The 461,373-nt window shown below is 39.5% G+C and carries 468 protein-coding genes, 1 tRNA gene, 1 other RNA gene, 4 pseudogenes, 1 riboswitch and 2 other annotated features (2 of these 477 running past the window's edge); of the genes and pseudogenes, 87 read left to right on the forward strand and 387 right to left on the reverse strand.

Annotated features, from left to right (window positions below; translation table 11 throughout):
* The 4 genes from FZC76_RS00270 to FZC76_RS00285 all read left to right on the forward strand — a co-directional run.
* Positions 1-295, forward strand: the final stretch of a protein-coding gene (locus tag FZC76_RS00270; protein WP_148986284.1) for an RDD family protein. 509 nt of this gene lie to the left of the window's left edge; the window shows 295 of its 804 coding nt (coding positions 510-804); its start codon lies beyond the left edge, outside the window; the stop codon is at positions 293-295.
* Positions 296-583: 288 nt separating this feature from the next.
* Positions 584-1,471, forward strand: coding sequence for a nuclease-related domain-containing protein (locus tag FZC76_RS00275; protein ID WP_148986285.1), 888 nt, complete (start codon positions 584-586; stop codon positions 1,469-1,471).
* Positions 1,472-1,576: 105 nt separating this feature from the next.
* Positions 1,577-2,554 (forward strand): ring-cleaving dioxygenase, encoded by a 978-nt coding sequence (locus FZC76_RS00280; protein WP_148986955.1) that lies wholly within the window; start codon positions 1,577-1,579, stop codon positions 2,552-2,554.
* Positions 2,555-2,687: 133 nt separating this feature from the next.
* Positions 2,688-3,239 (forward strand): cupin domain-containing protein, encoded by a 552-nt coding sequence (locus FZC76_RS00285; RefSeq protein WP_148986286.1) that lies wholly within the window; start codon positions 2,688-2,690, stop codon positions 3,237-3,239.
* Between the two features lie 90 nt (positions 3,240-3,329).
* Here the strand turns inward: FZC76_RS00285 and FZC76_RS22835 are convergent, their stop codons facing one another.
* The 3 genes from FZC76_RS22835 to FZC76_RS00295 form a co-directional block, all read right to left on the reverse strand.
* Positions 3,330-3,476: a hypothetical protein gene (locus tag FZC76_RS22835; protein WP_187441909.1), complete on the reverse strand. Its 147-nt coding sequence runs from the start codon at positions 3,474-3,476 to the stop codon at positions 3,330-3,332.
* Positions 3,477-3,584: 108 nt separating this feature from the next.
* On the reverse strand, positions 3,585-4,457 hold the full coding sequence (locus FZC76_RS00290) for a DUF3307 domain-containing protein (protein ID WP_148986287.1): 873 nt from the start codon (positions 4,455-4,457) through the stop codon (positions 3,585-3,587).
* 25 nt (positions 4,458-4,482) lie between these two features.
* Positions 4,483-5,229: a helix-turn-helix domain-containing protein gene (locus FZC76_RS00295; RefSeq protein ID WP_148986288.1), complete on the reverse strand. Its 747-nt coding sequence runs from the start codon at positions 5,227-5,229 to the stop codon at positions 4,483-4,485.
* Between the two features lie 222 nt (positions 5,230-5,451).
* Here FZC76_RS00295 and FZC76_RS23370 point away from each other — a divergent pair.
* From FZC76_RS23370 to FZC76_RS00330, 7 genes and pseudogenes are all read left to right on the forward strand, one after another.
* Positions 5,452-5,577 (forward strand): annotated as a pseudogene (locus FZC76_RS23370) (YeeE/YedE family protein); the annotation flags it as partial.
* 256 nt (positions 5,578-5,833) lie between these two features.
* Positions 5,834-7,453: an ATP-binding protein gene (locus tag FZC76_RS00305; protein WP_148986289.1), complete on the forward strand. Its 1,620-nt coding sequence runs from the start codon at positions 5,834-5,836 to the stop codon at positions 7,451-7,453.
* Positions 7,446-8,135, forward strand: a complete 690-nt coding sequence (locus FZC76_RS00310; RefSeq protein ID WP_148986290.1) for a response regulator — start codon at positions 7,446-7,448, stop codon at positions 8,133-8,135. Before FZC76_RS00305 ends, FZC76_RS00310 begins: the two co-directional genes overlap by 8 nt.
* 4 nt (positions 8,136-8,139) lie before the next feature.
* Positions 8,140-8,757, forward strand: a complete 618-nt coding sequence (locus tag FZC76_RS00315) for an NUDIX hydrolase (RefSeq protein ID WP_148986291.1) — start codon at positions 8,140-8,142, stop codon at positions 8,755-8,757.
* A 201-nt stretch (positions 8,758-8,958) separates the two neighbouring features.
* Positions 8,959-9,972: a tripartite tricarboxylate transporter substrate binding protein gene (locus FZC76_RS00320; RefSeq protein WP_148986292.1), complete on the forward strand. Its 1,014-nt coding sequence runs from the start codon at positions 8,959-8,961 to the stop codon at positions 9,970-9,972.
* Between the two features lie 65 nt (positions 9,973-10,037).
* Positions 10,038-10,499, forward strand: a complete 462-nt coding sequence (locus FZC76_RS00325; protein WP_148986293.1) for a tripartite tricarboxylate transporter TctB family protein — start codon at positions 10,038-10,040, stop codon at positions 10,497-10,499.
* Positions 10,500-10,511: 12 nt separating this feature from the next.
* Positions 10,512-12,020, forward strand: a complete 1,509-nt coding sequence (locus tag FZC76_RS00330; RefSeq protein ID WP_148986294.1) for a tripartite tricarboxylate transporter permease — start codon at positions 10,512-10,514, stop codon at positions 12,018-12,020.
* Between the two features lie 69 nt (positions 12,021-12,089).
* Here FZC76_RS00330 and cydS read toward each other — a convergent pair whose 3' ends face one another.
* Genes cydS through FZC76_RS00340 form a run of 3 tightly spaced genes read right to left on the reverse strand, consistent with a single transcriptional unit; the run spans position 12,090 to position 14,562 of the window.
* Positions 12,090-12,191: a cytochrome bd oxidase small subunit CydS gene (cydS, locus tag FZC76_RS23660; protein WP_392396795.1), complete on the reverse strand. Its 102-nt coding sequence runs from the start codon at positions 12,189-12,191 to the stop codon at positions 12,090-12,092.
* 13 nt (positions 12,192-12,204) lie between these two features.
* Entirely contained in the window at positions 12,205-13,218 is a 1,014-nt protein-coding gene (locus FZC76_RS00335; protein ID WP_148986295.1) for a cytochrome d ubiquinol oxidase subunit II, read from the reverse strand.
* 12 nt (positions 13,219-13,230) lie between these two features.
* The gene (locus FZC76_RS00340; RefSeq protein WP_148986956.1) at positions 13,231-14,562 is read right to left on the reverse strand and encodes a cytochrome ubiquinol oxidase subunit I; all 1,332 of its coding nucleotides are present in this window, start codon (positions 14,560-14,562) and stop codon (positions 13,231-13,233) included.
* Positions 14,563-14,942: 380 nt separating this feature from the next.
* Between FZC76_RS00340 and FZC76_RS00345 the strand changes: the two genes are divergently transcribed.
* The 10 genes from FZC76_RS00345 to FZC76_RS00390 all read left to right on the forward strand — a co-directional run bounded on the left by FZC76_RS00345 (position 14,943) and on the right by FZC76_RS00390 (position 23,963).
* Complete coding sequence (locus FZC76_RS00345) at positions 14,943-16,163, forward strand: tetratricopeptide repeat protein (protein WP_148986296.1); 1,221 nt, start codon at positions 14,943-14,945, stop codon at positions 16,161-16,163.
* A gap of 160 nt (positions 16,164-16,323) precedes the next feature.
* Complete coding sequence (locus FZC76_RS23375; protein WP_148986297.1) at positions 16,324-16,809, forward strand: site-2 protease family protein; 486 nt, start codon at positions 16,324-16,326, stop codon at positions 16,807-16,809.
* 170 nt (positions 16,810-16,979) lie between these two features.
* On the forward strand, positions 16,980-18,116 hold the full coding sequence (locus tag FZC76_RS00355) for a sensor histidine kinase (protein WP_148986298.1): 1,137 nt from the start codon (positions 16,980-16,982) through the stop codon (positions 18,114-18,116).
* Entirely contained in the window at positions 18,113-18,712 is a 600-nt protein-coding gene (locus tag FZC76_RS00360; protein ID WP_148986299.1) for a response regulator transcription factor, read from the forward strand. The genes FZC76_RS00355 and FZC76_RS00360 overlap by 4 nt, the downstream gene beginning before the upstream one ends.
* 125 nt (positions 18,713-18,837) lie before the next feature.
* Entirely contained in the window at positions 18,838-20,064 is a 1,227-nt protein-coding gene (locus FZC76_RS00365; RefSeq protein WP_148986300.1) for a DEAD/DEAH box helicase, read from the forward strand.
* Between the two features lie 16 nt (positions 20,065-20,080).
* Positions 20,081-20,371 (forward strand): DUF6509 family protein, encoded by a 291-nt coding sequence (locus FZC76_RS00370; protein ID WP_148986301.1) that lies wholly within the window; start codon positions 20,081-20,083, stop codon positions 20,369-20,371.
* 44 nt (positions 20,372-20,415) lie between these two features.
* A non-coding RNA gene (ssrS, locus tag FZC76_RS00375) (6S RNA) lies at positions 20,416-20,604 on the forward strand.
* Positions 20,605-20,785: 181 nt separating this feature from the next.
* On the forward strand, positions 20,786-21,055 hold the full coding sequence (locus tag FZC76_RS00380; protein WP_148986302.1) for a DUF1292 domain-containing protein: 270 nt from the start codon (positions 20,786-20,788) through the stop codon (positions 21,053-21,055).
* A 191-nt stretch (positions 21,056-21,246) separates the two neighbouring features.
* Positions 21,247-22,641, forward strand: coding sequence for an L-cystine transporter (locus FZC76_RS00385; protein ID WP_148986303.1), 1,395 nt, complete (start codon positions 21,247-21,249; stop codon positions 22,639-22,641).
* A gap of 275 nt (positions 22,642-22,916) precedes the next feature.
* The gene (locus tag FZC76_RS00390; RefSeq protein ID WP_148986304.1) at positions 22,917-23,963 is read left to right on the forward strand and encodes an ATP synthase beta subunit C-terminal domain-containing protein; all 1,047 of its coding nucleotides are present in this window, start codon (positions 22,917-22,919) and stop codon (positions 23,961-23,963) included.
* A 47-nt stretch (positions 23,964-24,010) separates the two neighbouring features.
* On the opposite strand, the gene FZC76_RS00395 is transcribed toward FZC76_RS00390, so the two are convergent.
* On the reverse strand, positions 24,011-25,366 hold the full coding sequence (locus FZC76_RS00395; RefSeq protein ID WP_148986305.1) for a glucoamylase family protein: 1,356 nt from the start codon (positions 25,364-25,366) through the stop codon (positions 24,011-24,013).
* Between the two features lie 276 nt (positions 25,367-25,642).
* Here FZC76_RS00395 and trhO point away from each other — a divergent pair, with 276 nt between their 5' ends.
* Complete coding sequence (gene trhO, locus FZC76_RS00400; RefSeq protein ID WP_262372330.1) at positions 25,643-26,602, forward strand: oxygen-dependent tRNA uridine(34) hydroxylase TrhO; 960 nt, start codon at positions 25,643-25,645, stop codon at positions 26,600-26,602.
* Between the two features lie 141 nt (positions 26,603-26,743).
* Complete coding sequence (gene fumC / locus FZC76_RS00405; protein WP_148986306.1) at positions 26,744-28,129, forward strand: class II fumarate hydratase; 1,386 nt, start codon at positions 26,744-26,746, stop codon at positions 28,127-28,129.
* Positions 28,130-28,181: 52 nt separating this feature from the next.
* Here the strand turns inward: fumC and FZC76_RS00410 are convergent, their stop codons facing one another.
* Positions 28,182-28,505 (reverse strand): hypothetical protein, encoded by a 324-nt coding sequence (locus tag FZC76_RS00410; protein ID WP_010193599.1) that lies wholly within the window; start codon positions 28,503-28,505, stop codon positions 28,182-28,184.
* Positions 28,506-28,704: 199 nt separating this feature from the next.
* On the opposite strand from FZC76_RS00410, the gene FZC76_RS00415 reads away from it, so the two are divergent.
* Together FZC76_RS00415 and clpP are read left to right on the forward strand one after the other, a co-directional pair.
* The gene (locus tag FZC76_RS00415) at positions 28,705-29,385 is read left to right on the forward strand and encodes a sigma-70 family RNA polymerase sigma factor (RefSeq protein ID WP_148986307.1); all 681 of its coding nucleotides are present in this window, start codon (positions 28,705-28,707) and stop codon (positions 29,383-29,385) included.
* 11 nt (positions 29,386-29,396) lie between these two features.
* Positions 29,397-29,984, forward strand: a complete 588-nt coding sequence (gene clpP / locus FZC76_RS00420; protein ID WP_262372331.1) for an ATP-dependent Clp endopeptidase proteolytic subunit ClpP — start codon at positions 29,397-29,399, stop codon at positions 29,982-29,984.
* A gap of 36 nt (positions 29,985-30,020) precedes the next feature.
* Here clpP and FZC76_RS00425 read toward each other — a convergent pair whose 3' ends face one another.
* Positions 30,021-30,605 carry a TetR/AcrR family transcriptional regulator gene (locus FZC76_RS00425; RefSeq protein WP_187441947.1) on the reverse strand — a complete coding sequence of 195 codons (585 nt, stop codon included), beginning with the start codon at positions 30,603-30,605 and terminating at the stop codon, positions 30,021-30,023.
* A gap of 172 nt (positions 30,606-30,777) precedes the next feature.
* Between FZC76_RS00425 and FZC76_RS00430 the strand changes: the two genes are divergently transcribed.
* The 4 genes from FZC76_RS00430 to FZC76_RS00445 all read left to right on the forward strand — a co-directional run bounded on the left by FZC76_RS00430 (position 30,778) and on the right by FZC76_RS00445 (position 34,451).
* On the forward strand, positions 30,778-31,692 hold the full coding sequence (locus FZC76_RS00430; protein ID WP_148986310.1) for an ABC transporter ATP-binding protein: 915 nt from the start codon (positions 30,778-30,780) through the stop codon (positions 31,690-31,692).
* Positions 31,692-33,296, forward strand: a complete 1,605-nt coding sequence (locus FZC76_RS00435) for an ABC transporter permease (RefSeq protein WP_148986311.1) — start codon at positions 31,692-31,694, stop codon at positions 33,294-33,296. Before FZC76_RS00430 ends, FZC76_RS00435 begins: the two co-directional genes overlap by 1 nt.
* Positions 33,297-33,390: 94 nt before the next feature.
* Positions 33,391-33,840 carry a DUF2512 family protein gene (locus FZC76_RS00440; protein ID WP_148986312.1) on the forward strand — a complete coding sequence of 150 codons (450 nt, stop codon included), beginning with the start codon at positions 33,391-33,393 and terminating at the stop codon, positions 33,838-33,840.
* 86 nt (positions 33,841-33,926) lie between these two features.
* Positions 33,927-34,451, forward strand: a complete 525-nt coding sequence (locus FZC76_RS00445) for a cupin domain-containing protein (RefSeq protein ID WP_148986313.1) — start codon at positions 33,927-33,929, stop codon at positions 34,449-34,451.
* A 35-nt stretch (positions 34,452-34,486) separates the two neighbouring features.
* Here the strand turns inward: FZC76_RS00445 and FZC76_RS00450 are convergent, their stop codons facing one another.
* Positions 34,487-34,840 carry a winged helix-turn-helix transcriptional regulator gene (locus FZC76_RS00450; RefSeq protein ID WP_148986314.1) on the reverse strand — a complete coding sequence of 118 codons (354 nt, stop codon included), beginning with the start codon at positions 34,838-34,840 and terminating at the stop codon, positions 34,487-34,489.
* Between the two features lie 199 nt (positions 34,841-35,039).
* Here FZC76_RS00450 and FZC76_RS00455 point away from each other — a divergent pair, with 199 nt between their 5' ends.
* The 3 genes from FZC76_RS00455 to FZC76_RS00465 all read left to right on the forward strand — a co-directional run bounded on the left by FZC76_RS00455 (position 35,040) and on the right by FZC76_RS00465 (position 38,312).
* Positions 35,040-36,254: an MFS transporter gene (locus FZC76_RS00455; RefSeq protein ID WP_148986315.1), complete on the forward strand. Its 1,215-nt coding sequence runs from the start codon at positions 35,040-35,042 to the stop codon at positions 36,252-36,254.
* A 119-nt stretch (positions 36,255-36,373) separates the two neighbouring features.
* Positions 36,374-37,348, forward strand: a complete 975-nt coding sequence (locus tag FZC76_RS00460) for an LAGLIDADG family homing endonuclease (RefSeq protein ID WP_187441911.1) — start codon at positions 36,374-36,376, stop codon at positions 37,346-37,348.
* Positions 37,349-37,847: 499 nt separating this feature from the next.
* Positions 37,848-38,312, forward strand: a complete 465-nt coding sequence (locus FZC76_RS00465; RefSeq protein ID WP_148986959.1) for a nucleoside deaminase — start codon at positions 37,848-37,850, stop codon at positions 38,310-38,312.
* A 37-nt stretch (positions 38,313-38,349) separates the two neighbouring features.
* Here the strand turns inward: FZC76_RS00465 and FZC76_RS00470 are convergent, their stop codons facing one another.
* From FZC76_RS00470 to FZC76_RS00485, 4 genes are all read right to left on the reverse strand, one after another.
* Complete coding sequence (locus FZC76_RS00470; RefSeq protein ID WP_148986316.1) at positions 38,350-38,916, reverse strand: cysteine hydrolase family protein; 567 nt, start codon at positions 38,914-38,916, stop codon at positions 38,350-38,352.
* A 457-nt stretch (positions 38,917-39,373) separates the two neighbouring features.
* Positions 39,374-41,818, reverse strand: coding sequence for a DNA topoisomerase IV subunit A (parC, locus tag FZC76_RS00475; RefSeq protein ID WP_148986317.1), 2,445 nt, complete (start codon positions 41,816-41,818; stop codon positions 39,374-39,376).
* A gap of 3 nt (positions 41,819-41,821) precedes the next feature.
* Entirely contained in the window at positions 41,822-43,789 is a 1,968-nt protein-coding gene (parE, locus tag FZC76_RS00480) for a DNA topoisomerase IV subunit B (RefSeq protein ID WP_148986318.1), read from the reverse strand.
* Positions 43,790-44,031: 242 nt separating this feature from the next.
* Positions 44,032-44,439 carry a CoA-binding protein gene (locus FZC76_RS00485; RefSeq protein WP_148986319.1) on the reverse strand — a complete coding sequence of 136 codons (408 nt, stop codon included), beginning with the start codon at positions 44,437-44,439 and terminating at the stop codon, positions 44,032-44,034.
* 196 nt (positions 44,440-44,635) lie between these two features.
* Between FZC76_RS00485 and plsY the strand changes: the two genes are divergently transcribed.
* Positions 44,636-45,241: a glycerol-3-phosphate 1-O-acyltransferase PlsY gene (gene plsY / locus FZC76_RS00490; protein ID WP_148986320.1), complete on the forward strand. Its 606-nt coding sequence runs from the start codon at positions 44,636-44,638 to the stop codon at positions 45,239-45,241.
* Between the two features lie 37 nt (positions 45,242-45,278).
* Here the strand turns inward: plsY and FZC76_RS00495 are convergent, their stop codons facing one another.
* The 7 genes from FZC76_RS00495 to FZC76_RS00520 form a co-directional block, all read right to left on the reverse strand.
* Positions 45,279-45,746, reverse strand: a complete 468-nt coding sequence (locus FZC76_RS00495; RefSeq protein WP_148986321.1) for an NUDIX domain-containing protein — start codon at positions 45,744-45,746, stop codon at positions 45,279-45,281.
* Between the two features lies 1 nt (position 45,747).
* Positions 45,748-45,879, reverse strand: coding sequence for a hypothetical protein (locus FZC76_RS23380; RefSeq protein ID WP_262372332.1), 132 nt, complete (start codon positions 45,877-45,879; stop codon positions 45,748-45,750).
* Positions 45,880-45,902: 23 nt separating this feature from the next.
* Positions 45,903-46,301, reverse strand: a complete 399-nt coding sequence (locus FZC76_RS00500; RefSeq protein WP_148986322.1) for a VOC family protein — start codon at positions 46,299-46,301, stop codon at positions 45,903-45,905.
* Entirely contained in the window at positions 46,298-46,828 is a 531-nt protein-coding gene (locus tag FZC76_RS00505; RefSeq protein ID WP_148986960.1) for a nucleotidyltransferase family protein, read from the reverse strand. The genes FZC76_RS00500 and FZC76_RS00505 overlap by 4 nt, the downstream gene beginning before the upstream one ends.
* Positions 46,829-46,942: 114 nt before the next feature.
* Entirely contained in the window at positions 46,943-47,557 is a 615-nt protein-coding gene (locus FZC76_RS00510; RefSeq protein ID WP_148986323.1) for a zinc dependent phospholipase C family protein, read from the reverse strand.
* Positions 47,558-47,560: 3 nt separating this feature from the next.
* Entirely contained in the window at positions 47,561-48,142 is a 582-nt protein-coding gene (locus FZC76_RS00515) for a histidine phosphatase family protein (RefSeq protein ID WP_148986324.1), read from the reverse strand.
* 123 nt (positions 48,143-48,265) lie between these two features.
* Positions 48,266-49,036 (reverse strand): sporulation protein, encoded by a 771-nt coding sequence (locus FZC76_RS00520; RefSeq protein WP_148986325.1) that lies wholly within the window; start codon positions 49,034-49,036, stop codon positions 48,266-48,268.
* Positions 49,037-49,204: 168 nt separating this feature from the next.
* Between FZC76_RS00520 and FZC76_RS00525 the strand changes: the two genes are divergently transcribed.
* On the forward strand, positions 49,205-49,462 hold the full coding sequence (locus FZC76_RS00525; RefSeq protein WP_148986326.1) for a hypothetical protein: 258 nt from the start codon (positions 49,205-49,207) through the stop codon (positions 49,460-49,462).
* Between the two features lie 30 nt (positions 49,463-49,492).
* Here the strand turns inward: FZC76_RS00525 and FZC76_RS00530 are convergent, their stop codons facing one another.
* From FZC76_RS00530 to FZC76_RS00545, 4 genes are read right to left on the reverse strand one after another with little or no spacing between them, the layout of a single operon-like run.
* Positions 49,493-50,029 (reverse strand): GNAT family N-acetyltransferase, encoded by a 537-nt coding sequence (locus FZC76_RS00530; protein ID WP_148986327.1) that lies wholly within the window; start codon positions 50,027-50,029, stop codon positions 49,493-49,495.
* 8 nt (positions 50,030-50,037) lie between these two features.
* The gene (locus FZC76_RS00535) at positions 50,038-50,889 is read right to left on the reverse strand and encodes a DUF2785 domain-containing protein (protein ID WP_187441913.1); all 852 of its coding nucleotides are present in this window, start codon (positions 50,887-50,889) and stop codon (positions 50,038-50,040) included.
* A complete protein-coding gene (locus tag FZC76_RS00540) occupies positions 50,879-51,568 on the reverse strand; it encodes an HAD family hydrolase (RefSeq protein ID WP_148986329.1) in 690 nt (229 codons plus the stop codon). Before FZC76_RS00540 ends, FZC76_RS00535 begins: the two co-directional genes overlap by 11 nt.
* Positions 51,561-52,148 (reverse strand): GDSL-type esterase/lipase family protein, encoded by a 588-nt coding sequence (locus FZC76_RS00545; RefSeq protein WP_148986330.1) that lies wholly within the window; start codon positions 52,146-52,148, stop codon positions 51,561-51,563. Before FZC76_RS00545 ends, FZC76_RS00540 begins: the two co-directional genes overlap by 8 nt.
* Before the next feature lie 85 nt (positions 52,149-52,233).
* Between FZC76_RS00545 and FZC76_RS00550 the strand changes: the two genes are divergently transcribed.
* Positions 52,234-52,590 (forward strand): hypothetical protein, encoded by a 357-nt coding sequence (locus FZC76_RS00550; RefSeq protein WP_148986331.1) that lies wholly within the window; start codon positions 52,234-52,236, stop codon positions 52,588-52,590.
* Between the two features lie 64 nt (positions 52,591-52,654).
* Here the strand turns inward: FZC76_RS00550 and FZC76_RS00555 are convergent, their stop codons facing one another.
* Both FZC76_RS00555 and FZC76_RS00560 read right to left on the reverse strand, forming a co-directional pair.
* Positions 52,655-55,708, reverse strand: a complete 3,054-nt coding sequence (locus tag FZC76_RS00555; protein WP_148986332.1) for an efflux RND transporter permease subunit — start codon at positions 55,706-55,708, stop codon at positions 52,655-52,657.
* Between the two features lie 201 nt (positions 55,709-55,909).
* Positions 55,910-57,688 carry a S9 family peptidase gene (locus FZC76_RS00560; protein WP_148986333.1) on the reverse strand — a complete coding sequence of 593 codons (1,779 nt, stop codon included), beginning with the start codon at positions 57,686-57,688 and terminating at the stop codon, positions 55,910-55,912.
* A 152-nt stretch (positions 57,689-57,840) separates the two neighbouring features.
* Here FZC76_RS00560 and FZC76_RS00565 point away from each other — a divergent pair, with 152 nt between their 5' ends.
* Together FZC76_RS00565 and FZC76_RS00570 are read left to right on the forward strand one after the other, a co-directional pair.
* The gene (locus tag FZC76_RS00565) at positions 57,841-59,031 is read left to right on the forward strand and encodes a CapA family protein (protein WP_148986334.1); all 1,191 of its coding nucleotides are present in this window, start codon (positions 57,841-57,843) and stop codon (positions 59,029-59,031) included.
* Positions 59,032-59,222: 191 nt separating this feature from the next.
* On the forward strand, positions 59,223-59,510 hold the full coding sequence (locus FZC76_RS00570) for a HesB/YadR/YfhF family protein (protein ID WP_148986335.1): 288 nt from the start codon (positions 59,223-59,225) through the stop codon (positions 59,508-59,510).
* Positions 59,511-59,547: 37 nt separating this feature from the next.
* Here the strand turns inward: FZC76_RS00570 and FZC76_RS00575 are convergent, their stop codons facing one another.
* From FZC76_RS00575 to FZC76_RS00595, 5 genes are all read right to left on the reverse strand, one after another.
* Complete coding sequence (locus tag FZC76_RS00575) at positions 59,548-59,853, reverse strand: hypothetical protein (RefSeq protein ID WP_148986336.1); 306 nt, start codon at positions 59,851-59,853, stop codon at positions 59,548-59,550.
* Positions 59,854-59,856: 3 nt separating this feature from the next.
* On the reverse strand, positions 59,857-60,282 hold the full coding sequence (locus FZC76_RS00580; protein ID WP_148986337.1) for an acyl-CoA thioesterase: 426 nt from the start codon (positions 60,280-60,282) through the stop codon (positions 59,857-59,859).
* A 113-nt stretch (positions 60,283-60,395) separates the two neighbouring features.
* Entirely contained in the window at positions 60,396-60,638 is a 243-nt protein-coding gene (gene tlp / locus FZC76_RS00585) for a small acid-soluble spore protein Tlp (RefSeq protein WP_060663629.1), read from the reverse strand.
* 91 nt (positions 60,639-60,729) lie between these two features.
* Positions 60,730-60,873 carry an acid-soluble spore protein N gene (locus FZC76_RS00590; RefSeq protein ID WP_010193544.1) on the reverse strand — a complete coding sequence of 48 codons (144 nt, stop codon included), beginning with the start codon at positions 60,871-60,873 and terminating at the stop codon, positions 60,730-60,732.
* A gap of 67 nt (positions 60,874-60,940) precedes the next feature.
* On the reverse strand, positions 60,941-61,075 hold the full coding sequence (locus FZC76_RS00595) for an FbpB family small basic protein (RefSeq protein ID WP_082153446.1): 135 nt from the start codon (positions 61,073-61,075) through the stop codon (positions 60,941-60,943).
* A 275-nt stretch (positions 61,076-61,350) separates the two neighbouring features.
* Between FZC76_RS00595 and FZC76_RS00600 the strand changes: the two genes are divergently transcribed.
* Both FZC76_RS00600 and FZC76_RS00605 read left to right on the forward strand, forming a co-directional pair.
* Positions 61,351-61,809, forward strand: coding sequence for a DinB family protein (locus FZC76_RS00600; RefSeq protein WP_148986338.1), 459 nt, complete (start codon positions 61,351-61,353; stop codon positions 61,807-61,809).
* A 13-nt stretch (positions 61,810-61,822) separates the two neighbouring features.
* Positions 61,823-62,518 (forward strand): DUF1287 domain-containing protein, encoded by a 696-nt coding sequence (locus FZC76_RS00605; protein WP_148986339.1) that lies wholly within the window; start codon positions 61,823-61,825, stop codon positions 62,516-62,518.
* 39 nt (positions 62,519-62,557) lie between these two features.
* On the opposite strand, the gene FZC76_RS00610 is transcribed toward FZC76_RS00605, so the two are convergent.
* Positions 62,558-63,067, reverse strand: a complete 510-nt coding sequence (locus FZC76_RS00610; protein WP_148986340.1) for a TlpA family protein disulfide reductase — start codon at positions 63,065-63,067, stop codon at positions 62,558-62,560.
* Positions 63,068-63,624: 557 nt separating this feature from the next.
* The gene (gene acnA / locus FZC76_RS00615) at positions 63,625-66,330 is read right to left on the reverse strand and encodes an aconitate hydratase AcnA (RefSeq protein WP_148986341.1); all 2,706 of its coding nucleotides are present in this window, start codon (positions 66,328-66,330) and stop codon (positions 63,625-63,627) included.
* A gap of 296 nt (positions 66,331-66,626) precedes the next feature.
* Here acnA and sspO point away from each other — a divergent pair, with 296 nt between their 5' ends.
* The gene (gene sspO / locus FZC76_RS00620) at positions 66,627-66,776 is read left to right on the forward strand and encodes a small acid-soluble spore protein O (protein ID WP_010193533.1); all 150 of its coding nucleotides are present in this window, start codon (positions 66,627-66,629) and stop codon (positions 66,774-66,776) included.
* A gap of 508 nt (positions 66,777-67,284) precedes the next feature.
* Here the strand turns inward: sspO and FZC76_RS00625 are convergent.
* Positions 67,285-67,551 (reverse strand): hypothetical protein, encoded by a 267-nt coding sequence (locus FZC76_RS00625; RefSeq protein ID WP_063561001.1) that lies wholly within the window; start codon positions 67,549-67,551, stop codon positions 67,285-67,287.
* Positions 67,552-67,686: 135 nt separating this feature from the next.
* Here FZC76_RS00625 and FZC76_RS00630 point away from each other — a divergent pair, with 135 nt between their 5' ends.
* The gene (locus FZC76_RS00630) at positions 67,687-67,830 is read left to right on the forward strand and encodes a small acid-soluble spore protein P (RefSeq protein ID WP_010193529.1); all 144 of its coding nucleotides are present in this window, start codon (positions 67,687-67,689) and stop codon (positions 67,828-67,830) included.
* Here the strand turns inward: FZC76_RS00630 and selA are convergent.
* Complete coding sequence (selA, locus tag FZC76_RS00635) at positions 67,814-69,211, reverse strand: L-seryl-tRNA(Sec) selenium transferase (protein WP_148986342.1); 1,398 nt, start codon at positions 69,209-69,211, stop codon at positions 67,814-67,816. The two genes, FZC76_RS00630 and selA, sit on opposite strands and share 17 nt — an antisense overlap.
* A gap of 79 nt (positions 69,212-69,290) precedes the next feature.
* Positions 69,291-69,476: pseudogene (locus tag FZC76_RS00640) on the reverse strand (Rdx family protein); the annotation flags it as partial.
* Positions 69,477-69,696: 220 nt separating this feature from the next.
* On the opposite strand from FZC76_RS00640, the gene selD reads away from it, so the two are divergent.
* The gene (gene selD, locus FZC76_RS00645) at positions 69,697-70,761 is read left to right on the forward strand and encodes a selenide, water dikinase SelD (RefSeq protein ID WP_148986343.1); all 1,065 of its coding nucleotides are present in this window, start codon (positions 69,697-69,699) and stop codon (positions 70,759-70,761) included.
* Between the two features lie 22 nt (positions 70,762-70,783).
* Here selD and selB read toward each other — a convergent pair whose 3' ends face one another.
* The 4 genes from selB to FZC76_RS22840 form a co-directional block, all read right to left on the reverse strand.
* Positions 70,784-72,673 (reverse strand): selenocysteine-specific translation elongation factor, encoded by a 1,890-nt coding sequence (selB, locus tag FZC76_RS00650; RefSeq protein ID WP_392396796.1) that lies wholly within the window; start codon positions 72,671-72,673, stop codon positions 70,784-70,786.
* A complete protein-coding gene (locus FZC76_RS00655) occupies positions 72,657-72,884 on the reverse strand; it encodes a spore germination protein (RefSeq protein WP_148986345.1) in 228 nt (75 codons plus the stop codon). Before FZC76_RS00655 ends, selB begins: the two co-directional genes overlap by 17 nt.
* A gap of 60 nt (positions 72,885-72,944) precedes the next feature.
* Positions 72,945-73,184 carry a hypothetical protein gene (locus FZC76_RS00660; RefSeq protein ID WP_148986346.1) on the reverse strand — a complete coding sequence of 80 codons (240 nt, stop codon included), beginning with the start codon at positions 73,182-73,184 and terminating at the stop codon, positions 72,945-72,947.
* Positions 73,185-73,599: 415 nt separating this feature from the next.
* Positions 73,600-73,749: a hypothetical protein gene (locus tag FZC76_RS22840; RefSeq protein WP_187441914.1), complete on the reverse strand. Its 150-nt coding sequence runs from the start codon at positions 73,747-73,749 to the stop codon at positions 73,600-73,602.
* 525 nt (positions 73,750-74,274) lie between these two features.
* On the opposite strand from FZC76_RS22840, the gene FZC76_RS22845 reads away from it, so the two are divergent.
* On the forward strand, positions 74,275-74,445 hold the full coding sequence (locus tag FZC76_RS22845; protein ID WP_187441915.1) for a hypothetical protein: 171 nt from the start codon (positions 74,275-74,277) through the stop codon (positions 74,443-74,445).
* Positions 74,446-74,489: 44 nt separating this feature from the next.
* Here the strand turns inward: FZC76_RS22845 and FZC76_RS00670 are convergent, their stop codons facing one another.
* The 8 genes from FZC76_RS00670 to FZC76_RS00705 form a co-directional block, all read right to left on the reverse strand.
* Positions 74,490-75,194: a hypothetical protein gene (locus FZC76_RS00670; RefSeq protein ID WP_148986348.1), complete on the reverse strand. Its 705-nt coding sequence runs from the start codon at positions 75,192-75,194 to the stop codon at positions 74,490-74,492.
* Positions 75,191-75,946 carry a hypothetical protein gene (locus tag FZC76_RS00675; protein ID WP_148986349.1) on the reverse strand — a complete coding sequence of 252 codons (756 nt, stop codon included), beginning with the start codon at positions 75,944-75,946 and terminating at the stop codon, positions 75,191-75,193. Before FZC76_RS00675 ends, FZC76_RS00670 begins: the two co-directional genes overlap by 4 nt.
* Positions 75,930-76,826: an ATP-binding cassette domain-containing protein gene (locus FZC76_RS00680; RefSeq protein WP_148986350.1), complete on the reverse strand. Its 897-nt coding sequence runs from the start codon at positions 76,824-76,826 to the stop codon at positions 75,930-75,932. Before FZC76_RS00680 ends, FZC76_RS00675 begins: the two co-directional genes overlap by 17 nt.
* A 3-nt stretch (positions 76,827-76,829) precedes the next feature.
* Entirely contained in the window at positions 76,830-77,210 is a 381-nt protein-coding gene (locus tag FZC76_RS00685) for a GntR family transcriptional regulator (protein ID WP_148986351.1), read from the reverse strand.
* Between the two features lie 133 nt (positions 77,211-77,343).
* Positions 77,344-77,835, reverse strand: coding sequence for a GyrI-like domain-containing protein (locus tag FZC76_RS00690; RefSeq protein ID WP_148986352.1), 492 nt, complete (start codon positions 77,833-77,835; stop codon positions 77,344-77,346).
* Between the two features lie 17 nt (positions 77,836-77,852).
* Positions 77,853-78,329, reverse strand: a complete 477-nt coding sequence (locus FZC76_RS00695; protein ID WP_148986353.1) for a GyrI-like domain-containing protein — start codon at positions 78,327-78,329, stop codon at positions 77,853-77,855.
* 82 nt (positions 78,330-78,411) lie between these two features.
* Complete coding sequence (locus tag FZC76_RS00700; protein WP_148986354.1) at positions 78,412-79,071, reverse strand: DUF429 domain-containing protein; 660 nt, start codon at positions 79,069-79,071, stop codon at positions 78,412-78,414.
* A gap of 21 nt (positions 79,072-79,092) precedes the next feature.
* Positions 79,093-79,854: an AAA family ATPase gene (locus tag FZC76_RS00705; protein WP_148986355.1), complete on the reverse strand. Its 762-nt coding sequence runs from the start codon at positions 79,852-79,854 to the stop codon at positions 79,093-79,095.
* A gap of 139 nt (positions 79,855-79,993) precedes the next feature.
* On the opposite strand from FZC76_RS00705, the gene FZC76_RS00710 reads away from it, so the two are divergent.
* Positions 79,994-80,090 (forward strand) — tRNA-Sec (locus tag FZC76_RS00710).
* An 80-nt stretch (positions 80,091-80,170) separates the two neighbouring features.
* Here FZC76_RS00710 and FZC76_RS00715 read toward each other — a convergent pair.
* The 9 genes from FZC76_RS00715 to FZC76_RS00755 all read right to left on the reverse strand — a co-directional run bounded on the left by FZC76_RS00715 (position 80,171) and on the right by FZC76_RS00755 (position 89,752).
* Positions 80,171-80,527, reverse strand: a complete 357-nt coding sequence (locus FZC76_RS00715) for a hypothetical protein (RefSeq protein ID WP_148986356.1) — start codon at positions 80,525-80,527, stop codon at positions 80,171-80,173.
* A 156-nt stretch (positions 80,528-80,683) separates the two neighbouring features.
* Entirely contained in the window at positions 80,684-81,172 is a 489-nt protein-coding gene (locus FZC76_RS00720; RefSeq protein ID WP_148986357.1) for a hypothetical protein, read from the reverse strand.
* A gap of 124 nt (positions 81,173-81,296) precedes the next feature.
* Positions 81,297-82,556, reverse strand: coding sequence for a glutamate-5-semialdehyde dehydrogenase (locus FZC76_RS00725; protein ID WP_148986358.1), 1,260 nt, complete (start codon positions 82,554-82,556; stop codon positions 81,297-81,299).
* Between the two features lie 58 nt (positions 82,557-82,614).
* Complete coding sequence (gene proB, locus FZC76_RS00730; protein ID WP_148986359.1) at positions 82,615-83,733, reverse strand: glutamate 5-kinase; 1,119 nt, start codon at positions 83,731-83,733, stop codon at positions 82,615-82,617.
* Positions 83,734-83,766: 33 nt separating this feature from the next.
* Positions 83,767-84,609 carry a pyrroline-5-carboxylate reductase gene (gene proC / locus FZC76_RS00735; protein ID WP_148986360.1) on the reverse strand — a complete coding sequence of 281 codons (843 nt, stop codon included), beginning with the start codon at positions 84,607-84,609 and terminating at the stop codon, positions 83,767-83,769.
* 889 nt (positions 84,610-85,498) lie between these two features.
* Complete coding sequence (locus FZC76_RS00740) at positions 85,499-86,707, reverse strand: hypothetical protein (protein ID WP_148986361.1); 1,209 nt, start codon at positions 86,705-86,707, stop codon at positions 85,499-85,501.
* Positions 86,700-87,872: a DUF58 domain-containing protein gene (locus tag FZC76_RS00745; RefSeq protein ID WP_148986362.1), complete on the reverse strand. Its 1,173-nt coding sequence runs from the start codon at positions 87,870-87,872 to the stop codon at positions 86,700-86,702. The genes FZC76_RS00740 and FZC76_RS00745 overlap by 8 nt, the downstream gene beginning before the upstream one ends.
* A gap of 2 nt (positions 87,873-87,874) precedes the next feature.
* Positions 87,875-88,813, reverse strand: coding sequence for an AAA family ATPase (locus tag FZC76_RS00750; RefSeq protein WP_148986363.1), 939 nt, complete (start codon positions 88,811-88,813; stop codon positions 87,875-87,877).
* Positions 88,814-88,960: 147 nt separating this feature from the next.
* Positions 88,961-89,752: an ATP-binding protein gene (locus FZC76_RS00755; RefSeq protein WP_148986364.1), complete on the reverse strand. Its 792-nt coding sequence runs from the start codon at positions 89,750-89,752 to the stop codon at positions 88,961-88,963.
* A 132-nt stretch (positions 89,753-89,884) separates the two neighbouring features.
* Here FZC76_RS00755 and FZC76_RS00760 point away from each other — a divergent pair, with 132 nt between their 5' ends.
* Positions 89,885-90,310 (forward strand): DUF2621 domain-containing protein, encoded by a 426-nt coding sequence (locus FZC76_RS00760; protein ID WP_148986365.1) that lies wholly within the window; start codon positions 89,885-89,887, stop codon positions 90,308-90,310.
* Positions 90,311-90,327: 17 nt separating this feature from the next.
* On the opposite strand, the gene FZC76_RS00765 is transcribed toward FZC76_RS00760, so the two are convergent.
* From FZC76_RS00765 to FZC76_RS00780, 4 genes are all read right to left on the reverse strand, one after another.
* Positions 90,328-90,822 carry a CcdC family protein gene (locus FZC76_RS00765; protein WP_148986366.1) on the reverse strand — a complete coding sequence of 165 codons (495 nt, stop codon included), beginning with the start codon at positions 90,820-90,822 and terminating at the stop codon, positions 90,328-90,330.
* A gap of 66 nt (positions 90,823-90,888) precedes the next feature.
* Complete coding sequence (locus tag FZC76_RS00770) at positions 90,889-91,170, reverse strand: hypothetical protein (protein ID WP_148986367.1); 282 nt, start codon at positions 91,168-91,170, stop codon at positions 90,889-90,891.
* A gap of 175 nt (positions 91,171-91,345) precedes the next feature.
* Positions 91,346-91,705 (reverse strand): response regulator, encoded by a 360-nt coding sequence (locus FZC76_RS00775; protein WP_148986368.1) that lies wholly within the window; start codon positions 91,703-91,705, stop codon positions 91,346-91,348.
* A 105-nt stretch (positions 91,706-91,810) separates the two neighbouring features.
* Positions 91,811-92,521 (reverse strand): cytochrome c biogenesis protein CcdA, encoded by a 711-nt coding sequence (locus FZC76_RS00780; RefSeq protein ID WP_148986369.1) that lies wholly within the window; start codon positions 92,519-92,521, stop codon positions 91,811-91,813.
* Between the two features lie 227 nt (positions 92,522-92,748).
* On the opposite strand from FZC76_RS00780, the gene FZC76_RS00785 reads away from it, so the two are divergent.
* The gene (locus FZC76_RS00785; protein WP_277350526.1) at positions 92,749-92,910 is read left to right on the forward strand and encodes an aspartyl-phosphate phosphatase Spo0E family protein; all 162 of its coding nucleotides are present in this window, start codon (positions 92,749-92,751) and stop codon (positions 92,908-92,910) included.
* A gap of 125 nt (positions 92,911-93,035) precedes the next feature.
* Here the strand turns inward: FZC76_RS00785 and FZC76_RS00790 are convergent, their stop codons facing one another.
* The 15 genes from FZC76_RS00790 to FZC76_RS00860 form a co-directional block, all read right to left on the reverse strand.
* Positions 93,036-93,467, reverse strand: a complete 432-nt coding sequence (locus FZC76_RS00790) for a bifunctional adenosylcobinamide kinase/adenosylcobinamide-phosphate guanylyltransferase (RefSeq protein WP_148986370.1) — start codon at positions 93,465-93,467, stop codon at positions 93,036-93,038.
* The gene (locus FZC76_RS00795) at positions 93,422-94,054 is read right to left on the reverse strand and encodes a histidine phosphatase family protein (protein ID WP_148986371.1); all 633 of its coding nucleotides are present in this window, start codon (positions 94,052-94,054) and stop codon (positions 93,422-93,424) included. Before FZC76_RS00795 ends, FZC76_RS00790 begins: the two co-directional genes overlap by 46 nt.
* Positions 94,006-94,767: an adenosylcobinamide-GDP ribazoletransferase gene (gene cobS / locus FZC76_RS00800; protein ID WP_148986372.1), complete on the reverse strand. Its 762-nt coding sequence runs from the start codon at positions 94,765-94,767 to the stop codon at positions 94,006-94,008. Before cobS ends, FZC76_RS00795 begins: the two co-directional genes overlap by 49 nt.
* Positions 94,764-95,312 carry a bifunctional adenosylcobinamide kinase/adenosylcobinamide-phosphate guanylyltransferase gene (locus FZC76_RS00805; protein WP_187441916.1) on the reverse strand — a complete coding sequence of 183 codons (549 nt, stop codon included), beginning with the start codon at positions 95,310-95,312 and terminating at the stop codon, positions 94,764-94,766. Before FZC76_RS00805 ends, cobS begins: the two co-directional genes overlap by 4 nt.
* Positions 95,309-96,385 (reverse strand): threonine-phosphate decarboxylase CobD, encoded by a 1,077-nt coding sequence (gene cobD, locus FZC76_RS00810; RefSeq protein WP_148986374.1) that lies wholly within the window; start codon positions 96,383-96,385, stop codon positions 95,309-95,311. The genes FZC76_RS00805 and cobD overlap by 4 nt, the downstream gene beginning before the upstream one ends.
* 9 nt (positions 96,386-96,394) lie before the next feature.
* Positions 96,395-97,363 (reverse strand): adenosylcobinamide-phosphate synthase CbiB, encoded by a 969-nt coding sequence (gene cbiB, locus FZC76_RS00815; protein WP_148986375.1) that lies wholly within the window; start codon positions 97,361-97,363, stop codon positions 96,395-96,397.
* Positions 97,357-98,838 carry an adenosylcobinamide amidohydrolase gene (locus FZC76_RS00820; protein WP_148986376.1) on the reverse strand — a complete coding sequence of 494 codons (1,482 nt, stop codon included), beginning with the start codon at positions 98,836-98,838 and terminating at the stop codon, positions 97,357-97,359. Before FZC76_RS00820 ends, cbiB begins: the two co-directional genes overlap by 7 nt.
* On the reverse strand, positions 98,831-99,904 hold the full coding sequence (locus FZC76_RS00825) for a FecCD family ABC transporter permease (protein ID WP_148986377.1): 1,074 nt from the start codon (positions 99,902-99,904) through the stop codon (positions 98,831-98,833). Before FZC76_RS00825 ends, FZC76_RS00820 begins: the two co-directional genes overlap by 8 nt.
* A complete protein-coding gene (locus FZC76_RS00830; RefSeq protein ID WP_148986378.1) occupies positions 99,870-100,868 on the reverse strand; it encodes an ABC transporter substrate-binding protein in 999 nt (332 codons plus the stop codon). Before FZC76_RS00830 ends, FZC76_RS00825 begins: the two co-directional genes overlap by 35 nt.
* 22 nt (positions 100,869-100,890) lie before the next feature.
* On the reverse strand, positions 100,891-101,931 hold the full coding sequence (gene cobT / locus FZC76_RS00835) for a nicotinate-nucleotide--dimethylbenzimidazole phosphoribosyltransferase (RefSeq protein WP_148986379.1): 1,041 nt from the start codon (positions 101,929-101,931) through the stop codon (positions 100,891-100,893).
* Positions 101,915-103,456 (reverse strand): cobyric acid synthase, encoded by a 1,542-nt coding sequence (locus FZC76_RS00840; protein WP_148986380.1) that lies wholly within the window; start codon positions 103,454-103,456, stop codon positions 101,915-101,917. Before FZC76_RS00840 ends, cobT begins: the two co-directional genes overlap by 17 nt.
* Positions 103,449-104,831, reverse strand: coding sequence for a cobyrinate a,c-diamide synthase (locus FZC76_RS00845; protein WP_148986381.1), 1,383 nt, complete (start codon positions 104,829-104,831; stop codon positions 103,449-103,451). The genes FZC76_RS00840 and FZC76_RS00845 overlap by 8 nt, the downstream gene beginning before the upstream one ends.
* A 19-nt stretch (positions 104,832-104,850) precedes the next feature.
* Positions 104,851-105,399 (reverse strand): cob(I)yrinic acid a,c-diamide adenosyltransferase, encoded by a 549-nt coding sequence (locus FZC76_RS00850; protein WP_148986382.1) that lies wholly within the window; start codon positions 105,397-105,399, stop codon positions 104,851-104,853.
* Positions 105,400-105,579: 180 nt separating this feature from the next.
* Positions 105,580-105,767, reverse strand: a riboswitch (cobalamin riboswitch).
* Between the two features lie 204 nt (positions 105,768-105,971).
* On the reverse strand, positions 105,972-106,394 hold the full coding sequence (fosM, locus tag FZC76_RS00855; protein ID WP_148986383.1) for a FosM family fosfomycin resistance protein: 423 nt from the start codon (positions 106,392-106,394) through the stop codon (positions 105,972-105,974).
* A gap of 9 nt (positions 106,395-106,403) precedes the next feature.
* Positions 106,404-106,703, reverse strand: coding sequence for an RNA polymerase alpha subunit C-terminal domain-containing protein (locus FZC76_RS00860; protein ID WP_148986384.1), 300 nt, complete (start codon positions 106,701-106,703; stop codon positions 106,404-106,406).
* Between the two features lie 170 nt (positions 106,704-106,873).
* Between FZC76_RS00860 and FZC76_RS00865 the strand changes: the two genes are divergently transcribed.
* A complete protein-coding gene (locus tag FZC76_RS00865) occupies positions 106,874-107,155 on the forward strand; it encodes a hypothetical protein (RefSeq protein ID WP_148986385.1) in 282 nt (93 codons plus the stop codon).
* 149 nt (positions 107,156-107,304) lie between these two features.
* Here the strand turns inward: FZC76_RS00865 and FZC76_RS00870 are convergent, their stop codons facing one another.
* From FZC76_RS00870 to FZC76_RS00925, 12 genes and pseudogenes are all read right to left on the reverse strand, one after another.
* Positions 107,305-107,862, reverse strand: a complete 558-nt coding sequence (locus tag FZC76_RS00870; RefSeq protein ID WP_148986386.1) for an isochorismatase family protein — start codon at positions 107,860-107,862, stop codon at positions 107,305-107,307.
* Positions 107,863-108,128: 266 nt separating this feature from the next.
* A pseudogene (locus tag FZC76_RS00875) lies at positions 108,129-108,206 on the reverse strand (VOC family protein); the annotation flags it as partial.
* Between the two features lie 34 nt (positions 108,207-108,240).
* On the reverse strand, positions 108,241-108,678 hold the full coding sequence (locus tag FZC76_RS00880; protein ID WP_148986387.1) for an NUDIX hydrolase: 438 nt from the start codon (positions 108,676-108,678) through the stop codon (positions 108,241-108,243).
* A gap of 90 nt (positions 108,679-108,768) precedes the next feature.
* Complete coding sequence (locus FZC76_RS00885; RefSeq protein ID WP_187441917.1) at positions 108,769-110,565, reverse strand: M3 family oligoendopeptidase; 1,797 nt, start codon at positions 110,563-110,565, stop codon at positions 108,769-108,771.
* A 266-nt stretch (positions 110,566-110,831) separates the two neighbouring features.
* Positions 110,832-111,620 (reverse strand): class I SAM-dependent methyltransferase, encoded by a 789-nt coding sequence (locus tag FZC76_RS00890; protein WP_148986389.1) that lies wholly within the window; start codon positions 111,618-111,620, stop codon positions 110,832-110,834.
* Between the two features lie 212 nt (positions 111,621-111,832).
* Complete coding sequence (locus FZC76_RS00895; RefSeq protein WP_148986390.1) at positions 111,833-112,303, reverse strand: NUDIX hydrolase; 471 nt, start codon at positions 112,301-112,303, stop codon at positions 111,833-111,835.
* A gap of 148 nt (positions 112,304-112,451) precedes the next feature.
* Positions 112,452-112,934: an NUDIX hydrolase gene (locus tag FZC76_RS00900; RefSeq protein ID WP_262372334.1), complete on the reverse strand. Its 483-nt coding sequence runs from the start codon at positions 112,932-112,934 to the stop codon at positions 112,452-112,454.
* A gap of 353 nt (positions 112,935-113,287) precedes the next feature.
* Positions 113,288-113,827: a 2'-5' RNA ligase family protein gene (locus FZC76_RS00905; RefSeq protein ID WP_148986391.1), complete on the reverse strand. Its 540-nt coding sequence runs from the start codon at positions 113,825-113,827 to the stop codon at positions 113,288-113,290.
* Positions 113,828-114,064: 237 nt separating this feature from the next.
* Complete coding sequence (ileS, locus tag FZC76_RS00910; RefSeq protein WP_148986392.1) at positions 114,065-117,151, reverse strand: isoleucine--tRNA ligase; 3,087 nt, start codon at positions 117,149-117,151, stop codon at positions 114,065-114,067.
* A gap of 61 nt (positions 117,152-117,212) precedes the next feature.
* Positions 117,213-117,438: a binding site (T-box leader), on the reverse strand.
* A gap of 113 nt (positions 117,439-117,551) precedes the next feature.
* Entirely contained in the window at positions 117,552-118,139 is a 588-nt protein-coding gene (locus FZC76_RS00915; protein ID WP_148986393.1) for a kinase, read from the reverse strand.
* A 91-nt stretch (positions 118,140-118,230) separates the two neighbouring features.
* Complete coding sequence (locus tag FZC76_RS00920) at positions 118,231-118,647, reverse strand: GNAT family N-acetyltransferase (protein WP_148986394.1); 417 nt, start codon at positions 118,645-118,647, stop codon at positions 118,231-118,233.
* A 15-nt stretch (positions 118,648-118,662) separates the two neighbouring features.
* Positions 118,663-119,244 carry a GNAT family N-acetyltransferase gene (locus FZC76_RS00925; protein WP_148986395.1) on the reverse strand — a complete coding sequence of 194 codons (582 nt, stop codon included), beginning with the start codon at positions 119,242-119,244 and terminating at the stop codon, positions 118,663-118,665.
* Positions 119,245-119,336: 92 nt separating this feature from the next.
* Between FZC76_RS00925 and pdxR the strand changes: the two genes are divergently transcribed.
* Positions 119,337-120,707 carry a MocR-like pyridoxine biosynthesis transcription factor PdxR gene (pdxR, locus tag FZC76_RS00930; protein WP_148986396.1) on the forward strand — a complete coding sequence of 457 codons (1,371 nt, stop codon included), beginning with the start codon at positions 119,337-119,339 and terminating at the stop codon, positions 120,705-120,707.
* 80 nt (positions 120,708-120,787) lie between these two features.
* A complete protein-coding gene (locus FZC76_RS00935; protein ID WP_148986397.1) occupies positions 120,788-121,138 on the forward strand; it encodes a hypothetical protein in 351 nt (116 codons plus the stop codon).
* 539 nt (positions 121,139-121,677) lie between these two features.
* On the opposite strand, the gene FZC76_RS00940 is transcribed toward FZC76_RS00935, so the two are convergent.
* The 18 genes and pseudogenes from FZC76_RS00940 to FZC76_RS01025 all read right to left on the reverse strand — a co-directional run bounded on the left by FZC76_RS00940 (position 121,678) and on the right by FZC76_RS01025 (position 137,110).
* Positions 121,678-122,709 (reverse strand): cyanophycinase, encoded by a 1,032-nt coding sequence (locus FZC76_RS00940; RefSeq protein ID WP_148986398.1) that lies wholly within the window; start codon positions 122,707-122,709, stop codon positions 121,678-121,680.
* A gap of 218 nt (positions 122,710-122,927) precedes the next feature.
* Complete coding sequence (locus FZC76_RS00945) at positions 122,928-123,338, reverse strand: hypothetical protein (RefSeq protein ID WP_148986399.1); 411 nt, start codon at positions 123,336-123,338, stop codon at positions 122,928-122,930.
* A 202-nt stretch (positions 123,339-123,540) separates the two neighbouring features.
* Positions 123,541-124,044: a GNAT family N-acetyltransferase gene (locus FZC76_RS00950; protein WP_148986400.1), complete on the reverse strand. Its 504-nt coding sequence runs from the start codon at positions 124,042-124,044 to the stop codon at positions 123,541-123,543.
* Between the two features lie 117 nt (positions 124,045-124,161).
* A complete protein-coding gene (locus FZC76_RS00955; protein WP_148986963.1) occupies positions 124,162-124,641 on the reverse strand; it encodes an SRPBCC family protein in 480 nt (159 codons plus the stop codon).
* A gap of 280 nt (positions 124,642-124,921) precedes the next feature.
* A pseudogene (locus FZC76_RS00960) lies at positions 124,922-125,152 on the reverse strand (aminoglycoside phosphotransferase); the annotation flags it as partial.
* A gap of 26 nt (positions 125,153-125,178) precedes the next feature.
* A complete protein-coding gene (locus tag FZC76_RS00965; RefSeq protein ID WP_148986401.1) occupies positions 125,179-125,625 on the reverse strand; it encodes an OsmC family protein in 447 nt (148 codons plus the stop codon).
* A gap of 138 nt (positions 125,626-125,763) precedes the next feature.
* Positions 125,764-126,180, reverse strand: a complete 417-nt coding sequence (locus FZC76_RS00970) for a bis(5'-nucleosyl)-tetraphosphatase (protein ID WP_148986402.1) — start codon at positions 126,178-126,180, stop codon at positions 125,764-125,766.
* Between the two features lie 233 nt (positions 126,181-126,413).
* Positions 126,414-127,094: a YdcF family protein gene (locus FZC76_RS00975; RefSeq protein ID WP_148986403.1), complete on the reverse strand. Its 681-nt coding sequence runs from the start codon at positions 127,092-127,094 to the stop codon at positions 126,414-126,416.
* Positions 127,095-127,239: 145 nt separating this feature from the next.
* The gene (locus FZC76_RS00980; RefSeq protein WP_392396797.1) at positions 127,240-127,761 is read right to left on the reverse strand and encodes an AAA family ATPase; all 522 of its coding nucleotides are present in this window, start codon (positions 127,759-127,761) and stop codon (positions 127,240-127,242) included.
* Positions 127,762-127,961: 200 nt separating this feature from the next.
* Positions 127,962-128,192 carry a hypothetical protein gene (locus FZC76_RS00985; RefSeq protein WP_148986404.1) on the reverse strand — a complete coding sequence of 77 codons (231 nt, stop codon included), beginning with the start codon at positions 128,190-128,192 and terminating at the stop codon, positions 127,962-127,964.
* A 363-nt stretch (positions 128,193-128,555) separates the two neighbouring features.
* Complete coding sequence (locus FZC76_RS00990) at positions 128,556-129,191, reverse strand: CPBP family intramembrane glutamic endopeptidase (protein ID WP_148986405.1); 636 nt, start codon at positions 129,189-129,191, stop codon at positions 128,556-128,558.
* 283 nt (positions 129,192-129,474) lie between these two features.
* On the reverse strand, positions 129,475-131,274 hold the full coding sequence (locus FZC76_RS00995; RefSeq protein ID WP_148986406.1) for an ABC transporter ATP-binding protein: 1,800 nt from the start codon (positions 131,272-131,274) through the stop codon (positions 129,475-129,477).
* Positions 131,275-131,277: 3 nt separating this feature from the next.
* Positions 131,278-133,026: an ABC transporter transmembrane domain-containing protein gene (locus FZC76_RS01000; RefSeq protein WP_148986407.1), complete on the reverse strand. Its 1,749-nt coding sequence runs from the start codon at positions 133,024-133,026 to the stop codon at positions 131,278-131,280.
* A gap of 129 nt (positions 133,027-133,155) precedes the next feature.
* Entirely contained in the window at positions 133,156-133,374 is a 219-nt protein-coding gene (locus FZC76_RS01005) for a YneF family protein (protein ID WP_060666506.1), read from the reverse strand.
* Positions 133,375-133,465: 91 nt separating this feature from the next.
* On the reverse strand, positions 133,466-133,897 hold the full coding sequence (gene sirA / locus FZC76_RS01010) for a sporulation inhibitor of replication protein SirA (RefSeq protein ID WP_148986408.1): 432 nt from the start codon (positions 133,895-133,897) through the stop codon (positions 133,466-133,468).
* A 165-nt stretch (positions 133,898-134,062) separates the two neighbouring features.
* Positions 134,063-136,069, reverse strand: a complete 2,007-nt coding sequence (tkt, locus tag FZC76_RS01015; protein ID WP_148986409.1) for a transketolase — start codon at positions 136,067-136,069, stop codon at positions 134,063-134,065.
* Between the two features lie 90 nt (positions 136,070-136,159).
* Positions 136,160-136,390, reverse strand: a complete 231-nt coding sequence (locus tag FZC76_RS01020) for a DUF896 domain-containing protein (RefSeq protein ID WP_148986410.1) — start codon at positions 136,388-136,390, stop codon at positions 136,160-136,162.
* A gap of 45 nt (positions 136,391-136,435) precedes the next feature.
* Positions 136,436-137,110, reverse strand: a complete 675-nt coding sequence (locus FZC76_RS01025) for a YneB family resolvase-like protein (protein ID WP_148986411.1) — start codon at positions 137,108-137,110, stop codon at positions 136,436-136,438.
* Between the two features lie 138 nt (positions 137,111-137,248).
* Here FZC76_RS01025 and lexA point away from each other — a divergent pair, with 138 nt between their 5' ends.
* Positions 137,249-137,860, forward strand: coding sequence for a transcriptional repressor LexA (gene lexA, locus FZC76_RS01030; protein ID WP_060666501.1), 612 nt, complete (start codon positions 137,249-137,251; stop codon positions 137,858-137,860).
* 32 nt (positions 137,861-137,892) lie between these two features.
* On the opposite strand, the gene FZC76_RS01035 is transcribed toward lexA, so the two are convergent.
* The 8 genes from FZC76_RS01035 to hflX all read right to left on the reverse strand — a co-directional run bounded on the left by FZC76_RS01035 (position 137,893) and on the right by hflX (position 145,545).
* A complete protein-coding gene (locus FZC76_RS01035; RefSeq protein WP_148986412.1) occupies positions 137,893-138,516 on the reverse strand; it encodes a DUF421 domain-containing protein in 624 nt (207 codons plus the stop codon).
* 86 nt (positions 138,517-138,602) lie between these two features.
* Positions 138,603-139,547, reverse strand: a complete 945-nt coding sequence (locus tag FZC76_RS01040; protein WP_148986413.1) for a nucleoside hydrolase — start codon at positions 139,545-139,547, stop codon at positions 138,603-138,605.
* Between the two features lie 69 nt (positions 139,548-139,616).
* Positions 139,617-139,850 (reverse strand): phage holin, encoded by a 234-nt coding sequence (locus FZC76_RS01045; RefSeq protein ID WP_148986414.1) that lies wholly within the window; start codon positions 139,848-139,850, stop codon positions 139,617-139,619.
* Between the two features lie 19 nt (positions 139,851-139,869).
* The gene (locus tag FZC76_RS01050) at positions 139,870-140,271 is read right to left on the reverse strand and encodes a hypothetical protein (protein WP_148986415.1); all 402 of its coding nucleotides are present in this window, start codon (positions 140,269-140,271) and stop codon (positions 139,870-139,872) included.
* 122 nt (positions 140,272-140,393) lie between these two features.
* The gene (glnA, locus tag FZC76_RS01055; protein ID WP_148986416.1) at positions 140,394-141,728 is read right to left on the reverse strand and encodes a type I glutamate--ammonia ligase; all 1,335 of its coding nucleotides are present in this window, start codon (positions 141,726-141,728) and stop codon (positions 140,394-140,396) included.
* Positions 141,729-141,797: 69 nt separating this feature from the next.
* Positions 141,798-142,202, reverse strand: a complete 405-nt coding sequence (locus tag FZC76_RS01060) for a MerR family transcriptional regulator (RefSeq protein ID WP_187441918.1) — start codon at positions 142,200-142,202, stop codon at positions 141,798-141,800.
* A gap of 796 nt (positions 142,203-142,998) precedes the next feature.
* Positions 142,999-144,264 (reverse strand): methionine gamma-lyase family protein, encoded by a 1,266-nt coding sequence (locus FZC76_RS01065; RefSeq protein ID WP_148986417.1) that lies wholly within the window; start codon positions 144,262-144,264, stop codon positions 142,999-143,001.
* Positions 144,265-144,276: 12 nt separating this feature from the next.
* Complete coding sequence (hflX, locus tag FZC76_RS01070) at positions 144,277-145,545, reverse strand: GTPase HflX (RefSeq protein ID WP_148986418.1); 1,269 nt, start codon at positions 145,543-145,545, stop codon at positions 144,277-144,279.
* Positions 145,546-145,720: 175 nt separating this feature from the next.
* Here hflX and FZC76_RS01075 point away from each other — a divergent pair, with 175 nt between their 5' ends.
* Complete coding sequence (locus FZC76_RS01075; protein WP_148986419.1) at positions 145,721-146,329, forward strand: trimeric intracellular cation channel family protein; 609 nt, start codon at positions 145,721-145,723, stop codon at positions 146,327-146,329.
* Between the two features lie 50 nt (positions 146,330-146,379).
* Here the strand turns inward: FZC76_RS01075 and FZC76_RS01080 are convergent, their stop codons facing one another.
* Complete coding sequence (locus FZC76_RS01080) at positions 146,380-147,453, reverse strand: glycosyltransferase (RefSeq protein ID WP_187441919.1); 1,074 nt, start codon at positions 147,451-147,453, stop codon at positions 146,380-146,382.
* A gap of 140 nt (positions 147,454-147,593) precedes the next feature.
* Here FZC76_RS01080 and FZC76_RS01085 point away from each other — a divergent pair, with 140 nt between their 5' ends.
* Positions 147,594-149,099: a phytoene desaturase family protein gene (locus FZC76_RS01085; RefSeq protein ID WP_148986421.1), complete on the forward strand. Its 1,506-nt coding sequence runs from the start codon at positions 147,594-147,596 to the stop codon at positions 149,097-149,099.
* 36 nt (positions 149,100-149,135) lie between these two features.
* On the opposite strand, the gene spoVK is transcribed toward FZC76_RS01085, so the two are convergent.
* The 17 genes from spoVK to recA form a co-directional block, all read right to left on the reverse strand.
* Positions 149,136-150,068 (reverse strand): stage V sporulation protein K, encoded by a 933-nt coding sequence (gene spoVK, locus FZC76_RS01090; protein WP_148986422.1) that lies wholly within the window; start codon positions 150,066-150,068, stop codon positions 149,136-149,138.
* A 307-nt stretch (positions 150,069-150,375) separates the two neighbouring features.
* Entirely contained in the window at positions 150,376-150,603 is a 228-nt protein-coding gene (hfq, locus tag FZC76_RS01095; RefSeq protein WP_010193436.1) for an RNA chaperone Hfq, read from the reverse strand.
* A 30-nt stretch (positions 150,604-150,633) separates the two neighbouring features.
* The gene (miaA, locus tag FZC76_RS01100; RefSeq protein WP_148986423.1) at positions 150,634-151,584 is read right to left on the reverse strand and encodes a tRNA (adenosine(37)-N6)-dimethylallyltransferase MiaA; all 951 of its coding nucleotides are present in this window, start codon (positions 151,582-151,584) and stop codon (positions 150,634-150,636) included.
* Positions 151,585-151,678: 94 nt separating this feature from the next.
* Complete coding sequence (mutL, locus tag FZC76_RS01105) at positions 151,679-153,565, reverse strand: DNA mismatch repair endonuclease MutL (protein WP_148986424.1); 1,887 nt, start codon at positions 153,563-153,565, stop codon at positions 151,679-151,681.
* A gap of 18 nt (positions 153,566-153,583) precedes the next feature.
* Positions 153,584-156,196: a DNA mismatch repair protein MutS gene (gene mutS / locus FZC76_RS01110; RefSeq protein ID WP_148986425.1), complete on the reverse strand. Its 2,613-nt coding sequence runs from the start codon at positions 156,194-156,196 to the stop codon at positions 153,584-153,586.
* 534 nt (positions 156,197-156,730) lie between these two features.
* A complete protein-coding gene (locus tag FZC76_RS01120; RefSeq protein ID WP_148986427.1) occupies positions 156,731-157,270 on the reverse strand; it encodes an outer spore coat protein CotE in 540 nt (179 codons plus the stop codon).
* A 590-nt stretch (positions 157,271-157,860) separates the two neighbouring features.
* Positions 157,861-158,295, reverse strand: a complete 435-nt coding sequence (locus tag FZC76_RS01125) for a RicAFT regulatory complex protein RicA family protein (RefSeq protein ID WP_148986428.1) — start codon at positions 158,293-158,295, stop codon at positions 157,861-157,863.
* A 3-nt stretch (positions 158,296-158,298) separates the two neighbouring features.
* On the reverse strand, positions 158,299-159,843 hold the full coding sequence (gene miaB, locus FZC76_RS01130) for a tRNA (N6-isopentenyl adenosine(37)-C2)-methylthiotransferase MiaB (RefSeq protein ID WP_148986429.1): 1,545 nt from the start codon (positions 159,841-159,843) through the stop codon (positions 158,299-158,301).
* Between the two features lie 190 nt (positions 159,844-160,033).
* Positions 160,034-161,212 carry a glycine C-acetyltransferase gene (locus FZC76_RS01135; RefSeq protein ID WP_148986430.1) on the reverse strand — a complete coding sequence of 393 codons (1,179 nt, stop codon included), beginning with the start codon at positions 161,210-161,212 and terminating at the stop codon, positions 160,034-160,036.
* A 21-nt stretch (positions 161,213-161,233) separates the two neighbouring features.
* Positions 161,234-162,274: an L-threonine 3-dehydrogenase gene (gene tdh, locus FZC76_RS01140; protein WP_187441920.1), complete on the reverse strand. Its 1,041-nt coding sequence runs from the start codon at positions 162,272-162,274 to the stop codon at positions 161,234-161,236.
* 213 nt (positions 162,275-162,487) lie between these two features.
* On the reverse strand, positions 162,488-163,354 hold the full coding sequence (locus tag FZC76_RS01145) for a 2-oxoacid:ferredoxin oxidoreductase subunit beta (protein ID WP_148986431.1): 867 nt from the start codon (positions 163,352-163,354) through the stop codon (positions 162,488-162,490).
* Complete coding sequence (locus tag FZC76_RS01150) at positions 163,355-165,091, reverse strand: 2-oxoacid:acceptor oxidoreductase subunit alpha (protein WP_148986432.1); 1,737 nt, start codon at positions 165,089-165,091, stop codon at positions 163,355-163,357.
* 252 nt (positions 165,092-165,343) lie between these two features.
* Complete coding sequence (locus tag FZC76_RS01155; protein WP_148986433.1) at positions 165,344-166,282, reverse strand: dipeptidase; 939 nt, start codon at positions 166,280-166,282, stop codon at positions 165,344-165,346.
* A gap of 93 nt (positions 166,283-166,375) precedes the next feature.
* On the reverse strand, positions 166,376-166,636 hold the full coding sequence (spoVS, locus tag FZC76_RS01160) for a stage V sporulation protein SpoVS (RefSeq protein WP_010193268.1): 261 nt from the start codon (positions 166,634-166,636) through the stop codon (positions 166,376-166,378).
* A 147-nt stretch (positions 166,637-166,783) separates the two neighbouring features.
* A complete protein-coding gene (locus tag FZC76_RS01165; RefSeq protein ID WP_148986967.1) occupies positions 166,784-167,578 on the reverse strand; it encodes a TIGR00282 family metallophosphoesterase in 795 nt (264 codons plus the stop codon).
* A 102-nt stretch (positions 167,579-167,680) separates the two neighbouring features.
* Positions 167,681-169,243, reverse strand: a complete 1,563-nt coding sequence (gene rny, locus FZC76_RS01170; RefSeq protein ID WP_088018145.1) for a ribonuclease Y — start codon at positions 169,241-169,243, stop codon at positions 167,681-167,683.
* A 366-nt stretch (positions 169,244-169,609) separates the two neighbouring features.
* Positions 169,610-170,650, reverse strand: coding sequence for a recombinase RecA (recA, locus tag FZC76_RS01175; protein ID WP_148986434.1), 1,041 nt, complete (start codon positions 170,648-170,650; stop codon positions 169,610-169,612).
* A gap of 272 nt (positions 170,651-170,922) precedes the next feature.
* On the opposite strand from recA, the gene FZC76_RS22850 reads away from it, so the two are divergent.
* Positions 170,923-171,069, forward strand: a complete 147-nt coding sequence (locus tag FZC76_RS22850) for a hypothetical protein (RefSeq protein ID WP_187441922.1) — start codon at positions 170,923-170,925, stop codon at positions 171,067-171,069.
* 216 nt (positions 171,070-171,285) lie between these two features.
* Here FZC76_RS22850 and FZC76_RS01185 read toward each other — a convergent pair whose 3' ends face one another.
* The 108 genes from FZC76_RS01185 to FZC76_RS01720 form a co-directional block, all read right to left on the reverse strand.
* On the reverse strand, positions 171,286-172,530 hold the full coding sequence (locus FZC76_RS01185) for a competence/damage-inducible protein A (protein ID WP_262372339.1): 1,245 nt from the start codon (positions 172,528-172,530) through the stop codon (positions 171,286-171,288).
* A 207-nt stretch (positions 172,531-172,737) separates the two neighbouring features.
* Positions 172,738-173,316 (reverse strand): CDP-diacylglycerol--glycerol-3-phosphate 3-phosphatidyltransferase, encoded by a 579-nt coding sequence (pgsA, locus tag FZC76_RS01190; protein ID WP_316246589.1) that lies wholly within the window; start codon positions 173,314-173,316, stop codon positions 172,738-172,740.
* Positions 173,317-173,469: 153 nt separating this feature from the next.
* Complete coding sequence (locus tag FZC76_RS01195) at positions 173,470-174,369, reverse strand: helix-turn-helix domain-containing protein (protein ID WP_187441923.1); 900 nt, start codon at positions 174,367-174,369, stop codon at positions 173,470-173,472.
* A gap of 21 nt (positions 174,370-174,390) precedes the next feature.
* Positions 174,391-175,182, reverse strand: coding sequence for a DUF3388 domain-containing protein (locus FZC76_RS01200; protein WP_010193276.1), 792 nt, complete (start codon positions 175,180-175,182; stop codon positions 174,391-174,393).
* 128 nt (positions 175,183-175,310) lie between these two features.
* A complete protein-coding gene (locus tag FZC76_RS01205) occupies positions 175,311-175,568 on the reverse strand; it encodes a DUF3243 domain-containing protein (RefSeq protein WP_148986438.1) in 258 nt (85 codons plus the stop codon).
* A 70-nt stretch (positions 175,569-175,638) separates the two neighbouring features.
* On the reverse strand, positions 175,639-176,355 hold the full coding sequence (gene ymfI / locus FZC76_RS01210; RefSeq protein ID WP_148986439.1) for an elongation factor P 5-aminopentanone reductase: 717 nt from the start codon (positions 176,353-176,355) through the stop codon (positions 175,639-175,641).
* Positions 176,356-176,418: 63 nt separating this feature from the next.
* Positions 176,419-177,702 carry an EF-P 5-aminopentanol modification-associated protein YfmH gene (gene yfmH / locus FZC76_RS01215; protein ID WP_148986440.1) on the reverse strand — a complete coding sequence of 428 codons (1,284 nt, stop codon included), beginning with the start codon at positions 177,700-177,702 and terminating at the stop codon, positions 176,419-176,421.
* Between the two features lie 3 nt (positions 177,703-177,705).
* Positions 177,706-178,986 (reverse strand): EF-P 5-aminopentanol modification-associated protein YfmF, encoded by a 1,281-nt coding sequence (yfmF, locus tag FZC76_RS01220; RefSeq protein WP_148986441.1) that lies wholly within the window; start codon positions 178,984-178,986, stop codon positions 177,706-177,708.
* Positions 178,987-179,194: 208 nt separating this feature from the next.
* Positions 179,195-179,920, reverse strand: coding sequence for a GntR family transcriptional regulator (locus FZC76_RS01225; protein WP_148986442.1), 726 nt, complete (start codon positions 179,918-179,920; stop codon positions 179,195-179,197).
* Between the two features lie 190 nt (positions 179,921-180,110).
* The gene (locus FZC76_RS01230) at positions 180,111-182,462 is read right to left on the reverse strand and encodes a DNA translocase FtsK (protein ID WP_148986443.1); all 2,352 of its coding nucleotides are present in this window, start codon (positions 182,460-182,462) and stop codon (positions 180,111-180,113) included.
* 110 nt (positions 182,463-182,572) lie between these two features.
* Positions 182,573-182,785, reverse strand: coding sequence for a YlzJ-like family protein (locus tag FZC76_RS01235; protein WP_148986444.1), 213 nt, complete (start codon positions 182,783-182,785; stop codon positions 182,573-182,575).
* On the reverse strand, positions 182,782-183,540 hold the full coding sequence (locus FZC76_RS01240) for a ClpP family protease (RefSeq protein WP_148986445.1): 759 nt from the start codon (positions 183,538-183,540) through the stop codon (positions 182,782-182,784). The genes FZC76_RS01235 and FZC76_RS01240 overlap by 4 nt, the downstream gene beginning before the upstream one ends.
* 140 nt (positions 183,541-183,680) lie before the next feature.
* The gene (locus tag FZC76_RS01245) at positions 183,681-185,345 is read right to left on the reverse strand and encodes a ribonuclease J (protein WP_148986446.1); all 1,665 of its coding nucleotides are present in this window, start codon (positions 185,343-185,345) and stop codon (positions 183,681-183,683) included.
* Between the two features lie 648 nt (positions 185,346-185,993).
* Positions 185,994-186,866, reverse strand: a complete 873-nt coding sequence (dapA, locus tag FZC76_RS01250; RefSeq protein ID WP_148986447.1) for a 4-hydroxy-tetrahydrodipicolinate synthase — start codon at positions 186,864-186,866, stop codon at positions 185,994-185,996.
* The gene (gene dapG, locus FZC76_RS01255; RefSeq protein WP_148986448.1) at positions 186,859-188,130 is read right to left on the reverse strand and encodes an aspartate kinase; all 1,272 of its coding nucleotides are present in this window, start codon (positions 188,128-188,130) and stop codon (positions 186,859-186,861) included. Before dapG ends, dapA begins: the two co-directional genes overlap by 8 nt.
* A 165-nt stretch (positions 188,131-188,295) precedes the next feature.
* Positions 188,296-189,339, reverse strand: coding sequence for an aspartate-semialdehyde dehydrogenase (gene asd, locus FZC76_RS01260; RefSeq protein WP_148986450.1), 1,044 nt, complete (start codon positions 189,337-189,339; stop codon positions 188,296-188,298).
* A 152-nt stretch (positions 189,340-189,491) separates the two neighbouring features.
* Positions 189,492-190,091 (reverse strand): dipicolinate synthase subunit B, encoded by a 600-nt coding sequence (locus tag FZC76_RS01265; RefSeq protein ID WP_148986451.1) that lies wholly within the window; start codon positions 190,089-190,091, stop codon positions 189,492-189,494.
* Positions 190,092-190,093: 2 nt separating this feature from the next.
* A complete protein-coding gene (gene dpaA / locus FZC76_RS01270; protein WP_148986452.1) occupies positions 190,094-190,990 on the reverse strand; it encodes a dipicolinic acid synthetase subunit A in 897 nt (298 codons plus the stop codon).
* A 929-nt stretch (positions 190,991-191,919) separates the two neighbouring features.
* Positions 191,920-192,165: a YlmC/YmxH family sporulation protein gene (locus tag FZC76_RS01275; RefSeq protein WP_010193298.1), complete on the reverse strand. Its 246-nt coding sequence runs from the start codon at positions 192,163-192,165 to the stop codon at positions 191,920-191,922.
* Between the two features lie 79 nt (positions 192,166-192,244).
* Positions 192,245-193,489, reverse strand: coding sequence for a M16 family metallopeptidase (locus tag FZC76_RS01280; protein ID WP_148986454.1), 1,245 nt, complete (start codon positions 193,487-193,489; stop codon positions 192,245-192,247).
* Positions 193,490-193,519: 30 nt separating this feature from the next.
* Entirely contained in the window at positions 193,520-194,485 is a 966-nt protein-coding gene (locus FZC76_RS01285; protein ID WP_148986455.1) for a polysaccharide deacetylase family protein, read from the reverse strand.
* A gap of 144 nt (positions 194,486-194,629) precedes the next feature.
* The gene (gene pnp / locus FZC76_RS01290; RefSeq protein WP_148986969.1) at positions 194,630-196,747 is read right to left on the reverse strand and encodes a polyribonucleotide nucleotidyltransferase; all 2,118 of its coding nucleotides are present in this window, start codon (positions 196,745-196,747) and stop codon (positions 194,630-194,632) included.
* 271 nt (positions 196,748-197,018) lie between these two features.
* A complete protein-coding gene (gene rpsO / locus FZC76_RS01295; RefSeq protein WP_010193305.1) occupies positions 197,019-197,288 on the reverse strand; it encodes a 30S ribosomal protein S15 in 270 nt (89 codons plus the stop codon).
* Positions 197,289-197,390: 102 nt separating this feature from the next.
* A complete protein-coding gene (ribF, locus tag FZC76_RS01300; RefSeq protein WP_148986456.1) occupies positions 197,391-198,362 on the reverse strand; it encodes a bifunctional riboflavin kinase/FAD synthetase in 972 nt (323 codons plus the stop codon).
* A gap of 49 nt (positions 198,363-198,411) precedes the next feature.
* Positions 198,412-199,323 carry a tRNA pseudouridine(55) synthase TruB gene (gene truB, locus FZC76_RS01305; RefSeq protein WP_148986458.1) on the reverse strand — a complete coding sequence of 304 codons (912 nt, stop codon included), beginning with the start codon at positions 199,321-199,323 and terminating at the stop codon, positions 198,412-198,414.
* Between the two features lie 326 nt (positions 199,324-199,649).
* A complete protein-coding gene (rbfA, locus tag FZC76_RS01310) occupies positions 199,650-200,015 on the reverse strand; it encodes a 30S ribosome-binding factor RbfA (protein WP_060665936.1) in 366 nt (121 codons plus the stop codon).
* A 13-nt stretch (positions 200,016-200,028) separates the two neighbouring features.
* Positions 200,029-200,307: a DUF503 domain-containing protein gene (locus FZC76_RS01315; RefSeq protein ID WP_148986460.1), complete on the reverse strand. Its 279-nt coding sequence runs from the start codon at positions 200,305-200,307 to the stop codon at positions 200,029-200,031.
* On the reverse strand, positions 200,304-202,460 hold the full coding sequence (gene infB / locus FZC76_RS01320; RefSeq protein WP_148986461.1) for a translation initiation factor IF-2: 2,157 nt from the start codon (positions 202,458-202,460) through the stop codon (positions 200,304-200,306). The genes FZC76_RS01315 and infB overlap by 4 nt, the downstream gene beginning before the upstream one ends.
* Positions 202,461-202,477: 17 nt before the next feature.
* On the reverse strand, positions 202,478-202,777 hold the full coding sequence (locus FZC76_RS01325; RefSeq protein WP_060665933.1) for a YlxQ family RNA-binding protein: 300 nt from the start codon (positions 202,775-202,777) through the stop codon (positions 202,478-202,480).
* Positions 202,770-203,057 carry an RNase P modulator RnpM gene (gene rnpM / locus FZC76_RS01330; RefSeq protein ID WP_148986464.1) on the reverse strand — a complete coding sequence of 96 codons (288 nt, stop codon included), beginning with the start codon at positions 203,055-203,057 and terminating at the stop codon, positions 202,770-202,772. The genes FZC76_RS01325 and rnpM overlap by 8 nt, the downstream gene beginning before the upstream one ends.
* A gap of 22 nt (positions 203,058-203,079) precedes the next feature.
* On the reverse strand, positions 203,080-204,204 hold the full coding sequence (nusA, locus tag FZC76_RS01335) for a transcription termination factor NusA (protein ID WP_148986466.1): 1,125 nt from the start codon (positions 204,202-204,204) through the stop codon (positions 203,080-203,082).
* Positions 204,205-204,293: 89 nt separating this feature from the next.
* Positions 204,294-204,764: a ribosome maturation factor RimP gene (gene rimP, locus FZC76_RS01340; RefSeq protein ID WP_148986970.1), complete on the reverse strand. Its 471-nt coding sequence runs from the start codon at positions 204,762-204,764 to the stop codon at positions 204,294-204,296.
* An 819-nt stretch (positions 204,765-205,583) separates the two neighbouring features.
* Entirely contained in the window at positions 205,584-209,885 is a 4,302-nt protein-coding gene (locus FZC76_RS01345; RefSeq protein WP_148986971.1) for a PolC-type DNA polymerase III, read from the reverse strand.
* Positions 209,886-210,017: 132 nt separating this feature from the next.
* Entirely contained in the window at positions 210,018-211,703 is a 1,686-nt protein-coding gene (locus FZC76_RS01350) for a proline--tRNA ligase (protein WP_148986467.1), read from the reverse strand.
* 267 nt (positions 211,704-211,970) lie between these two features.
* Positions 211,971-213,230 (reverse strand): RIP metalloprotease RseP, encoded by a 1,260-nt coding sequence (gene rseP / locus FZC76_RS01355; RefSeq protein WP_148986468.1) that lies wholly within the window; start codon positions 213,228-213,230, stop codon positions 211,971-211,973.
* A gap of 13 nt (positions 213,231-213,243) precedes the next feature.
* Entirely contained in the window at positions 213,244-214,395 is a 1,152-nt protein-coding gene (gene dxr / locus FZC76_RS01360) for a 1-deoxy-D-xylulose-5-phosphate reductoisomerase (protein ID WP_148986469.1), read from the reverse strand.
* A gap of 38 nt (positions 214,396-214,433) precedes the next feature.
* Positions 214,434-215,225: a phosphatidate cytidylyltransferase gene (locus tag FZC76_RS01365; RefSeq protein ID WP_148986470.1), complete on the reverse strand. Its 792-nt coding sequence runs from the start codon at positions 215,223-215,225 to the stop codon at positions 214,434-214,436.
* An 18-nt stretch (positions 215,226-215,243) separates the two neighbouring features.
* On the reverse strand, positions 215,244-216,017 hold the full coding sequence (locus FZC76_RS01370; protein ID WP_148986472.1) for an isoprenyl transferase: 774 nt from the start codon (positions 216,015-216,017) through the stop codon (positions 215,244-215,246).
* A 129-nt stretch (positions 216,018-216,146) separates the two neighbouring features.
* Complete coding sequence (frr, locus tag FZC76_RS01375) at positions 216,147-216,704, reverse strand: ribosome recycling factor (RefSeq protein ID WP_060665925.1); 558 nt, start codon at positions 216,702-216,704, stop codon at positions 216,147-216,149.
* Positions 216,705-216,706: 2 nt separating this feature from the next.
* Entirely contained in the window at positions 216,707-217,429 is a 723-nt protein-coding gene (gene pyrH / locus FZC76_RS01380) for a UMP kinase (RefSeq protein WP_148986473.1), read from the reverse strand.
* Positions 217,430-217,680: 251 nt separating this feature from the next.
* Complete coding sequence (tsf, locus tag FZC76_RS01385) at positions 217,681-218,562, reverse strand: translation elongation factor Ts (RefSeq protein ID WP_148986475.1); 882 nt, start codon at positions 218,560-218,562, stop codon at positions 217,681-217,683.
* Between the two features lie 109 nt (positions 218,563-218,671).
* The gene (gene rpsB / locus FZC76_RS01390; protein ID WP_060665922.1) at positions 218,672-219,379 is read right to left on the reverse strand and encodes a 30S ribosomal protein S2; all 708 of its coding nucleotides are present in this window, start codon (positions 219,377-219,379) and stop codon (positions 218,672-218,674) included.
* Positions 219,380-219,537: 158 nt separating this feature from the next.
* Positions 219,538-220,014: a hypothetical protein gene (locus FZC76_RS01395; protein WP_148986476.1), complete on the reverse strand. Its 477-nt coding sequence runs from the start codon at positions 220,012-220,014 to the stop codon at positions 219,538-219,540.
* A 61-nt stretch (positions 220,015-220,075) separates the two neighbouring features.
* A complete protein-coding gene (locus tag FZC76_RS01400) occupies positions 220,076-220,840 on the reverse strand; it encodes a FliA/WhiG family RNA polymerase sigma factor (RefSeq protein ID WP_148986478.1) in 765 nt (254 codons plus the stop codon).
* A gap of 37 nt (positions 220,841-220,877) precedes the next feature.
* Positions 220,878-221,378, reverse strand: coding sequence for a chemotaxis protein CheD (locus tag FZC76_RS01405; protein WP_148986480.1), 501 nt, complete (start codon positions 221,376-221,378; stop codon positions 220,878-220,880).
* Positions 221,378-221,995, reverse strand: coding sequence for a chemotaxis protein CheC (locus tag FZC76_RS01410; protein WP_148986481.1), 618 nt, complete (start codon positions 221,993-221,995; stop codon positions 221,378-221,380). The genes FZC76_RS01405 and FZC76_RS01410 overlap by 1 nt, the downstream gene beginning before the upstream one ends.
* 10 nt (positions 221,996-222,005) lie before the next feature.
* Positions 222,006-222,455: a chemotaxis protein CheW gene (locus tag FZC76_RS01415; RefSeq protein WP_148986483.1), complete on the reverse strand. Its 450-nt coding sequence runs from the start codon at positions 222,453-222,455 to the stop codon at positions 222,006-222,008.
* A 247-nt stretch (positions 222,456-222,702) separates the two neighbouring features.
* A complete protein-coding gene (locus FZC76_RS01420) occupies positions 222,703-224,736 on the reverse strand; it encodes a chemotaxis protein CheA (protein ID WP_148986485.1) in 2,034 nt (677 codons plus the stop codon).
* An 11-nt stretch (positions 224,737-224,747) separates the two neighbouring features.
* Entirely contained in the window at positions 224,748-225,830 is a 1,083-nt protein-coding gene (locus FZC76_RS01425; protein WP_148986486.1) for a protein-glutamate methylesterase/protein-glutamine glutaminase, read from the reverse strand.
* A gap of 26 nt (positions 225,831-225,856) precedes the next feature.
* Complete coding sequence (locus FZC76_RS01430; RefSeq protein ID WP_148986488.1) at positions 225,857-226,738, reverse strand: MinD/ParA family protein; 882 nt, start codon at positions 226,736-226,738, stop codon at positions 225,857-225,859.
* Positions 226,735-227,880 carry a flagellar biosynthesis protein FlhF gene (flhF, locus tag FZC76_RS01435; RefSeq protein WP_148986489.1) on the reverse strand — a complete coding sequence of 382 codons (1,146 nt, stop codon included), beginning with the start codon at positions 227,878-227,880 and terminating at the stop codon, positions 226,735-226,737. The genes FZC76_RS01430 and flhF overlap by 4 nt, the downstream gene beginning before the upstream one ends.
* Positions 227,877-229,916: a flagellar biosynthesis protein FlhA gene (flhA, locus tag FZC76_RS01440; RefSeq protein ID WP_148986491.1), complete on the reverse strand. Its 2,040-nt coding sequence runs from the start codon at positions 229,914-229,916 to the stop codon at positions 227,877-227,879. Before flhA ends, flhF begins: the two co-directional genes overlap by 4 nt.
* Before the next feature lie 30 nt (positions 229,917-229,946).
* A complete protein-coding gene (gene flhB, locus FZC76_RS01445; RefSeq protein WP_148986492.1) occupies positions 229,947-231,035 on the reverse strand; it encodes a flagellar biosynthesis protein FlhB in 1,089 nt (362 codons plus the stop codon).
* Positions 231,036-231,812, reverse strand: a complete 777-nt coding sequence (gene fliR / locus FZC76_RS01450) for a flagellar biosynthetic protein FliR (protein ID WP_148986493.1) — start codon at positions 231,810-231,812, stop codon at positions 231,036-231,038.
* A 4-nt stretch (positions 231,813-231,816) separates the two neighbouring features.
* Positions 231,817-232,086 carry a flagellar biosynthesis protein FliQ gene (fliQ, locus tag FZC76_RS01455; RefSeq protein WP_010193366.1) on the reverse strand — a complete coding sequence of 90 codons (270 nt, stop codon included), beginning with the start codon at positions 232,084-232,086 and terminating at the stop codon, positions 231,817-231,819.
* Positions 232,087-232,099: 13 nt separating this feature from the next.
* Positions 232,100-232,765 carry a flagellar type III secretion system pore protein FliP gene (gene fliP, locus FZC76_RS01460; RefSeq protein ID WP_148986495.1) on the reverse strand — a complete coding sequence of 222 codons (666 nt, stop codon included), beginning with the start codon at positions 232,763-232,765 and terminating at the stop codon, positions 232,100-232,102.
* Positions 232,762-233,418, reverse strand: a complete 657-nt coding sequence (locus tag FZC76_RS01465; RefSeq protein WP_148986496.1) for a flagellar biosynthetic protein FliO — start codon at positions 233,416-233,418, stop codon at positions 232,762-232,764. The genes fliP and FZC76_RS01465 overlap by 4 nt, the downstream gene beginning before the upstream one ends.
* Before the next feature lie 11 nt (positions 233,419-233,429).
* The gene (locus tag FZC76_RS01470; RefSeq protein WP_010193369.1) at positions 233,430-233,792 is read right to left on the reverse strand and encodes a response regulator; all 363 of its coding nucleotides are present in this window, start codon (positions 233,790-233,792) and stop codon (positions 233,430-233,432) included.
* A gap of 18 nt (positions 233,793-233,810) precedes the next feature.
* On the reverse strand, positions 233,811-235,043 hold the full coding sequence (gene fliY / locus FZC76_RS01475; RefSeq protein WP_148986498.1) for a flagellar motor switch phosphatase FliY: 1,233 nt from the start codon (positions 235,041-235,043) through the stop codon (positions 233,811-233,813).
* Entirely contained in the window at positions 235,033-236,031 is a 999-nt protein-coding gene (gene fliM / locus FZC76_RS01480; protein WP_148986500.1) for a flagellar motor switch protein FliM, read from the reverse strand. Before fliM ends, fliY begins: the two co-directional genes overlap by 11 nt.
* A gap of 36 nt (positions 236,032-236,067) precedes the next feature.
* Positions 236,068-236,499, reverse strand: a complete 432-nt coding sequence (fliL, locus tag FZC76_RS01485; protein WP_148986501.1) for a flagellar basal body-associated protein FliL — start codon at positions 236,497-236,499, stop codon at positions 236,068-236,070.
* Positions 236,486-236,704: a flagellar FlbD family protein gene (locus tag FZC76_RS01490; RefSeq protein WP_148986503.1), complete on the reverse strand. Its 219-nt coding sequence runs from the start codon at positions 236,702-236,704 to the stop codon at positions 236,486-236,488. Before FZC76_RS01490 ends, fliL begins: the two co-directional genes overlap by 14 nt.
* A 40-nt stretch (positions 236,705-236,744) precedes the next feature.
* Positions 236,745-238,226, reverse strand: a complete 1,482-nt coding sequence (locus tag FZC76_RS01495; protein ID WP_148986505.1) for a flagellar hook-basal body complex protein — start codon at positions 238,224-238,226, stop codon at positions 236,745-236,747.
* 41 nt (positions 238,227-238,267) lie between these two features.
* A complete protein-coding gene (gene flgD, locus FZC76_RS01500) occupies positions 238,268-238,921 on the reverse strand; it encodes a flagellar hook assembly protein FlgD (protein WP_148986507.1) in 654 nt (217 codons plus the stop codon).
* The gene (locus tag FZC76_RS01505) at positions 238,918-240,114 is read right to left on the reverse strand and encodes a flagellar hook-length control protein FliK (protein WP_187441925.1); all 1,197 of its coding nucleotides are present in this window, start codon (positions 240,112-240,114) and stop codon (positions 238,918-238,920) included. Before FZC76_RS01505 ends, flgD begins: the two co-directional genes overlap by 4 nt.
* A gap of 23 nt (positions 240,115-240,137) precedes the next feature.
* Complete coding sequence (locus tag FZC76_RS01510; RefSeq protein ID WP_148986511.1) at positions 240,138-240,713, reverse strand: MotE family protein; 576 nt, start codon at positions 240,711-240,713, stop codon at positions 240,138-240,140.
* A gap of 6 nt (positions 240,714-240,719) precedes the next feature.
* Positions 240,720-241,169, reverse strand: coding sequence for a flagellar export protein FliJ (gene fliJ, locus FZC76_RS01515; protein ID WP_148986512.1), 450 nt, complete (start codon positions 241,167-241,169; stop codon positions 240,720-240,722).
* A gap of 9 nt (positions 241,170-241,178) precedes the next feature.
* Entirely contained in the window at positions 241,179-242,492 is a 1,314-nt protein-coding gene (gene fliI / locus FZC76_RS01520; protein ID WP_392396798.1) for a flagellar protein export ATPase FliI, read from the reverse strand.
* Positions 242,493-242,494: 2 nt separating this feature from the next.
* Positions 242,495-243,265: a flagellar assembly protein FliH gene (fliH, locus tag FZC76_RS01525; protein WP_187441926.1), complete on the reverse strand. Its 771-nt coding sequence runs from the start codon at positions 243,263-243,265 to the stop codon at positions 242,495-242,497.
* Positions 243,258-244,277, reverse strand: coding sequence for a flagellar motor switch protein FliG (fliG, locus tag FZC76_RS01530; protein WP_148986514.1), 1,020 nt, complete (start codon positions 244,275-244,277; stop codon positions 243,258-243,260). Before fliG ends, fliH begins: the two co-directional genes overlap by 8 nt.
* 18 nt (positions 244,278-244,295) lie before the next feature.
* Positions 244,296-245,885, reverse strand: a complete 1,590-nt coding sequence (gene fliF / locus FZC76_RS01535) for a flagellar basal-body MS-ring/collar protein FliF (protein ID WP_148986515.1) — start codon at positions 245,883-245,885, stop codon at positions 244,296-244,298.
* A gap of 140 nt (positions 245,886-246,025) precedes the next feature.
* Positions 246,026-246,292 carry a flagellar hook-basal body complex protein FliE gene (gene fliE / locus FZC76_RS01540; RefSeq protein WP_392396809.1) on the reverse strand — a complete coding sequence of 89 codons (267 nt, stop codon included), beginning with the start codon at positions 246,290-246,292 and terminating at the stop codon, positions 246,026-246,028.
* A gap of 45 nt (positions 246,293-246,337) precedes the next feature.
* Complete coding sequence (flgC, locus tag FZC76_RS01545; protein ID WP_148986517.1) at positions 246,338-246,790, reverse strand: flagellar basal body rod protein FlgC; 453 nt, start codon at positions 246,788-246,790, stop codon at positions 246,338-246,340.
* Positions 246,790-247,179, reverse strand: a complete 390-nt coding sequence (flgB, locus tag FZC76_RS01550) for a flagellar basal body rod protein FlgB (RefSeq protein ID WP_148986518.1) — start codon at positions 247,177-247,179, stop codon at positions 246,790-246,792. The genes flgC and flgB overlap by 1 nt, the downstream gene beginning before the upstream one ends.
* 629 nt (positions 247,180-247,808) lie before the next feature.
* Positions 247,809-248,588 (reverse strand): GTP-sensing pleiotropic transcriptional regulator CodY, encoded by a 780-nt coding sequence (codY, locus tag FZC76_RS01555; protein WP_148986519.1) that lies wholly within the window; start codon positions 248,586-248,588, stop codon positions 247,809-247,811.
* 25 nt (positions 248,589-248,613) lie between these two features.
* Positions 248,614-250,014 (reverse strand): HslU--HslV peptidase ATPase subunit, encoded by a 1,401-nt coding sequence (hslU, locus tag FZC76_RS01560; RefSeq protein WP_148986520.1) that lies wholly within the window; start codon positions 250,012-250,014, stop codon positions 248,614-248,616.
* Between the two features lie 17 nt (positions 250,015-250,031).
* On the reverse strand, positions 250,032-250,574 hold the full coding sequence (gene hslV / locus FZC76_RS01565) for an ATP-dependent protease subunit HslV (protein ID WP_148986521.1): 543 nt from the start codon (positions 250,572-250,574) through the stop codon (positions 250,032-250,034).
* Between the two features lie 22 nt (positions 250,575-250,596).
* Positions 250,597-251,505: a tyrosine recombinase XerC gene (gene xerC, locus FZC76_RS01570; RefSeq protein ID WP_148986522.1), complete on the reverse strand. Its 909-nt coding sequence runs from the start codon at positions 251,503-251,505 to the stop codon at positions 250,597-250,599.
* 64 nt (positions 251,506-251,569) lie between these two features.
* A complete protein-coding gene (gene trmFO / locus FZC76_RS01575) occupies positions 251,570-252,874 on the reverse strand; it encodes an FADH(2)-oxidizing methylenetetrahydrofolate--tRNA-(uracil(54)-C(5))-methyltransferase TrmFO (RefSeq protein WP_148986523.1) in 1,305 nt (434 codons plus the stop codon).
* A gap of 106 nt (positions 252,875-252,980) precedes the next feature.
* Complete coding sequence (gene topA / locus FZC76_RS01580) at positions 252,981-255,059, reverse strand: type I DNA topoisomerase (protein ID WP_148986524.1); 2,079 nt, start codon at positions 255,057-255,059, stop codon at positions 252,981-252,983.
* Between the two features lie 432 nt (positions 255,060-255,491).
* Positions 255,492-256,379: a DNA-processing protein DprA gene (gene dprA / locus FZC76_RS01585; protein WP_148986525.1), complete on the reverse strand. Its 888-nt coding sequence runs from the start codon at positions 256,377-256,379 to the stop codon at positions 255,492-255,494.
* A 75-nt stretch (positions 256,380-256,454) separates the two neighbouring features.
* Positions 256,455-257,357 carry a succinate--CoA ligase subunit alpha gene (gene sucD, locus FZC76_RS01590; protein ID WP_148986526.1) on the reverse strand — a complete coding sequence of 301 codons (903 nt, stop codon included), beginning with the start codon at positions 257,355-257,357 and terminating at the stop codon, positions 256,455-256,457.
* Positions 257,358-257,375: 18 nt separating this feature from the next.
* Entirely contained in the window at positions 257,376-258,536 is a 1,161-nt protein-coding gene (sucC, locus tag FZC76_RS01595; protein ID WP_060665881.1) for an ADP-forming succinate--CoA ligase subunit beta, read from the reverse strand.
* A gap of 226 nt (positions 258,537-258,762) precedes the next feature.
* The gene (locus FZC76_RS01600) at positions 258,763-259,059 is read right to left on the reverse strand and encodes an EscU/YscU/HrcU family type III secretion system export apparatus switch protein (protein WP_148986527.1); all 297 of its coding nucleotides are present in this window, start codon (positions 259,057-259,059) and stop codon (positions 258,763-258,765) included.
* Positions 259,056-260,393: a hypothetical protein gene (locus tag FZC76_RS01605; RefSeq protein WP_148986528.1), complete on the reverse strand. Its 1,338-nt coding sequence runs from the start codon at positions 260,391-260,393 to the stop codon at positions 259,056-259,058. Before FZC76_RS01605 ends, FZC76_RS01600 begins: the two co-directional genes overlap by 4 nt.
* Positions 260,394-260,407: 14 nt before the next feature.
* Positions 260,408-261,178: a ribonuclease HII gene (locus tag FZC76_RS01610; RefSeq protein WP_148986529.1), complete on the reverse strand. Its 771-nt coding sequence runs from the start codon at positions 261,176-261,178 to the stop codon at positions 260,408-260,410.
* Positions 261,179-261,233: 55 nt separating this feature from the next.
* Positions 261,234-262,091, reverse strand: coding sequence for a ribosome biogenesis GTPase YlqF (gene ylqF, locus FZC76_RS01615; protein WP_148986530.1), 858 nt, complete (start codon positions 262,089-262,091; stop codon positions 261,234-261,236).
* A 192-nt stretch (positions 262,092-262,283) separates the two neighbouring features.
* Positions 262,284-262,835 (reverse strand): signal peptidase I, encoded by a 552-nt coding sequence (lepB, locus tag FZC76_RS01620; protein ID WP_148986531.1) that lies wholly within the window; start codon positions 262,833-262,835, stop codon positions 262,284-262,286.
* Positions 262,836-262,998: 163 nt separating this feature from the next.
* Positions 262,999-263,343 carry a 50S ribosomal protein L19 gene (gene rplS, locus FZC76_RS01625; RefSeq protein ID WP_010193413.1) on the reverse strand — a complete coding sequence of 115 codons (345 nt, stop codon included), beginning with the start codon at positions 263,341-263,343 and terminating at the stop codon, positions 262,999-263,001.
* 121 nt (positions 263,344-263,464) lie between these two features.
* Positions 263,465-264,214 (reverse strand): tRNA (guanosine(37)-N1)-methyltransferase TrmD, encoded by a 750-nt coding sequence (trmD, locus tag FZC76_RS01630; RefSeq protein ID WP_148986532.1) that lies wholly within the window; start codon positions 264,212-264,214, stop codon positions 263,465-263,467.
* A 1-nt stretch (position 264,215) separates the two neighbouring features.
* Entirely contained in the window at positions 264,216-264,734 is a 519-nt protein-coding gene (rimM, locus tag FZC76_RS01635) for a ribosome maturation factor RimM (RefSeq protein ID WP_148986533.1), read from the reverse strand.
* Positions 264,735-264,844: 110 nt separating this feature from the next.
* Positions 264,845-265,075, reverse strand: a complete 231-nt coding sequence (locus FZC76_RS01640) for a KH domain-containing protein (RefSeq protein WP_060665873.1) — start codon at positions 265,073-265,075, stop codon at positions 264,845-264,847.
* An 8-nt stretch (positions 265,076-265,083) separates the two neighbouring features.
* A complete protein-coding gene (gene rpsP, locus FZC76_RS01645) occupies positions 265,084-265,356 on the reverse strand; it encodes a 30S ribosomal protein S16 (protein WP_148986534.1) in 273 nt (90 codons plus the stop codon).
* Between the two features lie 118 nt (positions 265,357-265,474).
* The gene (gene ffh / locus FZC76_RS01650; protein WP_148986535.1) at positions 265,475-266,821 is read right to left on the reverse strand and encodes a signal recognition particle protein; all 1,347 of its coding nucleotides are present in this window, start codon (positions 266,819-266,821) and stop codon (positions 265,475-265,477) included.
* A 12-nt stretch (positions 266,822-266,833) separates the two neighbouring features.
* Complete coding sequence (locus FZC76_RS01655) at positions 266,834-267,172, reverse strand: putative DNA-binding protein (protein ID WP_148986536.1); 339 nt, start codon at positions 267,170-267,172, stop codon at positions 266,834-266,836.
* Positions 267,173-267,764: 592 nt separating this feature from the next.
* The gene (gene ftsY, locus FZC76_RS01660) at positions 267,765-268,763 is read right to left on the reverse strand and encodes a signal recognition particle-docking protein FtsY (RefSeq protein WP_148986537.1); all 999 of its coding nucleotides are present in this window, start codon (positions 268,761-268,763) and stop codon (positions 267,765-267,767) included.
* A gap of 19 nt (positions 268,764-268,782) precedes the next feature.
* On the reverse strand, positions 268,783-272,349 hold the full coding sequence (smc, locus tag FZC76_RS01665) for a chromosome segregation protein SMC (RefSeq protein WP_148986538.1): 3,567 nt from the start codon (positions 272,347-272,349) through the stop codon (positions 268,783-268,785).
* 245 nt (positions 272,350-272,594) lie between these two features.
* On the reverse strand, positions 272,595-273,338 hold the full coding sequence (gene rnc / locus FZC76_RS01670) for a ribonuclease III (protein WP_392396799.1): 744 nt from the start codon (positions 273,336-273,338) through the stop codon (positions 272,595-272,597).
* 231 nt (positions 273,339-273,569) lie between these two features.
* Complete coding sequence (gene acpP, locus FZC76_RS01675) at positions 273,570-273,803, reverse strand: acyl carrier protein (RefSeq protein WP_010193151.1); 234 nt, start codon at positions 273,801-273,803, stop codon at positions 273,570-273,572.
* Positions 273,804-274,059: 256 nt separating this feature from the next.
* Positions 274,060-274,800, reverse strand: coding sequence for a 3-oxoacyl-[acyl-carrier-protein] reductase (gene fabG, locus FZC76_RS01680; protein ID WP_148986539.1), 741 nt, complete (start codon positions 274,798-274,800; stop codon positions 274,060-274,062).
* Positions 274,793-275,749, reverse strand: coding sequence for an ACP S-malonyltransferase (fabD, locus tag FZC76_RS01685; RefSeq protein ID WP_148986540.1), 957 nt, complete (start codon positions 275,747-275,749; stop codon positions 274,793-274,795). Before fabD ends, fabG begins: the two co-directional genes overlap by 8 nt.
* On the reverse strand, positions 275,749-276,768 hold the full coding sequence (plsX, locus tag FZC76_RS01690; RefSeq protein ID WP_148986541.1) for a phosphate acyltransferase PlsX: 1,020 nt from the start codon (positions 276,766-276,768) through the stop codon (positions 275,749-275,751). Before plsX ends, fabD begins: the two co-directional genes overlap by 1 nt.
* Positions 276,769-276,787: 19 nt before the next feature.
* Positions 276,788-277,354, reverse strand: coding sequence for a transcription factor FapR (gene fapR / locus FZC76_RS01695; RefSeq protein WP_148986542.1), 567 nt, complete (start codon positions 277,352-277,354; stop codon positions 276,788-276,790).
* A 150-nt stretch (positions 277,355-277,504) separates the two neighbouring features.
* Positions 277,505-279,553: an ATP-dependent DNA helicase RecG gene (gene recG / locus FZC76_RS01700; protein WP_148986543.1), complete on the reverse strand. Its 2,049-nt coding sequence runs from the start codon at positions 279,551-279,553 to the stop codon at positions 277,505-277,507.
* Positions 279,546-280,433: an L-serine ammonia-lyase, iron-sulfur-dependent, subunit alpha gene (gene sdaAA, locus FZC76_RS01705; protein ID WP_148986544.1), complete on the reverse strand. Its 888-nt coding sequence runs from the start codon at positions 280,431-280,433 to the stop codon at positions 279,546-279,548. The genes recG and sdaAA overlap by 8 nt, the downstream gene beginning before the upstream one ends.
* Positions 280,434-280,493: 60 nt before the next feature.
* Complete coding sequence (sdaAB, locus tag FZC76_RS01710) at positions 280,494-281,156, reverse strand: L-serine ammonia-lyase, iron-sulfur-dependent subunit beta (protein ID WP_148986545.1); 663 nt, start codon at positions 281,154-281,156, stop codon at positions 280,494-280,496.
* Positions 281,157-281,271: 115 nt separating this feature from the next.
* Positions 281,272-282,948 (reverse strand): DAK2 domain-containing protein, encoded by a 1,677-nt coding sequence (locus tag FZC76_RS01715; protein WP_148986546.1) that lies wholly within the window; start codon positions 282,946-282,948, stop codon positions 281,272-281,274.
* A gap of 16 nt (positions 282,949-282,964) precedes the next feature.
* The gene (locus FZC76_RS01720; RefSeq protein WP_010193134.1) at positions 282,965-283,327 is read right to left on the reverse strand and encodes an Asp23/Gls24 family envelope stress response protein; all 363 of its coding nucleotides are present in this window, start codon (positions 283,325-283,327) and stop codon (positions 282,965-282,967) included.
* Between the two features lie 364 nt (positions 283,328-283,691).
* Between FZC76_RS01720 and rpmB the strand changes: the two genes are divergently transcribed.
* Positions 283,692-283,880 carry a 50S ribosomal protein L28 gene (gene rpmB / locus FZC76_RS01725; RefSeq protein WP_010193132.1) on the forward strand — a complete coding sequence of 63 codons (189 nt, stop codon included), beginning with the start codon at positions 283,692-283,694 and terminating at the stop codon, positions 283,878-283,880.
* 495 nt (positions 283,881-284,375) lie between these two features.
* Here rpmB and spoVM read toward each other — a convergent pair whose 3' ends face one another.
* The 19 genes from spoVM to FZC76_RS01820 form a co-directional block, all read right to left on the reverse strand.
* On the reverse strand, positions 284,376-284,456 hold the full coding sequence (gene spoVM, locus FZC76_RS01730) for a stage V sporulation protein SpoVM (RefSeq protein ID WP_060665857.1): 81 nt from the start codon (positions 284,454-284,456) through the stop codon (positions 284,376-284,378).
* Between the two features lie 71 nt (positions 284,457-284,527).
* Positions 284,528-285,184, reverse strand: a complete 657-nt coding sequence (locus tag FZC76_RS01735) for a thiamine diphosphokinase (protein ID WP_148986547.1) — start codon at positions 285,182-285,184, stop codon at positions 284,528-284,530.
* A gap of 57 nt (positions 285,185-285,241) precedes the next feature.
* On the reverse strand, positions 285,242-285,427 hold the full coding sequence (locus tag FZC76_RS01740) for a hypothetical protein (RefSeq protein WP_148986548.1): 186 nt from the start codon (positions 285,425-285,427) through the stop codon (positions 285,242-285,244).
* A gap of 53 nt (positions 285,428-285,480) precedes the next feature.
* The gene (gene rpe / locus FZC76_RS01745; protein ID WP_148986549.1) at positions 285,481-286,134 is read right to left on the reverse strand and encodes a ribulose-phosphate 3-epimerase; all 654 of its coding nucleotides are present in this window, start codon (positions 286,132-286,134) and stop codon (positions 285,481-285,483) included.
* 3 nt (positions 286,135-286,137) lie between these two features.
* A complete protein-coding gene (rsgA, locus tag FZC76_RS01750; RefSeq protein WP_148986550.1) occupies positions 286,138-287,016 on the reverse strand; it encodes a ribosome small subunit-dependent GTPase A in 879 nt (292 codons plus the stop codon).
* An 18-nt stretch (positions 287,017-287,034) separates the two neighbouring features.
* Positions 287,035-289,008, reverse strand: coding sequence for a Stk1 family PASTA domain-containing Ser/Thr kinase (gene pknB / locus FZC76_RS01755; protein WP_148986551.1), 1,974 nt, complete (start codon positions 289,006-289,008; stop codon positions 287,035-287,037).
* A gap of 5 nt (positions 289,009-289,013) precedes the next feature.
* Positions 289,014-289,763 (reverse strand): Stp1/IreP family PP2C-type Ser/Thr phosphatase, encoded by a 750-nt coding sequence (locus FZC76_RS01760; RefSeq protein WP_148986552.1) that lies wholly within the window; start codon positions 289,761-289,763, stop codon positions 289,014-289,016.
* Positions 289,764-289,772: 9 nt separating this feature from the next.
* Positions 289,773-290,864: a 23S rRNA (adenine(2503)-C(2))-methyltransferase RlmN gene (gene rlmN, locus FZC76_RS01765; RefSeq protein WP_148986553.1), complete on the reverse strand. Its 1,092-nt coding sequence runs from the start codon at positions 290,862-290,864 to the stop codon at positions 289,773-289,775.
* Between the two features lie 3 nt (positions 290,865-290,867).
* Positions 290,868-292,205, reverse strand: coding sequence for a 16S rRNA (cytosine(967)-C(5))-methyltransferase RsmB (gene rsmB / locus FZC76_RS01770; protein ID WP_148986554.1), 1,338 nt, complete (start codon positions 292,203-292,205; stop codon positions 290,868-290,870).
* A gap of 1 nt (position 292,206) precedes the next feature.
* A complete protein-coding gene (gene fmt / locus FZC76_RS01775) occupies positions 292,207-293,154 on the reverse strand; it encodes a methionyl-tRNA formyltransferase (RefSeq protein ID WP_148986555.1) in 948 nt (315 codons plus the stop codon).
* 5 nt (positions 293,155-293,159) lie between these two features.
* On the reverse strand, positions 293,160-293,639 hold the full coding sequence (gene def / locus FZC76_RS01780; RefSeq protein ID WP_148986556.1) for a peptide deformylase: 480 nt from the start codon (positions 293,637-293,639) through the stop codon (positions 293,160-293,162).
* An 18-nt stretch (positions 293,640-293,657) separates the two neighbouring features.
* Positions 293,658-296,069 carry a primosomal protein N' gene (gene priA, locus FZC76_RS01785; protein ID WP_148986557.1) on the reverse strand — a complete coding sequence of 804 codons (2,412 nt, stop codon included), beginning with the start codon at positions 296,067-296,069 and terminating at the stop codon, positions 293,658-293,660.
* A complete protein-coding gene (gene coaBC, locus FZC76_RS01790) occupies positions 296,066-297,271 on the reverse strand; it encodes a bifunctional phosphopantothenoylcysteine decarboxylase/phosphopantothenate--cysteine ligase CoaBC (protein WP_148986558.1) in 1,206 nt (401 codons plus the stop codon). The genes priA and coaBC overlap by 4 nt, the downstream gene beginning before the upstream one ends.
* Positions 297,272-297,386: 115 nt before the next feature.
* Positions 297,387-297,695 carry a hypothetical protein gene (locus FZC76_RS01795; RefSeq protein ID WP_148986559.1) on the reverse strand — a complete coding sequence of 103 codons (309 nt, stop codon included), beginning with the start codon at positions 297,693-297,695 and terminating at the stop codon, positions 297,387-297,389.
* Between the two features lie 60 nt (positions 297,696-297,755).
* Positions 297,756-297,989, reverse strand: coding sequence for a DNA-directed RNA polymerase subunit omega (gene rpoZ / locus FZC76_RS01800; protein WP_060665844.1), 234 nt, complete (start codon positions 297,987-297,989; stop codon positions 297,756-297,758).
* A gap of 1 nt (position 297,990) precedes the next feature.
* Positions 297,991-298,605 (reverse strand): guanylate kinase, encoded by a 615-nt coding sequence (gmk, locus tag FZC76_RS01805; protein WP_060665843.1) that lies wholly within the window; start codon positions 298,603-298,605, stop codon positions 297,991-297,993.
* A 15-nt stretch (positions 298,606-298,620) separates the two neighbouring features.
* Positions 298,621-298,884 (reverse strand): extracellular matrix/biofilm regulator RemA, encoded by a 264-nt coding sequence (gene remA, locus FZC76_RS01810; RefSeq protein ID WP_010193107.1) that lies wholly within the window; start codon positions 298,882-298,884, stop codon positions 298,621-298,623.
* 60 nt (positions 298,885-298,944) lie between these two features.
* Entirely contained in the window at positions 298,945-299,820 is an 876-nt protein-coding gene (locus FZC76_RS01815; protein WP_148986560.1) for a YicC/YloC family endoribonuclease, read from the reverse strand.
* A 193-nt stretch (positions 299,821-300,013) separates the two neighbouring features.
* Positions 300,014-302,701 (reverse strand): calcium-translocating P-type ATPase, SERCA-type, encoded by a 2,688-nt coding sequence (locus FZC76_RS01820; RefSeq protein ID WP_148986561.1) that lies wholly within the window; start codon positions 302,699-302,701, stop codon positions 300,014-300,016.
* A gap of 159 nt (positions 302,702-302,860) precedes the next feature.
* On the opposite strand from FZC76_RS01820, the gene FZC76_RS01825 reads away from it, so the two are divergent.
* Both FZC76_RS01825 and FZC76_RS01835 read left to right on the forward strand, forming a co-directional pair.
* Positions 302,861-304,564 (forward strand): Rqc2 family fibronectin-binding protein, encoded by a 1,704-nt coding sequence (locus tag FZC76_RS01825; RefSeq protein ID WP_148986562.1) that lies wholly within the window; start codon positions 302,861-302,863, stop codon positions 304,562-304,564.
* A 396-nt stretch (positions 304,565-304,960) separates the two neighbouring features.
* Complete coding sequence (locus FZC76_RS01835; protein ID WP_187441927.1) at positions 304,961-305,719, forward strand: SurA N-terminal domain-containing protein; 759 nt, start codon at positions 304,961-304,963, stop codon at positions 305,717-305,719.
* On the opposite strand, the gene FZC76_RS01840 is transcribed toward FZC76_RS01835, so the two are convergent.
* The 46 genes from FZC76_RS01840 to FZC76_RS02065 all read right to left on the reverse strand — a co-directional run bounded on the left by FZC76_RS01840 (position 305,711) and on the right by FZC76_RS02065 (position 357,970).
* A complete protein-coding gene (locus FZC76_RS01840) occupies positions 305,711-306,748 on the reverse strand; it encodes a nuclease-related domain-containing protein (protein WP_148986565.1) in 1,038 nt (345 codons plus the stop codon). The two genes, FZC76_RS01835 and FZC76_RS01840, sit on opposite strands and share 9 nt — an antisense overlap.
* Positions 306,749-307,422: 674 nt before the next feature.
* Complete coding sequence (gene pyrE / locus FZC76_RS01845) at positions 307,423-308,055, reverse strand: orotate phosphoribosyltransferase (RefSeq protein ID WP_148986974.1); 633 nt, start codon at positions 308,053-308,055, stop codon at positions 307,423-307,425.
* A gap of 8 nt (positions 308,056-308,063) precedes the next feature.
* The gene (gene pyrF / locus FZC76_RS01850) at positions 308,064-308,777 is read right to left on the reverse strand and encodes an orotidine-5'-phosphate decarboxylase (RefSeq protein ID WP_148986566.1); all 714 of its coding nucleotides are present in this window, start codon (positions 308,775-308,777) and stop codon (positions 308,064-308,066) included.
* Positions 308,749-309,690, reverse strand: coding sequence for a dihydroorotate dehydrogenase (locus FZC76_RS01855; protein WP_148986567.1), 942 nt, complete (start codon positions 309,688-309,690; stop codon positions 308,749-308,751). The genes pyrF and FZC76_RS01855 overlap by 29 nt, the downstream gene beginning before the upstream one ends.
* Entirely contained in the window at positions 309,687-310,463 is a 777-nt protein-coding gene (locus FZC76_RS01860; protein ID WP_148986568.1) for a dihydroorotate dehydrogenase electron transfer subunit, read from the reverse strand. Before FZC76_RS01860 ends, FZC76_RS01855 begins: the two co-directional genes overlap by 4 nt.
* Positions 310,463-313,678: a carbamoyl-phosphate synthase large subunit gene (carB, locus tag FZC76_RS01865; RefSeq protein ID WP_148986569.1), complete on the reverse strand. Its 3,216-nt coding sequence runs from the start codon at positions 313,676-313,678 to the stop codon at positions 310,463-310,465. The genes FZC76_RS01860 and carB overlap by 1 nt, the downstream gene beginning before the upstream one ends.
* Positions 313,663-314,760 carry a carbamoyl phosphate synthase small subunit gene (locus tag FZC76_RS01870; RefSeq protein ID WP_148986570.1) on the reverse strand — a complete coding sequence of 366 codons (1,098 nt, stop codon included), beginning with the start codon at positions 314,758-314,760 and terminating at the stop codon, positions 313,663-313,665. The genes carB and FZC76_RS01870 overlap by 16 nt, the downstream gene beginning before the upstream one ends.
* Complete coding sequence (locus FZC76_RS01875; protein WP_148986571.1) at positions 314,757-316,046, reverse strand: dihydroorotase; 1,290 nt, start codon at positions 316,044-316,046, stop codon at positions 314,757-314,759. Before FZC76_RS01875 ends, FZC76_RS01870 begins: the two co-directional genes overlap by 4 nt.
* Entirely contained in the window at positions 316,012-316,938 is a 927-nt protein-coding gene (locus FZC76_RS01880; protein ID WP_148986572.1) for an aspartate carbamoyltransferase catalytic subunit, read from the reverse strand. The genes FZC76_RS01875 and FZC76_RS01880 overlap by 35 nt, the downstream gene beginning before the upstream one ends.
* Positions 316,939-317,099: 161 nt before the next feature.
* Positions 317,100-318,419, reverse strand: a complete 1,320-nt coding sequence (locus FZC76_RS01885; RefSeq protein ID WP_148986573.1) for a solute carrier family 23 protein — start codon at positions 318,417-318,419, stop codon at positions 317,100-317,102.
* A gap of 155 nt (positions 318,420-318,574) precedes the next feature.
* A complete protein-coding gene (pyrR, locus tag FZC76_RS01890) occupies positions 318,575-319,117 on the reverse strand; it encodes a bifunctional pyr operon transcriptional regulator/uracil phosphoribosyltransferase PyrR (protein WP_060665830.1) in 543 nt (180 codons plus the stop codon).
* A gap of 206 nt (positions 319,118-319,323) precedes the next feature.
* A complete protein-coding gene (locus FZC76_RS01895; RefSeq protein ID WP_148986574.1) occupies positions 319,324-320,238 on the reverse strand; it encodes an RluA family pseudouridine synthase in 915 nt (304 codons plus the stop codon).
* Entirely contained in the window at positions 320,235-320,702 is a 468-nt protein-coding gene (gene lspA / locus FZC76_RS01900; RefSeq protein WP_060665828.1) for a signal peptidase II, read from the reverse strand. The genes FZC76_RS01895 and lspA overlap by 4 nt, the downstream gene beginning before the upstream one ends.
* A 543-nt stretch (positions 320,703-321,245) precedes the next feature.
* A complete protein-coding gene (gene ileS, locus FZC76_RS01905) occupies positions 321,246-324,014 on the reverse strand; it encodes an isoleucine--tRNA ligase (RefSeq protein WP_148986575.1) in 2,769 nt (922 codons plus the stop codon).
* Between the two features lie 69 nt (positions 324,015-324,083).
* Positions 324,084-324,320: a binding site (T-box leader), on the reverse strand.
* A 91-nt stretch (positions 324,321-324,411) separates the two neighbouring features.
* Positions 324,412-324,912 (reverse strand): DivIVA domain-containing protein, encoded by a 501-nt coding sequence (locus FZC76_RS01910; protein ID WP_060665826.1) that lies wholly within the window; start codon positions 324,910-324,912, stop codon positions 324,412-324,414.
* Between the two features lie 79 nt (positions 324,913-324,991).
* Positions 324,992-325,765 (reverse strand): YlmH family RNA-binding protein, encoded by a 774-nt coding sequence (locus FZC76_RS01915; RefSeq protein ID WP_148986576.1) that lies wholly within the window; start codon positions 325,763-325,765, stop codon positions 324,992-324,994.
* 74 nt (positions 325,766-325,839) lie between these two features.
* Positions 325,840-326,109: a YggT family protein gene (locus FZC76_RS01920; RefSeq protein ID WP_148986577.1), complete on the reverse strand. Its 270-nt coding sequence runs from the start codon at positions 326,107-326,109 to the stop codon at positions 325,840-325,842.
* Positions 326,110-326,115: 6 nt separating this feature from the next.
* Positions 326,116-326,580 carry a cell division protein SepF gene (locus FZC76_RS01925; protein ID WP_148986578.1) on the reverse strand — a complete coding sequence of 155 codons (465 nt, stop codon included), beginning with the start codon at positions 326,578-326,580 and terminating at the stop codon, positions 326,116-326,118.
* Between the two features lie 16 nt (positions 326,581-326,596).
* Positions 326,597-327,283, reverse strand: coding sequence for a YggS family pyridoxal phosphate-dependent enzyme (locus tag FZC76_RS01930; RefSeq protein WP_148986579.1), 687 nt, complete (start codon positions 327,281-327,283; stop codon positions 326,597-326,599).
* Positions 327,280-328,113, reverse strand: coding sequence for a peptidoglycan editing factor PgeF (pgeF, locus tag FZC76_RS01935; RefSeq protein ID WP_148986580.1), 834 nt, complete (start codon positions 328,111-328,113; stop codon positions 327,280-327,282). The genes FZC76_RS01930 and pgeF overlap by 4 nt, the downstream gene beginning before the upstream one ends.
* 103 nt (positions 328,114-328,216) lie before the next feature.
* Positions 328,217-328,477: a YlmC/YmxH family sporulation protein gene (locus FZC76_RS01940; RefSeq protein ID WP_148986581.1), complete on the reverse strand. Its 261-nt coding sequence runs from the start codon at positions 328,475-328,477 to the stop codon at positions 328,217-328,219.
* Positions 328,478-328,647: 170 nt separating this feature from the next.
* Complete coding sequence (gene sigG, locus FZC76_RS01945) at positions 328,648-329,427, reverse strand: RNA polymerase sporulation sigma factor SigG (RefSeq protein ID WP_060665819.1); 780 nt, start codon at positions 329,425-329,427, stop codon at positions 328,648-328,650.
* A 141-nt stretch (positions 329,428-329,568) separates the two neighbouring features.
* Positions 329,569-330,288 carry an RNA polymerase sporulation sigma factor SigE gene (gene sigE / locus FZC76_RS01950; protein ID WP_063561195.1) on the reverse strand — a complete coding sequence of 240 codons (720 nt, stop codon included), beginning with the start codon at positions 330,286-330,288 and terminating at the stop codon, positions 329,569-329,571.
* Positions 330,289-330,337: 49 nt separating this feature from the next.
* Positions 330,338-331,267, reverse strand: a complete 930-nt coding sequence (gene spoIIGA / locus FZC76_RS01955) for a sigma-E processing peptidase SpoIIGA (RefSeq protein WP_148986582.1) — start codon at positions 331,265-331,267, stop codon at positions 330,338-330,340.
* Between the two features lie 1,012 nt (positions 331,268-332,279).
* Positions 332,280-333,449, reverse strand: coding sequence for a cell division protein FtsZ (ftsZ, locus tag FZC76_RS01960; protein ID WP_060665815.1), 1,170 nt, complete (start codon positions 333,447-333,449; stop codon positions 332,280-332,282).
* Positions 333,450-333,648: 199 nt separating this feature from the next.
* The gene (ftsA, locus tag FZC76_RS01965) at positions 333,649-334,941 is read right to left on the reverse strand and encodes a cell division protein FtsA (protein WP_060665814.1); all 1,293 of its coding nucleotides are present in this window, start codon (positions 334,939-334,941) and stop codon (positions 333,649-333,651) included.
* Between the two features lie 111 nt (positions 334,942-335,052).
* A complete protein-coding gene (locus FZC76_RS01970) occupies positions 335,053-335,415 on the reverse strand; it encodes a small basic family protein (protein ID WP_060665813.1) in 363 nt (120 codons plus the stop codon).
* Between the two features lie 2 nt (positions 335,416-335,417).
* A complete protein-coding gene (locus FZC76_RS01975) occupies positions 335,418-336,134 on the reverse strand; it encodes a DUF881 domain-containing protein (protein WP_148986584.1) in 717 nt (238 codons plus the stop codon).
* 39 nt (positions 336,135-336,173) lie between these two features.
* Positions 336,174-336,860, reverse strand: coding sequence for a DUF881 domain-containing protein (locus FZC76_RS01980; RefSeq protein ID WP_148986585.1), 687 nt, complete (start codon positions 336,858-336,860; stop codon positions 336,174-336,176).
* Positions 336,844-337,635, reverse strand: coding sequence for a cell division protein FtsQ/DivIB (locus FZC76_RS01985; protein WP_148986586.1), 792 nt, complete (start codon positions 337,633-337,635; stop codon positions 336,844-336,846). The genes FZC76_RS01980 and FZC76_RS01985 overlap by 17 nt, the downstream gene beginning before the upstream one ends.
* 108 nt (positions 337,636-337,743) lie before the next feature.
* Entirely contained in the window at positions 337,744-338,652 is a 909-nt protein-coding gene (murB, locus tag FZC76_RS01990) for a UDP-N-acetylmuramate dehydrogenase (RefSeq protein ID WP_148986588.1), read from the reverse strand.
* 464 nt (positions 338,653-339,116) lie between these two features.
* Positions 339,117-340,217, reverse strand: a complete 1,101-nt coding sequence (spoVE, locus tag FZC76_RS01995) for a stage V sporulation protein E (protein WP_148986589.1) — start codon at positions 340,215-340,217, stop codon at positions 339,117-339,119.
* 157 nt (positions 340,218-340,374) lie between these two features.
* A complete protein-coding gene (gene murD, locus FZC76_RS02000) occupies positions 340,375-341,724 on the reverse strand; it encodes a UDP-N-acetylmuramoyl-L-alanine--D-glutamate ligase (protein ID WP_148986590.1) in 1,350 nt (449 codons plus the stop codon).
* A 1-nt stretch (position 341,725) separates the two neighbouring features.
* Positions 341,726-342,700, reverse strand: a complete 975-nt coding sequence (gene mraY, locus FZC76_RS02005) for a phospho-N-acetylmuramoyl-pentapeptide-transferase (RefSeq protein ID WP_148986592.1) — start codon at positions 342,698-342,700, stop codon at positions 341,726-341,728.
* Between the two features lie 431 nt (positions 342,701-343,131).
* The gene (locus FZC76_RS02010) at positions 343,132-344,601 is read right to left on the reverse strand and encodes a UDP-N-acetylmuramoyl-L-alanyl-D-glutamate--2,6-diaminopimelate ligase (RefSeq protein WP_148986593.1); all 1,470 of its coding nucleotides are present in this window, start codon (positions 344,599-344,601) and stop codon (positions 343,132-343,134) included.
* Between the two features lie 148 nt (positions 344,602-344,749).
* Entirely contained in the window at positions 344,750-346,687 is a 1,938-nt protein-coding gene (locus FZC76_RS02015; protein WP_148986594.1) for a stage V sporulation protein D, read from the reverse strand.
* Positions 346,688-347,134: 447 nt separating this feature from the next.
* Positions 347,135-349,381, reverse strand: coding sequence for a penicillin-binding protein (locus FZC76_RS02020; RefSeq protein WP_148986596.1), 2,247 nt, complete (start codon positions 349,379-349,381; stop codon positions 347,135-347,137).
* Entirely contained in the window at positions 349,382-349,741 is a 360-nt protein-coding gene (ftsL, locus tag FZC76_RS02025; RefSeq protein WP_148986601.1) for a cell division protein FtsL, read from the reverse strand.
* A 33-nt stretch (positions 349,742-349,774) separates the two neighbouring features.
* Positions 349,775-350,713, reverse strand: coding sequence for a 16S rRNA (cytosine(1402)-N(4))-methyltransferase RsmH (gene rsmH, locus FZC76_RS02030; RefSeq protein ID WP_148986603.1), 939 nt, complete (start codon positions 350,711-350,713; stop codon positions 349,775-349,777).
* 131 nt (positions 350,714-350,844) lie between these two features.
* Positions 350,845-351,276, reverse strand: coding sequence for a division/cell wall cluster transcriptional repressor MraZ (mraZ, locus tag FZC76_RS02035; RefSeq protein WP_148986605.1), 432 nt, complete (start codon positions 351,274-351,276; stop codon positions 350,845-350,847).
* Between the two features lie 299 nt (positions 351,277-351,575).
* On the reverse strand, positions 351,576-353,231 hold the full coding sequence (gene bshC / locus FZC76_RS02040; RefSeq protein WP_187441928.1) for a bacillithiol biosynthesis cysteine-adding enzyme BshC: 1,656 nt from the start codon (positions 353,229-353,231) through the stop codon (positions 351,576-351,578).
* A 57-nt stretch (positions 353,232-353,288) separates the two neighbouring features.
* Positions 353,289-353,678: a DUF3397 domain-containing protein gene (locus FZC76_RS02045; protein WP_148986607.1), complete on the reverse strand. Its 390-nt coding sequence runs from the start codon at positions 353,676-353,678 to the stop codon at positions 353,289-353,291.
* A gap of 73 nt (positions 353,679-353,751) precedes the next feature.
* Positions 353,752-354,672, reverse strand: a complete 921-nt coding sequence (locus FZC76_RS02050) for a 2-dehydropantoate 2-reductase (RefSeq protein ID WP_187441929.1) — start codon at positions 354,670-354,672, stop codon at positions 353,752-353,754.
* 126 nt (positions 354,673-354,798) lie between these two features.
* Complete coding sequence (locus FZC76_RS02055; RefSeq protein WP_148986611.1) at positions 354,799-356,343, reverse strand: acyl-CoA carboxylase subunit beta; 1,545 nt, start codon at positions 356,341-356,343, stop codon at positions 354,799-354,801.
* A 36-nt stretch (positions 356,344-356,379) separates the two neighbouring features.
* Positions 356,380-356,592 (reverse strand): acetyl-CoA carboxylase biotin carboxyl carrier protein subunit, encoded by a 213-nt coding sequence (locus FZC76_RS02060; protein WP_148986613.1) that lies wholly within the window; start codon positions 356,590-356,592, stop codon positions 356,380-356,382.
* Positions 356,593-356,626: 34 nt separating this feature from the next.
* On the reverse strand, positions 356,627-357,970 hold the full coding sequence (locus tag FZC76_RS02065) for an acetyl-CoA carboxylase biotin carboxylase subunit (protein ID WP_148986615.1): 1,344 nt from the start codon (positions 357,968-357,970) through the stop codon (positions 356,627-356,629).
* A gap of 212 nt (positions 357,971-358,182) precedes the next feature.
* Here FZC76_RS02065 and FZC76_RS02070 point away from each other — a divergent pair, with 212 nt between their 5' ends.
* On the forward strand, positions 358,183-358,683 hold the full coding sequence (locus FZC76_RS02070) for an N-acetyltransferase (RefSeq protein WP_148986617.1): 501 nt from the start codon (positions 358,183-358,185) through the stop codon (positions 358,681-358,683).
* Between the two features lie 45 nt (positions 358,684-358,728).
* Here FZC76_RS02070 and FZC76_RS02075 read toward each other — a convergent pair whose 3' ends face one another.
* The 6 genes from FZC76_RS02075 to FZC76_RS02100 form a co-directional block, all read right to left on the reverse strand.
* Positions 358,729-359,358, reverse strand: coding sequence for a methanogen output domain 1-containing protein (locus FZC76_RS02075; RefSeq protein ID WP_148986618.1), 630 nt, complete (start codon positions 359,356-359,358; stop codon positions 358,729-358,731).
* A 15-nt stretch (positions 359,359-359,373) separates the two neighbouring features.
* Positions 359,374-359,817, reverse strand: coding sequence for a thiol-disulfide oxidoreductase DCC family protein (locus tag FZC76_RS02080; protein ID WP_148986619.1), 444 nt, complete (start codon positions 359,815-359,817; stop codon positions 359,374-359,376).
* A gap of 514 nt (positions 359,818-360,331) precedes the next feature.
* A complete protein-coding gene (locus tag FZC76_RS02085; RefSeq protein ID WP_060665790.1) occupies positions 360,332-360,949 on the reverse strand; it encodes an RsfA family transcriptional regulator in 618 nt (205 codons plus the stop codon).
* An 89-nt stretch (positions 360,950-361,038) separates the two neighbouring features.
* Positions 361,039-361,800: an enoyl-CoA hydratase/isomerase family protein gene (locus FZC76_RS02090; protein WP_148986621.1), complete on the reverse strand. Its 762-nt coding sequence runs from the start codon at positions 361,798-361,800 to the stop codon at positions 361,039-361,041.
* Between the two features lie 258 nt (positions 361,801-362,058).
* Entirely contained in the window at positions 362,059-362,232 is a 174-nt protein-coding gene (rpmF, locus tag FZC76_RS02095; RefSeq protein ID WP_010193033.1) for a 50S ribosomal protein L32, read from the reverse strand.
* Between the two features lie 47 nt (positions 362,233-362,279).
* Entirely contained in the window at positions 362,280-362,795 is a 516-nt protein-coding gene (locus FZC76_RS02100) for a YceD family protein (protein WP_060666832.1), read from the reverse strand.
* 159 nt (positions 362,796-362,954) lie between these two features.
* On the opposite strand from FZC76_RS02100, the gene FZC76_RS02105 reads away from it, so the two are divergent.
* Positions 362,955-364,199, forward strand: a complete 1,245-nt coding sequence (locus tag FZC76_RS02105) for a nucleotidyltransferase (protein ID WP_148986622.1) — start codon at positions 362,955-362,957, stop codon at positions 364,197-364,199.
* 197 nt (positions 364,200-364,396) lie between these two features.
* Here FZC76_RS02105 and FZC76_RS02110 read toward each other — a convergent pair whose 3' ends face one another.
* Entirely contained in the window at positions 364,397-365,422 is a 1,026-nt protein-coding gene (locus FZC76_RS02110; protein ID WP_148986624.1) for a SepM family pheromone-processing serine protease, read from the reverse strand.
* The gene (locus tag FZC76_RS02115; protein ID WP_148986626.1) at positions 365,412-366,209 is read right to left on the reverse strand and encodes a patatin-like phospholipase family protein; all 798 of its coding nucleotides are present in this window, start codon (positions 366,207-366,209) and stop codon (positions 365,412-365,414) included. Before FZC76_RS02115 ends, FZC76_RS02110 begins: the two co-directional genes overlap by 11 nt.
* A 327-nt stretch (positions 366,210-366,536) precedes the next feature.
* On the opposite strand from FZC76_RS02115, the gene ylbJ reads away from it, so the two are divergent.
* Complete coding sequence (gene ylbJ / locus FZC76_RS02120) at positions 366,537-367,796, forward strand: sporulation integral membrane protein YlbJ (protein WP_392396802.1); 1,260 nt, start codon at positions 366,537-366,539, stop codon at positions 367,794-367,796.
* Between the two features lie 53 nt (positions 367,797-367,849).
* On the opposite strand, the gene coaD is transcribed toward ylbJ, so the two are convergent.
* The 3 genes from coaD to FZC76_RS02135 form a co-directional block, all read right to left on the reverse strand.
* Positions 367,850-368,338: a pantetheine-phosphate adenylyltransferase gene (gene coaD, locus FZC76_RS02125; RefSeq protein WP_148986628.1), complete on the reverse strand. Its 489-nt coding sequence runs from the start codon at positions 368,336-368,338 to the stop codon at positions 367,850-367,852.
* Position 368,339: 1 nt separating this feature from the next.
* Positions 368,340-368,912 carry a 16S rRNA (guanine(966)-N(2))-methyltransferase RsmD gene (gene rsmD / locus FZC76_RS02130; RefSeq protein WP_148986975.1) on the reverse strand — a complete coding sequence of 191 codons (573 nt, stop codon included), beginning with the start codon at positions 368,910-368,912 and terminating at the stop codon, positions 368,340-368,342.
* A 310-nt stretch (positions 368,913-369,222) separates the two neighbouring features.
* The gene (locus FZC76_RS02135; protein WP_148986629.1) at positions 369,223-369,540 is read right to left on the reverse strand and encodes a hypothetical protein; all 318 of its coding nucleotides are present in this window, start codon (positions 369,538-369,540) and stop codon (positions 369,223-369,225) included.
* A gap of 94 nt (positions 369,541-369,634) precedes the next feature.
* Here FZC76_RS02135 and FZC76_RS02140 point away from each other — a divergent pair, with 94 nt between their 5' ends.
* Positions 369,635-370,024 carry a DUF7147 family protein gene (locus tag FZC76_RS02140; RefSeq protein ID WP_148986630.1) on the forward strand — a complete coding sequence of 130 codons (390 nt, stop codon included), beginning with the start codon at positions 369,635-369,637 and terminating at the stop codon, positions 370,022-370,024.
* A gap of 84 nt (positions 370,025-370,108) precedes the next feature.
* On the opposite strand, the gene FZC76_RS02145 is transcribed toward FZC76_RS02140, so the two are convergent.
* Positions 370,109-370,384, reverse strand: coding sequence for a YlbG family protein (locus FZC76_RS02145; protein ID WP_060666840.1), 276 nt, complete (start codon positions 370,382-370,384; stop codon positions 370,109-370,111).
* Between the two features lie 130 nt (positions 370,385-370,514).
* Here FZC76_RS02145 and FZC76_RS02150 point away from each other — a divergent pair, with 130 nt between their 5' ends.
* Positions 370,515-370,847: a hypothetical protein gene (locus tag FZC76_RS02150; protein ID WP_148986631.1), complete on the forward strand. Its 333-nt coding sequence runs from the start codon at positions 370,515-370,517 to the stop codon at positions 370,845-370,847.
* Between the two features lie 413 nt (positions 370,848-371,260).
* On the opposite strand, the gene FZC76_RS02160 is transcribed toward FZC76_RS02150, so the two are convergent.
* From FZC76_RS02160 to FZC76_RS02175, 4 genes are all read right to left on the reverse strand, one after another.
* Complete coding sequence (locus tag FZC76_RS02160; RefSeq protein ID WP_148986976.1) at positions 371,261-371,710, reverse strand: YlbF family regulator; 450 nt, start codon at positions 371,708-371,710, stop codon at positions 371,261-371,263.
* A 67-nt stretch (positions 371,711-371,777) separates the two neighbouring features.
* Complete coding sequence (locus tag FZC76_RS02165) at positions 371,778-372,203, reverse strand: hypothetical protein (protein ID WP_148986633.1); 426 nt, start codon at positions 372,201-372,203, stop codon at positions 371,778-371,780.
* 111 nt (positions 372,204-372,314) lie between these two features.
* On the reverse strand, positions 372,315-372,554 hold the full coding sequence (locus tag FZC76_RS02170) for a YlbE-like family protein (protein ID WP_088018023.1): 240 nt from the start codon (positions 372,552-372,554) through the stop codon (positions 372,315-372,317).
* 15 nt (positions 372,555-372,569) lie between these two features.
* Positions 372,570-372,962 carry a YlbD family protein gene (locus FZC76_RS02175; protein WP_148986634.1) on the reverse strand — a complete coding sequence of 131 codons (393 nt, stop codon included), beginning with the start codon at positions 372,960-372,962 and terminating at the stop codon, positions 372,570-372,572.
* A 138-nt stretch (positions 372,963-373,100) separates the two neighbouring features.
* Here FZC76_RS02175 and FZC76_RS02180 point away from each other — a divergent pair, with 138 nt between their 5' ends.
* Complete coding sequence (locus FZC76_RS02180) at positions 373,101-373,586, forward strand: PaaI family thioesterase (RefSeq protein ID WP_148986635.1); 486 nt, start codon at positions 373,101-373,103, stop codon at positions 373,584-373,586.
* Between the two features lie 14 nt (positions 373,587-373,600).
* Complete coding sequence (locus FZC76_RS02185) at positions 373,601-373,972, forward strand: hypothetical protein (protein ID WP_148986636.1); 372 nt, start codon at positions 373,601-373,603, stop codon at positions 373,970-373,972.
* Between the two features lie 20 nt (positions 373,973-373,992).
* On the opposite strand, the gene FZC76_RS02190 is transcribed toward FZC76_RS02185, so the two are convergent.
* Both FZC76_RS02190 and FZC76_RS02195 read right to left on the reverse strand, forming a co-directional pair.
* Positions 373,993-375,054 carry a CAP domain-containing protein gene (locus FZC76_RS02190; RefSeq protein ID WP_148986637.1) on the reverse strand — a complete coding sequence of 354 codons (1,062 nt, stop codon included), beginning with the start codon at positions 375,052-375,054 and terminating at the stop codon, positions 373,993-373,995.
* A 550-nt stretch (positions 375,055-375,604) separates the two neighbouring features.
* On the reverse strand, positions 375,605-376,018 hold the full coding sequence (locus FZC76_RS02195) for a CBS domain-containing protein (RefSeq protein ID WP_148986638.1): 414 nt from the start codon (positions 376,016-376,018) through the stop codon (positions 375,605-375,607).
* 242 nt (positions 376,019-376,260) lie between these two features.
* Between FZC76_RS02195 and FZC76_RS02200 the strand changes: the two genes are divergently transcribed.
* Positions 376,261-376,617 (forward strand): YugN family protein, encoded by a 357-nt coding sequence (locus tag FZC76_RS02200; RefSeq protein WP_148986639.1) that lies wholly within the window; start codon positions 376,261-376,263, stop codon positions 376,615-376,617.
* 29 nt (positions 376,618-376,646) lie between these two features.
* Here the strand turns inward: FZC76_RS02200 and FZC76_RS02205 are convergent, their stop codons facing one another.
* Positions 376,647-377,027 carry an Asp23/Gls24 family envelope stress response protein gene (locus tag FZC76_RS02205; protein ID WP_148986640.1) on the reverse strand — a complete coding sequence of 127 codons (381 nt, stop codon included), beginning with the start codon at positions 377,025-377,027 and terminating at the stop codon, positions 376,647-376,649.
* 211 nt (positions 377,028-377,238) lie between these two features.
* On the opposite strand from FZC76_RS02205, the gene ytvI reads away from it, so the two are divergent.
* Positions 377,239-378,297, forward strand: coding sequence for a sporulation integral membrane protein YtvI (gene ytvI, locus FZC76_RS02210; RefSeq protein ID WP_148986641.1), 1,059 nt, complete (start codon positions 377,239-377,241; stop codon positions 378,295-378,297).
* A gap of 49 nt (positions 378,298-378,346) precedes the next feature.
* On the opposite strand, the gene FZC76_RS02215 is transcribed toward ytvI, so the two are convergent.
* The 7 genes from FZC76_RS02215 to cyoE all read right to left on the reverse strand — a co-directional run bounded on the left by FZC76_RS02215 (position 378,347) and on the right by cyoE (position 385,759).
* Entirely contained in the window at positions 378,347-378,814 is a 468-nt protein-coding gene (locus FZC76_RS02215) for a DUF420 domain-containing protein (protein ID WP_148986642.1), read from the reverse strand.
* Positions 378,815-379,119: 305 nt separating this feature from the next.
* A complete protein-coding gene (gene ctaG / locus FZC76_RS02220) occupies positions 379,120-380,028 on the reverse strand; it encodes a cytochrome c oxidase assembly factor CtaG (protein ID WP_148986643.1) in 909 nt (302 codons plus the stop codon).
* Between the two features lie 590 nt (positions 380,029-380,618).
* Positions 380,619-380,951, reverse strand: a complete 333-nt coding sequence (gene ctaF, locus FZC76_RS02225; RefSeq protein WP_060666854.1) for a cytochrome c oxidase subunit IVB — start codon at positions 380,949-380,951, stop codon at positions 380,619-380,621.
* Between the two features lie 6 nt (positions 380,952-380,957).
* Positions 380,958-381,581, reverse strand: a complete 624-nt coding sequence (locus tag FZC76_RS02230; protein WP_010193000.1) for a cytochrome (ubi)quinol oxidase subunit III — start codon at positions 381,579-381,581, stop codon at positions 380,958-380,960.
* Positions 381,581-383,452, reverse strand: a complete 1,872-nt coding sequence (ctaD, locus tag FZC76_RS02235; RefSeq protein ID WP_148986644.1) for a cytochrome c oxidase subunit I — start codon at positions 383,450-383,452, stop codon at positions 381,581-381,583. Before ctaD ends, FZC76_RS02230 begins: the two co-directional genes overlap by 1 nt.
* Positions 383,453-383,477: 25 nt before the next feature.
* Positions 383,478-384,539 (reverse strand): cytochrome c oxidase subunit II, encoded by a 1,062-nt coding sequence (gene coxB / locus FZC76_RS02240; protein WP_148986645.1) that lies wholly within the window; start codon positions 384,537-384,539, stop codon positions 383,478-383,480.
* A gap of 278 nt (positions 384,540-384,817) precedes the next feature.
* On the reverse strand, positions 384,818-385,759 hold the full coding sequence (gene cyoE, locus FZC76_RS02245) for a heme o synthase (protein WP_392396803.1): 942 nt from the start codon (positions 385,757-385,759) through the stop codon (positions 384,818-384,820).
* Positions 385,760-386,257: 498 nt separating this feature from the next.
* Between cyoE and FZC76_RS02250 the strand changes: the two genes are divergently transcribed.
* On the forward strand, positions 386,258-387,196 hold the full coding sequence (locus FZC76_RS02250) for a COX15/CtaA family protein (protein ID WP_148986646.1): 939 nt from the start codon (positions 386,258-386,260) through the stop codon (positions 387,194-387,196).
* A 44-nt stretch (positions 387,197-387,240) separates the two neighbouring features.
* Here FZC76_RS02250 and FZC76_RS02255 read toward each other — a convergent pair whose 3' ends face one another.
* The 4 genes from FZC76_RS02255 to glsA all read right to left on the reverse strand — a co-directional run bounded on the left by FZC76_RS02255 (position 387,241) and on the right by glsA (position 394,176).
* The gene (locus FZC76_RS02255) at positions 387,241-388,665 is read right to left on the reverse strand and encodes a cryptochrome/photolyase family protein (RefSeq protein ID WP_148986647.1); all 1,425 of its coding nucleotides are present in this window, start codon (positions 388,663-388,665) and stop codon (positions 387,241-387,243) included.
* 526 nt (positions 388,666-389,191) lie between these two features.
* On the reverse strand, positions 389,192-392,635 hold the full coding sequence (gene pyc / locus FZC76_RS02260) for a pyruvate carboxylase (protein ID WP_148986648.1): 3,444 nt from the start codon (positions 392,633-392,635) through the stop codon (positions 389,192-389,194).
* Between the two features lie 225 nt (positions 392,636-392,860).
* Positions 392,861-393,142: a YlaN family protein gene (locus FZC76_RS02265; RefSeq protein ID WP_010192813.1), complete on the reverse strand. Its 282-nt coding sequence runs from the start codon at positions 393,140-393,142 to the stop codon at positions 392,861-392,863.
* A gap of 104 nt (positions 393,143-393,246) precedes the next feature.
* Positions 393,247-394,176: a glutaminase A gene (glsA, locus tag FZC76_RS02270; RefSeq protein ID WP_148986649.1), complete on the reverse strand. Its 930-nt coding sequence runs from the start codon at positions 394,174-394,176 to the stop codon at positions 393,247-393,249.
* Positions 394,177-394,292: 116 nt separating this feature from the next.
* Between glsA and FZC76_RS02275 the strand changes: the two genes are divergently transcribed.
* Positions 394,293-394,793 (forward strand): peptidyl-prolyl cis-trans isomerase, encoded by a 501-nt coding sequence (locus tag FZC76_RS02275; protein WP_148986650.1) that lies wholly within the window; start codon positions 394,293-394,295, stop codon positions 394,791-394,793.
* A 240-nt stretch (positions 394,794-395,033) separates the two neighbouring features.
* On the opposite strand, the gene FZC76_RS02280 is transcribed toward FZC76_RS02275, so the two are convergent.
* Positions 395,034-396,362 (reverse strand): PhoH family protein, encoded by a 1,329-nt coding sequence (locus tag FZC76_RS02280; protein WP_148986651.1) that lies wholly within the window; start codon positions 396,360-396,362, stop codon positions 395,034-395,036.
* 227 nt (positions 396,363-396,589) lie between these two features.
* Between FZC76_RS02280 and FZC76_RS02285 the strand changes: the two genes are divergently transcribed.
* Positions 396,590-397,219 carry a YhcN/YlaJ family sporulation lipoprotein gene (locus FZC76_RS02285; protein ID WP_148986652.1) on the forward strand — a complete coding sequence of 210 codons (630 nt, stop codon included), beginning with the start codon at positions 396,590-396,592 and terminating at the stop codon, positions 397,217-397,219.
* Between the two features lie 310 nt (positions 397,220-397,529).
* Here FZC76_RS02285 and FZC76_RS02290 read toward each other — a convergent pair whose 3' ends face one another.
* A complete protein-coding gene (locus FZC76_RS02290; protein WP_148986653.1) occupies positions 397,530-397,988 on the reverse strand; it encodes a pyridoxamine 5'-phosphate oxidase family protein in 459 nt (152 codons plus the stop codon).
* A 165-nt stretch (positions 397,989-398,153) separates the two neighbouring features.
* Between FZC76_RS02290 and FZC76_RS02295 the strand changes: the two genes are divergently transcribed.
* Positions 398,154-398,354, forward strand: coding sequence for a YlaI family protein (locus FZC76_RS02295; protein WP_064101248.1), 201 nt, complete (start codon positions 398,154-398,156; stop codon positions 398,352-398,354).
* A 3-nt stretch (positions 398,355-398,357) separates the two neighbouring features.
* A complete protein-coding gene (locus FZC76_RS02300; RefSeq protein ID WP_148986654.1) occupies positions 398,358-398,792 on the forward strand; it encodes a hypothetical protein in 435 nt (144 codons plus the stop codon).
* A 43-nt stretch (positions 398,793-398,835) separates the two neighbouring features.
* Here FZC76_RS02300 and FZC76_RS02305 read toward each other — a convergent pair whose 3' ends face one another.
* From FZC76_RS02305 to typA, 3 genes are all read right to left on the reverse strand, one after another.
* Positions 398,836-399,120, reverse strand: a complete 285-nt coding sequence (locus FZC76_RS02305; RefSeq protein ID WP_148986655.1) for a hypothetical protein — start codon at positions 399,118-399,120, stop codon at positions 398,836-398,838.
* A 12-nt stretch (positions 399,121-399,132) separates the two neighbouring features.
* Positions 399,133-399,447 (reverse strand): YlaH-like family protein, encoded by a 315-nt coding sequence (locus tag FZC76_RS02310; protein ID WP_148986656.1) that lies wholly within the window; start codon positions 399,445-399,447, stop codon positions 399,133-399,135.
* Between the two features lie 99 nt (positions 399,448-399,546).
* Positions 399,547-401,382, reverse strand: coding sequence for a translational GTPase TypA (gene typA / locus FZC76_RS02315; protein ID WP_148986657.1), 1,836 nt, complete (start codon positions 401,380-401,382; stop codon positions 399,547-399,549).
* Between the two features lie 128 nt (positions 401,383-401,510).
* Here typA and FZC76_RS02320 point away from each other — a divergent pair, with 128 nt between their 5' ends.
* Positions 401,511-401,696, forward strand: coding sequence for a YlaF family protein (locus FZC76_RS02320; RefSeq protein WP_010192789.1), 186 nt, complete (start codon positions 401,511-401,513; stop codon positions 401,694-401,696).
* A 76-nt stretch (positions 401,697-401,772) separates the two neighbouring features.
* On the opposite strand, the gene FZC76_RS02325 is transcribed toward FZC76_RS02320, so the two are convergent.
* Complete coding sequence (locus FZC76_RS02325; RefSeq protein ID WP_148986658.1) at positions 401,773-402,570, reverse strand: inositol monophosphatase family protein; 798 nt, start codon at positions 402,568-402,570, stop codon at positions 401,773-401,775.
* A gap of 160 nt (positions 402,571-402,730) precedes the next feature.
* A complete protein-coding gene (locus FZC76_RS02330) occupies positions 402,731-402,919 on the reverse strand; it encodes a hypothetical protein (protein WP_010192786.1) in 189 nt (62 codons plus the stop codon).
* Positions 402,920-403,133: 214 nt separating this feature from the next.
* Here FZC76_RS02330 and FZC76_RS02335 point away from each other — a divergent pair, with 214 nt between their 5' ends.
* The gene (locus tag FZC76_RS02335) at positions 403,134-403,781 is read left to right on the forward strand and encodes a YktB family protein (protein ID WP_148986659.1); all 648 of its coding nucleotides are present in this window, start codon (positions 403,134-403,136) and stop codon (positions 403,779-403,781) included.
* Positions 403,782-403,838: 57 nt separating this feature from the next.
* On the opposite strand, the gene FZC76_RS02340 is transcribed toward FZC76_RS02335, so the two are convergent.
* On the reverse strand, positions 403,839-404,114 hold the full coding sequence (locus FZC76_RS02340) for a UPF0223 family protein (protein WP_148986660.1): 276 nt from the start codon (positions 404,112-404,114) through the stop codon (positions 403,839-403,841).
* A 54-nt stretch (positions 404,115-404,168) separates the two neighbouring features.
* On the reverse strand, positions 404,169-405,128 hold the full coding sequence (locus FZC76_RS02345) for an NAD(P)H-dependent flavin oxidoreductase (RefSeq protein WP_148986661.1): 960 nt from the start codon (positions 405,126-405,128) through the stop codon (positions 404,169-404,171).
* A gap of 186 nt (positions 405,129-405,314) precedes the next feature.
* On the opposite strand from FZC76_RS02345, the gene FZC76_RS02350 reads away from it, so the two are divergent.
* On the forward strand, positions 405,315-406,796 hold the full coding sequence (locus FZC76_RS02350; RefSeq protein WP_148986662.1) for an aminotransferase class I/II-fold pyridoxal phosphate-dependent enzyme: 1,482 nt from the start codon (positions 405,315-405,317) through the stop codon (positions 406,794-406,796).
* Positions 406,797-406,858: 62 nt separating this feature from the next.
* Here FZC76_RS02350 and FZC76_RS02355 read toward each other — a convergent pair whose 3' ends face one another.
* The gene (locus tag FZC76_RS02355) at positions 406,859-406,984 is read right to left on the reverse strand and encodes a GapA-binding peptide SR1P (RefSeq protein ID WP_148986663.1); all 126 of its coding nucleotides are present in this window, start codon (positions 406,982-406,984) and stop codon (positions 406,859-406,861) included.
* A gap of 790 nt (positions 406,985-407,774) precedes the next feature.
* Positions 407,775-408,074: a DUF3055 domain-containing protein gene (locus FZC76_RS02360; RefSeq protein ID WP_148986664.1), complete on the reverse strand. Its 300-nt coding sequence runs from the start codon at positions 408,072-408,074 to the stop codon at positions 407,775-407,777.
* Between the two features lie 152 nt (positions 408,075-408,226).
* Here FZC76_RS02360 and FZC76_RS02365 point away from each other — a divergent pair, with 152 nt between their 5' ends.
* Positions 408,227-408,652, forward strand: a complete 426-nt coding sequence (locus FZC76_RS02365; RefSeq protein WP_148986665.1) for a DUF1885 family protein — start codon at positions 408,227-408,229, stop codon at positions 408,650-408,652.
* Between the two features lie 39 nt (positions 408,653-408,691).
* Here the strand turns inward: FZC76_RS02365 and FZC76_RS02370 are convergent, their stop codons facing one another.
* Positions 408,692-409,615, reverse strand: a complete 924-nt coding sequence (locus FZC76_RS02370; protein ID WP_148986666.1) for a polysaccharide deacetylase family protein — start codon at positions 409,613-409,615, stop codon at positions 408,692-408,694.
* 566 nt (positions 409,616-410,181) lie between these two features.
* Here FZC76_RS02370 and FZC76_RS02375 point away from each other — a divergent pair.
* The gene (locus FZC76_RS02375; RefSeq protein WP_148986667.1) at positions 410,182-410,574 is read left to right on the forward strand and encodes a hypothetical protein; all 393 of its coding nucleotides are present in this window, start codon (positions 410,182-410,184) and stop codon (positions 410,572-410,574) included.
* Positions 410,575-410,646: 72 nt separating this feature from the next.
* Here the strand turns inward: FZC76_RS02375 and lpdA are convergent, their stop codons facing one another.
* The 5 genes from lpdA to FZC76_RS02400 form a co-directional block, all read right to left on the reverse strand.
* Positions 410,647-412,059 (reverse strand): dihydrolipoyl dehydrogenase, encoded by a 1,413-nt coding sequence (gene lpdA, locus FZC76_RS02380; RefSeq protein ID WP_148986668.1) that lies wholly within the window; start codon positions 412,057-412,059, stop codon positions 410,647-410,649.
* Positions 412,060-412,062: 3 nt separating this feature from the next.
* Complete coding sequence (locus FZC76_RS02385; RefSeq protein ID WP_148986669.1) at positions 412,063-413,424, reverse strand: dihydrolipoamide acetyltransferase family protein; 1,362 nt, start codon at positions 413,422-413,424, stop codon at positions 412,063-412,065.
* Between the two features lie 296 nt (positions 413,425-413,720).
* Complete coding sequence (locus tag FZC76_RS02390) at positions 413,721-414,698, reverse strand: alpha-ketoacid dehydrogenase subunit beta (protein WP_148986670.1); 978 nt, start codon at positions 414,696-414,698, stop codon at positions 413,721-413,723.
* A gap of 3 nt (positions 414,699-414,701) precedes the next feature.
* Complete coding sequence (pdhA, locus tag FZC76_RS02395) at positions 414,702-415,817, reverse strand: pyruvate dehydrogenase (acetyl-transferring) E1 component subunit alpha (protein ID WP_148986671.1); 1,116 nt, start codon at positions 415,815-415,817, stop codon at positions 414,702-414,704.
* A gap of 523 nt (positions 415,818-416,340) precedes the next feature.
* A complete protein-coding gene (locus FZC76_RS02400; protein ID WP_148986672.1) occupies positions 416,341-417,006 on the reverse strand; it encodes a YkyA family protein in 666 nt (221 codons plus the stop codon).
* A gap of 214 nt (positions 417,007-417,220) precedes the next feature.
* Here FZC76_RS02400 and def (FZC76_RS02405) point away from each other — a divergent pair, with 214 nt between their 5' ends.
* Positions 417,221-417,775: a peptide deformylase gene (def, locus tag FZC76_RS02405; RefSeq protein ID WP_148986673.1), complete on the forward strand. Its 555-nt coding sequence runs from the start codon at positions 417,221-417,223 to the stop codon at positions 417,773-417,775.
* Between the two features lie 485 nt (positions 417,776-418,260).
* Here def (FZC76_RS02405) and FZC76_RS02410 read toward each other — a convergent pair whose 3' ends face one another.
* Together FZC76_RS02410 and FZC76_RS02415 are read right to left on the reverse strand one after the other, a co-directional pair.
* Positions 418,261-419,049: a Cof-type HAD-IIB family hydrolase gene (locus FZC76_RS02410; protein WP_148986674.1), complete on the reverse strand. Its 789-nt coding sequence runs from the start codon at positions 419,047-419,049 to the stop codon at positions 418,261-418,263.
* 18 nt (positions 419,050-419,067) lie between these two features.
* Positions 419,068-419,973 (reverse strand): DMT family transporter, encoded by a 906-nt coding sequence (locus FZC76_RS02415; protein WP_148986675.1) that lies wholly within the window; start codon positions 419,971-419,973, stop codon positions 419,068-419,070.
* A 793-nt stretch (positions 419,974-420,766) separates the two neighbouring features.
* Here FZC76_RS02415 and FZC76_RS02420 point away from each other — a divergent pair.
* Together FZC76_RS02420 and rnjA are read left to right on the forward strand one after the other, a co-directional pair.
* Positions 420,767-420,976: a DNA-dependent RNA polymerase subunit epsilon gene (locus tag FZC76_RS02420; RefSeq protein WP_148986676.1), complete on the forward strand. Its 210-nt coding sequence runs from the start codon at positions 420,767-420,769 to the stop codon at positions 420,974-420,976.
* A 6-nt stretch (positions 420,977-420,982) separates the two neighbouring features.
* Positions 420,983-422,650 carry a ribonuclease J1 gene (gene rnjA / locus FZC76_RS02425; protein ID WP_010192757.1) on the forward strand — a complete coding sequence of 556 codons (1,668 nt, stop codon included), beginning with the start codon at positions 420,983-420,985 and terminating at the stop codon, positions 422,648-422,650.
* A 323-nt stretch (positions 422,651-422,973) separates the two neighbouring features.
* Here the strand turns inward: rnjA and FZC76_RS02430 are convergent, their stop codons facing one another.
* Positions 422,974-423,639: a potassium channel family protein gene (locus FZC76_RS02430; protein ID WP_277351312.1), complete on the reverse strand. Its 666-nt coding sequence runs from the start codon at positions 423,637-423,639 to the stop codon at positions 422,974-422,976.
* Positions 423,640-423,815: 176 nt separating this feature from the next.
* On the opposite strand from FZC76_RS02430, the gene FZC76_RS02435 reads away from it, so the two are divergent.
* Positions 423,816-424,280, forward strand: coding sequence for a helix-turn-helix transcriptional regulator (locus FZC76_RS02435; protein WP_148986978.1), 465 nt, complete (start codon positions 423,816-423,818; stop codon positions 424,278-424,280).
* A 385-nt stretch (positions 424,281-424,665) separates the two neighbouring features.
* Here FZC76_RS02435 and FZC76_RS02440 read toward each other — a convergent pair whose 3' ends face one another.
* The 4 genes from FZC76_RS02440 to FZC76_RS02455 form a co-directional block, all read right to left on the reverse strand.
* Positions 424,666-426,513, reverse strand: a complete 1,848-nt coding sequence (locus FZC76_RS02440) for an ABC transporter ATP-binding protein (protein WP_148986678.1) — start codon at positions 426,511-426,513, stop codon at positions 424,666-424,668.
* Between the two features lie 16 nt (positions 426,514-426,529).
* Positions 426,530-428,284 (reverse strand): ABC transporter ATP-binding protein, encoded by a 1,755-nt coding sequence (locus tag FZC76_RS02445; protein ID WP_148986679.1) that lies wholly within the window; start codon positions 428,282-428,284, stop codon positions 426,530-426,532.
* 292 nt (positions 428,285-428,576) lie between these two features.
* Positions 428,577-429,026, reverse strand: coding sequence for a redoxin domain-containing protein (locus FZC76_RS02450; RefSeq protein WP_148986680.1), 450 nt, complete (start codon positions 429,024-429,026; stop codon positions 428,577-428,579).
* An 85-nt stretch (positions 429,027-429,111) separates the two neighbouring features.
* Positions 429,112-429,654: a peroxiredoxin gene (locus FZC76_RS02455; protein WP_010192747.1), complete on the reverse strand. Its 543-nt coding sequence runs from the start codon at positions 429,652-429,654 to the stop codon at positions 429,112-429,114.
* Between the two features lie 369 nt (positions 429,655-430,023).
* Here FZC76_RS02455 and FZC76_RS02460 point away from each other — a divergent pair, with 369 nt between their 5' ends.
* Positions 430,024-430,863, forward strand: a complete 840-nt coding sequence (locus tag FZC76_RS02460) for a mechanosensitive ion channel family protein (RefSeq protein ID WP_148986681.1) — start codon at positions 430,024-430,026, stop codon at positions 430,861-430,863.
* A 458-nt stretch (positions 430,864-431,321) separates the two neighbouring features.
* Here the strand turns inward: FZC76_RS02460 and FZC76_RS02465 are convergent, their stop codons facing one another.
* The 5 genes from FZC76_RS02465 to FZC76_RS02490 form a co-directional block, all read right to left on the reverse strand.
* The gene (locus FZC76_RS02465; RefSeq protein ID WP_148986682.1) at positions 431,322-431,567 is read right to left on the reverse strand and encodes a YkuS family protein; all 246 of its coding nucleotides are present in this window, start codon (positions 431,565-431,567) and stop codon (positions 431,322-431,324) included.
* Positions 431,568-431,637: 70 nt separating this feature from the next.
* Positions 431,638-432,768 (reverse strand): N-acetyldiaminopimelate deacetylase, encoded by a 1,131-nt coding sequence (locus FZC76_RS02470; RefSeq protein WP_262372353.1) that lies wholly within the window; start codon positions 432,766-432,768, stop codon positions 431,638-431,640.
* Positions 432,769-432,836: 68 nt separating this feature from the next.
* The gene (gene dapD / locus FZC76_RS02475) at positions 432,837-433,547 is read right to left on the reverse strand and encodes a 2,3,4,5-tetrahydropyridine-2,6-dicarboxylate N-acetyltransferase (RefSeq protein WP_148986684.1); all 711 of its coding nucleotides are present in this window, start codon (positions 433,545-433,547) and stop codon (positions 432,837-432,839) included.
* 601 nt (positions 433,548-434,148) lie between these two features.
* Complete coding sequence (locus FZC76_RS02485) at positions 434,149-434,985, reverse strand: DUF368 domain-containing protein (RefSeq protein WP_148986686.1); 837 nt, start codon at positions 434,983-434,985, stop codon at positions 434,149-434,151.
* 93 nt (positions 434,986-435,078) lie between these two features.
* Positions 435,079-435,957, reverse strand: a complete 879-nt coding sequence (locus FZC76_RS02490) for a LysR family transcriptional regulator (RefSeq protein ID WP_148986687.1) — start codon at positions 435,955-435,957, stop codon at positions 435,079-435,081.
* A 121-nt stretch (positions 435,958-436,078) separates the two neighbouring features.
* On the opposite strand from FZC76_RS02490, the gene FZC76_RS02495 reads away from it, so the two are divergent.
* Positions 436,079-436,816, forward strand: a complete 738-nt coding sequence (locus tag FZC76_RS02495; RefSeq protein ID WP_148986688.1) for a sulfite exporter TauE/SafE family protein — start codon at positions 436,079-436,081, stop codon at positions 436,814-436,816.
* Between the two features lie 53 nt (positions 436,817-436,869).
* Here the strand turns inward: FZC76_RS02495 and FZC76_RS02500 are convergent, their stop codons facing one another.
* The 7 genes from FZC76_RS02500 to FZC76_RS02525 form a co-directional block, all read right to left on the reverse strand.
* Entirely contained in the window at positions 436,870-438,378 is a 1,509-nt protein-coding gene (locus FZC76_RS02500; protein ID WP_148986689.1) for an MDR family MFS transporter, read from the reverse strand.
* Between the two features lie 130 nt (positions 438,379-438,508).
* Positions 438,509-438,970 (reverse strand): cyclic-di-AMP-binding protein CbpB, encoded by a 462-nt coding sequence (gene cbpB, locus FZC76_RS02505; protein WP_148986690.1) that lies wholly within the window; start codon positions 438,968-438,970, stop codon positions 438,509-438,511.
* Between the two features lie 659 nt (positions 438,971-439,629).
* Positions 439,630-439,800: an antirepressor AbbA gene (gene abbA, locus FZC76_RS02510; protein WP_148986691.1), complete on the reverse strand. Its 171-nt coding sequence runs from the start codon at positions 439,798-439,800 to the stop codon at positions 439,630-439,632.
* A gap of 32 nt (positions 439,801-439,832) precedes the next feature.
* Complete coding sequence (locus tag FZC76_RS02515; protein WP_148986692.1) at positions 439,833-440,351, reverse strand: ribonuclease H-like YkuK family protein; 519 nt, start codon at positions 440,349-440,351, stop codon at positions 439,833-439,835.
* Between the two features lie 210 nt (positions 440,352-440,561).
* Positions 440,562-440,705, reverse strand: a complete 144-nt coding sequence (locus FZC76_RS22855; RefSeq protein WP_168864073.1) for a hypothetical protein — start codon at positions 440,703-440,705, stop codon at positions 440,562-440,564.
* A 14-nt stretch (positions 440,706-440,719) separates the two neighbouring features.
* Positions 440,720-441,106: a YueI family protein gene (locus FZC76_RS02520; protein WP_148986693.1), complete on the reverse strand. Its 387-nt coding sequence runs from the start codon at positions 441,104-441,106 to the stop codon at positions 440,720-440,722.
* Between the two features lie 42 nt (positions 441,107-441,148).
* The gene (locus FZC76_RS02525) at positions 441,149-441,388 is read right to left on the reverse strand and encodes a YkuJ family protein (RefSeq protein WP_010192712.1); all 240 of its coding nucleotides are present in this window, start codon (positions 441,386-441,388) and stop codon (positions 441,149-441,151) included.
* Positions 441,389-441,602: 214 nt separating this feature from the next.
* On the opposite strand from FZC76_RS02525, the gene FZC76_RS02530 reads away from it, so the two are divergent.
* Entirely contained in the window at positions 441,603-441,839 is a 237-nt protein-coding gene (locus FZC76_RS02530) for a glutaredoxin domain-containing protein (RefSeq protein ID WP_148986694.1), read from the forward strand.
* Between the two features lie 118 nt (positions 441,840-441,957).
* Here the strand turns inward: FZC76_RS02530 and FZC76_RS02535 are convergent, their stop codons facing one another.
* The 5 genes from FZC76_RS02535 to fadH form a co-directional block, all read right to left on the reverse strand.
* Positions 441,958-442,638, reverse strand: coding sequence for a DUF3993 domain-containing protein (locus FZC76_RS02535; protein ID WP_148986695.1), 681 nt, complete (start codon positions 442,636-442,638; stop codon positions 441,958-441,960).
* 177 nt (positions 442,639-442,815) lie between these two features.
* A complete protein-coding gene (locus FZC76_RS02540) occupies positions 442,816-443,076 on the reverse strand; it encodes a hypothetical protein (protein WP_148986696.1) in 261 nt (86 codons plus the stop codon).
* A gap of 44 nt (positions 443,077-443,120) precedes the next feature.
* Positions 443,121-444,338, reverse strand: coding sequence for an EAL domain-containing protein (locus tag FZC76_RS02545; RefSeq protein ID WP_148986697.1), 1,218 nt, complete (start codon positions 444,336-444,338; stop codon positions 443,121-443,123).
* An 87-nt stretch (positions 444,339-444,425) separates the two neighbouring features.
* Entirely contained in the window at positions 444,426-444,998 is a 573-nt protein-coding gene (locus tag FZC76_RS02550; protein ID WP_148986698.1) for a LysM peptidoglycan-binding domain-containing protein, read from the reverse strand.
* A gap of 267 nt (positions 444,999-445,265) precedes the next feature.
* Positions 445,266-446,033: a 2,4-dienoyl-CoA reductase gene (fadH, locus tag FZC76_RS02555; protein ID WP_148986699.1), complete on the reverse strand. Its 768-nt coding sequence runs from the start codon at positions 446,031-446,033 to the stop codon at positions 445,266-445,268.
* A gap of 177 nt (positions 446,034-446,210) precedes the next feature.
* Here fadH and FZC76_RS02560 point away from each other — a divergent pair, with 177 nt between their 5' ends.
* From FZC76_RS02560 to FZC76_RS02580, 5 genes are all read left to right on the forward strand, one after another.
* A complete protein-coding gene (locus tag FZC76_RS02560; RefSeq protein WP_148986700.1) occupies positions 446,211-447,071 on the forward strand; it encodes a metallophosphoesterase in 861 nt (286 codons plus the stop codon).
* Positions 447,072-447,148: 77 nt separating this feature from the next.
* Positions 447,149-447,352, forward strand: a complete 204-nt coding sequence (locus FZC76_RS02565) for a hypothetical protein (RefSeq protein WP_148986701.1) — start codon at positions 447,149-447,151, stop codon at positions 447,350-447,352.
* Between the two features lie 78 nt (positions 447,353-447,430).
* Positions 447,431-447,934, forward strand: a complete 504-nt coding sequence (locus tag FZC76_RS02570; RefSeq protein WP_392396804.1) for a L,D-transpeptidase family protein — start codon at positions 447,431-447,433, stop codon at positions 447,932-447,934.
* A gap of 95 nt (positions 447,935-448,029) precedes the next feature.
* A complete protein-coding gene (locus FZC76_RS02575; protein ID WP_148986702.1) occupies positions 448,030-449,538 on the forward strand; it encodes an HD domain-containing phosphohydrolase in 1,509 nt (502 codons plus the stop codon).
* A 76-nt stretch (positions 449,539-449,614) separates the two neighbouring features.
* Positions 449,615-450,097, forward strand: a complete 483-nt coding sequence (locus FZC76_RS02580) for a YkyB family protein (protein WP_148986703.1) — start codon at positions 449,615-449,617, stop codon at positions 450,095-450,097.
* Between the two features lie 57 nt (positions 450,098-450,154).
* Here the strand turns inward: FZC76_RS02580 and FZC76_RS02585 are convergent, their stop codons facing one another.
* From FZC76_RS02585 to FZC76_RS02630, 10 genes are all read right to left on the reverse strand, one after another.
* Positions 450,155-451,057, reverse strand: coding sequence for a chemotaxis protein (locus FZC76_RS02585; protein ID WP_148986704.1), 903 nt, complete (start codon positions 451,055-451,057; stop codon positions 450,155-450,157).
* 137 nt (positions 451,058-451,194) lie between these two features.
* A complete protein-coding gene (gene pepF, locus FZC76_RS02590; RefSeq protein ID WP_148986705.1) occupies positions 451,195-453,006 on the reverse strand; it encodes an oligoendopeptidase F in 1,812 nt (603 codons plus the stop codon).
* Positions 453,007-453,518: 512 nt separating this feature from the next.
* On the reverse strand, positions 453,519-454,226 hold the full coding sequence (gene treR / locus FZC76_RS02595) for a trehalose operon repressor (RefSeq protein ID WP_148986706.1): 708 nt from the start codon (positions 454,224-454,226) through the stop codon (positions 453,519-453,521).
* Between the two features lie 27 nt (positions 454,227-454,253).
* Entirely contained in the window at positions 454,254-455,954 is a 1,701-nt protein-coding gene (gene treC / locus FZC76_RS02600) for an alpha,alpha-phosphotrehalase (RefSeq protein WP_148986707.1), read from the reverse strand.
* A 39-nt stretch (positions 455,955-455,993) separates the two neighbouring features.
* A complete protein-coding gene (locus FZC76_RS02605; RefSeq protein ID WP_148986708.1) occupies positions 455,994-457,673 on the reverse strand; it encodes a glycoside hydrolase family 13 protein in 1,680 nt (559 codons plus the stop codon).
* A gap of 65 nt (positions 457,674-457,738) precedes the next feature.
* Entirely contained in the window at positions 457,739-459,154 is a 1,416-nt protein-coding gene (gene treP / locus FZC76_RS02610) for a PTS system trehalose-specific EIIBC component (protein WP_148986709.1), read from the reverse strand.
* A 51-nt stretch (positions 459,155-459,205) separates the two neighbouring features.
* The gene (locus tag FZC76_RS02615) at positions 459,206-459,715 is read right to left on the reverse strand and encodes a PTS sugar transporter subunit IIA (protein ID WP_148986710.1); all 510 of its coding nucleotides are present in this window, start codon (positions 459,713-459,715) and stop codon (positions 459,206-459,208) included.
* A gap of 134 nt (positions 459,716-459,849) precedes the next feature.
* Positions 459,850-460,365 (reverse strand): CBO0543 family protein, encoded by a 516-nt coding sequence (locus FZC76_RS02620; protein ID WP_148986711.1) that lies wholly within the window; start codon positions 460,363-460,365, stop codon positions 459,850-459,852.
* 121 nt (positions 460,366-460,486) lie between these two features.
* Entirely contained in the window at positions 460,487-460,981 is a 495-nt protein-coding gene (locus FZC76_RS02625) for a hypothetical protein (protein ID WP_148986712.1), read from the reverse strand.
* A gap of 78 nt (positions 460,982-461,059) precedes the next feature.
* Positions 461,060-461,373: the 3' portion of an MBL fold metallo-hydrolase gene (locus FZC76_RS02630; RefSeq protein WP_262372381.1), read on the reverse strand. The gene runs 949 nt beyond the window's last position; the window shows 314 of its 1,263 coding nt (coding positions 950-1,263); its start codon lies beyond the right edge, outside the window; its stop codon occupies positions 461,060-461,062.

Here is a 461,373-nt window from a genome sequence, read left to right on the forward strand (position 1 = left end):
AGTTTCTAAGCTGGACAAATTTATTGCTGAAAAGGGTCTAAGTTCAGAAGGAGGACTGGTAGAAGAATGGGCGTTGAAGTCCCTTGGAGCTAAAGAATGGAAGCTTTTGAAGACATACGCAGAGCGTTTGGATACTTTAAATGCCGATGACCGCATCGTTCTAACTCGAAAATTGGCTGATATCTTGTTTCCGAAAATAGAGCTAGACCCCTCTAGTAAGCATTACGATGAGTTAGAGGATATGTTGCTTGTGCTGTATTTGCAGATGAAGGAAGAGTGGGAGTATGAGTTGTAGGGTTTTTACTTTAGGAGTGGCGATTGCGCTGGGGATGGAGAATTCGCGGTTTGACGGGGGAAAGTTCCTCTTGGACTGGCGGTATGATGGTTTGCGGCTTTGACTTTGGGGCGAGGATTAGCAGGAGATGGGCGGAATTTACCTATTATTGGGATTCGCCCGATTACTTGCTATTTTCGCCCGTAAAATTGAAATATCGCCCGATTTCAAAAAATCGTTCAATTACAAAGGGACATTTCACTGTATAAATGGTATAATTTACAAATAAATTAGCGTCGGAGGTTAAAAATGATAGTAAAAGAGAGAGATTTCCCTGTTAACATACTATTTTTGCAAGCCATAGAGAGACGCCTTAAAGAAGACCACCCGTCGATGCCGCGAGTAAAAGAATTGATAGCCAAGCTAATAAAAGGCTATAAAGGTGAAAGTGCTATTGACTACCCCTTAAGCCAATTTCAGAATCAAAACTTTCATATAGATACGTTACTCCTGTCGGCTAACTTTATATCCCTATTAGAAGTGAAAAATATGGGTGGGACCATTTATTTTGACAGGAAATTCAATCAGCTGACTCAGACGTATATGGGCAATGTGAAATATTATCAGTGTCCAATCATACAGGTCAGTAATCAAGAAAGGCTTCTGAAGCAATGGATTGAACAGTTTGATATTCCATCACTACCACTTACCTCATTCGTAGTCATCTCGAATCCTTCTTGCATGATTCAAGCCGATCCCGGAGATAAATCAACAAACCAAAAGGTCATTCACGGTCATTTTCTCCCCACAAAAATCGAACAACAACAAACAATCTCCAATAAACAGATTCTTTCCAATGAAGTAATTCATAACCTTGCGAGCACCATTATGAAGCACCATAAAGTTAAACCAACCCTCACTTTAAGACAGTTGAATATTACCCCTAGTGAACTTTTATCAGGTGTTCAATGTTCAAGCTGCATGTTTATCCCTATGCAGAGGACCCATTCTTTTTGGTATTGTCCCAAGTGCAACTACAAATCAAAACGTGCACATATCCAGGCGTTAAGAGACTATTGTTTATTATTCAACGAGACTATTTCCAATAAAGAGGCTAGAGAGTTCCTACTTGTATCCTCTACTAATGTGATCAAAAGAATTCTATCCTCCATAGGACTTCAAACTGTGGATCTATAAAATACATCCTGTATCCTCTCATCAATTTGACAACTTCCTCCAACCACGATATAATTATCTCGAATTCAAGATAAATTACATCAAAATAAAGGGGAGATCCTTGTGATAAACGGCTTAAAAGGTATTCATCACGTAACAGCGATTACCAGCAGCGCTGAAAAGAATTATGAATTTTTCACATATGTACTAGGGATGAGGCTAGTTAAGAAAACAGTCAATCAGGACGATATCCAAACGTATCACCTGTTTTTTGCAGATGATACAGGAAGTCCGGGAACAGATATGACATTCTTTGATTTTCCAGGCATTCCAAAAGGTAGCCACGGTACAAATGAAATTTTCAGGACAGGTTTCAGAGTACCATCTGACAAAGCATTAACATATTGGGTAGATCGTTTTGACCGCCTAAATGTAAAGCATGAAGGCATCAAAGATCAGTTCGGAACAAAGACCCTGTCATTTGTGGATTTTGATGACCAACAGTATCAGCTAGTTTCTGATGAAAATAACAAAGGGGTGGAGCCGGGCACGCCATGGCAGAAGGGGCCGATTCCTTTAGAATATGCAATAACTGGATTAGGACCTCTGCACATTCGTGTAGCAAATTTTGACTTTTTAAAGGAAGTATTAGAGAAAGTCTTACTCTTCAAAGAAATTGATCATAATGGAGATACGCATTTGTTTGAAGTAGGAGAAGGTGGAAACGGGGCTCGACTGGTTGTAGAGCATAATGATACACTTCCTCAAGCGCAGCAAGGATTCGGCACCGTTCATCATGCCGCATTCCGAGTAGACAATCGAGCTGTCATTGATGAGTGGGATGCAAGATTGAAAGGGTTTGGCTTTAACACATCAGGATATGTGGATCGTTATTTCTTTGAATCCTTGTATGCACGGGTTGCTCCGCAGATTCTGTTTGAGTTCGCAACGGACGGACCGGGATTCATGGGGGATGAACCATATGAAACGTTAGGAGAGAAACTATCGTTACCTCCTTTCCTTGAACCAAAGCGTGAACAAATTGAAAAGCTTGTCAGACCAATCGATACTGTAAGAAGTACAAAAGAATTTACAAAAGAATAGTTGATATGGAAGCCTATTTCTTTTATTAAGAAATAGGTTATTTTATTATAAAAATTAAACCAACCCAAACAACCTACGTTTCTGGAAAAAATGAATAAGATACTTTAATGAAATTTTTAAAGGAGATGAAGGAATGTATTATCCAACAAACAGTTATCCATATCCTTATGCTGCAAATCCATATGTATACAACTATATGAGAAACAGTTACTGGCCTTATTCCAACATGTATAATACTTATTATCCGCAAATCAATTTCAGGGCAATCGAATTAAAGGATTATGGTCCAAATCCATTTGCAGAAGATATAAACGAAGCGACATTACAAAATGATACCTTTCGAACCGCATTATGGACGGGATCACAATTTCAGATTACCTTAATGAGTATAAATCCGGGAGAAGACATTGGATTGGAAATGCACCCAGATGTTGATCAATTCCTCCGTTTAGAACAAGGGCAAGGTATCGTTCAAATGGGTAAAAATAAAAATGAATTTACGTTTGAGAAAATGGTTGCAGACGATTATGCGATAGTAATCCCAGCCGGCACTTGGCATAACCTGACCAATACGGGTAATACTCCTTTGAAGCTTTATTCGATTTATGCTCCTCCCAATCACCCGTTTGGTACGGTTCATCCTACAAAAGCGGATGCAGAGGCTGCTGAAGGATACGGTTCTTAAAGTAAGGTATGTAGTGGAAAACAGCACTACCGTACTAATAGTGCTGTTTTTCATGCAAAAATCTGACAAACAATGACTAAACACTTTTAATCAATCACTGTCAATCAGATCATCCAAGCGGCGGGCTACTTTTTTGAATATTTTCTTGGCCATTTTTGTTCGTCTTTCCAAGTAATCTTCGCCCTCTTCCAATAGGTTTTCGCCTAATTTTGTGACATAACGGTAATAACGTAACATGTTGTCACCCCATTTAATTCTATCATATGAGAGATGATAGAATCGGACAGGGTATATACCTTTTTTTCTATGATTTTTTTCAAATCTATTAATATGAAAAATGATTTGCTAGTAAGAACCGAAGAATACTATCTTCAACAACACCCCGTAAATGATTGCAAAAAGGAAGGAAGTAAGGGTCCCCAGCAAAAAATACTCCGCCCAATCGCGGTCATCCATCTGTTTGAAACGAGTAAGTGATTTGGCTGCAACAATGAATCCAACCGCAGAAAAAGAACCCATTAATATTAATGCCACTACTAACAGCCTTTCGAGATACCCAATTACTTTTCCCCGCGATAGGTCCTGATGTTTCATCACTATATATGTATATTCCTCTGACATATTTTTTTCACTGTTTGGACTGATGGCAAGATCTTTTAATGTGTATTTGCCTTCAAAAAGGGAGATATGTTTAGTAAGGGAACCAAGCATAATCCTTATGAGATGGCCAGTCACAGTTGTACATAGTACTAACATAACTAGTAAAAACAAGAGCCCTTCAAGTATTCCAATCTCTGGTCGTAAGCCTTCTTTTAAGTTGATTAGCAATAAAATAGTATGGAATGTATTCTTTAAATCTACTTGTAATGTAAAATAACAAACTGCCAAAATAGTAATGACATGCAATAGTTGATCTACGATAAATAGTCCGAGATTCCAGGCATTCTTATGTACTAAATTATCTGTTTTTTCCTGAAAGATAATCTTTAAGTAATCTATGCCCCCGTGAATTCCCACTAAAAGGATGGTTGGCATCAAGACCTCTACAAGAAAGTCATTCCCTTGATAAAAATATATGGAGAGTAGAAAAATAAACTTTATTGCAGCATGGTGAAATAAATGGAGCTTTAAGAACTTTCGTTTTTCCTTCACCATGTGCTCTGTTTGAAAATAAAAATCGGCTATTAAATGGGCTAAGATAAGGGTAAGGATTATCATTACAAACGCTCCTTGCTATATATAATCATATAGAAATGATCGCATTGATATTTTTATGAAGCTCATTTTTAATGGTTTGGGTCAACTCTTTCGTAATATGATGTGGTGTGTTCCCTAAATGGTTTGCTTCTAACTTGTCCAATGTTTCTTGGAGTGTGTATAAGGTATTCAATATTATCTCACAATTCCCTTTCTTATAGTGGCTGGAGATTGTAGAAGGCGACTTATTTACTAGCCTTGCTATGGCTTTTTGCTCATCAAGGATGGCGTAAAGCGTTGATATTAATTGTTGCAGGGAGGTTTGGTCACTCATGAATTTATGTTGATAGGATAAAAGCAAATTAGCCATCTCTAATGACGTGTTTTCCATGGATGACTCATCCGGGAGCAGCAACATGGACGAACGCTGAGAGGAGTGTTTTATTTTTTCATTAGCTAACCTTGCCTGGCGCATCAATGGATGATTCCATTTATCTAAATCAATCTGCTGTAAGCTTGTATCAACCGTTCCAAATGTGATTCCGAAGTAGGGAGGCTGTTCTTTGTATTTCCAAATTTGGCTAATATAAAATGCAACCGTGTATGCGGTCGAGTAATGATCAAAAAGTCCGACAATTTCGTCTCCAAGTCGGTGTTTAACCTGTGCGTGGGGCAAACCTCTCGTCCATCTTGTCACTAACCCTTCCACTTCTCCTAAATAGGACGTTATTTCATCCCAATTCTTTGATGAGTTTGTCACATCCATCATAAAAATGGATATTGGGTGTTTCATCTTTCCTCACTCCTTCCAAAAAGAATTCCCCATTAGTTTAATCCAATTCGACTAAATAATCAACTTACATAGATTTCGATAGATTAATCGAATTATAGATAAGTAGATGAAAAACTCAAACTTTTAAAGATATATAGAATACAAGCAGAAATGATTACAAGTAGTTGGAAAGAAGTTGGAAAGAAGTTACCAGTGAAGAATAACTAATTCCGTTAAAACAATATAGCATCCTTCAGTTTGCACGGTTGGGTATGGATGGTCATGGCTATGTTTGGGATATTACTGGCCTTGTTTATTAGACCATTATTTGGCTTAAAGAACCCTAAGCCAACAGACTCAATGTGTTAACTGTTAAAAGCGACTCGATAATAGGGGTCGCTTTTTTTTGAGAGAAAAAAGGCGTGGGAAATAATTTTAAAAAAGTTTTCTTAAAACGAAAGCGTTATTATGTCAAAAAAATAACTAAAATAAATTAGGTGAATCTGTTATTATCTCACTAAAACTTCAGAGTTCCTATCAATAAATTATTTCCCATTCACTAAATATATTCATAGAATAATAAATCCAATTATTATAAAATAATAGGAACTCGGGGGTGATCTGAATGAGACTTAACAAAAAGCCCATACGGCTCCAAACAAAGCTAATCATCCTCATTGTAACGTTACTTATCGGCATTATTGTTTTAATATGCGGAGTGTTTTTTTATTTAGAAATGAAAGAGCTTAAAACGAATACCGGTAAGCGAGCTCTCCAAATAGCTAAGACGATTTCCTACATGCCAGAGGTACAAGAAGCAATGGAATTGGACAATCCAAGTGAACCGCTCCAGCCGTTGACATTAAAAATTCAGCAGGAGATAGACGCTCAATTTGTGGTGATCGGGAATTCTCAAGGACTTCGTTATACCCATCCTGATTTCGATAAAATCGGAAAACAGATGGTGGGGGGAGATAATATAAGGGCTTTGGAAGAAGGAAAAGCATATATTTCCGAAGCGACAGGTTCATTAGGTTTATCCATCAGAGGGAAAGCTCCTATTATTTCGGATGATGGAGTGGTCGTCGGGGTTGTATCGGTAGGTTTTCTCATGGAAAATTTAAAAAGCCGGATGAAAGAAAAATTTGCGGAAATATCGTTGATTGCTCTATTGGCAATAAATATCGGAGTGGTTGGGGGATATTTGCTAGCCAGAAACATTCGAAAAGATTTATTGGATTTAGAACCCCATGAAATAGCTTCCTTGTACAGAGAAAGAAATGCCATCCTGGAATCCGTCAAGGAAGGGATCATTGCCGTTGACTCGAATGGATTCATTACCATGGTTAATCCTTCAGCTCTTGATATTTTAGAATTACGGGAAGAAGAACTGATACATAAACAAATAACAGATATCGTACCTGATACCGATATGATGGATGTTGCCCGAACAGGGCATGCACAAGAAAACAAAGAAATCTACTTATTTGATAAAAACGTAATCGTTAACAGGATTCCAATTAAAGAAAAAGAAGCCGTTGTAGGCGTAGTATCCAGCTTTCGTGATAAAACAGATATGAAAAAATTGCTTCACACTCTGGCAGAAGTAAAGAAATATTCAGAGGAGTTGCGAGCTCAGACCCATGAATATACAAATAAGCTATACGTTATATCAGGGATGTTAGAGTTAGGGAAATTTCAAGAAGCCCTAGACTGGATCCAGAAAGAGTATAGGATTAATCAGGCACAAAATGATGTTCTATTTGACAGAATAAAGGATGAAAAACTTCAGGCCATTCTGATTGGGAAGCTTGCTGTCGCATCAGAAAGAAAGAAACTTCTTCAACTTGATGGGGAAAGTTCAGTCCAAGTATTACCCTCTAATATAGAGTTTTCTAGTTTAGTGGCCATTATTGGTAATTTGCTGGATAATGCGTTGGATGCAGTGGAGGAAAAAGAAGATGGAATGGTATCTTTTTCCGCTATTGACTATGGAAATGATTTAATTTTGGAGATAAGTGATAATGGACCAGGTTTTCCAGAAGGATCAATAGAGTTGATTTTCGGGAAGGGGTATAGTACCAAAAAAGCTGATCAGCCAAGGGGATTCGGCCTTGCTAATGTGAAGAAGGAGGTAGAAAAGCTGGGAGGAATGGTAGAAGCTCAAAGAACCCCGGACAATACAACGGTGTTCACCGTATACCTTCCGAAAAACACTACCTATGGGGGTGAAAGAAATGATTAACGTCGCAATAGCAGAAGATGATTTTCGGATTGCGAGCATTCATGAACAATTTTTAGAAAAAGTCGAGGGAGTAAGGGTGGTTAATAAAGCGCTAAATGCTTCGCAAATGATTGATCAACTTGCAAAGGGGGAAACCGATCTTATCTTATTGGATAATTTCATGCCGGATGAATGTGGAGCTTCTCTGCTACCGCTCATCCGCGAGCGGTTTCCCGAGGTGGACATCATCATGATAACTGCAGCAACAGAAAAAGAGGTGGTGGAAGTGGCGCTGAAGTATGGAGTGGTCGATTACTTGATCAAACCGGTAACGTTCGAAAGATTTCAACATGCCATAAAAACATATCTTAACAGAAAAGCTTTTATACAAGATAATGATTCTTATAATCAAGCAGTTATAGATCAGTTTTTTCATAGAAAAGGATGGAAGGAAAAAGAAATACAGAAGGATTCTCACCCTAAAGGCATTGACCAATTAACATTGGAAAAAGTGGAAGGCCTCCTAGATAATGATTACCAAGATGGATGGACAGCCGAGCAAATGGGAGAACAGATGGGGGCATCTCGGACAACAGCTAGGCGGTATCTTGAGTATATGATTTCTTTGGAAAAAGTAAAAGCTGAGTTAGAGTATGGCATGGTAGGAAGACCAGAAAGAAAATATTATCGGATAGGAAACTGAGACAATGGAGCAATTAAAGATCTTCAACAAGGATAGAAAATACTTGGGAATCGCTTCAAGAGAGGAAGTACATCTTAAGGGACTTTGGCACGAGACTTTTCACTGCTGGATAAAGGCTCTGATAGACGGGAAAGAATACCTTTATTTTCAATTGAGAAGCAAGGATAAAAAGGATTATCCGGGCTTATTGGATATCACTGCGGCCGGACATCTGTTATCACACGAAAACGTGGATGATGGGATCCGGGAGGTAGAAGAGGAAATAGGGATCAAAGTTAGCATGGATGAACTGTCTTACCTAGGTGTCATCCCATATGAAAAAGAATTGGAAGGTTTTATCGATAGAGAGCATGCCCATGTTTATCTGTTAAATGGCTACATACCATTAGAGTCTTTTTCTCTGCAAGCAGAAGAGGTTAGTGGCATTTTTATGGTTCCTTTAGAGGATTTTTACCAACTATGGTTTGGGAATAAAAAGGAAGTATCAATGGAAGGGATAAAGGAAAATTCTTACGGCGAAAGAAGTAAGTTTTCTATGAGAGTGGATAAAAAAATGTTTGTGCCACACAGCGATTCTTTTTACAAGGAAACATTAGAGGCATTAAGGTCTAATAGGGGATAAAAGATGCAAAATAAAGAGGTTGTCCTAAAAGGAAATTCCTTAGGACAATCTCTTTTTTATGGACATTTATCAAACCATCTCGTGAACAAAATGAACAAAATACCCAAAAAATCTTTTATATTGCTTATTTTGTAAACGGTTACATTTATAAGAATATTCTTTACAATCACATACAAGACACTTGTAAAGGGGAGTTTGTAAATGAAAATGAAATGGAAAAATAAAGCAGGTGCAGTGGGATTAACATTGTTATTATCCGTTACAGCAGCTTGCTCCAGCTCAACAGGGGGAACTAGTGCGGATGGTACCTGGTCTCCTCAGAAACCAATAGAAATGGTAGCACCAGCCGGCGCCGGAGGAGGTTGGGATACAACTGCTCGGATGGTGGCTCAGACATTTGAGCAGGAGGAATTAATTGATAAGAGAATGCCAGTTGTCAATAAGCCTGGGGGCGGGGGTGCTGTTGCGTGGTCTTACATCGCAAAGAAAGAGTCAGATCCACACCATCTGTTCGTGTCTTCTCCACCATTATTATTAGTCCCTCTAAATGGACAATCCGAGAATACGTATGAAGATTTCACTCCACTTGCCAATGTGATCGCGGATTACGGTGCTTTTGCCGTACGGGCTGATGCGAAGTGGAACAATTTGAATGATTTATTTGAAGATATGAAAAAAGATCCAGCAAGCATCACTGTTATCGGTGTGTCTTCTCCTGGAAGCATGGATCATATACAATTTGTCAAAATAGCTAAAGCAGCTGGCGTGGATATAACGAAGGTCAAGTATGTATCTGAACAAGAGGGTGGAACATTGACTGCATTGCTTAATGGAAGTGTGGATGTCTATTCGGCGGGCACTGCAGAAACGGTGGAGCAAGTGAAAGCAGGGAAAATCAAGGTATTAGGCATAACAGCAGAAGATCGTCTAGAGGGGGAGGTGCTTTCTGATTTTCCAACTGCGAAGGAGCAGGGAATAGATGAAACCTTTGTAAACTGGAGAGGGTTCTTCGGCCCAGCCAACATGGACGATGCAGCAGTTGCCTATTATGTAGATAAGTTCTCAAAATTAAACGAATCACCTGCCTGGGATGAAATCAGAAAGAAATACGGCTGGAATGAGCTTTTCATGACAGGAGAGGAATATCAGGAATTTCTAAAAAAAGAGAATGAAGAAATGCAAGCATTATTAGAAGAATTGGGACTTGGAAATTAAAGAATAATAGGGAACCGCTACCCTCCTTAAAGAGGGAGCGGCCCCTATGGATTGGGGGGAGTTATATGATACTAAGACCAATAAATCGTAAACTAGGATTGGCACTAGCCGTCTTGGCAGGAGTATATCTGTTTTTAAGCTACCAGATTCCAAGTTACCCATATGCGTTAGTTGATGCGGATGTGGTACCAAAGGGATTAGGTTTCTTACTATTGTTATTGTCCATTTTACTTTTCGTCCAGAAAAAAGAAGAAACCGAACAAGAAAAACAAAAAAGAACGATACCTAAGAAGGAACTTTACGTTCTGCTCGGGGTCGCCGGATTTATTTTAATCTATATATTCTTACTTGAAATAATAGGCTTTGTTATTATGACAACAATGTTTGTTTTTACGTGTTCTTCGTTTCTTGGATATAAAAAATATAAAGTGAGTGCCCTGGTGGCTATCATTTTTTCGTTGCTATTGTATTTTCTGTTCAATTACTTGCTCCTTATTCATTTACCACCAGGAGTATTACCATTTTAGGAGGTGTAAGAAATGGGTTCTATGGAAGGTCTCTTTTCCGGATTTCAGGTTGCATTTAGTATTGAAGGTATTTTATTTGTATTTTTAGGGGTCTTTATAGGGACCTTTATTGGGATGATGCCGGGTCTTGGACCAATCAGTGCGATTGCCATCATGATTCCCGTCACCTATAGTATGGACCCCGCTTTGGCATTGGTTATGATGGCTGGGGTCTATTACGGGGCAGTATTTGGAGGTTCGTCATCTTCCATTTTATTAAATGCACCCGGAATATCAGGAACAGTTGCAACCGCGTTTGATGGATACCCCATGGCGCAGCAGGGAAAGGCAGGAAAAGCTTTGGCCATTGCTGCCATCGCTTCCTTTACAGGAGGTACCATCAGTGTTATTTTGTTGATGCTCTTTACTCCATTATTAGCTTCAGTCGCTGTCGTTTTCGGTCCTGTAGAATATTTTGCTCTAATGCTGATGGGACTGACTGCCATTTCAAGTTTGTCTGATGGATCCACAATAAAAGCAATGATTTCCGCCGTGTTAGGCTTCATGGCCGTAACGATCGGTATAGATGCTCAAACAGGAACACAGCGCTTTACTTTCGGGAACATCAATCTGCTTGAAGGAATTGACTTTCTTGTGATTGCTCTTGGACTATTTGCACTCGCAGAAGTGTGTATATTGATTTTCAATCGTAAGGACAGCTCAGGGGGAATGAGTGGAAATATTGGCAGTCTAAAGCTATCCAGAGAAGATGTTAATGAAATGAAGGGACCTGTTACTAGACAATCTTTTCTAGGATTTTTGTTGGGTGTTTTACCTGGAGCAGGGGCGACCATCGCATCTTTTATTGCGTATGTAACAGAAAAGCGAATTGCCAAAAAGCCTGAAGAGTTTGGGAAAGGTTCGATAAAAGGTCTTGCTGCACCTGAAGCTGCAAACAATGCTGCGACAGGCGGGGCCTTTGTTCCCCTCCTTAGTTTAGGTATTCCTGGATCGGGTACAACAGCGGTCCTTCTTGGTGCCTTCCTTGTTCTAGGTGTTCAGCCAGGTCCACTACTGGTGCAGGATAATCCTGAAGTGTTCTGGGGGATTATTGCAAGTATGTATATAGGAAATGTGTTTTTATTGGTATTGAATCTCCCGCTTATCCCATATATAGCCAAAGTTCTTAAGGTTCCAAGACCATTGCTAATCTCTTTGGTCATCATGTTCAGTCTTATCGGGGTGTATGCGATAAGCTTCAATACTTTTGATTTATATATATTACTATTATTTGGAATAGCAGGTTTTTTGATGAGAATCTTTTCCTTTCCTGCAGCACCGTTTATTCTCGCATTCATTCTTGGCGGCATGATGGAGCAGGCGATGCGTCAATCCCTTACCATCTCAAATGGGGATTGGTTGGTTTTTGTAAAAAGTCCTATATCCGCTACCTTAATAGGTGTAGCTTTGTTGTCTCTAATCATTCCGTTGCTTAAAAGGAAACCGGCAGGGGTTAGGGACCAAAAGAATTTAGATATATAAAAGTAGCTCCTTTTCCATTTTATTTTGCAAAAACAGCCCCGCCATATAACCGGCAGGGCTGTTTTGACTTTATTTATATTTTTCTTTCCCCTTGGCTCCCCAAAGGAAAAGAACGAAGATACCAGCAGCCACTATCAATGGTGAAGCATACATAATCAAGAAGTTTTCCATGAAATGAACCTCCTTATTTTTTTCCTTGCACGTACTTGTTGTCAAATAAGAACAAGCGCATCAATAGGTATAATGAAGGAATTAGTAAACAAAGGCCGGCAATGAATGCTGTAATTAACGCTACAGCCATTGACTCATTTGTAAATCCATCATAGATCGTCAAATATGGATACAAAAGGTAAGGCATATGAGATGCCCCGTACCCAAAGAATGCCGTTGCAAACTGAAGCATCACCAAGATAAAAGCTACACCAAGGTGTTTCTTTTTCCACATCAGATAAACTGCTCCAAGGAAAAAGAGGAACGAGAGACTGAACATCCAGGAAAGTTCCAACATTTTATCGAAGTGTTCTGGGTTATGATCGCTTAAAGCGAAGAAGACGAGAACACTGGCAAGGATGGTTGGAAGACTCCAGTTTAATGCATATTTTCTTAATACTTCAAATGCATTTTCGTCACGCGCTGCTTTAGCATAAAACGCTAAGAAATAAGCAGAGATGTAAAGTACACTTACTAACGCCAAGATAACCACTGCCCAAGAATAGAAACTAGTGAACAGTGCTCCGTAATCAAGCCATACGGAGTCTTCATACTTATAAATGAAGCCACCCTCTGAAATGGTGAGCACAACAGATAGGGAAGCAGGAATTAAAAGTCCTGTGGCACCATATAAAGCTTGATAAAAATTGTTTCCTTTTTCACCATAGTGATGAAAAGCGTAATATGATCCGCGAATGGCCAATAACACGATGGCGATGCTTCCCGGAACTAACAATGTTGTTCCATAATAATAGGCAGTAGAAGGGAAGAATCCTACTATTCCTATAAAGAAGAAGACAAGGAACACATTCGTTACCTCCCAAACAGGGGAGAGGTAACGGACGATCACTTTGTTGATCAGGTGGTTTTTCTTTGTAATGGTGGAATAATAACTAAAGAAACCAGCGCCAAAATCAATCGATGCTACAATTAGATACCCGTACAAAAACGTCCACAGGACAGAAATACCAATTACTTCATAACTCATTTGTCATCCCCCTCACTCCATGCCCCTATCGTGAAGCTCTTTCTCCACCGGGTTATTTTTAAACATTTTCCTTAGTACAGTCGCACAAGTTGTCAGAAGAACGATGTAGAGTAGAACAAATAGAACAATCATTAAGTCAACATGTTCCGAGGTCGTTGCTCCTTGTTCGACGGTCATATAGCCTACAAGCAACCACGGCTGCCTTCCAAGCTCCGCAAAGAACCAACCCATCTCAATTGCCAGTAGGGACAACGGTCCACCCGCAACTATTGCCCATAACAAAGGTTTGTTCCATTCGTTCCATTTCCGTACTTTTGCAATCAAGACGTACAATATTGATATAAATGCCAGGAACATACCGATTCCGACCATCAGATCAAAGAAGTAATGGACGATTAATGGAGGTAGCTCCTCTTCAGGGAATTCTTCTAAGCCAATTACTTCGGCATCAGGGTTACCGTGAGCCAAAATACTTAAGGCATATGGAATTTCCAGTGCGTATTTTACTTCATTATTATCTTGGAGTACACCTCCCAATATTAACGGTGCTTCTGATGAAGTCTCAAAGTGCCATTCTGCTGCTGCAAGTTTTTCAGGTTGATATTTTGCCAGATACTTACCTGAAAAATCACCGATGATGGCAGTGGATATCGCAAAGATTGCAGCAGCTGTCATAGTAAGATGAAGCGCCTTTTTATGATAAACATGGTTTTTGCCTCTAAGTATCGCAAATGCTGCTATAGCAGCTAAAACAAATGCGGTTGTTAAATATGCCGAAGATAGCACGTGTGCAACCTTTGTAGGGGTTGCTGGATTGAACATCGCCTCTAATGGACGGATGTTGGTCAACACGCCATTTTCAAGGTCAAATCCTCTTGGTGCATTCATAAAACCATTAACTGTTGTGATAAAGAAGCCTGAAGCCATTGCGCCTAGTGCTACAGGAATTAAAATGAAAAAGTGATAGATCTTCTTTTTAAATCGGTCCCAAGTATATAAATAGATGCCGAGAAAAATAGCTTCAAAGAAGAACGCAAAGGTTTCCATGAATAATGGAAGACTAATCACATGGCCAGCCATCTGCATAAAGTTAGGCCAAAGCAAACTTAACTGTAATCCAATGGCGGTACCGGTCACTACCCCGATTGCAACGGTAATGACAAAACCCCGTGCCCATCTTCTTGCAAGCAGGCGGTAATGCTCATCATTCCTTTTAATCCCCATCCACTCTGCCAAAGCAATCATTAGGGGAACTCCCACGCCGACAGTGGCGAAAATCACGTGTACAGCCAACGTAATACCTGTTAGAATTCGGCTTAATAAAACCGGATCGTATTCAAACATCCCAAACATCCAAATTCCACTCCTTCTCTAACACAAAATTTCTGTCTTCAAGATTCACTTTTATTATACATTAGATTGCTCAATATTTCACAATATAAACATCAAGCAAACTCTCTTTCTAGTATATTCCCTTTAAACAAGAAGCAAAACAGGGGGAAAGCGCTTGAATATGACATCTTTATGGCAAAGATTCGGCTAATTTGTGACAACCAACGTAGTTAATCCAATCCAAGATAACAAATGAAAAAGCTCTAGCTAGAACGTAAAAAAGGTGCAGATGGAGAATTTACAGAAAAAAAGTAAAAACAGATGGAATGTTGTATAAATATGTAGAAGAAGGTGGTAAAATATTCTTATAATTCACACAAAGGGTGTATTCAATGAGCAATTTAAAAAATCATATTAATAGGCTTTCTAGAGACACATTCTCGCTAAACTATAATCTGGATCAAGGAATCTTTGGCACCTTCGATTTATCAGAAGGACACAAAGATAGTGTGAAAGTTCATGAGAATCTAAAATTTAATACACCAGTGGAAGAACTACTATACACAATCTATGATTTTACAGTGCTCCAAAATAAGAAAGCTGCAAAGGAAAAGTTCCAATACTTAAATGATGAGTTTAATACGGATAATTTATTATCAGACCCCAGCTTAAACTTACTTTATCTGGTGGTGAAACTTAAATACTTTATCTTAAATAATGATAGAAAGTTATATAAGCCAATTTATAATCAAATTAGAAATTTACCTACTAGCATAAATCCCTCGGTTGAATATATACACCATAAAACATTAGGTATCTATTATTATCGAACTAATAACTTTTTACAATCCACTTTAGCGCTTGATAATGCCCTATCCTTAGCGGAAAAATTACCTTATTTATCTGAAAATGATAAAGCAGAACTGTATTATCAAGTCGCATTAACAAAATTAAAAACTTGTGATACGTACGAATCCATCTTTTTTGCAGAAAAGGCCCTTACTCTCTATCAAAGTCTTTATAACAATAAACGTTCAGCTGAGTGTCATATTATTCTAGGCATCAACTTTAATCATTCCAAACGACAAGATTTTGCAGAAAAACATTATCTGTCTGCAAAAAATATAGGGGAAACCATAGAAGATGCATATCTGGAATCGATGGCACTACATAATCTCGGTTGCATCAAGTCCTATCAGAAACAGTCAGAGGAAGCGATTTGTTATTATCTAGAATCGTTAAAAAGAAAAAGGGAAGAGGAGAGAAGTGTATATTCCATACTAGGCCTAGTTGAAGAATATTACTTTTTGGGTCAAACAGAGTTTTCAAAAGAATGGGCAGAACAAGGATTAGGATTAGCTGTTAGAACGGATTTAAAAGAATATATTCTTCACTTCACTGCACATATCTACTTATTGGATAAAGATCCAGAGTTAGAGCTATACATCCAACAAGAAGTGATTCCTTATTTTAAGAATGCCGGAAATGAACGTTACACGATTAAGTATACGGAAATGTTAGCGAAATACTATTATCAAAACCAGCAATTCAAGTTAGCAAGTGAGTTTTTCAATAGTTGTTTACAAAATATTAAATCAAAAACCTCTTACTAAGAGATATTTCAGAATCCCACACTAAGAATGTGTGGGATTTTTCAATAAAAAAGGGTAATTTGAATTAGTTTTATTTTCTTTCTTAAATGTAAGTTTGATTAACGAATATAGGGTATGTAAGCATTATTTAATCTTTTTTATAAGAAAGGTAGTGTTTACATTGTTCGGAATAAATGATTTGTGGAAATTTTTTCTTTCTTTTTTTCTTGTGCTACCTATCGTGACAATCATTCATGAAATGGGGCATTATTTCTTTGCTAAGCTTTTTGGTGGTAAGGTGATTGTGCATATAGGAACAGGAAATATCCTATTCAAGTTTGGATCTATTCGAATAAGGAAGTTATATTTTTATGATGGTTGGTGTGAGTACATTTCGTTAAGCAAAAAATCGTCTAAACTTGATAAAGTTTTAGTTTATTTAGGGGGATCCCTTTTCAATATCTTGTCTATTTTCATCTTGAACTCATTAATAGTAAATGACTTTTTAGAACCAAGCATTTTCTTTTATCAGTTTACCTATTTCTCATTTTACTTTTTATTCTTTTCATTATTTCCAATTAATCACCTAAATGGCTGCCCAAGCGATGGAATGGCGGTTTTAAATTTACTAACGAATAAAAAGTTCAGTAAGAATCCATCTAATTAATGAAATATATGACATTTGTCATAATCTTCTCATGACACGTATGACTATGCCAAGTCTCATTAAAATAGTAAAATGAGCATAAACGATGAAGAACATTTTACAAAACTTTCCTGAAAATATTTGTTATAATAACGATACTAGACTTGTAAAAGGTAAATGAGGTTTCAACTATGAAAAAGAGATACTTAATGTTTCAAAAGGGTTCTGGAATATCCCCATACATCTGGAGCGTATTCAGCATCCTGCCGTTTTATTTTATTTTTCAATCATCATCCACACCTGAAATAATAGTGGGTATTTTCTTAACGATTCTATTTTTTATTGCTTATAGATTTGCGTTTATCTCTAATAAGTGGCCGGTTTATCTCTGGACTTGCTTACTGATTGGGATTTCCATCACGATGACTATATTGTTTCATTTCATCTATTTTGCTTTCTATATTGCATTTTACAATGGGAAAATAAAAAATAAAATTGCCTTTATTGTGCTATATATCATTCACCTAATTGCAACTACTGTAGCAATTAACATAAATGTTGTCATGAGAGACGAGTTATTCCTAAAGCAAATCCCTTTTGTAGTGATCATTTGGATTGCCGTGATCTTATTGCCGTTTAATCTTTACAATAAACGTAAACAGGATCAGTTAGAAGAACAGTTGGATGTAGCCAATAAAAGAATTTCTGAGCTTATCATCCAAGAAGAAAGGCAACGAATTGCAAGAGACTTGCATGATACACTTGGACAAAAACTCTCGTTGATCGGCTTAAAGAGTGATCTTGCAAGGAAGGTAATGAATAAAAACCCTGATCAGGCTAAATCGGAGCTAAAGGATGTCCAACAAACCGCGAGGACCGCGTTGAATGAAGTGAGACAAATGGTGTCCCAAATGAGGGGAATTCGTTTAAAAGAGGAGTTTGTAAGGATAAAACAAATACTTGACGCTGCAGAGATAGAACTAAAATTGGAACACGATTTACCTTTAAAGGACAATTCATTATTTTTAGAGAACATATTGAGTATGTGTTTGAAAGAAGCGGTTACCAATGTAGTTAAACATAGTAAAGCAACCAAATGTATCGTCCGTATGGAACAATTAGGTGACGAAATCAGGCTGACCATTCAAGACAACGGGGTTGGTATGACAGAGCAAGATGACATAGGAAAAGGCAGCGGTCTGCTCGGTATTAAGGAACGGTTAGAATTTGTAAATGGCCTGATGGAGATAAGCGGTGAAAAGGGAACAACAATCCGAATAAAGGTACCAAAAATGGTCAATCAGAGGGAACAGGGGGAGAAAGCATGATACGGATAGTAATAGCAGAGGACCAACGCATGATGTTAGGCGCCTTAGGTTCATTACTAGATCTGGAAGAGGATATGGAAGTGGTCGGCATGGCAGGAAATGGGGAAGAGGCAGTCGCTCTATTTCATAAATATAAGCCTGACGTATGTATTATGGATATCGAAATGCCTGAAAAAACAGGCTTAGAAGCAGCGGAAGAGTTAAAAGGCTTAGGCTGCAAAGTCATCATCTTGACCACATTTGCCAGAACCGGGTATTTTCAACGAGCCTTAAAAGCGGGAGTTACCGGCTACTTATTGAAAGACAGCCCGAGTGAAGACTTGGCCAATTCCATACGTAGCATTATGTCAGGGAGACGTGTTTATGCCCCTGAATTGATGGATGATTTCTACGGAGAGGAAAACCCTCTCACAGAAAGGGAAAAAGCGGTTCTGGAACTGGTGGCAGACGGGAAAAATACGCAGGAAATTGCAGATGAATTAAGCATCAAGTCAGGTACCGTTAGAAACTACATTTCTACCATATTAGATAAGCTCGAAGTAAAGAATCGAATTGAAGCTATTACCCAATCCAAGGAAAAAGGTTGGTTTAAATAAAATTGGATAGAATGTTTAAAAGCCGATCTAAAGTAAGATCGGTTTTTGTTTATGCACTACTTTAATATGTGATATAGTTATGAAAGCTATTTCAAGGCTATATATAGAAAAGAGACGTGATAAGAGTGACTGATTTTTTAAAGCTAGGGATACGTAAGGGAGTAAATCACTCCTTAAAATCCATGGGAATAACTTCCCCAACCCCCATACAGGAACAAACCATTCCTACTGTTCTAGAGGGACATGATGTAATTGCACAGGGGCAGACCGGAACGGGAAAAACATTGGCTTTTATTCTTCCTATTCTAGAAAAAGTCGATGTTAATAACCCTGATACGCAAGCCCTGATATTGACCCCAACAAGGGAGCTTGCCCATCAAATTACAAAAGAGATTAAAAAACTAAAAGAAAATATAGATGATTTACACGTACTTGCCATTTACGGAGGGCAGGATGTCCAAGCTCAGCTCAAAAAACTAAAAGGGGCACAGCATATTATTGTGGCAACACCTGGACGATTGCTAGATCATGTAAGAAGAGGGACGATTGATCTTTCGACGATCTCCATGCTTGTCATTGATGAAGCGGATCAGATGCTATTAATGGGTTTTTTGCCGGATATAGATACCATCACGGCAGAAACATTCTCTTCTCGTCAGACGATGCTCTTTTCTGCAACTATACCAAATGAGATCCATTCCTTAGCACAAAAGTATATGAAGCAGCCTAAACACATTCAAATTGTGGAAAAGCAAGTGACTGTAGAGACGATCAACCATTATGCCGTAGAAACAACGGACCGCCGTAAAGAAGGTACTATGCTTCATCTTATAAAAGAACATAATCCATATTTGGCCATTATCTTCTGCCGTACAAAGGCGAGGGTACAAAAACTGACTGAAGTTCTAAAACACGAGGGAATAGAATGTGAAGCATTACACGGAGATATCCCGCAATCCAAACGTAACAGAGCCATGAAATGGTTCCGGGAAGCTAAACTTCAATATCTGGTTGCAACAGATGTAGCTGCTCGCGGGCTTGATGTAGAAGGCGTGACACATGTGTATAATTATGACATTCCACAAGACTTAGAGACATACATCCATCGTACCGGCCGCACAGGACGAGCAAGTGGAACAGGAGAAGCATACACGCTTTACGCTCCTAGGGATGTGGATTTTCTACAAATGATTGAAAAGGGAATAGATATGCCTCTTGAGAAGCTCGTTTTTAAAGGAATTAGTATACCTGACCGTGACGATTACGAGGAAGAACGAAATATAAATATCGCAAAAGCGAGAAAAGAAAAAGCAAAGAAGAAAGATTTTACTAACAGGAATCTTAAGAGATAGAAAGGAAGATTTAGCAATGAATATTAAAGGTCATGAAGCGGAAAAACTCAAAGATCCAACAGGAATCATCGACGGAGATAGGTATGAATTTTTTCTAGATCTGGAAATTGATGAAGAAGATGAATTGTATTCCGATCAAGGTGTATATATAAAGTTGATCCTTGCCGTAGATGGTAATGGACATAGGATTGCTCAATATCAATTCTACGAAGAAAATACCAACAAGGCGTTAGATTTTGAAATGGAAGAAGATGAGGAGAAGGCTGTGCTTTCATATTGCGGGGAACATTTCAAGAAAGTGCTATAATTAAAACCATTTGCATTTTTTCTCGTTCTCCTGTACTATAGGGAAACAAGCTACGATGTACGTAACCATAACAAAGTTTTAACCTTTATACTTAGCTAGGGAGTTTTATATAAAAGCAGGAATGTCATGCCTCCATGGATAGAGGACGACAGGAATGTTTTTGCGAACACCCACTTTCAGGAGTGGTGGTTTAAAACTTTCTTATACTAAGTTACGGCAGTTGTGGCTTGTTCCTTTAAAAACACACTAAAAAACGAGCTTCCATCTTTGAGGTGGAGGCTCGTTTTTATTTGATGCCTACACCAATTGAGTAACACAGTGTGTTAAGATAAGTAAGTTCTATATCGTGTATAGAATGAGGAGTACAAGGAAAATACTTACAAGAGCACTAAGTAACTGAAGGGAGATAGAAAAATGGATAAGATAGAAGTAGGAGATATTTTTATTGTGACCGATGAGAACGATCAGGAACAAGAGCTTGAGGTTCTTGGAACAATGGAAGTGGAAGCTTCTGTATACGTAGCAGTCGGTTTTGTAGAAGAGATTGCAAAAGACACGACTGGCGATGTCGATATTTTCTTCTTGAAAGTGGAAGAAGACGGAGAATTATCCGAAATTGAAACGGACGAAGAGTTTAATAAAGTTTCCACAGCATTTGAAACAATGATAGACAAAGAACAATAATACTATGGAGGTTGTCCTGTAAAAAAGGACAGCCTCTTTTTTTGTTTGATGGGCATGTATGAGAATAAGCTCAATACACTATAACAAAGAATAATTTTCCCATGGAAAGTTATTCTTCCAAATCCAATTCCTCTTAGCAGAGTTGTATTGGCGGATTAAAGTATTTGAGTAAGAAAGAAGGGGGAGAAAGTATGGAAACTTTGTTTATTGTACTTAATATTATTTTATTACTTTTACTTTGCTTTGGGCTCTATACGATGCAAAAGAGAGGCGTTTCTTTTTCTAAGCGTGTTTTCTCTGCATTGGGGATAGGGATTCTTTTCGGTCTTGGACTACAGTTTGTTTATGGATCAGGTTCAGAAGTTTTGACAGGTTCTATAGACTGGTTCAATATTGTTGGTTCTGGTTATGTAAAATTTCTGCAGATGATTGTTATGCCATTAGTGTTCATCAGTATCATCGCAGCATTCACCAGACTTACTTTAAAGAGTAACATTGGAAAGATTAGCGGGTTAATCATTGGAATCTTAATCGGTACAACAGCTGTGGCAGCAGCCGTTGGGATCGGTACCACACTTGTCTTCGATTTAGAAGCAATACAAATTGAGCAAGGAGAAGCGGAAACAGCTAGAGGAGAGCAGATGGAACAGCGAGCAGGAGACCTTGCATCCAAAACATTCCCTCAACAGATGTTGGATTTTATTCCATCCAATGTGTTCCTGGATTTCACTGGTGCACGATCCACTTCTACGATTGCTGTAGTTATTTTTGCAGCATTTATTGGGATTGCTTATTTAGGGGTTAGACGGAAAAACCCCGAACAGGCAGAGTCCTTTGCAAAAATAGTGGATACCTTTTATACCATCATTATGAGAGTTGTGACATTAATTCTTCGTTTAACTCCATATGGGGTTTTAGCGTTGATGACCAAAGTTACCGCAACTAGTGATTATGGAGCCATTGCGAAGCTTGGACAGTTTGTAGCAGCATCCTATGTGGCACTGGCGATTGTGTTCGGTATCCATTTAGTTCTTTTAGCGATGGCCGGCTTAAATCCATTAACATATGTTCGTAAGGCGATTCCAGTTCTTTCGTTTGCCTTTACTTCGCGTACCAGTGCTGGAGCTTTACCATTAAATATCAAGACCCAGACGAAAGAATTTGGTGTGTCAGATGGAATTGCAAATTTCGCGGGTTCTTTTGGATTATCTATTGGTCAAAACGGTTGTGCAGGTGTCTATCCAGCTATGCTGGCAGTGATGATTGCACCGACTGTGGGAATAAATCCGTTAGATCCTTCATTCCTATTCATGTTGATAGTCATCGTAGCAATTAGTTCGTTCGGGGTAGCGGGAGTAGGAGGCGGTGCAACTTTTGCAGCCATTCTAGTGCTATCTGCAATGGACTTACCAATTGCGCTTGCAGGTTTGTTGATTTCTGTAGAACCACTTATTGATATGGGACGTACGGCAGTGAATGTTAGTGGTAGTATGACCGCAGGCGTATTGACGAGTAAGGTGACAAATGACCTTGATACTTCTGTATATAACAGTTCAGCATCGACGGATATGGAGTTGGATGTTTAATAGAGTTTGTTCGAGGGGAGAGAGCAGCTTCGATGCTGCTCTTTTTTTTGTTGTTATTTATTACGAAATTCGAAATGTCACAATAACCGTTATAAAAGTCACAATAACCTTCTTGAAAGTTACAATAACTAAAGAAATAGTTACAATCAGCCTCCGAAAAGTTACAATCCAAACCACAATGTAAGAAAAGTAAAAATAATTACTTTAAAACGTAAATTTATGTTGCTTTTGAGTATAGCATCAATTACTCTATAAAGTAATAGGAGGTGAAAATAATGGAAAATGTAAGATTGAATGTTGCTTTATTACGTAGAAAGGTACCAAACCTGACGAGTGCTGCTAAATCTGTGGGCTTAAGACCCGCCACCGTTTCAAATCTGTGCACAGGCAAAATCCCTGTAAGTAGAGCAGAGGTACGCACCATTATCGCACTAGCTGATTTAGCAGAGTGTAGCTTGGATGAGTTAATATTGAGAGGGGAGAAAATTGATATGATTGAAACAAAAATTAAAGCAATCGATTTATTTGCTCCATTGACTAAAGGAGGAACTAACGGTCTTGTAGCAAGGCCAGGCATGGGGCAACTTGTGATTCTAGCAGAGTTGTATTACCGTCTTAAACGAGAAGGGTACATTTCCATTATGCTATCACCTAAGGTGGAACATCCCGAAGTTGCGGACATTCTTGATCATGTCGATTTCACTGTAAACACAATAGAAGAAGCCTACCAAAAGATCATGGAACTTGGTCAGAATAAGGATATAATTTTCACTGCTGACAGAGGACATGTAGCGAACGGCAACATTCAAGACCTTCACAATAAGCTAGAAAAGGTCGGAATGAATACTGTTACAACATTTCTTCTTGATTTAAGTGGGGAGGTAGTGGATGAAGACCTTCCTTATGGACCTTTAGAAACGGTATGGCAATTTGATGCAGACCTTGCAGCAAGACACAAATATCCAGCTATTAATCCTTTACAATCCACCTCATCTGTTTTAGAAGGTGCTCACCTAGATCAACACCACTTATCCATACAACAACGCTCACAAAAACTTCTTAGACGATACCGTGAGTTACGCTCGCTTGTTCAAGTCAGAGGAATAGATCAACTCCCTGTATCAGAAATTCAAACATATAAGAGAGGGGAAAGATTAGAAGCATACCTAACCCAACCTTTCTATGTTGCTGAACCCTTTTCTGGAAGACAAGGAGAAGATGTAGACCTCCCGACGATGCTTGAAGATATTAGAAAATTACTAGACGGTTCCTATGATTCTGCAGAAGTGAATTCTTTATCATATATTGGTTCAATAAAATAACTTCTTTTTAGCATAATAAAAAGAGCCGCCAAGGGCTCTTTTTATGTTTAATCTCTGATACCAAAATCCTCCACTTCCAAAAGATGTTCCGGCTTTTTCCCAATTGGATCTTGATGAAAATAATCCCTGATGACACCTTTCTTTAAATAATTGGTGATCGAGGCTAAAATCATTCCCTGGTCCAAAGAAAGATAAGCATGGGCAACTTCACCTGATTTAAGATTGACTGTATCATAATAGCCATAATCTTCTCCATAAACACCCATGTCTTGCAGCTTTTTAAGATTGTTATAGACTTCTTCAGGAGCATGCTCTAGAGCAAGGAAGCTGGCATGAGGTGTTACAGTAGCTTTATCCTCATATCCTTCTGCTCCTAATACAGGTGCTCCAAACTCTCCATAATTATTTCGAATTGCTGCAGGCGAAAAGCCCCAAGCATCTAACTTATTAACCTCCGCATAGTGAATTTGACCTTTTACATGCTGCAGATTATTTAAGCCTAAAGCTTCCACACCGAGTTCGTTTTCCTTCAAGACAAGGCTTGGCATCAATGCTTCAAACATACTGCCTCCCCAGCTCGGTACATATTTGATTCCCTCATATTCGTATACGCCTTGAAACAAACTTACACCGTTATAATCTTTCATCACACCCGAAGGAGTTTGAGATTGCCAATCAAATTCAGGCGGAAAAGTTCGGTACAACTTCCACCAATGTTCCTCAGGTACATCTCCTTTACCAATTGCGAGGTAACTTGCCACTCGCGGTTCCGTATATAACATCCCGTAATGGTGAGGAGTGAGACTTTCTTGTTCCTTATCATATCCTCCATGTAGATGACCAACGGAAGGGTCATAAAGGGTGGAATAATCCATTTGCTCCACGAGAGGATCTGTTAAATCTTTCAGATCTTCAAAATACTGCCCGGTAACGATTAACCCTGCAGTCAACCAACCATTATCAACACTAGAGATAAACTGTCCCCAATCTGTTTTTGGTGTGCCATCCTTCGTGAAGTACCAATTGTAATAAAGTCCGTTCCAAGTGTTCATCTCAAGCAATGAATTCAATGTTTTTTCAAGCTCTTGTTCGGCATCTTTTTTAGAAATAAATCCAAGTTCCACACCAGAAACCATGCCGAGCATATACATGGCAATATTAGTCGGGGATGTATGTTCCGCTTTTGTTTCCTCCTGCTCGAAGTCAACGCGATCCATAGTAAGACCTGTTTCAGAATCTGTATATTTTTCGAAAAATCGAAACGTTTTTTCAGCAGTTTCCAATAGTTCTTTTTCCATATCATTTTTCGGATGAATAGCTGTTTTTACTGGAGTGCTTATAAAATAGAAAATTGCACCAACACCCACCATGGTTATGAAAAATAACCCAAGCAACTTTTTCAAATTGTAACAACCCCTTTAAATCAATTTAGTGAAACGTTTCGAATAAATAACTGAAAACGCCTACAATTGAATAAAATATACCCTTTAATATAACGTTAATCAATACATTTTCAGTAAAAATAGAGAAATGGCACACACTTCTTTACGTTATCGTAATAAAAGCTTGTCACAATCCCATCATTTTTGATATAGTAATATGTTGTAACTTCCTATATAAAGAAACAATTATGTCAACTATGTAAATAGATAAATTTAATAAAGGTAATGGTGATTATATTGAGTCAAGACTATAGAGTATTATTGTATTATAAATATGTAGATATTGAGAATCCTGAAGAGGTCACTCAAGAACATCTGGAATTCTGTAAAGAGTTAGGGTTGAAAGGTCGTGTACTAATTGCAAAAGAAGGGATTAACGGAACTGTTTCAGGTACAATCGAGCAAACGGATGCATATATCGAGCATATGAACGCACATCCATTTTTCTCAGATATCATCTATAAAGTTGATGAAGTATCTGAACATGCATTTCCTAAAATGAAGGTCCGTTATCGTCCAGAGTTGGTAACATTACGCCTGGAAAATGATATCGATCCCCGCAAAACAACAGGGAAGCATTTAAAACCAAAAGAATGGTTGGAAGCATTGCAAAGTGAAGATACAGTGGTAATTGATGCTCGTAATGATTATGAGTACGACCTCGGACATTTCCGTGGTGCAGTGAAACCGGACATCAATACTTTTAAAGAACTTCCTCAATGGATCAAAGAAAACAAGAAGAATTTTGAAGGCAAAAAGATTTTAACGTATTGTACTGGCGGAGTACGTTGTGAAAAGTTTTCCGGATGGTTACTTGAAGAAGGTTTTGAGGATGTTTCCCAGCTGGATGGAGGTATTGTCACTTACGGGAAGGACCCTGAAGTACAAGGAGAACTATGGGATGGACAATGCTATGTGTTTGATGAACGCATAAGTGTACCAATTAATCAAAAAGAACATGTAGTAGTCGGGAAAGATCATTTTTCCGGTGAGCCTTGTGAGCGCTATGTGAACTGTGCTAACCCTGAGTGTAACAAGAAAATCTTGAGCTCTGAGGAAAACGAACACAAGTACCTGCGCAGCTGCTCCCATGAATGCCGTATAGATCCAAGAAACCGCTATATCATCGAGCACGGATTAACAGAAGAAGAAGTAAGCAAAAGAATGGATGCAATTAAAGAAGAAGTTACAAACTAAAAGAAAATCAGTTAACCTGTTTCTCAAACGAGGAGCAGGTTATTTTTATGGACAAAAAGAAATACTTATCTGAAAAGACTACGTTTTTCTTTTAACAATAGAGGTAAATAGTAAGTAATGAATAGAAAGGAGATTACATACATGGAATACCGGATTGAAAAAGATACAATGGGAGAAATAAAAGTTCCAAAGAATAAGCTATGGGGAGCACAAACGCAAAGAAGCATCGAAAATTTTGCTATTGGTGTGGAGAAGATGCCAATTGAGATCATACACGCTTTTGCACTGTTAAAAAAAGCAGCGGCAAAAAGTAATCATAAACTGAGCAAACTTTCTACCGAAAAAGCAGAGGCAATTTCAACCGCTGCTGAGGAGATAATAACGGGAAAATGGGATGAGCATTTTCCGCTTGTTGTATGGCAAACAGGTAGCGGGACACAATCCAATATGAATGTAAACGAAGTGATTGCCAATCGGGCAAATCAACTTTTATCTGAGAGCGGAGGAGAGGACCGAATACATCCAAATGATGATGTGAACATGTCCCAAAGCTCCAATGACACGTTTCCGACTGCCTTACACATTGCTGGGGTGTTAGCAGTGGAGGAAAGACTTCTTCCGGCATTAACGAGACTAAAAGAGACCTTACTACAAAAGTCGGACAAATTTGAGGGTGTCATTAAAATCGGAAGAACACACTTACAAGATGCTACTCCACTTACACTAGGCCAAGAAATCAGTGGTTGGCATCATATGCTGGAAAAAGGGGAGAAAATGATTATAGAAAGCCTACCCTATATGAAAGAACTGGCTATAGGGGGAACGGCAGTAGGTACAGGGATAAATGCACATCCTGAGTTTGGGAAGATGGTAGCGGAAGAAATCACCCAGCTGACCGGAAAAAACTTCACTTCTGCTGCCAACAAATTTCATGCATTAACCAGTCATGATCAGGTTGTGTTTGTACATGGAGCAATAAAAGCACTTGCTGCAGATTTAATGAAAATTGCCAATGACGTAAGATGGCTCGCCAGTGGTCCAAGAAGTGGGATAGGTGAAATAACTATACCGGAAAATGAACCGGGAAGTTCTATTATGCCTGGCAAAGTCAACCCCACCCAAAGTGAGGCACTGACGATGGTAGCCACGCAAGTTATGGGCAATGATGTAACCATTGGTATTGCTGCGAGTCAAGGTAACTTTGAACTTAATGTGTTCAAACCCGTCATTATCTATAATTTCCTACAATCCGTTACACTTTTGACAGAAAGCATGAACAGCTTCAACGACAAATGTGTAAGCGGGATGGAACCTAACCTTGAAAAAATAGCCTTAAACCTTCAAAACTCTTTGATGTTAGTAACATCCCTAAATCCTCACATAGGTTATGAAAAAGCGGCCTCCATTGCTAAGCTTGCACATAAAGAAGGGAGCACATTAAAAGCAGCCGCATTAAAATTGGAATTGCTAACCGAAGAAGAATTTGATGCCTTTGTTGATCCGAGTAAAATGGTAAATCCACATTAAACAAGATGGCCAGGTGGGAATTCTACTTAATTTCCAACCTGGCCATATTATTCTATTTCTCCATCATCTCTGTTTCGCTGACTTTATCTATTTTGTCCACAAACATTTGAAACACTTTTCTTTTTTCATCTAGCTCTTTTATGTATTGCTTAAGTTCATTGAATTTCTCTTCATATGGTTTGTGATATGATTCTTTGATGTTGTCGATAATTTCATCATTTATCGTGGATTGAATCACTTGTTTCGTAATACTGAACTTAATGGAATATAACTGAAGATCAGACTTCACTTTTTCATATTCATCATCAATCTCTTTTTTCTGTTTTAACATTTCTTCTTTCCATTCTAGTAAAGAATCCTTTACATATGTCTGCATAGTTACCTCCTTTGAACATACTGATACTAAGGTTATGTATTGTATATATAATATTAAAGAAAATGTTCAGATTTGTGGGGGTATTTTTCTTTACAGTCTGTTTACATATTACATACTTCCAAAAATTTTAAAGTCCCCCGTATCTTCAGGGGCTAATAAATCGTTTAGTTAATAGAGTGGAGTAAAGGAGTGTTGCTCAGTGACAAATGCAAATAAAAAATTGGTAGGGCAAAACGCCTTGTCCCAGGAAGAGTGCCTACAGGACCATTATCGTCTATTACTCCGATATTGCCTGTTTCTTACGAAAAACGAATGGGATGGCTGTGACCTTGCACAAGAAACCATGGCAAAGACTATTAAGCATTACGCTCATGGTTCTGTTATTAGCCAAAGTCTTCTTAAGAAAATTGCTTACAACAAGTGGATTGATGTTGTTCGGAGTCGACAAAAAGAAATAGTGCAGGATGTTCTTAATGAAGAGGTGCATCATCATGATTTGGAGAAAGCCCTCATTATCACAGATACATTACTTACACATACTACACCCAAACAGGCAGTGATATTCTTTCTTACAGAAGCATTTAATTATCAATCTGCTGAAATTGCCGACATGCTTGGCACAACAGAAGGAGCGGTAAAAGCAGCTTTGCACCGCTCAAGAAAAAGATTGAACAAAAAAGAGGCACCTAATATTGAGCTCATGGACAGTTTTTGGAGCGAGGAGGAAAAGCAACTATTGCCACCGTTATTCCTAGAAAGCCTTCAGGAAGAAGATCCAGGAGTTCTCATTGATGCCCTGCCGACTATTTTCCAGCTTAACGTCACGACGTACGCACTTCCTACTCACACTCCTAACAATGCATTTAAGTGCGCTGCATAAAGAAGGAGGAAATGAACATGAATACCATACCTTATGTCATTGAACAATCCAGCAGAGGAGAACGCTCTTACGATATATATTCTCGCTTGCTGAAAGACCGTATTATCATGATTGGGGATGAAATAAATGATCAGATCGCAAATAGTGTCGTTGCCCAATTACTTTTTCTAGCCGCCGATGACCCAGAAAAGGACATTTCCATCTATATCAACAGTCCAGGCGGCTCTACTACTGCTGGATTTGCCATTCTTGATACCATGCACTATATCAAACCAGATGTTCGAACAATCTGTATTGGGATGGCCGCATCTTTTGGCGCAATGCTGTTGATGGCAGGAACAAAGGGGAAGAGGCTTGCGTTGCCAAACAGTGAAATTATGATTCATCAGCCACTCGGTGGTGTTAGAGGTCAGGCGACGGAAATTGAAATATCAGCTCGTAGAATCCTGAAATTAAAAGATGACCTTCATAAAATGATTGCTGATTATACTGGACAGCCAATTGAAAAAATAGAGCTTGATACCGACAGAGATCATTTTATGACTGCAAGTGAAGCAAAGGTATACGGAATTATCGATGAGGTAATTAATAAGGGATAATAAAAAAGCAGGCACCTCACAAGAGGAAGCCTGTTTTTATTCCTTTTTACCGATAATACCGTAAAAAAAGATATTGGTAATGTCTTCTGTTAACGGAAGCACTTTTTGATAGACTTCTTCTCGTTGCATATAATCCTTAAGCATCTGCACATAGAAAAGAATGGCTTCTTGGGAAAGATTTGGATCAACATAACCTTGTTCCTTTCCTTCCTCAAACAATTTCGCAAAATAAGGAAGTGCTTTTTCCACATAGATTTTCTCGATGATATTACCTTCTGTTGCATATTCTTTCATCATATAGTGATAGAATTCTTCGTGTATTTGTTTTGAAATTTCTTTTTTATTGAAAATAATTTGTTTGATTTTCTCTGGGAACGGGATATCACTGTGAATGAGCTTTTCAAAATCGTCAGAAGTTTTATTTATGTAATAACCAAACACATCACTTGTTAATTTATGTTTGCTTTCAAAGTAATTATAGATAGTTACTTGCGAAACATTGGCCTTTTGGGCTATTTCAGAAATAGATACTTTCTGGACTCCATATTCCATAAAAAGAGTCAAAGCAGCTTCTAAAATATCTTGTTTCTTTTGTTCTCTCCGTCGTTGAAAACCGTCCATCATTTTTCACCTCTTTTATATTTTAATCAAAATTATGTAATAAAACAAATAAAATAGTTCATAAACTCTTGTCAAAGGACTATTTTATATATATTATGAACTATGTAAGTAAAAATATTTCATATTTTTCTTTTCTGTATGATCTATCATGTAGATTGAGGGAGGGTCTTTCATGACCATTTTAGAGACAAAAAATTTATGTAAAACATTCGGTAAATTCACTGCGTTGGACGGGGTAAATCTAAATGTAAACAGTGGAGAGGTCTACGGATTCATCGGACCAAACGGAGCGGGGAAATCCACCACTATACGTATATTATTGGGCATTCTAAAAGCTTCACAAGGCGAGGCAAAGATATTTGGCTTAGATGCCTGGAAGGATGCTGTAGAGATTCATAAACGCATTGCCTATGTACCTGGTGATGTGACATTATGGCCAAATCTAACTGGTGGAGAAGTCATTGATCTATTCATGAAACTTCGTGGAGGAAGCAACACTGGAAAGAGAGAAGAGTTGATTGAAAGATTTAAACTGGATCCTTCAAAAAAATGCAGAACTTATTCTAAAGGAAATCGGCAAAAAGTAGCATTAGTTGCGGCATTTGCTTCAAATGCAGATTTATATATACTAGATGAACCTACTTCAGGACTTGATCCATTAATGGAGATGATTTTCCAGGAATGCGTATTGGAGGCTAAACTTGCCGGAAAGAGTGTGCTTCTTTCAAGCCATATTCTCTCTGAGGTTGAAAAGCTCTGTGATCGTGTAGGGATCATTCGACAAGGAAAAATAATAGAAACAGGCACGTTACATGAGTTAAGACATTTAACCAGAACAAATCTCCTTATTGAAACAAAAGAGCAGGTATTGGATATTCGTTCATTGAAAGGTATACATGAAGTAGAACAACAAGACTCTGCATTATCATTTCAAGTTGACGCAGAGGAACTTGCTAACGTCATGAAGCATGTGAGCGGGTTCGGTCTTGTAAAGTTAGAGAGTTCTCCTCCTACTTTAGAGGATTTATTTATGCGACATTATGATAGTGGCAATACTTCCAATACAGGAGCGGGAGGAGAATCCTAATGTGGAAGCAACGTTTTAGTAATACAGGAAACCTTATTTTCTTCATTTTGAAACGTGATAAAATTCGTATTCCAATTTGGCTTATATCCATTACACTAATGACTTTATTAACTGCCACTTCTTTTTCTGGTTTGTATGCCAATGACCAGGAAAGGCAAGCAATCGCTGAAACGATGAAGAATCCTGCCATGACCGCAATGGTCGGTAAGGGCTATGGACTGGAAAACTATACAGAAGGCCCAATGATGGCGCATCAAATGCTTCTTTTTACAGCCATAGTGGTAGCAATCATGAGTATCCTACTCGTTACTCGTCATACAAGAAATGATGAGGAAGAGGGACGCGTGGAGTTAATACGTTCCTTGCCTGTAGGTCGTTTAGCTAATGTTACTGCAACTCTACTTGTAATGACAGCAACCAATGTGTTATTGGCTTTCTTAATTGCTTTTAGCTTATTCTTTCTGGGAATTGAAAGCATTGATTTGAACGGTTCTATTTTATATGGTGCAGCATTAGGTGCTACAGGGTTATTTTTCACGGGAATTACGCTTCTTTTTGCACAGTTATCCTCCAATCCGCGGGGGACAATTGGATTATCATTTACTGTACTTACTTTATCGTACTTAATTCGTGCGGTAGGAGATGTAAGTAATGAAACCTTGTCATGGGTTTCCCCACTGGGATGGATATTGGGGACAGAAGTTTATGTGAACAACTATTGGTGGCCGGTTTTTCTTACAATAGGGACCTCAATAATTATTGCCATAACTGCGCTCTATTTACATGCGTTGCGTGATCTGGGCTCCGGCTTCATCCCAACAAAGCCGGGTAAAAGAAATGCTTCACGTTTCTTAAATAGTCCTTTCGGATTGGCGTTCAGGCTCCAACGTACTGCAATCATCGCTTGGGCGATAGGAATGTTCATCTTAGGTGTATCGTATGGGTCCGTGCTAGGGGACCTGGAAACATTCATTTCTAGTAATGAAATGATGGCAGAAATGTTACCTCCTGTGGAAGGATACACGTTAACTGAACAGTTTATGACCATGCTTATGGCTATTATTTCGATGCTTTGTACAATTCCTCCTATCATGTTTTTGTTAAAGCTAAAAGGGGAGGAGAAGAGGGGGCACCTGGAGCCAATTCTTTCTAAAAGCGTGTCAAGATCAAAGCTCCTCGGGAGTTACATGTTGTTGTCTCTCATCTTTGGCTTTATTATGCTAACCTTGGCTATAGTAGGATTGTGGGTGGCAGCAGATTCAGTCATGGACGATCCCATTTCGTTGCAGTCATTTTTAAAAGCTGGGTTAGTCTATTTACCTGCATTGTGGATCGTGACGGGAATAGGGGTAGCTACAATTGGATTAAAGCCTAAATTGACAGGTCTCACATGGCTTGTACTGGGCTATTCGTTTTTTGTTGTTTATCTTGGAGGCATGCTCAAGTTGCCTGAATGGATGGCAACTTTATCGCCATACGGACATATTCCACAAATCCCAGTCGAAGAGGTCAGCTATCTAACCCTTGCCATTCTTATTTTTATTGCAATTTTATTAACATTGGTAGGCTTTATAGGATATCGTAATCGCGATATTACTGAATAATTTAGTTGTGCCCCCTTGTTTTAATAACGAGGGGGTTTACTTGTATAAAACACCTTTTCATCGAGCAATCTACAAGGGAAAAGGAGTGAAAAAAATGAAGCATGTTATGCCGTTATTAATAAAATTCATCGCCAGCTTTTTAATCCTATCCTTTTTCTTGAATCAGTTTGCTGAGATCTCTTTCCTAGATATCCTTTTGACAACCGTTCTTCTTGTTACTTTTTCGTACTTTGTAGTGGATGATATGGTCTTGCCACGAACAAATTACACATTCGCTGCAGTTTTTGACTTTGTATTTAATTTTGCCGTTATTGCTTTTATGGTATATATTCTGACCAATCTAAGTGGAGGATTCTTGTTACCATCCGCTATAGCAGCTTTAACGATCACTGTATTTGAAGTGTTCTTTCATCTATACCTTGTCAAAAGTGTTTTCCCGGATCACCCTAGGAAGCAATCGAAGAGGGACGCTAAACCGATGGAACTACAAACAGAGTTCTCAGAAGAGCTAAGTGTACATGAAAAGAAGAAGAGAGAAAACTAAACCCAATAATTTTGTTGGGTTTTTGTTTTTGTTTGCTATACTTTTATATATTCAGATTTAATTGGGGAAGGAGTCAATGAGTAATTATGAGTCTTGATAAAGTGAAAGATTGGGTAGAGGCATTAGGGCTTGAAGCACATCCAGAAGGTGGCTTTTACAAACAAACATACGTATCAGGGGAAAACATCACTGATAATGAACTATCTGTTTCTTTTGATGGTAAACGAAAGCTCTATTCAAGCATCTATTTTTTACTTACCGATGAAAACATTTCACACTTTCATCGGTTAAAATCAGATGAATTATGGTATTTTCATGGGGGCAGTTCATTAACCGTCCACGTCATTACAGAAGCAGGGAAGTATGAGCAACACAAGTTAGGTTTGAATTTAGAGGAAGGGGAAAGACCGCAAGTATTAGTTCCGAAAAATTCTATTTTCGGTTCAAGTGTCGACACTCCAGATAGTTATGCATTAGTTGGTTGCATGGTGTCACCTGGCTTTGAATTCAAGGATTTTGAGATGTTTTCACAAGCAGAATTAATGAAAAAGTATCCGGAACACGAGAAAATTATTCGGAAGATGGCTTATGAAGTGTTGCCAGATGAATGAAGTAACCCCCTTTCAAAGTAGAGGAAGGGGGTTACTTATTTTTCATTTGTATCTATTAAAACTAACTCTTTATCTGGGCAAGTTTTCTCAATATGGTGTTCCCCCCATGCACAAAGCATGTCCAAAGCAGGCTTCAGGGACCAGCCGTAATCGGTTAATTCATACTCCACTTTAGGAGGGACTTGATTATAAATAATGCGATTCACAACACCATCAGACTCTAGTTCTCTTAATTGTTGTGTGAGCATCTTTTGCGTAATAGTAGGCATTAACCTTTTGAGTTCACTTGTTCGTCTTTTACTTTTTATAAGGTGACAAAGGATGACTACTTTCCATTTACCACCGATAACTTCCAACGCAGCTTCCACTGGAATGTTGTATTTCTTCATAAAGTATCCCTTCTTTATAAGGTATTTATTTCACACATTATACCACCATGGTCTTAAAGGTAAATAGGGTACTTCCAGGTGCCTACCTCACTTTAAAGTGCGTACTTACATTTAATAAATACTGCCTTCATAATAAGGACTCGTAAGGCTACCATATGGCGCCCAAGGTAGTCCGCATATTATGAAGGAGGAATTTATTATGAGTTCACAAGCAGTTCCTATAAATCATTCTAATACAAAAAGAAAAAATAGTACGTTAGCATTGTTAGCTTTAGCAATTAGTGCGTTTGGAATTGGTACTACTGAATTTGTACCAGTAGGCTTATTATCAACGATATCAAATGATTTGAACATCTCGATTACAATGGCAGGATTGTTAATCTCGGGCTATGCGATGGGTGTTGCCATTGGTGCACCAGTTTTAACCGCACTTACAAATAAGATGAATCGAAAGACGTTACTTATCTCTCTAATGATTGTATTTATTATTGGTAATTCAGTAGCAGCTTTATCCAGCAATTATGAATTACTATTGGTAGCAAGGTTTATCACCGCTTTTTCACACGGAATCTTCTTTTCAATAGGGGCAACAATTGCTGCAGATCTTGTTCCTGCCGACAAAAGAGCAAGCGCCATTGCATTGATGTTTACAGGATTAACTGTAGCGACAGTAACAGGTGTACCACTAGGAACCTTTATTGGGCAAATGTTTGGCTGGAGAGCAACGTTTTGGGGTGTTGCTTTATTGGGAGTGATTGGAGCAGCAGCAAGTTGGTTTCTCATCCCACGAGATTTAAAAGAAGCACCACCATCAACGTTACGTGAGCAACTTGATGTGTTGAAAAACAGTAAACTTCTGATCGCTTTTGCGATAACCGCCTTAGGGTATGGAGGGACTTTTGTTACCTTTACTTACTTGACACCACTGTTGGTAGATGTCACAGGATTCAGTGCAAATTGGGTTAGTGGTATCTTACTTGTTTATGGAATTGCTGTTGCAGTTGGAAATGTAATTGGTGGTAAGGCTTCCGATAAAAATCCTTTGAAGGCACTTATGTGGATGTTTATGATGCAAGCTGTTATTTTAATTGTTTTGACATTTGCAGCGCCATTTAAAGTTGTAGGGTTGATTGTAATCTTTTTAATGGGGATGTTTGCTTTTATGAATGTACCCGGACTCCAAGTGTTGGTTGTGAATCTGGCGGAAAAATATGTACCTTCTGCAGTGAACGTCGCTTCTGCGCTCAATATCGCAGCATTTAACGTAGGGATAGCGATTGGATCGTTGTTCGGCGGGATTATTGTGGATTCCATAGGTCTGATCCATACTCCATGGATTGGGGGAGTCATGGTGATGGGGGCTGTTGGGTTGACGGTTAAGTTGATGAAAATGGAAGGGAAAACTGCTCAGTGATGGGCGGTTTTTTCTTTTTTATACGGGTGAAGTGCTATTATTTGCACACAAGAACATATGTTCGTATAATAGAAATATAGGCAATTAGATCTATATCTAGAGGAGAGGAAGGCGAAAATATGAAGCAGATGCCAAATAGAAAAATCACCTTAGACCTCCGAGAAATTATTAAAATGTATGAAGATGGCATGAGTACCACTGAGATTGCAATCGAAGGGAATGTAACTAGCCGAAGAATTACACAAATTCTTAAGAAGAATAATGTGGAACTGCGGCCAAGGGGACATTGGAAGAGGAAGTATCATATAAATGAGGATTATTTTAAGCACTGGTCACCAAACATGGCGTATATATTAGGGTTTTTCTTGGCGGATGGAACTATTACTGATATAACACAAACTCTAAGTATTTCACAAAAAGAAATCGGGATTCTTGAACAAATACGGGATGAAATGAAGTCTAATCATCCAATAGGTAAAAATAAATATGGGGTATACTTCCTTAACATAAACAGCAAAATCATTAAAGATGACTTGATGAATATTCACGGCTTAACACCAAACAAGTCTAAAACTGTTGAGTTTCCTTATGTACCAGAAGAATATATACATCATTTTGTAAGAGGTTATTTTGATGGAGATGGAAGTATTAATTACGAAAAATACGTTGTAACATTTGTTGGCGGATCCAAACTATTTTTTAGTGAATTAATAAAGGTGTTTGAAAAACAACATTTAACGCCATCTTTGAAGGACAGAAAATCACATTATCATCTATTCATTTCAGGAAGGAAATCAATTCAGACTTTCGCTAACTGGATTTACAAGGACAAAACTTTGTATCTACAAAGGAAGTTTAATGAATTCAATAAAGAAAAATTGTCCTACAATCAGCTGAAAGATAGAGCTATAAAAGTTACTAAAGAAGCTGTGTTAGAACGCAGAAGGATTTTTTTAAACATATTAAAAGTAAATGGTTGTGTAAAGCTCACTAGTGAAAAAATTGGAATTAGTCCGTATACCTACAAAACCTGGCTGAAAAAAGATAGGATATTTGAACAGGAGTTTTATAATATACTTAATGAAAGAGAGTGAATGTGCTCTCTTTTTAAATTAAATTTAGAGTTTACATAACACTTATTATGGGAAGTAATTAAAAAATCGGTATTTTGTATCAAAAACAAAGTAAACTTATGATAGTGAGACGAATTCGGTTAAAATCATTAAATGCCGCAGTTTACCTATTATTTAATTTAACTTGCAGTTTTTCAATAAATATTTTTTTATAATGTTAAATCAAGAATCTCATATCAAAATAAGTGGGTCTGGCTAATTAAGATTTAAATATTTTATTTTTGAACCATTTCCTCTATGTAATAATATTAATCTTCAGCGAAGTCATCTCTTTTATTATATAAGTTTACATAATATTATTACCGCAATCATTCTTATGAATTTGTCCCTCCATTTATCTATCCTATTTAGTTAATAGTTTAGATTTATAAGTATTTACTTTCGAAACGTATTAACTTAAAAATAATGCAATAAGATGTTAGGAACCCCTTATTTTGGAGGTGTTTCTTTGGAAAAGCATATGCACGAATTCTTTCTTCACCGTGCCATTGATTTGGCTCTTCAAAATGTTAATGAAAATGGCGGTCCATTTGGTGCTGTAATTACAAGAAACAATCAAATTATTGCCGAAGGTGTCAACAGAGTGACCAGTAATCACGATCCAACAGCACATGCTGAAGTTATGGCTATACGCAAGGCTTGTCATAGTTTACAAACCTTTGAGCTTAGAGATTGTATACTTTATAGCAGCTGTGAGCCTTGTCCGATGTGTCTTGGTGCTATCTATTGGTCTCGTATTCCAACCGTATATTTTGCTGCAGATCGAAAAGATGCTGCCTCCATTCATTTTGATGACGAGTTTATTTATCGTGAAGTTCAACTTGACCCTGCAAAGCGAACCCTCCCCTTTATTCATCTACCATTAGTCAACTCTTTGCAACCTTTCATGAACTGGAGTAAAAAAGTTGATCGAACTCATTATTAAAAAACAACGCCACATCTCTATGGCGTTGTTTTCTTTATTAATTCTTAATTGTTTGCTGTTGTAATAATTTTATGACTTCCTTAGTTGTAGTAACTTCTGCAAATTCTTGGTGTAATGCCGATAAAGCGTGACGATGAACTTCTTCTGCTGATAGCTTCAAACCGTCATAGGAAACAGTCTCATATGCTGCAGTTGCGTCACTACAAACATATGTTCTATACCCGAGATTACCAGCCATTCTTACTGTAGTAGATACACAATGATTGGAAGTCAAACCAATTACTATCATTGTTTGATAGCCATTTTTCTTTAGATAGCTGTCTAATTGTGTTCCGATAAAACAACTGTTTACATTTTTACGGATAAAATATTCGTCTTCCAGCGGTTCGAATCCCGATTTCAAAGCAAACCCAGGGTTGCTGGGATGAAGTTTAGAATTCGGGTCTTGAGATACGTGTTGAACGTGAATGATAGGAAACTCTTTTTGTCTCCAAGCTTTCATAAGTTCTAGCATTCTATCTTCAGCATCTGGATTATTGCGCTGACCCCATGCTGGATCGTCAAACCCTTTTTGAACATCTACAACTAGTAATACTGGCTTCATAATGCATCCCCTTTCTTTCCCCATTATTCTATTAGCTGTTTGTAATTGATATGCTTGGAGATATGTATTGAGTATTGTTTCTTCAAGCATTGTTTTACCTTATTATATCAAATATTGCCTATCTTCTGTTTCATAAACAATATTTAACTGGAGAGGTTGGACATATCAAAACTGGTTCTACCATTTATTCGTGACCTTCTACGATAAAACTGACACCTTCTACATTTCCCGGATTTACTTCGACATTTCCCACTCAACCTTCTACCTCTAAGTAAAGATGTTCTACAATTTCACTATTTTTTCACACTTTAAGTTTACATAACATAAATCTAGTAAACCGAAATCAATAAAGTTCTTCCCACCCAACAGTTCACCAATATATAACCAAACAAACACAAAAAAACCGCCCCTCCTCGCTAAAATCCAGCGAAAAAAAGCGGTCCGAAAAAATTTATGACTATTTTTCCTTACCTTCAACTTCTTCTTCCGTCTCTACCCACATCTCCACTACATCTCCTGCTTCCTGTTGATCCAGGACGAATGATCCGTTTGAATAGCGGTCATTGTTACGGTACGAGGCGGCAGCTAGTTTTTCCACAACGCCTTTTTCCGTTTGTACATAAATGAAACTTGAAGGTTCCACAAGATCAACTGCTGCTATCTGATGTGGATTATTTTTTACTTCACGAAGCATAACTAGTCCTCGTTTAGCACGTGTCGCTTTATCAAACTCGGTAATTTTTAACTTCTTCACCGCACCGCGATGGGTGGCGATAAATAACATGGCCTTGGATTCTTTCTCGAATACTAAGCCGCTCACAACATAATCATTATCTTTCAAGTTTATGCCTTTCACACCCGCTGCACGGGCGCCGACGACATTAATTTCCTCTTCGGTAAACCAAAGGCCATATCCGCTTCTTGTCGCCAAGAAGATATCTTTAGCGCCATCTGTGAGATGTACATCGATTACCACGTCATCACCTTTAAGGTTTACAGCCATAAGTGGCTTAGAGTAGCGTTGTGCTTTATAGGAGATCAATTCTGTTTTCTTGACCATTCCGTTACGTGTTACGAACAACAAGAATTGAGGATCCTCGAAATTGCTCACAGGTATTGCTTTTATGATGGACTCATCTCGGTCTATTGGAACAATGTTTGCTACATGTTGGCCCATGTCTTTCCAGCGAATGTCAGGCAGTTCATGGACTGGCAAGAACAAATAATTACCTTTGTTAGTGAACAATAGCAACGTTTGGGTTGTATTAATGTCCAACCTAGAGATTATTCTGTCCGTTTCTTTCATGCCGAAATCTTGTCCATTGGATGCGGAGAAAGAACGTAAGCTTGTACGCTTTACGTATCCGTCCTTTGTAACAGTAACAATGACGTCTTCTGAAGGAATCATTACTTCCAGGTTGATCTTAATCTCTTCGATTTGATCCTGGATTTTAGAACGGCGCTCATTTGTATAGAGTTTTTTCACGCGTTTTAAATCTGATTTAATAACAGAAAGTAACTTTTTCTCGCTTGCTAGAATAGCTTCTAACTCTGCAACCTTTTTAGCAAGTTCATCTGCTTCGGCTTGCAAAGCGGTAATATCAGTGTTTGTCAGACGGTATAACTGCAAGGAAACAATGGCTTCCGCTTGTGGCTCTGTAAAAGTGAACTTGGCAATCAAATTATCTTTTGCATCGCGTTTGTCTTTGGAAGCACGGATTGTAGCAATTACTTCGTCTAAAATAGAGAGTGCTTTCATCAAGCCTTCTACTACATGCTGGCGTTCTTTTGCTCTGTTCAACTCAAAACGTGAACGATTAGAAATAACTTCTTTCTGGTGATCTATGTACGCATCTAAAAAGTGAGGTAATCCCATTAATGTTGGACGCTTTTTATAGATGGCAACCATGTTGAAGTTGAAAGTGATTTGCAGGTCGGTATTTTTATAAAGGTAATTTAAAATCCCGTTTGCATCTGCTTCTTTTTTCAGCTCAATGACAACACGTAGGCCTGTACGGTCGGTTTCATCACGCACCTCTGAGATCCCGTCTACTTTTTTGTCATAGCGTAGTTCATCTATCTTTTTTACGAGATTTGCTTTGTTCACTTCATATGGAACCTCTGTGATAACAATCTGCTGCTTTCCACCTCGGATATCTTCCACTTCAGCCAATCCACGAACGATGATTTTGCCTTTTCCAGTTTCGTAGGCTTTCTTGATGCCTTCTACTCCTTGAATGATCCCTCCAGTAGGGAAATCTGGTCCTTTGATCACTGTCATAAGTTCATCCACTGTCACAGAAGGGTTATCGATGCGCATTATAGTTGCATCAATGACTTCTCCAAGGTGATGTGGAGGAATGTCCGTTGCATATCCGGCAGATATTCCTGTAGAACCATTTACTAAAAGGTTTGGATACATGGCTGGAAGAACAACCGGTTCCTGCGATGTATCATCAAAGTTAGGAATAAATTCTACCGTTTTTTTATCAAGATCGCGTAAAAGCTCAGAAGCGATTGGTGATAATCTTGCTTCCGTGTAACGCATTGCAGCTGGTGGGTCACCATCAATGCTACCGTTGTTACCATGCATCTCAATAAGCATATTACGTACTTTCCAGTCCTGACTCATACGGACCATTGCATCATACACAGAGGAATCTCCATGTGGATGATAGTTACCAATTACATTACCAACTGTTTTCGCAGACTTACGGAATGGTTTATCATGCACATTTCCTTCTGCATACATAGCATATAAAATTCGTCGTTGCACGGGTTTAAGTCCATCACGTGCATCTGGTAATGCACGCTCCTGGATAATGTATTTACTATAACGTCCAAATCGGTCGCCTAAAACTTCCTCTAGGGGTAAGTCGTGAAATTTCTCTATCTGTGTCATCTGTTATACCTCCTCTGCTGCGACCAACAAGTTATCATTTTCAAGTATATTAGGGTCCTCTTCCAATCCAAAGGCAACATGGCTTTCAATCCACTTACGTCTTGGTTCCACTTTGTCCCCCATTAGTGTAGTAACACGGCGTTCTGCACGGGCTGCATCGTCAATTCGTACTCGAATTAAGGTACGAGTATCCGGGTTCATGGTCGTTTCCCACAATTGATCTGCGTTCATTTCCCCAAGACCCTTATAACGTTGGATGGTATAGCCTCGACCAATCTTTTGGATAGCTCCTTTCAACTCTTCATCAGACCAGGCGTATTCCAAAACTTCTTTCTTCCCGGTCCCTTTGCTTACTTTATAAAGAGGTGGAAGTGCGATAAACACTTTTCCAGCCTCGATAAGCGGCTTCATGTAGCGATAGAAGAAGGTCAACAGCAACACTTGAATATGCGCACCATCTGTATCGGCATCGGTCATGATCACCACTTTGTCGTAGTTGATGTCTTCTACTGAAAAGTCTGGTCCAACGCCACCACCTATTGCATGGATAATGGTATTAATCTCTTCGTTTTTAAAAATGTCTGCAAGCTTGGCTTTTTCGGTATTGATAACTTTCCCTCGAAGTGGCAAGACTGCTTGGAAACGGCGATCACGGCCCTGTTTAGCTGAACCTCCTGCAGAGTCACCCTCTACCAGGTAGATTTCATTTTTCTGCGGATTGCGTGATTGGGCTGGAGTTAATTTTCCACTAAGCATCGCATCAGATCGTTTTCTCTTTTTCCCGCTCCGGGCATCTTCTCTGGCTTTTCTAGCCGCTTCTCTGGCTTGGAAAGCTTTAATGGATTTTTTCACAAGCATCGAACTTGTTTCTGGATTTTCCTCCAGGAAGTAGGCAAGATGTTCTGAAACTACACTATCTACCGCAGAACGTGCCTCACTTGTGCCAAGTTTCCCTTTTGTTTGCCCTTCAAACTGCAAGAGTTCCTCAGGGATGCGAACGGAAATAATGGCAGAAAGTCCTTCTCTTATATCTGACCCATCTAAATTTTTGTCTTTTTCTTTTAGAAGATTCACTTTTCTGGCGTATTCGTTAAAAATACGGGTCATTGCTGTTTTAGCGCCAGCTTCATGTGTCCCGCCATCTTTCGTTCTCACGTTATTAACAAAAGACAAGATGGTTTCTGAATATCCATCATTAAATTGAAAAGCGAAATCTATCTCAATCCCGTTTTGGGCACCTTCGAAGGAAACGACATTGTGAAGCGAATCCTTTTCCTCATTAAGGTAAGTGACGAATGCTTCAATCCCGCTTTCATAATGAAAAACCTCTTTGACAGAATTTCTATCATCATTCAGCTCTATTTTTAATCCTTTTAACAAAAAGGCAGATTCTCGTAGACGCTCACATAATGTCTCAAAGTTATAAGTGGTGGTGCTAAAGATGGTTGTATCCGGCTTGAAATGGATCGTCGTACCTGTTTGATTGGTTGTCCCAATCTTTTCAAGTGTTGTAACTGGCTTACCTCCATTTTCAAAGCGTTGCTCGTATACAATACCATCCCGCTTAATCGTTACGGTCAACCATTCGGATAAAGCATTCACGACTGATGCACCTACACCATGTAGTCCGCCACTCGTTTTGTATCCGCCTTGACCAAACTTTCCACCTGCATGTAATACCGTTAAAATTACTTCGGGGGTAGGTTTTCCCATTTTATGCATTCCGGTAGGCATTCCACGGCCCTTATCCTTCACGCTTATGCTGTTATCTTTATGTATCGTCACAATGATATGATCCCCGTATCCACCCAACGCTTCGTCGACGGAATTATCAAGGATTTCGTATACAAGGTGATGAAGACCTCTGCTGTCCGTGCTTCCAATGTACATACCAGGACGTTTACGTACAGCTTCAAGACCTTCCAATACCTGTATCGCATCATCGTTATATTCAATCGTATTTTTTGCCACCAAAAACATACCCCTTTCACTACTACTACCAATAAATCACGTTATGTATGAATTCCTTTTATCTATACGGATTTGTCGTTTGTTCACAACAAATATTCGTTTATATATTATCATACATTTGAAACTTGTCTATGTTCTATTGTATAGGGTTCTTAGACTTTAGCCAATATCATCTGGCGTAAATTGTCATAATATGAATAAAAATCCTTGTTTTTTCTAAAAAAAACAAGGACGGATTTGACCTATTTGGTTAAAGCGTGTTCCACTTTAATGCAACGATCCATAATGACAGTATAGCCCTTTTCTTTCAATAGTTCATAGGTTTTTTCATCAGAAAGCCCGAGTTGTGCCCAATAAACGTCTGCATCTACTTGTAAGAACTCCTCAGCAACTCCATATAAATGCTCAGAACGACGGAAAACATTGACAATATCAATATGCCCTTCAACTTCTTTTAAAGTAGAAACAGCCTTCACCCCAAGCACTTCGTCTACAGTAGGATTAACAGGAATAATCTCATATCCTGCGTCTTGCATCGCTTTAGAAACCATATAGGATGTACGCGCAGGATTATCAGACAATCCAACTACAGCAATGCGTTTACTATTTTTTAATATCTTTCCAATCTCTTCTCTGCTAGGTATATTCATATTTTTGTCCCCTTTACTAATTTTTAAAGTTAATTCTTACTGTTATACCCGTTTAATCTAGTTTTAACAACTTCTAACAACCTGATATTAGTACTTACTCATAAAAAATTCGAGATAACTTGCAATAAACCCTTTGCTTCCTGTTAAATTTAACATATATTAAAGGTAGGAATTATTACATAAAGGGGTTTAATGAATGACTGAACTACTAATTATTATACTTGCATACCTTATCGGTTCCATACCTTTCGCACTTGTTGTGGGAAAAGTAGGCTATGGAATTGACATCCGAGAACACGGAAGCGGGAACTTAGGCGGTACCAATACGTTTCGTACATTGGGTGTAAAGGCAGGAATGATTGTAACGATATGCGACATTTTAAAAGGGACACTCGCTGCCTCGTTACCTATCTTACTTGGAGCTGACATTCATCCACTTCTTGCTGGTGCCTGTGCAGTTGTAGGACATGTTTATCCGATTTTTGCAAAATTCAAAGGTGGTAAAGCAGTAGCAACTTCCGGTGGGGTTCTATTATTCGCCAGTCCCCTTCTGTTCGGCTTAATGTTATTCTGCTTCTTTCTTTTCTTGTTTTTGACCAAATATGTATCTCTATCTTCTATGCTTACTGGAGTAGTAACCACCATTTATAGTATTGCATTTGGAGATCTTCCGCTTATTATTGCGGTGTCACTTCTTACGGTATTTGTGATTTTTAAACATCGGGCAAATATCGGCCGAATCATCCAAAAAACGGAGCCAAAGATCACTTGGTTAAGTTTAAAAAAGAAGAAGGTTTCGTAGAGCATTCGAGTTTTCTCGGATGCTTTTTTATATTTCATCAATGCTTTGTTACCACTTCTTTTACAGCTTTTTTGGCCTCATCATCCCATACTATATGTTTCTCAAACGTTCCCTCTTCAAAAAATAGCGGAAACCTTTTCTTAAACCAGTCTTGCATAGGGAGATTTAAGGCCTCCGATATTGCTACCCATTTTAATTCCCCTTCTGGTGGAGATGGTAAAAGTTGTCCACGGAATGTATATGTCACATAGTTAAACACCATATATCTCTCATTTTCCATCTCATTTACATATTCATCTAAACCTTTATAAATTAAGTTACTAACTTCCAATCCGGTTTCTTCACAAACTTCTCGAATTACACCTTCTGTTAGGCTTTCAGGAAAATCCACTTTTCCGCCTGGTCCTATAAATCCTGGAAACCCTTTGTGAGCAGGTCTATTAATTAAGAGAACTTTATCTCCGTCCACTACAAGGCACATCGTGTATATACTGATCTTAGTCATTTTATTTTTCACCACTATCTCTAGTTTCCAATAGTTCTATAATTCTTTTATTTTGCTTTACTATTTGTCCAAGGTAAGAAATGATCGTTCCTACCCCGATAGCAATACCTATTAGTAATAATGTATTAAACATTTATTTTCCTCCTTTGAAATCCATTATTCAAAAGGAGCCACAAACTCTACTTTAATCCGGTCAGGGTCTTCAAAAAATACCGCATAGTAGTTTTCCCCACCAGCATACGGATGTTTGTCCGTATATAACATATTTACTCCTCGAGTTTTCAGTTTTTCTGTTAAGTCATCAACATGTTTCCGTGACGATGCATGAAAAGCAAGGTGATTTAGGCCTACTCTACATCGATGGTAAGGAACATCTAAAAATCTTTCTTCCGTTTGAACAAATACTATATATGTATTTTCTATTTTCCAACTTTGGCCACTTTTCCACTCTTGATAGGGCTTATATCCCAGTTCTTTGAGAAGCCAGCCCCAGAATTCTTTGGTTTTCTTCAAGTCTGACACGTACAATTCTATATGATGAAGCATTCCTGTCATGAACTAACACCTTCCACATGTAAAATAGTGATATTTGGCCATAATGCCTGCCAATTCTTCTGCTCTATGCGGTTTTCATAAATGGTGACATGCTCTATAGTTTCTTTAAAGAGAGCAGTGGGCTTTACCTTCAAATTTAACAGATCTTGAATACCGCAAGGAGCAGCTAATTGCAGCTTATTCTCTTGATTTATTTTTACGCCTATTGCCGTGGCCGTTTCAGTAAATTTAGACATTGCTTCCGTTGAATTAGCATATGGAGGCAAATTATTAATGACATGCATTCTTGCTTGGTTTTTCACCGACCAGGGCGCACCTGGGTAGAGTCTTAACAATCTTTTTTCAAGATATTTTTCCTTCCCCTCCGATATATCATTATTATCAAAATAGATAACATCAATATCAGGCAAAGGAGTTCTACTTTTAAATCCGTGTAATGCGTCCCAGACTTTTGTTCTGACAAATCCAGCACAAATCCACCAGTCAGGTAGGTTAAGGGATTTTGCCGCTCTCAAAATATCTATCATCCATTCGTCTGATTCAATCAGATTCAGTACATCTTTTTCATTGTATAACAAGAAAAATGCCTCCTTTTACGGTATGCGAACATATATTCTTATTATACAAAAGAAAGCACTATTTTAGCAAGACTTTCCAATCAGATGCTTACTTATATACTGAACACCCATGTCAATCGAAGTCTCGATATAGCCAATAATCATTTCCATCGTGAAAACTTCTAATGGCTCGTCACTTTTTGGGAGCATCATATCCTGTTCAACATAAGGAATAAAAGATGAAACTTGAGTAAGGGACACTTCCTCTATCTCAATTGGTTCCGCTGCACCTAGAATGTCCTTTAATAAATCAGGCTCCGTTTGATAATGAAACATCAATTTAGAATTTAGACGCTTAAAGTCATGATGATATCTTTCTAATATCGTAGAATCATTTTCCAGCCTGTTTTTTAACCATGGTAAATAGAATCCTTTAAGCCAGATATCATCTGCTATAAGATGTGTATAATAGCCAAGAATATAAGGATGATCCTTGTAATTACTGTATTTATGTAAAAATGCTTTATAATCAATGGACCTAGTGTAGTCGTTTGGATCCCCTTTATAGAAATGAGAAAGATCTTTAGGAGCAACAGCATCTGGTGCAACGCCTCCTAATATAAATGAAGAGGTATCCGCTACGTTAACTCGGGAAGCAATTTCATGAGCAATAATGGTATGCATTAATCGAGAACCCATTATTTACTTCCCTCCAAGATGCTTCGTACAATTATATAATTCGCATTCCCAAAGTCCTTCTCGAACTTTAACAGTGGAAACAGAAGTATTCTCAAGATGATTATCCATCTTAAGGTCTTTCACCAATTCTCTTAGAATATGTCTAATATAGGAACCGTGACTGACCACTAGTACATTCTGATCTTTATGTTTGTTTGTTACCTCTTCAACAAACGAAAGGGCACGTTTAATTACCATTTCCCTCGGTTCTATTCCCAAGTCAAGTGCTCGCCAATTTTCTCCCCATTTTTCTATTCGTTCTGGTTCTGTCGTGCCTTCAATTTGACCACCGTTCACTTCTTGGAGTCTAGAGTCCAAAAATACCTCGTCAACATTCAAGTTCCTTGCCACAATTTCAGCAGTTTGCATGGCTCTTAATAAATCACTAGAGTAAATAACATCCCACTCTTCATTTTTTATTCTTTCTGCTAAACTTTCCGCATCTCTAATTCCATCTTGATCAAGTGGAATATTAGCACTCCCTTGCGCTCTTCGTTCCTTATTCCAGGCAGTACTTCCGTGACGGATAAATCCCAGTTTTGTCATGACAACGCTCTCCTCTAAAATTAATAGAATGAATTTTTAGTTTAATTTAAATTATCCGAAATAACAACTTTTTTCCATAAAAAAGAACACCTTAATAATAGGCGTCCTCGGGAAAACATAATATTAGCAATAACGGCGAATGGTACTTTCTAATTGCTCTTTAAAGCCAGGAAGGTCCTGGGTTGTTACACGCATTTTTACAAATGTCTCATCCATATCCAGTGCTTCCGATAGAAAACTGCCTAGACCTCTAACTTTACGATCTACTTGCAGCACCAGTTCCACTGAATTTCCAGTATTATTTGAAAAGATCATTTCAATTTCATCCAGTTTCCCTCTGAATGGACCGGACGTTGGAACAAATTCGAACTCTTGAATAAACGGATAATGAGTGTTCCATCTATAAGGAGCAGCTTCACATTCTACTTTTCTTAAACGAAAACCTAATTGCTCAGCGGCACTCATGATTGTTGAGACTAGTGGAGATGGTTGAACATGAACCACATCTTTATCGGAGGGATCTACTGCATTTTTTATATCCAACCCTGTTTGTAACCACACTTTTGTGTTGCCCATACTTACAGGTGTTTCATATGGCAATGTCAATGTAAAAGGAATTTCTTTCTTTTCATTAACACCAATTACAAACGAATCCACAATTTTCTTTTTTTCTAAAACTGCTTGTTTATGAACCTTCGTATCATTCGATTCTTTTATATAATTTGTTAATAAAGTTAAGTAGATTTCATCGATCTTCTGCTCAATAGAACCACCAGTGATTTCCACAATGCCCTTTATTTCTTCACCACATACAAAACTTGATTCAGCGAGTTTTGTATCTACCTTTGCAGCACCAATTCCAACACTCGCCAATGCCTTGTTAAAAAAAGACATCCAAACTCCTCCATTCAACATGAAAAATTTATTAGACATTATTAATACGAATGAAATAAGGATAAGGTTTCAAAATAAGAGATTATTTAATTTTCAGAATAAAAGATGTGCATCTCCTGCCTTCTTCGTGTAAAATTACACTAACTTGTATAAAAGGAGGCCTCTTATTTGAAAAGGTTTATATTATTAGCTTGGAATGTAGTAACTGGTTTATTTGTTTTATTACTTACCTTATGGTTGGCAGGTCCAGGTATCTCAGAAACAGAAAACTCACAATACAATTTCTGGTATGTAATTATCCTTGGCATTTGGCTCATCGGATTAAGATTACAATTTAATAATAGGTTCAAGACAATGGGTATTATCGTATCTCTATTTCCCTTGATGTTTTATCTAGTAATTACCTGTAGAGCTATTGCTTACTAGGATTGAACATTAATTTAAGAAAAATATTAATTAGTCAGTAAGCTCCATCAACCAACAATCTCTGTATTCTCCTTCATGTAAAATATGCTCACGTAATACTCTTTTTTTTATAAAGCCACATTTTTCATAGCATTTTATCGCTCTTCCATTGGATATTATTGGGTCCATCACTATCCGGTTGGCCCCTTTTTTAATTAATAAGAAATTAACCATGGATGTAATGAGCAGGGTTCCTATTCCTTTGTTCCAATAGTCGGAATCCCCTATAAACTGATCTAAGCCATAAACCCTTTCCATCTCAAAGTATTCTGCTAGTGTGCTAGTGGCCTTATTTATAGGGTAGTATTGAATATAACCTATGTTTTTTCCTTGATAGACGACCATACACCTAGATACTTCATCGTCTCTATTGAAGAATTTTCTTAGGATATCTTCCGTGTTGAATATAACATCTCGCCCCTCATAGAACTCCAACACTTTGGGATCAGACAACCATATTAGTAAATATTCTTCGTCCTTGCCATGTTGTAGCTCCCTTATAAGTAATTCTTCATTATGATAGTTCATAATAGCACCTACCCTTGACCATAGGATTCTTTGAACCAGTAATGAATTTCATGCTCTATGCATTCTAGTAGTTCCTTATCAGGATTCATAAGCTTCAATCTAAAGTAAAGGGATTTCAAAAAATTAGTCACGTTCATTTTACTGTGGTAAAAAGACATTGTTTGCCCATGCTTTATGTATTCTTTATTCAAATTAGAGGAGAGGTCTTTTATCCAGCTTATAAACATCTGTGTCTCCATCCCTTTTTCTAACAAGGCTTCTACAGCAAAAATAAGCCGCTCTTCTTCCTCATCTTGGTACACTACTTCCTTTAAAAGGCATGTTTCAATTGCTTTTAGCACATCAGAAAGTTGATTGATATGAAAATGAGCGTGACATACCAGGGCAGTCAACATATCTGCTCCATGAGCGATACTGTGCGCCCACCCCTTGTTCTTAACGAATCCGCGAGTATCCTTTTCTTTATCTAGATATTCTAAGATTGCTGTCTTTATTTCTAGCAATCTCATAGCATCAATAAATGTACCATCGTCGTTCGTTAAAATTAATGCAACAACCAAAGAAGAGAAGGATCTAGTGAAAACAGAGTCCGTCCTTTCTTCTCCAATTTTATAAAACAGGTGCCTCTCATCCAAACATATCTCTAACATATTATAAGCCTTACTCTGTGGGATGGCTCCACTGTTAATAAATTTCGAGAAATTAGAATAGATCAGATTATCACGAAGAATGGGGTCTGTTGAACCGATATGCTTCATCATGGAATCTATCAGGGTATAGAGAAAAGTTTCGTCATCTAATATCTTTTTTTCTTCGATTGTTAAAAGCTTTTGTTTTAGGGTTTCTTCTTCAAAAATCATATTTTTTGCCTTCTTTCTCATTAATGGATTTGACAATAGCAGGCAAACAACCGAGATCCTCAATAATATAGTCTGCATCCACTTCATTCCAATATGAGTCCCTCTTCCAAACTGTCGTCATGCCAACAGCTTTAGCAGCGGTCACATCATTCTTGGGATGATCCCCAACAAATAGACATTGGTCTATAGATACTTGTAGAGATTCTGCTGATCTGTGGAAAATTTCCGGATTAGGTTTCTTTATTCCTTCCCGCTCCGAAACAAGTATGGATTGGAAAAAAGGGTCGATACCCAGTGAGATAAGATTGTTCATTTGAAAAACTTCAAAACCGTTGGTTATCATTCCTAATGAAAGATTGTCTTCAGAAAGTCGCTTAAGTGTGTTTTCTACATTATCAAAAGGGGTACAGTGAAATGGAAACTGATGGATATAATCATCCAAAAGCTCCTTCCAAGTCAGCCTGTCAATTAGAAATTCAGCAACAAGCTGCTGATAAACTCTATCTTTCCAAACATACCCGCGTGCATCCAACTCGAGAAATCTTTCAATATAGGTATTTTTGTGAATATGCCTGAAAGCTTGCTTACATCTTTCATACTGATCATCAACAAACTTTTTTAAAGAAACATCTCTATTCAAAAGTGTGCCATCAAGATCAAAAATAACTGCCCTAATCAAATTTTTGCTCTTCAATCGGTTTTATTTCAGCTATCTTTTTAGTGATAAGGCTTGCCAATATGTCATAGCCTGCATCACCAAAATGCAACCCATCATTTAAGACGCCGACTAAGAGCTCCTTATAATGGGGTCTAGAGTACAATTCTGTGTAGAAGTCAATTAGATAACTGTCGGTTTCCTTCGATACACGTTTAACTGCATCAGCATATTTAGCCAGTTCGCTATTTTGCCTGTTAGGTTGTAATGTTTCATCCACTGGAGGCGGAGTGATGAGTATTGTTTTATCCGGTCCAATTAGTCGGGTGATCTTTAACAAGTTCGCTTCATAAGTGCTAAGAGCAACCTTTTTATGTACTGCTGCATCATTCGAGCCGAATAATACAGTTACTAGATCAGGGTTATGAGTTAATACATCCTTTTCGATTCTTTTTAATGCGTCCTTCGTAGTATTAGCAGATACCCCTGCGTTAAAAACTATGAATGTAGGGAGTTGAAAAGCAAGTTTTTCAGTAAGTTGAGGCTTGTCTTTTCCTTCATGCCTTGCAGTTAAACTATCACCAAAACAGACGAGTGTTTTCATAAATTTAAATACCACCTTTAGAAAATAAATTAATAGTTTATATGTTACCATATAATAGAAAAAACTAAAGCGAAGGGGTTCTATAATGGAGAATGAAATAATTACTAATCTATCAATGCAAAGCCTGATGATCAATGTAGTTATTGGTATTGTGGTTGGATTATTCGTGAGTTTTATTTTAAAGAGGGCTTATAGAAATAAGAAAAAAATCGATAAAGGATTTGCGCTAATTTATTACAAGCTCAGTTATCGACGTAAACTGATTCGAAACCTATGGCAACTCCCGCTGTCCTTCATAGCATTGATTGCTATCATTATTATTTTTGATATCCACACCACTGCTTCTGTTTTTTTATTGTCTTTATTTATTTTATCTGGCCTTACTCACTGCCTTCTTCTATATAGAAAGTGGAAACAAGAAGAAAGGAACACTGAAATGTAGTGATTGAACATAAAAGAAGAAACAAGCACCCCTTATCACGGAGACAATGGATGCTTGCTTTTCATTAACCTGCTTTTTTAGCTGGAGTGACTTCTTTGTTTTTATTTTTGTTTCGATTGAAAATTTTACGGATACCCATCCCAAGATCATGGAAAAGCATGTAGACAGAAGGAATCAGTACCAATGTTATTAAAGTTGAAAACAATAGACCGGCTATGACTACTGTGGCTAAAGGTGCCTGATAGTTGCTTGCTGCTCCTGTTGAAATGGCAAGCGGCAACATTCCGCCAACTGTCGTCAACGTTGTCATGAAGATTGGGCGTATTCTGTTCATACCTGCTTCTACCATCGCTTCCCCAACATCATAGTTCTCTGCTCTTAGTTGTTTGGCTCTGTCAATCAATAGGATAGCATTATTTAATACAATCCCAATTAACATTATGACACCCATCCCTGACATAATGCTCAATTCACGCTGCGTTAACAAAAGTCCTAGAATAACACCTGTAAAAGTCATTGGAATAATCGTCATGACAATGATTGGTTGAAACAAATGGTTGAATTGGACAGCCATCACAACATATACCAAGAAGATGGAAATAGCTAAGATAACTAACATATCCTGTATCGCTTCCTGTTGTTGCTCTAAACTTCCTCCAACAGAAATGTTATACCCATCTGGTGTATTAAATTCCTCGACCATTTTTTGAACATCTCTGTTTACTGACCCTAAATCACGATTCTCGATATTCGCAAGAACCTTGACAACCCGCTCACCGTCTTTATGATCAATTTGCCCTGGTGCTTTCACTTGCTCAAAAGAAACATAATTAGAAAGGTTTTTAGGACCGTCCTGTGTATTCACCTCAAGGTCTAATAACTGCTTTTTGCTTGTGATTACTTCATCTGGTGCAATTAAGATAGGTGTTCCGTCTACATCTTGCAATGCACCTATTGGAACAGAAGAAGATATACTATTTAATTGTCCTAAGATTTGTAAAGGAGTAATGCCGTCCTTTGTCAGCTCTTCTTCATTCAGAACAATTAGTTCTTCATCCAATAGTGTTCCTAGTGACGTAGTGGTTCCAATGATTCCATCTATCCCATTTAATTCTTTTACAAAATCAGAGGAAAGTGACGTCAGTTCATCAAGATCCTCTCCACTTAACTCAATTTGAACTGGATAACTTGCTCCAGCGCTCATGACAGAAGTAACATCCACAACAGGATACTCTTCTTTTAAATCAAGCAATCCCGAGAGAATTTGCTCGTTAACTTCTTTTTGCTCTAAGGTAGCTTCTTCTTCTGGGGTCATATTAATCAGAACAAACATAAATTCTATCTGATCCAGTACAAAACCTTCCTTAACATCCGGAATATCAACAAGCTTGGAATGTATAGCTTCTGCTATATCATTTTTTTGGTCTGGAGTGACTCCTTTATCTAAGGTAACCATTATTTCCGAATAGCGGTTATACATGTCAGGCATGATCGTCATCGGCACTTTTGTAACTAAAGCTAAAGAACCGATAAACATGAGGACAAACAGGAAGATGACACCGTATCGTCTGCGCTTTTTACCTGTCAGCCAACTGATGAACCTACCATAGGACAAGATAACCTTACTCTCTTTTTTATTCTGTTGCCTTTTCGTCAATTTCAAGAAATTTTCAGATAGGGCTGGGATAAGTGTAAAAGAAACCACTACTGAACTAACGAGTGTTACAATGACCACAACAGATAATATGATCATGAACTTCCCTGCTTCTCCACCTAACAAACCGATTGGTAAGAAAACAACAATGGTGGTTAGCATCGAGGCAAATACCGCAGAGGCAACTTCCTTAACACCAATTAAGACAGCATCCCGGTTCTTTAAACCTTGTTCTTTTTTACGATAAATGGATTCTAAAATAACAATGGAAGCGTCCACCATCATTCCAATTCCCAAGCCTAACGCTATTAAACTCAGCATATTAATGCTGTATCCTAATAACCACATACTTGCAAAAGTGAGTAGGATAGATAATGGAATCGAGATACCAATGATCATGGTTGCTCTTACATTTCGAAGGAACAGAAATAGCACGACGATGGCCAGTAATCCCCCGATTAAAATGTTGCTTGATACTCCATCTACTGCTTCGCTAACATAATCAGCTTGAGCTACTACTTCTTCAAATTCAAATCCTGAAACAAGTCCTTCCTGCCTTATTTTCTCTACTTCCGCACGGACCGCTTCTGCCATCTCGATTTGTGTCACTTCAGAACCACGCCCGATTTGTACCATTACCACATCCTGACTACCGTCCTTCCAAACTCCTGAAGAAGTTTCGCGAACCTGCAGGTCAATATCTGCAAGTTCACTAAGTTCTTTCACACCAGACATTGTCGGAATGAGAATACCTTTAATATCTTCCACATTTGTCAATGAGGTATTCCATCTAACTGTCGGCTCGTTTGCTTCCTCCGTTAGTTCACCGAATGACGTTATTAGATTAGACTGTTGGATCGTTTGAATGATTTGCTGCGAGTCCACACCAGCTTCTTTTAGTTGATCATTCTTTAATTCAATGATTACTTCATTCTCTTCTAATCCATCAAACTTAACATCTCTTACTTCCGGCAATGCTTCTAGTCTAGGCTCTACTACATTTTTCGCGAAAGTCGAAATGTCTTCCATGTTACCATTAAAAATATCCATATAAAACTCATATTCCTGACTGGTAGTCATTTGAAAACTATTAATATACTGAACACCTGGGATTTGCGTGGACAGAGGGGCAACTGCGGCCTCAATATTTTTATGTACTTCATCCCCTCTTCCCTCTTCTATCATGACAGTGATAGAAGACTTTCCTACATATGTTGCGGAAGTATGAGATTCCACACCATCCAATCCACTTAGAATTTGTTCAATCGGTTTCGTTACTTTATCTTCTACATCCAATACCGGCATTTGTCCTGCGTCTACCTGGACAATTGTCATGTCAAAGGAAATAGGTGGCATCAATTCCTGATCTAGTTTGTTCAGCGAATAGAAGCCAATCATAAATACGAACACAACTAAAAGTCCTACAGCAATTTTCCTTTTTAAAATAAATTCCATCATCGACATCCTTCAAATCTCCTCCCCATAAAGAAAAATAAGAATAAATTTCCAACACCCAAAATTGATTATATGCTCTAGGAAATCAAATAAAAAGCGTTTTTTGGAAAATACTTCTTGAGGCGTAGAAGAGGCTACGACTAGAGCTCCATTCTTTGTCAATAAAAAAAGAACCCGGAAAAAACCGAGTTCTACATAATCTGCAAATAATTATTTATGTTTTTCTAAAAAGTTCAAGATCGCCCTGAATACCTTAATTTCATTTTCCTTTTTTGAAAAACCATGTCCTTCATCTTCCAGTACAAGGTACTCTACATCGCGGCCCTTTTCTTTTAACGCATCGACTATTTGATCGGACTCTTTTTTGACCACTCGGGGGTCGTTAGCACCTTGAATAATCAGCATTGGCTTTGTCATAGTATCAAGGTAGGTAATAGGGGAATCAATTGTCAGGCGGTCTTTATCCTCTACTGGGTCGCCCACCCATTGTTTCATGATCGGTTTCCAGTGTTCTGGCACGGAATCAATGAAGGAAAACAGATTGCTAACACCAAAAATATCAATAACTGCCTTAAAATACTCTGGATGACGACCATGTAGCAGTAGTGCCATGTATCCACCGTAGCTGCCGCCCATCAAGATTATCTTATCTCTGTCTGCAAACCCTTTTTCAATAATCCATTCCAACCCATGTATATTGTCAAGACGAGGTCCATGTCCCCAGTCTCCCTCTACCATTTTCATATAGGCTAACCCGTAGTTGGAAGATCCACGGAAATTTGGAGCAAAAATACTATATCCTCGATTAACAAGGAATTGGAAATAGGAGCGGAAAAATTTTCTTTCAGAAGACTGCGGACCACCGTGCGGCCAAAGGATCACATGACCATTTGAAACCTCTTCTTTTGCCTTAAAGAATAAAGCTTCAATCTCGAGTCCATCAAAGGATGGATACGAAAGTATTTCAGGTTCACATAGATCTTCATCCGACACTGCAGGGACACGGTTATTTGTTAAAGGAACCCAACCTTCATCTTCTTTTTTAAATATATTTGCTGGTTTTGATGCATTTTTTCCTAGTAAATAGACCGATCCACTTTTACCGATTACCACTTTTTCGATAATGGACACTGGTATATTTACTTCATCCATTACTTTGTTCTCCAAACAATAGGTATAGAGCTTATCCTCCACGCCTTTGGCTGAAACTAGATATAACTTATTTCCTGTCTTGTCTAAGTACATATTATTGAAATGCATATCACTTTCCGATACTCTTGTAAAACTCTTCTTTTCCAGATCAAAATGTGCGAGGTAACCATTATCATCCTCATAGTCAGTAACAAGATAAATAGAGTTTGTACCAGTAAATACTGCACTGTCAACGGTGTGCTGACTCTCTGTTTCTGGAGTAAGTTTAGTTGATGTTCCTCCTTGATGTAAAAACGCTTGTGTGTACGTATTTGCATAATGTCTTAAAGTTATGAAGCTTTCTTCATCATCTGAGACAGCTATTAAGTAGGTAGACGCATCCGTCCCTTCTACCAATAACTCCTCTTTTTCAGTATTTAAGTCGTAACAATAACAGTTTAAGTATGTTTCGTTTCCTTTGGTGCTTGTATAATAGATGCGGTTCCCGTCTTTAGAAAAACTTGGAGACATGTGACGGTGCTCTAGTTCCACTCTCACATCCTGCAATTCACCGCCGCTGCTTGGTAGAGCATAAAGTTGCGTAAGTTCATTCCCATCCTGGTCGAAGCTTGCTAATATGTATTTTCCATTTGGATCGTACTTTAAGCCATGACAGCTTTGATTATTAAATGTGAGCGGGTAAGGATACTGATTCGGCAAATCCATTGCCCAGACATTATAGTGACCGGTGAGATTTGTACTATACACTAACTGTTTTTCATCAGGACTCAATGTAAAATCTTCAATATTAAATACTTTAAAGAACTGTTCCACTTCAGGTTTTTTAAATTTTAGCAATTGACTTCCCCCTTTTACAATTATCCTTATACTATTTCGAGATACAAAACAAAAACCCTTTAATTTTTTGAAATTTCGACATATTATGGCGAATCTCACAAAAACTATGTTATATTGTGGAGTAAAGAAATAGATATAAGGGGTCATAATCAATGAATACAAAAGTAAAATATTTTCTCCCAATTCTTATCATATTGCTATTGGGGACCATTTTTTCTGTTTTGTCTATTAAACATTTTGACAGTTTTTTGGGGAGCGATAATCAAGAAGAGCTCGTTGTACAACCGGTAAAATTACATCATTCAACGAATTTATTAAAAGAAGAAAAGGGTTTTCGCACCGAAGCAACCATTTCCGCTGTTGGAGACTTACTTATCCATAGCACGGTCTATAATGCTGCAAAAACAGGGGAAAACAGCTATGATTTCAATCCGATGCTAGACAAGGTAAAATCCTACCTACTTGAAACAGATATATCCATTGCAAATCAAGAGACGATCATAGGGGGAACTGAAATAGGATTATCCAACTATCCTAGCTTTAACAGTCCATTTGAAGTTGCTGATGCTCTTCAAGAAGCTGGGGTTGATATCGTCAGCATCGCCAACAACCACACATTGGACCGCGGGGAAAAAGCTATCATGAATGCCATTAACCATTATGAAACAATCGGGATGGAATATGTCGGTGGCTATAAGAGCAATGAAGATAAAGCACGATTACGGACCATATCTAAAAATGGCATTAAATTCTCATTCCTGTCTTATACATACGGAACAAACGGTATTCCCGTTCCGGAAGGAAAAGAGTTCTTTGTAAACCTGATTGATCGTGAGGCGATAAAAAAAGACGTGGAAGAAGCCAAACAAAATTCAGATGTCGTCGTAGTTGCCATGCACTGGGGAGTAGAATACATCCTTTTTCCAAACTCCGAACAAGAAGAACTTGCAGACTTTCTGGCTGAAATTGGAGTCGACATTGTAATTGGCCATCACCCTCATGTACTGCAGCCCATGAAATTCATGGAAAGACCGGATGGCGGAAAGATGTTTGTCGTCTATTCATTAGGCAATTTCCTTTCTGGTCAAAAAGATGACTATAAAGATATCGGTGGGATCCTTCAACTTTATGTGGAAAAGACGGTAGATGGTCAGGAAAGCAAGATCGATATTAAAGTGGATAATTTCATCCCTACGTATGTTTCACAGATCAATCCTACTAAATACCATGTTGTTCCGTTAATGGACGCAGCTTCATTCGGGTTTCCGCAGGCAGAGGCCAAGAACGAGGAAATGATGAAGCATATGTATCAATGGTTAAATGAAGAAGAATTCACAAACTAAATCGTCAAGCATCGATTCAACCAACTTAGATTGGATCGGTGCTTTTTATTTTCGGAAAGTTGTTTCATTTGGTTGCATATGTGGAATTCAGGTATAATAAGGATGTATATACATATTGCGTTTATGCGAAAGCATCTTTCCTTTTTTCAAGGCAACGTAATACAATCAATGAGACAAAAGGAGTTGCTGTTATGAATATTCACATGTCTGATCAAGCATTAGAATGGTATAAAAAAGAGCTTCATCTTGATAAAGGAGACCATATTAAATTCCAAGTACGTTATGGAGGATGCAGTACGGTCCAGAAGGGATTTTCTTTAGGAATTGTAAAAGAAGAGCCAGATCAGGCTGTTGCTACCACTGAAAAGGACGGCATTACTTTCTTTGTGGAAGAAAAAGATGCTTGGTACTTTGATGGTCATGATCTTCATATAAAGTTCGATGAAGAATTGAATGAACCTAAATTTGACTATGAGTGAACAGAAAAAAGAATTAGGGCTATTTAGTCCTAATTCTTTATTTATGCTCAAAAAAGCGATTAATCTGGTTCCATTGACCTTCTTTTTTCAAAATCTCTAGTTGAGTATCTCCGATAAGATCAAAATGTGGATATTTGTCCCTTTTATGTATCCACTCTTCCTTCAATCCATATTGATGGCCCCACTTGATGAGCTTATGTAGATCACAGCAACCGGCTTTTGTGACAGTTGTAATGCCATTAAAACGTGGGTGAATCCAAAAGTGTGTTAGGAAGGCAATCTCCCCACTTTTTACTTTCTCTTTCCATTCTTGAAGTTCCCCTCGTTTGATTCCGAAAGCCATTATTTACTCTCCCTGCTTTTTAGCGTTTTCATAGGCAGCGTGCCACTCGGGGTATTTTTTACGAATTATTATTGGCTTAAAACTATCCTTTTTGACACAAACATGGGAAGAGCTTCCCAATAAAGCTATTTCCTCTTTTGGAGTAAGTATTTTATAACCATAAACCACTCTGAATCCATCATAGGTTTCAATCCAGGTATGAATAGTCGCTACTTCTCCATAGCGAAGCGGTTTCTTATAGGTAACATTTATATCGATTACAGGAGAAATAACTCCGTCCTGCTCCATTTGTGCATAGGAAAAGCCTAAATTTTTAATAAGTTGTGTTCTTCCGAGTTCCATCCAAACCAGGTAATTGGCATGATACACAACCCCCATTTGATCTGTCTCTGCATAACGTACTTCAATCTCTTTTTTAGAAATCAGCATCTCTACTCCCCCATTTACTTCGCTGTATTTGATAATGATAACATAAAAGAATATTTTTCCACATTAAAAGAGTCTAAAAAAGACGGGCATTAACGCTGCCCGTCTTCACCTTATTACTTAAATCCGTTTTCGCGAGCACTCGCTTCGTCTTTAATCTCAGATCTAAAAGCTGCAATGCTTTCTTCGCGACGGTGGTTTTTTGCTTCAATGCGAGCTCTTTCCTCTTCATTGGCAAATTGCATGGAGTCATGTGCTTCCTCAATATTCTCTATTGTGTTTTGCACCATGCTTTGTAGTTTTTCTACATTATCACTGCGATCATCCGGGTTTGCACGATGTTGTTTGTTTTGGTCCATAACAAAACGCCTCCCTTTATCGAATGAATGGTACTACAAGCTATATTCTTTACTTTGAAAGCTAAAAAAACACTTGAAATAGTTGGATGAATTATTCACCTTTTGTTTGAATTACTTGAGCGTGTTTACCAGATGTATCTTGCATCTGTTTGCCTTTATTCCCGCCAGCCTCTTGTGGTTGAGTGCCGATGTGGTTTGGCATAAAATGTTTTCTGCTTCCTTTTGGATTACTCATAAAAACATCCCTCCTACCTTTACTATCTCATGGTAGAGGGATATTCATAACAAGAAATATTTGAAAGTTATTCTGCCGCTTTATTTAACATTTTTTCTTCTAAGCGGTCTTCAATTTTGCGCAATGCCTCTTCGTCTTTTAATAACAGTTGTTTGTTTTCTAAAACAAGTTCTTCAAATGAACGTTTACGAATTCTTCTCATCGTCTCACCTACTTAATTATTATTGTAATAGTATTAATGTCCAAAATACTCTAAAATTATGATAACTTTCTGCGAAATTAATTAGAATTTCATGAAAATTAGAAGATGTCAGTGAAATGGAGATCTTTTAAGAAGATTAGCTATTATCTATATAACCGTTTTCAGAAAATTAAAAACTGGTATAAAAAACCACTAAAACGAATATACGTTCTTGTTTTCCTTTCTTAGTTCCTGTACAATTAAAAGTAAGAATATTAAAAAAGTGGGGATTTTTAATGAATTTGACCATTTCATCTTATCAAGCTTATCTAAACAATATGGAATTCTTTTATTCATTTACAAACAAGGAAGAAAGCGAACTTAACCAACCAATAAATTATGGCAAATGGTCCATCAAGGAAACCATTGGTCATATTTACTACTGGGATTTATTTTTATTAAAAAAAATGATACCTGTAATGAAAGACAACGGAGTTCTACCAGAGTTCCCAGACCATGATGAATACAATAATAAAGCCATGAACGCAATAAAGTCTTTCTCAAGTACTAATGATTTATTAGAGGAATTTGTTATTACTAGAAAGAAGTTAATTAGTAATATGGAGAGATTGAATCAAGAAGTAAGGTTCACCATTGGAAACAATAAACGCAATTATACTCCTCAATCGTTCCTGCACATGTTTGTGGAACATGATGTACATCATATGGAACAAATTAGACACTTTACCGATTGAATAGAGGTGAGACATGAAAAAGAAAGTTTGGGTTATTACCGCATGTATCCTAACCTTCCTTTTAAGCTTTACCTTTCTATTTAAGGAAGGCATCATTTTCGACTATCTAGGAATTAACGTGTCTCTGCCTTTTACGAAAACGATGGATATCCCTACACCTTTATCTGATACTGATCAAAATAATAATGGAATACCTGATCAATTAGACATCGTTTACACTGCAAGAAAAGAGGTAGAACAGCGTACACCTTATAAAAGTGTGTATTATGACGGTGGTTATCCTCCAGATACAGAAGGTGTTTGTACGGACGTGGTCTGGCGTGGTCTATTAGGAGCAGGAATAAACTTAAAGGATCTTATGGATAAAGACATTGCTGAAAATACAGAATTGTATCCAAGAGTCGGCGGTTCACCTGACCCTAACATTGATTTTAGGCGTGTCCCAAACCAATCTGTCTTTTTAGAAAGGTATGCAGAATCATTGACCACTGTAGTTACAAAAGGGGATATAAAAAATTTAGAGCAATGGCAACCTGGTGACATCGTCGTGTTTCTTGGTGGAGATTTTGATCATGTTGGTATTGTTTCTGATAAACGTACAAAAGATGGCATTCCATACATTATTCATAATACTTACCCCTTTGCATCTGAAATTAAGTTAACAGCTTTTCAATCGCCCATAACCGGTCATTTTCGCTGGAAATTTTAAAAGAGGTTGCACAGAATTTGCTCTGTACAACCTCCCTTATTAATTCATTTTCGCAACTTGTTCTTCCATTAACTCATATGTCATGGGACCTAAATGCATATAGGAAATGACACCCTCTGAATCAATAAAGAAAGTTGAAGGCATAGTCAAGACTTGATAGTGCCTAAAGATATCTTCCTCGTCAAGTAGAATTGGAAAAGTATATCCACCCTCATCTACATATTTCTTAACTGAATCTATACTCGGCTCGCTAGTAGTCAAGTTTACAGCAAGCATCACGACATCCTCATTCTCTGTGTGAAACTTTTGCATTTCTGGCATTTCAGCTCGGCACGGTCCACACCACGTAGCCCAGAAGTTCACAATGACTTTTTTTCCTTCATAATCTGAAAGTTGAGCTGTTTTTCCATCAAGTGTACTAAGTTCAAAATCCATTGCTTTGTCCCCTGGTTGTGTCCCGGTAGCCGGGTCTTTTTCTCCAAAAACCTGAAAGATAGCATAGCCACTTAATGCAAGAAGAAAGACAATTGCTATTATTTTTTTTACCATCTACATTCCCACCTTTATAAAATTGCCATTATAACGTAATAGCTAGAGATGATGATAATTATACTTGGAATCAAAATAATTGTTGAAGTTCTAATATGTATGTTGGATTGATGAAGTTTCCAAAATAAGAACGCAGTTGTAATAAATGTTGCTAGATATAAACCCCTTGTCCCCCCTGTGAAAAATAGCAGTCCAAAAGGATTTGTCCAAATAATGGACGGCCTGAATATGATAGTACTGAATTTAAAAATAAGAATCCATATCAGTAAACCAGTTATTAAATGATTCTCTACTGTTTTTACCATTTCCGGTTTCTCTCTAAGATATATAGCAATATAAAGATATGCTAATAGACACGAAAAAAGAAGAACCAGATAAGACTTCTTTATTAGCAGCGGACCTAGTTGAATAGCATCCATACCGTTCTCCTTTACGATGTATTACTATCATTTAACCATACATATGAGTGTGCAGTAGTTTAACCTATGTCAATTTTATAACATTTGTATCAAAAGAAAAAGCTGGCCTCGGGTTAAGAGACCAGCTTATAAATTGAATTATGCTTTTAGCTTGTCGCGCAATACCATACGCAGAATACCACCGTGACGGTAGTAGTCGATTTCTACTTCGCTATCAAAACGAACAAGTGCTTCAAATTCTTTCTTGTTGCCTTCTTCGTCTGTAGCAGTAACTCTTACAAAGTCACGTGGTTTAACTGTTTCGTCAACAGCCACTTCAAACGTTTCTTTACCATTCAAGCCAAGTACTTCTGCACTCTCGCCATCTTTAAACTGTAAAGGTAGTACTCCCATTAGAACCAAGTTACTGCGGTGAATTCTTTCGAAGCTCTCCGCGATAACTGTTTTAATTCCAAGTAGGTTTGTTCCTTTAGCAGCCCAGTCACGTGAGCTTCCCATACCATAGTCTTTTCCAGCGATGACCATAAGTCCAGTGCCTTCTTCTTTGTACTTCATGCAAGCATCATAAATGCTCATTACATCACCAGTTGGCCAGTATGTCGTCCAGCCGCCTTCTGTACCTGGAGCGATTTGGTTACGGATACGAATGTTTGCAAAAGTACCACGCATCATGACTTCGTGGTTACCACGACGAGAACCATAAGAGTTAAACTCGCGAGGCGTTACACCGTTTGCTTGTAAGTATTTACCTGCAGGCGTATCTTTTCCGATGGAACCAGCTGGAGAGATGTGGTCAGTTGTTACAGAATCTGCAAACTTACCAACTACACGTAGACCAGTAAGTGGTTCTACTGTGCCCGCTTCAGCAGTCAATCCTTCAAAGAACGGCGGGTTTTGAATGTAAGTGGAATCATTATCCCATGAGTACAACGCCTCATCAGAAGTCTGGATTTCATTCCAGCGCTTGTTGTCATCAAATACATGCTCATATTCTCTACGGAATAGCTCAGGAGTTACCGTTGATTTAACAACTTCTTTTACTTCTGTCATAGAAGGCCAGATATCCTTGAAGAATACATCGTTTCCATCTTTGTCTTTTCCGATTACATCATTTTGAAGGTCAACGTCTACATTACCAGCAAGCGCATAAGCCACAACTAGTGGTGGGGATGCAAGGTAGTTACCCTTTACAAGCGGATGGATACGTCCTTCAAAGTTACGGTTACCTGAAAGTACAGAAGTAACAAGCAAATCATTTTCTGCCACTGCTTCTTCAATTTCGTCCGCCAATGGACCGGAGTTACCGATACATGTCGCACAGCCGTAACCTACGATATTGAAACCTAATTGATCTAGGTAAGGTTGAAGACCGGAATCGTGAAGGTAACCTGTAACAACCTTGGAACCAGGTGCTAAGGATGTTTTCACGAAACTTGGTACTTCCAATCCTAATTCCACCGCTTTTTTCGCAACTAAACCAGCAGCGATCAAAACGTATGGGTTGGATGTATTTGTACAGGAAGTAATAGATGCAATCGCAATAGATCCTGTTTTCATTGTCGTTTTCTCACCGGAAGCTAATGTTACTTCTACTTCTTTAGCAATGTCAGTAGGAGTTAGACCATAGCCTTGATTACCTTGTGGAGCAACTAACGCATTGCGGAAAGTTTCCTTCATCATGGATAGTGGCACAAGGTCTTGTGGACGTTTAGGTCCGGAAAGGTTTGGTTCGATTTCCCCAAGGTCGATATCTACTACATCTGTGTAGATAGGATCAGCGTCAGGGCTGAAGAATAATCCGTTTGCTTTAGAGTACTCTTCTACTAATTTGATTTGCTCTTCGCTGCGTCCAGTCAGGCGCATGTAATCAAGAGACTCTTCATCAACTGGGAAGAATCCACAAGTTGCACCGTACTCAGGTGCCATGTTAGCAATTGTTGCACGGTCAGCTAATGGAAGCTCAGATACTCCAGGTCCGAAGAACTCAACGAACTTACCTACCACACCATGTTTACGCAATACTTGTGTAACTTTTAATGCTAAGTCAGTTGCAGTTGTTCCGTTTGGTAAAGCGCCAGTCAATTTAACACCAACAACCTCAGGAACCGGGAAGTATGAAGGTTGGCCAAGCATTCCTGCTTCCGCTTCAATACCACCTACACCCCAACCAAGAACACCGATACCGTTAATCATTGTTGTATGGGAGTCTGTTCCGACAAGCGTGTCAGGAAAAGCTACGTACTCGCCATTTTCTTCCACAGCGTGAACAACGTTAGCCAAGTACTCTAAGTTAACTTGGTGAACGATACCAGTTGCTGGTGGAACTGCACGGTAGTTGTCAAAAGATTTCTTCGCCCAGCTAAGGAACTTGTAACGCTCTGCATTACGTTCGAACTCAAGCTTCATGTTGAAGTCTAAAGAATCAGCCGTACCAGCTTTATCAACTTGTACAGAGTGGTCAATGACAAGATCAACCGGGATTTCAGGGTTGATTTTCTGCGGATCTCCACCTACGTCAGCCATTGCTTTACGTAAAGATGCAAGGTCAACTACTGCCGGAACTCCTGTGAAATCTTGAAGGATAACACGGGAAGGCTTGAATGGTACATCCACGTCCTTCTGCTCGTCTGTTCCCCATTTTGCTAAGTTTTCAACGTGCTCTTTAGTGATAACACGGCCGTCTACTTGGCGTAGAACGGATTCTAATAATACTTTAATGGAATATGGTAAGCGTGACACGTTACCAATGTTTGCTTTTTCAAGCGCTTGCAAAGAATAGTAATGATACGTTTTGCCATTCACATCAAAAGACGTGCGGGCATTAAAAACATCTTGCTTCGTCATATGTATTACCCCCTGCTACTCATAGTTTAATAGGACCTCGCTATGAACAATTAATAGGCATTGAAAAACAAGCTTTCTTTGATGCGGAAAGCGTTTGCGAATGTTTTTCTTTGAGACAATTTTCGAGTTGTTTCTCCCACCGAATAGTCCTTACAATATTATCTTAATACAACATTTCTCATAAGTAAATATCAATAAAGTTATCAAATCACATAAGTTACGCTTATCTTTCATAATATTCCACAAATACATGACGTTCAAACCTCAGGAGAAACTATAAATGGAGGTGAAGTAAAGTGGCAAAAAGAAAATCGAACCATGTCATCGAAGGTATGAACAGTGCCAGCGGACAAGGAAAAGGTGCCGGTTACAACGAGGAACTTTCCAATGAGCCTTTGACAGAAGCACAGAAGCAGAATAATAAAAAACGTAAGAAGAATCAGTAATAGTACTTATTGCTATGAAATCAACTCCAATATGGTGGGGTTGATTTTTTTGTATTTGTTCCTTGCTGATCTCTCTCCGTCAATATGGAGTTAAAGAGTAGTTGCAAAATTCAAATGTCTGAAGTTTTACGATATTTGACCGAAGTTTTCGTAAAAGTGACCGAAGATTCTGCAAAGTTGGCCGAAGTTTTGCCAAAAGTGACCGAACCGAAATTTTAAATGGCCGAACACCAAGTTAAAGTTGTCCTAACTATCTCTCTAAATTGTCCGAACATGTCTATATTTCGTCGTTTTTTGACCGAAGATAGAACAAAAGTGACCGAACCATTTTCAACACTAAAAAATGAGGTGTTTTTTCGCCAAAAACCAGCATTTTATCCTCGATTCCTACCAAAAGACCATCAAAGTCTTATCTGTATTAACAAACACTTCAAACCAAAAAACCAACCTAAAACCCAAACTACCGGTTCCAGGTTGGCCTAAACATAGCCTCAGAAAATACAGCCTTCTACTCCAACGTATTCCCTTCCCCTTGCTGCATCAGACGTTGCAAATCCGCCTGAAATTGCATGAGTTGCGGGCGTTGTGTTTCAGATGCCACTTCTAGGGCATTGTTGATTTGTTCCATTGCTTCGTTCACTTCATTCTCTAATCGCTTGAAATCGTGCCCGTAATTTGGATCATTTCTGACAATTGCTTCGTATACATCTCTTGCTTGTTCTGTTCCTTGTTGCGCTGCTTGAAAAGCTTGCTGTTTATCTTTATGATATGGCATATCTTTTCGCTCCTTTAGGTCAAAGTAAATAATAGCTCTACCTATACTGCCCGAACAAATGAAAAATATACCTCAGGCAGTGGAGCATAAACCTGTCCATTTTTCAAAAACTATAAGCAAAGGAGGAGATAAACAATGAACAAAAACAGTCATAAAGATATGGTAAGAAACCAGCCTAAAGATAATCAATCAGGCCAACCTGCACCTTTAAGCGGTTCTCATAAAGTGAAAAACCGTCAGCATACCCGCCAAAAGCATAATTCTAGCCACGATATGTAAGCTCTATTTCACGAAAAGCTTTCGCAAGCTTAGGTATTTCCCCTTGTGTGATAGTTCGGAAATCCAGAATTACCTGTTGATCTTGGACACGAACAACTACACTTGGGGACCCTTTTCGTAATTCGTCTGCTAGAGCCTGCGCAGAAAGGGCCGCAGCGTTTACCTTAACCGCAATGGATGGCAGTGTCACATCAGGCATGGTTCCCCCGCCTACCATTGACACGACATTATAAATATCCCACTTAAATAAATCCAACTCCCTCACGGTATCCAAGAAAATCATGGCTTTTTCGTGAACCTCTTCTGGCGTGAGAAGCATATCTCTCACAGTAGGTATACTTTCCGCTTTGTTATTAGCGTATGCCTGCATCGTCGCTTCTAAAGCAGCAAAGCTCATTTTATCCACCCTAAGCACCCGTGCTAATTGATGTCTTTTGAGTTGATCAATCAGTTCTTTCTTGCCAGCAATAATTCCTACTTGAGGGCCGCCTAAAAGCTTATCTCCACTAAAGGATACAAGATCGACTCCGGTTTGCACTACCTTTTTCACGACAGGCTCTTCTCCGATTCCCTTAGCCGAAAAATCAAAAAGTACACCGCTTCCTAAGTCTTCATAGACAATTAAGTCTGCTTGGCTTTGTTTTAAACCGACAAGATCCTCCGTTGAAACAGATTGAGTAAAACCAATTATCTTAAAATTGCTTGTATGTACTTTTAATACCATCGCAGTCTCGTCACTCAATGCTTGTTCATAGTCTTTTAAATGGGTTTTATTTGTAGTACCTACCTCTATAAGTTTGGCGCCACTCTCTTCCATAATGGAACTAATTCGAAAAGACCCTCCTATTTCCACTAGTTGGCCTCTTGAAACAATCACTTCTTTTCCTTTACCAAAAGCATTCAGAATTAGAAATACAGCCGCTGCGTTATTGTTCACCACGATCGCCGCTTCTGCACCTGTTACTTCTTTTATTAACTCCTCCACGAGATCGTGCCTAGAGCCGCGCTTACCAGAATCTATATCATACTCAAGATTGGAATAGTTCTCTGCAACTTCTACCACCCGGTTTATTGCCTCTCTACTTAACCGAGCACGTCCTAAATTGGTGTGTAGGATGGTACCTGTCGCATTGATAACAGAATGAAGGCTTGGTTTACTCTTTGTTTTCAATATCTCTTCTATTTCATCCCAAATGACACGAGTGAGATCTTTATCTATGTGCAGACCATTTTTCACTTTATTTCTTACCAACTCTAATGCCTGTCTGATTACGGAAGTAAGTACGGTTTCATCTAGATTGTACTTTTTGCCAAGAAGCACAAATGTATGTTGGTTTTTTAATTCATGAACTGGGGGAATATTACGTAAAATGTCTTTCATATTCTTCACCTTTTCCGTTGGATCATTTTACTATTATACCGTAAGGAAAACATAAAAGAGAAGGGTCGCCCCTTCCCTCTTACTTGTTTTCCAATTGTGCAATAATGTCTTCCGCTTTCGGGAACACACCTGTTTCTTTTTTTGAATAAATGTTTTCTCCATTTACCGATACTTCAAATTTTCCACCAGAGCTAGGAATTAGTTCCATGGACGAGATGTCAGTTCGGAAATGAGTGAATAGTGATTCCGCGAAACTCGCGGCTTTTGGCGCGTAGTTTCACTGCATGCAAAATTCGATTGATACCTTGAAATTGCTCATGATTATTCCTCCTATGCAAGTTTTCACTACGATGACCAAGATATTCCTTCTCAGTCACTAGTACTATCATAGTACAACTACTATCTTTTCGCAAAATTCAAATCTTTATCACTGGATAAGTGTTAAAAGTAAGAATATACTTTAATATAGACAGGAGGTGGGTTTTATGACTGAACACGAAAAAGTCCGTTTAACATCACTATCGACTAAAGCTGGCTGAGGATGCAAACTTGGTCCTAGTGACCTCGCGCAAGTTTTGCGTGACTTACCTGCAAATAACCACGATCCTAATTTATTGGTAGGCTATAACACTTCTGATGATGCCGGCGTTTATAAAATTACCGACGATATAGCCATGATACAAACGCTCGATTATTTCACACCGGTTGTGGATGACCCTTACATGTTTGGACAAATTGCTGCTGCCAACGCATTGAGTGATGTTTATGCGATGGGAGGTACTCCAAAAACAGCTCTAAATATTGTCGGATATCCCATTAAGAAATTGGGTCCAGATATTCTACACGCCATCCTTTCAGGTGCATTGGACAAAGTGAAGGAAGCTGGTGCAGTCATTGTTGGCGGTCATTCCATTGACGATCAGGAACCAAAATTCGGCTTATCCGTTACAGGTTTTGCCCATCCAGAACAGATATGGAAAAATACCGGTGCCCGTCCAGGAGATGCACTAGTATTGACAAAGCCAATCGGAGTAGGCATTCTTACTACCGCTATCAAAAGGGAAAAAGCAACTGATGCACAAATTAGACTTGTGACAGAAACAATGGCGTCCCTAAACAAACATGCTGCTGAAACTTTGAAAGAATTCAGCCCGAATGCTGTGACAGATGTAACAGGCTTCGGCCTTCTAGGTCATGCGAGTGAAATTGCTCGTGGAAGCGGCGTAAGCTTACATATCGACCTGAAAAAGGTGCCTGTGTTGACTGGGACATATGAGTTGGCGGAAGACGGTGTCATTCCAGGAGGTTCTAAATCCAATCATCAATGGCTAAATAGCGATGTCCACTACCATAATTCCGTCACTCTACATGAGCAACTTGTATTGTGTGACGCCATAACATCAGGAGGCTTACTTGTAAGCATGCCGGTATCTGAAGCGCATCAATATGTTAATATGCTGAAGGAGAAGAATGTGTTTGCTTCAATTATCGGATCTGTTTCAGAAAAATGTGAAAAATGTATGTATGTAAACAAAAACGGAGCTAACTGAACTCTTCAGTAGCTCCGTTTTATTATATCCAATACCGAACAGAGTCCTCTCTTTTCGTGATCTGTAACGTATCTAATAACTCCATAAAAGGTATTAAGTATTTGCGCGACAACCCGAGTCTCTCTTTTACACCGCTCAGCTCTAATTTTTCAGGATATATCTTCTTTAATTCTCTTATGGAATTGTCTACATGTTTCACACTAACTAAATACTTGTCATCCAACGCATACATTCTCTTCTGCTTGATTAAATAGTGTTGGAGTTCACGTAGTTCTTTTTCAGGAAGCCCAGCATCTCGTCCATATTCCGAATATGGCTGAGGACTAAGGCCGCCTTCTTCCAAACGCGACACAACCTGTTCCATCCTTTTCTTCCAAGAAGGCGGAAAGTGAGGATTAAAGTCCGCATCAAACAACAAACTTTCGTGTCGCATAATCTTTCCTTCATCTTGAAGCGATTTAAGAGCAAATTCTACTAGATTTCTGGGTATAGAATTTGAAAAGTGGGAAAGTATTTCCGCTTTTGCCACACCTGCTTTTAAAGGATTGTGTTTATGAAAATCATGAATATAGTTTAATACTTGTTGTAAAGTGGCTTTTACATCTTCTAGACCTGAAAAGAAATGATCTGTGATTTGGATCAGTTTTCCAGCTTCTAATAACGAGTCTAACTCCTTTTGGCTTAAGCCGGTTTCTTTTTGTAGTTCATTCATTTCTAACAGCTTCCTATTAATTAGGACTTGGTAAACTCTTTCTTCTGGGCTTCCTTCTTTCACTTTTTGAAGTGTTTGTATCGTGTTTTGGCCAAATTTATATTTAGAGCCTTTTGCTTGAATAACCCAACCACCGCCGACTGTTTCAACTGGAGTCGGTCTTCTTATAATTAACTTGTCTCCTCTTTTTGCCGTTATTTTTTCATCTAATCGCAACTGACACAATACTTCTTCACCTGAGTCATTAATCTCATTGCGATCAAAAAATATGATTTTCCCCATTACTTCGGCAGTTCCAATATGTACTTTCACAATACTTCTTTGCTTGATTGGGTATTGAAGCTTTTTGATGAATTTCAAACTAACATCGATGACATCTGTTGGTTCATATGTTTGAGAATGGACAAGCACATCTCCGCGATTAATATCTTCAGCACTTATATTAGGAAGGTTCACTGCAACTCGCTGACCCGCCATTGCTTTTTCCACCATTTTACTGTGCACTTGCAACTGCCTTGCTTTTACAGGTACTCCTGAAGGAAGAATTTGAAGCTCGTCATCTGTGCGTATCAACCCTTCCATAATCGTTCCCCGGACAACCGTCCCTTGTCCTTTAATGGAAAATACCTGATCGATTGGCAAGCGGAACTCTCCACTTTCCTGCTTGACTGTTATGTTGTTTACTTGATCTAATATTGTTGCCTTCAACTCATCAATACCTATATTTTTAGTACTATCTATAAAGACAACTGGCGCATGTTGAAAGACGGAACCTTCTAACTCATCCATTATTTCTTCTTTAACAAGCTCCAGAAATTCTTCTTCCACTTTATCTTTTTTGGTAATAGCTATAATTCCTTTCTGAATTTGCAGGAATTTAACAATTTCCAGATGTTCTCTTGTTTGTGGCATAACTCCTTCGTCTGCAGCAACAACCAATATGACCAGGTCAATTCCAGAAACCCCTGCAATCATCTGGCGGATGAATCGTTCATGCCCTGGTACATCAATAATAGATAAAAGGGAGCCATCAGCCATCTTTAGAGGCGCATACCCGAGCTCAATGGATATCTGCCTCTCCTTCTCTTCTTTGAGTCTATCAGTATCCACTCCAGTCAGAGCTTTCGTCAGCGTAGTCTTGCCGTGATCAATATGCCCTGCCATCCCAATTGTATAGTGCTTATCAGTCAAACCCCTCACCTATTTCATCATTTATTTCTACGTTTTTCTTTCCACACACATTAACAACACTTATCTTAGTAAAAGTTTTGATGCATTGTCCAAGATTTCCTGATCCCGATCCTGTCACACCGGTTTCCTCCGCTATTGGACAAGCTTTAAAGATATTGCCAAAGTTTACAACTCCACCGTTTACATTCTTTATCACTACTTTATTAATAAAACAACCCATCTACGCCACCCCTTTTTGATAGCGTATGACAGCATGTTTATGCTTGTATAGGTGGACGTCCTATTTTTTATAGTGTTGTTTCAAGTATTGTTGCCACTCTTCTTCCGTCCAGGATGTATGCTTTTTTTCTTGTAAAAAGCCTTTTTTCCATTGTCTTTTGATGTTTGCTACCTCATTCGCCTGGATGCTGCTTTGATTGAGCGCTTTCGCACGGATATCGTCCCAGTCAGGTTTTCGATCTTCCGGTGGACGTGAAAGAAACGGATCAAAGATAAGCTTCATGGCCAAAAGTAATAACATGAGACAAAGGATTATCTTTACAAAAGTATGTATTGGGATAAATAGGACTATTAGAGCGCACAAAACAAAAATCATCCAGATCTTCCGGCTCAAATTCTTCATTATCTTCCTATTCACTTGATTCCTGTTCTGCACTTGAGTATCGTATTTATTTTCTATTTCACAATCCACACAATACACTTCAATTTCTTGAGAGGCCCTATGATAACGTTCAACTAGAGCCTTTTTATGCTTTGTACAATATAAGTCCAAATTGTTCCTCCATTAAAACCGTCTTTAATTTTAATTATACCAATCAATTTTGAAAACTTGAAATGAAACTGGGCTAAATCGCAAAAGAAGCGTCCCAATAGTAGGTACGCTTCTCCCTTCTTGCTTTTCCATTATGTAGGATTGCAAGATACTTATTTCGATGTTAGAAATTTAGTTTTACTGGATTTACTAAAGCAGGCAAAGTTTCTGTCGAATCAGAAACATTCACTTCAATCACTTTGAAATCTGTAGAATAAGTCTCTACTTTGTAGTCTGTAAATACCATTTGATCTTTTAAAATTAATTCCTTCATTTGTCATTCTTCCTTTCAAAATTTTTATCACACAATGGAAAGTATATGCGCCTTGTAAAAAAATGTGACAGGGAAGTGTGAAAATAGGTTTGGGCGGGTTTAAAGTCGAGGATACCGAAGAAAGGGGTTGGCTCCAAATGGTATGAAAATGGACCAAAAAAGGGCTTTTTTAATGCAAATATCCCTGTTTTCTGTTGTGAATTTTTGGTTCGGTCACTTTTTTCATTAGTTCGGTCAATTTTGGTACCTTAGAGTGGTTGGTTCGGACAAATCCATGCCCTTGTTCGGTCAGAAAATCGTCGCCTTCGGTCATTTGAAAATTTCGTTCGGTCAAATTCATGAAATCTCCGGTCAATTTCTAAAAAACTTCGGTCAACTTTCCAAAAACTTCGGTCAAAATTGTAAAATCTTCGGACATTTGCATATCTCATCCCCCAAAATAGTAAAGTCATTTTTTATAGGGTTGTTTCATTGACAATAGAGCATAAGTTAAATATTAAACAAATGTATCTAAGGGGGAGTTCATTGGAGACTTTCGGGCGAGGTTGTTTATATATCATCATTGGAATCGGAGTATTACTGCTTTTAGCTATTGTGACACAGAGTCACATCAATATTCCTTTCATTATCGCAATCCCTCTGGTTATACTGGCTTTTTATATCGCAAAAAAGAGAACAGACGAGAAAAACAGATAACCAAGCATGATACACTATACATGCTTGGTTTTTTCTGCATTAAGCTATTTAACTTCCGGTATGATCATGAATTCCTCATTCCATGTAACTTCTATGTCTTCTGGAACTCTGACATAAATGATCGCATTACTAGAAGAATGCCCGTATCCCTGCATGGTCGAACGTTGCCCGCTGAATTGTGAGAATGGAAACTCCGGTGCTGTATAGGCCATACTCTTTTCAAAATATGCTGGATGTTCAACCTCTAATATGCCATTAGAATACTTTATAGATGGAAGCGGAAGCTCCTCTGAAAGGTCAAATTGTTCAACAGTTAGAATGCCCTTGTATAGTTTTACTTCGATTTCACCTTCTAAATCTGGTGTTTTTTCATACATGATCATATATTCTTGAAAATAATTATCTTGACTTCTAATTTCGAGTAATTTTTCGGAGAGGTCATATGTTTCTTTACTAAATAAATAACTTTCTTCGATTTCTTCTTTATTCATTAGTCTTTCATAGAGGAGAAAGCCATTTTCATCTTCAGCTTTTCCTTTCCATTCTAAATATTCAGCTTCAGGCATCAAGAAATATATCACCATAGAAAAAAGTAAAATAATTATATATCCACCTAAAATCCAACTATTGTTCTTAACGGAGGAAGTAATGCCAACTCTTTTGATCCCTTTCGAAAATAGGAACAAGACAGAGAAGATAATCCCAATAAAGATTACGAGATTGATAATGATTATTGTCATAGGGCTCATTGTCTGACCTCCATTCTATTGAATATCGCTACGGAACTTGCGAATAAAACGAGCACCGTTATGAGTACTTTCAAAACGAATACAATGAAAGATGATTCCAAATAGAAGAACTCCACAATGTTAGCAAGGCCGCTTACCTGGCTGATGAAACCTCCAAAAAATAAATACCCTACAAAAAGGACCGGGACAAGGATCTTAAATAAACTAGAAACCCTAACCAAAGTCCCCACGAAGTATCCTGCAGCACCACATAACAAAACATATAGAAATGCTGTCAAGATTCCAATAACAAGGAAGCTGCCAATGTTCATGGAAACTGGTGAATGATACAAAGAGTCGAATTTCGGTAGTAATAGTACGATTACTTGTAGCAGGTACTTCGACATAAGTGCTGTTATGGTTCCAATGGTGCTAACCAATACCACAAAGCAAACATTGGACAGATCACTGCTCAATCTATTTGTTACAAAGGAAAAATCATCATTCCTATATGCTTTTGATGTGATGATGATGGATACAATAAAAACCCATAACATCGTAAAAACGAAAATTAGATTCGCAGAATAATAATGAATGTTCAACCTGACCAGTTCCGAACCTCCACTTGAATTACCTACTCCATTCAAAGAAAATAGGACCGCGATCACTTGTAAGATGATCAATGAAATAAAAACCCCAGAATAGGCACTTAGTTTATATAAAAATTGTTTCTTCACGACTTGATCAAACGATACCTTACTCAAAGACTTCATCAATTCCACCTCTTTCTTTACTAGTTAAGTAGATGCATATGTCGTTGGATGAGACGGAGGAAAGCTCAAATTCTAACTTTCTAGCATCTTGCTTTATTTTCTCCGTATAGTTGTTTTCAATAACCGCATAAGATAGCTCTGAACTAATTGTTTTTCTGTAGAGTACCCTTTTATCCTCTAACCAATCATTAAGAACACTCGTCTTCCCTTGCACCGCAATCGCGTATTCCTTAACTTCAGATATGGGAATGTGCAACAGTTTCTCACCGTTCTTTAACAGAAGAATATCCTCCAAAAGGTCTTCTATTTCTTCCAGATGATGACTCGATATTATTATGGTTCTCGGGTTGGTAATATAATCTTTAAGAAGAGCACGGTAGAAATCCTTACGTACGGAAGCGTCCATTCCAGTTGTAGGCTCATCAAACATAGTCAGAGAACAACGGGATGCCAACCCAACAATTATGTTAAAGGTACTTTTCATCCCTTTGGATAATTCACTATGCCGGTAATCTAGTCGAAAGGAAAAATATTCAAATAGTTTACTTGCGAGCTCTGCATCCCATTTTGGATAAAATGATGCAGCTGCATTCAACACCTCACCCAAATTTAACGCAATTGGAAACGACATTTGATCATCTACAAGAATGCTGTTGGCTGAGGCAAACAAGCTATTATATGGTTGTTCATTAAACACTCTGACCTCTCCTGAAGTCTGCTTCTGAAAACCAGCCATTATGTTTAGTAGAGTCGTTTTTCCCGCACCGTTTCTCCCAATCAACCCTGTAATTTTATTTTCACTAATATGGAAACTCAAGTCATTAAGAGCTCTTGAGCGACCATAATCCTTGACCAAACCCTCACATTCCACTACTTTCATCTATTATTCCCCCTTGCTTTGTTTACTTTCTTTTCTCACCATCTCAAGCAGTTCATCCATACCTACATTTAGTTGTTCAGCTTCTGATACCAATTCAATAACCAGTCTTTTTAACGTATGTTCTCGCCTCTTTGTCAGGATGATAGCTTGTGCTGCTTCTGTCACAAACATGCCGAGCCCCCTTTTTTTGTATAAGACTTCTTCTTCCACTAATAATGTAAGACCCTTTGCTGCAGTTGCAGGATTTATATTAAAGATTTCAGCTAATTGATATTGCGAATACACTTTTTGATCCTTACGGAAATTTCCATTAAGGATTTCCGTCTCAAGCCATTCGGCTATTTGCACATATATCGGTTTTGTACCATCCGTGTTCAAAATCAATGTTCCACCTCCATTCAACCATAGTGCATTAGTGTTGTAATGTAGTATATGATATTTACCAAAATAATGCAACGATTTTACAGGAATTTTTTTACACAAAAAAACGACACCAGCTAGTGGCATCGTTTTATATTCATGATTTTAATTCAATTGGAATAAGAATCTCAAAGTGTGGATCTTCTAGATCTCTATCGACAGGATATTTCTCATGCTTTATTGGAAGATCATCGTAATAGTCTATACCTTTTTCCTTAAACGGTTGATAGTCACACTCTTTAAACCATTGATAAATTTCCGTATAGGTGACACCGATATCTTTTCCTTTAGGATGCTCAACCTTTAAATAGGTCATCTCTGGAACAATAATTTCAACCATTCCAAGTAATAACTCCTGTTTTTTATCCACTTCAAAAACAGAATAATGAATAAATCCATCAGATCTTAGGTGATAGGATAACCCTAATTGCGTTTCAGGATTTTTCACATAACTTAGTTCGCTAACTCTGTTACTCATCTTTATTATTAGTTCTTTTAATTTTGGAACTTCCGCATAAGAACCTTCCCATTTTAGCCCCATCGCACGATAAGAAGCAATGGTTACTATTTCACCAACTAGTGTTTTCATTAAAGCATCCCCCTCTATTAATGAATAACAGGAATATATAATTCTACCATTTCTTCTTCTGCATCATCTTCAAAATAAAAAACTTCAATTGGAAGAGCTTTCTCAAGACTTTCTTGACGATACCCATTATCCTTCATCCAGGAAAAGACTCTCTCATAGCTTTTGTCTACCGTTTTGTTTGAGCAGGTTATCTTTGCGTACGTTGTGATAGGTATATTTATGGCCATCATCCCACTCGGAATTGTAGCAAATTCATTCACTTCCACACAGGCAAAATATGTTGCAACCAGACTGTTTGCAAGGTACGGGCAATAAATTACATTACGATCCACCACATGACTCACTTCGTCTCTTCTATTCTCGAAGTCTTGTTGTACATTCATCGCAACTTCAGGAAAGGACTGTGGAAAATTACCTGTCGCACATTGACCAACTAACTGAAGTTTTTTTTGAACCACTTCACATTTAAAAGTTGCAATGGAATTCTGAATCATACAAACACCCGCTCCTTTTTGGATAAATTCACCATTATTAGAATTCGATGTGAATAAGAAAAATCCTTTTCAAACTTTGCATTTAACAACAATAATCAAAAGGATGTAGGGGAGGTTGCGCAAAAAATATCCAATGTGGTTTTAATGAGTGGTCCGCCCAGTGCCACGCTGCTAATGCTGCTGCACAAGCATCGATGGAGTGGCTCTCCTTTTCTACACCATTGGGTAACCCAATAACGTTTTGTTGAGCAAACCAGTTCTTAAGATATTTTCGTGATGAAAAATTTTGCTTGTAAGTAAGAACGTATTCTAATTCTTTTTCCGTTACTCTCGCCCCAATTGCCGCTCCAGGATGTACTTCAACTATAGAAACAGGAAAAGTCGTATGGATTTTTTCTATCTCTCTCGTGAGTTTTATTCCTCTTAATGTTAGATATACCATTCTAGTGTAAGTCGGCGGCATAATGGAACCTGGCTTCATCCCAAAGGAAACAATAAATTTTCGTAACTGTTTATCACTTTCCCTATCTCCACCACCATCCTGATAAGATAATGGAGCATCTATTCCAATGACGATCTCATCTAATCTACTTAAGTCTATAATTTCGTTTAGTATTTCTTCGTCGCTGATGTTTGAGATCATTTTTTTGAAGGTTAAATGATTTTCACTCTGTTTAAAGACGGTAAGCACGGTATCCTTATGATTACTTGGACCAGCCAAGTCCAGTCCGATTAAGATCATTTGACTACCTCCATTTATACCTCATTCATGCTGAAACAAGTGATGCAACATCCTATCCCGATCATCAAAGAACTGCTTTACGATTGTATAGTGTGGAGTCTCTTCTAAAGAGGTTTCACACATTCCTTCTTGAGTCAGTTCCAAAATTTTCGCATCAGGGTAAGCCATGACGATTGGAGAGTGAGTAGAGATGATGAATTGTGACCCATCTTGCACCAGCTCGTTAATTCTGGCGAGCATCGACATCTGCTTGAGCGGAGATAAGGCTGCTTCCGGCTCATCTAGGATATATAAACCCTTTCCTTGGAAACGGTCCACGAATGCAGCAAAAAAAGATTCCCCATGCGATTGCTGATGTAGTGATTTTCCTCCAAAAGAATCAATAATCCTTCTTCCGCCACCAGGTTCTCGGTCCATTTCCTCAATATTAGTTGCGACATTATAGAAAGTCTCCGCTCTAAAGAAAAAGCTATCCGAGGGCCTTTCTGCACCCTTTATAACACGGAAATAGTTGTCTAATTCCGAATGGGAGTCATAGCTTGTAAAGTTAAAATTCAACGTTCCACCCTCAGGATTAAAGCCCAAAGCAATAGCAATTCCTTCAAGCAATGTGGATTTACCCATTCCATTTTCTCCGATGATGTAGGTGACATTAGGATGAAGATGAAGTGTGTTCAAGTCTTTTATTACTGGCAGGTTGAAAGGAAAGCGATCGAATGTGGGAATGGATTCTCTTTTCAATGTGATGCCTCTTATGTATTGCGTATCTTTCTCTAATTTCAACTTTTTTCTCCCTCCTTTTTAGAAATTAGATCTCTTGCTAAATAATGTACCACAACCGAACAAATGTTTCCACTATTATGAGGAACATTCCTATTGCATTCTTCCATAGCAAAAAGTAAAATAGTACTATCCAAAGTATGGGGCTGATTGCAATGCTGGTGCTTGTCTCGGTCTTCAAAACCGCTTGTGAGGCGCGTGCCGTCTCAGGTGGGTTCGATTCCCACGCAGTCCCGCCATACATATTCTTCACAAAATCCTCCAATACAAAATGTTTTCCTCACATAAAAAAATGACAGGAACAAGTCCTGCCATTTTTTTAAGGGGTAATGTTACTTTGCATAGCCATTTCAGGATTTCTCCCAAACATTACATAGTCCGTGGAGATTGGTAAAATGTCGATAATGCTATTAAAGTTCAATAGATTATCAAATTGAGTTCCTCTTACTGTAACGATTTGAGTTTTACTGTAAATATCTCCATTGAAATTAGTCGACATCACAATACCATTCAAGAACGGATTTTCTTCACTTCCGTAGAAAATGGTTCTTGTTTGCCCTGGAGGCAGTGTAAATACTACTTCCCCGGCAAAATTAGCTGGGTTGCTTCCTTGACGGACTAGGAGGAATATTTGCAAGCTAGCTGCACTACGGTTGTTAAATGTTTTTTCTGCCATTCATTCACCCCCTTTTCTTTGAGATTACTATATATTATTCTAGTAATGTCAAATTGCTAGGGTAAGTATAATAGTCAAATCTATTAAATTTCAGAAAAAATAAAAGAACACCCTCGCATTCTAAATTAAGAATACAAAGGTGTGTCTTATCTTAATTTAATCTTGATTATACTGTTCAAACCAACCTACCAAATCTTCTGGCCACTTTTCCTCATCTATAATCTTTGGTGTAAAGCTGCCCATTTCAATCAGAATATACCTTGCAGAAGTCTTTATGATAAAGAAATCTTCCTTTGGAGTCGGAATAATCTTTTCTATGTCAACATTATGTTTTTGGAGAAATTCCTTGATATCATCCTCTTCCTTCGTGCTCATTGACTGGGGAGATACATCAAAAAGTATATCGTTTGAACTTCGCACCATTTTTCTACGTCTTTTTGGTATGTTCTCGTTAATCACTTCTAAGATTCGAATGATTTCTGACATCCCTATTAAAGCCATTCCTGTAACAAGTGAACCAAGAAAAGTAGTAACAAAAAATAAAAAACTGTTTGCTTGTGATCCACCAATAATCCCTAACAATAATCCTAGTGCTATTACTATACTACCTACTACTTTAAGTACTGCGCCTATTTGATTTTGCAATATTATCTCCCCTTTTCTCTCTCTACAATATGTATTCCACTTTCGACAAAAAAATCCTCTTTTTACTAATTATGTTTATAAAAAAGAGCCTTGCCATATAGGCAAGACTCGTATCAAAACATTATTATCTAATTTGACCGTCACCAGTCATTTGGAATTTAACCGTTGTTAATGCAGGTAATCCCATTGGACCACGAGCATGAAGTTTTTGAGTAGAAATACCGATCTCAGCACCGAACCCTAAAGCTCCACCGTCTGTGAAACGTGTAGAAGCGTTATGATAAACTGCTGCTGCATCGACAAGCTTCATGAACTTGTTGGCAGTTACTTTGTTTTCTGTGATGATAGCTTCGGAATGCTTCGTACCATACTTATCGATATGCTCGATTGCCTCGTCTATATCAGTAACCACTTTCACTGCAATATCCAAGCTTAAATACTCGTTTGTCCAATCTTCTTCTCCAGCCTTAACAGCTCCAGGTATCGTTTCAACAACGGTGTCGTCTCCATGAACTGTAATGCCGTTTTCTTTAAACATATTGATTAGTGCATCTTTGTTCGCGTGGAACCAAGCTTCATGGACAATTAATGTCTCTGCTGCGTTACAAACCGCCGGACGGTCCGTTTTGGCATTAACCACGATAGATAATGCTTTCTCCAAATCCGCATCCTTGTCAATATAAAGATGGCAATTTCCTACCCCTGTCTCTAGAACAGGCACTGTAGCATTTTCTACGACTGCATTAATCAGAGATGCTCCACCACGTGGAATCAAGACATCGATATGCTCTTTCATCGTGAATAGCTCTTGCGTTGCTTTGCGGTCCGTACTTGCAATAAATTGCACCGCTTGTGCTGGGATAGAAGTGGTTTTTAACGCTTTGTGAATGACATCTACAATAGCCTGGTTGGAGTTGATCGCAGATGATCCACCTTTCAAAACAATCGCATTACCGGATTTCAAAGCAAGTCCAGTTGCATCAACTGTCACGTTTGGACGTGCTTCATAGATCATGCCGATAACACCAAGTGGAACGCGGACTTTTTCTACTTGTAAGCCATTCTCCAATGTCCAGTCTGAAAGGATGTCCCCAACAGGGTCATCTAACTCAGCAACTTCTCTTAGACCATTTGCAAAATCTGCAATTCGCTCTTCAGATAGAGCCAATCGGTCCATATAAGCTTCTGTATAGCCTTTTTCGCGTCCTTTGTCCAAGTCCTTGTTATTGGCTTCTAGGATATGAGACACATTGCTTTCAAGGGTGTTGGCGATATGCTTAAGAATTTCGTTTTTTTCTTCTGTAGTCAGTAAGCTTATGACTTTTGCTGCTTTCTTCGCTTCTTTTGCTTTAGTTTCTACATTTGTCTCTACTAATAAAGACATCAAATTCCTCCTAATTTTTATTTAAGAATTGTTATTTATTTGCTCATATTTGTGATCATTAAATACCGACGGGAATAGATGCTTCCAAATGACATACTAAATCATCATTTTTTACGACTTCTTCTGCGTATTTATCTTGGGTTTGATCATACTCTCTTAACTGTTCCGAGGAGTAGTTGACCACTCCAAGTCCGATTCGGTTTCCTTCAAAATCCAGAATTCTTACAACAGATCCTTCCTGGAAATACCCTTTCACTTTACTGATACTAGAAGGTAACAATCTCTTCTTCCCTAACATGGAAACGTCTGCACCTTCTGCTAGCACTACTTCTCCCTCAGGACCTGAGTTAAACGCAATCCATTGTTTTTTGTGATTCAAGTTCACTGAAGAATCCTTCGATTCAAAATACGTTCCTGTTGCTTCTTTTTCCACTGCTTGAAGTAAAATGTTTGGTACTCCTGCTTTTCCTAAGAAGGCAGGGATTCCAGATGCCATGGCAATCTTCACGGCATCAATTTTTGACTTCATTCCGCCAGTACCGACAGAGCTTCCAGGATCTCCTGCTGCCGCTTCGATTTCAGGGGTGATTTCTTCCACCTTGCGTAAAAGAGTGGCATCCGGATTTTTGCGCGGATCTGCATCATACAAACCGTCGATGTCAGATAAAATTAACAACATATCTGCATCGACAAGTCCAGCCACTTTAGCAGAAAGTGTATCATTATCCCCGAATTTTAGACGGTTTACCGTGACGGTGTCATTTTCATTGACGATCGGTACAATACCACGCTCTAAAAGAACATTCGCGGTGTTGCGCGCGTTATTGTAGCGATTTTCATCCGAAAAATCTTCTCTTGTAATAAGGATTTGAGAGGCAACGTACCCGTTAGATAAAAACAGTTCGCTATACGCCTCCATCAACAAGCCTTGCCCAATGGACGCTGCCGCTTGTTTTTCCGGTAAACTTGTTGGTCGATCCAGGCAGCCTAGTTTTCTATATCCGGCTGCTACTGCACCTGAAGAAACTAATAAGACTTCATAGCCTTGATCCTTCAGTTGAGCAACTTCATCAACAAGCCTTTCTAGTTTTCTTCTGCTAATTTCGCCATGTGAACTTGTCAATGAGCTGCTTCCAATTTTTATTACTACCCGTTTTGTCTTATTATCGGGGGTCATTCAATCACTCCTGTTATAACATAGTTGTAAAACTTACTGTAGAACCAATTCTTTTTCTTTTTCTGCACTTATTTCTTTTGAACGTTCTGCTGCACCTTTAATGGCTGCTGAGATAGCTTTACCGCCACCATTTTCACTTAAAGCATCTAATCCTGCTGCCGTGGTACCATTTGGAGAAGTCACTTTCTTACGTAGCGAAGAAGGCTCTTCGTTATTTGTTTGCATCATTTTAGCTGCTCCGAGAATTGTCTGTGCAACTACATCACGTGTTACTTCTTCATCAAGTCCTGCAGCCTTCGCTGTTTTTTCCATGTGCTCCATTAAATAGTAAAAATAAGCTGGACCACTTCCGGCTACTCCTGTAAAAACGTCCATTTGTTCTTCTTCAATGGTGTACACTTTGCCGATTGTTTCAAGGATGACTTTCGTGTCTACCATATGATCCATCCCAACATGCTTTCCTGCTGAAATCGCTGTTGCCGATTCACCAATCATGCTTGACGTGTTAGGCATTACGCGAATAACAGGCTGCCCTGGGTTCAACCCTTCTTCCATATAACTAGTGGATACACCTGCTAATACGGAAAGCAGTAATTGTGAAGAGTTAAGTTGATCTTTTAATGAAGCTAAGGCAATTTCTATATCTTTCGGTTTCATGGCCAATACAATAATGTCTAGTTCACTCATATTCAAATCCTGCTTCATCACGCCACGAACACCGTATTTATTTTCAAGTTCTATTAATCTGTCGATGTTTGATCTATTGCTTACTACAACGTTAGTTGCAGGGATAATTTCACTTGCAACAATCCCTGAAATCATTGCCTCTGCCATTGATCCTGCTCCAATAAATCCTATCACTTTTTCTTTCAGCATCTAATCGCTCCCGTCTGTCCGTTCGTTTTTAACAACGTTTATAATCGTAACATGTAGAGGATGTATATCAAGGGTGTTTGGGCAATTAGTTCGCATGAAAGCCAGATAGTGAGTGTAAACGCTACCAATAATATCGACCTGCGTGTAATTCCAGTAGAAGCGTAAAAATCGCTGATTATGGGCAAATACGGCGAAATTTGATGGAGGATAATTATGGGAATGCAGTACAAACCCTTTTATGCATTGAGTTTGGAGGGTTTTACAGGGATGAGGACTTTTCTTTTCCTAATTCCAACTCACTGCGGTCTTTGTAGCGCTGATGAAGACTTCTCTCTACTTAATCTCCCGCCTCTCAGGTCTTCATGGCGTTGATGAAGACTTCTCCCTTCCGAATTTCCCGCCAATCAGGACTTCATTACCTCGATGAAGACTTCTCCCTACCGAATTTCCACCAACTCAGGTCTTCATTACTCCGATGAAGACTTCTCTCTTCCGAATTTCCCGCCATTCAGGTCTTCATTACACCGATGAAGACTTCTCTCTTCCGAATTTCCAGCCAATCAGGTCGTCATTACATCGATGAAGACTTCTCCCTACCAAATTTCCACCTACTCAGGTCTTCATTACACCGATGAAGACTTCTCTCTACCGAATTTCCCGCCATTCAGGTCTTCATTACACCGATGAAGACTTCTACCTACCGAATTTCCAGCCAATCAGGTCTTCATTACACCAATGAAGACTTCTACCTACCGAATTTCCAGCCAATCAGGTCTTCATTACACCGATGAAGACTTCTCTCTTCCGAATTTCCCGCCAATCAGGTCTTCATTGCTCCCACCCATAAAAAAACAGTGTACCCAGAAAGGATACACTGCAAAAACTATTACTAACTCGCTTTTTTCCACTGCTTCATCACTTTTCGAATTTCCTCTGCCATCGTCCTGCATGCTTCTACTTCCGAAGGGGAGAGTTTCATTTCCCCATATCGGACTTTTGCATACAACTTCATAAAACTTTCATTAAAAGAGGTTTCCCGTTTTAACCATTCATCCAAAGTTTCATTTGGAAGGCGGCCACGGTTCTTTTTCAATGCTAACTGCTCTAAATCAAACATAAGCTTCCTTACTTCATTTTCCGGTGGCTTTTGCTTTCTTCTACCTCCGAAGAATCCACCACCACTCTTTTTAGTCATAGTAGAAGTAAATTGCTGTTCAGGCTCTAACTCTCTTTTTTGGTTGTTTACTTTTTTCTTATTTAATGAGAGGTAAAGGACAGATAAGAAAACAAGGACACCAACTGCTATTACTACAGGGCTATCAAATAAGCTTTCTGTTGGTAAGAGCTCAGCGGTTTCCGCTTCCTCCTCCTCCCCCATCTCAATGCCTCCCTCATCCTGAGGCCCACCACTTTTGGGTGTCCAATCAAGCATTCCAAATAAAGCAAACACAGGCCTTGCCAAAATATCAAAAATAAAGCTGACACCTAGGCCAAATACCGAAAGCCCTGCTGTTATCAGATATTTACCTATTGTTGCAAAGACTGCAGAAACAGCGACGATGCCTATAAAAACTGCCGCTGTGGCACCAACCACCCTTTTTTGCATATAATGGTTGCCGTTTAATTGAATCACAGCATTTCCACTATATAATAAGATAACAAGAGCGAGCTGCGCACCAAATAGTATCATTAACGTAAGGCCATGAGGATAGTCCACCAACGTTCCTGCGCCATATACAAAAGGCATCCAAATGAAGGACATGACCAATAGCGCAAAGGTGGAAATGAACCTTTCCTCTACAAAATACATAAATGCCCTGAAACTAATGATAGACCCGATAACAAGAGAAAGCCCGATGCTATAGGAAGAAAGGTAAGCAAAAATAGCTAATATAGGTGCCACAAGCATGATGGCAACATAGCTAGTTGGAAGTTTGTTGTTTAAAAAGCCAAAAATCGCAATCGCAAAACCATATGGCAACAAGATTCCTGCAAAAGAAGGGAGATTTCCGGAATCTAAGTACAAGAGCAAGATGAAAAAATAGAGTATATTGAGCTCGAGCAATAAGTGTATGCTGTTTCTCCAAAGATTACCCATTTACAGCCTCCCTCCTTGCTTCTGACCGCCATGGTATAAGTGTACAATTATCATCTTTTACATCCAGGAGGTTTACATTAGTCCCAGTAGGCATCCTCCACCCTCTCATACGCTCTTCCTCCCCACAAAGAATGACATAAGGGGCATAAGCAGCATGTTGATAGGTTATTCTCTCAAAGGTTGTCATACTAATGGACACACTGTTTCCTTGCAACCTCGCCAACATAGTTAGCGCAGTTTGGAGATGGCGCTTCCCTTCCCCATAAGGTAGTTCCAGGTAACTTGGAGTCCCCACCCTCTTGATGTTAACAAGTAATGAATATGGGATATTTAATTTTGTCGCATGATGTAACAAATGGGTAATCCCCTTAATTCTCTCTTCTAAATGGCCTGATCTAATATCAAACACAATTAACCAAGAAAATTGAGAAGTCTTTTCATACATTTTCGTTTGAAGGCTAGTAACCTTAGCAGAAGCTTTCCAATGAATTCTATTAAAGGAATCCCCTGCTGCATAATCACGGGTTCCAATAATAGTGCTAACATCTTCAAAAAGGGACGACCTAGTTGGATACGAACCTTGGTTCTTTGGCATAATTCTTTCAAGGCCGGCAACGGGTAATTGCTCAGAGTATACCAGTGCTTCAAATTTCGTCAGGTCGTTTTTTTGCAAATAAACCTTACCAAAATCAATAAAATGAGAGATTTGCAGCTCAATATGATGTAATTTAGCTACTCCCCTTTCTATTGCAGTAAAAGGAATTTCAATGACTAGTTCACTTTTACCCATTAAGGAAAACGGCAGACTGATTTGGCTGATCCGCGTTCTTCTGTCTCCGTTTTGAAACTCTATGTTATTGTCTGCAACAAGTTGGATTCGTCCAGAAAAGATTGGTAACCAGGACGGTTGTTCGACCTTTAATTTGATGATCCCTGTTTCACCGGGGAAAACCTTCACTTGTCCGTCAACAATTGTAAGCTTCAGTTTTTTCCCTACATTGGCTAAATAATAGTAGGAGACAATGAAGTACAAAAAATACAAGCAACCCATAAAAAATAAAATGGGATGTCCTGTAAAGAATCCTATTGCAATAATGGCAAATGCGCAGGCACGGAAATAAATATGGTGAGTCAGGTTATCTACTTGTTGATTCCACCTAGTCATTCCTATATTGTCGCCTCCACAGGCACTACAACTCTTGCCAACACTTCTGTCACAACTTGTTTATTGGTCTTTTTCAATGACCCTTCCATTGTAAGAACTAATCGGTGACTTAATACATATGGAGCCATTTTCTTTACATCCTCAGGAGTAACGTATTCGCGACCATTCACAAATGCTGCCCCTTGAGCCGCTCGCATTAATGCCAAGGTTCCACGAGGGCTTATTCCAAGCTCAATTTCTTCGTGATTTCTGGTCATTTGAACTATTTCAAGTATGTAATCCTCTACTACTGAAGATACTTTCACCTGTTTGACCTGTTCCTGCAATTCCATGACTTCTTCTTTACTAAAGAAAGCAGTCAATTGTTTAATCGGCTCGTCCAATCGGTATTTATTCATCATTTCCTTTTCTTCTTCCAGTGTCGGGTAGCCTAGGTCGATTTGAATAAAGAATCGATCCATTTGCGCTTCTGGCAAAGGAAATGTCCCTTGCTGAGATTCAATTGGATTTTGTGTAGCAAGCACCATAAACGGACCTGGGATAGATAATGTTTCTCCGTCAATGGTTACTTGTCGCTCTTCCATTACCTCAAGTAAACTTGATTGCGTTCTTGGAGTGGCACGGTTAATCTCATCCGCCAAGAGTATATTTGTCATGATTGGTCCAGGTCTTAATTCAAAATTTTGTTCCTTTGGATTAAAAAACTGAATCCCTGTGACATCACTCGGCAACACATCAGGAGTAAACTGAATTCGTTTAAAGCTCGCATCCATTGTCTTGGCAAAACTCTTTGCCAACATCGTTTTACCTGTACCTGGAACACTCTCTAACAACACATGACCTTTATTAAGAAGTGATACAAATAATAGCTCTACAACCTCGTCTTTTCCAATAATCACTTTAGACAACTCTTTTTTCAATTGATCAACTTGTTTCAATATCAGGCACCCCTTTTTTATTTTCTTTCTATTTAGAATTATTTTACCATTATTCTACTTCAAAAAATAGACAAATTTTAGCATTTATTTTGCGGTTAGAAAAAACCCATAGCAATACTTTGCTATGGGCAATGAAAAAAAATAAATATATTAATCTTTGTACATCGTTAAATCTTTGGTCCTATAGCTCTCCGGTGTCACAATGGAAATTAATTGATTTTGACTCATTTTATTTTTAATCCTGTCTGCAATCCGTTCACCATATCGTTTCGTCAAATCGCCTGGGTGTATATTCGATGTAAACACGATACTTTTTCCTTGTCTTTGGTTCAGAATAGAATAGATGGTTTGATCCACCCACTCACTTACCCTCTCTACACCCAGATCATCAAGAATAAGTACATCCACTTCTGCAATGGCCTTCATAAATTTACTTTCAGAATATCCCGAATCATTATCCCAGGAAGCAACAATGGTATCCATCAATTTCGGTACATCAAAAAACATCGCAGTAATATTATTATCCTTAAAATATTTATACAAGCCTACTGCTAAATGCGTTTTACCCCTACCAGTTCGACCAAAGTAATATAAGTTTTCCCTACCTGTAAATTGATCAAAAAAGTCTATCGTGCTTGCCAAAGCCTCACCCTGACTGGAATAGTCCACTTTAAAGTTCTCAAGAGTAGCATCCTCAAGCTCTCTTGGAATAATGCAAAACTGTTCAAAGTACTTATGTTTTCTACGCTTTTCCGCTTGCATCGTTTCAGCAGCCAATCGACAATCACATTCATTTTCATACTCTTGCCATTGTCCTTTATTTTCCCCACCAATAATTTGCATGCGAACGCGCTTTACTTCTCTATTACATTTTGGGCAGACTCTTTGGGAAAGTATCTCGGTTTTCCCCATGCTGCCAATTACGGCACCAATCTTTTTCATCGTCGCCACCTCCGTCAAAACTTTGTCATTTTTTCTATATCAATTAGGTTGGATTTTTCATTTACTAGTGCAATTATAATAGTTTCGGTTATAATAATACAAGAATGTTAACGAGTTCGGAGGGAAAAGAACATGTTAACCGGATGGTTTTTATGGTTAATTTTATTTTGGGTCGTCACAATGGTGGGATTATTGGCCATTGGAGGATTCTTTATGTTTCGTAAATTTCTTAAAAGGATGCCAAAAGAAGACGGCAGATCGGAATTGGATTGGCAGGATTTCTACTTAGAAAAAACCCGTCATCTTTGGCCAGATGATTTGAAACAGCTACTAGAAGAGCTTGTTTCTCCTGTACCGGAACTTTTCCGAGATATTGCAAGGCAAAAGATAGCCGGGAAAATCGGCGAAATAGCCTATAAGGAAAATGCAAAAGAAATCACAAGAGAACATGTCATTCGTGGCTATATTCTCGCAACACCTAAACGGGATCATAAGTTCCTGATAAAGAAATTGGAACACCTTAAGATTGATCATACCCCGTATCAACACCTTTTTTAAAGGAAAAACCTCGGTTTTTAGACCGAGGTTTTTATCGTTGGTGGAATGGAACCACTCTCTATCTTCTTATATTTAACATACATCGCTATTCTCCATGGTACAATCATGCCAAAAGCAAGCAGCCAAAACATTCCGGTTAGTTCTCCAATATCAATCTGTGTACTTAGAACAAGTTTCATGACAACCCTTACGGCCAATAACCCAAGCAAAATAAAGACAAACGCCTTTGATCTCTTTAAATATATATCATTATCTTTCATCTCAAACTTAGAAGTTTTAATCAAGAAAATAGAAAATATCGCACCAACAGTCAGAGCTTCTAATATTTGCAAAGAGGAAACGCGAAATTCAGGAAATAGGAACATTAATGCCCCAGTACTCATGAAGATGGGAGGTAAAACAATTTTTTTCACTGATGAAGGTTTTTTCGCAGCTTTCATTCTGATAAATAATACCAGAAGTGCCATACATACTGCGAAAATCGTAGATAGTACTGTATACAAATTAATCATCCTCTGTATTCACAACTTTTAACCTCTTACTATTATACCGAAAAAGAGAAATATTAAAAGCGATATCTAAGGTTTTTGTAAAGCTCGATATTTCTGAATGGAAACCACCAATAAAAATGTGACAAGTGTTAAATAAAGAGTATCTAAGATCCACCAATTATTTGGAAAATCAGATGCGTCAACAATTAGGTTACCTACTATAAATAACACCGCGATTGAAAAACTAATTATGTATAGAAATAACATCCCTTTTTTATAGACCGTTAACTCTTTACCACCTCTTACAAAAAAGAAGAGGAAAACAGTTCCAATAATAAAAAACTGAACGGTACTCCAGGTTTGGTCCACTATAATGTCCTTCTGTTCATCAACCAAAACTAAATTTACATAGCTTTCCATCTGCAAAACAAAATTTACAATTAGAAAGTAAATCAGAACGAAGCCTTCTGCAATTCTAGCAAAAACAAAAATAATTCTCCCCCCTAACGAAAAAAACTATCGCATAAGACGATAGTTTTTACATTTATCCTAACACTCTTTTAACAGCTTCCAAAACCCTGCTTTCATCAAAAGGCTTTACTATGAAGTCTTTCGCACCTGCTTCAATTGCTTCTACAATCAGGCGCTGCTGTCCCATGGCTGAGCACATAATAATTTTGGCCTTCGGGAAGTCTTTTACTATTTCACGAACAGCTTCAATACCGTTCATTTCAGGCATCGTAATATCCATTGTTACGAGATCAGGCTGGTGATCTCGATAGAGTGAAACCGCATCTTTTCCATTCTCTGCTTCACCAATAACAGTGTGGTTAGATTTAGTTAAAATGTTCCCAATTGTTAGTCTCATAAACTTTGCATCATCCACTACTAAAACGTTAGCCACCGCAGAGTCCTCCTTATGTCCTATAAAAAAGTTGTAATTTTCCTTTATTCCCAATTTTAACTTTACTCTTTTCGGACAGAAGAATCAACTAAAATATCACACAATTTAAAATCCTTTAAACCCTCCGGTAATGGCAGTCAACCAAACAATTATTTTTGTTAACCAATCAAAGAAAAGGAGAATCCCCATAAAGATCATAATATATCCTCCAACCTTCATGATGGGCACATGGTTGCGTCTGATCCATGATAATTTTCCAATGAAGAAAGAAAGGACAAAAAATGGTATGGCGAAACCAAGTACATAAGCAGTCATGTACAAGACTCCAGAACCTGGATTTGCTGCAGCCAATGCCATAACAGATACGAGGATCGGGCCAGTACAAGGTGTCCAACCAGCGGCAAAAGCCATCCCAATTAATAAAGTTCCTATATACCCCGTAGGCCTATTTTTAAAGGTCATTTTTTTATCGGTCATTAAGAATTTCGGTTGGAACACTCCAAGAATAACAAGTCCAAAGAAAATGATCAATATGGCACCAACCTGGCGAATTAAATCATTATATTGTACAAAAATCTGACCAAGAAACGAAGCGCTAAAGCCCAACCAAATAAAAATAATAGAAAATCCTAGTAAGAAAAATACTGTATGTAAAATACTTCTACTACGAAACATCCCTTTATCATCTTTCAATTCCCCTACCGATACACCGGTTATATAGGAAAGAAATGCAGGATAAATTGGGAGCGTACAAGGGGAGATGAACGATAAAAACCCCGCTCCAAACGCTAAGAACAGCGTAACATCTGCAGACATAATATCACTACTCCTATTCAATTATAGTTAATATAGTAACAGAAAAAACATAGAAACATACACCCGCTTTTTAATAATCTATGTCGAAACCGTGACAGTATTCCTTAGTTATTTTTCACTAGTTTAACAATTATTAAAGTACCATTAACTTGCAATTTTTCTTTGTATTGCCTCCTAAATTCTAGTATAATGATGTTACGAATTGGAAGAAGGAAGGGTACTCAACATTGGCTACTAAACACGAATTGATGGAACTTATTGAAAAAAAGCGATCCGAACTGATTGATATTGTCGCAAAGTACGGAATGTCCTCTTCTAAAACATTAAAGCTCAGTCAGGAACTAGATACTTTACTAAACAAGTATAACCATATCATCGTCCCCAAATAATACATAGATTCTATATGAGCTTTTAACATTGATGAACCCCCTCCTCATAATTGAGGAGGGGTTCCGTTTTGGAATGCCAGAATAGCGCCCAATATTCTGTAATTCTTAGACTTCTAACAAGTCCATTACTTCACTTGTTCCCTCATTCCATGCCAAACATAGTATACCTCATCTGCAAGCTTTGCGGCATCTTGCGAGATCCATCCAGCAATGTCACGGAGTCTTCTTTCCTGTTCATTCAGTGGGACAATTCCCCTGCCCATTTCCAGCATGATTAGAACTATTTCTTTCCCTTTCTCTCGTTCTTCCTCTTTCAACTCCAAAAGAAATGAATAAAAAAATTGTCGAATGGAGTCATCATTTTGTTCTAGTTGTAGAGCATCCATTATCCATTTTTCCCAGCCTTCTAAAACAATAGCGGTATCATGCTGCCGATATGATTTCCAGTCGGTAAAATTAACATTATAATAGGAAGATACCCAGCATAGTTCACCAGAATGAATAGTTTTCACTATCTTTCTTTTTCCGCAATAGGCACCACCGATAAAGAGCTGCACACCCAGTCCCCCTCCCTGTCTTCTAATTTCACTAATAATCCCTTCCCGTTCGGTACAGCAGGTGATTCCCAAAAAGAATTGGTAGCTTTGAACTGACTAAGCATGTACCGAATCACTCCTCCGTGGCTCATTATCAAAATATTAGATTCTTCCCGTGAGAGACTGACTCTATCCAACATATCCGAAACAAACGCATCCACCCTTCGTTGGAACATTTGCCCGCTCTCACCAGAGGGGGGACTATGCAATTCCCAATTATCAAGCCATCTCTGGTAACAAGGTTCTCCTTTCAACTCTTCGTATTTCTTCCCTTCCCAATCACCAAAATTCATTTCTCTTAATCTAGGATCAAGAATTGGTGAACGACACAGGCTCAAGTACTTTAATGTGTTTTGACATCTTAGTAGATCACTTGAATAGATACTATCAAAAGAAAGATTTTCAAACTCTGTCTTTAATAAATCTAACTCATCAAGCCTATCCATCAAGATATTTTGATCCGTATGTCCAAGATAACGTTTGTCCCTGTTCCAATCGGTTATCCAATGACGAATGAGATATAGGTCCACATAACGATTAACCCGCAAAGCTCTCCTCCTTCTATGGCAGTCCCCATCAGATCACCATTACTTCCTTTAAATTGTTTCATCATCCATTTGCCATACAACCATGTAAACAAGGCATACGCAGGAAATAGTACAAGGTACTGAGGAAGAAATAAAAACAATACAGCAATAGGTATTATTGCGAGAACAAGATCCCACCCAGTCAGGTTCTTTTTCCATTCAAACGCCAGTCCCTGCTGTTGAGCAGTTGGAAAAAGATACATCAGATAGACCGCAATGCCTCTTGAGCAGGCAAGGATGACCAAGAAACACATGGTAGATTGATAGGATTCGTTCAATAGTAAATAGATGAAAACGGCTTTCCATACTAGCAGGAATAATAAACTTAAGATTCCAAAACTTCCAACGCGGGGATCTTTCATAATCTCCCATTTTTTCTCAAGTGTTGTATTGGAACCAACCGCATCCGCCACGTCCATCCAGCCATCCAAATGCAGCCCTCCAGTAAGCCAAATCCAAATGGTCAATATAAGAAGTGCCAACATCCAAGTTGGCAGGACACCATGTAAAAATGAGACAATAATGACTAGGATCCCTCCCAACACCATGCCTGTTAGCGGATAACACCTTAACGCCCACTTACTAGTCTCCTTGTTCCAAGGGCACTGCACAGGCAGTGGTATCCTTGTTAAAAATTGAAAAGATAAGGCTAATCCATAGAAGCTATTTTTCATACTAACGCTCCTCTCCCTTTCCAATATTTCGGAATACCAACCCTGACCTGTACCGCCACATCAGCTTGTTTAACAATATGTTGATGAAGTAATTCCAACATATATATATAGGAAGTGACCGTTTTATAAGAGGAAGGAGGTTCTTCGTTCAGGTCATTTGAAACGATTAACAAACTCAACCCCTTCTCTCTTGCAAGAGTCAACCACTTATCAACTTCTGCAATCATCTCTTCTTCTTTCCTTACAATTCCATGAAATAGCATGTTACTAAGCCAAATGGTCAGGCAATCCAGCAGGACCACATCGCCATCACTTGCTCGCTTGATACTTTTTCCAATCTCAACAGGTTCCTCGTCCACCTTCCACTCCTTACCACGCTGTGCCTTGTGCATCGCTATTCGCCACTCCATTTCTTTATCGCTCTTTTGGGAAGTAGCTATATAAATGAGATGATTAGTGGGGGCTTTTTTATAAAGTGATAGAGCCAATTTTTCTGCAAATTGACTCTTTCCTGATCGAGCACCTCCGGAGATAAAAATGATCACACTTTCTCCCTCCATTTTTTAAGAATGGTTAACAATTTAGCATTCTCTTCCTCGGATCTTATAGCAAGCCGTAAATGACTGCCTTCCAACCCTTTGAAATTATATGTATGTCTTGCTAAAATACCGTGTTGGAACAAGAAAGTGAAAAGTGCCTCCGTTCTTTCTCGTTGTCTATTATCCTGAAGAAGATAGAAATTCACCGAGGTGTTAGATAGATAAAAGTCATTATTTTGTGCAAAGGTTTGCAATTTCTTTGTCTGTTCTTCAAGCCAACACACAGTATGGGCCGAATAGCTTTTATCCCTTAATAAAAGCGGAGCAACAGCACTTGCCAAAGCATTCACACTCCAAGGTACCTGAAAGTTTTTCATTTCATTTATGACAGCTTCTCTGGCCATCATATAACCTAACCGGAGACCAGGAATCGTGTACATTTTAGTCAGTGACCGTAGTAGAATTAGGTTAGGATATTCTTGTAGCAACGGTGTCAGCGACTCGGATGGAACAAAATCCACGAACGCTTCATCTATAACCAGAAAAGTTTGTTGATGAAGCCCCTGTTCCAGTAACATTTTTATTTCCCCTTTCGGAATGACCACCCCTGCCGGATTGTTGGGACGACAAAGGAAGAGGACATCCAAATTCGGCAGTGATTCAAGTAGTTGATTCATCGGCAGTCGAAAATCTTCCTCAGGCGATGTTAGTATATCTGTCACCTTTAGATGATAATGCCTGCAAGCCCTTTCATATTCCGAAAAAGCAGGATGCACGATTCCGGCTCTTTTCCCTTCAAAATATTTAGCTGCAAGAAAAATAGCTTCTGCTCCCCCATTGGTAAGTAGGATTTCCTCATCCCGGATCTTTTCCATCCTTGCCAATGCACTATTGCTAATAGAATAATTCGGGTCTGGATAACTCAATAGATTCTTCCACTGTGCCTCCAATTCACCCTGCAACCATTCAGGTGGACCTAAAGGGTTAAGATTCGCACTAAAGTCTAAGACTTCCAACTCTTCTGCATGCAATAGTTTCTTCATTAAATCTGGCTGACCACCATGTTCTGGCCAATTCATCCTCCACCCTCATTTCTGTCCTAGTAAAAATAGTAATAGAATTTCTAATCCTAAAAACACACCCCAACCACCATGCATATATTTTATGGATCTTGGGATATCCAAAGCCTCTAGTTTTCTATGAAAATCCCCCATCGTTTTTCTGTTAGATTCAACGCCTTTATAATAATTTACCCCACCTAACTGGATTCCCATCAAGCCTGCTGTCATCGCTTCTGGCCAACCGCTATTGGGGCTGGGATGCTTTTTCGCATCCCGTATGGTAATAGACCATCCCGCTTTTCTATTAGAGCCTTTGATAAAAACAGAAGATAACCATATGGATAGAGCTGTCAGCCTTGCTGGAATAAAGTTAGCGGCATCATCCAGCCTGGCCGAGGCCCAGCCGAAATCCAGAAACCTTTCATTCTTATACCCTACCATGGAATCCAATGTATTGATGGCTCGGTATGCCATGGCAAGAGGAGCTCCACCTATCATTGCCCAGAATAATGGGGCGGTAATGCCGTCTACTGTATTCTCCGCGATGGTTTCTACAGTCCCTCTGACCACTTCACTCTCTGACAAGCTCTCTGTGTCTCTCCCTACAATCATGCTAAGGGACCCCCTAGCTTCTTCTAGGTTTCCGTTTAGAAGCGGGATCAAGACACTTTTCCCTGCATCCGCTAATCCCTTGATGGCGATAGTTGTCCATATAAAGTAAATCTCCAACAATACACCTACATAAAAATGAATTTTATAGGACAGCGTTATGATAAGAAATACACTTCCATAAACAAAGAGGACCACGATAAATGCCAATAGACTACCCTTCCAACTCCGCTTCTGACCGTTGTTCAAAGACCTCTCCAAAAAAGAAATGAGTTTCCCCATTTGTACCACCGGATGTGGCAGCCATCGCGGATCCCCCAAGATTAGTTCCAACACAACCACTGCCCCCAAAATAAACATACTTAAATAAAACACATTATCTAACATACATGCTGACCTATTCGCTTTCGGTATTTTTGAATGGCTTTTGTTACCCCTTCATACACAAGATGACCAATTCCTTTTCCTATAAGGGTTCCAGATCCAGCATAAGGAGTTTTTTCCCCTTGTTGAGTGACGGCGAGAACCATGGCATCTGTGGAAGTTCCTGTTGCAATGGTGCCGGTTATAGGATCTTGCACCTTCATATCATAGAGGGCCTTCACCTTTGCCTCGGTCGCTGACATCAATCCATTTACAAGTCCACCATCCGTTAAATGTGCATCAATAAAAAGCATGATGTTAATGGTGCCAATGGTCACCGGTGTCTGACACATTTCCGTGTTTGTGATATCAACAGCATTCCCAACCCCGGCTGTAACCACTGCCATGAACTCTATTCCATTGATTTCCTTCTTGTATATCACAACATCCGAAAGCTCTACAGCCGTCATCATCCCGACTGACTGCTCCCTCGGAATTCCTTTTTGATGAAGCCACTCCCCGATATCTTTTACAGGATTGTCACAGTTATAATCCTTCTCCACATGAAAGTTACAGAAATGTTTATGCCACTGGATCCCCTCGCCTATTACACCATTGGAGATGGTTCTTAACGGCTTGAAGGATTGCACATGAACACAATGATCATCCATGTTAAAGGAGAAATTATCACCAAAACCATAAATTTCTTTTTTATCCTCCAACTTTGGTGTCATCAAAAGCTGTGGCTTAGGGACAACTGGATGGGGTCCTGCTTTAATAAGCACATCATATACTCTTTCAAGCTGGTCCTCTTTTCGAAGTGTGTCAGAATCCCCCACCTCCAGGAAATTTCCATTATGTAAAAGCGCCAAACGATCTGTGTACAAAGATGCCACATTCAAGTCATGAAGGATGGCAAAGACGGTCAGCCCTTTCGTATGCTGCCACTCCTTGATAAGATCCAACATACGAAAGGTATGCTTTATATCAAGATGATTGGTCGGCTCATCCAACAGAAGGATCTCCGGTTCCTGCGCAAGGGACTTTGCAAGTAGGACCCGCTGCTTCTCTCCGCCGCTCAATTTACGGAACTGCTTATTCTTGTGCACGTTCACTCCGGTAATATCCATCACCTGTTGCATTATTTCCTTGTCTTTTTTGCTAAGGCTCTTGAGAAGACCTTTTTGATGCGGGTATCGTCCCAGGCTGATAATTTCTTCGACAGTATAATCGAAGGTAACCTGTAATTCCTGTGTAAGCACCGCAATTTTTTTAGCTTTTTCCAACTTTGTAAAAGAAGAGAGTGGCCTGCCTGAAAGCAACAGTTCTCCCTCTGCCACAGGAAGCTGACCGGTCACAAGTTTGAAGAGGGTTGTCTTTCCACTCCCGTTTGGTCCGAGTAATGCGAAAAACTCCCCTTTTCTTATAACCAGGTCCACCCCGTTTATTATGGGTTTTTCAGGCTGGTAACCACCGACAAGCTGCTTTAATTCAATCATTTCTCTTCCCCTTCCCTATCCTTTCTCTGATAAGCAGACCAGCAAAGACTGGCGCACCAATCAGCGCGGTTAACACACCAATCGGCAGTTCCTTCGGTGCTATGATGGTTCTTGCCAATAAGTCCGCCAATACCAGAAATCCCCCGCCGATCAGCATAGATAAGGGAAGTACGTGTCGGTGATTTGGCCCAATTAATAGCCTGACCAAATGAGGAATCACAAGTCCCACAAAACCAATGGATCCAGACACCGCAACTGCGGAACCTGTCAGAAGCGAAGCTCCAAACAAGATGAGTATCTTTCCTCTTTTCACATTTACTCCAATATGATCTGCAGCCTCTTCTCCAAGCGCCATTGCATTCAATTCACGATAATGCAGGAATAATAGGATGGATCCGGCCATCATGAACGGAAAGATAAGTTGCACATGACTCCAACTCCTCATCCCCACGCTGCCGTATAGCCAATAAATGATTTGAGTCATGGACTCTTTATCACCAAGGGCAATGATCAATGAAATAATGGAGCTGATAAACGCGCTGATGATGATTCCTGCTAGGATAATGGTTTCGATCGCTAGACCCCTATTACTCAATCTGACTAGTCCAAATACCAAGAGCAAACACAACAATCCGCTGAAAATGGCCACAACAGGAAGAGTGAAGCTTCCGAGGCCAATAATGGAGATGTTGAAGAAAAGTACAACTACCGCCCCCAATGCAGCTCCGGAGGAAACCCCAATGGTGTAGGGATCAGCAAGAGGGTTCCTTAACAATCCCTGAAAAGACGCTCCAGCAAGCGCAAGCGATGCCCCCACAAACATGGCGAGCAGCACACGCGGAAAACGGATGTGCCAAATGATCATTTCTTCGTTCTTTGGAATGTCGGGCAGCCAGCCCTTCCCAAGTGTATTTTCAGATAGGATATGCATGATGGTTGGTATCGGAATAGAGACACTGCTGTTTAATAAACCAAGGAGGGCTGCAACAAGTACAAACCCTCCGCTACCAAAATATATCCAAAACTGCCTATTATTCAAAGATCTCCGGATAGATAAGTTTCGCAAGGTGCTCCACCCCTTCAATCAACCTAGGTCCAGGCCTAGTTACCGTATCACTGTCCACATCATGGACATTTCCTTCTTTAATGGCAGGAACCTCCTCCCAGCCAGAGCGAGCCATGACCCCCTCTTTTGGGTTGTCCACATAATAGCCATAGGTAGTGATGATCACATCTGGATTTAACTGAACGATTTCCTCTTCCGTCAGCTTTACCCAACCCTCCTGATTGCCAGCAGCATTTTCCGCTTGGATAGACTCCAGCATTTCATGCATAAAAGTCCCTTGACCTGTCGTGAAAATATCCGGCGCAGGAGAAACCTCTACCCAAACTTTTTTCTTTTCAGTCACTTGCTTTGCTTTTTCTTCCACTGCGAGTAGACGTTCTTTCATATCGGTAACCAACTTCTCCGCTTCTTCCGATGTACCAGTTGTTTTTCCAATCAATTCGATCGTTTCATATACATCCGCAAACGAGGATTCACTTCCAATGACAATGACACTTATTCCGGCTTCCTCATACTGTTGGAGGATGGCCTCATGGTTCTGATGATGATAATCCGTCACAAAAATTACATCAGGCATCAACGTCAGGATCATTTCCGCATTCATATCCTGAGCCCCCACCTTTTCCACATCGGCGGTTTCCGCTGGATAATTACAATAATCGGACACTCCGATCATTTTATCTCCAAGACCAAGAGCATAAACGATCTCCGTATTACTTGGTTGCATGGATACGATGCTTTCAGGTTCTTTTTCAATGGTGATTTCCTTACCTGAATCGTCCGTTATGGTAATAGGAAAGGCTGCATTCTGAGATTGCTCCTCACCGCTTGTATTTCCACCGGTTGCTGAATCATTTACTTTACCGTTTGTTTGCTCTGAGGGTGACCCACATCCTGTTAATATTCCAATGAATAAAATGAAAACAAGGCCTATAATTCCCCATTTTTGTTTGATATGCTCCATCTCTTTTTCTCCTCTACTTTTTCTAAATTTTTTCTGCAATTCCTGCTGTTTCAAATGTCGCCATCTCTTTTACAATGTTTGTTGCTGCTATTAGGATTGGAAAGGCGAGAGCTGCTCCTGTCCCTTCCCCAAGGCGGAGACCCAGATTTAGGATTGGCGTTTTTTCTAGCATTTTGATCGCATGCTGATGGCCAGCCTCCATGGATCGATGACCGATGAGAAGGTATCCCCTGACTTCAGGGTATAGCCTCTGGGCAACTAGGGATGCCACGGTGCTGATGAACCCATCCACAAGTAACGGGATTTTCAGCTCCGCTGCTTTCAATATGGCACCAACCATTCCGGCAATCTCAAGGCCACCGACCTTCATTAGTACATCGATAGGATCATTCTGGTCAGGGTTTCGTTCCTGAAGGGACTGACGGATAACTTGCTGTTTCCATTTCAATTGGTCAGGATTTATCCCCGTTCCAGTCCCAATGACATTTTTTACATCCAACCCACTTAAGGCCGACAGGATAGCACTGCTGCTCGTCGTATTGCCAATTCCCATTTCCCCAATGATCAGACATTTCGCTCCTTTCTCAATGACACTTGCTGCCATGTCACTTCCCACTTCAATCGCCTGCCATGCCTCCTCTCTGCTCATGGCGTTCTCCTTCAGGAAGTTAGCTGTTCCATGACGGATTTTCTTCATATGAAGTCCTATCCGCTCCACATCTGCAGCCACCCCTATGTCGACAATTTCAACTTTTGCACCGATCTGCTTTCCCAATACATTTATGGCCGCTCCCCCATCAAGGAAATTGTGAACCATCTGTACAGTCACTTCCTGAGGATATGCAGACACTCCCTCGCACGCTACTCCATGATCAGCAGCAAAAACAATAATTCCTGGTGGGGTTACCTCAGGAAAATCCTCCCCTGTAATCTGCGCAAGCTGTATCGCGATTTCCTCCACACCCCCTAAACTACCTTGGGGTTTAGTTAAAGAGTTTAAATGCTCCTCCATCTTTTCACCTTGTATCGAGTTAATAGGCGTTATGTTATACTTTTTCTCCATGTGCTTCCCCTACCTCCTTATTGTTTAACCTTTGAAATTCAACCATCTTCTCCTTAATCCTATCCATAGAAAGATGACTGCTCACAACATCTGCCAATCTATCAAACGACTCTTCTCTTTTTCTATCAAAAGAGGACCTGTTTATTATGGGAGAGAGGCCTTTCTTAAGTCTTAACGTGTTTACAAGTTCCTCTCTAAAACTGTCATTATGGAAGATTCCGTGAAAGTATGTACCAATGATATTTCCAATTTGCACTCCATCTGTTCGATCTCGTAACACGACAAACGGCATGACATCTTTTCGATCAGAAACGGTGGTTACTCCCATATGAATTTCATAACCTTTCATCAAAAATTGTTTGCCGTTAAACGCAAGCATTCCCTCTGAAAGAACTGTCTTCTTCTCCTTTGCCATATGCGTTTTCATAGGGATGAGATCAAGGCCGGGCCCCACCTTTAAGGAAGATTCCACCTCATATTCATCCACGACTACCTCACCGAGCATTTGATATCCACCACAAATCCCAATCAAATTTGTTCCTAGTTCTACCAAAGTCTGTATCCTGTTCGCAAGTCCACTTTCATGCAAAAATCGCAAATCACTTAACGTATTTTTGCTGCCAGGGAGGATGACCAAGTCCGGTTTTCCGAGTTCTTCCGCCTTCTGCACATATCTCACATGACAATCCTCCTCGGAAAAGAGTGGATCCATATCAGTGAAGTTCGAGATATAAGGGAAGCGGATTACTGCAATATCCAATTCTTTCGTACCGTCTTTTTCTTTGGAATAGCTATCAAGGACGACAGAGTCCTCCGCTTCAATATGTAAGCCAGAAACATAAGGAATCACACCTAATACCGGTAGCCCGGTATATGCTTCAAACCATTTCAGCCCAGGCTCAAGCAGGGAAACATCTCCCCTGAATTTATTAATGACAACACCAATGACTCTTTTGCGGTCCTCCTCTTCTAAGAGCTGCAAGGTTCCGACAAGGCTTGCAAATACGCCGCCCTTCTCTATATCTCCCACAAGAATGACAGGTGCATTGGTCAACCTGGCAATCCGCATGTTCACAAGCTCACGATCATTGAGGTTCACCTCGGCAGGACTTCCTGCCCCTTCTATCACGATGCATTCAAATTCCTTTTTAAGGCGACGATAGCTCTCTGTTATTATCTGTAGACCTAACTCGTAGAAATCTTGACGGTAAACACCAGCTTTCATATTGCGATAAGGACTTCCATGAACGACGATTTGCGAGTGATCGTCTCCGGTAGGCTTAATCAAGATGGGATTCATGTCGGTCGTCGCTACCACACCCGCTGCTTCCGCCTGAACGCCTTGAGCCCTGCCAATTTCCTTGCCATCCCTGGTAATATAGGAATTTAGCGCCATGTTTTGCGATTTAAACGGTGCAGTTTTATACCCCTCTCTTGCAAATATCCTGCACAATGCTGTTACCACAGCGCTTTTTCCTGCATCAGAATGCGTACCTTGGATCATCAGTGGCGTCCCATTAAACATGCAGTTTTACCTCCAGACAATGTTGGATCCAGTTTTCCACAACCATAGGGTTGGAGCCAAAATGAATATGTGTGTAACCAGCAACAAGATTCTTGGAGATATACCCGTCTGTCCCATTTCCTCTCATTCCTTTTGTTTCAAAGGCGGCCGGCAGCTCTGTTTGGTGATGAAAGGTGGAATAGTGGAACTCATGGCCTCTTGCCACCTCTCCCTCTTTCAAAAGAAAATTCCCGTTTATCCCTTTGACCTCCCTGTATCCAAGGGCCGCGAGCCTGGTTTGCATGCGCACATTACCAGGAATGACCCCAACCATGGGATAAGCGTCTCCACCTGTGGTCACAAGTTCCTTGCATAAATACATATAGCCTCCACATTCTGCGAAGGTAGGGATTCCCCTTTTCACTACTGCCTGATAGACGCTATCCATGCTTTTTGTATTGGAAGAGAGTTTTGGTGCAAATTCCTCGGGGAAGCCTCCACCAAGATACAACCCGTCCACATCATAAGGGATCTCCTCATTTTCCAAGGGAGAGAAAAAGATTAATTCCGCCCCACTGTTCTGCAGAAGTTCCAAATTCTCTTCATAATAAAAATGGAAAGCAGAATCATAGGCGACGGCTATACGAACCTTTTTATTGGGGTATGTGGTAAAAATGGAAGACATACTCTCGGTTGGAAGCTCGGAAGCTTCATCCGCCAGCTCATATAAACGATCAACATCCACCGTTTTTTCAACACGCTCACCCAATGCATGAAAAAAGCCTGCTAGCTCCCCTCGTTCAATGGATGGAACAAGTCCTAAATGTCGCTCTGGCATCTCGAATTCGGACTCCCTTGTCAGATAGCCAATAACTGGAATCTTACATTCCATTTCAACCGCTGCTTTAATTAAATGAAAATGTCCTTCGCTTCCCACTTTATTCGCAATCACACCTACTATATTTACTTGTCCTGATAGTGACTGATACCCCTTGACCATTGCAGCCGCACTTCTAGCCACACCGGAGCAATCCACCACCAGTACAACAGGACTGCCGGTGAGCATGCTTATTTGTGCACTGCTTCCCTCATCGGAGAGCGGATCTTTGCCATCATAGAATCCCATCACCCCTTCTATGATGGAAATATCTGCCCCCTCACTTCCCCGGACCAACACTTCTCTCACAAAATCAGGTGAAAGCATCCAGCTATCCAGATTCCGCGATTTCCTACCCGTTACGGCCGTATGGTATGAGGTGTCGATGTAATCCGGACCACACTTGAATCCTTGAACACTTAAACCCTTATTCCTCAACGCCGCCATTAAACCGATGGTGATGGTTGTTTTCCCTATCCCACTGCTTGTACCTGCTATCAGAATTCTTCTTTTCCCCATTTTTCTGATTACCTCCTTCTTAAAATTCCACCCCTTTGACTGCAGGAATTCCCTTGTCGTAATAATGCTTCTCCGCATGGACGACTGAGACAAGATCGGCAGCCTCCTGTACTTCTTCTGGTGCATCTCTACCTGTTATGACTAGATGAACGTGCTCAGGCTTGTTCATAATAAGTTCCAGAACTTCTTTTAATGGCAGAACATCATCTACCGGAAACCCTTGAATGCTCAGAGCATTATTTAACTCGTCCAAAACAACTATGTCATAATCACCACTCATGACGGCATTCTTTGCTTTAGGCCAACCTTTACGAAGTGCTTCTCGATGCTCTTCAGGTGTCTTTGTCCAAGTGAAACCAATTCCGAGCTGCTCCATCTCCACCCCTAGTTTACTCAGAGAAATCTGTTCACCATATGTGCGCTCAGGTGATTTGATGAACTGATAGACCTTCACCTTCATCCCCCTGCCTACCGCACGTACCGCCAAACCAATTGCCGAAGTCGTTTTGCCTTTTCCATCTCCGGTGTATACCAGTGTCAAGCCTTTTTGTTTCGTTTTCCCACTCATACAACATGCCTCCCTGTTTTTTTCCATGAAAAAAACGCCTTTCTGCTATTTGCAAAAAGACGTTTAAAGGTCCACCCAAACCAGATGATTTTTAAAACTCTTCCACAAAAGAATAGCTTTAAAACCTTAAAATCCGGAAAAAATAAATGAATGTCACTTTAAGCATTCTTTCCTCGCAGAATCCTTAAAAACAAATAGGCAGGTCTCCTGACTTGCGTTTCAAGCACATCACCGACCCTTCCCATGCTATTGCACAGTGGATAATCTCGGTAATATTCAACGCTTACAGTGGCGGGGTCCGTGCTGGATTTTCACCAGCTTCCCTTTTAACCTTTCTTCACAAAGGCACCTAAATGTTGGTATGTATCAAATAATTATGCAATTTTTAAATTGTTTTTAAAATAAACTAAATTAAGCATATAGTAATAACGACTTTTATTGTAGCCTATTTTCTTTAGAATGTCTTTAGTGAATATTGCTGATTTTGAAAAAATTTAATCAACCTTAACCATAATTAGTATTTAACGCTGAGGTAAACCTAGTAAAACCCTTAGCTGTACAAGAAAAGACAACTAATTGTAAAACTGCATATAACTTTTATTTTGTCTATAAAAATCCAATCTATCTTGCAATGTCCCTGTATGAAATTCAAACTTATGACCATCTGGATCTCTGAAGTAAATAGATTTTTTATCTTTTTCGTTTCTAGGACGCCCCGGAAGAATGTTTACATTTAAAACCCTTAGCTTCTCATACATTTTATTAAAATCTTGTTCATTTATTGAAAAAGCTATATGCGTATACGAATGGAATATTTCATTTCGAGGAATATCTTTTTCTTCGTTAAGGGCAAGCCACATACCATTTAATTCAAAATAAGCAGTACTTTGCCCTTTGACTAGTAGCTTGGCATTAAAAACATCTTGATAAAACTCAATTGAATTTTCTAAATTAGATACGGAAAATAGGAAATGATTTAATCCTTCAATGTCCACTACTTCACCTCATTCCTGGCAGTTTCTAAATGAAAAGCCCTCTTCCTTTAATGCAGCCCTTAATTTAGGTATAGAAGCTGGTCCCATTCCGTGTAATTGCAAAATCTCTTTCTCCGTATATTTAGATAGTTGCTCTAAAGATAAAATGTCATTGTTTTCTAAAGCCCGTCTTGCTGGTGCTCCAAGTAGTGAAAGAAAGCCACTATCTGTTTTACGTCGTTTTTCACAAATCGGACAGATTGGACAATCACTACTTTTATAATATTGGTGCCCTTTTTCGCAAGTTCGCAAAGATTTTGAAGATGTCATTAGTGCACGGCTCCTTATCTCAGGAATAATTATTACAATCCATATTTTATCAAATGTGTGAATTACACTCCTTAGGGAGCAAGGAGATTTTTTCCAAAGAGAGTAAAAATTCTTGGATAGCAAATATTAATATTGATTTCACTTTCAAACAACAAGGAGGTTTCATAAAAATGAAGAAATCAATGCTTTTACTTGCGTCTGTTCTTTTCTCATTAAGTGTACTTACTGCATGTAATATGGGGAACAACGAGCCTGATAATGGACCTGAGGATGTAAACTACCGCCCTGTCCGCTATGACCGTGATCTTGATCGTGACATGAACAGGGGTCTTGATATCGACACAGACCCTAGAGATGTGAGAGAACCTGGTGAGCGTGATACTCCGTTTAACATGGATGAAGAAGAGCCAGATTTGGACGAAGAGCCGTCCGAAGAGCGACGCGGAAGATAATTTCATAAAAAGCCCCACCAAAAGGGGCTTTTACAAGCAAACCTCCCCATTGAAAATAACCACTATTTTTGCATATTGAGAAATGAAAATTGAGCGCTAATTTTTGTTCCATGATTGGGCACGTTAACGGAAGAGCCAATTGATAATTCTTATCTGTAATCATTATGCCTAGGTTGAAATAATTCTTCTTGTGCACTTATAACATCAGAAAAATGGTCGACATTATAATGGCCATCAAGGATTTGGTTATGATGCATGATAATTTGTTCGGCATTTAAAATTGAGGAATCATTGGTTGAATGACCGTCCTGAACTAAAGTAACATCAAAATTATTGACTGTAGCAGCTCTTACAGCTGTGTCTATACAATGTTCTGTTTTACACCCCATAATAACTAGATGTTTGACCTTATTTTCTTTTAAATAATTTAGTAATGGAGTTCCATAAAACGAATTGGTTGCTTTTTTATCAAATATTTTTGACTCCGTAGGTACTTTAATATCTTGATGTATGTGGAATCCTTTACCTTCTCCTCCTGCTACATCTTTATCTCTCATAAAAACCACTAAAGAATTGGATTCTATCGCCTTTTTTATAACCAAATTAATATTTTGTACTAGCTTTTCCTTTTCGAAGAGACTTTTTTCATTGTCATTACCATCAATTAATTCTTGTTGGGCATCTATAACTAACAAAGCTTGTTTCAAATTTATACCTCCTTACGTCTATTATTTAATTCATCTTTCCTATTTGTGAATAATATGAAACTCTTTCCTCTAACCTTATTTCGTTAAATAACATATATACTCCTTTTTTTACATTACTAAATTCCTTTCCAATATTAATGAAGAATTTGGCCTTAAAAATGAGAATGAGCGCTGATCCTTGTTTGGATTGCGCTCTATTATTGTATATCATTTTTTAGCCGTAAATATAGCACCGTTTAGACTAATAGTCAATGAATTACAATTAGTTATTTCTCCCTAAGTTCGACCAGTCGACCTTCAGGATCTTCAATCCAAATGAATTTTCCAAATTCACTAATCTCTTTTATCATTCCATGGCACAAACGCACAATAAAAATATTAAGACTTTTGAACAATTGACTTTCTAAGTAAGTATGGTACTGAAGCTTTACTTTTTATTAATCCCTTTATATCGGTTATATGTATGTAATCTTCTGCTTTCTCCGGATCCATCCAAGTAATTTCTTCAATTTCTTCTGGCAATGATATATTAATTTCTCCACCAGTGATTTTCCCTCTAAAAGTAAAGAAAATAGCATGATGTCCCCTTTCTTCAAAGAATGCTTCACTTACAGAGAATACACCGTATATCTCTACATCTAAACCCGTTTCTTCTTTGACTTCACGGATTGCAGCTTCTTCAAGTGTTTCTCCTGGCTCAACTGCCCCTCCAGGAAGTGTATAATAAGAAGAGTTTTCCCCTTTATTTTTTACCATTAATACATTCTCGCCCTGCTCATCAAAGAGAAGTACGTATGTTACATCTACCCGTTTCATAAATTAATTTCCCCCTTTAAGAATAGACTTTTTAATACTCAACACAACTGGCGCAGGATTACTGAAGATTATTCAATAAATCCCGTTAACTTATGAGGAAGTTAAGGTAATAAATTCTTCGACATCTTTAACACATAATTCAATACCTTTTTCCCAGAATGTTTCAGATGTAATATCTTCCCCTAAATGTTTCATTGCTAAATCCTCTGGGGACATTCTTCCGGAATCTTGAAGCAAATCTATATAATATTTTTCAAAAGCTTTACCCTTGTCCTTTGCCTTTGCATAAATACATAGAGAAAATATGTATCCAAAAGTATAAGGGTAATTGTAAAATGGAGATTTGGTAATATAATAGTGTGGTGTCCAAACCCACGAACGGATAGATGCATTATCAAAAGAACCATCATATCCTTCATCAATTGCTTCTTGCATTAGTTCATTTAAACGTGATGATGAAACAATTCCCGATTTACGTTCCTCATAAAATCTCTTTTCAAATAGGAACCTAGAATGAATATTCATGAAATTCATGACACTACGCTTTAATTTTTCATCTAGTAGAAACAACTTTTCTTCGGTGGATTCTGCTTTTGCCAATGCAGCATCTAAGATGATCATTTCAGCAAATGTTGAAGCAGTTTCAGCAATACACATCGGATATTGTCTATTTATACCTTCAATTGGTTTCATTGCATGGTTATGAAAAGCGTGACCTAGTTCATGTGCCAAGGTTAAAACATTGGTAATTCTATTACCATAGGTCATAAAAACTCTCGATTCTCCTGACATCGGGAAACTTGCACAAAACGCAGCAACGGACTTATTTGGTCGGTTTTCTGCCTCTATCCATCCTTTATTGAATGCCTGTCGAGAGAAACTTTCTAATTCAGTTCCAAACTGGCTAAATTGTTCTAGAATAAAATGCACGGCATCTTCATAATTGATTTTTGAGTTACTCTTTCTTAGAGGAGCCCAAAAATTATATGATTTCATTTTTGTATCGCCATTCATTTTTGCTTTTTGATACAAGTATTTAGTAAAAGGTTGTTTGTTTTTACTCACTGCCGTCCACATTGCATTCAGTGTTCCCTCTTGTAACCGGTTTACCATCAAAGGCTCTTCTAGGATATTTTCCAATCTTCGTTTTTGGTACAACTGTAATCGAAATCCCGCAATATGGTTTAGCATTTTGGCAAATTGTTCTTCATTGTCTTTCCAAATCTTTTCTAAAGCATAATGAGATTCTTTACGAACCGCTTCATCTGGATGTGAACGTAAATTTATAGCTTGACCAACAGATAATTCTTTTCTTTCTCCGTCCATTTGAACACTTACTTTTAGACTACCAATTACTGAATGATAGAATTGACCCCATGCATGATAACCATCAACCATAAGATCTGATATTAAACTTTCTTCATCATCTGTTAGATGCAATGCAGCTTTTTTACGCCATTCGGTAAGTATAAACTTATAGCTACTTAAGACCTTAGTATCTAGCATATCCTCCCACAGTGGATGTTCAGTTTTAACTAGTATTTTTTGTAATTTTTTCAAAGCGGCCTCAAAACGAGCGTTTATAGAAGTGGTTTTTCCTCGTAGCATTGGGGCATTTTGATCCTTTGTATTTTGAGCAAGAAGACAGGTAATATAGGAGTTTGATTGTGACAGATTAGTTCTTATTTCTCCTATGGAATCAATTAGTTCCGCAACCTTAAATGATTCATTAACTTCTTTAGGAGTATTTAAATGACTCAATTTATTTTCCAAATCGTAAACCTTGGTTTCTATGTAATTTATATATTCATCAAACTGAAATGAAGTCCTTTTATCTGAAAAAAGATTATCTAAATTCCATACTTGGCTATACTCAGTTACTCTCACTTGATCACCCCCTAAGTGATTCAAAACGAATCGAACGTACATTCCCGTTTTATTATATCGTGGAAAAATATATATTACTACTTGAATCTTAATCTGAAACTAGAATGTAAATAAGCGCTATTCCTTTGTTCTAGGATAGCGCCGTTAACTGAATTTCCAACCTTTATTTAAGATAGATAAGTCATTTATAAAACAACCTAGTACCGAAATCAAAAAAAACACAAACGAAAACATTCAAGAAAAGTCTCTTATTACAAAAGACTTTCTTATTTCGATTCAAACAATCCGGTTGATTTCGTGATTCTTATTGCTCCATTATTTGCTTCTTTTACTGAGTTTAAATATCGAAGAAATTCGGTTAATTCCTCGTCTTGGAGAATGTTATTTAATTCGGCATTGGTTGAAACTAAATAATTTGCTATAGCATTTACATCTGTTATTTCGAGATCTCCAAGAAAATTTTTGTAGGATACAGTATTAAAATACGGGCTTAGTTGTTCTTCTCCATTTTCAATACCGAATTCACCAGCATGGTCTTCAGCCAATGAATAGTGGATTGTTGAATCAAATGTATTTAGAAGCTGCCCAAATTCTCTCATGTGGTTCTGCCCTATGGTAGAACAATAAAAAACTCCATCTTTTTTCAACACCCTGCGAACTTCTTTTAAAGCATTCTTTCTATTTTGGACATGATATAACATATGGTTAGCAATGACAACGTCAAAATGATTATTCTCAAATGGAATCTCTTCTATATTTAATTGAAGATATGTAATGTTTGGAATGTCTCTTAGCTTATTTTTAGCCGATTCAATCATCCCCAAAGAGAAATCAGATAGAGTTATGTTCCAACCGCGAGGGATCCTGTCGCTATTCTTATACCAGAAGGTTCCGTCTCCGCAACCAATTTCAAGTATATTACTGTTTGGAGAAATATCATACTGATCAAACAGCCAGATATACCAATCCTCTTTATTTGTACTGTATAAATGGTGTATGTCAATTCGAGTATTTAGATTTGATGAATTTTTATATTGTTCTTCTATATTTTTCATTTTTCTTTCCGCCTTCTCTATATATTAATAGATTTTTCTAAAAAGTATTCTAGTCGATACTCAATCTTAGTAACTCTATTTTGCCTTAAGGTACATTTCTTCACAATCTCAAAAAATATTTGAAGGAATTTATTCCATCTTATTTGAAGAATTGATTCAAATCAATTTAATAGGAATGCATCCGTTAGTTGAATTAAAAAGTATATTTAATTTTATCTAAAGACTCCTTTTCTTTTGGATAACCAATCCTCCAAGGCATCTTCATGCGACTTGGTGAATAATGGTGGTATTTGATTCAAAGGGAAGAACTTTAAATCTAAAGTTTCATTCCCATCTGATGTGAGTTCCCCGCTAATTGGTTTGCACTGAAAACTATAAACGATAGATTGAGCTTTATTCCCGTTTGGATACTCGCCTAAGTATTTTGAGTAGACACCAATAAGATGTTCGACCTCAACCGTTAGTCCCGTTTCCTCAAAAATTTCTCTTTTCGCTGTTTCTTCTATAGATTCTCCAAGTTCCATCGCACCGCCAGGGAAACCCCACTCATTTCTATCTCCTCGTTTTTGTAAAAGAATTTCATTTCTTTCGTTGTAAACAATACCTCCAGCAAAATTAAGAAATATTAAATCATGTCCAACTTTTTCACGAATATAGCTTATGTAGTCTTTTTTTGTACCCATTTTATTTCTCCTTTAAATAGTTAGAAGTTTTTTACGAATATTAACACCGATCTTATTAACAGGAATGCTGCCCTTTAACGGAGCAAAACCATTTACGGAGATTAACCGGTAATTCTTAGCCATTGCCCCATTAATTAAAAACTCAAAATCAAAAGATAGAGTGAGATATAGTCTTCTTTAAGTCATTTAAGATTGCTTGATTATTAGGTGTCATTTTCGGTAAAGAATTCAGTTCAAAAAACTGCAATCTCTTAGTTTCTTTTTGATCTGCTATAGGTGTACCTTCAAATTTTTCACATATGTAAATAATGTTTACAAAATAGACTTCATCACCATTAGGATAAATATAATGTTGTGATTCTCCAGAATAAATATTAAAAAATTCTAGCTTCTTTACTCGTAAACCTGTCTCTTCAAATACTTCTCTTTTTACAGCATCCTCTACAGATTCTCCTATTTCTACTGCTCCTCCTGGATGAGACCAACTATGGTTGTCCGTTCTATGCTGCAATAGAACACGGTTCTGTCCATCTAAGATTAGACAGCCTGCCACGGTTACAACGAGGGGCATAGTTCCAACTTTTTCACGTACTTTCATAATATAGTCAAGCATTTTCTTACTCCTATTCATGTAGTCTCCTGTTCAACAAAAGCTTCCAGTAAGTTGAAGAAGCAATCTAAATTTCCTCTTTCAATAATTCTGTTAACCCATTTGGGTAAAGCACCTTTCCTCCAGAAAAAATTTCTTCTTTCGGAATCCATTTTGCACGAGTAATTTTATTCCCTTCAGATACTGTAAAATATTCTTGCTGATATTAATTGGTATCTTTCAAATCCACTAAGTATATCTGTGTTATTTCTTGTCCAATAATTGAAATTATCGTTGGCTTAACACTCATTCATTTAAGCTCCTTATATATCACTTTTTTTGTAAAGAGAGAAACAATTCTCGTTTTCTACTTGCCCTCATTTTATGAGGAAGTTCTATTTATCTTCATTCAATGGAATGTCTAAATATTTTATGTACCTATTTGGTGCACTTTCTTGATAGATTCGTACGGAAGTTACTTCAAACGTAGGGAATGGTGCGAGTTCTATTTCAGCTAGATTCGCCATGTTTATTAGTTCTTGTTTTGTTAATCCGTATGCTGTTTTTCCTATAGTTAGGTGAGGTACATAATTATCAAGTTCAAAATATTTCTCAATTAAATCACTTGGAGGAGCAACTTTCCTAAGGATTCTTTCGTGAAGTGTGTACAATTCTTTTGAAGTAGTACTCAAATAAAGAATTTCTTCACCAAAAAACATTGGTTTGGCTAAAGTTATTTGAAATGGACTAGTTTTGTAACAAATTTCTTTAACTATACTTATCCATTTTTCATCTTGGGTTAACCCACCTTGAGCTTTCAGTGTAATATGCGGTTCGACGATATCACTTATGGAATTGTTTTTCCATTTATCACGAAACTCCGTAATTCTCGTTTTGTATTCTTCTCTAGGTACAATACCAATAAAATATTTCAAAAAATCAACTCCTGCCTAACGCCTCTTGTACTACAATCCAGCCAGGTTACTGAATACCAATTATTTCATAATCTAAAAATTCCCACAATAAGTTTTTCTCTATTTAGACCAAAATAAAATGAGCGCCAATCCTTGTTACAGGAAGGCGCCCGTTTGCTGGTTACCCTAGATATGAGTAAGTCCTTAAAAAACGAAAGAATCCTGGAATTACCAACAGGACTCTTTCGTACTTTTTTATTAACTTATTGCAACCTTGACTTGATAATTTCCAAGTGAAACTTCTTTCATATTTTTGGTATCTCCTATATTCAGGTTATTTACAAGGACATTCTTACGGATCATTTTTTCATTTTGTTTTATTGCGTTTACCACTTCATTATCGCCATTTAGATGTAAGTCAACACGAAGGTCAATTGGCAAATCGAGTTTTTTTCGTTCATCTTGGATTGCACGGATGACTTCCCTTGCAAGCCCTTCTAAACGAAGTTCTTCAGTAATGGTAGTATCCAATACTACTTTAAAATATTGACTTGCTCCCATCGCTAAACCTGATTCGGCTACTCTTTCCACAACGAGAAGGTCTAAAGGCACCTCTATTACTCCTGCACCAGTTGGAACCATCACTTTTTGAGCTTGAACGACTTTTGCAGCTTCTTCTTCAGATAATTTCTCTAAATATCCTTTAACCATACCAATCTCTTTTCCTAGAACAGGTCCAGCCACTCGGAAATTCAGCTTTATATCATAGCGAACGAGGTCATCAGATGTTTGTTTAACTAACACTTTTTTCACATTGATTTCGTCTCTAATGATCTCGCTATACCTACCCAGAGCTTTCCCCATCTCGGGGTCAACCGGAATTACGACTAATTCCGAAAGTGGTTGCTTCGTTTTAATTGCTTCGGCATTACGTACACCTCGTGCCAGTTCTACCACTTGTAAAACCGCATCCATTTCCTTTTCTAACTTTAGATCTACTTCCTTTGCAATTACTTTAGGAAAGTTAGTAAGGTGGACACTTTCTCCTGTCAGATTAAGATGGATATCTTCCGCTAGGAACGGAATATATGGAGCGAGGAGTTGACTTGTACGTACCAGCACTTGATGAAGTGTATGGTATGCTGCTTTTTTGTTTTCCGTCATTCCCTCTTTCCAAAAGCGATCACGCGATCGTCGGATATACCAGTTACTGATTTCATCCACATATGTTTCAAGTGCTTTTGCTGCCTTAGTAAAATCATATTCTTCCAACGATTCCGTAACAATTGCTGTTACACTATTTAAACGAGCTAAAACCCACCTGTCTAATAATGTTTTCTCACCAGTTTCTTTTTCATTGAAATGATAGCCATCTATGTTTGCGTATAAGGTATAGAAGCTGTGCATATTGACAAGCGTGTCAATTACTTTTGACTTCGCTTCTATCACCACACGTTCTGAGAATCGCTTATTGTTCCAAGGAGCACTATCAGCAAGAAGTGCCCATCGGAACGCATCTGCACCGAATTTTTCCACCAAATCCATCGGGTTTAATGCATTCCCTTTGCTTTTTGACATTTTCCGTCCCTCTTCATCCAGGATATGGCCTGTTGACAATACACGTTTGTAAGGTGCTTTTCCTGTAAACAAGGTTGATACAGCAAGCAGGCTATAGAACCATCCACGAGTCTGGTCTATCCCTTCACAAATGACATCTGCCGGAAACTGCTGTTCGAATTTTTCTTTGTTTTCAAATGGGTAATGATGTTGAGCGAAAGGCATGGAGCCACTATCGAACCAAACATCAATTACTTCTGAGACACGTGACATGGAACCTTTACATTTTTCGCACTCCAAATGAATCCGATCTACATAAGGTTTATGAAGCTCAATTTCTTTGATATCACCTATTGCCCTTGCTTTAAGGTCCGCCTCACTATTCGGAGCATATTGATGTTCACAAGAATCACAAATCCATACCGGAAGCGGAGTACCCCAATAGCGATTTCGTCCTATGTTCCAATCGACCATATTCTCCAAGAAGTTTCCAAAACGCCCATCCTTAATATGAGACGGATACCATTCCACTTTCTGGTTATTTTGCAAAAATTGATCCCTCAGTTCCGTTGTCTTGATGAACCAACTTTCGATAGCATAATATAGAAGTGGAGAATCACAACGCCAGCAGTGAGGATAACTATGTTCATACTTTTCTTTATGAAATAGAAGCCCTTCACTCGCTAAGTACTTTACAATATCTACATCACAATCTTTTACGAAACGACCTGCAAAAGGAGGAACATCTCCTGTATAACACCCTTTTCCATCTACAACATTAAAAAAGGAAAGATCATGCTGCTTGACTAAGGTATAGTCATCTTCCCCGTATGCTGGTGCGATGTGGACAATCCCCGTTCCACTGTCAGCATTCACAAAGTCACCCTCCACAACAAAATGGCCATGTTCTGGTTTCATGTAAGGGAATGGAGCAAGGTAGGCAACATCCTTAAATTCGCTGCCTTTATGAGAAGAAATCACTTCAAAATCTTCTCCTAGATTCTTGCTAGCTAAATCTTCTGCAACGATGAAAATTTCTTCCCCCCTTTTAGCTTTAATATAAGTAAGTTGAGGGTTCACAGCGAGTGCGACATTGGCAGGGAGGGTCCATGGAGTAGTAGTCCAACCTAAGAAGTATTCATTTTCTTTATCTACTAGTTTAAATTTAGCTGTTGCTGAAAGGTCCTTCACATCCTTGTATCCTTGTGCGACTTCATGAGAGCTCAATGTTGTTTGGCAGCTTGGGCAATAAGGAGTAACACGATGACCTTTATACAATAATTCCCGACGATGAAGATCACTTAAAATATACCAAACGCTTTCAATATATTTATTTTGCAAAGTAACATATGGATCTTCCATATCAAGCCAATATCCTATGGATTCTGTAAAGTCCCTCCACTGTTTTTCATAATTAAATACACTGTTTTTACATTCCTCAATAAACTTTTCCACACCATATGCCTCGATCTCTTGTTTCCCTGAAATCCCTAGTTGTTTTTCTACCTCGAGTTCAACGGGTAATCCATGTGTATCCCAGCCCCCCTTACGAAAGACTTGATATCCAGTCATTGTCTTATACCTAGCCACAAAATCTTTAATGACTCTTCCAAGTACATGCCCTGCGTGCGGGAGGCCATTCGCTGTTGGAGGACCTTCATAAAACACAAAGGTTTCAGCTCCATCCCGATTTTCAATAGAACGATTAAATACACTTTCTTCTTTCCAGAAATTCTTGACTCTGTTTTCACGTAACAATGCTGCCTCTTTTGTATTGACATTACGCAATTAAATCACCTCATTAACCTTTTTATATAAAACAAAAAATCCGCCCCTGTATATAAAGCTAAACAGGGACGGATTGAATCCGCGGTACCACCCATATTCCGTGATTTTCCTCACGGCACTTGGTAAACAAAACGGATAACGGTCGTTTACCGGTTCACCTTACAAATATAATTTCAGGCAAACTTCTCGGAGATGATTTTCAACTTAAATATGTCATCGCATTTCCAGCTAACAGCGACTCTCTTTAGACAGGGATTATAGCCTACTCTTCTCGTCATCAAATAAAATAAATAATTTTCCAATATAATACAACGAAAGAGTTACTTTTGTCAAAGAAAATTCTGTAAATTCTCCTAGCTTGCGGAAGATTCATTCAGTTTCTTCATACATAAGTAATAATTTACGTCCCAATTATAGTGTCGGCAGAATTTAATGGGTGATAGGTATTAATATAATATTCTTCTGCCTTCCAATATCTCTTTTCAAACTTTTCGTGATTAATCTTTGTTTTTTCTGACTCACGAGCAAATCTTTCTTGTCGTGAACAATCCAAAAATAATACCTTGTCATAGAAGTCTTTCCACTCCTTGCGTTGTAGAAAGACCCCTTCTATTATGATTAGTCCTCTTTGGGGTAACTTAATTTTTCTAGTATGATGCTCATCATTACAATTATCATAAAACTGTAATTCAACGTAGTCGAATTCTTTAAGTTTTTCAAATAAGTTCTTTCTTAACTTTTTCACGTCCCACTGCAGATAAAAATATTCATACCACTCTTCAAATCCAGTATCATAACGTTGACTTCGTTTAACAATGTGATCATCCATATGAAAGATAGTGAAATTTATATTTTCTTTTTTCAAGTAATCACTTATTTGTCCTGCAAAAGTTGTTTTTCCAGAACGGCTTAATCCATCTATGGCAAGTATGTATCTCTGACTAGATTTAACTGATGAAATTAAATTAGAAATATCATAATTATTCATCACTTGCTTCCCTTTCCCGCTTTGACGCTTACCTAACTTGAACATTTTTCCCAGACAGAGTGGTTTTAAGAAAATAAAGCTGGCAAATTATTTATAGAGACACCTGAAAATGATGACAGGAGATGTCTAGTCCGCCTTTTAGGTAAAACCTATGTGCATCATGTCTGTTAACGCCAGAATCTAAATGAAATTGTGCACAACCTTCTAATTTTGCTTGAGTTATCAAGTAATCCCATAAAATAGAGGCATATCCTTTACCTCGACTTGTTTCATCTGTAATAAGATCCTCCACATAAAAGTACTTGCCCCATGCCAGGGACTCCGTAATTCTATAACCTGCAGCTGATTTAATTTTGTCACCAACCACTACTGCTACTAAATGGAATCCATTATTTTTCTTAAGTCTAAGAAAATCCTCTTCGTTTAAATGTGGACGTAATTGTTTAAAAATACTAAATGTAGACATTATTTCTGCTTCAGATCTCATCATTTTAACGGTTGACTGCATTACTTCCAACTCCTTTTATGTATTCGACTGAAGCAATTTATCTTCAAAATTCTTTTTCACGACTACCCAATCTTCTTTAATAATACTATATAGGACGGTATGTCGGATGGCCCCTTCTTTTCGGATCATATGGTTGCGAAGTACCCCCTCTTTTACTGCCCCAATCCTCTCTATCGCTTGTTGTGAACGGAAATTTTCATGGCCGGTTTTGATTTGGACTCGATTTAATCTTAAAACTTCAAAGCAATAGTTTAGTAACAGATATTTACAATTTGTATTGATGTTTGACCGCCAATAAACCGGGTGAATCCAGGTTGATCCGATCTCTAATCGTTTGTGATCCTCCGAGATATCAAGAAACCAAGTAGCACCGATGATTTTTCCTGTTTGCTTATCGATTATTACAAATGCGTTATCAGTGTTGTTCTTTCGCTTTTGCACGGCATCATTTACATAATTAATCACATGATGTTTTTCAGTTAAATTGACGGTCATATGTTCCCATATTTGGTTATCTTGAGCAGCTTCAAAAATTCCCTCAACATGTTCCAACTGCATAGGTTTTAAATGGACCACACTGTTTTCTAATTTTTCCATTTTTTTCACTCCTTTTCATCCATTAAACCTTTTTTCTGGTATCATAAAAATAACCAATAACATTATTTTTTATATAACCAAGGAATGATGAAATGGAAATACAAATTTTGTTAAATAATGATAAAACAAAGTATAGTCAAATTTATGAACAACTAAAGCAAGCCATTTTGGAAAGAAAACTTGCATCTCATACTAAGCTCCCCTCAAAGCGACGATTGGCTGAAATGTTAAACATAAGTGTGATAACCGTCCAAATTGCTTATGAGCAACTTCAGAGTGAAGGGTATTGTTACACGATTCAACGTCAGGGATATTATGTATCTGAAATTGAAGAAGAGTGGAATTATAAAAGAAAAGAGGATATTATTGCGAGGAAGGACACCAGTAAACCTGAGCAAATTATCAACTTTAAAAATGGTCAGGTGGATGCAGCTGTCTTCCCTTACAAACTATGGAACCGTTTATATCGAAGAGAGCTTATTGAAAAGAATGTAAACAGTGCAACGTGGCAAGGAGAGTATTTGTTACGCGAGCAGCTTTCTGGCTATTTGCAACAAGCTAGAGGGTTATCTTGCGACCCAGATCAAGTGTATATCTATAGTGGATTTCAACAGCAGTTAATGAATGTTTGCCTGTTTTTCAAACGGGGCACTGTCGGAATGGAGGAACCCGGATTCATTCGAGCCCGATCTGTTTTTGAACAGTTACACATTCCCTATCATGCCGTTCCTTTGGATGAGGAAGGCTGCTGTGTGCCAAATATCCAAATCAAGTTACTCTATACGACACCTGCCCACCAATATCCAACCGGAACCATAATGTCCGTTACAAGAAGAATTGAATTAATACAATGGGCTCGGAAGCAAGATGCTTATATTATTGAAGATGACTATGATTCTGAGTTTCGCTATAAGGGGGCGCCAATTGCTACATTGTCCCATCTAGATTCATCAGACAGGATCATTTATTTTGGTACATTATCCAAAACCTTGTTACCTTCACTTAGGATGAGCTATATTGTTATCCCAAAATCCCTTCAATTAGATTTTGAAAGATTTAACACCTTTCAAAAGTCAACAGTTTCAAAGATTGACCAGTTAGTAGTGGCAAAATTCTTCCAAGAAGGGCATTATAGTTCACACATAGCAAAAATGAGGACACTCTACCGCAACAAAAGAAGCTGTCTAATAGAAAACATAAACAAATGCTTAGGAGCGGAATATAAGGTGATAGGAGATGCTGCAGGCTTACATGTCATCCTTCAATTACCTCAGAGATTAAACGAATCTATTGCCATAAAACTAGCAAAATCAATAGGAGTAGAAATTGATGCCATTTCACCTATGTATCAACATCAAAAGCCAAGTAACCAAGTAATAATAGGATATGGTGAACCTAGTATGGAAAAAATTCAGAGGGGCATAAACTTATTAGCTTCTGTATGGAACAAAGTTAAAGTATAAAGATAAGGGATCATAATTTTACTTTAAAAATTATCTATATTTCATACATCGCTTTAAAATTTCAAAACTAAGGTGACAAAATGACTATTCAAAAATTAGTAGAGTCTATACATTATTGGGACTCTAAGGTCTTAGCATTTGACGTTAAGTATTTTGCTGATGAAGTATTTTTAATATGTGAACCAGGGATTTATATTTTTAAGGGATGTTATAATTTAGAAATTAAACATACTCCTAAATTTGAAAAAGGTATCCCTCCTGAAAAATGGACATTTGCTCAATTACCCTATACCATTCATGACATATCAGTTATTGAAAATAATCTAGATACAACCAATAAATATAAAGTTAATATTGCTATGCCTCCTATGTTTTGTGAACTTAGTTGTAATGAGATTACAGTAAACCCCACTTCCAAATTCAGTAATTAAGGGGAGTGCTATTCAACTAACTCGAATAGCACTTCCTTTTTTTCTAATCGCACCGTTTAGACACGTCCTGATAGCTCATTAAGGTAATTCTCCAATTCACTCTTATTATTTATAACTAATATTTTATTACTTTGTGCACCAAACTTATTATTGAAATTTGGTTTCCCTACTTGTTCAAAATGTCTATTCCACTTATACATTTTTAAAAAAATATTAAATGTTGGTTTGTAGTGGGATTTTTCTAATCCAAATATTTGTAAGAAGAACCTCTTTACAATTCTATATGTTCTCACTGAATAATCTATATCTAAAAAGATAATTAATTCAGCATTCTGGATGCTATTAGACACCCACTCTTCATTATGAACCCCTTCGATTATCCAGTTTTTGTTATTTATAATCGTATTATTTAAGTTAAAATATTTGACTACGAAGGTACAAAATACCGTATAACAAAGCCCCACCAAATAGAATTAACGAGTATTACAACAATTATTAAAATCCATACACAAACAACACACAAACAACACTTCTATCAATTAATTTCCGTAAATATTTCCTGTTGATGAAGACAATACACCATTCTGGGCATTTAATTGATAGTGAAGGCCGTTACTGCTTGTCCAAGTTGGAAAAGAAAATGTATCACCTGTTTCTAACTTAAACATTTCGATGTTTTTCATTGTTAATGGTGAGCGGGATCCGCTTGTTGGTGCACTGGTAGAGCGACCAATGTATACAGCAGAATCTGTACTTCCCGGTTGAGATACTACCCTTGCAGAACCGTCAGCTTCAACTAATAATGCCGTCTGTTCGTTAACAGCAATTCCTTTTGCTTGTGATGTCCAACCATCCATAATGTTACGAGCCATAAAGCCAACAAATCGGCCCATACGATCACGTTGTTCAAAATGCGTGTCTGTGATGGTGCTTGTTAAATAAGGGTTCTCTAAAAAACCCCTTGTAAACGTCATATAGCGATTTTTTGGGTTGCTTAGGGCTTCGTCCGAATATACCGAACCATTCTTCGCATCATACACAAATTGCCCTAGTATCGCAAGGCCTGCACTCGTTCCACCCATTGGAACATTGTAGATTGAAATTAAATCATTTAATGTATCTTCTAATGGTGTATCTATTATATAGTCCACATATAATGACTGATCACCTCCCGCAAAGAAAACAGCCTCAGCTTTAAATACTTTATCGAGTACAAACGAATCATACGCAGCATTGCGATTCTTTAATACGATGGTTTCTACCGAATCTAAAGGAACACCGTTGCTTGCAGCTAAGTCATATACATATTGATTGTAGCCGTCACTTCCAGATGCTCGAAGTACGACAAAGTCCCCACCGTTTGCTTTTTCCGCCATCCATAGCATCGCTTCATCGACATCTGTTGATCCCCCCATTAAGTTAAGCCCATAAGTGGTAGATCGGGTAATGTTTGTCGTGTCTCCATAGCCGTAATACGTATAATCTTTACTTGCTGCTTTAGCGGGCTCCTGAGCAGCCAATAATACTAATGACAATCCAATCGATGCAACCATTTTCAAATATTTCTTCATGTTTCTGACACTCCCCACATTTCATTATTTTTAGTGACGGCTTTAATAGTCCCTACAAATAATATACATGCAAGATTTATGCCAATAAAATAATTTTATAATATTCTGTTATTAACAGCGTTTATCTTTCTCTTAAAGTTTTTATGGTTAAATTAAAATTAACCAATTAAACCTAAAAGCCGTTTTGTAACAATAGCTCCTATATTTTAAAAGATCTCTTATTTCTCTTCTCCGAGCAAAGAATACACGTTACCATTTTTGACAGAAAATGCTCCTATAACCTCTTCATCGTTCATCATAACGGTAATTAATATACGACCTATTTTTACATCACTTAAGGGATGAGTGCTTACATAGAAAAACTCATGGTGAAGTTCCTTATCCATAAAGAACTCTTGATCATGCTGTTGTACAGACAAATAATTATTATATGGTTTCTCATTAACATTCTTCGTTGTTGTATATGGTCCAAAATCACCTTCATGGTACAAAACAAATAAACCTTTATCCTGTAAATAGCTTAAAGCGGTAGTACTAGACTCAGATAAATTGGATAAGTGAATCCACCTTATTCCTAACACTAATACAACTAAACTAAAAAAAAGGAGCAAACATACTTTTGTCTTCATACAACACCGCCATTTTTAATTGAACACTCTAACCAACTTGCTTGCAAGGATGTAAGATATCTAATTCGTATTGAGTGCTAATTTTACTAATTCATTCAACGGTTTCTTCAATATGTAGATTATGGATCTCAATTGAAGTTATCGCACCAATTGACAGATAGAAATCAAATCTTTTTTGATCGCGCCCTTTAGCTAAACAACTTTAATTGATTCCAACTTTGGTACTTCTTTTTTCTAGCAAAATAACGTCACGCCATACCCCATGCATTTTACCAATACGCTCTCGCCGTCCGACTTCACGAAACCCATATTTATTATGTAGTTTAAGACTTGAAGTGTTTTCAGGGAAGATTCCAGCTTGTAATGTCCAAATACCGTTCTGTTCACTTGTCTCAATTAATGATTTTAGAAGTAAGCTACCAATTCCCTTTCCTTTCTTACTTGAACTAACATAAATGCTTACTTCTGCAACACCAGCATAAACACATCGACTTGAGATGGCACTTAAAGCAGCCCACCCTAAAACTTTACCTTCTGAACGAGCAACAATTCGACACTCTAATATATGGCCATTATCCCATTCTTCCCAGGAAGGAGCATTCTTTTGAAAGGTTGCATTTCCAGTAATAATCCCTTCAAGATAGATTTCTCGTACTTGTTCCCAGTCTTTTGAGCACATTTTATCAATATGTATTGTTTCGTCCATTTAAGCACCAGCTTTACTAATATTTAATAAGATATTTCTAAATAAAAACTGATTCTCTTTAATACACTAAACTGTTCGTTCAATCATAATCATTTAAAATATCGCACTTGTTCACAATTAGTTGCACCCTAAATAATTCAATTTAATACTTTCCCTTAATTCAGCTGAATTATCTTCCCAGTCAACTGGATGTCCGTTGACTATCTGGTGAAGTACATCAAGACATCTATGCCATCCTGCCGCTATATTTACTGCCCATGAACCATCGTTAAATGTATGGATAAAGATCATTCGACAACCCTTATCCTCTTCCTGCAATGAAATGTTTATCAGATCATCAACTTCACGAAAACCAAATAAATATGGCTTTTCAAAATCTGTAACGGTAGCCTTATATGTCGTTCCTTCACCGTCATCGAAGGCAATCTTACCACCAATCCTGAGATCCATCTCCCCTGTTGCAAAAGGGTACCACTGGGAGAAGCAGCTGGGATTTGTAATGATACGGAAAACCTCTTCTTGATTATGAGGGAAAAACCGTTCAAATTTTAAAGCATAACGACCGTTTGACTCATGTAATGTACCATAGTTATTCATCATATCATCATCCTTCTTTATATTCTTGTAGTCTTGCTATTCTTAAGGATCAGAAAAACATTAACAATACCATAAATTACCAAACATTTATTTAACTAAAAAAATATTAATAAATCATTTTCGCGTTCTTCCGCCCAAAAATAAACAATGAGTTGTGATTATTATGCCTCGACACGATTTCGAGGTAACTTGTATAATGTTCTTCAATTAAAACTCCAAGATTGTTTAAGGCGATCTCGAGATATCAAATAGTCTAGTCCCTTTCAATTAATTACTCTGATCAAAACCACTCTATTCCATGTTCACGAATGAATTCTATATCCTTTTCATAATGCTCAAGATGTCCTTCGTTTATCATTTTTTGAAATGCAGTGTCTCCTTCGTCAGACTTTCTCTTCATGTATTTACATAACCCTTCTAACCGCAACAATACCATCTCTAAATAACCTTCATCTATACCTTCAATATCGTAAGAATTAAAAAACAACTTAATTCTTGTTTTGATCCTTTCATCCACAATTTCATTTGAATGTACAATTAAGCAGTTTTAATAGTTACTTCTAATAGAATATCCACATTGCCTTGAATTGCACGGCTAATCATACAAGATTTTTCAGCTTTTTCCGCAATCTTCTGTGCCACCTTTTTGTCTCGATCAGAAGCATGTTGTTTCAATACTATTTCTGGTCGATGGATAATTTTTTTATATGTAAATACCCCATCTGTCACATCAACAATTGCTTCGGATTCCATCGTTAATCCATCTTTCTCTATCTGACTACGTTCCATCATCGCAGCTAGTGTAATAATATAACATGTTGCTGCTGCACCAAGGAGCATTTCGTCAGGATTTGTACCAATTCCGGGACCGTTCATTTCTTTTGGTATAGAGATTTTTGTCACTAAATGATCGGCTTCGATTTTCCCTACATCATTACGAAGTCCAGGCCAATGCGCCTTTAAATGAAAATGATGTTCTGCCATTTTAACACCTCCTTGCATTCATTTTTATCTTGTTAATAAATAACAAATATAGGTCATATAATATAGTCACTAACTAATATTATATGACCTTATATCTTTTACAACAAATGCGCCCGATTCTTGAATAGCCAAAATGCCTTAACCTAATTTCTTTTTTATAAATTCATGGGCTTGTTTAAGGCTTTGTTTTTGATTTTCATACTCAAACAAATGTAAAGTATCGGTAAATGTAGCCCATTTATACATTGCAATTTCACTTTCTTGAATGGTTACTCTGGAACTCATAGGTGTCCCTAAGAATAAGATTACTTCTTTTCTAATTGCACTTTCCGAAATCATATATTCCATACTTGTCTTAAAATCTTCATGGATTAGAACTTCTAAGCCAGTCTCTTCCTTAACTTCTCTTATTGCCGCATCAATATCAGTTTCATTTTTCTCTATGTGACCTTTCGGAAAGCCCCAGTGACCATTAGTTTTACTTTTTACAACTAAATATCTAGTGTCTGGTTTGTCTAAATATATAATTACACCACATGATCTTTCGCTTTTCATTAGTATATAACCACCTACAAGTTAACATATCGAACAAAAAATGCACTTCTTTCACAAGAAATGCGCCGGAGTGCTGAACAACTTATTATAAGCAACAGCTGGAATTAACTTTAATATCAATTAATACCCTGTTCATTTTCTGCCCTGTAGCTTTATCTGCAAAATTATGAAAAGCAAGATTAAAGTTTGGACTCCAGCCTTTGGTTTGTTTCATTTAGATTAACGAGACAAGATTAATCAAATGATTTATAGTGTTGTAGAACAATGTCGTCCAGTCCTGCTACGTGTTTGCTAGGAGCATTAATCATCCCTTCCATTCCATAAATAATATTCCTTAAATACTCGCCAAACACTAGGGACTTATTTCTCTCATCTAGCATCCAGTTATCTCTCGTTATAGTCGTTTGGCCATCAAAACTTGTATCAAAAGGATACGATATAAATCTAATATTTGGCGGGAGATATTTTAATAAAGTATGGAACTGCCTACCCGTAGCGATACTTTTACAAACAAATAACAAGCTAATTATTGATGTAAAATCAAATATTTTCTTGGCTTCCGTTACATTTGCAATTGAGTGCATAGATGTGGTTTCATAACTAATAACTTCTTTAGGAACACCATTTTCAAGTAAGTTCTTAACAATGACCTCAGCTTCTGAGAAACCTATATTTCCCCATTCAGGATGCCGCAGATTTGATGAACTACTTCCACCAGTTGCAACAATACAGTCACCTAGACCTTTTTGATAAGCTTCTAAAGGTTTCTTCCAATTACCAGGGTGTGAACCTCCAAACACAAATATTGCATCGCATTTTATAGGCTCAACCTCTTTCCAAAACACTACTTCTGTTATCTCGTCAATTTGTTTATCTGTAAGCTTAGGAACTTCAGGATATTTAGGTATTCCCACAACGTACCCCCTATTTACATAATGAACTCCAAACAATCTTTACTACATCATCTCAAATTTCCATTATTTCCACAATAAGTTAGTTTAGGTAAACTAGCGTCAAAATAAAAAACGAGCGCTGATCCTTGTTCCTGGATCGCGCCCGTTAGTTGAAATATCTTTCAATCTCTTTCTTATTAGTTACAACTAATATTTTATCTCCATAATTCCCAAATTTACTGTAGAAATTCGGTTTACCGACCTCTTCAAAATACCTATTCCATTTAAACATCTTAATGAATATCTTTAATGTTGGTTTATAATTAGATTTTTCTAATCTAAGTTTTTGTAAAATAAACCTCTTTATAATTCGATAGAGTCTAACTGAATAATTTGTATCTAAGAAAATTATTATTTCGGCATTTCGAAAACTATTAGAAACCCATTCCTCATTATGAACCCCTTCTACAATCCAATTATCAGAAGCAATTAGAGAATTTAAATAATCTTCTCTTTCTTTTTCGGTTCTTCGTATTTCCCCATGCCCTCCATTCCTTTTCCAAACAACATTATCTAATTCATAAAAAGGAATATTAAATTGAGAAGATAATTCTCTTGCTAATGTTGTTTTTCCACTTCCAACGGAACCTATGATATGAATTTTATTAGGAAGAATCTTTTTCAACATACCACCACTTATCATTAATATTACTTTTAAACTTTATTCTATTTGGTTATCTAAATATCCTTTTTTTATTAAGTTGACCTAGTGTTTAATAGCAATTACTTCAAATCAATTAGAAGATTAAATGTTTTTTTCTACTTAGAAAGCACTTATCGGTTTATATATAAGCGAACGTTAGTTGAATAAGAGTGGTTGTTAATTATTTATTCTTTTTCAGTTTTTGTATGTTCAATTTGATCTAAAATCCAAGGTTTATCTGCTTCTCTTGAGTACGAAGAAAAATACTCTTTATTCTTCTCAATTAAGTTCCAAACCATCTCCCCTTGCACCACAATCCTAAATGCCTCTTCCTTACTATGGTTGTTCGGGTCATATGCCTTAATCCAGTATTCTTTGTAGTCGCTAGAATACCCCTTCTCAATAACAACCAACATTGAAGAAGTCGATGTGAAAGGCCCAGTTCCACAAGAGGTAAGCATTAATAAAACGATTAAGGAAAAAAAACGAAAAACTTTTTTCGTTGTACTCCACTCCTTTAATTTAAGTTCCCTAACTTAATTACACCTGCCCAATCCCTTAATTCCAATTATTTCATATACTGAAAATTCCTTCAATATGAAATTTTCTTTCCCCAATAGAAAAAACGAGCGCTGATCCTTGTTATAGGATTGCGCCCGTGTTTAATAGTTTCATTATATAATCTAAATAATTTCAACAACTTTATTTTCCAAAGTAAAAGTCTGTGTTATTCCTAGTTTTAGATCCGTTTGTAATTGTGGAGATTTAAGTGTTCTTCATTAGAAAAATACAGAAAATGTGTTCCAAATTGAGTGCGCAACGATAGGGACTAATATGTTTCTAAAACGAATTGAAAGAATTCCTAGAGCAAGCCCCACTAACAGAGAACTAAAAAAAGAAGCGTGTATAAAAGCAAACAAAAGTGACGAAATAAGTAACGTTACATAACGAAATTTTGGGGAAGGAACCAAAATTAATAATCCTCTATATAAAAGTTCTTCCTCAATAGGTACAACAATACAAAGAATAAAGAATAGTTGAACATACTCTATAACACTTAAAGGCAATATATAAAGAGACAGTGGTTGTTGTTGCAATAGAATTATTGTCATTAATAAACCTATAATCCAAAAATACGTTTCTTTCTTTTTTAAAGGAGTTATGCTAAAAAAATGAAAGTATCTCTTTCCAAATGCAAGTAATAAAATACCCATAAATATAATTAATAAAATTCTATTTTGCAGTTTAAAATTAATAGTTCCTTCTGGCAATGAATCTGCAATAATGATTAAATGATCAGGTAATTTAATTGCACTAAGAAAAAATCCAATAATAAATATAAATAAAAATAGAGAAAATTTTACTAAACTAATAGTTAATGAAGTTAACCTATTAGCATTCAACTCTGCTTTCATTCTTTGTTACTCTCTCCCCTCAATTATTCTACTCAATATCAAGTCGTTAATCATATAACGAAAAACCAACAGGAAATGTTCAACCAGAAAATAAAAATAATGCCAATAGTTAATATCATAGTAATTCTAATACTAATTTCACTTCCAAAAACCTGGTTTTCCTTCTTAAATTATCTTGCCCGTAAGTTAAATAATTCATTTTTCAAAACCATATAAAATTTAAGGCCATACAAAAAAACAGACTAATTCCCATGAAGAAACTAGTCTGCTTTTACTCTGTTATTTAAGGGTGAGCTAGTGCGTCTTCCACCTTATCTGGCTTTCCATTTTGCAGAAGATACATTTTGTAATACAAGCCTTCTATATTCAATAACTCTCGATGTGTGCCTCTCTCAACAATTTCTCCCTGGTGCAGGACAAGGATTTGGTCTGCATCTTGAATGGTGGATAGACGGTGGGCAATCGCGATGGTTGTGCGTCCTTTTCTCATTTTTTCGAGGGCTGTCTGGATTGCTTCCTCTGTTTCGGTGTCGATGTTGGCTGTTGCCTCGTCTAGAACTAGGATCTTTGGTTTGGTTGCGATGGTCCGTGCGAATGCCACAAGCTGTCTTTGCCCGCTAGAGAAAGTCGCCCCTCTTTCCACTACCAATTGCTCATATTGGTCAGGTAGCTTCTTAATAAATGAGTCTGCCTGAACGAATTCAGAGGCTGCTTTTATATCTTGATCTGAGATGGATGGATCATGTAAACGGATATTATGATTGATGGTTCCATAGAAAAGAAATGGATCTTGTAGCACAAGCCCCATATTTTTACGAAGCTCCTGATCCTCAAAATACTTCAGCGGGAACCCGTCAATAAGCACTTCCCCTTTTTCAATCTGATAGAATCTCATTAAAAGATTAATGATGGAACTTTTTCCGCTCCCAGTATGGCCAACCAATGCTACTGTTTCTCCGGGCTTCGCTGTAAAGGATATATCTTTTAATACATCTCGTTTTCCATCATAAGAGAAGGTTACGTTTTTAAATTCGATTTCTCCCGATGTTATGCTTGGTGAACTTAGCGATTTTTCCGCAGTTGGTGCGAGTTCTTTTTCATCAAGCAAAGAGAAGACCCTTGAGGCGGAGACAATAGCTTGTTGGTACATAGAAAGTCTCATCATCATTTGATTCACGGGCTCAAAAAATCTCCCAAGGTAATTAACAAACGCATAAAGGACACCTATCTCAATTACATTGCCAATGGAAGATATCCCAAAATAGCTCAAAACTAATATTAGAGACAGTACATAAACAAAATCAATGGCTGGGCGCAGCAAAAGCCCGTCAAGCTTAATATTCTTCACTCCAGCTTGGTAGTGCGCCTCATTTATTTCTGCGAATTCTTTACGAAGGCGTTTCTCTTGTCGAAACACTTGAATGATAGACATCCCTTGTAAGGATTCATTCAGCTTCGCATTCAACTGACTTAGCCTTTCTCTCATATCCGCATAATATCGGGAGCTGAAATGGCGATAAGTCGCCATTATTGCAAAGATGATCGGGATGATAAGCATGCAAAAAATGGCCAGTTGAACATTTAATAGAAACATCGCAATAAAGATACCTATCAAGAATACTCCGTTTTGGACGAATGTCGAAATAACATTTACAAACATATCTTTTATGGCCTCTGTATCATTTGTGACTCTTGATACGATACTGCCTCCTGGCGTTTTATCAAAAAATTTCAAGCCAAGCCGTTGCACCTTGGCAAATATATCAATCCTTAACTCTTGAATGATTTTTAATGAAATCTCTTGAAACTTTAGGAGCTGGAAGTAAGTAATGATTACTTTTGCGAACAGTATCCCGATGTAAAGGGAGGCTAAGGTTACGATTGGTCCTGTTTCCATCACTTTAGGGGTTAAGTAATCATCAATGAACACTTTAATAATCAACGGCCCTACAATTTCCCCTACAGTCGCCAGTACAAGTAAGGTAAATGCGAAGATAAATTGTTTTGTATGCGGCTTGGCGTATCCCAATAACCTCTTTAAAACCTGTCTTTGTTCTTTTGCTGTAATTGTCTGATTGTTCATCTTCTAACCCCCATGCTCCACAAGGGACTCTAATGCCTGACGGTGATACATTTCCTTATACCAGCCTTCCTCATCCATCAACTGACCGTGAGTTCCTTGCTGTACGATGTTTCCATTTTCTAAAACGATAATTATTTGCGCATGCTGAATTGCGCTCAAACGATGGGAGGTTATGATGGTTGTCTTCCCTTTACGATTTTCTTTTAATGCATGAAGGATGCTCTCTTCTGTCTTGGCATCTACCGCAGACAGGGAATCATCAAGGATTAGTATTTCTGGGTCCATAAGCAAGGCTCTTGCAATGGATAATCGTTGCTTCTGACCACCGGATAAGGATACCCCACGCTCGCCAACCATCGTTTGATAGCCGTCGGTGAATTGAATAATATCTTCATGGATGTTTGCGAGTTTTGCCGCTTGAATGATCTCTTCAAATGTAGCATCCGGCACTGCAAAGGCAATATTATCCGCAATGGTGGCAGAAAAAAGGAAATGGTCCTGAGGTACATAACCGATTGCTTTTCGAAGTGCTTCTAAGGAATAATTACGAATTGGCGTACCACCAATTAGAATATTACCTTGTATGCCATCAAACTCTCTGATCAGCATTTTTAGTAAAGTGGTCTTTCCGCTACCTGTTTTCCCTACCACCCCGAGCGTCTGTCCTTGTTTCAACTGTAGATGAATATCTTTTAACAATGCTTCTTCCTCTGTTGGGTAGGTAAAAGTCTGTACATTGTATTCAATATTACCTGTGGGTATTGTTTCACTAGCGTTTGGCTCATCTTTAATATCTACTTCCTCTTTCATAAGCGCTGATACACGATCATAAGAAGCCCTGCCTCGTTCGACGATGTTGAAAAGCCAGCCAAACGCAAGCATTGGCCAAATTAATAAGCCTAAGTATGTGGTAAATGCAATTAACTCACCAATGGTCAGTTCACCTGTCATCACATAGCTTGAGCCAAAAGCGATGGCAAGAAAAAAGGAGATTCCAATGATCAGCCCGATCGTAGGGTCAAAAAGTGAATCTATTTTTGCTACGGTAACATTCTTTTTCACCACATCTTCTGCTTGTTTTTCAAATTCTTCTATCTCTTCTTTCTCTTGTCCGAAGGTTTTGACCACTTTAATTCCATTTACACTTTCTTGCACTTTATCGTTTAAGGATGAAAAGGCTGCCTGTGCTTTATGGAACGTTTTATGCAGCAAGGTGCCGTAGTAGTTTGTCGCGATGGCCATAATTGGCAGTGGAATTAGACAGATCAACGTCAATTTCCAACTGATTGTTGCTGCCATGGCAATCAATACAAAACCGCCAGTCATTAAGGAGTCGACGAGAGTTAAAACTCCTGCACCCGCTGTTTGTTGAATGGCTTGTAAGTCATTTGTCGAGTGTGCCATTAAATCTCCAACACGTCTGCGTTGATAAAAGCTTGCCGACATCTTCGTAAAATGCTCATACAAATTATTGCGAAGTAATCTTGCTAGTCTTACTGCCGGCCCGAAAATCAATATGCGCCAGAGATAACGCAAAATGTAAACAATGATGGCGGTACCGAGAAGAACCAGCATCAATTGGAGAATCCTCTCCCTCGTTAAAGTACCTTCCACAATATGATCAACCGTCATTCCTACGATTCTTGGCGGGAACAGTTCTAAGAACGCTACAAAGGCAAGAAGCAGCACCCCAGGTATGTATGACTTTCGTTCCTGTTTAAAAAACCACCAAAGGTCTTTGAATATACTCATGCTCTTTCCCCCGATTTTTTATCTACGTTCAACTATAACAGTTTAGCAAATATTCAAATTTTTAGGAAGATACTTTTTGTAGCGTTTTTCCTCAAAAAGAAAAAGCACCCATAGTGAGTGCTTTTTCATTTATTTCATTTGCTTATTCATCGCAGACATCATCTGATTAATTTTCTTTTGGGATGGTTTCATTCCCATTTGCATCATCATCACGCGAAGCATTTGCTCATTAATTGGTGGATTTTTCTTTAGGTAAGTCATCATGTACTTACGAGCGATGAAAAATCCTAGTGCAACCCCAGCAATCAATGCTAGAACTACAATAAGAATCCAAATCCATGTTGCCATCAAAAATTTCCTCCTCAAAACTAGGTCTACCAATGTAGTGTACTAAACTAGAACCTATTATACAACATTTTCCGATAGATTTCTCCTCCGATTAAACAAATTTTCTCTGTTTAATTGGTTGCAACCAGCCATAGCGATTGGAGTTTACATCTATTGCAAGGAAGTATGGCGCCTGTTTGCGGATAATTTCAAAGAAGATAGCCTCTGCTTCAAATGATCCGTTGGAAGAAAGCTTCAAATACTTTTCGAAAATGGATAGCTTTGCTGTAGAATCTTCTTTTTGTATTTTATGTTGATAGGCCACTCGCTTGTAACCTTCCTTATTCTTTAAGGCTTGTTCTAATGATTGTTGAAGTGGGAAGGTAGGGACTGGGAGCGTAACATAATCCACTTGCTGTTTAATGATGGAACGTAGTGGTTCCTCTTGTTCATATTGCTGAAAAAGCTGGAAAAGCTTTAACTCATTACCTGAGTAATGTTTAGCTACTTCTTCCTCTATCAGATATATCATATATTCGCGCAAATGAAACCCTCCTATCACTTCTTTTCTTTTATTATAGTGAATGCTAGAGAAGAGTTTTGTCTTATAGTGTAGTTGGCAAGGGGCTATTTTTAGCTAATTTTGTCGAATGCATAAAAAAATGAGCATTACCTTGAAATTAGGCAATGCTCACTCCACAAAAATCGCTTATTTATCTAATAAAGCTTTAACTCGAGCAACTACATTTTCTGTAGTAAATCCGTATTCTTTCATGATGCGCTCTCCAGGTGCAGATGCGCCGAATCCGTTGATAGCAAGGATATCTCCTTCATCTCCAGTATAGCGCTCCCACCCCAGTGGAGTAGCCATTTCAATTCCAAGACGTTTTTTCACGTCTTTTGGTAAAACAGAGTTTTTGTATTCTTGGGATTGTAGTTCGAAACGATCCCATGAAGGCATACTTACAACAGAAACATGGATTCCTTCTTGTTGTAACGCTTTTTGCGCATCCACAGCAAGACCAACTTCAGAACCTGTTGCAAGGATAAGTGCATCCGCAGTTTCTTTTCCAGCTTTGGAGATGACGTAAGCCCCTTTACGTACACCTTCAAGTGCCGTCTCATCTGTTCCTTTAATAGTCGGTAGGTTTTGACGAGTTAATACAAGTGCTGTTGGTGTTTTTTCTGATTCTAAAGCCACTTTCCATGCTGCAGCCGTCTCGTTACCATCTGCAGGACGAATAACAGATAGGTTTGGCATCGCACGTAAAGATGGAAGCTGTTCGATCGGCTCGTGTGTAGGTCCATCTTCTCCTACTGCAATAGAGTCATGTGTGAACACATAAGTGACAGGCAGTTGCTGAAGAGCTGCTAGACGGATAGCTGGGCGTAAGTAATCGGAGAATACAAAGAACGTACCACCATATACTCTTAATCCTCCATGTAGCGCCATACCGTTCATTGCTGCACCCATCGCAAACTCACGTACACCAAACCAGATATTACGGCCGCTATAGTCTTCGGCAGTGAAGTCCGCTTCGTTTTTAATATTTGTTTTGTTCGATCCGGCCAAGTCAGCAGATCCACCAAAGAAGGAAGGAACTTGTTTCGCAATGGCGTTCAGCACTTCACCGGAAGAAGCACGGGATGCCAAGCTTTTTCCTTCTTCATAGACAGGAATCTCAGAATCCCATCCTTCAGGAAGTTCACCTTTCATCGCTGCTTCAAGCTGTTTGCCAAGCTCTGGGTATTTTGTTTTATATGCATCAAAAAGCTCATTCCATTCCGCTTCCGCTTTTGCACCTTTATCTGCAACAGTTTCACGGAAATGAGTGTACACTTCTTCAGGAACATGGAAATCGTTCTCAAATGTCCATTTATATGCTTCTTTTGTTAATTTTAATTCATCTGCACCTAGAGGAGCACCATGAACATCTGATTTACCTGCACGGTTTGGTGAACCATAACCAATTGTAGTTTTCACTTCAATCATGGTTGGATGGGACAAATCACTTTGGGCTTCTTCTACTGCAGCAGCAATTTCCTCGAGATTGTTCCCATCTTCCACGCGGATATATTGCCAACCGTATCCTTTGAAACGTGTTTCAATGCTTTCAGAGAAGGAACGATCCAAATCACCGTCAAGTGAAATATCATTAGAATCGTAAAGTACGATGAAACGGCCCAATTTCAAGTGTGATGCAAGAGAAGCAGCTTCTCCAGAAACACCTTCCATTAGGTCTCCATCTCCACAAATACTATATGTAAAGTGATTTACTAATTCCATCTCTTCTTTATTGTATGTAGCTGCCAAATGGCGTTCTGCCATCGCCATTCCGACACCCATCGCAATACCTTGTCCAAGTGGACCAGTTGTTGCATCTACACCAGGAGTATGACCGAATTCAGGGTGTCCAGGAGTTTTACTTCCCCATTGACGGAATTCTTTTAAATCATTCATAGAAACATCATAACCGCCTAAATGTAAAAGGCTGTAAAGCAACATGGAACCGTGACCTGCAGATAAAACAAAGCGGTCTCTATTGAACCAGTTCGGATTCTTTGGGTTGTGGTTCATGAATCTTGTCCATAAAGAATAACCCATAGGTGCTGCACCCATTGGCATCCCTGGATGGCCGGAGTTAGCTTTTTCAATTGCATCGATTGATAGTGTACGAATTGTGTTAATGGAAAGTTGATCTATATGTTGTGTCATCTTTTCCATCCTTTCTCTTTAACTTATTTTTTCATGGAAAAATTATATTTTATCATAAATAGTATGTTCCAGTGTTCTAAAAAAAAGCATTTAATGCTTTAAATTCTTTTTTGTGTCCTTTAATTTTTCCGGAGTGACATCATTTCCTTCTGGATCCATGATGGTTACGCCTTGTAATGTATTTTCCATAGAAGCCCGGAAAGTCTTAATATACTCCTGACGAAGCTTTTGTTGTTCCGCTGCTTCTTCTTTCGTGAGCCCTTCGCTTTTTGCCTTTTTGGAAAGTGCATTGATTCTTGCAATTTTTTCTTTTGATAACATAGAGAACTCCTTCTTTCATCCTTGGGAAGATATGCTTTTATCTTACTAGAGAGGTTCTTTTTTTACAAGCAAACTGGTGTCGTTCTCTTCCATATACTCCAGGTACCGCCTGTTTACAGTTGCTTTGGACACTTCATATCCAAGTCCTCTTAATGTGGCAGCGATTTCATGAAAAGTTAGTTTGTTATTACGAAGCCTGACTATCTCTTCTATGGGCACCTCAATTTTTTCTCGTCCAGGGCTCATATTTAGATTAGTAAGGTTTTTCGTGGGGTCATATCCTCTTTTAACAGCACGTTGCATGCCCCTTTTTATTTTCAAATTATGTAGCTTTCTTTGGTATTCCTCAACAATTGCCACAATATCCATGACCATCGAATCTGAATCGGATAACCTCAACTCTCCATTATCCGTTATGGAAAATATCTTAATGTCATGTTTCTTTAGCCAATGTAAAAAAGCTATTTTGGCATTCCCCCTGCCAAGCCTAGTCTCATCCTGAATTAAAAGGACATCAATATGCTGACTTGAAATAAGTTCAATGATTTGAAATACACCTTCCCGATCCAAATCAAAGCCGCTCGCCTGTTCTTCCACTACCTCGATAATGTCAATGCCTCGATTTGCTGCTAACAAAACCAATTCTTCTTTTTGACGAGCCAGAGAAGTTTCCTGTGTGTCTTTTTTCGTACTCACTCGACAATAAATGATTCCCTTCATGTATGATTTCCTCCACCATTCTTTTAAACTATCATTATCAAGCGAACGTATATTCTTGTCAATAATTCGAACTTATGTTTGTATTTTATACCAAAACATGCTATACTATCAGTAATATTAATGATAGAGGTGCGGAATATGAAACTATCAAAAAGGCAACAGGACATATTGGATTACATAAAAAAAGAAGTCCAAGCAAAAGGATATCCACCATCCGTCCGAGAAATTGGAGAAGCGGTTGGTCTGGCTTCCAGTTCCACAGTTCACGGTCATCTTGCGCGACTTGAAAGCAAAGGACTTATACGCCGAGACCCTACTAAACCAAGGGCCATTGAAATCATGGAAGATGAACTTATCCCTAAAATTTCTGCAGTCAATGTTCCGATTATCGGTAAAGTAACTGCAGGTCAGCCCATTACTGCCATCGAAAATGTAGAAGATTACTTTCCTCTTCCTGATCGGTACGTTGCACCAGACGAGCAAGTGTTCATGCTAGAGGTTATGGGGGACAGTATGATCGAAGCCGGCATTCTTGATGGAGACTATGTTATCGTTCGTCAACAGCAATCAGCGAACAACGGAGACATCGTCGTTGCCATGACAGAAGAAGACGAGGCTACTGTCAAACGATTCTTCAAGGAAAAAGATTATATTCGATTACAGCCAGAAAACTCCACATTAGAACCGATTATTGTACGTAATGTTAGTATTCTTGGTAAAGTAATTGGTGTGTATCGTAATATCCACTAAAAAAAAGCCGACTTTCGGCTTTTTTATTTTCGTTAATCAAGTGTTTCATCTGGACGTTCTTTTAATTTGTGCTGTCCATTTTTCACTTCCGTAAACAAATTCCCCTCTACCTCATTGGTTACACGACTTGGTTTGCAAGAGGGGTCAATCATTATTTTTAGGAGTTGAATTTCCTGAAAAAGGAGATTCCATTCCTTCCTGGTTACAGGCTTTGCTTGTTCGTTTAATTCAAATCCTAGCTGTCCGTTTGGTTCAAGTGTAGCCCATTTTACATCACTTATGCTCGAAATACTATTTTGTCTTAGTTTCATCTCTAGTTGATCAATGGTAAACCTCAACTTTTTCAATGTATCTTCATTTAATTTCCCATTTTCTATTAATATTTTAGATTTACCTGTAATTAGTTTCTCAAATATATCTGATTTTAATTGTAAAAGCTCCATTAGTACTAGTGTAACCACAAGTGTGATCCCCACACCAAATGTCACCCAAATGCTCTTTCCAGCCAAAGGTTGAATTAACAATGAACCGATCCCTATCATAATGACCACTTGTGCTAATGTCATCTGAGATATAGACTTTCGTCCAGCAATTCTTAGTAAAAATGTTCCAATAATCGTGATTAAAACCGCTTTCCAGATCCAGTTTAAATCCAATGCCAGATCACCCCGCTGAGATACTATGTCCTTATGGTAATCACATTATCTTATTTTATTCAGCAGGCATTCCTATTTTTGCATAATTAAGCAAGCTCTCCCCCGTCCGCCAAGTTAATTCTTATAAAATCTTCTATAAAGTGATTATAATTAAAATCCATTGCTATATAATGCTCGCGTTCCGGCTCTTTGTAGACCATTCTAAAATCCGCTATACTCTGCCCTCTGTTCCCATCAACAATAGCAACCCTTACATCCCGCTTGACTGTATACGTTCTATCCTTATTTAATAAGTAATATAGAGTAAAAACATCGTGCAATGGTGAACCGTCAAGTCCTGGCATCACTTGATCATAAAAAGTAGCATAATAATTCGTAACTTCTGGAATTAATTTTTTGTACGGACTATTTGTATGATTAAAAATATACGTTGCTATATCCCTTGTAATTATTGCCCTGTTCGTTACATTGAGTGGCGTAATATACACTTTTTGCGCTTTATTCAAAATAACAGAAGTAGCAATCGGATCTCCCCAGAAGTTGGCTTCAGCAACATCAGTAACGTTACCGGGTACCATGAACGCCCCGCCCATAAGATATACCTCTTTTACCTCTTCCATAAGTTCAGGTCGTAGGTTAAAAGCAAAAGCAAGGGATGTTTGTCTCCCTACATCCACAATCACGATGTCGTCAATATTTTCCTCTATAATCTCAAACATAAGTTCAAAAGGACTGACGTCCGCTTGGAAATCAGCTGGCGGTACTATTGGTCCTAGCCCCTGAGGTCCGTGTATCTCTGGATAAAAGGTAGTTGGAATACCACTTAGCGGCTGAGAAGCACCCCTTATTACCGGAATATCCGATCTTCCTGCAAGATCCAATAGATATGCAGCATTCCTTGTTGAGTCAAAAACAGAAACATTTCCATACCCTGTAACGATTCCCATTACTTCGATTTCTGGATGGAGCAATGCATATATAATGGCTAATGAGTCGTCAATTCCGGGATCTGCGAAAAGCAAAATTTTCATAGTCTCCACACTCCAACAATTTATAAGGTCAGTAAACGAGAAAAAACCAAGGCAAATACCTCGGTCTTTTTACTTAGTTCTACTCCTAGCTTTCTTTGTCCAGTCATTGTCCTTCCACCAGGCAACAAGTGCTGCAACAGAAGTCCAGACTATGCTGAATAGTTGCTCTAACTCTTCTTCGGAAAAAGGCAGAGGTGATTTTCCGTAGACTACGAGAAGTTGATTTACAAGAGCAAAAACAAGAAACACTATACGAAACCAAGCACCTTTGGAAACCGGCCTTATCTGATTTTGTTCTGACATCTGACTATCCCCCTAAGATTTATTTTGGAGTAAGCGGCTTCACTGATATAGCTAAGGATGAATTGGTAACCAAACAACCTTCTAGATCCTCTTCTTTAATAAGATTTAGTTGAATGGCTGCTTTAATCTTTGTATCATCGGGTTTTTTTATTGTTTTAATTAGTTCATTCATACTTAACTCCTCAAGCTTTTGAACGGTTTCATCAGAATACTTCTCCGATTTCCTAACCTGTCTTTGCAGCTTGTATCCACCCATGACTACCTCTGCCTTTTCATCTTCCCCAAAGCTTTTGTCAAAATAAAGATGAAATCGATCTTTTAGTTCTTCCATCTGTTTCTCTATTTCTTTCTTTTGCTTATTGAATTCGTAGTATCTTTCAATCATTTCAGCTGTAACAGTAGGATGATTCACCTTTGCCATATAGCCACTCCCTTGTACACTTACTAATAAAGCTTATTTGTTTTAAGCGGATAATATGACAGGACAAAAATCACAAAACGCAAAAAAACCTTCGCACATAACAGCGCGAAGGTTTTTATCTATTAGTACTGAGTTAAATATTGATCTCTTTCCCATGGGTGAACCTGGGTGCGGAACATATCCCACTCGATTTCTTTTGCTTCAATGAAGTGCTCAAGTAAATGCTCACCTAAAGCAGATTGGATCACTTCATTTGATTTTAATTCTTCAAGTGCAGCAGCAAGTGTTGCCGGAAGGTCTGCGATACCAGCAGCAACGCGCTCTTCTTTGTTCATCACATAGATATTGCGGTCGATTGGCTTCGGAGCTTCCAATTTGTTTTTAATGCCGTCAAGTCCAGCTTTCAATAATACAGCCATAGCTAGGTATGGGTTAGCTGCTGGGTCTACACTACGAACTTCTACACGAGTGGAGATACCACGAGAAGCTGGGATACGGATTAGTGGGCTACGGTTACGCGCGGACCATGCAACATAACATGGTGCTTCGTATCCAGGTACAAGACGCTTATAAGAGTTTACAGTAGGGTTTGTTACTGCAGTGAAAGCAGTAGCATGCTTAATGATACCTGCAATAAAGTGTCTTGCAGTATCACTTAATTCTAAGTTACCGTTAGCATCATAGAACGCATTTTCGCCGTCTTTGAACAAGGAAAGGTTGCAGTGCATACCAGAACCGTTCACTCCGAAAAGTGGTTTTGGCATGAATGTTGCATGCAATCCGTGCTTACGAGCGATTGTTTTTACAACAAGTTTAAATGTTTGGATGTCATCACAAGCTTGAATCGCGCTTGCATATTTGAAATCAATTTCATGCTGTCCAGGAGCTACTTCATGGTGGGAAGCTTCGATCTCAAATCCCATTTCTTCAAGCTCAAGAACGATATCGCGGCGGCAGTTTTCACCAAGATCTGTTGGAGCAAGGTCAAAATATCCACCTTTATCATTTAGCTCTAATGTCGGCTCGCCTTTTTCATCTAATTTAAATAGGAAGAACTCTGGCTCTGGTCCAAGGTTGAAATCGGAAAATCCTAGGTCTTCCATTTCCTTTAACATACGTTTTAAGTTTGCACGAGGGTCCCCTTCGAATGGAGTTCCGTCTGGATTGTAGATGTCACAGATGAAACGTGCAACTTTCCCTTTTTCAGAAGTCCATGGGAATACTACGAATGTGTCAAGATCAGGGTATAAGTTCATGTCGGACTCTTCAATACGAACGAAACCTTCAATGGAAGATCCATCAAACATCATTTTGTTGTCTAATGCTTTCTCCAATTGACTTACAGGGATTTCCACGTTTTTGATTGTTCCAAGGATATCCGTAAATTGAAGACGGATGTATTTTACATTTTCCTCCTGGACAATACGTTTGATGTCCTCGTGTGTGTACTTAGCCATAATAAAGTTCCTCCTCAAAATTTTTACTATTTTAGTTTTAATAAAAACTTACCAAAAAACTCAAAAAAATTAATGGAAAAATCGGGACATATCACCTTGACGGAGACTAGTTCGATTATATCTTCCCGCTTGCACCATTTCCGCACGCAACAGTTTGCGCAGTTGGTCATCCGACAGTTCTGGCTTAGCAGCAACTTTTGTCACTTCCTCTGAAGGGACTTCATTTTGCTGTTGCTTGACTGTCATCAGCTGTTTGATGCCAGCTATGTTCACTTTTTGCTCAATGAGGTTCTTAATCTCTAATAGAGTATCGACATCATTGAAGGAAAAAAGTCGGCGATTGCCTTCAGAACGAGCCGGGAATACAAGCCCATTTTCTTCATAATATCGGATTTGTCGAGCTGACAATTCTGTTAGCTGCATGACAATTCCTATTGGAAATAATGGCATTGAACGTCTAATATTGTCACTCACTACAAATCCTCCTTTCATCATTTCCTATGAAGTTACTCTTAGTTTATGCGATGTTAGATAATCTGTCAAGAACATGTTAGGTTTTCTAACATTATTTTTGGAATCCCTAAGAATAAATGTTCAAAAATGAGGTTTATAGTTTTATGTATTTGGAATTATGTCCCCTTTATCTATTACCTCTTACATACATTTGAAAACATATTGCCTAATTTCATTTTCAATAAAGAATCGCTGCGTTTGATCCTTGCTCTTGGGAGATCAGGTCTTCATTTGTGCCATGAAGACCTCTCTAGATCGTCTCTCGCTTCACTCAGGTCTTCATCCACTTCATGAAGACCTCTCTACACCATTTCTCAGCTAACTCAGGTCTTCATCCACTTCATGAAGACCTATCCTTTCTTGCTTTACTCAGGTCTTCATCCACTTCATGAAGACCTCTCTACATCCTTTCTTGCTTTACTCAGGTCTTCATCCACTTCATGAAGACCTCTCTACATCATTTCTCAGCTAATTCAGGTCTTCATCCACTTCATGAAGACCTCTCTCAATCCTTTCTCGCTTTACTCAGGTCTTCATCCACTTCATGAAGACCTCTCTACATCATTTCTCGCTTCACTCAGGTCTTCATCCACTTCATGAAGACCTCTCTACACCATTTCTCAGCTAACTCAGGTCTTCATCCACTTCATGAAGACCTCTCTACATCATTTCTCGCTTCATTCAGGTCTTCATCTTCCGAAAATTTCATAATAACAAAAAAAGCCCAGGGCTCACCCCCAGGCTCTTATAACTCCAACTATTCCATTAACCCCTTACTAATCAAATGATCCACCGCACTACAAACAGCAATCTTAACATGCGAATATGTCAAGCCTCCTTGAACATACGCAACATACGGTGCTCTGATAGGACCATCAGCAGTAAGCTCAATGCTCGCTCCTTGAATAAAGGTCCCTGCAGCCATAATCACGTCATCCTCATAGCCAGGCATATAGTTGGCATATGGGGTAACATGAGAATTGACTGGTGATGCATACTGGATCGCCTGACAGAAGGCAATCATTTTTTCTTTATCATCGAATTGCACCGATTGAATTAAGTCGGTACGGTGCGCATCCCAGCTAGGTGAGGTATTCATCCCGAGCTCTTCTAAAAAGGCAGCAGTGAACATGGCTCCTTTTAATGCCTGTCCCACTACATGGGGAGCAAGGAAGAAACCTTGATACATTTCTTGCAGGCTGTATAGGCTGGCACCAGCTTCTGCCCCTATACCTGGGGAAGTCATCCGGTAAGAACAAGCTTCCACTAACTCTTTTTTCCCAACGATGTAACCACCTGTTTTGGCAATACCTCCACCAGGGTTTTTAATAAGAGAACCGGCCATCAAATCCGCACCAACATGACACGGCTCCTCAAGCTCCACGAATTCGCCGTAACAGTTGTCTACAAACACAACTACATCCGGTTTGATTTCCTTCACAAAACGAATCATTTCTTTAATTTCTTCTATAGTAAAAGATGGTCTTGTTGCATACCCTTTTGAACGCTGAATGCCAATCATTTTGGTGGATGGCGTTATCGCATTGCTGACTGCTTCCCAGTCAATACCGCGGTTATTTTTGAGGTCGATGGTTTTATAGCCGATGTTGTACTCTTTTAAAGAGCCCACGCCACTTCCGCGGATTCCTACAATCTCTTCTAACGTATCATATGGTTTTCCAGTAATATAAAGTAGTTCATCACCAGGACGCAACACCCCAAACAGGGCGATGGAGATGGCATGTGTGCCTGAGATAATCTGAGGACGTACCAGGCCTGCTTCCCCGCCGAACACTTCTGCGTAAATCTTCTCTAATGTATCGCGTCCAATGTCATCATACCCATATCCAGTGGATGGAATGAAATGAGAATCACTTACACGGTTCTCCTGAAAGCTTTTTAATACGCGGAATTGGTTGGTTTCCACTCCAGCATCGACTTGCTGAAAACCTTCTTGAAGCTTTTCTTCTATTTTACGTACGATCGGTTCAATGACTTCCCCATGTTGTAATAAATGGAACATACTAAATCTCCTCTATTTCTTCATACTTTGCTGAATAACAGAAGCCAATTTTGAGTTATCAAAATAGTATCCTTGTAATTCATAGCTTTCTGTTTCTTCTGTGAACTCCATTTTAGACAGGACGGTTTCTTGTTTTAGTTGTGCTATTAATTTTCCTTCTGATGACGGCAAAACGATATGATAGGACTCCATCTGGACTTTGATGAGGGATTCTATCTTTTGGGTCAATAAGGCGATGTCTCCAGTGTCTAAAGCACTTATATGCAATATTTCTTCATTATAAGCAGGTGTGAATCCTTCTGTGGTTTGATCTTTCTTATTATATACAGTTAATACCGGAACGCCTTCCACCCCAAGGTCCTTCAACAATTTGTCTACAGTCTTTTCATGGTTGACGTGATCAGGACTTGAACTGTCGACCACATGTAAAATCAAGTCCGCTTCCGTCACTTCTTCCAATGTAGAACGGAATGCTGCTACAAGCGAGGTCGGAAGGTCTTGGATAAAACCTACAGTGTCCGTCAGAAGGGCATTAAACCCAGATGGCATCATGACCTTTCTCGTTGTCGGATCTAGCGTTGCGAATAACAGGTTTTCTTCAAACGTACCAGCTTCGGTCAGGCGATTAAAGATGGTTGATTTCCCCGCATTGGTATAACCGACCAAGGAAAGTTGAAATGCTTGATTTCTTTTTCTGCGCTCACGATATCTCTCTCGGTGACTGACAATCGAAGTTAGCTGTGTTTTGATATCCACAATTCTTCTATTAATATGTCTGCGATCGGATTCTAATTTTGTTTCCCCCGGCCCTCTTGTTCCTATTCCGCCACCAAGACGTGACAGTTCCACACCTTTTCCGCCAAGGCGGGGTAATAGGTATTGAAGTTGAGCTAACTCCACTTGAAGCTTACCTTCTTTTGATTTAGCGCGCTGAGCAAATATGTCCAAGATCAACTGTGTTCTGTCAATGATTCTGGCATTAAGTATTTTGGAAAGGTTTCTGTTTTGACTTGGTGCCAGTTCTCCATTAAAGATAATGATTTCAGGTTCCAACTCTTCTTCCAGTTGGACCAGTTCTTCTAGTTTCCCTTTTCCTATGTATGTTGCAGGATGAACCCGTTCTCTTTTTTGTGTTAAGGTAACCAGAACTTCTCCGTTGGCTGTTTTAGTCAAGGATGCTAATTCTTCCATGGAATAAAAGAATGCTTGATCATCATCTTTTGGCAATTGACAGCCTACTAAAATGACCTTTTCCTTGTCTTTCTTTTGCGTTTCGTTCAAATGCGTAACCCCTTTTTCTAAATTATTATAAATGATTGTTAAACAAGTTCCTTAATCATATCAAAATATGCTTTTTTTCTCTATTAAATCCTTTAAAACTATTGCATTCTGGCGGTTTTCTTTATAAAATCAGGAAGGCTTTATAGATATTGTATTTTTATTATGGAGTGATCGCATGACTTGGGAAGTTTTCAGCATCATCGGGACTATCGCATTTGCGATAAGCGGAGCGATTGTAGCGATGGAAGAAGAGTATGATATACTCGGCGTTTATATACTAGGAATTGTAACAGCTTTTGGCGGGGGAGCAGTGCGAAATCTCCTTATAGGAGTTCCGGTTTCGGCACTTTGGGAGCAAGGAATGCTCTTTCAAGTCGCTCTAGTCGCGATGACTACAGTCTTCTTGTTTCCCAACAATTTGTTAAAGCACTGGAGAAAGTGGGGCAATTTCTTTGATGCGATCGGCCTAGCCGCCTTTGCTATCCAAGGGGCATTGTTTGCTACAGGCATGAATCACCCCATCAGCGCAGTTGTGGTTGCTGCAGTATTAACCGGAAGCGGCGGCGGTATTATCCGTGATCTGTTGGCAGGTAGAAGGCCGCTTGTATTAAGAGCGGAAATATATGCAGCTTGGGCAATACTTGCTGGCTTAATCATTGGTTTTGGAATTGCAAGCTCTCCTCTACAACTGTATATCCTTTTTGTAGGAATCGTCTCTTTACGCGTTTTATCCTACACGTACAAATGGAGGTTGCCTAACAGAAGTTTACAAAGTGCTGCCTAAATTGTCTTTTTTTCAGGAGGTGAAACTGCCTCCTGTTTTTTTGCCCCATTTTACAGATCAATTTTCCGGCCTTTCCAAGTGACATTCCTTTTAAAAAAGGTTTGCACACAAGAATAGCCAAACAAGATAAAAAAGAATAAAAGATGAAAAGGAAATAACAATGCAGTTCCCCACCCAAAGTTGCCGACAATTGCAAGTGTTCTCTTAAGATGCACTGCAATTAGCACATAACCAGTAAGATAGATCTCTAAAGGAAGCGTTTGATAGCTTGTGAGAAATGTCATCAAACCTCCAAGCCATACACATACCAACATTAAATACCAGATACTTGTTTTGGATGCCCCTGTTGCAAAGCTTTTACTCCAGCCATTACACAGTGAAACAAAACCTTCTGGGTACATCCTCATTTCGATTGCTCCCAAACCACTATAGCACCTAACTTTTCCACCGTGCTTTTGCACCTGAAAACCAAATGCCATGTTCTCCATTAACTCTCCCTGAATTGCTTGATGACCTCCGTACTGAAAGTAATCCTCGCGATGAATCAGTAGACACGGTCCGAACGCCCCCCTTACCGGCAACCACTTTTGTAAAATATGAAAGGCACCAAGGGATCCCATAACCACCAGGTGAAAAAAGGAAGACAAGCTTTCATATTTTTCTTTAATGTTGTGATAGGGATGAATGGAAAGCACTTCTCCTTTTCCCTTGTAAGCCGAAAGCATATTCTCCAAGCCATTTTCTGAAATAATTGTGTCCGCATCTAAAAATAAAAATAGTTCACCCGTTGCACATAAAGCTCCGTTCCAACATCCAAAGGATTTCCCAAACCATCCGACAGGAAGATCCTCTAATTTGACAACACGTACACCATATGACCGCGCCAGTTTAACCGTTTGGTCGGTTGAATGGTCATCCACGACGATAATTTCTTTTACCTTTCCGTGATAAGCTTGTAAAGATCCTAATAATACAGGAAGATTTCCTTCTTCATTTCTGGCAGGGATAATGATAGATACCTTCCTCAGTAAAGATGATTTCTCTTGCTTATACAACAAACTAGGAATATGAAAAAACAGGACTCTCCCAAGTAATAATGTCATAATTAATATTAATGCTGTCATGAATAACTCCTCCATATACTTCTATTTTAGTTTGAAAATAGAAAAAAAGGGTAAAATGTAAAGTTGTAAACACATATATTTTGCTTCTATCTACTAGACAGTCTAGTCAAACTTATTAGTTTTCATAAGGAGGAATAAGAATGAAAAAGAAAGTTGTAGTAATTGGTGGCGGTCTTGGAGGTCTATCCGCTGCTATCCGACTATCCGCCGACGGTTATGAAGTCCATGTCATTGAAAAAGGAGAGCGTCTTGGAGGTAAGTTAAACATTCGTTCAGGCAAGGGATTTACGTTTGATACCGGTCCATCCATTTTGACGATGCCTTGGGTGCTGGAGCAATTATTTGCAAGCGCAAAAAGAAATTTACATGATTATATTACCATTGAAAGAGTGGAGCCTCAATGGAGAACCTTCTTTGAAGACGGTACAACGATAGATGTAACAAGCGATCTACCTAGAATGTTGGAGCAAATCAGAGAATACTCTTCCAAAGATGCAAACGGCTTTTTTGAGTATTTGAATTATTGCAGCAAAATGTATGAATACAGCATGAAGAGTTTTTACAAGAAGAGCCTTTCAGGTTTAGGGGAACTCCGGGCCTTGCATAATCTGAAAGAACTCATCGGGATGGACCCTATGAAATCGATGGATCAGATTACAAAAAAATATTTTGAAGATAAACACCTTCAACAGTTGTTTAACTTTATGATTATGTATATTGGTTCTTCCCCTTATCACGCTCCTGCTGTCCTGTCACAATTAACACATGTTCAGCTAGGATTGGGCATTTATTATGTAAAAGGTGGCATGTACAAAATTGCGGAAGCGATGCAGAGCCTTATGGATGAGATGGGTATAACGTATAGTTTGAATACTTCGGTTCGTAAAATTACAACGGATGGAAAAAAAGCAACCGGAATAATCTTTGAAAACGGTGAGGAAATTCGTGCAGACCTGGTGGTTTCCAACCTTGAAGCAATTCCAACCTATAAAACCTTGTTGAAAGATGTACCAATGGCAAAAAGAGCTGTTGAAGATTTAGAAAAGTTTTCACCAACTGTTTCCGGTCTAGTTTTACTTCTAGGGGTAAACAGAAAATATGAAGAACTGGCACATCATAATTTCTTCTTCTCAGAAGACCCAGAACTCGAGTTTCACACAATCTTTAATGATGGAAAGCCTGCACTTGATCCTACTATCTATATCGGGGTTTCGTCTAAATCGGATCCAAGCCAAGCGCCACAAGGAAAAGAAAACCTTTTTGTTCTCACCCACGTTCCTCCATTAAAAGAAGGCGAGACATGGGATGAATACAAGGATATTTATCGCGAAAAAGTTCTTTCTAAACTGGAAAGAATGGGGTTAGAGGGCTTATCCTCTTCCATTGAGTTCGAATATTGCTTTACTCCTAACGATTTAATGAATCTCTACGGAGCAAATGGAGGGTCCATATACGGCGTTGTCACAGACCGCAAAAAGAATGGCGGATTCAAAATACCTTGCAAAAGTAAACTTCTTGATAACCTATATTTTACCGGCGGGTCTACTCACCCAGGCGGCGGGGTACCAATGGTGACACTATCCGGACAGCTAACAGCCGATGCCATAAACGAAGATTGGGAACAAGTGAATAAAAGTATTGGATAATATGAAAATAGCAGCCACTTGGCTGCTATTTTTTGCTTATTTTAACAAGAGGTCCCTAGCTTCAATTGTCATCAACTCGTTTTTATGAAAGCTATCGTACAGGAGAAGACGCATAGCTTGCGTCCTTATTGATTTTTCCAAGACATTTCTTATATAGCGGCCATTGCTGAAAGCAGAAGGCAATAAAACACTTTTCATCTGATTGAGGTGTTCACGCATTTTCCATTCTGCCTCTTTGCTCATGATATACTCACGCTCTTTTAGCATTCGCTGACAGATCTCCATCAATTCTTCTACGGAATAATCGGGAAAATCGACGATAATCGGAAAGCGGGAAATTAGACCGGGATTCGTCCTTAAAAATTCTTCCATCTCACGTTGATAGCCTGCAAGTATTAAGATAAAATCGTGCTGCTTATCTTCCATGTGCTTGACGAGAGTATCAATGGCTTCCTTTCCGAAATCCTTTTCTCCCCCTCTCGCAAGCGAATAAGCTTCGTCTACAAACAAGATGCCTCCTAACGCTTTCTTCACAAGATCCCTTGTCTTTTGGGCAGTATGACCAATATATTCCCCGACAAGATCTGCCCTTTCCGCCTCAATCAGGTGACCTTTTGAGAGTACATTCATGTCACAAAACAACTTTCCTATCAACCTGGCAACCGTCGTCTTACCTGTACCAGGGTTGCCTTTAAACATCATATGAAGCACTTGCCTCTCTGTTTTCAACCCTACTTCTTCCCGCTTCTTATTCACATATATCCACGCATAGATTTCCTTGACCACTTTTTTCATTTCCTGTAATCCAACTAATTCCCCCATTTCCCGCTCTATTTCCTGCAATATTGCATGGTTGGTAGGAGTAAGGGGTTCCTCAAGTGTTTGAACATGGGTGACTCTCAGCGGCTTTTTTTGCCCATTTAAGACAATATTTATTTTCCCATTCTGGTTTTTTATGGGTTGATCCAAGAATGTCCACCTCATTTCCACGCCAAAATCCGACATATCTTGATGCGATTCCTACTATCCTCTACCATTTTGTCAGTAGATTTAGCCTCTTTCGATTTTTTTCAACAATTTTCATATATTTTCATCAAACTATTGACAAACTTGTCATATTATGCGCTTTCCCGAGAAATAATTGCCTCTTTTCGAGTTCATTATTTCCGCAATAAAACAAATGGAGAGAATTTCTCCATTTACTAACTAAATATATGATACTTGGTGAGCTATATGTTTCTTTTATGCAAAATAAAAAACCAGCAATCTGCTGGTTTTACGCTTCTGTTTCAATTTGCACGTTCTTTGATGGAGAAAAGGTAGAGATGGCATGTTTATAAATCAACTGTTGCTTTCCTTCTGTTTCCAAAAGCACAGTGAAATTATCAAACCCTTTAATTAATCCACGAAGTTGAAACCCATTCAGCAAGAATACCGTTACACTTGTTCCATCTTTTCTTAATTGGTTAAGAACTTGATCTTGGATATTTATTGATTGCTTCATCATTTCTTCCTCCTCTTATCTCTATCTTCCTTACTTATTCGCCCCAAGTCGAAGCTTTCCTGCTATAACCGTGAAAATTTGTGATAACTTTTGCTCGATATCTGCATCTGTCATGTCAAACCAAGTTACATCCATCTTGTTACGGAACCAAGTAAGCTGTCTTTTGGCATATCTTCTTGAGTTTTGCTTTAAGTCATCCACAGCCTGCTCTAACGTCACTTTGCCATCCAAGTAAGCATATAGCTCCTTATAACCGATCGCTTGGATGGACTGACAATCCCGAATCCCATTGTCATAGAGAGTTTGCACTTCTCTTAGCAAACCTTCCTCCATCATCAGATCCACTCTTAGATTGATTCTCTCATACAGTACTTCCCTTTCCATAGTGAGACCAATCAAGGCAACATCATACAATGGTTCAGGTTGCTGGGTATCCTGATACTCTGACATGGTTTTACCCGTAGTATAGAATATTTCCAGCGCACGAATTACTCTTCTCACATTATTGGGATGAATATTGGCTGCACTTTTCGGATCAATATCAGCAAGCTCTTGATGAAGCTTTTCTACACCAATCTCTTGACTTCTTTTTTCAAGACGGAGACGAGTTTCCTCATCCTTCCCACTTTCTGAAAATTGATAGTCATATAGGACAGATTGAATATATAGGCCCGTTCCACCGACAATGATGGGAATACGACCTCTTGAAGTTATTTCGTCGATCTGTTTCCGAACATCTTGTTGGAATTCTGCGACCGAATAAGCTTCTTCGGGTTCTTTAATATCAATGAGGTAGTGAGGGATTCCCTGCATTTCTTCTTCTTTGATTTTGGCAGTACCAATATCCATTGTCTTGTAGATTTGCATGGAATCTCCGCTGATAATTTCACCGTTTAGCCTTTTTGCCAGCTCTACACTTGTTTTGGTTTTTCCTACAGCTGTAGGACCTATAATCACAATAACTTTTTGTTTCTCTCCCACCGCTCACTCACTCTCTCAATTATTCTTTATCACAAGATATCATTATACCCATTTTTACTAGAGCTCAATCTAATTGATAAAAAAATTTCTATTTTCACATGACCCGCTTAAACATTTTTTCCAATTCATAGGACGAAAAATGAATGAGAATCGGTCTTCCATGAGGGCATGTAAATGGATTTTCAGCCTCTCTTAACGTGTTTAAAAGAGCCGTTATTTCATCTTGTCTAAGATGATGATTGGCTTTTATGGCTGCCTTGCAGCTCATCATGATTGCCGCTTCTTCTCTTAAGTCAGAGATGTTGATTTTTTTCTTTTCCAAACATAGATTGATCATTTCATCGATCGTTTCTCTTTCTTCTCCTTTTGGAAACCAAACTGGATGAGCCTTCACGATGAATGTTTGGTGGCCAAAGGGTTCAAGCATGATGCCTACTTCCGAAAAAGCTTCCGTATGCTCTTCAAGAAACAAATACTCGTCTAAGGAACATTCAATCGTCAATGGAACCAGAAGTTCTTGAAGACTTCTTTCTTCCCTGCCAAGTTTTTGATAGAAATATTCGTAGTTTATTCGCTCCTGTGCTGCATGCTGATCGATTAGATATAATCCGTTCTCATTTTGCGCAACGATGTAGGTACCATGCATCTGACCTATGGGATATAGAGCAGGAATACGGGATTCTCTCTTTTCTTCAGTAGAGTGTTCAGGTTTTTCGTTATAAATTTCCTCTACATCGTCAAAAGAATCTTCTACATACTCCTCTTGCTGATTATTTTTATAAGCAACGTTATGGTTGGGATCTTCCCAAGTTTCTGAGGGTTCGTTAACTTGAAATGTTCTGCTCTCATCATCCTTCTGCTTGATAAAGGTTGGTTCCTGTCTTTGTATGGAACGGTTAGGCGGAAAACTTTCATCAAGTGTAAAGGTTTGCTGAGTAGGTTTTGGTTCTTCTGAATAGCTTGTCTGCTTTCTTGGGCTATTGGAAGGAATAAGTTGTTTTTTCTGAAAAGCATCTTTTATCCCATCGGCAACCAGCCTATAAAGTTCTTCCTCTTTACTCAGTCTCACTTCTAACTTGGCTGGGTGGACATTTACGTCCACTAATAGAGGGTCCATCCTTACTTCTAAATAGACAATCGGATATCTCCCAATTGGCAAGAGAGTATGATAACCCTCTTGAATGGCTCTTACCACTGTATAGTTCTTGACATAGCGCCCATTAATAATCGTCGAGATATAATTCTTGGAGGCTCGTGTCACTTCTGGCATAGCAATATACCCTTTCACTTCAAAATCCAAGGAAGTAAAGTGGATGGGGACCATTTTCTTGGCGATATTCATTCCATAGATGGCAGCTAAAACATGCAGGCTGTCACCATTCCCGTTAGTTGCAAGCATCCTTTTTCCATTATGGCTAAGACGGAAGGAAATAGAAGGATGTGCTAATGCAAGCCGATTCACCATATCAGATATATTGCCTAATTCCGTGTGGATCGTTTTCATATACTTTAATCGTGCAGGTGTATTGAAAAATAAGTGCTGCACCACAATATCGGTTCCTTTTCGACTGCTTGATAGCTCTTGGGTTTGCAATACTCCACCTTTAAAGCTTAGATGTGTCCCAGGGCATTCCCCAGTACTTGTGGTGATGTCAAAGAGGGAGACGGAGGCGATACTTGGCAGTGCCTCTCCCCTAAAACCAAGGGTTCTTATGCGGAACAAATCATTTTCATTTTTTATTTTACTTGTTGCATGGCGCTGGAATGCCGTCAGACAATCCTCCTGCTCTATTCCATCTCCATTGTCCAGCACGCGGATTTTTGAAAGACCCGCCTCTTCAAGTTCGATTTCGATGATGGTAGAATTTGCGTCAATTGCATTCTCTACCAACTCCTTTACAACAGAAGCAGGTCGTTCAACCACTTCCCCAGCAGCTATTTTGTTCGCTAAACTCTCATCTAACTGGACGATCTTTCCCATTCTATTTCCTCCTTTCTTTTATGATTTCACTTTTAATAACTTTTGTATTTCATGCAGTTTATTTAACGCTTCTAGCGGTGTCGTTTCAAGCAACTCTAATCTTTTGATTTTTTCAAGAGCTGTTTTTTCACTTTTGGACAGTTTGTCCATTTGCTTTTTGTCATCCGTTTCTGCAAAGAAAGACAGTTGTGTAAGTGGATCTTGTTCTACTGTTTGTTTCTCTGTTGTTGCAGCCACTTCGACATGTTCACTCTTCGGTTGACTTTCTAATTTTTCAAGAATGGTTTGAGCTCTTGTTATTAATTCTTTAGGAAGTTCCGCTAATTCTGCTACATGAATTCCATAGCTTTTATCTGCTGGCCCTTCTTTCATTTTATGAAGAAAGACCACTTTACCATTTTGCTCGACGACGCTGACATGGATGTTCTTTAGCTTGTTAAGCTCTCTGTCTAAGGAAGTCAATTCATGGTAATGGGTGGAGAACAAGGTTTTTGCTCCGATTTTATCATGGATATATTCAATTAATGCTTGCGCCAGAGCCATTCCATCATAAGTAGATGTCCCCCGGCCAATCTCATCAAAAAGGATCAAGCTATTCTGTGTGGCATAAACAATGGCATTACGCGCTTCTAGCATCTCGACCATAAAAGTACTTTGACCAGAAATTAAGTCATCCGCTGCTCCAATTCTAGTGAATATCTGATCGAAAATCGGAAGGGAAGCCTCTTTTGCCGGAACAAAACAACCAATCTGAGCAAGAATTGCCGTCAGGGCCACTTGACGCATATACGTACTTTTACCGGACATATTTGGACCTGTGATAAGCAGCATCTCATTTTCCTTATCCATCCACGTATCATTTGGGACATACTCATTCGCATCCATCACTTTTTCCACTACCGGATGACGGCCATCTGTGATATACACCTTTCTTTCGTCGTTAAAGGTAGGCCTTGTGTAATACCTGTCCTCACTGATAGTTGCAAAGCATTGAAGAACATCCATTTCACTGACTGCTTTCGCAAGTTTCTGCAGTCTTGGAATATAAGCCTTCACTTCTTCTCTTAACTTTAGGAAAAGCTCGTATTCTAGTGTAACAATCTTTTCTTCTGCTTCTAAAATTAATGTCTCTTTTTCCTTTAATTCTTCTGTAATATAACGTTCTGCGTTAGCAAGTGTCTGCTTTCTCTCATACCTGCCCTCAGGTAGAGAGGATATGTTCGCTTTTGTTATTTCAATATAATAACCAAAAATACGATTATAACCTATTTTAAGAGAACGTATCCCCGTTAAATCTCGTTCTCTTTTTTCTAATTCAGCTATCCAAGTCTTGCCATTTCTTCTCGCATTTCTGTATTTATCTAGTTCTTCATGGAAACCATCCTTCATCATGTTTCCTTCTTTAACCGACAAGGAAGGCTGCTCTAGCAAGCTATCATGGAGAAGTGTTGTCAACTCTTCACATTCATCCATGTTGTCAAGTAGGACAGTATTATCTATTGGAAGCTTTTCCACCATTGACTTAAGATGAGGGATCTGAGATAGAGACTTTCGTAATTGCACAAGATCTCTTGCGTTTACATTTCCAAACGCTACCCTTCCGGCAAGCCTCTCTAGATCATACACTTCTTTCAATAACTCTCTTATTTCTTGTCTTGTAAAATACTCATTAATAAGCGTTTCCACCAAATCATGGCGTTGTTTGATTTGTGTAGGATTGATTAACGGCCTGTCCACCCATTGCTTTAACAAGCGCCCCCCCATTGCTGTCACCGTTTGATCTAACAACCAAAGCAAGGAACCTTTTTTCCCTTTCGAACGAATGGTTTCCGTCAACTCAAGGTTACGCTTTGAAAAGAGGTCAATTTTCATTGATTGATCTAATTCAAAAAACCTTGCCGGTTGAAGATGATCAAGACTTCGCTTCTGTGTTCTCTTTAAGTAATGGAGCAGCCGCCCAACAGACATTTGTAACTTCTCTTGTTCTAGATTTTTAACAATCTGATTAAACTCGACTGGAATATCCGTTGCTTCCTCGTAAGAACATGTGGTAACCATTCTTTCTTTTATCATTTGAACAAGATCTAATGGAAATTTTTCAGAAACCACGATTTCCTTAGCTCCAATGGAATATACCTCATTCACAAGTTGCTGAACGGGTCCGTTTATGACAGTCGTATGTAATTCTCCTGTCGAAAGGTCTGCATACGCAAGTCCAAATGTCTCGTCTTCAAAGTTGGTAATGGATGTCAGGAAGTTGTTTTGTTTGTCGGTTAGACCTTTTGTTTCCATGACAGTACCTGGAGTGATCAGTTGAACTACTTCTCTTTTCACAACCCCTTTTGTCTGCTTCGGGTCTTCCACTTGTTCGCAAATTGCTACTTTATAACCATTTTCAATAAGTTGATCTATATAATTAGGAGCCGAATGGTAGGGTACCCCACACATAGGAATTCGTTCTTTTCCCCCACCGTCGCGGCTGGTTAATGTAATTTCCAGTACTTGAGATGCTTTTGTCGCATCTTCAAAAAACATTTCATAAAAATCGCCAAGGCGAAAAAATAAAAAGGCATCTTGATAGTCTGCCTTTACTCTCAGGTATTGCTGTATCATCGGCGTATAAGAAGCCATCGTAATCCCCCAACTATTGTTTTTTGCTGCTTTATTATATCATATTTTGGTGTGTCGGGGGTGGTTGAGGAATAGGTGGTAATTATCAGTGGAGGAATGGGTGTGGTATAATGGGATGGCATTAACATTCAAAAGAATGACGTTGTGTTAAAAAATAGGGTGATGTTTAAGATTATGGTTATCAAGAAAAATATTTAGCGAGTCTAAATGTCCGAAGTTTTTTGAAAATTGACCGAAGATTTTACGATTTTGACCGAAGTTTTTGAAAAGTTGACCGAAGATTTTCAATATTTGACCGAACCATAATCTGAAATGACCGAACCCCTTTAAAAGTTGACCGAACTTCACATTACTTTGTCCAAACCTCTTAAAATTCCAAGGTATTTTGTCCAAAGTTAGAAAAAATGTGACCGAACCAAAAATTCACAACTAAAAACAAGGGCATTTTCATTCAAAATCACCAAAAACTTCAGCTTTTCTTGTCTATTTCCTAAAAAACAAAAAACCAGGAAGCAAATTGCTTCCCAGTTTCCTTTACTCTTCGTAACCGTCGACGATAAAGTCTGGATTTAAATCCTCAAACTCATCCTCTTCTACATCCCAGTCATTATCATCCGCCAATGAGTCTGGATGTACTTCTACTGTAATTTTGGTTTCCCCAATAATCTCGGTTAAGAATTCTCTTTCCACTTGTACTTCCACTTTTGCTTCCTTGTCAGCGATGCTCGCTTCTAAGCAATTAGGCTGTTGTAGGACACGCGCAATTACTTCATGATCATCACCAAGGCTGTTTTCATCTTTATACCTCAGCTTCACGACATCTTTGTAGGAAACCGTTTCCGTCACTACTTCCGTCTTCGTATTATCACTGTGTGAATACCAGACGTTAATATCATATTTCCCTTTTACTTCTACGGTATCATCCACTTTTTTCGCATCATACGTATGGTTAATGACCCAGCATCCTAAAATGCTTGTAGGACGATGCGAGGGACTAATCGTATGTTTAGACTGCGTAAACTTTCTACCCTTGCCGGTTACTGCTCTTGTGATAATTTCTCTGTATTCAGACATTCGAGCATACACCCTCCTCATTACAATCTTCATTTCATCCTATGCGGGTTAAATGACAATTGTGATTAGTTGAATTCGCTGCATAACTAAATGATTTCTAACACATTAACGTATAGTTCATTGTATGCAAGCTTATCTGGATATGTGCCTATTTTTTGAAAAAATCACAAGGTGCAATAGACGATAAAAAATCTTACAAAACCAAATCACCTTTTAAAATTAAAAGATTTTTAAGCGGTCTACCACCGCTGTTTCTTTCCGCAAATGACTGCGCTTTCCGCGGGACGGTGCTTGAGCCTCCTCACTTCGTTGTGGGGTCTCAAGCTACCGTTACCCCCCGCAGGAGTCTTCGCCAATTGCTCCAATACACAGCTATAAATCATGTGAACGTTACGTTATGCTTATTCATTAAACTCATTCAGATACTTTTCATAAATCCTTGAATGAATGAACTCACCTTGTTGTTGTAGTGGAAGTCTCTCAGACGCCCGCTGGCAAGCAAAGCGCCTAGAACGGAAATCAACAGTATTGATAACATTATGAAATTAAAAAAAAGCATGGAATTAAGCTTCCATGCTTTCTAATAATAATTATGAGCAGCTTCCACCGTATGTGGTGTTTTTTACATAGGAGCCGGTTTCTCCGCGAAGTACATCTCCACCAGTTGCAACGATGATTTCGTCTGTTACTGTTTTGGAAATGTAGGAAGATACTAATTGTAAAAGGTCGTTCACGTTTGTTTGGGATGTTTTGAACTCTTGTACAATTGGAATCTCATCCATTTCTGCTAAAAGCGCATCTAACTTCGCTTCTGTTTTCTTTAATGCTTCTGTTTTTCCGTAATGTTGGAAGTTTACTGCTTGTTTTTGCAAGCTTTTCACACTTGCAACCATCTCTTTAATTTTTTGATTTTCGTTAATTTGCTCTTCCGCACGCTTGAAGAATTCTACTTCTTCCGTGTCAGCGATCATCTGTGCGAGTTCTTTTGCTCTTTCTACTATATCTGCTCTCGTATATTTTGCCATTGTTTATACCTCCAGTGCTTCTTCTGCTACTTCTTCCACCAATTCTCCATCCAATGTCCAAGTTTTCGCTTTGACCACTTTTACTTTGACTATTTTACCGATGACAGATTTTGGTGCTTTAAAGTTAACTAGTTTACTTTTATCTGTGTATCCTGCAAGGACATCCGGATTTTTCTTACTTTCCCCTTCAACTAACACTTCTACAACTTTACCCTCGTACTCTTTTAATTTCTTTGCAGAAATCTCATTAACAAGTGCGTTTAGACGCTGAAGGCGGTCTTTCTTCACTTCAAGAGGTACGTTATCCACCATTTTCGCAGCAGGAGTACCTTCCCGTGGAGAATAGATGAAAGTATATGCTGTATCAAATTCCACTTCACGATACAGAGACATTGTTTCTTCAAACTGTTCTTCTGTTTCATTAGGGAATCCAACAATAATATCTGTTGTTAATGAAGCATTTGGCATAGCCGTTTTAATTTTGCCGACTAACTCAAGGTAACGTTCTCTATCATATTTACGTGCCATCAATTTCAACACTTCAGAACTACCTGATTGAACTGGTAAGTGAATATGATCAAGAAGGTTTCCGCCTTTAGCAAGCACTTCCACTAAACGATCATCAAAGTCTCTTGGATGACTTGTAGTGAAACGGATTCGAGGAATGTCAATTTTACGGATCTCATCCATTAAATCGCCAAGACCATACTTCATATCCTCAAAATCTTTCCCATACGCATTTACATTCTGCCCAAGCAATGTAATTTCTTTATAACCTTGTGCTGCCAAGTGACGCACTTCTTGAATAATATCTTCTGGACGTCTGCTGCGCTCTTTTCCTCTTGTATACGGCACAATACAATACGTACAGAACTTGTCACAGCCGTACATGATGTTTACCCAAGCTTTGATTTCACCTTTGCGGTTCTTTGGAAGGTTTTCAATAACGTCCCCTTCTTTGGACCAAACTTCTATCACCATTTCTTTGGACATATATGCGTCTTTTAGAATGTTAGGAAGGCGGTGAATATTATGGGTACCAAAGATCATGTCAACTTGCTGATACGTTTTCAATATTTTATTTACTACTGATTCTTCCTGGGACATACAGCCGCAAACACCTATTAACAAGCCTGGTCTTGATTTTTTCAAAGTCTTTAAGTGTCCTAATTCACCAAAAACTTTGTTCTCTGCATTTTCCCGGATGGCACAGGTATTTAAAAGGATTACATCGGCATCATTCACTGTATAGGTCGGTTCATATCCTAACGCAAGGAAGATCCCTGCCATTACTTCTGTGTCATGTTCATTCATCTGACAACCATACGTACGAATATAAAACTTCTTGCCAACCCCAAGGTTTTTAAATTCATCAGAAATAGAAAAGTCTTGGTAGGCAACTTCTTCTTTTCCACGTTTTTTTGCATCTTTTAGGGAAGGTGGTACATAAACAGACTCAAAGTATTTGCTGAAATCCTTTTCGGATTTTTTGTCCGAAGAATTTCCAGTGACTACTTGTCCTGCTTCCACTCTTTGTTTCTCATTCATTGTGATAACTCCTTTCCAGAAAAGTAGAGCGCATAAAACTCTACACATTAACATAGTATATAATTTTATGGCTTCTTAAACAATAAATATGGAGAAGTTTACATAAATCTACATATTTATAAGACAGTATAGCTCCTACATATTGAGCACATAACAAGAGAGACACTTTTGAGGTGTCTCTCTATGATTATTACGATATAATCCCTAATTCTTTTCCAGCTTTTTCGAAAATGTCTAGGGCTTCTTGAAGTTCTTCTTTTGAATGTTGAGCAGTAACGATTGTTCTTACACGCGCAAGTCCTTTTGCAACTGTTGGGAATGCGATACCTTGTGCAAAAACACCGTACTCTAACAACTTATCAGAGAATTTATGAGATAGAGCTTCGTCCCCTACGATAACAGGTGTAACGGGTGTTTGGCTTTCCCCTGTATTAAAGCCTAGTTTCATAAGTCCATCTTTAAAGAATTTTGCATTGTCCCATAACTTTTCAATAAGCTCAGGCTCTTCAAGTAAAACTTGGATTGCTTCATCACATGCAGCAGTTACTGCTGGTGGGTGAGAAGTACTGAAAAGGAACGGACGTCCTTTATGAATTAAGTAGTCAATTAATGAACGAGAGCTCGCTACATAACCACCAAGAACACCGACCGCTTTACTTAAGGTACCAACTTGGATATGCACACGGCCATCCAATCCAAAGTGATTGACGGTACCACGGCCGTTTTCACCTAGTACACCTGAAGCATGCGCATCATCTACCATTACAAGTGCATCATACTTTTCAGCTAGCTCAACAATTTTATCAAGCGGGGCAATATTTCCGTCCATGGAGAACACACCATCCGTTACAATTAGACGTTTGCGATATTCGCTTGATTCTTTTAATGCACGCTCTAAATCTTCCATGTCAACATGCTTGTACACTTTGCGAGCAGCCTTTGTTAAACGAATTCCATCGATAATCGAGGCATGGTTTAACGCATCAGAGATTACAACATCTTCAGGAGAAAGGATTGCAGAAAGGACTCCTTGGTTTGTTGTAAATCCGGATTGGAAAACAAGACTTGCTTCTGTATGTTTAAATTTTGCTAGTTTTTCTTCTAATTGCTCATGCATGGTGAAAGTTCCGGCAATGGTACGAACTGAACCTGTCCCGGCACCGTATTTTTCTGTTGCTTCTAAGGCAGCTTTCACTAAACGAGGATGGGTAGTCAATCCTAGATAGTTATTGGAAGAAAGTTGAATCACTTCTTTGCCTTTAATCACAACTTTGGATCCTTGATCGGACTCTAACGGTACTAACTTACGAAATGTACCTTGTACTTTCATTTGATCTAATTCTTCTTGTAGGTATTCAAAACCCTTCATCTTAACCCCTCCTGTATACTGTTATGGATGTAATACAACTTTACCACATTGACCGGAAATCATTAAATCAAAGCCTTTTTCAAACTCCTCAAGCGGGAAGTGATGAGTAATCATCGGTTTCACATCAACTTGACCTGATTTAAGAAGACTTGATACTTGCTGCCATGTAGAATACATTTTTCTTCCTGTAATACCTTGAACCGTAACACCTTTGAATACGATATCGTTCGTAATATCCAGTTCTACAGGGCGAACAGGTAAGCTTAGGATGGATACTCTTCCGCCATTAGTAATCATCTTAAATCCTTGGTTCATGGCAATAGGATGGCCTGACATTTCACAAACCACTTCCACACCATGACCATCTGTCAACTTCATCACTTCTTCAACTGGGTTTGCTTCTTTAGCATTGATGACTGTAGTAGCGCCCATTTTTGTTGCAAGATCTAAGCGATATTCGTTTAAGTCAATGGCAATAACTTGAGAAGCACCTGCCGCTTTAGCGACACCTACTGCCATAATCCCGATAGGGCCACAACCGATAACTGCTACAGATTTTCCTGTTACATCACCCGCTAGTACCGTATGAACCGCATTTCCCATTGGTTCTTGTACAGAAGCAACATCATAAGGCATATCGTTAGGGTTTTTCCAAACATTTACCGCAGGAAGAGCTACATATTCAGCAAAACAGCCTTGTGTGTCTACTCCAATAATTTTAGTATCTTTACAAATATGATATTCCCCTTTTAGGCATTGTGGACATTTGTAACAAACGATATGTGTCTCAGCGGAAACTTGGTCGCCTAATTGTACATTATTAACCTTGCTGCCAACTTCCACAATTTCTCCAGCAAATTCATGACCGAAAGCATATGGTGGGTTTACCCTGCTCTGTGACCACTCATCCCATGTATAAATATGAACATCTGTACCACAAATGGATGTTGCTTTTACTTTTATTAAAACTTCATCTTCATTAATTTTTGGTATATCTATCATTTGAAGTTTAGCACCATATCCACGATGATGCTTCACAATTGCCTTCATTTTTCCATTCACAGAGAACACTCCCTTATAAAAATAAAACTAACATTCATAAATACTAGTAAGAGTGTATCATCTATAAGGATTTGTGTAAACCGATTTGTCCACTGGAGAAGGACAACTGAGTATGTCAGATAAAAAATAAAGACTTTTTTTCATTAAAAAGAAAGCGTTTACAATTTTAACTAAAAAAAGCCCCAGCAGTTAAGCCAGGACTTCGAATTTGTATTACATAAATTCTTTCACTAAAGCATGGAATTGGTCTTCATTTAATTGAAGATCTGCTTTGGCCAAAGGCTCTTCACTATAATTTGGAACCATATCCTGATAGGATTGCTGATCCTTATTCTGGTAGATCAATCCTGTTACCAGTCCATTATGTTCCATTAAAGTCTGCATCGCAGAAACTTTATTATGTGCATCGTAACCTTCAATATCAGCCAACTTTGTCAAATTCTCTTTAAACCAGTCATATGTGTTTACTTTATTATAGGTTACACATGGGCTGAACACGTTGATTAAAGAGAAACCTTTATGCTTGATTCCTTGCTCGATCAAGGAAGTCAGATCTTTTAAATCTGTTGAGAAACTTTGCGCTACAAATGTCGCCCCTGCTGTTAGTGCCATTTCCATAACAGAAAGCGAAGATTCAATGGAACCTTGTGGTGTGGATTTTGTTTTAAATCCTACTTCACTACGAGGTGACGTTTGGCCTTTCGTTAGTCCATAAATCTGGTTATCCATTACGATGTATGTAACATCAATATTTCGACGAATAGCATGGATCGTATGTCCTAAACCGATGGCAAATCCATCTCCATCACCACCTGAAGCGATAACTGTAAGATCTTTATTCGCCATTTTCACACCTTGAGCGATAGGTAGAGAACGTCCATGAATACCATGAAATCCGTAAGAGTTGATATAACCCGAAATACGTCCGGAACACCCGATACCAGAAACTACTGCTAAATTTTCTGGCTCTAGTCCAACATTTGCGGCAGCACGTTGAATGGCAGCTTGTACAGAGAAATCTCCACATCCAGGGCACCAGTTAGGTTTTACATTATTTCTGAAATCTTTAAACGTTGCCATTTATAACAACTCCTTGCATTTTGTGTGGATTTCTTTCGGTAAGAATGGATCCCCATCATACTTCAAGAGACTACGGATTTTTTCATGCTCGCCTACATTCATTTTCAGAATGTTAGCAAGTTGTCCTGTAGCATTGTACTCCACAACAATAACTTTTTTTGCTGCTTTAACAAGTGGCGCGATTTCCTCTGTCGGGAATGGGTGGATAAGGCGGATTTGTGCGTGGTTAGCTTTCACTCCATCTTTCTCCAATCTTTCCATTGCCTCTTCAATCGTCCCGCGTGTCGAGTTAAAACCAACAAGCAGTACATCTGCTTCTTCATGTTTTGCATTAACATGAACAGGCGTATTGAATTTAAGGTTATTTAACTTACGAAGACGCTTGTCCATTTGTGCTTGTCGATTCGCAGCAACCTCAGAAGGTTTACCAGTTTCTTCGTGCTCTACACCTGTAACGTGATGAATACCGTTTTTCATTCCAGGAAGGACACGAGGAGAAATACCATCTTCCGTTACTTCATAACGTTTGAAATATGCTTTATCGTCAGATGCAGGAATCTCCTGGTTAATATCCAGTTTTCCTCGTCTGATCTCAATGTTTTTATAATCTAAAGCTTCTACAGATTGCTTCCCAAGGGACAATTGTAGATCTGTCAAAAGAATTACCGGTACTTGATACTCTTCAGCAATGTTAAACGCTTCAATTGTATCGTAGAAAGCTTCTTGTACTGTACTCGGAGCCATGACAACTTTAGGAATTTCCCCATGTGTACCGTAAATCATAGCCATAAGGTCTGATTGCTCAATTTTAGTCGGTAATCCTGTACTTGGTCCTCCACGTTGCGTGTCTACGACTACTAGAGGTGTTTCTGTCATACCGGAAAGTCCGATTGCTTCCATCATTAAGGATAGTCCAGGTCCTGCTGAGGCAGTCAATGTACGAACACCTGCATAGTTTGCACCAATCGCCATTGTACAAGCTGCAATCTCATCTTCCGTTTGAATAACGGTTCCTCCGAATTTTGGAAGTTTTTTAATTAAGTATTCCATAATTTCAGATGCTGGAGTAATTGGATATGCCGGCATAAAACGGGAACCCGCTGCAACAGCACCCAATGCAATCGCATCATTTCCAATCATGAACAGACGTTTGTTACCATCTGCTTTTGCAAGCTGCATGGTTTCTACACTTTCAGCTTGATCTTTAATAAACTGAACACCTGCTCGGATTGCATCCATGTTTTTCTCAACAATGGATTCACCTTTACGGCCAAAAATTTCTTGCACCACTTCACGGAATGCTTCCGCGTCTAAATCAAGGATGGCACTTGAAGCTCCGACTGCAACCATGTTCTTCATCAATGAGGTTCCAAGTTCCGTAGCAATCTCCGTAAATGGTACAGCATACAATGTAGCTATCCCATCCTCAGGGATGCTTGGTTTAAACTTCGCGTCTGCAATTACGACTCCACCTTCTCTGAGCTCATGATAGTTTACGTCGATTGTTTCTTGGTCGAACGCTACTAATATATCAAGGTCGTCGGAAATCGAACGGACCTGAGTCGTACTCACACGAATTTTGTTGTTCGTATGTCCACCTTTAATTCGAGAAGAAAAATGGCGATAACCATATAAGTAATAGCCTAAACGATTTAATGCAATGGAGAAAATCTCACCTGTACTTTCGATACCTTCCCCTTGTTGCCCTCCAACTTTCCATGAAAGTTGATTGATCATGTGCCTTACACCCCTTTAACTACGTTCGTTTTCAGAATTTTGTACAATATTTATTGTAGCATTATTCCCATTATATAACTAGAAGTTACCTATTAAATATAAATCAGACTTAAAAAACCGCTAAATATGTACTAAACGCTTTCATTGTAGACCTAATTATTTAAAAATACAAGTCTTTGAATTAATTTCTTTCGAAAAATTTGGATATTTTAACAGTATCTTTCATGGGCTGAAAACCGCTCAATTCCCCACTTATTTAGGGAACCTTTTGAAGAAATTATCAAACAAAAAGCCTCTCACTTCTGTTTCAGAATAGTATTTTAATAAACTATTTATTAAATGATAATAATCTTCCATTTTCCCCAAGCCCTTTACAGTCTGATCAATACCGTCAAAGTCTGAACCAAATCCTATCTGATTTACTGCCCCTAGTGTGCAAAAGTGGTCCACATGACGGAGTATATCTGTAATACTCGCCTGTGTATCGCTTGTTAAGAATCGAGGAACAAAGGTAACCCCGATTGCTGCATCCTTTTGAATAAGTGCTTGTATTTGTTCGTCTGATAAATTTCTTGGGTTAGGACAGATCTCCTTGCAATTGGAATGTGAGGCAATCACGTAATCACCTATATCCATTACATCCCAAAAGCCTTTAACAGAAAGGTGGGAGACGTCTGTCCAAATAAAGTGTTCGTTATTCAGTTTCACTACCTTTTTACCCAATGAACTTAGCCCAGCTCCCCTTTCTTCTAAGATCCCATCTGCAACTGCATTAGCATGATTCCATGTTAACCCGACTGACGAGATTCCCAATCGATACAATGTTCTCAGTTTTTCTATATCCGTTCCTATTGCGTCACAGCCTTCTAATGTCAAAATGGCTCCTATTTGCCCTTCTTTCAATTCGGCAATTTCCTTTTTGGTTGTAACAAGTTTCATATTAGGGAACTTGTTTAAAATCTCCTCATAAAAGAGATCAATCATTTCCAAGGCTACCTCAAAAGCAGATTCCTGCCTCACTTTTTCCGGAACATACACGGCAAAACATTGCACCTTTGCAGCAGACTTCTTCAATCCGTCCCACGTTACATGCAACACTTCACTATCTTTAAAAGAAATATCTCTATTTTCCCACATTCTCCATAGCACATCGCAGTGCGCATCAAAAATCCTCAAGTAAAGCCCCTCCATTATCTCGAATCAGCATTCAATCTGCACCATTGAATTAGAATAAAACAAACCTGTTTGCAAATACAAGCAAACAGGTTTAGTAAACAATTATTTTTATCTCGGCTCCACTATCAACTTGATGGCCGTTCTTTCTTCTCCGTCAATCAGAATATCTGTAAATGCCGGGATACAGATTAAATCCACTCCACTTGGTGCAACAAATCCCCGAGCGATGGCAACCGCCTTTACTGCCTGATTAAGCGCACCAGCCCCAATGGCTTGGATTTCGGCACCCCCACGCTCTCTTAAAACCCCTGCTAAAGCCCCTGCTACAGAATTTGGGTTTGACTTAGCTGAAACCTTTAATATTTCCATTTCTAGCTCCTCCTTAACATTTACAGTATATGGTGAAAGACCCATAGATGAATGAATTGTTAATAATTTCATTCCTACTATATTCAGGAAGAGCTCTGTATATGCCTCAACTTGTGGTACAATCGTCAAAATATTCTATCTTCTCACCTAGTCAAAGAAAGGATGATCCTCATTAATCATTAGTGGTTGAATCTTCTTCGCCTTACCTGTCTTCATATCTACGTCAATTAGAACTCCATTTAACTGGGCCCTTCCTTCAGTCACTTCAAACCTTACAGGTAAAGCAGTTGTGAAACGCTTAAGCACAGCTTCTTTTTCCACGCCTAAAATACCATCATAAGGACCTGTCATGCCTACATCCGTTATATATGCCGTGCCCTCTGGTAGAATTCGATAATCATTTGTTTGCACATGTGTATGTGTTCCCACCACACCTGTAACTCTTCCATCGAGATACCAGCCAATAGCTTGCTTCTCACTAGTTGCTTCTGCATGGAAGTCTACAAAGATAAATGGTGTTCTTTTCTTTGCTTCCTCTACAAGCTCATCTACTTTGTTAAAAGGGCAATCTATTGGCGGTAAAAAAGTCCGTCCTTGAAGATTAATGACCGCAAGTTCCTTTCCTTCAAAAGGAACATAGGCAATGCCTTTACCTGGGTTAGAACTAGGAAAATTTGCAGGTCTAATCATATACTTTGCACCTTCGATAAATTCAAATATCTCTCTGTTGTCCCAAGTATGATTTCCAAGTGTGACAAGATTTGCCCCGGCTTTTAAAAAACCTTGGTAGATTTTTTCGGTTATTCCTTTTCCACCCGCTGCATTTTCTCCGTTTACGATGGTTACAGCCGGTCTATATTTACTTTTTAATTTTGGCAGGTATTCGTTTACCATTTTTCTTCCTGGTGATCCCACTACATCTCCAATAAATAAAATTTTCACAATCACTAATCCCTTCTAACAATCAATTTCTCTTTTTAGTTTTACATATGTAGACGCTGTATGCAAATGGACGAAAAAAAATAAAGCGGTGCAAGCACCACTTTATTTTGCATACTCTACGGCTCTTGTTTCACGAATAACCGTTACTTTAATATGTCCTGGATAATCCAGTTCTTCTTCAATGCGTTTTCGGATATCCCGAGCTAATCGATGAGCCTCAAGATCGTCAATGGTATCTGGTTTCACCATAATTCGAACCTCACGTCCCGCTTGAATCGCAAAGGACTTTTCGACACCTTCATAGCTTTCAGAGATCTCTTCCAACTTTTCAAGTCTGCGGATATAGTTTTCCAACGTCTCACTACGCGCTCCAGGTCTCGCCGCAGATAATGCATCTGCTGCAGCAACCAAAACTGCAATGATGGAAGTTGGCTCTGTATCACCATGGTGGGATGCGATACTGTTAATGACAACTGGATGTTCTTTATACTTTGTTGCCAATTCCACTCCGATTTCCACATGGCTTCCTTCCACTTCATGATCGACAGCTTTTCCAATGTCATGTAGCAAACCAGCACGGCGGGCAAGTGTTTCATCCTCACCAAGCTCAGCAGCCATAAGACCAGATAGGAATGCTACTTCCATGGAGTGCTTCAGAACATTTTGACCGTAGCTGGTACGGAATTTCAGGCGGCCCAAAATTTTGATTAAATCTGGGTGCAATCCATGTACACCAACTTCAAATGTTGTCTGTTCGCCCATTTCACGAATGTATTCGTCTACTTCACGTCTTGATTTTTCAACCATTTCCTCAATACGCGCAGGGTGAATACGTCCGTCTTGGACAAGCTTATCTAAAGCGATGCGTGCAGTTTCACGTCTGATCGGATCAAAACCTGATAAAATAACTGCCTCAGGGGTATCATCAATAATAAGATCAATACCAGTAAGTGTTTCAAGAGTACGAATATTACGTCCTTCACGACCAATGATTCGGCCTTTCATTTCATCATTAGGTAAGTTAACGACGGATACTGTTGTCTCAGCCACATGGTCGGCGGCACAACGTTGAACGGCTAAAGAAAGAATCTCTCTTGCCTTTTTATCCGCATCTTCTTTTGCTCTGTTTTCGCTTTCTTTGACCATAAGAGCAATGTCGTGGGATAATTCGTTCTCAACACGATCCAAAATGATATGTTTGGCTTCTTCGCGTGTTAATGCTGAAATGCGTTCTAGCTCTTCTTGCTGTTTACGCACTATATCATCCACTTTGCTTTCTAATTCTTCAATATGCTGTTGTCTATCGTTTAAAGAATCTTCACGCCTTTCTAATGCTACTTCTCGCTTATCAAGCGATTCATCTTTTCGATCCAGATTCTCTTCTTTTTGCATTAAACGATTTTCTTGTTTTTGCAGTTCGCTTCTACGGTCTCGAATATCACGTTCAGCTTCAGTTCGAAGTTTGTGAATTTCGTCCTTTGCTTCCAAAAGAGCTTCTTTTTTAAGCGATTCAGCTTCGCGTCTGGAATCTTCCACAATTTGATCCGCGACACTTCTTGCGCCAGCAATCTTCTGTTCTGCAATGGATTTACGAACATAAAAGCCAACAACTACACCGACGATTAGGGCAAGCAAAGCGGAGATAATAATTGGCATATAATCCATCATTACACCTCCTCTTGCTATGAACTTTTTTCTTGCTAGATTTCATTGTCGGCATGTACATTGTAACAATGTTTGTCAACATACAGCTCAAGGGCTTTTGCTTTTTTATAGCTCTAAAATTCTAACAAAATGTAAATTATACATACTAATTGTAAATCTGTGAAAAATTATTGTCAAGCCTGTCCCGGTAAGGATATGGCCTTTTTGGTAAACTAATCCTGTTTTTGATGAAATTTATTGAGATTTGGGTGGATTTGTTTATGTTTTTGCAACATTACCTTGTTGATTTTCTCTTCAGATGCTTCACATTAGTTTTGAAAAATATAAAAGCCCTGCAATTATGTACAGGGCCTTGTTTGGTGTGTATTAAAAATCTAATTCTTCTTGATCCATTTCTTCTTCCGCTGGAGCGGTTACTTCTTTATCCAACCCGTGGTGGTCACGGATTTGCTGATGAATTTCCTTAAGGACATCCTTGTTTTCTTTAAGGAATTGTTTCGCATTTTCGCGTCCTTGTCCCAGTCTTTCTTCATTGTAGGAATACCATGAACCACTCTTTTGGACGATATCCAAATCAGAGCCCATATCAATAACTTCCCCTTCTCTTGAGATACCTTCACCGTACATGATATCCACTTCAGCTACTTTGAAAGGAGGAGCGATTTTATTCTTTACAACTTTAATCTTTGTTTTATTCCCGACAATATCATGACCTTGTTTCAACTGCTCAGCACGACGCACTTCTAGACGTACGGAAGAGTAGAATTTCAGAGCACGGCCACCAGGAGTCGTTTCAGGATTACCGAACATTACTCCTACTTTTTCACGAATTTGATTGATGAAAATAGCAATGGTCTTTGATTTATTAATGGCACCTGAAAGCTTACGAAGTGCTTGAGACATTAGTCGGGCTTGAAGTCCGACATGGGAGTCTCCCATTTCCCCTTCGATTTCCGCTTTAGGTACTAAGGCAGCTACAGAATCGACAACGATAATGTCTACTGCACCACTTCTTACAAGAGCTTCAGCAATTTCTAATGCTTGCTCACCAGTGTCTGGTTGAGAAAGAAGAAGCTCATCTATGTTTACGCCTAGTTTTTGCGCATATACTGGATCCAACGCGTGCTCGGCATCGATAAACGCAGCTTGTCCACCTTGTTGCTGTACTTCAGCGATAGCATGAAGGGCAACCGTTGTTTTACCTGAAGATTCCGGACCGTATATTTCTACGACTCTACCTCTTGGATATCCGCCAGCACCTAATGCAACATCCAATGCTAACGATCCACTAGGAATAGTAGAAATCTTACGTTCTGCTTGTTCCCCTAATTTCATGATGGAACCTTTTCCAAATTGCTTTTCTATCTGTTTTAACGCCATATCTAAAGCAGCTTTACGATCACTCACACAATTTCCTCCTCTTATCTATCAAACTAAATGAATAGTATCTATTAACTACTCTTACTATACCCTTTTTCTATTCATTTGGCAACTAAAAAACGAACATCCATTCGGTTTTTTTATAGTGAGATTTTGTCGCAAAATGTTGAGTTTATTCTAAGCGGAAAAGGGGATTTTTCTTGGTGGAATTTGAGGGAAAACACAAAATTTGGTTTTTTAATTATATTTTTGATTGGCTGAGGAAGGTTGGTGATTAACTAGGAGTGGCCAGATTTGAAATGTCCGAAGTTTTTGTATTCTTGACCGAAGATTTGACGAAGTTGACCAAAGATTTTGTAAAGTTGTCCGAAGTTTTTCAAAAGTTGACCAAACCAATTTTTCAAATGACCGAACACCGTGAATTCTTGACCGAACGACCATACTAAATTGTCCGAACCCTTGTCCAAATCATTACCAAAATGTCCAAAGTTCTGGGTGTTTTGTCCGACCCAATTTAAGCGACTCAAAAAATACCCTTTTCTTTAGTTTTTGTCACAAGCATCTTCCGTTTCCTCCTACTTTCCCATTAGCCCCCAAAAGTCCAGCAACCCCGTCGTTTCATCTCCCACCAAAAAAGAAAAAGCAGTTGAAGTTCCCTTCAACTACTTGAACAACACTTTCAATAGATAGTGACAGCCGTATTTTGCCGATCTATGTCTTATGCCATCTCGCGTTCCAGCTAAGTGAATTTTGTGAACGGTAGCTTCTCCGTTCGGGAGAGCTATTCCAATAAACACCGTGCCAACTGGTTGATTATCCATTGTTTCAGGACCTGCAACTCCTGTAAAACTGATGCCTATATCTGTTTGCAGTAATTTTTTCACACCGATTGCCATTTCTTTTGCTGTCTGCTCACTTACTGCTCCATCGTTTTCAAGTGTTTGTTTTTTCACACCAAGCACGTTTTCCTTCACGTTATTAGTATAGCTGACAATAGCACCTTCCATAACTTTGGAAGCACCTGAGAAACTAGTCATTTTCTCAGAGAACAAACCGCCGGTAAGACTCTCGGCACTGCTTAAAGTGAAATGAGCCTCTTGTATTTTTTCAAAAAGAACCGAGTAGATGGTATCCTCGTCATACCCAAAAAAGAAATCACCGACTCTTTCCAGAATCTCTTTTTGGCATTCATCAATTAATCGATTTGCTTCGTCAATGGATTGGTGCTTAGCCGTTAATCTAAGTGTAACCTCATTGTCCCCTGCAAGCGGTGCGATGGTCGGATTTGTTTGTCGGTCAATGATATCTTCAATATCTGTTTCCAGTTGTGATTCCCCAATGCCAAAAAAACGGAGAACTTTGGAGACGATTTGCTCTCTGACTCCAAGCTTATCTAACAAGTATTCTCTGCCATAGACAGAAAACATAGGCTGAAGTTCTTTAGGTGGGCCAGGCAAAAGCATATATGTATGAGAGCCTTCTGTCAGCGCCATTCCAGGGGCCATCCCAAAGTCGTTCGCCAAGATGGAGGAGCCTTCTAAAACTAACGCCTGCTTTTTGTTGTTTTCACTCATCACTCGTTGTGATTTTTTAAAATAATCCTGAATGTTGGTTAGCGCTCGTTCATCCATTACCAATTGTTTATTAAGCACTCTTGCAATGGTTTCCTTTGTCAGGTCATCTTTTGTGGGCCCGAGTCCTCCGGTGAATAGTAGGAGGTTAGATCGTTGTTTAGCTGTTGTTATCGCTTCTTCAAGTCTAGAAGGATTATCTCCGACCACTGTATGATAAAAGACGTTGATCCCCAATTCTGCAAGTTGCTTGGAAAGAAATTGGGCATTTGTATTACAAATTTGTCCCAAAAGTAATTCGGAGCCTACGGCAATAATCTCTGCATTTTTAATCACGGCACTCTCCCCTTATTACAGTGATATGATTGGTTTTGGGTAACGCCGCTGTTGATTTCCGGAAATGGCTTCGCTTTCCGCGGGGCGACCTTGAGCCTCCTCGCTTCGTTGCGGGGTCTCAACAATGTCGCTACTCCCTCACAGGAGTCTACGCCATTTGCTCCAATCATCAGCTATAAACTAAATTAAATAAACGTTTTCTTTTGACTATTTAGAATTAACAAATGCTTGTCTGTTTTTATAGAAGTAATCCCAGCCAGAGTAAATGGTAAAGATCATTGCGACCCATAAAGCAATGGTAGCAAATGGGAATCCAATTAATTCAAATGGCAAGTTATGTAATAGAAGTGCGGATACTGCAATTATTTGGGCCCAAGTTTTGATTTTGCCAAGCATGTTTGCTGCTACCACTTCTCCTTCTCCTGCAAGTACTAATCGGAGTCCGGTGACAGCGAATTCTCTGCTGATGATGACAATGACAATCCAAGCTGGAGCCAATTGTAACTCGACAAGTGCAATTAATGCTGCGGATACCAAAAGCTTATCTGCAAGTGGATCAAGGAACTTTCCAAGGTTGGTTACAAGATTTAGTTTTCTTGCATAATAACCATCTATCCAGTCGGTGATAGATGCAATGATAAATATAAGTGCAGCTAAAAGATGTGTGTATGGAATAGACTCATCTCCAATGACAAGATCTCCCCAATTTAATGGTGCAAGCATTAGAATCATAAAGATAGGGATCATAAAGATTCTTGAAACAGTAATTTTGTTAGGTAAATTCACGTTCATTCCTCCAGCATTCAATATTGCTTTTCCACTATACATAAAATATACAGGTTTGTCTAATGTTTGCTTAAGGTTGATAGCTCAATTGTTGGCTTTATTGTAAGCATCATTCAAAAGGTCTGTACAAAAAAAGCCATCATCCTGATGACTTTATTGTTGACCATTTGATACAAATTTAATAGTGACTCTCTGTGTTGTTACGTCATTTACTGGAAAAGGAAAGTCAAATGGTTCGCCGTTGATCTTAATTTTAGTTGCTGGCACCCAGCCTACATTAAATAAGATTTCTTTTTGGGCTGATAAATCGATTGTTTCCGTTTCTCCGTCTTTAAGCTCTTTGTTAAGGAAGTATTCTCCTGATGCATTACTTACTCCCACCCAAGTGTTTCGGCCCTCTGCAGAGATTTCCACTTCAAATTTATCCGTGTCCTTTAATTCTAATATTGCATTTGGACTGTTTGAACTTACTTCAGATAAAGTACCCGTTGTCGGTTTTTCTTCAGCAGGTTCTTCTTCCTCTGTTTCCTCCGTCGGTTCAGACTGTCCTTCATCAGTATTTTCTGTTTCGTTTTCAGCCACGTCCTCATTTTCTGACGTTGCATTATCAATGACTACATTCTTATTATTCTCCTGAGTGTCAGATGAACTCCCAACCCCCCAGTTCTGAAAAAGCACATAGATGATTGCAACAACTGCAACGAATGCTAAAAACATTAACACTTTAGGGATAAAATTAAAGACTTTTGTATTTTTTGACGATGGCACCTGTTTTCGAGTTTTCACTCTAGACAACTGAGGAATTTCATCTTTGTCATTTGCAGGGATATCGTTTTTGTATTCTTCAAAGATTAGTTCTGGATCAAGTCCCACAGCCTCAGAGTACTGTCTGATAAATGCACGGGCATAGAATTGACCAGGCATGATGGAATAATTGCCTTCTTCTATTCCGATTAAATATCTTTTTTGTATTTTTGTAACGGTTTGTAAATCTTCCAGGGACAAGCCTTTTTCTTCTCTTGCCTGTTTCAGTCTATTACCTAGTTCTGTCAACAATTACACCTTCCAACATTTTTAGAAATCAAAACCCCCAAAAGGATTCTCATCAAACATATTATTTGGTTGCACCACATCGTAGGTGATTTCTTCATCTTCATTATTTCTAAGTTCAATAATATAATCGAAATCATCTAGTTTATATTCTGTATTTTGCACGAAAATATCAGGATGTTCAACCACTTTTACAGCAGATATTCGCATTATTTCACGAATTAGCTGCCAATGTTTTTCATTAGCCCTTTTGGTTGATACTATACCATCTATAATAAATAGGTTGTCTACATTATATTCATCTTCAATCAATTGACTTCGAATGGTTTGCTTAAGCAATGTGCTAGATACAAATAACCATCTTTTGTTTGCACAGACACTTGAAGCAACAATGGACTCTGTTTTGCCTACACGAGGCATCCCTCTGATTCCAATTAACTTATGACCGTCCTGTTTAAAAAGTTCGGCAAGGAAATCGACTAATAATCCTAATTCATCCCGTACAAAACGGAACGTTTTTTTATCATCTGCATCTCGCTGTATGTATCTTCCATGTCGCACGGCTAATCGATCACGCAATTTCGGCTCACGCAGCTTTGTAACAGTTATATTATCCATTGTATTAAGGATAGATTCAAGACGGACTATTTGCTCATTTGAGTCGCTTAGCAATAACATTCCCCTTCTTGCATCATCCACCCCGTTGATTGTCACAATATTGATGGATAGCATACCTAAAAGGGAAGCGATGTCCCCAAGTAGTCCTGGCCTATTGATATGTATTTCATATTCTAAATACCACTCTTTTTTCTCCATCAAACCCCTTCACCCTCTCTAACAAATCGAACTCGTCTATGTTACTTCTATCATATCCAATATTTCTTTAATAGGAAAGTAATTACTTATGAAATTTGGCAACAAAAAAAGAGAGGTAGAGGCCTCTCTTAATGCGTTCCGTCGTTTTGAACCAATTTCACCATCATATTGGCAATTGCATGTTGCTCTTCTGGGCTTGCCACTTTCCAAAGGTCAGCTAAAACTCTTTCTTGCGGGTTTTTCGCTTCTACTTCTTTTGCAAGATAGTCACCGATTTCATAAGCAAGTTGAGAAATAGCACCATTGTCCATTCCTTCATGCTCTGCATGATTAAGACGGTCACCTAAAAAACCTTTCCATTGTTCCCAGTTATCAAGTACTGACATATTAATTCCTCCTTACACATTTGTTCAAGAGTTAGTATGCGATGCTCCTACTTGATTTATGCATGTCATGTTAATTCCATCCGCCGTTTACGCCAAGCACTTGTCCCGTAATATAAGAGGACTTATCTGAAAGCAAAAAGCTTACGGAGTCGGCAACTTCATAAGGTTGCGCTAATCTCCCCATAGGAATATCATCACTTATTTCCTGTTTTTCTTCCTCAGATAAATTATTTAGCATTTTTGTGGATACCGCTCCGGGTGCTATCGCGTTTACTCTTATTCCATTCAAGGCTACTTCTTTAGCCAGCGCTTTTACAAAAGAGATCTGTGCACCCTTAGTCATGGAATAAAGCACTTCACAGGAAGCTCCTATTTCTCCCCAAATTGAAGAAATCACCACAATATTGCCATATCTCTTTCTAACCATTTCCGGTAGAAACGCTTGAACGGTTGAATATAATGATGTTATGTTAAGTTGAATCATATGTTGTTTTGTTTGTTCGTCGATGTCTGTCATTAATCCATAAAAAGTAGTACCTGCATTATAGATAATTGCATCAACTGATGAATATGTGCTATTTTTGAGCTTATGTATGCCATCGTCACTCGTCAAGTCTGCTTGAATGGGAATGACCTTTTCCACGCCGAATTCTTCTTGTAAGTTATGTATGGTTTGTTTGTCTTGATTGTAATGTAAAAAGGTTATGTAGCCCTCTTTCAAGATTGTTCTGGCAATTTCTCTCCCAATATCTCCACTCGCTCCAATCAACAGTGCGGTTTTATTCATGTTTATCATCCTTTATAAAAAGAAGCCGGTTCGTGTAGTCGCGAACCGAACTTCGTTGTATCGTTATTTTGGCACAACTTGGCACGTTGTAAATGCTTCTTCTTTGATAAAGTCTTTAGCAACGGCTTGTAGGTCTTCCAGCGTAATTTTCTCAAGTTGAGGCGTGACCTCAAAAAGGTCCATATTATTAAAAGCATAACGGGTGAATTGGTTTGCGATGAACTCTGGTGAGTTAAGAGCACGCAAGAATGATCCGATTTTTTTCTTTTTAATTCTCTCAAGTTCCTGTTCTTCAATGGAATTTGGATCAAACTGCAGCAATATACTTTGAACTCTTTCTGCTAATTTGTCAGGTTCTGAAGTATCTCCGCCTAACATGGCAAAGCCAAATCCCTTTTCTCCCGTATAATCATAAGCAAAAGTCTCATCAATCAGACCGTCATCATAAAGCTTTTGGTAATGATCGGAGCTTTTACCGAATAAAAGGTCAAGCAATATGTTCACTGTCAATTCATGTTTAAGAAGTTCCGTTCCTTGTTTTGTTGGATTAGACTCCTTTATACCCACCATACATTTTGACGTGTGTACATTCATTTTTAGAACTTTCTTCTTTTCGTTCACTGAAGTAGGTTCTTCATCAAATTGACGTTTTATTTCTTCTTTCTCTTTAAATGTTTTCTTTGCTTGATTATCTTTAATGAATTGCATCATCTCGGATGTATCCATAGGTCCAACAACAAATAGGAGCATGTTGCTAGGATGGTAAAAGGTTTCATAGCATGTGTATAAAAGATCTTTTGTTATGTTGGAGATGGAATCGATGGTGCCTGCGATGTCTATTTTAACTGGGTGAGTATGGAACATGCTTTCAATTAATCCGAAATAGGCACGCCAATCGGCATTATCCTCATACATCGTGATTTCTTGCCCGATGATTCCCTTCTCTTTCTCCACTGTTTTTTCCGTAAAATATGGTGCTTGCACAAAATCCATCAAGGTTTCAAGATTTTGTTCAACATTTGATGTACTGGAGAAGAGGTAGGCCGTTCTTGTAAAAGAGGTAAAGGCATTGGCTGATGCACCTTGTTTACTGAAATCTTGGAAAACGTCCCCATGCTCCTTTTCAAAAAGTTTATGTTCGAGAAAATGAGCGATTCCATCTGGTACCGTTACATAGTCATCCTGACCAAGTGGTACAAATTTATTATCGATAGATCCGTATTTTGTCGTGAATGTTGCATACGTTTTATGAAACCCGGATTTCGGCAAAAGGTATACTTCTAGACCATTGTCAAGCGTTTCATGATATAGGTTCTCTTCCAGCTGTTTAAATTCGATTTTTTCCATCTCTTACGCCTCCTTCCCAGTTAGAAAATAAGTTGTATCGAGTTCTACCAACTTGGCAACTTCCTGAATCTGCTCTTTTGTAACATTTTCTACCCCTTCAAGGAATGCTTCAATTGGTTTGTCAACTTCAGAAACCTCATTGTTGTACAGGATTTCAATCAATCCTCTTGCAGTATCAATGGTTTCGAGAATTTGATTTTTTATGACCGCTTTGGTCTGGGAAATTTCCCCGTCGGTATATTCTCCTTGCCTCATCGCTTCAATCTGTTTGTTGATGATTGTTACCGCTTTTTCGTAATTGGAAAAGTCAATACCTGACATGACGAGCAACAACCCTTTATGACTCTCCACCCTAGACGCAGCATAATACGCTAAACTTTCCTTCTCCCTTACATTAATAAAGAGCTTGGAATGGGAAAATCCGCCAAAAATACCGTTAAAGACTTGCAAAGCATAATAAAGATCATCTTTGAATGTCACATTCGTTCTATATCCTATATTTAATTTCCCTTGCTTAATATCCTGGCGCTCAATTACTTCGTTCGGTTCTTTATTATCTTTGTTAGGTTGCGTAATAGAAGACGTTACTTTGTTATCCTGATCAGGCAATACAAAGTACTTTTTTACATATTCGTCTACTTCTTCCTCTTTTACATCGCCAACCAAGTAAAGATGAATATCATTTGTTTTTAACATGTTTTGATAATAGTTATATAGGGATTCTGATGTTATGGCATCTACTTTATCCTTCTCACCGTTTGCACTCAAGCGGTAAGGTTCTTCTGCACACATCTCTTCAATGAGGCGCTGGCTAGCATAACGCATTTTATCATCGTATACAGATTGGATTCTTTGTTTTAACGCCCTTTTTTCTTTATCCACTGTTGCTGTCTTAAAGCCATTTCTTTCAGTTACGGGCTTTAATAGTACTTCACTTAACAGCTCAATCCCTCTTTCAAGGAGCGGTGTGGAATCTTTTAGAAACTTTTCATTGGCAATTTCCAACCTTATAGAAATGATGTGATCTTCACCTTTTTTGCTTAGATCCACTGCAAGGCTAGCACCATATAATTCATCAAGATATGCCCTGAACTGGGAAGGTTGGGGATGGGACTCTGTTGCGTTTTGAAGGACATACGGCATTAATGCACGAACTGTTACATCTTCTTCTGATAACGGAGCCTTTACTTTCAATACAATAGTATTCGTCTTGAATTTATTGGTCGGGATAGTGTGAACGTTAATTCCATTAAGGGTGTACGTTCTTTCATCAACTAATTTCAAGAAATCTCCTCCTTTACTTTGATGCGGGCACAACAGATTTCATCCTGTTAATTAATCGTATAAAAATATAGACAGTACTATTCTTTCTATAACGTTCAAAAAATAGTCCTAAACCCAATATAACGTTAAATTAGAAAGATTTACAAGTCAGACAACCTAGAGATGCACAAATTAAAAACACCACGGTTTCGTGGTGTTTTTAAAACTTCTATGGACGTTTTCTTAATACATGGAAACTAAATTTGTCTGCTCTGAAGTAATTGAGTGAATAAAGAATTGGCTCATCATTTTGATCGTAGTGCATTTGTTTTAGTACAAGTAATGCCGTTTCAGGTTCACATTCGAGGATAGGTGAAATTTTATCATGATAGCCTATTGGTTCGATATGTGTTACAGCATAAGATATATATCTTCCTGCTTCTTTTTCAAGAAGTTTCAAGAGTGATTCGTTCTTATAGGATTGATAGTCTTCTACAATCGTGGTAGGAATCTTATCAATACAGTAAACAACTGGAAGATCATTCGCTGTTCGTACACGTTCAAAATGAAGGACTTCACGAATTTCTTTATCATTGAATTTAATTAATTCTTCATCGCTTGGTGTCTCAATTGTAGAAGTTAAGAAGACTGTCCCTGGTTTCATTCCAGCTTGTGAAATCATTTCCGTAACAGAATTTAGCTGTTCAATCCCGGATGAGAACAGAGGCTTAGAATTTACAAATGTTCCAACACCATGCCTTCTTACCACAATATTTTCTTCTTCCAATACGCGCAATGCTTCTCGCAGAGTTGCCCTGCTAACTCCTAGTCGTCGAGACAATTCGAATTCGGAAGGTAATTTCTCTTTTTCTTTATACACCTTGTTCTCGATATCTTGCTTTAATTTGTCTACAACTAGTAAATACAAATGTCTGCTGTCTGACCGAATCGTCATAACTGATCCCCCATTAACCGTTTACAAAACACTTTTCATGTTTTCCTATTAATCCAAAATAATATAACACTTTTTAGGGGTAAAATAAATAGAAATTAAAGGATTTTGTCGAAAAAGTAAGCGAATTATAGGTTTATCATTCATTATGAAAAATAAAAGACGGCTTTTCAGAGCCGCCTTTTACTTTTGTTTACGAACCGACATCTTCACTTTGATTTCCTGATACTAATACAGTTCGTGGTTTACTGCCTTCATAAGGACCGACTACTCCCCTTACTTCCATGGCGTCAATAAGCCTTGCTGCTCTTGTATAGCCTATGCGGAAACGACGCTGAAGCATGGATACAGAGGCAGTCTGCATCTCTAAGACAAGCTGAACTGCATCATCATAAAGGTCGTCATTTACATCTTCCACTTCTTCATTGATATCTTGAGGAATCATTTCTTCTTGATATTGTGCTTTCTGCTGATCAATGACAAAGTCCACAATCCGCTCGACCTCTTCATCAGAAAGGAAAGCACCCTGTACCCTTATAGGTTTGGAAGCACCAACCGGTAGAAACAGCATATCCCCTCTACCAAGAAGTTTTTCCGCTCCACCCATATCCAATATCGTTCTAGAGTCTGTTTGAGAAGAAACACTAAAGGCAATCCGGGATGGAATATTCGCTTTAATAACCCCGGTGATAACATCTACAGATGGTCGTTGTGTGGCAATGATTAGATGTATTCCAGCTGCACGAGCCATCTGAGCAAGCCTTGTTATGCAATCTTCCACATCAGAGGAAGCGACCATCATCAGGTCTGCAAGCTCATCGACAATCACCACAATGTATGGCAAGGAAGGCTGTTTCGCTTCTTCATCTTGGTTGTGTCTCTTTATGTAATCATTGTATCCCTCAATATTTCTCGTACCTGTGTGAGAAAACAGCTCATAACGACGTTCCATTTCATTTACTACTTTTTTCAGTGCTTGAGAAGCCTTTTTAGGATCTGTTACTACTGGTGCTAAGAGATGAGGTACACCGTTATACATGTTTAACTCTACCATTTTTGGGTCAATCATCATCATTTTCACTTCATGAGGCTTTGCACGGACCAAAATACTAGTGATAATTCCGTTTATACAAACACTTTTCCCACTTCCAGTTGCACCCGCAACGAGAAGATGGGGCATTTTATTGAGCTCTGCTACGACAGAATCTCCAGAAATATCACGACCTAAGCCAATCAATAATTTCGCATCGGGCTTCTCAGCCTGTTTGGTATCCAATACTTCTCTTAAGGACACCATTGCCACTTCATTATTTGGTACTTCAATCCCAATAGCTGATTTACCAGGTATCGGAGCTTCTATTCGTATATCTTTGGCAGCCAGGGCAAGCGCCAAATCGTCGCTTAAGTTTACAATTTTACTTACCTTTACACCTACATCCGGATATACTTCATATTTTGTCACGGCTGGACCGAGATGAACTTTTGTCACTTTTGCTTTTACACCGAAACTGGCAAACGTCTTCTCTAATTTTCTAGCGTTCTGATAGATGTTTTCATGTTCTGTAGTTTGATGATTTGCTATTGGCTTGTTTAGAAGATCAAGAGATGGAAGAACATATTCTTTATTTTCCACTTCTGTAAAGGCCATTGGACCTGCAATTAGTTCTCCGGCTTCTTCTTGGCCCGCAACTTTGTCATCACTTATAGAAGGAGAAGCTAAAGTCTCCGTCTCCTGATTATTTTCTGTTTCTCGGTCGTTAAAAGAAGAAATGATAGGAGGAGAGATAAGTTCTTCTGTTGAAGTATCCTCCACAACAAGGACTTCTTCTGGTTTATCTTTTTTCTCTTCCTTTTGCTTTTTCTCTTCTGCTTGTTTTTCTTTTTTCCGTTTGTTACTGTCCTCTTTCCAACCTTTCATATCATCCATAAATGCAAGCCATTGGTTCTTTGCAAATCCAAATAAGCCGGCAGCGACTTTGAGTACAGTATCATTGAGGGATTTACCTGTAACTAATATAATTCCAATTACGATGAATATCATTGCTATCCACTGTGCACCACGTGCATCAAACAGGAGATGGAACAGAGCAAATAATATTGCACCCATCATTCCCCCACCAAGGTCTGTTGTACTTGTTTCTCCGTTTACTTCCAGCCAGAAAAGCTCCCATGTATTGCCGATAACAGATGGGTCAGCAAACGAGCCTCCGCGTGACAGCATCCTGAACAGGGTGACATGGCTTAGTAACAAAACAGACATCATAATAACATACACACCAACCAATTGCCTTGAGAAGAAGGTAGGTAACTCTCTTTTCCAGATGATATATCCGGATAAGAGCAATAACCCAAGAAGCATGAGCATATACCATTCTCCACTAAAAAAACGAAATAATAGAACAAAGGTTTGTCCTACCATACCAAGTTTGGCAATAGCTATACATGTAATGGCCAACAACAGCAGCCCCATAACTTCAAAAGTGACTGTGCGTTTCCATTCATCCCGGTTTTTGGTTTTTCTTTGTCTCTTTTTTCGTTTTGTCATTATTCTCACCTATCTGACTATAATGAGAAGACGAAAGCAGCCAACAAATACTGGCTGCTTTTTCCTCTGATGCTTGTATTATAACATAAGCCCTAACTCTTGAAACGGTGTTAAAGAAAATTAATCGTTTGACCTGGAGAATACTCGGTACTAAGATAGTGTGCCGGGTCTGTGCTTAAATTTCGGACGATTTGATAGGCGTTCATATCCGTTTGTTGAACAACCAAGGAAACGCCGTTAAAATCTATCACACGTTGCTTTTCATATTCTCCATTCTCCACTGGAAAAATCAATTCCTGAGGCATGGTCGTATAGAGAATCATTGCAGCATCTTCCCTTCTTCTGTTTTACCTGGATTTTTCGCTTCTACCATCTCGTTTAGCTTTCGGATGGCTTCTCCTACTCCCCCTACTTGATCAATCAATCCATACTCGACAGCGTCCGCTCCAACAACATTGGTCCCGATATCACGCGTGAGATTTCCTTTTGAAAGCATCAATTCCTTGAATTTTTCTTCAGGGATACCGGAGTTTTTGGTTACAAAGTTGATGACCCTATCTTGCATTTTATCAAGGTATTCAAAGGTTTGTGGAACACCGATAACCAGACCTGTCAACCGCACAGGATGAATCGTCATGGTGGCAGTTTCTGCAATAAAGGAATAGTCACAAGATACCGCAATAGGCACCCCGATTGAGTGCCCGCCACCAAGTACGAGTGAGACCGTTGGTTTTGACAAGGAAGCTAGCATTTCAGAAATAGCCAATCCAGCTTCGACATCCCCACCAACCGTATTTAAAATAACTAGCAGTCCTTCAATATTTGGGTTTTGCTCAATTGCAACAATTTGAGGAATGACATGTTCGTATTTAGTTGTTTTATTTTGAGGAGGTAATTGGACGTGTCCCTCAATTTGACCCACAATGGTCAGGCAATGTATTTTGGAGTCAGATGGCATTTGCGCAACATTCGTTTGACCAAGCTGCTGAATTTTATTTACTAAGGAATCCTTCCCTGCATCAGGTTTGTTAGGCTCTCCTTGTGGTTGTTCCGATGACTGGTATGTATAATCAGACATGCGACAATCTCCTTCCGTCCCTTATAGAATAAGTTTTCTCTAGTATAGTATTGACTCGATGCATTTTTTCATTCGCAACGATAAGAAAAACAAAACCCGCAACATGACATTAATTGCCACATTGCGGGTAAGAAACGCTATTACACTTCCATGATAATTGGAAGGATCATTGGTCGGCGTCTAGTCTTTTCATATAAGTGCTGATTGAGGGATTCTCTAATTTTCAGCTTCAAGCTTGACCACTCAAGAATCTGTTCTTTTACGGCATTGTGGAGAATTTCTGTCACGATAGCATTTGCCTTGTCTAGAAGCTCTTCTGACTCACGGACATATACAAAACCTCTTGAAAGAATTTCTGGACCGGCAATAATTCTTTTTTGGCTTTTACTGATGGAAACAACCACCACCATAATGCCGTCTTGAGACAATAACCTGCGATCTCTTAAAACAATGTTACCAATGTCCCCAACTCCGAGACCATCTATTAGCACATTCCCGGCATAGACTTTTCCAGCATATTTTCCAGTACCTTTGTTAAATTCAACAACTTCTCCCTTATTCAATAGGAAAATGTTTTCCTTATCAATACCAACGCTTTCTGCTACCTTGGAAAGCGCTCGTTGCATTTTGAATTCTCCTTGGATAGGAAGAACATATTTTGGCTTAAGTAAGTTTAACATTAACTTAAGTTCTTCTTGACAACCGTGCCCGGAAGAATGAATTTTCTTTTGACCATAAATGACAACTGCTCCAGCCCTATATAACTTATCTATTACTTTAGCTACCGTTAATTCTGTTCCAGGTGACGGGGAAGCTGCAATCATAACAATGTCTTGTTGTTTGATTTGAGCATGTTTATGCGTACCTTTGGCCATTTTCAAAAGGGATGACATAAGTTGTGAATGCGTGCCAATTGTAAGGACAACTACATTATCATCTTTTAGGTTGCCAAGTTCATTAACAGGTACAAGCAGGTCATCTGGAATGTGTAAATATTCTAGTTCTGTCGCAATTGTGAAGTTGCGATCTGTTGGATGAGAAACGACTACAAGCTTTCTGTTGCTATCCACAGCAGCTTGAACAATCTGTTGAATTCGACCGACATTTGTAGACAGGCATGCTGCAAACACACGGCCCTTTGCATTATAGGTTACATCCGCAATCTCTTGTCTGACAACGGATTCTGAAATCGTATAGCCAGGTTTCTCTGCATTCGTGCTATCTGATAACACACATAATACACCTTTGTTCCCGATTTCCGCAATTTTGCCCAAATCTGCATTCTGGGATAACTGGGATTGATCAAATTTGAAGTCTCCTGTATGAACGATGGCACCTTGTGGTGTGTTAAAGCATATGCCTACGGAATCCGGTATGCTGTGGTTCGTTCTAAAAAAGGTTACTGTGGTTTCGAGCAATTCTAAGACAGTGCTGTCATCTACCTCTTTAAACTCCACCTGCCCTTTAGATCCAAGCCCGTTCACAAGTTCTTTTGCAAGCGCCAGTGTAAACTTAGTACCATACACAGGAGCTTTAAATTTCCTAAGGATGTATGCAAGTCCTCCCATATGTTCTTCATGCCCATGTGTAAGGAATATTCCCTGAATCTTATCCTTATTATCCTCAAGATAAGTCGTATCTGGTATGACCATATCAATACCGAGCATCCCATCTTCTGGGATCATGACACCTGTATCCATGATATAAATGGAATCTTCCATTTCTAAAACGTACATATTTTTACCGATTTCCCCAATCCCCCCGAGGGCAAACACTTTAAGTTTCTCTGTCTGTGGTGTATTCACTTTTTTACCTCCTATATATCTGTAAACCGAATTATGACGATAATGCACGCTTTGCATCAAGAGATCTATTAAATTTTTAGCTACCTAGTGCCAAATCAATATCCGCTCCATGTCATTTGAAATTATTATAACGTATGAAAGAATTGGAATACAAGAAATATTATAACAACTGGAATTTAATGGGTTTAATTAAGAAAAACCTGGCGAACCGCCCGGTTTTAATCTTAGTTGCTAGTTATGCACCGCTGTTGATTTCCGCAAATGGCTTCGCTTTCCTAGGGGGCGCTGCTGGAGCCTCCTCGGCTACGCCTGCGGGGTCTCCACCTAGCACTATCTCCCTCAGGAGTCTCTGCCTTTTGCTCCAATCAACAGCTATAGATTACTATAACGAAACGTTACTGCTTTTTGAGTTTACTCAGTTACATAGTCTTCATAAACCCTTAGGTAAATGCAGTAGCCAAGTTGATTGTAGTGGCAGGCGCGTAGACGCCCGCGGGAGGAAGGGACAGGTGAGACCCCGCAACGGAGTGAGGAGGCTCACGGACCGCCCGCAGGCAAGCGAAGCGCCTGGAACGGAAATCAACAGTTATCAAAATTTTTCTCAAAAAAAAACCAAAGCTTCCTATTAAGCCTTGGTTTTTTTGCATATTAGATAGTTTCTATAAGTTTCGTTAACGTATTTCTTTCTTGTTCTGTTAACGGCACCAATGGAAGTCTGACACCGCCGACATCCATTCCTTTTAATTGAAGTGCTGTTTTTACTGGGGAAGGGCTTGGTGCACTGAATAAACCCTTCATGACAGGTAGCAATGTTTGATGCTGTTTCGCAGCACTCGCGATTTCCCCTGCCTCAAAAGAACGAATCATCTCTTGCATTTCATTTCCTAACACATGTGAAGCTACGGATACTACACCATTTCCTCCAATAGAAAGTACCGGCAATGTTAAGCCGTCATCACCACTGTACAGGACAAATTCATCCGGTGTATTTGCAATGATCTCCGTCATGGCATCTAAGTTTCCGCTTGCTTCTTTAACAGCAACGATGTTATCAATCTCAGAAAGGCGGACAATCGTTTCGACTGACATATTTACAACGGACCTACCAGGAATATTGTATAACATCACAGGCAGTGAAGTTTCAGATGCGATGGTACTAAAATGTTGATATAGCCCTTCTTGACTTGGCTTATTGTAGTATGGTGCCACTAACATGATGGCATCAACACCTGCTGCCTCCGCTTTTCTGGTAAGGTCAATGGATGCTCTGGTATTATTGCTTCCTGTCCCAGCAATAACTGGAATTCTACCGTCGGCAACCTTTACAACATGAGCGAAAAGGGCAAGCTTTTCTTCTGTTGAAAGTGTAGGAGATTCTCCTGTTGTTCCTGCAACCACAACGGAATCCGTACCGTTTTTTATAAGATAGTTGATCAATTGTGTTGTTTTCTCAAAATCTATGTTTCCTTTATTATCAAATGGAGTTACCATAGCTGTAGAAACTTTACCAAAGTTAATCATGAACTGTTTTCTCTCCTTCTTCTGCGGTTGGATGTAAGATCGTTATTTGTTTTCTTGCTAAATTGAAAGCTTTGTGTAAAGCATTCACCGCTTTAATCATATCTTCTTGTTTTACAAGTACCCAGATGGTGGTATGGCTATCTGCGGATTGAAGAATTTGTATGCCGAGTTCCGACAGCGCTGTAACTATTTTCGACGTTACTCCGGGTACTCCTGTCATCCCCGCTCCAACTGTTGCAACTTTTGCACAGTGGCGGTTTACTTTTGGCTCATACCCCAATTTCTGCAGTACATTTATCGCTTTTTCACTCATCTCATCTGTGACGGTGTAAACCACACTAGTAGGGGAGATATTGAAAAAGTCGACGCTAATTTGTTCATTGGCCATTGCGCGAAAGACTTCGGTTTGAATGCCATAATTACCTTCTTTTGCAAAGACCTTTATTTGTGTGACATTAGGTACATGGGCTATTCCCGTGATCAAGCGGTCCTTTACATCCGCACCTTTTCCCATTCTATCTAGCGAGGTCACTAATGTCCCTGTTGAATTGGAATAAGTAGACCTGATACGAATTGGAATCTTTGCTTGCATTGCAATTTCCACGGCACGCGGATGAATCACTTTAGCCCCTTGATATGCCATGTTACATATTTCGTTATAGGTGACAACTGGCAACGGAGAAGCATCTTTTACAATGCGTGGATCTGCTGTCATGACCCCTTCCACATCTGTAAAAATATCTATCCATTCTGCATGAAGGGCTGCACCTAGTGCGGCAGCTGAGGTATCACTTCCTCCACGCCCAATGGTAGAAATATCCCCGTTCTTTGTTTCCCCTTGAAATCCTGCCACAACCACCACTTGGTGCAATTCTAGCATTTCCAGAAGTCTCTCACATTTCATTTCAATGATACGGGCATTTGTGTGGTCGTTATTGGTTCGAAACCCAGCCTGTGGACCGTTTAATGCAGTTGCAGAAATTCCTTCCTTTTGCAGCAGGCTACTGAATACAATGGAAGAGATGATTTCTCCACAAGATAATAGCATATCTATTTCACGCTTTGACACGTTGTTCTTACCTGGCTCCACAAGGTTAAGAAGGGTGTCCGTTGCGTAAGGCTCCCCTTTTCTTCCCATGGCGGATACGACAACGACCACTTTGTATCCATCATTCACTGCCTTTTTTATATGTTTGACTGCAGCATGTCTACTGGCTTCATCCCTTACTGAAGTTCCACCAAACTTTTGAACTATTATTTTCATATATTGACACCTCATCGCGGTTTAGAAACATCCTTAATACATACGAAAGATGTGATGAAAATAGTACCTTCCTAGAAGGTGCTCACTGTTCAAGAATAGCAATGGGTGGAAACCGGACTTTCTTCCGAAAAGAAAAGGTCTTTGAAAGACCTTTTCTTTATCTTGTTATTGGTTGATTACGCCAAGTTTCACTAAGCTCTCTGCGATTTGTACGGAGTTCCAAGCTGCACCTTTTAACAAGTTGTCAGAGACAATCCATAAATGGAAGCCTTTTTTGTTATCTAAGTCCTTCCTGATTCGACCGACAAACACGTCGTTAGATCCTACACAATCAGCAGGCATCGGGTAAACCTGTTCTGCAGGATTGTCTTGCAGTACAACGCCAGGAGCTTTTTCCAGCAACGCCTTTAAGTCTTGAACAGTCACATTTTCGTCTTCTACTTCAATATATACAGATTCAGAATGTCCTGTTACAACTGGAAGACGTACACAAGTAGCTGCAACCTGTAAGTTTTGGTCATGCATAATTTTTTTCGTTTCGTTTATCATTTTTAGTTCTTCAAACGTAAAACCATTCTCTTCAAACTTATCAATCTGTGGAATGGCATTGAATGCAATTTGATAGTGTTTCTTATCACCTTTTACAGGTAGAATGCTTGGTGAGAATGATTCATTGTTTAAAATCGCCTGTGATTGGGTTTCAAGTTCTTCAATTGCCGCCGCACCTGCACCTGATACTGCTTGATAAGTGCTGACAATAACCTTAGTTAGGCCATATGACTTTCTGATTGGTTCTAGTGCGACAACCATTTGAATAGTAGAGCAATTTGGGTTTGCAATGATTCCGTTATGGGATTTGATGTCTTCTTCATTTACTTCTGGAACTACTAATGGTACATTCGGATCCATGCGGAAGAAACTTGTGTTGTCAACCACTATTGCTCCACGCTTTGCCGCTTCAGGCGCAAGCTCCTTGGAAACACTTCCTCCTGCACTGAACAATGCTATATGAACACCCTCAAATTTATCAGGTGTCGCAACTTCAATTGTCACTTCTTCCCCTTTAAATAATACTTTTTTACCTGCAGAGCGCTTCGAAGATAATAGCGTAAGCTTCTTAACCGGGAAATTTCTCTCTTCTAATGTATGAAGCATTTGCTGTCCTACTGCTCCTGTTGCGCCTACAACTGCTACATGTAAACCACTCATCTATTAAGCACCTCTCCATTTTAAAAATAGCTCTATTAATATTTCACTGAGCTTTCAGAATAAATATTCATATATAGTTTTTAATTTTATCATATTACTGAAATAAAGAAGAGAAGAAATTCTTACTTTTCTTCTCTTCTGAACAAATTTTATTATAAATCGTCTTTGTACCTTTCCACGATGACTGGTTGTATTTGTTTATGCTCTAATGCATGCTCTACTGTTGGCATAAGCATACTCATTCTTGCAACCATGGAGTTTGGTTTTTTGTCTGGCGCATCTTGCCCATAAGGAATAAAGTATATATTTTTGGTAGCCATTAATCTCATTAAATTTAATCCGTTTAATCCGAGGGCATCATTGGTTGATATCCCTAAGACTACAGGGTTATGATTCCGAAGTGTTGCCTTTGCAGCCATTAGTACAGGAGAATCTGTAAGCGCATTAGCCATTTTACTCATTGAGTTCCCGGTTAAAGGGGCAATGATCATACAATCCAATGGAATCTTCGGTCCAAGCGGTTCTGCTTTTACGATAGAATCTATCACTTTAAATCCTGTCATGTCTTCAATCAATTTAATCCAATCTTCCCCTTGACCGAATCTTGTATTTGTATGTTGAACGGTCGAAGTAACTACTGGCCTCACTTCCGCACCAGCATCAAGTAGTTTTTGTATTTCCGGAATAACTGCATCATACGTACAATGAGACCCCGTTAAACCAAAACCTAGCCGTTTTCCTTTTAATTGCATGGTTAATTCCCCTTTCTCCCTTCCATTTCTTCTTTAAGTAATTGTGACAAGACATTCGCCACGATCTGCCCCGCAGTTTTCGGAGCAACAATTCCTGGAAGTCCTGGAGCTAATAATGCTTTAATACCTCTTTTCTCGGCATACCGGAAATCAGTTCCTCCTGGTTTGGAGGCCAAATCGATTATGAGAGTATGAGCAGGCATTTTAGAGATTACATCCGATGTTACAATAAGGTGTGGAATAGTATTGATGCAGACATCTACATCTGTAACATTGTCAGCCAATTCGTTTAGATGAAATGGAGTTACGCCCATCTCGAAAATACGGGCAATATGTTCTGACTTTCTAGCGCCTACACGTACATTGGCACCCAGTGCGGCAAAAGTTCGTGCTACACTCATTCCTACTCTCCCTAATCCCAACACTGCTACATTGGAGTTATGGATCGTAATATCTGTATGTTGAATCACCATCATGATGGTACCTTCCACAGTCGGTATTGCATTATAGATGGCAACATCATCACGATCAAACAATTGAACCAACTTCCTATTTGTACTTGCCACCAGTTGATTCAAATACGGATTGGTGATCCCTGAATAAATGGTACAGTGATCTGGTGTATTCTTGACTATTTCCTCCGTCAGCACAATTTTTTCGTTTGAGAAAATTGTATCAACCTGCCCCTCTAAATTTGTGCCGGGTACAGGAAGGATAATGGCATTGACAGTCGAAAAATCCACCTCACTCATCTGCTCCTTTGAAGCACCAGTAAAGCCGTGATCTAATTGGTCAAATCCTACAAGCGAAAGCTTCGCGTCTAGCTCAATAAGCTTACGTATCACTTCCAGCTGCCTTGCATCACCGCCAATGACAGCTATGTGCAAACCGGTCAGCATATATCGTTCACCTTCTTCTACTTCGTGAAAGTTTGTAAATCTGGCTCAAGTTTTTCTTACTTCCACATCTTATGTAACCTATGGAAAATCTGTGCTTGAATCAAAGGAGAAAGGGAAGAGTTTGCTAGTGGGTGGTATTTAGGAGTATGTGGGTAGGTGTTTCTTGATTTAATGGCTATAAAAAGAAATTTTTTTGTTTAGGACTTAGAGAGAGTTTCAATACTACGGAAAGCTATGTATTGTTTGGGGTTAGGGCTTATAGAGGGCTTCTCTAGATTACCCAATGATGTGGTATTTCTGCTGTTCGGGCTTAGAGAAGGCTTCTCTGTTACCGAAAGTTGTGGTATCCCTGCTTTTTGGGCTTAGAGAAGGCTTCTATACTACCGAAAGTTGTGGTATCCCTGCCGTTCGGGCTTATAGAAGGCTTCTATACTACCGAAACCAGTGTAATTCCTGCCGTTCGGGCTTATAGAAGCCTTCTATACTACCGAAACCAGTGTAATCCCTGCCGTTCGGGCTTATAGAAGCCTTCTATACTACCGAAACCAGTATAATCCCTGCCGTTCGGGCTTATAGAAGCCTTCTATACTACCGAAACCAGTGTAATTCCTGCCGTTCGGGCTTATAGAAGCCTTCTATACTACCGAAGCCAGTATAATCCCTGCCGTTCGGGCTTATAGAAGCCTTCTATACTACCGAAGCCAGTGTAATCCCTACCGTTCGGGCTTATAGAAGCCTTCTATACTACCGAAACCAGTGTAATCCCTGCCGTTCGGGCTTATAGAAGGCTTCTATACTACCGAAACCAGTGTAATTCCTGCCGTTCGGGCTTATAGAAGCCTTCTATACTACCGAAACCAGTATAATCCCTCCCGTTCGGGCTTATAGAAGCTCTGAATACAAAAAAGACTCAGCTCGCGCCAAGTCATTTACTCTTCCTCTTCAGGAATATCAATAATAATCATATCTGTACCAATCTTTTTAATGTGATTCCACGGTACACGAATATCACTGCCTTCTTTCTTCAATCCGAACCATTTCAATGAAGGAATGATGAGGGAACGTATCTCACCGGTATTTTCGTTGATCTCTAGATCAGTATGACCGAGTATGCCTAGACGTTCTGCCCGTTTCACATCGACTATTTCCTTTCCGCTCATTTCACTTAACCTCATATAAAAAACACCTCCTATAATATCTATATTAGAAGGCGTCCAAAAAAAAACCTGCCATTAGAAAATGGCAGGCAGCATATTATTTTTCTTGAATTGATTTGGGCATTTCGCCGCTAGGGCTGATCAAAGCAACTGAATATTCATCTGTAAAAATCTTGGTTGCCAAGTTATTGACAGATTCCTCTGTGATACTATTGATTCTTTCTAATATATCATCAAGGGAGCGATGTCTTCCTAGGAGAAGCTCATTCTTTCCGTTTCTGCTCATCCGACTATTTGTGCTCTCAAGACTCAACATAAGACTGCCTTTAATTTGTTCTTTACTGTTAACCAGCTCTTTTTTTGTAATACCGTCGCGTTTAAGCGTGTTAAGTGTTTGCTGGATAGTTTCAAACAACAGATCTAATTGGTTGCTGCCAGTTCCACCATAAATGGTAAGCATCCCGTTGTCTTGGAAGGTAGAGTGGTAGGAATAGACGGAATATGCAAGTCCGCGTTCCTCCCTTACATCTTGGAAAAGACGACTGCTCATACTGCCGCCAAGAACATTGTTCAATACAATCAAATTGTAAATATCTTTATCCCCAATTTGAAGCCCGTCGTAACCAATGCAGAGATGAGCCTGTTCAGTCGTTTTCTTTTTTGCGATTCGTCCGGTTTCAAAGGAAGGTTTTACATACTCACGCTTAGAGTGACCAGTTTCATAACTTCCAAATAAATTTTCAATCTCTTTGACAAATGACTCATCAATATTACCAGCTACAGAAATGACTACATTGTCAGGAGTATAGGTTTCCTTCATATATTCACGCAATGTACTGCCGTTAAAGGCAGATAACGTTTCTTCCGTTCCTAATATCGGATAACCTAACGGATGGTTTCCGTAGGATGCTCTTGCCAATACGTCATGAACGATATCATCTGGTGCATCTTCATACATTTTGATTTCCTCGTACACAACATTTTTTTCTTTTTTCAATTCTTCTTCATCAAAGATTGAATGGAAAAACATATCTGCTAAAACGCCAAGTGCATAGGAAGAATGTTCATCCATCACTTTTGCGTAATAACATGTGTATTCCTTTGATGTGAAAGCATTAACCTGCCCTCCGATTGAATCGAAAGCCTCAGCAATTTCACGTGCATTTTTTGTTTCTGTTCCTTTAAAAAACATATGCTCAAGGAAATGCGATACTCCATTGTTAACGTTATCTTCATTCCGTGAACCCGTACCAATCCATACGCCAATCGCAACCGAGCGGACATGTGGAATATTTTCTAAAACGATTCTTACTCCGTTTGAACATGTATGTTTAGTAAGCAACGATAATCCTCCTATTCAAGTTTGCCAAATCTAGTTGTGATGAACAATTCTTTCTTCGCTTAGAAGAGAAGAAACCGTTCCTAGTTCAAGCCCTTTATCTTTTATGGATGTAATAAGAGTTTCCAAACTGTTTGCTGTTGATGGTGTAGGATGCATAAGAACCATTGCTCCTGGATGGATCTTGCCCATCACTCGATTAATGAGTACATTAGGTTCTGGCTTTTGCCAATCAATGGTGTCTACACTCCACATGATGGTCCCTAATTTCATTTCATGGGCGATGTTTACTACCTCATCACGATAGCTTCCACTAGGTGGTGCAAACCAAGTGACTTTACTGCCAGAGATCGCCTCAATAACTTCATTAGTTTTTAAAAGCTGTTCCCTGACTGCGGTACTTCCTAATGTTTTCATATTAGGATGAGTGTAGGAATGATTGCCTACTTCATGTCCAGCATCTATAATCATTTTAGCCATTGAAGGGTTTTCTTTAACCCATCTACCCTCAAGAAAAAAGGTTGCACTTACCCCATGATTTTTCAAAGTTTCTAGCATCCCTGGAATATGCTCATTTCCCCAAGCGACATTTATCAGGAACGAAACCATCGGCTTTTCAGGGTGCCCCCGATAAATTGGAGAAGGTGGTAAGTCAGAGAGGTGGATCTTCGGTGGTAATTGCTGCATGACGAGCTTTTCCTCGTCAAATTCACCGCTCTTTTTCATGTTTTTATAAGAAGCTTCAAGATCGACTTTTAATCCGTTAAGTCCCGGTTGAGCCTTCCAGATCTTATCTATCTTAGCATCTTGTGGGGCAACTTCATAAGCAGCCGCCTTTTCTTCAATCTCCACATAGAGTGCATCCTTTTTCTTGGCAACTTCTGCAATATCGTTAGAAAGGACAGAAGCTATATCACCCTGAAATGGTTGACTCACCGTGTTATATGTAAAAAATGCAATAATAACAAATGCCAACACTTGAAACGTACTTCTTTTCATTCTACCCACTCCTTCCTACTTAAAATTTATGTAGGAAGTGGACAAGGTAGAACAAATAAAGCTTGTTGCTTACCATCCCCCAATAATTAAATTTAAATGGGGGAGGTACTGCAAAAAGCCCGGCGGTCAAACCAGGCTCCTATCTTAGGACATTTGTTCGTTTTTTTCTTTTTGCTCTTTTAAAAGGACTTTTCTAGAAAGATTTACTCTTCCCTGCTTGTCAATTTCCATTACTTTTACAAGAACTTCTTCCCCAAGTTTCACAACATCTTCTACTTGTTTTACGCGTTCTTCTGCAAGTTCGGAAATGTGGACTAGACCGTCTTTACCACTGAATAGCTCGACAAATGCACCGAATTTTTCAATGCGTTTTACTTTACCCATGTAGATTTCGCCCACCTGGACTTCGCGTACGATATCTTCGATGATTTTTTTCGCTTTTTCATTCATCTCCATATTAATGGAAGAGATAAATACTGTTCCATCTTGTTCGATGTCAATTTTCACTCCGGTTTCTTCAATAATCTTATTGATTTGTTTACCGCTTGGTCCAATAACATCGCGAATCTTATCAGGGTTAATGCTCATCATCAAGATCTTTGGTGCATAAGGAGAAAGCTCTTTGCGAGACTCATCAATTGTCGCAAGCATAGAATCAAGAATATGCATTCGTCCAATTTTAGCTTGCTGAAGCGCTTCTTCTAGGATAGCACGGGAAAGACCTTCAATTTTAATGTCCATTTGCAGTGCTGTTACACCCTTAGCGGTACCAGCAACCTTAAAGTCCATATCTCCAAGGTGATCTTCCATCCCTTGAATATCGGAAAGAACTGTATAATGCTCACCTTTTTTAATTAATCCCATTGCGATACCCGCTACTGGAGCTTTAATAGGTACACCAGCATCCATCATCGCAAGTGTACTTGCACAGATACTAGCTTGAGAAGTGGAACCATTAGACTCAAGAACTTCTGATACAAGACGTACCGTATATGGGAAGTCTTTCTCGGAAGGAATAACTGGTTCAAGCGCTCGTTCCCCAAGTGCACCATGTCCGATTTCACGACGTCCAGGGCCTCTCGACGGTCCTGTTTCCCCAACACTGAATAATGGGAAATTATAGTGGTGCATAAAACGTTTTTCTTCTTCAATTCCAAGTCCGTCAAGAATCTGAACATCGCCTAGTGCTCCTAATGTACAGATACTTAAGGCTTGAGTTTGACCACGTGTAAACAGGCCGGAACCGTGAGTACGTGGCAACAGACCAACTTCAGAAGCAAGCGGACGGATCTGGTCGCTCTTACGTCCATCTGGGCGTACTTTATCTTCTGTAATAAGGCGTCTTACCTCTTCTTTTACTAGCATGCTTAGGATTTCGTTAACCTGCTTCAGAACATCAGCTTCTACTTCTTGCTCTTCATAGCGTTCAAGAACTTCTGCCTTTACTTCTTTGATAGCAGCTTCACGTGCGTGTTTTTCAAAGACTTGAACAGCTTTTGTCATCTTTTCTTCAGCAAGTGCACGAATTTCATGTTCAAGGTTTTTATCTACTTCATAAAGAGTAACTTCTGTTTTTTCTTTACCTACTGCTTGTACAATTTCTTCTTGGAAAGCAATCAAACGTTTGATTTCGTTATGACCAAACATGATTGCTTCTAACATTACTTCTTCCGGAACTTCATCAGCACCAGCTTCCACCATGTTGATTGCATCTTTCGTTCCAGCTACAACCAGGTTGATATCACTCTTTTCAAGCTGTTCAACATTAGGATTAATAACGAACTCGTCGTTGATTCTTCCTACTGTTACACCTGCAATCGGACCTTGGAAAGGAATATCGGAAACAGAAAGCGCCAAGGAAGAACCAAACATCGCTGCCATTTCGGATGAACAGTTCTGATCCACACTCATCACAATGCTGATAACTTGTACTTCGTTACGGAAACCATCAGCAAAAAGCGGACGAATTGGACGGTCAATCAAGCGGCTTGCCAATACAGCCTTCTCACTTGGACGTCCTTCTCGCTTGATGAATCCACCTGGAATTTTACCTACTGCATATAATCTCTCTTCATAGTTAACTGTTAATGGAAAGAAATCTAATTTCTTCGGTTCTTTTGAAGCGGTTGCAGTACTCAGAACAGCCGTATCTCCGTAGCGGACCATCACTGCTCCGTTTGCTTGCTTTGCCAATTGTCCCACTTCTACCGTCAGGTTTCTTCCAGCCCAGTCGATAGAAAAGACTTGTTTATCTTGTCCCATGAGTTCGTTTAACCCCTCTCTAGCTTTCATATGTATTGACCTTCTTCTCCTACCTGCATCCTTTCAACGGGATGTTAATTAGTAGAACAGTCTATGTGAAAATAAGTTTTAGTATTATGTATAGTATGAACGAAATAACTACTACATATCAATAGAATTCCAGCATGTATAGTAAAAAAATCGCTTTTTTAAAGGAATATCAGCAATTTTTGAAAATAACTTCTAAAATACTAATAAAAAAGCGGGAATTCTCCCGCTTTTTCTGACAAACTTATCGACGTAAACCTAATTTGTTGATTAGTTCACGGTAACGAGTTACATCCTTGTTACGTAGGTAAGTTAGTAAGTTACGACGCTTACCAACCATTTTCAATAGACCACGACGTGAGTGGTGATCTTTCTTGTGAGTACGTAAATGCTCGTTCAGGTTGTTGATCTGTTCTGTTAGGACAGCGATCTGAACTTCTGGAGATCCAGTGTCAGATTCGTGAGTTCTGAACTCGTTGATAAGTTCTTGTTTACGCTCTTGTGTAATAGCCATCCTATTCACCTCCTTAATAGTAAAAACCCCTATTACCGAGCAAGCGTTGGTGATTCGACTTGCCAAGCAATGGTTTTAGTACGTTTAATAGCATACCTCTTTTTAAGTCAAAAAGCAAGTATCGTGTAGGTTTTTTTGAAAATAGTCTTCTGCAATTCCCTTGTCTTTTCTAATCTGAGCAACAAGTGCATCAATCCCTGAAAACTTCTTTTCTTCCCTTATACAATTATGCCATTCTATTATTACTTCAGCACCATAGATCTGCTGATCAAAATTTAACAGATGTACTTCGATGGACGGAAGTTTTTCTTTATCTTGCTTGTGGAAAGTCGGTTTATATCCGACATTGCACACGCCATTTAACCATTGATCATTCACATACATTCGCACAGTGTAGACACCGGTTCTAGGAATAACATAGTCATCATCAAGCACAACATTGGCAGTAGGGAATCCAATGGTCCTGCCCCGTTTTTCTCCGTGACCGACTTTTCCTCGTACTTGATAATATCTTCCCAAAGTATCTCGCAAATCATTAACTTTTCCTTCCTTCAATTGTTCTCTTATGAAGGTGGAACTTACTTTCAGGTCATTTGTTGTATATTTCTCCACAACAGTCTGATCAAATTGTTGTCTGGAATGAAACGGCAGTGTCTCCATTGTCCCTTTACCAAGACTGCCATAGGAATAATCAAATCCAGCTACTACATGTTTGATATTAAGCCCAATAATATATTGATCTACAAAGTCCTGCGGTACAAGCGATGCGAAGGACATGTCAAATTTAACCACATAAAGAATGTCCACCCCTAATGATTCAAGAAGTCTTATCTTTTCGGAAAGAGGGGTTATATAACGGACATGCTGGACAGTTTTTCTTAAAACGACAGAAGGATGCGGATCGAGCGTCATTACTGCGCTTGCAGTTCCTAGTTCTTTCGCTTTTTCCAGTGCACTCTTTATGACTTTTTGATGTCCAAGATGAATACCATCGAAAAACCCGAGAGCGACTGTCGCAGGGATACACTCTTCTTTTGTAAGAGAATGGGGATGCTCCAAATACGTAACTTTCATCAATTATCACCTAAATCTCAATTAATCATGCAAGACCAATATACGCCAATCAGCCGTGAAAAACTTTTTTCGGCTTCATCAGCCCTGGCTTTGAAGGATGTTTCATATAGATGGCCAAGCATTTATTATCGTGGAAAACACTAAAGTATTGATTTGTATCACTGATATTCTCCGGATACGGTAAAACCGCACCATTATACACTTTCTCTGCTACTTTATCACTAATTTCCAACTTAGGCAATGAACTTAGTGCTTCTTCCATTGGCAGCAAATGTTCTTCTACAGCTCCCTGCTCAGCCAACTCACTTAGCTGTTCTAGCGTAATTGCATGGTCAATGGTGAAGTTACCTGAAGTTATTCGCGTCAAATAGGACATATGTGCAGGATATCCGAGCAGCTCTCCTATTTGTACAGCGAGGGTTCTGACATATGTACCTTTACTACAGTTTACTTGAAAGGAGAAACGAACTTGGCCCTTTTCTTCTTCATATGTAATATCGCTTGTCAGGAAAATATCATGAATCGTCACTTTTCTAGAAGGCCTGTCGATAACCTTTCCTTCTCTTGCATATTCATAAAGTTTTTTTCCTTTAATTTTTACTGCGGAGTACATGGGAGGTGTTTGTTCAATTTCTCCTTTTAACTGTTGAAGGGCGGAAAGTATTTTTTCTTTTGGTATAGGGTTGTCCACCTTTTTTTCTTCCACTACTTCTCCTGTCTGGTCTTCTGTTGTTGTTGCGGTACCAATGGTGACTTCAGCCACGTATGTTTTTTCTTCAGCAGTTAGAAATTCCACTACTTTGGTTGCCCTGCCGATACAGATAGGTAGCACTCCTGTCACTTCTGGATCTAGTGTGCCCGTGTGCCCGACTTTTTTTGTCTTTAATATCTTTCTTACTTTAAATACGCAGTCGTGTGAAGTGAAGCCTTTTGGTTTGTTTAAGATTAAAATGCCATCCATTTAGGCCACTCCTTTCATAAAATAATGTTCGTGTTAACACTCTGTAGATTTACGTTCCAGGTGTTCGCTTTCCGCGGGACGGACGTCTGCGGGGTCTCCAGCTAACGCTATCTCCCTCAGTAGTCTTCACCTTTTGCTCCAATCACCAGCTAGGTTTTATTAAAAACTTTCCGTTATCAATTTTTCAGTGGCCACCTTCGTTGCGGAGTCAGACACTTTGCACTTCAATCTACAGAGTAAGCTTTTTTTACGTTACTATCTAGTTCATTCCTATAAACACATGGAGTCAACAAAAAGGATAGACAAATGCTGCCTATCCTTTTCTTTTACTCTTCATCATCAGAATCAGAGTCTCTTTTATTCAATTCATGGATCAGGCTTTCGATGTGGTTTCCGTAAGCGATGGATTCGTCAAACTCGAAGAAAAGCTCTGGAGTTTTTCTTAGGCGAATTCTGCGTCCAATTTCACTGCGGATGAAGCCTTTTGCTTTTGCCAAGCCAATCAAAGTGTCTTGTCTTTTTTCATCGTCTCCAAGTACAGAGATGAAAACCTTGGCTTGTTGAAGATCTCCAGTAACCTGTACATCCGTTACTGTTACAAAGCCTACACGAGGGTCTTTGATTTTACGACCAATGATATCAGAAAGCTCTTTTTTCATTTGCTCTCCAACTCTGTTTGATCTGAGTGTCATACCTTTCACCCCTTTAAAGCCAATCAAGCGAAGTTTCTGCCCGCTCTATCTCTGGAAAAGAATCCAGGTAGTCGAGTACTTTTTGCAATTCTTTTTCGGTGATGGATTTGGATGAAGAGATGGATACTATTCCAATCTTCGTCCGTTGCCATACGTCTTGATGGTCAATCTCTGAGATGGAAATATTGAACCTTTGCTTCAGCCTCGTCATTACGCGCTGAAGGACTGCTCTTTTTTCCTTCAAAGATTGAGCATCATAGATCATACAGTCACACTCTATATATCCAATCATTTTCTTTCTATTTCTTGCATTACGTAAGCTTCGATGATGTCGCCTTCTTTAATGTCGTTAAAGTTCTTGATTGTTACACCACATTCGTAGTTTGTCGCAACTTCTTTTACATCATCTTTGAAACGCTTGAGTGTATCAAGTTCCCCTTCAAAAATAACGATTCCGTCACGGATTAGACGAATGCTGGAATCACGCGTAATTTTACCTTCTGTTACGTATGCACCTGCGATCGTTCCAACTTTTGAAACTTTAAATGTCTGGCGTACTTCTACTTGACCGATAACTTTTTCTTCAAATTCTGGGTCAAGCATACCTTTCATTGCCGCTTCAATTTCTTCAATCGCTTTATAGATGATACGGTGCAGACGGATGTCAACACTCTCAGCATCAGCTGTACGTTTCGCACCTGCATCAGGGCGAACGTTGAAACCAATGACAATCGCATTGGATGCAGAAGCAAGGATAATATCAGATTCTGTGATAGCTCCAACGCCAGTGTGAATGATTTTAACTTTAGCGCCTTCTACATCAATCTTCTGTAGGGAAGCAGCCATTGCTTCTACAGAACCTTGAACGTCGGCTTTCACAATCAAGTTGATTTCTTTCATTTCACCTTGCTTGATTTGTTCGAACAAGTCATCAAGTGTTACACGTGTCTTTTCGCTGCGTTGCTCTTGAAGTTGCTTTTGAGCACGTGCTTCCCCAACGTTACGAGCTGTTTTCTCATCAGCGAAGACCATGAAGTTGTCTCCAGCTTGTGGTACTTCATTTAGTCCAGTGATTTCCACTGGTGTAGATGGTCCAGCTTCTTTTACGCGGCGGCCAAGATCATTAACCATTGCACGAACACGACCGAACGTGTTACCTACTACGATTGGATCTCCGACACGTAGCGTACCTTTTTGAACTAGAAGGGTAGCTACGGAACCTCTACCTTTATCAAGCTGAGCTTCAATAACTGTTCCCTGTGCAGCACGTTTAGGATTAGCTTTATATTCTTCTACTTCAGATACAAGTAGGATCATTTCAAGCAATGTATCAATACCCTCTCCACTTAAAGCGGAAAGTGGTACAAAGATAGTATCTCCACCCCAAGCTTCTGACACTAAACCATGCTCTGTTAATTCCTGCATAACACGGTCAGGATTGGCAGCTTCTTTATCCATTTTGTTTACAGCGACTATGATTGGTACTTCTGCAGCTTTAGCATGGTTGATGGCTTCCACTGTTTGAGGCATAACACCGTCATCTGCTGCCACAACAAGGATGGTGATATCTGTAACTTGCGCTCCGCGGGAACGCATGGTTGTGAAGGCGGCATGTCCAGGAGTATCAAGGAACGTGATTTTTTTCCCTTGGTCCACTTCTACTTGGTATGCACCGATGTGCTGAGTGATACCACCAGCTTCACCTGCAGTTACCTTTGTATTACGGATGGAGTCAAGAAGTGTTGTTTTACCGTGGTCAACGTGACCCATGATCGTAACAACTGGAGGACGCTCTTCCATTACTTCTTCTGTATCTTCAGAATCGTAGCCCTCGAAATCGGTTACTTCAAAGATGATTTCCTCTTCCACTACCACATTGTACTCGCCAGCGATCAACTCGATAGAATCTTTATCAAGATCCTGGTTGATCGTCGCCATAACACCAAGCATTAAGAGCTTTTTGATGATTTCAGAAGGCTCTTTGTTTAGCTTGTTCGCCAATTCTCCAACTGTAAGGGAACCAGTGAATGTGATTTTAGAAGGTGTTTCTTTTTTCTTCACAGGTTGTGGCGGAGCTTGATGTTGTCCGCGGTTTTGATTTTGTTTATTGTTTTGTTTCTTTTTCCCTTTAGAGGAGTTATTGTTATTGCTGTTGTTATTGTTAAATGGCTTTTTAGGTGCAGAAGAGTTTTTGCCTTTTCCGCCTTGGTTGCCACCTTGAGATTGGTTGTTATTTTGTTTCTTAGGTGCAGAAGCAGTGTTTTGTGGTGCTGCTTTCTTTGGTGCTTCCGTTTTATTTGTGCCGTTCAATTTTTGGATCGTGTCGTCGTCTAATGTTGCCATATGGTTTGATACCTCAATATTCATTTCTTTTAGTTTTGTAATGACATCTTTACTTGATACGTTCTTTTGTTTAGCGTATTCGTACACGCGTAATTTCGTCATACATTCACCCCCAAAGATTAATCGAGCATGGTGAGTAGTTTGTTGGCGAACCCTTCATCAAGAATGGCGACCGAAACTCTCGCATCTTTTCCTATCGCTCGACCTAACTCATACCGATCGTCTACCGTTCTGATCGGTACGTTATAGTAAGTACATTTATCTTGTAATTTCTTCATCGTGTTGGCAGAAGCATCGCTAGCCAAAAGCACCAACTTCGCCTTGCCTGCCCTCACTTCTTTGATGACAAGTTCTTCCCCTGTTATGGTCTTTCTTGCTCTTGTTGCAAGACCGACAATGGATAGCCATTGATTATTCATGTGTTGAGTTATTCTCCGTTTCTACCAGCTGAAGTAATTCATCATACAATGAATCATCAATCGCTACTTCGAGGTGACGGGCTAGGATGTTTTTCTTTTTGGCAAGGAGGATGCTCTCCCTGTTTCTTGCAAGATATGCCCCTCGGCCTGATTTTTTCCCTGTAGGGTCAATTGAAACTTCGCCTTCTTTAGAACGGACGATACGAATCAATTCCTTTTTAGGCTTCAGTTCTTGAGTTGCCACACATTTCCGCATAGGGACCTTTTTGCGATTGTTCACCTGATTCACCTTCTTTTAAAAATCAGTCTTCAAAATTGTCATCGTCGTAGAATTCATTATCCATATCTTCTGTATCAGATTTTGATAAAGAAAGATTTGGGTAAATTCCTAGTTCTTCCGCTTCAGACTCACTCTTAATGTCGATTTTCCAACCTGTTAACTTAGCAGCAAGTCTCGCGTTTTGCCCACGTTTACCAATAGCCAAAGATAGTTGGTAATCAGGTACGATGACGGTTGTTGCCTTTTCTTCTTCATTAACTTGAACTTCCAGTACTTTAGAAGGACTTAGTGCATTGGCAACGAACTCTACAGGATCTTTTGACCATTTAACAATGTCAATTTTCTCTCCTTTTAATTCGTTCACAATCGCTTGCACCCTCTGTCCTTTCGGTCCAACACAAGCTCCTACAGGATCAATTTCCGGATTATCACAGTGAACGGAAATCTTTGAACGGTCTCCTGCTTCACGTGCAACGGACTTAATTTCTACAGTGCCATCATAAATTTCTGGAACTTCAAGTTCAAAAAGGCGTTTTAAAAGACCTGGATGAGAACGGGAAACAAAAATTTGTGGCCCTTTTGTGGTTTTTTCCACTTTAGTTAGGAACACTTTAATTCTATCATGAGGTTTGTAATGTTCATTAGGCATTTGCTCATTAACTGGCAACAATGCCTCAATTTTTCCAAGACTCACATAAATAAATTTAGAGTCTAGGCGTTGAACAATTCCTGTCATGATATCTTCTTCACGTTCGATATATTCAGAGTAGATGACTCCTCGTTCTGCTTCTCTTACTCGCTGCGTTACTACTTGCTTTGCTGTTTGCGCTGCAATACGACCGAAGTCTTTTGGTGTAACTTCAATCTCAAGTACATCATTCTCTTGGTAGTTTGGATTGATTTGACGCGCTTCCTGAACAGAAATCTCTAAACGAGAATCAAAAACCTCATCTACTACATCTTTTCTTGCGAATACGCGCATTGTTCCTGTTTCCAGGTTCATATCTACTCGTACATTTTGTGCTTGATTAAAGTTTCTTTTGTAAGCAGATATAAGTGCAGCCTCAATCGCTTCAATAATTACATCTTTGCTAATGCCCTTTTCCTTTTCCATCAGGGTTAAAGCATCAAATAACTCGCTGCTCATACAACCATGTCCCCCTTAAAATACCTATCATTCATAATTTTTTTAACCAATTACGTTTACGTTGATGCAATCGGTTTGTCTGGTTCTTTCTAGAACCTGACTGCCAAACGTGCTTTCGCTACTTTTGGATATGGAATGGAAATTTCCTTTTTACGTGTTTTTATAGTCATGGAGAGTTTAATTGTTTCTCCATCAAAATCCAGAAGATCACCTTCGAAGGACTTTAAGCCGTCGATAGGTTCATATGTTTTAATGTTGACATATTTACCGATCGATTTCTCGATGTCTTCCTTCTTCTTTAGAGGGCGCTCAGCACCAGGAGAGGAAACTTCTAGGAAATAGTTATGAGGAATAGGATCTAATTCATCAAGCTTTTCACTTAACTTTTCACTTACAGTCCCGCAATCCTCGATGTCGATACCGCCTTCTTTATCGACGAATACACGTAAAAACCAAGAGGACCCTTCTTTTACATACTCAATATCCACTAATTCAATATTCATTTCTTTTACGATGGGAAGAGCTAGTTCTTCCACCGTTTCTGTAACATTTTTGCTCATCATTTTCCTCCTTCGCAAGCGCGAGACGATGTCTTTAAAATCTGAACAAAAGACCCTGCCGATAAGCAGGGAATCATAAACAAGCAAGCTTATGTAACGCTGATACGAAAATCTAACATTCCCTTTTTTCTCAATGTCATGAAAAAACAAGGTTGCCAGAAAAAACGGGAATACAATACGAAAGAGTGGGTTTCCCCACTCTCTGCTAATTACCTGTATATAGCATTTCCAATGTAAATATATCATATCCCTATGGAATATGCAAATCTTTCTAGTGTTTTCAGGGGTTTCCGGCTCTGAACATCCCTCAAACTCCTGTTAACTTTCGTTCCAGGTGTTCACTTTCCTAGGGGCTGTGCTGGAGCCCCCTTGCTTCGTTGGAAGCCAATGAGAAAGTCTTAGATTTTAGAAATTGTTTAAACACCGCTGTTGATTTCCGCAAATGGCTCCGCTTTCCTAGGGTGTTGCTGGAGCCTCCTCGGCTTCGCCTGCGGGGTCTCCAGCTAACGCTATCTCCCTCAGGAGTCTTCGCCTTTTGCTCCAATCAACAGCTGGGAATCATTAAAAAACTTTACGTTATCAGTTTTTCAGTGGCCTCGCTTCGCCTGTGGGGTCTCCACCTAGCACTATCTCCCTCAGGTGTCTTAGCCTTTTGCTCCAATCACCAGCTCGAAATTACCAAGTACTATATCATATCAGTTTTTCAGTGGCCTCCGTCGTTGCGGGGACTCGACCTACCGCTACCTCCCGCCGGAGTCTCACATCTTCCACTTCAGTCAACATGGTGGATTGGATGAACCAAACAAATTCCTCTAAACATTAGAATAAAGATAGTTGGTTTTGGTCTGGCAGGCCTGTTAGGCAGCCGTGGTTGTCTAGGTACTCTAGGATAGTTTTGGAGATTCTACCTCTTTGTTGCAGGTCTTCTTTGGATAAAAACTCTCCATCTTTTCTTGAGTTCACGATGTTGATCGCTGCGTTTGTTCCAAGTCCTGGAATGGAGTTGAATGGCGGGATCAGGGAATCGCCCTCGATTAAGAAATCAGTGGCGCTGGATTTATATAAGTCCACCTTTTTGAACGAGTATCCGCGTTCACTCATTTCTAATGCCAGTTCCATAACAGTGAGTAAGGACTTTTCTTTTGGCGATGCTTCTAAGCCCTTTGCATTGATTTCTTCTACTACCTTACGGATGGCTGCAGAACCCTTTACCATCGTATCGATATCAAAGTCATCTGCGCGGACTGTGAAATACGCTGCATAGTACATTAGCGGGAAATGCACTTTGAAATATGCGATACGGACTGCCATAAGTACATAAGCAGCAGCATGGGCTTTCGGGAACATGTATTTTATTTTCAAGCAGGAGTCGATATACCACGCTGGCACATCGTTTTTAATCATTTCCTCTTTAAACTCGTCTGACAGCCCTTTTCCTTTACGGACGGACTCCATTATTTTAAAGGCCATAGAAGGTTCAAGCCCTTTATAGATAAGATAAACCATGATGTCATCACGACAACCGATTACTTCACTTAGAGTACAAGTCTTATTATGAATGAGCTCTTGGGCATTTCCGAGCCAAACGTCGGTCCCATGTGACAAACCAGAGATCTGTACTAACTCAGAGAATGTCGACGGTTTTGTATCTTCAAGCATCTGTCTAACAAACCTAGTACCAAACTCGGGTATCCCTAGGGTTCCTGTTTTACACATAATCTGTTCTTCTGTCACGCCAAGTGATTCCGTACCACTGAAAATCTTCATCACATACGGATCGTCTGTCGGAATGGTCTTTGGATCAATACCGCTGAGATCCTGAAGCATCCTGATTACGGTCGGGTCATCGTGTCCAAGGATATCAAGCTTAAGCAAGTTATCATGAATAGAGTGGAAATCAAAATGTGTCGTTTTCCATTCTGATGACTGGTCATCTGCTGGATATTGGATTGGGGAGAAATCAAAAATATCCATATAATCCGGTACAACGATTATCCCGCCTGGATGCTGACCAGTCGATCTTCTTACGCCTGTACAACCCGCTGAAAGTCTGTCCACTTCAGCTCCACGCAAAATTAGATTGCGGTCGTTTGCATATCCTTTTACATATCCATAGGCCGTTTTGTCAGCAACTGTACCTATGGTTCCCGCTCTGAATACATAATCTTCTCCAAACAGTACCTTAGTATAGTTATGGGCTCTCGGCTGATATTCACCTGAAAAATTCAAATCGATATCGGGTACCTTGTCTCCTTTAAAGCCAAGGAAGGTTTCGAATGGGATATCATGGCCGTCTTTTGTGTAGGCCTCGCCGCAATTTGGGCAGTCTTTGTTTGGCAAATCAAAACCAGAACCTACTGATCCGTCATCAAAGAACTCTGATTTTTTACATGACGGACAAACATAATGAGGAGGCAATGGATTTACCTCTGTAATTTCAGTCATGGTTGCGACAAAGGACGATCCAACGGAACCACGGGACCCTACTAGGTAACCATCGTCCAGGGATTTTTTAACTAGCTTATGAGAAATTAAATAGATAACAGCAAATCCGTGCCCGATAATACTTTTTAATTCCTTTTCAATGCGCTTCTCGACAAGCTCTGGTAGATCCTCGCCATAGATGCTTCTTGCCCTAGAGTAGCTCATCTCCCGGATTTCTTCATCTGCACCTTCTATTTTTGGAGTATAAAGGTCATCTTTGATCGGTTTGATTTCCTCTATCATTGCGGCTACCTTTTGGGTGTTTGTTACAACAATTTCTTTTGCTTTTTCTTCGCCAAGAAAAGAGAAGGCTGCAAGCATTTCATCCGTTGTCTTAAAATGAACGTCTGGCAATTGATGCCTGTTCAACGGGTTTGCACCTGATTGAGAACGAACCAAAATCTCGCGGTGTATTTTATCCGTTTCTTTTAAGTAATGAACATTACCTGTTGCCACAACAGGTTTTTCAAGTTTTTCACCTAGCTTAACAATGTTGGTGATGATCTCTTTTAACGCTTTTTCATCCCGGACTAATTCCAACTCCAACAAGTGAGCATAATTGCTTGGCGGCTGTACTTCGATATAGTCGTAGAATTCCGCAATACCCTCCACTTCATCTGGGGATTTTTGCATCATTCCTTCAAAGACTTCACCTTTATCGCAAGCTGTTCCGACAATTATTCCTTCACGTAGCTTTTGCAACTGTGACCTTGGAATTCTTGGAACTCGGAAAAAGTAGTTCATATGTGAAATAGATACGATTTTAAAAATATTTTTTAGACCTGTATCATTGACTGCAAGCAAGGTGACATGAGAAGGTCTCGCTCGTTTGTAGGCATCTGTTGTACCGGAATGCTCATTCAATTCATCATGAAATGTTATACCTTTTTCCAACGCATCTTTTAGCATCTTGACTAGTAAATAACCTGTTGCCTCGGCATCATATATGGCACGGTGATGCTGGGTCAATTCAATATCAAACTTTTTACATAGTGTATTTAGACGGTGATTTTTTAATGACGGGAAAAGTAGGCGTCCCAATTCCAACGTGTCAATGACAGGATTCTTTGCCTTTCCTAATCCTATCCGTTGGAAACCAATATTCAAAAAGCCCATATCAAAGCTTGCATTGTGTGCTACAAGAATGTCATCTTCCATCCAATCAGAAAAACGTTTTAACACATCTCCAACTTCCGGTGCGTCTTGTACCATGTCGTCAGTAATACCTGTCAAATTGATTGTAGTTGCCGAGAGCGCATGGTGCGGGTTGGCAAAAGATTCAAAGCGGTCAATAATTTCTCCGCCTCTTACCTTCACTGCCGCAAGCTCGATAATGGTATCATACATCGCTGACAACCCTGTCGTTTCCACGTCAAAGACCACATAGGTTTCGTCTGCAAGATTACGATGTGCAGGATTATAGGCGATTGGCACACCATCATCTACAAGATTGGCCTCAAGTCCGTACAATATTTTCACACCATTCTTTTTCCCTGCTGCATACGCTTCTGGATAAGCTTGTGCTACTGCATGGTCTGTAACTGCTATCGCTTCATGGCCCCATTTTTTTGCTTGCGCCACCAATGAAGAGATGGAGCTCACAGCATCCATGGTGCTCATCGGGGTGTGTAGGTGTAGTTCAACCCTTTTCTCCCCTTCAGGTGCTGTATCCAGTACTTCTTTTCCATGAAATTCATTGATATCATTCGCCATCATGACAAGGTCACGAACAAACGTATCATTTTGGATGCTTCCTCTTACTTTCAACCACATTCCCTTTTTGACCGCTTGTAATAGAGGCACATCTTCTTTATCACGGGAAAACATCTTGACCATGATAGAATTTGTGTAGTCAGTAATTTTAAATGTTAGAAGTGTTCTTCCACTGCGAAGCTCTTTTGTTTCTGCGTCAAAAACGTACCCCTGAACTGCTACACGTCTTTCTTCTTCTACGATCTCCGCCAATGTCTTAATTTCTGCATCGTCTTTAATGGTGTACCCGATCATAACCGGTCCACTTACGGTACCTTCATCTTTAGAAGTATCTTTTTTCTGCATTTCTGTGACAGCAGCCAATGCTTTTTGTTTATCTTCTTGTTGTTTTTGTTCGACAAACTGCTGATATTCTTCTTCAGAATGAGAAAGAGTTGTGTCTAAAATGAAGGTAGGGAAGCCAAACCCTTCATAAATCGTGCATATGGTGGAGCTCAATTTTTTCTTAACCGCAATTGCTTCCGCTTCATTTCTTGCTTTTAACATAAGCTTGTTGCCTTGCAGGGTAGGTGTTTGTCCGTTCAGCAACATCATGAGAGGTGGAGAACCGCCTTGTAATTCCTTTAAACAAATCGGCCAATAATCGGCTATATAAGAATCTTCAAATGAGCGGTTTTGCACTGTTAAAGTGAAGGATACATTTGCGATATGCGCAAAGCTTTTAGTCAATCTTTCATAAAAAAGCATATATACTTTTGCTGGTAAGATCTTTTCCATAACGAAATGAAAGTGCCATCGTTTTGTAGTTTTTTCTACTGTAAGTTTTTCAATTCCAGCTTCTGCAAAGTAAGGAAATATATCATCACTTGTCATTTCGAGCTGTTGTAGCAATAGCCGCAATCTATCTTTTTTTTCTTGAGACATCTGGTCAAGCAAAATTCTGTCCCCTTTCCCTTGCATAATCTATCTTTGTTACTTATTCTGTTAAGACATAATGGAAGGTACCACCAATATGGGGTACCTTCCTTTTAATATTCATATCTATTGTACTATATTTTAACGTAGTTTTTGTATTAATTCTTCTACCGATAGCTCTTCCATTTCCCCTGTTTCTCTCCACTTGACTTCCACAATTTTTTCCTCTGCTTTTTTACCAACTGTCACTCGGACAGGAAGTCCAATCAGGTCAGCGTCAGTGAATTTAACACCAGGACGTTCTTGGCGGTCATCCAATAGCACAGCCATTCCGGAATTCTTTAGCTCGGAGTAGATTTCATCTGCCAAAGAAGCTTGAGCTTCATTTTTTGCATTTACAGGAATAACGTGAACATCGAACGGGGTTACCGCTCTTGGCCACACAATTCCGTTTTCATCATGATATTGCTCTACGATTGCAGCAAGCACACGAGATACTCCAATACCATAGCAACCCATGATCATTGGTTGGTTTCTTCCATTTTCATCAAGGAAGTTGGCTCCCATTGCTTCGCTGTAACGAGTACCAAGTTTGAAAATGTGACCTACTTCAATGCCTTTTGCAAATTTAATGACTCCTTGTCCATCAGGAGATAGGTCTCCTTCCTCAATAAATCTCAGATCCGTATATTGTGCGCTAAAGTCCCTACCTGGGTTAACGTTGATGTTATGAACGCCTTCTTCATTGGCACCTGTTACAGCGTTAACTAAATATTCCACAGCTGTATCTGCAATGATTTCAACACTTTCAGGTACCCCGATTGGACCTAGTGAGCCTACAGCACATCCCATCACTTTTTGAACTTCTTCAGCAGTTGCCGTTTCCACGACAGAAGCCTGATAGAAGTTTTTGACCTTTACGTCATTGATTTCGTGGTCCCCTCTTGCTAATACAAGGACAAATTTCTCATCTACTTTAAAGACGATGGATTTGATCAAGTCGGATTTCTCCATTTGTAGGTAGCTTGCCACTTCTTCAATCGTTTTTTGGTCCGGAGTATTCACCTTTTCCATTTCACGTGCAGCTTCCGATTTCTTTTCATAATTTGCAACGACTGGAGCCATTTCAATATTTGCTGCAAAGGAGGATTCCGTGGAATACGCAATGGTATCTTCACCGATCTCAGATAACACCATGAACTCATGTGTATCCTTTCCACCCATCGCTCCTGAGTCTGCAATTACTGCCCGGAAGTTTAATCCAAGTCTTGTAAAGATGTTGGAATAAGCTGTGAACATTTTTTCGTATGTTTCATCCAATGATTCTGCATTTGCATGGAACGAATACGCATCCTTCATGAGGAATTCGCGTCCTCTTAAAAGTCCGAAGCGCGGGCGTTTTTCATCACGGAATTTTGTTTGAATTTGATAAAGTGATAACGGAAGCTTTTTATAAGACTTCACTTCATCTCTGACAAGTGTTGTTATTACTTCTTCGTGGGTAGCTCCAAGGGCGAATTCACGGTTATGACGGTCGTTTAGCCTCATTAATTCAGGACCGTAGGAGTACCATCTTCCTGATTCCTGCCATAGTTCAGCAGCTTGCATTGCTGGCATTAGTAATTCCACTGCACCTGCGTTATCCATTTCTTCTCTTACGACGTCTTCTACTTTCTTTAACACTTTTTTCCCAAGTGGCAGAAAGCTGTAAATACCGCTAGTGTTTTGTCGGATGTATCCGGCTCTTAACAGTAGTTGGTGGCTTTTCACTTCCGCGTCTGCTGGGACTTCTCTTAGTGTTGGAATTAGCATGTTACTTTGTTTCATTTCTACACCCCATAACCATTTCTATGTATTTACATTAAACTCCCTGTTTCCTTGCGTTCCAGGTGTTCGCTTTCCGCGGGACGGTGCTTGAGCCTCCTCGGCTTCGCCTGCGGGGTCTCAACCTACCGTTACTCCCCCGCTGGAGTCTCACACCTTGCACTTCAGTCAACAGGGTAAAAACTATTACTACCTTTTTAAAGTCACTTTAAATGAAAGAAAACTTGCATCACATTTCATGATGCAAGTCCATGTGCTTATGTTTCTATTTTACAGGAAGAATTTCTGAATGTCATTCCATGTTACAACAAGCATCAACAGCATTAACAACGCAAAACCGATAAAGTGGACAAGTCCTTCTTTATGGCGATCAACAGGTTTGCCTCTTACTGCCTCTGCTGCGAAGAACATCAGTCTGCCACCATCCAAAGCCGGAATTGGCAGGAGATTGATAATACCTAAGTTGATACTAAGGACTGCAGCCCATCTCATTAACAAGAACACACCGGATTCTGCGACAACTTCCGTCGATTTATAAATACCAACAGGTCCAGAAAGCATGTCTAGGGAGAATTGACCTGTAATCAATTTACCTAACCCCACCACGATCTCTTTTGACCAGTTATAAGTCTCAGATGCAGCTTTAGGGAAGGAGCCCCAGAAAGACTGTTCCATCGGCATGTAAACCCCGATAATCCCGCGTGTTTCACCTTCTATGGTATTTGCTTTAGGAGTAATTGCGATTGTTTCGGATTGACCATTTCTCTCAATCAAGAAATCAAGTTTCTCGCCAGGGTTCACCTGAATGATCTTCACAACTTCTTCCCAGGTCGAAACTTCAGTATCGTTTATAGCTACCACTTTGTCACCTTGTTGGAGACCAGCAGCCTGTGCAGCTCCATCAGGAGTCAATTCTCCGATAACAGATTCGTTGATAGGGTAACCTTGTACCATTCCAAGGAAAGTAAAGATCAAAAAGGCTAGAACAAAGTTCATCATAGGTCCAGCAAAAATAGCCATCGTACGTTGACCGAGTGTTTTTGATCCAAATTGTCTGTTATAAGGGGCGTTTTGAATTTCCTGCCCGTCCATGACAAAATACGATTCCTCGCTTACTTTATATTCCTTTAGGACTTCTTCATCATTCATTTCATACCCTCTGATAACAAGTTCTTTTTCGAGGTCTGCATATTCAACCTCAATGACTTTTGCATCAGGGTGTTTATCTTTATTATTGACAACTACTTTGTTGACTTCTCCTTTTGAATTGAACAGGAGGCCTATATGATAGCCCGGTTTGATTTCAATGGTTTCAGGATCTTCCCCGGCCATACGAACAAAACCACCAATAGGAAGTAATCTTATTGTATAGACTGTTTCATCTTTCTTGAAAGAAAATACTTTCGGACCAAACCCAATTGCAAATTCCCGACAAAGTATACCGGCTCTTTTGGCAAATACAAGATGTCCAAGTTCATGGACAAAAACAAGTACTCCAAAAATGATTATAAACGCGATTACAGTATTCACTAGATTTCCACCTCTAATCTATTAGTGAACGAACATAGTTTCTTGTTTCCAAATCCACTTCCCTGATCGTTTGTAAATCTGGATTTACCTGAATGGAATGCCTGGACATTGCCTTTTCAATGAATGTTTCTATGGTAAGGAATTCTATTCTGTCATTAAGAAAAGCATCAACAGCAATCTCATTTGCTGCATTTAACACAGTTGGCATGGTACCACCTGCTTTTCCTGCATCAAAAGCGTACTGTAAGCACCGAAAACGGTCAAAATCCATTTTTTCGAAATGGAGCTTACCCATTTCCATAAAGTTCAACCTTTTGCCTGTTGGATGAGGCAATCTATCCGGGTATGTCAGTGCGTACTGGATAGGTACCCTCATATCTGGTGTTCCAAGCTGGGCAATGATACTGGTATCATGAAACTCTACCATCGAATGGATGACACTTTCCCTGTGCAAAACCACTTGAATATTCTCATAAGGAATATCAAACAGCCAATGAGCTTCTATTACTTCCAATCCCTTGTTCATCATGGTAGCAGAATCAATGGTTATTTTGGCACCCATCGACCAGTTTGGATGATTGAGTGCATCTTCTCTTGTTACGCCTTCCAGCTGTTGTCTCGTTCGGTCGCGAAAGCTTCCTCCTGATGCTGTGAGTATGATGGTTTCAATGTTTTTCTCTTTTTCCCCTTGAAGACATTGGTAAATCGCGGAATGCTCGCTGTCTACGGGAATTATAGGAACTTGATGCTTTCTAGCTGCCTCCATCACGATATGGCCAGCTGTGACGAGAGTTTCCTTGTTAGCAAGTGCAATCACCTTTTTATTTTCAATGGCATGTAGGGTAGGGACGAGTCCCACGCTCCCCATCACAGCATTAACCAACACATCTGCTTCATGGAGAGTTGCCACTTCAATTAACCCCTCCTCGCCAAAAACAAAGCGGATATCTGTAGAAGCAAATTGACTTTTTAATGCTTCACAATCTTCCTTAGTTTGCACCGAGACCACGAGCGGATTAAATTCCTGTATCAACTCTTGTGCGACTTTGACATTTCCACCCACACTGAAAGCTAATAGCTGAAATTGATCGCTATGTTGCCTAATTACTTCTATTGTTTGAATTCCTATTGAGCCTGATGCTCCCAATAGACTTATTTTCCTCACCAACACTCACCTCTCCAAAAGCCTTCTCCTACAATGTGTCAGAAAAGAAAGATATGTATAAAATGCAAAAGTGGTAATACGAAAAGAAGGCTGTCAAAGCGATCTAATATCCCACCATGACCAGGTAATATAGAACCTGAATCCTTAATTTTGTAATGTCTTTTAAGTGCAGATTCCACCAAATCGCCAATTTGTCCAAAAATAGATAAAAGGATGGCAATTAAGATGGTGACGAAGAGGCTGTGATCGAAATCCACAACATAGTGAAAAATTACCCCTACGACAATTGCACAAATTACCCCACCAAGAGATCCCTCTACTGTTTTATTTGGACTGATTTCTGGCCATAATTTGGTCTTTCCCATTGACTTTCCGATAAAATAAGCTCCTGAATCTGTCGTCCAAATAACGAATAAAGCGAAGAACACAAACGCTAACGCAAGTTCTCTAATTTCTATGAAATAATAAAAGCCTAAACCTACATAGATAGTCGAAATCAATAGGAATCCAACATCATCGAATGTAAACTTGTTCTTAGAAAGAACCGTGTACGATAATAGCAAAAGGGCGATAAGAAGGATAAAATCCATTTTTGAGAGTATTAGCGAATCTGCCTCATACATGTTTGAAGGTATCATCAGAAACCATAGAAGTAACAATGACAATACTCCTGGTACACTTGCCAAAGACATACGCTTCATTCTCATTGCTTCAAATAGTCCGACTGTTGCCAGAAAATAGATAAAGACAACAAATGGGAGCTTCCCATAAATAACGATTGGTAAAAAAACTGCTGCTGCAATAACAGCTGTAATAATTCTTTGTTTCATTGTATGTCCAACACCTTCTTATATACCACCAAATCTTCTCCCGCGCATTTGAAAACTATTAATTGCCTCATATAAATCATTTTCTTCAAAGTCAGGCCATAGTACATCTGTAAAATAAAATTCTGCATACGCCAACTGCCATAGCATAAAATTACTTAATCGTATTTCACCGCTTGTACGTATTAAAAGATCTGGATCCGGTAATAAATTACTGAAAAGATATTCAGAGAACATCTCTTCTGTTAATTGATCGGTTGTAAGTGCGTTATCTTTGATATCAGCAGCTACATCCTTTACAGCACGGAGAATTTCATCGCGTCCCCCATAATTTAAAGCAAAGTTAAGAATAAGTCCAGTGTTATCCTTCGTTTTCTCCATTGCATTGTTAACAGCTCTAAGAGTATGTTCAGGTAGATCAGACTTATTCCCCATAAGTCGAACTTGTACATTCTCTTCCATTAATTCTGGCAGGAATGTACCGAGGAACTCTTCTGGCAATTTCATCAGAAAATCGACTTCGAGTTTTGGTCGTTTCCAATTTTCAGTTGAAAAAGCATACATGGTCAAAACTTTTACCCCCAAGCTATTGGCAGCCTTGGTGATTTTTCTTACCGTTTTCATTCCTTCATGATGACCAGCTATTCTCGGCATTGCACGTTTTTTTGCCCACCTTCCATTGCCGTCCATAATGATGGCGATATGCTCTGGGATAGGGTGGTTCATTATTTCTTCTTTTAAGCTAAGCGATTTAGAGGTTTCTTTGCCTCTCCACTCTTGTATTTTCTTCAGCATAAAAATCCTCCATTAAAAATAAACAGACGTACCGATAGGGTCTATCCATTTATAGTAACAGTATTAACAAAAAAACCCCCTGTAAACATTAGAGGGTCTTTCCATCTTTCTATTTTACATGTAAATCGCTTATACTTCCATGATTTCTTTTTCTTTTTCTTTTGTAACGGAATCAACTTTGGCGATGAACGCGTCAGTTTGCTTTTGGATGTCATCTGTATAACCGCGTAACTCGTCTTCCGTGATTTCTCCGTTCTTTTCTAATTTCTTCAAATCATCATTTCCATCGCGGCGAATATTGCGGATACCAACTTTCGCTTCTTCAGAAATTTTCTTGATTTGTTTTACTAGATCTTTACGACGCTCTTCTGTCAAAGCAGGGATGGAGATACGGATTACTGTACCATCATTGGATGGATTTAATCCAAGGTCTGCTTTGATGATCGCTTTTTCGATATCACCTAATGATGTTTTATCATAAGGTTGTACCACAAGTAGTCTTGCTTCAGGTACATTTAAAGAAGCCAATTGGTTGACTGGAGTTGGCGCACCATAATAGTCAACTGTCACTTTATCAAGTAGTGCTGCACTTGCGCGACCTGCACGGATTGTTGCCAGTTCTCTGGAGTAAGCCTGTACCGCTTTTTCCATTCTGTCTTTTGTTTGAGTAATAACTTGATTTGCCATAATTATTTCCCCCTCACAATCGTTCCGATATTTTCACCTAATACTACACGTTTAATATTCCCTTCTTCCATGATGGAGAAAACGATAATTGGAATATCATTGTCCATACATAAAGATGAAGCAGTAGAGTCCATAACAGCTAGTCCTTCACGCAATACATCTAGGTAAGATAATGTATCATACTTAGTTGCAGTCGCGTCGATAGTAGGATCTGCACTGTATACTCCATCAACATTGTTCTTCGCCATCAAGATGACGTCCGCTTCAATTTCCGCTGCACGCAATGCTGCAGTTGTATCTGTGGAGAAGTATGGGTTTCCTGTTCCCGCTGCGAAAATGACGACACGTTTTTTCTCTAAGTGACGAATTGCTTTTCTTCTAATGTAAGGTTCAGCAACCTGACGCATTTCAATGGACGTTTGAACTCGTGTTTGCACACCGGAGTTCTCTAAACTATCTTGAAGTGCTAAGGAGTTCATAACAGTTGCAAGCATGCCCATGTAATCTGCTGATGCACGGTCCATACCCATTTCGCTGCCGACTTTTCCTCTCCAGATGTTACCGCCGCCTACGACGACTGCTACTTCTACACCTAGTTCGGTTAGTTCTTTTACTTGTTGGGATACGGATTTAATGACAGATGGGTTGATTCCGAAGCCTTGTTCACCTGCAAGGGCTTCTCCGCTTAGTTTTAGTACGATACGTTGATATTTAGCTTGAGCCATAGTAACCTCCATTAATAAAAGGGTTGAGATTTTCGTTTACTCCTGTTTCCTTCCGTTCCAGGTGTTCGCTTTCCGAAGGGCGGTGCTTGAGCCTCCTCACATCGTTGCGGGGTCTCAACCTACCGCTACCTCCCTTCGGAGTCTCACACCTTGCACTACAGTCAACAGGGAAATAGGTTTGAGATATATCAAGCCTATCCTTTCAAAAAGAGGAACACATATGTGTTCCCCTTTTATATATGTTGTTCCTCTTATTTTTTAACTTGGCTCATTACTTCTTCAGCAAAGTTGTCTTGACGTTTTTCGATTCCTTCTCCAACTTCGTAACGGATGAAGGATTTTACAGTAGCGCCTTTGCTTTCTACGAATTGACGTACTTTCATGTCAGGATTCTTTACGAAAGTTTGGTCAAGTAGGCAGATATCTTCGAAGTACTTTCCAAGACGGCCTTCTACCATTTTAGCTACGATGTTTTCTGGCTTTCCTTCGTTTAGAGCTTGTTCTGTTAGTACTTTACGCTCGCGGTCTGCTTCTTCTTGAGAAACTTCGTCACGAGAGATGTATTTAGGGTTGATCGCAGCGATGTGCATAGCAACGTCTTTTGCAGCAGCTTCATCAGTAGTACCTTCAAGAAGAGTCAATACTCCGATACGTCCGCCCATGTGTAAGTAAGCACCGAATGCGTCTGCATCCGTTTTTGTAACGATTGTGTAGCGACGAAGAGTTAATTTCTCACCGATTTTAGCAATTGCAGAGTTGATGTGTTCAGAAACTGCAACACCGTTGTCCATTTTAGCTTCAAGAGCAGCTTCTACAGACTCAGGCTTGTGGGAGATAAGGAATTCACCTAGTTCGTTTACAAGTGTTTTGAAGCCTTCGTTTTTCGCAACGAAGTCAGTCTCTGAGTTTACTTCAAGAATTACCGCTTCGTTTCCTTTTGTTACGATAGCAGTTAGACCTTCAGCAGCGATACGGTCTGTTTTCTTAGCAGCTTTAGCAATACCTTTTTCACGCAAGAAATCGATTGCTTTTTCCATGTCTCCGTTTGTTTCCGTTAACGCTTTTTTGCAATCCATCATGCCAGCGCCAGTTTTTTCACGTAATTCTTTTACCATTTGAGCAGTAACAGCCATTGTTCATTTCCTCCTTAGGATATGTAAGTATTTTTTATTACGAATGTCATATTTTCCAAAAAAAAGTGATAAAAGGCTTTCCCCTCTTATCACCTTTTCTTCAATCAAATTATGCAGTAGTTGTAGCTGTCTCTTCGCCTTGTTTAGCTTCCAAGATAGCGTCTGCCATTTTACCAGTTAATAGTTTAACCGCGCGAATAGCATCGTCGTTTGCAGGGATAACAACATCGATTTCGTCTGGATCACAGTTAGTGTCTACGATACCAACGATAGGGATGTTTAATTTTCTTGCTTCTGCAACAGCGATACGCTCTTTGCGAGGGTCGATGATGAACAATGCATCAGGAAGACCTTTCATGTCCTTGATTCCGCCTAAGAATTTCTCAAGACGCTCAAGCTCTTTCTTCAACATTACAACTTCTTTCTTAGGAAGTACTTCGAAAGTACCGTCTTCTTGCATTTTTTCAATTGCTTTAAGACGAGAGATACGCTTTTGGATTGTTTCAAAGTTAGTTAAAGTTCCACCTAACCAACGTTGGTTAACATAGTACATTCCAGAACGTTCTGCTTCTTCCTTCACAGAATCTTGAGCTTGCTTTTTAGTACCAACGAATAATACTGTTCCGCCGTTACCTGCAAGTTCTTTAACGAAGTTGTAAGCTTCTTCAACCTTTTTAACAGTCTTTTGAAGGTCGATGATGTAGATGCCGTTACGCTCAGTGAAGATATATCTCTTCATTTTTGGGTTCCAGCGACGAGTTTGGTGACCGAAGTGTACACCAGCTTCTAATAATTGTTTCATAGAAATTACTGACATGTTATATTCCTCCTAATGGTTTTTTTTCCTCCGTTAACGTCATCTCTAAGCAAAACTGACGAATCAGCACCAATGCTTAGATCGGCAAACGTGTGAATTTATAACACCGAAAATAAATATATCATAATCACTTTTGACAATCAAGTTTTAAATAGGTTTCATTGTCGAAATTTCAACAACAATTCTATTTCTGTTTTTCCTTTATTTAGTTTTTTGGCAATTTCAGAAGAAGAAAGCCCTTTTTCGCTTAAATGCTTTACCTGATCTTTGTAGTTCCATTCCTCAAAAGGCCTCTCAACAATCAAAGTTTCTATGTCATCTTTCTTGACGTTCTCTTGCGTTAATAAGTTCTTTAGATCTTCTTCCGTAATCTCATTTTCCCTAGTATCAAAGCTTTCTTGTTTGTCTAATTGGGAGTTGTCAGGATTGGTATTGGACAGTTTTTGCAAGAAGGAGCTGTTTTCTTCTTTTAATTCCAATACATAGCTCGTGATGGTATCTTCTGCTTCTTGTAACAGGGTACGGTACTCTTGTTCTAGCTGTTGAACTTTGGAGATCTTGATAAAAAGTAAAATAATAAAAAAAATCGCAAGAAGAATAAGTGCGAAATTTACAATAGTAAAAATTATTAACATGTCTTCACAACCCTTTTATCATTTGCCTGCTGCCCTTATTGGACAACAGGCGGCCAAAAAATTATAGTATAGGATTCAATTGTTTTCTTAATTTAAAGATAGCTTTGGAATGTATTTGGGATATCCGGGATGTTGTAAGTCCCAACACTTGTCCAATCTCTGTCAAAGTTAATTCTTCCTTATAGAATAAACTAATCACTATTTGTTCGTTTTCCGTTAGATTCTCAATCTGTTCACCTAGTTGATGGATGAGTTCCGACTTGAGTAATTCATCTTCTGGAGAAATAACCTTATCATCTTTGAGAACATATGCCCCATGTGATTGGTCATCATTTTCCTTTGGCATCTCATCCATCGACAATATGTTTGAATAAAAGACTTCATGCATAACAGTGGAGACTTCCTCTTCCGGCATCCCCAAGTATGTAGCAACTTCCTCCAAGGTAGCGTTTCTCATCAGTTTCTGTTCTAGTTTTTCTAGAGTGGCCTCGATTCTTTTTGCCTTCTCTCTTACACTTCTTGGAAGCCAGTCCTCTTTTCGTAAACCGTCTATAATGGATCCTCTTATTCTAAAAGAAGCATAGGTATCAAATTTCAAATCGCGTGACGGGTCAAATTTTTCAATGGCATCAAATAAACCGACAAATGCCAAGCTTTTCAATTCTTCCCTTTTCACACTTTTAGGAAGTCCTGTTGAAATCCTTTGAACATGATAATGAACAAGAGGCATATATTTTTTTACTAAATAGTCCCCTGCGTCAGGATCTTTTTTTGTTTTCCAAAGATCCCAATAGAGAGTATCTTTGTTTGTAGTTGAAGTAGTCATGGCTTTCCTCCTAATGTACTCCTAAGACCGAAAGCGGTTAAATGTAACATACTCCTTTATTAACGGTTTTTATCATTAACTTCCCGTTTTCAGGATTAAATTCAATGGTTCTTCCATTGCTGCCCCCACAGTCCTCACTAATCAATGGAATATGTAAGGCGGATAGCTTCTCCTTTACCGCTTCTACATTTCTCGGCCCAATTCTCATCATGTCAGCGCTCGTACTGCTAAACTGGAACATCTGAGCTCCGCCTGCAATTTTGGCTTTCATGCTGTAGGACTTGATTCCTTTGAGAAGAAGGGTGTCAACTAGATGAAGAATCCCTGTATCTGCATACTTATTTGCATTGATAGGAGTCTGTCTTGTCAGATTTGAGTCGGGAAGCATGATATGGACCATTCCGGCAATCTTGGTGGTGGTGTCATATATCACAACCCCTACGCATGACCCAAGTCCGGCAGTTCGAATTAGTTGAGGAGCTTTCACTATTCCCATTTCTGCTATACCAACTTTAATGACTGCTTCTACACTCATCATTATCCTTCACCTAAAGCTGCCACTATTTTTTCAAATGAGTCCGGATAAGGAATGAGGAAAAAATGGCCTTTCGTCTTCTCGACCTGGCTATCTGTTGTTTCCGTCAATTCTGTATCAATAAAAATGGAATGGTCACTGACTTGGGAGATTTCCAACAGTCCAGTTACGACAATTGCTCCAACCATATCAATGGTGACTTCTGGTACTGAAGGTGTAACACTAAGCCCGATGCACTCAGATAACGCAGTCAAATAATGTGCAGATATTATATTTCCCAGCTCTTGCAAAGCGGAAAGACCAAGCTCATGTGAAGGAAGTTCATCAACACTTATTTTTTTCTCAGGAATCAGTTGATTTATCAGTTTTGTTGCATCTTTCAAAGATAAAACAAAGAACAAGCTTCCAGATAATTCGCCCTCCATCCTTAAAAAGACAGCAGCTACAGGTCTGTCTGATCCACCCATTAAGTCCATCATCTCATTAAAAGAAACAATTTTTGCTAGAGGGACATTCATATTTATCTCTTTATTAAGTAGTTGGGATAAAGCAGTTGCTGCATTGCCTGCCCCTATATTTCCTAACTCCTTTAAGAGATCTAGTTCGTTAAATTTATTCATCTATACGCCCTCAAACTTTGGATTGATCTAACTGCAGGATTTCATTTAGATCTAGACATACGAATAATCTTTTGTCGATTTTTACTACACCTTTAACGTATTTATTTTCTACCGAGCCTACCACCTCGGGTGCAGGTTCGATTGCCTCCTCTGTGATATCCACTACGTCATTGGCAGCATCTACAATAAATCCTATTTCATGCTCCTCTACTACGGTGATGATGATGCGGGAAGCGTCTGTTTCCAGTTTTTCCTCAAGGTTGAACCTTGTGCGCAAGTCCACTATTGGAGTGATGACGCCTCTTAGGTTGATAACTCCTTTTATATGGGGAGGGACGTTTGGAACACGTGTGATTGGCAAAAGTTTTTCAATGGAACGTACTTGTTGGACTGGTATCGCGTATTCTTCTTTTTGGAGTTCGAATACTATTAGCATTAATTTCTTTTCGGTTGCCTCCATCAGTGTTGCCTCCTGTTCTTATATGTTCTTATATAATAAATGGTTTCTTTTAACACCGCCGGTGATTTACGCAAAAGGCTGCGCTTTCCTAGGGGCTGACGAGAGCCTCCTCGGCTACGCCTGCGGGGTCTCCAGCTAACGCTATCTCCCTCAGGACAAGGAAGGCTTGGACAGCTGATCATCACACGAAAATGCTTAGCATTTTCGAGGAGTCTTCGCCTTTTGCTCCAATCAACAGCTACGAACTTTATTTTATCAGAGCATTACAGTCTACGATAAGGGCTACTTGGCCGTCGCCGAGGATGGTTGCTCCGCTGATTGCGAAAGTTGAGTTTAGGTATTGTCCTAGCCCCTTCAGTACTACTTCTTGTTGTCCAATGAACGAATCCACCACTAATGCGGCTATTTTTTCGCCTTTTTTTACTAAAACAAGTGAATAAAAATCTGGCCGTTCTACTTGCTGCTTTTGCACTTGGAACACTTTTTCCAAGTAGACAACAGGTACGATTTTCCCCCTGAAGTCGATGACTTCCTGATTATGCGCCGTTAGGATCTCTTCCTTTTTAATGATGGCAGTCTCTATAATAGAAGATAAAGGAATCGCATATTTTTCATTCTCTAACTCCGTTAATAAAACAGAGATGATGGAGAGCGTTAACGGGAGCTGGATGGAAAATGTTGTGCCTACACCTTCAAGAGAATCAATGGTGATTCTCCCACCTAATGACTCTATTGTGTTCTTCACAACATCAAGTCCAACGCCACGGCCCGATATATCAGAAATCACTTCTGCGGTAGAAAAACCAGAAGAAAGGATTAGTTGAAATACTTCTTGTTCGGTTAACCTTTCCCCTTCTTGTTGAGAAATGACCCCTTTACTGATGGCTTTATTAAGAACCTTTTCTTTCGAGATACCGGCACCATTGTCCATGATTTCAATAAAAACATGATTTCCGCTATGATAAGCTTTCAGCGTTATTTTCCCTTCTTCTGGCTTTCCATTACGGTTTCTAACCTCAGGTGTCTCAATGCCATGGTCGATTGCGTTGCGCAATAAATGAACGAGAGGATCTCCAATCTCATCCATCACGGTTCTATCAAGCTCAGTTTCCGCCCCGATAATATCAATGTCCACCTTTTTTCCAAGGTCTCTCGCGAGTTGTCTTACCATTCTAGGAAAACGATTAAAGACTGTTTCTATTGGAACCATACGCATGTTTAAGATAATATTTTGTAAATCATTGGAGATACGAGACATTCTCTCCACTGTTTCAATTAATTCAGGTTCATTTAGATCTTTAGAGATTTGTTCTAATCTGCCTCTGTCTATTACAAGCTCCTCAAACAAGTTCATTAATCCGTCTAATCGGTCAATACTTACTCGGATTGTTTTATTGGATCCTGGTGTAGCCTTTACTGGGGTCGGCTTGTCCTCTTTTTTTTCCAATACAGCTGTTGTTGGAGCCACTTCTGCTTGTGCTTGTGTCACTTCTTCCACTGCAACTTCTACGGAGCTATCTGCCTCGAACGCGGCAAGAAGTTGCGTATCTAGCTTAATAACCGTTACCTTTTCAAGCTCAGATACCTTCATTATCTTTTCTTTAATCGTACTTACTTCTTCTTTTGTTACCATTGTAATTTGGAAGCTATTTTCAAATTTTTCTTCCTCTAGCAGATCGACGGAAGGGTTGGATTTGATTACTTCTCCCATTCCCTCTACCACTTCAAATACCATAAATACCCTTGCGGCTTTTAACAGACAATCCGGTCTTAGAGTTATAGTAACTTCATATGGGGTGTATCCCTGTTCCTCGGATTGTTGCATGATGGTAACTTCATAAGAATCATATGTATGTTCTGAAGTTGTTTGATCATCTGACTTTGCTGGCAAGGAGTATTCTTCCCCCTTCTCAATTTTTACAAGAAGGGAAACCACTTCACTGACATCTTTTTTCCCGTCTCCGCCTTCTGAAATAGAGAGCACCATCTCCTCTAAGTATTCAACGGAACGAAATACGATGTCTAACAGGTTGGTGGTAACGTTTAATTTTTCATTACGGATAAGATCAAGTACGTTTTCCATTTGATGAGTCAAGCTGGCCAGATCCTCATACCCCATTGTGGCAGACATACCTTTAAGAGTATGAGCAGACCTGAATATTTCGTTAACAATTTCTATGTTTGCAGGGTGTTTCTCCAACTCTAATAGCTGATTATTGATAGTTTGCAAATGTTCTTTGCTCTCTTCTAGAAAAATATCTAAATATTGGTTTAAGTCCATTCATTGCACCCCTATGACAAAATATATTGGTTAATTCTATTTGACATATCTTTCAAATGATGTACTTCATCTACCATACCTGAAAGTATTGCAGCCCTTGGCATACCATATACGATGCATGATTCTTCTGACTCAGCAAGGGCCAATGTTTCCGTTGCTCCTCTTTCCTTTATCTGCTTCAATCCGTCTGTCCCATCATTCCCCATTCCTGTAAGTAACACGGCAACTTTTTGGTAGTTTTCCAGTGTGCTAATAGATTGGAATAACATGTCTACAGAAGGACGATGACCTCTTTTTGGCGGAGCATCATGAAGGTGAATAAAGAGACTTCCTGCACGCTTTATCACTTCCATATGATAATCTCCAGGTGCAATATAGGCAGTTCCCATTTCTACTTTTTGATTATGTACGGCTTCAAGTACTGTGATATTGCACATGGAGTTAAGTCTATCAGCAAGTGACTTAGTAAAATGTCTAGGCATGTGCTGCACTATAAAAAGTGGTGCAGGAAAAGATTTTGGAATCATGGAAAGGAGTGTTTGCAACGCCCGAGGTCCACCAGTGGATGTCCCGATACAGACCAATGCATCCCCAACCTTACGTTGGTTTCCTAATAGGTCTATTTTACTATAAATATTATGGGAGGAAAGTATTTCCTTCTCTTTTTGAATAGGTTGCTTGAAAAGTGTCAAGTTTGATTTGGACGCCAGCAGTATTTTGTTGATAAGTTCATCTTTCACTTTGTGTATATCCAGCGAAATGGCACCTGATGGTTTAGCAACAAAATCAACAGCACCTTGTTCCATCGCAATAATTGTATTTAAGGAACCCTCTGATGTTGTACTTGATAACATAATAGTAGGAACCGGATGCTCCCTCATAATGACCTCTAGTGCCTGTAAGCCATTCATTAGGGGCATCTCTACATCCAGGGTGACAACATCTGGAGTATACTCTTTTATTTTCTCAATAGCTTCTTTTCCATTTTTAGCGGTAGCTATTACCTCTATCTTGGGATGTTTCTCTAGCAAATCGGATAATAGCTTTCTCATAAAGATGGAGTCATCTGTAATAAGTACTTTTACTTTGTTCATGATACAACCCTTCCTCTCCCATAAAGCTAACCGAACAGTCGTCGAAGCTTATGTATAAATGTGTTCGTATTCTTGATGGCAGTTGTATCACGTCCATGCAAGTAGTTGGCAGCAATTTCACGGACGGCACGACTTACATGACTGTTGGGAAATCTTAATACAAATGGAGATTGTTCCATTACAGCTAACGTCACATATTTATCGTCAGGCAAAGATCCCAAATGGGAAAGGTTTCTGTTTAAGAATTGTTTAGTGACAGATTGTAGCCTTAGAGCGGTATTTATCGCATGTTTAGGACTTACTGCACGATTGACAACCAATTGAAAAGGTATATTCTGATCGTGGTTGTGAATAAATTTCATGGCAGAGTAGGCATCCGTCATAGCGGTAGGTTCACATGTTGAGATTAAAATTATCTCATTACATGCCAAGATTAACTGTAAACTTTCACTTGTAATTCCTGCCCCCATATCAAAAATAATGTAATCATATTGATAGGACAATCGTTGCAGATGAGAGAGAAAGTGGTTTCGTTTTTGTTCATCAAAATGGAAAATATCCTTTAAGCCAGAACCACCGGCAATATAAGATAACCCTTCTGGACCTTCCTGAACAATTTCTTCTAGAGAAAGATTACGTTCAAAAAGGTGCAGAATGCTAAATCTTTGAGTTACTCCCAGCAGTATGTCTATGTTGGCCATGCCTATGTCCATATCAAAAAGTAATACCTTATAGCCTTTTTTCTGAAGGGTTAAGGAAAAGTTCAAAGAGAAATTCGACTTGCCGACACCACCTTTACCGCTCATCACTGCAATGGCCCGGGTTTCTTTTTTTTTCGTAATTTCTTCTTCAGGCTGTCGCTTTGAATTTTTTACTTGTTCTCTTAACGCCCTTGCCTGATCATTCATTCTTGAATTTCCTCCATGATGGAGCGAACCATCAGTTCTTTTGTGAACGGAATAAGGTCCTCAGGAACATTTTGGCCGTCTGTTACAAACGCAGCCCCTTTTTTATACGTCCTAGAAATCTCATACATGGAACTTACCGACGTTGTTTCGTCCTTTTTTGTAAAAATGAATTGGTGGATTCCTACATTCCAAAACTGGTCCGTTATTTTTTTCATATCAGACAATTTAGAGGTGAGAGATAATACTAAAAATGTGGTCATTTCTTCTTTAAAATTGAGTACTTCCTTCAATTCTTCTACAAAACGTTCGTTTAAAAAATTTCTTCCTGCAGTATCTATGAAGACGACATCCAAATGGGAAAGCTTGTTTTTGGCAGCTAAAAAATCTTCGGCAGAATAACAAACTTCTATAGGTGCTTCTAGTATGCTAGCGTAAGTTTTCAATTGTTCAATTGCTGCAATACGGTAAGTATCTGTTGTAATAAAGCCGATGGATTTGCCTTTTTTAAGTGAAGCGTTAGCAGCCAATTTGGCCAATGTCGTTGTTTTTCCTACTCCTGTAGGGCCAACGAGGCAGATGAATTTCTTTTTGTAAGGGTTATGGTCAAACGATACCTCTTCTAAAGACTGAAGCACTTCTGCTTCTACTAGCTCCAACATAGATTTATATGGCAATGTTCTATTTTCCAACCACTTCTCGTACAACCTATCCATCATCGCTTCAACCTGTAGTGGGTTAATATCCGTTTTTGAGAGTTTTTCTTCCAAATGTATGAAGTAGTCTGGCAGCAAAGGGTCCCTCTGCTTTTCTTTCGTTAGGCTTTTCATCATCTTCTTCATTTCCTGTATACTGTCAAAAAGTTTATCCTGCTCTACCTTTGATGTTGGAGAAGAGATTCTTTCCTTGGAATCTTGTATTCTCGACTCTGGTCGCATATTGGCATTCTTAGTTTTCATTATTGGGGTAGAGGGTTCTTCATCCACTGCAGCAATCACTTCCACTCCTTTTTTGGAAAGGAGCCCGAAAAATTTTGATGTTTTGACTGCTTTAGAATTAAGGATGACTGCATCATCACCCAATTCTAGACGAACCAGTTGCATTGCCTGTTGCATATTCTCGGCTTTATATTTTTTTACTTTCATCCTTCCACATTCACCACCCCGATGCTTTGTACTTCTATGCTTGCTTCCAACTCGTTATAGGATAGAACAGGTACTTGCGGCAAATATCGATCTAACATTTGCTTCACATACATTCTGACAGCAGGGGAGCATAAGAGGATTGGTGATTGTTCATACACAGAAAAGTTCTCCATCTGCTCTCCCACTTTTTGGACAATTTCCATCGATACGTTTGGATCAAGTGCTAAGAAATTTCCATGGTCTGTTTGCTGAATATGATCAGCAATAAGTTTTTCCACTCTACCTGCCAATGTAACGACCTTAAACGTTTCATTTCCAACGACATATTGATTGGTTATTTGTTTACTTAGTGCTTGTCTTACATATTCCGTTAAAAGGTCAGTGTCTGCTGACATTTTTCCGTAGTCTGCCAACGTTTCAAAAATAATAGGTAGGTTTCTGATTGACACGTTTTCTTTCAATAGTTTGGCAAGAACTTTCTGTACATCCCCAATGGAAAGTGGTGATGGTGTTACCTCTTCCACTAAAATTGGAGTGCTTTCCTTCAAATGATCGACAAGTTGTTTTGTTTCTTGCCTTCCAAGAAGCTCATAGGCATGTTGTTTCATTTTTTCTGTAATATGTGTCGATACCACAGAAGGAGGATCGACAACGGTGTAACCATACATTTCTGCTTCATCCTTCATATCTTCGCTTATCCATTTAGCTGGGAGACCAAAGGAGGGTTCTATCGTAGCAATTCCTTCAATGCTGTCCTCTTCCATTCCTGGGCTCATGGCAAGGTAGTGATCAAGCAATAGCTCGCCTTTTGCGACTTCATTTCCTTTTATTTTCAAACGGTATTCGTTGGGTTGTAACTGGATATTATCTCTTATGCGAACAACAGGTATAACTAACCCTAGCTCAAGAGCTAGTTGGCGTCTTATCATGACGATCCTATCCAACAAGTCTCCACCCTGCTTGGAGTCTGCTAATGGAATCAACCCGTAACCGAATTCAAATTCAACCGGATCGACAGATAAAAGATTGACTACGCTGTCTGGACTCCTCAGTTCGTCTGTCACAACTTCCTCTTCCGTTTCTTCTTCCACCACAATATCTTCTTTTTGCTTTTTACTTATCATGTACCCACCAACAATGATAAGAGACGCAATCGGTGCTGTTAACAACGGTCCAATAGGAGTGGCAATTCCAAGGAGGAGAATAGTGGTACCAGCAACATAAAGCATCTGCGGGTAGGCAAACAATTGTTTCGTAATATCTCCACCAAGATTCCCTTCTGATGCTGCCCTTGTCACCACGATACCTGTAGCAGTTGCTATTAAAAGGGCAGGAATTTGAGAAACAATTCCATCCCCTACTGTAAGAAGAGTAAACTTTTGAGCAGATTCAGCAAAACTTAATCCCATCTGCGCCATTCCGATTACTATACCGAAGATGACATTGATGAACACGATGATGATCCCTGCAATGGCGTCCCCCTTCACAAACTTACTGGCTCCGTCCATCGCTCCGTAGAAGTCCGCTTCTTTTGCAATTTTTTCACGTCTTTCTTTGGCAACTTGTTCCGAAATCATTCCTGCGTTCAGGTCTGCATCTATACTCATCTGCTTACCAGGCATTGCATCCAACGTAAAACGAGCAGCCACCTCGGAAACACGTTCTGCGCCTTTCGTAATAACAACAAACTGTATGACTACCAGAATAATGAAAACAACAAGTCCTACGACGACATTGCCACCTACAACGAATGTTCCAAACGTTTCTACAACAGTACCCGCAGTACCTTCACTCAGAATGGATCTTGTCGTAGAAACGTTTAGACCTAACCTGTACAGTGTTAGTAGTAAAAGTAAGGAAGGAAATATTGAAAATTGCAAAGGCTCTTGAATATTCATGGTTGTTAAAAGAACAATCAAAGCAAGGGAGATATTAATAATGATAAAAATACTTAGCATCCATGGATAAAAAGGAATAATTAACATGGCAATAATTAGAATGACACTAAGTAATACGGATAAATCTCTAGCTGACATAGACTTCTATCTCTCCTTTTCTTCCAACCATCATTTCACTTGATTTTGTAACCGATAAACATATGCCAGAATCTCTGCAACTGCTTGAAAGAATTCTTCCGGAATGGCATCTCCAATTTCAGCCTGTGCATAAAGAGACCTTGCTAGCGGTTTATTTTCTATTGTGGCAATGTTATGTTCTTTTGCTTTCTCTTTAATCTTTTGGGCGACAAAGTCCACTCCTTTGGCAAGTACGATCGGCGCATCACCTTTTGACTCATCATATTTCAATGCAATCGCATAATGGGTTGGGTTTGTAATGATAACATCTGCCTGAGGAACATCCTGCATCATCCTCTGCATCGCCATTTCCCGTTGTTTTTGCTTGATTTTAGATTTGATTAGCGGATCCCCTTCCGCTTTTTTATATTCATCCTTCACATCATGCTTGGACATTCGGATGTTCTTTTCATAATCATATTTTTGATACAAATAATCGAAAATGGATAAAAACAGTAATGCTCCTCCAGCAAATAACCCCATTCGCACGGTCAAGCTTCCTAAATACGAAAACGCCTCATGTAAGTTCTTTTGGGAAAGAATCAGCACTTCTTCTAAACTCATCCACAAAATAGAAAAAGTAATGACCCCAACAAAAACTATTTTCAACATAGACTTAACAAATTCGACGATGGCGCGCACGGAGTAGATTCGTTTGAATCCTTGAATAGGATCTAGCTTATTTAGTTTCATATGAATTGCTTCTGTTGAAAATAAAGGGCCAACTTGTAGATAATTAGCAATTACAGCCCCAAGGAAGGCTGCAAGCATAATAGGTCCGATGATCCAAACCAATTGCATAATCAATTCCAGAAATATCACATGAACTTTTTGGACAGTCACTTCCTCAAGCAAATAAACGCGGAAGGAATGTTCAAAAAGTTTTAAGATCTCTACCTTCATCCATGGACCAATAGCCAACAGACATAGGAAGACTGAAATTAGAACGAAGGATGTATTCACATCAGCACTTTTGGCAACCTGTCCTTTTTTTCTTGTATCCTGCTTCTTTTTCGGTGTAGCTTTCTCGGTCTTTTCACCACTGAAATATTGCAGGTCTAACCTCACCAATTTAGCCATCTAAAAACCTCCAAGCAATTCCATTAAACCTCTCATCGTATGAAGCATGAGTTCAAAGAGTTTATAAAACAGTGTGAAAAGTATGGTGAGTGAAAATATAATCGTTATAAAACTCACCCCAATCTTTAAAGGAAGACCCACAACGAAAACGTTAAGTTGCGGAACTGTCCTAGCAACGATCCCTAATGCAACATCCACTAGAAATAGAACGCCGACGATCGGAATGGCAAGTTGAAGTGCAATGACAAACATCGTATTGATAGTTCTTAAGATAAATTCAAACACTTGTGATTCCCCAAGAGGTATCCATGGTTGCGTGATCGCTATTAATTCATAGCTATAAAATATCCCATCCATCATTAAGTGGTGCCCGTTTACAGATAATAGGAGCAGCAGGGCAAAAATATAGAAAAACTGTCCCATGATAGGACTTTGTACGCCTGTTTGCGGGTCTATAACATTGGCAATCGCAAAGCCCATTTGGAAGTCGATAAAACCTCCTGCTATTTGAATGGCAGATAAAACCATATAAGCAACTAGACCTATCAGCAAACCTACCATCAACTCTTTTATGACCAGCAAAATATATGTCCCATCAATACCGATGATTGGAAGGTCTAAGGAAAAAGACATGACAAGTGCAAAGAAAAATCCAAGACCCACTTTAAAAGTCGAAGGAACGTTCCGATAAGAAAAGAGAGGAAGCGTAACAAAAAATGCTGTCACTCTTGTTAAAACTAACAAATATGCCGGAAAATAGTTCACCCATTCTAGCATGGGACTAACTCACATACCTGTGAATATTATTGAAAATTTCCAATGCATAGGAAAGCATGTTGGACAGCATCCACGGACCAAAAACAACCAATCCCACCAATACCGCTACAATTTTAGGTATAAAAGCTAGCGTCTGCTCTTGGATTTGGGTAGTTGCTTGAAAAATACTTACAATCAAGCCCACGACTAAAGCCAGTATCAGAAGAGGGGCGCTAATTAATAGAATCGTATATACTCCCCGCTCTGCCATAGATATTACAAATTCCGGGCTCATTTCTACACCTCATTCAAAATGTTTGCAATAAAGATTTAACAATTAAATACCAACCATCAACAAGGACGAATAGTAAAATTTTAAACGGCAATGAAATCATAACTGGAGGCAACATCATCATCCCCATACTCATCAAAACACTTGCAACAACCATGTCGATAACAAGGAAGGGAATAAATATCATAAAGCCGATTTGAAAGGCGGTTTTCAATTCACTGATGGCAAACGCCGGAACTAGAACGGTAAGAGGTATATCTTCAATGCTTTCTGGTCTTTCCATTCCTGCATAATCGATAAATAGTGCCAAGTCCTTTTGTCTTGTATGTTTGCTCATAAATTCCTTTAATGGAATGCTCGCTTTTTCATATGCCTCATCAAGCGTAATTTCTTCGTTGAAAAGAGGCTGAAGTGCCTGATCATTCACTTGTGAAAATGTTGGTGCCATAATAAAAAACGTCAAAAATAAAGCTAGGCCAATTAAGACTTGGTTTGGCGGCATCGATTGGGTTGCAAGGGATGTACGGACAAACGATAATACAATGATGATTCTAGTAAAACTCGTCATCAGAATAAGTATCGCCGGCGCCAATGAGAAAACTGTCAGTAATAATAAAAGTTGCACGGATGTGGAGACAGTCGACGCTTCATTTCCACTAAATAGTTCCATGAATTCCGTCATTGTCCATACTCCTTCTTATCATCCATTTCCGTCAACTTCGTTTTCCGGTCTTTAGATAATTGCCCTAATTGATCTTGTAAAAGTGATGAAAAACTTGATTTACTTTTAGTTTTCTTCATACTTTTAAGCTTCTCCACCAAACTTGATAGCCTATCTGTATTGATTGCGAGATTCTCTGAGCGGTCACGATAGGACTGAATCAGTTGTTCACGTTCTTGTTCATCTGTAATTTCTTTTAAAAGATTAATGGAGTCTCCAACCCCGACAACCAACACACTGTTTCCTACTTTTACAAGTTGAAGAGATTTGTTGTTTCCGAGGTTTGTCCCACCAATATTTTCAACCGAACGACCACTATCTAACTTATTTCTGTTATTGATTAGTTTCAAAGCTCCGTAGAGCAATGCCAATACAAATAACAGGGCGAAAATCATTTGGATAAAATCAAAAAAAGAAACAGATGGCGGCTTTTGCTCCAAAATATCCTTATCACCTTCAGAAGGAGTGTTTCGTTCTCCTTCTGTTTGATCCGTTTTTGGTTCTTCGTATTGGTTTTTCACACTGTTCTCCAGACCATTCGCAAAGCCTGTCATCGGCAGTGAAAATAGAAACACCATAACTAGTAAACTACGTAAAATCTTGTTGGCATACAAAACAGACACCTCTAGGAAAGAGTTTTGTGGATAGCTTCAATCACTCGATCCGCTTGGAAAGGTTTTACGATGAAGTCTTTCGCACCCGCCTGGATTGCATCAATGACCATTGCTTGTTGCCCCATTGCAGAACACATGATGACTTTTGCATTCGGATTGATTGCTTTAATTTCCTTAAGTGCAGTGATTCCATCCATTTCCGGCATAGTGATATCCATTGTAACCAAGTCTGGGTGGTGTTCTTTGTATTTTTCCACAGCTTGCACTCCATCAGCCGCTTCACCTACAACATCATAGCCATTTTTCGTCAGGATATCCTTTATCATCATTCTCATAAATGCTGCATCATCAACTATTAAAATTCTTTTACTCATGTTATTTCCTCCTTGGTTCTATCGAAGTTTTCTGATTCTATCTGTTTGACTTACAATATCTGTTACTCTTACTCCAAAACTTTCATCTATCACGACCACTTCACCTTGAGCGATGAGTTTATTATTGACAAGGATATCCACCGGTTCCCCTGCAAGCTTATCCAGTTCAATAATGGAGCCTGTTGACAATTCAAGGATGTCTTTGACAGAACGCTTTGTTCTTCCTAATTCCACCGTAACCTGAAGAGGTATATCTAACAGCATATTTAAGTTATTTGGTTCAGACTCCTCCACAGCTGTGGTCTCAAAACTCGTGAAGACTGCGGGTTGCACATTAACTGCTGGCTGCGGTCTTGGTGCTGGATTGCTAGTTCTTTCATGCCCACCTGCATATGCATGTTCTCTTTGTGGAGTTTCAGCGACGTAGTGCTCATTCTCTTTATGATAATAATCTCCAGTAGTAGACGTTTCTGATTGATTACTCTGTTCATAGGAGGTTACGCTCGCTTGATTTGTCAATGTTTCTGTTTCTTGTTTAACTTGTGAAGATTGATTCGTGTCATCATCACGGTGTAACAGCTCTTCAACTAACTTTTTTGCAAAAGGGTAAGGAAGTATTTGCATAATGGATGAATCAATTAATTTGCCGATCTTTATGGAAAATGCCACTTTGATTAATAGTTCATCCTCTGGCATCTCCTCAGTTCCATCTCCTGCTTTAAAATCAATTAACATGACAGATGGTGGTGATATGTCAATCTTTTTTGCGAACACTGTCGACATCGAAGTAGCAGCAGACCCCATCATTTGATTCATCGCTTCATGAACGGCACTCAGATGAATTTCATCAAATTCGCTTTGAGGGCTTTCACCTGTTCCTCCAAGCATTAAATCTGCGATGATAGCAGCATCGCTTTGTTCGACTACCAGTATATTAGAACCTGAAAAGCCCTCTGTATAACTCACTCTTATGGCTACATAAGGGTCGGGGAATTCACTTTCCAACCTGCTTTTTTCTACCAGCGAGACCTTAGGGGTTGTTATTTGGACTTTTTGATTTAATAAAGTAGATAAAGCGGTTGCCGAACTGCCAAATGATATATTTCCAATTTCACCAAGCGCATCCTGTTCCATTGTAGATAGATATTCTTCAATATTAAGATCAACAAAGAGGGGTTCTTCATTGTTGTTATCTGTTCCTCGAAGCAACGCATCTATCTCATCTTGAGATAACATTCCATCACTCATCATCCTCGTATCCCTCCTTGATTTTTTCTAATATTTGTACGGCCATGTTTTTCTTCACCTGACCGACCTGTGCATAAAAACTAGGTTTATTGTCCACTTTTACAATAATTGGCTCATCAATTTTCTGTTGTAGTGGGAGTACATCGCCAATGGTTATATTCAATAAATCAGAAAATGATATTTCTGATTTCCCCAATTCAGTCGTTACCGTTAATGATGTTGCCCTGATTGCTTTTTCGAGAGTTGCTATCTCGTGATCTTGTCTCACTTTATTTTTTTCTTCCATCCAATAGTGAGCAGATAATTTCGGGATAACCGGTTCCAAAACGACATGTGGAATGCAGATATTAATCATGCCGGTTACTTCACCGATGGTTATATTCATGGATATGACAATTACCGTTTCATTCGGAGAAACTAATTGCAAAAACTGTGGGTTCACTTCTAGATCCGACAGAAACGGCTGAATATCGGCAACTGTATCCCAGGCCTCTCCGAAATTCTCAATGGCTCCCTCAAAAAGGGTGGTCATAAGTCTTGTTTCTATTTCTGTCAAACTGTCCACTTTGTTAACGCCTGTCCCTTTTCCACCAAGTTGCCTGTCAAGCATTGCATAGGCGATGGTTGGGTTTATTTCAAGGACTACCCTTCCTTCAAGTGGAGCTACTTCAAATACATTCAGAATCGTCATTTTAGGAATCGAACGAATGAACTCTTCATAAGGGAGTTGATCAACAGATGCAACACTTATTTGTATGTAAGTTCGAAGTTGTGCAGAAAAATAGGTCGTTAATAATCGAGCAAAGTTTTCATGTATTCTGGTTAAATTACGTATTTGATCTTTGGAAAAACGAAGTGCCCTTTTAAAGTCATAAACTTTAACCCTTTTCTCCTGATTTTCCTTTTTAAGCTCCTCGGCGTTCATTTCCCCTGTTGATAAGGCTGAAAGAAGCGCATCGATTTCACTTTGCGACATCACTTCTGTCGACATATCATCACCTCCTAGTTTACATAGTTCTCTTGGTGATTAATTTTGAAGGAGAAAGGAGGTGATATAGACTTTCACGATTTCTCCGTCCTGCATCACTTCATTTAATTTCAGTTGAATTTCCTCTTCCAATTGAGTCAGACCTTTTCCACCTTCAAAATCTGAAGCAGTCTTATTGGCAATCTCGTGTATCACGATGTTTTGTACCTGGAAATCTCTTTTTAATAGTTCTTCCGTTGCTTTTTTACTATCCGTTTGGACTTTCATTTTCAAACGTACATACCCGCCGCTTTGTAAATTTGTTGTTATTTCATCAAAATCAACGGAGTATTTAATGATTTCATCAATGGTGGGTTCTTCTGTTGATTTATCCGCATAAAATTTATCCACTGTAACGAGTGCAACTACTCCAATAAGTGATATACCAAGAAGGATAATGATCATGATATTAAGTAATTTATTGCGAAACATCTTTTTTACCCTCCAAATGTGTTCCATGATGCATGTGAGCATAGAACTCCTTGCAACACAGAATCACTTCTTCCATTCTCTCTTTTACAATCACTTTTTTACCGTTATTTAAGGTAATTATTGTATCTGGTGTTTCTTCAACCTGTTCAATCAACCAAACATTGACCGCAAATGGACGACCATTCAGTTTAGTTAGCTTTATCATATCTATCGGGCTAAGTAGGAATAACTTAGCCCTTCCCCCTTTATCGCTTCAGGTTGACAAGCTCTTGAAGTATTTCATCTGATGTCGTGATGATTCTCGTGTTCGCTTGGAACCCTCTTTGAGCTGTAATCATCTCTGTGAATTCTTCGGATAAATCGACATTTGACATTTCGAGCGTCCCGGAAATAATAGCTGCAGCCCCATTGTCACCAGGTCTGAACATTTCTTCAAGTTGAATTCCGTCACCGTTTTTATCCATTGTCCCTGAGTTGTTTGATTGCTGAAATAGGTTTTCCCCGATTCTTTCTAATCCAGCATCATTTGGGAATTTCGCTAACATTAACTGGCCAGCAACTTTTAAGTCTCCGAATTGATCGATAAAATTCACTTTTCCATCACCGGAAATACTGAAGCTTCGTGCATTAGGCGGGATTTGAATCAGTCCAGGACTGCCGCTTAACGAATCTGTCCATGTAGGTTGCTGGATCATTTCCGCTTTAGCGATGAAATTCTCGAAAGTCTTGAAAGCTGTGTCAAGACTGGTTTTTACAGACTGTGCATAGCTTACAAGGTTCGATAGGTCATTGATATTGGCTGTTGCCCCATTAGGAATTGGAATGGTCGGATCCTGGACAACCGGGTCAATCATTCTGTATGCTATTTCGCCAGTTGCACCTATGAAACTATCAATTCCATTGTTCATGTTTTGAGCTGAAATTGTAAATGCGTCTCTTTGACCTTCATAGATATCGGTATTGAAATCATTGAATTGGGTTGCTGCATTATCCCTAGCGGTTTCTGCTGCTGCAGCCGCTGCAGCCAATTGAGGGTCATTACCACCGGATTCCAAATTCGCTTTTTCAGCATCTTCAAAAGTTCGTTGTGCTTCAAGGAACTTCATAGCAAGGTCAAGGTATTTGTTCGTATCATTTCTGAAGTCTCTGTATTCGTCGAAGAAAATCTCACCAGAATTTAATGCAGCGTTGGAAGCAGCCATGATCTGGTCATTTGGGATTCTTTTCTCCCCTGTTTCTCCAATCATGTACATACCGTTAGCGTTAACGATGTAGCCATTATTATCAAGGTAGAAGTTACCTGACCTTGTATAGTTCATAGCAACAGCATTGTTAATCGCCCCACCTAAGATTTTGTTGTCACCATAGGCGGTGTCACTATCCACATTCACTCTTGTCACGTCTGCAATGGAAGCTACTGCGAAGAATCCATCACCTGATAAGGCTAAATCTAGTGGTCGTGCAGTGGTTTGAAGGGACCCTTGAGTTTGGATAGTATCTATTGTACTGATCATGGATCCTAAACCGATTTGCTTTGCATTAACTCCACCTTTACCTGCCGCGGGGCCACTTGCACCTGATAATTGTTGCACCATCATCTCTTGAAAAGTGGCTCTTCCTTTTTTAAACCCATACGTATTGACATTTGCGATGTTGTTTCCAATCACATCTAGTTTAGTTTGAAAGTTTCTAAGTGCTCCGATACTTGAATACATGGAACGTAGCATATTTTTTCCCCCTTATTTTGCTTTCTCTTCTTCCAATATCTTTATTGTGTTATTTGTTGGATGGCTTCTAGTGGTATCTTTTTATCTGACAAGCGCTCATCAGTGACAGTGAGATGGATTTTTCCATCCTTTGTTAGAACAGAGTTTACCAAGACATTTTCATAGGATTCTTCCCATAAGCTGATGGTAACCTTTTTACCTATTAGATGACTTGCTGATAATAGAGAAGCGTTTCCACTTTGAGAAACTTCTCCAGACTGATTCACCTTTGTGATTTGCTCTACGGTGATCTGACTTCCATCGTCCATAATTAATCTGGCTTTTCCATCTTGCATGGAGATACTTGTGACCGTGCCGTTCTTCATTTCGACATATGGTTCGTCTTCCACCATATATGTGTGCTGCCATGTAAGCTCTGAGCCTAGATACTGTTGCAAGGAGAGTACGTTCATTTTATTCTGGGTGTCTATAAAACCTTCCATGCTCTTGTTTAAGTTCGCCATTTGTTCAAGGGATGAGAAGTTTGCCATCTGGGCAATAAATTCTCTGTCTTCCATAGGATTTAACGGATCTTGATTTTGTAATTGGGCAATAAGTAGCCGAAGAAAATCGTCTTTTCCCATCACATTGTTTTGTTTGGTTGATTCCACCGGACGGTTCTGAATGTAAAGATCAGATGAAATGGTATTTGTCATGTTCTCTCACCTTCAGGAATTTTTATTTCTAACTCTTCTAATAGCACATCTTCAAAAGATTGATTGGAATCGTCTTGTTGCTTGTCTTGCTTATAAGATTGCTTCTGTTGGGCATTTTCTTCATTTGATCCTTTATGATGTTGAGTTAGTTTTTGATCTTGATCTAAAAACACGACTTCAATCTTGTCCATACTCGTATTCGTTTGAGCAAGAGTTTGTTTTAAATTGGTCATTCCACTTTCAAGTAGCGAAGCAGCAGACTTGGAATGGACAATTAGCTTTGTGACTAAGCCGTTCTGGGTTTCCTGCAATTTAATATGTAATGTTCCAAGATGCTCCGGGGCCAACCTTATAGTCATGGACTGGTTACCGTTTACTAGTTTTGTCGTTGTTTTAGACAAAATACCTTCTAACTTTTGCATCAACTGTTCACGTGCAACCTCATTTGTTGTTGTATCTACGACCCATTGAATGGTTGTCTGTTTTGGTTGTTGCAACAAGTTCATCGTAACGGGACCGTTTTGTAGAAACGTTTCATTATTAGGCACGAAAGCTGTTCTTGTAGTAGGCGAATCAGATGTGGATGGTTGTAGGGCTTGGTGCGTTCCCTTAATCACCTGTTCTACCTTACCCAATTTGGAGTCTATTGCCTTTAAAAGATCCCTTACGTTTGACTGTTCTTTTGTAGTTATTGGTAAATCAGTCTTTTCATCAACTGACATCATATAGCTTTTAATAAACATCATCACTCTTTCTGAAACTTGAGTGAATGGTTGTATCAACTGTTTATCTACTTTCCCTTGAATATTATCTTCTTGATTGGCCAAGAGTGACATCATTGCCATCACATCTTCTAGTAGATGGAAGTATTCTTTTGGAAGTTCTTTTGTATCAGCTGTATCTGATTCCATATTTCGCCATTCTTGAAGTTCATTTAGCAACGCAAGCTGCAATGTCAGAGTTTCATCCATTTCTTTAATCAATTTCTCGATGGTGGCATTTTCATCCTCAACCATGTCACTAATAGGCTTTGAAAGTGACAACATCGTGGAAAGGAAACTTTCAGACAAAATAAAACGGAAACTGTCCGATGTGTTTTCGGTAAGTTGCTCTGATTTTTTCACTCCGTCGTTTATCATTTTATTGCTTGATCCGACAGAAGCAGAAGCTACACCTGTTACAAAAAAATTCACTTCTTTCATTCCTTTCTAAATACCTATTCATTATCGGCTAGTAGTTCCGTAAATCTTGCTGCCTGTTGTGGTTCCAGTTGTCCTAATATGGAAGATGTTTTCGATGTGCTTAATTCATTTAAAATTAGGAGTGCCATATCTTCATCCAGTTCCATCATGATTTGAGCAGCTTTTTTCGTAGACATACCTTCATATAGCTTTGCCAGCTCTTTGGTTGAAGACTTTATTTCTTGTTGTTGTTTCTCTAAATCTACTATTCTACTATTCGCTTCTTCAAGATTTGCAATAAGCTTTGTAATCTCTCTCTCCTTTTCACTAACTTGCCTTTCTAAGAGAATGATTTCCTGAGAGGATTTTTGACTATCTTTTGGTTGTGATGAAGACACTTCTTTTTCCTCTTTCTTTTCTTCTGTTGTAGTCACCTTTTCATTAGCTGGGAGAAAAGACTGGGCAACTTCAAATATGTTCTTGCCCTCATATGTCAGATAGCCTAGTACAATGACCAGAGTAAAAAGAAGTGGAATGATAAACAAGTATAAAAGCTTCTGCAGAAACGAATATTTTTCTTCTACTTCTTCTGTTTGTTTTTCTTTTTTCATCGTTTTTCACCTATTCGTGTGTTGCGAATATTGAAGAATGGAGAGTTCGTCTATAAATGTTGCCTCCACTTTAAGATCATTTTGCTTCCAATAAAGTTTTTCTTTATTATCCAACACTTCATATTTTTTACATTCTACTGATTGTTCTTTTAGTTTTTCTTCCTTTAGATTCATGAACGCTCTAGCGTGGCTTACTTTTTTTTGTTGGTGAAGCAAGTTTTTTTCCAAGTTGCCAATGAAAAATTGTTGCTGTTTAAGGGTTTCTATTGGTATTCCGCTTTGAAGGCTAACTTGGAGTGATTCATCTAATTGCTCTTTTTTCTTTAAAAGTTCGTATAAGGCTTGCCCTTCTGTTTCAAACTGTGATATTGCACTTTGATACTCTGAACTCGCCTGATCTTTCTCGGCTTTTTTCACTACCAACAGTTTCTCTAAACGTCCTTTTCTAACAGACATGCCTACCACCTACTTCATTAAGTTTGTTAGTTCTTTTTTTGTATCAGCAAACTTCCAGCTGTCATCAACTTCTTGTTTTAAATAGTTAATGATGGCCGGGTAGGATTGAATGGCATCATCAATTTCTCTGGAGCTGCCGCGCTTATACGCCCCAATGTTGATGAGATCTTCTGCTTGGTAATATTTCGATAGCTTTTCCCGCATGGATTCCGCTGCTCTTTTATGATCATGATCGACGATATGATTCATTACTCGACTCACACTTTTTAACACGTTAATAGCTGGGTATTGGCCCTTATTAGCAAGGTCTCTATCTAATACGAAATGGCCGTCTAGAATACCTCGCACAGTATCTGCTATTGGCTCATTCATGTCATCACCGTCCACTAGCACTGTGTAAAAGGCTGTGATGGACCCATGCTGATTTGTGCCGGTTCTTTCCAACAATTTAGGCAGCATGGAGAATACGCTCGGGGTATAGCCTTTGGTGGTCGGAGGTTCTCCAACAGCCAAACCTACCTCTCTCTGCGCCATGGCTACCCTTGTTACGGAATCCATCATGAGCATGACATTATAGCCCATATCTCGGAAATACTCAGAAATGGCGGTTGCTGTATATGCCCCTTTTATACGCATAAGAGCAGGTTGATCGGAAGTGGCTACAATAACAATGGATCGTTTTAATCCTTCAGGCCCAAGATCACGTTCCAAAAAGTCCCGAACTTCTCTGCCTCGTTCCCCGATGAGTGCGATCACATTGATATCTGCATGGGTGTTTCGTGCAATCATGCCAAGCAGTGTACTTTTTCCTACCCCACTACCTGCAAAGATTCCTACCCTCTGACCTTTTCCGACTGTAAGCAAGCCGTCAATTATTTTAACTCCCACTTCCAACTCTTCTGTGATAGATGGTCGCGTCATTGGATTTGGTGGTGCTTGGTCTGTTGGGTATTTACCTAAGCCAACAGGTAATTCTTCTTCTGGATTTAACGGTTTGCCCATTGCATCCAGTACCATTCCCCTTAACTCTTCACCGATTCTTATTTCTAAAGGGTTATTTGTCGCTTCCACCATACACCCAGGTCCGATATCCTGAATATCTGTAAAAGGCATTAAAATAACATGGTCGTCCCTGAAGCCGACAACTTCTGCTTGTACGATTCTTTTTTTCTTTTTATGGATGATGATATTGCATACATCCCCAATGGAACTTTCCGGACCTTTAGATTCAATCATAAGACCGATAACTCTTTTTACTTTTCCGTAACGCCTGTATGGGTTTATTGTATCTATTTCTTTCAGTAAATCTTCCACAGTCAACATGATTACAACTCCACTCTGACAAGTTGCAAAAGATGTTCTTTCACTTCTTTCAACTGCGTATCAATCGAAACATCAATTCGTCCTGCAGTAGAATCAATCCAGCATCCAGTTTCTTGTAAATCTGCATCAGGAAAAATTATAAGATCAAATTGACTATTAATGATATTTTGCAAAATTTGTTTATTCATTAGTAGATTTGGGTATTGGCTAGGACTTACATAAATTTTTATTTCCTCTTTTTCTTTGACTTCTTTAAGCGCAGACTGAACCAATTTCGAAAAAGTGGAAGGGTCTGAATCCAGGGAGGATCCAATAATTTTTTCTGCTACTTTTACACTAAGCATGACGATGGATTCGATGGAACTGTCAAGTTTTTCGTTGTACTGCAATTTAGCCAGCTCGATAATACGGCTGGCCTCATTAAGCCGCTCTTCATATAATGCTTGTGCCTGTTTTTCACCTGCTTGAAATCCCTGTTCATGTCCATCGTCATACGCTTTTTGCATCCAGGATTCTTTCTCTGATTCCCAAGCCTTCATTTCCTCGTCAATCGCCATTGCAGCTTTTTCTCTTTCTAAGGCTGCCTGTTCCAAAATGCCGGCTGCCTCCCGTTTTGCTTTTTCAATGGCAAGATTGATGGATTCTATACTATGACCAAGTACTGTTTCCGCTTTTGTTTCCGATTGTTTCTTGTTGAAAATAGGAGCAACTTTTATGGAAACAGATTCCGTATTTCCTTCTATTAAATAAAATGATTTTATTAACTTAGACAATGATGTCATCTCCTCCGCCACGAGCAATGACAATTTCCCCTGCTTCTTCAAGCTTTCTAATGATTCCTACGATTCTAGATTGCGATTCTTCCACATCTTTCAAGCGAACAGGACCCATGTATTCCATATCGTCTTTCATGGTTTCTACCATTCGTTTAGACATGTTTTTAAACACAATCTCTTTGACCTCTTCACTGGCAACTTTCAGAGCAAGCATCATGTCTTCATTTTCCACATCACGAATTACTCGCTGAATTGCCATGTTATCAAGCGTAACAATGTCTTCGAATACGAACATTCGTTTCTTGATTTCTTCTGCCAATTCCGGGTCTTGAATTTCCAAGGAATCCAGAATCGTTCTTTCTGTACTTCTGTCTACCTGATTTAACACTTCCACGACAGAATCAATACCACCTGTGTTTGTATAATCGCGAGTAACGGTAGTAGAAAGCTTTCTTTCAAGAATTTGCTCTACCTCATTTATAATCTCAGGAGAAGTACTGTCCATCACTGCAATTCTTTTTGCAATATCTGCCTGTAATTCTTGCGGTAACTCTGATAATATTTGACCGGATTTTGTCGGTTCCAAATAGGATAAGACAAGTGCAATCGTTTGTGGGTGTTCGTTTTGTATAAAATTTAGAATCTGGGAAGCGTCCGCTTTTCTGGCAAAGTCAAAGGGCTTAACCTGTAAGGAAGAAGTAAGCCTTGTAATAATGGCTGTTGCCTGGTCTTTACCTAAAGCTTTTTCTAAAACGGTTTTGGCGTAACTGATCCCGCCTTGAGAGATATAATCTTGAGCAAGGGCTATTTGGTGAAACTCTTCCAGAACATCTTCCTTGATGTGAGAATCGACTGTACGTACCCCGCTGATTTCAAGTGTTAATTTTTCAATTTCTTCTTCTGATAAATGCTTGTAAACGGAAGCCGAAACATCCGGACCAAGCGAGATCAATAAGATGGCCGCCTTTTGTTTATTTGAAAAGGATTTTGCCTGTGTTGCTTTTGCCATATTCGTCTCCCTCCCCTTCTATTCCGACAACCATGAACGTAATAGTTTCGCAAATTCATCCGGCTTTTCTTTGGCCATTTTTTCTAGTTGCTTTCGACGCGCTGAACTTTCCGATTCTTTTTCATTGTTAATATCCGGCACATGAATTTGGACAGTTTCTTCTTCTGTAACCATTACTTCTTCCTCTTCCTCTTTTCCATTGCGTTTGAATAGAAGGAATAATAACAAGAGGATGACAGCAAGGAGAATACCAGCTGCAACATATATCCAAGTTGGTATTGCAGATTCTGTCGTTTCTTCCATTTCCACTTTTCCATTGAACTGCTGAACAGAAACAACTATTTTTTCATCAATGTTAGCTTGTTCAGGGTCATCCCCTAACATATTTTTATCAATGGTTGTACGGACAATCGTGCTTAGTATTTGTCTAATATCTTCAATCGTATTTTCTTGCATGGATAATGGATCATCTGCTACAGGAGGCTCCACCATAACCTGGATGCCCAAGTCTCTTACTTTATAAGGGCTTTCTACAATTTCTGATCTGATTCTATTAACTTCATTATTAATTCTTTCTTCCATTCTTTCGTAATCGCCACTGCCAGTTCCTCCTCCGGCTACATATGCAGGAATATCTGCTTCTCCAGTTCCCGGTACCCCACCAGCGTTACCATCGTTACCTGTATAACTCTCAGTAATTCGTTCAACACTTACAGCAATTCCTTCCATGTTTTCAGGGTCCACTGGTGTTACAGTGTTTTCTTCCCTTGCTTCCTGAGTAAAATCTATATCCGTTGTCACTGAAACAACCACTTTGTTATAGCCCATCATCATTCCGAGCATCTGTTGTACTTGTCTTTGTATGTCTCTTTCGATTTCCTTCTTTAATTCCAGTTGTGAGGATGCATTAAAGGTACTGCCAGAATTTTGGTTATTTTTTAAATCAAAATACTCAAAGTTTTGGTTCATGATGACGATATTATCAGTAGATAAGTTAGGAATACTCTTTGATACTAGATGGTATAGCGCATTAACATTATTCTGGTCGAATTGATATCCAGGATCATTTTCAATGACGATGGATGCTGATGCCACTTGAGTCGATTCTCTTACGAATACTCCTTCTTCTGGAAGACTAAGCATGACCTGGGCATCTTTCACACCTTCAATACTTTTCACTAAATTTGCTAGCTCTGTTTGCATGGCGTCTAGCTTCATTATTCGGAACTCGTTGTCAGTCATACCAAATCCTGATCTTTCACCAAAAAAACCATAATCGATGCTTCCGCTTTTGGGAAGACCTTCTGCAGCCAATTCCACTTTCAATGAATCTACCGATTGTTGAGGAACCAAGATTGCTGTACCGTTATTGGTTATCTGTGATTGGATGCCTCTACCATCTAACACTTCTTTAATTTGCCCTGTTTCCTGTACAGTCAAATCTTTGTATAGAGGGGCCATGTCTGTCTTGTTCAAAAAGTACACCATTGCGATTATTGCAAAAAAGGATACGATAACGGTACTGACCATCGCTGTCTTTTGAGCTTTTGATCTATTCGTCCAAAAGGAAAAAGTTTTTGTCTTTATTTCTTGTAATCTCTCTTTCATTACGTCAATTCCCCCGGTTATTATCTTGCAGCAAAGTTATGCAGTAAATAACCGCATTTTTTCTATCTGTAAGATCACTGTCACTGTTGGGTGACAAAAGTTATTTATGTATCAATTTTCTTCTTATAGTTCTATCTGTCTTACACTTGCATTCTCATGATTTCCTGGTATGCTTCCACACCCTTGTTTCTCACTTCCATCGTTAGCGACATGGCTACACTAGCCTTTTGCTGGGCAATCAATACATCGTGGAGTTCTACTCCTTCATTATTGACCAGCTTTGTAGTAATTTGATTGGATGCCACTTGTGCATTGTTCACTTCATTCAAGGCATCTTTCAAATAGGTAGAAAATTGTTGATGCACATCGCCACTCGTTTTCTGAACACTATTTAGATTCTGAAACATCTGATTAGAATTTGCTATTTTAGTAATCATCTATTTAACCTCCACCTATTTACCAAGTTCCAGCGTTTTCATCATAATTCCTTTTGAAGCATTAAATACCGTTACATTGGCTTCATAAGACCTTGATGCACTCATTAGGTCTACCATTTCTTTTAGAGGATCGACATTAGGGAGCTGAACATATCCTTCTTCATTTGCATCCGGGTGCTCCGGATCGAACATAAGTCGGAAAGGAGCATCATCCTCTTTTATCCTTGTTACTTTCACGCCACTACCAAATCCATTACCTGTTCCAGAAGCTTTTTGCAGATAGGATTGGAAACTGTTTTCCTTTGGTGCTGTTTCCACCAACTTCCTTCTGTAAGGTTCCCATTGCCCATTGCGATATTCGCCTCGTGTTGAATCCACATTTGCCATATTAGAGGATATAACATCCATTCTGAGTCTCTGGGCTGTCAGGGCGGAGGCAGAGATATTCATGCTTTTAAACATTGCCATTACGCTCTCCCTCCTTTAATGACGTTCTGAAGCGATTGAAACTTCCCGCTCATTTGATCAATTAAGGTGTAATAATATATTTGATTTTCAGCCAAGTCTGACATTTCTTTATCTATGTCGACATTATTGCCGTTATGTGAGTAGGAATACGATGTATTATCCATTCTAAATGCTAGATTTGAACTGCCCGAAAATTCTCTATGTCTGTTATCAGTCTTATTTGCCTCTAGTGCTTTTTGGTAAGTTTCTCCAAAGGTGGGCTTTATTTCTTTACGTTTAAAATTTGGTGTATCAACATTTGCGATATTATGTGATATAGCTTTATGCTTTGCACCTGAATACTGTATACCTTTTTCCAATGCTTGGATTGATGTCGAAAAAATCTTCATTAGTACCCCCATAAATAAATCTTTTGTTGCGAATTATATATATTTGTCGAAATATGTATGTATGCTTTTATTGTAAATTAAGGTAACCAATATGTCTATGTGTCAATTGTTAAAAAAAATCGTCAATTTGGCTCATTTTCTTGCTTGGGCACAAAGACCTATTACTATTTCAGGATAGAAAAATCATTAATAACTTATTCGCCGCTGTTCCTTTTCGCAAATGGCTTCGCTTTCCCGCGGGACGATGCTTGAGCCTCCTCACTTCGTTGCGGGGTCTCAACCAACCGTTACTCCCCCGCTGGAGTCTCCGCCATTTGCTCCAATCCACAGCTAAAAATTACGTAAACGATACGTTAATGCTTATTCAGTTACCTCGGTTAGACGGCTTTTCATAAATCCATTAATGAATGAGATCACCTTATTGATTGGAGTGGAAGGCGCGTAGATCTTGCGGGAGGAAGGTACAGGTGAGACCCCTGATGCGGTGTGAAGAGACTTACGGACCGCCCGCAGCCAAGCGAAGCGCCTGGAACGGAACTCACCAGTCTAATATATTTTTTCACCTAAAAAAAAGGGTCTGACTCTTCTGCAAGTTGCAGAAGAGTCAGACCCTTTTACTTTGTTAAAAATTAATGTGATTTAAGTTTGGAAAGTTCCATTAGGAACTTGTCGTTTAGGACTTTAATGTAAGTACCTTTCATTCCTAGGGAACGGGATTCAATTACACCAGCACTTTCTAATTTTCTTAGTGCGTTAACGATAACAGAACGAGTGATTCCCACACGGTCCGCAATTTTACTTGCTACAAGAAGACCTTCTTTTCCATCAAGCTCTTCAAAGATATGCTCAATTGCTTCAAGCTCGCTGTAAGAAAGAGAGCTGATTGCCATTTGAACAACGGCTTTGCTTCTTGCTTCTTCTTCAATTTCTTCTGCTTTCTCACGCAGAATTTCCATACCTACAACGGTCGCACCATATTCCGCCAAGATTAAATCATCATCAGAGAATGGCTCTTGAAGACGTGCAAGGATAAGAGTACCTAAACGCTCTCCTCCACCGATAATTGGAACGATTGTCGTTAAACCTGATTTGAACAATTCCTTGTTCTCTACAGGGAAAGCTGTATATTCACTTTCCACATCCAAGTTTGAAGATGTTTCAGAGATATTGAATAAGTTTTTTGTATACTCTTCAGGGAATTGACGATCTTCAAGCATCTTGATCATACGCTCGTTCTCAATCTGTTGGTTAATGGAATAGCCTAATAGTTTTCCACGTCGGGATAATACGAAAACATTTGCTTCAATAACATTGCAAAGAGTTTCCGACATTTCCTTAAAGTTAACTGGTTTACCAGCCGCTCTTTGCAGCATAGCATTAATGGTTCTTGTTTTTTGTAATAATGGCATGTTTATTTCCTCCTAAAAATCTGCTCTATAAGATAAATTGGCTTAAATCTTTATTTTTTACGATATTACCTAGTTTTTCATCCACATATTTCGGTGTGATGACGATTTTCTCTAGATTGATATCTGGCGCTTCAAATGACAGGTCCTCCAACAACTTCTCTAGAATCGTATGAAGTCGGCGGGCACCGATATTATCAGTATCTTGGTTAACTTGAAACGCTACTTCAGCTAGTTTACGAATAGCATCGTCAGAAAATTCGACTTTTATACCTTCCGTTTCCAATAATGCCGTATATTGTTTAAGTAAAGCATTATCCGGCTCCACTAAAATTCTTACAAAATCATCTATGGATAGTTTGGTCAATTCCACACGAATTGGAAAGCGACCTTGCAATTCCGGAATGAGGTCAGAGGGCTTTGCGATATGGAATGCACCAGCTGAAATAAATAAAACATGATCTGTCTTTACTTGACCGTATTTTGTTACAACAGTTGACCCTTCCACAATAGGAAGAATATCACGTTGTACTCCTTCCCGCGATACATCCGCAGAAGAACCACTGTTCTTTTTCGCGATTTTATCTATTTCATCAATGAATATAATTCCACTTTGTTCCGCTCTGTTCACAGCTTCTTGAGTCACTTCATCCATATCAATAAGCTTTTGCGCTTCTTCATGCGCAAGTACCGGTCTTGCCTCACGGACTGTAAGCTTTCTTTTCTTCTTTTTCTTCGGCATTAGATTGCTTAGGGCATCCTGCATGTTCATGCCCATTTGTTCCATACCCGAGCCTTGTAACATATCAAACATAGATCCTTGCTGTTCTTCCACTTCCACTGTCACATAGTGGTCCTCTAGTTCACCTAGAGCAAGTTGATGGGCCATTCTTCTTCTTTGGTCTTTAATAGATACTTCTTCTTGCTTCTCCTGCTCATCCGTTTCATTGGGGTTTGCATTTCCCCCAAAAAACATCTCAAGCGGATTTTTATATGACGCGCTTTTTTGTTTGCCTGGAACCAATAGTTCCACCAATCGCTTGTTTGCATTTTCCAAGGCTTTTTCTTTCACACTCGCCATCTTTTCTTCTTTTACAAGACGGACGGATGTTTCCACCAAATCGCGTACCATCGATTCAACATCACGGCCCACATAGCCTACTTCTGTGAACTTCGTTGCTTCTACTTTGATGAATGGAGCACCAACAAGCTTTGCAATTCTGCGGGCTATTTCGGTCTTTCCGACACCAGTCGGTCCGATCATTAAAATGTTCTTAGGAACTACTTCATCACGAAGGCTGCCTTTAAGGAGGCTCCTTCTATACCTGTTTCTAAGAGCAACCGCAACCGCTTTTTTCGCATTAGTCTGACCTACAATATATTGATCGAGCATATCTACTATTTGCCTAGGGGTCAATTTTGTACTCATATCTACAACCGCCTTTTCTATAGTTCTTCTACAATGATATTGTCATTCGTGTACACGCAAATTTCTCCTGCTGTTTCCAAGGAGGCTTTGGCTATCTCACGTGCTGTCATATGATCACCTGCATACCTTTTTAAAGCACGCCCTGCAGAAAGTGCATAATTTCCACCTGAACCAATGGCAAGTATCCCGTCGTCAGGTTCAATAACTTCACCAGTGCCGGAAACTAACAACATGCTGGACTCATCCATTACAATCAACATCGCTTCCAATTTCCTCAACACTTTATCACTTCGCCATTCTTTGGCAAGCTCAACTGCTGAACGCTGGATATTGCCGTTGTATTCCTCCAGCTTCGCCTCGAACATTTCAAACAAGGTAAATGCATCTGCCACAGATCCTGCAAAACCAGCTAGAATCCTTCCGTTAAAAAGCTTGCGCACTTTTCGTGCTGTATGCTTCATAACAACTGCGTTTCCAAATGTAACCTGACCGTCACCAGACATTGCGCTTTGTCCTTTATGTTGGACCGCAAATATCGTAGTAGCATGAAATGATGACATGAAATGATCCTCCAATCGTTCCTCATGCACGAGGATGAAATTGATTATACGTCTTTTGTAAATGTTCTTTCGTCACATGTGTATAAATCTGGGTGGATGATAAACTGGCATGTCCGAGCAATTCTTGCACTACCCTAAGGTCTGCCCCTTCATTTAACATATGCGTGGCAAACGTATGCCGAAGCATATGTGGGCTAATATGTAAGGTTGAACATGCCTGTTGTACCATGTCATTAAGTATTAGCCTTACACCACGGGGAGTTAGAGGACCTCCACGGAAATTTAAAAAAAGATGCTTAGTGGAATTCGACGTTTTTTGCTTTTCAAGCAGTGATTTGCGTCCTTCTTCCAAATAGGTCTTCAATGCATCTTGAGCAAAACTTCCAAACGGGATATAACGCTGTTTGTTCCCTTTTCCAGTGACTAAGATGGTACCGACCTGAAAGTCAATATCATGAACTTGAATGTGACAACATTCACTAATACGGATGCCAGTAGCATAGAGCAATTCTAACAGAGCTTGATTCCTCTGACCTAGCGGTGTTGCCAGATCTGATACAGCAAACAACTTATCCAGTTCTTCACTGTAGAGGAACTGCGGAAGTCGCTTTTCCTGTTTTGGCAAGGAAACACTGCTAAACGGGTTTTGCTCCACTTTTTCTTCTCGGAGAAGAAACTTATAGAAGCTGCGTAAGCTTGATGTTTTTCTTGCAACCGATTTTCGTGCGTACTTTTTTTGATGGAGCTTGGTTAAATACATTCTTGCTTCTGTATGAGTGACTTCATTGATGCTTGAAATGGCTTCCTCTTTCATAAAATCAAAAAAATCTTCAATATCCTTTTGATAAAATACAATAGTATATTTTGAGTAATTTTTTTCAATTTGTAAATATTCTAGAAAAGAAATTAATGGAACTTTAACATTTTGCATACTTATCACCTCACAAGGGCTACTAAATATTATCACAATTTAGTAGCCCTTGCAATTAATTTGATTAATTTTTTACAAAATTCTGAATTGTTTCCAACGCTCTCCTAGCATGAGCTTCATTGCGCTCTTGCTTATTTTTGATTTTCTTCGGAAGCTCAGGAAATAGCCCAAAATTAGCATTCATTGGTTGGAAGTTTTTCGCATTTGTAGAAGTGATATAGTGTGCCATACTTCCAATCGCAGTTTCTTTAGGGAACACCAATGGTTCCTCTCCAAGAACAAGGCGAGCTGCATTCATCCCCGCTATTAAGCCTGATGCTGCCGATTCTACATACCCTTCCACTCCTGTCATTTGACCGGCAAAGAAGAGATCTTCTCTTTCTTTAAATTGATAGGTTGGTTTCAACAGGTTAGGAGAATTAATAAAAGTATTGCGGTGCATAACACCGTATCGAACAATCTCCGCATTTTCCAAACCAGGAATTAGACGGATTACTTCTTTTTGAGGACCCCATTTTAAATGTGTCTGAAAACCAACAATATTATACAAAGTGCCTGCCGCATCATCTTGACGAAGTTGCACAACGGCATATGGACGTTTATCCGTTTTGGGATCTTCTAAACCAACTGGTTTTAAAGGTCCAAAAAGCATAGTCTTCTTTCCGCGATTTGCCATCACTTCAATCGGCATACATCCTTCGAAGAAAATTTCCTTTTCGAATTCTTTCAACGGAACAGTTTCTGCTTCCACTAGAGCATCATAAAAACGATTAAATTGCTCTTCTGTCATCGGACAATTCAAATAGGCAGCTTCCCCCTTATCATAACGGGATTTTAGATAAACAATGTCCATGTTGATGCTATCTTTTTCGATAATTGGAGCTGCTGCATCATAGAAATATAGATATTCTTCACCAGTTAAGGAACGAAGCTGGTCTGATAGGGCTTTGGACGTAAGAGGCCCTGTTGAAATGATGGTTGGTCCATCAGGAATTTGTTCCATTTCTTCATTAAATACAGTTACATTAGGGTGTTCTTTTACTCTTTCGGTAACTTTAGCAGCAAATTCATGCCTGTCCACAGCCAAGGCACCGCCTGCTGGAACCGCACAGTCATCTGCTGAACGAATGATGACAGAGTCAAGCATTCTCATCTCTTCTTTTAACACCCCTACTGCATTTGTCAAGTTGTTGGCGCGTAGGGAATTGGAGCAAACAAGCTCTGCGAATTTATCTGTGTGATGGGCAGGTGTTTGTTTGACTGGACGCATTTCATAAAGATGAACTTGTATCCCTCTATTTGCAAGCTGCCATGCTGCTTCACTGCCGGCAAGACCAGCTCCAATTACATTAACTACTGTGTTTGTCATAACTGATACCTCCAAAATTTATTGCTACATCTACTAATTTTTTTTCAAAGGAAAAAGGGCTGACCCAACCACTCAAGTGTCAGTCCCTTATTTGCTATCATATAGCTTATCCTTGTGGTTCTTCTTTATAATCGCACTCTACGCACTGTACCTGTACACCTTTTTTAAGCTTTTTCTCGACCAGTAAGGATTCACACTTTGGACACTTTCTGGCAATAGGTTTATCCCATGATAGGAATTCACAGGTAGGGTATTGGTCGCAGCCATAGAAAATTCGTTTCTTTTTACTTTTTCTTTCGACGATATTCCCTTTTTCACATTTAGGACAAGGAACTCCAATCTCTTTTACGATAGGTTTTGTATTACGGCAGTCTGGAAAATTGGAACACGCCATGAATTTTCCATATCTACCCATTTTAAAGACCATTTCGTGACCGCAAAGTTCACAATCCTCACCTGCAGGCTCATCTTTAATTTCAATTTCCTGCATTTCCGCTTCCGCTTTTTCTAACCGCTTGGCGAACTCATGATAGAATCCATCAATAATGTTTACCCAGTTAACTTTCCCATCTTCGACATTATCGAGATTCGTTTCCAAATCTGCAGTAAACTCCACATTAATGATTTCCGGGAAGAACTCCAAAATCAATTGGATGACAATCTCTCCAAGCTCAGTAGGAACAAATCGTTTATTATCAAGTGCAACATAGCCCCTTTTCTGGATTGTATCTAGTGTAGGTGCATACGTTGAAGGTCTTCCTATCCCAAGCTCTTCTAATGTACGTACAAGCCTAGCCTCCGTATATCTAGGTGGAGGTTGTGTAAAGTGTTGTTTTTGATCGATATCTTTGGAAAAGACTGTGTCTCCTTTCTTTAAAGGAGGCAATAGATTTTCTTTTTCTTCTTGTTGATCGTCATTACCTTCTACATATACTTTCATGAAACCGGGAAACTTGACCGTAGATCCGGTCGCACGGAACAGCACATCATTTTGGGTCAAGTCCACACTGACTGTATCCAAGATTGCTGGTGCCATCTGACTTGCAACAAAGCGCTCCCAAATCAGTTTATATAAGCGGAATTGATCTCGTGATAAGTACTCTTTGATGGACTGTGGGTCCTTTATGGTAGATGTTGGACGTATCGCTTCATGGGCATCCTGCGCGTTGCTCTTTTTTGTTTCTTTTCTTTCTTCAGTAGAAACAAATTGTTTGCCGTACGTCTTTTCGATATATTCCACCGCTTCTTTTTTAGCGGTTTCTGAAATACGTGTTGAATCGGTACGCATGTAAGTGATAAGACCGACCGTACCTTGTTTTCCAAGTTCAATGCCCTCATAGAGCTGCTGAGCCATCATCATGGTTTTCTTTGCACGGAAGTTAAGTTTACGGGCTGCCTCCTGTTGCAGTGAAGATGTGATGAAAGGAAGCGCTGGATTACGTTTACGCTCCTTTTTGGTTACGCTCTTGATTTCAAAAGAGTTGCCCTCTAGCCTTCCGAGAATCTCATTAACATCCTCTTCAGATTTCAACTCTGTTTTCTTTCCATCTACTCCATAGAAGCTTGCTTCAAATTCTTTTGATTTTCCGGTAAGGAAGCTGCTTTTTATGGACCAGTACTCTTCTGGTTCAAAGGCATTTATCTCTTGCTCTCGTTCAATGACTAAACGTACAGCAACGGATTGAACACGTCCAGCACTTAATCCCTTTTTCACTTTCTTCCATAATAAAGGGCTAATATTATATCCTACAAGTCTATCCAAAATCCTTCTTGCCTGCTGGGCGTCGACTACATCAAGATTAATCGGTCTTGGATGTTTGAATGATTCTTTAATTGCGTCTTTTGTAATCTCATTAAAAACGACCCGACAATCAGATGTGATATCAATATCGAGGCTATGGGCAAGATGCCATGCGATAGCTTCCCCTTCACGATCCGGGTCAGCCGCGAGGAAAATTTTCTTCGCTTTTTTGGCAGCTGTTTTTAATTCCTTCAAGACGGGACCTTTCCCTCTGATGGTAATATATTTCGGCTCAAATTCATGATCGACATTAACACCCATCTGACTTTTAGGCAAATCTCTTACATGCCCCATGGAGGCTTTCACTTTATATTTTTTTCCTAAATATCTTTCTATTGTTTTCGCTTTTGCTGGTGATTCCACAATCACTAAGTAATCTGCCATTCAATAATCCTCCTCAAGAGGGTAAATTCTTAGAAAAAACAATAAGATGATGCGTTTTCTCAAAGTTTTTAGCTTCTATTTTCATTTTAGTTTTATCTATTATTATAAATCTTCACCATTATTAAATATTATGTAACCGTTTGTCAAACAGAGTATTTCAATATTTTATGTATTTTCCTAGTTTTATCCTCATTAAACATTCCGGTTACCCTTATGTATTATATGTAGACACAGAATCTTCTTTATATACTAGTCCCCGCAAACTTTTCTAATTAGAGAAGGCGTTCTTATAATGAGAAAAGGGTACAATTTTTAATATCATTGTACCCTCTAATAATATAGACATATATTGATTTGTAAAGTAAAAAACAAAAATTCTCTCAAAAATAGTTATTTTTCTGTCACTTAATTGTAATCTCTGTCCTTATTTTTTCATTTTACCATTTCAGTGCTAGTCAATTCTTCTAAAATATCAAGATGACAAATCACAAGTTTTGCTCCCTGTTGAATGAGGGTATTTGTTCCTTTGGATGTTTCTGAAAGGATCGACCCTGGAACAGCAAACACCTCTCTCCCTTGTTCCATTGCTTGATCTGCCGTAATGAGGGAGCCGCTTTTCTCTTTCGCTTCAATAATGATTACCCCTTCACTTAAACCGCTGATAATTCGATTCCTTTGTGGGAAGTTCCATCTTGTTGGAGTTGTGTATGGAGGATATTCTGAGAGGAGTAGATGTTGGGAGGCGATTTTTTCTCCAAAAGATTGATGTTCTTTGGGATAAATATGAAACAACCCACTACCTAAGACAGCGATGGTATTTCCTCCTCTTTCCATTGCTAACCGATGAGCACAAATGTCCACCCCTTTTGCCAATCCGCTTACGATTGTAAAGTTTTCTTTTAATAGCGGAGGAATCAACTTGTTTAGAGAGTGACTGCCGTATGAAGACATCAATCTAGCACCGACTATCCCTAGCATTCTGGTTTTTAATAGTTGTTGATTACCTTTAGTATAAAGGACTACTGGAGGATCATAGATTTCTTTTAATAAGGCTGGATAGTCATCATCCCGAATAGTCAGAGAGTGAATGCCATGTTCTTTATAAATAGAAAGAAGCTGTGTGACATTATTGTTGTGGATGTAATGGTAGATGGAATGTGCTTGCTTTTGTGTGATGGTAAAATAGGAAGTAATCTCAGAAGGTTTCATAGTGTATAGAAGGTCAAGTGTGGGATCTTTCAATATTAGATTGTGGAATGTTTTCAAGGAGAGTCCTGGACAATGATGCAGGGTTATCATTCTTCTTTTCTCTATTTGCATATAAGCAATACACCTCTTTCATTTATCATGGAAATGGGGATAGCCTAACTCGACTATCCCTTATCCATCATTATATTAATGTGTTTTACATTTGTCGTAAATGCCTTGCTCTTTGATCACTTTGATAAGTGTTTCACCCATAACAGATGGAGTATCAGCAACTTCGATGCCGCACTCGTTCATCACACGGATCTTCTCATCGGCAGTACCTTTACCACCTGAGATAATTGCTCCTGCGTGACCCATACGCTTACCAGGAGGTGCAGTACGCCCACCGATGAAGCCTACAACAGGTTTTGTCATGTTCTCTTTTACCCAAAGAGCTGCTTCTTCTTCAGCTGTTCCGCCGATTTCACCGATCATGATAACTGCATACGTATCTTCATCTTCATTGAATGCTTTTAATACATCAATGAAATCCGTACCGTTAACAGGGTCTCCACCGATACCTACTGCTGTAGATTGACCAATACCCTCTTGAGATAATTGATGAACCGCTTCGTACGTTAATGTACCAGAACGGGAAACAACCCCAACGTGGCCTTTTGTGTGGATATAACCAGGCATGATTCCGATCTTGCACTCACCAGGAGTGATAACGCCAGGGCAGTTAGGACCAACAAGACGAGTCTTTTTCCCTTCCATATAACGCTTCACTTTTACCATATCAAGTACAGGAATATGCTCAGTAATACAAATAGCCAAGTCAAGATCTGCATCTACCGCTTCCATGATTGCATCTGCAGCAAATGGAGCCGGTACATAAATAACGGATGCATTTGCACCAGTAGCCTTGACAGCTTCTTCTACTGTATTGAATACAGGTACACCTTCAACCTCAGTGCCACCCTTACCTGGTGTTACACCACCAACGATTTGTGTACCATACTCAAGCATTTGTTTTGTATGGAACAACGCTGTAGAACCAGTAATACCTTGTACGATTACTTTTGTATCTTTATTAATGAATACACTCATGAATGTCCCCTGCCTTTCTTATCCTACTTGCGCTACGATTTTTTGTGCACCATCAGCCATGGATTCTGCTGCAACGATATTTAAGCCTGATTCACGTAAGATCTGTTTACCTAAGTCTACGTTTGTACCTTCCAAACGAACTACTAGAGGTACTTCAAGTCCAACTTGCTTCGCTGCTTCCACAACACCTGTAGCAATAATGTCACACTTCATAATTCCACCGAAAATGTTAACGAAAATACCTTTTACATTATCATCAGAAAGGATAATTTTGAAAGCTTCTGTAACTTTCTCAGCAGTAGCTCCGCCCCCAACATCTAGGAAGTTAGCAGGGTCTCCACCGTAATGCTTGATGATGTCCATAGTTGCCATCGCAAGTCCTGCACCATTAACCATGCATCCGATGTTACCATCTAGTGAGATGTAGCTTAGATCATATTTGGAAGCTTCGATTTCTTTTGCATCTTCTTCTTCCAGGTCACGATACTCAAGGATATCTTTATGACGGTATAATGCATTGGAATCGAAGTTAAGCTTTGCATCAAGTGCCATTACGTTACCATCGCCAGTTACTACTAATGGGTTGATTTCAGCGATAGAACAATCTTTTTCTACAAAAGCTGTATATAGTCCCATCATGAATTTAACTGCTTTTCCAACCAATTCTTTTGGAATATTGATATTGAACGCGATTCGGCGTGCTTGATAGCCAGTAAGACCTACAACTGGATCAATAACTTCTTTGAAGATTTTCTCTGGCGTTTGCTCTGCCACTTCTTCAATCTCTGTTCCGCCTTCTTCAGATGCCATTAATACGACACGGGAAGTTGCGCGATCTAACACTAGACCAATATAGTATTCTTTCTTAATGTCGCAACCTTCTTCAATAAGTAAGCGTTTTACTTCTTTGCCTTCAGGGCCTGTTTGATGAGTGATCAACGTTTTACCCAGGATATCCCCTGCGTATTCACGAACTTCATCTAGGTTTTTTGCAACTTTAACTCCGCCGGCTTTACCGCGGCCACCTGCGTGAATTTGCGCTTTCACAACACAAACTTCTGTTCCTAGTTCTTTTGCAGCGTCCACTGCTTCTTCTACTGTAAATGCAACGCGGCCATTTGGAACAGCTACCCCGTATTTTCTGAGGATCTCTTTTCCTTGATATTCATGGATATTCATTTCCCATCCTCCAATCTTATGTATAACAGAACATTATTTAAAAATAGACTGCGCTTTCATTTTATTAAATGCGCCATCAAATGTCTACCTTTCTGCAAAAATATTATACTATTTTCAAAAAATTAATAGATTGACATCCCATTTTGTCGAGGAAAAGGAGTCAATACGCAAAAACATGTAATATTTGACAGATTATTCAATCAATTTTCATTATGTTAAAAAACCTTCACGTGGTATTTTTCACATTCTTTTTCTCGTCTTTATGAAGGGTGTACACATAGGCCAAGATCTCGGCCACCACCTCATATAGTTCTTCAGGTATTGTTTCATTTAATTCTATTTCCATTAGTATTTCTAATAATGCCTGATCCTCCTGTATGGGGATATTATGCTTTTTAGCTTCCTCCAGAATGTTTTCAGCTATGAGCCCAGTACCTTTGGCCTGTACAACAGGTGCGACACTTTTATTCTGTTCATACTTGATGGCAACCGCTTTTTTTCTCTTTATAATGTCTTTATTCATACCCTCATGTCCACCCCTTTCTGTGGCGGGGACAAAATCGTCCTTAAATAGTCCAATGAGATCCCAGGTGTTCTTTCGGCTTTTTTCCAATCAGTTTTTATATTGCTTAAAGTATAGCCTTTATCAGACAGTTTACTTTTTAATAGATAGGTGCTTTGTTGGACAAGTGTTTCAAGTCTCGGATAGGAATGTTGAAAAGAAATACTCACTACTTTTCCTTGTACAAGCACGTCCACCATGACAGATGAAAATATTGGCAGGTCCAGTAAAAGGACAATACGGCAATATTCTGGGTCTAGGGTTTCGGTTTTTTTTTTCGAGCTTATATGTGCATACCATTCTCTTGCTTCATTTTCCAAGTTAACAGGTAGGGGGATGAAAACATGATGAAGATTTCCTTCTTCTCTTGTTAGGAGTTGAAAACTAGTCAATTTGGAAACGAGTTGATTGATGGTCGCTTTCTCCTCAGTTGTTGTTGCTTGGTTTAAATAATTCAAAAGTAGCGGCTTTAAGTGTTCCAGCTTCGCTTGTGATAACGGCTGGTCCTGCCGAACGAAATGGAATAGATCATTTTCAAAATTCAAGCCCAGTAGGGGTAGAACCTGTCTGATAAATTGCAATGCCTCTCCTTTGGTGTGAAAGGTTTTAGGAAGCTGCATGTTTTGAATGACATCCATTAGTTTTTCCTGAATCAGTGTAGGAGGTGCTGCTTTTTGAAGATGAGCTTCCACTTTGGCGAGTGTTTGCAAGGTCGTTTCCTGGTCAGAAAGGCCAGTAACCATCATTTGGAGCTTTTCAGGAATGTTGGTGAGATCATTTCGCAAAACTAGCACTTTTACCAACTCCATCGCCTTTTCCTTTAATGACGGTGGCAGGCGGTCTATCACCTCCGCCGTTTCTATTATGGTGATTAAAGGCATCTTTCCTCCTTTTTGTGCGACCAGTGCCTGTATGACCTCTTGAGTCGTTTGTGAAGGAGCAGTAGAAGATGTTGTTTGGATAGAGGGTTTAACCGTCCCATCAGAATTTTTTTCGACTTGGGAAGATAGTGGTTGATAGGAAGCTACATCTTTTTGGATAGGCACCAAGAACACTCCACGCTCTCCCTTCTGTACGGAGAACGTATATTCCTTGCCAACCACCACTTTTCCATAGATGATAGCTTGTGCAGAGATAGAACCCTTCTTAATGGAAAAAACAGCACCATTCAACTTCTCCGTTACCATTGCTCGAAGAACTCTTCCAGGTATTTGTGAAAGAGGGTCGATAGATGGTTTGCCCAACAACGAATCAATACCAATCCCCTTTGATTGGATGAACTGCAAAATGTTCATAGCTAACTCCTTTTTTAGTCAACCATTTCCTTTACGGGTGAGAATGATCGACGATGTTCTCGGGTCACCCCTACTTCTTCTAAAGCAATTAGATGTTCTCGGGTTCCGTATCCCATATTTTTGTCAAAACCATACTGTGGAAATTCACTCGCAAGTTTCTTCATATATGTGTCCCTTGTCTCTTTAGCCAACACAGAAGCGGCAGCAATGGAAATGCTTGTGGCATCCCCTTTAATGATGGATGTTTGTTCAAGTGCTATATCCAGCTTCATCGCATCAATTAAGAGATGATCAGGTGTTTCAGAAAGACTCTTCACTGCTTTTATCATTGCTAGTTTTGTTGCCTCATATATATTAACTTGGTCAATTGCTTCGGAGTCCACTAAGCCTATTCCATAACTGATAGCATGATCTTTTATGTAATGGTAAAAGTGTTCTCGTTTCTGTGGACTCAGTTTCTTGGAGTCAGTGAGTCCAGGTAAGTGAAAATTCTCTGGGAGAATGACTGCAGCCGCTACCACCGGACCTGCTAAGGGACCGCGCCCCACTTCATCTATACCGGCAATAAAACGGCGTCCACTTTGCCAAAGAGCGTGTTCATATTTTTGCATCTCTTGAAACTGCTCTACAAGTTTCTGCTCTTCCGTCCTTCTCTTTGTCCACCTTTTTAAAAGTGCTTTAACACCTTTTCGTTCATCCTCTTGGATAGATAGGAGGAAGGGATCCTCTTCACTTTCGATTCCATTGAGTATTTTCTCTATTTCTTTTATCGACTTTTTCGCCATGTTTTTTACTCCTTTACCCAAAAAAGAAAAAGGCTGCACATGTGCCAGCCTTTCTCTATAGTTTATCCGGCTTCTCCAAACTAAGTTTGCCAAGCTTCTCAGAACGGATTTCCCGTATGATGAGTTCTGCAGTCTTATCATAATCGATCAGTCCACCGCTCATCTTGCACCCGCGTTTAGAGCCGATTGCGTCAAAAAGTTCCACGATATCCTCTGGTATTTCCTCGAGACCATATCGTTCCTTCAACCTCTCTGGATAGGCGTCTGTCAGAAATCTTAATGCAAATACCGCAATGTCCTGTAGGTTGATGATTGTATCTTTAATGGCACCAGTAGTAGCTAAGCGATAGCCTACCTCCTGGTCCTCAAACTTCGGCCAAAGAATACCTGGTGTATCAAGTAATTCCAATTCCTTCCCTACTTTGACCCATTGTTGGGCCTTTGTCACACCAGGTCTGTCTCCTGTTTGAGCGATATTTTTCTTCGCCAGTCTGTTAATCAGTGTGGATTTCCCAACATTGGGTATGCCGACAATCAGTGCTCTGATTGCTCTTGGTCTAATTCCGCGAGATTGCATTTTATCAAACTTCTCTTTTAATAGCTCTTTTGATAATGTTGCAATCTGCTGAATCCCCTTACCGGTTTGAGAGTCAATGGCAATCGCTTTTGTTGATGAACCTGGGAGGTTGAAATACTCCAACCATTCGCGCGTCACCTTTGCATCTGCCATATCTGCTTTGTTTAGTAGGATGATTCTTGGTTTATTGGAGATGATTTCGTCAATCATCGGGTTTCGTGATGATACGGGAATCCGCGCGTCTACCAATTCGTAGACGATATCAATCAATTTAAGTTTTTCTGTTACTTGTCTTCGGGCTTTCGCCATGTGCCCGGGAAACCATTGTATTGTCATGAGAATTGCCTCCTGAAGTCCTTGCAAAAAAACATATATTTTTATTTCGTTATACACCGCTGTTAATTTCCGCAAATGTCTTCGCTTTCCTAGGGGCGCCGCTAGAGCCTCCTCGGCTTCGCCTGCGGGTCTCCACCTAGCGCTATCCCCCTCAGGAGTCTCCGCCTTTTGCTCCAATCAACAGCTAGGGTTCTATTTTACCATTCTTAGGTCTGATAGCGGCCAGTAGACGATATTGGTTTTACCTAATACTTCTTCTTGTGGCACTGTACCGATGTGACGGCCATCCTTGCTGAATCTGCGGTTATCTCCCATTACAAAGAGATGACCTTCTGGCACTTCTTGAAGGCCTGTCTTTTCTTCTAATGTGAAATCTTCTGTTAACAGGCCATCGGGATATTGAGCCTTATAGCTGTCCAAATAGGGCTCTTCATAGGCTTTTCCGTTGATATACAGGACATCATCCCGATATTCTACTTCGTCTCCCGGTAAGCCGATGACGCGCTTGATATAGTCTTTGTCTTCTGTTGCATGGAACACAACGATGTCAAATCGTTCTGGTTCACCAACTTTATATCCAATCTTGTTCACGATCATTCTGTCTTGATTATGAAGTGTGGGCATCATGGAATCACCATCCACCACAATCGGTGCAAAAAAGAAATAACGTATTGCTGCTGCAAGAATTACTGCGATAGCTAAGGCCTTTACCCATTCCCAAAGCTCATTTTTAGAACGTGCCATATCTGTTCCTCCGCCGTTTTCATTATGTTCTCTTATTTAACGAGAATTTATATGTAATTCTACTTCAATTATATACCTTGTTTTTGTTTAAACAAAACTATAGATATTGCGCAGCCATTTTTTTAGTAAAAAAAGAGAGCTTGTCTCCAAGCTCCCCCTTTGATTATCGAATCTCTTTGATACGCGCTTTTTTACCACGTAATGCACGTAGGTAGTAAAGTTTCGCACGACGTACTTTACCACGACGAACTACATCAATTCCCTCAATTTTAGGGGAGTGTAGTGGGAATGCACGCTCAACTCCAACACCGTAAGAGATCTTACGAACTGTGAAAGTTTCGCTGATTCCGCCGCCACGACGTTTGATTACTACTCCTTCATATACCTGAATACGCTCACGCGTTCCCTCTACAACCTTAACGTTAACACGTACAGTGTCACCAGGACGGAAAGAAGGAAGATCAGTTTTCAACTGCTCTTGAGTAATATCTTGGATTAATTTTTGCATAGTTTTCTGCTCCTTTTCCACAGATGCTCATACCATACTTATTTGATGCAGCGGAACATCGTTTTTAGACATAGCAATAGCTAAGTCACAAAGAGTATAATAGCATATTAGACAAATAAAATCAATATGCCTTATCCTCTTTTTTAATTTCTTCAAGCCACTTTTGCTGTTGATCTGTTAACGGATATTCATCGAATAAGTCAGGTCTTCTGTTCCATGTTCTTCGTATAGACTCTTTTGTTCGCCATTCTTCAATATGTGCATGATTTCCTGAAATTAAAACATCCGGCACTTTCATCCCCCGGAAATCAGCTGGTCTCGTATAATGGGGATGCTCAAGAAGGCCTGTACTAAAGCTGTCCTGTTCATGGGAAGCCGCTTTTCCTAATACATCAGGAAGTAACCGAACCACACTGTCTACAATAACCATTGAAGCAAGTTCGCCACCTGTAAGGACATAGTCCCCAATGGAGATCTCATCTGTCACAACATGTTCTCTGATTCGCTCGTCATAGCCTTCATAATGGCCGCAAATGAATATCAAGTGCTCTTCTTGTGCGAGTTCTTCCGCTTTCTTTTGAGTATAGCGTTCTCCCTGAGGACACATCAGAATAACTCTCGGCTTTTTGACAGTTTGGTTTGCCTCTGTAAGGGATGATACGGCATCAAAGATCGGTTGAGCTTTAAGCACCATTCCAGCTCCACCTCCATAAGGGTAGTCATCGACTGTCTTATGTTTATTATCCGCGTAATCTCTGAAATCGGTCACACTGTATTGAACGGCTCCTTTCTCCGCAGCTTTGTTCAAAATGGAGGACCCGAGTACACCTGTAAACATTTCCGGAAAAATGGAAAGAATATCAATCTTCATCTTAAAACAGCCCTTCTAATGGCTCTATGATAATTGTCTTCTCTTTCACATCCACTTTCTTTACTACTTGATCAATATAAGGGATTAAGATGTCCTTGCCTTTCTTGGCCTTAATGACCCATACATCATTTGCTCCTGGTGTCAGTACTTCCTTAACCGTGCCTATCTCCTCCATGGTTTCCTGAAGGATCACTTTACAGCCAACAATCTCGTGGAAGTAATATTCTCCTTCTTCCAGCTCACCTAATTGGTCTTCTGGAACTTTAACAATGGCTCCTTTGAATTTTTCCACTTCGTTTACATTATGGAATCCTTCAAATGTGAGAAGGTCAAAAGATTTATGTACCCTTCTAGATGCTACCTTAACTTCTACAGGTTCCTTTTCATTTGGCAAGAATAAGTATAGGAGATTCCCTTTTTTATAACGTTCGTCAGGAAAATCCGTTCTAGAAACCACACGAACCTCACCTTTTATCCCGTGTGTATTAACAAGCTTACCTACGTTGAACCACTTTGACATTTCATGCACCTCCACGCGCAACGCTTATCTTCTATATAAATAGAGTACCCTCAAAGAGGTTCTCTTACCTATTTAACCAAAAAGAAAAGGGGAAGCATCAAAGCCTCCCCCTACTCCATAATCTCTAATTGCACTCGTTTATTCTCGTGAGAAGCAGCAGCGAACAAGACTGTTCGGATTGCTTTTGCAATTCTACCCTGCTTGCCAATCACTTTCCCTAAATCATCTTGGTGTACAGTAAGTTGATACGTAAGAACATTACCTGTTTCTTTTTCCGTAACCACTACATTTTCTGGATGATCTACTAACGACGTCACAATTGTTTGGATTAGTTCTGTCATTTTGCCTCTTACTTACCTAATTTGGCATTGTGGAATTTTTCCATAATACCTTCGTTAGAGAAAAGGTTACGAACTGTGTCAGAAGGCTTCGCGCCATCTTGTAACCATTTAAGAGCTAATTCTTCATTGATTTTAACTTCAGCTGGCTGCATTACTGGGTTGTAAGTTCCAACTGTTTCAATGAAACGTCCATCACGAGGAGAACGAGAATCTGCTACTACAATACGATAGAATGGGGATTTTTTAGAACCCATACGTTTTAAACGAATTTTTACTGCCATTTAATATAGCACCTCCGAAAATATTTCACACAAGATAGTATGATAACAAGTAGTTACTTGTTTGTAAAGTGTTTTTTCTTGTCACTTTATTTATTAAGAGAAAAAATGCTGTGGATACTTACATGAAAGGAAATTTGAAGCCGCCTTTTTTGCCTTTTCCTTTTTGCATGCTTGTCATCTGTTTCATCATTTTTTTCATCTCTTCAAATTGTTTAAGTAGACGGTTTACTTCCTGAATAGGTCGTCCACTACCTTTTGCTATCCGCTTTTTGCGGCTCGCATTAATTAAATCTGGATTATCTTTCTCCGCTTTTGTCATGGATTGGATAATTGCCTCAACGTGACCAATCTGCTTTTCATCCACCTGGACATTTTTTAAGCCTTTCATCTTGTTGGCTCCAGGTATCATTCCGAGAATTTCATCAAGAGGCCCCATGTTTCTCACTTGGCCAAGCTGTTCCAGGAAATCATCAAACGTAAAGTTCATCGTACGCAGTTTCTGTTCAAGCTCTTTCGCTTTCTCTTCGTCTACATTTGATTGTGCTTTCTCAATAAGAGTAAGCACATCTCCCATACCTAAAATACGAGAGGCCATACGTTCAGGGTGAAAAGGCTCGATGGCATCCAATTTTTCTCCCATACCAATGAACTTAATCGGGGTATTGGTTACCGCCTTAACGGATAATGCAGCTCCACCTCTGGTATCTCCATCAAGTTTTGTTAACACAACGCCAGTCAAGCCAAGCTGTTCATTGAAGCTTTGCGCCACATTTACAGCATCTTGACCTGTCATTGCATCGACTACAAGGAAGATTTCATCGGGGTTTGATATTTCTTTCACCTGTTTTAACTCGTCCATTAGTGTTTCATCTACGTGCAAACGTCCTGCGGTATCAATAAGCACATAGTCATGATGCTCATCTTTCGCTTTTTGGATAGCTTGCTTTGCAATTTCAACGGGACTAACCTTATCTCCTAGAGAGAAAACAGGCATGCTGAGTTGTTTTCCAAGTGTTTCAAGCTGTTTAATGGCTGCCGGTCGGTAAATATCGGCTGCAACTAGAAGTGGCTTTCTATTGTGCTTTTTGCGCAATAGGTTTGCAAGCTTACCTGTTGTCGTCGTTTTACCTGCACCTTGTAGACCTACCATCATGATGACGGTCGGCGGTCGGCTGCTCACTGCAATTTTACTTTGCTCTCCGCCCATAAGTGCGGTGAGTTCTTCTTTTACCACTTTAATTACTTGCTGACCGGGTGTAAGACTTTTCATGACTTCTTGTCCAACTGCACGTTCATTCACGCGTTTTACAAAGTCTTTCACTACTTTGAAGTTAACATCCGCTTCAAGTAAAGCGAGTCGAACTTCACGCATCATTTCTTTAACGTCTTGTTCGCTTACCTTACCTTTTCCACGAATCTTCTGTATCGTATTTTGCAAACGGTCGGCTAAACCTTCAAATGCCATGTATGCCGCCCCCTAATCTAATTTCTCAAGCGACTCAATCAGCGCTAAAAGAGTCTGGCCGTTAAACGGAGTTTCCGCCTTTTCGACTTCGTCCTTCATCTGCTGCACAAGCGACTGCCGCTCTTGAAACTTTTGAAATAACAAAAGCTTTTCTTCATATTGCTCAAGCATCTGTTCTGTACGTTTTATGTTATCATACACTGCTTGACGACTTATGTTATATTCCTCTGCTATCTCACCAAGGGAGTGATCATCTAAGTAATACAAAGACATATAGCTTCGTTGCTTTGGTGTTAACAACGACTGATAGAAATCATAGAGATAGTTCATTCTCGTTGTTTTTTCAAGCATCCTCTTCACTCTCCCTTGTTAAGTGAAATGCCTTTACAATAGCTTAGTTTACAGGTTGGGATGGGGAATGTCAAGTTTTTTTCTTGACCTGTGAGAATAGCGGGGTAAATGAAAATCAAACAATAAACCTTGGGTTCTTTAATCTTTTGAAACTTTATTTGGTTGGTTGACCGCCGCTGTTCCTTTCCGCAATTGGCTTCGCTTTCCGCGGGACGGTGCTTGAGCCTCCTCACTTCGTTGCGGGGTCTCAATCTTCCGTTACTCCCCCGCTGGAGTCTCCGCCATTTGCTCCAATCCACAGCTGAAAATTATGAGAACGAAATGATAGTTCTTTTTCATTTAATTCCGTTAGATGAAATCTCATAAGCCCTTCAATAAATGAGGTCACCTTGTTGATTGGAGTGGAAGGCGCGGAGACGCCCGCGGGAGGAAGGGACAGGTGAGACCCCACAGGCTGTAAGCCGAGGAGGCTCACGGACCGCCCGCAGGCAAGCGAAGCGCCTGGAACGGAAATCAACAGTTTCATATTTTATCTTGTTTTTTAAAAAAACCGCCCGTCAGATTAGAGGGGCGGCAAGTGGTAGTACGTTTTTTAGCTTTCTTGTGCTTCTTCTTTTTCCATCATATCTGCAAACAATCCGTACACATATTGCTCTGCATTAAATTCTTGCAAATCTTCTGCTTTTTCCCCTAAACCAACAAACTTGACCGGAATTTTCATTTCATTTCGGATCGCTAGAACGATACCGCCTTTCGCAGTACCGTCAAGCTTAGTTAAAACGATACCCGTAACATTCGTCGCTTCAGAAAAGATCTTCGCTTGGCTTAATGCATTCTGGCCAGTCGTTGCATCCAGTACAAGCAGGACTTCATGCGGTGCACCTGGTACCTCACGCTCGATCACACGCTTCACCTTTTCAAGTTCCTTCATTAAATTGACCTTGTTTTGAAGACGGCCTGCTGTATCACAAAGGAGAACATCCACTTGGCGCGCTTTAGCTGCTTGGAGGGCATCATACATAACAGCTGCTGGGTCTGAACCCTCTGATTGCTTAATCACATCCACACCAACACGCTCGCCCCATACTTCAAGCTGGTCAATAGCACCGGCACGGAATGTATCTCCTGCTGCAAGAAGCACGCTCTTTCCTTCTTGCTTCAGTTTCTTAGCTATTTTGCCTATAGAAGTAGTTTTCCCTACGCCGTTTACACCTACCACGAGAACAACCGTTAAGCCGCCTTGTTGAAAGTTGATGGTTGGAGACACGTCATCTCCAGCTTGATAGATCTCCACCAACTTTTCGGAAATGACACTTTGAACCTCACGAGGATCTTGGATATTGCGTCGTTTCACTTCCATTCGAAGCTCATCAATCAATTCCATCACGGTGTTAACGCCAACATCCGCTCCAATTAGGATTTCCTCCAGTTCTTCAAAGAAATCCTCGTCGACTTTGCGGTAGCGAGCAACAAGGTCATTTACTTTACCAGAAAAGGAATCGCGGGTTTTCGTTAATCCTTCTCTGAATTTTTCTGTTACGGATTCTGTTTGAGTGGTAAGCTTTTCTTTCAATTTTTTAAAGAAACTCATTTTCTCATTCTCTTCCTCTCTATTTAACAAGTTCTTTGGATTCTTCTAACCGGACAGAGACCAATTTGGAAACGCCGGATTCTTGCATCGTCACCCCATAAAGAACGTCACTAAATTCCATCGTTCCCTTACGGTGTGTGATGACGATGAATTGGGTTTCTTCACTGAACTGTTTTAAGTATTGGGCAAAACGGTGTACGTTTGCTTCATCAAGCGCAGCTTCTACTTCATCAAGAATGCAGAACGGAACAGGTCTTACTTTTAATATGGAGAACAACAGGGCTATTGCCGTTAACGCTCTTTCTCCTCCAGACAAGAGTCCGAGGTTCTGCAGTTTTTTACCAGGCGGTTGTGCCACAATATCTACGCCGGTATTTAGCATATCGGAAGGATCTGTTAACACAAGATCCGCTCTTCCCCCGCCGAATAGAGAACGAAACACATCGTGAAAGTGTGCGCGTATATTCGTGAAGGTTGTCTCAAAACGCTTTTTCATTTCTTCATCCATTTCACCGATTACTTGGAACAAGGTATCTTTTGCTTCTTGAAGATCGTCTTTTTGCTCCTTAAGGAATATATATCGTTCGCTTACTCGATCATATTCCTCTATTGCAGCGATATTGACTGTGCCAAGCTCCTCAATGGCAAGCTTGATTAACTTTACTTTTTTACGTGCTTCTTCGATCTCTATTTCAAGTGGATAATCTTCTTTTGCTGCTTCAAAGGACAGCATATACTCTTCCCTTAAATGGTGAAGTCTATTATCTAATTCTACATCCAAGCGGTTCATTTTCACTTCTTCCGCCTTTAGAACTTCCGTAAGTTGTTTATACTGTCTTTTTAAATCTTTTAGTTGAAGCTCTTCTCGTTCTACCTTTTCGTAGTAAGAAAGCCTTTGGGCACGGCGTTCTGCAATGAGTTTCATCGTGGTGTTTTTGTCTTGTAATTTTTCAGCTGCAGCCCATTCCAGCTTTTGTTCACCTGATGAATTATCATTCATTTCACTTTGTAAAAGAGATAAGTCTTCCTTAATATCATTTAATCTTTCTGTAGCTTGTTCAAGATCTGTTTCGATAGTAGTCACTTTTTCCGTTTGGTTCGTAAGCTTTTCTTTTTTACTCGCATAATCCACTTTGAGTTGAGTAAGCTCGTTTTGCACGGTCTCCTTGTTTGCATGTTGCTCCAACTTTAAGGAATTTAGTTTTGAAATCTCTTTGTCAAGAGCAGCAATTTGCATTCCTACCGTCTTCAGCTCGGCATCTAGCTTTGCTTTTTTGTTCACAGCATCCTTCATGGAAATAGTGAGCTGTTGCTTTTCATAGTCATATAAACTTAAATGTTCATTGACGTTTTTCTCTTCTAGTTCCACTTCCCGAAGAAGACTTGAAACCTGCTGTTCCCTATACCTTAGTTCCTCGCCAACTCCCTTTAACTCAACAACTTGAGACTCTTTCTCTTCTATTTTTTTCTTAAGTGTTTTTACCTGATCTTCAAGCAAGGTTGTTTTATTTTCCATCTCTTCTAGCTTTGCTGAAATGGAATCAAGCTCACGCCCCCTACTTAAGAGGGAATTAGATTTTTGTTTGACAGCTCCTCCTGTCATGGAGCCGCCAGGGTTAACTACATCCCCTTCTAATGTCACGATGCGGAAGCGATGCTGAAGGATACCTGCCAATGCGTTGGCTCCTTTAAGGTCTTTTGCAATGACAATGGTACCCAAGAGATTATGGACAATATTTTCATAGGCTGAGTCGAACTCCACAAGAGCAGATGCGATTCCTATAAAAGCTTCATGTTGACTAATCTGGTTCACTTGATAGTCTGATAATGTCCTAGGCTTCATGACCGTCATTGGTAAGAAAGTAGCACGGCCAAAACCGTTCTTTTTCAAGTATTGGATGGATGCTCTCGCATTTTGTTCGTTATCCACAACGATATGCTGTGTCGCACTTCCAAGGGCAATCTCTATTGCCGTCTCCACATCTTGGTTCACTTGGATAAGTTCTGCAACTGCCCCTTTTATTCCAGTAAGCCTATTTTCATCCCTAGCTTTCAGGATTTCCTTAACACCTTGAAAGAATCCTGTAAAATCCCCTTGCATCGTTTCAAGCATTTCTTTTCTCGCACGTGTTTGTTGTAAGAATTGGTATGCTTGATACAAGGTTGTTTCTTTTTTCTGATAGGACTGTTTAAATTGCTCCAAATTGGCTTGTTCAGCTCTGTAACGGTCTATCGTTTGATTCAGCTCTTTTTGAACCTGTTTATGGTCGGAGAAAACTTTTTCCTTCTTCTGTTGTGTATTAGCCCGAAGATCGACATATTTTCTGTTTCCCTCGTCAAGACGGGTTACTTTCATGCCTTCTTGTTTTTCTTGCTGCTCGAGATAGGAGATTTCATTACGAACAGATGCCTGTTTATTTAAAAGTTCAATATAGTCACTTTTTAATGCATCAATTTTCTCTTCAATATTTTGATCAAATTGCTCGTTAATTACCTGTTTTTCCTTGAGTTGATGCTCTGTTAATACCAATTCTTGACGAAGGGTATCCAAAAGTTGTTTTTCGCTTTCCAACCTTTGCTTTTGAACTTTGATAAATTCTGCAAGCTCCACTGATGAATTTTCTAATTGGGCACGGTTTGTCGTAGCGTTCTTCTTACGCTCCTTCAGAACTTCTTTTCGTCCTTCTAGTTTTTCCAGTTCCGAACTCGCCACTAAAAGGGCTTGTTGCAAGGAGTCAATGGACTCATCCAAAGCAGCCACTTGGTCCTTATATTTTTCAAGTGTTGCCTCTTTTTGGCTTAGTTCAGAAGATAGGACTAGCTCTTTTTCGGTGCTGCTTTTGACTTCCAGAGAATTTTGTTCCCATTTTTGATGAAGCTCTTCAATTTCGTGTACTGTGACGCCTACTTCAATCTGCTCAAGCTCTTCTTTCTTCTCCAGGTAATCTTTGGCAATGGAAGCCTGTATTTGCAATGGCTCCACTTGCCCTTCCAGCTCATGTAAAATATCCGATACCCTGTTAAGATTCTCTTGAGTATCCATAAGTTTACTTTCCGCTTTCTTTTTTCTGGATTTATATTTGAGAACGCCAGCTGCTTCTTCAAAAATACTTCGGCGCTCTTCTGATTTACTGCTGAGTATTTCTTCCACTTTCCCTTGACTGATGATGGAAAAGGCTTCCTTTCCAAGACCAGAATCCATGAAAAGGTCCACGATGTCCTTAAGTCTGCACGTTTGTTTATTAATCAGGAATTCACTGTCACCCGATCTTAGGGCCCTTCTAGTAACACTCACTTCCATATAATCAATTGGCAGGATTCGATTACTGTTATCTAGGGTCAGAGTAACCTCTGCCATATTTAACGCTCTTCTGCTATCACTGCCGGCAAAAATGATGTCTTCCATTTTGGAACCGCGAAGGGATTTGGCTGACTGTTCTCCAAGCACCCATCTGATGGCATCAATAATATTACTTTTTCCGCTTCCGTTCGGACCTACGACGGCTGTGACACCTGGTACGAAATCAACGGATATTTTTTCAGCAAACGACTTAAACCCTACTACTTCCAATCGTTTGAGGTACATATTCCTCACCTCATTTAGTTTCATAATCTTTTAAACGCAGCAGTTAATTTCCGCAAATGGCTTCGCTTTCCGCGGGGCGACCTTGAGCCTCCTCACAAAGCTTCAACGGTCTCAACATTGTCGCTATCCTCCCGCTGGAGTCTCCGCCTTTTGCTCCAATCACCAGCTAGAATTGTTTATTATTTATGTAACAGAAAAGTAAGCGATCCTTGAGGTATTTTGAAACACCGTTGGATCGCCTATCTTCATTTTCTGACTTTTTTTAGTTTCTGCAGAGCGAACTGGGCCGCATGTTGTTCGGCTTCTTTTTTTGAACGGCCAACTCCAATTCCCATCTCTTCTTTATTCAGGGAAACCTTAGACACAAATTCACGGTTGTGGGCCGGGCCTTTTTCTTCTAGCACTTCATACTCAATTACTCCAAGTGCATTGCGTTGTATCATCTCTTGCAGTTGACTCTTGAAATCCATCACATGAGAAAAAGCACCTTCATTAATTTTGGGATATACATACTTTTCAAGGAAAGTGAACACGGTTTCTAGGCCAAGGTCCAGATACACCGCGCCAATGAATGCCTCAAATACATCAGCAAGCAGCGCTGGTCTAGCTCTTCCGCCTGTAATTTCTTCTCCCTTACCAAGCAGTACATATTGACCGAACGAAAGATCATTGGCAAATGAAACCAAAGAGGGTTCGCATACAATAGACGCCCTTAGTTTTGTTAATTGACCTTCACTCATCATTGGATATTTCTTATATAAGAATTGAGAAATGGTCAACTCTAAAACGGCGTCACCCAAAAATTCCAAACGCTCATTGTCCTCGTACGGTTTTCTGCGATGCTCATTCACATAGGATGAATGGGTGAAAGCTTGATATAAAAGTTTCTCATTATGAAACTTAACTCCTATTTTCTCTTGAAGCATAGCAAAATTCTTTTTGGTTGCTTCGTTTTTCATTTCATTTATTCTACTTCTGTTTCTGGTCATGTAAAGGAGCCTCCAACATACAATCTTCTTTCACTAAGATGGCAACGTTCTTCTATTTGATGATGAAAGTTGTATAACATTACTATTTTAACAAATTATTTAGACGATACAAATAGCAACTTGACCGAAATTATATAAATTCGGTTATCTTTTATTGCTATAAGCCAATTCCTCGGTTTATTATTCCCATAAAAACAAAAAGTCCCACCTTAGTGGGACAATCAAAAAAGATTAAGCGTTTGCTTTTATGTAGTTTACCGCATCGGCAACTGTTGTAATGTTTTCTGCTTCGTCGTCTGAAATTTCCATATCAAACTCGTCTTCAAGCTCCATTACTAGTTCAACTACATCAAGAGAGTCAGCACCCAAATCGTCCTTGAATTTGGAGTCAAGGTTCACCTCAGACTCGTCTACACCTAAACGATCAACAATGATCTTTGTTACACGCTCTAATACATCTGCCATAACTTTCACCTCCCCTCAAGTATTATAGTGAATTTGGTTTTAAAAAACTAGTGTTTGTTGTTTTTAAGAACTCCCTGATGACTAAATAGTAAGTTCCGTAAAACGCCGCTGTTGATTTTCGCGAACGGCTTCGCTTTCCGCGGGACGCTGCTGCAGCCTCCTCGGCAAGCCTGCGGGGTCTCCACCAAGCGTTTCCCCCCGCAGGAGTCTACGCCTTTCGCTACAATCACCAGCTATAAATCATCTAAAACATAGATTACATCACCATTCCGCCGTCTACGTGGAGGGTTTGGCCGGTGATGTAGGCACTTTTTTCGGAAGCAAGGAAAGATACGACAGAGGCAATGTCTTTAGCTTCTCCGAATCTTCCAAGCGGGATTTGTTTGAGCATTTCTGCCTTCACTTCTTCTGTCAATTTATCCGTCATATCCGTTGTGATGAATCCTGGGGCTATTGCATTTACGGTGATATGGCGAGAAGCTAACTCGCGTGCCGTTGATTTAGTAAGACCAATCACACCTGCTTTTGCTGCTACGTAGTTTGCTTGCCCTGCATTCCCCATTACACCAACAATGGACGCAATGTTGATGATACGTCCAGATCGTTGTTTCATCATTTGACGGGTTACTGCTTTTGTTGCATTGAATACACCTTTAAGATTGATGTTGATCACATCATCCCACTCGTCTTCCTTCATACGCATAAGAAGGTTATCGCGGGTAATACCGGCATTATTCACAAGAATATCTATTGTACCAAACTGAGTGAGCGCTTCTTTCATCATTGCTTGTACGTCTTCCATGTTTCCAACATTACAACGTACTGCTATAGCCTCACTACCCATTTCTTTAATAGCTTCCACTACTTCGTAAGCCTTTGCTTCGCTTCCTGAATAGTTAACAACTACATTTGCACCTTGCTTTGCTAATTCAAGTGCAACGGCACGGCCAATTCCGCGGGACGCCCCTGTGACAACAGCTGTTTTTCCTTTAAGCATTTGTAGAGTCCTCCCCTTTAAAGTGATCAATTGCTTTTTGTAGTGTTTCTTTATCGTAAACTGGAATCGTTGTTGCTCTGCGATTCACTTTTTTGATGAGACCTGATAAAACTTTACCCGGCCCTACTTCAACAAATGTATCGACTCCAAGTTCTATCAATTTCTCTACAGATTGTTCCCATCGAACAGGTGAGTAGAGCTGCTCCACAAGCTTCACAGGAATCTCTGAAGCGCTTCTCATTTCATTCGCATCCACATTTGCAATGACAGGTATTGTTGCGTCATTAATAGAAATGGAGGACAGAGTATCTTCAAGTTTAGAAGCTGCCGGTTTCATTAAACTGGAGTGGAAAGGTCCGCTAACTACGAGAGGAATTACTCTTTTAGCGCCTTTTTCCTTCGCTTTTTCAGTTGCTAGTGACACACCTTGTGCGGAACCAGATATGACAATCTGACCTGGACAATTTAAGTTTGCAAGTTGAACAGGTCCAGCTTCAGTGGATGCCTCTTCACAAGCTTCTTTCAATAAGCTTTCTTCAAGACCAAGCACCGCAGCCATGGAACCAACACCAGCTGGAACTGCTTCTTCCATATATTTTCCGCGCATATGGACAGTATAAACAGCATCTTCAAAGCTGATGGCTTCTGCCGCTACAAGAGCAGAGTATTCACCAAGGCTATGTCCTGCCGTATAGTCCGCATTAATACCTGCTTGTTTAAGCATTTGCAAGATAGCAATGCTCGATGTCAGAAGCGCCGGCTGTGCATTGTATGTCAGCGTGAGCTCTTCTTGAGGCCCTTCAAACATTAAAGAAGATAGTTTGTAGCCTAATTTCTCGTCCGCTGTTTCAATTACCGTTTGAACTTCTTTATATTCAGTGGCTAATTCCTGAGCCATGCCAACAATTTGTGAGCCTTGTCCAGGAAAAACAAATGCAACCTTCCCCATTATTCTCCCCCGTTCTCTTGTTTAGTCACAAACTCCATTTTTTCGATAGTCCGCGCAATGGTACCAACCATATCTTTTTGTAGCATTTCGCGTGTTTGACGTATGGCATTGTAAACAGCATTGTCATCTGAAGAGCCATGGGCCTTGACAACTGGCGCCTTTAAGCCAAATAGAGCCGCCCCACCATATTCGGAGTAGTCCATTTTTGTTTTGATCGTTTTAAGTTTCGGCTTCAAGACTGCTGCTGCAAGCTTGCTTTTCAAATCACTTGTCAGCGCATCTTTTAACATATCAAAGACAGAAAGTGCGGTTCCTTCAATGGCTTTTAGCGTGATATTTCCGGTAAACCCGTCTGTTACCACTACATCTGCTACACCGTTCAAGAGGTCCCTTGCCTCAACATTTCCGATAAAATGTACCGCATTGGATTCTTTGATATATTCAAAAGCAGCTTTGGCCAGTTCATTCCCTTTTTTATCTTCTGTTCCTACATTCAATAAACCTACTCGAGGTGCCTTTACACCACGGACCTTTTCTGCATAAATGGATGCCATTAATGCATATTGGAATAAATGTTCAGGTTTCGCATCCGCATTTGCACCTACATCCAACATGACGAACCCATTGCCGTCAACGGTCGGTAAAGTCGGTGATAGCGCAGGACGTTCGATTCCTTTTATACGGCCGACAATCAATAGCCCTGCCGTCATTAGTGCCCCGGTATTACCTGCTGAAATGCAAGCATCTGCTCTTCCCTCTTTCACTTCTTTAGCCATCAGGACCATCGAGGAGTTTTTCTTGCGGCGTACAGCTCTGACCGGTTCCTCATCTCCTGAGATTACCTCATCTGTATGTAAAATCGTTATTTGTTTTTCATTCGTTAAGTATGGTCGAATCTTATTTTCATCCCCAACAAGGGTAAAGGTAACATCACTATATTTTTCAACAGCTTTCATGACACCTTCTACAATAGACTTTGGTGCATGATCGCCACCCATTGCATCAATGGCAATTCTCATTATTATAACCTGCCTTTAATCAAGAAGTTGTAGAGCGGAACATTTCAAACTCACCATGGAAGACTTTTTCACTGCCAACGGAGCTTTTCACTTCTACAGTTGTTCTACCTTTTTCTTTATCTACTTTACTAACAAAGGCTTTTGCCACAATTCTTTCACCCAATTTAACAGGTCGTGTAAATCGAATGGTAGCTTTTGCAGTTAACGCCAGTTCATCATTGATGACAGCAACTGCTAAAGAATTGGCTTGCGCAAACAAGTGATGGCCACGTGTAATTTGATTTCGTTTAAAAACATGCTCACTTTGGACATCAAAAATAGAAATCGCGCTCTCATCTAATTGAAGGTCAATAATCTCACCGATAACTTCATCAAGAGGCAAAGATTTCACTTCTTTTTCAAGCGTCCGTGCAGCCACGTTCTTTATTCTCTCCCTTAATTCAGGGATATTTAACTCCAGACGATCCAACCGGACTGTTTGGATGCTGACCTGAAAAAAATCTGCAAGTTCTTCATCTGTTATAAAAGGGTTCTCCTGTATCTTATCTTTTAAAGATAACTGGCGCTCCTTTTTGTTTCGTCTCATAAAATACACACCATCCGAACTATTATGACTAGGTACTAACAGTAGTATATATACATAAAAAGCATATTGCAAGACAAAATTTCGTGACATAGTAACAAAAAGGCAGAGAAAGCCTACTAAATGGCTTCACACTGCCTTACACTGCCTCTATCAATCCAACTTGTCACCATCTAAAATGCCCGAGTGTTCGATCATTTCCCTTAACCCTTTATATTCCTCATCCACCCAAAAGCTATCGGAATAAAGAAGATCATAAGCATCCTGCCTCGCTACTTCAAGAGCCCGGTAATCATGGACCATGTCTGCCACTTTAAATTCAGGGACGCCGCTTTGTTTTCTCCCAAAGAAATCGCCGGGGCCCCGCAGTTCCAGGTCCTTCTCTGAAAGTACAAAACCGTCGTTTGTTTCTGTCATGATTTTCATGCGTTCTTTCCCGACTTCCGATTTCGGATCTGCAAGCAGAATGCAGTAAGATTGTTCACTGCCTCGTCCAACACGGCCGCGAAGCTGATGCAGTTGGGAAAGACCAAAGCGTTCAGCATCATAAATCACCATCATCGTCGCATTTGGTACGTTAACACCAACTTCTACAACGGTTGTCGAAACAAGCAGTTGCACTTCATTTTTGCTGAAAGCTTCCATGACTTTTTCTTTTTCATCAGAATTCAGCCTGCCATGCATTAACCCAATACGCCAGTTTCCCCTGTAGTAATGTGTAAGCATATCGTGCACATCTATTGCATTTTGCACGTCTAGTTTTTCCGATTCTTCGATAAGCGGGCAGATGACATATGCTTGCCTACCTTTTTGAAGCTCTTTTTCCACGAACCCTAATACCCTGTCAATCATCTGATGTTTCGCCCAGTAGGTCTCTATTGCTTTTCGCCCTGCTGGCATTTCATCAATAATAGAAACATCCATTTCTCCAAAGGCTGTAATGGCAAGTGTTCTTGGAATCGGCGTTGCAGTCATAAACAACACATCTGGATTTGAACCTTTTTCGCGGAGAACCCTTCGCTGTTCGACTCCAAAACGATGCTGCTCATCAGTAATGACAAGGCCGAGCTTTTTGAAATACACTTCATCTTGTATTAATGCATGAGTTCCGACCAGGATATCTATCTCGCCATTTGACAATCGTTCTAAGAGCTCCCTTCGTCGCTTGCCTTTGACAGAACTTGTTAACAATTCTATGTTGACCGCCGTTTCACTAAATAGACTTGTTAACGATTGGGCATGTTGTTCTGCAAGTATCTCTGTTGGAACCATTAACGCTCCTTGATAACCAGATAGGTGTGCAGCATATAGAGAAATTGACGCAACAACGGTTTTACCAGACCCAACATCACCTTGCAATAACCGGTTCATTCTGAAAGGCGATGTCATGTCGCCGATGATTTCTCCCAATACCTTATTCTGTGCACCTGTTAGCGGAAATGGCAGGCTGTTGATGAATTGGTCCAGCATTTCATCCGAAAACTGGTGAACCAGTCCTTTTGTTTGCTCACGTTTATATTTTCTTAATGCCTGAATCTTTAGCTGAAAAAGTAAAAATTCCTCATAAACAAAATACCGTCTTGCATGTTTCAACATTTCTTGATTGACTGGGTTATGTAGCGCTTTTATTGAATCACCTTTTGAAGGTAATTTGTATTTTTGTAAAAGAGAATGAGGGAGTGCACTTTCCAGTTCGGATCCATAAGTTTTCAGTGCATTACTAATAAACTTACGCATTTGTTTGACAGTAATATTTCCTTTGACCGAGTAAACAGGTTCGACTTCACTTTCTTTCATGAATGGACCAAAATGAATTTCCATGACCGTAATAGTCTGTCGATGCTGATCCCATTTTCCGGTAATCGTGATAGTATCATTAATGGAAAGTTTATTCTTGTAAAATGGCCGGTTGAAACATACCGCCTTCACTAAAAAACGGCCGACAAAAAATCGAAACGTAAGCCTGGATTTCTTTTTGCCAAAATACATAAGAGAAGGTTCCCCATGAACCTTCCCTTCAACTGTTATTTTCTCTTCATGTTTTACTTCTGATATATCTCTAAGCCTGTAATCTTCGTATCTGTACGGGAAATGCATCAATAGATCTTCTACTGAAAATATTCCCATTGCATGTAGGGAGTTTGCGGTCTCTTCCCCTATGCCTTTTAAGGATGTTACTGTCATTTCGGATAAATTAGTCACCTTTTTGTAAGGGAACACCAAATATTTTCGCTTCTAATTCACGACCAGTTGGTGTTGCCGCCAACCCTCCTTGAGCAGTCTCTTTAAGTGCAGTAGGCATGGTTTGTCCAATCTTGTACATTGCGTCAATCACTTCATCACACGGAATGGTGCTTGTGATTCCTGCCAGTGCCATGTCAGCTGCGACCATTGCATTTGCTGCACCCATTGCATTACGCTTTACGCACGGGACTTCTACAAGTCCTGCAACAGGGTCACATACTAATCCTAACATGTTTTTAAGTGTAATGGCCATTGCTTGTGCACATTGATCTGGAGTTCCGCCAGCCATTTCCACAATAGCAGCTGCCGCCATTCCAGATGCGGAACCCACCTCAGCCTGACATCCGCCGGCTGCTCCGGAGATAGAGGCATTATTAGCAACAACAAACCCGAAAGCTCCTGACGTGAATAAGAAGTTGATCATTTCTTCTCTTGTCGGGTTAAGCACATTTTTGACGGCAAAAAGTGTTCCAGGAACTACCCCGGCAGAACCAGCTGTCGGAGTGGCACAGATTGTACCCATGGCAGCATTTACTTCATTTGTTGCTACTGCTTTACTTACTGCATCCAATATATTTTTACCTGTCAGGAAATTGCCTTTTTCGATATATTTTTGTAAAAGTACCGCATCTCCTCCCGTTAAACCGGAAACAGATCGTACTCCTTCAAGGCCTCTTTCTACAGCCTGCTCCATGATGGTAAGATTTTTGTCCATCTGCTCAAAAATCTCCTCACGGGTTCTGCCCGTAAATTCCATTTCCTGTTCAATCATAATCTCTGAAATCTTCTTATTACTGCTTTGTGCTATTTCAATCAGTTCTGCAACATTACGAAACATGATTTTTCCCCCTTAAGAGCTATCCATCAATTGAAAGCGCTATCATTATTATTCTAAAAGTTAGTCTACAATTTTTGTAACTTGAGTGATGTTAGGTAATGCGGTTAATTCTTGAATTACTGCATCATCAATATTTTGATCCACTTCTATGGTCATTAAGGCTTTTTTTCCTTTTTCCTTACGAGAAACCTCCATATGGCCTATGTTAATGGCGAATTTCGCTAAAACATTGGCAACTCCAGCGATCGCACCGTAACGGTCATCATGCACCACAAGTAATGCAGGATGATTTCCTGAAAGCTTCAAGGCAAAACCGTTAAGCTCCGTAATCTCAATTTTCCCCCCGCCTATCGAAATACCGACAAGCTCCAATTCTCCGTGTTCATCACCGATTACAACTTTTGCTGTATTCGGATGGTCTGTGACGGCATCTTCTTCATGAAATGAAATGGCAACTCCTAATGAATCTGCAATTTGAAGGGAGGTTTTTATTCTTTCATCAAATGTATCAAAATCAAGTAAGCCCCCGACAATTGCTACATCTGTACCATGCCCTTTATATGTTTTTGCAAAAGAACCGTAAAACGATATGTTTGCCCACTTTGGCTGCCTGCCGAAAAGACTTCTTGCCACACGCCCGATTCTAGCGGCTCCGGCTGTGTGGGAACTTGATGGTCCTATCATAATCGGGCCAATAATATCAAATACACTTTTATATTTCATGCCTGCCCACTCCCCTATGTCGGTTTGCTGTCATATACCACAGCAAATTTTCTTTTTGTACACATACAAAAGAAGGGTGTTAGCCCTTCTTTTGGTCTTCAAATATTATATTAGCCTACTCGATCGAAAAGATAAAGGAATATAGTGGCTGTTTTCCATTATGGACTTCCACTTCTACATCCGGATAGGATTTTTCTAATTCACTCACAAGTTCTTCCACGTCTTCTTCTGTTACATCTTCACCGTAGATGACAGTAAGTATTTCGGAATCTTCGTCAACCATGGAAGTAAGAAGTTCCTTTGCAGCGGATTTTTTGTCTTTGTTAGTTAGAACAATTTTACCGTCAGCAATTCCCATGAAATCATCTTTCTGGATTTCAACACCATCAATGTTTGTATCTCTGACTGCGAATGTAATTTGTCCAGTTTTTACAGAGCCTAGAGCTTCTTTCATTGTCGCTTCATTGTCAGCAAGCTCTCCTGTCGGGTTAAACGCAAGGATTGCTGCCATTCCTTGTGGTACTGTTTTACTTTCCACAACCGCTACATTTTGATCAGCAACTTCTGCTGCTTGTTTCGCAGCCATGATGATGTTGCTGTTATTTGGAAGGATGATCACGTTATCGGCGTTCACTTCATCGATCGCTTTAAGGATATCCTCTGTGCTTGGATTCATGGTCTGGCCGCCTTCAATGACCGCCTTTGCTCCGATGCTCTTGAATAGCTCAGCAATCCCTTCGCCCATCGCAACCGTAATGATTCCAAATTTTTCACGCTTTTTGTTTATTTCAGGCTTTGGAGCAGGATAGTCATCTTCTTCAAAAAGTAGGTTGCTATGCTGTTCTCTCATATTTTCAATCTTCATGTTGATCAGGCTTCCGTATTTTTGACCATAAGTCAAAACATCTCCAGGCTGCTCCGCATGAATGTGTACTTTCACAATTTCTTCATCTGCAATAACTAGAAGGGAATCCCCATACTGAGACAAGTCGTTACGGAAGTTTTCTTCTGTAAAAGGATTAGCTTTCACTTTTTCCTCTTCAAACTTGACCATAAACTCCGTACAATAACCGAACTCAATATCTTCCGTATTGATTGCAGAGTGAACACTTTTATGATGTTCTGCATTAACAAGCTCGTTCATAGTTGTTGTAGGAACGATGTCCTCAATTCTTTGACCCTTCAACTCTGCAAGGAATCCTTCATAAATATAAACCAACCCTTGTCCGCCACTGTCCACTACTCCTACTTCTTTTAACACAGGAAGAAGGTCCGGGGTGCGCTTCAGGGAAGCATTTGCTTCTTTTAATGTCTCTTCCATCAATACAATGATGTCTTCTTCGTTTTTCGCTACAGCAACTGCTTTCTTCGCAGCATCTTTCGCTACAGTAAGAATTGTACCTTCCACAGGCTTCATAACGGCTTTATATGCTGTTTGTACTCCTGCTTCAAGCGCTTGAGCAAAGTCTTTGCTTGTAATCGTTTCTTTAGACTCAATATGCTTAGAGAATCCGCGGAATAATTGAGAAAGAATAACTCCAGAGTTACCTCTTGCACCCATAAGTAGGCCTTTAGCCAGAGCAGAACCAACCTTTCCGATATGCTCAGAAACATTACCTTTTACTTCTTTCGCTCCTGAAGTAATGGAAAGATTCATATTTGTTCCCGTATCTCCATCCGGAACCGGAAAAACGTTCAACGCATCCACTGTTTTGGCGTTGTTTGATAGATGATTTGCACCTTGGATGACCATTTGTGCAAAACGTTTCCCATTTAGAACTTTTACTGACACTAAATTTTCCTCCTTATTACGGGTTCGTAACTCGAACTCCCTGTACATAAATATTTAAAGAATCAACGGAAAGACCGAGCATTTGATTTAAGGTATATTTTACTTTGGTTTGTACATTGTGAGCCACTTCGGAAATCTTTGTTCCATAGCTTACGATGATGTACATATCAATATGTAGCTGATCTTCTTCTTGGCGTACGATAACGCCTTTAGTGAAATTTTCTTTTCTAAGTATTTCGGATAACCCATCTTTCAATTGGCTTTTAGAGGCCATGCCTACTATTCCGTAACAATCAACTGCAGCTCCACCAGCAATAGTAGCAACTACATCGTTAGAAATATCTATTTGACCATAGGATGTTTTTAGTTCGATGGACATAAAGGTTCCCCCTTCAATTGGATTTTTCACCTTGTCTACACGCTATTTTACTATAAAAACGTTCATTTTAAAAGCAGGCGGGTACTATTCTAATAATACTATTATTATACTGAATGCTAAAAACATGTATGTCAAGGTTTTTTTCTTGAAAGCTTTCCTTAGAACTATTGCAAAGTGTGGGGTAGTATGTTAAATTATATAAGTATTTTCAAGAGATTATTTTGGTAAAGAAAAATGATGCAGAAGGGTACTTCTATGGACGTAGACCTTATGTATGGTTTTTCTCGCAATAATAAGAAGGTACTTTCTTATTACTAATGAAAATATTGAATGATGTTTCTTTGTAGTTAGGAGGGAATTGAACATGGCACGTAAATGTGTAATCACAGGCAAAAAGACTGGTTCTGGAAACGCACGTTCTCACGCAATGAACTCTACTCGTCGTACTTGGGGTGCAAACCTTCAAAAAGTTCGCATTTTAGTAGACGGTAAACCAAAGCGTGTATACGTTTCTGCAAGAGCTTTAAAATCAGGTAAAGTTGAGCGCGTTTAATTTATAGTTGCGCACATACGAAAGCGACAGGGAGCGAGTCTTCCTGTCGCTTTTTACTTTAGGTTGGTTTTTAGTTCAAGTTGATTTGGTACTAATGATAATTGTTTACATAACTATTTTACCGTATACATATTTGGGGAATGGTCAAAACCGAGTGTCATTCTTATGGTTTATCTGCTTTTTTTGCATATGAGAACTGGTTCAGTCAATTTTTTTGCATGTTTGGTCAATTGCATTCGTGTTTTCAAGGGGGTTCGGACATTTCAATTGGATGTTTGGCCAATTTCATAGTACCGTTCGGACAATTGAAAAATTCGTTCGGTCATTTTCCAGAAAACTTCGGACAACTTCGCAAAATCTTTGGTCAACTTTTGAAAAACTTCGGTCAAAATTAACAAATCTTCGGACATTTGCCCAATTGCCACACTTTAAACTAGCATACATATTCAAGGAAAGCACCATACATTTATAAAAAAAGCACCCTTTCGAGGTGCCTTACTCCTTTTTAAACGACCCAAGCATAGCCCGGATTATTCCCCCCAAGAACCTAGGTAGTTTGATTGTATAAAATTTCATTACATTCCCTCCTCCGAACTTTTACCTTTTTATTAATTTAGGTTGCAAATTAGCGGATCGCTGGGACCGTCTTAAGATAATGGATGATAATCACGGCTCCTTATCACCATTAATATGCCTTCATCAAATGAAAAAGTACCACTTTCCACTTCAAGTTCATTACTAATACATAGTGTGTCTCCGAAGCGAATATGTTTTTTTTCTAAAGGATATTTAAATCCCTTTAGCGTGATACCTTTCACATCAGGGGTGATAGGCATAAAAGAGATGAATGGCAAGGACTCATACTTCTTGATAGAATAAGTTCCTTCCTTAAGAGCATATATTTGATTTTGAATATCGTGTATCTCTATAACAGCCCCTTTTTCAAGTCCTTTCAACAGAAGCTGAATGTTGCCTAAAAAGTGATCTAGTCTTCCACCCGTTCCTCCAAAAATTCTGATGAGTGCTGGTTTTTGTTCAAGCGCCCAATTCACAGCAAGTTCAGTATCTGTTTCGTCTTTTTCGCTTGGATAGACCTCTGCGTGAGGAAGTTGTGCTTTTATTTTATGAAGTTCTTCACTTGTAATGGAATCAAAGTCTCCAAAAGCTTTAGCTGGTACGATATTACGCTCAAGTAAATAAGCAACCCCTCTATCTACACCAACCCAAAGCACATCTTCTGCCTGCCAATCATGCAGTTCAGGAATCAGTTCTGTCGGTCCTCCTGCAACAATATGTATCCTCAATTTGCCTCTCCCCTTACTTCTTTTTAACGTAAAAAAGCCTTCATAAACGAAGACTTTTTACGTGCTGGAGGAGTCGTCATAATCGTAACGAAATCCGTCCAGCTGTTTATTTTCTATTTCAACTGCTGAAAACTTCTTCAGCAACTGTTCGTACATGTCAATTTCGTTATAGTCTGTGCTATTGGCCAATGCGGAATGCAATGCTTGTTCAAGTATTGCCTGGTCATCCTTCGAAATATTCATCTTAGAAGTTCCTCCCTCACCATTTACCAATAGCTTTCCGCACAAAAGCAAAATTATGACAAGTTGCTTCTGATGGAGGAGATTGCCTGTTTGCGATCTTCTTTATTGTAAATAGCAGATCCGGCAACTAAAACATTCGCTCCTGCGTCTACACACAATTTAGCTGTTTCAGGATTCACACCACCATCAACCTCAATATCGATGGACAATCCTCTTTCTTTCACTAAGGATGCCACTTGCTTAATTTTCGGCAACACATCCTGAATAAAAGCTTGTCCGCCAAATCCAGGGTTGACTGTCATTAAAAGCACCAAGTCTACATCATTCAAAATTGGAATAATGCTTTCTACCGGTGTAGCTGGATTGATCACCACTCCAGCTTTCACGCCTAATGATTTGATATGCTGAATGGTGCGGTGAAGGTGACGACATGCTTCCACATGAACGGAAATGATATCTGCCCCAGCTTTAGCAAAATCCTCAATGTATGCATCAGGGTTCTCAATCATCAGGTGCACATCTAACGGCAACTTCGTAATGGGGCGAACTGCTTCCACGATTAATGGGCCAATAGTGATGTTTGGGACAAAATGTCCGTCCATCACATCAATATGAATATAGTCTGCTCCTCCTTGTTCCACATCTATAATGTCTTTTCCTAAGTTGGCAAAATCAGCACTTAGAATGGAAGGGGCGATTTTTATCATATTTTAGTACCTCGGCTTTCTGTCTTTTATTTCTTCTACAAAAGAAACGTAATGTTTATATCGGTATGACGCAATTTCTTCGTTTTCAACCGCTTCTTTTACTGCACATTTTGGTTCTTTCAAGTGAGTACAGCCTCTAAATTTGCAATCTTGGCTTTTCTCTACGAATTCAGGAAAACAATCTTTTACGTCTTCTGCTTCCATTTCTAGAAACTCTAATGAACTGAATCCTGGAGTATCCGCAACAAAACCGTGGTTGATTTCCATCAGCTCCACATGCCGTGTTGTATGTTTTCCTCGTCCTAGATGGGAGGAAATGTTATCCGTTTTCAATTCTAGTTCAGGGCGTAACACGTTTAAAAGAGATGATTTTCCAACTCCTGATTGTCCAGCAATTACAGATGTCTTATCTTTTAAGTAAGGCAAAATTTCCTTAAGCTGCTCCGGTTCCTTTGTGGATGTTAACAGCACTTCATACCCTACGGAGCGATAATATTCGGCGAACTCCATAAGGCTAGCTTCTTCACTAAGTAAGTCCATTTTGGAGATACAAATTAGTGGACTAACTCCTTTGGATTCAATCAACACAAGGAATCGATCCAATAAAACGGTACTGAATTCAGGTTCCATCGCGGAAAACACAAGGATTGCTTGATCGATGTTAGCGATTGGTGGCCTAACTAGCTCGTTTTTTCGAGGCAATACGTCCATAATGTATCCTTCTTGGTCGTTCTCCGCTTGGAATACAACGGAGTCCCCAACAAGAGGGGTTATCTTATTTTTACGGAAAACCCCTCTTCCTCTACATTGGGTAATTTCGCCATCCGCAGTCAAAACATAGTAAAAGCCGCTCAATGCTTTGACAATCTTGCCTTCTGGCATACACTCACTCCTTAATAATTACTCTATGTCGTCATAATTGATGGTTTTATTTTCCACTTCTTTCCCATCTACGACAATTCGATATTTAGCCTGTTGCTTATATGCCACCGTTACCGTGAAACTTGTGATTAAGTCCTCTGTAATAATAAAGGTTTCTTTTGGTTCTCCATCCATGGTGTTGTTAAGATCCTCTAAATATAATTCAACTGTTTGCTCTGCGCCTTCTTCTTCCGGATCATACTTTACTTCAAGTGGTATATCCACTGTCTTATCACCAGGTTGCGGCCCATCAGAAACAATAAGTTTAATGGTATCGCCCTTTTTTACTTGGGATTCCGGTGCAGGCTCCTGTTTAATAATATTCCCCTCAGAGACAGAATCATTATACTCTCTTGTCACTTCTGGAACTAATTCTAAACTCGCAAGATGTCGTTGTGCAAACTCAATGGATGATCCTTGGTAATTATCAAGTTCTATTGGACTTGAACCCATAGAGACAATAAGTCTTATTACTGTTTCTTCAGGAACTACGCTTTCTCCGGCTTCTGGTTCTTGTCGGATGACTTCTCCTTCTGGTACTTCATCAGAGTGAATTTCATCGAGTTCATAATCATCATAATTGGCTGCTTCTATTCTGTTAATAGCTTCATTTACAGGAAGTCCTGAATAATCAGCCATTTCGATCTTTTCCTTTCCTGAGCTCTGGAAAATGGTAATCGCTTTGCCTTCTTTAACTACTTCTCCTGCTTCAGGGAAGGTTCTCGTTACTTTTCCTTCTTCTATGTCATCACTAGGTTCCTCTTTAGGTTCTTCTAAAACAAGACCTAAATCGATCAATTCTTTTACTGCATCGTCATACTCCTTACCTGACACATCAGGAACCGTTACATCTTTCGGTAAAAGCATGGCTGGTAAAAGGGTAAATGCAGCTCCCCCGCCACCAACAAGCAGTAAAAACAGGATTAATAAACCAATAATCCATTTTTTCTTTTTCTTCTTTTTAGGTGGAGGTGGTTCTTCCGCCTTCTCACTTACAGGTTTATTTTCCGGTGGACGAATTCTTGTTTCATCTTCATTTGTGATATTGTTTAAGCTGCCTTTAATGATCGGAATAGCCTTTGTCGCTTCTTCATCATCATCTGGGATGTAAAATTTAGGTTCATTCATACGGCTTGGTTCAAGGGCCGTCATAACATCTGCCTGCATTTCATCTACAGATTCATAGCGATGAAGTGGATCTTTTGCCATTGCCTTTAATACAACATTTTCCATACTCTGAGGTAAAGTAGGATTCCAACGCTTTGGAGATGGAGTTTGGGATTGTAAATGCTTTAGAGCAATAGAAACAGCTGATTCCCCGGAAAAAGGCAGTCTTCCTGTTAACAATTCAAACATTACAATTCCTAATGCATAGACATCAGATTTTTTTGTTGCCAAACTTCCTCTAGCCTGTTCAGGAGATAAATAATGAACAGAACCTAAAAGCGAGTTGGTCTGTGTGATCGTAGTAGAACTCAAGGCCATGGCAATGCCAAAGTCGGTCACTTTTACAGTGCCGTAATCATCAATCAATATGTTTTGCGGTTTTATATCCCGATGAATGATCCCGTTTTCATGGGCATGAGAAATAGCTGATGTCAGCTGGTTCATGATCTCCACTGCATTGTATTGTTCCACAGGTGCATATTGTTGAATGTATTGCTTTAAGGTTTTTCCTGAAACATGCTCCATCACGATATAATAAATGTCATCTTCTTCGCCAATATCATAAATGCTTACTATGTTCGGATGGTCTAGGCTAGTTGCAGATTGTGCCTCTCTTCTAAAGCGGCGAATAAATTCTTCATCATTTGCAAAATCTAACCGTAATACTTTAACTGCGACATCACGATCCAAAATCATGTCATGGGCAAGGTAAACATTTGCCATTCCACCGCCACCGATGACTTCCATAATTTTGTAGCGATCATTTAATCTTTTACCTATTAACACCTATTTCACCCACTCCCAGCTTCGGAGACAGATAATTCCAAGATGGCAACCGTGATATTATCTTCCCCACCGTAATGGTTGGCGCGTCTTATTAACTCCTCTGCCTTTTCAGACAATGCATGGTTCCCGTTGTTTAAAACCTCAACTAGCTCCCTGTCTTTCACTTTGTCACTTAAGCCGTCTGAACAAAGGAGAATATATCCTGGGTCATCATATGTAATGGTTTTTATATCTATTTTCACTGTTTTTTCTGTCCCTAAAGCCTGTAGAATAACATTTTTTCTAGGATGATGTTCTGCATCTTCCTTTGATATTTGCCCAGTTTTAACGAGTTCATTTACAAATGTATGATCTTCTGTTAATTGCTTGGCATTTTCATCTGAAACAAGATAAATTCTGCTGTCACCAACATGTGCCAGGGTCACAAAAGTATCGCCAATGATAGCAGCAACAATTGTAGTCCCCATCCCATTGCATTCCTCATGTGCATTTGCATGGTCAAACAGTGTTTGGTTGGCTTGAAGTATGAACGTCTTCAGCCAAATTTCAGCAGGTTCAGGGGAAGAGATGTTGGTCGTCTCTTCCCACACTTCCTTGATGTGACTTACAGCTCTTTCGCTTGCCACTTCACCTGCTTGATGGCCCCCCATGCCGTCACAAACCACTGCAAGCTTTGTGCCGTCTTTATTAACAAAAATTCCCCCATTGTCTTCATTATGTGAACGAACTCTCCCTCTATCTGTTAAAAAGACCATTAACCATTGTCACCTCGTCTCTTCTTTCCGCTCCTTCGCACGCAGTTGTCCGCATGCAGCATCGATGTCGTGGCCTTGCTCACGACGAACTGTTACATTGACTCCAAGATTTTTCAACGTTTTTTCAAATAAATTAATTTGTTCTTTTGGCGTTCTCACATAGTCACGCTCTGGTACATAATTCACCGGAATTAAATTCACGTGACACTTCATACCTTTTAGCAACTGTGCCAATTCCTCGGCGTGTTCTACCTGATCATTTACCCCACCGAACAAGCCATATTCAAAACTAACACGACGTCCAGTTTTATTAATGTAATAACGGATAGATTCCATTAGATCTGGAAGTTTATATGCTCTATTAATAGGCATCAGTCTTGAACGTATCTCTGTGTTTGGTGCATGCAGGGATACAGCAAAGTTGATTTGCATGTTTTCATCCGCAAATTTATAGATTTTTGGGATGATGCCACTTGTAGAAACGGTAATATGGCGTGCGCCGATATTAAGCGCTTTGTCATGGTTGATAATTTTCAAGAAGTCGAGCATCTCATCGAAGTTATCGAATGGTTCCCCAATCCCCATGATAACCACATGACTGACACGTTCCTCCATTTCATCAAGAGCTTGTTGCACCTTTACAACTTGGGCAACAATTTCTCCTGCTTCAAGGTTACGTTTTAACCCGCCTAGAGTAGAGGCACAGAATGTACAGCCGATTCGGCAACCTACCTGTGTGGTTACACAAACTGAATTTCCATATTCATGCTTCATTAGAACCGTCTCAATGGAATAACCATCATGCAGTTCAAATAGGAATTTCATCGTTCCATCAGAAGATGTTTGTTGAACAATTGTCTTTAATGTTGTTAGTGCATATGTCTCTTCCAGCTTTTCTCTTAAGCTTTTGGAAAGATTGGACATATCTTCAAATGACGTCACACGCTTTTGATAGAGCCATTCAAAAATCTGAGTTGTTCTGAATTTTTTCTCTCCGATACTTAGTAACCATTCTTCCAATTCGTGCAATTGTAAAGAATAGATGGACGGTTTACGCGTTGCTTCTTCTTGTTTGAGTTGTTCTTTTGTATTATGTTCCATCTTTTACACCTGCCTTTTTAGTCTAACAATAAAAAATCCATCCGTACCAAAATAGTGAGGCAATAGTTGGAGCATACCTTCTTTAACATAACTGTTTACCTTTTCTGGCAGTAATTCTTTAATGTTGAAATCTATTTCAAACTCTTTGTTTTCTTCTAGAAATGCATGAACAACATCAGCATTTTCTTCTTTATCAATTGTACATGTACTGTATACCAAAGTTCCACCTTTTTTTACAAGAGGTGCCACTTCCTTTAGTATAGCCAATTGAATGGAAGCTAGTTGCTTGATGTCCTGCATGGATTTTGTGTATTTCAAATCGGGCTTCCTGCGGATAACTCCAAAACCTGAGCATGGTGCATCTACCAGGATCTTATCAAACTGTTCCGGTTTAAAAATTTCTTGGGCCTTCCTGCTGTCTAGGGCTTGTGCGTCAATGTTGGAAAGCTGTAGGCGTTCTGCTTGATCTTTAATAAGTTTAACCTTGTGATCGTGGAGGTCCGTTGAGATGACTTTCCCACTATCCTTTAATAATTCTGCAATATGAGTCGTTTTCCCTCCAGGAGCTGCACAGCAATCATACACGTAGTCGCCCTGCTCAATACCAAGAGCTCTAGCAACGAGCATGGAACTCTCGTCTTGAATTGTCATATAGCCATTTTTATAGGCATTGGAATAAGCCATATTTCCTTTTAAAGAGACAATGCTTTCTTCTGCAACTTCCCCTTTTTCTGCATTGAATCCTTGTGCGGTAAGCATTTGCAACACTTCATCCACTTCTGCCTTCGCCGTATTTGCTCTAGCCGATTGGTGTGGAGGAACAAGGTTCATTTCACACATTCTTTCCGTATCATAAACGCCATATTGTTCAATCCATTTTTCGACTAACCACTTGGGATGGCTTGTTGAGACGGAAATACGTTCCACATCATTTTCCATTTTCTCAAGATCAGGAACACCGTCACGCTGTAAGGACCTTAACACGCCATTGACAACAGACGCAACACCTTTGTGTCCTCTTTTTTTGGCAATTTCCACCGCTTCATAAATGGCAGCACGTGCAGGAACTTTGTCTAAATATAACATTTGATACAACGTCATCTTTAAGAGGACTTTTACCCAATCCTGCAGTTTTTTTTGTTTTTCTATATAAGAAGCCAAGTAATAGTCCAAAGTGATGGTTCGTTGAATAGTACCGTAAACTACTTCTGTAAAAAGCCCGGCATCTTTTTTGGATAACTTACCTGAATCCAAGTAGTTGTTTAACAATAGGTTACTGTAGGCTTGCTTTTTTTCAACAGTTAACAATGCCTCTAAAGCAAGTTCTCTTACATTTTTCATTTTAGTCTCCTAGCTTTGTGCCTTCTGATAAAGAAGCTCCTGCGCCGTTCAAATATTGCGTTCCAGTCATTCTCTTCTTACCAGCCAGCTGCAAGTCTGTTATTTTTATCCCAGTTGAATTGCCTGTTTTGACGATGAATCCATCATCCTCGATCCCAATGATGGTCCCAGGTATAGCATCTTTAGCAGTTTCGCTTTTCTCTCCCCACCAAACTTTCATCACTTGGCCATCCATTGTTGTATACGCAACCGGCCATGGATGCAAGCCTCGAATATGGTTATAGATCTGCTCACCATCCATCGTCCAGTCAATTTTTTCCTGTTCCCGCTTGATGTTGGATGCGAATGTTGCTTCTTCATGATTTTGGACTTCCGCTTGTAGCTTTTGATCAAAAAGTTGCGGAAGCGTTTCAGAGAGAAGTTTAGATCCAGCCACACTTAGTTTATCATGCAAGGTACCGACATGGTCACGCTCTTCGATATTCACTTCCACCTGTGTCAGCATATCACCGGCATCCAATTTTTCTACCATATACATAATAGTAACACCTGTTTTTTCATGACCCTGGATGATAGAGTAATGAATTGGTGCTCCGCCTCGCAATTTTGGCAGCAAGGAAGCATGGACATTAATACAACCATATTTAGGTGCATCAAGCAGGGGCTTAGGTAAAATCTGCCCAAAAGCTGCCGTTACAATCAAATCCGGCTCTAAGGAAGTGATTTTTTCATACTCCACAGCTTCTTTAATTTTTTCTGGTTGATAAACTGGGATGTTATGTTTTTCTGCCTCAACTTTTACCGGGGGTGGTGTTAACACCTTTTTTCTGCCTTTCGGACGGTCAGGCTGGGTTACTACTGCAATTACTTCATATCCATCCTGGATAATTTGCTGCAAGACTGGTACCGCAAAATCCGGCGTGCCCATAAATACAATTTTCTTCTTCATTTCTATCACCCTTCTACTTCCAACTCATCTGGTTCAAAATACCTTAACACTTTAGATGTGAACAATACACCGTTTAAATGGTCAATCTCATGTTGTATAGCACGGGCAAGAAAACCTCGCGCCTCCAGCTCGTACCATTTTCCTTTACGGTTCTGAGCGCGTACCTTCACATAATCGGCACGATTCACTTCTCCGTACAAGTCAGGAAAGCTTAAGCAGCCTTCAGGTCCGACCTGTTCTCCTTCTTCTTCTATAATTTCAGGGTTGATCAGTTCTATCTTCCCATGTTTATCATCAATATCTACAATAGCAATTCTTTTTGCGATACCGATTTGCGGTGCTGCCAGCCCGACACCGTCTGCCTCGAGCATCGTATCATACATATTGTTCAGGAGCCGAATCAACCTTTTATCAAAAAGAGTAACCGACTCACAGTTTTGCTCCAGAACCGGAGCTGGGTACTTCACAATATCTAATATAGCCAATCTTAATTCCTCCATCTGTTACATAAGCATATATGGATTTAGATCTATATGAACTGCTAATTTATCTTGATCCATTTGTGTTTGATATTTTTCTATTACTGTTTTCAGTGCTGCGTGCAAATTTGGTTCTCGTTTATATTTAATGATGCATTGATACCTGTAGCGGTCTTTAATCCTCGCAATAGGAGAAGCAACCGGTCCAAGTATAACAGCCTCATTGGATAATTGCATGTTTAAAAAATGGGTAATTTTTTCTGTCACAGTGACTACTTTGGTTAATTCCTGGTGTGTCACGGTAACTAGCGCCAAATAGTAAAATGGCGGATATTGATGCAGTTTTCTAATTTGCATTTCTTTTTGGTAAAATTCCAAGTAGTTGTGTGTGCCAGCAAGCTCCACACTGTAATGTTCCGGGCTGTACGTCTGGACCACTACTTCTCCGGCCAGTTCGTGTCTGCCAGCTCTTCCGCTAACCTGTGTGAGAAGCTGGAAAGTTTTTTCAGAAGAACGGAAATCAGGAACGTTTAGCATCGTATCTGCTGTCAATACTCCAACAAGGGTTACAAGCGGAAAATCAAGTCCTTTGGCAATCATTTGCGTACCAAGGAGAATATCTGCCTTCCGGTCACCAAATTGTTGGAGAAGCTTTTCATGGGAGCCCTTCCTGCTCGTCGTATCAACGTCCATTCTTATTACCCTTGCTTGTGGAAGAAGTTTTGTTAGTTCTTCCTCGACTTTTTGGGTTCCTGTTCCAAAGAAACGGAAATGTTCACTGTCGCATGATGGACAAGTAGAACGGACAGGTTCTTCGTAACCACAATAATGACATTTCATTTGGTTGCTGCTTCGGTGATAAGTCAATGAGATGTCACAATGGGGACAATCCACCACATATCCACAGTCTCGACACATTACAAAAGAAGAATAACCCCTTTTATTTAAAAATAAAACGGATTGTTCGCCTTTTTCCAATCTAGACTGGAGTTTTTCGAGAAGGCTTCTCGAAAACATTGACCGGTTCCCATCTCGCAATTCCTCTCTCATGTCGACAATCTCGACTACCGGCATTCCTTGTTCACTCATTCTCTTGTCCATCGTCAGAAGTTTATACACCCCTTTGGATGCACGGGCGAAGGTTTCAAGTGTGGGGGTGGCACTGCCAAGAACAACAGGGCATTGGTGATATCTGCCCCTTTCTAAAGCAATATCGCGGGCATGATAACGCGGGGTGTCCTCTTGTTTATAGCTTGTTTCATGTTCTTCATCTATGATGATGATGCCTACATTTTCAAAAGGAGCAAAGATAGCGGACCTGGCACCTACTACAACCTTGACTTCCTTTCGGTGTATTTTTCTCCATTCATCATATTTCTCTCCCATTCCAAGACCGCTGTGCATAACAGCCACGTCGGAACCGAACCTTGATTTGAAGCGGTTGACCATTTGCGGAGTCAAGGCAATCTCTGGGACAAGAACAATTGCTTCTTTTCCTTGCTTAAGTACAGCATCCACAGCTTGCATATAGACTTCTGTTTTACCGCTCCCTGTGACACCGAACATGACAAACGCTTCATGCGTATGTTGCTCAATAGAATTTAGAATAGGAATGATAGCTTCTTGTTGTTGTTGTGTTAAGGGTAGCGCTTGAGACTTTTCAAATTCCCTGTTTTCATATGGATCTCTGTATATTTCTTCATCATTTTCTGAGAGGATACCAAGTTTTACTAATGCATGAATCGCACTTGTCCCAATCTGCAACTCTTCTAACAGCGTTTTTTTGTCGATGACCTTATCTTTATTTTCTAAGAAAAAGTCTAATAACTTGTGCTGAGCAGCTGCTCGAGCAGAAATTTCCCCTTTTGCTTCTTTTAGAGATTCTTCTGAAGCATGCAGCCGAATTACTTTTCTCGTTTTCTTGGAAAGTCTATCTTTCACTTCGTAATATACTTCTAAAACATCCTCTTCCATCAAATGTTTGATTGTTTTAAAGTGACTGGTTCCTGCCACCTCTTCAAATTTCACGCGATTGGATGTGTGAAAGAGTGGTTGAAGCTCTGAAGGGACTCCCTCTATTTTTCTGGCAATTAGCCATTTTTCATATTTCGCCTTTAATGCAGCTGGTAACATTGCTTGGTAAGCTGAAATAGTAAAACATAGAGTATGGTCTCTAAGCCAGTCTGCCAGTTGCATAAGTTCTGTTGTCAGGATAGGCTGAATATCTATCAACGATGTGATCGGACGTGTTTTAGGTACGGTGGTACTATCTTTCACTTCTACGACAAAGCCTTGGATCTGCCTTGGACCAAAAGGTACATTCACCCTCATTCCAGGTTGTATGAACCCATTCCATTTTGCAGGAATCTCATAATCAAAGGCTCTATCCGTTTGTTTGGCAGGAACATCAACGATCACACTAGCATAATAGGTCATCGTTTTTCCTCAAGTGTTGTTGCGACTTCCTCAAGCAGTGCATAAGCCACATCCTGTTTAGTCATCATCGGCAGAGAAATGCTTGTGCCATCTTTTTTATAGATGGTTACTAAATTCGTATCTGTTCCAAAGCCAGCACCTGAAATTGTTACATTGTTTGCTACTACGTAATCCAAGTTTTTCTTTGCAAGCTTACCTTTGGCATATTCCTCTACATTATTAGTTTCAGCTGCAAACCCTACCAGCACCTGGTGTTCTTTTCTTTCACCTAATGTTTTGAGGATGTCTTTCGTCCGCTCCAACTCCAGAACGCTGTCCCCGTCCTGCTTTTTCATTTTAATGTCGGAAACAAATTTAGGACGATAGTCTGCAACGGCAGCTGACTTTATGACAATATCCGTTTGTTCATAATGAGCCATCACTGCGTTAAACATTTCTTCAGCAGATTCCACTCGGATTGTATTTACATTCGGAGGATCAGGAAGGTTTGTCGGTCCTGATACCAAGATAACTTCTGCACCTAAACTAGCTGCAGCTTCCGCAATGGCATAACCCATCTTGCCTGTTGAACGGTTAGTGAAAAAGCGTACCGGGTCCACTTTTTCAATAGTCGGGCCAGCTGTGACAAGAATCCGTTTTCCTGTTAGCGTCAACTCGTCATGTTTTTGAAAAAACCGCTTCAGTCCTTCGACAATGGTTTCAGGTTCTTCCAATCTACCCTTCCCTACATAACCACACGCCAAAAAACCTTCTCCCGGTTCAATGAATCGATACCCGAAAGACACAAGGCGCTCCATGTTTTGCTTAACTGCAGGATGATCATACATATGTACATTCATAGCTGGTGCAATCCATACAGGGGCCGTACTTGCCAATAAAGTTGTCGTAATCATATCATCCGCTAAACCGTTCGCAAGCTTCCCGATTACATTTGCGGTCGCCGGTGCAACAAGCACTACATCTGCCCAGTCTGCTAGGTCAATATGAGAAATAACGGCAGGATTCTTTTCTTCAAATGTATCTGTGAATACTTCGTTTCTTGATAATGCTTGAAAAGACAACGGTGTAACAAACTTGCAAGCAGACTGGCTCATGATTACCTTTACTTCCGCACCTTGCTGGACCAGTTTACTTGTTAAAGCGACTGCTTTATAGACAGCTATACCACCTGTTACACACAATAGGATTTTTTTATTTTTCATTTCACAACCCCCGTCATGTACTAGAAATTCCACTTTCCCCCGTTTATCCTCTTTCTCCTTAAAGCACTTACCTCATTAAGAAAAACCGTGCAAAATCCGCCCGGTCCATTTTATTTTAAAATTTTTGCGGGTTGGTTAATCGCCGCTGTTCCTTTCCGCTAATGGCTTCGCTTTCCACGGGGCGACCTTGAGCCTCCTCGGCAAGCCTGCGGGGTCTCAACATTGCCGCTTCTTCCCCGTAGGAGTCTTCGCCATTAGCTCCAATCCACAGCTCGAAGTTACTTGAACTAAAGGCTACTTCATTTCCAGGTAACTCGGTCAGGAGCCTTTCATAAACCCTTAGGTAAATGAAGTCATCTCGTTGATTGGAGTGAAAGGCGCGCAGACGCCCGCAGGCAAGCGAAGCGCCTGGAACGGAAATCAACCGTACAATCCACTTTCTTTCTTTTTAAAAAAATAACAACCTATTTCTAGGTTGTTATCTTTACTTGTGATTTAGGATGCCTTCGCTTCTTTCAGCAGTTTTAATTGTCTTGGCAGATAATAAGCCTGCGTCAATCTCTTCAAGGGCTTTCCCAACAAATTTGTGAGAAACCGTTTTTTCGATCATTTGATCGTTTACTTGTTGCAATTCACGAGCGCGACGTGCAGAAACAGTTACGAGCGTATATTTTGAATCTAATTTTTGCATTAGTGAATCAATAGATGGGTATAGCATATTATTCAGCCTCCAGCATTTGCTTATATTTTTCACGCAATCTTGTACGTTTACAATGTTCCGCCTGTACAATTGCTTGTATTCTGTCACAAGCAAGGTCCACTTGATCATTTTCCACCACATAGTCATAAGCGTCCATCATTTCAATTTCTTCTTTGGCAACTGTCATGCGGTTGTTGATTAAGTCTTCTGTTTCAGTACCTCTTGTCGTGATTCGGTTCTTTAGTTCAGATAGGCTTGGCGGCATCAGGAAGATGAATACACCTTCAGGGAATTTGCTCTTAACTTGAATGGCACCTTGAACTTCTATTTCAAGGAAAACATCCTTGCCTTCAGCTAAACATTGTTCTACATAATCAACAGGAGTACCGTAGTAGTTTCCAACATACTCTGCCCACTCGATAAATTTATCTTCTTCTATTAACTGTTCAAATACTTCTCTAGACTTGAAGAAATAATCCGTTCCGTCCACTTCTCCCTCACGCGGGTTACGAGTCGTCATAGAAATGGAATAATGCAAACTAACATCTTCTTTTGAAAATAATGCTTTTCTTACTGTTCCTTTTCCAACCCCGGAAGGTCCGGAAAGAACAATCAATAATCCTCTATCTCTCATTATATTTACAAATACCTACCCTTCATCAGACATATCATCTTTATTTACCAGGCGTTGTGCCACGGTTTCCGGTTGCACTGCCGATAAGATAACATGATCGCTATCCATTATTAGTACTGCTCTTGTGCGTCTTCCATAAGTTGCATCTATTAACATACCCTGATCTCTTGCATCTTGGATGATCCGTTTAATAGGAGCAGATTCAGGACTAACAATAGATATGATACGATTTGCTGATACGATATTACCAAAGCCAATATTAATCAACTTTATGCTCATGGTTCCCACCTCTTGTTACAAACTCTATTCTAACCGTGTTCAATGGTTAGTAATCAACGATTATTCAATGTTTTGCACCTGTTCTTTAATTTTTTCCAGGCAAGCTTTCATCTCGACTACCAGATTCGCAATATTTGCGTTGTTTGCCTTGGAACCGATGGTATTTACTTCCCTGTTCAATTCCTGGACAAGGAAATCCAACTTCCTGCCTACCGGCCCTGTGGAATGAAGGGATTGGGTAAATTGACCAAGGTGGCTGTTAATTCTTTTCAATTCTTCATTAATGTCAGCCTTATCAGCAAAAATTGCGGCTTCTGCCAGTATACGTTGTTCATCAATCTGGGAACCTAAATATTCCTTCAGCTTTTTTTCCAAACGCAACCGATACGCTTCCACAACTGTCGGACATAATTCTGCAAGCTGCTCCGACATCGTTCCGATAAAGTTTAAATGAGTGATAATATCCTTTTTCAACTGATCGCCCTCAGCAGAACGCATAGCAACCAATTGCTTGGATGCTGAATGGATTTGCTCGAGCAACAATTCTCCTATTGCTTCCATTCCTGTTTGTGTTTCCATAATCGTAAACACATTTTCTAATTTTAGTATATCATTAATCTCAATGGAACCGGAAATTTGGTATCTATCTTTTACCTTATGTATAGAATCTATGTATGCCGAAAGAAGCTCCCAATCCACATTCAAATGTTTATCTTGAGTGTCTTGGCCCTCAATCGTTATGAACATTTCTATTCTTCCCCTTTGCAAATAAGAGCTAACGACTTTTTTCATCGTCTCTTCCATTGCTAGGAACTGCTTAGGCATCCGGATATTAATCTCACAAAAGCGATGGTTGACAGATTTCATCTCGACAAGAATCTGATAAGGTCCTTGAGTTGCTTCTGCCCGCCCAAAGCCTGTCATACTTTTCACCATAGTATACTCACGTCCGTTCTTAAGTATAGAAAAAGAGCCGGAAAACTGGCTATTGTTGATGCTAAGCAACCACTATATTAGCATTGTTTCCCCTAATTTGAAAGCTATTTTTATAGAAAATTAAGCGGGTAATTGATTGATGGGGAAAAAAGAAGAAAAGGCAATAGAGTTCACCTCTACTACCTTGAATTAATTATACCATATTCTTTTTTGCTTTTCCTGTGAAAAGAGTACCCACTAACAAAAAGGTCGGTAACGATGCCATCCCCATAATCAATAACCACTCTTTAGGTGCCAGTGCCACTGTATGGAAAATACCTTGTAAAGGTGGATAGTAGATAACGATAAGCATCAAGACAATACTAGAAATTACTGCTCCGACAAGGTACATGTTCTGAAACGGGTTTCGATGGAAAATAGATCTATCACTTCGGCAATCAAACACATGGATCAGTTGAGCCATGACAAGGGTTGCAAATGCGACGGTTTGTGCATAAATGAGATTATCTGGATGTTGTTTGTACACAATCATAAATGCAAGCAAGGTGGCAAGTCCAATTAAAAAGCCACGCGATACTATTTTCCACCAAAGACCTCTGGCAAAAACGCCTTCCCTTGGATGCCTTGGTTTACGCTTCATGACGTCCCCTTCTGCCTGATCAAGGCCAAGCGCCATTGCAGGCAAACCGTCTGTTACAAGGTTCACCCACAAAATCTGGATTGGAACAAGCGGTAACGGCAACGCCAATAACATCGCAAACAGCATGACAAGTATTTCCCCGACATTTGAAGCCAACAAATATCGGATGAACTTCCTGATGTTCTCATAAATGTTTCGGCCTTCTTTTATAGCAGATTTTATAGTGGCAAAATTGTCATCCAATAGGACTAGGGAGCTTGCTTCCTTCGCAACATCCGTACCGGTAATACCCATCGCAATTCCAATGTCAGAGGCTTTTATCGCTGGAGCATCATTTACTCCATCTCCTGTCATGGCGACAATATGTCCCTTTTTCTGAAGAGCTTTTACAATGGATAGTTTATGCTGTGGGGACACTCTGGCAAACACATACACATCATCCACGATGTCTTCTAATTCTTCCTGGCTCATCTTCTGAAGAGTTTTTCCTTCTAGTACCTTTCCACCCATGGGAAGAATGCCAATTTCAGCTGCAATCGCTTTTGCTGTGACGATGTGATCACCTGTGATCATCACTGTCCTGATTCCTGCTTCTTTACATTCACGAACAGCCTGTTTTACTTCTGGGCGAGGAGGATCAATCATCCCTTGCAGTCCGATAAAGACAAGATCTTTTTCTATCTCTCTTTCATGCATGCCATCATGAAAATTAGAAATTGGCTTGAAGGCCACCGCAATATTCCTTAGTGCCTGTGATGCCAGTTTATGAACCATATCTTTTACAATCTCTTCGTATTTGGATGAAAACAGTTCCCGCTTTCCTTCCCATAATAACGAATCACTTACGTTGGTTATCACATCCGGTGCACCCTTTGTGATGACAAACAGCTTTCCTTGCTTATCTTTTACTACAACACTCATCATCTTTCGTTCTGAGTCAAACGGATATTCTTTTACTAGCTGGAATTCAGTTAGTAAACCTTCACGAGTAAAACCTGCTTTCATGGCTGCAACCGCAAGGGCTCCTTCCGTTGGGTCCCCATCAAGAATATATTGGTTTTTTTTCTGGATTATACTAGCGTGATTACATAACAGACCGAATGTCAGCAGTTGATGTAGTGATTTATTCTTACTTGCGCTATCTGCACCATCTGTTAGGAATTCCCCTTTTGGTTCATAGCCATTGCCCGTTACATTCCAAGTGGTCCCACCAGACCACACATGGGTCACGGTCATTTTGTTCTGAGTTAGTGTCCCTGTCTTGTCAGAACAAATGACAGAAGCACAACCGAGCGTTTCAACAGCAGGTAGCTTTCTGACAATCGATTTCTTTTTGATCATGCGCTGAACGCCAAGTGAAAGGGCTACGGTTACAATTGCCGGCAAGCCTTCCGGAATGGCTGCAACCGCTAAAGAGACACCAGCCAAAAACATTTCATACAGACTATGGCCTTGAAGAACACCCACCAAGACTACAAGCATTGTTAGTATTAAAGCAACCGTAATTAAAATCTTTCCAAGCTGCTCCAGTTTACGTTGCAGTGGTGTAATGGTTGTCTCTGCAGTCTGTAATAGGTCCGCGATTTGTCCCATGGCAGTATTCATACCTGTAGCAACTACGACACCAACACCCGTTCCACGAGTTACAAGTGTCCCCATAAAGGCCATGTTTTCCTGATCACCAATGGAGATGTCTGAGCCGTGCACAGGTTTATCACTTTTGACCGAAGGCACTGATTCCCCCGTCAATGCTGACTCCTCAATCTCTAATGAACTGGCCTGTACAATTCGAAGGTCTGCCCCGATACGGTCTCCGCTTCCGAATTTGATAATATCCCCTACCACTATTTCTCTTGAGGCCACTTTCCGCCATTCTTTTTCTCTAAGCACGGTTACTTGTGGTGCCGAGAGCTCTTTTAATGCCTGCAAGGACTTTTCTGCTTTTCGCTCCTGAAAAAAGCCTAAAAATGCATTGATGATCACAATGGCAATGATGGCAACTGCATCGATGTATTCCCCAAGCAAACCTGAGATCAATGTTGCAGCAAGCAACACCACTACCATGAAATCTTTGAACTGCTCTAAAAACACTAAAAAGGCGTTCGGTCTCTCCGCCTCTTGAAGTTCATTCGTCCCGTACTGCAACAGACGATTTTTTGCTTCTGATTCACTTAATCCAGCTTCTAAATCGGAATTGATCTGTTCTTCGACTTCTTCTGCTCTCATTTCATGCCATTTCATCTGTTCCACCTCACAACCTTTGCACAAAATCTATCTAACAAAGTCTATTCGGACTCGTCCAAAAAAATGATATACTTTTTGGGTGTTATCAAGATTGTTAAGATATAATGATAAAAGAGAAATCTTTTAGGTTTAGAACAAGAAGGGAAGTTTACATATATGAGTTTCGACGGTATTTTTACATACGCCATGACTGCAGAGTTGAAGGATAAGCTAGAAAGCGGGAGAATTACAAAGATTTATCAGCCCTATAAAAATGAGCTTATCTTAACCATCCGCTCCGGAAGAACCAATCATAAGCTACTGATCAGTGCGCATCCTAGCTATGCAAGAATGCACCTGACAGAAGAATCCTATGAAAATCCATCTGAGCCGCCGATGTTTTGCATGTTGCTAAGAAAGCATTTAGAAGGCTCTATCATTACACAAATTCACCAAATTGATATGGACCGTATCATCGTCTTTGATGTAAAAGCACGAAATGAAATTGGGGATGTTTCTTACAAGCAACTAATAGTAGAAATTATGGGACGTCATTCCAACATCATCTTTGTGGATAAAGAAAAACAGATGATTTTGGATAGCATCAAACATGTACCGATGGCACAAAACAGACACCGCAGCCTGACACCGGGTCAGACCTATGTGCTGCCTCCATCACAAGACAAACTTAATCCACTCGAAGCTACCGAAGAAACGGTTCAAAGAAAACTTGATTTTATTGGAGGTAGGCTCGATAAGCAGCTAGTAAATACATTTGCAGGGGTTTCCCCTATTTTCGCAAAAGAAACTGTTCACAGGGCCGGCCTTGTCAATAGGGACACGCTTCCGAAGAGCTTTATGGCGTTAGTGGAAAAAATAAAGGCTGGGGACCTCTCCCCTCAAATCATTACGGATGGTAACAAAGAGGTTTTTTACTTACTTGATTTGGAACACATTAAAGGAGAAAGCAAATACTTCTCCACACTGAGCGAAACGCTTGATCGCTTCTACTTCGGTAAAGCATCGAGAGATAGAGTCAAACAGCAAGCAAATGATTTGGAACGATTTATTACAAATGAAATTCAAAAAAATGAAAAGAAAATTGTGAAGCTAGAGAAAACTCTTGATGACGCAAGAGACGCGGAAAAATATCAATTATATGGCGAACTTTTGACCGCCAACCTATATCAGATTTCAAGAGGAGATACAGAAGTAACTGTCGTGAATTATTACGATGAGAACGCCGGAACCATCACCATCGCATTGGACCCGCAGCGTTCCCCATCAAGCAATGCACAGCGCTACTTTAGCAAATATCAAAAAGCTAAAAACTCATTAGCTATCGTGCAGGAACAAATTGAGAAGGCAAAGGCCGAAATTCAGTATTTTGATATGCTAAACCAACAAGTGGAAACCGCCTCTCCAAAAGATATCCAAGAAATCCGTGAGGAACTGATGGAAGAAGGCTATTTGCGTATGAAGCAAAAGCGTAAAAAAGTTAAACCGCAAAAGCCTGTACTAGAAACCTACCTAGCTACCGACGGCACAGAAATTCTTGTCGGGAAGAACAACAAACAAAACGATCATCTGACCAACCGGGTTGCACGACGTGACGATATATGGCTGCATACAAAGGACATCCCTGGGTCTCATGTTGTCATTAGAAGTGATGAGCCAACTGAAGATACCATCAAAGAAGCAGCTACCATTGCAGCATACTTCAGTAAAGCGCGCCATTCCGGTTCCGTTCCTGTTGATTTCACTAAAGTGAGACATGTGAAAAAACCGTCCGGCTCCAAACCGGGATTTGTCATATACGAACAACAACAGACCATTTATGTGACTCCTGATGAGGAAATGATTATTGGGTTGAGGAAATAAGGAAGAGCACCTGTATTAATTTTAGGCCACTGAAAAAGTCTTTCAATTTAGATATTGTATAGACACCGCTGAGGATTTCCGCAAATGGCTCCGCTTTCCTAGGGGCGCTGCTGGAGCCTCCTCGGCTTCGCCTGTGGGGTCTCCACCTAGCCCTATCTCCCTCAGGAGTCTTCGCCTTTTGCTCCAATCCTCAGCTCGAAACTACAAAATACTATATAATACCAGTTTTACAGTGGCCTCATTAATTTGCAGGTGCTTTTCTGTCAAATTATTTAAATATAATCACAATTTAGGTTTATTTTTACAAAAAGAAGGGTAATTATTTGCTTCCTTATAAAAACCATGTTTAAATGGAAAAATAGTTTTAAATGTTTTTTTCAAATGGAGGGTAACAACATGAAAAACAAATTAACGATTTTTCTAGTAGCAATGTTAACAGCTGTTCTATTAGCTGCATGTGGTTCTGATGGAAACAATGCTTCTAAAGAAGCCAATGAAAACAAAGAAGCTCAAGAAGGACAAGAACAGCAAACCCCTGAAGTCGAAAAAGTAGATCCTGAAAAAGTTGTCGCAAAAGTCAACGGACAGGAAATTAAAGGCCAGGAATATAATGAAATGCTTCAACAAACTCAAATGATGATGATGCAATTCGGTCAAGGCGGAGACGCTAAGGCAATGAAGGACCAAACATTAAACGCATTGATTGATCAAAAAATCCTTTCTCAAGAAGTGGAAAGCAAAGGCTATAAAACAAGTGAAAAAGAAATTGAAGACTACATCAACGATATTAAAGCAAACTACGAAAGTGAAGAAAAATTCGAAGAGGCTCTTGAAGCAAGCCCTCTGACTATGGAAACTTTGAAGGCGCAAATTTCTGAAGAATTGGCACTTCAAAAGTACATGGAAAAAGAATTCCCTGAAACAAAAGTAACGGACGAGCAGATCAAAGAATACTACAACCAAGCAAAAGAGCAAAGCGAAGCTCAACAAGCGGAAGCTCCTGAAGGGGAAGAAGCACCAGAAAACAAATTCCCGGAACTTGCGGAAGTGGAAGACCAAATCCGCGGTCAACTTGAACAAGAAGAAACACAAAAGAAACTTCAAACTCTTGTTGAAGATCTGAAGAAAGACAGCAAAATTGAAAAATTAATCTAATATGATGAAGTTAACGAACGCACCCTGTGATATGGGTGCGTTTTGTTGTATTTGGAGACTTTTTAAACAGTATCTAGAGTTGTAAGTAGTTCCGATTCTCTTAAGTGATAACTCTTTTATCATTTTTCTAGCACTACGTACATTATTTATGTGTAAAATTTCACACACCTTACTAATTGAAATGGATGGGCCAAATAAAAGAGAATAGTCAATCAGGGTTTGAATGTGAGCTTTCTTTGATTGGTGTTTGCAATAAGGGCAGCTCCATTTTCTTGGGTGCTTCTCCATAGCCAGTTTGTTGCAATCAGGGCAAGCAACTCCTGTCAATATATCTGTAGGATCTATATTGTTATCTTTTAGGATATTTACGTTTTTGGGAGCATGGTTGTTGGTTATTAGTACGGAAATTTTATGTAGGGAATATATGGTGGAGCGGGCTGACTGCTGGTTTGCTAGAATGTCGTTGATTTTAAATGGCAGTGCAGGGCTTCTCACCACGAATTCTTGTACTAGAGTAGGGTTGGAAAGTGCTTTTACAATAGCGTTTTGGTTTGTCACAACTACAAAACAATAACCTGGGAACCCTTCTATGCCGTGGTTGGTTAACCACCGCTTAAATTGATTATATTGCATTTTCACTTGGAGGATCGGATCTTGTCTGGAAATTTCATGGATTATATCCTCTTTTTTAGTCTGAATAAGTTGTTGGTAATCAGGATCAAAAAGAAGTGTCCCGGTTAGGTGTTTGGTTTCTAAGAGGATAAAGAATGAAGGGAAAAGTAGAAGAGTATCCATTTGGAAGTGATGGTTATTCAGGAGTAGTCTTGCCCCTTTAACTACAATACAATCCTGAATTCCACTTAATTGCGCTAAATAATAATCTATGGAGTTTTCGCCAAAATCTCCAGAACGTCTTTTGCCTAATTCACTCTCAATCTGTGGGTATTTTTCATGTTGAGGTGGCAGTCTTCTATGTAAGGCATCAAGTTTGCACTGCATGATTGAACGACGATATGTTTGTTTATTCAATTTTTCACACCTTTCTCACAGTAGTTCAGTTACATATTTCGACATTTTTTGATGAGGTTCCTGCTTTACATAAGGAATTTTGTTTTATTTTTTGGAATTAATATTTAGGTTATTGGATTTATTGAACAGATATGGGGTCTACCGGGGTTCACTTTGGGGTTCTACCGTTAAAATTGGACCTTCTACTACTTTTAGTGCAACCTTGTACATTTCCCAGCCGTACTTCTACATCTAAACTCTCATATTCTACATTTTTGCTTTTCAGCTACTAATTTTTAAAAGTAGGTAATCTTCTAGCTTATTGATGACTTCGATCAGCCTGAGGCATTTCAGATAATTTTGTGGCGCCTCTCGCCAGGAACAACAGGGATTCCCATGCTTCCGCTCCCCTTCAATCCACCTTCTACCGTTAATTCAAAACCTTCTACCACTTTTCCTTCGACCTTCTACATTTCCCGGATTCGCTTGTACATTTCCCAGCCGTATTTCTACCTCTAAACTCTCATATTCTACAATTTTCCATTTCAGCTACCTAATCTTAAAATAGGTAGCTGTTAATCTTTTCTTTTCTCCACTCATCCAAATAAACCGATGCCTCTTCCATTTCAAAGCTATCCGCACACACAAAAAATCCCCCAGACCACCAACAGTCCAAGGGATTCCCCAAAAAATCTTTAGAACTCCATCCAAGTCTCACTAGTCGGGTTCTCCACCCACTTTGAAAGCTTCTTGCGATCACCTTCTGCAATGTAGTTCTTCTCGATTGCCACATCTATCAATGTTTGATAATCACAAAGTGCATGCGCTATAATCTCGTAATTAGACAAATTATCATCTGCAACTTCCAGACCGTATGTAAAAATTGCTACTACACCTAGTACTTCACACCCAGCTTCTCTCAGCGCCTGAACTGCCGCGATTGCACTCCCGCCTGTGGAAATTAAATCCTCCACGACAACTACCTTCTGTCCAGCTTCCACACGTCCTTCAATCTGATTGCCTTTTCCATGCGCTTTTGCCTTGCTTCGAACATAGCACATAGGCAAGTTCAGTTCATTGCTCACTAATGCAGCATGCGGAATGCCCGCTGTCGCTGTACCGGCTACCACCTGCACATCTGGAAACTTTGAAACAATCAAACGTGACAAAGATTCAGATATGTTTTTCCTAACCTGTGGATAAGAAATGGTTAAACGGTTGTCACAATAAATGGGTGATTTAATTCCTGAAGACCATGTAAACGGATCGTTCGGTTGAAAAAATACTGCTTTAATTTCCAATAAGTCTTCTGCCACTGTTCTGTTCATAAGCTCGTTCATCCTATCTCCACTCCCTGCCATTGTTGTATAATTGTTTCATAAGCCTTGCGTGGGTCACCAGCACGGGTGATACTGCGTCCTACTACAATCTCTGTCGCACCAAAAATACGTGCATCCATAGGAGTTACCACGCGCTGCTGATCATCCATACTATCTTCTTTCATCCGGATTCCTGGGGTCACCTTTTTGAACTGCACTCCAAAAGCCTCTCGCAGCATCGTTGCTTCTAGTGAGGAACACACCACACCATCCAAGCCGCTCTCAAATGCATTGCGTGCATAGTGCAGAACTACTTCATTAAGCGGAGCATTAATCATGAGATCCTCTTGCATACGCTTTTCCGACATGCTAGTTAACTGCGTGACAGCAATCAAGTTAGGGCGTCGTCCACTGGCCCCCTCCATTAAACCTTCCAAACCGGCTTTCATCATATCTTTACCGCCGGCAGCATGGAGATTGGTCATCCCTACACCTAATTTCCCAAGACCTTTCATTGCCTTATAAACAGTATTTGGTATGTCATGAAGCTTCAAATCAAGAAATACCTCGTGACCTTCTGCAACCAAATATTCTACAATTCCTGGTCCTTCTTGGTAAAACAATTCCATTCCGACTTTTACATATAATTTTTCCCCACCAAAATGTGCAAGAAATTCCTGAACGTCTTCTTTACCTGCAAAATCAAGCGCGACTATAAGCGATTTTTGCATGCTGCTTCCAGCTCCTTCCGATACACTCTGAAATATGCTCAAACCCTAATTCGTGCATTTTATATGGAAGTTCTTCGATGATGGTCGGACATACAAACGGATCTACAAAGTTTGCGGTTCCAACAGCTACGGCACTTGCACCTGCAAATAGATACTCTAAGACGTCTTCAGCAGTTTGTACGCCGCCCATGCCGATGATAGGGATGGAAACCTTTTGACTGACTTCATGGATCATTCGAATCGCTACAGGCTTTATCGCAGGACCGGATAATCCACCAGTACCATTAGCTAACACTGGTCGTCCGGTTTTCAAATCGATTCTCATACCAAGCAGTGTATTGATCATCGTCAACCCATCGGCTCCAGCCTTTTCAATCGCCACAGCAATCTCTGAAATGTTTGCAACATTTGGGGATAATTTTACGTAAACGGGTACATCAGAAACTTCCTTGACCGCTTTTGTTACTTCAAATGCCACCTTCGGGTCCGTTCCAAATGCAATTCCCCCTGTTTTTACGTTTGGGCAGGAAATATTCAACTCTAGTGCATGAACATTCGGAGCCAAGGATATCTCTTTTGCTACCTTCACATAATCTTCAATCACAGATCCTGCAACATTTGCAATGATTGGAACATTATAATCCGCTAAAAATGGCAGTTCTTCAGACATAACTTTTTCCAATCCAGGGTTTTGCAGCCCGATGGCATTCAGCATTCCTGCGTTCGTTTCCGCCACCCTTGGAGTCGGGTTTCCGAATCTTGGCTCTGAAGTAGTAGCTTTAATCATGATTGCTCCTAAAACATTCAAGTCATATAGCTTGGCAAATTCCCTACCAAACCCGAAGCAGCCTGATGCTGGCATGATGGGATTTTTCAAATCAAGGCCTGGCAACTTTATTGATAAGCAACTCATAGTACAACCTCCCCTGCTCGGAAAACCGGCCCATCTGTACAAACTTTTTTGTAAGAGTACCCTTCTGGATCGTTTTGAAGATGACAAACACATGCAAAGCAAGCCCCAATTCCGCATCCCATCCTCTCTTCAAGAGAGAGGTAGACGTTTTTATCCGGATATAGGTTTTCCAGTGCGCCAAGCATCGGTGTTGGACCGCATGCAAAAAGTGTCGTGAAGGGTATTTGAATCTCCTCCAGCACATTTGTCACGAAGCCTTCTGTTCCGTAAGTCCCATCAACCGTCGCTACGTAAGTGTCACCGAAGTAAGCAAATTCATTTTTATAAAAAACGTCTTCTTTTGATTGAAAGCCAAGTACATGGGTGGTACTTACTCCTCTGCGGTTTAACTGTTTGGTTAACTCTAGCAGTGGCGGGACACCGATTCCTCCCCCCACTATTAATGCATGATCGCCACGTTGTAGTTCTTCCACGTTAAATCCGTTTCCGAGTGGCCCCAAAATGTCCAGCTTTTCGCCTGGCTGCTTTCCTGCCAAAAGCATCGTTCCTTTTCCCTCAGCTCTGTATGTGATCTTGCATTGTCTTTTTTCTTTATCAATGCAAGAGATACTGATAGGACGCCTTAAAAGGGTATCGAAACCTTCTGTTACACGAATATGAACGAACTGACCAGGGGAACTCATCAGGTCGACGAGTTCTCCTTCTAAGGTCATTTCATAAATATTACGCGCAATATTAGTTTGTGAGATGATGGTCATCCAGGCTTTTTTCATTAGCTGTACACCGCCTCTTTTTCTGTGCTTTCCAAGGTTTCGATCGATTCAATGGAGAATGTCATCGATTCTAATACTCTAAGGATCGCTTTTGCTGTATCAAGGGATGTTAGGCAAGGGATCCCATTTTCTACTGATTCACGGCGGATTCTGAATCCGTCACGAGCAGGTTGTTTTCCTTTAGTCAACGTGTTGATAACAAATTGTGCTTGCCCTTTTCTAATCACATCAATCAGGTTCGGTGATTCCCCGCCTATTTTATTGACAACCGTTACCGGGATGTCTGATTCGCCAAAGAATTCTGCAGTTCCTGCTGTAGCTAAAAGTTTGTAACCGATACGGTGGAATCTTTTTGCAAGTTGAAGTGCTTCTTCTTTGTCTTTGTCTGCAATGGTGAACAATACAGAACCGTAAGTTCTTATGGAAATCCCAGAAGCAACCAGACCTTTATATAGCGCTTTTTCTAGGGTGATATCTTTCCCCATTACTTCTCCTGTAGATTTCATTTCCGGTCCAAGGGTGATATCCACATTTCTCAGTTTTGCAAAAGAGAATACCGGTACTTTCACAAACACACCTTTTGTTTCCGGCTGCAGTCCAGATCCATATCCTTGTGAAGCAAGCGTTTCACCTAAAATGATCTTGGTAGCTACCTTGGCCATTGGCACATGGGTTATTTTGCTTAAGAATGGTACTGTACGGCTTGATCTTGGATTTACTTCTATTACATAGACTTCCTCTTTGTAGATGACAAATTGAATGTTTAGTAGTCCGATAATGTTCAAGCCTTGTGCCAATCTAGTTGTGTAATCAATGATTTGTTCTTTGATACCTTCACTCAATGTTTGTGGAGGGTAGACCGCAATCGAGTCACCTGAGTGAACACCAGCGCGTTCGATATGCTCCATTATTCCTGGGATGAATACATCTTTTCCATCTGAAATTGCATCTACTTCGATTTCTTTACCTGTCATGTATTTATCAATCAGTACAGGATGTTCCGGGTTGATTTTTACCGCATTTTTCATGTAGTGTAAAAGCTCTTCAGACTTATAGACGATTTCCATCGCACGACCGCCCAAAACATACGATGGACGCACAAGCACCGGGTAGCCTATTCCTTCGGCAATTTCGATTGCCTCAGGGATAGAGATGGCTGTTTTCCCTTTAGGTTGTGGAATATCAAGGGTGTTCAATGTCTGTTCGAATTTATCGCGATTTTCTGCTCGATCTAAGTCTTCTAAGGTAGTACCTAAAATCTTAACTCCTCTTGCTTCTAATTCCGCTGCAAGGTTGATTGCCGTTTGGCCACCGAATTGTACAACGACTCCTTTTGGCTTTTCCAGATTGATGATATTCATGACATCTTCAATCGTTAATGGCTCAAAATAAAGCTTGTCAGAAATACTGAAGTCTGTTGATACTGTCTCTGGATTATTGTTGATGATGATTGCTTCATAACCCGCTTCTTTAATTGCCCAAACAGAATGGACCGTTGCATAGTCAAACTCTACACCTTGGCCGATTCGAATAGGACCGGAGCCGAGCACAACGATGCTTTCTTTTTCGGTAACTTCGGATTCGTTTTCCTCTTCATACGTTCCATAGTAGTAAGGGGTGCTAGACTCGAACTCAGCTGCGCAAGTATCTACCATTTTATACACTGGTGCTATTCTTTCTTGAAGACGCAGTTCATAGATGTCTCTTTCGCTTGTGGCCCATAATTTTGCGATCGTCTCGTCGCTGAAGCCCATTTCTTTCGCTTCGATCAGCGTGGAGATGCAACCATTGTTGCTTGTGATAAACTCTTCCATCGCCAAGATTTTATGCAGCTTTTGTAGGAAAAACAGATCAATCTCACACCAATCATGGATAGTCTGAATGGTGACGCCCCTTCTCATGGCTTCCGCGATATAGAACAATCTTTCATCCCCAGCTTTTCTGATACGTTTTTCCACTAGTTCATCTGAAAACCCTTCGCTTCCTTCCAGCTCAAGGTAGGAGATGTTGGATTCAAGAGAACGAACTGCTTTTAGAAGTGATTCTTCAAACGTTCTACCAATAGCCATTACTTCTCCTGTTGCTTTCATTTGAGTGCCAAGTCGACGGTTCGCTGACTCAAACTTATCAAATGGGAACCTAGGGATCTTTGTTACGATATAATCCAGTGCCGGCTCAAAGCATGCATACGTTTTGCCTGTAACAGGATTCATCATTTCATCTAGAGTCAAACCTACTGCGATTTTCGCAGCTAATTTAGCAATTGGGTAACCTGTTGCTTTGGAAGCAAGTGCAGATGAGCGGCTTACCCTTGGGTTTACTTCAATAATGTAGTAGTTGAAACTGTGTGGATCAAGCGCGAGTTGTACATTACATCCACCCTCGATTTCCAAGGCACGGATGATTTTCAGGGATACATTACGCAACAACTGATATTCCCTGTCACTTAGTGTTTGGCTCGGCGCCACCACGATGGAGTCTCCCGTATGTACTCCGACCGGATCGATGTTTTCCATGTTGCAGACTACAATTGCATTGTCATTGCTGTCACGCATCACTTCATATTCGATTTCCTTAAATCCAGCGATGCTCTTCTCTAGTAGACATTGTGTTACGGGACTATTTTTCAGTCCGCTTGTCACGATTTCAATTAACTCTTCTTCGTCCGAACAAATTCCTCCGCCTGTTCCGCCAAGGGTATAGGCAGGTCTTACAATGACCGGGTACCCTACTTGCTTAACAAATTCATAAGCTTCTTCAAGATTTATGATGATTTCACTTTGAGGGACAGGCTCTCCCAGTTCATTCATCAAAGTACGGAACAGGTCGCGGTCCTCTGCTTTTTGAATAGCAGATAGCTTCGTCCCGAGAATCTGTACGTTACATTCCTCTAGAACCCCTGCTTCTGCCAGTTCCACAGCAAGGTTTAAGCCTGTTTGCCCACCAAGGGTAGGAAGGATGGCATCTGGTCGTTCCTTGCGGATGATTCTGCTTACAAATTCGACCGTTAATGGTTCCATGTATACTTTGTCCGCCATCTCTTGGTCTGTCATGATGGTTGCAGGATTGGAGTTTACTAGAATAACGCGGTAGCCCTCTTCGCGAAGGGCGATACACGCTTGCGTACCTGCATAATCAAATTCTGCTGCCTGCCCGATCACAATAGGACCGGACCCGATTACTAAGATGGATTGGATGTCTAGACGTTTTGGCATACAAGTTCCTCCTTTTTTGCTTCCTTTATAAGTTCCATGAATTGATCAAATAAGTAGTTCGCATCTTCTGGTCCTGGACTTGCTTCCGGGTGATATTGGACCGTGAAAACAGGGTAATCTTTATGTTTGATCCCTTCGACCGTACCGTCGTTTAGTGCGATATGTGTTACTTCTAGTCTTGTATTTCCTAATGACTCTTCCGTTACGGTGTAGCCATGGTTTTGGGAAGTTAATGCCACTTTTCCGGTTTTCAAATCTTTTACCGGGTGGTTGGATCCTCGATGACCGAATTTCATTTTTTCCGTATCCGCTCCACATGCAAGGGCAAATAGCTGGTGTCCGAGGCAAATTCCGAATACCGGTACTTTTCCGAGTAGTCCTTGAATCATCGTGATCGCTTCCGGAACGTCTTTTGGGTCTCCAGGTCCATTGGACAGCATCACTCCGTCCGGGCTAAGCTGCATGATTTCTTCAGCTGTGATGTTGTAAGGAACCACGACCACATCACATCCACGTTTGTTCAATTCTCGTAAAATACCGTGCTTCATTCCGAAGTCCACAAGAACCACTCTGTACCCGCGACCTGGACTAGGATAAGCCGTCTTTGTGGATACTTGATGTACTTGGTTGGTTGCAAGCGTCGTCGTTTTCAATTGTTGAACTACTTCATCACGGTCTACATCAAGTCCGCATAATGCTCCTTTTAATGTTCCATGCTGACGAATGATTCTTGTCAGTTTTCTTGTATCAATCCCTGCAATTCCTGGAATGTCTTTCGCTTTGAAAAACTCATCCAGTGTCCATTGATTACGGAAGTTGGAAGGATAATCACTGACTTCTTTTACAATAAAACCGTGGATGGCAGGATGAATGGATTCAAAGTCATCTCTGTTCACTCCGTAATTTCCTACAAGTGGATATGTGAGGGTAACTAGCTGACCACAGTAGGATGGATCCGATAAAATTTCTTGATAGCCTGTCATTCCTGTATTAAAAACCACTTCACCAATAGAGTCCTTTAAGCTGCCAAACGCCTTTCCTACAAAGAAAGTGCCGTCTTCTAAAATTAGTTGTCGATTCATACTTGAACACTACCTTTCTGCCAAACTAGTTTTCCTTCTACTATTGTCATTACTGGCCAACCTTTACATTCCCACCCCGTAAAAGGTGTGTTTTTCCCTTTGGAAAGAAAGGTTTCCGGATTAATAGTTGATGAGATATTCAAATCGATAATGGTAAGATCTGCAGTGGCTCCTTCTTCAATTTTTCCACTTTGCAGTTTGAACACTTCTGCAGGTTTAACAGTCAACCAAGCTAATAATTGCTTTAGTGTAAATTTCTTTGTTTCCACAAAGTTTGTGTAGAGTAATGGAAAGGCAGTTTCTAGTCCTACGATTCCAAATGGTGCTTTCTCCATGCCTTCTGCTTTTTCTTCCGCTGTATGAGGGGCATGATCAGTTGCGATGAAATCAATGGTTCCGTCAAGCAACCCCTCGATTAACGCGTCTTGGTCCGCTTTCCCTCTTAATGGCGGGTTCATCTTGAAATTTGGATCAAGTCCAGGAATGTCCTCTTCACATAGCAACAAATGATGTGGGCTGACTTCAGCAGTAACCTTTATTCCAGCCCGTTTTGCGTCCCTTACCACCCTAACCGATTCTTTTGTACTGATATGGCAGACATGATAGTGGCAGCCCGTGGCCTCCGCCAGCAAGATGTCACGTGCGATATGAACGGATTCACATACAGATGGAATTCCATTTAAGCCATGCTCCTTGGAAAACGTCCCTTCATGGACAGAACCTTTATTTATCAGGGTATTTTCTTCACAATGAGCAACGATCGCCATATCAAGAGACGCCGCTTGTTTCATTGCTTCAAGCATTTTGGAGGCATCCTGTACGCCTACCCCATCGTCTGTAAAAGCGAATGCACCCGCTTCTTTTAATTGTGCAAAATTCGTAAGTTCCTGTCCAAGCTGTCTTGTTGTGATGCAAGCATATGGAAGGACACGAACACTTGCCGTTTCTTCGATTCTATTATTCAACCAATTTAGCTGTTCTTTCGTATCAGGGGTCGGTCTTGTATTAGGCATCGCGCAGATCGTGGTGAAGCCACCTTTAGCCGCTGCTTTCGTTCCAGTCTCAATGGTTTCTTTCTTTTCCCCGCCAGGTTCCCTTAAGTGTACATGTACATCAATGAATCCCGCGGATACTAGATTCCCTTCAAGATCGATTACTTCCTCTATCCCTTTATCATCAATGTTGGAGGCGATGCTTTTAATGTTTTTACCCTCAATCAGGATATCCACCTTTTCTAGTTCACCTTCAGAATTAAGCCATTTCCCATTCTTTAATAATGTTGTCATGCTCTTTTCCTCCTTCATTGTTTGTTAGTGCTCTTTTCAGTACAGCCATTCTCATGTACAAGCCATTTTCCATCTGTTTGAAAATTCTTGAGCGCTCGCATTCCACCAGCTCATTTGCAATTTCCACCCCGCGGTTGATCGGTGCCGGGTGCATGATGATGCTGTTTGGCTTCATTTCTTTTTCTCGTTGGATTGTCATACCATATTGCCCGTGGTAATCATCCAATCCTGCAATACCGCTATGATGCCTTTCATGTTGGATTCTTAAAAGCATTACCACATCACTTGTTTGTATCGCGTTTTCCATTGAGATGTAAGCCTCTTTTGGGTAACTCTTATCTTTCCATTCATCAGGAGCGACAAATCTTACCTCTGCGTCGAGTCGCTCTAGAACTTCTGCGTTCGATCTCGCTACCCGGCTATGGCGGATATCACCGATGATGGTGATTTTCAAGCCCTCGAAGTGCTTAAACTCTTGGAAAATTGTCATCAAGTCCAAGAGCGATTGTGTTGGATGATTTCCACAACCATCGCCTCCGTTGATGATCGCCGCATCTATGTTATGTAATTGGTTGAAATATTCTTCTTCGGGGTGGCGAATGACAAGTGCACGTACGCCAAGGGACTCTAGAGTTTTAGCGGTATCATACAAGCTTTCACCTTTGTTGACACTTGATGTGCTGGCTTCAAATGGTAGTACTTGAAGACCTAGTCTTCTTTCTGCCACTTCAAAGCTGCATTTTGTTCTTGTACTTGATTCGTAGAAAAGGTTGGCAACGAATGTCTGTTTTTCTGGTGTCCATTGTTTGCCTTGCTGAAATTCCGTTGCTTCTTCAATCAGTGCCATAATTTCCTCGTTAGCCAAGTCACTCATCGTTCGTAAGTGTCTCATTTCCATCCCTCCCATTTCATAAAAAAACACCCTATCCATTTTGCCGGAAGGGTGTTTTGCTCATACTCAGGTAAACAAGAGGATACTTTTGTAGAATCTTCCTTGTTCACTAAGTGTTCGCCTTGCACCCTTCTCAGCCTCTCTGGACTTCTCTTAAAAGGTTAAGCTACTGTATTTTGTTTTTCTTCATATTTTCTTTGCTCTGTTTTTTCTTGCTCATCCTGTGGCAAGACAAGGTTTAAGACTACTCCGATAATTGCGGCCATTGCCATTGCAGGTAATTGGAAGTTGTCAATCTTGATGAATGCCCCGCCGATTCCGATGACCGTAATGACAGCTGCGATGATCAAGTTTCTTTTTATATTGAAGTCTACTTTGTTATCAATTAACATTCTTAATCCACTTGATGCAATGATTCCGAAGAGCAGGATGCTTACTCCGCCCATTACTGCACTTGGTACTGTGCTAATCAATGCCGAGATTTTTCCGATGAATCCAAATGTAATGGCAATCACTGCTGCTCCCCCGATGACAAACACACTGAACACTCTTGTTATTGCAAGTACGCCAATGTTTTCCCCGTATGTTGTATTTGGAGGTCCTCCGATTAGGGATGCAAGCATGGTTGCAACCCCGTCACCCAGGATGGAACGGTGTAGTCCTGGTTTTTGAATGAAAGGTCTTCCTACAACTTTACTTAGTACCATCTGATGTCCGATATGCTCTGACAAAGTTACAATGGCAACCGGCACCATGATGAAGAAGATGGAAGCATTAAAGCTTGGTGTGTAGCTGACAAATGGGATGATGAAATCTGGTACTTGAATCCAGCTTGCTTCTTTAACAGGTGTTAAGTCTACCAGGCCCGTAAAATAAGCAATCAGGTATCCGGAAACTATTCCGATTAGGATAGGGATCAGGCTGAAGACCCCTTTTAAGAAAATGATTGCTCCGATGGTGATGGCTAAAGTGGCCATTGCAACCAACAAGTGTTTTACGCTGTATATTAATTCAGCCTGTGGTGCTCCAGGGTTTTCGTACATGGCCATATCCACGGCTACTCCAGCTAATCCTAAACCGATGACAATGATGATTGGCCCTACCACAACTGGCGGCAAGAGTTTCATAATCCATTGATGTCCAAGTTGTTTGATTAATAATGCTACCATTCCGTATGCAAGACCGGCCATGAAGCTTCCGATCATGGCAGCCCCTGGACCTCCTATTTCAGTAGCCAAAATAATTGGTACGATGAAGGCAAAGGATGAACCAAGGTATGCTGGGATTTGACCTTTTGTTATTAGAAGGTAAGCAAGTGTCCCAAGTCCGCTTGATACTAATGCTACTGCTGGACTTAAACCTACTAAAAGCGGGACGAGGATGGTTGCGCCAAACATCGCGAATAAGTGCTGCAGGCTTAAAATTAACCATTTTGGTTTACTTGGTACTTCGTGTATGTCTAAAACTGGTTTCTCTCTCATAACGTTTACCTCCCGAATTTTCCCATAAAAAAACTCTTTGTGCAGCGTGATGGCACAAAGAGGTAGAGAGGTTCCAGGAAGATCCGCCAGCAGCGAATTCTAAAACCAATGTACCCCTTTGCCAGCCTCACGGGACTGCAATTAAAAGGGTCTATTTATTTATCATGTATGCTTACTTGATCGTTATCATCAATTTCAGAAAGTTCCACCACTATCTTTTCAGTGCTAGCAGTCGGAATGTTTTTTCCTACAAAATCCGCTCGAATCGGTAATTCTCTGTGGCCTCTATCAACTAGTACGGCAAGCTGGATTTGTGAAGGTCTTCCGAAATCCATCAGTGCGTCCATTCCCGCTCGAACTGTTCTACCTGTGAACAATACATCATCTACTAAAATGACTTTTTTGTTGTTGATGTCCACTGGAATATCAGAGCCTTTGACAAGTGGTTCATTATCAGAAGTTTTGGTCGTCAGATCATCTCTATATAGGGTGATGTCTAGTTCTCCTACCGCGATATCCTTTTCTTCTATCTGATTGATGCGCTCGGCCAATCTTTTAGCCAAGTGAATTCCTCTTGTTTTAATTCCCACAAGAACGGAGTCTTCCACACCTTTGTTGCGCTCGATAATTTCATGAGCGATGCGTGTTAACGCTCTTCTTATTGCCTGCTCGTCTAAAATCAAAGCTTTCTCTGCCATTTCCCTCACCCTTTCTTGCCCTTACTTGTAACGAGAAACAAAAAACCTCTCACCGTATGATGAGAGGTTTTTGTACACGAAAATAGAGGGATGGCTATAGATATAGCTTCTCCATTCGCATATGCCGTTACCTTCTCAGCCTCACGGGACTGTCGTTTAAAGGTCTTATTCAACTGAGATGATTATCTCAAAATAATATTAATCTGTCAATGGTTATTTAAAAGTTTTAAAACGCGCTCGAATTCTGGCGGATTAGGCGCTTCGAATTCCATGTATTCTTCCGTACGGGGGTGAATAAACCCAAGGATCCCTGCATGTAGAGCCTGTCCCTCTATATCGAGTGATTTCTTCGGACCGTATTTAGGATCACCTGCTAAGGGATAACCAATATATTTCATGTGCACGCGGATTTGGTGCGTTCGTCCTGTTTCAAGCTGGCACTCAATGTGAGAAAAGTCTTTGAAACGTTCGATCACGCGGAAGTGAGTGACAGCGTTTCTGCTGTTTTCATTTGTCACGGTCATGGCTTGACGATCTTTTTTGTCACGTCCGATTGGCGCATCCACCGTCCCTACATCATGAGCAATAACACCGTGCACGATTGCCTGGTACTTTCTTGTAACCGTCTTGGCAACTAGTTGATTCACAAGCTTTTCGTGTGCAAAATCATTTTTAGCGACCATTAATAATCCTGAAGTGTCCTTGTCAATGCGGTGGACAATTCCGGGTCTTAATACACCATTGATACCTGAAAGATCTTTGCAATGCGCCATCAATCCGTTCACAAGTGTTCCCGTTGCATGGCCTGCCGCGGGATGAACTACCATACCACGAGGTTTGTTGACGACAATTACGTCCGCATCTTCGTAATAAATATCCAGATCCATATCTTCCGGCAAGACATCCAGTGCCTCCGGTTCCGGGATGGTAACGGTAATATCGTCTCCAGCATTACATTTATAGTTTGGTTTAATCTTTTCTCCGTTAACAAGAACTTGTCCTTCTTTAATCCATTGTTGGACCTGTGAACGGGACCACTCTTCATTTTGAGTGGAAAGCACCTTGTCGATACGGTCATTTTTTTGTGATTCATCAATCTGAATCGTCATTGTTTCTGTCATTTTTGTGATAGCTCCTTCTCTTTCTTGCCCTCAAGTATCGTTAAGATTAATATAATCCCAACGCCTATTACTAATGCAGAATCAGCTACATTAAAGATAGGGAAATCGTAGGTAAAGATGAATGTATTGATAAAGTCAATAACTTCTTGGTGTAATACACGATCGATAAAGTTCCCTATAGCGCCTCCAAGCATTAGACTTAATGCAAGTTTCATCCAAGGTTGATCTTTAGGAAGTTTTTGCAAGTATACGATAAGTCCAATGACAACACCAACAGTAATAATGTAAAAAAAGTACATCTGGCCTTCAAGTATCCCCCATGCAGCTCCTCTGTTGCGGTGGGAAGATATGTACAAAAAGTTATGTATGATCGGAATGTTCTCTCCAATTTCCATATATCTTACTACCAACCATTTTGTTAGTTGATCGATTATGATAATTACAAGTGCAATAAGATAATACATCTTAACACGTACCCCCAGGTTTTTATATGTACTTTAGAATTATAGCAAATAGAGGGTGGTAAATAAAGCTGCTAGGAAACATTATCCTCATTCATGGCGTATGAATACCTCTGCCTTTAAAATACGGGGGACTTTGTCCTCATTCGGGGCGTATGAATTAAAACGAGGGCTACTTTGTCCTCATTCAACCAGTATGACTACCTCTACCATTAATACGAGGGCTACATTGTCCTCATTCAACCCGTATGACTACCTCTGCCATTAAAACGAGGGCTACATTGTCCTCATTCAACCCGTATGACTACCTCTGCCATTAAAACGAGGGCTACATTGTCCTCATTCAACCAGTATGACTACCTCTGCCATTAAATCGAGGGCTACATTGTCCTCATTCAGATCCTATGACTCCCTCTGCCTTCAAAATACTAGGAACATTGTCCTCATTCAACCCGAATGATTACGAGGGACCAATACAAAACTTGATCCCTACATAATAATAAAACCTGCGCCAACAAATGTCAGCGCAGGTCCTTTCTTCAAGTATTAAGCACTATAATTTTCTTTTACAACAGATGCACAGCGAACGCAAAGTGTTGGGTGGTCTTTATCTTCCCCAACTGTTGGTGTGACAACCCAGCAACGGTCACAAGTTTCACCTTCAGCAGGTGTTACTGTAATCGCTACTCCTTCAAATTGTTGTGCATTTTGTGGAGCTTCTTCTTTCACGCCGGCAACTTCTAAACCGGAAACGATGAACAGTTGTTGTACGTTTTCTTCAATGGAATCAAGCAATGCCTTCGTTTCGGCATTCGGATATAATGTGATTTTTGCAGCAAGGGATTTACCGATCACTTTTTCGTTACGGGCAACTTCCAGCGCTTTTAACACATCGTCGCGAAGTGCCATGAATTTATCCCATTTTTCTTCAATCGCATCTGCACCTTCAACAGGCAATACATCCGGCATGTCAACCAGTTGTACACTTTCTTCTTTTACAAAATCGATGTGTGACCATACTTCATCAGCTGTATGAGGAAGGATTGGTGTCACAAGTTTTGTCAGTGCAAGCAATGTCTCATAAAGAACGGTCTGGATTGCTCGGCGGTCATGCTGATCTTTTCCTTCGATATAAAGGATATCTTTCGCAAAATCAAGATAGAAGGAACTCAATTCAATCGTGCAGAAGTTATGAACAGCATGATAGATACCAGCAAACTCATATTCCTCATAGGACTTTTTCACTTTCGTGATTAGGTTGTTAAGCTTGACCATCATGTAACGATCCACTTCGCGAAGATCCTTCATTTCCACCGCATTTACTGTTGGATCAAAGTCAGAAAGATTACCAAGCAGGAAGCGGAAGGTGTTACGGATTTTACGATACACTTCGGCAACTTGCTTTAAAATGTTATCAGACACTCGAACGTCAGATTGATAGTCAACAGAAGCTACCCATAAGCGAAGAATATCTGCACCAAGTTGGTTCATTACTTTAGAAGGAAGAACTACGTTACCTAGTGATTTACTCATTTTTCGCCCTTCGCCATCAAGCGCGAAACCGTGACTCAAGATTCCTTTGTAAGGAGCTTTTCCAGTTACAGCTACACTTGTTGTCAGGGAGGAGTTGAACCATCCGCGATATTGGTCAGAACCTTCCAGGTAAAGATCAGCAGGACGTTGCAGGTCATCTCTTTCTTCTAGAACTGATTGATGGGACGAACCGGAATCAAACCATACGTCCATGATGTCCATCTCTTTAAAGAAAGTGCCATTCGGACTTCCTTCATGTGTGAAACCTTCCGGAAGCAAGTCTTTCGCCTCTTTTTCAAACCAGATATTAGATCCATTCTCTCTGAACAAAGCAGATACATGATCGATCGTTTCGTCTGTGATAATTTCCTGGCCGTTTTCTGCATAGAACACAGGAATTGGAACTCCCCATGCACGTTGACGAGAAATACACCAGTCTCCACGGTCACGTACCATGTTGTAAAGGCGAGTTTCACCCCATGCTGGTACCCATTTAGTTTCAGCCACTGCCTCAAGCAATTGGTCTCTGATTTTATCGATGGAAGCAAACCATTGTGCTGTTGCACGGAAAATGGTCGGCTTTTTCGTACGCCAGTCATGTGGATAAGAGTGCGTGATAAAGTTCAGCTTTAAAAGTGCTCCCGCTTCTTGTAGTTTTTCTGTGATCGGCTTGTTAGCCTCGTCATAGAAAAGACCTTCAAATCCTGGTGCTTCATCCGTCATATTTCCTTTTGCATCAACTGGGCACAATACATCAAGGCCATATTTCTTTCCGATGATAAAGTCATCTTCCCCGTGACCTGGAGCTGTGTGTACACAGCCTGTTCCAGCGTCTGTCGTAACATGGTCACCTAACATTACTAATGAAGTACGGTCATACAATGGATGTTTGGCAACTACATGTTCTAATTCTGCGCCTTTAAGTGTTTTGACAACTTTTGCGTCTTCCCACTCTAGTGTGCTAGATACCGTATCCATAAGTTCTGCCGCAATGATGAACTTGCTGCCATTTACTTCGACAACGCTGTAATCTAGATCCGCATGAACGGCAATTCCAAGGTTAGCAGGAATGGTCCATGGAGTGGTCGTCCAGATGATAAAGCTTTCAGATCCATCTAGTACGCCTTTTCCGTCTTCTACTTTAAAGGCTACATAGATAGAAGGAGAACGTTTATCTTGATATTCGATTTCCGCTTCTGCAAGTGCAGATTCACTAGAAGGAGACCAATAAACAGGCTTTAAACCTTTATAGATCAGTCCGTTTTTCGCCATTTCTCCGAACACTTTGATTTGCTGTGCTTCATATTCAGGTTTTAGTGTGATATAAGGATTGAACCAGTCACCTCGTACACCAAGGCGCATAAATTGTTCACGTTGACGGTCAACTTGGTCATATGCGTACTCTTCACACAACTTACGGAAGTCAGCTACGGACATTTCTTTGCGTTTTACTTTTTTGTTTTTCGTTAACGCTGTTTCAATCGGCAACCCGTGTGTATCCCAGCCAGGAACATATGGTGCATGGTAGCCACTCATGGATTTGTAGCGGACAATGAAGTCTTTTAAGACTTTGTTGAGTGCGTGACCCATATGGATGTCTCCGTTTGCATATGGGGGTCCGTCGTGCAGTACGTACATTGGGCGGTCTTTTGTGCGTTCTTGCACTTTTTTGTAGATGTCCATTTCGTCCCATTTTTGTTGTAATTGTGGTTCGCGGTTTGGAAGGTTTCCGCGCATTGGGAATTCGGTTTTAGGCATTAATAAGGTATCTTTGTATTCCATAGGTCTTTCCTCCAACTTTCTCTTTTTTGTTTTTCATAAAATAAAAATAAAAAAATCCCCTCATCCCATGAAAGGGACGAGAGGATCTCCCGTGGTACCACCCTAAATTGACAAAGCTGCTAGGTAGCAGTTTTAGTCCACTTTAGCATTCGTAACGTGAATGTGACGACAAGACTTACAAGCAATGTGCGTTCAGTCCCGTGCTCTAGGGTGATCTTCATTTCTCTTCTTATACCGGGCTTTCACCGTCCCCGGTTCGCTATAATAAGTGGTAAGAGAAACTATTGTCCCTATCAACGCTTTAATTAGTTTATAAAAATAAGTGCATGTATTTATTGTATGAAAAAACTTTGATTTGTTTCGTTATTATACTGAATATAACCTTATATCGTCAAGGTTATACTCCACTTTCTTCTAATTCTTTATCTTTTTCTTCATATTCCATCAAGTGTTCCCAATCATCATTGTCAATAAGCTCTAACTGCGCTTCAACAAGCATCTTAAAGCGGTTGCGGAAGATTTTCGACTGCTTTTTTAATTCATCTATTTCCACTTGTAGTTTTCTTGACTTTAATAAGGATTCATTAATGATGCGGTCTGCGTTCTTCTCCGCTTCTTTGATAATCAACTTTGCTTCTTTTTGAGCATTTCTTCTGACATCTTCTGCTGATTCTTGTGCCACTAGAATGGACTTATTTAACGTTTCTTCGATCGTGTTAAAGTGAGATAAACGGTCATTCAATTCTTTGACCTTTTCCTCGTGTTCTTTCTTTTCACGCAGAATCATCTCATAATCCTTGATTACCTGATCAAGAAATTCATTTACTTCATCCTCATCGTAGCCACGAAAAGCCTTATTAAACTCTTTATTGTGAATATCAAGTGGTGTTAAGGGCATTGATGCCACCTCCATTAAAATCTCTACTATTACTAAACATTATTCGACATACTCTCTTGTTTTCCTGCCAAACAAAAAATTATTTTTGTTTTCCTACAATAATTCTCCATTTGTCTTTCTTCGTTTTTCCATCCACTGTCAAAAGTTTACTTCTTCCAAATCCCCTTACAGAAAGGATGTCTCCTTCTTGGCATTCAAAGGCTGTCTGCTCGACAAGCTTCCAGTTGATCTTCACCTTTTTAGCACCAATCAATAATTGCGCCTTTTGCCTTGAAAGATTGTAGATAGACGCTATCATGACATCTAATCGCAATGATGCTGCTGTCGTCGAAGCTTCTTCCCAGCTTGTTTCGGTTGATTTTAGAGAATCAAAAGGTATCTCATTTAAAGACACTTTCACTTTACCCACTTCTTGTAATTGCAGCTCAATAAAACCACTTACTTCTGCGCTCAGTACAACTTGAATAGTGTTATCATGAAAAAAGATATCCCCAAACTTACTTCTTTTAAGACCAATACCCATTAATGAGCCTAAAACTTGGCGATGTTCAATCTTCACAAACTTTTCGGGGTAGGAAAGATCATAAGCTTTTAGCTGGAAGTCTTCAGCAGTTGGTTCGAGGTAGGGAGGATATAAGAGGGCACGTTTTCTTTCGGCACCAGTTGTTCCCCCATGGAAAGCAAGCTTAACATCCTCATTATTTCCTACTACACTCTTCACAATTTCTTGCTCACGGGGGTCAAGGAAATCCGTAAGTTTTGAAGCATACTGTTCGATAACGGTATCCTTCCATTCCAATACTTGGTCGATAAAATCATGCTCTTCTTGTCGAAAATGTTGATAAATACTCATTGTATCACTCTAATCTAACAAAAGTTAAGAAGGGAAACCCGTTATAGTTCTAGCGAGATTCCCTACTTTTCATATTAATATATACCTATCATACCAAACAAAGCTTTAAGCCCTAATACTGCATATCGCAATACGAAAATAGCGACAATTGGAGAAATATCGATCATTCCAAGTGGCGGGATGATGCGGCGAAACATGTCTAGGTATGGTTCACATATTCTTCCTAAGATCCTACCAAAGGATGACTCCCTTGCGCCTGGAAACCAAGACATAAAAATATAGATGATTAACGCTAACGTATAAATGAAAACTAACTGATCAAGAAAATTAAAAAATGTACCCATGAATATCTACCACCTCTTGTCTGTATATTCTTCCTGTTCTTGCTGCATAATCTCAGAAATGGATCCAGATACATCCACATTGTCTGGCGTGCATAGGAAAATATTCTGTCCAATGCGCTGGATATCTCCCCCAATGGCATATACGGTGCCACTTAGGAAGTCTACGATCCGCTTAGCCTGATCCATATCTATTCGCTGCAAGTTGACGATGATTGCGCGGCGGTTCTTTAAATGGTCGGCAACGTCTTGTGCTTCCGAATAAGATCTAGGTTCATATAGGACCACTTTGGATGTCTTCTGTACACTTTGCAGGCTGACAACATTTTGTCTAGAAGCAGGTTGAGTTGTCCCAGATCTTGTTCTTCTCGGCTCCTCTACCATTTCTTCTTCCTCGTATACTTCCGACTCTTTGTACTCATATTCTTCATCATCTAAGGCAAAGAAACTTTTGAATTTTGATTTTATCGTCATTCCCTACACCTCCAAATTATTGTTCGTTTCCTACAAGCGCACTTCCAATTCGGACGAATGTTGCACCTTCTTCAATGGCAATCTTGTAGTCATTGGACATCCCCATGGACAGTTCTGTACATGGCGCAAACGGAAGGTTCATCGATCTTATTTCTTGTTGCAGAGATTTCAATCCACGGAAGCAGTTTCGCAACACTTTTTCCTCCTCTGTATAAGGAGCCATTGTCATTAATCCGACGATTTGAATGTTATGGAACTCTGAGAGCGTTTTTACAAATCCCGGAACTTCTTCCGGTGTTAGCCCGTGTTTGGAATCTTCCCCTGAAACGTTTACTTGAATAAAGCATTTAGCGATTTTTTTTGCCCTTTTATGTATTTCTTCTGCTAGGGACTTGCGGTCCAATGAGTGAATATAGTCCACTTTATCAATGATATTTTTTACTTTTTTAGATTGTAAAGTTCCGATGAAATGCCACGTTGCTTGATTAGATATAGTATCCCACTTCATTAGCAAACCGTCATCACGATTTTCGCCAAGATGCGATACACCTGCTGTAATGGCCTCTTGAGCACGCTTTGTTGATACATATTTTGTAACGGCAATTATCTTTACCTCTTCTACTGAACGATTGGCACGGTCACATGCATCTCTGATATTTTGCTGAATTTCGGAAAGATTTAGTTCGACTGATTGTTCGTTCATTCAAAATCCGCACCTTTCAAACCTATAAAACTCATCATTCTTCCCGTTTTCCCTTTATCCCGACGATGGGAAAAGAATAGGGATTCATTAGAGCTTGTACAAAAAGAGCTGCAAAGGATGTTTTCCTCACTGACACCAGCTTGCAAAAGCAGTTCAAAATTGACTTTTTTAAGGTCAAGAGCATACTGCCCGCTAGATACTTCTTTCATATATGTTTCCTTATCTGTACCAGGAAGTGCATCCATTACTCTATTAACAACATAGTCATCCACAATATATGCTTGTGCCGAAATAGCTGGTCCAATGGCAACTTGAATCGTATCAATGTTAACGCCATCTTCCATCCAACGATTAATCATGTTGCCAGCAATATTTTTCACGGTGCCTTTCCAGCCGGCATGAGCAATACCAACAAGGGAATGTTCCTTGGAATAAAAGTACAGTGGCACACAATCAGCAAAACATAGTGTTAATAAAATATTTTCACTATCTGTATAAATGCCGTCTGTTCCTGACAAAGCAGTGCTGTAGGAATATACACCTTTGCCTTTATCAGGGTTGTTTACTTTTACGATTTTATCTTCATGTGTTTGGTCGCATCCTACCCAATTTTTTGTAGGTATATTCAACTGGCTTGCCAAAATCTCTTTGTTTTGACATACAGCATCCACTGAATCATTGACATGCAACCCCATATTCAATGTACTGAATTGTCCTTCACTGACGCCTCCATTTTTCGTTGTAAATCCGACGATCAAGTTGGAAGCATTCCCTTTCCAAACAGGGAGAGACAGTGTTTGTTCTTTTTCCAGAACAAATGGCTCCGTCATCTATGACACCTTCTTTATGTTACACTCATATTCTTTCATATTGTACCACATTTTTCTACTAACATTGAATTATATTGTCCCTTTCGACAGTAATTTTCGCGCATCATTCCTCATATGCGGTCTCTACTTTTGTTTGATAACGCACAAGAATAACATCTGCACCGATTTTGACGATATTTCGCCATGGAATAACAACCTCCTCATCCTTACCAAAAAATCCTAGCATCTTTCCTCCTCCGGTAATGATGATGGCCTCAACTTTTCCATTTGTTAGATTGATATCAATATCGCCGATGTTACCAAGTTTCTTCCCATCCGAGACACTTACCACATCTTTCATTTGAAAATCTGATATTTTTACCATGTCCATTCCCCCATTTTAGCTATCATACTTAACTATATGATAAATGTATCGAACTTCATGAGGAGAAAAGAAAAAAGTTTTGTTACTTATATTAACTTGTCCAAAAAAAAGAACCAGTGATCCGTTTTAAAGGAGGATCCTGGAACTTTTTATTTGTATATTTTCCTGCATTAGCTTTGAATATTCTTATTCATCTGCTTGATTGCTGCCTTTTCCAGGCGAGATACTTGAGCTTGCGAAATTCCGATTTCATCAGCAACTTCCATCTGTGTTTTACCTTGAAAGAAACGTTTTCTTAGAATGAGTTTTTCCCTGTCATTCAGGCGTCTCATTCCTTCTTTTAAAGCAATCTCTTCTATCCATTGGATATCTTTGTTTTTCTCATCACTGATTTGATCCAAAACATAGATAGGATCTCCTCCATCATTGTAGATTGGTTCAAACAATGAGACAGGGTCTTGGATGGCATCAAGGGCGAAAACAATTTCTTCATGGGGTACTTCCAAAACTTTTGAAATCTCTTCCGCCGTCGGCTCTCTGGATGTTTCACTCATTAATCTTTCTCTCACCTGCAGTGCTTTATAGGCGATATCACGTAACGACCTTGACACTCTAATTGGATTATTGTCACGAAGGTATCGTCTGATCTCCCCGATGATCATCGGTACTGCATATGTAGAAAATTTAACATTCTGACCTAAATCAAAGTTATCAATAGATTTCATCAATCCTATACAACCAACTTGAAATAAGTCATCGACAAATTCTCCACGGTTGTTAAACCGTTGAATAACACTTAATACAAGCCTTAAATTACCATTCACAAGCTTTTCACGAGCAGAAAGTTCACCACTTTGCATTTCGCGAAACAACTTCCTCATTTCTTCATTTTTCAAAACAGGAAGCTTAGAGGTGTCTACTCCACAAATCTCTACCTTATTACGTGTCATTCTTTCCCCTCCTAACAGGAGTTGCTGTTCAGAGTTAAGTATCTCCTCAGGAGGGAAAAATATGCATATGCAGAAATTTATCTATTCTGACAAATAATTACAATCCTTATCAGTTCTAGGGTTATTGAATAAAAATTTTTTTTACACCATTTTGTTAAATTCTTTTCTGAGCCTTTTAATAATACGTTTTTCCAGACGGGATATATATGATTGCGAAATTCCAAGCATATCGGCAACATCTTTTTGTGTTTTTTCTTCGCCGCCAATGAGGCCAAAGCGTAATTCCATGATTTGCTTTTCTCTATCATTTAATTGTTCTAGGGCTTTTAGTAGTAGCTTTCGATCTACATTTGCTTCTAAATCTTTAGTGATGATGTCTTCTTCGGTACCAAGCACATCCGATAACAGCAATTCATTGCCATCCCAGTCAATATTTAATGGTTCATCAAATGATACTTCAGAACGAACCTTATTATTTCTACGCAAATACATTAAAATTTCATTCTCAATGCAACGGGAAGCATAAGTTGCTAATTTAATCTTCTTTTCAGGATTAAACGTGTTTACAGCTTTTATTAAGCCAATTGTTCCAATACTGATTAAGTCTTCAATATTAATACCCGTGTTCTCAAACTTTCTTGCGATGTATACAACAAGTCTCAAATTTCGTTCAATTAAAATAGATCTTGCTGCCTGATCTCCATTAGGCAATTTGATGAGAAGGTGGGCCTCTTCTTCTTTCGATAAAGGAGGCGGCAGTGCTTCACTTCCCCCGATATAATAAATTTCATCTGTCTTTAATCCTAATTTGATTAATAATTTATACCATAAATAAGTCATCTTAATCTTCAGTTTCCCCAAGATAATTCCTCCCTTTTTTCTGATACCTTTGTAGGTTGTGAGTATAGAATTATGAAACCTGCTCAACCACTTCCCCCTGTAGCATTTTTGGATGAAGGATACATACATAATCCCCTTCCGATGAGAGGGTTGTTTTAGTCAGCCCAAGAAGAAATTTATTTGTTTCATACTGTTTACCATCATGATGGATGACTGCTTTGTCCGGCTTTATTGCAAGCATCAAGCTGGTACTTTTTCCAACTGCCCGGTATGGGATGATCCGTATTCTATCCACCCACTTAGTTTCCTCTGAGAATGTTGGCCAACCTTGAGTTTGTTCAATGGAATCCATAGCTTGTATTATTTCTTGAGGGATAAATGCTTGAAGAGAGGCCACCTCTACAATCATTACAGGGGTTTTGGTAATCGGATCTAATAGCTGGTTTCCACTGTCCAGGAGACCTGGTAACGAGATCACTTCCTTTTCTACGGTAATGGTGATATTGGCCAATTGGTCATATTTAAATTTTCTTGTTTCTACTGCATGGAATTGCTTCTTAGATAAGTATAAAAGGACCGGAAAACCGATGAGAACAAACATCCATGAAATTGGATCACCAAGTCCAGTGGTCAAGCTGCGAATAGTGTCATTGGCGAAACGCTGATCTACTTCCAAGGCGTAATGAACGGCAAGCATACCTCCGCCTACTGAAAAGGTAGTAACATAGAATACAATCAAATTTTCTACAAAAACCCTAAGCCTATGGAACCCATAAGCTGCAAGTATAATCGTGAGGGATAAAAGCATTTTGACAAATGGATTTCCAACTAGCGCCTGTAATGGGGTAAACATCAGAACTACAATTAATGAACCTAAAAATGCCCCTAACATCAATCTCCAAGTCACCATTTTTCGCTTTAGAATGATACCGGTAATTTTTAATAGCAGGAAATCAAACCCGAAATTCAATAGCCAGATCGCATCTAAATATACGGTCAAGTTTAGTCCCTCATTTATACCTTTTTATGTTTGAAACTAGTATAAATCACTACTATTAGAAAGTCTGTCAGTTCCTGCCGATGGTAGAATACAATTTTTGAAGGTTTTTTTGCTTATTTGTCGGAGGGGATAATTAGAGGAATGATGGATGGTAAAAGTATTGTTGTTTGGTTTTACACATCGCTATTTCTTTCCGCAAATGGCATCGCTTTCCGCAGGACGGTGCTTAGATCACTGTCCCAGAAGATTTGAAATCTTGGCTGTACCTTGCCTTTGCGCTTCCTCCTTGACTATTTCAAAGATATTTTGTGGTCATAAAGGTCTTTATAGGGTGGTGAGGACCGCTCTTCTCCTTTTTCTTGGTCACGGAGGTCTTCATAGCGGCAATGAAGACTTCTCTTCTCCTTTTTCCTGGTCACGGAGGTCTTCATAGACGTGATGAAGACTTCTCTTCTCTTTTTTCCTGGTCACGGAGGTCTTCATAAACGTGATGAAGACTTCTCTTCTCTTTTTTCCTGGTCACGGAGGTCTTCATAGACGTGATGAAGACCTCCCTTCTCCTTTTTCCTCGTCACGAAGGTCTTCATAGCGGCAATGAAGACTTCTCTTCCCCTTTTTCCTCGTCACGGAGGTCTTCATAGCCGTGATGAAGACTTTTCTTCTCTTTTTTCCTGGTCACGGAGGTCTTCATAGACGTGATGAAGACCTCCCTTCCCCTTTTTCCTGGTCACGGAGGTCTTCATAGACGTGATGAAGACTTCTCTTCTCTTTTTTCCTCGTCACGGAGGTCTTCATAGCGGCAATGAAGACTTCTCTTCCCCTTTTTCCTCGTCACGGAGGTCTTCATAGCGGCGATGAGTACCTCCCTTCTCCTTCTTTATCATCACGGAGGTCTTCATTAAGACCATGAGAATTCCAACATTTCCCTAAACAACAAAAAAGCACCAAACCATTTTCACTTACAATGGTTTAGTGCTTTTGATTTAAGCCTGCAGCTAATAGAAATTAGAAATTAGCGGCGGCGATTTCTGTTACGAAGGAAAGTTGGGATATCCAACGTTTCTTCTTGTTGCTGAGATTGTTGCTGGCGACGTGGCTCTTGTTGTTCTTGTTGCTGATGAACCGGCTCTTCACGTCTTACTTCACGTTGCGGTTGTTGTGGCTTCTGCGCAGGAGCTTTTTGCGCTCCGAACACTGGACGTGCACCTTGTTTAGTATGGTTAATTTCTGCTTCGCTGAAACCTGTTGCAATAACCGTTACAACAATTTCGTCTTTAAGGTTTTCATTGATAACAGAACCAAAAATCATGTTCACTTCTTGATCAGAAGCGGATGCCACGATGTCTGCAGCTTCCTGTACTTCATACAAGCTTAGGTTAGTGCCACCTGTGATGTTCATTAATACACCTTGTGCTCCGTCGATAGAAGTTTCAAGTAGTGGAGAAGATACAGCTTTTTTTGCTGCTTCAGCTGCACGATTTTCACCTGTTGCAACACCAATCCCCATCAATGCGGAACCTTTGTTGGACATGATTGTTTTCACATCGGCAAAGTCTAGGTTGATTAGTCCTGGAGTAGCGATCAAGTCAGAGATACCTTGTACACCTTGACGAAGTACGTTATCTGCTTCACGGAACGCTTCTAGCATCGGTGTATTTTTGTCCACGATTTCAAGTAGACGATCGTTTGGAATGACGATTAATGTATCTACTCCCTCTTTCATGGAAGCGATACCGCCTGCTGCTTGTGTAGCACGCTTACGGCCTTCGAAAGTAAACGGTCTTGTTACAACACCGACAGTCAACGCGCCAAGATCGCGTGCAATCTGTGCGATAACTGGAGCTGCACCAGTACCGGTACCTCCGCCCATACCAGCTGTGACAAATACCATGTCGGCACCTTTAAGAACTTCTTCTAATTGTTCTTTACTTTCTTCAGCAGCTTTTTTCCCTACTTCAGGATTTGCACCTGCTCCAAGACCACGAGTAAGTTTGCCTCCGATTTGCATTTTTACTTCTGCTTTTGATAGGTTAAGAGCTTGAGCATCCGTGTTAACCGCGATGAACTCTACTCCTTGAACACCATGCTCTATCATACGGTTTACAGCGTTGTTTCCGCCTCCACCAACTCCGATTACTTTTATGGTAGCTAATTGATCGATACTGTTATCAAAATCTAACATGACTGTTCCTCCTATTTCTCGAAAGTACTTGCAAGCTAAAGCTAGTAACTGTAAAAACACCGCTGTTGATTTCCGCACTGGGCTTCGCTTTCCTAGGGGCGCTGCTGGAGCCTCCTCGGCTTGCCTGCGGGGTCTCCACCTAGCGCTATCTCCCTTAGGAGTCTTCGCCCTGTGCTCCAATCAACAGCTATGTTATTCCTTATTCAAAGAATAGTCCGAAGAATTTTTTTACTTTGTTGCCTACTTTTTCTTCTTCGTTTACTGGTTGCTTTGCCTGCTTTACTTTTTGTTGAGTTTGTTTTCCACTACGTTTTTCCGGGTATTCACTAGGTGCCGATGTAGTTTCAATTTTTCTTCCTTGCAATTTTGCATTTTTGTAAGCAAATTGGATAAGCCCTACTCCTGTAGTATATTGAGGCTCTCTTACGCCTATATAATCCGGAACAGCTTTCCTTACATTATTGTTCAGAATTAACTGTGCCAATTCCAGAACTCCTGGCATGGCTACTACACCGCCAGTTAAAACGTATCCACCAGGAATCTCCCGGACACCTAATCTTTTAATCTCGTGTTGCACTAACTCAAAGATCTCTTCCATTCTTGCTTCTATAATATCAGAGATTTCGAGTTGACTGAATTGTTGGTGCTGATCGCTTCCGATAATCGGTACACTGAATACTTCTTCATCGGATGCATGGTCGTAAAAAGCATGTCCATGTTTTTGTTTGATTTTTTCTGCGTCTTCAGTGGAAGTACGTAAACCTATGGAAATATCTTTCGTGATGTACTCCCCGCCAACTGGTAAAACACTTGTCGCCTTTAGGAAACCATCTTCGAAAACGGCAATGGTAGTAGAACCTCCACCAATGTCTACAAGTGCCACTCCTAGATTTCGCTCATCCTTTGACAATGCGATAGATCCAGATGCAAGTGGCTGCAAGCAGATATCCGTTATTTCCAATCCAGCTTTCTCTACACAACGCAGTAAGTTATGTAAGACTGTTTTTGACCCAGTGATGATGGTACCTTCCATTTCTAGTCGAACACCAAGCATTCCACGTGGATCATTAATCTCATCCAATCCATCTACAATGAATTGTTTTGGGATACAATCAATGATTTCTCTCTCAGGAGGGATGGAAAAGACTTGCGCCGCGTCTATCACCCTAGCGATGTCCTCGTCCCCTATCTCCCTGTTTTCACTCGAAACTGCTACCACTCCATGGCAATCCTGAAGTTGTACATGGTTTCCGGTGACGCCAACGACCACTCTATTAATTGGCATCCCTACCATTCTCTCAGCCTGTTCAATTGCCTTATTAATGGAATGAACAGTTTCATCTATGTCTACTATAGAACCTTTTCTTAAACCTGTTGATTTTACATTACCGACTCCAATTATATTTAAAGTATCATTCACCATTTCTCCAATGATTACTTTAACACTGGATGTACCGATGTCCAAACTGACGTATATTTCATTGCTGTTCATTCTATGGCACCTCCTTCTACTCCTAAAAAACCAAATATTTAAGAACAACACTTGAAAAACATATTATATTAGAAAGTATTCCACAAATATGATGTTTTCCCTTTTTTAAAATCATTTTTTTTCGTTTTTTTCTTTAGAAAGTGTCCATTTTGACAATAATATTCTTCTTATAACTGCAATGTTCTGAAATAGCCTTACTCCAAAAGCAAATACTGCAGCTAAATATAAGTCTACACCAAGATGTACGCCTAGAAAAGCTAAACTTGCAGCAAGTAGGATATTAAAGAAAAAACCGGATACAAATACTTTATCATCATAATTGTTTTGTAAGTGGGCACGAATTCCACCGAACAATGTATCCAGTGCAGCAAGAACTGCAATTGATAAATAATTGGAATATTCATCAGGTACACGTATCTCTGAATATAGGCCCAAAACAATTCCTACAATTAAGCCCAGAAGAGGGAGCCACATAATCAGTTCCCCTCCTTCCCGGTTTTAACCGGTTCCATATGCTTCACGCGTATCTGCTCGTCATAAGGGGGAACGGTTACTTCGTTAATCGGTGTTGAGACTTCAAGCAGTAAGTTTTCTATCGCAAATTCATCCATTGCCCTTGATACTTGCAAACGATTGTAAAGTTTTGTTGGGTCACTGATGATAACGATAATTTCAAAGTTTGCATTAGGAATCCATGCATTGTTCACTTTCGTCCTACCATTTATTTCTCTTATAATCGTATTGCTAACAATTCGCTGATTAGCAATACTTATATCTTCCACACCATAGGAATTCAATTCATTAACAAATCTTCTGAGGAGATCTGCAGATATGTTTTCCTGTATGTTTCCTAGGACATCTTCATCAAACAATGGTTTGACAGTCATCTTTATGCCCGGTCCCTTCATTTCTGTTAACCCTGCTTCGACTTTTAATTCTTCTAACGTTTTCCGAACGATAGTCTCTTTAGACTCTTCACGCTCTTTGGAATAGTCTTGAAGTATTTTGTCATACTTTCTAATTTCATGAATAATCTGTGATTGTATTTCTTGCTCACGATTCAAATCGCTCCTAAGTTGCCATGTATCACGAGTATCACGGATAATTGGCTGTTGAACGGTTTGAAATTGAATGGCAATCATCAATCCAACAATAATTGTAATCATGGTAAAACTAAATTTACGCTTGTCCATCTTGAACACCTTACCTCACCACAAAGCATGCATTCAGCCTTATCGAATAACAGGGTCAAGAACTACTTGATCTTTTTTTTGCATCTTCACTGTAATATTATCAGCGACCAATTGATCTTTCACCCCGCCGAGGATACTGAGTGCCGGAATGAGCACATCGGAATCTCCTATAGCAGTTATGACAAATGGCGCAGGATATTGATTTCCATCAATGGTAATAACAGGACCATTGCAAATAATATAGGAGTCTTTAGTAATTCTTTGTCCGTTTATGGCTATCCCTGCAGCACCTGATATAAACAGCTCATTCATTACCTTGAACACATGACTTTCATGAACAATATAATTATTGATATTCTCCTCAGAAGGAACATAAGAAGCGTCTGCCAACGTCACTTCTACCCCTTCTCCTTGGACTTTGACATTTCCATTGAACATACGAAGCTTTTCAACATCTTCCACCAGATTGAATAAAAGCTGTTCTCCTTCTGCAAGCTCTTCTTCTATGGTTTGAATTGCCTCTTGTTTTTCTTGTAGCTCATTTTGTAATTCAAGGTTTCGTTCTTCTGTCCTTATTAAGGTTTCTCTGATTGCTCTATCACGTTGCCATTGTCTGTCAGTACCTACGACTTCTTCCTCGTTTGTTAGTTGATACGAGTAAGAGACGATAAAGCCAAGGACTAGACAAACAAAAGAAAAGACAACATGTTTACCCGTCACTTTCATCTGTTTCTTCCTCTTTCTCTCCATCTGTTTCGTACGGCTTGAAGAATGTACCCACTTCTAAATTGATGACACCTTTAACTTCTGGATCCAACTGTTCCACAATGGAAGGATAGGCGGCCATCTTCTCCGAGAAATCTCTAATCGTTGCACTAACTTCATAACCGTCATTCATGAACATGGTTATATGATAAGGGTCGATATCGGTTGGAGTATGATGTATTTCAGAAATAGAGTAAATGATGGATTCAGGTAATTTTATTAATTCAACAATAAAGTTCTCCACCATTTCACTGTTTTTCCAATTCAGCATGAGTGGTGCATCATCAGGCAAAGAATCCTCTTCATCAAGAACAGAGAGCATTTTGCCGTTTTCCATAACTGGATAGTAATTTCCATTTTCATATATATATGCAATCCGCTTAAATTCATCGACAACGATCTCAACACTGTTAGGAAAGATCCTCTGAACTTCCGCTGAGGCAATTTCCTTGTGTTGCTGAATCAGTTCCGCTGCTTTTTCTTCGTTTACACGCCAGATGCTTGTCTCTTCTGTCACACCACTTAATGTTATGACTTCCTTATCTGTGACATGTAAATTACCGCTTACAGTTATGCCAGAAACCTTACTAAGTGGAGATTGCGAGTAAATGATCAAAAACAACAAAATAAAGAATAAAGAAAGATATATAATTAATCTTCTGTTAGCCTTTTGCTTTCTCTGTTGTTTGATTTTAGGTACACGGTCTTCTAGCGTCACTACTTTCCCTTTTTCCATTAAAGACTATTTCACCCCACCGCGCGCCATGAAGCTACGCATGTATTATACAATGATTTTCTAGCATAATTATATCATATGTGGGGTGAAAAAAACGGAAAAAAACTACTATTTTCTTCCTATAATTTCAACTTCAGTCTCTAATTGGACATTGTATTTCTCATGTATTGTTTTCTTGATGTATGCAATCAGGTCCAATACATCCTGAGCTTTTGCACCATCATCGTTTACGATAAAGTTTGCATGCATATCAGAAACTTTCGCACCGCCAATTTTGTGACCTTTCAACCCGGCTTTTTCAATCAGCTGTCCAGCATAATCGGGAAGTGGATTTCTGAAAATACTCCCGGCACATGGATAAGAAAATGGTTGGGTATCACGACGATAATCTTTATTTTTTTGAAGTTGAGCTACTACTTCTTCGCGTTTTCCCTGTTCTACTTTTAACACAGCTTCCAAACAAATTCCTGGACGCTCTTTTTGAAGAATCGATGTCCGATAGGAAAAGTTTAATTCATCAGCCGTCAGCCACTCCATCTTTCCATCTTCAAACAAGATATGAGCTTTCTTTAATACTTTAGATATATCAGAGCCGTGTGCGCCAGCATTCATATACACTGCGCCCCCTACGGAACCTGGGATGCCTCCAGCAAACTCGAGGCCTGATAATCCTTTTTTACTGATGATGGTAACTAGCTTAATTAAGGAGTATCCTCCTCCGACATGCACTTCATTATCTTTCAATTCAAAGTGATCCATGCCATTTCCAAGCTTTATTACGACCCCTTCAATACCAAGGTCTGATACCAATAGATTGGAACCACGGCCGATTGCCGTCCATTTGACCTGGTATTTATTAATCGTCTCCATTGTTTCTTGAAGTTTTTCCAAACTTTTCGGCTCCACCAGTACATCTGCAGGACCGCCAATTTTCATGGTGGTATGATTTGCAAGTGGTTCATTAGGTAGTACCTTGCCCACTTCTTTCTCTTGAAGTTCTTTTACTAACGCATCCATATAAAATCCTCCTAAATCCACGTTCATATAACATTTTTCATAACCTTTAATAGTAGAAAGATAATCCTTCGGTGAAAGCGTGATGTAGGCCCAAAAATAATTATTAATATACTATGCATGTTAATATATAACGGTACACTGGGTACACTGGCCCATCACATCGAAGGTTTGAAGTTTAATTCATGACAATTATGTAATTCATTTAAAAATGGACTATGTTTACATACCCTATAATTCCTAAATATTAAACCTGTTATTTGTCATTTACATATTTTCTTTGATGCAGGTAGTTGTTATGAAATGTATCTGTGCAAATCTTGTTTGCACAATACTTTAATAGTATATCCCTTGTTAAAGATGTGCAACGAATATTAGTTATTGTAATCAAATTTTTATTTTTTGTCATATTATGTCCGGATATGTAACAATAAAGCCGAAACCAGGAAATTGGTTTCGGCTTTTTATTAGTACTTTGCGTATCTGCTTATGTTTAGGAGAATTCCCACTGCCACTAGCATTAGGGTCAGGGAGGACCCTCCATAGCTTAGGAATGGGAGTGTAATTCCGGTAACTGGCATTAGTCCTGTTACAACTCCAACATTAATGATGACTTGAATTGCGATCATGGCTATAATACCTACCGCTAAAAAGCTTCCATATAAATCTGGTGCACCTAGTGCAATTCTTATCCCTCTCCATAAAAGCAATGCAAATAGAAGAACGACAAGTGTGCCTCCGATAAACCCGAGTTCCTCTGCCAATATAGCAAAAATGAAGTCTGTTTGCGGTTCAGGTAGATAAAAGAACTTCTGCCTGCTTTGTCCGAGGCCTAGACCAAGCAATCCGCCTGGCCCTATCGCATATAAGGATTGAATAATTTGGAACCCGCTTCCTAAGGGATCTTCCCAAGGGTTCAAGAAGGAAGTGATACGTTTTATCCGATAAGGTGCCGATAGGATTAGAACAACAAATCCGGCTACCCCTACTAAGCCTAACCCAACAAAGTGACTGATCCTTGCGCCTGCTACATAAATCATGACAATACACGTGCCAACCATGACAGTTCCTGTTCCAAGGTCGGGCTGGAGCATAATCATGCCAAAAGCCAAAAATACGAGAGAGAGACTTGGAACAAGACCCTTTTTAAAGGAAGTAATTTTCTTTTGATTTTCACTTAAATATTTTGCTAGAAATGCAATCATGGCTATTTTCATAAACTCAGATGGTTGAACAGAGAATGCACCTACTCCTATCCAGCTTCGGGATCCATTCCGTTCCATCCCCACACCTGGAATCAAAACGATGACAAGCAGGAAAAAACATACCAGAATAATTAATTTCGCCCAAGTTCTCCAAGTCCAGTAGTCGACATTCATAATGAAAAACATCGCTACTACACCCAAACCAGCAAATAATAGCTGTCTTTTGGCGAAGAAGAATGTATCCTGAAACTTGTAATCAGCCCATACCGCACTCGCACTGTATACCATGATAAGACCTACCGCAAGCAGTGTCAGTGTGGTTAGAATTAATATTATGTCCGGAGTTGATCGCTTGTTTGCCAACGTGAAACACCTCTACTACAAAAATTAGGGCAGATGGTGGCTTAACGTTAACGATACGTTTATGCCATTAGCCAGAAAAAGGCTTTGTCCGTATGCTTCCCATCCTTGAAGTTGGGAAACTATCAGAACAAAGCCTCTTAAAAATGTGGCCAAGCCCTTATTTAAGCTTATGCACGGCGTCTATAAAAATGTCTCCTCGTTGCTCAAATGTTTTATATTGATCCCAGCTTGCACAAGCAGGGGACAATATAATGACATCTCCGCTCTCAGACATTTCGTATGCCACCGGTACGGCTTTTTCCACATTATCGACATGTTTTATTTTTTTTATTCCTGCTTCATGAGCTGTGCGTGTCAACTTCTCGGCTGTTTCACCGAAAGTCACCAGCACTTTGACCGTGCTTAAGTACGGTAATAAATCATCAAACTCATTCCCTCGATCCAGCCCTCCTGCGAGCAGTACTACATTGTTATCAAATGCCGAGAGAGCTTTTTGAGTAGCTAATATGTTGGTAGCTTTTGAATCATTATAGAAACGTCGTCCTTTAATCTCACCAATGAACTGCAAACGATGCTTTACACCTGAAAAGCTTGTGAGCACCTTTATAATTGCTTCATTACTGACTCCAAGAAGTTTAACAGCTGCCACAGCTGCGAGGATGTTCTCCAAGTTATGTTTTCCAGGCAACACAATTTGGTCTATTTCCATAACCTGCTCTTTTTTAAACCAAATAGAATCATCTGATAAATACGCACCATCTACTACTTTATTCGTGGAAAATGGAACAAGCATCGGTAGTATTCCTTCAGCAAGTTTCATCACTTGTGCATCATCAGCATTGACTACAGCATAGTCTTCTCTTGTTTGATTTAAGAAAATTTTCGCTTTTGCTTTTCCATACTCATCCAAAGTTCCGTGATAATCCAGGTGAGCTTCAAAAAGATTCAAAAAAACAGAGATTTTTGGCCTGAATAATTCCGTACCCATCAATTGAAACGAAGATAATTCCGTGACCATGATATTTTTATCCGTTGCTTGTTGAGCCACTTCCACAGATACATTTCCAATATTGCCTGCTATAAGTGGAGATTGATTATCCGCAGCTATCATTTCGTCTATTAGCGTAGTAGTTGTAGTTTTTCCATTAGATCCTGTAATTCCGATAATTGGTGCTTCACTGATTTGGTAAGCAAGTTCTACTTCCGTAAGAACGGGAATGCCCTTTTCAGTCGCAAGTTGCACCAATGGGTTATGATAGGGGATGCCTGGATTTTTGAATACAACATCAATCTTTTCATCAAAGATATTGGTCGGATGTCCTCCGCATACAACTTCCATTCCTTTAGAAAGCAGATACTCAGCTTGCTCGTTTCCCTCTAAAGGACTTCTGTCATTGACAATCACCTTTGCGCCTAATTTATGTAAAAGTTCTGCAGTGGCAGTTCCGCTCTTGGCTAAACCTAGGACAAGAACCCTTTTTCCTTCATATTGGCTGATATTCTTCATATTAGATCCACACCTCTAAGTAAATTCCAAGCAAAGCACACAATAGTCCAACTGTCCAGAACGTAACAACCACTCGCCATTCTGACCAACCGACAAGTTCATAATGATGATGAAGAGGACTCATTTTAAAGACCCTTCTCCCTGTCGCTTTGAAAGAGATGACTTGGATGATTACGGAAAGTGTTTCCATTACGAAAACTCCACCGATAATAATAAGAAGAATTTCTAATTTCAATAGTACAGCTACAGTTGCAATAGCACCACCAAGCGCCAAGGAACCTGTATCTCCCATAAAGACTTTAGCAGGGTGAGCGTTAAATACTAAGAAGCCTAGTAATGCACCTACTACCGCAACACTGAAAATAGAAACTTCAAATTGAGACTGATACCATGCAAGTATGGCAAAGGCTCCAAATGCCACAGCAGCTGTCCCAGATACAAGACCATCAAGTCCATCTGTGAGGTTGACGGCGTTGGAAAATCCAACCAGCCAAAAAATCAGGAATAGAACATAGAAGAATCCTAATTCAATGGAAATACTTGTTCCTGGTACACTAACAGCAGTGGAAAATTCAAACTGTACAAATACAAAATAGAATATTACTGCAATTACAATCTGTCCAATTAACTTTTGCAAGGAAGTCAAACCTAGGTTTCTTTTTAGGACAACTTTGATAAAGTCATCCAGAAATCCTAATAATCCGTAACCTACCATCACAAAGAGCAGTAAATAAGTCTCAACGGAAGCTTCTGCAAATTGACCTGTGATGACCAGAGTAGTTACCGCAACGGACAAGAGTATCATTATTCCGCCCATTGTTGGGGTTCCTGTTTTCTTTTGGTGAGATTGTGGCCCTTCTTCTCTGATACTTTGACCGAATTTCAGTCTGCGCAGGAAGGGAATAAATATTGGTGATACTAAAACGGTAATTAAAAAAGACATAACGATAGCAAATAAGATAACCTGTTGTTCCATCGTTATTCCCTCCTCTCTTGAATTTCATGATTAGAGGTATTATCCACCTATGATAACCGGCAGATAATACCCGTTTTTTCATTTTATTTTTCTGGTTTACGACCGCTGTTGATTTCCGCACTGGCCTTCGCTTTCCTAGGGGCTGACGAGAGCCTCCTCGGCAAGCCTGCAGCAGGGTCTCCACCTACCGCTATCTCCCTCAGGAGTCTTCGCCCTGTGCTCCAATCAACAGCTATTAAATCACTCAAAGTTGAATGTATACCAAAAGTAAATTTTAGCGGTTTTTGGGTGATATGAAAATACTTTTTTTCATCTTTTTATTAATTCTTGCTAAAACAACACTATTTCATTATCCTCTGTTCAAATTCTGGGATATTGTAAGCCTTAGGCAATGGTCAAATTGTTGCATAAAATACACACACTTTAACAGTCTATGAGCTTTGTTTTGCCTGTATGGCTTCCATTGCTATTTTTCTGTCGTCAAATTCAAGCACTTTGTCTCCTATAACTTGATAGGTTTCATGACCTTTGCCTGCAATTAGCACCACATCACCAGATTTTGCTTGAGCTATCGCTTTAAAAATCGCTGATCGCCTGTCTTCTACAATTTCATATTCCCGGTCCTTCACACCAGCTTCCATATCTTTGAAGATCTGCAGTGGACTTTCGGAGCGGGGATTATCCGATGTGAAAATAGCTTTACTAGAATAATTTACTGCAACTTCAGCCATTAAGGGGCGCTTTGAACGATCTCTATCCCCTCCGCAACCTACAATACAATAAATATTGTTTTGAGAAAGTTGTTTGGTCGTTTTTAACACATTTTCCAGGCTGTCAGGAGTATGAGCATAATCAACAATCACTGTAAAGTCCTGGCCAGCTTCAATTGCTTCAAACCGTCCAGGCACACCTCTCATATTTTCCACTACTGGAATGATGGTTTCCATGGGAATATTGGATACGTAACTGGCGCTTATGGCAGCGAGAACATTATACACACTAAATTTTCCGACCAATTTCAGATTGATAGGAACGATTTTATTATCATACACAAGGTCGAACGAAGTGCCCTTTGCGGATATCCTCACATTCATCGCCCTGATATCGCTGGTTTCGTCTATTCCATAGGTTATGACTTGAGCAGCCGTTGCTCTTTTATATACATCACTTGCTGGGTCATCTGCATTCAAAACCGCATATTTGGGTTTAGTAAGATTATAGGAGTTTCCTAACGAAGAGAATAACAAAGACTTAGCATACTGATATTCTTCCATCGTTTTATGATAATCGAGATGATCTTGCGTCAGATTGGTAAACACTGCCACATCAAAGTCACAACCATATACCCTTCCCATATGGAGAGCATGGGAGGAAACCTCCATCACTACAGTATCAACTTTTTTCTCCACCATCTGGTGAAAGGATTCTTGCAAAGTTAAGGCATCTGGAGTGGTGTTTTTTACAGGGTATGTTTTGTTTCCTATTTTCATATAAATGGTGCCAATCATTCCAGTCTTTCGCTGGTGGTGTTGAAAAATGGATTCAATAATGTGTGTGGTTGTCGTTTTTCCATTTGTACCGGTTACACCTATTAAATGAAGTTTGTGTGTAGGCTGTTGGAAGAATACATCCGCCAAGATAGCCATTGCCCTCATTGTATCCGGAACCACGATGACCGGAACAGCAACATCCAATGGCTTTTCAGATATGATTGCGACAGCCCCTTTATTCACTGCATCTTGCGCAAATTGATGTCCATCTACCGTGTACCCTTTGATACAAAAAAATAAACTCCCTTCTTTAACCTTACGGGAATCCATAACAATGGAAGATATCTCAGGGTTATACTTAGAGGATACTTCATATCTGTGAAGATATTGAATTAATTGTTGAAGTTTCATGCGAATCAAACCCCTTTGGCTTACTTGAAGACCTAAATGCAGGATGAAAAACTAAAGGATAGATGGTGTGAGAGAACATCAATATTATTCTAACTTTCCTTAATCACCATTCTATCCTATTTAGGGAAATTAAACCAATCCTCTGGCTTTATTCTTCATCAGTTTTGCTTTTCCCGGACATGTAGACCCTAACGGTCGACCCTTCTTCCACTTTTGTTCCAGGAGCCGGTGCCTGCTGAACTACTGTATCCCCATCTCCGCTTATATCAAGTTTGAGAGTAACTAGTTGTTGAAGGAGTTCTTTTCTTGTCATTCCTTTTAGATCAGGAACTTCCACAAGAGGTACATCAGGCCATTGCAATTCTTTTTCGATTTGTCCTTTTCTTTTTTCCACTCCCAAAGCATTTAGGCTATCCTCCATTATATTCCCAACAATCGGGGCTGCTACTACCCCACCAAACTGAACGGTGCCCTTAGGATTATCGACGGCAAGGTACACGACAAGTTGAGGATCGTCTGCAGGTGCAACACCAATAAAAGAAACGATATGATTATTTTCCATGTATCGACCGTCTTTTACTTTTTGGGCAGTTCCTGTTTTCCCACCAACTCGGTAGCCCTCTACAAAAGCGTTACGGCCCGTACCTTGCGCAACTACGCTTTCTAATGCATATCGGACCTGTGCAGAGGTTTCCTCAGAAATGACTCTTCTCTTCTCTACGGGTGTCTTTCTCGTGACAATCTCTCCAGTGATTGGATCTACAAACTCTTTCGCAATAAATGGCGTGTATAAAATTCCGCCGTTCACCGCAGCAGAAACAGCCGCAACCTGCTGAATGGGAGTAACAGAAACCCCTTGCCCGAAGGCAGTGGTGGCGAGTTCTACCGGCCCTACCCTTTCAGGTTTAAACAGGATTCCCTTTCCTTCCCCAGCTAAATCAATCCCTGTCTTCTCCCCGAATCCAAAAGATTTTATATAATTGAATAGGGTTTCAGTCCCTAAACGTTGGCCTAACTCTACAAAACCTGGGTTACATGAATTTTGAACCACTTCCAGGAATGTTTGGTGACCATGTCCCCCTTTTTTCCAACAACGAAGCCTTGCTCCATCTACCATTGCCGCTCCGCTGTCATTGAAAGTATCATTTTTTAAGTTGACTTTATTTTCTTCGAGGGCAGCAGCTAGAGTGATAATCTTAAAGGTAGATCCAGGTTCATACGTACTCCAAACAGGAAGATTTCGGTTATAAATTTCTGGTGCTACATCTTGGAATTCAGCTGGATCAAAATCAGGCCTACTTGACATTGCCAGAATTTCTCCTGTATTAGGATCCATCGCGATGGCAATGATTCCATCAGGGTTATACAGTTCCTGTGCAAGGTCTAACTCTCTTTCCATGATAGTCTGAACCTTTGAATCAATGGTAAGCCTTAAGTCTAAACCGTCCTGTGGGGCCTCGTAATCATCTGGAATATCCGGCATTCTTCTTCCCTTTGCATCCGAATAAAATTGTACGTAGCCTTTTTCTCCTTTTAATTGTTCATCGTAATATAGTTCAAGACCCATTAATCCTTGATTATCAATTCCTGCAAAACCTAAAACATGAGATAGGTAACTACCGAAAGGATAATGTCGTTTTGAGTCTTCCGCAATGTAGACACCTTTTAAGCCAAGCGCTCGTATCTCTTTTGCTTTTTCATGGGATATTTTTCTTCCTTCTGGATTGATCCTCTCCATGGATGAGCTTTTAGTCACCAGCTTGTACACCTTTTCTTTGGACATATTTAAGACAGCTGCAAGCTTCTCAGCCGTGTCATTGGGATCTTTAATTTGTCTTGGTACAACCAAAACTGTCGGTGCACTCATATTTGTTGCCAATGGAACGCCATTTCGGTCAAGGATTTCTCCCCGCTCTGGTTCAAAAGGAATATTCCGACTCCAAGAATCTTTGGCACGGTCTGTTAGCATATTCCCCAATGCGAATTGAACATAGCCTAGGCGTAAATCAATAATACTGAAAAGTAGAATTCCTACAAGAAGTACAATGGTTAACCTTCTCCGAACCGTCACATGAGATACCCGCATATCCTATGAACCCCCTTTAATATTCGTAGTAATATATGCTTGTACGAACGAGGATAGAACATGGTATTGGTCGCAAATCCCAGAGATGCTCTTAATATATGACCATGATATTGTAATAAAAACTAAGCATATAACTTTACATCTAAATTCGTTAATCTCCGCTGTTCCTTTCCGTAAATGGTTTCGCTTTCTTAGGGGCGTTGCTGGAGCCTCCTCGGCTTCGCCTGCGGGGTCTCCACCTTACGCTATCTCCCTCAGGAGTCTTCGCCATTTGCTCCAATCCACGGCTAGAATATAGCTAGAACGCAAAATGTTAGTTTTTCATCTATTGACTCAGGTAGAGACCTTAATAAACCTTTTAGGAAATGAAATCAACAGTGTTTTTATACTTTTTTAACAAAAAAATACACTACCAAAGGTCATAGCCTTTAATAGTGCATCTTTCCATTAATCATTCTCTGAATCTTCCTCAGATCCAGATTCTTCTGTCTCTTCTACTTCTTCTACTTCTTCTTCCTGTTCCTCCGTTTGTGGTAAAGGTTGATTTGAACCCAATTCCACAACAAGGCTGTTCCCTTCTTCTACTGGGGTTCCAGGAATAATATTTTGCTTTTGTACATACCCATTCCCAATTATCTCGGTTTCAAGCTTGAGTAAATTGGATATCTTGCGAACATCACGCAAACTCCAACCTGTCATATCTGGAATTGCCGGGGAATTTTCTGTTAAAAGTATAACCCTCTCGCCTTTTATGACTTCACGGCCCGGTTGAGGTGTTTGTTTTAATACCTTAGAACCTTCACCCACCATGACATATTCCGGTCCTTGTGCATCAGCAGAAACATCCTGAACATTTTCCCCAACAAGATTTGGCACTTTCACTCCGACACTTTTCTTTTTCGGAGTATTTACTTGACTTTCATCAGGTTGAATACTTAAATATTGCAAGCTCCTGCGCATCACGGTATTGAATACTCCCGATACAGGGCCAGCCCCATTCTCATGTTGAGCTATCTTTGGCTTTTCTACCGCAACATACATCAACAACTCCGGATCATCTGCCGGAGCCATTCCTGTAATTGAATAAATATATTCGCCATGACCAGATAAATAACCTCCTGGTCCAGGAATTTGGGCAGTTCCCGTCTTGGCTGCGACTTTATATCCTTCAATACTATAAGGACGGCCTGTACCGTTTTCAGAGCTTACTACTGATTCTAAAACGTCTAGTACTTTATCAGCAGTCTTTTCTGAAATTGGATTTCCTTTTTGTTTTGGCTTATTTTCTAGTACAACTTCATTTGTGTTAGGATCGACAATCTTATCAATCACGTAGGGCTGCATCATTTTCCCATCATTTGCAATCGCAGTTGCAGCCTGGATTTGTTGAATTGGGGTGAATGCAGAACCTTGACCAAAAGCTGTTGAAATTCGGTCTCTATAATAATTGTAATTGATGTTGCTTGTCGTTTCATCTGGAAGGTCAATACCTGTCGGCTCATTCATACCAAATGCATGAATGTATTTTAAAAGAGTATCAGTCCCCATCTTATCTGCTAGCAAAGCAAATGCTACGTTGGAAGAACGTTGGACTCCTTCATCAAAAGATATAGTTCCCCATCCTGACCTGTTATGGTCGTATACCGGAACCGGATCTTTTGGAAGACTATATGAACCTGACTGATAGAGTTCAGAACCATTATATACACCTTCTTCAATGGCTGCGGCCAATGAAAAGATTTTCATAGTCGAACCTGGCTCGTACCGATAGGATATAGCATCGTTGTTCCAATTGTCCGTCAATCCTTCTCTTGTGTTTAAATCGAAGGTTGGACGAGATCCCATTGCAAGAATCTGCCCGGTTTTTGGGTCTGCAACGATAGCTATGATCCTTTCTGGTTCATATTCTTCCACTACATGGTTCATCGCTTCTTCTAAAAATGTCTGAATGGTCTTATCTAATGTCAGATGCACATTTTTCCCGTTGATTGCAGGAACATAGGATACATCTGAATCCATAGAAAGTTTAACACCTTTATTGTCAGTTTTAACGGACAATGAACCATTTTGTTCTTTTAGTTCTTCTTCTAACATCTTTTCTATGCCTGTTACACCAGCAACTACGCCATCATCATTTGCTCTTGCAAAACCGACCACGTGACTGGAGAATTTCCCGTTGAAATAATAGCGTTTAGACCCTTCCACAAACCCTATCCCCGGCAATTTCATGTTTTCGATTTCTTTTTTCACAGACAAAGGAAGATCTCTACCCAAGGCTCCAAATTCTACTTGTTTGCGATCCAGCTGTAATTTTTCTAAAATCTCATTTTGATCCACTTCCAAGACAGATGCCAATTTTGCAGCCGTCTCGTTTGGATCGACTACATGACGTGGTTTCTTTTCATCAGTTGTCAAGGACTCGTCCAACACCGCCACAAGATTGAAGGAAGGGGTGTCTTCTGCTATGGGATCTCCACTTCTATCAAATATGGATCCTCTTTTTGCATCAATGGTTTTGTTTACATTATATCGTTCACTAGCTTCTGCAGTTAAATTATGTCCATGTGCTTCTCCAGTTGCTTGAAGGTAAAAAAATCGCCCAATCAATAGAAAAAAGAGCAACGCAAAAAATCCGAGTAGAATTGCTGCTCCTAAGTGAATTCTTTTTTTATGAACGATGTTATGGGTACTCATTTAGTTCCCTACGTTCTTCACATTGTTCTCGTTTAATGTCAGACCAAGGTTTTTGGCTTTTTCAAGAATGACTTCATAGCTGCTCTCTTCCGCTACACGAAGTTCAAGTTCACGATTTTCCTTTAATTGCGATTCAATGGACCCTTCAAGCGACTGAATTTCGCTATTTACATGATAGATATTCACATGGTTGCTTACAACATGGACTGCACCGAATGCAAGCATACCGATAAACATATAGCCAAGTATCTTTTCCCCAAGCGTAATTCTTGAACGTTTCTTTACGACCAATTGCCTTTTTGGAGACTGCTGTATGCGTTCTTCATGCTGCCTCTGGATTTTGTGAGCTAAGTTACTCATTCTCTTTCCCCCTAGTCTATATTTATTTTATATTTAGTCTTTCGCTTTTTCTGCAACTCTTAGTTTTGCCGATCTTGCGCGATTATTGGCTTCTAGTTCTTCTTCACTAGGTAGTATCGGCTTTCTGGTAATAAGTTTAAGTGTCGGCTGATATTCTTCTGGAATTATCGGTAGTCCAGGCGGCAGTTGTGGCAGCTGGCTTTTTTCTTTAAAGACTACTTTACACATTCTGTCTTCCAGTGAATGGAAGGTGATAACAGAAACTCTTCCCCCGACTTTTAAAACATCAATTGCTTGATGAATGGCATCTTCAAAAACACCCAACTCGTCATTAACTGCAATTCTTATTGCTTGGAAAACCCTTTTAGCAGGATGGCCTCCAGTTCTTCTAGCTGGAGCAGGTATGCCATCTTTAATGATTTCCACCAATTCAAGAGTCGTTTCAATCGGCTTTGATTTTCGATATTCTTCAATTTTTCTTGCTATTTGTTTGGAAAACTTTTCTTCTCCATATTGGAAGAATATCCTTACTAATTTTTCATAAGGCCACTCATTCACAACATCATATGCACTGAGGGGACTGTCTTTGTCCATTCTCATATCTAAAGGTGCTTCGTGATGGTAGCTAAATCCTCTTTCAGGTGTGTCCAATTGGGGAGAAGAAACACCAAGGTCGAACAACACCCCATCCACTTTGGTAATTCCTTGCTCATACAATTTCTCTTTCAGGTGCTTAAAATTGCTTTTAATAAAAATGACCCGATCCAGATAGTTATGTAGTACATTTTTTGCATGTTCTAGCGCATGGTCATCCTGGTCAAATGCAATCAATCTTCCTTTGTCTGATAACTGTTTTACAATTTCGGAACTATGTCCTGCACCTCCTAATGTGCAATCAACATACGTGCCGTCTTCTTTAATGTTAAGACCTTCTACTGCTTCATTAAGTAGTACTGTTACGTGGTGAAACATTCTCCACCGCCTTTCTAGCTCTAAGCTGTTTTTCCTCTTAGCTGCTTCAAATTCTCTTCTCTCGGTATTTTCTCACCGACCATCTTGTTTTATCCAGGCTGTTCTTCGTATTCGTAGTAATTAAGTCCCTTTTATAAGTCAAAATCCACGAGGTTCTCTGCAATCTCTGCGAAGGAGTCTTCTGAGTCTTCCACAAAAACATTCCAGTTGTCCTTGCTCCAGATTTCTATTCGATTAGACACTCCGATCACCACACATTCTTTTTCTAGCTGTGCATACTCAACAAGTGGGGTGGCAATGTTCACTCGACCTTGCTTGTCCAATTCACACTCAGAAGCACCAGAAAAGAAGAAACGTGTAAATGCACGGGCATCCTTTTTAGTAAGTGGCAATTGTTTCAATTTGTCTTCAACTGTTTTCCATTCAGAGAGCGGATAGCCAAACAGGCATTTATCGAGGCCTCTAGTAAGAACAAAGGTTTCACCTAAATGATCACGGAATTTCGCAGGCACAATCATACGCCCTTTTGCATCAATTGTATGATTATATTCCCCCATGAACATTTGGCTCTCCCACCTTTCTTCTACTTCCCCCCACAATCCCCCACTTCTCTCCACTTACTTTATTGTACTATTCTCTTCCCCAAAAGAAAATCCTTTAAGCCTACTTTTTTTTCGTTTTTCATCTTTTTACAACATTTTTTGACAAAAGGACGAATTTAGTTCAAACTTGGCTTTTTTTGACTCTATGGAAACATAATAAACGACCATTCTTCAGTAAATGCTCGTTTACGACTCCCTTCTCTACTTGTTAATGTCAGAAAAAGAATATAAAAAAACAGCAGGATTTTTCCCGCTGTTTCTTAAAGTTTTATTATTTTATGCTTACCGTTATGCTCCAATGGCAATCCACATAGCCTTTGGACGAAATCCAGACCATACTTATTAACAAAATAGTAGATATTCCATACTCTCTCTTGCGGCATACCTTTAGGCAAGACAGCAAGTTCCACTCGTTCATATTTGTTCATCATGTTTTCATGTTTCTCATACGCCGATCGTTCAATCAGTCGATGAATATAGGTGAATTGTTTATCAATCAAATTCCAGTTCTTTTCAAAAGTTTTCTGATGATGCGGTAAAGTATGATTGCCCAAATCTCGGAATTGATCATGAACTTTGGCATATTGTTCATGATACGATGTCAATGTCGCTTCTATTGATTCAAGTTCTTCTTTATACAACCAAGCTTTACGCTTCTCTTCCAGGCCGTGTTCCACCGCATCTGAAATATCTTCACCCAATTCAACTAACGTTCGATCGATATGCCGTTCCAATAAAGTCAAAGATATTCTCGGTACAACTGGTGGCATTTCAAGGTCCACTGAACGGAAACATCGACCGAGTTCAGCCCAGTAACTGATTTCCCCAGGACCTCCGATAAAGGCAAGAGTAGGAAATAGAAACTCCTGCATAAGCGGTCTCGTTACAACGTTATTGGAGAAATTCTCAGGTTGTTCCTCCATCAACTTAGTCAAGTATTCAACCGTATACTGGCGGTTAGAATCCTTTATGTAAGCAATCTGTTTCGCTTCATCCCAACATAGGAGCTCCCGCTCACCTTCTTGGTGAAAGAATATATTCATTGATTCTGAGTCAATTTCTAACATCGGTGCAAATCCTTGCTCCTCAAGTTCCTTTTGAGCCTGCAGCATACCTCCACGAATTTGACTATGCTTCATTAAAAGTTGTTGCAAATAAGGAGTTTCAAGCTTCCGCAAAGATGGGTCAGAGGCATTTACTAAAACCAGCCCGGTACCTTTAAACAGTTTTGCAATCAAGCGAGCAAAGATATCCACAAATGTAGAAGAATCTTCAATTGCTTGGGATAACTCTTGTTTTAACTCCTTTGTAAAAGGACTTTCCCCATAGGAGTTAACAATTTCAAGAAACCAAGCGTGTAATTTTTCTTTATCATATTGAAGCTCCGATACCATTTTTTTGCCTGCTTCTTTCATTTGAAACACATGTTTTACTATTTCATTATTTTTTGGTAAGTTCACATGATTTATTTCCTGAAAATCATGATCTTCACCTGCAATCCAAAATATAGGAACAACCGGGATACCAAGCTTGAGCTCCTGTTCTTGGGCAAGTTTGATCGTACTGATTATTTTTGAAATAGTGTAGATTGGGCCAGTCAATAACCCTGCTTGTTGCCCACTGATAACAACAACCGACTGGCTGTCAGTTAATTTTTCAATGCTATGTAAGGTTAGTGCATCCGCATCATATCTTTGATTAAATTCAAGAAGATGGGCAGCAAGCTCTCTTCTCCTGAAGCTTCTGTTTTTCAATAGATCGTTTCGCTTTGTGTAGGTGTCTACAGAAAAAGGATTATATGTAAAAAAGGGAAGGATGCTCTCCTTTTGAGCTAAATAAGCGGATGAAAACTTATTAATAGTAGGGAGCGTTAATTCTACTACATTCATAAAGTACGTCCTTTCTGAATCGTTCATATGTGTTGATGTCTCCATGAGTATAGCATTGATTTCCATTGTTTCAAAAAATATTGCTTAAGCAAATGTTTCAAAAACCCGTTTAATTATTCCAAATGTTAAAAGACAAAAATACGTAAGAAAAAACAGAAGAAAATTCAGCCTCCAAAACCCTTTAAACACTCTTCTAAAATGGATTTCCTCTTTGATCTTATAATGTGTCAAAACCATCACGGTTGCAATCAACAATAACACAGTTAAAATGACCGAAAGAAACGACGTATCCCAGATGATGATCATAATAAAGTGCACAGCTAAGATAAAAAATAGGGTCGAAGCATCAATCGCCAAATGAAAGGACTTCTTATTGTTTCTTGTTACCAGCTTAGCTATATAAAAAAATGCAATCATCGCAAAAATAGGAAGCGTAACAATTGTAGCGAAAGTTCCTGCTAAAATTCCGGACATTTTTTACATACCTCTTTTCACTTACTTGATTATTTTTGTAATTCACAAGCAGGATGAACTAGCATAAGAGGTATTAACAGCTTGCATCGTTTTGAAGCCCTTTAACAGCTTCATAAATAAATTCTGTTAGCGGAACTAATTTTCCTTGTTTTTCAGCCAAGTTTATCATATATCCCAAAATCGCATCGACTTCGGTTTCTCTCCCTGCATTTATATCCCGCTTCATAGAAGAACTGTTTTCCGATGTTTTCTCGCAAATGGAACAGATATGATTCCACATGTGCTCCCTATTATCTGTTTGAACCAAAAAGCCCATCTCATTATATAAACGTTTCATGCAGTTTTGATAATATTTATTTGATAACAGCTCCCCATTACGAACATCAAATATAGCCGTTAACGGGTTTATGATGGCATTAACAAGCAATTTTTCAATCATCATTCCGTAATAATCCATGCACACTTCAAGCGGAAAATTCACACCTATTGAATCCGACCAACTATTCATAAACAAAGCTGCTTGTCGGTCTTTCTTTGTCACAGGATATCCTGCTATTTTCGTGCGTCCTTTACCTGTCCACATTACGGTGCAATCGTTGATTTTCTTTACACCATGTTCAACTACCCCTAATAAAATCTGAGGTTTCGAGAACTGTTTGAGCAAATCAATATGTGACATTCCATTTTGAAGAAAAAGGATCGATTGATCTCTCGAGCACATTTTTAGAACAGGGAGGATTGCTGTTAAGCCATATTGCTTTGTTGCAACAATGATTAAATTGTCCTTTAAAGGAACATCTTTCTCCCACTTCATGACTCCTACATTTCTTGTTTCTTTCCCATTTTCACTATGCAGAACAGTTAGCCCTTGCTCTTTTAATAGTTGTAGTTGTTCTTGCCGTTTAACATAAAGAGTGACAGCAAATCGTTTTGATAATTGGGAGGCATATAGAAGGCCGACAGCACCTCCGCCAATAATTCCAATATTCATCATATCCCCTTCTTTAGTCCTATTTCTCTTATTGTACCAATTTATCGTTAATGGTTGTACTGTTCTTTTCCCCTGCGCTATCTTGCACATAAAAAATATCCAGTGCCACAAATGGGCACTGGACATTTTTTACACCGGATAAACCGGGTGTTTACGATGACTAAATGTCATTTGCTTGCCTGAATAATAATGGAAGCGGCTAATCAATACATCTCGTAAATCTTTTGCAGGTACTATATCATCTACAATCATTTCCGAAGCTAATTTATAGATATCAATGTGTTCTTTATATTCCTGGTGCTTTTCTTGTACAAAAGCAATTCTTTCTTTTGGATCTTCAATTTCATTAATTTTGTTTGAATATACCGCGTTGACCGCTGCTTCAGGTCCCATTACTGCTATTTGTGCAGTCGGAAGTGCAATGCAGCAATCCGGTTCAAATGCCGGCCCTGCCATTGCATAAAGTCCCGCCCCATAAGCTTTTCTTACCACAACAGAAATTTTTGGAACCGTTGCGGAACTCATCGCTGCAATGAGTTTAGCTCCGTGGCGGATAATACCTGCGCGTTCCACTTTTGTGCCAATCATGAAACCTGGAACATCAGCAAGGAACAGTAAAGGAATGTGGTATGCATCACAAAGCTGAATGAATTTCGCACCTTTGTCTGCAGAATCTACAAAAAGTACTCCACCCTTCACTTTTGGCTGGTTTGCGATAATCCCGACAACCTTTCCATCCATCCTTGCGAAACCGGTTATTAATTCAGGCGCGAATAACTTCTTGATTTCAAAGAAACTGTTTGCATCTATCAACTGATCTATCGCTTCATACATATCAAATGGCGCGTTTTGATTTACAGGAATGATATCTGTCAGCGCTCTTCCTTCTTTTGGGCTGACAGCATCCAATTCTTTTGTCTTCTCCTGGTAACTGCCAGGAAAATATTCAAGGTACTTTCGGGCTTGCTGAATAGCTTCTTCTTCCGTAGCAGCGAGGACATCTCCACAACCACTGACAGAGCAATGCATTCTTGCTCCACCCATTTCCTCCAGTGTAACCTTCTCCCCAATTACCTTCTCTGCCATACGAGGAGACCCCAGGTACATGGATGCATTTCCATCTACCATTACCACAATGTCACAGAAAGCAGGAATATAAGCTCCTCCAGCAGCGGATGGACCGAATAATAGACAAATTTGTGGAACCATTCCAGAAAGCTTTACTTGGTTGTAAAAGATTTTTCCAGCGCCGCGGCGGTTAGGGAACATGTCTAGTTGGTCTGTAATTCTCGCTCCGGCAGAGTCAACTAGATAAAGAATCGGAACCATTAGTTTTTCGGCAGTTTCTTGAATTCTAATAATTTTTTCTACCGTTCTCGCTCCCCATGAACCTGCTTTAACAGTAGAATCATTTGCCATCACACAGACTGTTTGACCATTTATTTTACCTATTGCCGTTACAACGCCGTCAGCCGGAAGCCCTTTTGCTTTATTATTGGCAAAAAGTCCATCCTCCTCGTATTGTCCGTTGTCAAATAGTAGAGCAAGGCGGTCACGAACAAACAACTTGTTTTGTTCTTTTAATTTCTCGTGATATTTCTCACTTCCGCCGCTCTTAATCGTCTCTACCGTTTCTTGAAACTCTTGTTCTAAATCAGTGGTGGTTTTTATCATCTTATTCCCCCGCTTTCTTCTCAAAGTTGTCAAATACTATTCCAATTCCAGCAGCACATCTCCATCATTTACGAATTCGCCTTCTGCAGTAGAAATGCTCGCCACTTTCCCGTTCATCATTACTTCCACTGGAATTTCCATTTTCATGGACTCTAAAATAATTACAGTTTGACCAGCTGTTACTTCATCGCCAACTTCCACTAACACCTTCCAAACTGTACCTGCCATTGCTGCTTCCACTTTTTTCATTATAATTTCCTCCTGATCTCATGTTGTAATAGATTTAAGTAGTAATTGGGTTCATCGACTGAATAAAACCAGTATGGTAGTGACCAGAGACAAAATCATCGGTCTCAAGGGCGCGTATTAAAAACGGAAGATTCGTTTTAATTCCTTCGATTGAAGCTGCCCTTAAATACTCTTTTGCCCGTTCAATTGTCGCTTCTCTCGTCTCACCGGAAACGATAATCTTAGCAATCATTGGGTCATAAAATGGTGTTACTTTTAGATCTGGACCATAGCCGCTATCCACTCTGACTCCCTCTTCCATAGGAAGGTGCCATTTAGTGATGAGCCCAGGTGAAGGAAAGAATTTCACTGGATCTTCTGCATACAGACGAAATTCTATCGCGTGTCCGGTGCTTGTGATTTCCTCCTGTTTCACTGGCAGCTCTTCGCCAGCTGCAACATGAAGTTGCCATTCTACAAGATCAAGCCCAGTGATGCACTCCGTTATCGGATGCTCAACCTGCAGTCTGGTATTCATTTCAAGAAAATAGAAGTTTTCCTCTTCATCCATGATGAACTCGACAGTTCCGGCATTCTTGTAACCTACTTCTTTTGCGGCCAAGACAGCAGCTTCACAAATTTTTATTCCAGTCTCTTGGCTCATTGCCGGACTCTGTGCTTCTTCAATTACCTTTTGGTTCCTTCTTTGAACAGAGCAGTTCCTTTCAAACATATGTACAACATTTCCATGCGCATCTCCAAAGATCTGCACCTCTATATGCTTGGCATTACCCACGTATTTTTCAATAAACATATCCTCGTTTTTGAAATAAGCTTTCGCTCGTTTCTTTGTCTGTTCGAAAGTATTCTCGATATCCTGTTTGTTTTCACAGCGGTGCATTCCAATTCCACCGCCTCCTCCACTAGCTTTTAACATAACAGGGAAACCGATTTTCTCTGCAAGGACCAACGCTTCCTCCAATGATTCAACAGGCTGCTCAGAGCCAGGAACAATCGGCACGCCAGCTTTAATCATCGCTCTGCGGGAAGATAATTTATCTCCCATTAATTTGATAACGTCCACACTTGGTCCAATGAATGTCAGTCCTGCTTCCTGGAGCGCTTGTGCAAACTCTCCATTCTCCGATAAGAAACCGTAGCCTGGGTGGACTCCATCCACGTTTTCTTCCTTGGCGATTTCCAAGATTCGTTCTACGTTTAAATAAGATTTTTGAGGCGGGGCCTCACCTACATGTCTTGCTACTGTCGCTTGCTGAACATATGGCAAATCTTTATCAGCGTCAGAATATATAGCAACTGTTTCTACCCCTAATCGTTGACATGTTCGTATGATTCGTTCTGCAATTTCTCCTCGATTAGCAATCAGTATTTTTTGCATGGAGTTATCCCCTTTCTAAAGAACTTGCAATTTAAATCCCTAACAAACTACTATTTCTACATAATTCCTCGATTTCCTTCTTTAATTGCAAGCGCTTTCTAAAATTATTGCAGAATTTTTTGTTTTTTTGTTATATAATTAATATTAAAATAAACCATTCTGCTTAATATGTATAGTGGTAAGCGCTTCAATTAGAGATATCCAAGGGGGAAATGTATATGACTGTTAAAAAACTATCAATAAACTATAAAACACTGGAAGAGTTCAAACAGTTCAGGGAATATGGCATACAGGAACTATCCATGTTGGAAGATCTCCAAGATAACATAATCGAAAATGACAGCGAATCACCATTCTACGGTATTTATTATGGTGAAAAACTTGTGGCAAGGATGAGCCTGTACCGGGTTTCCAAAGAGCTAGATAAATATTTTGAACCTCGCCAAGATTATTTAGAGTTATGGAAATTAGAAGTATTATCTAATTACCAGCGTAAAGGTTTCGGGAAAGAACTAGTTGATTTTGCGAAAGGGTTTGGGCTTCCAATCAAAACGAACCCTCGTGTCAAATCAGCCGACTTCTGGAATCGTATGGGGTTCACTTCTGTACATTATGATGTAGAGCGTGATCTAGGGGAAAACCCGCTTGTGTGGTATCCAGAAGGAGTTAAGGCTCAAGAAAGACTCTCGGCTAAAGAGGAAACGACAGATTAAAAGTAAAAGGTAATTGCTTCAATTTGAGCAATTACCTTTTTTGTTTTACTTTTTATCCACCTGGTTTTTCAAGCTTTCCAATTCGTCGAGCAGCTTGACCACAAGTTCATCACTTTTACGAAGTTCCTCATTCAAAAGCACAATCGTCTCACTTTCCCATTGGAAAGGATCTGTATTCTCTGGTGTTCGAGGAAGGTTTTCGTAAACATCGCCATTTACAAGTTCATTGGGTTTAAAATAGATGACTACTTCACATCCAAGATCACCAACGGCTATTCGTTTCTTCAAATTAACTCTCCCATATCCAAATTTTCTTGAGGCAATCCCCCCAAAAACACTAGAAGTCATATTACAAAGATGTGGAGCATCCCTTACCATTTCACCGAAAGGACAACGGTTTGCTTTAACAATTACATACTCTGAAGTAATGGAAGAGATATAGAATTCTCCACCAATAGAATTTTTTAAATCTACAATCACTTCTGCATATTTGTCTACGGACCAATTATCTTCTCTATTGCCGTAAAAGTCCTCAATCCATTCCCCTGTTCTCAATCCTATTTGGCGAATATATTCCCCCGCCGTTTTCCCCACTGTTTTTTCATGGATAAATGCATATTGCGTAATGAGTTTCGAAAGAAATATCGAGCCAGTCAATTGTGTTTTGGTGCTCATTACTCTCTTCCTCTCCTATAGAAATCTTTTTTTCATTTCTGGGTTTGGCAACATACATTGGTCTTTCTTTCCGAACCATCTATAGCGATTTCTCGCAATAAAAGAATAAACTATATCTCTTAGAGGTTTAGGTATAATAATCAAAGGATACAAAAGCTTCCAAGCACCATCTAATTCTTTAGCTACTTTTAAAGCTGCTGTAGACTTCGTATATAGTTTCTTGCTATCTACATAATAGAAGCTATCAAACTGGTCCAAAGGGAGAGAATGCTCCTTTAATATGGTTTGTCCCCCTTCAGACTGAAGCGAGGCAAACTTAAAGTTCGCTTCTTTGTCATGTTTTATCACAAAAGTCACCATGGAATTACACAAATTACATACCCCATCAAAAAGAAGAATAGGGTGCTTAGTATGTATTTCAGGCAAAATATCTCTCCTTTCAGGAACCATCCAGATCATTCCATTACTTTTTCATTATACAACTAAATCCCTCTAATGTATCTATTCAACTCAACTCTTTGTAGATTTTTGTGGTCATAACTATGGAATTCGAGTGAATAAAAGGGATTCTCCTGTCGTTCAGGCGTATAGAACCGTTCTATTAGACATTTCAAGAGCATTCTCCTGTTGCCCGGGGGTATAGAACCGTTCTATTGGACATTTCAGGTGATTTCTCCTCCCGTTCGGGCGTATAGAACCGTTCTATTGGACATTTCAGGTGGTTTCTCCTCTCGTTCGGGCGTATAGAACCGTTCTATTGGACATTTCAGGTGGTTTCTCCTGCCTTCGGGCGTATAGAACCGTTCTATTGGACATTTCAGGTGGTTTCTCCTCCCGTTCGGGCGTATAGAACCGTTCTATTGGACATTTCAGGTGGTTTCTCCTGCCTTCGGGCGTATAGAGTAACGTGTGTTATGACCCATAACCAATTAAAAAACCACCCTGGTAAAAGGATGGTTCCGATTTCAAGATGCTATTTCTCCACTCTCTCTAAATTCCCGTTGCGATCCATTTGAAATTTCACTTTTTTGTTTTTTTCATCATCTTGTAGTACAACCATTTTCCTGGCGCGCTCCATAATTTCGATTAGAGCACGGTAATCTTCTTCTACCAAATTCATGGATGATTCAAGTTCCAGCTTAGCCTCTGCTATATGTTTAAGGTCAGCTTCTAACTGTTCCACTTGCTTTTTCAGGCTTTGATTCTCTTCTTTAATTTTTGTATATTCATTTTCTAATTGCTCTAGATGATTTAAGTAACTGATTACAGCTGAAATTGTCAGGTTATCTCCTGCATATAATTTATTATTAATTGCACCAAAATCATTTTCAAAGGCGACAGGTTGAGGAGCAGCTTGCTCTTTTTTCAGCTCTTTACGTTGTTTCTTCGCCAGTTCAATTCCTGTTGCATATTGTTTCCTCACATATGAATTCCACCGAAAACCGCAAGCAGCAGATGTCCGAGAAAGCTTTTTTCCCACTTCCTCAAACGCAGTCAATTGGGTTCCACCTTCTCTTATATATCGTAAAACCACTTCCGCCAACAATAAATCTTCATCTTGAGTCCAAGCATCTTGACGAACAGTAGACATATTGCTATCCCCCTTACACACTTTTTTTACCTATACATATGCGTGTAATAGAAAAGATAGACTACGTGTTGACTAAAATGCCCTGTATTCTACTTTTTCTTACTTTCTAAAAAAGCTTTTACGGCATCGTGATGTTCATCTTGTTCCCAAAGGACGGAACATTGCTCTATCTCAGCTAGCATTCTTTCTTTTAAAGCTGTCTGTTCCCATCTGGAGATAACACTCTTTTTGTAACTTCTCAACACCGCGGAAGAAACGGCGATTTCCTCTTGTAATGACTGGGGCTCGAAAAATGGGACCACTTTTTGGATAAACCCTAACTCCAATGCTTCACTGGCTGTATACGTTTTAGCAGACGTCAACATTTTCATAGCACTTGCATGCGGTATTTTTTCCATCAACATGCTCGCTCCTCCCCAACCGGTGGTGATGCCAAGTCTGCCTTGTACAAATCCAAGTTTTGCATGAGTTAAAGCCCAGCGTTGATCACAGGCAGATGCAATTTCACAACCTCCCCCTATTGCAGTTCCGTTTATTAAAGCAACGGTTGGAACCGGCAGCGTCGTGAGGTCATATAAAATCATTCCCATTTTTGAAAGCATGCTGTAGGCTTCTTCTTTTGTATGTAATGCATGAAATACGGACAGGTCCCCACCGGAACAAAACGATTGATTTCCACTGCCAGTAATGATGAAAGCTCGGATGGCAGGATTTTCTCTGACTTGCTTTAGTGAAGACTTTAATTCGTTCATTACATCATAATCGATGGCATTTCGTTTGTCTGGGCGGTTGATGGTAAACCAGTAGTATTGGTCATCATCTATGTGAGTGTTGACTTTTAATTCTGTCATGATTTTGTGGACCACCTTTTTTGGAGTATTGTGTTTATTTTAACTTATTTTTGGTGTGGTGTGGGGATTATGTGGTCGTATTGATAGTAGGAAAGAGTTGAGTAAGTTTCTCTGTTACCGTTTGCGGTTCCTTGGATGAGTTTCGGGCTTTGAGACGGCTTCTCTTTTACCGTTTGCGGTTCTTCCAGCGAGTAAAGGGGCTTTAAGAGTTCCAGCGCATAAAAAAAGCACAAGGCATAAAGCCTCATGCTTTTTTCATTATTTATTTACTACTTCTTTCCCTTTGTAAGTACCGCATGCCGGGCATACACGGTGTGATAATTTCTGTTCACCGCAGCTTGGGCATTCTACCATACCAGGAACTTGTAGTTTAAAGTGTGTACGACGCTTTCTTTTTACAGTTTTAGACGTTCTTCTGAAAGGTACAGCCATTCTTCCCACCTCCTTAAAAAATGAGCATCTACTACATCATGTAATGTCTACTCTTGGTCTTTCTCAAAAAACTTAGCCAGTCCTGCAAGTCTTGGATCCACTTTTTCTTGTGTATCCTCTTCTGAAATGACGCCCCAGTCTTTACCTGATTGGGGAGCTGCTTCTTCCTTATCGGGAGAATCACTGAAAACCTGCATCGGCACTTCTAGGATAATCGCTTCTCGAATAATTGGCATTAAATCGACAACGTCTCCTTCGACCGTATGCAACTCTTCTTCATCCGTTTCATACTCGCCAGGCTGAAAAAGATAAGTTTCAGTTGTTTTTATCGTAAAAGGATAGTCCACATCAACCAACGTACGTGAACATGGTAAAACCATACTACCTTCCACAGTTAGATGAAACGTAGCTTTTCTTGAACTTAAATCAGCTCTTCCAGTTACGTGAACTGGTTTGACAGATCGAATTTCACTATGTGCCGTAATTTCACTTACATCAACTGTTTCATCGATTTCTAAACCTTTATGTTGTAACTGATTTAACTGGAATAATGTCCATTTCAACAAGATATTCACCTCAAGGCAACAAAAGTAATTATAGCTTTCGCAAGTTTATTTGTCAATATTTTTTCTTTACACTATAATTATAGACATAATAACGTAAATTGAACAAGTATCCAAGTAAATAATTGATTGATGAAATATAGACGGAGTGGGTGTGAAATGAAATCCTTAGGTGTAATTGTGGAGTACAACCCTTTTCATAACGGACATTTGTTTCATTTGACAGAATCAAAAAAACTGACAGGTGCAGATGTTGTAATTGCTGTAATGAGCGGGCAATTTCTTCAACGAGGAGAACCTGCGCTTGTATCCAAGTGGACACGAACAAAAATGGCGCTTTCCAATGGCATCGACATTGTTGTGGAATTGCCGTACGCATTTGCTACACAAAAAGCAGAAGTTTTTGCAGGTGGCTCGATATCCATTTTGTCAGGATTAAAATGCGACAATGTGTGTTTTGGTAGTGAACAGGGAAACATTCAGGACTTTGAACGTACGATTCATTTAATGAACGAACATAAAGATACGTATGATTTGTTTGTTCAGAAGTATATCGCAAAAGGTTATAGCTTTCCGAAAGCTTCTTCTCTCGCCTTCAAAAGATTGACTGAAAACAGAGAAAAAGTGTTGGATTTGACTCAACCGAATAATATCCTTGGTTTTCATTATGTAAAAGCAATCCAAGATCAAAGAAGTTCCTTGCAACCTTGCACCATTGAAAGGATAGGGGCTGGCTATCATGATCCAGAATTCAATGATACACCTATTGCCAGCGCAACAAGCATAAGGAAACATCTTTTTGATCATAGTGGAAATATTGAAAAGGTCCAAAGGTTTGTACCTCAATCTACATATAATCTGTTAGGTCACTATAAAGAGCACGTAGGAAGCTTTCATCAATGGGAGGATTATTTCACTCTCCTTAAATACAGAGTTCTTTGTAGCACACCGTCTGAGCTTTCAGAGATATATGAAGTAGAGGAAGGTCTCGAGCACAGATTAATTCATACTATGAAAGAAAGTTCTACTTTTCATGAATTTATGACCAAGCTAAAAACAAAGAGATACACGTGGACAAGACTGCAGCGAATGTGCACTCATTTACTTACCAACACGAAAAAGGATGCTATGCAGAATGTTTCTTCTTCTAAGCAAAGTGAGTATATTCGCTTGTTAGGTATGACAAAGCGTGGGCAAGCTTATTTGAAGCAAATTAAAAAAGAGGTGGAAATGCCTATTCTTTCTAAAGTGTCTGGTGTGGAAAGTGCGATGCTTGATATGGATATTCGTGCAACCAATACATATGCCATGAAGTTTCAAGAGCCTGCACGGAGTGATTGGATGCTGCAGGAGTTTTCCAAACCACCGATACGTTATGATGAACAGGAAAGTAGGTTTATATAAAAAAATTATCCGTCACATTAAGTAACTAACTACCTGGATTGTAACTTTTCAGGTTCTTATTGTAACTATTTCTGTGGTTATTGTGACTTTTCCAACTGTTATTGTGACTTTTTTGCGGGTTATTGTGACAATTCGAAATTCGAAAGAATAATTCTTCGTAAAAAACGCCTCACCACCATGTGTGAGGCGTTTTCCCATTATTCACTTTTAGCTTCCAATTGCTCCAAATACTTAATCGCATCATCAAATGTATCTACAGGCACAATCTTCATGGATGTGTTAATATCTTCCGCCGCTACAAGGGCTTCTTGATAATTAGACCCTTCCACACCTTTTTCATTTGGTGCAAAGAAAATATCAACGCCTGAGTTATCGGCCGCAACAATCTTTTGGGCAATTCCACCGATTCGGAGGACTTCTCCTTTTTCATTGATTGCTCCTGTACCTGCAATTTCATACCCTTTGGAGATGTCTTCATCCATAAGTTGATTATAAATTTCCAAAGAGAACATTAATCCTGCAGACGGCCCTCCTATTTGAGCAGTGTTGATTGTAATCGGAGGGTCCATGGTAATTTCGTAATCCGTTAATAAACTGATTCCAAGCCCAGCACGGTTTGGGTCCTCGGGATGCTCTCCTAATGTAATGGAAGTTGTTTTTTCTTCCTCGTCTCGATCAAAAGTAAGATCTATTGTGTCCCCGATATTTTTTTCACCGACCACTTCCATCAATTCCTCTGCGGTCGCTGTTGCTTTACCATCTATATGTGTTATTCGGTCACCAATATCAAGCTTGCCTTCAGCTGCTAATCCTTTTTTAACACTGAACACATATACTCCCTTGGAAATGAGTTCAACTTCTTTGCCAGCCTTCTCATAAGCTATTTTTATAGCTGTTTCTTTAGAACTCTCCATCATATGTAACTGTCGGTAGTTATACTCTTCGTCTGACTCATCCTCGGCACGGATCTGGTTGATAGGGAAGATATTTTGATAGTCACTTACCTTTGCAAAGGCGTAGGTGAAAATATTTGCCTTCCCCATTTTAACGGTGGTCAGCATAAAGCTTCCTTCGTCTTCATCCCCGCCTTCTACCGATACAAGGGGCCTTAATTCCTGCGCATCACCAGGACGTGTTACATAGTAGGGCAATGTCACAAAATTCAAGACCACTGCTAGCACTATCCCAATTAAAAGGGACCTCATAAAATATCTACTTTTCATGTTGCTGTTTCTCCTTCCACTCCTCTATCGTCTTCTTAATATAGGGTATCTGCAGTCTAGTCGCTTCTTCACCGATTCGAATGATTTCCTCAATGTTGGTAAATGCCCGTGAACTGTAATGAGCAACAGAAGGCCTTATCATAATATCTGCCTCCGTTTCACTTCGTTTTACCAACTCGTTTTGCATAATATCTATTGTTTGCAAAATAACATCGAAAATCGAATCAACCGGTTCATTGGTTTTTACTTGTGAGACGTCTATCGCGATAACAATATCTGCACCCATTTCTTTCGCTACGCTAGCCGGGACACGGTCTACAACTCCACCGTCGACCAGCAAACGTCCATTAACTTTTTCTGGAACAAAAATACCTGGAATGGAAATACTTGCCCTGACAGCATCGGATATTGGTCCACTAGTTAATACTACTTTCTCCGCCTTTTCCAAATCTGTCGTAACGATGGAAAGGGGAATGTCTAATTCTTCAATGTTTTTGTTTTGAGTGAACATGCGGATAAGTTCTTTCACCCGGTTTCCACTTACAAATCCCATTTTTGGAACAGTAAAGTCCAGGTAATACTTTCGTTTGAATGCAGTGGCAATTTTATATAGGCGATCCATTTCATGTCCCATTGCATAGAAGCTTCCTACAAGTGCCCCCATACTGCTTCCGGCAATCAGATCCACGCTTATATTCTCTTCTTGTAATACTTTCAATGCGCCAAGGTGAGCAAAACCTCGTGCACCACCAGATCCCAATGCGACTCCTACTATAGGTTCTTTCAAGTTATCACCTCAAGCTGTGTACAGCCACCTAAAGCTTTACAGCAACCAAATTATCAAGTCCTATACCATTATCCTTTGATTCTTCTAATTTATCATACGCTATTCCTTTTTCTTGGTGAACAAACTGTGAAGACTTGGGTCATTTTAGGTTCTATTCCACTATCCCTTTTACGTATATTGAAAGGTAAGGTGATGGGACAAACCTGGTTACTCATCTAAGGGTAATTATTATTATTCTAACAAAAACCTATTCATTCTTGTACAAAAAAGAAATCAAGTAATCATTGATTATTTTCATATGTGAACATTTTAGTTGTTTTTATTCTTATGAAGGGGGTTAATCGGTTGGATTATTCGAAGGTCAAGACAGTTTTCTTAGCTTTAATCATTTCCCTGCTTACACTATCTCTTATTCTTAACCCTCAAGCATCTTTTCAAGCAAGTGTAAGAGGACTTAATATGTGGTGGGATATAGTATTTCCGTCCCTTCTGCCATTTTTAATAATCAGTGAACTCCTAATTGGATTTGGTGTAGTGGCGTTTATTGGGGTCCTGTTAGAGCCTTTTATGCGGCCACTTTTCAGAGTGCCTGGAGTCGGAGGTTTTGTATGGGCTATGGGCATGGCTTCAGGTTATCCTTCTGGAGCAAAATTAACCGTGAGGCTGCGTCAGGAAAACCAAATAACGCAAGTTGAGGGAGAACGCCTTGTCTCCTTCACCAACTCTTCTAATCCACTTTTTATATTCGGCGCTATAGCAGTTGGATTTTTTCACAATCCAAAAGTCGGAGTTATTCTAGCCGTTGCCCATTATTTAGGAAATATATGTGTCGGGTTGATTATGCGATTTTATGGACCTTACTATGTTTCCAAACGTCAAGATGACCTGTCTAGAACTCCTCAAAAAATATCTATCAGAAAAGCTTTTTCCGAGTTGCACAAAACACGCCTAAAAAACAACAAGCCTATTGGGAAACTGCTTGGGGAAGCAGTATTGTCCTCTGTTCAGACATTACTAATGGTTGGTGGATTCTTGATTCTTTTTTCAGTGTTAAACAGCATGCTTTCCATATTTTCCGTTACAGCTATACTTGCAACTATTATCAGTGTGTTTCTAGGTGTATTTGATATTTCAAAAGACCTTAGCTATCCACTTATATCCGGGCTGTTTGAAATTACTCTAGGCGGAAAATTGACAAGCGAAGTAAAAGGGGTCAGTTTAATGGAGCAAATTGTCATAACCAGCTTCTTCCTTGCTTTCAGCGGGTTCTCCGTTCAAGCACAGGTTGCAAGCATTTTGGCAGAGTCTGATATCCGCTTCAAACCTTTCTTCCTCGCCCGAATCCTGCATGGTGTCTTTGCAGCAGTTATTACTTTTGTTTTATGGCAGCCGTTAGATCAAAGGTTAAAAGGGTTTGAGACTGCCGACGGAGACTTGCCCGTTTTTTCCCCCTATTTGCCGGAAGGATTTTGGGAAACAGTCTTTGGCCTGCTTCTGACATATGGCCCTATATTTACGATCTCCATGCTATGGATTTACCTTTTGCTGCTGTTAAAGCGAATTGTTAAAATGAACATGCTTAAATGATGTCAATTAAAAAAAAGCCGTCATGAAAATTGGTTTTCATGACAGCTTTCGTTCTATTCTTTATTATGAAACTTTTTTTTCAAAGCTTCTTCCACTGTCGGCGGAACTAGTTCTGATACCGATCCATTATATTTCGCAACTTCTTTCACAATGCTTGAGCTTAAGAATGAATACTGGTTATTAGTCATCATGAACAATGTTTCAATACTTTCATCTAATACTCTGTTCATGGATGTTATTTGCATCTCATATTCGAAATCAGATACTGCGCGCAACCCTCTTACAATGGAACGGGCATTTTTGCTGTGTGCATAATCAATAAGTAAGCCATGGAATTCTTCTACTTCTACATTCCCAAACTCTTTCGTCACCTGCTTAATCATATCAACCCGCTCATCGACAGAAAATAAAGGTTTTTTAGATGAGTTATTTAATACACAAACATATACCGTATCAAATACTTTAGAAGCTCTCTTAATTATATCTAGATGCCCGAAAGTTACCGGATCAAAACTCCCCGGACAAACTGCTACACTTGCCACGTCATTCTCCCCCTTTTTCTCCACTGCTATGGTGGTAAACGGAGATGACCGTCAACCCATAGACTTCCTTTCTTGTTCGTTGAAATGTACCCAGAATTTCAGGCAACTCCACTTCATTGCTATGTTCTGCCATGATCAGTCCGTTTTGTACCAGAAGATCAAATTCACTTATTTTATGTATCAATTCTTCTAAATGATGCTTTTTATACGGGGGATCTAATAAGATTAAGTCAAATTTGACCTCACGTTTTTTTAATGCGTTTAGTGCTCTCATTGCATCGTTTCGGTAGACTTCAACCTGTTCTTCTAAATGGAAGGTTTCTATATTCTGCTTGATTGTCTGAATGGCCTTTCCGTCCTTGTCAACAAAGATTACTTTGTCGACCCCACGGCTTAACGCCTCAATGCCAAGAGATCCGCTTCCTCCGAATAGGTCAAGTGCCGAACCACCGTCAAAATATGGACCGATCATATTAAACACGGACTCTTTCACTTTATCGGTCGTTGGTCTCGTATTCATTCCCGGAACCGCTTTCAATTGTCTACCTTTCCATTTCCCTGAAACTACTCTCATCTTCTCACCATACTTTGTTTCTAAATTACCAATCATCAATATCCTATCATATTCGACATGAATTTCAAAAGTATTTCTCAGGCTCAATTTTAGTTTTATCAATTGTGTATAGCTTTACACCTTTTGGTTCATACTTAGTGTTAACAACATCCTTTCGTGTGATGTTGTTGCCAACCGCGGAGAAGACTTACGTTTCCCCATAAGTTCTTCCTCCGGTTTCTCCTCTCCCTTTGCCTTCTTAACCTTGATTCGTTTCAAGGGATGGAAGGACCCTGCCCGGACATCCGAGCAGGGTTTTTTTGTTAGGTTATTATGTTGGCATATCAATATCCAAGACATTGTCATGTGTCTCACAGTGGGACAAACATAATTCTCCCCATTCATGTTGATTCAAGATACCTTTCTGTGAAACATATCCTTCTATTTCCTCAAGACTTCTATCTTCTAAAAGTTTTTCTTCTTCCTTGCTTAAAAGACCTTCTTGGACAAGGTAGTATAAAATTCCTGTTACAAGCATTCCTTTAATAGGCAGACCCTTATTGGATGAGGAAGCATTCTTTCCGTAAAAATGATCATGAATATACAAAACGATTAAACTTGATATAAGAAACAAGGTGAACCAAAGCATCGATATACCTCCTTTAGACTGTATATTCGCTTCAATTTTCATATGGAACATGGTAAAGTATGTGTGAGTAAAGCTCGTTGAGAGGAGAAATAAAATGATACAACGCTTTATTGAACTCGGAGAAGGCTATTCTGATATATATGAACTTATGGAGCTCGCAAGAAGTAATAAAAATAGACTGCAGCATCTCATTATGCTCCATACGGTGAAAAACGAACAAAATCTGTCTTCTTTTGTTGTTGTAATGAAACCTACAAACCCTGGTGACTTTCAAGCTCTTTATATTAGTTTGGAAGGGATTCCAAACCATCAATTCCAACCTAATAAACGCGCTGACCTTTTTCAAGAGCTGGCGAAGGAATTGGATAAAGAAATCATTCAATTCGAGGTAAAACCTACAGACGTTTTTGCTGAAAAAGAGCTTTATTTTCAATATTTAATTGGAATATTGCGGTTAAACCATTATATTCCCGCTTTAAGGTAATCATGAAACATATCAGTACCGGACATCTCTTTATAATAGAAAAAGCAGTACCAAACCTAATTTCTTAAGTTTGTACTGCTTTTTCTATAAGCCCATCTTATAGTCATATTCTTTTGCTTTGTCCGGTCTGGAGTTTTCATAATGAGTTTTAATAGACGGCTTATGTGAAACCTCTACCTTTTTGACATAAGATTGTCTATTTAGCTTTTCCACCAATGCTTCCGTATCCTCACTGTTACAATAGAACAGGACATATTTCAATTTTTTTGATATATAGATGACATTTCCATAGCGCCTTAGCAGTTTGGCTTGCTTCAATGAATGTAGCCATACCACAATGCCTTGCCTTTGTGATAGCATATGATTTACCCCTTTAAAAATATTGATCCAGTTTTTATTATAGTTTAGCATGAATGGAAAAATTATGACATACTTAACGCACCCCAATTGGGGAATATTCGATCATTAATTAGAGGAAAGGGCGTTTTTCATGGAGTTGGAGCAGATTTGGGATGTTTTTTTAGAAGAACTTGATAAAAATGATTTAGTCTTTAACTGTTTCCGAAAACATGTAGCAGGTATTCCCTTTCTATACGTAGAGGTTGATCCAACACATATTGATGGTTGGGAAGGTAAAGGTATATCCTTTATTGGAGTTTGTTCAAAAGTTGCAATGCATAGGAAGAAAGTGACAGTGGAAACGCATTTTGTGAGAAGGGATAAATCTCTATTTGTTTATAGGCACCGCTTCTATGTTCCTCAGGAAAAGATGTTCTGTTGTGGGAATCTTTGTGATGATTGTATTCGGTTGAGAGTAAAATAGTTTAGGTGCTTGGTTAAGCGCCGCTGTTGATTTCCGCAAATGGCTTCGCTTTCCTAGGGGCAGTGCTTGAGCCTCCTCGCAACGCTTGAGGGGTCTCAAGCTACCGCTATCTTCCTCAGGAGTCTTCGCCTTTTGCTCCAATCAACAGCTATAGATCACGAGAACAAAAAGTAAATGCTTATTCAGTTAACCTGGTTAGATACCTTATAAAACCTTTAGGTGAATGAAGTAACATTCTTGATTAGAGTGGCAGGCGCGTATACACCCGCGGGAGGAAGGGACAGGTGAAACCCCTGTAGCGTTGAGAGGAGGCTCACGGACCGCCCGCAGGCACGCCAAGCGCGTGGAACGGAAATCACCGTATATTGCTTAACGAAAAAAAGAAGCTACAATTTATGCAGCTTCTTTCTTTGTTAGCTTGCTTTACATCCACAACCGCCGCCAGAGCCACAGCCGCCACCGCAGCTTGATAGGGAATCGAAGAATGGGTTACCAGTTGGCACTTTAACGTTGGTAGAAACTGCCTGCCCTATCATCACACTAATCTCATCAAGGGTTTTTTGAATGGCATCTTCAGCTTGTTTAAAAGCATGGATGGTTTCGTGGAGATCCACTTTACGTTTCAACTCCCGTGTTTCTAGGGTTACTTTGCGATAATCGGGGTGATACTTTCCGAATCGCTGAACTTCCTCATATCTTTCTTTTATAGAATCGAATGCACGGATAAGCTCCTGTGCTTCTTCGTCATGTTGTAAATTATATAAACAGCGATGATAGTCTTCAGCAAGTTCGGACTGCCAAATCATTTTCGCTAATTCTTCTGCTTTTTCAACCATTTGAACATGCTCAAAAGTTGCAATCATCATCGAATACACCTCCAAATCCATCATACCATGTTTTTCTAGAGATGTATAATACCCAAAGTGGCGATTAAATTTCTACCTGGATTGTCTGTTCTACGCCGTATTCCGTCTCATCATTATGGAGCAATTTGACGGTCAAATTATGGTCTCCTTTTGGTACGCCTTTAAGGATGAATGCACCTTTTGTGAAGCTTCCCCATTTTTTATTATCTACGTAGACAACAACCTGACCTTCACCTTGTTTTTTAGTCCCGCTTTTCTCTTTAAATTCAAAATTTGGTGTAATAATACATTCAAGATAGATGTCCTGATCTTTCACGGAATGATGCAAGGTCATGGAGATATCTTTATTATTTGATGTTGTATTTGTAGAAATGACCTCGACCACCTCAACTTCTGTTGCTGCTTCACTCTCGGGCTTTTGTTGATCTTCTTTACAGCCTCCAAGCACAAGTATTAACAGACAGATCATAAGCAACATTGATTTTTTCATATTTTTTGCTCCTTTCTAGTATTGCTATTTGTATAGTTTGAGAAAGGAGGATATATTCTATTCTAATTAAAAAATACGCCCACATTTAAGTGGTGCGCTTGAATTTCAAATTTAGTCCATATTCTTCATTGTTTGAAACATATGAACCATCATAGAAGCCATTTGAACGGAGTTTTGAAACTTCTCCACTTTATGAGGAATCGTTTGCTTATAATAATGCATGGAGGATAACTCAAAGTCGTTAAGCTTCTCTGGATTTCTAGTTAGCGTTCGATACCATATAGGTTGTTCACGTAAGTAACTTTTTAACGTTTTCTTTTTTTGGATATATTCATAGACGTCTTTTCTCATTTGCCTCATCCATTCCTAGTCTTTTCGAAACGAAAACGGATTTTTCACTCCTTGGGTTGGGGAACTGCCTTTAGTTGAATTTGGTATGAACTGTTGAATTAACTGCTGAATATTGCCTATAGCAGAATTGACATTTGTCAGATGATACTGCATCTGGTTCACATCCATCTTTTTCAAAGATTGCAGCAGTTGAGGAATAACATCGGATTTTTTTTCTGTTTTCTCCTCTTGTGTTTCGTCATCACGGAAACTTTTCCAGCTCTCGTCCTCTTCCCCTAGCAGATACCATTCCTCAAACAAATCTTGCCAGGTCTTTTTCTTGCTCTTGACTTCTTGTGAAAGCTTTGGATGTCTTTTTACAAAGTCTTTGAACTTTTCAATGCTAGGATGTTTTTGATTTGTTGCCATTCTCTCACCCCTCTCCTCGTTATTATGCCTAGTTTATTTTATTTGGAAAAAGTAAAAGCGTTCGCCTATTTTTCTTTTCTTCCTTGTCCTCCCTTGATAAGATGAAGGTAGACTTTTTCGAGAAAGAAGGACAGAGTAATGGATATTAAGCAACAATGGAACCACTTTTTATCAGATGCTACGGAGGAGGAAAAACATGTAGCTTCCTTATATTTAAAGAGCATCGAACGAATAAGAAACGGTTCGAACAGTACACACATCGGGGCACTTATGGAAATCAACAGTGAATTTCAAGAGCCAGATACTTTAACCATGACGATCCCTAACACCGAACTTCTTCAGAACTCATTAGATATTTTACACGGAGGTTTAACGGCGACATTGCTTGACTCTGCTATGGGTACGCTTGCTTTCAAGTTAATCCCAGAAGACAAAGCTGCAGTTACGACTGAAATGAAAGTAAATTACGTAGCAAAAGGCGTTGGGGATCATTTTACATGTGTGGCTTCAGTGATTCATAAAGGAACAAAGTTATTGGTGATGGAAGGCAAAGTCTATCGGAGTGATGGTGTTTTGATTGCCCATGCAACAGGCAGTTTTTTTGTTATTCCAAAAAGAACCTAGAAAGGAAGGGTGAATTGGTTACTGCCATCGTTATCCCTATTCTAATTGGTTATTTTTATTGGATCACTAAAAAAGAGACTAAGAAACAGAAAGAGCGTTGGAAGAACCTCTCACTCGTCCCTTCTGAAGCTAGATTGGTAGGGAACCTCCTGTCTATACATACAGAAAACAAACGGTTTTATCATCAACTGTATATACTGGAGACCATTTGTCTGATACAAAATGATTATGGACTTACAACAGTTGTTTATAGGCAGCCATTTACTCCTACAAGTAACCCTCCTTCATTTAGTAAAGGTGATCAATTACAGATTGTTGGAAGCTGGGATGGTGAAGTTTTTCTAGCAGGCGATATGAAAGTAGTGAACAGAAAAAGGCAGCCTTGAATGACTGTCTTTTTTATGTTCTACCATGTTTCTATAAAATTTTGTGTATAATATTTCTCCTTCACTCCTACACCAAGGTGGGTAAATCTTGGATTTAATAACGTATTCCTGTGCCCTTCACTATTTAACCAGCCTTCCACTGCAGCAACTCCGTCCACATACTTTGCAGCGATATTTTCCCCAGCCAATCGAAAAGGGACTTCTCCTAATGTAAGTCTATCAGTCAAGTTTCCTTTTGTGGGTGATGTATGAGAAAAATAGTCTTCCTCCATCATATCTTTACTATGTAAGTATGCAACCCCTGCTGTATCTTCATCCCATTCTACTGGTGATAGCTCAAAGCGATGTCTAATAATATTTGTAAAGTCAATAATCTGCTTTGCATCCCCTTCCTCGACCCTTGCCCATTCTTCCTCGCTTAACTCTTTTGGTTCGACTAATGGACCTCTATATAAAAGTTCATAAGGGCGTTGTTTAATCAGAGTAGAGATGTCCATGTAGCGAACACTTGAAAGAGTTTGTTCAAAATTATCAAAATATAACTGCACATAGAAGTCTTCCACTTTAAGCAAAGGTCTTGTTTTCAATTCTTCTTCTTTTAACTGAAAACGATAAGAACCTTCTTCATGGGAAACTGTCAAATCATTTGAAAAGTTGTATGTATCATTCAACTCATCGTAAGATTGCCCTACATTAAACAGTTCATTTTCACTTTCACTTCCTGTACTAAAAATCGTGACGACCTTCCCCTCACTCACGCCAAATTGCATATAATTCTCCAAATTCTCATTATAAATCCACCATTCGTAATCATAGGAGGACAGATCCTTTCTAACCGGTTCTCCTAGCTTGTCCAATAAGACTTGTGAATCCTCCCCCATAAAAGAGGCTAGACCGCCTATCTCTTGATTCATTTGAATTTCAGATTGTACGAAAGCTTTGTCTTCTGATTGTCTTTGCTCTGTGGCAATTTGGCCAGTTAATGGTTGTTCTGTAATAAGCTGTTCCAATTCATGCGGTTCAACATTAACAAACAAATATAAACAAAATGCAATAAATAGCAAAAAGAATAATCCCCTCATTTCTCTTTTCCCTCCCTTTTCTATCATTATATTTACTAGATTTACTTTCATTCACGATTTTACGTTTTAATAGACAATAGTAGATTTATTCTATCTATACCCTATAAAAGTAGAATGAATACTTTTGTTATAACATAAATAAACCGGTTAATAATCAACCGGTAATTTTAAAGAATTTAGTTATTGGTACTGCGCCGCTGTTCCTTTCCGCAAATGGCTTCGCTTTCCGCGGGACGGTGCTTGAGCCTCCTCTCTTCGTTGCGGGGTCTCAAGCTACCGTTACTCCCCCGCTGGAGTCTACGCCATTTGCTCCAATACACAGCTAGTAAGTCATTAAAAGAAACTTCAAGGGTACTTTAATAACTCTGTTAGGTCGTCTTTTTGACCTATGGTGAATGAAGTAACCTTGTTGATTAGAGTGGAAGGCGCGAAGACGCCCGCGGGAGGAAGGGACAGGTGAGACCCCGCAGGCGAAGCCGAGGAGGCTCACGGACCGCCCGCAGGCAAGCGAAGCGCCTGGAACGGAAATCAACAGCGTACTATGTTTAGGTTATTTTTCTGAAATATCACTAAGCGCATCTCCAGCTTGGTCGTCTGAGTAATCCCTAACAGCCAAATCTCCTAGTGATACTATTCCGATCAACTGCCTATTTTCCACTACAGGCAATCTTCGGACTTGATGTTCTGCCATTAGATGAGAAGCCTCTGCAATAGAAGTATCAGGACCAATGGTAATTAAGTGGTCGCTCATTACATTTGTTACTGAATTAGAACCTGGATGTTTTTCTGCTATACCTCGGACAACTAGGTCCCTATCAGTGATCATTCCCAATAGCTGTCCATTTTCCACAATTGGGATGGCCCCTACATTCAGATCCTTCATTTTTGTTGCAACTTCGAACACATTATCCAATGGGGTGCAACAATCTACATTCGTCGTCATAACATCTCTTACCGTTTGCATTTTTTTCTACCTCCGATTTATTTCATACATAGCTGTCCACTATTTTGAAGAGGATAAAGGTATCTTCTTCTACAACATTAGGTTCACCATTTTCTACAAAATCATGAATTTTTCCAAAAAACTTATCTGGACCAGCCTGAGATTGAGAACCTTTTATTGAAAGTTGTCCGCTTTCGTACTATTATAAAACAGGGAGCATACTTTATTTAGTTTCACAGTGATAGAAAAAGGAGTGTACATACATGAAAATTGAGAATACAGGCTTTGAAAATGAAAGAGTGGAATTATCCCGTTTTACAGACATCATGGAGGACTTAGGTTTTGACCTTGCCGGTCAATGGGACTATGAGCGAGTAACCTATGACAGAAAATTTGAAACAAAAGAAGGCACATTCTACCTTCGTTTACAAGGTTATGCTGTAGAAGGTGATATTGGTGGTTCACATGCTATCATTAACTTGATGACACCACTTTTAGGTAAGCATTATTATCCACATGGTGTGGAGTATGGAGAAGGCGAAACATTTCCTTCAAATATAGTATCTACTTCAACTTCTTTATTAAAACAAGCTAAAGAACGTATGGATACAATTAAATAATTCAAATGAGTTCTCAAGGTGAATTGCAGTCATAACGGGCTTGCTTCACCTTTTTTCTTTAAACTTTGTTTGATCCATATATGATCAACGTGAATATTTATTTCAGATACTGTCTCACCGGTAATGACTTCAATTTCTTTTTTAATCAATGCTTGTAGTTCCTTGCATTTTTGTGGAATACACTTGTTGTATACGACAGCAACAAAAAGCTCGATGCGTAGCTTATTTTCATCATTTTGATTAATCACTGCATGATTGATTTGGTCTCTATTTATGAAAGAGTACAATTTACCTACCGACCGTGGTGGGAGAAGTTTTATATCACCAATATCTGAAACACAGATAGAAATAACAGTTTGCAGCAGCATATTACTCATCTCTTCCTGTCCTTTCTTCAGTACCAACATCATGTATACCTCCTTTTCTCTTTATGGGTTTTATTATTTTATGCTTTTATACTATAACTGTGCTTACTTAACTTTTATTTAATTTTTCCCTTCTAAATATATAAGAATGTATAATCAGAAACAGTTCTCATATTTATTTTCATACATACTGTTATTTCAATAAAATCCATACTATAATTAATATAGGAGTATGGTAGTAGAAAGGAGACATCCATTGTCAACGCTGTTTAGTATACGAACACTTTTTATACTCATTATTATTGCTGTAATAGCAATAATTGCATTTTTTATATTGCCTGTATCAATTCCCATCATCATTGCTTTGATTACTGCAATGTTTCTTGAACCTCTTGTGAGGCTTTTACAAGCAAGAGCGAAACTACAAAGAAACCTTTCTGTTTTCATCGTTTTTCTTTTGTTTTTGACTAGTATCGGGATTGTAGGGTATTTTCTAACAACAAAAGTAATTACAGAAGGTATCAACTTGGTTGAGAATGCCCCTTCTTACATAAATGAAGTGAACAGGGTATGGCGTGATTTTCAATCAGATATGAATAATGCTTCTGAAGATCTTCCGCCTGAATTTGTTACTGAAATCAGCCTGCAAGTAGACAAATTTCTTTATGAATTGAGAATATATTTGACAGATTTGTTTAATATACAGAATATCAAGAGTATTTTCACAAATATTCCAAATTATTTGGTCAGTTTCATTGTCTACCTGATTGCCCTTTTCCTATTTTTAATTGATATGCCTCGCTTAAAAGCGGGTCTTTATTCACACCTTAAAGAAGAAACGGCAGCCAAAGTAAAATTCATGAGTTCAAGATTATCTTATGTTGTATTTGGTTTCTTTAAAGCACAATTCCTTGTCAGCGTCATTATATTTTTCGCCAGCTTGATTGGATTGTTATTTATTTCACCCGAGGTAGCTTTACTAATGGCTTTCATTATCTGGGTCATTGATTTCATCCCCATTATTGGTTCCATCGTCATCTTGGGACCATGGGCTATATTCCATTTCATTACAGGTGATATCGGACTTGGAACTCAATTGTCCATTTTAGCTGTTGTGCTTTTAGTCATTAGAAGGACTGTTGAACCAAAAGTTATGGGAAGTCATATCGGACTTTCTCCACTAGCAACATTGATTGCCATGTACCTTGGTTTAAAGCTTCTTGGCATCCTTGGATTTATTGTAGGACCATTATTATTGATTGCATTTAATTCGGCACGTGAAGCAGGTATTATTAAACTGAACTTTAAAATATAGCATGCAAAAAAGGTGATTGGACTATTGTCCAACCACCTTTTTTTTGTTCTTATAGACCTAGTATAGCTTTGAAAACGGAAGTAGTTTCGCCACCATGATAAATAACATATAAAAGTAAGTAAACTGCAACACCTGTAATTGCGGTAGAAAACCAAATGATACTTGTTATCGGGCCAAGCTTTCTATGCTTTTCAAGCTTATTTTTGTAGCCTGTCCATAGGGTGATAATTCCCATAACAGCCCCAACCGTAGCAAGAGTGATGTGAAAAAGCAAGAAGATTGTATAATACACTTTTATATCATCAGGTCCTCCGAAGCTGGTATTGCCAACAAAAATAGTTCTTGATGCATAGATTACAAAGAAAATTATTGCGAAGATTGCTGCAAAAAACATTGCTTTTTTATGTGCCTCTATTTTGCGTTTACTAATTAAGTACCAGCCTATTGCGACAAATATTGCGCTCAGTACAATAAAGAATGTACTGATTGTAGGCATTATTGGGATTGAGTAATCCATTTTGTTCTCCTCTCGTACTTCTATTCATTCTTTTATTTTAGAAAACATTTCACGTTCAATCAACATGAATATAAAACGTTCATGAGATTGTAAATAATGCTACATAGAAAAACAGCAACAGAAAGTGTTGCTGCTTACTTTGTATTTATCTTGCACCGTTGATCTTCCGTTCCAGGCGCTTCGCTTTTAGCGGGCGGTCCGGGAGGCTCCTTGGCAAGCCTACGGGGTCTCCCCTGTCCCTTCCTCAAGCAGAAGTCTGCGCGCCTTCCACTACGATCAACTTGGTTATAACGGAGATACTTACCTTACTCCACCACTTTTGGGTGCATGGCTTTGTTTAGGTCGATTTCGTCTTTTTCACGTTCACGCTTGGCCCAGCCGAAGAATACGTAGGCTAGAATACTGCCGTACATGATTTCTTGGATGATTTTCATGATGACACCACCAAGCTGTTGATCTTCAACCAATGGCAAAGCATTGAACAACTCTGGCCCACCAAGATCAAGACCGCTTAAGGTTCCAGCTGGTACACATAAAGCAAGTGCTGCCATCCATGCAGTTAACTCAGAATACGTAGAATATAGTGGTTGATCTGCGAAAATAATTAAGGCACAAGCAGGTGTCAATAACATTCCGTCTGCCATGATATAGCCAATTTTCTTAATGCCTGAAAGACGCTGTTCCTCAGGAAGTGGATTAACAAGAGGCCACCACATGATAAAAGCACCTAAGAACATTACAGATGTATATGCCGTATGGTAGAACATATCAACCTTTATCGTGTCAAATACGACTGGTATATGATAAAGAGAGAACAATACATTAAAAACGAATAATGCAATAAGTGGTTTCGAAATGAACCGGAACACGGGTTTGACCACTGGAAGATTAATGACTTTTCTAAGAACCCAAGCAGGCATACCCATAAGTAAAATAGGTGGAATTACCAGATATAATATCGCCATTTGCGTCATATGAGCACTTAACATTAAGTGAGATAACAAATCAACTGGTGATCCTTTTACAAGGTAAAACAGTATCATACTGATGAGGAATAAAGCACGTTGCTTGTTTGATATCTCCTCAGAATCCTGGAAACGGTGTCTCCCTTTACCGGTAATATAGAAATATAATGCTATGGTAAGGATAGTGAAAATTAATAAAAATGGACTCCATAAAGCTTGGAATCCGAACATATCCAAGTTGCCGATCATTATGCTGTCACCTCAATTTTATAGAGACCTTAATGAGTCTCACTTTGCATAACCATATTATACTATACAAGACCAAGCTCATTCAATGTGATACAAAAAGGATAGCCCTCATTAACAGAAAGTGTCATGAATTAGACAATGTTACACTTCTATTCCAATAAGAAAAGCTAAGAAAAACTAGGCAAAAAACGCCCGGTTTTTTTAGTTGTTTTGTTATGCTCCGCTGTTGATTTCCGCAAATGGCTTCGCTTTCCTAGGGAAGGTGCTTGAGCCTCCTCACTTCGCTGCGGAGTCTCAAGCTACCTTTATCTCCCTCAGGAGTCTTCGCCTTTTGCTCCAATCAACAGCTATACATTAAAAAAACTAAAAGTTGATGCTTTATCAATAAATCCACATATACACCTTTTTACTACCCTTCGACGAATGAAGTAACCTTGTTGATTGGAGTGGAAGGCGCGTAGACGCCCGCAGGAGGAAGGGACAGGTGAGACCCCGCAGGCAAGCGAAGCGCCTGGAACGCAAATCATCAGTTCTACGCTGTCACACTAACAAAAAAGACAGCCACTAAGGGCTGCCTTTTTGTTTGGTTTTTACCACCAGATAATAGTAGTAAATGCCAAGATTGTGATTAATCCAACTGCCAAACCAGAATATAAGAATAAAGCTGGAGTTTCATGTCCTTTATGGTTCATATGCATGAAATAGTATAGTTGGAAAATACACTGGACAATTGCAAGCAAGATGATGAACGGTACAATAAAGTACTTGGACATCTCTGCTCCTACTGCAAGGAATGCAAGTAGAGTAAGGAAGATCATTAGTACGAAGGATACCACTTGGTATTTCATTTCTTCCTTATTCTTTTTGCGACGATATGCTAAGTCTACTTTTGGGTTACCTGTATTTGATTGAGTATTTGCCATCAGTCATCACACCAATCCCATTAAATATACAACAGTAAAGATGAATAACCATACAACGTCGATAAAGTGCCAGTATAGTGATGCTACATAGAACTTAGGAGCATTGTATAGATCCAAACCACGTCTCATGTTACGGATTAAAAGAGTTCCAATCCAAAGTAAACCGAAGAATACGTGGGCACCGTGAGTACCAACTAATACGTAGAATGCAGAACCAAATGCACTACTAGTAATAGTATGGCCTAAATGGATATAATGATTGAACTCATAAATCTCTAGGATTAAGAATGATAATCCTAAAAGCCATGTGATACCCATCCACAATTGCATCTTTTTGAAGTTAAAGTTTTTCATGTGGTACATAGCGTACACACTTGTTAAAGAACTTGTTAAAAGAATCATTGTTGCAGCAAAAACTAGAGCTAAATCAAATAATTCTTTTTGGTCTGGACCGGAAACAATGGAATCAGGTCCACTTAAAGCTAAATATGTTGCAAACAATGAAGCAAAAAGTACAGTCTCTCCGCCTAAGAAAAGCCAGAAGCCTAAAAACTTGTTTTTGCCTTCAAGGGTCGCCTTTTCAGGCGAAGCTGGGAAAGTTTCTGCTGTGAATTTTTCTTCTGTATGCATTATAGCTTCGCCCCCTTGTCATCATCTTCAGCAAGAAGATCTTCTTTATGAATATGATACCCATGATCATCAATTATTGAACGGAAGAACATAGCACCAAATGTTACTAATAGCCCAATGATCATCACAGGAAGACCCCATGTGAAATCAGTTCTATACATTACACCAAATGCTGCGATAAATAAGCCTATTGAGATGATGAATGGAAGAATAGAACCGTTTGGCATATGGATGTCTCCGATTGGTTCTGCAGGCGTCATGCCTTTTTTACCTTCCATCTTCTCAACCCATAAAGGATCAAGTCCACGAACAAGTGGAGTTTGCGTAAAGTTATGCTCTGGTGGTGGTGAAGGAATGGACCATTCTAATGTACGGCCGTAGCCCCAAGCATCGCCAGCTACAGTCTGCTTGCTTAAAGCAGTCTTTACGATATTGATGAATAAAACAACTGTTGCAAGTGCCATGAAAATAGCACCGATGGAGCTGACTAAGTTACCAAAGTTCCAACCAAGACCGTCGCCGAATGTGAATACACGACGTGGCATCCCCATAAGACCAAGGAAATGTTGGATAAAGAACGTTAAATGGAAACCAATGAAGAATAACCAGAAAGTTATCTTTCCTAAAGTCTCATCTAAAATCTTACCGAAAATCTTCGGCCACCAGTAGTGAAGTCCCGCGAAAAGACCAAACACTACCCCACCTACGATTACGTAGTGGAAATGGGCTACAACGAAATAAGAATCGTGGTATTGATAGTCAGCAGCAGCTGATGCTAGCATTACCCCAGTTACTCCACCTAGTACGAAAGTAGGAATGAATGCTACTGACCATAGCATTGCTGTATTGATTTGTAACTGTCCGCCCCACATCGTGAACATCCAGTTAAAGATTTTAATACCAGTTGGTACGGCAATTGCCATTGTTGCAACCGCAAAGATAGCGTTCGCAATTGGGCCAAGACCAGTTGTGAACATGTGGTGAGCCCACACCATGAATCCTAAGAAACCGATTAATACTGTTGCGAATACCATGGAAGAATATCCGAAAAGACGTTTCTTAGAGAATGTAGAGAATACATCAGAGAAAATACCGAATGCCGGTAAGATTAAGATGTAAACTTCAGGATGTCCGAAGATCCAGAATAAATGCTCCCAGATTACAGTGTTACCACCAAGGTTCGGATCAAAGAAAGCCGTTCCGAAAAGGCGGTCGAACATCATTAATGCCAACCCAACAGTTAATGGAGGAAAGGCAAAAAGAATTAATGCAGATGCTACAAACGTAGACCAAGTAAAAAGTGGCATACGCATATAAGTCATACCAGGTGCACGCATGTTGATGATTGTAACAAGGAAGTTAATACCACCAATTAACGTACCAATACCCGAAATTTGGAGTCCTAACGCATAAAAGTCAATTCCATGACCTTCAGAAGCTAGAGACAACGAAGCGTAAGACGTCCATCCAGCATCAGGTGCGCCACCTAAGAACCAACTCATGTTCAGGAATACTCCCCCGAAGAAGAACAACCAAAAACCTAATGCGTTGATAAATGGAAATGCAACGTCACGTGCGCCGATTTGTAAAGGAACAGCTGCGTTCATAAACGCAAACAATAATGGCATCGCTGCCAGGAATATCATTGTTGTTCCATGCATAGTAAGTATTTCATTATAAAGGCCTGCAGCTAAAAAATCATTATTTGGTAAAGCTAACTGGATACGAATAAACATCGCTTCCAAGCCACCGACGATAAAGAAGAATCCGCCGGCAATAAGGTAAAGGATGGCGATTTTCTTATGGTCTACTGTTGTCAGATAGTCCCATACCGTTGCGCCAAAGCCTTTTTTCTGTGCTAACTTACTCACAATGTAACCTCCCTTTCTGTGAAATCTATTCTTCGTCCACTTTTAATGACATTAAGTATTCAACAAGAGCGTCAATTTCTTCTTGTTCCAAGTTACCGTAAGTACCTGTCATCAAGTTAGCCGGTTTAACTTCTTCAGGATCTTTTAACCATTTTTCCAAGTTTCCTGGAGTATGATCTAAAATACCAGCAATCTTAGTGCGGTCCCCGAAGTTTGTTAAGTTAGGTGCAACCCCAGCGTCACTTTGTGCATCCGCTCCAACAGCGTGACACGTGATACAGCTTTGGTTAAAGATTTCTTCTCCAGCTTGCGCAAGATCAGTTTCTGCTCCATGTTCTTTGCCTTGCATTGTTTCAATCCACTGATCAAACTCTTCTCGAGGCATCGTCTTCACTTTGAAATCCATCAATGCATGTGAAGGTCCGCATAGCTCGGCACATTTGCCGTGGAATAAGTTTTCAGCTTGGCCAACACGCTTTGAATCAAAGTTTAACCAGAAACGGTTTGTGTTGTCTGTGTTTGTATCCATTTTTCCTCCCGCAGAAGGAATCCAGAAGGAGTGCTTTACTTGACTTGCTTCCAAGTTGAAGTAAACATTTTCATCTGTAGGTACATATAGGTCTTGACTCGTTACTACTCCATACTCTGGGTATTCAAACTCCCACCAGTACAAGTGTGCAGTAACATTTACTACAAGTGCATCAGTCTCTTCCTTATCCATTTCGCTGACATCAGCAAGGTGAAAAGTGTAAGAGACAGTTGGAACTGCTAGGATTAAAAGTAATAAAATCGGAATAACAGTCCAGGTGATTTCAAGTTTGTGGCTTCCTTCCACTTGCTTTGGAATAATTTCTTTATCGCCTTTACGCTGACGGAACTTAACTACAACGTAAACGAAGATAATAGAAACCACAACTACTACAAGAATCATAATTGCTGAGCTTAACAAAATCAGTGATTTTTGCATATCTGCCACTTCACCTACTGGCTGAAGTGTAGATAAGAATGGTTTACCACAGCCTGCTAAGAATAGCGCCATTACACTGAAAAGTGATACTATACGCCAATTAGGTAGCCATTTCTTCATAGCCTAATCAAACCCCTCTTTCATATTTAGTGAGTGAAGTAGAATGTATTGATAAATTCCTTCAAAGCTTTGAGAAAGAATCTAATCACAAATTATAGAGCCAACAGGTTTTGCCAAATTAGCTATACACGTTTTACCTCAAAAGGACAAAATTTGCACCCATTGTTTACTATACCACAGGTTATGTAATTTCACCCTTAAATTTTGAGGTGTTTCGCGTGAAAACAGACAGCTACCCTTTATAAGCAATAGCTGTCATGCACTCTTATACCTTGATCTTAAAAAATAGTAACAATGATCATGGAAACAAATAAGATAGTCAGATAATTTAATGAGTAGACAAACATCAATGTTGCCCACTTCATTCCATCTTTCATTTTAAAACCAGCAATACTAAGAGCAAGCCAGCCTAAGTTCAACAGTGTCGCTAATACGATTAATCCCATTCCAAGGTCAAACAACCAGAAAGGTAGCGGTAACAAACAGGCAACCCACACAAGCATTTGTCTTCTAGTTATATCAAAGCCATGAACAACAGGAAGCATTGGAATGCCGGCATTTCTGTATTCCTCACATCTTCGGATTGCAATGGCAAGGAAATGTGGAATTTGCCATACAAACATAATGAAGAATAATATCCAGGCAATCAATGATAGACTCGGGTCTACTGCAGCCCAGCCAATAAGCGGGGGAACTGCACCTGAAACACTTCCAATTACCGTGTTAAGCGTATTTTTCCTTTTTGACCACATTGTATATAAAACCACATAGGTGAAAGCCCCGATAAGTCCAATTACAGCTGCTGTAATTGTTGTAAAACCAAGAATAATAGTTCCTACTGCAGTAAGAAACAACCCTAGATATAGTGCACCTTTAGGATTCATTCTTCCGGTTACGGTAGGACGATTCTTGGTTCTAGACATTAGATGATCAATATCTCTGTCAATATAGTTATTTAAACTACAAGAACCTGCAACAACCAGTGAAGATCCTATCATAGTCAGAAGTACGATATCCAAATTAGCAATAAAACCATCAGTCTGGGTAAAGTATATAGCTAACCAGAGGCCGGTAAACGTAGTGATGAAATTGGAATTCACTATTCCAATTTTAATTAGCGCTAAGAAGTCTTTCCATTTTGAAGGAGCAACTTCCATACCTTGAGGACGTTCATCTGATAATGACGCAGGCGCTTGGTCCAAAGTCCTCAAATTTGCCATTTATATTCCTCCTTTGAACCTTTCATGCAATCATTTGTAATGTGTAAAACAAACGAGCATGTGAATGCGTTTTCACTACCGCAGTAAAATGCGGTATTCATGCACAAATTGAGCAACAAGTGCTCGGCAACATTCTCTCTGTATATTAAATCATATTTGCTAAATACTTTGTGAATTATATTTGAAGAAAATATGACTAATTTGTGTCACCTAAAGAGAATCCGACCCGTGCTTTATAAAACGGTATATAATAGGATTTGTCGAAGCTTTTCACAAAAGTGAAGAAGCTTATTACAAACTTCCCTTATATATTACTAGCAAACTCCACACCATTATTCAACCTTTTTCACGATAATAATTTCCTGATTGATAACTGCATGAGGATATTGTCAATTACCGTAAGATTGTGTAGTATTGGGAGGACGTTTATTATTTTACCATTTCTGTTTCTTTTTTAATATAAGGGAGATACAAATTCTTTCTGAGAAGGTGAATCTAGTGAATAAATTGTTAAAGTGGTTCGCCGTTTGCACGTCTATTATCATGCTTTTTGTTTTGATCGGGGGAGCACTTGTTACAAAAACTGGTTCTGGAATGGGTTGCGGAAGATCTTGGCCTCTCTGTCACGGCGAGCTTATACCAAGTAATATTGACTTCGCCCTCATTGTAGAGCTTAGTCATCGCGTTGTTTCAGGATTAGCTGCACTTATGGTTTTGACTCTGGCAATATGGGCTTGGAGGGCAATTGGCCATAAACGGGAGACAAAATTTTTAGCACTTTTATCCTTTATGGTATTAATTTTACAAGCGCTAATTGGAGCAGCAGCTGTAATGTGGGGACAATCTTCTGCAGTACTTGCACTCCACTTTGGAATTTCCCTCATTTCATTTGCGTCCGTCTTCCTTCTTACTTTACTTATTTTTGAAGTAGATAAGAAGTTTGATGCTGAAACTCTGATAGTGGACCGAAAGATGTCGTTTCATATTATCGGTATTATTGTTTATTGCTATCTAGTTGTGTATAGCGGTGCATTAGTGCGACATGTTGGCGCAAGCTTAGCATGCCCAAGTTGGCCTAGCTGTACACGGAACGGACTGGGTCTTCCCACTCAGATGCATGAATGGATTCAAATGGGACACCGAGCGGCAGCCGGACTAATTGTTGTTTGGATTGTTTATGTTACAGTCCTTGCCATTAAGAAATACAAACACCAGCCTGTCATAAAAACCGGCTGGATTATATGCTCCATTCTTGTACTTTCTCAAGCTACGACCGGAGCATTAATTGTGGTTACGAAGCTAAATATCTTTGTAGCATTATTACACGCTTTAATTATCTCTTGTTTATTCGGGGTTTTAAGCTATTTCTTAATGCTAGTAACGCGTAATAAAACCAATAAGGTTAAATTAAACAACCAAACAACTAAATCGATGTAAAAAACGAGTGGGCTTAATATGGCCCACTCGTTTTTTATACGAAGTTACTTTAATTCTTGAAACATTTGAATTGCTTTTTTTCTTTGAATGGTATGGTCTACCACAGGGCTTGGATAATCTTTGCCTATCACACAACCTGCTTTCCTTTGATCATTCTCACTCATTTTCCATGGCTCATGAATGAACTTCTCCGAAACCCCAGCTAGCTCTGGAAGATACTTTTTTATATACTCCCCTTTAGAATCAAACCGGTTCGACTGTGTCATTGGATTAAAAACACGAAAATATGGTACTGCATCCGTTCCTACTGACGATGCCCATTGCCAGCCCCCAATATTGGATGCCTCATCATAATCATGCAACATCTCCTCAAAGTACCTTTCTCCCAATCTCCAATCCATCAACAGGTCTTTGGTAAGAAAAGAAGCTGTGATCATTCTAATACGGTTATGCATCCAGCCTTCTTCTCTCAATTGTCTCATGCCTGCATCGACAATTGGATACCCTGTTTTCCCTTCTTTCCATTTCCCCAAAAGATTTGAATTGTCATTCCATTTGAGTTGCCGATATTTATCATCTATTTCATTTAATTTACTTTCCGGGTAGTGATGATAGATCATATTGTAAAAGTCTCTCCATGCCAATTCTTTTATAAATGTATCCATTCCTGTGCTATAGGATGTTTGCTGTTTTTCTTGAATGTGATATAAAACGGTTCTAGCGGAAATTGTTCCTGTCCTCAGATGGACGGATAACCTTGATGTCGCTTCTGCAGAGGGTACATCCCTGAATCGATCATATTGATCTATTTTCTTTTGTAAGAATACCTTTAGCAATCTCCTTGCTGCTTCTTCATGCGGAACAGAGTTTTGATCTAAAAACATTGGTAGGTTCGATAAAACTTTTTGACCTTTAGAGTACAATGAATCCTCTCTAACACTCTCTAGGAATAGGTCTTCCTCTGTTAAAACGTATGGATCTCTTTTTGGCTGAGCAATCCACTTTTTGAAATACGGAGTAAAAACTTTGTAAATAGAATCGTCCGCCTTTTTCACTTCCCTAGCACCGTGAATCGTGTAGTCGATATAGGAAGAAACCTTCATTCCCTTCTGTAAAAAGAACTTGTCTATTTCTTCATCCCGTTTTTGACCAGCACCAACTTCATCCTGGTTGTAGTATAATGACGATATTTCAGGGAAATGTTCTAAAATATGAGAGAAGGCTTCCTGCCAAGTTCCCTCTATTATATGAATATATATTCCAAGCTTTTCACACCTTTTAACAAACAGATCCAATGCAGCAAAGAAGTAGCGGTGATTGGGTGTATTATTTTTAGTGAATACCGGATCTAAATGGTAGATGAACAGTAAAGGCTCTTTTCTTTGTTGTGCTTCCTTTACCGCGTGGTATAAAGCAGTGTTATCCTGCAAGCGAAAATCCCTGCGAAACCACATTACTGATAAAGTCATAAGTTAGTCACCTCACTCACCATTATAGATACAAAGCTAACCTAATAAAAGTTTGGATGGGTTACATTCATATAGTAGTGGAAAAACCGACCGGCCATTTTTCGTTACTTGGATACACTCCGCTGTTGATTTCCGCAAATGGCTTCGCTTTCCTAGGGGCTGACGTGAGCCTCCCTCGCCTTCGCCTGCGGGGTCTCCACCTAGCACTATCTCCCTCAGGAGTCTTCGCCTTTTGCTCCAATACACAGCTAGAAATTCAGTTAACTCGTTTAGATACTTTTCCTTTACCCTTTAAATAAATGAAGTTACCTTGTTGATTGGAGTGGAAGGCGCGCAGACGCCCGCGGGAGGAAGGGACAGGTGAGACCCCCGAAGGCGCAAGCCCGAGGAGGCTCACGGACCGCCCGCAGGCAAGCGAAGCGCCTGGAACGGAAATCAACTGGATTATATACTTTCTTATCTATTAAAAAAAGAAACTGAGAATGATGGACCATCACTCTCAGTTTCTTTTAATAGGAAAGTTTAATTAAACTTTATCCACTTCAATTAATAAGTCTCCGGTTGCAATTCCCTCTCCAGCTGCTACATGTATCTGCTTAACAGTACCGCTGAATGGAGCTTGTACGGTTGTTTCCATTTTCATGGCTTCCGTAATCATCAGGTGATCTCCTTTGGAAACCTTCTCCCCTTTTTCCACCAATACCTTGATAACTGTTCCAGGCATAGTAGCTCCGATATGGGTAGGATTAGTTCCATCCATTTTAGGTTTTGTTACCACATCGGATTTAACATTTTCATCTTTAATGTATACTTCACGAGGTTGTCCGTTCAACTCAAAGTACACGACCCTATTGCCATCCCTTTGAGGTTCTCCTATGGAGACAAGCTTGACCATTAATGTTTTTCCTTGCTCGATTTCCACTTGGATTTCTTCTCCGAGCCTCATGCCGAAGAAAAATGTCGGTGTATCAAGAACGGATACATTTCCATACTGTTCATACTTCTTTTGGTAATCTAAGAACACTTTTGGATAAAGTGCATAAGCAATCATCTCATGACTCGTTACTTGGCGATTCAATGTTTCAAACAATTTTTTGCGGACCTCTTCAAAGTCGACATCATCCAATAGCTCGCCTGGACGGATTGTAATAGGCGATTTTCCTTTTAGGATGACTCTTTGCAGATCTTCTGGGAATCCTCCATGCGGTTGTCCCAAATATCCTTCAAACAATTCGATAACAGAATCAGGAAAGTCGATCGTTTCTCCTTTTTCCAGTACATCTTGTTCTGATAGGTTGTTTTGAACCATAAATAACGCCATATCACCAACTACCTTAGATGACGGTGTTACTTTGACAATATCACCAAACATATCGTTCACGCGACGGTACATTTGTTTTACTTCTTCCCATCGAGCTCCAAGTCCTACCGCTTTTGCTTGTTGTTGAAGATTACTATATTGTCCTCCAGGCATTTCGTGCATATATACCTCGGAGTGCGGGCTGTTCATGCCACTTTCAAAATCACTGTAGTATTTACGAACATCTTCCCAGTAATGAGAAAGCTGTTCTAACGCTTTAACAGATACATCCGGTTTTCTATCTGTTTCTTCTAGTGCATAATATAGGGAATTAGCACTTGGCTGTGAAGTCAGACCTGCCATGGAACTAATCGCCACATCCACAATATCAACGCCTGCTTCAATTGCTTTTGCATACATATAGATTCCGTTTCCGCTAGTATCATGAGTATGAAGGTGGATCGGAATGTCCACTGTTTCCTTCAAAGTGGATATTAAACGATAAGCTGACTGCGGCTTTAATAGGCCCGCCATATCCTTGATAGCAAGAATATGAGCTCCGCTTCTTTCCAATTCTTTTGCCATATCACAATAATATTGCAGGTCATATTTCGTTCTGCTTGGATCATTGATATCTCCTGTGTAACAGATAGCTGCCTCTGCCAATTTTCCAGAGTCTCGAACGGCATCAATAGCCAACGTCATCCCTTTGACCCAGTTCAAACTATCAAAGATCCGGAATACATCAATTCCAGCATATGCAGATTTCTCTACGAACTCCTTTATTAAGTTGTCTGGATAGTTCTTATACCCTACCGCATTGGATGCTCTAAGTAACATTTGGAAAAGAACATTCGGCGCCTTTTCGCGCAATGTCAACAGACGGTCCCAAGGATTTTCACTTAAAAATCTGTATGCCACATCAAACGTCGCTCCCCCCCACATTTCCATCGAGAAAAGATTTGGCAGCAACTTAGCTGTTGGCTCGGCAATCTGTTTTAAATCATTCGTACGGACTCTTGTTGCTAATAAAGACTGATGCGCATCCCTAAAGGTAGTGTCAGTCAATAACACTTCCTTCTGATCTGTCACCCATTTAACCAACCCGTCAGCTCCACGCTCGTCCAAAATTTGCTTTGTACCACTTGGTACCTCACCAATATGGGTGACTTCCGGCATTCTAGGATTAGTGAAGATTGGTTTTTTCCTTTTTTCCACACCTGGGAATCCGTTGACCGTTACATTTCCAATATAGGTGAGCATTTTAGTACCACGGTCTTTACGTTTTGGGAAGACAAAAAGCTCAGGTGTTGTATCAATGAATGATGTATCATATTGCCCATTCATGAATTTTGGATGCTTTACCACGTTTTCTAGGAACGGAATATTTGTTTTGATTCCACGAATTCGGAATTCTTTCAGGTTTCGCTCCATTTTAGAAGCTGCATGTTCAAATGTTAAAGCCCATGTGGACAGCTTTACAAGTAAGGAGTCATAATACGGCGTGATGACTGCTCCTTGATAGCCATTCCCTGCATCCAAACGAACTCCAAATCCTCCACCAGAACGGTATGCCATGATCTTACCTGTATCCGGCATAAAACCATTTAATGGATCTTCCGTTGTTACACGGGACTGAATGGCAAACCCGTGAACTCGGATGTCTTCCTGCTTTGGAATACCAAGTTTACTGCTATGTAAGGCATGTCCTTCTGCAATCATGATTTGGGACTGTACGATGTCAACACCCGTTACCATTTCTGTGATGGTGTGCTCAACTTGCACACGAGGGTTAACTTCTATGAAATAGAATTCTTCTCCTGCAACCAGAAACTCAACGGTACCTGCATTAATGTAATCCACATTTTCCATCAATTCTACTGCAGCGTTACAAATTCGTTGACGCAAGTCCTCAGAAAGAGAAACACTCGGTGCGATCTCTACGACTTTTTGATGACGTCGTTGAATGGAACAATCACGCTCAAACAAATGAATGATTTCTCCGTGTTGATCCCCAAGGATCTGAACTTCAATATGTTTTGGGTTTTCAATTAATTTTTCTACATACACATCATCATTTCCAAATGCCGCTTTTGCCTCTGATTTTGCACGATCAAACGACTCACGCAATTCGGATTTGCTGCGGACGATGCGCATACCACGACCTCCGCCACCAAGTGCAGCCTTGATCATTAACGGGTAGCCGTACGTTGCAGCAAAGTCCATCACTTCATCCAACGAGTGGACCGGACCATCTGTACCCGGTATGACAGGAATATTGGCAAGCTGGGCTTGTGTTCTCGCTTTTACTTTGTCCCCGAACATATCCAAATGCTTGGAGGTTGGCCCAATAAAAATAATGCCTTCTTCTTCACATTTTCTAGCAAAATGAATGTTCTCTGAAAGAAAACCATATCCAGGATGAATCGCATCTACGTCATTCGCTTTTGCAATTTCAATGATTCCATCGATGTCAAGGTAAGCATCAATCGGTTTTTTACCTTCTCCTACAAGATATGCTTCATCTGCTTTATAGCGATGGAATGAGCCGATATCCTCATTTGAGTAAATAGCAACTGTGCGAATGTTTAGTTCTGTACAAGCTCGAAAAACACGAATTGCAATCTCGCCGCGGTTCGCAACAAGAACCTTGTTTATTTTTCTCGTCATATTGTCTCCCCCTAGTAGCTACTTCTCACGTGGAAAAGTTTAGAATATTTTATCAATTATAAAAGCCATTATACATTATTTTTCGATAACTTTCCTCTTTTTCGGTACAATCCTTACTAATTATGTAGAAAAAATGAGATTAATGCTGAATTTAAGGACATTTTTTATTGTAATTTAATAAAAACGCTCAATCAGCATTTATCGCATGATTGAGCGTTACTAGTATTAATTTCTTTCCCATGCTTCGTAAAGTGCCGAAAGCTCCTTTTCCAATTTAGAAAGGATGTCTTTCCCCTCTTTTTCAGAAATCAATCCAAGCCGAACAGCAAAATCCATTTCTCGAGAAAGTCCGAACATTTGCGTGTCCAACACTTCTTCGTAGAGTGGACATTGGGGCATGGTTAAGTTGTCCATTTGGACTTGAATCAGCTTTAAAATTTTATCTGAATCAGCTTTTAAAAGCGTAATAGCTTTATCACGATGATCGACCACGATATCTGATGCCAATATCGATCCCTCCGTTTACGTACAATTACCTATCTTATCTATAAATTTTATCGTTATTTTTAAAAAATTGCAAGGAGGATACGCGCATTTACTATAACTGAATATTAAAACATGCTTAAATCATATTGATCTTGTAGTAATTCTAGTAATTTTAGGCCTGTGTGGCTGTTACCGACTTCATTTAATGGCGGTCCGAAAATTCCAATTCCCATTCGACCGGGTACAGCTCCCATAATTCCTCCCGATACGCCACTTTTTGCCGGGATACCAATTTTAATGGCAAACTCTCCGGAGGCGTTATACATACCGCAAGTCACCATAAATGTTTTACAGATCCGCGCTACTTCCTTTGGTATCACCCTTTCGTTCGTCAACGGATTAATTCCATCCATTGCAAAAACAGCACCCATCCTTGCCATCTGAAGACAATTTAACCGAATCGCACAATGTTTCGTATATACTTCCATAATCTCCTCGACGTTGCCATGTATGACACCATCATTCTTCATATAAAAACAAAGGGACCTGTTCAGAAAAGATGTAGTGAATTCTGAGATGGCTACTTCTTCACAAAAATCAATCTCCGGTTCATTGGTAAGCTTCCGGACAAAATCCAATATATATTCTACTTTATCTTCTGCATTACTGCCTTTCATCATGGAAGTGACGGCAAGGGCACCTGCATTAATCATGGGGTTCAGCGGTTTAGCTTTTGAGGATGTTTCTAATTTGATAATAGAGTTAAAGGGATCACCTGTTGGCTCCATTCCTACTCTATGGAAAACATGTTCAGGTCCATAATCCATTAAAACAAGTGCAAGGGTAATAATTTTCGATATACTTTGTAACGTAAATCGTTTATCAATATCACCTGCAGATATGCAGTTTCCATCGGGATATACAATAGCACATGACAAATGCTCTGGATTTTCCTTTTGTAATGCCGGTATGTAGTTTGCCACTTTCCCTTCAAAAGCTACCTTCTTGGCTTCTTCCACTAATGACTGAAGATCTTCCTCTCTCTTGCATGCCAAGTGCACCTCTCCCTTTCTATTTTTCAAGATAATCTACCAATAGATTCCCCGATAACATGACAAAAAAACATACAAGTTATATAATAATGAAAAGGATTACAAATGAGGGGGACAACATGGAAAATATCATCAGAATAGAAGGTAAAGTTAACTTTTCAATAACGCTTGATCCGGGTGTCTGGATTTTCGATGATCGCAGAATAGATTTGGATACATATTTTATAGAAGATAAACGAGAAAAAACAGATGAGCTTGAAGAATACACAAAAGCAGTCTCGAAACATTGGGAACGTGAAATTAGAGAAGGTGCCATTTACCCTCCAACCTTGAAATCAGAACGTAGATTTGAAAAGGAAAAACTACTGAACGGTACATTCGGTATCAAGTTCGGTCCATTTCTCCACAATGCAGAGCCACAACCAGACTCATCAAAAGTCGTGTTTGTTGGAGAAGATAGTGAACTCGAGGTAGACATCCCTACTGCTCAAGAGATCATTCTTGCCTTTTCTAAAAATGGCAAACCACTAAAAGAAAACGGACCTGTCCACATTTATTTAGAGGATGGTTCCAATCATGCAGAACCACTTACAGGTGTACATAAAATCATCGTAAAATAAGACGGGATTTCCCCAAAGCGCCGCCGTGACAAACGTTACGGCGGCGCTTTTTTAGTCTGTAAAAGTGAAATGTAGGTTTTCAGGATCTCCAGCTGTTTATTGGAGCAAAAGCTGAAGACTTCTGAGGGAGAAAGCGGTAGCTTGAGACCCCGCAGCGTAGCGAGGAGGCTCGAGCACCGCCCCTAGGAAAGCAAAGCCATTTGCGGAAATCAACAGCGTTTTTTAACAATCCCCTATATTCTATAATAGGTCTGCAGCAAGCTTTGCAAGCATGGACCGTTCCCCTTTTACAAGCTTCACATGCCCAGCCAACTTCTGATCCTTAAAACGCTCCACCACATAAGTTAACCCATTGTTATACTCATCCAAATAAGGATGGTCAATTTGCTCTGGATCCCCCATTAAAACTATTTTACTCCGCTCCCCTACCCTGGTTAAAATGGTTTTCACCTCATGCTTCGTAAGGTTCTGTGCTTCATCAATAATAATGAATTGTTCCGGAATGCTTCTGCCCCTGATGTACGTCAAGGCTTCCACTTCAATGGACCCCATACCAGCCAGGATAGCGTCAAGTTCTCCTGGTTTTTTAGTATTAAATAGATATTCCAAGTTGTCATAGATCGGTTGCATCCACGGCCTTAATTTTTCCTCTTTTTCACCAGGTAAAAAGCCGATGTCTTTGCCAACAGGTACAATAGGTCGTGCCACTAGCAGTTTTTTATAACGGTTTAAATCCTCCGTCTGCATTAGTCCTGCAGCTAACGCCAAGAGAGTTTTTCCCGTTCCTGCCTTACCCGTCAGTGTAACTAGTGGAATGTCTGACCGCAATAACATTTCAAACGCCATTGTTTGTTGTACATTTCGTGGTCGGATCCCCCAGATATGGTCTTGATCAAATACAAGTTTTTTGACTTTCTTACCTGTAGAGTCAATAATACCAACCGCTGAAGCCGACCCCCCCAATGCATCTTTCATGATAATGAATTGATTGGCATAAAATGGATGATTGGCTAATTCTGCGGCACTAATTTCACCTTTTACATAAAACGTGTTTAGGGTATCTGTTGGAACATAAATCTCAAGGAACCCTTTGTAAATATGATCCACTTCTACTACACGATCATTTAAAAAGTCCTCAGAAATTAACCCGATCGCATCGGCCTTGACGCGCACCAAGGCATCCTTACTCACCAATATGACGGTACGTCCATTTTCTTTTGTCTGTTCTTCCAACGAAAGATTTTTCGCCACTGCAAGAATCCTATTATCATTTGTCTTTTCTACAAATATTTCCTGCAGCTGATGAAAACTTCTATGATTTAATTCAATCCGAAGCGCTCCGCCGTTGTGCAAAGGTATTTTTTCATGAAGTTTTCCTGTAGCTCTCAAAGAATCGATTATCTTTGATACTTGCCTGGCATTCCTTCCTATTTCATCCATATATCTTTTTTTCGAATCCACTTCTTCCAATACCACCGCCGGTATCACTACTTCATTATCCGCAAAGGAATAGATTGCATATGGATCCTGTAACAATACATTTGTATCCAACACATAAATTTTACCCAACCTGCCGCCTCCTACTCTCAGCCCTTCTATTGTCTTTCTGGAGTGAATCAAGGCATCCTCCCTTTCATTATATGGCCCCAATACAATTAGTGTGTTACTACTTGACCATAAAAGAGGGACGGACCGTTGTTAAAATATATGTCGGAATGAATAAAGATAGAAGAACAAATAAACAATAAAATCAAGACAGATGAAAATGGAATCATCCTAAAGAAGGAGTGAAATAGGTGAAAAGATATTTATTAGTGACCGCAATCGTTACAATGTCTCTTACTGGTTGTATGAACAATCAAACCAGAAATATTTCCAGCGAAGATGAAAACTCTCAAATTATTCATGTCAAAGATTCTGCGGATGTGCAGGTGGATAGAAAAACTGGGCAGGAAGTGTCCGCTCATCTGGTGGAGCTTGCAACAAGAGTGCCAAATGTAAATGATGCTACGGCCGTTGTACTTGGTCCATATGCAGTAGTGGGTATCGATGTAAACTCCGATTTGGATCGCGAAAGAGTCAGCACTATTAAATATTCGGTTGCAGAGAGCTTAAAGAGTGACCCTTATGGAGCTACAGCCGTCATTCTTGCAGATGCAGACTCCTTTGTTCGCTTGCAGGAAATGGGACGAGACATTCAAAATGGACGACCTATTACAGGTGTGATGGAAGAGTTGGCAGAGATTGTTGGCAGGGTTATGCCGGAAATTCCAATTGACCTTAAAGAACCAGTAGCCCCAAATCCAACGGAGCAAAATAACTCCAAACTTTCAAAGGATCAAGAAAAGCAGCTTGAACAGAAACAACAAAATCAGTCCAATAACCTAAAGGACGAAGAACGATATAAGGAAGTAAAGCAGGACTAGGACTATACATTTGCAATAAAATTACATTGGTGACTGTCCCAAGCGGTGGAAATCCGCTTCGGGGCAGTTTTTTTATGCAATGGAGGTACCGAGTTGCATGCGATATCAAGGAAATAATCAATATATCAATAAATTCTGGGATGTATCAATAAATTTTAAGATATATCAATAATTCTTAAGATATATCAAGAAAAAACGGAATATATCAAGAAATCGACACAATATCCTATAATTCGTCAACGACAACAACAACTTCTTTCTCCCTTCAAAAAAACCAGGCTTTCACCTGGTTCAATCCAATCACCCGCTCTTATCCATAATTTCGTAACGCTGTAAACACCTGATAATCTAATTTCTTTGCAGCATCCACGTCATATGTCTTCTCAAATTTCGGCTCCACGCTTATTTTAGCGCCGTAGAACATAACATCCCTTACTGTTTTTACATCCAGAGACAACAAAGCCAACTTTAATGGAACATCTTCCATTTTCTCTACTTTTACAGTTGCTTTCGTATGAATGGCATAAACAGAATCATTGGCCATCAGGTTTACTACTAGCTCGCTATTATGTAACACATTCTTTACAATGCGTGATTCCGCTTTAACAGCAAGTAGAATGGACTTTTCATCTGGAGCATAAAGCCAAGAAATGGCACTGAGATTCGGTCCGCCTGTTTCATGGTCTACAGTACTGATTGTTACCAAGGTTTCTTTTTGCAGTGCTTCTATAAGTGGTTCCACAAGAACATTTTCTACAAGGTTAGGCATTGTCCAACCCCCCAGTGTATTTTTATTTATCTTACCATATCGGCATTTCCATAGAAAGAATCAGTAAGCTGACAATACTCGCGATAAAGCTCTTCTTAGCAATTAATTCTTAATTTTCACCCTTTATGCTATACTAAAGAGTAAGATTGAATAAAGAGGTGAACCATGAGAGTCAAGTGCGTAATTTGTGATAAAATTGAAAGCATCAATGACGAAACATTAGTTGCGAAAAGGCTTCGCAATCGACCAATACATACATATATGTGCGATGAATGCAGTGAAAGAATTGAAAAAAGAACAAACGAGAGAAAAGCTACAGGTAATTTCAAGCTGTATGAGCAAAAACAAAATCAGGATGAGTGGTAGACCTTGATACAAAGAGGCGCTTTTACAGGTTTAATAAGCGGGATACTGATGGGCTTGTTCATTAAAGCACTTGAAGTCCTATCCGGAAAAAAGGTATATGTACTTTTGTTAAACGTAGATTTCATTCCCGGTTTCAAAGATGCAAGTCTTTCGGAACTGACTGAATTTTCCCTTCACTTGATTGTTGCTGTTCTTATTGGGATTATGTTTTCTTTTATTATTGAACACTTCCATCTGGTTGATAAAAGAAGGCAGTATCTTGTCGCTATCGCTATTACCTTACCTACCATCCTGCTGTATTTTCCATTAACGATATTGGCTATAAAAGAAACCCCTGCACCTACTGATGCTGTTGCGATCCTTCTATGGTCCATCGGACATTTGGCGTTTGCAGTATTTCTTCCTATTTTCTATAAAACTACAACCCAAAAAGGATAGATCCTTCGCAAGTGACAATCACTCAGGAAGGAGCTATCCTTTTTTATTCATAATTATGGTACTTATCAGGTTCATTTTCAATTTGCTCTAGCATCACGTCAATCAGCTCAATTGGAAATCTTACTTTATGTCGTTCTTGATCTTGATCATATTCCACGTAATACATAGGCTCTTCTTTAGAGACTACGATGTTTGTGAGCTTATGATCATCAAGGAGAATTCCTTCAAACAGCTCCTTGGTATCTTGTGCAGATTTATCCTCTGGCCTTGCATCTGCTACCACTTTGATGGTCAGCCAATTATAGAGCGTGTCTTGTAGAGACCTCATTTATACTGCCCCCTATGATTCCGAACTTTCCGCTTGCTTGGAACGATGAAGTCGGATTTTATAGATGATCAATATCAAAGCTGCCACTACTAAACCTTCTCCAACAGGAAGAAAGATCCCTAGAAACGTAAGTACTGTACTTCCTAAAGCCAGAAACAAATAAATAACTACTGACTTTAATACTGGCAATTTCAAGGCGAATCCAAGCTTATAAACTAAGATGGACAATCCTAAAATGGTAAAATACAACAGCCACATGCCTAAATCCGCGTTTTCATCAACACGGTATAGACTAGCAAAAAAGGATAATCTTTGTGTTACATCCATTGCCTTTTCCCCATTTCTAACATTATTAAATAGATATTATTTAGAAAAAGGGATGACAAAGGTCCTCTTTCAGCTCCCCTGCATCCCCGCTTCTAATTTTTATGCTTCAGCGTACTTTTTCTTTTTCGCTGCTCTTTCACGTTCGTTTTTATCAAGAAGCTTTTTACGTAAACGGATGGATTGTGGAGTAATCTCACAGTACTCATCATCGTTCAAGTATTCTAAAGACTCCTCTAATGTCATAAGACGAGGTTTTTTCATACTAACTGTTTGATCTTTTGTTGCAGAACGAACGTTAGTCGCTTGCTTCATCTTACAAACGTTTACGACAAGGTCATTTTCACGGTTATGCTCTCCCACGATCATACCTTCGTAAACCTCAGTTCCAGGCTCAACAAAGATCACTCCGCGGTCTTCAATACCCATGATACCATAAGTAGATGCTTTACCTGATTCCATAGAAACAAGAACACCTTGGCGACGTCCACCTACTTGACCTGCTGCCATAGGCTGGTAGCTGTCAAAAGTGTGGTTGATGATTCCGTAACCACGAGTTAAGGAAAGGAATTCCGTCGTATACCCAATCAATCCACGAGAAGGTACCATGAAGATTAGACGAACTTGACCGTTACCGTTGTTGATCATGTCTACCATTTCACCTTTACGCGCACCAATAGATTCCATGATGGAACCAGTGTAGTCTTCCGGTACATCAATTTGTACACGCTCAACTGGCTCAGATTTAACACCATCAATATTTTTGATGATAACTTCAGGTTTTGAAACTTGAAGTTCAAAGCCTTCACGGCGCATGTTCTCAATTAGGATGGAAAGGTGAAGCTCTCCACGTCCTGAAACAACCCATGCATCTGGAGAATCAGTAGGATCAACACGTAAACTTACATCTGTCTCCAACTGAGCTTCTAAACGCTCTTCAATTTTACGAGAAGTTACAAACTTTCCTTCTTTACCAGCAAACGGACTGTTGTTTACCAAGAAAGTCATTTGCAAGGTCGGCTCGTCAATACGAAGGATAGGAAGTGCATCCTGATGATCAACCGGACAAACAGTTTCCCCAACGTTAATGTCTTCCATTCCGGAAACGGCAACAAGATCTCCAGCTTTTGCCTCTTCAATTTCCACACGTTTTAAACCGATGAAACCGAATAGCTTGGTAACACGGAATTGTTTAACAGATCCGTCAAGTTTCATTAGAGCAACTTGTTGGCCAACTTTCATCGTTCCGCGGAAAATACGTCCAACCCCGATACGTCCCACATAGTCGTTGTAGTCAAGAAGCGCTACTTGGAATTGAAGCGGCTCATTACTGTTATCAACTGGAGCTGGGATATGCTCTACAATGGACTCATAGATTGCTTCCATGTTTTCATCTTGTTTTTCAGGATCAGTACTTGCTGTACCGTTAATCGCAGATGCATAAACAACTGGGAATTCTAGTTGTTCTTCGTTGGCACCTAACTCGATAAATAAATCGATTACTTCGTCGACCACTTCCGTTGGTCGAGCAAAGTCACGGTCAATTTTGTTAACAACTACGATTGGTGTTAACTTTTGCTCTAACGCTTTTTTCAAAACAAAGCGAGTCTGAGGCATACAGCCTTCATAAGCATCTACTACTAAAAGTACTCCATCAACCATTTTCATAATACGTTCCACTTCTCCACCAAAGTCGGCATGTCCTGGTGTGTCCATGATGTTAATGCGCGTATCTTTATAGTTAATTGCCGTATTTTTAGCTAATATAGTAATCCCACGTTCTCTTTCTAAATCATTGGAATCCATGGCACGTTCTGCTACCTGCTCGTTCGTTCTAAACGTACCAGCTTGATGTAGCAATTTGTCCACTAACGTTGTTTTACCATGGTCTACGTGAGCGATAATTGCGATGTTTCTAATATCATTGCGGATGTTCACTATTTCATCTCCCTAATTATACAACTTAATAACTTTAGTATTATACCACAAACATGGTAGAAAAGAGAAAGAGACTTATGTAAAATATATGTTATATGTATTTAGCGTTATCCAAAGGAGTTGATTTTATGAAGGATATTAAGTGGATTTTCATGCTTTATGCTGTTTTGGCAGCGGTTTCTTTAGGCATGGTCGGCATCGCAATTGGAGAAAGAAACACGCTTGGGATCGTTGGGGCGTTTGTATTATTTGGTGTGGTAATGGGACTTGGATTCAAAACAAAAAGAAAAATGCGTGAAAATGGCCAATTATAAAATTGTCAATATGTTCCTACAATAACTTAATAAAAGCCGATGAAACCCACGACCTTATCACGGTCGTGGGTTTCATTTATTTCTTCAATTTAAACAAGTAATCCTTGCTAATTACTTCATGCAACCCTGGCTTACATACAAAGACACTGTTTTGCCCAAGCAAGTTAAGCGGTTCACCGTGAAGTGTGGTCACTTTACCACCGAGCTCGTTTACAAGTATTAGTCCCGCTGCAAAATCCCAAGGGGAAAGTCTCAAAGTAATATATGCATCAATTCGCCCTGTTGCTACATACGCCATTTCAAGAGCTGCTGATCCATACGATCTCGTCCCTCTAACTTTCTTAACAAGTGGAGCCAAGATAGTGGGATCTATCCGCTTATTATCCGTAATCCATGTGGCATTTAAACCAATAACTGCTCTCTCTACTGCCACCTCTTCCAATGGTGGAAGTTTAATATCGTTCAAATATGCACCTTCACCTGCTCTTGCATGGTATAGCTCATCTAGAACCACATCATAAATTAGACCAATCTTTCCAACACCATCTTCATAGACGGCAACGGATATGGCAAAATTACGTTGCTGATGGACAAAGTTCATTGTTCCATCAATAGGATCAATGATCCACACCGTCCCATCGAGTTTATCCAATTTATCTCCAAATCCTTCTTCTCCGAGTATTTGGTGTTCTGGATATGTTTTTCTAATTTGTTCTATAAAAAATTGTTCCGTTTCCCGGTCAATATTAGTTACCAGATCATCAGGAGAGGATTTAGTATGTATCATCAATTCCTTGCTGAAAGAAGTTCGAATACGTTCTCCCGCTTCTCTCGTCCACTTTTTTGCATTCTCATCAATTTCAGTCCAATTCATGTATTCTCCTGCCCTTCTGCTACGAAATTCAGTGCAACTGATACCATATGTATAATCAAATTATGTATGTTTTAGCTTACTGAAACAAAAGGGTAAAATCAAGTAATAGGTCGCACAGAAAAACGAACCTCATACAGGTTCGTCAAAGTAGCTGTTGCCACTAAACCTCTAGACTTAACATTTCTTTTCTAAGTTGCTCTAATTTAGATTTCGTTTTCTTCATTTTTTCCTTATCACTCTCTTGGATTGCTTCAAACAAAACTGCCAGTTCATAGTCGATTTCCATCCGCAATACCGCGCGCTGATTTTCCTCTTTTTTCTTTTTCCAAGGTGTCGCCACTTGTTTCATAATAATTCCCTCCCTCTAAAGAGTTTCTCGGTTCCAAAGGATTCAATTTTCTAATGGTTGCTATATCATATGAAGGGAATGAAAGATGGTAACTAAAATGTGCAGTTACCTAAAAAGAAACTAAAATGGGGGAAAACCTAATCTTTTGGCAGAGAAAAATGGCTATGCTAAAATGAGGAATATGAAAAGCTATGTTCAAGAATGGGGCGACTACATGAAACACAAAAAATTTAACGGGTTTAAGAAAAAAGATTTCAATGTATTTACTATAGATGGACTAGAAGAAAGAATGGATGCCTTAAAGTCTCAAATACAGCCAAAGTTTGAGTTACTCGGCCAATACTTCTCTCCCTCTCTAACTGCCATGACCGGTGATGAAATGCACTATCATGTTGCCAAACATGCAAGAAGAACCAAAAACCCTCCAAAAGATTCCTGGGTTGCCTTTGCAAACAATGCACGCGGATATAAGATGTTGCCGCATTTCCAGATTGGATTGTGGGAAACACATGTGTTTGTCTGGTTTGCTGTTATCTATGAAGCACCGATGAAAGAAGCATTTGGCGAGATATTGCTTGAAAATTTGTCAGCTATCCGGGAGCAGATCCCTTCGGATTTTGTTTGGTCCAAGGATCACACTAAGCCTGAAGTTATCCGCCAATCTGATTTGACAGAGGACGCACACAAAGAGCTATTGGAGCGATTGATTAACGTGAAGAAAGCGGAAATACTTTGCGGCATTCAAATACCAAAAGAAGAGGCAATCAAGCTTTCTGGAGACGCAACGATAGCCCGCATTGAGGAAGCTATCCAAACAGTCAAAGGGCTATATAACCTAACGAAGCAGACAGTGGAAGCCTAAAATAGTATAGAGTCAAAAAAAACTCAGAACCATCGCGGTTCTGAGTTTTTCCCTTTATCATTTCGTCATCTTCACCTGTTCACCAGGGTTCATGTCTTTGGCTTTTTTTATCGTACGGTAAACAGAGAAACCACTTAATTCCTCATATTCATTCGCGAGATTTCGTTCTTCCGCTTTGCCTGGTACGATTTCTTTGAACCTGCGGTATAAAGATAAAAGCTGCTCACGCTCCACACCTTTGCTGTACGTAAGCTCTACCGCTTCATATAGTGCAATAACGTCTACAATTTCATCTGTAGACCAGTCATAAGAAATGGGATAAGAGAAATCCATAACTTCACCTCATAATATGTATAGTGGAAAAGTAAAGTATACCATCTTCCTTCTCTAGTTTGTCCACTTCTCGCGAATATTTTCGGCTTCCTTCACCATTCTCGATATAAGCTGCTCCACACTTGGCACATCCTCTATCAACCCCATTACTTGACCAGCCCAAGCATAGCCCAAATCCGTATTACCGTCATAGATATATCGTTTGTTCGCCGTTCCACTGATAAAGTCTTTCATTCCTTCATAGCCTGCTGCTTCCTGTTCTAGCTTCAATATTTCTTCCGTCCATGTGTTTTGAATGGCCCTTGCCGGTGCACCGATGCTTCTTTTGATGACCACCGTATCATTCTCTGTGCCGCGGACTAACCTATCTTTGTATACTGGATGAGCGTGCAGGCACTCTTTTGTCGCAATAAATCTTGTACCCATTTCTATCCCTTCCGCTCCAAGTGACAATGCAGCCATCAACCCTCGTCCATCACCAATCCCTCCTGAAGCGATGACAGGTATTTTTAAGGCGTCTACCACTTTCGGGACTAATACCATGGTCCCTAAGTCGTTTTTGCCTAAATGACCTCCTCCCTCCTGTCCTACGACCATGACGGCATCAGCCCCTAGTTCTTCCGCTTTTTCTGCTTGTCTGCGAGCTGCTACAAGGACTAATTTTTTGCATTTTGAGCCCTCAAGCCTTTTGAAAATCGGTGAAGGGTTTCCTCCTGTCATCGAAATGACCGGGACCTTTTCTTCCAAGGCAATATCCAACATATGCTCAAACGGTCTTCCATGCTGGCCGATCGCATAGTTCACTCCAAATGGTTTATCCGTCATCCTTCTAACCTTTCTAATTTCTTCTCTTAATAATTCTGGACTTTCCAGACTCATTGCCGTTATTTGCCCAAGCCCGCCTGCATTGGAAACGGCGGCAGCCAGGTCTGCGTATGCTAAATAAGCAAGTCCACCCTGTATAATAGGATATTTAATATCTAATAGTTTTGTTATTTTGGTCTCCCAATTCATAAACTTCTTCCCCTTTCTACTTCTCTATATATGTTTCTTTTTATTGTGACAAATTCCTGCTATGCAATGAAGAGGATAAATGCTATAATTTCATTTGTTTTATGTGAATGTTTGTTCTGCGTAATTAGATGCGTTAAGATAGACAAAACCGAAACTAAGCTAAATTTAAAGAGGTGCATAAGTAAGTTGACATATTCTCAAAATGACACACCATTATTCACTGGACTATTAAATCACGCCAAAGGGAACCCGATTCAATTCCATATTCCCGGACATAAAAAAGGAGCTGGCATTGATCCAGAATTCCGAGAATTCATCGGTGAAAATGCTCTTTCGATAGATCTAATCAATATTGGACCACTTGATGATCTTCATCAGCCAAAAGGAATGATTAAAGAAGCTCAAGACCTTGCAGCAAAAGCTTTTGGAGCAGACCATACATTTTTCTCTGTTCAAGGTACAAGCGGAGCCATTATGACAATGGTGATGGCAGTTTGCGGGCCTGGAGAGAAGATTATCGTGCCAAGGAATGTTCATAAATCTGTTATGTCTGCCATTGTTTTTTCAGGAGCAGTCCCAATCTTTATCCATCCAGAGGTAGACAAAGACCTCGGGATCTCGCATGGCATTACAACAGACTCCGTTGAAAAGGCACTTCAGCAGCATCCTGATGCAAAAGGTGTCCTCGTCATCAACCCTACTTATTTTGGTGTTTCAGCCGATTTAAGTCAAATAGTTGAAATTGCCCATTCCTTTAACGTTCCTGTACTTGTGGATGAAGCTCATGGTGTTCATATACATTTTCATGAGGAACTCCCTTTATCGGCTATGCAAGCTGGAGCTGACATGGCTGCTACAAGTGTCCATAAGCTTGGTGGCTCCATGACACAAAGTTCCATATTAAATGTAAGAGAAGGATTGGTGAACGTTAATCGCATTCAAAGCATTTTAAGCATGTTAACCACTACATCCACCTCTTACCTACTTTTGGCTTCCTTGGATGTTGCAAGAAAACGACTTGCCACTGAAGGTCATTTACTAATAGAAAAGACGATTCAACTTGCCAATAAAACAAGGGATGCTATCAATGAGATTGAACATTTACATTGCGTTGGATCTGAAATTTTAGGTAGAAAGGCAACGTTTGACTATGACCCAACTAAACTTATTATTTCTGTAAAGAAATTAAACCTTACAGGATATGATGTCGAGAAATGGCTTCGCCAAAAATATAACATTGAAGTGGAACTTTCCGATCTCTATAACATCCTTTGTATTATCACACCCGGTGACACAGAGGTAGAGACAGGATTGCTGTTAGAAGCACTTAAAGACTTATCCCAAGAGTTTCAGCACCAGGCTGGAGATTCCGGCGAAAAAGTAAAGGTACTTCTTCCAGATATCCCAGTGTTAGCAATCGCTCCAAGGGATGCTTTCTACTCTGAGACGGAAGTTGTTCCATTTGAAAAATCTGCCGGTCGGATAATTGCAGAGTTCATCATGGTGTACCCTCCTGGTATTCCTATTTTTACTCCAGGTGAGATTATTACGGAAGAAAACTTGTCCTACATTACAAAAACACTTGAAGTAGGACTCCCTGTTCAAGGTCCGGAAGATTACGAATTAAAAACATTAAGAGTAATAAAAGAACACAAAGCCATTCGATAAAATGAACAAAGAGCAGGTCCCCTCACTTACCGGGGACCTGCTCTTTCTATTAATATATGATTCTAGGCTAGATCTTCGCTTTTTTCAGAGCACTGGCAATCTGCACATTTCGCATAATAAGTCGTAACTTTTTCATCCTCAAAGTGATCTACTGCGCTGTTACAAGTTTGACAAACGATTGTACCCATACCCTTCAACCTCTTTCCTAAAAGAAATTTTTTGCAAAGTCGCCTTTTAATGAAAGCGCTTTATGTTGTGTTACTTACATCATAAAGCCTCAAATGTGTTATGTCAATAATTAAATTGTATAACACATTTAAAATTATAGTATATTGGTGTTTCACTTTATTTCCGCCTATTGGACAGTTCTCACGGATTTCATCTCCGTTCAGGCGAATAGAACGCTTCTATTTGACCGTTTTTGCTATTTTGCGGTCTGTTCGGGGATTGAGATTCCACTTATTTCCTCCTATTGGACAGTTCTCTAGGATTTCTCCTCCGTTCGGGCGTATAGAACGCATCTATTTGACCGTTTTTGCCGWTTTGCGGTCTGTTCGGGCGTTGAGATTCCATTTATTTCCTCCTATTGGACAGTTCTCTAGGATTTCTCCTCCGATCGGGCGTATAGAACGCTTCTATTTGACCGTTTTTGCCGATTTGCGGTCTGTTCGGGCGTTGAGATTCCAYTTATTTCCTCCTATTGGACAGTTCTCTAGGATTTCTCCTCCKTTCAGGCGTATAGAACGCTTCTATTTGACCGTTTTTGCTTTTTTGCGGTCTGTTCGGGCGTTGAGRTTCCAYTTATTTCCTCCTATTGGACAGTTCTCTAGGATTTCTCCTCCTTTCAGGCGAATAGAACGCTTCTATTTGACCGTTTTTGCTATTTTGCGGTCTGTTCAGGCTTACAGATCCTTTATTCCCCAAATCAAAAGGCCAATGACCCCACTAACAGGACATTGGCCTCGAAAAAATCATCTTTTATTCATATTGTTCTTGAAACGGGCTTGCAGGAATTGCCTCAGAAAAAAACTCTGCAAGATCTTCAGCTTGTTCTTGTGAATCAATTCGGAATACATGTTGAAGGTGGTTAAGGTCGGTAATGTCTTTAGGGTCGAGGAGGGTAGAACGGCCGGTTTGCATACAGATGACAAGGGGCTTACCAAAAAACATATTCGTGTACACGATACCAAAATCATATCTAACATCTTTAGTCGTAAAACCAACAAAGCGAACAGGAACATTCTCATTGTTATCATAAAGCTTGTCAAATAAGTTCATAAGGTACCTCCTTTTTATTTTTTGGTTATTCAGAATATTATTATAACTTATCAAATGCCTAATTTGCAAGAATTTTCACTTAGTGATTGTCAGCAGATTTCTGATAATGCTAGAATAGAAATAATGGAATTGTCAGATTAGGAGTGAGAACGATGGCCAGCAGCGCTTACATTAATTTAGTTCCCAATTCGAAAGAGAAAACGCTTACCGTGGAAGATGTAAAAGATTTATTAAACTACTATAGAGAAATCACCTCCAAGACTGGAAAACAATTAGGATGGGAATACAGCCAGGCAGCTTTTCCCTACGAGTTAAAAGAAAAGCCTGAGGGTACAGGTCAGTGGTTCTATCTAAAAGGAACTGAAGACCGATATAAGATGATTCTTATTGGTGTGGGTACACAGATTGCCACATCAGAAGAGACCGCCCCCCTTTCCTACATACAAGTTACTTTGCACGATCAGAGTACGCATGGAGATAAAGCAAAGGCAAATGAGCTATGTAAGTTTCTTGCAAAAAAGCTAGAGGCTGAGCTTAAATTATTTACCGGGAGTATCATGTACTATTACAAGCGTTGAATAAAGAAATCCCGCTTTCATATGAGCGGGATTTCTTAATTATTCAGTTTCTGTACTTGCACCATCAGTTCCGATCAAGTCCGGATCAAGAATTTCGTATTCTTTGGCTTGCAGCCCTTTTACTATTTCAGCTAACGCATCTTTCGTCCATTCACGGTCATGCATTAACAGATTGGCTCCGTTGTTCAGAAATTCAGTGTTAACCATAATATCTGCTAGTGCCTCAGCATCCATGTAATCAGCTTCCCAATCATAACCATATGTCCAATTCATAGGAATCATTCCTTCTTGCTTTACCAAATCTATAGCATAGTCTGTATTAGTGCCAAATGGAGCTCGAAAAAAACGGGGACGTTCACCAGTGATTTCTTCTACCCGATCGCTAAGCATTACAATTTCTTCGTACTGCTCTTCTTCTGTTAGCTGCCTTAAGGACTTATGCGTCATTGTATGATTTCCAATTGGAAAACCCATCTCATATATGGTCTTCAATACTTCTTCCTCTTCTTTCGTTTCAAGGAAGTGACCATTAACAAAGAAGATAGCTTTAACTCCTAGCTCTTTCAGGATCGTAGCCATTTCTAATGCATACCTATCTGGAGCATCATCTATCGTTAATAGAACCACTTCGGAGTTTGCACCACCCAAAGGTTCTATTGCAGAAGTGATGGGATTTACTACATATTGGGGTTCTTGGGGCTGATTTTCTTGTACTTGGTCTTCTTTACCTGAGTCTTGGTCTCCTTCTTCCTCATCGGAGCTCACTGTTTCTTCTTCCGGTTCTTTAATAGGATCTTCCGTTTTTGACACTGGGACATCTTTTTCTTCTTCTTCCACTACAGAATCATTTTCTTCCGTCTGATCACCTGCCGCAGAAGAATCTTGCTCATTTTCAACTTGTCCATTTTGCCCGCAAGCTACAAGGAGGAGCAATAATAATGCTGATAGTATCCATTTTTTCATATTCTTTCCTCCATACGTAAGTTTCACCTTTAATCATACTAGCATTTACTATATGAAGGCAATGTTTTTCCAGATATTTAAACTTTGAAAGGCAATTCATCCTCCAAAAACAAAATAGTAAAATAGGCTCTGAAAACTAAAATAAAATATAAAACTTATGGCAGTTGTCATCGCGGCGTGCTTCTTTTTATGAATGATTGACATGGCGAGGGTATAACAAAGATAGATAAATATACCTAATAGAATAATTTTGGCCTGCATTTTATCCCTGACCGAAAACCATTCTATGATACTATATGTCCCCCAGAAAATATTTTGTATTAAAAACACCACATAATTTTTCATAAAAGCAGCTCCTTACTGCATATTTCTATTTATGTAACCGATTTTCCATGATCGAAAACCTTAATAATTAATATGCCAGAAAGGAGCTATCTATTTTTCAATTATGTAACATTTAGATGACAAGGCCTGATTACATATAATTTAATGGTAGAATAGCACCAAATAGCAGAACAAAAGTAACTATTTTTTATATACGTTGTTAATAGAAAGTGAGGATTGCCATGATTAGAGGCGCTGTTATCTTTTTCACTTTGTCTTTTTTCATTTTATCTTCCTGTCAAGAAAATCAATCGATAACTCACATTCAATTCCCTGATGATTCTCGCACGCTCGTATTCTTTACGGACGAATCTAATTTACAGGATGAGAGTACATATTATGATGCGATCATTGATTTGAAAAGTTCATTTCCAGATGAAGTGGCTAATTTAAAAGTTGTCCATTCTGAAGATGAAAAAATTTTATATAAGCAGTTCAATGTGAAGGAGACCCCTTCTTTAATTGTCGTTCATGACAATGAAGTAGTTACGCAAATAGAAGGTTCTAAACCTAAAAAAGATATCGTCGTTTCCATTGAACAGGCGTTAAATCAAGCAGGGAATTCTACCTATTAACCGGTAGAATCCCTTTTTTGTACAAAAAAAACGAAGAGCCTCCACATACTATGGAGACTCTTCGCCGAAGTATTACTTAACGATATGAATTGGGCTTCCCATTGCAACTTCTGCAGCTTCCATTGTGATTTCTCCCAATGTTGGGTGCGCGTGGATTGTCATGGCGATATCTTCAGCTGTCATACCAGCTTCAATAGCAAGACCAAGTTCAGCAATCATGTCGGATGCACTAGATCCGGCAATTTGGGCACCGATGATTAATCCATCTTCTTTACGAGTTACAAGCTTTAAGAATCCGTCTGTTGCGTTCAATGCCAATGCACGGCCGTTTGCAGCAAATGGGAACTTAGCAGCTGTTACTTCTATTCCTTCTTCTTTTGCTTGAGTTTCTGTATATCCTACAGATGCAAGTTCTGGCTCAGAAAATACTACTGCAGGAATACCTAAGTAGTCAATCTCAGCAGGCTCACCAGCAATTGCTTCTGCAGCGATCTTACCTTCGTAAGAAGCTTTATGTGCAAGTGGTGGTCCATCCACGATGTCACCGATAGCATAGATGTTAGAAACGCTAGTGCGGCACTGCTTGTCAATTTTCACAACGCCACGGTCTGTCATTTCTACGCCAACTTGCTCAAGGCCAAGCTCATCTGTGTTAGGACGACGGCCTACAGTAACTAGTACATAATCAGCGTCGATTGTTTGCTCTTCGCCTTTTACTTCAATCGTTACTTTTACGCCATCTTCCGTTTCTTCTACACCTTTAGCCATTGCTTTTGTGAAGATTTCGACGTTCCCTTTTTTCTTCAGGTTACGTTTAACCAGTGAGCTCATTTGCTTTTCGAAACCAGCCAAGATCTCATCTGCAGCTTCCACAATAACAACTTCTGTTCCAAAGTTAGCATATGCTGTACCTAGCTCCGTACCGATGTAACCTCCACCGATAACAACTAATTTCTTTGGAATTTCTTTAAGTGCCAATGCGCCTGTAGAGTCAAGAACACGCTTGGAATACTTGAAAGTAGGGATTTCGATTGGGCGAGAACCTGTCGCGATGATACAGTTATTGAACTTGTATGTTTGCGCAGAGTTATCGTCCATGATACGAACTGTGTTGCCGTCTACGAAGTATGCTTCCCCAGAAACGATGTCCACTTTATTCCCCTTAAGTAGACCTTCCACTCCCCCAGTCAATTTCTTTACTACTCCCGCTTTCCATTCTTGAACTTTAGAGAAATCAACTGTTACGTTCTCAGCTTTAATTCCCATGTCTTCAGAATGTTGAGCTGTTTCATAGCGGTGACCTGCAGAAATTAACGCTTTGGAAGGGATACATCCAACGTTTAGACATACTCCACCAAGTGTGTTTTTTTCTACGATTGTTACCTTTTGTCCCAGTTGAGCCGCGCGGATTGCAGCAACATATCCGCCAGGGCCCGAACCGATGACAAGCGTATCTACATCAATTGCGAAATCTCCTACTACCATTTATTAACCCTCCATTAACAATAATTGTGGATCGTTCAATAGGCGCTTGATATGGTTAAGCGCATTTTGAGCAGTAGCGCCATCAATCATACGATGGTCAAAGCTAAGTGATAATGCAAGAACTGGAGCCACTACAATTTCTCCGTCTTTCACTACAGGTTTTTCTGCGATACGGCCGATACCTAGGATCGCAACCTCTGGATGGTTAATAACCGGTGTGAACCATTGTCCACCAGCAGATCCGATGTTTGTGATAGTGCAAGAAGCACCTTTCATTTCATCAGAAGCTAATTTACCGTCACGTGCTTTTCCAGCAAGTTCGTTGATCTCATTGGAAATGGAGAAGATAGACTTTCTGTCCGCATCTTTAACAACAGGAACTAGTAAGCCTTTTTCTGTATCAGCAGCGATTCCGATATTGTAATAGTGCTTGTGAACAATCTCATCTGTTGCATCATCAAGAGATGTGTTAAGTACTGGATACTCACGTAACGCAGATGTAAGTGCTTTAACTACGTATGGTAAGAATGTTAACTTAATACCTTTGTCTGCTGCAACTGATTTGAATTTCTTACGGTGTGCAACAAGATCTGTCACATCAATTTCATCCATCAACGTTACGTGAGGTGCAGTGTGCTTAGAGTTAACCATCGCTTTTGCGATTGCACGGCGCATACCACTCATTTTCTCACGAGTCTCTGGGTATTGACCAGCAGGAATTGCTTGTTTTTCTTGTTTTGCTTCCGCTTTTGTTTCTTCTTTAGCTGCAGGAGCTGCTTCAGTAGTTGTGTCTTCTGCTTTAGCGCCGCCTCCACTTAAGAATGCATCGATATCGCTCTTAAGAACACGTCCGTTGTCGCCAGATCCTGCAACTTGACGGATTTCCACGCCTTTTTCACGAGCATATTTACGTACAGAAGGCATCGCGATTACACGTTTGTTTGGATCTACTTCTACTTGCTCTTGAGTGCCAGCGCCAGTTTCAGCTTTTGGCTCTTCTTTAGGAGCTTCTTCTTTTTTCACATCTTGACCAGCTTCAGCTGTCGCTTGAACTTGTCCTTCTGTTTTTTCTTCCGCTTTTTCATCGTCACCGTGGTCGTCGCCTTTAAATTTAAGGTCTTCATAACCTGGTGCGTCTAGTGTGATGATTGTTTGACCTACAGTTGCAACTGTACCTTCATCAACTTTTAATTCCGTTACTTTCCCTTTAACAGGAGATGGAATTTCTACGACTGCTTTATCGTTTTGTACTTCACAAAGTACGTCATCTTCTTCGATTTCGTCACCTGGTTTTACGAACCATTTTACGATTTCACCTTCATGGATACCTTCACCGATATCTGGCAGTTTAAATTCGAATGCCACAGTATTCAACCTCCTATGATAGATAGCTTTATAAGGAATCTGTTAACGTCTGTAGATTTCCGTTCCAGGTGTTCGCTTATCCTTGGTCGGTGCTTGAGCCTCCTCACAACGCTTCAGGGGTCTCAACCTACCGATACCCCCCGCAGGAGTCTCACACCTTGCACTCCAATCTACAGTAAGACTTCTAAAACGAGATAACCTTCTTCTGCTTACTTTTTGTATAAAATGGAGAGCCCACTCTTGGCTAGGCGAAGAATGGACTTCCGTATGGTAGTTCTGATAGAGAACTATTTATATTAGAAGTTCAGAACTTTTTTCGCTGTTTCTAAAACATCTTTATGATTTGGCAACCATACGCTCTCTGCTTGAGAGAATGGGAATACCGTATCAGGTGCAGCTACACGCAATACCGGTGCTTCTAGGCTAAGAATCGCACGGTCGTTGATTTCTGCTACGATGTTAGCGCCGATTCCAGCTTGTTTTTGTGCTTCTTGGACAACAATCGCACGGCCTGTTTTCTCAACAGATGCAATGATTGTTTCAATATCCAATGGACTGATTGTACGTAAGTCGATTACTTCAGCAGATACACCGTCTTTTTCAAGTTGGTCAGCTGCTTTTAAGCACTCATGTACCATTGCTCCGTAAGTTATCATCGTGATGTCAGAACCTTCACGTTTAACATCTGCTTTTCCGATTTCAATTGTGTACTCCTCTTCAGGTACCTCTTGACGGAAAGAACGGTATAATTTCATGTGCTCCAAGAAGATAACTGGGTCGTTATCACGGATTGCAGAAATTAAAAGTCCTTTTGCGTCATAAGGTGTTGCAGGAATAACTACTTTAAGACCTGGTTGTTGAGCTACAAGACCTTCAAGGCTATCTGCATGAAGTTCAGGAGTATGAACTCCTCCACCAAACGGGGAACGAATTGTTACAGGAGCGTTCCAACGCCCACCAGTACGGTAACGCATACGTGCAAGTTGTCCACTAACAGAGTCCATTACTTCGTATACGAAACCAAAGAATTGGATTTCCATTACAGGACGGAAGCCGGTTACACCGAAGCCCACAGCAAGTCCACCGATTCCTGATTCTGCAAGTGGTGTATCAAACACGCGGTCTTCCCCGAACTCAGCTTGAAGGCCTTCAGTTGCACGGAAAACCCCACCGTTTTGACCAACGTCTTCACCGAAAAGTAAGACGTTTTCGTCATTTTTCAATTCTGTGCGTAACGCATCAGTGATCGCTTGAATCATTGTCATTTGCGCCATGGCTTACTTCGACTCCTTCTCTTTGTAGATTTCATTTTGCTCTTTTAGGTTATTAGGAAGCTCTTCGTACATGAAAGAGATTAAGTCTGTAACTTTCTGTTTAGGTTGGTCATCTGCTTTCTTGATAGCAACCTTGATATCTTCTTTCGCTTCTTCAATAACTTTGTTCTCTTCGTCTTCGCTCCAGATACCTTTGTTTTCTAGGTATTTGCGGAAACGTACTAAAGGATCTTTCTTTTCCCACTCATCATCAAGTTCAGAAGTACGGTAACGAGTTGGGTCATCTCCAGCCATTGTATGTGGACCATAACGGTAAGTTAATGTCTCAATTAAAGTAGGACCTTCACCATTTACAGCACGCTCACGAGCATCACGAGTTGCCGCGTAAACAGCCAGCGCGTCCATTCCGTCTACCTGAATACCAGGAATACCAGCTGCTACTGCTTTTTGAGCAATTGTTCCTGCTGCAGATTGCTTTTCAACAGGAGTTGAAATGGCAAAACGGTTGTTTTGAACAACAAAGATTGCCGGTGCTTGGTAAGCCCCAGCGAAGTTGATACCCTCGTAGAAATCACCTTGAGAAGCACCGCCGTCTCCTGTGTATGTAATTGCTACAGTCTTTTTCCCTTTTTTCTTCAGTCCAAGTGCAACACCTGCAGTTTGGATGATTTGTGCACCAATGATGATTTGAGGTGGCAATAAGTTAACACCCTCTGGCATCTGGTTGCCGTGGAAGTGACCACGAGAGAATAGGAATGCTTGATATAGAGGAAGACCATGCCAGATCATCTGTGGCACATCACGGTATCCTGGTAAAATGAAATCGTCTGCTTCAAGTGCAAACTGAGAAGCCAATTGGGAAGCTTCCTGACCCGCTGTTGGAGCGTAGAAACCTAAACGTCCTTGTCTGTTTAAGCTAATGGAACGTTGATCAAGTACGCGAGTATATACCATACGGCGCATTAATTCTTTTAATTGGTCATCACTTAGCTCAGGCATTGCAGCTTCATTTACTACTTCGCCTTCTTCATTTAAGATTTGGAACGTTTGGAATTGTTCTTCCACTTTTGCTTTCTGCTGCTTTGGATCAAATTTAGCATTTTTAGTTTTTGCAGCCATCTACGTCACCTCTTCCTTTCTATTAAGAGAACTATTTAATACATGATTACATACAAAATTAGGTTACCCAAAAACGGGTTTTAAAAGACATTTTTCTGTTTGTGATGCAAAAACGTATCTTTCCTCTTTTACTGTCTTCAGCAATAAGCATGATAGACACATAAATTTATACTGTATTAATCTTTCCGAAGAAAATATTAATACAACTTTTCACCAAGGTCAAGTTTACAACACACTACTTAATCCCGTCAATCTCTTTGCTTATATTGATTTTTTAAACCAAAAAAAGTAAAAAGTATATTCTGAATCCTCAACTGTACTAATACAACAATAGAATCTGTATTACACTGCACAACAGGACAACTTCATGTTATGTCGTAATAATAAAAAAACACTATATATTCCATTCCCGATATGTCTCAATCTTAATCATGGACCAGACAATGATTATTTTAAAATAAGAAAATACATTTTACACAACAAAAAAGACACGTAGAGCCTAGCTCCAACGTGTCAAATTCACTTAATTATCATAGCTGACGTTGAGTCCCGCTTTTTTATAAAAATCCAATTTGGCTTCATTATATTGGTCGGTAAAGTCATTAAAAGACTTGTTAGCTTCATTGATTTTTTCGTACTTTTCATTTAGATCATTTATTTGTACTTGGAGTTGCTCCAATGTTAAATCCTCTGTCTGGAAAAGCTCATACATTTCTTTTTCGACTTCCATGGACTTCATGTAATGATCCGATAAAGTCATGTACGCTTCATAACGTTGTTCCATTAGTTGATATAACGATTGTGCCTCTTTTTTAAGTTCTTCATCTTCTAATGTTTCTATCGATGTTTTTACTTCTTCAAATTGTTCACGCGCTGCCACTATGCTCTTTTTTTCATTTTCCATGGCAGCTTCTTTTTGTTCTACCAAAGCAAGCCCTTCTTGAGAAAGTTTAACTATTTGATCAAACTCTTTCATCCCAAGTGTCAGTATTTCTTCATAAATAGCTGATTCTTTCTTTTCTAATTCCAATAAAGGTCCTTGTTGTTCTTCAAAGCTGGCTTCAAGTTCCACTACTTCCTCTAGTGTCTGAAATATCTCCTGTTCTGGTGATTCTCCATTCACACATCCTGTCAGTAATAGGGAAAAAGCCAGGGTACCCGTATATACAGTCCTTTTCCAAAAACGCAATTTAAATCCCCCTAACATATCTTCTATTTAACTATAAATTTTATTGCTAATTTTTACAATATTAAATTCATACGTTAAGCATAAAATTAAATAATGAAAACGAATTGTTTCAAGTAGCTTCTTGGTTTTGATAATATATAATGAGATACTTTGTAGCTACCATATATACGAATAAATGGAGTATAGTATAACTATAAAAGATAGGAGTGAAACCATGATTACAGCGAAAGACATCATAAAAGAAGGACATCCTACATTACGCGCCGTAGCTAGTGACGTATCCCTTCCCCCATCTCAGGAAGATTCCACTATTCTACACAAAATGATGGAATACCTTCAGAACAGTCAAAATCCAGAAATGTCCCAGCAATACAATTTACGCCCTGGAGTCGGATTGGCAGCTCCTCAAATCAATATACCAAAAAAGATGATTGCCGTTCATATCAGAGATGAAAACGGGACATTACATAGCCATGCATTATTTAATCCAAGGATAGTTAGCCATTCTATTGAAAAAAGTTACTTAACAACAGGCGAAGGTTGCCTCTCTGTAGATAGAGATGTACCGGGACTTGTACCGAGATATGCCCGCGTAACCGTTAAAGCTACCAACTTGCAAGGCGAAGAACTTAAACTCCGCTTAAAAGGATTAGTGGCGATTGTATTTCAACACGAAATTGATCATCTGAACGGTGTTATGTTCTATGATCATATAAACCAAGAGAATCCTTTTCAACCTCCTGATGGAGCTATTCCTGTGGAAAGATGAAAGTAAGAAAAACCGGGCAAAAAAGCCCGGTCTTTTTAATGTTAAAAAAACGCAAGTAGATTGGTAAACCACCGCTGTGGATTTCCGCAAATGGCTGCGCGTTCCTAGGGGCGCTGCTTGAGCCTCCTCGGCTTTGCCTGCGGGGTCTCAACCTACCGCTATCTCCCTCAGGAGTCTTCGCCTTTTGCTCCAATCCACAGCTAGAAAAATTATGAGAACGAAATGTTAATTCTGTTTCAGTTAAACCGGTTAGATCCCTTTCATAACGTCAAGGTGAATGAAGTAACTTTGTTGATTGCAGTGGAAGGCGCGTAGATGCCCGCGGGAGGAAGGGACAGGTGAGACCCTACAGGTTGCAAGCCGAGAAGGCTCACGGACCGCCCGCAGGAAAGCCAAGCGCTTGGAACGGGAATTAACCGTTTTTATACCTTTTTTAAGAAATAATGCAAGCCTGATCATACGTTGATCAGGCTTGCATCTTTTTGTTAACGTATTTTTTGTTTGAGTAAGCCAACTAGCTCGAGTCCGTGAAGAATTCCGTCTTCCCCAACATCTTTCGTAACATGGTTTGCTACTTTCACTAATTCAGGATGCGCATTTCCCATCGCTACCCCTGTTCCTACAAAATCAATCATCTCGACATCATTTAATCCATCACCAAAAGCATAGACATTTTCTTTTTTAAACGGCAATCTCTCCAGCATCTTCTGAATCCCGATTGCTTTTGACCCGCCTTTTGGGAGGATGTCTGTGGAGTATTGATGCCAGCGGATGAAATCAAAATCCTTATAAGTATCCACATAACTTTTTTGATGCTCATCTTCTATGAACAATAATGCCTGATAGATTTCCGTTTCATCAAGGAAGCTTGGGCCAAATTCGGGATGAACAAATTTTAAGCTTCCCATGCTTGCATTTATAAATGGATGATTTTCTACATTTGCCTTCATTGTTTCATGATTCAAATACACCAGTGGATGTGACACTTTCTCGGAATACTCACGAAGCAAATGCAATTTTTCTGCATTTAAAGGGTTCTTGTAAATTACCTCTCCTTCAAAAACAACATACTGGCCGTTAAAGCTCACAAAGGTATCTATCTCCAATTCCTTGCGTAAATCTTCAAACATGAACGGAGCCCTTCCTGTTGCAATTGCTACATAAACTCCTTGTTCCTTCAGTTCTTTTATCGCCTGCTTTGTAGAGGCAGGTAATTCTTTTTGATGGTTCAGCAAAGTTCCGTCTATATCAAAAAACACTATTTTCTTTTCCATTTATATCACCTTACTTCTTTAGACTGTGACATTTTTTATCACTTTTTGTTTTTTAGCTTTCGTTTTATACGATGATAAATATACACCACTAAAGATGAGAATCAAACCAAAAAGCATATGAGGGGTTATTTTTTCACCTAATAATAGGCTACCCCATAACATGGCTGTTATCGGGACGATATACGTGACAAGGGATGCAAACTCTGCACTACCTTCCTTTACCATGTAATAATATAGAAGATATGCTACACCTGATCCGAAAACCCCTAACCCGACCAAAGATATGATAATAGAAGTGCTTCCTATTGCTAGGAAACCGGATGGTTGCAGTAATGCCATCATAATCCCCGATAAGATCCCAGCGACTGCTAGCGTACTAAATGAAATAACCGTTATAGGTGTGTTTTTCAAATGTTTCTTGCTAAGGTGTGCACCAAAACCATAGCAAATGGTAGCACCCAACATCGTTCCTACTCCCAGAAGATTATCATGAAACAATTGAAGAATATTTAACTCCAATAAAACAACAATTCCCATAAAACCTACGCTTACACCTATCCATTGCATTTTTTCCATTTTGCTAGAAAAAATGGAAAAGCCGATCAAAATCGTCCAAATTGGGGTCGTAGCATTTACAACCGATGCCAGACTGCTACTTATAGATGTTTCACTAACAGCAATAAGTCCCCAAGGAAGAGCATTATTTAAAAGTGCAATAAAAATAATGGGCACTATTGGGAGGTTACGCAATAGTTTTAATTTATTCTGAATAAGAAGCAAAATCAAAAGCGTTCCCGCCCCAAACATGCATCTCCAAAAAACAACACCCCAAACACCCAAATCCACTACAAGCAATTTTATAAATAGAAAAGACATGCCCCAAATCAAACTTAACGTAAATAATGCTGCATACAGTCGCTTCATCCAACTTACCACCTTAATTTTAGGGTAACGAAATAAATATTTATTTTAACCTACACGAAGAAAACGTTTACTGTCAATGAAAATTTATCCTTTGCTTCGATTGTAACGTAAGTCGACTAAAGGCCTTATTCCCAATAGACCATTTATATGTTACTCTGAGGTTAACCATACTAAATTCTACGTATATTGTTTGTTGTGAAAGCCATTTCCCCATGTACTGAAATTTCGTATATTTACCAGCAACTATTTACTCTGTTTGACGCATATTAACTACTAACAAACAGATCGTACCTAAAGTACAAGGAGTGAAACGCTTATGCTAAGAAGGCTTAGAAAAAAAATACTGCGTAGAATGAACAACATTCTTAAACGAAAAACAATTGCCTAGTCCCTGCCTTTAATGAGTCCTCCTTCACTGGAGGACTCTTACATATTATTTATCCATGAACTTGTTCTCCCTTTGTTTCTAATCCCTTTTATTTGGAGAAAATAGAAAAGCACTTCTTTTCGGGAAAAACATGAAATTTCATGATGTATCGTATATAATATAGGGTAATAATGGCTTTTTAGCCAATGACCGGTTATGCTATAAGGATATTACTAGGAAGCATTATTAAAACTCGCGTTGTCTTTTTGTAAGGAAAAAAAGCATTGGAGCTTGACGCAAGATTGTGGGTCGACGGACACTTCCGCCTTTTTCCCTTACATAAAATAACTATATATCTTGGTTCTTTCCCTTACTGCCTAAGGAGAGGCGAAGGACCAGACAGATTTTTTTTAAGGAGAGATAGCAATGTTATTTAAAGTGTATTATCAAGAAGATGTAGCTGAAGCACCTGTTAGAGAAAAAACGGAATCTCTTTATGTGGAAGCATCTGCAGTATTCGAAGTCCGCAGAAAATTAAAGGACAAGCCATATAACATAGAATTTATCCAGCCTGTATCCGGGGATTTCTATGAGTATGAAAAGCAATCAGAAAACTTTAAAGTATTGGAGATATGATAGACAATGAAATTTGTTAAAAACAATCAAGCAGCGGTCTTCGCTTTAGGCGGGCTGGGTGAGATCGGGAAAAACACCTATGCTGTCCAATTTCAAGATGAAATCATCTTAATTGATGCCGGAATTAAATTTCCTGAAGACGAACTACTAGGAATCGATTATGTTATTCCAGATTATACGTATTTAGTAAAAAACCAAGAAAAAATTAAAGGCCTTTTCGTTACTCACGGCCACGAAGACCACATTGGGGGAATTCCTTACCTTCTTCGCGAAGTAGACATTCCAGTATATGGCGGCAAGCTTGCACTTGGCTTAATCAAAAACAAATTAGAAGAACATGGTCTTTTGCGTAAAGCAAAACTAATTGAAATCCAGGAAGATGACATCATCAAGTTCCGTAAAACTTCGGTGACATTCTTCCGCACCACTCACAGTATCCCAGATTCTTACGGTGTTGTTGTCAAAACACCTCAAGGGAATATTGTTCACACTGGTGACTTTAAGTTTGACTTTACTCCAGTTGGAGAACCTGCAAACTTAACAAAAATGGCCGAAATTGGAAAAGAAGGCGTCCTATGCCTCTTATCTGACAGCACAAACAGTGAAATTCCTGACTTCACCATGTCAGAACGCCGTGTAGGAGAAAGCATCCAAGACATCTTCCGCAAAGTAGATGGTCGTGTGATTTTCGCTACATTCGCATCCAACATTCACCGTCTGCAACAAGTAGTGGAAGCTGCTGTAGCTCACGGCAGAAAAGTCGCAGTCTTCGGACGCAGTATGGAAGCAGCAATCAATATCGGTCAGGAACTTGGTTATATCCAAGCACCTAAAGATACATTTATCGAAACGAACCAAATTAACCGCATGCCGGCAAACAAAGTCACTATCCTTTGTACCGGAAGCCAAGGTGAACCTATGGCCGCTCTTTCCAGAATTGCCAACGGAACCCACCGCCAGATTCAGATCATTCCTGGAGACACGGTTGTATTTTCTTCTTCCCCAATCCCAGGAAACACACTAAGTGTAAACCGTACCATCAACATGTTATTCCGCGCAGGAGCTGATGTCATCCACGGTTCATTAAGTGACATCCATACTTCCGGTCATGGTGGACAGCAAGAACAAAAGCTAATGCTTCGCTTGATCAAGCCAAAATATTTTATGCCAATTCATGGTGAATACCGCATGCAGATTACGCATAAACAGCTTGCGATTGATTGTGGAGTACCTGAAGAGAATTGCTTTATCATGGACAACGGTGAAGTTCTAGCACTTAGCGAGGATGAAGCTTCTGTAGCAGGTAAAATACCATCCGGTAATGTTTACATTGACGGAAATGGTATTGGTGATATCGGAAACATCGTTCTTCGTGACCGCCGCATCCTTTCTGAAGAAGGTCTAGTGGTTGTAGTAGTAAGTATTAACATGAAGGATTTCCGCATCGCTTCTGGTCCAGACATCATCTCACGCGGATTTGTGTACATGAGAGAGTCCGGTGACTTAATCAATGACGCGCAATCTTTAATTTCTAAGCATCTGAATAAGATTATGGAACGCCGTACAACACAATGGTCTGAAATTAAGAATGAAATTACGGACACGCTTGCTCCGTTCTTATACGAGAAAACAAAACGCCGTCCTATGATTCTTCCTATTATTATGGAAGTTTGATGTCACGGTGAAACAGTTTGAACTCCCCCAGACTTTTGTGGACTGGGGGAGTTTTTTTGTTGTATTTTATCATTCATCGACGGGATGGGGCTAATTTTACAGTCCACTTAAAACTGATTGTGCGTTTTTGCGGAACAGTTGAGGTGATTGTAACTTTTCAGTGGACCATTGTAACTTTTCACTTGGTTATTGTGACTTTTTCGAAAGGTATTGTGACTTTTTTCCGAGTTATTGTAACAATTCGGAAATCGAAATACATTCTGGAATATCAAACAATAAAAAATACCAGCAAGAGCTCCTCCCCTCACTGGTCCACACTAATCTTAATCTTCCACCACATTCTTTTCAAAACGCGTAATATCCGTATCTGCTCCAATTACAATCAGAATATCCCCTTGTTTAATAGGATCAGTGGCCTGAGGCGAGACAATGATATCCCTCCCCCGCTTGATTGCAACTATGTTAATTCCGTATTTAGCACGAATATCCAAATCAATCAGCGTGTTTCCATCCAAACGTCTACTAGCCACGATCTCTACGATACTATGCTCATCAGAAAGCTCCAGATAATCCAGAACGTTATTTGACACAATATTATGGGCAATACGTCTTCCCATATCACGCTCCGGATGAACAACCTGATCTGCTCCAATGCGGCTTAATACTTTTTCATGATAATCATTAGTTGCCTTGACCGTAATATGTTTAACTCCCAGTTCTTTCAAAATCAAAGTTGTTAAGATACTCGCTTGAATATTGTCCCCAATTGCAACAATTACATGGTCAAAGTTACGGATTCCGATACTCTTAAGGACCGCCTCATCCGTCGTATCGCCAACCACTGCATGTGATGCTATATTAGCAAACTGGTTTACTTTCTCTTCGTCATTATCAATCGCAAGGACCTCTACTCCCTCGTCACTCAAGGCCTGTACCATACTTCCCCCAAAACGACCTAATCCAATAACGGCAAACTCTTTTCTTTTCAACCTTGTTTCCCCCATTTACTCTGAAATATATAAATACTATTGTACCATAATCCTACCTTTTCTTATGTTGAATATGATTTTCTACAAGAAAAGTTTTCAGAAAATTATTGTACTCCCTCTTAATAAAGTGTAAAATTACACATATATTATAAAAAAGGAGCATTTGTCACCCTATGATGAATCAAGACGAAGCTATCTCTTTAATATCAAATAAACTTAAGCTCATCCGAACCGAATATAACTACACACAAGACAGGATGGCGGAAGTGTTGGGGATCTCCAAGAAGACCCTGGTACAAATTGAAAAAGGCCGAACCACAGCCGGCTGGACCGTTTGCGCAGCTACATGTGCCTTATTCCGTGAAAGCCAAGTATTATCCTCCGTTCTGGGTGCTGATCCATTAGAAGTTATCGAAACGATAGCACACGAGAAAATAGATGCAGCGAAGGATAAGACTATGGGCGGAAAAGTATGGTGGAAAGAAATAAAAATGCAAGGGGCATTTCGCCTTCAGCAAAATGTCATCAGTCAGCATTATAGAATTCTTGATGAAAAGGATTTCCGGTGGTACAGCTCTTTTGAAAAAGAGGATGCGTTAGAGAGATTAAACGAGTTATCAGCTCAACAGAAAGGAGAATGAGTGAATGGATGTTAATATTGTCGTTCTAATCGCTGTTGTTTGCCCTATTTTTTTGATTGCCTGTTATATTAGTGAAAAGCTTGAGTACCGTTGATCACATGGCGTATGCGAATGGGCACTAGTTGGAGTTTTTTTCCGATAAGGTAATCTCTATTACATATTTTTCCTCTGAAGAGGTTTGTTTTGTGGAAATATATGGATTCTTTATAAATTGAACTTGTTGTTTGTTAAATTGGATAGGTTTTTTGAGCAAATTCAACCACTTTTTTGTATAATTCCCCCCGTTTTTTGATAAATTCGCTTTGTGTTTATTCCGACATCCAGCATTAAGTAATTTCGTACACAAAAAAGACATCGGCCCTAAAACCGATGTCTTTTCTTCTTCTCAGCTCACATCCTGCATCGTAAACTGCGCTTTAACTAGGTGATAATAGATGCCACCGTGCTTCATCAGCTTATCATGATTACCCTGCTCCATGATATTCCCATGATCAAGAACAATGATGTTATCTGCTTCTCGAATAGTAGAGAGACGGTGAGCAATAATAATAGCGGTACGGCCTTTCAAAAGCTGTTTAAGGGCCGTCTGGATCTTCACTTCCGTTTCCGTATCAATACTAGCTGTCGCTTCATCTAAAATGATGATGCTTGGATCCGCTAACAAAGCACGTGCGAAGGAAATTAATTGTCTTTCCCCGACTGACAGGACATTTCCTCTCTCCTCTACTTCTGTTTCATATCCATTTTTCAGACGCTCGATAAATTCATTCGCGCCAACTGCCTCAGCAGCGGCCCTTACTTCTTCATCAGTGGCAGTAGGTCTGCCAAAGCGGATATTATCATTGATGGTTCCAGAGAAAATAAAGGTATCCTGCAATACTACACTGATTTGGGAGCGCAGGCTTTGAAGAGAGATGTCACGAATGTTATGTCCGTCAATCTTCACTTCTCCACCAGTTGCATCATAGAAACGTGAAATCAAGTTGGCGATCGTTGTTTTCCCAGATCCCGTATGACCAACCAATGCCACCGTTTGGCCTGCTTCCATTTTCAATGAAATGCGATTCAAAGCGGTACGTTTACTGTCATAGGAGAATTCCACATTCTTAAATTCTATCTCTCCGTTAATGGTATCCAACTGGACGGCGTTGTCTTTCTCATCCACAATTGGTTTTTCATCGAGGAATTCAAAAATACGTTCAGAAGAAGCCATCCCCACAAGCAGCATGTTATATAGCTGACCTAATCTTGAGATCGGTTCCCAGAACATCCCTAAGTAAAAAGCAAAGGAAATGAATACACCGACAGTTAACGTACTTGTGCCGCCTGTTAAACTTTGCTGAATCAAATAGGCTCCGTACCAAATAAGGATGGCGGTTCCAACTGCATTTGTCATTTCAACGAACGGACGGAAAATGGCATTCTGTCTCGTTGCATTTTTCCAAGACTCAAAGTTTTCCGTATTAATACGGTCAAAGAACCCCATGTTTTCTCTTTCTTGCGTGAAGGATTGTGTAACACGAACCCCTTGTATACTTTCATTTAGATGAGAGTTAAGCATCGCTTGCTTGATACGGACATCCTGCCACGCCCTCCTAATTTTCCTACGCAAGCTTGTGGAGATGAAGAACATGATCGGCAGAATAATTAATATTGCTGTAGCCAATTCAGGACTAAGTGTAAATAGAATCACTACGATACCAATTAGTAAAATAAAGTCCATAAGCAAATTGATAACGCCGTTTGTGAACAATTCTTGCAAGGAATTAATATCATTCATGATCCGAACAAGGATGGACCCAGCGGAACGTTGATCGAAAAAGCGATGGGAAAGTCCTTGAACATGTGTGAATAAATGTTTTCTTAAATCATAAATAACGTTTTGACCGAGCATATTCATCCATCGGATTCTCAATGCGTTCGCCACATAAGATATGAGATATAACACGGAAACAATCACTGCTAGTTGGACAAGCATATCCATGTCTTTTTGTTTTATGGCAACATCATATAAGTATTTACCAATGATGATTGGAATTGCTAACCTTACAGCTGTTGCAATTAACATTGTAATAACAGCCAATGGGAGCAACGTTTTCGAATAAGGTTTCATATAAGAAAACAGTCGCCACATCTGTTGCCAGTTAAAAGGCTTTTCAATTGCATTATCAGTAGAATAGTAGAATCTCTTTTTCACATTATCGCTCAGTTCGATTTTCTGTTTTTTGCGCATCCTGTTTCACCTGCCTTCAGTTAGTCTGAGCTTCCAAAACCGTTTTTTGGTCCTTGTACTGGATGTCATAAATTCTTCGATATGCCCCATTCTTTTGGACAAGCTCGTCATGTGTACCGCGCTCCACTACTTTTCCTTCTTCTAACACGAGAATCTCATCGGCATGTTTAAGTGAGGAAATACGGTGGGCGATGATGAAAGTTGTTCTGCCCGCCAAAGCGGCCTTTAATTCTCTTTGAATATTAAACTCTGTCTGCATATCCACTGCACTTGTTGCGTCATCCAACACTAAAATACTTGGATCTAGAATCAATGCACGAGCGATGGCGATACGTTGTTTCTGACCGCCAGAAAGTCCCATTCCACGCTCTCCAAGCATTGTGTCGTAGCCGTCAGGAAGTTCCATGATAAACTCATGCGCCTGTGCCATCTTAGCAGCTCGAACAATTTCTTCCGTGGAAGCATTAGGTCGGCCGTAAGCGATATTTGACTTAATAGTGGAAGAAAATAAAAAGGACTCCTGCAAAACAAATCCAATTTGATTTCTCAGTGAATACAACGAGTATTTATTTACTTCTTCTCCATCAATTAAAATACGGCCAGACTGTGGCTCATAAAATCTTGTGATTAGTTGAGTGATACTTGTTTTCCCTGAACCTGTCGCGCCGATCAATCCAATCTGCTTACCAGGAGGCGCATCAAAGGAAACATTCTCAAGCGCCGTTTTATCTTCATTTGGATAACGGAAGGTAACATCATCAAACGTAACATGCCCATTTAGGTTTGGTGCATCTTTTGCATCCGTTGAATCTTGAATATCTTCTTCTGCTTCTAAGATCTCCAATAATCGTTCACCGGAAGCCTTTGCTTGTGAGAACTGATTGATGACAAAGCCTAAGTTGGCAATTGGCCAGACAATATACCAGACCAAGCTGAAGAATGCCACAAGTTTTCCTTCTGATAATTGACCTGTAATTACTAAATAACCTCCGAACCCAAGAAGACCTACCACACAGGCATTCCCGATGAACTCCATCAGCGGGAAAAACTTAGCCCAGACATTAGAAGTGGTTATATACTTTTCTTTGTAGTCCACATTGGAATTATTGAACTTATTAATTTGATAATCTTCACGTGATAAAGATTTTACCGTGTTGATTCCACTGATATTCTCTTGCACATTCGTATTCAATTTCCCGAATGATTTACGAATCCCACGGAATGCCGGGTGAACTCTTTTATCAAAGCGGTACGTTACAAACGCAAGGAATGGCATAGCCAAAAGCGTAACAAACGTTAAGGCCACCGAGTAATAGAACATCAAACCTAGACTTATAGTCACGAGCAGGACAAACCTAATCAATTCGGCAAACCCGAATGATAGGAAAAACCTGAACCCCTCAACATCCGCTGTCAGCCTAGACATTAAGTCCCCAGTTTTGGCATTATCATAATAACGAAATGGTAAGAATTGCAGTTTTTCATACAGCTCATTTCTTAAGCGATACACGGAACGTATTCCAAATAGGTCCCCTAAAAATTGATTGAAATACGTAAATAACCCCTTTAAGGCCATGATTCCAATGAATCCGAGCGCAATATATGGTACGTATTCGAATTGTCGTTTTTCAATAACTTCATCAATGGTAACCTGTAAAATTACAGGATAAATGACAGTGATGACCGTTACTAAAAGCAAAAATATCAATGAAATATAGAAATTTTTGCGATAAGGCCAATAAAACTCTTTAAGCTTCTTAAAAGTCTCCACATGTATTCCCTCCCTTTGTTAACTCATGCTGGAAAATATAAGATAGTATCTAATATATCGAGTTTCGAAATATTTATCCAGTCTTTTTTGGAAAAATTTAAATTATTTATACTATTATTTTATTAGGTTACGTAAGACATGGTAAGAGTCATGAAGACGGATGTTTTCTACATCTTTAGTCGGAGATAAGTGAACAACTTTAGAGTATATGAAAGAGAAGATGCGAATAGCACCTGCACATAAAAAGAAAAGGATCGCCAGTCAAGGCAACCCTTTGTTATAATTCATTATCCTATTTTTCCATCTCACCTAAAACGCGGTTTACACGTTTTTCTAGCATCTTCATTCCGCTGCCTCCAGCTTGGAAATGACGAAGATTGCCTTCTGCATCAAATACGTAATAAGCAGGAACATATTGATTTTCATATGCATCCGTCAATTTATGTTCACTGTCCACAAAAATCGGCTGGGTAATATCATGCTCACTTGCCGTTTTTTTAATGGAATCTAAGTTCAAGTCGTCCTCAGAGCGGGGCATGTGAACAGCGATTACATTCAACTTGTCCTTATAGTTATCGCGAAACTCATTTACTTGCGGCATTGCTTCTTTACATAAATGGCAGCTAACAGACCAGAAATGGATTAGCGTTGGCTTCTCTCCAATTAGCTCTTCTTTTGTTACCTGACCGTTCAACCATTCGGTAGCACCTGTTAACTCAGGCATTGGGGATCGTAATTTCATGCTGAAAACCTCCTATTAGATTTCTATGTAGTGCAAAGAAAAGGCCTAACGTAAACCGTTAGACCTTATTCTAGGTTGCATCAAATTATAATGTAGCTTGTCCAGGCTTCCAGTTAGCTGGGCAAAGACCACCAGTTTGTAATGCTTGAAGAACACGTAATGTTTCTTCTACATCACGGCCGATGTTGTTATGGAATACTGTTTGGTATTGAAGTTCGCCTTCTGGGCTGATGATGTATAAGCCACGTAGCGCGATACCTTCGTCTTCAATAAGTACGCCGTAGTCACGAGATACAACGTGGTTTGTGTCAGCAGCTAAAGGATATCTTAATTCGCCAAGACCATTGTCTTTGCGATCAGTATTGATCCATGCTAAGTGAGTGTGGATAGTATCAGTGGATACTCCAATGATTTCTGCATCTAAGTCTTCGAACTCTTCGTAACGATCAGACATTGCAGTGATTTCAGTCGGGCAAACGAACGTGAAATCCATTGGGTAGAAGAAAAGTACTGTCCACTTATCGTTTTTCATGTTCTCTTCTAAGCTTACTTTTCCAAATTCTTTGTTTGGTAATACAGCGTCCATTTCAAAACGTGGAGCTTGTTTACCTACCATGCGTTCTGCCATTTGTAAATCCCTCCAAGTTGTAATTTCAAATGAGAATATTAATAAAAGATTCTCATTTAGTTATTTAATCAACATCAACTATTATAAATCACTCTTTATTTTTAGTCAATATTAAATGATAATTAATTTAAATAAGGAATTAGATGTAAATATTACATGATCCAATTTCACCTTGTTGGTATTCCCTTTATGAACCGTGATGATAAATGGGAATTTTTTCTCACATCTAATACTATCATTCTTTCCTTTGAGAACAAAATAATAAGCTTATACTATTCGTTTTCTGTAAATCATTTGGTTTTCACAAACGAATACTTTATAATGCCATATTAGGGCATATATAATTAATAAGAAGGGAGTATTATTTAAATGGTATTTGACTTATCTGACATTGATTTCTACGCTATATTAACTGCTCTAGGAATTCTTGTTCTGAAACTTATTGTTATCCTTATCGTATATGCAATTGTAAAATCAATTGGGACAAAAATTATTACACGTGCATTTGCTAGAGCTTCAGAAAAACAGGGAATATCACCCGGGCGGGCAAAAACACTGGAAAAGTTGACAGTTAACATTTTTACATATGCATTAATCTTTTTCCTTGTCATAATGGTTCTTGAAAATGTATTTGCCGTGGAAACAACCGCTATTTTAGCAGGGGCCGGGGTTGTAGGTCTTGCTATTGGTTTTGGGGCGCAAGGAATTGTCAGTGACGTTGTAACAGGCTTTTTCCTTTTACTAGAAAAACAAGTGGATGTAGATGATTATGTTACAACTGCTGGCTTTTCAGGCATTGTAGAGGAAGTTGGTCTACGGACAACAAAAATTAGGGACTTTGATGGTTCTTTGCATTATGTACCAAACCGTGAGATCTCTAATTTAACTAACCATTCTCGCGGAAACATGAGAGCACTGGTTGATATCGGCATCTCCTATGATGATAATATTGACCAAGCAATCGAAGTGATGCAGCGTGTATGTGAACAGGTTGCTTCTGAAGATGAAACAATTATTGAAGGCCCTAATGTAGTGGGTGTTCAAGGTCTTGGAGCTTCAGATGTTGTCATCCGAATCATCGCAAAAACGGAAAACATGCAACAATGGGCAGTCGAGCGTAAACTACGCAAAACACTTAAAGAAGCACTTGATGCAAATGGCATTGAAATCCCGTTTCCACATCAAGTTTATATTGAGAAGAAGGAATAGTTTTTTGGGAAAGTCTAGAGTGGTTACTCTGGACTTTCTTTTTGTTCTGATGATGAATTGTTATGGAGAGTGCGTGATAGGTATTTGTCTTGTTAGTTGGTTTACTTATTGTCTGGCTGGAAATGCCAAATGTCCAAAGTTTTTGCAAAGTTGACCGAAGTTCCGGCATAATTGACCGAAGATTTTGCGAATTCGACCAAAGTTTTGCGAAAAATGACCGAACCTTGTCCGAACCCCAGGTAAAAGTTGACCGAACCCTTTCATAATTCCTTTATTAAACGTCCGAAGATAGTTGAGAAATGTCCGAACCAAATTTTTTCAACAAAAATAGAGGCATTTCCTATCAAAAGTACACTTTTCTTCACCTTTTAGCATCGAAAACTCCAACGCCTCCACCGTGCACGCTTAACTAAACCATCCCCACCCCACAACAAAAAAAGAGCCATCGCGGCTCTTTTTTAGTGGTTGATTCTGCTTTCCACCTGTTGGCAAATCTGATCAGCTGTCAGTCCGCTTGCTTCAATTACAGAACCAGCAGTGACACTATTGGAGATACCCATTACATTATTGTCGATTCCCGTTACAACGCAGCAGTCACAACCTTTTGCGTCGTTTTCATTCATTAATTGAACAACATCGTATCCTTTTTGTTGCAACGCTTGTTGAACATCCGTTAAGGATTGTTCTACACCGATTTTTGGCATATGTAATCCACCTCCTCTTTGTTAATTTGGCTTGCAAACGCCAAAATATACAAGGAGGAAAATAAAAATGTCAGTTTGCTTTAAAATTAAAATAAGAAATGATGGTGCTAATAGCTACACCAATCGCATCTTCATTAGGATTCAATTTTGAATGATGAAGGCCATATGGGGATTCTGCTCCTAACCAGAACATAAACCCAGGGATGTTCTCAATCATGTATCCATAATCTTCTCCGGTCATCGCCTCCTTACATTCTATTACGCGAACATTGGTGTTTTCTGATACATACTGCATAAACTCTTCTGTAAGAGATGGATCATTGTCTACCTGATGGTACATGCTTCCGTAATCAATGGTTGTTTGGCAGTTATACCCCACTTCCACACCATGAACCAGAGCTTCAATTCGCTCTTTAACTTTTTTCATACTTTCAACGGACAGGGTACGTATCGTCCCTTCTAGTCTGGCGCGCTCCGCAATGATGTTTTGAACGGTGCCGCCAGTTATTTTTCCAACTGTAATGACGGCACTGTCGAGGGGATCAACATTCCGAGCGATGACTGTCTGTAATTGTGTAACAAGTGAACACGCGGCAACCACCATATCGTTTGTTTGGTGAGGATATGCTGCATGTCCTCCGCGGCCTTTTAAGTCGATAAAAAGCTCGGATGTATTAGCAAAAAGAAGTCCCTGTTTCGTAGCAATGGTACCGACTGGATATTCGGGTGCGATATGGAGAGCTACAATCATATCTGGTTTCCAAGCCTTGAAGATTTCCGATTGTATCATTGGCAACGCACCGCCTGGCCCCTCTTCTGCTGGTTGAAACATAAACAGGAGGTTATCAGATGCAGGATTCTGAGAGAAATGAGTCAGGATTCCCAGGGCAATACTCATATGCATATCATGTCCGCATGCGTGCATCATTCCCTCATGTAGAGAAGGAAAGGATAAATCTGTTTCTTCTCCGATTGGCAAGCCATCTATGTCCGCTCTGTAACCAATTGTTTTAGACGGATTTGTTCCTTGTACTCTTACAAAAATCCCAGTTTTCCATGTTTTAACTTCTATATGATCCTGTGGGAGGTTTTGTATATAATGAAGCAAATATCCTTGTGTTTTTGTTTCTTGGAATCCCTTTTCTGGAATTTGATGTAGATCTCTTCTTATTTGTATAAAGGGATTGATTAGATTCGACACGACCATTCCTCTCTTTCTAAGAAAAAGACGTGGAGTTAAGCACCCACGCCTTTTTCATTCCTTCTTTATTATAATTGACGAAGTTCTTGTTTAATTTCCGTTTTGGATTTCGTTTTTTCATCAATATCTTTAATTTTCTTTGCAGGTGTTCCAGCAACCACTGTGTATGGTGCCACGTCATCAATTACAATGGCTCCTGCAGCAACTACTGCACCTTTTCCAACGGTTACACCTTCTAGCACTACTGCATTTGCTCCAATAACAACGTCATCTTCAATGACAACAGGCTTAGCAGAAGGCGGCTCAATTACACCCGCAAGAACGGATCCTGCACCGATGTGACAATTCTTTCCGACTGTTGCGCGTCCACCAAGTACTACGTTCATATCAATCATCGTTCCTTCTCCAACTACGGAACCAATATTAATGGAAGCACCCATCATGATAACAGCATTGTCTCCGATTTCCACTTGGTCACGGATGATTGCGCCTGGCTCGATACGAGCTTTGACACCCTTCATATCAAGAAGAGGAATGGCAGAGTTACGTCGATCGTTTTCTACCACATAGTCTTCAATTTTTGCTTCGTTTTCTTTAAGAGCCACTTCAATTTCAGCCCACTCGCCGAATACGACTCCGCTTGTGCCATTTAAGAAAGTTTTTGAAGAAGCACCAAAGTTGATACCTTCTACATCACCTTTCACATAAACCTTTACAGGTGTGGATTTTGTACTGTTTTGAATAAAAGAAATAATCTCGTTTGCGTCCATCATTTTCATTATGTAATTCCTCCTAAAACAATAAGTCTTTATCCCTTTACTCTATCAAACAAAGAAAAGTGTGACAAGTAAAAAAATTATACATTTTTGATAACTAAAGAATATCCGGACAAAACAGCCCTGCTCTATAAAAGTGAAAACTTTAGTCATTAGTTTAACGCCGCTGTTTCTTTCCGCAAATGGCTTCGCTTTCCTAGGGGCACTGTTGGAGCCTCCTCGGCTTCGCCTGTGGGGTCTCCACCTGGCGCTATCTCCCTCAGGACAAGGAAGGCATCGGCAGCGATTCATCGCACGAAGAAAATGCGTAGCATTTTCGAGGAGTCTCCGCGATTTGCTCCAATCCACAGTTAGGATTCAAAAGTATTAAAGGTTACTACTTTTTCAGCTATTCTGGTTAGTTTCTTTTCCTTTAACCTTGGATGAATGAGATTACCTTGTTGATTGGAGTGGAAGGCACGGAGACGCCCGCGGGAGGAAGGGACAAGTGAGACCCCGCAGGCGCAAGCCGAGGAGGCTCACGGACCGCCCGCAGGCAAGCGAAGCGCCCGGAACGGAAATCAACAGTACTATATATACTCTAATCCTTATGAAAAAAAGAGACCTATTCAGTCTCTCTTTTGGCAACCATTTTTTCGTTTGTACGTGCGATGAATTGAACTACAATTAATCCAATGATAAAGGTAATTATGCTGATTACATTTGTAAGCATGCTTTGTGAAAAGCCCGGGAATACAATTAAAGTCGACCCCATCACAAGGCCAATGACCGAGGCAAATGTTATTTTCGGGTAATGCTCCAACACGTATTTGATTAGTTTACTGGAAATGATAAAACCAACAGCAACTCCTGCACCGATAGTGAGAATAATTGGGATGTTGATATCTTTCAGTGCCGCAATAGCTGTAGTATAGAAGCCAAGAATCAATAATACCATAGAGCCGCTGATACCAGGCAGCAGCATCGTCATACTAGCAATCCAACCAGCAAAGAATAGACTGATTGCTGAACCAACAGTAAGTGTTTCAATCACAGGTCTTGTAGATTCTTGTAAAAATGCCATAGAACCAACTAATACAAATGAGAGAATCAGAGCCAGATAGTGACGTTTTGTAAATGTTTGAAACATATTAGATTCTTTGGCTAGTAATGGCAGAACTCCAATGATTAATCCTAAAAATAAGAACATAGTCGGTTGCGGATAGGTATGTAACAAGTAATCGAGTAGATGACTGAAAATAAGAAGTGCACCTACAATACCGATACCAAGAGGAATAAGAAACTTAAGGTGTTTTAACCAATCTCTGCTGAAAATTCCGCTTATCGACTCAATTAGACGGTCGTAAATCCCCAGAATAAAAGCAATCGTTCCACCACTTACACCAGGTATTACATCACTGATGCCCATTAACATTCCGCGAAAAATATTTTTCCATTCCATAAAAGTGCTCCACCTTATAATTAAGTCTAGTATCTCAAAGTTTTATATTACTATTTCTTTTAAATATAATCCAATATTATCTCAACAAGTTCTTTAATTTCCTCCATGATGATATTCTTCTAATACTTCTAGAAATGCTTCCACCTGCTTTAACTTAAAGGAGGACTCATATCCAATTAACCATGTATCTCGGTGAAGGTTGGATACTTCATCCTCTTCTAGCGGTATCTTTTTGATGTTATCATAATCATCCTGTAATGTGATGGAAGGCAAGATGGCATAGCCAATTCCATTCAACGCCATCTGTTTACAGGTCTCAATTTGATCTACCACAATTGTCCGCTTTGGTGGAGCCTGAAATTTTTTATGCCACCAAACTTGAATTTCTTGATAATAGGTGGAATCACTCTTAAATTGGATAAAAGGTCGTTCCGTAAATTCCAGTTCAGAAAGCTCTTTTATTTCTGTATCCACAAGGTAAAGCTTGTCTCTAAGGAGATGTTTCTTTACCCCTTTCCATTCCGGGTTTCCACGGATAATCCCCAGATGAACTTCATCTTCATATAAACTTTTTACAATATCACTGCTCCACCCTGTTACAAGAGAGACTTTGGCATTAGGATACTTTTGAATAAACCTTTTTAATACTTTCGGAAGCCAATATTGTCCTATGATGGTAGCCACAGCAATCTTTAAAGTACCGTAGATTTCTTTATCCAGTGAAGTAATTTCTTCTCTTACCTTTGCTTCTTTTGCCAATACCTCTTCTGCAAATTCCACAATTTTCTCACCAGCAGGTGTAATCAGTAATCCTTTTTGCGTTCTGATAAATATTTTGGTATTCCAATTTTTTTCGATGGATTGTAAGCGCTGCGACAAAGCCGGCTGGGAAACAAACAATCGCTCAGAAGCTTTTCTCATATTCTTTTCTTTTGCCATTACAGATAAAATTTGAAATTCTGATGTATTCATACACTACCCTCTATATAAGTTTTTCTTATAGTATATCTTAATTTTAATGTTATTTCATTATGACTTTTAAGCGCATAAAATGAAGTAGAAAGACAAAGGATCGTTGAAAGAAGGTGACACTATGGAAACACCATACTACTATCTTACGTTAATCGGCTTTATCGCCACATTCATTGGAACCCTCGGAGGAGGAGGAGGCCTGATTAATTTACCTTCGATGTTGCTATTGGGAGTGCCTATTCACACTGCGATTGCATCCAATAAATTTTCTAACTCTTTCAGTTCGTTTACTAGCTTTTATACGATTTGGAAAAAGAAACAAGTAAACTTGAAACTAGGATTATCCATTGTGCCATTTACCATCACTGGAGGGATTACTGGTGCTTTATTAGCATCCTTTCTTACAGAGGAGATTTTGCTTAAAGTAGCTTTGGGTTTGTTGGTCATTGCCACCATTCTTAATATCGTAAAATCCAAGATAAAGCGAAATGACAACAATGACACGCCGTCCTCGCTGTTTTATCCAACTTATATAGGAATTGGTGCCTTCGACGGACTATTCGGTCCAGGTCAAGCCACGCTGCTTATGCATTCTTTCTTAACCGCAGGACATTCTTTTCTAACTAGTATCGGACTCACCAGGCTACAAACTTTCGCAAGCTGTTTCGTGTCATTTATTGTTTACTTCTCCATGGGCTATTTTGATTGGAAGGTTGGAGTGGCCTTGGGGATAGGCTCTTTTCTAGGTGCACAAACTGCAATAAAATTGGCCAACAGGCTGGCTTTTCTTCCGTGGCAGAAGATACTTAGCGCTTTTTCTATTTTTCTCATCGTCTACTTATTCTTGAAAATAATATAGTAGCAACGAAAAAGCGCCAGCTCTCAAAATCTCATTTAAGAGCTGGCGCTTTTTTAACTTTTCTTAGGCAAAAGCAATATTAAGATGAAGCTGATGACAGCAAACCCTGCAACAACAAGATAAACAGTCTGAAGTGCGGAAGTTAATCCATCCTGAAGCAACACTCTCATGGATTCTGAAAGCTGATTGCGCTGATTCTCATTTAGAAGTAGTGTCGTGGAATCTAAAGAAAACTCACCCAAAGCTCCATTTTCTTTCAAGTGCTCCTGTATTCTGGAATTCAATATTCCACCTAAAAGTGCAGCTCCGATTGTACTTCCGAGTGTTCTCATAAACATATTGGATGCAGTTGCTACTCCTCGTTTTTGCCAAGGAACTGTGCTTTGTATAGAGACAATGAAGGCAGTTGTTGAAAAGCCCATCCCCACTCCGATCATGAAGGAACCAAAAGCGGCCCAGACTGGTCCATCATCAGGGCTTAGTGTCATGAAAATGATGCTTCCCAGTATCAAGGCAACTCCTCCTATAATGGAAGTGGTTCGAAATCCAATTTTCAATAAGAGTCTTCCTGCTATCATTGCTGCTATTGGCCATCCAATGGACATGGTAGTCAAGGTAAAACCTGCAACAATCGGCGGCCTCTCCATAACACCTTGAACAAAGGCTGGTAAAAAACTAGAAATACCTATTAACATGACACCAGTGGTCAATGATGTAGTATTGGCAATCAGAATGGACCGTTCCTGCCAAATATCAAACGGCATCATCGGATCTTTAGCTCTCTTTTCTTGAAGAATAAAGAATATAAAGGCTATTGCTGATACGGCTATAAGACTAAATACAGGTGCCGACATCCACTCCCATCTTACACCGCCTTCCACCATGACAAGCATGAATGAACTCACAGATACAAATAACAATCCCGCACCTGCATAATCAATTGAGTGTTTCTTCTTTTCCACTCCTTCATGTAGAAAGAGATAAAGACCAACAATCGCTAAAATTCCTAAAGGTATGTTTACCCAAAATACAAATCTCCAGCTAACATACTGAACAAGCAATCCACCAATAGCAGGTCCTAAGATTGCAGATATTCCCCATACACTCGATAAATACCCTTGAATTTTTGCCCTTTCCTCTTTTGTGTACATATCCCCCACAATAGTAGATGCAATGGGCATAACTGCTCCTGCTCCGAAACCTTGAATAAATCGGAAAATGATTAACATTTCAATGGAAGTAGCCATTCCACACAATAAAGACCCAATTAAAAATACGATGATTCCGAAAGTAAGTATTGGCTTTCTTCCAAACAAATCCGATAGTTTGCCGTATATCAAGACGGTTACGGCATTCATTAATAAATAAGAAGAGAATACCCAACTGTATAAAGAGAATCCCCCAAGATCTGCAGCGATGGCAGGCATGGCTGTGGACACAATGGTCGCTTCAATGGCAGCCATAAACATTGCAAGCATAATGGCTGCTAGCACTAATGGCTTTTTCGTTTTGTTTGGTGAGGCTTGTTTCACTTCTTGCCTCTCGAGCGTTGCAGTTCCCATTTCTTTCCCTTCTCTCTCTCATGTTTGGCACTAGAAAATTATTTAAATGGATATATATTTCGTGACTCTATGTAAATTGTACCCTTTAACCAATTTAATGCAACCTTCGACTGTAATTAAAAAAAAGACCCTAAGCTTCCGGGTCTTTTTCCGTTTCATTCGTTTGAAAATGTGTATTCAATCTGTCTAGGATTGTACGGCGTGTGAGGATACCTTCAAACACATCGTCTTCATCTTGCACACAGACAAAAGGATGGTCAACTAAAAGCTCCAAACCTTTTTCCACAGTATCTGTAACATTTAAACAAGGAAGCTCTTTATTCATAACATCTTCCACAATCATATGTTCAAGTTTATCAAATTCAATTCGTTCTAAACCAAGGATAGAATCCATAATGTGGGTAGTGCTGACAAGACCATGCAACCTATATTTAGGATCAAGAACAGGTACAGCTGTATAACCTGTTTTCGTCAAAACCAATAATGCGTGTTCTAAATTGTTTTTTACTTGTACATGTGCCACCCGTTCGGCTGGGATAATTAAATCTTTGATAGTTGCTCCTAATACTTTACTACTTTGGAGGCTGATCATAAATGTTCTTCCTCTCTTTATTTACTCTCTAATACTATATGCCACGTTGTGTAATTGACCAATATCATTGTAGCACAAATATGACTTGGACTCGAATTTTAACCTAAATAAAAAAATCTTCATTCTTCGACAAAGTTAAATTAAACATATTCAATAATAGACATAGGCACATGATGAGGTTCGCTTACCTTATTGGCTGGGAGGTACATAAGCTATAAAGACTTCTCTTTACCTATTTTCTATCCATTAAGGTCCTCATAACGGTTATGAATACTTCTCTCTACCTAATTCTTCCCCACTAAGGTCCTCATAACGATTATGAAGACTTCTCTCTACCTAATTCTTCCCCACTAAGGTCCTCATAACGATTATGAAGACTTCTCTCTACCTAATTCTTCCCCACTAAGGTCTTCATAACGATTATGAAGACTTCTCTCTACCTAATTCTTCCCCACTAAGGTCTTCATAACGGCGATGAAGACTTCTCTCTACTTAATTCATCCCCACTAAGGTCTTCATAACGGCGATGAAGACTTCTCGTCACCTCATTCCTTCCCACCAAAGTCCTCATAACGGCGAGATGAAAGACATTCCTCTGGATACTAAAAACTAAACAATAAAAAAACTGCCCTATATAGGCAGCTACAGGAAGAAAATCACTAGGAGATTTTGTCATACAATTCTATCAGTTTTTGGTATGTTATTTTTTCAAGTTCTTTTTCTCCCACCTCTATATCATTTATTTCACTGATAACCAATTCCTTGGCTACATCAGTTGATATCAATAAGGTTACCAGCAGATCTTTTTCTTCTTGCGTTAAAGTCACCATTGCAACATTTTCACTCCTTTCCATGATTGGTTTTACTTTGTATAGCGGTTTGCATAACAGAAGGCAGTGTATGCATCCGGCTTTATTTTGGCATCCAAGCCCATGGCAGTAATCCTGCCTGTCATTTCCTGTATGAAATCTTTTGTAGCACCTTTTTGTCCAATATCGAGATGAATTTCAAAGTGGAAATCTGCTCCATGTTCCAAGTGCGGCAGCAACAGATTTTGTATCTTTTCTAATTTTTCCATCGTAAATAACATCGCAATTTCTTGACTTAATGCAGTCTCAAGTGATATTTTTTCATGCAGGCTTCTAATGGCTCTATTAACGATGTATGGCCTTACACAACCCCATGCTCCCTTACCAACGCGATGGAGATGCACCGCTGTCATGAATTTTGTCTCTTGTTGATAAACATGTGAATCTGTACCAATCGATAGTAAGTATGGGGCCCTCACGTCTTTCTGGATAAACAAAAGGATCTTTTCATAAGCTTGTTCAAAAGTAAGGTAGCCGTGGGTAATATTAATAAACTTGCTGGGGTTATCCATTTATCCACTTCCTTTTCCGTACTTTCCCTTATACTTATATGTTCCTTTCTCCCAAAAAAGTAGTCTTTTCTTACGTTTAGCGGTTTGGATGACAAATATATCTACATTATTGTCGCGATTATCAGAAGTTTATACGTATATTCTAATGATTTTTAAGCTGTTAATGGACAAAAGAGCACAAAAAAACCAGGCTGCAGAAACACAGCCTGGTTAACCTTTACTTGTTTGGATTTGTGACTTCGAATACGCACAATGTGGGCATCGATACATGACATTTTGATTTGAATGGGCAGTAAGTACTTTATCCATTTCTTCTTCGCGATTGCACTTAGGACAGTGAACCGTTGGCATCATGTAAACCACTCCTACTATAAATGACGTTGAAATTCTTCCCTAGAGACAAAAATATCATCTTTATCAATTGCTGTTGGATTTGCAAGCACTAGTCCAATATTGGTTGAAGATGCTTTATCGTCGACAATGGTAAATGGGATATTATTTTCATTAGCAATCCGGATATATTTAGAAAGATGCATATAATCCAGATCTCCATCCAGATACAGTTTAGAAGATGGGTACCTCTTCATCAAATCCGAAATGGGTTTATAAGGCTTCTGTTGGATTACTTGGCCGTTTGTTAAGGCAAGAATAATCCGCTCGCGTAGCTGAGAGAGGTATTCCCTTCTCTCGCTAGGCTTTGTTTCAGGTGTTCCTTTTAACCCTTTATCTATATAATCATCAATGTTTTTACCCATCTTAGATCCCTCCATGATGAAATTCAGGTTTCCCTGTTTTTCTTAGTGGATCAGGTCAAATATTTCAATGGCAATCATATCAATATTGTCAAATTGATACGTTTTAGGGTTTTCCCCTTTTAGAAATACTTCCAATTCATATGTATTGGTCTTATCGAAGAACTTCACGCTGCAGACTTTTTCTCCATTTACTTCGAAAAAGCGCTGTGCTGGTTCATTTCCAGCTTCTGATGTTTCTTTTAAATCATTTAATCTTTTTACAATCCCTACTAATAGTGACATGTAACAACTCTCCTTCTATTCCTTCCTACCTATATCATTCACCTTGTTTTGTAAGGCCATTCGTATTTTTGTACAAAACCTTTCAATATTCGGTAAAATAAAGGTAGGAATATTAATATTATAGTATTCGTACATAACTTCCCTTTTATTGTAGTCTAAAATGACGAATAAAACATGCGAAGTTGTGAAATTTTTCTTACGAGGAGCTGTATCCATGAATATAACCGTCTATACTCAACCTGATTGTCCCCCGTGTCAGGTGGTAAAACAATTCTTAACACACCATAATATTTCCTATAAGGTGATTGACATCTCTGAGGATCTACAAGCAAGAGATTATTTAGTACATGAATTACAGTCATATTCCACTCCTACTGTAACAGTCGATGAGCAGGTTGTAAAAGGATTTGACCTGTCAAAGCTACAAAGTTTATTAGGCATAGAGGAATAGGCTCTAAAGTGAATTTCGCAAGAGAATACATCATACCACTAATAAGATGATAGAAGAAAGCTTTTTATTTGCTTTCACCAAAAAAAGAGCGTTTGTTTTACGCTCTTTTTTAAGTATGTCACCTTGTTACGAGGAAGCTATTTTTATCATATCCATGAAATAAATGAGAAATCATCATTGGAATGCTATTGGGGAAAGAATGGAAAAACGGATTAGCTAACATTCCAATGGGGTAAGTTTGGTATACACTGACATTTAAACTGGATAATGTTTTGACTATGTTAGCCTCTTGTTCCTTTTCAATGCTTTTCACAAATCCTGGCGTCTCATATTCAAAACCATAGTCCGTCACTTTCCAGCCCGAAGATGTTTCTTGTATTTTTACATACTCATAGTGATCATCATAAAGGCTTGGCATGTCCTCATCGGAAGCAAAGAATTCATAAACAATAAACTCTCCATCTTGCCCTTTAATCACTTTTGTTTCTTCATCATAGCTAAAGAAAGGAATGTAATATGCCGGAAAATCAGTACCGTATGTTATATAGCCTGCTTCTTCTTTAAATAAATGCTCTTTTAGAAAAGATTGCTGATACTCTTTTGTAAAATAGGGATCTAGTAGCTGATCTATTTCTTCTAACGAATGATGTTTTTCTCCCAGTGAAATCTGTGATTGAAACGCATCTTTCAAAAAGGAATATACTTCATGGTCTACAGGCGATTGTTCCGCACTAGCATAGCTTGAGCCGAAAAATATTACGGTTATGATGGCAATAATTCCTGTCATATTTTTAAGCAATCCATTCTCCTCCTCAGATGATGTGTACTAATTGTATCAAGAACAGAGCGGACAAGGGTTTGTAACCGTTCGTAAAATTACGTTGAAAACTGACAAATTATTCACTCTCTATACCACTACCCTTCTAACTCAACTCCAAACACAAAAAACCCTTACAATTTTTGTAAGGGTCCTCTACTACCAATTAGAATTAAGTGCAGCATATACGATATACAACAATATTAATACCGTTGCTATTAATAAGGCTACAAAAACAGGATTTTTCATTACATAATGATCTTGGACTTTTTCACTAATGGATGAATCCTGGGTTGTTGCCTGTGTACTTTCCTGACGCCCTAATTTATACGTATAGACCATGGCGCCAGCAACAATAATCAATGCTAAAATAGCCAAAATAAAATCAAAAGAACCCATTTCAATCACCTCACCGAGCAAACTATACTCTTAAGGTAAACAAACGGGTAAATTCTATTCACTGCTTATAAAAGATCCTGGTTTTCATATAAATACTCATAAGATATATCGACATATAGGAAGCGGTTTTTCGTAATTAGACAAGAATAGGTACGAACACTTTCACCTGTTTCAATATCACTATACAAGTCCGATAATATTCCTTTTTTCTCCATGCTCATTTTCATGATATGTTCAAGAAAATAAGGTCTCCAACTCCAATTCTTCCCTCTATATTGGCTGTCTGCTTTCCACTTCCCATTATCTCTTAAGAGATTGGGAGAAAGCTGGAATCCATTCTCGTCACAAATATACATTCGGAAGCTAATATTGTTAAGTTCCTCTGCGATAGAGTGTAGCCAATCATCATAATCTTCTAGGTTATGCCCTTTTAATAGGAGAGGATGAAGTCTAGTTTGGAGCATTCCCGTAAACTGATGAATAGCCTGTAGTTTTCTTTTTTCATAACGAATAAATTGTTGGAACTTCTCAACAAGCATTTTCTTTGCATGGTTAATGTTAATAAAAGCCCGACCAGGTTTATGTAGATAGTAACCCTGATAAAACCTGCCACCATTTCTCCAAGCATATTGCAATTGAAAAGACGCTTCCATGTTCTCATACATTAGTGCAGCTCCAATTTTTCTCGATAAAATGGATAAAGAGTGCAAGATATCTTGATGAGCTGCAACTTCATGTGATTGACGAAGAATTTCTAAATTAACTTTTAGTATATTCGGATTCAAGCGTCCAATTCGATCCATGTTTGCACCCGTGTCCCCGATATTAGCCACTGAAAGTTGAATACCATAGGTTCTATAGTAATTAAAGAGGTTCTGAAGATATTCTTCTCCTTCTTTAGAAGAATGTTCGTCTATTTCAATTACGATATTTTCCAGCTTTAATCCTTTTGGAACATACGACAGAAAAAGTTCAAGCAATGATTCTCCCTGATCTTCCAAAAGAAGGTCTGCGTTTTGATTGAAGAATAACCTTAACGTACAATCTTGTTCGGTATAGTAGGTTAATGCTTTATTGATAATTACCTTATCTACTTCGAGCTGGTATTCCCCAGGCACAGTATCGTCACGAAAAAATGACCCTAAACTTTTCACATCACCGTTTTCCAACTGAAACCTTCCTAGCACTTCATATCCAATTACTTCTTGGGCATCTGCACTAAAAATTGCTTGAAAATAAGGGGTGACCTTTTCGATATTCGTCATAATATCAAGTGGATCCATCTCATTCTCCCCTTTGTCTTGTTTGGAACGATTATATCATGTTATAGGGCAAATTATGACGTGGAAATAGTGAGGTGCCAGGATTTTTTATTGCATTCTTTTAGGGATCTTTAATTCTTGTCCAGTTTTCAAACAATCCGTATCTAAATTGTTTAATTGCCGGACTGACTCACGTGATATGTCGTATCTCTGAGCTATCTTTAACAAACTGTCTGAAGTGACCACCGTGTGAAGATAGCAGGGTACTTTAAGATCCATCCCAGTGAAAATGGTATCACTTTCAAGGTGATTAACCTTTTTCAAGCTGTTTACATCAACGGAAAACATTTGAGATATGTCTTTTAACGTTTCATTATGTTTCACTTTGTAACTTCCGCAAGCTTGACCTTCCAAAAGTTCTCTAGTAGCTCCATTCTTTTCATCCAAAACAGCAATAAGAAATTGTTGGAATTTGACGCGATAGCTGTTTACAACCGTTCCTTTTGGCAATACATCTGAGGCTAATTTCCTTGCTGATTCCAGTAGATTTTTTCTTTTTGATACTTTTTCATGGGTGCCAGCGTATTCAACAGAGAATTCATAGAATGCTTCTGTTGGGTTAATATACACTGTAAGTTCTTTATTTTGCTCGTCCCAATCATACTTGTAAAAGATACTCATTAGGTTTCCTCCTTGATGCTTTTGCTTAGTATGAGCAAAACAGGTATACAAGTATGAAAAAAAGCCCGGTAAAGCAAAATAAAAATTGCTTTACCGGGCTTTTAAATTATCGCTTTAACAACCGCTGTTAATTTCCGCAAATGGCTTCGCTTTCCTAGGGGCGCTGGTGGAGCCTCCTCGGCTGCGCCTGTGGGGTCTCAACCTAGCGCTATCCCCCTCAGGAGTCTTCGCCTTTTGCTCCAATTAACTGCTAAAAATCCCTATTATTTAAAACGGGAATGGGTGGAGCCATTGGCCCCCGTCCATTGTTACACATTCTCCGTTTATGTATGCGGCTTTTTCTGAGCTTAGGAAAAATGCTAATTCGGCAATTTCTTCAGGTGTTCCAAACCGCTTCAATGGCACGCTTGCCGCAACTTTTTTAGCCTCTTCCTCTGATTGCATTAATTTGTCTGCACCGCCAGTTCTTTCGATTGGTCCTGGAGCGATTGCGTTCACTCGAATTCCGTATTTCGTCCCCCACTCCACTGCAAGTGTTCTTGTAAGGGATAGGACTCCTGCTTTTGCCGCAGCTGAATGCACCACACCTGCCCCTGCATTCCAGGCATAGGTGGCAACCATATTGATCATACTGCCCTTAACTTTTCGTTCCATCCAATAATTACCCACAGCAGAACTACAATAAAACGTTCCATTCAAGACGATGTCAATAACAGACTTCCATCCGTTAACAGATAATTTTTCAGCTGGGCAGATAAAGTTTCCGGCTGCATTGTTGACCAGCAAATCAATTCTACCAAATGCTTCGTCCGTCAACTTCACCATTCTCTCCACATGCTCAGGCTCTCTTACATCCATCTGTACGGTCAAGACTTCACCATCATGTCCCTTAATCTCCTCTTTAGCTTGCGCAAGACGATCAAGATCACGACCGGTGATCACCACATTATAACCTTCTTGAGCGAACTTCAAAGCCATATATTTCCCCATACCGCTTGAGCCACCGGTAATGATGGCAACTTTCTTTTCTCCCATAAAATCTCCCCCAATCCTATGTCTCTATACTATTCTAACCTAATGTTCAAAATAGTCAAAATGTTTTACAAAATTTATTCAAAAAGTTTCCATTGAAAGTAGAATGATAGAAAGAGAAATTCATCACTAATTGGTGCTATAATGAGTGATATTATGATAGGTTAGGTTGGTATAACTATGAGTAAATTAACACGAAGAGCCTTTTTCAAACGAATCTTTACAATAGTTTTCACTGCTTTCCTTACAAGTGGTGCAGGTTATTTCTATGCTAGATATATTGAACCAAAGCAAATGAACAAATTAAAACATACCATTAAACATCCAAGCATCCCAAAAAGCTTTTCCGGAATAAAGATTGCTCAATTCTCTGATACACACATTGGTCACCATTTTGGGCAAGCAGAATTGGAAAAAGTGGTTCGTCTAATTAATGAAGAGGAACCCGATATCGTTTTCTTCACAGGAGATCTGATGGACAATCCATTAGAATACGATGGGTCATACAACCTAATAAATATATTGAAAAAGATCCATGCCCCACTTGGAAAATTTGCGATTTACGGTAACCATGACCACGGTGGCTACGGGACGGAGACTTACGAGGAAATCATGGAGTCTTCTGATTTCACCGTGTTGAAAAATGAGAATACTAAGATTGAATTAATAGATAAAAGTCAACTATTCATTGCTGGAGTGGATGATTTGATGCTAGGAAGGCCTGATTTTAACGTAACGCTACGTGGTATTCCTGAAGACGCTTATACAATATTATTAGCCCATGAAGGGGACGCAGCGGACTCCATAGCAGAGCAGTTTCATGTAAATTTACAGCTGTCCGGACATTCTCATGGAGGACAAGTGCAGATTCCTTTTTTCGGCCCATTAATAACTCCACCGCTCGGGTCTAAATTTTATGAAGGTTTTTATCATTTGGATGATTTGACCTTATATGTGAATAAGGGTTTAGGCACTACTAGAGAGCCCTACCGCTTTTTAGCGCCCCCAGAAATTGCATTTTTCACCCTTGAACGCCAATAAATGGGCTACTGGGTACAAGCGCATACCTATTAGCATTGCCATACATTATAGTGACCCTATAAAGGAGGCATATGTCTATGTATCGAAACTATCAGAATAACAGATTAATTGGAGGATTAGGTTTCGGTTTTCCTTTTTTTCCGTTCTTAGGAGGATTGGCAGTAGGTACTCTTTTAGCACCTAGACCTTATTACCCACCATACCCTTATTATGGACCGTATCCTGGACCTTACCCAAGACCTTACCCAAGACCATACCCACCATATCCTTATTATAGATAATGTACTGGTTGAAACCTAAAGCCGCTGCACTCTTTGCACGGCTTTTTTAAGATAATTATGAAAGTGAAAGTGGTGAGTATGGTGGCTATTCATGTTGTTAAACAAGGAGAAACTCTTGGTATGATTTCGCTGGATTATCGAAAGCCTTTAGCTGAGATTATGGCTGTCAATGCCATTGCAAATCCTAATATCATCTATCCGGGTCAGCAAATCATCATACCAGGCCTTCCTAATGCAGATACAATCCCCTATTCCATTGAAATATCCATCGCAAATAGGAAGCTCGTACTGAAGGAAAATGGGGTTATCGTCAAAACATATCCCATTGCAGTAGGCAGGATGCTCTTTGAAACTCCTGTCGGCAACTATATTATCGTAAACCGACAACCTAACCCTGGAGGTCCATTTGGCGCAATGTGGCTTTCCCTCTCCAAATTATCCTATGGAATTCATGGAACAAACGATCCCAGCTCTATCGGAAAAGCTGTCTCTCGCGGATGTGTCCGTATGTATAACCAAGATGTCCTTCAACTTGCATCTATCGTACCTAACGGGACACCAGTTCTAATTCGCCCTCAATAACATTTACTTTCCAAATCCATCAAATTTACTAGTACATACTGATAAGATTGATTATAATTGAACTAGAAATATTTAGTGATAAAGGAAGGGATTTCTTGCATCAGGAAACATATTCTCGTTTTGTGAAACAACTTGTCATAAATTATATACTTGGTTCGTCCATAGCAGTGCTAGGGGTAGGCGGCATACTCATATTTTCTACTCTAAACCTATCCCTTTCAGAGATTAATATCATGATTAGTATTTTATTAACTTCTGCTTCCATCATGGTACTTTGTGAATTGTTCGCTTTTTATAAACAACTGCAACCGATAAAAATTATTCTTACTAAAACAGATCATACATATGCTGACTATCAGAAAGCTTTTTTACATATCCAACGGTTTCCTACTCTAACAGTTAAAAGAATAATTGGCCCCCACCTACTTGGACTCTCTGTTCCCGCCATTATCCTTGCGATCATCTGCATACGGACCGGTTTGCTTAACATGCCCATTCGATATGTACTTCTTGCTTCACTTGGAGCCTTGCTAATTGCTGGCATGCATGCGTTTATCGAATACTTTCTTACAGTCAGAGCAATAAGGCCGGTTTTAGATTGTTTACAAGAAGCCACTCAGAACATCTATCATCTTGCATTATCTATACATGGTGATATTATCGTGTCTTTACGTACAAAGTTTCTAGTAAGCGCATTATTTATCGGAATTTTTCCAGTTCTTTTATTTAGTCTGGCAACCGAAGTTCGCTTCGAAACCCTTACCTTAGAAGTCGATTTCTGGAATTGGGGAGTATTGATTCTTTTCATTGCTGCTGTTTTTTCTTCTTTTGGGGCTTTTTTGTTATTTAAAGACATTTTACAACCTATCACACAACTGTTAAAAGGGATGCATGATGTAGAAAATAATCATCTAGCTCCTGCCAAGGAATTATATTCAGATGAATTTTCTCAAGTTATTCAAGGATTTAACTCCATGGTGCAAGGGTTGGAAGAAAGAAATGAGACAAATAGGCTGTTGATGGAAAGCTTTTATCAAACCCTCTCCACCACCCTTGACGCGCGGGATCCATATACTGCAGGACATTCTTTAAGGGTAAGCAGATACTCTGTATTAATTGGCCAAAAAGCTGGATTGGCTTCTCAGCAACTTGAATTGTTAAAAAACGCATCCCTCCTTCATGACATTGGGAAGATCGGAGTGAAGGATGAGATATTGTTAAAGGATGGAAAGCTTTCAGATATGGAATTTGAAGAAATCAAAAGACACCCGTTGCTTGGCGCTACCATCTTAAGTCAAGTGCAGCCTAAAGAGGCAATGGCTCCATTAATACCAGGTGTCAGAAACCATCACGAACGATTTGATGGATATGGGTACCCCGATAAGTTAATTGGTCATGAAATACCTCTTTTTGGTAGAATCATCGCAGTAGCGGACGCATTTGATGCCATGACTTCCGACCGCCCATATCGTAAGGGAATGAAAAAGGAGAAAGCCTTGTCTATATTAAAAAGCGGAAGAGGAACCCAATGGGATCCCGAGTTTGTCGATATTTTCATCACACTTATGGAAAAGGAACAGGAGCAAGCTCTAACTTCAGCCTAGAAATGGAGGAAGTTGGAGTCACCCTTCCATTTTAAGTGAAGGCACAGTATAATAAGAGAAAGGAAAGGAGCCAATTATGCATAATAAAAGTTATACAAACCAAAGAAAAACCGATTCCCCTATTGAATCTTCTATTGAAAACCTCTCTCGTGCCATCTTTACTGTTAATCGGCATGCAAAAACCGCGCCGGATCCAAAGTTTCTCTATTCATTAAAAAGAAAAGCTTTAGAGAAACTTATCACCGAAGGCAAAGCTACAAAAAAAGGTTTGCATTTTTCAAGAAACCCAAAGAACAGCCGTCAACAATCTGATGTTCTTGTATTAGCAGGGGAATATTACTTCCATCTTCCTCCTACAAAGGATGACTTTACAGAATTGCCCCATCTTGGAGAGTTAAATGATCATTATCGTAATCCAAAAGCTAATATGTCCTTATCAGTAGCGAAGAACTTGCTTCAAAGGTACACAAATTTCCATCCGACAGATGGGCAAAAACATCAACCCAAAAGACAGTATCAAAAGCCCGTATTTAAAAAACTCGGGGAAAGCTACCTCTGATAAGTAAAAGACGAAAGCCCCTCTATATGTAGCAGGGGCTTTCGTCTTTTTAAACTGTCATTTATTAAATAGGTGATCATCTAGCAGTTCTACCAACTTTGTCAATTGAGGTTTGCTGATTTGAGCATTTGCTCCTACTTGGTCCCCTTTATGTCTAAGATGATCAGTTATCAGGGAAGAAAATATGATAACCGGTATCTTCGAGAGAAAGCTATCTTCTTTAATCTTCTTTGTCAGGTGATGCCCATCCATTTGAGGCATCTCGATATCCGTTATTAACAAGTCTACACTTTGCTCTCCGTTTTTCACTACAGTCTCCATATACTCCCAAGCACTTTTGCCATTTTCAAAGAATTGAATATGTTCAAATCCAGCTTCGAGCAACGTCTCTTCTAAAAGTTTTCTAAGCATTGGGGAATCCTCTGCAATCATAATTCTTTTCTCACTGCGAGCAGGATTTAGGTTTTCATGCAGATGTGACGCTCCTTTATCCAGGTTTGGGTATATATCAAACATAATTTTCTCTACATCTAAAAGGAGAATCATCTGAGATGGTTGTTTAATAATACCCGTTATGTGGTCTTCAAACCCACTTTGCAACGAAGCAGGTTTTTCCATCTCCGCCCATGTAAGCCTATGAATTTGAGTTACATGATCTACCCTTAGAATCACTTTCATACCATTAAATTCAGTCACGATAAATTTTTCTTCTGAATAGTTGCTCTGTTCTTCTATTTTCAAAGCTTTTCTGAGGTTTATTATTGGCAGCACTTCTCCCCTCAATTCGATGATTCCTTCTACATTATTATGGGAATGAGGGATTTTGGTCACTGCAACAGGTTTGATAATTTCTCTCACCTTTAAGACATTTATGCCAAAGCTCGTACTTCCTATAAGAAATTCAAGAAATTCCACTTCGTTGGTACCAGAATCTAGTAGTATACCGTTTCTCTTTTCCATGATTGATACGTCCTTCCGTTCTCTACTATTTGGTTCTTTACTTTTTATCGGATTAATAAAGGGAATGTTGATAGACTAAGCTGTTTCATTCCGTTAAAAAACACCTTATCTGTAATCAGATAAGGTGTTGAAGTGGTTTAGGAAAAGCTTTTTTCTAGTTCGTCTATTAAGGAGCCTACATAAGCGACAGCTGTCTTAATTGGTTCAGGCGTTGTCATATCTACTCCGCCCAATTGCATTAATTCTAGCGGTTTCAGCGTCCCCCCTGCTTTTAATGCTGAAAGCCACCGATCTACTGCAGGCTGACCTTCTTCTTGAATTTGTTTGGCTGCTGCTGTAGAAGCAGTAAGTCCAGCGGAATACGTATATGGATAAAGCCCCATATAATAATGTGGCTGACGCATCCAGGTCAACCCAGCTCCTTCATCCATCTCGACTGCATCTCCCCAAAATTCAGAAAGCAATGCAGTCTTTTGTTCACATAGAACATTGGCGGTGATAGGAGTTCCCTTGTCTGCTAGATCGTAGACCCTGCGCTGAAGCTCACCTTCTAGAATATGTGTAACGAAGTTATGATAATATGTCCCTAACGATTGTAAGATTACCCATCTGCGCATTCTCTCATCATTTGGCTTTGATAAAATATGCTGACTCAACAGCATTTCATTCATCGTAGAAGGGGCTTCTACAAAATATCGCGACGGACGTGTGTTAGAAAGCTTCTGGTATCTACCTGCTAAGCGGAAGTGTCCTGCATGACCTAATTCATGGGCAAGCGTATAGGCATTTCTCATAGAGTCACTCCATGTCATTAGGATGTACGGATGAATTCCATAAGGACTGGAACAGAATGCACCAGAGCCCTTCCCTACATTATCAGCCAGGTCAACCCAACGATTGTTTAGCCCTTCTTCCATAATCTCCATATATTCAGGTCCCATCACTTCTAATGACTCCAGAATTAATTTAGAGGCTTCCTCATAGGTAATCTCAGGGTTAAAATCTGGATCTAGTGGAGCTTTTAAGTCACAGAATTGCATAGTCTCTAAACCTAGCACCCGTTTTTTTAATTTCGCATATCTGCGCATATGCGGTGCCAACTCGTTTTGGATAGTATCCAATTGATTATGATACATCTCTTTTGTCACCTGTTGATCGTGAAGCAGCATATCTGTAACGGATTCATAGTTTCGTAGACGTGCTTCTACCACCTGCTTTTTCACTTCTGTTGCATAAGTAGCCGCATATGTATGCTTGTATTGTTTTAGTGTATCAATATAAGTTTGGTACGCTTTTCTACGTAATTCTGTATTGGAAGACCCTTCATAATTAGGAAAGGAATTAAATGATAACGGATGTTCCTGTCCATCATCTGTTAAAAAAGAAGGAAATCTCATATCCGATATTAAGCTTCTTTGATAGATAGTATATGGTGCATTAAGCACTTCTCCAAAGGCAGAAAGTACTTCTTCCGCATCCGGGGATAGCTTATGAGGCTTTGTTTCCATCACATCCATCAAGCTTTTTTTATATTCTTCCAACTCCGGTACTTCTGCTATAAATCGATTTAATGTTACTACATCTAATTGAAGAATTTCAGATTGGATAAAGGATGTACTGGCGCTAAAGTTCGAGATCATTCCCCCAACACGAGTTGAATTTGCTTGATTTTCAGGATTCATTCCATCTTCGGATTGTTTTAGGGATGCGAAAGTCATTACTCTTATAACTCTCTCTGTTAAGGCATCCTTATCTTTTAAACACCCAAGCAATGTTTTAGCGTCCTTTCCAACTTTTCCTTTATAACAAGTGACAGTTGATAGGTCTTGTTGTACGGCTTGCAACTCCTGTTCCCAAGCTTCTGTTGATACAAATAAATCTTCGAGATTCCAAGTTTGCTCAACTGGGACTTCTTCTCTTTTTAATGCTTTATTCATAACTTTTGTCATTAACTTCCCCTCCATTTATTTCGAAAATCGAATCTTTCATATTATCATTATATAAGAAGACCAAAGCAATTTAAATGATATTTTTGAAAATTGCAATTTTTAAAAAGAAACTTACTTTATGGTCCATAATTAAGACCTCTAGTTCATACATTCCTCATTGTATAGGTCTTTATTGCTTTAATGAAGACTTTCTCTTCAGGCTTTCCACACCGGACAGGTCTTTCTAGTTTTCTTTATGACCTCTCCTGCTGTCTTTTCAAGTTCAACAGGTCTTTACAGTCTTCTTTAAGACCATATCTTCAACTCCATACCCTCTGCTAGGCCTTTACAGCCTTTATAAAGACCTCATCTTAACTCCTTACTCCCTCGCTAAGTCTTTACAGCCTTTATAAAGACCTTCTCTTCACACTAAACACCCTCACCAAGTCTTTACTGCCTTACTCTATTATCCCAACAGTGAAATTCTTTATTTAAACAAAAAAGACACTCCCACCTACCGAGAGTGCCTTTCCTTATTTCATTCTTCTTGCAAAGTCAACGAATCGGAATTTATCCAACCGATGGCGCGATTCTGTGAATTGAAAGGGGCTTGCATCATCAAGATGGACGATGCTTTTTACCACCACTACATGAGTTAAGCCATTTAAATCCAACAACTTCCTGTCCTCTTCGGTTGCTTCCTCAACTGTTACCTCTTTATCAGCAAAGGCTATCTGCAATCCTTTTTCCGTCTCCAAGTAATCATAAATGGAGTTCTTGCATATTTCTGTGTCTAGATAAGGGACTTGACTTTTGATGAAGTAGTCTTTATCCAATATAATACTTTCATCATCCACCCTGCGAGAACGGACCACCTTCCAAAGCTCCCTCTCTCCCAACTTGGCCATTAGATCAGAAGACCCATCAACAGTGTCTAGTTCGTGTACGACTGTTTCCCAAGGTCTCCCCATTTTCTCAGCTAATTCCTTGAAGCTTACCAAGCCTGAAATGGGAAAATCAAATTTATCACGGGCTAGAACAATCGATCCTTTGCCTCGGACTTTTTGAATATACCCGTTATGGGCCAGTTGATTCAAAGCTTTTCTTACTGTTTCTCTAGATGTTGTGAAAAGCTCCATCAATTCATGTTCAGACGGCAATTTATCTCCTGCCTTGTAATCCTGTTTTTCTATTTTTCTTACCAACTGCTGATAAATTACTTGATATTTATTATTTTTCATTTTCTACCACCTACAGCTATTGTAGCATTACTTTTTCAGGTGATAAACGACGGATTCGTATGGACGTAGGGTCATTTCTTTAAAATGGCTGCTAGAAGTCTCATAATTGCTTAATAGCACTTCTGATTTGTATTCGTCCACATCAACATCCTCTGGTAACACAAAGGAACTTTCCTTGCCATAGTAATTGCTTATTACAAGAAGTTTCTCATTTTCACTATTGCGGATATAGGCAAATATTTCCGGATGCTCTCCTGAAATCAATTGGAAATCCCCATGTGTAATCACATCATAGTTCTTTCGTAGTTCAATTAACTTCTTATAATGATAGAAAACAGAATCTTTATCATTTAACGCCGTCTCTGCATTTATTTCTTTGTAGTTTTCGGCGACTCCTATCCAAGGTGTACCCTTTGTAAATCCAGCATTTTCTTCACTATTCCACTGAACGGGCGTTCTGGAATTATCGCGAGACTTATGGCGAAGGATCTCAAGGATATCCTCTTCGCTCATTCCAGCTTCCTTTTTCAAATTGAAGATGTTTAAGGATTCCACATCACGATAATCGCTTATTTTCACGAAACCTGGATTGGTCATTCCGAACTCTTCGCCCTGATAAATGTAAGGTGTACCTCTCATCATATGTATGCTTGTACCAAGCATTTTTGCTGACTTATTGTGATATTTGCCATCATCACCATATCTGGAAACGACACGAGGTTGATCATGGTTACACCAGAACAAGGCATTCCAACCGCCGCCTTTTTCCATCTCAATCTGCCAGGTAGACAAAATATCCTTTAACTGTTGGAAATCAAAATCCGCAACAGACCACTTTTCTCCATTAGGATAATCCACTTTTAAATGGTGAAAGTTAAATGTCATACTGAGCTCATTTCGATCGGGTCGAGTGTATTTAATACAATGATCGATTGTAGTAGATGACATTTCCCCTACTGTCATACTGTCATATTTAGAGAATACTTTTTCGTACATTTCGTTCATATATTCGTGAACTTGTGGTCCGTCTGTGTAAAACCTACGGCCATCACCCGGAGGCACCGACCCATCATCATCAGGGAAACTTTGGTCTTTGGATATAAGGTTGATCACATCTAACCTAAAACCATCCACTCCCTTTTCAAACCAAAAGGTCATCATATCGTAGACTTGTTTGCGAACTTCTTCGTTCTCCCAATTCAAGTCTGCTTGCGTCACATCAAATAAGTGCAAATACCATTGCCCGGTTTTGTCATCATATTGCCAGGCGTTTCCACCAAACTTGGATTCCCAGTTTGTCGGTTCGCTTCCATCTTGCTTACCGTCCTTCCAAATATAAAAGTCGCGATATGGGTTGTTGTCTTTCTTTTCTTTAGACTTCTGGAACCACTCATGCTCTGTGGATGTATGATTCACGACAATATCCATGATAACTTTGATTCCTCTATCATGAGATTCTGATAAAAGCTGATCGAAATCTTCCATCGTTCCATATTCTTCATGAATGGAAAAATAGTCGCTGATATCGTAGCCATTGTCTTTCTGCGGTGATTTGTAAATAGGAGTCAACCAAATAACATCCACTCCTAATTCTTTTAAGTAATCAAGCTTTTTAATTATTCCCTGGATGTCTCCTACACCGTTTCCAGTTGTATCATTGAAGCTTTTTGGATAGATCTGATAAACAACAGACCTCTTCCACCATGGTTCTTGTTCTTTTTTACTCAATTTCAAGCACCTCTTTTTCTATATTTAAAATAGTAGATGTTAATTCAATAAATAAACTCGTGCTTCATATGGTTGCAAGGTAAATTCAGCAATATTACTTTGTTCTTCTACCGTATAGTTGCTTAGTAAAAGTTGTTTGGTCATAAAGTTAATACCTTTTGGCAGTTTAAAAATAGGTTCCTTGTCATAAAAATTACAAATCACAAGTAGCTTTTTGTCTTGATAGTTTCTAACATAAGAGAAGATCTCAGGATCGTCCTCCAGTATTAATTGATAATCACCGTAAACGATCAGTTCATTCTGTTTTCTCAAGTGAATCAATCGTTTGTAATAATTAAAAATAGAATGTTCATTACTTCTTTCCGCTTCAACGTTGATAGATTTGTAATTAGGGTTAACGGTTAACCATGGCTTCCCTGCAGTGAAGCCAGCATTCTCCTCATCATTCCAGTGCATTGGCGTTCTCGCATTATCCCTACTTTTCTTAAAGAGGCTTTCCATCACTTTTTGTTCACTCCACCCTTGTTGTTTCAGGTCAGAGTAAGCCTGCAAAGTTTCAATATCCTTATAAGAATCTATCGAATCAAACCTAACATTTGTCATGCCAATTTCTTCACCTTGGTAGACATATGGAGTACCTTTCATCATATGAAGAAGTGTAGCCAGCATCTTAGCAGATTCTACTCGGTATTTTTCGTCATTTCCAAATCTTGATACGGACCTTGGTTGATCATGATTATTAAAATATAGACTGTTCCAGCCACTATCTGCTAAGGTATACTGCCACCTTGATAAACTCTGTTTAAGCTCAATCAAATTCAGTTCCTGCACGTCCCACTTTCCATTAGGTCCATTATCCAATCCCATATGTTCGAATTGAAATACCATGTTCAGTTCATTTCTTTTCTCACCTGTATAATCTTTAGCCTGATCGGGAGTAACACCTGGCATCTCTCCAACGGTTATGACATCATAGTGAGATATAACCTTCTCATTCATTTCTTTTAAGTAATCATGAATCATCGGACCGTTACGGTAAAACTTGCTTCCGGAAGCATATTCTTTCCCAGGTTTAATCTCTCCATCAGGCATGCTATCTACCTTAGAAATGAAATTGATGACATCCATTCTAAAACCGTCGATACCTTTATCCAACCACCATTTCATCATACGATACACTTCTTCTCGAAGCTTTTCGTTTTCCCAGTTGAGGTCTGGCTGTTTTTTGGAAAATAAGTGCAGATAATAATCTTTTGTCTCTTCGTTGTATTCCCAAGCAGATCCACCAAAATTAGATGCCCAGTTGTTCGGCTCCTTGCCGTCTTTTGGGTCCCTCCAAATATAATAATCACGATATGGATTCTCTCTCGATGTTTTCGCCTGCACAAACCACTCGTGCTCATCAGAAGTATGATTGACCACAAGATCCATGATCAATTTCATATCTCTAATATGTACCTCTTGTAACAATTCATCCCAATCATCCATTGTTCCGAACTCATGCATTATTTTCATGTAGTGACTGATATCATAACCGTTATCATCATTAGGAGATTCATAAACAGGTGAAAGCCATATGGTATCGATACCAAGTTCCTTTAGATAATCAAGCTTCATGATTATTCCTTGAATATCCCCAATACCGTCACCATTAGAATCCATAAAACTACGAGGATAAATTTGATACACGACACTTTCTTTCCACCAGGAATGGTTCATCTATCAAGCTCTCCCTTCATAATTGAAAAAATTGTAAAAAGGGGTCAGGCCCCTTTTTACAATCTTTACGCTTCTTTTCTCATTTTCACTTTTGCTATTAAGAAAGTAATGACAAATGGTACGACAAGCACAATTCCCATTCCAAGGAAGAAAATTGGCCAGTATTCCGCCATAATGGAGAAGAATGCAGGTATTCCACCCACCCCAATAGACGGAGCCTTAACACCGGCAATAGTTATAATAATCCCCGCAATGGCAGATCCAATCATTGCTGCAAAGAATGGATAGCGGAATCGTAAGTTAACACCAAACATTGCTGGTTCTGTAATCCCCAACCACGCAGAAATGGAAGATGTTAATGCCAAACCTTTCAACTTTTCATCTTTGGTCGCAAGCATCATCGCAAAGGCAGCTGAACCTTGTGCGATGTTAGAAAGGGCAACCATCGGCCATAAGAAAGTTCCACCAATTGTTGCAATCAGCTGGAAATCTACTGCCAGGAATGTGTGATGCATCCCTGTAATAACTAAAGGTGCATATAAACCACCATAAATAAGTCCACCTAACGCTGGAACAGCATCAAAGATTCCGACAAACCCGTTCGTCAGGAAGTTTCCGATTGCGAATGTAACAGGTCCGATTGCGACAAACGTTACAAAACCAGTCAATAATAAGGTAATCGGTGGGACAATAAGCATATGAAACGCATCACTTACCCGTTTGGATAAAAATTTCTCCACTTTAGCCAGTACAAATGCTGCTACAAGAACAGGTAATACTTGTCCTTGGTACCCGACTTTTTCAATTTCTAGTCCGAAGAATTTCCACGTATCAACCGCTCCGTCTTCTTGAGCTTCTGCATATCCCCATGCGTTAAGGAGATCAGGGTGCACAAGCATTAGTCCAAGTACAATACCTAACAGTTCACTGCCCCCAAATCGTTTTGCGGCAGACCAACCAATAAGCCCCGGTAAAAAGACAAAGGCAGTATTAGCTATCAGATTAATGATACTTGCAATATCTGCCCATTCTGTATGAACATCAATCACAGATTGATCATTATAGAAAATACCTGGGCCTGTTAATAAATTATTTATCCCCATAAGTAGACCTGCTGTAACAATGGCAGGCAGAATTGGAATAAAAATATCGGCCAATGTTTTTATTGCACGCTGGAGCGGATTTAAATTGGATTCAGCTGCCTTCTTCACTTCATCCTTGGAAGCTTCCCCAACACCAGTAATGTCTACAAATTCTTTATAAACCTTATTGACAGTTCCTTGTCCGATAACAACTTGAAACTGACCATTAGTGGAGAAAGATCCTTTTACTACATCTATGCTTTCTAATGCCTCTCGATCTACCTTACTTTCATCATGCAAAGCCAAACGGAGCCGAGTCACACAATGTGTGGCTGCACTTACGTTTTCCTTTCCCCCTAAGGCTTGGACAATTTCTTCGCTCTGTTTTCTAATGTCCATTTCTGTTTCCTCCTGTATGCCTTCTCTTTTTATATATAAATCCTAATTCATTTAATTTTTCATTTTAATTTTTATGAATTCCGATTGTCCTTTCACTGCATCTCCACTTGATATCTTTTCTAGATTGTCGACATTTTCTCCATTTGTGATGACCACTGGAGTAATGATGTCAGCAGCTTTTTCTTTAATAAGGTCGATATTGAAAGTAATCAGCTTGTCGCCAGCTTTCACTTTATCGCCTTCCTTTACATGCCCCTCAAATCCTTCCCCATTCATGGACACCGTTTCCAAGCCTACATGAATTAATATTTCCGCACCTGTCAGGGAACGAATGCCAATTGCATGTCCTGTATGGAAGAACTGTACGATTTCTCCGTCAACAGGTGATACTACCTCGCCTTCTGTTGGAACGATTGCCAACCCATCTCCCATCATTTTTTGAGAAAATGTAGGATCTGGAACATCGCTTAGCTCCGTCACTTTGCCGCTCAAAGGAGCAAGGATGACTTCTTCTGTTTGAGTTTGTGTGGTGTCTTTCATTCCGAAAAGCTTTTTGAACATGATAATCCCTCCAAAATAAATAATTTTTATGGTTTTTACTTTTTTATTCAGAGAAAAAACGCTTACATTTACTGAGCAACTTGTATATACATGCTAGTGGTTATTAGTCTAACTTGTATATACATGTTAGTCAACTAAAAAGTGCGATGCTTCTTTTTTATCAAATAGAAAAGTAATCTAGTGGCGATTGCTAAAGAAATAAATGCGAAAAAAGATTTCGTGTGGGTCCATTCTTTTAATACCAACATGTCCAGCATCATAAACAATGGTTCAAAAATAAAAGACAAAACCGCTGCACATAGCACACTTCCAATGACAAATGTTTTCCAAGTAGACGCATACTGATAAAGAAGCATATACATAACCGGTATGACAGCAGTATCTGCGGGGAGCAACGTTTGAATGTCTGTATTTAATTTAAAGGGGTAGCTCCACTTGCCATATTCCGTCCCAAGTAAATCAAGCCACGTTGCCATTGCAGCCCAACAGAGACCATAAGCGAGAATTTCGAATATCCTTTCTTTATCTACTATCCACCACCATATTACCCATGGGAGAAATAAGGATGTGACCAATAGCCACCAGCGGGGATCGGCAATTGAGGTTAGAACTATCCAGTTGTATAGGTAGTTATAATTGGCAATCTCCATTATGTACATTCCCTCTCTTTATTACCTTAAACACCTTTAACAACAACAGTCATAAGTTGTTTTATCTTCCCCTACAGCCTTAAATTTACTCAGTGTCTGTACAAACAAAAAACACTGCAGACTATGCAGTGTTTTTTAGTGATATCGTTGTCGTTATTGGGAGGAAGGAAAATATTTTAAAGGTGATTTTCACTTTTTCTGCTGCTTCAACGCTTCCTTTACTTTTTGGGTCAGTGATATAGATACTATAGATTTCTTCTTTTTTGGAAGTGTCACTTGGGATAGTAACCTCCTCCAATTCTTCAAACTCCTCTGTTTGAGTAGACATGAATGATTGATCCACGTTGGAGTCACTACCAGAATATACTCCACTTAGTTTGATGCTATAAGCCGTGATGGGCAGCTCATTTTCTTTGCTGTCCATCATGGAGGCCCTGTAAACTTTAATCGGCATGACATAAGGATTTTGCAGGCTTAATGATATACCATTTTGATTTGTTTCCTTTACTGCTGACGCTATAACTTCTTCTTTTGTGGTGTGGATATAGAGCATAAATAAGAACAGGCTTATGATAAGTGCTAGAGTAAGACGTACTGGTTTTTTTAGTCTTTTCAATTGTAAGGCTCCTCGCATTGTGTTCTTTTAAAATAATTTCTTATTTACTTACATAACACAATTCGAAGCTATTGAAACCTATACGTCCTTCCCTCCTGCTTCATATTCATCCACTAAATCTCCTTGATCATCATAAAGCTGGGCTTTATCTCCATTATTATTCCATAGATGGTCACTCAGCCAATGGATATATTTTTTGAAATGTTGTTTATGTGCGCCAGAAGCAATGTAAATGGTTTCACCTGGTTGGAGCTTATAATTTTCAGGGAAATCATACGTTTGATACCCTTTTTTGCTTACTAATTTCCAATAAGACATATCAACTGTTTCTGCACTTTTATTTTCTAACGTGACCATTTCTTCTTTAACATCCAAATCAGTGATGACAACCG

The organism is Sutcliffiella horikoshii, assembly GCF_008180725.1.
In the GTDB taxonomy this organism is placed as follows: Bacteria; Bacillota; Bacilli; order Bacillales; family Bacillaceae_I; genus Sutcliffiella_A; species Sutcliffiella_A horikoshii_B.

Excerpts from the sequence above, each read along its gene's own strand:
- FZC76_RS02615 (WP_148986710.1), bottom strand. The coding sequence starts at position 459,715 with ATGTTCAAAAAGCTTTTCGGAATGAAAGACACCACACAAACTCAAACA.
- coaBC (WP_148986558.1), bottom strand. The coding sequence starts at position 297,271 with ATGAAAAATAAAAAAATCCTATTGTGTGTAACAGGTGGTATAGCTGTC.
- FZC76_RS00840 (WP_148986380.1), bottom strand. The coding sequence starts at position 103,456 with ATGTTTAATGGGACGCCACTGATGATCCAAGGTACGCATTCTGATGCA.
- FZC76_RS02495 (WP_148986688.1), top strand. The coding sequence starts at position 436,079 with ATGGAAACACCATACTACTATCTTACGTTAATCGGCTTTATCGCCACA.
- FZC76_RS01425 (WP_148986486.1), bottom strand. The coding sequence starts at position 225,830 with ATGAACAAAGTAAAAGTACTTATTACAGATGACTCCATCTTTATGAGA.
- trmFO (WP_148986523.1), bottom strand. The coding sequence starts at position 252,874 with ATGACAAACACAGTAGTTAATGTAATTGGAGCTGGTCTTGCCGGCAGT.
- FZC76_RS00970 (WP_148986402.1), bottom strand. The coding sequence starts at position 126,180 with ATGAAAAGCGAAAGATCATGTGGTGTAATTATATATTTAGACAAACCA.
- FZC76_RS01155 (WP_148986433.1), bottom strand. The coding sequence starts at position 166,282 with ATGGAGGGGCTTTACTTGAGGATTTTTGATGCGCACTGCGATGTGCTA.
- FZC76_RS02390 (WP_148986670.1), bottom strand. The coding sequence starts at position 414,698 with ATGGCGCAAATGACAATGATTCAAGCGATCACTGATGCGTTACGCACA.
- acpP (WP_010193151.1), bottom strand. The coding sequence starts at position 273,803 with ATGGCAGATGTATTAGAGCGTGTAACAAAGATCATTGTTGATCGTTTA.
- FZC76_RS01920 (WP_148986577.1), bottom strand. The coding sequence starts at position 326,109 with ATGGGTACATTTTTTAATTTTCTTGATCAGTTAGTTTTCATTTATACG.
- FZC76_RS02085 (WP_060665790.1), bottom strand. The coding sequence starts at position 360,949 with ATGTCTACTGTTCGTCAAGATGCTTGGACTCAAGATGAAGATTTATTG.
- FZC76_RS01870 (WP_148986570.1), bottom strand. The coding sequence starts at position 314,760 with ATGAATCGACAACTAATTTTAGAAGACGGCACTTTCTTTGTAGGAAAG.
- FZC76_RS02065 (WP_148986615.1), bottom strand. The coding sequence starts at position 357,970 with ATGCAAAAAATACTGATTGCTAATCGAGGAGAAATTGCAGAACGAATC.
- FZC76_RS02485 (WP_148986686.1), bottom strand. The coding sequence starts at position 434,985 with ATGGAATGGAAAAATATTTTTCGCGGAATGTTAATGGGCATCAGTGAT.
- FZC76_RS02215 (WP_148986642.1), bottom strand. The coding sequence starts at position 378,814 with ATGGATTACTCAATCCCAATAATGCCTACAATCAGTACATTCTTTATT.
- FZC76_RS01655 (WP_148986536.1), bottom strand. The coding sequence starts at position 267,172 with ATGCTTGAAAAAACAACGAGAATGAACTATCTCTATGATTTCTATCAG.
- sucD (WP_148986526.1), bottom strand. The coding sequence starts at position 257,357 with ATGAGTGTATTCATTAATAAAGATACAAAAGTAATCGTACAAGGTATT.
- lspA (WP_060665828.1), bottom strand. The coding sequence starts at position 320,702 with ATGTATTATCTTATTGCACTTGTAATTATCATAATCGATCAACTAACA.
- FZC76_RS22855 (WP_168864073.1), bottom strand. The coding sequence starts at position 440,705 with ATGATGCCAACGGTTCACTGTCCTAAGTGCAATCGCGAAGAAGAAATG.
- tsf (WP_148986475.1), bottom strand. The coding sequence starts at position 218,562 with ATGGCTGTTACTGCTCAAATGGTAAAAGAATTACGTGAAAAAACTGGC.
- FZC76_RS01940 (WP_148986581.1), bottom strand. The coding sequence starts at position 328,477 with ATGGTAAAAATATCAGATTTTCAAATGAAAGATGTGGTAAGTGTCTCG.
- cobS (WP_148986372.1), bottom strand. The coding sequence starts at position 94,767 with ATGAAAAATAGCTTCTATGGATTAGCCTTATCTTTTCAATTTTTAACA.
- FZC76_RS00285 (WP_148986286.1), top strand. The coding sequence starts at position 2,688 with ATGTATTATCCAACAAACAGTTATCCATATCCTTATGCTGCAAATCCA.
- remA (WP_010193107.1), bottom strand. The coding sequence starts at position 298,884 with ATGAGCATAAAGTTGATTAATATTGGCTTTGGTAATATCGTATCAGCA.
- tkt (WP_148986409.1), bottom strand. The coding sequence starts at position 136,069 with ATGACACAACATATAGATCAACTTTCCATTAACACAATTCGTACACTA.
- selA (WP_148986342.1), bottom strand. The coding sequence starts at position 69,211 with ATGAAAGACATTTTACGTAATATTCCCCCAGTTCATGAATTAAAAAAC.
- ylbJ (WP_392396802.1), top strand. The coding sequence starts at position 366,537 with ATGAAGGGGGTTAATCGGTTGGATTATTCGAAGGTCAAGACAGTTTTC.
- FZC76_RS02145 (WP_060666840.1), bottom strand. The coding sequence starts at position 370,384 with ATGCTATCACAAAGGCAAGGCATTGTGGTATGGCTACATTCATTGAAG.
- FZC76_RS01020 (WP_148986410.1), bottom strand. The coding sequence starts at position 136,390 with ATGTTATCAAAAGAAAAAATTGCAAGAATCAATGCACTTTCCAAAAAG.
- fliG (WP_148986514.1), bottom strand. The coding sequence starts at position 244,277 with ATGGCAAAAGCAACACAGGCAAAATCCTTTTCAAATAAACAAAAGGCG.
- FZC76_RS00330 (WP_148986294.1), top strand. The coding sequence starts at position 10,512 with ATGGGTTCTATGGAAGGTCTCTTTTCCGGATTTCAGGTTGCATTTAGT.
- flhF (WP_148986489.1), bottom strand. The coding sequence starts at position 227,880 with ATGAAAGTAAAAAAATATAAAGCCGAGAATATGCAACAGGCAATGCAA.
- FZC76_RS01430 (WP_148986488.1), bottom strand. The coding sequence starts at position 226,738 with ATGAATGATCAGGCAAGGGCGTTAAGAGAACAAGTAAAAAATTCAAAG.
- FZC76_RS02105 (WP_148986622.1), top strand. The coding sequence starts at position 362,955 with ATGAAATCCTTAGGTGTAATTGTGGAGTACAACCCTTTTCATAACGGA.
- FZC76_RS00320 (WP_148986292.1), top strand. The coding sequence starts at position 8,959 with ATGAAAATGAAATGGAAAAATAAAGCAGGTGCAGTGGGATTAACATTG.
- rpsB (WP_060665922.1), bottom strand. The coding sequence starts at position 219,379 with ATGTCAGTAATTTCTATGAAACAATTATTAGAAGCTGGTGTACACTTC.
- ftsA (WP_060665814.1), bottom strand. The coding sequence starts at position 334,941 with ATGAACAGCAATGAAATATACGTCAGTTTGGACATCGGTACATCCAGT.
- FZC76_RS02060 (WP_148986613.1), bottom strand. The coding sequence starts at position 356,592 with ATGAAAAAAGTGGAAGCAGCAATGGCAGGTACAGTTTGGAAGGTGTTA.
- ftsY (WP_148986537.1), bottom strand. The coding sequence starts at position 268,763 with ATGAGTTTCTTTAAAAAATTGAAAGAAAAGCTTACCACTCAAACAGAA.
- FZC76_RS02020 (WP_148986596.1), bottom strand. The coding sequence starts at position 349,381 with ATGAGTACCCATAACATCGTTCATAAAAAAAGAATTCACTTAGGAGCA.
- FZC76_RS02310 (WP_148986656.1), bottom strand. The coding sequence starts at position 399,447 with ATGGATGTAACACAAAGATTATCCTTTTTTGCTAGTCTATACCGTGTT.
- FZC76_RS01605 (WP_148986528.1), bottom strand. The coding sequence starts at position 260,393 with ATGAACATTTTGCAGTTCATCCAATCAAAGGGGATTGGTATTGATTCG.
- FZC76_RS00945 (WP_148986399.1), bottom strand. The coding sequence starts at position 123,338 with ATGAAGACAAAAGTATGTTTGCTCCTTTTTTTTAGTTTAGTTGTATTA.
- fliF (WP_148986515.1), bottom strand. The coding sequence starts at position 245,885 with ATGAAAGAGAGATTACAAGAAATAAAGACAAAAACTTTTTCCTTTTGG.
- FZC76_RS01925 (WP_148986578.1), bottom strand. The coding sequence starts at position 326,580 with ATGACGATAAAATCAAAATTCAAAAGTTTCTTTGCCTTAGATGATGAA.
- rbfA (WP_060665936.1), bottom strand. The coding sequence starts at position 200,015 with ATGACACTCAGATCAAACAGAGTTGGAGAGCAAATGAAAAAAGAGCTT.
- FZC76_RS02360 (WP_148986664.1), bottom strand. The coding sequence starts at position 408,074 with ATGAACTTATTTGACAAGCTTTATGATAACAATGAGAATGTTCCTGTT.
- FZC76_RS22850 (WP_187441922.1), top strand. The coding sequence starts at position 170,923 with ATGTCCGAAGTTTTTGTATTCTTGACCGAAGATTTGACGAAGTTGACC.
- FZC76_RS02550 (WP_148986698.1), bottom strand. The coding sequence starts at position 444,998 with ATGAGTATCTTTTACAAGTATGATTGGGACGAGCAAAATAAAGAACTT.
- FZC76_RS02415 (WP_148986675.1), bottom strand. The coding sequence starts at position 419,973 with ATGAAGCGACTGTATGCAGCATTATTTACGTTAAGTTTGATTTGGGGC.
- plsX (WP_148986541.1), bottom strand. The coding sequence starts at position 276,768 with ATGAGAATTGCCATTGATGCAATGGGTGGCGATCATGCACCAAAGTCT.
- FZC76_RS02320 (WP_010192789.1), top strand. The coding sequence starts at position 401,511 with ATGAAGGATATTAAGTGGATTTTCATGCTTTATGCTGTTTTGGCAGCG.
- spoVS (WP_010193268.1), bottom strand. The coding sequence starts at position 166,636 with ATGGAAATATTAAAGGTTTCAGCTAAGTCAAACCCAAATTCTGTAGCA.
- FZC76_RS00610 (WP_148986340.1), bottom strand. The coding sequence starts at position 63,067 with ATGGTAAAAAAAATAATAGCAATTGTCTTTCTTCTTGCATTAAGTGGC.
- FZC76_RS02375 (WP_148986667.1), top strand. The coding sequence starts at position 410,182 with ATGATTAGAGGCGCTGTTATCTTTTTCACTTTGTCTTTTTTCATTTTA.
- FZC76_RS00425 (WP_187441947.1), bottom strand. The coding sequence starts at position 30,605 with ATGGACGGTTTTCAACGACGGAGAGAACAAAAGAAACAAGATATTTTA.
- nusA (WP_148986466.1), bottom strand. The coding sequence starts at position 204,204 with ATGAGCAGCGAGTTATTTGATGCTTTAACCCTGATGGAAAAGGAAAAG.
- fadH (WP_148986699.1), bottom strand. The coding sequence starts at position 446,033 with ATGGGAGAAAAGAAAGTTGCCATCATTACCGGTGGCTCAAGCGGTATG.
- FZC76_RS02015 (WP_148986594.1), bottom strand. The coding sequence starts at position 346,687 with ATGCGGGTATCTCATGTGACGGTTCGGAGAAGGTTAACCATTGTACTT.
- FZC76_RS02420 (WP_148986676.1), top strand. The coding sequence starts at position 420,767 with ATGTTATTTAAAGTGTATTATCAAGAAGATGTAGCTGAAGCACCTGTT.
- FZC76_RS01205 (WP_148986438.1), bottom strand. The coding sequence starts at position 175,568 with ATGTCAGTACTTGATAACTGGGAACAATGGAAAGGTTTTTTAGGTGAC.
- FZC76_RS00385 (WP_148986303.1), top strand. The coding sequence starts at position 21,247 with ATGGAAACTTTGTTTATTGTACTTAATATTATTTTATTACTTTTACTT.
- pyrR (WP_060665830.1), bottom strand. The coding sequence starts at position 319,117 with ATGGCAGAGAAAGCTTTGATTTTAGACGAGCAGGCAATAAGAAGAGCG.
- FZC76_RS00495 (WP_148986321.1), bottom strand. The coding sequence starts at position 45,746 with ATGACTAAGATCAGTATATACACGATGTGCCTTGTAGTGGACGGAGAT.
- FZC76_RS00995 (WP_148986406.1), bottom strand. The coding sequence starts at position 131,274 with ATGAACAATCAGACAATTACAGCAAAAGAACAAAGACAGGTTTTAAAG.
- FZC76_RS00955 (WP_148986963.1), bottom strand. The coding sequence starts at position 124,641 with ATGAATAACTATGGTACATTACATGAGTCAAACGGTCGTTATGCTTTA.
- rpmB (WP_010193132.1), top strand. The coding sequence starts at position 283,692 with ATGGCACGTAAATGTGTAATCACAGGCAAAAAGACTGGTTCTGGAAAC.
- FZC76_RS02045 (WP_148986607.1), bottom strand. The coding sequence starts at position 353,678 with ATGTCCGGAATTTTAGCAGGAACTTTCGCTACAATTGTTACGCTTCCT.
- yfmH (WP_148986440.1), bottom strand. The coding sequence starts at position 177,702 with ATGGAAAAAATCGAATTTAAACAGCTGGAAGAGAACCTATATCATGAA.
- FZC76_RS02325 (WP_148986658.1), bottom strand. The coding sequence starts at position 402,570 with ATGAATTGGACTGAAATTGATGAGAATGCAAAAAAGTGGACGAGAGAA.
- FZC76_RS02170 (WP_088018023.1), bottom strand. The coding sequence starts at position 372,554 with ATGAGAAAAGACGTCTATGAATATATCCAAAAAAAGAAAACGTTAAAA.
- FZC76_RS00450 (WP_148986314.1), bottom strand. The coding sequence starts at position 34,840 with ATGAAGAAATACAACATTCCAGTGGAAGCTGCGTTGGAAGTTATCGGT.
- fliI (WP_392396798.1), bottom strand. The coding sequence starts at position 242,492 with ATGTTGACTGTGGAAGATTTACTGAAAGAAATAGATACAATAAACCCA.
- lepB (WP_148986531.1), bottom strand. The coding sequence starts at position 262,835 with ATGGCACGTTCTAAAAATGAGCTTTGGGAATGGGTAAAGGCCTTAGCT.
- parC (WP_148986317.1), bottom strand. The coding sequence starts at position 41,818 with ATGACACAGATAGAGAAATTTCACGACTTACCCCTAGAGGAAGTTTTA.
- FZC76_RS00570 (WP_148986335.1), top strand. The coding sequence starts at position 59,223 with ATGAATATTCACATGTCTGATCAAGCATTAGAATGGTATAAAAAAGAG.
- fliR (WP_148986493.1), bottom strand. The coding sequence starts at position 231,812 with ATGCTAGAATGGGTGAACTATTTTCCGGCATATTTGTTAGTTTTAACA.
- FZC76_RS01275 (WP_010193298.1), bottom strand. The coding sequence starts at position 192,165 with ATGAGGTTAAGTGAAATGAGCGGAAAGGAAATAGTCGATGTGAAACGG.
- FZC76_RS02010 (WP_148986593.1), bottom strand. The coding sequence starts at position 344,601 with ATGAAACTTCAACAATTAATTCAATATCTTCACAGATATGAAGTATCC.
- hslV (WP_148986521.1), bottom strand. The coding sequence starts at position 250,574 with ATGTCATCATTTCATGCTACTACGATATTTGCGGTCCAACATAAAGGA.
- flgB (WP_148986518.1), bottom strand. The coding sequence starts at position 247,179 with ATGAAGATTTTTTCGACATCAATCCAAGCATTGGAAAAAGGTATACAG.
- FZC76_RS00725 (WP_148986358.1), bottom strand. The coding sequence starts at position 82,556 with ATGTCTTTATTAGTAGAGACAAATGTAGAAACTAAAGCAAAAGAAGCG.
- FZC76_RS01350 (WP_148986467.1), bottom strand. The coding sequence starts at position 211,703 with ATGAAACAAAGTAACATGCTAATTCCAACACTAAGAGAAGTCCCAGCA.
- FZC76_RS01640 (WP_060665873.1), bottom strand. The coding sequence starts at position 265,075 with ATGACAGAACTAATCCAAACAATTGTGACGTCGTTAGTAGATCATCCA.
- smc (WP_148986538.1), bottom strand. The coding sequence starts at position 272,349 with ATGTACCTCAAACGATTGGAAGTAGTAGGGTTTAAGTCGTTTGCTGAA.
- cbiB (WP_148986375.1), bottom strand. The coding sequence starts at position 97,363 with ATGTTAGATAATGTGTTTTATTTAAGTATGTTTATTTTGGGGGCAGTG.
- FZC76_RS02290 (WP_148986653.1), bottom strand. The coding sequence starts at position 397,988 with ATGCCTAACCTTGTAGAAAATGTTCTTGTGGAACCACTTATAGAAGCA.
- FZC76_RS22835 (WP_187441909.1), bottom strand. The coding sequence starts at position 3,476 with ATGTTACGTTATTACCGTTATGTCACAAAATTAGGCGAAAACCTATTG.
- pepF (WP_148986705.1), bottom strand. The coding sequence starts at position 453,006 with ATGACAAAAGTTATGAATAAAGCATTAAAAAGAGAAGAAGTCCCAGTT.
- FZC76_RS02435 (WP_148986978.1), top strand. The coding sequence starts at position 423,816 with ATGAATCAAGACGAAGCTATCTCTTTAATATCAAATAAACTTAAGCTC.
- FZC76_RS00890 (WP_148986389.1), bottom strand. The coding sequence starts at position 111,620 with ATGAAAAATATAGAAGAACAATATAAAAATTCATCAAATCTAAATACT.
- FZC76_RS02165 (WP_148986633.1), bottom strand. The coding sequence starts at position 372,203 with ATGAAAAAATCAATGTTGCTTATGATCTGTCTGTTAATACTTGTGCTT.
- FZC76_RS00460 (WP_187441911.1), top strand. The coding sequence starts at position 36,374 with ATGAAGCAGATGCCAAATAGAAAAATCACCTTAGACCTCCGAGAAATT.
- FZC76_RS00305 (WP_148986289.1), top strand. The coding sequence starts at position 5,834 with ATGAGACTTAACAAAAAGCCCATACGGCTCCAAACAAAGCTAATCATC.
- FZC76_RS02205 (WP_148986640.1), bottom strand. The coding sequence starts at position 377,027 with ATGATGTTGGTACTGAAGAAAGGACAGGAAGAGATGAGTAATATGCTG.
- FZC76_RS00550 (WP_148986331.1), top strand. The coding sequence starts at position 52,234 with ATGGAGAATGAAATAATTACTAATCTATCAATGCAAAGCCTGATGATC.
- dapD (WP_148986684.1), bottom strand. The coding sequence starts at position 433,547 with ATGAAAATGATGGACGCAAACGAGATTATTTCTTTTATTCAAAACAGT.
- FZC76_RS01470 (WP_010193369.1), bottom strand. The coding sequence starts at position 233,792 with ATGAGTAAAAGAATTTTAATAGTTGATGATGCAGCATTTATGAGAATG.
- FZC76_RS00745 (WP_148986362.1), bottom strand. The coding sequence starts at position 87,872 with ATGACTAGGTGGAATCAACAAGTAGATAACCTGACTCACCATATTTAT.
- FZC76_RS00860 (WP_148986384.1), bottom strand. The coding sequence starts at position 106,703 with ATGACATCTTCAAAATCTTTGCGAACTTGCGAAAAAGGGCACCAATAT.
- FZC76_RS00430 (WP_148986310.1), top strand. The coding sequence starts at position 30,778 with ATGACCATTTTAGAGACAAAAAATTTATGTAAAACATTCGGTAAATTC.
- FZC76_RS01495 (WP_148986505.1), bottom strand. The coding sequence starts at position 238,226 with ATGCTACGTTCCATGTATTCAAGTATCGGAGCACTTAGAAACTTTCAA.
- FZC76_RS02565 (WP_148986701.1), top strand. The coding sequence starts at position 447,149 with ATGTATCGAAACTATCAGAATAACAGATTAATTGGAGGATTAGGTTTC.
- FZC76_RS01085 (WP_148986421.1), top strand. The coding sequence starts at position 147,594 with ATGAAAAAGAAAGTTGTAGTAATTGGTGGCGGTCTTGGAGGTCTATCC.
- FZC76_RS00940 (WP_148986398.1), bottom strand. The coding sequence starts at position 122,709 with ATGAAGAAATATTTGAAAATGGTTGCATCGATTGGATTGTCATTAGTA.
- FZC76_RS01600 (WP_148986527.1), bottom strand. The coding sequence starts at position 259,059 with ATGAATAAAGACATTATAAAGAGAAAAAAAGCGGTTGCCATCAAGTAT.
- FZC76_RS01760 (WP_148986552.1), bottom strand. The coding sequence starts at position 289,763 with ATGGTCTTTTTAACAGATAGAGGGAGAGTTCGTTCACATAATGAAGAC.
- FZC76_RS00990 (WP_148986405.1), bottom strand. The coding sequence starts at position 129,191 with ATGAAAGCAGAGTTGAATGCTAATAGGTTAACTTCATTAACTATTAGT.
- FZC76_RS01315 (WP_148986460.1), bottom strand. The coding sequence starts at position 200,307 with ATGATTGGATATATAGAGTGTGACTGTATGATCTATGATGCTCAATCT.
- FZC76_RS02560 (WP_148986700.1), top strand. The coding sequence starts at position 446,211 with ATGAGTAAATTAACACGAAGAGCCTTTTTCAAACGAATCTTTACAATA.
- FZC76_RS02150 (WP_148986631.1), top strand. The coding sequence starts at position 370,515 with ATGGAGTTGGAGCAGATTTGGGATGTTTTTTTAGAAGAACTTGATAAA.
- FZC76_RS00600 (WP_148986338.1), top strand. The coding sequence starts at position 61,351 with ATGAATTTGACCATTTCATCTTATCAAGCTTATCTAAACAATATGGAA.
- FZC76_RS02330 (WP_010192786.1), bottom strand. The coding sequence starts at position 402,919 with ATGAAACAAGTGGCGACACCTTGGAAAAAGAAAAAAGAGGAAAATCAG.
- sigG (WP_060665819.1), bottom strand. The coding sequence starts at position 329,427 with ATGACACGTAATAAGGTAGAGATTTGTGGAGTAGACACCTCTAAGCTT.
- FZC76_RS00660 (WP_148986346.1), bottom strand. The coding sequence starts at position 73,184 with ATGTTATTACTTTTGGCCATGAAGCTTATCTTTGATCCGTTTCTTTCA.
- FZC76_RS00505 (WP_148986960.1), bottom strand. The coding sequence starts at position 46,828 with ATGATAGATATTTTGAGAGCGGCAAAATCCCTTAACCTACCTGACTGG.
- FZC76_RS00895 (WP_148986390.1), bottom strand. The coding sequence starts at position 112,303 with ATGGGTACAAAAAAAGACTACATAAGCTATATTCGTGAAAAAGTTGGA.
- FZC76_RS00355 (WP_148986298.1), top strand. The coding sequence starts at position 16,980 with ATGAAAAAGAGATACTTAATGTTTCAAAAGGGTTCTGGAATATCCCCA.
- bshC (WP_187441928.1), bottom strand. The coding sequence starts at position 353,231 with ATGAACGATTCAGAAAGGACGTACTTTATGAATGTAGTAGAATTAACG.
- FZC76_RS01370 (WP_148986472.1), bottom strand. The coding sequence starts at position 216,017 with ATGCTGAAGAAAATACAAGAGTGGAGAGGCAAAGAAACCTCTAAATCG.
- FZC76_RS02305 (WP_148986655.1), bottom strand. The coding sequence starts at position 399,120 with ATGAGGTCTCTACAAGACACGCTCTATAATTGGCTGACCATCAAAGTG.
- FZC76_RS02530 (WP_148986694.1), top strand. The coding sequence starts at position 441,603 with ATGAATATAACCGTCTATACTCAACCTGATTGTCCCCCGTGTCAGGTG.
- FZC76_RS02195 (WP_148986638.1), bottom strand. The coding sequence starts at position 376,018 with ATGCAAACGGTAAGAGATGTTATGACGACGAATGTAGATTGTTGCACC.
- FZC76_RS01000 (WP_148986407.1), bottom strand. The coding sequence starts at position 133,026 with ATGAGTATATTCAAAGACCTTTGGTGGTTTTTTAAACAGGAACGAAAG.
- FZC76_RS00535 (WP_187441913.1), bottom strand. The coding sequence starts at position 50,889 with ATGATTTTTGAAGAAGAAACCCTAAAACAAAAGCTTTTAACAATCGAA.
- FZC76_RS01815 (WP_148986560.1), bottom strand. The coding sequence starts at position 299,820 with ATGGTGAAAAGTATGACAGGCTTTGGGCGGGCAGAAGCAACTCAAGGA.
- FZC76_RS01510 (WP_148986511.1), bottom strand. The coding sequence starts at position 240,713 with ATGAAAAAAGAAAAACAAACAGAAGAAGTAGAAGAAAAATATTCGTTT.
- FZC76_RS01875 (WP_148986571.1), bottom strand. The coding sequence starts at position 316,046 with ATGACAACATTATTAAAGAATGGGAAATGGCTTAATTCTGAAGGTGAA.
- rpmF (WP_010193033.1), bottom strand. The coding sequence starts at position 362,232 with ATGGCTGTACCTTTCAGAAGAACGTCTAAAACTGTAAAAAGAAAGCGT.
- FZC76_RS02620 (WP_148986711.1), bottom strand. The coding sequence starts at position 460,365 with ATGGAGATTGCCAATTATAACTACCTATACAACTGGATAGTTCTAACC.
- ribF (WP_148986456.1), bottom strand. The coding sequence starts at position 198,362 with ATGAAAGTTACGTATTTGGAGCATCCCCATTCTCTTACAAAAGAAGAG.
- FZC76_RS02580 (WP_148986703.1), top strand. The coding sequence starts at position 449,615 with ATGCATAATAAAAGTTATACAAACCAAAGAAAAACCGATTCCCCTATT.
- FZC76_RS02135 (WP_148986629.1), bottom strand. The coding sequence starts at position 369,540 with ATGCTTTGGTTCACCTTGTTTCTTATATCAAGTTTAATCGTTTTGTAT.
- FZC76_RS00760 (WP_148986365.1), top strand. The coding sequence starts at position 89,885 with ATGTTAACCGGATGGTTTTTATGGTTAATTTTATTTTGGGTCGTCACA.
- FZC76_RS00965 (WP_148986401.1), bottom strand. The coding sequence starts at position 125,625 with ATGGCAGAACATCATTTTCATTTAAAGGCGCATTGGCCTGGACTTCGT.
- pyc (WP_148986648.1), bottom strand. The coding sequence starts at position 392,635 with ATGACGAGAAAAATAAACAAGGTTCTTGTTGCGAACCGCGGCGAGATT.
- FZC76_RS01225 (WP_148986442.1), bottom strand. The coding sequence starts at position 179,920 with ATGACGATTCGGTCAGACAGCAGACATTTGTATTTACTAGTTGTAGAC.
- FZC76_RS02520 (WP_148986693.1), bottom strand. The coding sequence starts at position 441,106 with ATGGGTAAAAACATTGATGATTATATAGATAAAGGGTTAAAAGGAACA.
- FZC76_RS00920 (WP_148986394.1), bottom strand. The coding sequence starts at position 118,647 with ATGCAGTCAACCGTTAAAATGATGAGATCTGAAGCAGAAATAATGTCT.
- FZC76_RS00950 (WP_148986400.1), bottom strand. The coding sequence starts at position 124,044 with ATGGACGAAACAATACATATTGATAAAATGTGCTCAAAAGACTGGGAA.
- FZC76_RS02335 (WP_148986659.1), top strand. The coding sequence starts at position 403,134 with ATGAAACACAAAAAATTTAACGGGTTTAAGAAAAAAGATTTCAATGTA.
- FZC76_RS02055 (WP_148986611.1), bottom strand. The coding sequence starts at position 356,343 with ATGATAAAAACCACCACTGATTTAGAACAAGAGTTTCAAGAAACGGTA.
- FZC76_RS22840 (WP_187441914.1), bottom strand. The coding sequence starts at position 73,749 with ATGAAGGAATTAATTTTAAAAGATCAAATGGTATTTACAGACTACAAA.
- infB (WP_148986461.1), bottom strand. The coding sequence starts at position 202,460 with ATGACGAAATTACGCGTGTACGAATACGCTAAACAAAAGAACGTATCA.
- rnc (WP_392396799.1), bottom strand. The coding sequence starts at position 273,338 with ATGACCAGAAACAGAAGTAGAATAAATGAAATGAAAAACGAAGCAACC.
- FZC76_RS00925 (WP_148986395.1), bottom strand. The coding sequence starts at position 119,244 with ATGGAAAAATTAGAAAACAGTGTGGTCCATTTAAAACCTATGCAGTTG.
- rsmD (WP_148986975.1), bottom strand. The coding sequence starts at position 368,912 with ATGAGAGTAGTTTCAGGGAAATGGAAAGGTAGACAATTGAAAGCGGTT.
- proC (WP_148986360.1), bottom strand. The coding sequence starts at position 84,609 with ATGCTGAAAGAAAAAGTGATAGGATTTATTGGAGCAGGATCAATGGCA.
- ylqF (WP_148986530.1), bottom strand. The coding sequence starts at position 262,091 with ATGACAATACAATGGTTTCCCGGGCACATGGCGAAAGCCCGAAGACAA.
- fliE (WP_392396809.1), bottom strand. The coding sequence starts at position 246,292 with ATGTTTCAGAATCTAAATAGTGTTCAGAAAACGAGTGGCGATGTGCAT.
- FZC76_RS00315 (WP_148986291.1), top strand. The coding sequence starts at position 8,140 with ATGGAGCAATTAAAGATCTTCAACAAGGATAGAAAATACTTGGGAATC.
- FZC76_RS01235 (WP_148986444.1), bottom strand. The coding sequence starts at position 182,785 with ATGATTCTCTATACGACCATGCCTCAGGAATTGATTTTTCCAGTGGAG.
- asd (WP_148986450.1), bottom strand. The coding sequence starts at position 189,339 with ATGAGTGGTTTACATGTAGCAGTTGTAGGCGCAACAGGAGCAGTAGGA.
- FZC76_RS02190 (WP_148986637.1), bottom strand. The coding sequence starts at position 375,054 with ATGAGGGGATTATTCTTTTTGCTATTTATTGCATTTTGTTTATATTTG.
- clpP (WP_262372331.1), top strand. The coding sequence starts at position 29,397 with ATGAACATGAATACCATACCTTATGTCATTGAACAATCCAGCAGAGGA.
- FZC76_RS02345 (WP_148986661.1), bottom strand. The coding sequence starts at position 405,128 with ATGAATTGGGAGACCAAAATAACAAAACTATTAGATATTAAATATCCT.
- FZC76_RS01135 (WP_148986430.1), bottom strand. The coding sequence starts at position 161,212 with ATGAAGGGTTTTGAATACCTACAAGAAGAATTAGATCAAATGAAAGTA.
- FZC76_RS01025 (WP_148986411.1), bottom strand. The coding sequence starts at position 137,110 with ATGAAGGGAATCATTTATTGTCGAGTGAGTACGAAAAAAGACACACAG.
- FZC76_RS02200 (WP_148986639.1), top strand. The coding sequence starts at position 376,261 with ATGAAAATTGAGAATACAGGCTTTGAAAATGAAAGAGTGGAATTATCC.
- FZC76_RS02460 (WP_148986681.1), top strand. The coding sequence starts at position 430,024 with ATGGTATTTGACTTATCTGACATTGATTTCTACGCTATATTAACTGCT.
- FZC76_RS00440 (WP_148986312.1), top strand. The coding sequence starts at position 33,391 with ATGAAGCATGTTATGCCGTTATTAATAAAATTCATCGCCAGCTTTTTA.
- cbpB (WP_148986690.1), bottom strand. The coding sequence starts at position 438,970 with ATGATCAGCCTCCAAAGTAGTAAAGTATTAGGAGCAACTATCAAAGAT.
- hfq (WP_010193436.1), bottom strand. The coding sequence starts at position 150,603 with ATGAAGCAATCAATAAATATCCAAGATCAAGTTCTTAACCAATTAAGA.
- fliP (WP_148986495.1), bottom strand. The coding sequence starts at position 232,765 with ATGACGGAATTCATGGAACTATTTAGTGGAAATGAAGCGTCGACTGTC.
- FZC76_RS01980 (WP_148986585.1), bottom strand. The coding sequence starts at position 336,860 with ATGAAAGTGACGGGTAAACATGTTGTCTTTTCTTTTGTTTGTCTAGTC.
- FZC76_RS02465 (WP_148986682.1), bottom strand. The coding sequence starts at position 431,567 with ATGCCAAAAATCGGTGTAGAACAATCCTTAACGGATGTTCAACAAGCG.
- FZC76_RS02090 (WP_148986621.1), bottom strand. The coding sequence starts at position 361,800 with ATGACAGAATTAAAAGTCAACACTCACATAGATGATGACCAATACTAC.
- ftsZ (WP_060665815.1), bottom strand. The coding sequence starts at position 333,449 with ATGTTAGATTTTGATAACAGTATCGATCAATTAGCTACCATAAAAGTA.
- FZC76_RS01835 (WP_187441927.1), top strand. The coding sequence starts at position 304,961 with ATGAAAAACAAATTAACGATTTTTCTAGTAGCAATGTTAACAGCTGTT.
- coxB (WP_148986645.1), bottom strand. The coding sequence starts at position 384,539 with ATGAAGAAATGGCTACCTAATTGGCGTATAGTATCACTTTTCAGTGTA.
- FZC76_RS00435 (WP_148986311.1), top strand. The coding sequence starts at position 31,692 with ATGTGGAAGCAACGTTTTAGTAATACAGGAAACCTTATTTTCTTCATT.
- FZC76_RS00340 (WP_148986956.1), bottom strand. The coding sequence starts at position 14,562 with ATGTTTGAATACGATCCGGTTTTATTAAGCCGAATTCTAACAGGTATT.
- FZC76_RS00590 (WP_010193544.1), bottom strand. The coding sequence starts at position 60,873 with ATGAGTAATCCAAAAGGAAGCAGAAAACATTTTATGCCAAACCACATC.
- cobT (WP_148986379.1), bottom strand. The coding sequence starts at position 101,931 with ATGGAGAAAAAGTATAACATAACGCCTATTAACTCGATACAAGGTGAA.
- FZC76_RS00680 (WP_148986350.1), bottom strand. The coding sequence starts at position 76,826 with ATGAAAGTAGTGGAATGTGAGGGTTTGGTCAAGGATTATGGTCGCTCA.
- mraY (WP_148986592.1), bottom strand. The coding sequence starts at position 342,700 with ATGGAACAACAGGTTATCTTATTTGCTATCGTTATGTCTTTTTTAATT.
- FZC76_RS01045 (WP_148986414.1), bottom strand. The coding sequence starts at position 139,850 with ATGTCAGAACAAAATCAGATAAGGCCGGTTTCCAAAGGTGCTTGGTTT.
- FZC76_RS00690 (WP_148986352.1), bottom strand. The coding sequence starts at position 77,835 with ATGAAAACACTAGTTGGTGAAATAGTAACCATTGCTTCTTATCGTGCG.
- gmk (WP_060665843.1), bottom strand. The coding sequence starts at position 298,605 with ATGAGAGATAGAGGATTATTGATTGTTCTTTCCGGACCTTCCGGGGTT.
- FZC76_RS00500 (WP_148986322.1), bottom strand. The coding sequence starts at position 46,301 with ATGACAGGAATGCTTCATCATATAGAATTGTACGTGTCAGACTTGAAG.
- def (WP_148986673.1), top strand. The coding sequence starts at position 417,221 with ATGATTACAGCGAAAGACATCATAAAAGAAGGACATCCTACATTACGC.
- FZC76_RS00555 (WP_148986332.1), bottom strand. The coding sequence starts at position 55,708 with ATGTCGATGATGGAATTTATTTTAAAAAGGAAAATTGCTGTAGGACTT.
- FZC76_RS01145 (WP_148986431.1), bottom strand. The coding sequence starts at position 163,354 with ATGGCAACGTTTAAAGATTTCAGAAATAATGTAAAACCTAACTGGTGC.
- FZC76_RS01820 (WP_148986561.1), bottom strand. The coding sequence starts at position 302,701 with ATGAAATGGCATGAAATGAGAGCAGAAGAAGTCGAAGAACAGATCAAT.
- rpe (WP_148986549.1), bottom strand. The coding sequence starts at position 286,134 with ATGATAAAAATCGCCCCTTCCATTCTAAGTGCTGATTTTGCCAACTTA.
- fapR (WP_148986542.1), bottom strand. The coding sequence starts at position 277,354 with ATGAGACGAAACAAAAAGGAGCGCCAGTTATCTTTAAAAGATAAGATA.
- FZC76_RS01125 (WP_148986428.1), bottom strand. The coding sequence starts at position 158,295 with ATGGCAAAATATACGAGAGCAGATATAGTAGAAAGAGCAAAAGAACTC.
- FZC76_RS02295 (WP_064101248.1), top strand. The coding sequence starts at position 398,154 with ATGAGAGTCAAGTGCGTAATTTGTGATAAAATTGAAAGCATCAATGAC.
- FZC76_RS01080 (WP_187441919.1), bottom strand. The coding sequence starts at position 147,453 with ATGACAGCATTAATATTAATTATGACATTATTACTTGGGAGAGTCCTG.
- FZC76_RS02365 (WP_148986665.1), top strand. The coding sequence starts at position 408,227 with ATGGCCAGCAGCGCTTACATTAATTTAGTTCCCAATTCGAAAGAGAAA.
- pgeF (WP_148986580.1), bottom strand. The coding sequence starts at position 328,113 with ATGACGGAGCCATTTGTTCTGGAAAAAGAACAAACACTGTCTCTCCCT.
- pnp (WP_148986969.1), bottom strand. The coding sequence starts at position 196,747 with ATGGGACAAGATAAACAAGTCTTTTCTATCGACTGGGCTGGAAGAAAC.
- FZC76_RS00310 (WP_148986290.1), top strand. The coding sequence starts at position 7,446 with ATGATTAACGTCGCAATAGCAGAAGATGATTTTCGGATTGCGAGCATT.
- FZC76_RS00565 (WP_148986334.1), top strand. The coding sequence starts at position 57,841 with ATGAATACAAAAGTAAAATATTTTCTCCCAATTCTTATCATATTGCTA.
- rsmB (WP_148986554.1), bottom strand. The coding sequence starts at position 292,205 with ATGAAAAATGTAAGAGAACTTGCTTTAGAGGCATTGTTAACTGTTGAA.
- FZC76_RS02455 (WP_010192747.1), bottom strand. The coding sequence starts at position 429,654 with ATGGCAGAACGCATGGTAGGTAAACAAGCTCCACGTTTTGAAATGGAC.
- FZC76_RS01050 (WP_148986415.1), bottom strand. The coding sequence starts at position 140,271 with ATGGCAAAGGTGAATCATCCTACTGTTACAGCTGAAATGATTGAAAGA.
- FZC76_RS00675 (WP_148986349.1), bottom strand. The coding sequence starts at position 75,946 with ATGAAGTCTTTGAGTAAGGTATCGTTTGATCAAGTCGTGAAGAAACAA.
- fliJ (WP_148986512.1), bottom strand. The coding sequence starts at position 241,169 with ATGTCTGTTAGAAAAGGACGTTTAGAGAAACTGTTGGTAGTGAAAAAA.
- FZC76_RS01040 (WP_148986413.1), bottom strand. The coding sequence starts at position 139,547 with ATGAAAATTTTGCTTTTCGCAGATCCCGGAATTGACGACTCATTAGCC.
- FZC76_RS00605 (WP_148986339.1), top strand. The coding sequence starts at position 61,823 with ATGAAAAAGAAAGTTTGGGTTATTACCGCATGTATCCTAACCTTCCTT.
- FZC76_RS01855 (WP_148986567.1), bottom strand. The coding sequence starts at position 309,690 with ATGAGTTGCTTATCAATAAAGTTGCCAGGCCTTGATTTGAAAAATCCC.
- abbA (WP_148986691.1), bottom strand. The coding sequence starts at position 439,800 with ATGGTGACTTTAACGCAAGAAGAAAAAGATCTGCTGGTAACCTTATTG.
- pdhA (WP_148986671.1), bottom strand. The coding sequence starts at position 415,817 with ATGGCTGCAAAAACTAAAAATGCTAAATTTGATCCAAAGCAGCAGAAA.
- FZC76_RS02605 (WP_148986708.1), bottom strand. The coding sequence starts at position 457,673 with ATGAACCATTCCTGGTGGAAAGAAAGTGTCGTGTATCAAATTTATCCT.
- FZC76_RS00485 (WP_148986319.1), bottom strand. The coding sequence starts at position 44,439 with ATGAATATACCTAGCAGAGAAGAGATTGGAAAGATATTAAAAAATAGT.
- FZC76_RS00695 (WP_148986353.1), bottom strand. The coding sequence starts at position 78,329 with ATGATTCAGAATTCCATTGCAACTTTTAAATGTGAAGTGGTTCAAAAA.
- FZC76_RS01365 (WP_148986470.1), bottom strand. The coding sequence starts at position 215,225 with ATGAAACAAAGAATTATTACAGCTGTTATTGCAGCAGCAGTTTTTTTA.
- rimM (WP_148986533.1), bottom strand. The coding sequence starts at position 264,734 with ATGTCAAAGTGGTTCAACGTAGGTAAGCTTGTTAATACACACGGGATA.
- sdaAB (WP_148986545.1), bottom strand. The coding sequence starts at position 281,156 with ATGAAATATAAAAGTGTATTTGATATTATTGGCCCGATTATGATAGGA.
- FZC76_RS00740 (WP_148986361.1), bottom strand. The coding sequence starts at position 86,707 with ATGGGTAATCTTTGGAGAAACAGCATACACTTATTGCTCGAGCTCAAT.
- cobD (WP_148986374.1), bottom strand. The coding sequence starts at position 96,385 with ATGAATTGGCCAGAACATGGTGGTCAGCCAGATTTAATGAAGAAACTA.
- pdxR (WP_148986396.1), top strand. The coding sequence starts at position 119,337 with ATGGAAATACAAATTTTGTTAAATAATGATAAAACAAAGTATAGTCAA.
- priA (WP_148986557.1), bottom strand. The coding sequence starts at position 296,069 with ATGACCTATTATGCTAGTGTGATCGTTGATGTTCCTGCCAAACAAACG.
- FZC76_RS01005 (WP_060666506.1), bottom strand. The coding sequence starts at position 133,374 with ATGGCAACATGGATTTGGATTCTTATTGTAGTTCTAGCATTGATTGCT.
- FZC76_RS02370 (WP_148986666.1), bottom strand. The coding sequence starts at position 409,615 with ATGAAAAAATGGATACTATCAGCATTATTATTGCTCCTCCTTGTAGCT.
- rnjA (WP_010192757.1), top strand. The coding sequence starts at position 420,983 with ATGAAATTTGTTAAAAACAATCAAGCAGCGGTCTTCGCTTTAGGCGGG.
- FZC76_RS01265 (WP_148986451.1), bottom strand. The coding sequence starts at position 190,091 with ATGCAATTAAAAGGAAAACGGCTAGGTTTTGGTTTAACGGGGTCTCAT.
- FZC76_RS02490 (WP_148986687.1), bottom strand. The coding sequence starts at position 435,957 with ATGAATACATCAGAATTTCAAATTTTATCTGTAATGGCAAAAGAAAAG.
- FZC76_RS01415 (WP_148986483.1), bottom strand. The coding sequence starts at position 222,455 with ATGGAGGCAACCGAAAAGAAATTAATGCTAATAGTATTCGAACTCCAA.
- FZC76_RS00655 (WP_148986345.1), bottom strand. The coding sequence starts at position 72,884 with ATGGGTTGTTTTATTAATAAAGTAGTGATAAAGAATGTAAACGGTGGA.
- miaB (WP_148986429.1), bottom strand. The coding sequence starts at position 159,843 with ATGAATGAGAAACAAAGAGTGGAAGCAGGACAAGTAGTCACTGGAAAT.
- cydS (WP_392396795.1), bottom strand. The coding sequence starts at position 12,191 with ATGGAAAACTTCTTGATTATGTATGCTTCACCATTGATAGTGGCTGCT.
- FZC76_RS00295 (WP_148986288.1), bottom strand. The coding sequence starts at position 5,229 with ATGAAACACCCAATATCCATTTTTATGATGGATGTGACAAACTCATCA.
- pyrH (WP_148986473.1), bottom strand. The coding sequence starts at position 217,429 with ATGGCTCAAGCTAAATATCAACGTATCGTACTAAAACTAAGCGGAGAA.
- carB (WP_148986569.1), bottom strand. The coding sequence starts at position 313,678 with ATGCCAAAACGTCTAGACATCCAATCCATCTTAGTAATCGGGTCCGGT.
- ymfI (WP_148986439.1), bottom strand. The coding sequence starts at position 176,355 with ATGAATAAAACCGCACTGTTGATTGGAGCGAGTGGAGATATTGGGAGA.
- FZC76_RS01400 (WP_148986478.1), bottom strand. The coding sequence starts at position 220,840 with ATGACTACTTCAACTACAAACAAAGATACTCTCTATTGGGATCTTTGG.
- xerC (WP_148986522.1), bottom strand. The coding sequence starts at position 251,505 with ATGCAAAATGTTAAAGTTCCATTAATTTCTTTTCTAGAATATTTACAA.
- FZC76_RS00470 (WP_148986316.1), bottom strand. The coding sequence starts at position 38,916 with ATGAAGCCAGTATTACTAGTTGTAGATGTTCAAAAAGGGTTTGACGAT.
- rpsO (WP_010193305.1), bottom strand. The coding sequence starts at position 197,288 with ATGGCTATTACACAAGAGCGTAAACAAGAACTTATCAACGAGTTCAGA.
- FZC76_RS00780 (WP_148986369.1), bottom strand. The coding sequence starts at position 92,521 with ATGTCTGCAGATGTTACGCTGTTCTTAGCGTTTGGAGCGGGGTTTTTA.
- FZC76_RS00915 (WP_148986393.1), bottom strand. The coding sequence starts at position 118,139 with ATGAATAATTATGATATTTCTAATTTAATTTCATCAGTTAAATCTAGT.
- FZC76_RS02545 (WP_148986697.1), bottom strand. The coding sequence starts at position 444,338 with ATGGATCCACTTGATATTATGACGAATATCGAAAAGGTCACCCCTTAT.
- frr (WP_060665925.1), bottom strand. The coding sequence starts at position 216,704 with ATGGCAAATCAAGTTATTACTCAAACAAAAGACAGAATGGAAAAAGCG.
- murB (WP_148986588.1), bottom strand. The coding sequence starts at position 338,652 with ATGGATGCGTTAGTAAAAGAACTTCAAGAGAAAGAAGTGGGCAAGGTA.
- mutL (WP_148986424.1), bottom strand. The coding sequence starts at position 153,565 with ATGGGAAAGATCGTCCAGTTAGATGAGAGTTTAGCGAACAAAATAGCT.
- pyrE (WP_148986974.1), bottom strand. The coding sequence starts at position 308,055 with ATGAACAGAACAGTGGCAGAAGACTTATTGGAAATTAAAGCAGTATTT.
- fabD (WP_148986540.1), bottom strand. The coding sequence starts at position 275,749 with ATGGGGAAGGTTGCATTTGTTTTTCCTGGACAAGGCTCACAAATTGTT.
- FZC76_RS00715 (WP_148986356.1), bottom strand. The coding sequence starts at position 80,527 with ATGGCAGAAAAAACATTTAACAACCGTAGTGCAGCTAGCTTGCAAATA.
- FZC76_RS01200 (WP_010193276.1), bottom strand. The coding sequence starts at position 175,182 with ATGGAGAAAAAAGAGTGGTATTTAGAATATGAAATACATATCAATAGG.
- FZC76_RS02160 (WP_148986976.1), bottom strand. The coding sequence starts at position 371,710 with ATGATTGCAACTTTTGAGCATGTTCAAATGGTTGAAAAAGCAGAAGAA.
- FZC76_RS00275 (WP_148986285.1), top strand. The coding sequence starts at position 584 with ATGATAGTAAAAGAGAGAGATTTCCCTGTTAACATACTATTTTTGCAA.
- FZC76_RS01395 (WP_148986476.1), bottom strand. The coding sequence starts at position 220,014 with ATGTTAATAATTTTTACTATTGTAAATTTCGCACTTATTCTTCTTGCG.
- FZC76_RS01930 (WP_148986579.1), bottom strand. The coding sequence starts at position 327,283 with ATGAACGAACAATCAGTCGAACTAAATCTTTCCGAAATTCAGCAAAAT.
- fliL (WP_148986501.1), bottom strand. The coding sequence starts at position 236,499 with ATGTTTCGCAATAAATTACTTAATATCATGATCATTATCCTTCTTGGT.
- FZC76_RS01825 (WP_148986562.1), top strand. The coding sequence starts at position 302,861 with ATGAGTTTCGACGGTATTTTTACATACGCCATGACTGCAGAGTTGAAG.
- ffh (WP_148986535.1), bottom strand. The coding sequence starts at position 266,821 with ATGGCATTTGAAGGTTTAGCCGACCGTTTGCAAAATACGATACAGAAG.
- FZC76_RS01910 (WP_060665826.1), bottom strand. The coding sequence starts at position 324,912 with ATGCCCTTAACACCACTTGATATTCACAATAAAGAGTTTAATAAGGCT.
- FZC76_RS02180 (WP_148986635.1), top strand. The coding sequence starts at position 373,101 with ATGGATATTAAGCAACAATGGAACCACTTTTTATCAGATGCTACGGAG.
- flhA (WP_148986491.1), bottom strand. The coding sequence starts at position 229,916 with ATGTCAGCTAGAGATTTATCCGTATTACTTAGTGTCATTCTAATTATT.
- FZC76_RS01075 (WP_148986419.1), top strand. The coding sequence starts at position 145,721 with ATGACTTGGGAAGTTTTCAGCATCATCGGGACTATCGCATTTGCGATA.
- FZC76_RS00410 (WP_010193599.1), bottom strand. The coding sequence starts at position 28,505 with ATGCAGACATATGTAAAGGATTCTTTACTAGAATGGAAAGAAGAAATG.
- dapG (WP_148986448.1), bottom strand. The coding sequence starts at position 188,130 with ATGAAAATAATAGTTCAAAAGTTTGGTGGAACTTCAGTAAGGGATGAA.
- FZC76_RS02140 (WP_148986630.1), top strand. The coding sequence starts at position 369,635 with ATGATACAACGCTTTATTGAACTCGGAGAAGGCTATTCTGATATATAT.
- FZC76_RS01720 (WP_010193134.1), bottom strand. The coding sequence starts at position 283,327 with ATGTCCATCGAACTAAAAACATCCTATGGTCAAATAGATATTTCTAAC.
- FZC76_RS00845 (WP_148986381.1), bottom strand. The coding sequence starts at position 104,831 with ATGGGGAAAAGAAGAATTCTGATAGCAGGTACAAGCAGTGGGATAGGG.
- sdaAA (WP_148986544.1), bottom strand. The coding sequence starts at position 280,433 with ATGTTTCGTAATGTTGCAGAACTGATTGAAATAGCACAAAGCAGTAAT.
- FZC76_RS00985 (WP_148986404.1), bottom strand. The coding sequence starts at position 128,192 with ATGTTGGTTGTTATTGAGAAGGGGTATTCTAGCGACTACAAAGAATAC.
- rpsP (WP_148986534.1), bottom strand. The coding sequence starts at position 265,356 with ATGGCAGTAAAAATTCGTTTAAAACGTATGGGTTCTAAAAAATCCCCA.
- FZC76_RS00830 (WP_148986378.1), bottom strand. The coding sequence starts at position 100,868 with ATGGAGCATATCAAACAAAAATGGGGAATTATAGGCCTTGTTTTCATT.
- rlmN (WP_148986553.1), bottom strand. The coding sequence starts at position 290,864 with ATGGAACATAATACAAAAGAACAACTCAAACAAGAAGAAGCAACGCGT.
- FZC76_RS00630 (WP_010193529.1), top strand. The coding sequence starts at position 67,687 with ATGAACAAAAACAGTCATAAAGATATGGTAAGAAACCAGCCTAAAGAT.
- treP (WP_148986709.1), bottom strand. The coding sequence starts at position 459,154 with ATGGACATTAGAAAACAGAGCGAAGAAATTGTCCAAGCCTTAGGGGGA.
- FZC76_RS01150 (WP_148986432.1), bottom strand. The coding sequence starts at position 165,091 with ATGATCAATCAACTTTCATGGAAAGTTGGAGGGCAACAAGGGGAAGGT.
- FZC76_RS01975 (WP_148986584.1), bottom strand. The coding sequence starts at position 336,134 with ATGGACAAGCGTAAATTTAGTTTTACCATGATTACAATTATTGTTGGA.
- rpoZ (WP_060665844.1), bottom strand. The coding sequence starts at position 297,989 with ATGCTATACCCATCTATTGATTCACTAATGCAAAAATTAGATTCAAAA.
- fliY (WP_148986498.1), bottom strand. The coding sequence starts at position 235,043 with ATGATGAGTGATGGAATGTTATCTCAAGATGAGATAGATGCGTTGCTT.
- FZC76_RS02075 (WP_148986618.1), bottom strand. The coding sequence starts at position 359,358 with ATGAGCACCAAAACACAATTGACTGGCTCGATATTTCTTTCGAAACTC.
- FZC76_RS00325 (WP_148986293.1), top strand. The coding sequence starts at position 10,038 with ATGATACTAAGACCAATAAATCGTAAACTAGGATTGGCACTAGCCGTC.
- fabG (WP_148986539.1), bottom strand. The coding sequence starts at position 274,800 with ATGCTTAAAGGAAAAACAGCTGTTGTCACAGGGGCGTCCCGCGGAATT.
- rplS (WP_010193413.1), bottom strand. The coding sequence starts at position 263,343 with ATGCAAAAATTAATCCAAGATATTACTCAAGAGCAGTTGAAAACTGAT.
- FZC76_RS02585 (WP_148986704.1), bottom strand. The coding sequence starts at position 451,057 with ATGGAAAAGAGAAACGGTATACTACTAGATTCTGGTACCAACGAAGTG.
- FZC76_RS00515 (WP_148986324.1), bottom strand. The coding sequence starts at position 48,142 with ATGACAAAACTGGGATTTATCCGTCACGGAAGTACTGCCTGGAATAAG.
- FZC76_RS02255 (WP_148986647.1), bottom strand. The coding sequence starts at position 388,665 with ATGACTTTATCAGTAATGTGGTTTCGCAGGGATTTTCGCTTGCAGGAT.
- murD (WP_148986590.1), bottom strand. The coding sequence starts at position 341,724 with ATGAAGAATATCAGCCAATATGAAGGAAAAAGGGTTCTTGTCCTAGGT.
- FZC76_RS01885 (WP_148986573.1), bottom strand. The coding sequence starts at position 318,419 with ATGAGAGAGAAACCAGTTTTAGACATACACGAAGTACCAAGTAAACCA.
- FZC76_RS00700 (WP_148986354.1), bottom strand. The coding sequence starts at position 79,071 with ATGATCTTAATCGGACTGGACTTGGCTGGTCCAAGTAATCATAAGGAT.
- FZC76_RS00850 (WP_148986382.1), bottom strand. The coding sequence starts at position 105,399 with ATGAGTGGGAAAACGAAACAAAAAGGCTTGACACTGGTATACACCGGA.
- fmt (WP_148986555.1), bottom strand. The coding sequence starts at position 293,154 with ATGAAGAAGAAAATTGTATTTATGGGCACGCCGGATTTTGCGGTACCA.
- FZC76_RS00545 (WP_148986330.1), bottom strand. The coding sequence starts at position 52,148 with ATGAAAACACTCGTCTGTTTTGGTGATAGTTTAACTGCAAGGCATGAA.
- FZC76_RS01970 (WP_060665813.1), bottom strand. The coding sequence starts at position 335,415 with ATGTGGCTCCCTCTTCTGGGCTTAATTGTAGGAATTGTTTTGGGCCTA.
- hslU (WP_148986520.1), bottom strand. The coding sequence starts at position 250,014 with ATGAGTACAAAATTGACCCCTAGGCAAATAGTAGATATGCTCGATCAA.
- FZC76_RS00510 (WP_148986323.1), bottom strand. The coding sequence starts at position 47,557 with ATGGGTTCTCGATTAATGCATACCATTATTGCTCATGAAATTGCTTCC.
- FZC76_RS02230 (WP_010193000.1), bottom strand. The coding sequence starts at position 381,581 with ATGCATACAGAAGAAAAATTCACAGCAGAAACTTTCCCAGCTTCGCCT.
- FZC76_RS01490 (WP_148986503.1), bottom strand. The coding sequence starts at position 236,704 with ATGATAAAGCTAACTAAACTGAATGGTCGTCCATTTGCGGTCAATGTT.
- FZC76_RS02080 (WP_148986619.1), bottom strand. The coding sequence starts at position 359,817 with ATGATCTGGATGGTTCCTGAAAGGAGAGATATTTTGCCTGAAATACAT.
- FZC76_RS00520 (WP_148986325.1), bottom strand. The coding sequence starts at position 49,036 with ATGTCTTTTTTTAACAAGGCATTGGCGAGTGTTGGAATTGGTGCTGCA.
- FZC76_RS00380 (WP_148986302.1), top strand. The coding sequence starts at position 20,786 with ATGGATAAGATAGAAGTAGGAGATATTTTTATTGTGACCGATGAGAAC.
- FZC76_RS00980 (WP_392396797.1), bottom strand. The coding sequence starts at position 127,761 with ATGTTGAAAAAGATTCTTCCTAATAAAATTCATATCATAGGTTCCGTT.
- FZC76_RS01420 (WP_148986485.1), bottom strand. The coding sequence starts at position 224,736 with ATGGACTTAAACCAATATTTAGATATTTTTCTAGAAGAGAGCAAAGAA.
- FZC76_RS00445 (WP_148986313.1), top strand. The coding sequence starts at position 33,927 with ATGAGTCTTGATAAAGTGAAAGATTGGGTAGAGGCATTAGGGCTTGAA.
- FZC76_RS00625 (WP_063561001.1), bottom strand. The coding sequence starts at position 67,551 with ATGCCATATCATAAAGATAAACAGCAAGCTTTTCAAGCAGCGCAACAA.
- FZC76_RS01240 (WP_148986445.1), bottom strand. The coding sequence starts at position 183,540 with ATGTCTGATTATACATACCAGTCATCGGAACAACCACAAGGAGAGCCT.
- FZC76_RS00390 (WP_148986304.1), top strand. The coding sequence starts at position 22,917 with ATGGAAAATGTAAGATTGAATGTTGCTTTATTACGTAGAAAGGTACCA.
- sucC (WP_060665881.1), bottom strand. The coding sequence starts at position 258,536 with ATGAATATCCATGAATATCAAGGAAAAGAGATCCTCAGAAAATACGGG.
- FZC76_RS00820 (WP_148986376.1), bottom strand. The coding sequence starts at position 98,838 with ATGATTGAATTAAAGCAGCTTGTCGGTGGTTACCAGCCTGAAAAACCC.
- ctaF (WP_060666854.1), bottom strand. The coding sequence starts at position 380,951 with ATGGCAAATACTCAATCAAATACAGGTAACCCAAAAGTAGACTTAGCA.
- FZC76_RS01860 (WP_148986568.1), bottom strand. The coding sequence starts at position 310,463 with ATGAAAAAAGCCTGGATGACCATCATCTCACAAACTAATATTGCGCGT.
- dprA (WP_148986525.1), bottom strand. The coding sequence starts at position 256,379 with ATGCAAATAGAGAAAAGAAGAATGATAACCCTGCATCATTGTCCAGGA.
- FZC76_RS01285 (WP_148986455.1), bottom strand. The coding sequence starts at position 194,485 with ATGAAAAGAAGTACGTTTCAAGTGTTGGCATTTGTTATTATTGCATTT.
- FZC76_RS01880 (WP_148986572.1), bottom strand. The coding sequence starts at position 316,938 with ATGAGACACTTACGAACGATGAGTGACTTGGCTAACGAGGAAATTATG.
- rsgA (WP_148986550.1), bottom strand. The coding sequence starts at position 287,016 with ATGCCAGAAGGCAAGATTGTCAAAGCATTGAGCGGCTTTTACTATGTT.
- FZC76_RS00935 (WP_148986397.1), top strand. The coding sequence starts at position 120,788 with ATGACTATTCAAAAATTAGTAGAGTCTATACATTATTGGGACTCTAAG.
- FZC76_RS00345 (WP_148986296.1), top strand. The coding sequence starts at position 14,943 with ATGAGCAATTTAAAAAATCATATTAATAGGCTTTCTAGAGACACATTC.
- rny (WP_088018145.1), bottom strand. The coding sequence starts at position 169,243 with ATGGATTATATGCCAATTATTATCTCCGCTTTGCTTGCCCTAATCGTC.
- FZC76_RS02275 (WP_148986650.1), top strand. The coding sequence starts at position 394,293 with ATGGAAAATATCATCAGAATAGAAGGTAAAGTTAACTTTTCAATAACG.
- dapA (WP_148986447.1), bottom strand. The coding sequence starts at position 186,866 with ATGATTAACTTTGGTAAAGTTTCTACAGCTATGGTAACTCCATTTGAT.
- ftsL (WP_148986601.1), bottom strand. The coding sequence starts at position 349,741 with ATGAGTAACTTAGCTCACAAAATCCAGAGGCAGCATGAAGAACGCATA.
- mutS (WP_148986425.1), bottom strand. The coding sequence starts at position 156,196 with ATGGCTTCTTATACGCCGATGATACAGCAATACCTGAGAGTAAAGGCA.
- FZC76_RS01410 (WP_148986481.1), bottom strand. The coding sequence starts at position 221,995 with ATGAATAAATTTAACGAACTAGATCTCTTAAAGGAGTTAGGAAATATA.
- FZC76_RS01405 (WP_148986480.1), bottom strand. The coding sequence starts at position 221,378 with ATGATGAGTGTAGAAGCAGTCATTAAAGTTGGTATAGCAGAAATGGGA.
- FZC76_RS01985 (WP_148986586.1), bottom strand. The coding sequence starts at position 337,635 with ATGGAAAAAGGGAAAGTAGTGACGCTAGAAGACCGTGTACCTAAAATC.
- FZC76_RS00580 (WP_148986337.1), bottom strand. The coding sequence starts at position 60,282 with ATGCTGATTTCTAAAAAAGAGATTGAAGTACGTTATGCAGAGACAGAT.
- rimP (WP_148986970.1), bottom strand. The coding sequence starts at position 204,764 with ATGAGCAAAAATGTTACAGAAACGGTGGAAGAACTAGCTCTTCCCATC.
- FZC76_RS00530 (WP_148986327.1), bottom strand. The coding sequence starts at position 50,029 with ATGAACTATCATAATGAAGAATTACTTATAAGGGAGCTACAACATGGC.
- FZC76_RS02500 (WP_148986689.1), bottom strand. The coding sequence starts at position 438,378 with ATGGGAACTGCAACGCTCGAGAGGCAAGAAGTGAAACAAGCCTCACCA.
- treR (WP_148986706.1), bottom strand. The coding sequence starts at position 454,226 with ATGAAAAATAATAAATATCAAGTAATTTATCAGCAGTTGGTAAGAAAA.
- fumC (WP_148986306.1), top strand. The coding sequence starts at position 26,744 with ATGGAATACCGGATTGAAAAAGATACAATGGGAGAAATAAAAGTTCCA.
- cyoE (WP_392396803.1), bottom strand. The coding sequence starts at position 385,759 with ATGGCAAATTTGAGGACTTTGGACCAAGCGCCTGCGTCATTATCAGAT.
- FZC76_RS02525 (WP_010192712.1), bottom strand. The coding sequence starts at position 441,388 with ATGTCACTATTAGTAGGGATTGTAAAAAGATTAAATGATTTAAAAGAA.
- FZC76_RS00360 (WP_148986299.1), top strand. The coding sequence starts at position 18,113 with ATGATACGGATAGTAATAGCAGAGGACCAACGCATGATGTTAGGCGCC.
- proB (WP_148986359.1), bottom strand. The coding sequence starts at position 83,733 with ATGACCCCCGATAATAAGACAAAACGGGTAGTAATAAAAATTGGAAGC.
- FZC76_RS00880 (WP_148986387.1), bottom strand. The coding sequence starts at position 108,678 with ATGAAACGGGTAGATGTAACATACGTACTTCTCTTTGATGAGCAGGGC.
- trmD (WP_148986532.1), bottom strand. The coding sequence starts at position 264,214 with ATGAAGATTGATATTCTTTCCATTTTTCCGGAAATGTTTACAGGTGTA.
- tlp (WP_060663629.1), bottom strand. The coding sequence starts at position 60,638 with ATGGACCAAAACAAACAACATCGTGCAAACCCGGATGATCGCAGTGAT.
- plsY (WP_148986320.1), top strand. The coding sequence starts at position 44,636 with ATGACTGAACTACTAATTATTATACTTGCATACCTTATCGGTTCCATA.
- FZC76_RS00755 (WP_148986364.1), bottom strand. The coding sequence starts at position 89,752 with ATGAAAAAGATTGGTGCCGTAATTGGCAGCATGGGGAAAACCGAGATA.
- FZC76_RS00575 (WP_148986336.1), bottom strand. The coding sequence starts at position 59,853 with ATGGCTTTCGGAATCAAACGAGGGGAACTTCAAGAATGGAAAGAGAAA.
- FZC76_RS00765 (WP_148986366.1), bottom strand. The coding sequence starts at position 90,822 with ATGATTAATTTGTATACAGTACTATCTACGATTTTCGCAGTATGTATG.
- FZC76_RS02175 (WP_148986634.1), bottom strand. The coding sequence starts at position 372,962 with ATGGCAACAAATCAAAAACATCCTAGCATTGAAAAGTTCAAAGACTTT.
- ctaG (WP_148986643.1), bottom strand. The coding sequence starts at position 380,028 with ATGATCGGCAACTTGGATATGTTCGGATTCCAAGCTTTATGGAGTCCA.
- FZC76_RS02070 (WP_148986617.1), top strand. The coding sequence starts at position 358,183 with ATGTATATGACTGTTAAAAAACTATCAATAAACTATAAAACACTGGAA.
- rsmH (WP_148986603.1), bottom strand. The coding sequence starts at position 350,713 with ATGTTTCACCACGTAACAGTACTACTTAATGAAGCAGTAGAAGGTCTT.
- FZC76_RS01345 (WP_148986971.1), bottom strand. The coding sequence starts at position 209,885 with ATGTCTCAAGAAAAAAAAGATAGATTGCGGCTATTGCTACAACAGCTC.
- FZC76_RS00670 (WP_148986348.1), bottom strand. The coding sequence starts at position 75,194 with ATGAGCCCTATGACAATAATCATTATCAATCTCGTAATCTTTATTGGG.
- FZC76_RS00900 (WP_262372334.1), bottom strand. The coding sequence starts at position 112,934 with ATGAATAGGAGTAAGAAAATGCTTGACTATATTATGAAAGTACGTGAA.
- FZC76_RS01740 (WP_148986548.1), bottom strand. The coding sequence starts at position 285,427 with ATGAATATTTCGAAGGATGACCAGGCAATACTTGAACAAGCATTGCAT.
- flgD (WP_148986507.1), bottom strand. The coding sequence starts at position 238,921 with ATGACAAATACCATTTCATCTGATCTTTACATTCAGAACCGTCCGGTG.
- glnA (WP_148986416.1), bottom strand. The coding sequence starts at position 141,728 with ATGGCTAAGTACACACACGAGGACATCAAACGTATTGTCCAGGAGGAA.
- FZC76_RS00370 (WP_148986301.1), top strand. The coding sequence starts at position 20,081 with ATGAATATTAAAGGTCATGAAGCGGAAAAACTCAAAGATCCAACAGGA.
- FZC76_RS00335 (WP_148986295.1), bottom strand. The coding sequence starts at position 13,218 with ATGAGTTATGAAGTAATTGGTATTTCTGTCCTGTGGACGTTTTTGTAC.
- FZC76_RS02515 (WP_148986692.1), bottom strand. The coding sequence starts at position 440,351 with ATGGATAACCCCAGCAAGTTTATTAATATTACCCACGGCTACCTTACT.
- topA (WP_148986524.1), bottom strand. The coding sequence starts at position 255,059 with ATGGCAGATTACTTAGTGATTGTGGAATCACCAGCAAAAGCGAAAACA.
- FZC76_RS00465 (WP_148986959.1), top strand. The coding sequence starts at position 37,848 with ATGCACGAATTCTTTCTTCACCGTGCCATTGATTTGGCTCTTCAAAAT.
- dpaA (WP_148986452.1), bottom strand. The coding sequence starts at position 190,990 with ATGCTGACCGGTTTGCACATAGCTGTCATTGGCGGTGATGCAAGGCAG.
- fliQ (WP_010193366.1), bottom strand. The coding sequence starts at position 232,086 with ATGAGCCCGGAATTTGTAATATCTATGGCAGAGCGGGGAGTATATACG.
- FZC76_RS02050 (WP_187441929.1), bottom strand. The coding sequence starts at position 354,672 with ATGATGAATATTGGAATTATTGGCGGAGGTGCTGTCGGCCTTCTATAT.
- truB (WP_148986458.1), bottom strand. The coding sequence starts at position 199,323 with ATGGATGGCATTTTAATCTTAAACAAACCAAAAGGCTTCACTTCACAC.
- FZC76_RS01325 (WP_060665933.1), bottom strand. The coding sequence starts at position 202,777 with ATGAATAATCAATGGCTATCCATTGTCGGTCTTGCAACAAGAGCAAGA.
- ileS (WP_148986575.1), bottom strand. The coding sequence starts at position 324,014 with ATGGAATACAAAGATACCTTATTAATGCCTAAAACCGAATTCCCAATG.
- codY (WP_148986519.1), bottom strand. The coding sequence starts at position 248,588 with ATGCCATTATTACAAAAAACAAGAACCATTAATGCTATGCTGCAAAGA.
- FZC76_RS01120 (WP_148986427.1), bottom strand. The coding sequence starts at position 157,270 with ATGTCTGAATACAGAGAAATTATCACAAGAGCAGTAACCGGCAAGGGT.
- flgC (WP_148986517.1), bottom strand. The coding sequence starts at position 246,790 with ATGGCAATGTTTAAAAGCATGAATATCTCTGCCTCCGCCCTGACAGCC.
- FZC76_RS01915 (WP_148986576.1), bottom strand. The coding sequence starts at position 325,765 with ATGAGTATTTATCAACATTTTCGACAAGAAGAGCATGATTTTATCGAC.
- pyrF (WP_148986566.1), bottom strand. The coding sequence starts at position 308,777 with ATGCAAAAATCGCTTATAGTCGCGCTTGATTTTGCAGGTAAAGAAGAC.
- FZC76_RS23380 (WP_262372332.1), bottom strand. The coding sequence starts at position 45,879 with ATGTTTAATACATTATTACTAATAGGTATTGCTATCGGGGTAGGAACG.
- FZC76_RS01230 (WP_148986443.1), bottom strand. The coding sequence starts at position 182,462 with ATGACAAAACGAAAAAAGAGACAAAGAAAAACCAAAAACCGGGATGAA.
- fliM (WP_148986500.1), bottom strand. The coding sequence starts at position 236,031 with ATGTCGACAGAAGTGATGTCGCAAAGTGAAATCGATGCGCTTCTTTCA.
- mraZ (WP_148986605.1), bottom strand. The coding sequence starts at position 351,276 with ATGTTCATGGGGGAATATAATCATACAATTGATGCAAAAGGGCGTATG.
- FZC76_RS01895 (WP_148986574.1), bottom strand. The coding sequence starts at position 320,238 with ATGACAGAAACAATGACGATTCAGATTGATGAATCACAAAAAAATGAC.
- spoVM (WP_060665857.1), bottom strand. The coding sequence starts at position 284,456 with ATGAAATTTTATACAATCAAACTACCTAGGTTCTTGGGGGGAATAATC.
- FZC76_RS01065 (WP_148986417.1), bottom strand. The coding sequence starts at position 144,264 with ATGTTCCATTTATTACAACATGGGGAAGTCATTGAACCGATCGTACGT.
- FZC76_RS00455 (WP_148986315.1), top strand. The coding sequence starts at position 35,040 with ATGAGTTCACAAGCAGTTCCTATAAATCATTCTAATACAAAAAGAAAA.
- FZC76_RS00865 (WP_148986385.1), top strand. The coding sequence starts at position 106,874 with ATGAAGAAATCAATGCTTTTACTTGCGTCTGTTCTTTTCTCATTAAGT.
- lexA (WP_060666501.1), top strand. The coding sequence starts at position 137,249 with ATGAAACTATCAAAAAGGCAACAGGACATATTGGATTACATAAAAAAA.
- FZC76_RS02340 (WP_148986660.1), bottom strand. The coding sequence starts at position 404,114 with ATGGATTTCTCTTATCCCATTTCTTATGACTGGTCTACAGATGAAATT.
- lpdA (WP_148986668.1), bottom strand. The coding sequence starts at position 412,059 with ATGGTAGTAGGAGATTTCGCAATTGATGTAGATACGCTTGTCATCGGT.
- FZC76_RS02440 (WP_148986678.1), bottom strand. The coding sequence starts at position 426,513 with ATGCGCAAAAAACAGAAAATCGAACTGAGCGATAATGTGAAAAAGAGA.
- FZC76_RS02110 (WP_148986624.1), bottom strand. The coding sequence starts at position 365,422 with ATGAAAAGTAGATATTTTATGAGGTCCCTTTTAATTGGGATAGTGCTA.
- FZC76_RS02410 (WP_148986674.1), bottom strand. The coding sequence starts at position 419,049 with ATGGAAAAGAAAATAGTGTTTTTTGATATAGACGGAACTTTGCTGAAC.
- FZC76_RS02450 (WP_148986680.1), bottom strand. The coding sequence starts at position 429,026 with ATGAAATTACGATCCCCAATGCCTGAGTTAACAGGTGCTACCGAATGG.
- FZC76_RS00290 (WP_148986287.1), bottom strand. The coding sequence starts at position 4,457 with ATGATAATCCTTACCCTTATCTTAGCCCATTTAATAGCCGATTTTTAT.
- FZC76_RS02355 (WP_148986663.1), bottom strand. The coding sequence starts at position 406,984 with ATGGGTACAATCGTTTGTCAAACTTGTAACAGCGCAGTAGATCACTTT.
- FZC76_RS00595 (WP_082153446.1), bottom strand. The coding sequence starts at position 61,075 with ATGAGAAGAATTCGTAAACGTTCATTTGAAGAACTTGTTTTAGAAAAC.
- flhB (WP_148986492.1), bottom strand. The coding sequence starts at position 231,035 with ATGGCTAAATTGGTGAGGTTAGACCTGCAATATTTCAGTGGTGAAAAG.
- acnA (WP_148986341.1), bottom strand. The coding sequence starts at position 66,330 with ATGACGAAGCAAGATGTTTTTAATGCCCGCACGTCTTTTGATGTGAAT.
- FZC76_RS01610 (WP_148986529.1), bottom strand. The coding sequence starts at position 261,178 with ATGGCGAAAAAGTCGATAAAAGAAATAGAGAAAATACTCAATGGAATC.
- FZC76_RS02570 (WP_392396804.1), top strand. The coding sequence starts at position 447,431 with ATGGTGGCTATTCATGTTGTTAAACAAGGAGAAACTCTTGGTATGATT.